The 461,373-nt window shown below is 71.8% G+C and carries 399 protein-coding genes, 2 tRNA genes and 3 pseudogenes (1 of these 404 only partly in view); 251 read left to right on the top strand and 153 right to left on the bottom strand.

What is annotated here, in order from left to right:
- The 5 genes from O7631_RS29625 to O7631_RS29605 form a co-directional block, all read right to left on the bottom strand.
- Positions 1-1,164, bottom strand: partial view of a bifunctional diguanylate cyclase/phosphodiesterase gene (locus O7631_RS29625; protein WP_278148057.1) — the 5' portion only. It extends 495 nt beyond the left edge of the window; the window shows 1,164 of its 1,659 coding nt (coding positions 1-1,164); it begins with the start codon at positions 1,162-1,164; its stop codon lies off the left edge, out of view.
- Positions 1,165-1,243: 79 nt separating this feature from the next.
- On the bottom strand, positions 1,244-2,053 hold the full coding sequence (locus tag O7631_RS29620; protein WP_145779675.1) for an SAM-dependent methyltransferase: 810 nt from the start codon (positions 2,051-2,053) through the stop codon (positions 1,244-1,246).
- Between the two features lie 189 nt (positions 2,054-2,242).
- Entirely contained in the window at positions 2,243-2,911 is a 669-nt protein-coding gene (locus O7631_RS29615; protein ID WP_007072219.1) for a response regulator transcription factor, read from the bottom strand.
- 7 nt (positions 2,912-2,918) lie between these two features.
- On the bottom strand, positions 2,919-4,610 hold the full coding sequence (locus O7631_RS29610) for a GAF domain-containing sensor histidine kinase (RefSeq protein WP_278147276.1): 1,692 nt from the start codon (positions 4,608-4,610) through the stop codon (positions 2,919-2,921).
- A gap of 14 nt (positions 4,611-4,624) precedes the next feature.
- Positions 4,625-6,439, bottom strand: a complete 1,815-nt coding sequence (locus O7631_RS29605) for a long-chain fatty acid--CoA ligase (protein ID WP_278147274.1) — start codon at positions 6,437-6,439, stop codon at positions 4,625-4,627.
- Positions 6,440-6,611: 172 nt separating this feature from the next.
- Here O7631_RS29605 and O7631_RS29600 point away from each other — a divergent pair, with 172 nt between their 5' ends.
- The 6 genes from O7631_RS29600 (at position 6,612) to O7631_RS29575 (ending at position 11,916) form a co-directional block, all read left to right on the top strand.
- Positions 6,612-7,067: an SRPBCC family protein gene (locus tag O7631_RS29600; RefSeq protein WP_088988357.1), complete on the top strand. Its 456-nt coding sequence runs from the start codon at positions 6,612-6,614 to the stop codon at positions 7,065-7,067.
- A 31-nt stretch (positions 7,068-7,098) separates the two neighbouring features.
- The gene (locus tag O7631_RS29595; RefSeq protein WP_278147273.1) at positions 7,099-7,803 is read left to right on the top strand and encodes a hypothetical protein; all 705 of its coding nucleotides are present in this window, start codon (positions 7,099-7,101) and stop codon (positions 7,801-7,803) included.
- A gap of 74 nt (positions 7,804-7,877) precedes the next feature.
- Positions 7,878-8,825, top strand: a complete 948-nt coding sequence (locus O7631_RS29590; protein WP_278147272.1) for an ROK family glucokinase — start codon at positions 7,878-7,880, stop codon at positions 8,823-8,825.
- Positions 8,826-8,836: 11 nt separating this feature from the next.
- Complete coding sequence (locus O7631_RS29585; RefSeq protein ID WP_278147271.1) at positions 8,837-9,529, top strand: endonuclease/exonuclease/phosphatase family protein; 693 nt, start codon at positions 8,837-8,839, stop codon at positions 9,527-9,529.
- Between the two features lie 115 nt (positions 9,530-9,644).
- Positions 9,645-11,051 (top strand): NAD(P)-binding domain-containing protein, encoded by a 1,407-nt coding sequence (locus tag O7631_RS29580; RefSeq protein WP_278147270.1) that lies wholly within the window; start codon positions 9,645-9,647, stop codon positions 11,049-11,051.
- 70 nt (positions 11,052-11,121) lie between these two features.
- Entirely contained in the window at positions 11,122-11,916 is a 795-nt protein-coding gene (locus tag O7631_RS29575; RefSeq protein ID WP_278148056.1) for an alpha/beta fold hydrolase, read from the top strand.
- Between the two features lie 9 nt (positions 11,917-11,925).
- Here the strand turns inward: O7631_RS29575 and O7631_RS29570 are convergent, their stop codons facing one another.
- Both O7631_RS29570 and O7631_RS29565 read right to left on the bottom strand, forming a co-directional pair.
- Positions 11,926-13,419 carry a trehalose-6-phosphate synthase gene (locus tag O7631_RS29570; protein ID WP_278147269.1) on the bottom strand — a complete coding sequence of 498 codons (1,494 nt, stop codon included), beginning with the start codon at positions 13,417-13,419 and terminating at the stop codon, positions 11,926-11,928.
- A gap of 158 nt (positions 13,420-13,577) precedes the next feature.
- Positions 13,578-14,423 (bottom strand): DUF308 domain-containing protein, encoded by an 846-nt coding sequence (locus tag O7631_RS29565; protein WP_278147268.1) that lies wholly within the window; start codon positions 14,421-14,423, stop codon positions 13,578-13,580.
- 277 nt (positions 14,424-14,700) lie between these two features.
- On the opposite strand from O7631_RS29565, the gene O7631_RS29560 reads away from it, so the two are divergent.
- The 3 genes from O7631_RS29560 to O7631_RS29550 all read left to right on the top strand — a co-directional run bounded on the left by O7631_RS29560 (position 14,701) and on the right by O7631_RS29550 (position 16,511).
- On the top strand, positions 14,701-15,009 hold the full coding sequence (locus O7631_RS29560; RefSeq protein WP_278147267.1) for a hypothetical protein: 309 nt from the start codon (positions 14,701-14,703) through the stop codon (positions 15,007-15,009).
- A 24-nt stretch (positions 15,010-15,033) separates the two neighbouring features.
- Positions 15,034-15,492: a hypothetical protein gene (locus O7631_RS29555; protein ID WP_278147265.1), complete on the top strand. Its 459-nt coding sequence runs from the start codon at positions 15,034-15,036 to the stop codon at positions 15,490-15,492.
- A gap of 338 nt (positions 15,493-15,830) precedes the next feature.
- The gene (locus O7631_RS29550; protein WP_278147264.1) at positions 15,831-16,511 is read left to right on the top strand and encodes a lysophospholipid acyltransferase family protein; all 681 of its coding nucleotides are present in this window, start codon (positions 15,831-15,833) and stop codon (positions 16,509-16,511) included.
- Positions 16,512-16,543: 32 nt separating this feature from the next.
- Here the strand turns inward: O7631_RS29550 and O7631_RS29545 are convergent, their stop codons facing one another.
- Complete coding sequence (locus O7631_RS29545) at positions 16,544-20,056, bottom strand: adenylate/guanylate cyclase domain-containing protein (RefSeq protein ID WP_278148055.1); 3,513 nt, start codon at positions 20,054-20,056, stop codon at positions 16,544-16,546.
- Positions 20,057-20,233: 177 nt separating this feature from the next.
- Here O7631_RS29545 and O7631_RS29540 point away from each other — a divergent pair, with 177 nt between their 5' ends.
- Positions 20,234-20,431, top strand: a complete 198-nt coding sequence (locus O7631_RS29540) for a hypothetical protein (RefSeq protein ID WP_278147263.1) — start codon at positions 20,234-20,236, stop codon at positions 20,429-20,431.
- 74 nt (positions 20,432-20,505) lie between these two features.
- Here O7631_RS29540 and O7631_RS29535 read toward each other — a convergent pair whose 3' ends face one another.
- Positions 20,506-21,198 (bottom strand): Crp/Fnr family transcriptional regulator, encoded by a 693-nt coding sequence (locus O7631_RS29535; protein WP_007463121.1) that lies wholly within the window; start codon positions 21,196-21,198, stop codon positions 20,506-20,508.
- A 219-nt stretch (positions 21,199-21,417) separates the two neighbouring features.
- Here O7631_RS29535 and O7631_RS29530 point away from each other — a divergent pair, with 219 nt between their 5' ends.
- The 5 genes from O7631_RS29530 (at position 21,418) to O7631_RS29510 (ending at position 25,099) form a co-directional block, all read left to right on the top strand.
- Positions 21,418-21,915 (top strand): polyadenylate-specific 3'-exoribonuclease AS, encoded by a 498-nt coding sequence (locus O7631_RS29530; RefSeq protein ID WP_278148054.1) that lies wholly within the window; start codon positions 21,418-21,420, stop codon positions 21,913-21,915.
- A 78-nt stretch (positions 21,916-21,993) separates the two neighbouring features.
- Positions 21,994-22,497, top strand: coding sequence for a pyridoxamine 5'-phosphate oxidase family protein (locus O7631_RS29525; protein ID WP_088988368.1), 504 nt, complete (start codon positions 21,994-21,996; stop codon positions 22,495-22,497).
- A gap of 159 nt (positions 22,498-22,656) precedes the next feature.
- Positions 22,657-23,685, top strand: a complete 1,029-nt coding sequence (locus tag O7631_RS29520; protein WP_203151341.1) for a 6-phosphofructokinase — start codon at positions 22,657-22,659, stop codon at positions 23,683-23,685.
- Between the two features lie 71 nt (positions 23,686-23,756).
- The gene (proC, locus tag O7631_RS29515; protein WP_278147262.1) at positions 23,757-24,575 is read left to right on the top strand and encodes a pyrroline-5-carboxylate reductase; all 819 of its coding nucleotides are present in this window, start codon (positions 23,757-23,759) and stop codon (positions 24,573-24,575) included.
- 173 nt (positions 24,576-24,748) lie between these two features.
- Entirely contained in the window at positions 24,749-25,099 is a 351-nt protein-coding gene (locus O7631_RS29510; RefSeq protein WP_278147261.1) for a DUF2203 domain-containing protein, read from the top strand.
- A 290-nt stretch (positions 25,100-25,389) separates the two neighbouring features.
- Here O7631_RS29510 and O7631_RS29505 read toward each other — a convergent pair whose 3' ends face one another.
- Both O7631_RS29505 and O7631_RS29500 read right to left on the bottom strand, forming a co-directional pair.
- Positions 25,390-26,067, bottom strand: a complete 678-nt coding sequence (locus O7631_RS29505; protein WP_278147260.1) for a class F sortase — start codon at positions 26,065-26,067, stop codon at positions 25,390-25,392.
- Positions 26,064-26,930: a DUF4397 domain-containing protein gene (locus O7631_RS29500; RefSeq protein ID WP_278147259.1), complete on the bottom strand. Its 867-nt coding sequence runs from the start codon at positions 26,928-26,930 to the stop codon at positions 26,064-26,066. Before O7631_RS29500 ends, O7631_RS29505 begins: the two co-directional genes overlap by 4 nt.
- Before the next feature lie 249 nt (positions 26,931-27,179).
- Between O7631_RS29500 and O7631_RS29495 the strand changes: the two genes are divergently transcribed.
- Entirely contained in the window at positions 27,180-28,781 is a 1,602-nt protein-coding gene (locus O7631_RS29495) for a glycosyltransferase 87 family protein (RefSeq protein WP_278147258.1), read from the top strand.
- Positions 28,782-28,808: 27 nt separating this feature from the next.
- On the opposite strand, the gene O7631_RS29490 is transcribed toward O7631_RS29495, so the two are convergent.
- Both O7631_RS29490 and O7631_RS29485 read right to left on the bottom strand, forming a co-directional pair.
- Entirely contained in the window at positions 28,809-29,483 is a 675-nt protein-coding gene (locus O7631_RS29490; RefSeq protein WP_278147257.1) for an NADPH-dependent F420 reductase, read from the bottom strand.
- A 292-nt stretch (positions 29,484-29,775) separates the two neighbouring features.
- Positions 29,776-30,264, bottom strand: coding sequence for a glutathione peroxidase (locus O7631_RS29485; RefSeq protein WP_278147256.1), 489 nt, complete (start codon positions 30,262-30,264; stop codon positions 29,776-29,778).
- A gap of 154 nt (positions 30,265-30,418) precedes the next feature.
- Between O7631_RS29485 and O7631_RS29480 the strand changes: the two genes are divergently transcribed.
- The 4 genes from O7631_RS29480 (at position 30,419) to O7631_RS29465 (ending at position 35,584) form a co-directional block, all read left to right on the top strand.
- Complete coding sequence (locus O7631_RS29480) at positions 30,419-32,044, top strand: glycosyl hydrolase family 18 protein (protein WP_278147255.1); 1,626 nt, start codon at positions 30,419-30,421, stop codon at positions 32,042-32,044.
- A 181-nt stretch (positions 32,045-32,225) separates the two neighbouring features.
- Positions 32,226-32,738 (top strand): hypothetical protein, encoded by a 513-nt coding sequence (locus O7631_RS29475; RefSeq protein WP_278147254.1) that lies wholly within the window; start codon positions 32,226-32,228, stop codon positions 32,736-32,738.
- Positions 32,739-32,825: 87 nt separating this feature from the next.
- The gene (locus tag O7631_RS29470; protein WP_088988377.1) at positions 32,826-34,232 is read left to right on the top strand and encodes a 3-deoxy-7-phosphoheptulonate synthase class II; all 1,407 of its coding nucleotides are present in this window, start codon (positions 32,826-32,828) and stop codon (positions 34,230-34,232) included.
- A 317-nt stretch (positions 34,233-34,549) separates the two neighbouring features.
- A complete protein-coding gene (locus O7631_RS29465) occupies positions 34,550-35,584 on the top strand; it encodes a GntG family PLP-dependent aldolase (RefSeq protein WP_278147253.1) in 1,035 nt (344 codons plus the stop codon).
- Between the two features lie 89 nt (positions 35,585-35,673).
- Here the strand turns inward: O7631_RS29465 and O7631_RS29460 are convergent, their stop codons facing one another.
- Together O7631_RS29460 and pknB are read right to left on the bottom strand one after the other, a co-directional pair.
- Positions 35,674-36,540: a deoxyribonuclease IV gene (locus O7631_RS29460; RefSeq protein ID WP_278147252.1), complete on the bottom strand. Its 867-nt coding sequence runs from the start codon at positions 36,538-36,540 to the stop codon at positions 35,674-35,676.
- On the bottom strand, positions 36,540-38,525 hold the full coding sequence (gene pknB / locus O7631_RS29455; protein WP_278147251.1) for a Stk1 family PASTA domain-containing Ser/Thr kinase: 1,986 nt from the start codon (positions 38,523-38,525) through the stop codon (positions 36,540-36,542). The genes O7631_RS29460 and pknB overlap by 1 nt, the downstream gene beginning before the upstream one ends.
- 215 nt (positions 38,526-38,740) lie before the next feature.
- Here pknB and O7631_RS29450 point away from each other — a divergent pair, with 215 nt between their 5' ends.
- Complete coding sequence (locus tag O7631_RS29450; RefSeq protein WP_088991507.1) at positions 38,741-39,103, top strand: Rv2175c family DNA-binding protein; 363 nt, start codon at positions 38,741-38,743, stop codon at positions 39,101-39,103.
- Positions 39,104-39,208: 105 nt separating this feature from the next.
- Here O7631_RS29450 and O7631_RS29445 read toward each other — a convergent pair whose 3' ends face one another.
- Complete coding sequence (locus O7631_RS29445) at positions 39,209-40,291, bottom strand: polyprenyl synthetase family protein (RefSeq protein WP_278147250.1); 1,083 nt, start codon at positions 40,289-40,291, stop codon at positions 39,209-39,211.
- A 9-nt stretch (positions 40,292-40,300) separates the two neighbouring features.
- Positions 40,301-40,711 carry a helix-turn-helix transcriptional regulator gene (locus O7631_RS29440; protein WP_278147249.1) on the bottom strand — a complete coding sequence of 137 codons (411 nt, stop codon included), beginning with the start codon at positions 40,709-40,711 and terminating at the stop codon, positions 40,301-40,303.
- 251 nt (positions 40,712-40,962) lie between these two features.
- On the opposite strand from O7631_RS29440, the gene metF reads away from it, so the two are divergent.
- Together metF and O7631_RS29430 are read left to right on the top strand one after the other, a co-directional pair.
- Positions 40,963-41,880 carry a methylenetetrahydrofolate reductase [NAD(P)H] gene (gene metF, locus O7631_RS29435; protein ID WP_278147248.1) on the top strand — a complete coding sequence of 306 codons (918 nt, stop codon included), beginning with the start codon at positions 40,963-40,965 and terminating at the stop codon, positions 41,878-41,880.
- Positions 41,881-41,901: 21 nt separating this feature from the next.
- On the top strand, positions 41,902-42,615 hold the full coding sequence (locus O7631_RS29430; RefSeq protein WP_269683817.1) for a CDP-alcohol phosphatidyltransferase family protein: 714 nt from the start codon (positions 41,902-41,904) through the stop codon (positions 42,613-42,615).
- A gap of 35 nt (positions 42,616-42,650) precedes the next feature.
- Here O7631_RS29430 and crtI read toward each other — a convergent pair whose 3' ends face one another.
- From crtI to O7631_RS29405, 5 genes are read right to left on the bottom strand one after another with little or no spacing between them, the layout of a single operon-like run.
- Positions 42,651-44,138, bottom strand: a complete 1,488-nt coding sequence (gene crtI / locus O7631_RS29425; protein WP_278147247.1) for a phytoene desaturase family protein — start codon at positions 44,136-44,138, stop codon at positions 42,651-42,653.
- An 11-nt stretch (positions 44,139-44,149) separates the two neighbouring features.
- Positions 44,150-45,277: a glycosyltransferase gene (locus O7631_RS29420; RefSeq protein WP_278147246.1), complete on the bottom strand. Its 1,128-nt coding sequence runs from the start codon at positions 45,275-45,277 to the stop codon at positions 44,150-44,152.
- Positions 45,274-46,131, bottom strand: a complete 858-nt coding sequence (locus O7631_RS29415) for a carotenoid biosynthesis protein (protein WP_278147245.1) — start codon at positions 46,129-46,131, stop codon at positions 45,274-45,276. The genes O7631_RS29420 and O7631_RS29415 overlap by 4 nt, the downstream gene beginning before the upstream one ends.
- Complete coding sequence (locus O7631_RS29410; protein WP_278147244.1) at positions 46,128-46,679, bottom strand: GNAT family N-acetyltransferase; 552 nt, start codon at positions 46,677-46,679, stop codon at positions 46,128-46,130. Before O7631_RS29410 ends, O7631_RS29415 begins: the two co-directional genes overlap by 4 nt.
- The gene (locus O7631_RS29405; protein WP_278147243.1) at positions 46,676-47,413 is read right to left on the bottom strand and encodes a monooxygenase; all 738 of its coding nucleotides are present in this window, start codon (positions 47,411-47,413) and stop codon (positions 46,676-46,678) included. The genes O7631_RS29410 and O7631_RS29405 overlap by 4 nt, the downstream gene beginning before the upstream one ends.
- A gap of 518 nt (positions 47,414-47,931) precedes the next feature.
- Here O7631_RS29405 and O7631_RS29400 point away from each other — a divergent pair.
- From O7631_RS29400 to O7631_RS29360, 9 genes are all read left to right on the top strand, one after another.
- Positions 47,932-48,381, top strand: a complete 450-nt coding sequence (locus O7631_RS29400) for an SAV_6107 family HEPN domain-containing protein (RefSeq protein ID WP_269683058.1) — start codon at positions 47,932-47,934, stop codon at positions 48,379-48,381.
- A gap of 102 nt (positions 48,382-48,483) precedes the next feature.
- Positions 48,484-49,209, top strand: coding sequence for a hypothetical protein (locus O7631_RS29395; protein ID WP_269683059.1), 726 nt, complete (start codon positions 48,484-48,486; stop codon positions 49,207-49,209).
- Entirely contained in the window at positions 49,206-50,855 is a 1,650-nt protein-coding gene (locus O7631_RS29390; RefSeq protein ID WP_278147242.1) for a DNA polymerase Y family protein, read from the top strand. Before O7631_RS29395 ends, O7631_RS29390 begins: the two co-directional genes overlap by 4 nt.
- 132 nt (positions 50,856-50,987) lie before the next feature.
- Positions 50,988-54,356: an error-prone DNA polymerase gene (locus tag O7631_RS29385; RefSeq protein WP_278147241.1), complete on the top strand. Its 3,369-nt coding sequence runs from the start codon at positions 50,988-50,990 to the stop codon at positions 54,354-54,356.
- Between the two features lie 88 nt (positions 54,357-54,444).
- Positions 54,445-54,627, top strand: coding sequence for a hypothetical protein (locus tag O7631_RS29380; RefSeq protein WP_145779714.1), 183 nt, complete (start codon positions 54,445-54,447; stop codon positions 54,625-54,627).
- 65 nt (positions 54,628-54,692) lie between these two features.
- Positions 54,693-55,469, top strand: coding sequence for a methyltransferase domain-containing protein (locus tag O7631_RS29375; RefSeq protein WP_278147240.1), 777 nt, complete (start codon positions 54,693-54,695; stop codon positions 55,467-55,469).
- Positions 55,466-56,632 carry a nucleotide pyrophosphatase/phosphodiesterase family protein gene (locus O7631_RS29370; protein ID WP_278147239.1) on the top strand — a complete coding sequence of 389 codons (1,167 nt, stop codon included), beginning with the start codon at positions 55,466-55,468 and terminating at the stop codon, positions 56,630-56,632. Before O7631_RS29375 ends, O7631_RS29370 begins: the two co-directional genes overlap by 4 nt.
- 62 nt (positions 56,633-56,694) lie before the next feature.
- Positions 56,695-57,954 (top strand): DNA polymerase IV, encoded by a 1,260-nt coding sequence (locus O7631_RS29365; RefSeq protein WP_278147238.1) that lies wholly within the window; start codon positions 56,695-56,697, stop codon positions 57,952-57,954.
- Positions 57,955-58,071: 117 nt separating this feature from the next.
- Positions 58,072-58,470, top strand: coding sequence for a DUF3040 domain-containing protein (locus O7631_RS29360; protein WP_030334542.1), 399 nt, complete (start codon positions 58,072-58,074; stop codon positions 58,468-58,470).
- A 280-nt stretch (positions 58,471-58,750) separates the two neighbouring features.
- Here O7631_RS29360 and O7631_RS29355 read toward each other — a convergent pair whose 3' ends face one another.
- The 3 genes from O7631_RS29355 to O7631_RS29345 are packed head-to-tail and all read right to left on the bottom strand — an operon-like array spanning position 58,751 to position 63,588.
- The gene (locus tag O7631_RS29355; protein WP_278147237.1) at positions 58,751-61,219 is read right to left on the bottom strand and encodes a DUF3488 and transglutaminase-like domain-containing protein; all 2,469 of its coding nucleotides are present in this window, start codon (positions 61,217-61,219) and stop codon (positions 58,751-58,753) included.
- Positions 61,220-61,235: 16 nt separating this feature from the next.
- Positions 61,236-62,534, bottom strand: coding sequence for a DUF58 domain-containing protein (locus tag O7631_RS29350; RefSeq protein WP_269683066.1), 1,299 nt, complete (start codon positions 62,532-62,534; stop codon positions 61,236-61,238).
- A 1-nt stretch (position 62,535) separates the two neighbouring features.
- Positions 62,536-63,588 carry a MoxR family ATPase gene (locus O7631_RS29345; RefSeq protein WP_053658073.1) on the bottom strand — a complete coding sequence of 351 codons (1,053 nt, stop codon included), beginning with the start codon at positions 63,586-63,588 and terminating at the stop codon, positions 62,536-62,538.
- Between the two features lie 403 nt (positions 63,589-63,991).
- Here O7631_RS29345 and leuS point away from each other — a divergent pair, with 403 nt between their 5' ends.
- Complete coding sequence (leuS, locus tag O7631_RS29340; RefSeq protein WP_278147235.1) at positions 63,992-66,832, top strand: leucine--tRNA ligase; 2,841 nt, start codon at positions 63,992-63,994, stop codon at positions 66,830-66,832.
- 183 nt (positions 66,833-67,015) lie between these two features.
- Here leuS and O7631_RS29335 read toward each other — a convergent pair whose 3' ends face one another.
- Genes O7631_RS29335 through O7631_RS29325 form a run of 3 tightly spaced genes read right to left on the bottom strand, consistent with a single transcriptional unit; the run spans position 67,016 to position 69,652 of the window.
- Positions 67,016-67,699, bottom strand: coding sequence for a VTT domain-containing protein (locus O7631_RS29335; RefSeq protein WP_145779721.1), 684 nt, complete (start codon positions 67,697-67,699; stop codon positions 67,016-67,018).
- Positions 67,696-68,415, bottom strand: coding sequence for a glutamine amidotransferase (locus O7631_RS29330; protein WP_278147233.1), 720 nt, complete (start codon positions 68,413-68,415; stop codon positions 67,696-67,698). Before O7631_RS29330 ends, O7631_RS29335 begins: the two co-directional genes overlap by 4 nt.
- Positions 68,405-69,652, bottom strand: a complete 1,248-nt coding sequence (locus O7631_RS29325; RefSeq protein WP_269683818.1) for a MurT ligase domain-containing protein — start codon at positions 69,650-69,652, stop codon at positions 68,405-68,407. The genes O7631_RS29330 and O7631_RS29325 overlap by 11 nt, the downstream gene beginning before the upstream one ends.
- Before the next feature lie 355 nt (positions 69,653-70,007).
- On the opposite strand from O7631_RS29325, the gene mraZ reads away from it, so the two are divergent.
- The 25 genes and pseudogenes from mraZ to O7631_RS33295 all read left to right on the top strand — a co-directional run bounded on the left by mraZ (position 70,008) and on the right by O7631_RS33295 (position 97,205).
- On the top strand, positions 70,008-70,439 hold the full coding sequence (mraZ, locus tag O7631_RS29320; RefSeq protein WP_030488958.1) for a division/cell wall cluster transcriptional repressor MraZ: 432 nt from the start codon (positions 70,008-70,010) through the stop codon (positions 70,437-70,439).
- A gap of 204 nt (positions 70,440-70,643) precedes the next feature.
- Positions 70,644-71,753: pseudogene (rsmH, locus tag O7631_RS29315) on the top strand (16S rRNA (cytosine(1402)-N(4))-methyltransferase RsmH).
- Positions 71,743-72,348 carry a hypothetical protein gene (locus O7631_RS29310; RefSeq protein WP_278147232.1) on the top strand — a complete coding sequence of 202 codons (606 nt, stop codon included), beginning with the start codon at positions 71,743-71,745 and terminating at the stop codon, positions 72,346-72,348. The pseudogene rsmH and the gene O7631_RS29310 overlap by 11 nt, the downstream one beginning before the upstream one ends.
- A 3-nt stretch (positions 72,349-72,351) precedes the next feature.
- Positions 72,352-74,559 (top strand): penicillin-binding transpeptidase domain-containing protein, encoded by a 2,208-nt coding sequence (locus O7631_RS29305; RefSeq protein ID WP_278147231.1) that lies wholly within the window; start codon positions 72,352-72,354, stop codon positions 74,557-74,559.
- A 52-nt stretch (positions 74,560-74,611) separates the two neighbouring features.
- Positions 74,612-76,174, top strand: coding sequence for a UDP-N-acetylmuramoyl-L-alanyl-D-glutamate--2,6-diaminopimelate ligase (locus O7631_RS29300; protein WP_278147230.1), 1,563 nt, complete (start codon positions 74,612-74,614; stop codon positions 76,172-76,174).
- Positions 76,171-77,568 (top strand): UDP-N-acetylmuramoyl-tripeptide--D-alanyl-D-alanine ligase, encoded by a 1,398-nt coding sequence (murF, locus tag O7631_RS29295; RefSeq protein ID WP_278147228.1) that lies wholly within the window; start codon positions 76,171-76,173, stop codon positions 77,566-77,568. Before O7631_RS29300 ends, murF begins: the two co-directional genes overlap by 4 nt.
- Complete coding sequence (mraY, locus tag O7631_RS29290) at positions 77,565-78,689, top strand: phospho-N-acetylmuramoyl-pentapeptide-transferase (RefSeq protein ID WP_278147227.1); 1,125 nt, start codon at positions 77,565-77,567, stop codon at positions 78,687-78,689. Before murF ends, mraY begins: the two co-directional genes overlap by 4 nt.
- Before the next feature lie 441 nt (positions 78,690-79,130).
- The gene (locus O7631_RS29285; protein WP_278147226.1) at positions 79,131-80,621 is read left to right on the top strand and encodes a putative peptidoglycan glycosyltransferase FtsW; all 1,491 of its coding nucleotides are present in this window, start codon (positions 79,131-79,133) and stop codon (positions 80,619-80,621) included.
- Positions 80,621-81,727 carry an undecaprenyldiphospho-muramoylpentapeptide beta-N-acetylglucosaminyltransferase gene (gene murG, locus O7631_RS29280; RefSeq protein ID WP_269683075.1) on the top strand — a complete coding sequence of 369 codons (1,107 nt, stop codon included), beginning with the start codon at positions 80,621-80,623 and terminating at the stop codon, positions 81,725-81,727. Before O7631_RS29285 ends, murG begins: the two co-directional genes overlap by 1 nt.
- Positions 81,724-83,289, top strand: a complete 1,566-nt coding sequence (gene murC / locus O7631_RS29275; RefSeq protein WP_278147225.1) for a UDP-N-acetylmuramate--L-alanine ligase — start codon at positions 81,724-81,726, stop codon at positions 83,287-83,289. The genes murG and murC overlap by 4 nt, the downstream gene beginning before the upstream one ends.
- Positions 83,286-84,104 carry an FtsQ-type POTRA domain-containing protein gene (locus O7631_RS29270; protein ID WP_278147224.1) on the top strand — a complete coding sequence of 273 codons (819 nt, stop codon included), beginning with the start codon at positions 83,286-83,288 and terminating at the stop codon, positions 84,102-84,104. Before murC ends, O7631_RS29270 begins: the two co-directional genes overlap by 4 nt.
- A gap of 246 nt (positions 84,105-84,350) precedes the next feature.
- Entirely contained in the window at positions 84,351-85,466 is a 1,116-nt protein-coding gene (gene ftsZ / locus O7631_RS29265; RefSeq protein WP_088988414.1) for a cell division protein FtsZ, read from the top strand.
- A gap of 9 nt (positions 85,467-85,475) precedes the next feature.
- Positions 85,476-86,219, top strand: coding sequence for a YggS family pyridoxal phosphate-dependent enzyme (locus tag O7631_RS29260; RefSeq protein ID WP_278147223.1), 744 nt, complete (start codon positions 85,476-85,478; stop codon positions 86,217-86,219).
- Positions 86,220-86,409: 190 nt separating this feature from the next.
- A complete protein-coding gene (gene sepF / locus O7631_RS29255; protein ID WP_278147222.1) occupies positions 86,410-87,102 on the top strand; it encodes a cell division protein SepF in 693 nt (230 codons plus the stop codon).
- Between the two features lie 30 nt (positions 87,103-87,132).
- The gene (locus O7631_RS29250) at positions 87,133-87,438 is read left to right on the top strand and encodes a YggT family protein (protein WP_030334503.1); all 306 of its coding nucleotides are present in this window, start codon (positions 87,133-87,135) and stop codon (positions 87,436-87,438) included.
- Between the two features lie 44 nt (positions 87,439-87,482).
- Positions 87,483-88,289, top strand: coding sequence for a DivIVA domain-containing protein (locus O7631_RS29245; RefSeq protein ID WP_088988417.1), 807 nt, complete (start codon positions 87,483-87,485; stop codon positions 88,287-88,289).
- Positions 88,290-88,369: 80 nt separating this feature from the next.
- A complete protein-coding gene (locus O7631_RS29240) occupies positions 88,370-89,122 on the top strand; it encodes a hypothetical protein (RefSeq protein ID WP_278147220.1) in 753 nt (250 codons plus the stop codon).
- Between the two features lie 10 nt (positions 89,123-89,132).
- The gene (locus O7631_RS29235) at positions 89,133-89,438 is read left to right on the top strand and encodes a DUF167 domain-containing protein (RefSeq protein WP_278147219.1); all 306 of its coding nucleotides are present in this window, start codon (positions 89,133-89,135) and stop codon (positions 89,436-89,438) included.
- 45 nt (positions 89,439-89,483) lie between these two features.
- Positions 89,484-90,983 (top strand): potassium/proton antiporter, encoded by a 1,500-nt coding sequence (locus O7631_RS29230; RefSeq protein WP_278147218.1) that lies wholly within the window; start codon positions 89,484-89,486, stop codon positions 90,981-90,983.
- 227 nt (positions 90,984-91,210) lie between these two features.
- On the top strand, positions 91,211-91,630 hold the full coding sequence (locus tag O7631_RS29225) for a TraR/DksA C4-type zinc finger protein (protein ID WP_124770807.1): 420 nt from the start codon (positions 91,211-91,213) through the stop codon (positions 91,628-91,630).
- Positions 91,631-91,694: 64 nt separating this feature from the next.
- The gene (lspA, locus tag O7631_RS29220; protein WP_269683083.1) at positions 91,695-92,312 is read left to right on the top strand and encodes a signal peptidase II; all 618 of its coding nucleotides are present in this window, start codon (positions 91,695-91,697) and stop codon (positions 92,310-92,312) included.
- Positions 92,309-93,253 (top strand): RluA family pseudouridine synthase, encoded by a 945-nt coding sequence (locus tag O7631_RS29215; protein ID WP_269683084.1) that lies wholly within the window; start codon positions 92,309-92,311, stop codon positions 93,251-93,253. Before lspA ends, O7631_RS29215 begins: the two co-directional genes overlap by 4 nt.
- A 42-nt stretch (positions 93,254-93,295) precedes the next feature.
- Positions 93,296-94,324 (top strand): hypothetical protein, encoded by a 1,029-nt coding sequence (locus O7631_RS29210; protein ID WP_278147215.1) that lies wholly within the window; start codon positions 93,296-93,298, stop codon positions 94,322-94,324.
- Positions 94,325-94,398: 74 nt separating this feature from the next.
- On the top strand, positions 94,399-96,156 hold the full coding sequence (locus O7631_RS29205) for an ATPase (protein WP_278147214.1): 1,758 nt from the start codon (positions 94,399-94,401) through the stop codon (positions 96,154-96,156).
- 56 nt (positions 96,157-96,212) lie between these two features.
- Positions 96,213-97,205 (top strand): DUF2567 domain-containing protein, encoded by a 993-nt coding sequence (locus O7631_RS33295; protein WP_347403527.1) that lies wholly within the window; start codon positions 96,213-96,215, stop codon positions 97,203-97,205.
- Here O7631_RS33295 and O7631_RS29195 read toward each other — a convergent pair.
- The gene (locus O7631_RS29195; protein WP_278147213.1) at positions 97,120-97,824 is read right to left on the bottom strand and encodes an LON peptidase substrate-binding domain-containing protein; all 705 of its coding nucleotides are present in this window, start codon (positions 97,822-97,824) and stop codon (positions 97,120-97,122) included. The genes O7631_RS33295 and O7631_RS29195 overlap by 86 nt on opposite strands.
- Before the next feature lie 106 nt (positions 97,825-97,930).
- On the opposite strand from O7631_RS29195, the gene hisD reads away from it, so the two are divergent.
- The 12 genes from hisD to hisF all read left to right on the top strand — a co-directional run bounded on the left by hisD (position 97,931) and on the right by hisF (position 106,079).
- The gene (gene hisD, locus O7631_RS29190; protein ID WP_278147211.1) at positions 97,931-99,253 is read left to right on the top strand and encodes a histidinol dehydrogenase; all 1,323 of its coding nucleotides are present in this window, start codon (positions 97,931-97,933) and stop codon (positions 99,251-99,253) included.
- Positions 99,250-100,323, top strand: a complete 1,074-nt coding sequence (locus O7631_RS29185) for a histidinol-phosphate transaminase (RefSeq protein ID WP_278147210.1) — start codon at positions 99,250-99,252, stop codon at positions 100,321-100,323. Before hisD ends, O7631_RS29185 begins: the two co-directional genes overlap by 4 nt.
- Positions 100,320-100,931 (top strand): imidazoleglycerol-phosphate dehydratase HisB, encoded by a 612-nt coding sequence (gene hisB / locus O7631_RS29180; protein ID WP_278147209.1) that lies wholly within the window; start codon positions 100,320-100,322, stop codon positions 100,929-100,931. Before O7631_RS29185 ends, hisB begins: the two co-directional genes overlap by 4 nt.
- Positions 100,931-101,104, top strand: coding sequence for a hypothetical protein (locus tag O7631_RS29175; RefSeq protein WP_167524791.1), 174 nt, complete (start codon positions 100,931-100,933; stop codon positions 101,102-101,104). Before hisB ends, O7631_RS29175 begins: the two co-directional genes overlap by 1 nt.
- Positions 101,101-101,733 (top strand): imidazole glycerol phosphate synthase subunit HisH, encoded by a 633-nt coding sequence (gene hisH, locus O7631_RS29170; protein WP_145779745.1) that lies wholly within the window; start codon positions 101,101-101,103, stop codon positions 101,731-101,733. Before O7631_RS29175 ends, hisH begins: the two co-directional genes overlap by 4 nt.
- Positions 101,734-101,769: 36 nt before the next feature.
- On the top strand, positions 101,770-102,093 hold the full coding sequence (locus tag O7631_RS29165) for a hypothetical protein (RefSeq protein ID WP_278147207.1): 324 nt from the start codon (positions 101,770-101,772) through the stop codon (positions 102,091-102,093).
- Positions 102,094-102,107: 14 nt separating this feature from the next.
- Positions 102,108-102,833, top strand: a complete 726-nt coding sequence (gene priA, locus O7631_RS29160) for a bifunctional 1-(5-phosphoribosyl)-5-((5-phosphoribosylamino)methylideneamino)imidazole-4-carboxamide isomerase/phosphoribosylanthranilate isomerase PriA (RefSeq protein WP_145779747.1) — start codon at positions 102,108-102,110, stop codon at positions 102,831-102,833.
- The gene (locus tag O7631_RS29155) at positions 102,830-103,219 is read left to right on the top strand and encodes a RidA family protein (protein WP_145779748.1); all 390 of its coding nucleotides are present in this window, start codon (positions 102,830-102,832) and stop codon (positions 103,217-103,219) included. The genes priA and O7631_RS29155 overlap by 4 nt, the downstream gene beginning before the upstream one ends.
- 87 nt (positions 103,220-103,306) lie before the next feature.
- Positions 103,307-103,753 (top strand): MarR family transcriptional regulator, encoded by a 447-nt coding sequence (locus tag O7631_RS29150; protein WP_278147206.1) that lies wholly within the window; start codon positions 103,307-103,309, stop codon positions 103,751-103,753.
- Between the two features lie 5 nt (positions 103,754-103,758).
- Entirely contained in the window at positions 103,759-104,190 is a 432-nt protein-coding gene (locus O7631_RS29145; RefSeq protein ID WP_145779750.1) for an organic hydroperoxide resistance protein, read from the top strand.
- Positions 104,191-104,239: 49 nt separating this feature from the next.
- Positions 104,240-105,238, top strand: a complete 999-nt coding sequence (locus tag O7631_RS29140; protein WP_278147205.1) for an NADP-dependent oxidoreductase — start codon at positions 104,240-104,242, stop codon at positions 105,236-105,238.
- Positions 105,239-105,311: 73 nt separating this feature from the next.
- A complete protein-coding gene (hisF, locus tag O7631_RS29135; RefSeq protein WP_278147204.1) occupies positions 105,312-106,079 on the top strand; it encodes an imidazole glycerol phosphate synthase subunit HisF in 768 nt (255 codons plus the stop codon).
- 4 nt (positions 106,080-106,083) lie between these two features.
- Here hisF and O7631_RS29130 read toward each other — a convergent pair whose 3' ends face one another.
- Positions 106,084-106,545 carry a hypothetical protein gene (locus tag O7631_RS29130; protein ID WP_145779753.1) on the bottom strand — a complete coding sequence of 154 codons (462 nt, stop codon included), beginning with the start codon at positions 106,543-106,545 and terminating at the stop codon, positions 106,084-106,086.
- Between the two features lie 101 nt (positions 106,546-106,646).
- Positions 106,647-107,348, bottom strand: coding sequence for a hypothetical protein (locus O7631_RS29125; protein WP_278147203.1), 702 nt, complete (start codon positions 107,346-107,348; stop codon positions 106,647-106,649).
- Positions 107,349-107,407: 59 nt separating this feature from the next.
- Between O7631_RS29125 and O7631_RS29120 the strand changes: the two genes are divergently transcribed.
- Entirely contained in the window at positions 107,408-108,865 is a 1,458-nt protein-coding gene (locus tag O7631_RS29120) for a PLP-dependent aminotransferase family protein (protein WP_278147202.1), read from the top strand.
- Between the two features lie 91 nt (positions 108,866-108,956).
- On the opposite strand, the gene O7631_RS29115 is transcribed toward O7631_RS29120, so the two are convergent.
- The 3 genes from O7631_RS29115 to O7631_RS29105 form a co-directional block, all read right to left on the bottom strand.
- Positions 108,957-110,783 carry a long-chain fatty acid--CoA ligase gene (locus tag O7631_RS29115; protein ID WP_278147201.1) on the bottom strand — a complete coding sequence of 609 codons (1,827 nt, stop codon included), beginning with the start codon at positions 110,781-110,783 and terminating at the stop codon, positions 108,957-108,959.
- Between the two features lie 138 nt (positions 110,784-110,921).
- Positions 110,922-111,797: a terpene synthase gene (locus O7631_RS29110; RefSeq protein ID WP_278147200.1), complete on the bottom strand. Its 876-nt coding sequence runs from the start codon at positions 111,795-111,797 to the stop codon at positions 110,922-110,924.
- Positions 111,798-111,996: 199 nt separating this feature from the next.
- Entirely contained in the window at positions 111,997-112,626 is a 630-nt protein-coding gene (locus O7631_RS29105; protein WP_278147199.1) for a TIGR03085 family metal-binding protein, read from the bottom strand.
- Positions 112,627-112,799: 173 nt separating this feature from the next.
- Between O7631_RS29105 and O7631_RS29100 the strand changes: the two genes are divergently transcribed.
- From O7631_RS29100 to O7631_RS29090, 3 genes are all read left to right on the top strand, one after another.
- On the top strand, positions 112,800-114,683 hold the full coding sequence (locus O7631_RS29100) for an ABC transporter ATP-binding protein (protein WP_278147197.1): 1,884 nt from the start codon (positions 112,800-112,802) through the stop codon (positions 114,681-114,683).
- A 114-nt stretch (positions 114,684-114,797) separates the two neighbouring features.
- Positions 114,798-116,579, top strand: coding sequence for an ABC transporter ATP-binding protein (locus tag O7631_RS29095; protein ID WP_278147196.1), 1,782 nt, complete (start codon positions 114,798-114,800; stop codon positions 116,577-116,579).
- Positions 116,580-116,666: 87 nt separating this feature from the next.
- Entirely contained in the window at positions 116,667-117,416 is a 750-nt protein-coding gene (locus O7631_RS29090; protein ID WP_278147195.1) for a DUF2470 domain-containing protein, read from the top strand.
- Positions 117,417-117,600: 184 nt separating this feature from the next.
- On the opposite strand, the gene O7631_RS29085 is transcribed toward O7631_RS29090, so the two are convergent.
- The 3 genes from O7631_RS29085 to O7631_RS29075 all read right to left on the bottom strand — a co-directional run bounded on the left by O7631_RS29085 (position 117,601) and on the right by O7631_RS29075 (position 119,767).
- Entirely contained in the window at positions 117,601-118,197 is a 597-nt protein-coding gene (locus O7631_RS29085) for a TetR family transcriptional regulator (RefSeq protein ID WP_278147194.1), read from the bottom strand.
- Between the two features lie 62 nt (positions 118,198-118,259).
- A complete protein-coding gene (locus O7631_RS29080) occupies positions 118,260-119,015 on the bottom strand; it encodes an ABC transporter permease (protein WP_088988451.1) in 756 nt (251 codons plus the stop codon).
- Positions 119,012-119,767: an ABC transporter ATP-binding protein gene (locus O7631_RS29075; RefSeq protein ID WP_278147193.1), complete on the bottom strand. Its 756-nt coding sequence runs from the start codon at positions 119,765-119,767 to the stop codon at positions 119,012-119,014. The genes O7631_RS29080 and O7631_RS29075 overlap by 4 nt, the downstream gene beginning before the upstream one ends.
- 186 nt (positions 119,768-119,953) lie before the next feature.
- On the opposite strand from O7631_RS29075, the pseudogene O7631_RS33290 reads away from it, so the two are divergent.
- From O7631_RS33290 to O7631_RS29060, 4 genes and pseudogenes are all read left to right on the top strand, one after another.
- A pseudogene (locus O7631_RS33290) lies at positions 119,954-120,640 on the top strand (phosphoribosyl-AMP cyclohydrolase); the annotation flags it as partial.
- Positions 120,641-120,820: 180 nt separating this feature from the next.
- Complete coding sequence (gene hisI, locus O7631_RS33285; RefSeq protein ID WP_332367503.1) at positions 120,821-121,252, top strand: phosphoribosyl-AMP cyclohydrolase; 432 nt, start codon at positions 120,821-120,823, stop codon at positions 121,250-121,252.
- On the top strand, positions 121,249-122,802 hold the full coding sequence (locus O7631_RS29065; protein ID WP_278147191.1) for an anthranilate synthase component I: 1,554 nt from the start codon (positions 121,249-121,251) through the stop codon (positions 122,800-122,802). The genes hisI and O7631_RS29065 overlap by 4 nt, the downstream gene beginning before the upstream one ends.
- A gap of 55 nt (positions 122,803-122,857) precedes the next feature.
- Positions 122,858-123,448: a Trp biosynthesis-associated membrane protein gene (locus tag O7631_RS29060; RefSeq protein WP_278147190.1), complete on the top strand. Its 591-nt coding sequence runs from the start codon at positions 122,858-122,860 to the stop codon at positions 123,446-123,448.
- 19 nt (positions 123,449-123,467) lie between these two features.
- Here O7631_RS29060 and O7631_RS29055 read toward each other — a convergent pair whose 3' ends face one another.
- Positions 123,468-123,737 carry a hypothetical protein gene (locus tag O7631_RS29055; RefSeq protein WP_269683111.1) on the bottom strand — a complete coding sequence of 90 codons (270 nt, stop codon included), beginning with the start codon at positions 123,735-123,737 and terminating at the stop codon, positions 123,468-123,470.
- Positions 123,738-124,222: 485 nt separating this feature from the next.
- On the opposite strand from O7631_RS29055, the gene trpC reads away from it, so the two are divergent.
- Genes trpC through trpA form a run of 3 tightly spaced genes read left to right on the top strand, consistent with a single transcriptional unit; the run spans position 124,223 to position 127,108 of the window.
- Positions 124,223-125,026: an indole-3-glycerol phosphate synthase TrpC gene (trpC, locus tag O7631_RS29050; RefSeq protein WP_172862221.1), complete on the top strand. Its 804-nt coding sequence runs from the start codon at positions 124,223-124,225 to the stop codon at positions 125,024-125,026.
- A 38-nt stretch (positions 125,027-125,064) separates the two neighbouring features.
- The gene (trpB, locus tag O7631_RS29045) at positions 125,065-126,303 is read left to right on the top strand and encodes a tryptophan synthase subunit beta (protein WP_278147189.1); all 1,239 of its coding nucleotides are present in this window, start codon (positions 125,065-125,067) and stop codon (positions 126,301-126,303) included.
- A gap of 1 nt (position 126,304) precedes the next feature.
- Positions 126,305-127,108, top strand: coding sequence for a tryptophan synthase subunit alpha (gene trpA / locus O7631_RS29040; protein ID WP_278147188.1), 804 nt, complete (start codon positions 126,305-126,307; stop codon positions 127,106-127,108).
- A gap of 171 nt (positions 127,109-127,279) precedes the next feature.
- Here the strand turns inward: trpA and O7631_RS29035 are convergent, their stop codons facing one another.
- Positions 127,280-127,900 (bottom strand): NUDIX hydrolase, encoded by a 621-nt coding sequence (locus O7631_RS29035; RefSeq protein ID WP_278147187.1) that lies wholly within the window; start codon positions 127,898-127,900, stop codon positions 127,280-127,282.
- Between the two features lie 102 nt (positions 127,901-128,002).
- On the opposite strand from O7631_RS29035, the gene lgt reads away from it, so the two are divergent.
- Together lgt and O7631_RS29025 are read left to right on the top strand one after the other, a co-directional pair.
- Positions 128,003-129,229, top strand: a complete 1,227-nt coding sequence (gene lgt, locus O7631_RS29030) for a prolipoprotein diacylglyceryl transferase (RefSeq protein WP_278147186.1) — start codon at positions 128,003-128,005, stop codon at positions 129,227-129,229.
- A gap of 15 nt (positions 129,230-129,244) precedes the next feature.
- The gene (locus O7631_RS29025; protein ID WP_269683116.1) at positions 129,245-130,432 is read left to right on the top strand and encodes an FAD-dependent monooxygenase; all 1,188 of its coding nucleotides are present in this window, start codon (positions 129,245-129,247) and stop codon (positions 130,430-130,432) included.
- A gap of 231 nt (positions 130,433-130,663) precedes the next feature.
- On the opposite strand, the gene O7631_RS29020 is transcribed toward O7631_RS29025, so the two are convergent.
- Positions 130,664-131,509: a GNAT family N-acetyltransferase gene (locus tag O7631_RS29020; protein ID WP_278147185.1), complete on the bottom strand. Its 846-nt coding sequence runs from the start codon at positions 131,507-131,509 to the stop codon at positions 130,664-130,666.
- A 165-nt stretch (positions 131,510-131,674) separates the two neighbouring features.
- Here O7631_RS29020 and gltB point away from each other — a divergent pair, with 165 nt between their 5' ends.
- The 4 genes from gltB (at position 131,675) to O7631_RS29000 (ending at position 140,036) form a co-directional block, all read left to right on the top strand.
- Positions 131,675-136,351 carry a glutamate synthase large subunit gene (gltB, locus tag O7631_RS29015; RefSeq protein WP_278148053.1) on the top strand — a complete coding sequence of 1,559 codons (4,677 nt, stop codon included), beginning with the start codon at positions 131,675-131,677 and terminating at the stop codon, positions 136,349-136,351.
- Entirely contained in the window at positions 136,344-137,879 is a 1,536-nt protein-coding gene (locus O7631_RS29010) for a glutamate synthase subunit beta (protein ID WP_278147184.1), read from the top strand. The genes gltB and O7631_RS29010 overlap by 8 nt, the downstream gene beginning before the upstream one ends.
- 174 nt (positions 137,880-138,053) lie before the next feature.
- Entirely contained in the window at positions 138,054-139,451 is a 1,398-nt protein-coding gene (locus O7631_RS29005; protein ID WP_278147183.1) for an MFS transporter, read from the top strand.
- 69 nt (positions 139,452-139,520) lie between these two features.
- Entirely contained in the window at positions 139,521-140,036 is a 516-nt protein-coding gene (locus O7631_RS29000) for a hypothetical protein (RefSeq protein ID WP_145779776.1), read from the top strand.
- A gap of 248 nt (positions 140,037-140,284) precedes the next feature.
- On the opposite strand, the gene O7631_RS28995 is transcribed toward O7631_RS29000, so the two are convergent.
- Positions 140,285-141,817 (bottom strand): M1 family metallopeptidase, encoded by a 1,533-nt coding sequence (locus O7631_RS28995; RefSeq protein WP_278147182.1) that lies wholly within the window; start codon positions 141,815-141,817, stop codon positions 140,285-140,287.
- 143 nt (positions 141,818-141,960) lie between these two features.
- Between O7631_RS28995 and O7631_RS28990 the strand changes: the two genes are divergently transcribed.
- The 4 genes from O7631_RS28990 to O7631_RS28975 all read left to right on the top strand — a co-directional run bounded on the left by O7631_RS28990 (position 141,961) and on the right by O7631_RS28975 (position 149,868).
- Positions 141,961-144,657 carry a hypothetical protein gene (locus tag O7631_RS28990; RefSeq protein WP_278147180.1) on the top strand — a complete coding sequence of 899 codons (2,697 nt, stop codon included), beginning with the start codon at positions 141,961-141,963 and terminating at the stop codon, positions 144,655-144,657.
- Positions 144,658-144,755: 98 nt separating this feature from the next.
- Positions 144,756-147,287 (top strand): FtsK/SpoIIIE domain-containing protein, encoded by a 2,532-nt coding sequence (locus O7631_RS28985; protein ID WP_278147179.1) that lies wholly within the window; start codon positions 144,756-144,758, stop codon positions 147,285-147,287.
- Positions 147,284-148,174, top strand: coding sequence for a hypothetical protein (locus tag O7631_RS28980; protein WP_278147177.1), 891 nt, complete (start codon positions 147,284-147,286; stop codon positions 148,172-148,174). The genes O7631_RS28985 and O7631_RS28980 overlap by 4 nt, the downstream gene beginning before the upstream one ends.
- Positions 148,175-148,332: 158 nt before the next feature.
- Complete coding sequence (locus O7631_RS28975) at positions 148,333-149,868, top strand: hypothetical protein (RefSeq protein WP_278147176.1); 1,536 nt, start codon at positions 148,333-148,335, stop codon at positions 149,866-149,868.
- Here O7631_RS28975 and O7631_RS28970 read toward each other — a convergent pair.
- From O7631_RS28970 to O7631_RS28950, 5 genes are all read right to left on the bottom strand, one after another.
- Complete coding sequence (locus O7631_RS28970; RefSeq protein WP_278148052.1) at positions 149,858-152,395, bottom strand: NACHT domain-containing protein; 2,538 nt, start codon at positions 152,393-152,395, stop codon at positions 149,858-149,860. The genes O7631_RS28975 and O7631_RS28970 overlap by 11 nt on opposite strands.
- Positions 152,396-152,506: 111 nt before the next feature.
- Positions 152,507-153,052, bottom strand: coding sequence for a hypothetical protein (locus tag O7631_RS28965; RefSeq protein ID WP_278147175.1), 546 nt, complete (start codon positions 153,050-153,052; stop codon positions 152,507-152,509).
- Between the two features lie 27 nt (positions 153,053-153,079).
- On the bottom strand, positions 153,080-153,607 hold the full coding sequence (locus tag O7631_RS28960) for a hypothetical protein (protein ID WP_278147174.1): 528 nt from the start codon (positions 153,605-153,607) through the stop codon (positions 153,080-153,082).
- Positions 153,601-154,281 (bottom strand): hypothetical protein, encoded by a 681-nt coding sequence (locus tag O7631_RS28955; protein WP_278147173.1) that lies wholly within the window; start codon positions 154,279-154,281, stop codon positions 153,601-153,603. Before O7631_RS28955 ends, O7631_RS28960 begins: the two co-directional genes overlap by 7 nt.
- Complete coding sequence (locus O7631_RS28950; protein WP_278147172.1) at positions 154,278-154,499, bottom strand: hypothetical protein; 222 nt, start codon at positions 154,497-154,499, stop codon at positions 154,278-154,280. The genes O7631_RS28955 and O7631_RS28950 overlap by 4 nt, the downstream gene beginning before the upstream one ends.
- A gap of 261 nt (positions 154,500-154,760) precedes the next feature.
- Here O7631_RS28950 and O7631_RS28945 point away from each other — a divergent pair, with 261 nt between their 5' ends.
- From O7631_RS28945 to O7631_RS28905, 9 genes are all read left to right on the top strand, one after another.
- On the top strand, positions 154,761-155,006 hold the full coding sequence (locus O7631_RS28945) for a winged helix-turn-helix domain-containing protein (RefSeq protein WP_088949319.1): 246 nt from the start codon (positions 154,761-154,763) through the stop codon (positions 155,004-155,006).
- A gap of 170 nt (positions 155,007-155,176) precedes the next feature.
- Positions 155,177-155,515 (top strand): DUF6244 family protein, encoded by a 339-nt coding sequence (locus O7631_RS28940; RefSeq protein WP_278147171.1) that lies wholly within the window; start codon positions 155,177-155,179, stop codon positions 155,513-155,515.
- Positions 155,516-155,860: 345 nt separating this feature from the next.
- Entirely contained in the window at positions 155,861-156,307 is a 447-nt protein-coding gene (locus tag O7631_RS28935; protein WP_278147170.1) for a hypothetical protein, read from the top strand.
- Positions 156,307-156,786, top strand: coding sequence for a hypothetical protein (locus tag O7631_RS28930; protein WP_278147169.1), 480 nt, complete (start codon positions 156,307-156,309; stop codon positions 156,784-156,786). Before O7631_RS28935 ends, O7631_RS28930 begins: the two co-directional genes overlap by 1 nt.
- 109 nt (positions 156,787-156,895) lie before the next feature.
- Positions 156,896-160,387, top strand: a complete 3,492-nt coding sequence (locus O7631_RS28925; RefSeq protein ID WP_278147168.1) for a DEAD/DEAH box helicase family protein — start codon at positions 156,896-156,898, stop codon at positions 160,385-160,387.
- Positions 160,384-161,181 carry a restriction endonuclease subunit S gene (locus O7631_RS28920; protein WP_278147167.1) on the top strand — a complete coding sequence of 266 codons (798 nt, stop codon included), beginning with the start codon at positions 160,384-160,386 and terminating at the stop codon, positions 161,179-161,181. The genes O7631_RS28925 and O7631_RS28920 overlap by 4 nt, the downstream gene beginning before the upstream one ends.
- Positions 161,178-162,677 (top strand): class I SAM-dependent DNA methyltransferase, encoded by a 1,500-nt coding sequence (locus O7631_RS28915; protein ID WP_278147166.1) that lies wholly within the window; start codon positions 161,178-161,180, stop codon positions 162,675-162,677. Before O7631_RS28920 ends, O7631_RS28915 begins: the two co-directional genes overlap by 4 nt.
- Before the next feature lie 73 nt (positions 162,678-162,750).
- Positions 162,751-163,062, top strand: a complete 312-nt coding sequence (locus O7631_RS28910; protein ID WP_278147165.1) for a hypothetical protein — start codon at positions 162,751-162,753, stop codon at positions 163,060-163,062.
- Positions 163,059-163,463, top strand: a complete 405-nt coding sequence (locus O7631_RS28905; RefSeq protein ID WP_278147164.1) for a hypothetical protein — start codon at positions 163,059-163,061, stop codon at positions 163,461-163,463. Before O7631_RS28910 ends, O7631_RS28905 begins: the two co-directional genes overlap by 4 nt.
- Positions 163,464-163,478: 15 nt before the next feature.
- On the opposite strand, the gene O7631_RS28900 is transcribed toward O7631_RS28905, so the two are convergent.
- The 4 genes from O7631_RS28900 to O7631_RS28885 form a co-directional block, all read right to left on the bottom strand.
- A complete protein-coding gene (locus O7631_RS28900) occupies positions 163,479-163,883 on the bottom strand; it encodes a hypothetical protein (RefSeq protein WP_278147163.1) in 405 nt (134 codons plus the stop codon).
- A gap of 68 nt (positions 163,884-163,951) precedes the next feature.
- Positions 163,952-164,419, bottom strand: a complete 468-nt coding sequence (locus O7631_RS28895; protein ID WP_278147162.1) for a nitroreductase family deazaflavin-dependent oxidoreductase — start codon at positions 164,417-164,419, stop codon at positions 163,952-163,954.
- A 35-nt stretch (positions 164,420-164,454) separates the two neighbouring features.
- The gene (locus O7631_RS28890) at positions 164,455-165,432 is read right to left on the bottom strand and encodes an SEC-C domain-containing protein (RefSeq protein ID WP_278147161.1); all 978 of its coding nucleotides are present in this window, start codon (positions 165,430-165,432) and stop codon (positions 164,455-164,457) included.
- Between the two features lie 104 nt (positions 165,433-165,536).
- The gene (locus tag O7631_RS28885) at positions 165,537-165,827 is read right to left on the bottom strand and encodes an antibiotic biosynthesis monooxygenase (RefSeq protein WP_278147160.1); all 291 of its coding nucleotides are present in this window, start codon (positions 165,825-165,827) and stop codon (positions 165,537-165,539) included.
- 59 nt (positions 165,828-165,886) lie between these two features.
- Between O7631_RS28885 and O7631_RS28880 the strand changes: the two genes are divergently transcribed.
- On the top strand, positions 165,887-166,519 hold the full coding sequence (locus O7631_RS28880) for a TetR/AcrR family transcriptional regulator (protein WP_278147159.1): 633 nt from the start codon (positions 165,887-165,889) through the stop codon (positions 166,517-166,519).
- Between the two features lie 82 nt (positions 166,520-166,601).
- Here O7631_RS28880 and O7631_RS28875 read toward each other — a convergent pair whose 3' ends face one another.
- The gene (locus tag O7631_RS28875) at positions 166,602-168,068 is read right to left on the bottom strand and encodes an MFS transporter (RefSeq protein WP_278147158.1); all 1,467 of its coding nucleotides are present in this window, start codon (positions 168,066-168,068) and stop codon (positions 166,602-166,604) included.
- Between the two features lie 220 nt (positions 168,069-168,288).
- Between O7631_RS28875 and O7631_RS28870 the strand changes: the two genes are divergently transcribed.
- Positions 168,289-168,870 carry a TetR/AcrR family transcriptional regulator gene (locus tag O7631_RS28870; RefSeq protein ID WP_278147157.1) on the top strand — a complete coding sequence of 194 codons (582 nt, stop codon included), beginning with the start codon at positions 168,289-168,291 and terminating at the stop codon, positions 168,868-168,870.
- Between the two features lie 41 nt (positions 168,871-168,911).
- Here the strand turns inward: O7631_RS28870 and O7631_RS28865 are convergent, their stop codons facing one another.
- Positions 168,912-170,270, bottom strand: coding sequence for a pentapeptide repeat-containing protein (locus tag O7631_RS28865; RefSeq protein WP_278147156.1), 1,359 nt, complete (start codon positions 170,268-170,270; stop codon positions 168,912-168,914).
- A gap of 231 nt (positions 170,271-170,501) precedes the next feature.
- Between O7631_RS28865 and O7631_RS28860 the strand changes: the two genes are divergently transcribed.
- The 3 genes from O7631_RS28860 (at position 170,502) to O7631_RS28850 (ending at position 174,074) form a co-directional block, all read left to right on the top strand.
- Positions 170,502-171,290: an alpha/beta fold hydrolase gene (locus tag O7631_RS28860; RefSeq protein WP_278147155.1), complete on the top strand. Its 789-nt coding sequence runs from the start codon at positions 170,502-170,504 to the stop codon at positions 171,288-171,290.
- 171 nt (positions 171,291-171,461) lie between these two features.
- On the top strand, positions 171,462-173,666 hold the full coding sequence (locus O7631_RS28855; protein ID WP_278147154.1) for a M48 family metalloprotease: 2,205 nt from the start codon (positions 171,462-171,464) through the stop codon (positions 173,664-173,666).
- A 15-nt stretch (positions 173,667-173,681) separates the two neighbouring features.
- Positions 173,682-174,074: a hypothetical protein gene (locus O7631_RS28850; protein WP_278147153.1), complete on the top strand. Its 393-nt coding sequence runs from the start codon at positions 173,682-173,684 to the stop codon at positions 174,072-174,074.
- A gap of 23 nt (positions 174,075-174,097) precedes the next feature.
- Here O7631_RS28850 and O7631_RS28845 read toward each other — a convergent pair whose 3' ends face one another.
- Positions 174,098-174,970: an aldo/keto reductase gene (locus tag O7631_RS28845; RefSeq protein WP_278147152.1), complete on the bottom strand. Its 873-nt coding sequence runs from the start codon at positions 174,968-174,970 to the stop codon at positions 174,098-174,100.
- A gap of 171 nt (positions 174,971-175,141) precedes the next feature.
- On the opposite strand from O7631_RS28845, the gene O7631_RS28840 reads away from it, so the two are divergent.
- The 4 genes from O7631_RS28840 (at position 175,142) to O7631_RS28825 (ending at position 179,551) form a co-directional block, all read left to right on the top strand.
- The gene (locus O7631_RS28840; RefSeq protein WP_088988492.1) at positions 175,142-175,507 is read left to right on the top strand and encodes a YciI family protein; all 366 of its coding nucleotides are present in this window, start codon (positions 175,142-175,144) and stop codon (positions 175,505-175,507) included.
- Between the two features lie 132 nt (positions 175,508-175,639).
- Entirely contained in the window at positions 175,640-177,016 is a 1,377-nt protein-coding gene (locus O7631_RS28835; protein ID WP_278147150.1) for an FAD-binding oxidoreductase, read from the top strand.
- 205 nt (positions 177,017-177,221) lie between these two features.
- Positions 177,222-178,670: a pyruvate kinase gene (gene pyk, locus O7631_RS28830; RefSeq protein ID WP_278147149.1), complete on the top strand. Its 1,449-nt coding sequence runs from the start codon at positions 177,222-177,224 to the stop codon at positions 178,668-178,670.
- A complete protein-coding gene (locus O7631_RS28825) occupies positions 178,667-179,551 on the top strand; it encodes an acyl-CoA thioesterase II (protein WP_278147148.1) in 885 nt (294 codons plus the stop codon). The genes pyk and O7631_RS28825 overlap by 4 nt, the downstream gene beginning before the upstream one ends.
- A gap of 45 nt (positions 179,552-179,596) precedes the next feature.
- Here the strand turns inward: O7631_RS28825 and O7631_RS28820 are convergent, their stop codons facing one another.
- Positions 179,597-180,265: a YceI family protein gene (locus tag O7631_RS28820; RefSeq protein ID WP_278147147.1), complete on the bottom strand. Its 669-nt coding sequence runs from the start codon at positions 180,263-180,265 to the stop codon at positions 179,597-179,599.
- A gap of 256 nt (positions 180,266-180,521) precedes the next feature.
- Between O7631_RS28820 and O7631_RS28815 the strand changes: the two genes are divergently transcribed.
- Positions 180,522-180,986: an Rrf2 family transcriptional regulator gene (locus O7631_RS28815; RefSeq protein ID WP_088988497.1), complete on the top strand. Its 465-nt coding sequence runs from the start codon at positions 180,522-180,524 to the stop codon at positions 180,984-180,986.
- A 489-nt stretch (positions 180,987-181,475) separates the two neighbouring features.
- Positions 181,476-182,462 (top strand): sulfite exporter TauE/SafE family protein, encoded by a 987-nt coding sequence (locus O7631_RS28810; protein WP_278147146.1) that lies wholly within the window; start codon positions 181,476-181,478, stop codon positions 182,460-182,462.
- 427 nt (positions 182,463-182,889) lie between these two features.
- Here the strand turns inward: O7631_RS28810 and O7631_RS28805 are convergent, their stop codons facing one another.
- Positions 182,890-184,329, bottom strand: a complete 1,440-nt coding sequence (locus O7631_RS28805) for a pyridoxal-dependent decarboxylase (RefSeq protein ID WP_278147145.1) — start codon at positions 184,327-184,329, stop codon at positions 182,890-182,892.
- Between the two features lie 242 nt (positions 184,330-184,571).
- On the opposite strand from O7631_RS28805, the gene O7631_RS28800 reads away from it, so the two are divergent.
- Complete coding sequence (locus O7631_RS28800) at positions 184,572-186,821, top strand: cellulose binding domain-containing protein (protein ID WP_278147144.1); 2,250 nt, start codon at positions 184,572-184,574, stop codon at positions 186,819-186,821.
- 200 nt (positions 186,822-187,021) lie between these two features.
- On the opposite strand, the gene O7631_RS28795 is transcribed toward O7631_RS28800, so the two are convergent.
- Positions 187,022-188,065, bottom strand: a complete 1,044-nt coding sequence (locus tag O7631_RS28795) for an LLM class flavin-dependent oxidoreductase (RefSeq protein WP_278147143.1) — start codon at positions 188,063-188,065, stop codon at positions 187,022-187,024.
- Positions 188,066-188,076: 11 nt separating this feature from the next.
- Complete coding sequence (locus O7631_RS28790; protein WP_088988500.1) at positions 188,077-188,556, bottom strand: Lrp/AsnC family transcriptional regulator; 480 nt, start codon at positions 188,554-188,556, stop codon at positions 188,077-188,079.
- A gap of 83 nt (positions 188,557-188,639) precedes the next feature.
- Here O7631_RS28790 and O7631_RS28785 point away from each other — a divergent pair, with 83 nt between their 5' ends.
- Positions 188,640-189,818 carry a PLP-dependent aspartate aminotransferase family protein gene (locus O7631_RS28785; RefSeq protein WP_278147142.1) on the top strand — a complete coding sequence of 393 codons (1,179 nt, stop codon included), beginning with the start codon at positions 188,640-188,642 and terminating at the stop codon, positions 189,816-189,818.
- On the opposite strand, the gene O7631_RS28780 is transcribed toward O7631_RS28785, so the two are convergent.
- The 3 genes from O7631_RS28780 to O7631_RS28770 form a co-directional block, all read right to left on the bottom strand.
- Positions 189,819-190,469: an epimerase gene (locus O7631_RS28780; RefSeq protein WP_278147141.1), complete on the bottom strand. Its 651-nt coding sequence runs from the start codon at positions 190,467-190,469 to the stop codon at positions 189,819-189,821.
- 83 nt (positions 190,470-190,552) lie between these two features.
- The gene (locus O7631_RS28775) at positions 190,553-191,320 is read right to left on the bottom strand and encodes a transcriptional regulator (RefSeq protein ID WP_278147140.1); all 768 of its coding nucleotides are present in this window, start codon (positions 191,318-191,320) and stop codon (positions 190,553-190,555) included.
- Between the two features lie 18 nt (positions 191,321-191,338).
- Positions 191,339-191,413 (bottom strand) — tRNA-Leu (locus O7631_RS28770).
- Between the two features lie 97 nt (positions 191,414-191,510).
- On the opposite strand from O7631_RS28770, the gene O7631_RS28765 reads away from it, so the two are divergent.
- The 8 genes from O7631_RS28765 (at position 191,511) to polA (ending at position 201,591) form a co-directional block, all read left to right on the top strand.
- A complete protein-coding gene (locus O7631_RS28765) occupies positions 191,511-192,134 on the top strand; it encodes a response regulator (protein ID WP_088991522.1) in 624 nt (207 codons plus the stop codon).
- A 60-nt stretch (positions 192,135-192,194) separates the two neighbouring features.
- The gene (locus O7631_RS28760; protein WP_278147139.1) at positions 192,195-193,382 is read left to right on the top strand and encodes a hypothetical protein; all 1,188 of its coding nucleotides are present in this window, start codon (positions 192,195-192,197) and stop codon (positions 193,380-193,382) included.
- Between the two features lie 365 nt (positions 193,383-193,747).
- The gene (locus O7631_RS28755) at positions 193,748-194,899 is read left to right on the top strand and encodes a branched-chain amino acid ABC transporter substrate-binding protein (protein WP_278147138.1); all 1,152 of its coding nucleotides are present in this window, start codon (positions 193,748-193,750) and stop codon (positions 194,897-194,899) included.
- Between the two features lie 67 nt (positions 194,900-194,966).
- Positions 194,967-195,950, top strand: coding sequence for a branched-chain amino acid ABC transporter permease (locus O7631_RS28750; RefSeq protein WP_269683164.1), 984 nt, complete (start codon positions 194,967-194,969; stop codon positions 195,948-195,950).
- Positions 195,947-197,125, top strand: coding sequence for a branched-chain amino acid ABC transporter permease (locus O7631_RS28745; RefSeq protein WP_269683165.1), 1,179 nt, complete (start codon positions 195,947-195,949; stop codon positions 197,123-197,125). The genes O7631_RS28750 and O7631_RS28745 overlap by 4 nt, the downstream gene beginning before the upstream one ends.
- The gene (locus tag O7631_RS28740) at positions 197,118-198,059 is read left to right on the top strand and encodes an ABC transporter ATP-binding protein (RefSeq protein WP_278147137.1); all 942 of its coding nucleotides are present in this window, start codon (positions 197,118-197,120) and stop codon (positions 198,057-198,059) included. The genes O7631_RS28745 and O7631_RS28740 overlap by 8 nt, the downstream gene beginning before the upstream one ends.
- Positions 198,046-198,759, top strand: a complete 714-nt coding sequence (locus O7631_RS28735) for an ABC transporter ATP-binding protein (protein ID WP_269683167.1) — start codon at positions 198,046-198,048, stop codon at positions 198,757-198,759. Before O7631_RS28740 ends, O7631_RS28735 begins: the two co-directional genes overlap by 14 nt.
- A 132-nt stretch (positions 198,760-198,891) precedes the next feature.
- Complete coding sequence (gene polA, locus O7631_RS28730) at positions 198,892-201,591, top strand: DNA polymerase I (RefSeq protein WP_278147136.1); 2,700 nt, start codon at positions 198,892-198,894, stop codon at positions 201,589-201,591.
- Between the two features lie 314 nt (positions 201,592-201,905).
- On the opposite strand, the gene O7631_RS28725 is transcribed toward polA, so the two are convergent.
- The 4 genes from O7631_RS28725 to O7631_RS28710 are packed head-to-tail and all read right to left on the bottom strand — an operon-like array spanning position 201,906 to position 203,963.
- Complete coding sequence (locus tag O7631_RS28725) at positions 201,906-202,256, bottom strand: DUF3140 domain-containing protein (RefSeq protein WP_332367480.1); 351 nt, start codon at positions 202,254-202,256, stop codon at positions 201,906-201,908.
- Positions 202,243-202,461 (bottom strand): DUF2945 domain-containing protein, encoded by a 219-nt coding sequence (locus O7631_RS28720; RefSeq protein WP_145779816.1) that lies wholly within the window; start codon positions 202,459-202,461, stop codon positions 202,243-202,245. The genes O7631_RS28725 and O7631_RS28720 overlap by 14 nt, the downstream gene beginning before the upstream one ends.
- A gap of 35 nt (positions 202,462-202,496) precedes the next feature.
- Positions 202,497-203,099: a Uma2 family endonuclease gene (locus O7631_RS28715; RefSeq protein ID WP_278147135.1), complete on the bottom strand. Its 603-nt coding sequence runs from the start codon at positions 203,097-203,099 to the stop codon at positions 202,497-202,499.
- Between the two features lie 57 nt (positions 203,100-203,156).
- Positions 203,157-203,963 (bottom strand): class I SAM-dependent methyltransferase, encoded by an 807-nt coding sequence (locus tag O7631_RS28710; RefSeq protein WP_278147134.1) that lies wholly within the window; start codon positions 203,961-203,963, stop codon positions 203,157-203,159.
- Between the two features lie 332 nt (positions 203,964-204,295).
- On the opposite strand from O7631_RS28710, the gene rpsA reads away from it, so the two are divergent.
- Both rpsA and coaE read left to right on the top strand, forming a co-directional pair.
- Positions 204,296-205,915 carry a 30S ribosomal protein S1 gene (rpsA, locus tag O7631_RS28705; protein WP_278147133.1) on the top strand — a complete coding sequence of 540 codons (1,620 nt, stop codon included), beginning with the start codon at positions 204,296-204,298 and terminating at the stop codon, positions 205,913-205,915.
- 128 nt (positions 205,916-206,043) lie between these two features.
- A complete protein-coding gene (gene coaE / locus O7631_RS28700) occupies positions 206,044-207,225 on the top strand; it encodes a dephospho-CoA kinase (protein ID WP_278147132.1) in 1,182 nt (393 codons plus the stop codon).
- A gap of 10 nt (positions 207,226-207,235) precedes the next feature.
- Here the strand turns inward: coaE and O7631_RS28695 are convergent, their stop codons facing one another.
- Positions 207,236-208,960: a hypothetical protein gene (locus O7631_RS28695; protein WP_278147131.1), complete on the bottom strand. Its 1,725-nt coding sequence runs from the start codon at positions 208,958-208,960 to the stop codon at positions 207,236-207,238.
- 206 nt (positions 208,961-209,166) lie between these two features.
- Between O7631_RS28695 and uvrB the strand changes: the two genes are divergently transcribed.
- From uvrB to O7631_RS28675, 4 genes are all read left to right on the top strand, one after another.
- On the top strand, positions 209,167-211,275 hold the full coding sequence (gene uvrB, locus O7631_RS28690; RefSeq protein WP_269683173.1) for an excinuclease ABC subunit UvrB: 2,109 nt from the start codon (positions 209,167-209,169) through the stop codon (positions 211,273-211,275).
- Positions 211,276-211,392: 117 nt separating this feature from the next.
- Positions 211,393-212,310, top strand: a complete 918-nt coding sequence (locus O7631_RS28685; RefSeq protein ID WP_278147130.1) for a helix-turn-helix transcriptional regulator — start codon at positions 211,393-211,395, stop codon at positions 212,308-212,310.
- Positions 212,311-212,402: 92 nt separating this feature from the next.
- A complete protein-coding gene (locus O7631_RS28680; protein WP_278147129.1) occupies positions 212,403-212,771 on the top strand; it encodes a VOC family protein in 369 nt (122 codons plus the stop codon).
- 550 nt (positions 212,772-213,321) lie between these two features.
- Positions 213,322-214,179 (top strand): helix-turn-helix transcriptional regulator, encoded by an 858-nt coding sequence (locus tag O7631_RS28675; RefSeq protein WP_332367481.1) that lies wholly within the window; start codon positions 213,322-213,324, stop codon positions 214,177-214,179.
- Between the two features lie 125 nt (positions 214,180-214,304).
- On the opposite strand, the gene O7631_RS28670 is transcribed toward O7631_RS28675, so the two are convergent.
- Positions 214,305-214,598 carry an antibiotic biosynthesis monooxygenase family protein gene (locus O7631_RS28670; protein WP_269683177.1) on the bottom strand — a complete coding sequence of 98 codons (294 nt, stop codon included), beginning with the start codon at positions 214,596-214,598 and terminating at the stop codon, positions 214,305-214,307.
- Between the two features lie 82 nt (positions 214,599-214,680).
- Here O7631_RS28670 and pnuC point away from each other — a divergent pair, with 82 nt between their 5' ends.
- The 3 genes from pnuC to O7631_RS28655 all read left to right on the top strand — a co-directional run bounded on the left by pnuC (position 214,681) and on the right by O7631_RS28655 (position 217,798).
- Entirely contained in the window at positions 214,681-215,337 is a 657-nt protein-coding gene (gene pnuC, locus O7631_RS28665) for a nicotinamide riboside transporter PnuC (protein WP_278147128.1), read from the top strand.
- Positions 215,338-215,413: 76 nt separating this feature from the next.
- Entirely contained in the window at positions 215,414-216,496 is a 1,083-nt protein-coding gene (locus O7631_RS28660) for an AAA family ATPase (protein ID WP_278147127.1), read from the top strand.
- A gap of 303 nt (positions 216,497-216,799) precedes the next feature.
- The gene (locus tag O7631_RS28655; protein ID WP_278147126.1) at positions 216,800-217,798 is read left to right on the top strand and encodes a TerC family protein; all 999 of its coding nucleotides are present in this window, start codon (positions 216,800-216,802) and stop codon (positions 217,796-217,798) included.
- A 76-nt stretch (positions 217,799-217,874) separates the two neighbouring features.
- On the opposite strand, the gene O7631_RS28650 is transcribed toward O7631_RS28655, so the two are convergent.
- Together O7631_RS28650 and O7631_RS28645 are read right to left on the bottom strand one after the other, a co-directional pair.
- Complete coding sequence (locus tag O7631_RS28650; RefSeq protein WP_278147125.1) at positions 217,875-218,798, bottom strand: NlpC/P60 family protein; 924 nt, start codon at positions 218,796-218,798, stop codon at positions 217,875-217,877.
- 60 nt (positions 218,799-218,858) lie between these two features.
- Positions 218,859-219,956, bottom strand: a complete 1,098-nt coding sequence (locus tag O7631_RS28645) for a dipeptide epimerase (protein WP_278147124.1) — start codon at positions 219,954-219,956, stop codon at positions 218,859-218,861.
- A 44-nt stretch (positions 219,957-220,000) separates the two neighbouring features.
- On the opposite strand from O7631_RS28645, the gene O7631_RS28640 reads away from it, so the two are divergent.
- Positions 220,001-220,798, top strand: a complete 798-nt coding sequence (locus O7631_RS28640) for a tyrosine-protein phosphatase (protein WP_278147123.1) — start codon at positions 220,001-220,003, stop codon at positions 220,796-220,798.
- Between the two features lie 10 nt (positions 220,799-220,808).
- Here the strand turns inward: O7631_RS28640 and O7631_RS28635 are convergent, their stop codons facing one another.
- Complete coding sequence (locus O7631_RS28635) at positions 220,809-221,651, bottom strand: serine hydrolase (protein WP_278147122.1); 843 nt, start codon at positions 221,649-221,651, stop codon at positions 220,809-220,811.
- A gap of 110 nt (positions 221,652-221,761) precedes the next feature.
- Positions 221,762-223,630: a translational GTPase TypA gene (typA, locus tag O7631_RS28630; protein WP_278147121.1), complete on the bottom strand. Its 1,869-nt coding sequence runs from the start codon at positions 223,628-223,630 to the stop codon at positions 221,762-221,764.
- Between the two features lie 133 nt (positions 223,631-223,763).
- Between typA and O7631_RS28625 the strand changes: the two genes are divergently transcribed.
- Positions 223,764-225,170 carry a DedA family protein gene (locus O7631_RS28625; protein ID WP_278147120.1) on the top strand — a complete coding sequence of 469 codons (1,407 nt, stop codon included), beginning with the start codon at positions 223,764-223,766 and terminating at the stop codon, positions 225,168-225,170.
- Between the two features lie 33 nt (positions 225,171-225,203).
- A complete protein-coding gene (locus O7631_RS28620; protein ID WP_278147119.1) occupies positions 225,204-226,085 on the top strand; it encodes a lytic transglycosylase domain-containing protein in 882 nt (293 codons plus the stop codon).
- Between the two features lie 51 nt (positions 226,086-226,136).
- On the opposite strand, the gene O7631_RS28615 is transcribed toward O7631_RS28620, so the two are convergent.
- The gene (locus O7631_RS28615; protein ID WP_278147118.1) at positions 226,137-228,263 is read right to left on the bottom strand and encodes an efflux RND transporter permease subunit; all 2,127 of its coding nucleotides are present in this window, start codon (positions 228,261-228,263) and stop codon (positions 226,137-226,139) included.
- Between the two features lie 126 nt (positions 228,264-228,389).
- On the opposite strand from O7631_RS28615, the gene O7631_RS28610 reads away from it, so the two are divergent.
- The 5 genes from O7631_RS28610 to O7631_RS28590 all read left to right on the top strand — a co-directional run bounded on the left by O7631_RS28610 (position 228,390) and on the right by O7631_RS28590 (position 233,571).
- Positions 228,390-228,905 (top strand): MarR family transcriptional regulator, encoded by a 516-nt coding sequence (locus O7631_RS28610; RefSeq protein WP_278148051.1) that lies wholly within the window; start codon positions 228,390-228,392, stop codon positions 228,903-228,905.
- A 3-nt stretch (positions 228,906-228,908) separates the two neighbouring features.
- Complete coding sequence (locus O7631_RS28605) at positions 228,909-230,579, top strand: CocE/NonD family hydrolase (protein ID WP_278147117.1); 1,671 nt, start codon at positions 228,909-228,911, stop codon at positions 230,577-230,579.
- A gap of 159 nt (positions 230,580-230,738) precedes the next feature.
- Positions 230,739-231,611, top strand: coding sequence for a hypothetical protein (locus O7631_RS28600; RefSeq protein ID WP_278147116.1), 873 nt, complete (start codon positions 230,739-230,741; stop codon positions 231,609-231,611).
- A 107-nt stretch (positions 231,612-231,718) separates the two neighbouring features.
- A complete protein-coding gene (locus O7631_RS28595) occupies positions 231,719-232,294 on the top strand; it encodes a metalloregulator ArsR/SmtB family transcription factor (RefSeq protein ID WP_278147115.1) in 576 nt (191 codons plus the stop codon).
- Positions 232,291-233,571 (top strand): MFS transporter, encoded by a 1,281-nt coding sequence (locus O7631_RS28590; protein ID WP_278147114.1) that lies wholly within the window; start codon positions 232,291-232,293, stop codon positions 233,569-233,571. The genes O7631_RS28595 and O7631_RS28590 overlap by 4 nt, the downstream gene beginning before the upstream one ends.
- Positions 233,572-233,619: 48 nt before the next feature.
- Here O7631_RS28590 and O7631_RS28585 read toward each other — a convergent pair whose 3' ends face one another.
- A complete protein-coding gene (locus O7631_RS28585; RefSeq protein ID WP_007072071.1) occupies positions 233,620-233,823 on the bottom strand; it encodes a cold-shock protein in 204 nt (67 codons plus the stop codon).
- A gap of 171 nt (positions 233,824-233,994) precedes the next feature.
- On the opposite strand from O7631_RS28585, the gene O7631_RS28580 reads away from it, so the two are divergent.
- Complete coding sequence (locus O7631_RS28580) at positions 233,995-234,690, top strand: 50S ribosomal protein L11 methyltransferase (RefSeq protein WP_278148050.1); 696 nt, start codon at positions 233,995-233,997, stop codon at positions 234,688-234,690.
- A gap of 102 nt (positions 234,691-234,792) precedes the next feature.
- Complete coding sequence (locus O7631_RS28575) at positions 234,793-235,401, top strand: VTT domain-containing protein (protein WP_278147113.1); 609 nt, start codon at positions 234,793-234,795, stop codon at positions 235,399-235,401.
- Positions 235,402-235,585: 184 nt separating this feature from the next.
- Here O7631_RS28575 and O7631_RS28570 read toward each other — a convergent pair whose 3' ends face one another.
- On the bottom strand, positions 235,586-236,239 hold the full coding sequence (locus tag O7631_RS28570; RefSeq protein ID WP_278147112.1) for an MBL fold metallo-hydrolase: 654 nt from the start codon (positions 236,237-236,239) through the stop codon (positions 235,586-235,588).
- A 7-nt stretch (positions 236,240-236,246) separates the two neighbouring features.
- A complete protein-coding gene (locus O7631_RS28565; protein WP_278147111.1) occupies positions 236,247-236,963 on the bottom strand; it encodes a maleylpyruvate isomerase family mycothiol-dependent enzyme in 717 nt (238 codons plus the stop codon).
- 178 nt (positions 236,964-237,141) lie between these two features.
- Between O7631_RS28565 and rsgA the strand changes: the two genes are divergently transcribed.
- The 5 genes from rsgA to O7631_RS28540 all read left to right on the top strand — a co-directional run bounded on the left by rsgA (position 237,142) and on the right by O7631_RS28540 (position 246,792).
- Positions 237,142-238,230 carry a ribosome small subunit-dependent GTPase A gene (gene rsgA, locus O7631_RS28560; RefSeq protein WP_278147110.1) on the top strand — a complete coding sequence of 363 codons (1,089 nt, stop codon included), beginning with the start codon at positions 237,142-237,144 and terminating at the stop codon, positions 238,228-238,230.
- Between the two features lie 783 nt (positions 238,231-239,013).
- Positions 239,014-241,959, top strand: a complete 2,946-nt coding sequence (uvrA, locus tag O7631_RS28555; RefSeq protein WP_278147108.1) for an excinuclease ABC subunit UvrA — start codon at positions 239,014-239,016, stop codon at positions 241,957-241,959.
- A gap of 195 nt (positions 241,960-242,154) precedes the next feature.
- Entirely contained in the window at positions 242,155-242,637 is a 483-nt protein-coding gene (locus tag O7631_RS28550) for a Rieske (2Fe-2S) protein (RefSeq protein WP_278147107.1), read from the top strand.
- Between the two features lie 133 nt (positions 242,638-242,770).
- Positions 242,771-244,759, top strand: a complete 1,989-nt coding sequence (gene uvrC / locus O7631_RS28545; protein WP_278147106.1) for an excinuclease ABC subunit UvrC — start codon at positions 242,771-242,773, stop codon at positions 244,757-244,759.
- A 1,379-nt stretch (positions 244,760-246,138) separates the two neighbouring features.
- Entirely contained in the window at positions 246,139-246,792 is a 654-nt protein-coding gene (locus O7631_RS28540) for a C39 family peptidase (RefSeq protein WP_278147105.1), read from the top strand.
- Positions 246,793-246,857: 65 nt separating this feature from the next.
- Here O7631_RS28540 and recQ read toward each other — a convergent pair whose 3' ends face one another.
- Complete coding sequence (gene recQ / locus O7631_RS28535) at positions 246,858-248,699, bottom strand: DNA helicase RecQ (protein ID WP_278147103.1); 1,842 nt, start codon at positions 248,697-248,699, stop codon at positions 246,858-246,860.
- A gap of 278 nt (positions 248,700-248,977) precedes the next feature.
- Here recQ and rapZ point away from each other — a divergent pair, with 278 nt between their 5' ends.
- The 8 genes from rapZ (at position 248,978) to O7631_RS28495 (ending at position 256,107) form a co-directional block, all read left to right on the top strand.
- Positions 248,978-249,880 (top strand): RNase adapter RapZ, encoded by a 903-nt coding sequence (gene rapZ, locus O7631_RS28530; RefSeq protein ID WP_278148049.1) that lies wholly within the window; start codon positions 248,978-248,980, stop codon positions 249,878-249,880.
- On the top strand, positions 249,877-250,977 hold the full coding sequence (locus tag O7631_RS28525) for a 2-phospho-L-lactate transferase CofD family protein (protein WP_278147102.1): 1,101 nt from the start codon (positions 249,877-249,879) through the stop codon (positions 250,975-250,977). Before rapZ ends, O7631_RS28525 begins: the two co-directional genes overlap by 4 nt.
- Before the next feature lie 54 nt (positions 250,978-251,031).
- Positions 251,032-252,012 (top strand): DNA-binding protein WhiA, encoded by a 981-nt coding sequence (gene whiA, locus O7631_RS28520; RefSeq protein WP_030337350.1) that lies wholly within the window; start codon positions 251,032-251,034, stop codon positions 252,010-252,012.
- A 263-nt stretch (positions 252,013-252,275) separates the two neighbouring features.
- Entirely contained in the window at positions 252,276-253,280 is a 1,005-nt protein-coding gene (gene gap / locus O7631_RS28515) for a type I glyceraldehyde-3-phosphate dehydrogenase (RefSeq protein ID WP_278147101.1), read from the top strand.
- The gene (locus tag O7631_RS28510) at positions 253,277-254,476 is read left to right on the top strand and encodes a phosphoglycerate kinase (RefSeq protein WP_278147100.1); all 1,200 of its coding nucleotides are present in this window, start codon (positions 253,277-253,279) and stop codon (positions 254,474-254,476) included. The genes gap and O7631_RS28510 overlap by 4 nt, the downstream gene beginning before the upstream one ends.
- Positions 254,477-254,478: 2 nt before the next feature.
- A complete protein-coding gene (tpiA, locus tag O7631_RS28505) occupies positions 254,479-255,270 on the top strand; it encodes a triose-phosphate isomerase (protein ID WP_278147099.1) in 792 nt (263 codons plus the stop codon).
- Between the two features lie 96 nt (positions 255,271-255,366).
- On the top strand, positions 255,367-255,627 hold the full coding sequence (gene secG, locus O7631_RS28500; RefSeq protein WP_030337344.1) for a preprotein translocase subunit SecG: 261 nt from the start codon (positions 255,367-255,369) through the stop codon (positions 255,625-255,627).
- 138 nt (positions 255,628-255,765) lie between these two features.
- Entirely contained in the window at positions 255,766-256,107 is a 342-nt protein-coding gene (locus tag O7631_RS28495) for an RNA polymerase-binding protein RbpA (RefSeq protein ID WP_269683205.1), read from the top strand.
- A 31-nt stretch (positions 256,108-256,138) separates the two neighbouring features.
- On the opposite strand, the gene pgl is transcribed toward O7631_RS28495, so the two are convergent.
- The 6 genes from pgl to tkt all read right to left on the bottom strand — a co-directional run bounded on the left by pgl (position 256,139) and on the right by tkt (position 264,700).
- The gene (gene pgl, locus O7631_RS28490; RefSeq protein WP_145779855.1) at positions 256,139-256,909 is read right to left on the bottom strand and encodes a 6-phosphogluconolactonase; all 771 of its coding nucleotides are present in this window, start codon (positions 256,907-256,909) and stop codon (positions 256,139-256,141) included.
- Positions 256,910-257,038: 129 nt separating this feature from the next.
- Positions 257,039-258,055: a glucose-6-phosphate dehydrogenase assembly protein OpcA gene (locus O7631_RS28485; protein ID WP_278147098.1), complete on the bottom strand. Its 1,017-nt coding sequence runs from the start codon at positions 258,053-258,055 to the stop codon at positions 257,039-257,041.
- On the bottom strand, positions 258,052-259,566 hold the full coding sequence (gene zwf, locus O7631_RS28480; RefSeq protein ID WP_278147097.1) for a glucose-6-phosphate dehydrogenase: 1,515 nt from the start codon (positions 259,564-259,566) through the stop codon (positions 258,052-258,054). The genes O7631_RS28485 and zwf overlap by 4 nt, the downstream gene beginning before the upstream one ends.
- 99 nt (positions 259,567-259,665) lie before the next feature.
- Entirely contained in the window at positions 259,666-261,315 is a 1,650-nt protein-coding gene (locus tag O7631_RS28475; protein ID WP_278147096.1) for a glucose-6-phosphate isomerase, read from the bottom strand.
- Between the two features lie 55 nt (positions 261,316-261,370).
- On the bottom strand, positions 261,371-262,546 hold the full coding sequence (tal, locus tag O7631_RS28470) for a transaldolase (protein WP_278147095.1): 1,176 nt from the start codon (positions 262,544-262,546) through the stop codon (positions 261,371-261,373).
- A gap of 15 nt (positions 262,547-262,561) precedes the next feature.
- Positions 262,562-264,700, bottom strand: a complete 2,139-nt coding sequence (gene tkt / locus O7631_RS28465; RefSeq protein ID WP_278147094.1) for a transketolase — start codon at positions 264,698-264,700, stop codon at positions 262,562-262,564.
- Positions 264,701-264,966: 266 nt separating this feature from the next.
- Here tkt and O7631_RS28460 point away from each other — a divergent pair, with 266 nt between their 5' ends.
- The 3 genes from O7631_RS28460 (at position 264,967) to O7631_RS28450 (ending at position 267,593) form a co-directional block, all read left to right on the top strand.
- Entirely contained in the window at positions 264,967-265,920 is a 954-nt protein-coding gene (locus O7631_RS28460) for a heme o synthase (protein WP_278147093.1), read from the top strand.
- 402 nt (positions 265,921-266,322) lie between these two features.
- Complete coding sequence (locus tag O7631_RS28455) at positions 266,323-266,658, top strand: hypothetical protein (protein WP_088988554.1); 336 nt, start codon at positions 266,323-266,325, stop codon at positions 266,656-266,658.
- Between the two features lie 14 nt (positions 266,659-266,672).
- Positions 266,673-267,593 carry a hypothetical protein gene (locus tag O7631_RS28450; RefSeq protein WP_278147092.1) on the top strand — a complete coding sequence of 307 codons (921 nt, stop codon included), beginning with the start codon at positions 266,673-266,675 and terminating at the stop codon, positions 267,591-267,593.
- Positions 267,594-268,140: 547 nt separating this feature from the next.
- Here O7631_RS28450 and O7631_RS28445 read toward each other — a convergent pair.
- Positions 268,141-269,106, bottom strand: coding sequence for a COX15/CtaA family protein (locus O7631_RS28445; protein ID WP_278147091.1), 966 nt, complete (start codon positions 269,104-269,106; stop codon positions 268,141-268,143).
- A 176-nt stretch (positions 269,107-269,282) separates the two neighbouring features.
- Between O7631_RS28445 and O7631_RS28440 the strand changes: the two genes are divergently transcribed.
- The 13 genes from O7631_RS28440 (at position 269,283) to O7631_RS28380 (ending at position 279,492) form a co-directional block, all read left to right on the top strand.
- On the top strand, positions 269,283-269,993 hold the full coding sequence (locus tag O7631_RS28440; RefSeq protein WP_278148048.1) for a transcriptional regulator: 711 nt from the start codon (positions 269,283-269,285) through the stop codon (positions 269,991-269,993).
- Complete coding sequence (gene sufB, locus O7631_RS28435; protein ID WP_278147090.1) at positions 269,990-271,420, top strand: Fe-S cluster assembly protein SufB; 1,431 nt, start codon at positions 269,990-269,992, stop codon at positions 271,418-271,420. Before O7631_RS28440 ends, sufB begins: the two co-directional genes overlap by 4 nt.
- 97 nt (positions 271,421-271,517) lie before the next feature.
- Positions 271,518-272,663, top strand: coding sequence for a Fe-S cluster assembly protein SufD (sufD, locus tag O7631_RS28430; RefSeq protein ID WP_278147089.1), 1,146 nt, complete (start codon positions 271,518-271,520; stop codon positions 272,661-272,663).
- Entirely contained in the window at positions 272,663-272,989 is a 327-nt protein-coding gene (locus tag O7631_RS28425; RefSeq protein WP_088988559.1) for a non-heme iron oxygenase ferredoxin subunit, read from the top strand. The genes sufD and O7631_RS28425 overlap by 1 nt, the downstream gene beginning before the upstream one ends.
- Positions 272,989-273,762: a Fe-S cluster assembly ATPase SufC gene (gene sufC / locus O7631_RS28420; protein WP_278147088.1), complete on the top strand. Its 774-nt coding sequence runs from the start codon at positions 272,989-272,991 to the stop codon at positions 273,760-273,762. The genes O7631_RS28425 and sufC overlap by 1 nt, the downstream gene beginning before the upstream one ends.
- Positions 273,763-273,782: 20 nt before the next feature.
- Entirely contained in the window at positions 273,783-275,087 is a 1,305-nt protein-coding gene (locus tag O7631_RS28415; protein ID WP_278147087.1) for a cysteine desulfurase, read from the top strand.
- Positions 275,087-275,560: a Fe-S cluster assembly sulfur transfer protein SufU gene (gene sufU / locus O7631_RS28410; RefSeq protein WP_269683217.1), complete on the top strand. Its 474-nt coding sequence runs from the start codon at positions 275,087-275,089 to the stop codon at positions 275,558-275,560. The genes O7631_RS28415 and sufU overlap by 1 nt, the downstream gene beginning before the upstream one ends.
- Before the next feature lie 219 nt (positions 275,561-275,779).
- Positions 275,780-276,241, top strand: coding sequence for a metal-sulfur cluster assembly factor (locus tag O7631_RS28405; RefSeq protein WP_278147086.1), 462 nt, complete (start codon positions 275,780-275,782; stop codon positions 276,239-276,241).
- 201 nt (positions 276,242-276,442) lie between these two features.
- The gene (locus O7631_RS28400; protein WP_278147085.1) at positions 276,443-277,051 is read left to right on the top strand and encodes a TIGR03086 family metal-binding protein; all 609 of its coding nucleotides are present in this window, start codon (positions 276,443-276,445) and stop codon (positions 277,049-277,051) included.
- A 358-nt stretch (positions 277,052-277,409) separates the two neighbouring features.
- Entirely contained in the window at positions 277,410-278,042 is a 633-nt protein-coding gene (locus tag O7631_RS28395; RefSeq protein ID WP_278147084.1) for a LysE family transporter, read from the top strand.
- Positions 278,043-278,079: 37 nt separating this feature from the next.
- The gene (locus O7631_RS28390) at positions 278,080-278,733 is read left to right on the top strand and encodes an acVLRF1 family peptidyl-tRNA hydrolase (protein WP_278147083.1); all 654 of its coding nucleotides are present in this window, start codon (positions 278,080-278,082) and stop codon (positions 278,731-278,733) included.
- A gap of 72 nt (positions 278,734-278,805) precedes the next feature.
- On the top strand, positions 278,806-279,105 hold the full coding sequence (locus O7631_RS28385; RefSeq protein ID WP_278147082.1) for a muconolactone Delta-isomerase family protein: 300 nt from the start codon (positions 278,806-278,808) through the stop codon (positions 279,103-279,105).
- A gap of 27 nt (positions 279,106-279,132) precedes the next feature.
- Positions 279,133-279,492, top strand: coding sequence for an SgcJ/EcaC family oxidoreductase (locus O7631_RS28380; RefSeq protein WP_278147081.1), 360 nt, complete (start codon positions 279,133-279,135; stop codon positions 279,490-279,492).
- 52 nt (positions 279,493-279,544) lie between these two features.
- Here the strand turns inward: O7631_RS28380 and O7631_RS28375 are convergent, their stop codons facing one another.
- Complete coding sequence (locus tag O7631_RS28375) at positions 279,545-280,468, bottom strand: neutral zinc metallopeptidase (RefSeq protein ID WP_278147080.1); 924 nt, start codon at positions 280,466-280,468, stop codon at positions 279,545-279,547.
- A 265-nt stretch (positions 280,469-280,733) separates the two neighbouring features.
- On the opposite strand from O7631_RS28375, the gene O7631_RS28370 reads away from it, so the two are divergent.
- Entirely contained in the window at positions 280,734-282,338 is a 1,605-nt protein-coding gene (locus O7631_RS28370) for an ABC-F family ATP-binding cassette domain-containing protein (RefSeq protein ID WP_278147078.1), read from the top strand.
- A 19-nt stretch (positions 282,339-282,357) separates the two neighbouring features.
- Here O7631_RS28370 and O7631_RS28365 read toward each other — a convergent pair whose 3' ends face one another.
- Positions 282,358-282,957: a cadmium resistance transporter gene (locus O7631_RS28365; RefSeq protein WP_278147077.1), complete on the bottom strand. Its 600-nt coding sequence runs from the start codon at positions 282,955-282,957 to the stop codon at positions 282,358-282,360.
- A 215-nt stretch (positions 282,958-283,172) separates the two neighbouring features.
- On the opposite strand from O7631_RS28365, the gene O7631_RS28360 reads away from it, so the two are divergent.
- From O7631_RS28360 to O7631_RS28345, 4 genes are all read left to right on the top strand, one after another.
- On the top strand, positions 283,173-283,400 hold the full coding sequence (locus O7631_RS28360; RefSeq protein WP_007462679.1) for a helix-turn-helix domain-containing protein: 228 nt from the start codon (positions 283,173-283,175) through the stop codon (positions 283,398-283,400).
- A gap of 46 nt (positions 283,401-283,446) precedes the next feature.
- The gene (locus tag O7631_RS28355) at positions 283,447-284,214 is read left to right on the top strand and encodes an enoyl-CoA hydratase/isomerase family protein (protein ID WP_278147076.1); all 768 of its coding nucleotides are present in this window, start codon (positions 283,447-283,449) and stop codon (positions 284,212-284,214) included.
- A 114-nt stretch (positions 284,215-284,328) separates the two neighbouring features.
- Positions 284,329-286,305 carry an ABC transporter ATP-binding protein gene (locus O7631_RS28350; RefSeq protein WP_278148047.1) on the top strand — a complete coding sequence of 659 codons (1,977 nt, stop codon included), beginning with the start codon at positions 284,329-284,331 and terminating at the stop codon, positions 286,303-286,305.
- Between the two features lie 122 nt (positions 286,306-286,427).
- Complete coding sequence (locus O7631_RS28345) at positions 286,428-288,971, top strand: DUF6493 family protein (protein WP_278147075.1); 2,544 nt, start codon at positions 286,428-286,430, stop codon at positions 288,969-288,971.
- A gap of 14 nt (positions 288,972-288,985) precedes the next feature.
- Here O7631_RS28345 and mug read toward each other — a convergent pair whose 3' ends face one another.
- The 6 genes from mug to O7631_RS28315 all read right to left on the bottom strand — a co-directional run bounded on the left by mug (position 288,986) and on the right by O7631_RS28315 (position 293,345).
- Entirely contained in the window at positions 288,986-289,594 is a 609-nt protein-coding gene (gene mug / locus O7631_RS28340) for a G/U mismatch-specific DNA glycosylase (protein WP_278147074.1), read from the bottom strand.
- A 68-nt stretch (positions 289,595-289,662) separates the two neighbouring features.
- Positions 289,663-290,424, bottom strand: a complete 762-nt coding sequence (locus O7631_RS28335; RefSeq protein WP_278147073.1) for an SDR family oxidoreductase — start codon at positions 290,422-290,424, stop codon at positions 289,663-289,665.
- Positions 290,425-290,476: 52 nt separating this feature from the next.
- Positions 290,477-290,956 (bottom strand): hypothetical protein, encoded by a 480-nt coding sequence (locus O7631_RS28330; protein WP_278147072.1) that lies wholly within the window; start codon positions 290,954-290,956, stop codon positions 290,477-290,479.
- Positions 290,953-291,771, bottom strand: coding sequence for a DUF692 domain-containing protein (locus tag O7631_RS28325; RefSeq protein ID WP_278147071.1), 819 nt, complete (start codon positions 291,769-291,771; stop codon positions 290,953-290,955). The genes O7631_RS28330 and O7631_RS28325 overlap by 4 nt, the downstream gene beginning before the upstream one ends.
- Positions 291,768-292,691 carry a TIGR04222 domain-containing membrane protein gene (locus tag O7631_RS28320; RefSeq protein ID WP_278147070.1) on the bottom strand — a complete coding sequence of 308 codons (924 nt, stop codon included), beginning with the start codon at positions 292,689-292,691 and terminating at the stop codon, positions 291,768-291,770. The genes O7631_RS28325 and O7631_RS28320 overlap by 4 nt, the downstream gene beginning before the upstream one ends.
- Positions 292,692-292,772: 81 nt before the next feature.
- Positions 292,773-293,345, bottom strand: a complete 573-nt coding sequence (locus O7631_RS28315; protein ID WP_030337284.1) for a TetR/AcrR family transcriptional regulator — start codon at positions 293,343-293,345, stop codon at positions 292,773-292,775.
- Positions 293,346-293,422: 77 nt separating this feature from the next.
- Here O7631_RS28315 and O7631_RS28310 point away from each other — a divergent pair, with 77 nt between their 5' ends.
- The 3 genes from O7631_RS28310 to O7631_RS28300 all read left to right on the top strand — a co-directional run bounded on the left by O7631_RS28310 (position 293,423) and on the right by O7631_RS28300 (position 296,139).
- A complete protein-coding gene (locus tag O7631_RS28310; RefSeq protein ID WP_278147069.1) occupies positions 293,423-294,283 on the top strand; it encodes a carbon-nitrogen hydrolase family protein in 861 nt (286 codons plus the stop codon).
- 65 nt (positions 294,284-294,348) lie between these two features.
- On the top strand, positions 294,349-294,993 hold the full coding sequence (locus O7631_RS28305; RefSeq protein ID WP_145779886.1) for an HAD family hydrolase: 645 nt from the start codon (positions 294,349-294,351) through the stop codon (positions 294,991-294,993).
- Positions 294,994-295,206: 213 nt separating this feature from the next.
- Positions 295,207-296,139, top strand: a complete 933-nt coding sequence (locus O7631_RS28300) for an RIO1 family regulatory kinase/ATPase (protein WP_278147068.1) — start codon at positions 295,207-295,209, stop codon at positions 296,137-296,139.
- A 43-nt stretch (positions 296,140-296,182) separates the two neighbouring features.
- On the opposite strand, the gene O7631_RS28295 is transcribed toward O7631_RS28300, so the two are convergent.
- Complete coding sequence (locus O7631_RS28295; protein ID WP_088988578.1) at positions 296,183-296,431, bottom strand: DUF2630 family protein; 249 nt, start codon at positions 296,429-296,431, stop codon at positions 296,183-296,185.
- 559 nt (positions 296,432-296,990) lie between these two features.
- Between O7631_RS28295 and O7631_RS28290 the strand changes: the two genes are divergently transcribed.
- The 6 genes from O7631_RS28290 (at position 296,991) to O7631_RS28265 (ending at position 302,754) form a co-directional block, all read left to right on the top strand.
- Entirely contained in the window at positions 296,991-299,573 is a 2,583-nt protein-coding gene (locus O7631_RS28290) for a nitrate- and nitrite sensing domain-containing protein (protein ID WP_278147067.1), read from the top strand.
- Positions 299,574-299,665: 92 nt separating this feature from the next.
- Positions 299,666-300,088 carry a roadblock/LC7 domain-containing protein gene (locus O7631_RS28285; protein ID WP_269683237.1) on the top strand — a complete coding sequence of 141 codons (423 nt, stop codon included), beginning with the start codon at positions 299,666-299,668 and terminating at the stop codon, positions 300,086-300,088.
- Between the two features lie 5 nt (positions 300,089-300,093).
- The gene (locus O7631_RS28280; RefSeq protein ID WP_145779890.1) at positions 300,094-300,480 is read left to right on the top strand and encodes a DUF742 domain-containing protein; all 387 of its coding nucleotides are present in this window, start codon (positions 300,094-300,096) and stop codon (positions 300,478-300,480) included.
- Positions 300,461-301,072, top strand: coding sequence for an ATP/GTP-binding protein (locus O7631_RS28275; protein ID WP_278147066.1), 612 nt, complete (start codon positions 300,461-300,463; stop codon positions 301,070-301,072). The genes O7631_RS28280 and O7631_RS28275 overlap by 20 nt, the downstream gene beginning before the upstream one ends.
- An 86-nt stretch (positions 301,073-301,158) precedes the next feature.
- Positions 301,159-301,494: a YciI family protein gene (locus O7631_RS28270; protein ID WP_278147065.1), complete on the top strand. Its 336-nt coding sequence runs from the start codon at positions 301,159-301,161 to the stop codon at positions 301,492-301,494.
- A gap of 3 nt (positions 301,495-301,497) precedes the next feature.
- Positions 301,498-302,754, top strand: a complete 1,257-nt coding sequence (locus O7631_RS28265) for a sigma-70 family RNA polymerase sigma factor (RefSeq protein WP_278147064.1) — start codon at positions 301,498-301,500, stop codon at positions 302,752-302,754.
- A gap of 166 nt (positions 302,755-302,920) precedes the next feature.
- Here O7631_RS28265 and O7631_RS28260 read toward each other — a convergent pair whose 3' ends face one another.
- Together O7631_RS28260 and O7631_RS28255 are read right to left on the bottom strand one after the other, a co-directional pair.
- Entirely contained in the window at positions 302,921-303,109 is a 189-nt protein-coding gene (locus O7631_RS28260) for a DUF397 domain-containing protein (protein ID WP_278147063.1), read from the bottom strand.
- Positions 303,100-303,867 (bottom strand): DUF5753 domain-containing protein, encoded by a 768-nt coding sequence (locus tag O7631_RS28255; protein ID WP_278147062.1) that lies wholly within the window; start codon positions 303,865-303,867, stop codon positions 303,100-303,102. Before O7631_RS28255 ends, O7631_RS28260 begins: the two co-directional genes overlap by 10 nt.
- 362 nt (positions 303,868-304,229) lie before the next feature.
- Between O7631_RS28255 and O7631_RS28250 the strand changes: the two genes are divergently transcribed.
- Together O7631_RS28250 and O7631_RS28245 are read left to right on the top strand one after the other, a co-directional pair.
- Positions 304,230-304,424 (top strand): hypothetical protein, encoded by a 195-nt coding sequence (locus O7631_RS28250; RefSeq protein WP_278147061.1) that lies wholly within the window; start codon positions 304,230-304,232, stop codon positions 304,422-304,424.
- Between the two features lie 59 nt (positions 304,425-304,483).
- Positions 304,484-304,705: a hypothetical protein gene (locus tag O7631_RS28245; protein ID WP_278147060.1), complete on the top strand. Its 222-nt coding sequence runs from the start codon at positions 304,484-304,486 to the stop codon at positions 304,703-304,705.
- Between the two features lie 76 nt (positions 304,706-304,781).
- Here the strand turns inward: O7631_RS28245 and O7631_RS28240 are convergent, their stop codons facing one another.
- Positions 304,782-307,634 carry an aconitate hydratase gene (locus tag O7631_RS28240; RefSeq protein ID WP_278147059.1) on the bottom strand — a complete coding sequence of 951 codons (2,853 nt, stop codon included), beginning with the start codon at positions 307,632-307,634 and terminating at the stop codon, positions 304,782-304,784.
- A 275-nt stretch (positions 307,635-307,909) separates the two neighbouring features.
- Here O7631_RS28240 and O7631_RS28235 point away from each other — a divergent pair, with 275 nt between their 5' ends.
- Positions 307,910-308,611 (top strand): DedA family protein, encoded by a 702-nt coding sequence (locus O7631_RS28235; protein ID WP_278147058.1) that lies wholly within the window; start codon positions 307,910-307,912, stop codon positions 308,609-308,611.
- A 71-nt stretch (positions 308,612-308,682) separates the two neighbouring features.
- Here the strand turns inward: O7631_RS28235 and O7631_RS28230 are convergent, their stop codons facing one another.
- Entirely contained in the window at positions 308,683-309,336 is a 654-nt protein-coding gene (locus O7631_RS28230; RefSeq protein WP_278147057.1) for a C39 family peptidase, read from the bottom strand.
- Between the two features lie 830 nt (positions 309,337-310,166).
- On the opposite strand from O7631_RS28230, the gene O7631_RS28225 reads away from it, so the two are divergent.
- Complete coding sequence (locus O7631_RS28225; protein ID WP_278147056.1) at positions 310,167-311,291, top strand: IS30 family transposase; 1,125 nt, start codon at positions 310,167-310,169, stop codon at positions 311,289-311,291.
- 382 nt (positions 311,292-311,673) lie between these two features.
- Here the strand turns inward: O7631_RS28225 and O7631_RS28220 are convergent, their stop codons facing one another.
- The gene (locus O7631_RS28220; protein WP_278148104.1) at positions 311,674-311,862 is read right to left on the bottom strand and encodes a hypothetical protein; all 189 of its coding nucleotides are present in this window, start codon (positions 311,860-311,862) and stop codon (positions 311,674-311,676) included.
- A 19-nt stretch (positions 311,863-311,881) separates the two neighbouring features.
- Between O7631_RS28220 and O7631_RS28215 the strand changes: the two genes are divergently transcribed.
- The 5 genes from O7631_RS28215 to pulA all read left to right on the top strand — a co-directional run bounded on the left by O7631_RS28215 (position 311,882) and on the right by pulA (position 320,347).
- On the top strand, positions 311,882-312,730 hold the full coding sequence (locus O7631_RS28215) for a hypothetical protein (protein WP_278147055.1): 849 nt from the start codon (positions 311,882-311,884) through the stop codon (positions 312,728-312,730).
- 37 nt (positions 312,731-312,767) lie between these two features.
- Complete coding sequence (locus O7631_RS28210) at positions 312,768-313,157, top strand: hypothetical protein (protein ID WP_269683249.1); 390 nt, start codon at positions 312,768-312,770, stop codon at positions 313,155-313,157.
- 135 nt (positions 313,158-313,292) lie between these two features.
- Positions 313,293-313,973, top strand: coding sequence for a hypothetical protein (locus O7631_RS28205; RefSeq protein WP_278147054.1), 681 nt, complete (start codon positions 313,293-313,295; stop codon positions 313,971-313,973).
- Positions 313,974-314,053: 80 nt separating this feature from the next.
- Complete coding sequence (locus O7631_RS28200) at positions 314,054-314,746, top strand: cellulose binding domain-containing protein (RefSeq protein ID WP_278147053.1); 693 nt, start codon at positions 314,054-314,056, stop codon at positions 314,744-314,746.
- A gap of 111 nt (positions 314,747-314,857) precedes the next feature.
- On the top strand, positions 314,858-320,347 hold the full coding sequence (gene pulA, locus O7631_RS28195; protein ID WP_278147052.1) for a pullulanase-type alpha-1,6-glucosidase: 5,490 nt from the start codon (positions 314,858-314,860) through the stop codon (positions 320,345-320,347).
- A gap of 68 nt (positions 320,348-320,415) precedes the next feature.
- Here pulA and O7631_RS28190 read toward each other — a convergent pair whose 3' ends face one another.
- The 3 genes from O7631_RS28190 to O7631_RS28180 all read right to left on the bottom strand — a co-directional run bounded on the left by O7631_RS28190 (position 320,416) and on the right by O7631_RS28180 (position 326,222).
- Positions 320,416-322,062, bottom strand: a complete 1,647-nt coding sequence (locus tag O7631_RS28190) for a hypothetical protein (protein ID WP_278147051.1) — start codon at positions 322,060-322,062, stop codon at positions 320,416-320,418.
- Positions 322,063-322,357: 295 nt separating this feature from the next.
- Complete coding sequence (locus O7631_RS28185) at positions 322,358-324,307, bottom strand: hypothetical protein (protein WP_278147049.1); 1,950 nt, start codon at positions 324,305-324,307, stop codon at positions 322,358-322,360.
- A gap of 433 nt (positions 324,308-324,740) precedes the next feature.
- A complete protein-coding gene (locus O7631_RS28180; protein WP_278147048.1) occupies positions 324,741-326,222 on the bottom strand; it encodes an aminopeptidase P family protein in 1,482 nt (493 codons plus the stop codon).
- Positions 326,223-326,354: 132 nt separating this feature from the next.
- Between O7631_RS28180 and asnB the strand changes: the two genes are divergently transcribed.
- Positions 326,355-328,316 carry an asparagine synthase (glutamine-hydrolyzing) gene (gene asnB / locus O7631_RS28175; protein WP_145779905.1) on the top strand — a complete coding sequence of 654 codons (1,962 nt, stop codon included), beginning with the start codon at positions 326,355-326,357 and terminating at the stop codon, positions 328,314-328,316.
- Between the two features lie 92 nt (positions 328,317-328,408).
- Here the strand turns inward: asnB and O7631_RS28170 are convergent, their stop codons facing one another.
- Positions 328,409-329,500 carry a lytic polysaccharide monooxygenase gene (locus O7631_RS28170; RefSeq protein WP_278147047.1) on the bottom strand — a complete coding sequence of 364 codons (1,092 nt, stop codon included), beginning with the start codon at positions 329,498-329,500 and terminating at the stop codon, positions 328,409-328,411.
- A 351-nt stretch (positions 329,501-329,851) separates the two neighbouring features.
- On the opposite strand from O7631_RS28170, the gene O7631_RS28165 reads away from it, so the two are divergent.
- Positions 329,852-331,003, top strand: coding sequence for an XdhC family protein (locus tag O7631_RS28165; RefSeq protein WP_278147046.1), 1,152 nt, complete (start codon positions 329,852-329,854; stop codon positions 331,001-331,003).
- A gap of 113 nt (positions 331,004-331,116) precedes the next feature.
- Complete coding sequence (locus O7631_RS28160) at positions 331,117-332,052, top strand: carbohydrate kinase (RefSeq protein WP_278147045.1); 936 nt, start codon at positions 331,117-331,119, stop codon at positions 332,050-332,052.
- On the opposite strand, the gene O7631_RS28155 is transcribed toward O7631_RS28160, so the two are convergent.
- A complete protein-coding gene (locus O7631_RS28155; protein ID WP_278147044.1) occupies positions 332,049-332,879 on the bottom strand; it encodes an MBL fold metallo-hydrolase in 831 nt (276 codons plus the stop codon). The two genes, O7631_RS28160 and O7631_RS28155, sit on opposite strands and share 4 nt — an antisense overlap.
- The gene (locus O7631_RS28150; RefSeq protein ID WP_278147043.1) at positions 332,876-333,280 is read right to left on the bottom strand and encodes a hotdog domain-containing protein; all 405 of its coding nucleotides are present in this window, start codon (positions 333,278-333,280) and stop codon (positions 332,876-332,878) included. Before O7631_RS28150 ends, O7631_RS28155 begins: the two co-directional genes overlap by 4 nt.
- 138 nt (positions 333,281-333,418) lie before the next feature.
- Between O7631_RS28150 and O7631_RS28145 the strand changes: the two genes are divergently transcribed.
- Entirely contained in the window at positions 333,419-334,498 is a 1,080-nt protein-coding gene (locus O7631_RS28145) for a phosphatase PAP2 family protein (protein ID WP_278147042.1), read from the top strand.
- 121 nt (positions 334,499-334,619) lie between these two features.
- On the opposite strand, the gene O7631_RS28140 is transcribed toward O7631_RS28145, so the two are convergent.
- The 3 genes from O7631_RS28140 to O7631_RS28130 form a co-directional block, all read right to left on the bottom strand.
- Positions 334,620-336,002: a PH domain-containing protein gene (locus tag O7631_RS28140; protein ID WP_278148046.1), complete on the bottom strand. Its 1,383-nt coding sequence runs from the start codon at positions 336,000-336,002 to the stop codon at positions 334,620-334,622.
- 160 nt (positions 336,003-336,162) lie between these two features.
- Positions 336,163-336,699 (bottom strand): PH domain-containing protein, encoded by a 537-nt coding sequence (locus tag O7631_RS28135; RefSeq protein ID WP_269683830.1) that lies wholly within the window; start codon positions 336,697-336,699, stop codon positions 336,163-336,165.
- A gap of 227 nt (positions 336,700-336,926) precedes the next feature.
- A complete protein-coding gene (locus O7631_RS28130) occupies positions 336,927-337,154 on the bottom strand; it encodes a hypothetical protein (protein WP_278147041.1) in 228 nt (75 codons plus the stop codon).
- A 240-nt stretch (positions 337,155-337,394) separates the two neighbouring features.
- Here O7631_RS28130 and O7631_RS28125 point away from each other — a divergent pair, with 240 nt between their 5' ends.
- From O7631_RS28125 to O7631_RS28115, 3 genes are read left to right on the top strand one after another with little or no spacing between them, the layout of a single operon-like run.
- Positions 337,395-338,501 (top strand): MoxR family ATPase, encoded by a 1,107-nt coding sequence (locus tag O7631_RS28125; protein WP_269683262.1) that lies wholly within the window; start codon positions 337,395-337,397, stop codon positions 338,499-338,501.
- On the top strand, positions 338,480-339,481 hold the full coding sequence (locus O7631_RS28120) for a DUF58 domain-containing protein (protein ID WP_278148045.1): 1,002 nt from the start codon (positions 338,480-338,482) through the stop codon (positions 339,479-339,481). Before O7631_RS28125 ends, O7631_RS28120 begins: the two co-directional genes overlap by 22 nt.
- Positions 339,478-340,428 (top strand): VWA domain-containing protein, encoded by a 951-nt coding sequence (locus tag O7631_RS28115; protein WP_269683263.1) that lies wholly within the window; start codon positions 339,478-339,480, stop codon positions 340,426-340,428. Before O7631_RS28120 ends, O7631_RS28115 begins: the two co-directional genes overlap by 4 nt.
- Before the next feature lie 100 nt (positions 340,429-340,528).
- Here O7631_RS28115 and O7631_RS28110 read toward each other — a convergent pair whose 3' ends face one another.
- The 5 genes from O7631_RS28110 to O7631_RS28090 all read right to left on the bottom strand — a co-directional run bounded on the left by O7631_RS28110 (position 340,529) and on the right by O7631_RS28090 (position 344,998).
- Positions 340,529-340,684: a hypothetical protein gene (locus tag O7631_RS28110; protein WP_167524799.1), complete on the bottom strand. Its 156-nt coding sequence runs from the start codon at positions 340,682-340,684 to the stop codon at positions 340,529-340,531.
- Positions 340,685-340,806: 122 nt separating this feature from the next.
- Positions 340,807-342,039 carry an acyltransferase gene (locus tag O7631_RS28105; RefSeq protein WP_278147040.1) on the bottom strand — a complete coding sequence of 411 codons (1,233 nt, stop codon included), beginning with the start codon at positions 342,037-342,039 and terminating at the stop codon, positions 340,807-340,809.
- Positions 342,036-343,010, bottom strand: a complete 975-nt coding sequence (locus O7631_RS28100) for an alpha/beta hydrolase (protein ID WP_278147039.1) — start codon at positions 343,008-343,010, stop codon at positions 342,036-342,038. Before O7631_RS28100 ends, O7631_RS28105 begins: the two co-directional genes overlap by 4 nt.
- 99 nt (positions 343,011-343,109) lie before the next feature.
- The gene (locus O7631_RS28095) at positions 343,110-343,772 is read right to left on the bottom strand and encodes a response regulator transcription factor (RefSeq protein WP_145779918.1); all 663 of its coding nucleotides are present in this window, start codon (positions 343,770-343,772) and stop codon (positions 343,110-343,112) included.
- Positions 343,769-344,998, bottom strand: a complete 1,230-nt coding sequence (locus O7631_RS28090) for a histidine kinase (protein WP_278147038.1) — start codon at positions 344,996-344,998, stop codon at positions 343,769-343,771. Before O7631_RS28090 ends, O7631_RS28095 begins: the two co-directional genes overlap by 4 nt.
- A gap of 154 nt (positions 344,999-345,152) precedes the next feature.
- On the opposite strand from O7631_RS28090, the gene fabG reads away from it, so the two are divergent.
- The 4 genes from fabG (at position 345,153) to O7631_RS28070 (ending at position 348,578) form a co-directional block, all read left to right on the top strand.
- Complete coding sequence (fabG, locus tag O7631_RS28085) at positions 345,153-345,857, top strand: 3-oxoacyl-ACP reductase FabG (protein WP_145779920.1); 705 nt, start codon at positions 345,153-345,155, stop codon at positions 345,855-345,857.
- Between the two features lie 29 nt (positions 345,858-345,886).
- On the top strand, positions 345,887-346,654 hold the full coding sequence (gene fabI, locus O7631_RS28080; protein WP_088988618.1) for an enoyl-ACP reductase FabI: 768 nt from the start codon (positions 345,887-345,889) through the stop codon (positions 346,652-346,654).
- A gap of 99 nt (positions 346,655-346,753) precedes the next feature.
- Positions 346,754-347,806: a ferrochelatase gene (locus tag O7631_RS28075; RefSeq protein WP_278147037.1), complete on the top strand. Its 1,053-nt coding sequence runs from the start codon at positions 346,754-346,756 to the stop codon at positions 347,804-347,806.
- Entirely contained in the window at positions 347,799-348,578 is a 780-nt protein-coding gene (locus tag O7631_RS28070) for an HAD-IIA family hydrolase (RefSeq protein ID WP_088988620.1), read from the top strand. The genes O7631_RS28075 and O7631_RS28070 overlap by 8 nt, the downstream gene beginning before the upstream one ends.
- Positions 348,579-348,632: 54 nt before the next feature.
- On the opposite strand, the gene O7631_RS28065 is transcribed toward O7631_RS28070, so the two are convergent.
- The gene (locus tag O7631_RS28065; protein ID WP_088991540.1) at positions 348,633-349,427 is read right to left on the bottom strand and encodes a hypothetical protein; all 795 of its coding nucleotides are present in this window, start codon (positions 349,425-349,427) and stop codon (positions 348,633-348,635) included.
- A 306-nt stretch (positions 349,428-349,733) separates the two neighbouring features.
- On the opposite strand from O7631_RS28065, the gene O7631_RS28060 reads away from it, so the two are divergent.
- Entirely contained in the window at positions 349,734-350,546 is an 813-nt protein-coding gene (locus O7631_RS28060; protein WP_269683269.1) for a DUF3097 domain-containing protein, read from the top strand.
- 286 nt (positions 350,547-350,832) lie between these two features.
- On the opposite strand, the gene O7631_RS28055 is transcribed toward O7631_RS28060, so the two are convergent.
- A complete protein-coding gene (locus O7631_RS28055; RefSeq protein WP_278147036.1) occupies positions 350,833-352,146 on the bottom strand; it encodes a serine hydrolase domain-containing protein in 1,314 nt (437 codons plus the stop codon).
- Between the two features lie 113 nt (positions 352,147-352,259).
- Here O7631_RS28055 and O7631_RS28050 point away from each other — a divergent pair, with 113 nt between their 5' ends.
- The 4 genes from O7631_RS28050 to O7631_RS28035 all read left to right on the top strand — a co-directional run bounded on the left by O7631_RS28050 (position 352,260) and on the right by O7631_RS28035 (position 357,186).
- Positions 352,260-352,733 (top strand): NfeD family protein, encoded by a 474-nt coding sequence (locus O7631_RS28050; RefSeq protein ID WP_278147035.1) that lies wholly within the window; start codon positions 352,260-352,262, stop codon positions 352,731-352,733.
- A gap of 5 nt (positions 352,734-352,738) precedes the next feature.
- Positions 352,739-353,845: an SPFH domain-containing protein gene (locus O7631_RS28045; protein WP_278147034.1), complete on the top strand. Its 1,107-nt coding sequence runs from the start codon at positions 352,739-352,741 to the stop codon at positions 353,843-353,845.
- Between the two features lie 153 nt (positions 353,846-353,998).
- The gene (locus tag O7631_RS28040; protein ID WP_278147033.1) at positions 353,999-354,766 is read left to right on the top strand and encodes a hypothetical protein; all 768 of its coding nucleotides are present in this window, start codon (positions 353,999-354,001) and stop codon (positions 354,764-354,766) included.
- 230 nt (positions 354,767-354,996) lie between these two features.
- Positions 354,997-357,186, top strand: coding sequence for a transglycosylase domain-containing protein (locus tag O7631_RS28035; protein ID WP_278147032.1), 2,190 nt, complete (start codon positions 354,997-354,999; stop codon positions 357,184-357,186).
- Between the two features lie 133 nt (positions 357,187-357,319).
- On the opposite strand, the gene O7631_RS28030 is transcribed toward O7631_RS28035, so the two are convergent.
- Positions 357,320-359,170, bottom strand: a complete 1,851-nt coding sequence (locus O7631_RS28030; RefSeq protein ID WP_278147031.1) for a thiamine pyrophosphate-requiring protein — start codon at positions 359,168-359,170, stop codon at positions 357,320-357,322.
- Between the two features lie 119 nt (positions 359,171-359,289).
- Between O7631_RS28030 and O7631_RS28025 the strand changes: the two genes are divergently transcribed.
- From O7631_RS28025 to O7631_RS28015, 3 genes are all read left to right on the top strand, one after another.
- A complete protein-coding gene (locus O7631_RS28025) occupies positions 359,290-360,111 on the top strand; it encodes an RNA methyltransferase (protein ID WP_278147030.1) in 822 nt (273 codons plus the stop codon).
- A 46-nt stretch (positions 360,112-360,157) separates the two neighbouring features.
- Positions 360,158-361,609, top strand: coding sequence for an argininosuccinate synthase (gene argG / locus O7631_RS28020; RefSeq protein WP_278147029.1), 1,452 nt, complete (start codon positions 360,158-360,160; stop codon positions 361,607-361,609).
- A gap of 98 nt (positions 361,610-361,707) precedes the next feature.
- Positions 361,708-363,432 carry a PucR family transcriptional regulator gene (locus O7631_RS28015; protein ID WP_278147028.1) on the top strand — a complete coding sequence of 575 codons (1,725 nt, stop codon included), beginning with the start codon at positions 361,708-361,710 and terminating at the stop codon, positions 363,430-363,432.
- 101 nt (positions 363,433-363,533) lie between these two features.
- Here the strand turns inward: O7631_RS28015 and O7631_RS28010 are convergent, their stop codons facing one another.
- Positions 363,534-364,877, bottom strand: a complete 1,344-nt coding sequence (locus O7631_RS28010) for a hypothetical protein (protein ID WP_278147027.1) — start codon at positions 364,875-364,877, stop codon at positions 363,534-363,536.
- A gap of 82 nt (positions 364,878-364,959) precedes the next feature.
- On the opposite strand from O7631_RS28010, the gene murD reads away from it, so the two are divergent.
- Positions 364,960-366,306, top strand: coding sequence for a UDP-N-acetylmuramoyl-L-alanine--D-glutamate ligase (gene murD, locus O7631_RS28005; RefSeq protein WP_278147026.1), 1,347 nt, complete (start codon positions 364,960-364,962; stop codon positions 366,304-366,306).
- Positions 366,307-366,341: 35 nt separating this feature from the next.
- On the opposite strand, the gene O7631_RS28000 is transcribed toward murD, so the two are convergent.
- Positions 366,342-367,301: a hypothetical protein gene (locus tag O7631_RS28000; RefSeq protein WP_278147025.1), complete on the bottom strand. Its 960-nt coding sequence runs from the start codon at positions 367,299-367,301 to the stop codon at positions 366,342-366,344.
- Positions 367,302-367,383: 82 nt separating this feature from the next.
- On the opposite strand from O7631_RS28000, the gene O7631_RS27995 reads away from it, so the two are divergent.
- The 5 genes from O7631_RS27995 (at position 367,384) to O7631_RS27975 (ending at position 372,746) form a co-directional block, all read left to right on the top strand.
- Entirely contained in the window at positions 367,384-368,253 is an 870-nt protein-coding gene (locus O7631_RS27995; protein ID WP_278147024.1) for a hypothetical protein, read from the top strand.
- A 31-nt stretch (positions 368,254-368,284) separates the two neighbouring features.
- Positions 368,285-369,082 carry a hypothetical protein gene (locus O7631_RS27990; RefSeq protein WP_278147023.1) on the top strand — a complete coding sequence of 266 codons (798 nt, stop codon included), beginning with the start codon at positions 368,285-368,287 and terminating at the stop codon, positions 369,080-369,082.
- A gap of 369 nt (positions 369,083-369,451) precedes the next feature.
- Positions 369,452-370,867: an N-acetylglucosamine/diacetylchitobiose ABC transporter substrate-binding protein gene (gene ngcE / locus O7631_RS27985; RefSeq protein WP_278147022.1), complete on the top strand. Its 1,416-nt coding sequence runs from the start codon at positions 369,452-369,454 to the stop codon at positions 370,865-370,867.
- Positions 370,868-370,935: 68 nt separating this feature from the next.
- Entirely contained in the window at positions 370,936-371,844 is a 909-nt protein-coding gene (locus O7631_RS27980; RefSeq protein ID WP_269683283.1) for a sugar ABC transporter permease, read from the top strand.
- Positions 371,845-371,927: 83 nt separating this feature from the next.
- A complete protein-coding gene (locus O7631_RS27975) occupies positions 371,928-372,746 on the top strand; it encodes a carbohydrate ABC transporter permease (protein WP_278148044.1) in 819 nt (272 codons plus the stop codon).
- A 151-nt stretch (positions 372,747-372,897) separates the two neighbouring features.
- Here the strand turns inward: O7631_RS27975 and O7631_RS27970 are convergent, their stop codons facing one another.
- The gene (locus O7631_RS27970) at positions 372,898-373,884 is read right to left on the bottom strand and encodes a BadF/BadG/BcrA/BcrD ATPase family protein (protein WP_278147021.1); all 987 of its coding nucleotides are present in this window, start codon (positions 373,882-373,884) and stop codon (positions 372,898-372,900) included.
- 206 nt (positions 373,885-374,090) lie between these two features.
- On the opposite strand from O7631_RS27970, the gene O7631_RS27965 reads away from it, so the two are divergent.
- From O7631_RS27965 to O7631_RS27945, 5 genes are read left to right on the top strand one after another with little or no spacing between them, the layout of a single operon-like run.
- Positions 374,091-375,044 (top strand): MurR/RpiR family transcriptional regulator, encoded by a 954-nt coding sequence (locus tag O7631_RS27965; RefSeq protein ID WP_269683286.1) that lies wholly within the window; start codon positions 374,091-374,093, stop codon positions 375,042-375,044.
- Entirely contained in the window at positions 375,041-375,790 is a 750-nt protein-coding gene (locus O7631_RS27960; RefSeq protein WP_091403970.1) for an SIS domain-containing protein, read from the top strand. The genes O7631_RS27965 and O7631_RS27960 overlap by 4 nt, the downstream gene beginning before the upstream one ends.
- 25 nt (positions 375,791-375,815) lie before the next feature.
- Complete coding sequence (gene ngcE, locus O7631_RS27955) at positions 375,816-377,228, top strand: N-acetylglucosamine/diacetylchitobiose ABC transporter substrate-binding protein (RefSeq protein WP_269683287.1); 1,413 nt, start codon at positions 375,816-375,818, stop codon at positions 377,226-377,228.
- Between the two features lie 32 nt (positions 377,229-377,260).
- The gene (locus tag O7631_RS27950) at positions 377,261-378,202 is read left to right on the top strand and encodes a sugar ABC transporter permease (protein ID WP_278147020.1); all 942 of its coding nucleotides are present in this window, start codon (positions 377,261-377,263) and stop codon (positions 378,200-378,202) included.
- A 12-nt stretch (positions 378,203-378,214) separates the two neighbouring features.
- Entirely contained in the window at positions 378,215-379,171 is a 957-nt protein-coding gene (locus O7631_RS27945) for a carbohydrate ABC transporter permease (protein ID WP_347403526.1), read from the top strand.
- A gap of 46 nt (positions 379,172-379,217) precedes the next feature.
- Here the strand turns inward: O7631_RS27945 and O7631_RS27940 are convergent, their stop codons facing one another.
- Positions 379,218-380,969 (bottom strand): ABC transporter ATP-binding protein, encoded by a 1,752-nt coding sequence (locus O7631_RS27940; protein WP_278147019.1) that lies wholly within the window; start codon positions 380,967-380,969, stop codon positions 379,218-379,220.
- On the bottom strand, positions 380,966-382,702 hold the full coding sequence (locus tag O7631_RS27935; protein WP_278148043.1) for an ABC transporter ATP-binding protein: 1,737 nt from the start codon (positions 382,700-382,702) through the stop codon (positions 380,966-380,968). The genes O7631_RS27940 and O7631_RS27935 overlap by 4 nt, the downstream gene beginning before the upstream one ends.
- Before the next feature lie 120 nt (positions 382,703-382,822).
- On the opposite strand from O7631_RS27935, the gene O7631_RS27930 reads away from it, so the two are divergent.
- From O7631_RS27930 to O7631_RS27920, 3 genes are all read left to right on the top strand, one after another.
- Entirely contained in the window at positions 382,823-384,532 is a 1,710-nt protein-coding gene (locus O7631_RS27930) for a bifunctional 3'-5' exonuclease/DNA polymerase (RefSeq protein ID WP_278148042.1), read from the top strand.
- Positions 384,533-384,864: 332 nt separating this feature from the next.
- Positions 384,865-385,458: an NTP transferase domain-containing protein gene (locus O7631_RS27925; RefSeq protein WP_278147018.1), complete on the top strand. Its 594-nt coding sequence runs from the start codon at positions 384,865-384,867 to the stop codon at positions 385,456-385,458.
- A gap of 108 nt (positions 385,459-385,566) precedes the next feature.
- Complete coding sequence (locus O7631_RS27920) at positions 385,567-386,046, top strand: hypothetical protein (protein WP_278147017.1); 480 nt, start codon at positions 385,567-385,569, stop codon at positions 386,044-386,046.
- A 94-nt stretch (positions 386,047-386,140) separates the two neighbouring features.
- On the opposite strand, the gene O7631_RS27915 is transcribed toward O7631_RS27920, so the two are convergent.
- The 12 genes from O7631_RS27915 to O7631_RS27860 form a co-directional block, all read right to left on the bottom strand.
- Complete coding sequence (locus tag O7631_RS27915) at positions 386,141-387,544, bottom strand: GH1 family beta-glucosidase (RefSeq protein WP_278147016.1); 1,404 nt, start codon at positions 387,542-387,544, stop codon at positions 386,141-386,143.
- On the bottom strand, positions 387,541-389,772 hold the full coding sequence (yicI, locus tag O7631_RS27910; protein ID WP_278147015.1) for an alpha-xylosidase: 2,232 nt from the start codon (positions 389,770-389,772) through the stop codon (positions 387,541-387,543). Before yicI ends, O7631_RS27915 begins: the two co-directional genes overlap by 4 nt.
- The gene (locus O7631_RS27905; protein ID WP_278147014.1) at positions 389,769-390,656 is read right to left on the bottom strand and encodes a carbohydrate ABC transporter permease; all 888 of its coding nucleotides are present in this window, start codon (positions 390,654-390,656) and stop codon (positions 389,769-389,771) included. Before O7631_RS27905 ends, yicI begins: the two co-directional genes overlap by 4 nt.
- Before the next feature lies 1 nt (position 390,657).
- Positions 390,658-391,629 carry a sugar ABC transporter permease gene (locus O7631_RS27900; RefSeq protein WP_278147013.1) on the bottom strand — a complete coding sequence of 324 codons (972 nt, stop codon included), beginning with the start codon at positions 391,627-391,629 and terminating at the stop codon, positions 390,658-390,660.
- Between the two features lie 67 nt (positions 391,630-391,696).
- On the bottom strand, positions 391,697-393,001 hold the full coding sequence (locus tag O7631_RS27895) for an extracellular solute-binding protein (RefSeq protein ID WP_278147012.1): 1,305 nt from the start codon (positions 392,999-393,001) through the stop codon (positions 391,697-391,699).
- Between the two features lie 76 nt (positions 393,002-393,077).
- Complete coding sequence (locus O7631_RS27890) at positions 393,078-394,109, bottom strand: LacI family DNA-binding transcriptional regulator (protein ID WP_278148041.1); 1,032 nt, start codon at positions 394,107-394,109, stop codon at positions 393,078-393,080.
- 265 nt (positions 394,110-394,374) lie between these two features.
- The gene (locus O7631_RS27885) at positions 394,375-395,283 is read right to left on the bottom strand and encodes an amidohydrolase family protein (protein ID WP_278147011.1); all 909 of its coding nucleotides are present in this window, start codon (positions 395,281-395,283) and stop codon (positions 394,375-394,377) included.
- On the bottom strand, positions 395,280-396,089 hold the full coding sequence (locus tag O7631_RS27880) for a metal-dependent hydrolase (RefSeq protein ID WP_278147010.1): 810 nt from the start codon (positions 396,087-396,089) through the stop codon (positions 395,280-395,282). The genes O7631_RS27885 and O7631_RS27880 overlap by 4 nt, the downstream gene beginning before the upstream one ends.
- A 103-nt stretch (positions 396,090-396,192) precedes the next feature.
- A complete protein-coding gene (locus O7631_RS27875) occupies positions 396,193-397,827 on the bottom strand; it encodes a serine/threonine-protein kinase (protein ID WP_278147009.1) in 1,635 nt (544 codons plus the stop codon).
- A gap of 119 nt (positions 397,828-397,946) precedes the next feature.
- A complete protein-coding gene (locus O7631_RS27870; RefSeq protein WP_278147008.1) occupies positions 397,947-399,677 on the bottom strand; it encodes a serine/threonine-protein kinase in 1,731 nt (576 codons plus the stop codon).
- Positions 399,678-399,760: 83 nt separating this feature from the next.
- On the bottom strand, positions 399,761-401,095 hold the full coding sequence (locus tag O7631_RS27865) for a glycosyltransferase family 4 protein (RefSeq protein WP_278147007.1): 1,335 nt from the start codon (positions 401,093-401,095) through the stop codon (positions 399,761-399,763).
- A 137-nt stretch (positions 401,096-401,232) separates the two neighbouring features.
- Positions 401,233-403,176, bottom strand: a complete 1,944-nt coding sequence (locus O7631_RS27860) for an amylo-alpha-1,6-glucosidase (RefSeq protein WP_278147006.1) — start codon at positions 403,174-403,176, stop codon at positions 401,233-401,235.
- Between the two features lie 42 nt (positions 403,177-403,218).
- Between O7631_RS27860 and O7631_RS27855 the strand changes: the two genes are divergently transcribed.
- Positions 403,219-405,924, top strand: a complete 2,706-nt coding sequence (locus tag O7631_RS27855) for a glucosidase (protein ID WP_278147005.1) — start codon at positions 403,219-403,221, stop codon at positions 405,922-405,924.
- A gap of 381 nt (positions 405,925-406,305) precedes the next feature.
- On the opposite strand, the gene O7631_RS27850 is transcribed toward O7631_RS27855, so the two are convergent.
- Positions 406,306-407,358, bottom strand: coding sequence for an NAD-dependent epimerase/dehydratase family protein (locus O7631_RS27850; protein ID WP_278147004.1), 1,053 nt, complete (start codon positions 407,356-407,358; stop codon positions 406,306-406,308).
- Between the two features lie 18 nt (positions 407,359-407,376).
- The gene (locus O7631_RS27845) at positions 407,377-407,838 is read right to left on the bottom strand and encodes a MerR family transcriptional regulator (RefSeq protein ID WP_278147003.1); all 462 of its coding nucleotides are present in this window, start codon (positions 407,836-407,838) and stop codon (positions 407,377-407,379) included.
- A gap of 228 nt (positions 407,839-408,066) precedes the next feature.
- Between O7631_RS27845 and O7631_RS27840 the strand changes: the two genes are divergently transcribed.
- Positions 408,067-408,534: a hypothetical protein gene (locus tag O7631_RS27840; RefSeq protein ID WP_278147002.1), complete on the top strand. Its 468-nt coding sequence runs from the start codon at positions 408,067-408,069 to the stop codon at positions 408,532-408,534.
- A 20-nt stretch (positions 408,535-408,554) separates the two neighbouring features.
- Here O7631_RS27840 and O7631_RS27835 read toward each other — a convergent pair whose 3' ends face one another.
- Together O7631_RS27835 and O7631_RS27830 are read right to left on the bottom strand one after the other, a co-directional pair.
- On the bottom strand, positions 408,555-408,857 hold the full coding sequence (locus O7631_RS27835) for a hypothetical protein (protein WP_278147001.1): 303 nt from the start codon (positions 408,855-408,857) through the stop codon (positions 408,555-408,557).
- 20 nt (positions 408,858-408,877) lie between these two features.
- Complete coding sequence (locus O7631_RS27830; RefSeq protein ID WP_278147000.1) at positions 408,878-409,261, bottom strand: DoxX family protein; 384 nt, start codon at positions 409,259-409,261, stop codon at positions 408,878-408,880.
- Between the two features lie 196 nt (positions 409,262-409,457).
- Between O7631_RS27830 and O7631_RS27825 the strand changes: the two genes are divergently transcribed.
- Complete coding sequence (locus O7631_RS27825; RefSeq protein WP_278146999.1) at positions 409,458-410,351, top strand: RNA polymerase sigma-70 factor; 894 nt, start codon at positions 409,458-409,460, stop codon at positions 410,349-410,351.
- A 10-nt stretch (positions 410,352-410,361) separates the two neighbouring features.
- Here the strand turns inward: O7631_RS27825 and O7631_RS27820 are convergent, their stop codons facing one another.
- Positions 410,362-411,546, bottom strand: coding sequence for a low temperature requirement protein A (locus tag O7631_RS27820; protein WP_278146998.1), 1,185 nt, complete (start codon positions 411,544-411,546; stop codon positions 410,362-410,364).
- A gap of 196 nt (positions 411,547-411,742) precedes the next feature.
- On the opposite strand from O7631_RS27820, the gene O7631_RS27815 reads away from it, so the two are divergent.
- The 3 genes from O7631_RS27815 (at position 411,743) to O7631_RS27805 (ending at position 414,301) form a co-directional block, all read left to right on the top strand.
- Complete coding sequence (locus O7631_RS27815; RefSeq protein ID WP_278146997.1) at positions 411,743-412,366, top strand: TetR/AcrR family transcriptional regulator; 624 nt, start codon at positions 411,743-411,745, stop codon at positions 412,364-412,366.
- Between the two features lie 38 nt (positions 412,367-412,404).
- Positions 412,405-413,118, top strand: a complete 714-nt coding sequence (locus O7631_RS27810; protein ID WP_278146996.1) for an HAD family hydrolase — start codon at positions 412,405-412,407, stop codon at positions 413,116-413,118.
- Positions 413,119-413,509: 391 nt separating this feature from the next.
- Complete coding sequence (locus O7631_RS27805; RefSeq protein ID WP_278146995.1) at positions 413,510-414,301, top strand: L,D-transpeptidase family protein; 792 nt, start codon at positions 413,510-413,512, stop codon at positions 414,299-414,301.
- Positions 414,302-414,313: 12 nt separating this feature from the next.
- On the opposite strand, the gene O7631_RS27800 is transcribed toward O7631_RS27805, so the two are convergent.
- The 5 genes from O7631_RS27800 to O7631_RS27780 form a co-directional block, all read right to left on the bottom strand.
- A complete protein-coding gene (locus O7631_RS27800; RefSeq protein WP_269683309.1) occupies positions 414,314-414,589 on the bottom strand; it encodes a hypothetical protein in 276 nt (91 codons plus the stop codon).
- A 47-nt stretch (positions 414,590-414,636) separates the two neighbouring features.
- Positions 414,637-415,068 carry a hypothetical protein gene (locus O7631_RS27795; protein ID WP_278146994.1) on the bottom strand — a complete coding sequence of 144 codons (432 nt, stop codon included), beginning with the start codon at positions 415,066-415,068 and terminating at the stop codon, positions 414,637-414,639.
- Positions 415,069-415,252: 184 nt separating this feature from the next.
- Positions 415,253-415,954: a VOC family protein gene (locus O7631_RS27790; protein ID WP_278146993.1), complete on the bottom strand. Its 702-nt coding sequence runs from the start codon at positions 415,952-415,954 to the stop codon at positions 415,253-415,255.
- A gap of 196 nt (positions 415,955-416,150) precedes the next feature.
- Positions 416,151-416,333 carry a DUF397 domain-containing protein gene (locus O7631_RS27785; RefSeq protein WP_278148040.1) on the bottom strand — a complete coding sequence of 61 codons (183 nt, stop codon included), beginning with the start codon at positions 416,331-416,333 and terminating at the stop codon, positions 416,151-416,153.
- Positions 416,327-416,737 carry a Scr1 family TA system antitoxin-like transcriptional regulator gene (locus O7631_RS27780; protein WP_278146992.1) on the bottom strand — a complete coding sequence of 137 codons (411 nt, stop codon included), beginning with the start codon at positions 416,735-416,737 and terminating at the stop codon, positions 416,327-416,329. Before O7631_RS27780 ends, O7631_RS27785 begins: the two co-directional genes overlap by 7 nt.
- Positions 416,738-417,316: 579 nt before the next feature.
- On the opposite strand from O7631_RS27780, the gene O7631_RS27775 reads away from it, so the two are divergent.
- The 5 genes from O7631_RS27775 to malQ all read left to right on the top strand — a co-directional run bounded on the left by O7631_RS27775 (position 417,317) and on the right by malQ (position 423,716).
- The gene (locus O7631_RS27775; protein WP_278146991.1) at positions 417,317-418,606 is read left to right on the top strand and encodes an ABC transporter substrate-binding protein; all 1,290 of its coding nucleotides are present in this window, start codon (positions 417,317-417,319) and stop codon (positions 418,604-418,606) included.
- Positions 418,603-419,586: a sugar ABC transporter permease gene (locus O7631_RS27770; protein ID WP_278146990.1), complete on the top strand. Its 984-nt coding sequence runs from the start codon at positions 418,603-418,605 to the stop codon at positions 419,584-419,586. The genes O7631_RS27775 and O7631_RS27770 overlap by 4 nt, the downstream gene beginning before the upstream one ends.
- Position 419,587: 1 nt before the next feature.
- On the top strand, positions 419,588-420,424 hold the full coding sequence (locus O7631_RS27765) for a carbohydrate ABC transporter permease (protein WP_088988673.1): 837 nt from the start codon (positions 419,588-419,590) through the stop codon (positions 420,422-420,424).
- A gap of 10 nt (positions 420,425-420,434) precedes the next feature.
- The gene (gene ugpC, locus O7631_RS27760; protein WP_278146989.1) at positions 420,435-421,643 is read left to right on the top strand and encodes a sn-glycerol-3-phosphate ABC transporter ATP-binding protein UgpC; all 1,209 of its coding nucleotides are present in this window, start codon (positions 420,435-420,437) and stop codon (positions 421,641-421,643) included.
- A gap of 114 nt (positions 421,644-421,757) precedes the next feature.
- Positions 421,758-423,716 carry a 4-alpha-glucanotransferase gene (malQ, locus tag O7631_RS27755; RefSeq protein WP_278146988.1) on the top strand — a complete coding sequence of 653 codons (1,959 nt, stop codon included), beginning with the start codon at positions 421,758-421,760 and terminating at the stop codon, positions 423,714-423,716.
- A 7-nt stretch (positions 423,717-423,723) separates the two neighbouring features.
- Here malQ and O7631_RS27750 read toward each other — a convergent pair whose 3' ends face one another.
- Complete coding sequence (locus O7631_RS27750) at positions 423,724-424,833, bottom strand: winged helix DNA-binding domain-containing protein (protein WP_278146987.1); 1,110 nt, start codon at positions 424,831-424,833, stop codon at positions 423,724-423,726.
- A 169-nt stretch (positions 424,834-425,002) separates the two neighbouring features.
- Between O7631_RS27750 and O7631_RS27745 the strand changes: the two genes are divergently transcribed.
- The 5 genes from O7631_RS27745 to wrbA all read left to right on the top strand — a co-directional run bounded on the left by O7631_RS27745 (position 425,003) and on the right by wrbA (position 428,272).
- Entirely contained in the window at positions 425,003-425,395 is a 393-nt protein-coding gene (locus tag O7631_RS27745; RefSeq protein ID WP_278146986.1) for a hypothetical protein, read from the top strand.
- Between the two features lie 179 nt (positions 425,396-425,574).
- On the top strand, positions 425,575-426,165 hold the full coding sequence (locus O7631_RS27740; protein WP_278146985.1) for a TetR/AcrR family transcriptional regulator: 591 nt from the start codon (positions 425,575-425,577) through the stop codon (positions 426,163-426,165).
- Positions 426,166-426,198: 33 nt separating this feature from the next.
- A complete protein-coding gene (locus O7631_RS27735; protein WP_278146984.1) occupies positions 426,199-426,960 on the top strand; it encodes a HipA family kinase in 762 nt (253 codons plus the stop codon).
- On the top strand, positions 426,957-427,325 hold the full coding sequence (locus O7631_RS27730) for a DUF3037 domain-containing protein (RefSeq protein WP_278146983.1): 369 nt from the start codon (positions 426,957-426,959) through the stop codon (positions 427,323-427,325). Before O7631_RS27735 ends, O7631_RS27730 begins: the two co-directional genes overlap by 4 nt.
- Positions 427,326-427,654: 329 nt before the next feature.
- Positions 427,655-428,272 (top strand): NAD(P)H:quinone oxidoreductase, encoded by a 618-nt coding sequence (gene wrbA, locus O7631_RS27725; protein WP_088988681.1) that lies wholly within the window; start codon positions 427,655-427,657, stop codon positions 428,270-428,272.
- Positions 428,273-428,357: 85 nt separating this feature from the next.
- On the opposite strand, the gene O7631_RS27720 is transcribed toward wrbA, so the two are convergent.
- Positions 428,358-430,280, bottom strand: coding sequence for an anthranilate synthase family protein (locus tag O7631_RS27720; protein WP_278146982.1), 1,923 nt, complete (start codon positions 430,278-430,280; stop codon positions 428,358-428,360).
- A gap of 206 nt (positions 430,281-430,486) precedes the next feature.
- Here O7631_RS27720 and O7631_RS27715 point away from each other — a divergent pair, with 206 nt between their 5' ends.
- The 3 genes from O7631_RS27715 to O7631_RS27705 all read left to right on the top strand — a co-directional run bounded on the left by O7631_RS27715 (position 430,487) and on the right by O7631_RS27705 (position 434,949).
- A complete protein-coding gene (locus O7631_RS27715; protein ID WP_278146981.1) occupies positions 430,487-431,899 on the top strand; it encodes an FGGY family carbohydrate kinase in 1,413 nt (470 codons plus the stop codon).
- A gap of 99 nt (positions 431,900-431,998) precedes the next feature.
- Positions 431,999-434,530, top strand: coding sequence for a nitrate- and nitrite sensing domain-containing protein (locus O7631_RS27710; protein WP_278146980.1), 2,532 nt, complete (start codon positions 431,999-432,001; stop codon positions 434,528-434,530).
- Positions 434,531-434,535: 5 nt separating this feature from the next.
- Entirely contained in the window at positions 434,536-434,949 is a 414-nt protein-coding gene (locus O7631_RS27705; protein ID WP_196925059.1) for a roadblock/LC7 domain-containing protein, read from the top strand.
- Positions 434,950-435,033: 84 nt separating this feature from the next.
- On the opposite strand, the gene O7631_RS27700 is transcribed toward O7631_RS27705, so the two are convergent.
- A complete protein-coding gene (locus tag O7631_RS27700) occupies positions 435,034-436,377 on the bottom strand; it encodes a GH1 family beta-glucosidase (protein WP_278146979.1) in 1,344 nt (447 codons plus the stop codon).
- 831 nt (positions 436,378-437,208) lie between these two features.
- On the opposite strand from O7631_RS27700, the gene O7631_RS27695 reads away from it, so the two are divergent.
- A complete protein-coding gene (locus O7631_RS27695) occupies positions 437,209-440,115 on the top strand; it encodes a glycoside hydrolase family 48 protein (protein WP_278146978.1) in 2,907 nt (968 codons plus the stop codon).
- 323 nt (positions 440,116-440,438) lie between these two features.
- On the opposite strand, the gene O7631_RS27690 is transcribed toward O7631_RS27695, so the two are convergent.
- Positions 440,439-441,071 (bottom strand): DUF3159 domain-containing protein, encoded by a 633-nt coding sequence (locus O7631_RS27690; RefSeq protein ID WP_278148039.1) that lies wholly within the window; start codon positions 441,069-441,071, stop codon positions 440,439-440,441.
- Between the two features lie 206 nt (positions 441,072-441,277).
- Between O7631_RS27690 and O7631_RS27685 the strand changes: the two genes are divergently transcribed.
- Both O7631_RS27685 and O7631_RS27680 read left to right on the top strand, forming a co-directional pair.
- Positions 441,278-442,165, top strand: coding sequence for a phosphatase PAP2 family protein (locus tag O7631_RS27685; RefSeq protein WP_278148038.1), 888 nt, complete (start codon positions 441,278-441,280; stop codon positions 442,163-442,165).
- Between the two features lie 7 nt (positions 442,166-442,172).
- Entirely contained in the window at positions 442,173-442,841 is a 669-nt protein-coding gene (locus O7631_RS27680) for a maleylpyruvate isomerase N-terminal domain-containing protein (RefSeq protein ID WP_278146977.1), read from the top strand.
- Positions 442,842-442,916: 75 nt separating this feature from the next.
- Here O7631_RS27680 and O7631_RS27675 read toward each other — a convergent pair whose 3' ends face one another.
- Both O7631_RS27675 and O7631_RS27670 read right to left on the bottom strand, forming a co-directional pair.
- Complete coding sequence (locus O7631_RS27675) at positions 442,917-443,780, bottom strand: DUF1028 domain-containing protein (protein ID WP_278146976.1); 864 nt, start codon at positions 443,778-443,780, stop codon at positions 442,917-442,919.
- A 52-nt stretch (positions 443,781-443,832) separates the two neighbouring features.
- The gene (locus tag O7631_RS27670; RefSeq protein ID WP_278146975.1) at positions 443,833-445,053 is read right to left on the bottom strand and encodes a low temperature requirement protein A; all 1,221 of its coding nucleotides are present in this window, start codon (positions 445,051-445,053) and stop codon (positions 443,833-443,835) included.
- A gap of 155 nt (positions 445,054-445,208) precedes the next feature.
- On the opposite strand from O7631_RS27670, the gene O7631_RS27665 reads away from it, so the two are divergent.
- From O7631_RS27665 to O7631_RS27655, 3 genes are all read left to right on the top strand, one after another.
- Positions 445,209-446,192 carry an LLM class F420-dependent oxidoreductase gene (locus O7631_RS27665; RefSeq protein WP_278148037.1) on the top strand — a complete coding sequence of 328 codons (984 nt, stop codon included), beginning with the start codon at positions 445,209-445,211 and terminating at the stop codon, positions 446,190-446,192.
- Positions 446,189-446,980 carry an SDR family oxidoreductase gene (locus O7631_RS27660; RefSeq protein WP_278146974.1) on the top strand — a complete coding sequence of 264 codons (792 nt, stop codon included), beginning with the start codon at positions 446,189-446,191 and terminating at the stop codon, positions 446,978-446,980. Before O7631_RS27665 ends, O7631_RS27660 begins: the two co-directional genes overlap by 4 nt.
- A 281-nt stretch (positions 446,981-447,261) precedes the next feature.
- A complete protein-coding gene (locus tag O7631_RS27655) occupies positions 447,262-448,308 on the top strand; it encodes a hypothetical protein (RefSeq protein WP_278146973.1) in 1,047 nt (348 codons plus the stop codon).
- 82 nt (positions 448,309-448,390) lie between these two features.
- Here O7631_RS27655 and O7631_RS27650 read toward each other — a convergent pair whose 3' ends face one another.
- The 5 genes and pseudogenes from O7631_RS27650 to O7631_RS27630 form a co-directional block, all read right to left on the bottom strand.
- The gene (locus O7631_RS27650; protein ID WP_347403525.1) at positions 448,391-450,763 is read right to left on the bottom strand and encodes a transglutaminaseTgpA domain-containing protein; all 2,373 of its coding nucleotides are present in this window, start codon (positions 450,761-450,763) and stop codon (positions 448,391-448,393) included.
- Entirely contained in the window at positions 450,757-451,917 is a 1,161-nt protein-coding gene (locus O7631_RS27645) for a DUF58 domain-containing protein (protein ID WP_278146972.1), read from the bottom strand. Before O7631_RS27645 ends, O7631_RS27650 begins: the two co-directional genes overlap by 7 nt.
- Before the next feature lie 14 nt (positions 451,918-451,931).
- A complete protein-coding gene (locus tag O7631_RS27640; protein WP_088988698.1) occupies positions 451,932-452,927 on the bottom strand; it encodes a MoxR family ATPase in 996 nt (331 codons plus the stop codon).
- A 27-nt stretch (positions 452,928-452,954) separates the two neighbouring features.
- Positions 452,955-455,579, bottom strand: a complete 2,625-nt coding sequence (locus tag O7631_RS27635; protein WP_278146971.1) for a fibronectin type III domain-containing protein — start codon at positions 455,577-455,579, stop codon at positions 452,955-452,957.
- Positions 455,580-455,774: 195 nt separating this feature from the next.
- Positions 455,775-456,251: pseudogene (locus O7631_RS27630) on the bottom strand (fibronectin type III domain-containing protein); the annotation flags it as partial.
- Between the two features lie 2,370 nt (positions 456,252-458,621).
- On the opposite strand from O7631_RS27630, the gene O7631_RS27625 reads away from it, so the two are divergent.
- Positions 458,622-458,705: transfer RNA gene (locus O7631_RS27625), tRNA-Leu, on the top strand.
- On the opposite strand, the gene O7631_RS27620 is transcribed toward O7631_RS27625, so the two are convergent.
- A complete protein-coding gene (locus tag O7631_RS27620; RefSeq protein ID WP_278146970.1) occupies positions 458,687-460,369 on the bottom strand; it encodes a recombinase family protein in 1,683 nt (560 codons plus the stop codon). The two genes, O7631_RS27625 and O7631_RS27620, sit on opposite strands and share 19 nt — an antisense overlap.
- Entirely contained in the window at positions 460,366-460,632 is a 267-nt protein-coding gene (locus O7631_RS27615) for a hypothetical protein (RefSeq protein WP_278146969.1), read from the bottom strand. The genes O7631_RS27620 and O7631_RS27615 overlap by 4 nt, the downstream gene beginning before the upstream one ends.
- Positions 460,633-461,373 lie beyond the last annotated feature (741 nt).

Here is a 461,373-nt window from a genome sequence, read left to right as displayed (position 1 = left end):
GAACGGTGCCGCCGCGCCACCGGCGGACCAGGCCTCCGCCTCGCGGCACGCCTCGGCCAGCACCCACCCGCCGAGCTGCACGATCAGGCCGGTCTCCTCGGCCAACCCGATGAAGCTGTCCGGTCGCAGCACCCCGAGCTCCGGGTGACGCCAGCGGACCAGCGCCTCGACGCCGACCAGGCTGCCGTCGCGCAGTGAGGTCAGTGGCTGGTAGTCGAGGTAGAACTCGCCCCGTTCCAGGGCCGCCGGGATGGCGGCGGACAGCGCGTAGCGGGCCAGTTCACGTTGGTTGCGCTCGGCGTCGTAGAGCGCCCAGCGGGCCCCGCCGGCGGCCTTCGCCCAGTGCAGCGTGCTGTCGGCGGCCCGCATCAGGTCACTGGGATTGGCCCCGGCGACCTGTCGCTCGACGATGCCGATGCTCGCCGAGATCTGCAGCTCGTGCCCGTCCACCAGGGCCGGTGTGGCGACCGCGGCCAGCGCGGTCTCGGCCACCGCCACCATGGCGTCGGTGCCGCCGGTGTGTTCCACCAGGATGACGAACTCGTCCCCGCCGAGCCGGGCCACCAGGTGCTCACCCATGGCCTTGGACAGCCGTTCGGCCACCGTGACCAGTAGTTGGTCGCCGACCTGGTGCCCCAGGGAGTCGTTCACGACCTTGAAGCGGTCCAGGTCCAGGAAGCACACCCCGACGCGCTGCGCTCCTCGGCCCGGCTCGTTCAGCGCGGCGGCGAGCCGTTCGGTGAACAGCGTCCGGTTGGGCAGGGCGGTGAGCGGGTCGTGGGTGGCCTGGTGACGGAACCGGGCCTCGCTGGCCCGCAGTGCCCGTTCGGCCTGCGTACGGGCCCTCATCGCGGCCCGGCGGATCGACTCCTGCTCGTCGAGCGTCCGGTCGCGCAGCGCGCGGGCGTAGCCGGTCGCCACGGCCGCGAGCAGCCGGGCCATCCGGTCCTCGACGTCCTCGGCGACCAGACCCAGGTCGCGCACGAGGCGGAGTTGGATGACCTCGACGGTACGGCCGAGCCCTTCCGCGGAAGCGATGTGCGCGGCGACCAGTTCGGCGCCGACCCGGTGCCCGGCACGCAGGTCGAACGGTTCGGTCAGCAACGCGCCGGCCAGTTGCCCGGTGAGCCGGTCCAGGAGGGCTTCCAGTTGAGCCTGGGTCATCGGCAGGTAGCTGGTCCCGGAGACCGCCTTCGCCCAGGCGCGGGCGAACGTGCCCGGGTGGGAGGTCACCCCGGGCGGCTCAGCCACCGAGCCGCCCGACACCGCCCATGAAGACCGCCCGCTCGGCGTCCTCCGCGCTCTCCGGAGTGTCCGGTCGCCACTCGGGCACCCAGACCACGCCGGGATCGAGCAGCTCGAACCCGTCGAAGAGCGCGGTCAGCTCGGCGCGGCTGCGCACCCACAGCGGGTTGTCGGTGCGCCGGTAGACCCGCTCCGCCTCGGCGCGCTCGTCCTCGCTGCGCCCGTCGTCGCTGGCCTGCGACAGCACGAGGTGGCTGCCGGGGGCCAGCGCGTCGCGCAGCGTCCCCAGCAGCTCCGCGGGTCGGTCGTCGTCGGAGACGAAGTGCAGGACGGCCACCACCATCACGGCGACCGGCTGGCTCAGGTCGAGGAGCTTGCGGACGTCCGGGTGGGCCAGGATCGCCTCGGGGCGTCGCAGGTCCTCCTGCACCACCACCGCCCGTTCGTTGCCGGCGAGGATCTCGCGGCTGTGCGCCACCGCCACCGGGTCGACGTCGACGTAGACCACCCGCGACTGCGGGTCGAGCCGCTGGGCGATCTCGTGGACGTTGCCGACGGTCGGGATGCCCGACCCGATGTCCAGGAACTGCCGGATCCCGGCCTCGGCGAGGTGGTGCACGGCCCGGCGCAGGAACGCCCGGTTGGCCTGCGCCATCAGCGGCGCCTCGGGCACCGCCGCGACCATCGCCTGCGCCGCGGCCCGGTCGGCGGCGAAGTTGTGCGAACCACCGAGGTAGTAGTCGTACATCCGCGCGACGCTCGGGCGCTCGATGTCGATGGTGTCGGGTGCCCAGTCCGGCCGCTGCATGCGTCAACCCCTCGAGTCCGCGACGCGGGCGTCGTCACCCGCGCGGGTATTGTGCACCCGCCACGCACGCCAGACCATAGCGCGCCGGGGGTTGCCCGCCGACGTCGGTCGATGCGCGACGGCCCGCGCCGGGGGTGAAGCCGGCGCGGACCATCGGCCGCGACGTCCCGCTCGACGAGCGGGAACAGGTCAGAACTTGGGCGCGTCCGGTGCCTCGAGCAGGCCGAGTCGGAGCGCTGTCATCAGGGCCTGCGCCCGGTTGGCCGCACCGAGCTTCTCGTAGAGCTTCGAGATGTGCGTCTTGGCCGTGGACTCGCTGACGAACAGCTGCTTGGCGATCCCCGCCACGCTCATGCCGTCGGCGAGCAGCCGCAGCACCTGCCCCTCCCGGGGCGACAACTGCGGGCCGGACGGGGCGAGCCGACGCTTCATCGCCTCGGCCAGGTCGGCGGCGGTGAACGCGCTGGGGGACGAGGCGGCGTGCCGCGCGGCGGCCACCACCTCGTCGGCCGGGGCGGTCTTCGGGACGAAGGCGCTCGCGCCGGCCTCCAGTGCGCCGAAGAGCTGGTCGTCGCCGGCGTACATGGTCAGCACCACGATGCCCATCGACGCGCTGGACTTGCGCAGCGCGCGGGTGGCCTCCAGGCCGCTGCCGTCGGGCAGCCGCAGATCCATGATCACCACGTCCGGCTGCAGGGCGCCGGCCTGGCGTACACCCTCCGCCGCCGTGGCCGCCTCACCGACGACCTCGAACTGGCGGTCGCGCTCGAAGGCGTGCCGCAGGCCCTTGCGAATCAGGTCATGATCGTCGACAAGGAGGACCTTGGTGCGGGTGGCCGGTGTCGGACTTGTGGTCATCCTCGGGTTACTCCCCTTCTGGTGCTGCGCTGTCGCGCACGTTGTCGCGCCGGGACGAGGAACCGAGAACCACCGCCACGGTCGTGCCGCTGGGTTGCCGCGGCCTGATCTCCAACCGGCCCCGGATACGTTCCGCCCTCTCGGCCATGATCGCAAGACCGTACCGCCCGTCGGGGCGCTGGTCAGCCATCCCCTGACCGTCATCCGACACTTCTATTTGCGCGTACGGGGGGTCGACCTCACACGTGACCCACAAATTCGAGGCGCCGGCGTGCTTGCGGGCGTTGGTCACCGCCTCCTGCGCGATGCGCAGCAACTCGGCCTCGGTGGCCGCCGGCAGCCGGGCGGTGGACTCGTCCAGCGAGAGGTGCACCCGCAGCCCGCCGGACGCGCCCACGGTGCGGGCGTACTCGGCGATCGCCGCGGCCAGCCCGCCCTGCCGGTCCACCTCGCTGCGCAGCTCGAAGAGGCTCAGCCGCAGTTCCTGGATCACCCGGGTCACCTCGGCGCGCAGCGTACGCAGGGCCTCGGCGGTCTCGTCCGCGTCGTCGAAGACGGTGGCCATGGCGTTGTCGATGCCGTAGCCGACCATCACCAACTCCTGCGCCACCCCGTCGTGGATCTCCCGGGCGAGCCGCTGCCGCTCCTCGTTGGTGGCCAGCGAACGGACCTCGTCGAACAGCAGTGCCGCCTCCAGCCGCAGCGCGGCCGGGCGGGTCAGCGCCGTCACCCGGGACACCACCGGCGGCGGGTACGCCTGCGCCACGTCCGCCTCCAGCACCACCAGCCCCACGGTGCGTACACCGGCGACCAGCGGGACGATCAGCGCGGACACGTCGCCGCCACGGTGCGAGCGGGACTGTGAGCGTGCGGCCGTCGTGGCCTGCTGGCTGGCCCAGGCGTCGGCGATGGCCGAATCCGCGTCCAGCGTCGTCTCCCAGTCGACCCGGTCGACGCCGGCCTGGGCGAGCACCACGAGCCGGCCGCCGCCGCTGGCCGACAGCACCGCGCCCCGGTCGGCCCGGGCCACGGTGCGCAACTCCTCCAGCAGATGCTCGGAGATGCCGCCCGGGTCGAGGGTGGCCCCGGGGAGCTGCCGGGCCACCGTCCGCAGTTGGGTCAGCAGGCGGGTGGCCTCGGCGTACGGCTGGGGTTTGCCCTCGCCGCGTACGGCCATCACCCGGTGCAGGGTGCCGGCGGCGTAGAGCCCGAGGGCCGCCAGGATCAGCCACTGCGCGCAGACCGCGAGGTAGCCCGGCTGGCCGAGCTGGATCCCGCCGCCGACGGTGGTCAGGGCGCCGCTGACCAGCAGGGTGGCGGCGGTGACCGCGAGCAGGGCGCTGCCCTCACGAAAGCGGCGGCGCAGCGCGGTGACGGTCACCGGGACGGCCAGGTAGGGGAGTATCGCCGAGGCGCCGAGCCCGTCGACGGTGCCGCCGATCGACGCGACCGCCGCCACGTGGCTCGCGGCCAGGCCCAGCACCACGACCTCCGCCACCCTGCTCAGCGGCGCGATCAGCCGGTGCTGGGGAGCCAGCAGGGACGGCAGACCGGCCACCGCCAGCAACGCGATCCACCACAGCTGGGTGACGTCACGGGTGGCGAACAGGGTCAGGACGGCGATCAACGCCAGCATCACCAGGCGGGCGGCCGCGGCGAGGGGATGCGGGTGCGGTGCGGTGGCTGTGGATGCGGGCACGTGACGGATGGTAGTCAGCCTCGGTAGATATCGGCGATCTCCGCCGCGTACGTCTTGTGGACAACCTGGCGCTTGACCTTGAGCGACGGGGTCAACTCGCCGGTCGCCTCGGTGAAGTCGCGGGGCAGGACCCGGAACACCTTGATCGCCTCGGCCTTGGAGACGGCCTGGTTGGCGGTGTCGATCGCGGTCTGGATCTCCTGTCGAAGGCCCTCGTGCTCGCGCAGTTGCTCGACCGAGGTGTCGGCGGGCATGCCGGCGTTCTCCAACCAGGTCGGCAGCGCCTCCTCGTCCACCGTCACGAGGGCCGCGATGAACGGCTTGGCGTCGCCGACCACGACACACTGGCTGATCAACGGGTGCGCCCGGACCAGGTCCTCCAGCACCGCCGGGGCGACGTTCTTGCCGCCGGCGGTGACGATCAGCTCCTTCTTGCGGCCGGTGATGCTCAGATAGCCGTCCGCGTCGAGGTTGCCCAGGTCGCCGGTGCGGAACCAGCCGTCGGAGCTGATCGTCTCGGCGGTCGCCGCCTCGTTGCGCCAGTAGCCCTGGAAGACCAACTCGCCGGAGATCAGGATCTCGCCGTCGTCCTCGATGCGGACGGTCACGCCGGGCAGCGGGCGACCGACAGTGCCGATCCGGGTGCCGCTGGGCAGGTTCGCCGCGGCGGCGGGCGAGGTCTCGGTGAGGCCGTAGCCCTCCAGGACCGTCACGCCGATGCCGCGGAAGAAGTGCCCGAGTCGGGCGCCGAGCGGCGCGCCGCCGGAGATCGCGTCCCGGCACCGCCCGCCGAGCGCGGCGCGCAGCTTCCGGTAGACCAGCCGGTCGAAGACCGCGTGCTGGGCGCGCAGCGCCAGGCCGGGTCCGCCCCGGGTTTCCAGAGCCTCGCTGTACGCGATGGCGACCTGCTCCGCGCGGGCGAAGATGCCGCCCTTGCCGTCCGCCTCGGCCTTCTGCTTGGCGGCGTTGTAGACCTTCTCGAACACCCGGGGTACGGAGAGCACGAAGGTCGGCCGGAACGCCTGCAACTCGGCGACCAGGTTCTTGGTGTCGGCGCAGTGCGCCATGGTGGCCCGCGCCTGCACGACGCCGATCTGGATCAGGCGGGCGAAGGCGTGCGCCAGGGGGAGGAACAGCAGGGTGGTCGCGCCGGCGTTGAACAGGTTCGGCAGCACCGGCACCGCGTTGGCGATGTCGGCGTACATGTTGCGGTGGGTGAGCACGCAGCCCTTGGGTCGGCCGGTGGTGCCGCTGGTGTAGATGATCGTGGCGAGGTCGTCGGCGCGGACGGCCTTGCGTCGCTGTTCGACAGCGGCCGGCTCGACCTGCGCGCCGGTCGTGACCAGCTCGTCGACCGCGCCGCTGTCGATCTGCCAGACGTTGTTCAGCTCGGGCAGCCGGTGCCGGACACCGTCGACCAGGTTGGCGTGCGCCTCGGTCTCGACCACCACGCCGACCGCGTTGGAGTCCTCGAGGATCCACGCGGCCTGCTCGGCGCTGGACGTCTCGTAGATCGGCACGGTGACCGCGCCGACGGCCCAGATGGCGTAGTCCAGCAGCGTCCACTCGTAGCGGGTGCGGCTCATCAGACCGACCCGGACGCCCGGCTCGACGCCGGCGGCGATCAGGCCCCGGGCGACGGCGGCCACCTCGTCGCGGAACTGGAGGCAGGTCACGTCGGTCCAGCTGGTGACGGTGCCGTCGGCGCCCGGGACGGGTCGGGCGAACTGGACGGCATCGGGCGCGACCTCGGCGTTGTCCCAGACCGGATCGGTGAGGTTGGCCGCGTCGCCAACGGTGACGATCGGCGGGACGGAGAACTCGCGCACCTGCACTCCTTCGTGCTCGCACTGGCCGGGCCGGCCGCCACGGTGGGCGTCGGTTGTGTCGAAACCTACCCGGTGAGCTAGGGCACCCTGCCAACGCCCGCCGTTGTACGCTGCCCGTCGTCGCCGGGGGCGGCGCGGCGTGCTGGCGCCACGCGCCGGGTAGCCTCCCCCCATGGCGGACTCCTCCACCCAGTCGATCATCATCGGCGCCGCACCGGAACGGGTGACGGCGGTCATCTGCGACTTTGCGCGCTACCCCGAGTGGACCGACGCGGTGCGCCGCGCCGAGGTCGTCGAGGAGTACGAGGACGGCTACGCCAGCCAGGTGCGCTTCACGATCGACGCCGGGGTGATGGCCGACGAATACGTGCTCGCCTACGAGTACGCCGAGGACCTGTCGCGGATCGAGTGGCACCTGGTCGCCCCCTCGAAGATGCAGAAGAGCCAGCGCGGTTCGTACGACCTGGTGGGTAACCCGGACGGCAGCACCACGGTGACCTACACCCTGGAGGTCGACCTGTCGGTGGGGATGCTCGGGATGTTTCGGCGCAAAGCCGAGAAGATGATCATGGACACCGCGTTGAAGCAGCTCAAGCGCCGGGTAGAAGCAACCGGTGCGGCGCAGTGACGTGTCCGGTGGCACGGTAGAGGAGCCGAGGGTGGGCGGAACGGATCCGGGTTCGGCCCGGGAAGAGGCGGAGCGGCTGGTCGCCACGGTGCTAGCGGGGGCGCGACTGGCCTCCGCAGGCTCGCCGGGCGGCGCGTTCGGCTCGCTGGGCGGAGTGCTGGCCGGTGTCCTCGGTCACAGTGGCGGCGCCGACGGGCGTCCCGGCGCCGGTAGTGCTTTCGCCACCGGATCGCCTGAATGCTGTGTCTGCCCGGTCTGTCGGGGCATCGCCGCGTTGCGTGACCCGAGTCCGGAATTCGCCGAGCGTCTCGCGACCGGCGCCGGTGACCTCGCGGCGGGCATCGCCAGCCTGCTCCGCGCGTTCTCCCCGGCGGAGTCGCCCACGACGAGCCCCAGCGGGCCGCCCACCGGAACGCCTGACCGGACGTCGCCGGAACCGGGCGTGAGCACCGACGACATGCTGCCGGAACCGGCCGTCCCGACGTCGTCCACCGCGGCGGCCGACGATCACGTGTGGCGCGATGCCACCCGCACCGGGCATGATTCTCAGCCGGCGCCGGAACGGGATGTCTGGTCGGTCGCCACCCGGACGGCGGATCCACTCGCCCCGGCCGCCGCACCACCCGTCGACGACGCCGGGTCGGCGACCGTGCCGGCACCGACCACCCGTCCCGTGGTGCCCGCCTCGCGGGCGCCCGACCACTCCGACGCGGAAGCATCGGGCGACGGCGCCTGAGCGCGGGACATCCCGACCCGGACCGGCACATCGCCGGCGCGCGGGCCGGACAGCAGCAGAGGGGGGCGGCAGCGGTGACGCTGACCATCGGAGTCGACGTCGGTGGCACGAAGGTGGCCGGCGGTGTCGTGGACGAGACCGGCACGGTCCTCGTGCAGACCCGACGGGACACTCCCGCCGACGACGTCGGCAAGACCCGCGACGTCATCATCGAGCTGGTCGGCGAGCTGGCCGCCGGTCGGACGATCGAGGCCGTCGGCATCGGCGCGGCCGGCTGGATCGACGCCAGTCGGTCGACGGTCCTCTTCGCCCCCAACCTGGCCTGGCGTGACGAACCGCTGCGCGAGTACGTCGGCAAGGCCATCGGGCTTCCGGTGATCGTGGAGAACGACGGGAACGTGGCCGCCTGGGCCGAGTTCCGGTACGGCGCGGCCCGCGCCGCCGACGACTCCATGATCATGTTCACCATCGGCACCGGCGTGGGCGGCGGCGTCGTCCTCGGCGGCGAGCTGATGCGCGGCGCGCACGGCATCGCCGCCGAACTGGGCCACATGCTGGCCGTGCCGGACGGACACCAGTGCGGCTGCGGCCGGCTGGGCTGCATCGAGCAGTACGCCAGCGGCAGCGCCCTCGTCCGCTTCGCCCGAGCCGGCGCCCGGCAGGAACCCAACCGGGCCACCGCGCTGCTGGAACTGGCCGGCGGTGAGGCCGAGGCGATCACCGGTCCGATGGTGACCGCCGCCGCGCAGGACGGAGACCCGATCTCCGCCGAGGCGTTCGCGCAGATCGGCCGGTGGCTGGGCACCAGCCTCGCCGACATGGCACAGATCCTCGACCCGCAGACCCTGGTGGTCGGCGGCGGTGTGATCGACGCCGGTGACCTGCTGCTCGGCCCGACGCGCCGCTCGTACGTCGACGCGCTCGCCCAGCGTGGTCGCCTGCCGGTGGCCGAGGTGCTCCCGGCGGAGCTGGGCAACAGCGCGGGCGTGATCGGCGCCGCCGACCTGGCCCGCCGGATCTGAGGCGGTCCACCATGGGTGTGCCACTGCGCGTGGTGTCGTACAACATCCACAGCCAGCGCGACGACACCGCAGCGCTGGCGGCGGTGGTCCGGTCGGCGAAGCCGGACGTGGTGATCGTGCAGGAGGGGCCACGCCGGTTCCGGTGGCGGCAGAAGTCCGCCACGTTGGCCGAGTCGTTCGGCCTGGTGGTGGCCGCCGGCGGCCTGCCGGCGCTGGGCAACCTGCTGTTGACCAGCCTGCGGGTCCAGGTGCGGGACACCCGGTGCCAGCGCTTCCCGCTGACCCCCGGCCGGCACCTGCGCGGCGTCGCGTACGCCGACTGCCAGGTGGCCGGCGCCCGGTTCACTGTCGCCGGCTCGCACCTGTCCACCGACCCGGCCGAGCGGCCGGCGCAGGCCGCCGAGTTCAAGCGGGGTCTCGACGCGGCGACCAGCCCGGTGCTGGCCGGCGCGGACCTCAACGAGGGACCGGACGGGCCGGCCTGGGCGACCGTGTCACAGGGGTTGACCGACGCCGCGGTGGCGGCCGACCGGGCGGACCGGCTCACCTACTCCTGCCACGAGCCGCGCCGACGCATCGACGCGCTCTTCGTCGACCCGCGGATCACCGTCGTCGACTACGACGTGGTGGACACTCCGCAGACCCGGCGCGCCTCCGACCACTTCCCGGTCCTGGTCGACCTGCTGCTGCCCGGCGACGACTGACAGTGGCGTCGGCTCGCCCGGCGATGTCCACACGGTAGGACTGGACATCCGGCGTCGTTGTGGAGAGGATTTCGCGGCGACCGGCACGCCTGCCGTACCAAAAGGAGATGTTTCGGTGTCCACCTCCACCGACCACGGCCGGCCCGATCCGGAGGCGACCCCGTCCGCGCTGAACAGCGACGGTCGCCCGGTCTCCGACCGGGGCGACACGGTCTGCGTCATCGGGGCCGGGGCCAGCGGCCTGACGGCCATCAAGAACCTGCGCGAGCACGGGTTCGGCGTCGACTGTTACGAGCGGGAGACCGGCGTCGGCGGCGCCTGGAACTGGCGGCACGACCGCAGCCCGGTGTACGCCAGCACCCACCTGATCTCGTCGAAGCCGTTCACCCAGTTCCCCGACTTCCCGATGCCGGACTCCTGGCCCGACTACCCGCACCACAGTCAGCTGCTGTCCTACTTCGAGCGGTACGCCGACCACTTCGACCTGCGCTCGCACATCTGGTTCGGCACCGAGGTCGTCCGGGTCGAGCCCGCCCCGGGGGAGCGGTGGGACGTGACCACCCGCTCCACCGGCGGGTACGGCCCGGAACGCACCTCCCGGTACGCCGCCGTGGTGATCGCCAACGGGCACAACTGGTCGCCGAAGCTGCCCCGCTACGAAGGGCTGGAAGAGTTCCGCGGCGAGATCATGCACGCCTCGTCCTACAAGGACCCCGCGCAGTTGCGCGGCAAGCGGGTGCTGGTGGTCGGCGCCGGCAACACCGGTTGCGACATCGCCGTCGAGGCCGCCCAGCAGGCGTCACGGTGCTGGCACTCCACCCGACGCGGCTACTGGTACGCGCCGAAGTACGTGCTGGGCCGCCCCGCCGACCAGGTGAACGACAGCCTGCTGGCGCTGCGTGTGCCGCTGCGGGTCCGGCAGTGGCTCTACCACTGGACGCTGCGGCTGACCGTCGGCGACCTCACCCGCTTCGGCCTGCCCAAGCCCGACCACCGGGTGTACGAGACGCACCCCATCGCCAACAGCCAGCTCGTCTACTACGTGGGCCACGGCGGGATCGGCCCGGTGCCGGACATCGCCCGGTTCCACCCGTACGCCGTGGAGTTGGCCGACGGCCGTGAGATCGACCCCGAGGTGGTGGTCTTCGCCACCGGTTACCTGCCGCGCTTCGAGTTCCTCGACGCGTCGGTGTTCGGCGACAGCGCGGGTGCGGGGCGGCCCACCCTGTGGCTCAACGCCTTCACCCCGGGGCACCCGACGCTCGCGGTCGCCGGCCTGGTGCAGCCGGACTCCGGGCTGTTCACCCTGTCGCACTGGCAGACGGTGCTGTTCGCCCGCCTGCTCCAGGCCCGACGGGACCGACCGGAGCGGGCGGCGGCGTTCGCCCAGCGGGTGCGGGAGCGGGCCGGGGAGCGCTACTCCGGGCAGGTCAAGGAGAGCAGCCGGCACTGGTTCGAGGTCGGTCACGCCGACTACCTGCGCGCCGTCCAGCGCGCCCTGCACGACCTGGAGGGCAAGTGAGCGCGAGGAGTGAGCTTGCGAGCCCCGCAGTCGCGAACGGAAGGCAGGAACAGTGACCGAGCTGCGGATCATGCGGGGCCGGGAGTGGTCACGTCCGGTCCGGCCGGTGCGCCGGGAGGTGCTCAGCGCCCTACCCGAGCACGAGGAGGGGCGTCCGCCGCTGCTCTTCGTGCCCGGTTTCGGGCACGGCGCGTGGGCGTTCGCCGACCACTGGCTGGGTCACGCGGCGTCGCGGGGCTTCCCGGCGTACGCGGTGAGCCTGCGGGGGCACGGGGCCAGCGAGCCGGCGCCGGAGGCGACGCTGCGGGCGTACACCCATGACGTGGTCCAGGTGGCCGCGAGCCTGCCACGCCAGACGGTGCTGGTGGGGCACGGCGCCGGGGCGCTGGTGGTGGCGCACGCGTTGGCCCGCTACCCGGCGCGGGGCGCGGTGTTGGTGGCGCCCGTCTTCGGCGGTTGGGGAGTGCTGGGTGCGGCGCTTCGTCGTAACCCGGCGGGCACGGTGCCGGCGGTGTTCGGCGGGCCGTTGCGGCTCAACCGGGGGCAGTTGTTCAGCCGCGAGCTGCCGGACGAGGAGGCCCGACGGCACGTCGGACGGCTCGGTCGGGCCAGCCGTCGGGCGCAGTGGGCGCTGTTGGGGCAGCCGGAGCCCGAGCCGGCCGTGGGTACGCCGCCGGTGCTGGTGTTGGGCAGCCCGGACGACCGGGTGGTGCCGGCGTCGACGTTGACGCGGGTGGCCCGCCAGTACGGTTCGGCCCCGCTGCTCTTCCCCGGCATGGGCCACGATCTGATGCTGGACGCGCGGTGGGCGGAACCGATCGACGCGATCCTGGACTGGTTGGAGAAGGAGCCGGCGGCGCACTGAGGCCGGCGGTCAACCGCTGGCCTGCTGGGCGGCCGGACTGCCGGCGGGGCTGGCGGGTCGGGGCACCCGTGCGTCCTCGGGGCCGCCGTCGGTGCTGGACAGGCGGCTGACCAGGGTGCCGCCCTCGTCCAGGGCACGCAGGTAGGAGCGGGCCCAGGCCCGGATGTCGTGTTGCTGCAGGTGGGCGCGCATGGCCCGCATCCGCTGGGTGACGTCGTCCGGGCTGGCCCGTAGCGCCGCGCGGAGCCCCTGCTTGAGCCCCTCCAGGTCGTGCGGGTTGACCAGGTACGCCTGGGACAGCTCGGCGGCGGTGCCGGCGAACTCGCTGAGCAGCAGCGCGCCGTCGTCGTCCACCCGGGCGGCCACGTACTCCTTGGCGACCAGGTTCATCCCGTCCCGCAGCGGGGTCACCGCCATCACGTCGGCGACCCGGTAGAGGGCGGCCAGCTCGGCTCGGTCGAAGGGCTGGGTGAGGTAGTGGATCGCCGGTTCGCCGACCCGACCGAACTCGCCGTTGATCCGGCCCACCTCGCGCTCGATGCGCTCCCGCAGGATCTGGTACTGGCCGACGCGTTCCCGGCTCGGCATGGCGACCTGCACCAGCACGGTGTCGCGGACCTTGACGTCGCCGGTGGCGAGCAGCTCGCTGTACGCCTTGAGGCGCTGCTCGATGCCCTTGGTGTAGTCCATCCGGTCGACGCTGAGGATGACCTGCCGTGGGTCGCCGAGGTCCTGCCGGAGCCGGTGGGCGCGGGCGGCCACGTCCGGTCGGGCGGCGAGCGCGCCCATCTCGGCGGTGTCGATGGAGACCGGGAACGCTCCGATGCGGACGACCCGGTCGTCGATGCCGATGCGCCGGTCGGTCGCCGGCAGCTCCAGCACCTTGGTCACCAGTTGGGCGAAGTTGTGTGCCGCCTGGGCCCGTTGGAAACCGACCAGGTCGGCGCCGAGCATGCCGCGCAGCAGCTCGGCCCGACGGGGCAGCTGCATGAACAGCTCCGGCGGCGGGAACGGCACGTGCAGGAAGAACCCGATGCGCAGGTCGGGGCGGAGCGCGCGCAGCAGGCCGGGGACCAATTGCAGGTGGTAGTCCTGCACCCAGACCACCGCGCCCGGCTCGGCCACCTGGGCGGTCGCCTCCGCGAACCGCTGGTTGACCCGCTGGTACGCCTCCCACCACCGCCGGTGGTGCTGCGGCTGCTCCACGGCGTCGTGGTAGAGCGGCCAGAGGGTGGCGTTGGCGAACCCCTCGTAGTGGTCGCGAAAATCTTCCTCGCTGAGCGCGACGGTGTGCATCCGGACGCCGTCCACGTCCGGCAGGGTGGGGGCGGGCCCGGTGCCGCCGGCCCAGCCGACCCAGGTCGCCGGCGTGTGTCGCAGGAGCGGGTGTAGCGCGCTGACCAGCCCACCCGGGCTGCGCCGCCACTCGCAGGCCCCGTCCGGGGCCTGACTGTCGTCGATGGGAAGGCGGTTGGCCACCAGCACGAGGGAACTCTGTCGCATCTCGGGCATTCCGATCAGCAGAGGACTGACCGCCACGAGCAAGGGAAAACCGGTCAGTCAGCGGGGGAAGTGACGTACAGCGGTATTCCTACTGACAGTAAGTTACACCACTGTTACGGCATCGGCGGGACGGTGCCGTCCCGGAATGCGGGCCCCGATCAGACGACAGCGCCGTTGTCCGGGTCGTCCTCGTCCTCGTCACCGGGGCGCAACCGCCAGATCAGCGTGACGAAACCGGCCAGGATGCCGGTGAACCCGAACAGGGTGACCGCCGACCTGTCCACCGGGAGCAACCACGGGAAGAGGAAGAGCACGAACCCGATGACCACGCCGAGCACGCCGACCACCGCGTACTTGCTGACCCGCGGCAACGGTGGCGGTGGTGGCGGGTGGTAACCCTCGTCGTCGTCCTCGTCGTCGGGCAGGTCGGCGCCGAAGGTGTCCAGCCCGTCCAGCAGTGACGGCTCGTCCGGCCGGGCGCCACGGCCGACCGAGATCCCCGAGATGTCGGTCGCGGACGGCAGTCGGCGGACATCGGTGGCGGTCGGACCAGGCTCGTCGGCCCCGGAGCGGGCCAGCGGACCGGCCGTCGGCTCGTCCCGTTCCTCGACGTTCTCCGAAGCCGGCCACGGGTGGTCGCCGGTCGACGAGGTGGTGTGGAAGCCGGCGACGATCCGCGCCCACTCGGCGTCGATGTCCGGTTCGTCCCGGGCGGGCGGCTGCTCCGGAGCGCTCTCGTCGGAGAGTTGGGTCAGGTAGTCCCGTGCGGTGGTCAGATGCGAACGGTCGACGTAGAGCCGGTCGACCGGCCGGGCCGGAACCGTGGTGGTGCGGGTGACCGGGTTGAGGTCGGCGGAGGGCTGCAGGTAGGCGGCGATCCCGCCGGCGGCCAGCACGTCGAGCAGGTGCTCACCGACGCGCGGATCGACGTCGCCGACGACGGCGTACTCGTTCGCGTCGAGCCCGTTGTCCCGCCGTCCCCGGCGGGCCCCACCCGCTGACACCCGGACATCCCCCTTAACGCGCCTTCCGGCGCGGCCATCCCTGCCCCTCGACGCCCGACGGCACGCCGTGCTCTGAATCGTGACACGTCAGGGCATGGTTCCGGGAGTGCGTTGTGTCGCGTCTTCCAAAGTCACGGCTGCCGTCGCAGGTCGCGGCGGGCGTCGTTTGTCCGTTCTTGCGCAACGAGTGCTATCTCGATGAGGCTGGAAGCCGGAGCGGCCGACGCGCGGGCGGAGCCCAGCCGGGCTGCCTGCGAGTGTGAACGGAGGGGCGCGTGTGACTGCTGACGAGCACGAGGAACTCGACCTCCCAGCGCGGTTCCAGAGTTTCGCCGATCGTCACCATCTCGAATACCGGCAGACCCCACCGGGAGTCGCGCTCTACCTGGGGCTCGGCTCGGTCTTCCTCGGGTTCCTGCTCAGCGTGGGCCCCGTGCAGCCCGGTGACCGCACCCTCGGCCAGGTGATGCTGGGCGGTGGCGCGGTGCTCCTCGTCGCCTCGTGGGTGCTGCACCGGCGGATGCGACGGCGGGAGGAGGAGCTGTACCGCGAGTACCTACAGTGGAAGGAGCGGCGGGGTGAGTAGCGTGCCGCGCATCGAGAGGTCGAGATGGATCTGGCGCTGGGTATCACCCGCTGGATGGCCGGTCCCGTCGCGAAGTTCGTCGATGCCGACGGCGAGACGGCCGCAGAGCGCCGCGCCGAGGTGATCGAGTACGCGGGCCTGCCGGGAGATGATCTGGACGACCTCGGCCTGCGGCACATCACCCGTGGCGTGGCGTGGTTCATCCTGTTCGGCGTGACCTTCGCCGTCGGTACGCTGATCCTGGTCCCGGTGTCCGTGTTCGCCGGCGAGCCATCGAAGGATCTGGTCTTCGGCATCGCCGACTGGGTGGTCTTCTTCCCGTTCTTCGTGGCGGGTGTCCACCTGGTCAAGGTGGTGGTGATCTGGTATTTGCCGGAGCGTCGATGGAATCCGCAGAGCCGGCGGTGGCGGGCGGCGATGGTGGCCCAGCCGCCGGAATACCTGCTGGCCGTCCTGGCGACCGCCGCCAACGCGGTGCGGTGATGAACTCGGGCGACTCGGGGCGAAGGCTGTCGGTGTTGGGGCTCATGCTCCTCTTCACCGTGGTCCTGTTGCCCGACGTCGTGAGCGAGGGAGGCTGGCGTGCCTGGGTCGCGGTGCCCGCCAGCGTCGGACTTCTCGTTGTCTTCCTGCGTGAACTCGCTGCGGTGATTCAACGCCGACGGCACTCTGCGAGACCGAAGCGGCCGGACGCCTGACGGCGGACCGTCAGCCCGCAGCTTCGTCCGTTGTGGTGGGAGCGCTCGCTTCGTAGGCTCGTCGGCGACGGTGGCGTCCCCGGATCTGACGCTGTCGCGGGCACACCACGGGAAAGGACGCTGGTGCTCTACTGGCTGTTGAAGTACGTGCTCCTCGGTCCGCTGCTCAAGCTGATCTTCCGCCCACAGGTGGAGGGGCTGCACCACGTGCCGGCGACCGGCCCGGTGATCCTGGCGAGCAACCACCTCTCCTTCTTCGACTCGATCTTCATTCCGTTGATCGTCTCGCGGAGGGTCACCTTCGTGGCCAAGGCGGAGTACTTCACCGGCAAGGGGATCAAGGGCCGGTTGATGAAGATGTTCTTCGTCGGCACCGGCACGATCCCCGTGGACCGCTCCGGCGGTCAGGCCGCCCGCGCCGCCCTGGACACCCAGTTACGGGTGCTGCGCGCTCAGGGAGTGGCCGGCATCTACCCGGAGGGCACCCGCTCCCCGGACGGGCGGCTCTACCGGGGCAAGACCGGGGTGGCCCGGCTGGCCCTGGAGAGCGGCGCGGTGGTGGTGCCGGTGGCGATGCTCAACGCCGACGAACTCCAACCGCCCGGCCGGCTCCTCCCGCGGGTCGGCCAGGTGCGGGTCCGCTTCGGCGCGCCCCTGGACTTCTCCCGCTACGCCGGCCTGGCCGGCGACCGGTTCGTCGAGCGCGCGGTCACCGACGAGGTCATGTACGAGTTGATGGAGCTCTCCGGCCGCGAGTACGTCGACATCTACGCGCAGAAACTCAAGACGCCGGTCCCGGCTTGAGGCGGCTCAGCCGTTGAGCCGCGTCAGACGGCTCAACACGCGACCGCCGGACCGGTCGGGGTGATCGGGCGACCGGCCAGCGCGAGCAGGCCGGGGGCGTCGTTGCGCAACGCGAAGACGCGTACCTCGGCAAGGGTCTCCCGTGCGCCCGCCGGATCGCCGGCCCGGGTCAGCTCCGCCGCCGCGAACGCCAACCCCAGCACCCGGTCGCTCACGTCCGGAATCCGCCCGTAGGTCTCGGCGGCGGCCAGGTGCAGCTCGGCGGAGCGTCGATGGTCGCCGTCCGCCGCCGCCAGGGCCGCCGTCACGGTCCGCAACGCCGCCTCCGACCAGGGCGTGCGATGCCCGACCCGCCCGAGCATCGTGCGGACCCGCACCGCCGCTTCCCGACCGCTCAGAGCTGCGGCGTACGCGGCGGCGGCGATCCACTCCCCGCTGGCCAGCGCCGGCACCGCCGACCAGCACCGGTCCAGCTCCTCGATCAGCTCCGCCGCCTCGGCCTCGCGCCCCTGCAACGCCCGGCACAACGCGGCCATGCTCAGCATCGTCCAGTGCAGCCGGTGGAACCCGCTGCGCCGCGCGGTGTCCAGCGCGTCGGCCAGGTCGTCCGGATCGTCGTCGTCGCGCAACACCAGCAGACAGCAGCGCAACCCGCGCACCTGCATGTCCCAACTGCCGGTGGGCGTGTCCACGAACGCCTCCGCGGCCGTGAGCAGCCGACCGAAGTCACCGTCGAACCAGGCACGCATCGCCTCGGCCGAATAGCTGGTGGTCAGGGTCTGACCGCTGGCGGTGCGCGCCGGCGCGGCCGAGAGCAGGGCGTTGGACCGCAGCCAGTCGCCCTCCTCGCGGATCGCGTACGCGAGGTTCTGGGTGGCCCGGGGCAACGCCAGCAGTTGACCGGCCCGGGCGAACTCCACGATCGCGTGCAACTCGTCCAGGCCCACCCGGTCCCCGGACTGGTAACGGGCCGTGGCCGCGGTGATCCGCGCGTTGGTACGGGTCTCGGTCAGGCCCAACCGCTCGGCGATCTCCGCCGCCGTGTCCGCCGCCGCCACGGCCGGGTCCCGCTCGTAGTTGAGCATGTGCAACCGGCCCATCTCCGCGTACGCGTCCGCCTTCTGCGGACTGTCCGGCAACGGCTCGAACAGGTGCACCGCGCGGTCCAGGCAGGCCAACGCGTCACCACGGTCGGCGCGTAGCCAGGCGGCCTGGCCGAGCAGCGTCCACGCCCGGGCGGCGCAGGCGTCGTCGCCGTGCGACAGCAACCGGTCGGCGAGCGTGTGCACCTGCTCCGGCCCACCCCCGGACAGGAACGCGTTGCCGTCCCGGTAGAACGAGATCTCGGTGCTCAACAACTCCAACTGGAGCCGACCCACCGGGTCGTCGTCGTCGGCCAGGCCGAGAGCCCGGCCCGCGTGGCTGGCCGCCGCGTCCAACCCGTGCAGCGCGTACGCCCGGCGGGCCGCCCGGTGCAGCGCCTGCCGCGCCGGCCCGGCGTAGCGCCGCACCTCCATGCCCAGCGAACGGGCGATCTCGTGGGCCGCCCAGCGGTGGTGGGCGAGCACCTCGGCCAGGTCGGTGTCGCGGGAGTGCGACAGCGCGTCCAGCCAGTCGGCGGCCCGCTCGTGCCGGGCCACCCGTTCGGTACGCGGCAACCGCTGGTAGCAGACGTCGCGGACCAGCACGTGACGGAACCGGAACTCCGCCTGCCCGGCCATCGTCGACGCCGACTGCTCGTGCACGAAGTCGCGCTGCTCCAGTCGGCGTAGCGAGCGCTCGACCGACTCGACCGGCTGACCGAGCGCGGCGGCGACCGCACCGGGCCAGAACTGCACCCCGACCACCGACGCGGCCAGCAGCACCGCCCGGTCCTTGGCGTCCAGCAGGTCCACCCGGTTGGCGATCACCGCGTGCACGCTCTCCGGCATGGTCAGCTCAAGGTGCTTGTCCAGCGACCACCCCCGCCCGGACTGCCGCAGCGCCCCCTGCTCGATCAACATCCGGACGTACTCGTGCGCGTAGAGCGGGTTGCCGCCGGCCACCTCGATCAGCGGGCTCAGCATGTCGGCGGAGAACGCGGCCTGGCCGAACAGGTGCGCGTACAGGGCCGCGATGCCGGTGTCGCGCAGGGGCGGCAGGGTGATGGTGACCGAGCCGGTGATCGTTCCGGCCCAGCTCGGGTCCCGGTCGACCAGCTCCGGACGCGCGGTGCAGAGCAGCAGCAGCGGCACGTCGCGGGCCGCCGCCCCGAGCAGCTCCACGAAGCGCAGCATCGCGTCGTCGGCCCAGTGCAGGTCCTCGAAGACCAGCACCGTGGGTCGTCGGGTGGCCAGCGCCAGCAGGAAGCGACGCCATGCCGACTCCGCCTCCTCGGCCGGCAGCGGCGTGCCGGGCAGCCCGACCAGCGGGCGCAACGCGTCCACCACCCGGTCTCGTTCGCCCGGGCCGATCAGCTCGCCCACGGCGGCGGCCAGCCGCTGCGCGGCGCTGCCCGCCGGGTCGGTGTCGAGGATGCCCGCCTCGGACTTGACGATGTCGGCGAGCGCCGCGAAGGTGACGTTCTCGCCGAACGGCGGGCAGCGGCCGGTCCGCCAGGTCAGCGGCTCGTCGACCAGCCGGCCGGTGTGCCGGTACAGCTCCCGCAGCAGCCGGCTCTTGCCGATGCCGGCCCGGCCGAAGATCGTCACCACCTGCGGTCGCCGGTCGCGCAGCGACCTGTGCAACGCGTTGACGAGCATTCCCAGCTCGTGTTCGCGGTCGACCAACGGTGTGGTGTCCGGCTCCCGGTCGGTGGGCTGGCGACGCAGGGGGGAGAGCGCCAACCACACCTCGGTCGGCGACGACCTGCCGCGCAGGGTGACCGGGGGCTGTTCCTCGTAGCGGATCGCGTCCTTGGTGAGCGCGTGGGTGGTGCCACAGACCAGCACGCCGCCGGGTGGCGCGACGGACTGCATCCGGGAGGCGGTGTTCACCACGTCGCCGGCGACGATCGCCTGCCCACCGTCGCGGGCGGCGGCGACGTCCACCAGCGCCTCGCCGGTGGCTACCCCGACCCGGAACCGCAACTCGGTGCTGCCGGTCGGCGCGAACCGGGTGAGCACCCGTTGCAGTTCGAGACCTGCCCGCACGCAGCGCAACGCGTCGGTCTCGGTGGCGATCGGGGCACCGAAGAGCGCCATCACCGCGTCCCCGATGTACTTCTCGACCACCCCGCCGTACTGACCGACGACCCGGCGGGCGGCGGAGAAGAAGCCGGTCTGCATGCCCCGGACCTGCTCGGGGTCGGCACGCTCGACGTACGGTGTGAAGTCGATCAGGTCCACGAAGAGCACGCTCACCCGGCGGCGGTCCTCCTGCGGATGGACCGGGGCCGGTCGTTCCGCGCCGGGTCGCGGCGACCCGCACGACGTGCAGAACGTGACGTCCGAGGCGAGTGGACGCAGGCAGTGTGGGCACACAGCCCCCAGCTCGGCGCCGCAGCCACCGCAGAAACGGTCTCCGTCGGCGGCCGTGCGTCCACAGCGTCCACACTGCGCGGCGATGACACCTCCCCCAGAGGCGGACAGGTCGACGCCGGAGGCGTCCCCTGCCGGGAATTATCGCTCTCGTCCGCCGCTGTCAGGTACCGGCCTGTTGGCTTGTGGACAGTCCACCAAGGGACCAGAGCGACTAGATTCAGGCGGCCAGATATCGAGCAGCGACCAGAGGGGGACAGGTCAATGGTGTACGTCAAGCTGGAGAGCGACTGGACCGACGGCAACGGGGTCAGCCACTCCGCAGGCGACTCGGTGGACGTCGACGCGGCCACGCTCGCCACGCTCCAGGCCGAGGGCATCGTCATCGAGCAGTCGCACGGCCCGGGCGGCGACGGCAAGGGCCCGGACAAGTGGGCCGGGCCGGGCAGCTCCGGGGTGTGACCCCACGCCGGTGACGGATACGAACGGCCGGGTCGCCCACGGGCGGCCCGGCCGTTTCGCGTGTGTCAGTGGTGTCAGCGGTCGTTCATGCCGGCGCGACGACGCAGCGCGGCCACGTCGGTCACCACGATCCGACGCCCCTCGGTACGCAGCCAGCCGCGGCTGGCGAACGAACCGATCGCCTGGTTGACGCTCTGCCGGGAACCACCGGCCATCTCCGCCAACTGACTCTGGTTGAGCTCGATCGTGATCATCGGTGCCTGGCTCTCGCCGGCCAACCGGACCAGCGTCTTGGCCACCCGACCGGGTAGGTCGAGGAAGACGTGGTCGGCGTTCTGCTCGGTGAGCCGGCGGATCAGGCCACCCAACGAGCGCATCACCGCGTCCAGGATGCGAGGGTTGGAGTGCACCAGCTCCATGAACGCGCCCCTGGACAGGGCGAGCGCCGCGCAGTCCTCGATGGCCTCGGCCGACGCGGACCGGGTCGACGCGTCGAGCAGGGAGACCTCACCGAGCACGTCGGGTGGTCGGATCACCGACAACACGGCCCGTTCGCCGGTCGGTGCGGTGCGGAAGACCGCCACCGCGCCGCGGCGCAGCACGATCAGTGACTCGCCCGGGTCGTTCTCCACGAAGAGCAACTGGCCCTTGCGGTAGGTGCGCGGAACGGCGGCGGCGATGACACGCTGGCGTACCTCAGGCTCCAACCCGGCGAACATCTCGACACCCGTGAGCGCGTCACCCGGCTCCGGCAGGCGCATCTCCACGGCCCAACCCCTCCCCGGTCATGGACCACAAACTCGCTCACCGGGTGAACCTGATGGCCCTGACAAGGTGAACTGACACCGATTCGGCGTCCGGTAGCGGTACACATCAGATCATGACGGTCCGGTCGCTTGCTGTACACCCCTCGAAGCACTTCCGTGACCGTCGCGAGCTGGACCCCGCCGGGTACGGCCGCGCGGCGGTGGGCGAAGATGCCCGGAATGGTCTACCGCTACTTCTACGACTGCGAGTTCATCGAGGACGGCACCAGCGTCGACCTCGTCTCGATCGGTGTCGTCGACGAGTACGGCCGCGAGTTCTATGCGGTCTCCACCGAGTTCGACGACTCCCGCGCCGTGCCCTGGGTCCGACGCAACGTGCTGGACAAGCTGCCCTCCCCGGCGGACCGGGCCTGGCGGTCGCGTGAGCGCATCCGCGACGACCTGTACGACTTCCTGGTCGAGCCGATCCGGGACCGGCCGGGGGAGCAGTTGGAGCTGTGGGCCTGGTACGCCGCGTACGACCACGTGGTGCTCGCCCAGCTCTGGGGTGCGATGCCGGCGCTGCCCCGGGAGATCCCCCGCTACACCAAGGAGCTGCGGCAACTCTGGGACGACAGGGGTCGGCCGACCCTGCCGGACGCGGACGCGGCCCGGCACGACGCCCTGGTCGACGCCCGGCACAACCTGGCCCGCTGGCGGGCGATGACGACCCGCTGAAAGCCGGTCGCACCTCCGTAGGTTTGACCGGTTCTGTCCCGGGCATCGGTTCGGCGAACCGAAGCGGAGGAGAGTGCCATGAGCAACGAGCCGACCAGCGCCGCAGAGTCCCGCGTCCGGATCACCGAGCTGGCTCGGGCAGCCCGGATCTGCATGCTCACCACGATCGCGCTGGACGGTCGGCAGGTGAGCCGGCCGATGGGGCTCCAGGAGGTCGAGTTCGACGGCGACCTCTGGTTCTTCGCCTACGCCGACTCGGCCAAGGTCCGCCAACTCCGGGTGAACCCGGAGGTCAACGTCGCCTTCTCCGACCAGAAGCACCACGCCTGGGTGTCGATCTCGGGGACCGCCACCGAGGGGTTCGACCGGGCTCGGGCCGAGCGGCTGTGGAGCCCGCTGCTCAAGGCCTGGTTCCCCGACGGGCTGGACACCCCCGGTCTCACGCTGATCAAGGTGCACGCCACCTCGGCCGAGTACTGGGACTCGCCGGGCAGCACTGTGGTCAACCTCCTCGGCTACGCGAAGGCAGCGGTGACCGGCCGGCCACCGAAGGCCGGCGAGAACCACGAGGTGACCTTCTGAGCCGGGTCGCCACCGGGGCGCGCTGTCGCCTTACCTGCGGGCCGACTACAGTTCGCAGTGACGGCCCGCCCCGGGCCGGCAACGGCGCCGATGGTCTGACCTGACACATACCCTGGGGCATATCGGGCTTTACCTGATGCTCCAGGAGGATGACGGATCATGCGTATCGGCGTGCTCACCGGCGGCGGCGACTGCCCAGGTCTCAATGCGGTCATCCGGGCGGTGGTCCGTAAGGGTGTCGCCACCTACGGTCACGAGTTCGTGGGCTTCCGGGACGGCTGGAAGGGCCCGCTGGAGGGTCTGTCCCGTCCGTTGGGCATCGCCGACGTGCGCGGCATCCTGCCCCGCGGCGGCACCATCCTCGGCTCGTCCCGCACCAACCCGTTCAAGATCGAGAACGGCGTCGAGCGGATCAAGGACAACCTCGCCGAGCAGGGCGTGGACGCCCTCATCGCGATCGGCGGCGAGGACACCCTCGGCGTGGCCACCAAGCTCTACGAGCTGGGCGTGCAGGTTGTCGGCGTCCCGAAGACGATCGACAACGACCTCGGCGCCACCGACTACACCTTCGGCTTCGACACCGCTGTCAACATCGCGATGGAGGCCATCGACCGCCTGCACACCACTGCGGAGAGCCACCACCGCACCCTGGTCGTCGAGGTCATGGGCCGGCACGCCGGCTGGATCGCCCTGCACGCCGGCCTGGCCGGCGGCGCCAACGTGATCCTGCTGCCCGAGCGCCAGTTCGACGTCGACCAGGTGGCCGGCTACGTCGAGAAGCGCTTCCAGCACCAGTACGCCCCGATCGTGGTCGTCGCCGAGGGCGCTCAGCCGCTGGACGGTCAGATGGTCCTCGCCAACCAGGAGCTGGACTCGTTCGGTCACGTCCGCCTCGGCGGCATCGGCCAGTGGCTCGCCGAGCAGCTGGAGGCCAAGACCGGCAAGGAGGCCCGCACCGTGGTGCTCGGCCACATCCAGCGCGGTGGCACCCCGACCGCCTTCGACCGGGTGCTCGCCACCCGCCTCGGCCTGCAGGCCATCGACGCGGTCAACGACGGCGACTGGGGCAAGATGGTCGCGATGCAGAGCACCGACATCGTCCGGGTGCCCCTCGCCGAGGCCACCCGCGAGCTGAAGACCGTGCCGCTGGAGCGGTACGCCGAGGCCGAGGTGTTCTTCGGCAGCTGATCGACAGTCGGCGGCGCGGCGGGCCTGCGGGTCCGCCGCGCCGCGACCCGAGGCGAGGGGGTACGACCGAGATGTCAGCCGGGGTGCACACGGTCGCGGTGATCGGCGCGGGCAAGATCGGTGAGCTGATGCTCTCCGGGCTGCTGCGCTCGGGATGGCCCGTGGACAAGCTGCTGGCAACCGCCCGCCGGCCGGCCCGCGCCGAGGAGTTGACCGCCCGCTACGGCGTCCGGGTGGTCGACAACCTGACGGCGGTGGACGAGGCGGCGGTGCTCGCGATCTCGGTGAAGCCGCAGGACGCCGCCGCGCTGCTCGACGAGATCGGCCCCAAGGTGCCGGCCGACAAGCTCGTCATCTCGCTCTGCGCCGGCCTTCCCACCAGCTTCTTCAGCCGACGGCTGCCCGACGGCACCCCGGTGGTCCGGGTGATGACCAACACCCCGGCGCTTGTCGACGAGGCGATGACCGCGATCTCGGCGGGCGCGCACGCCACCGGCGCCCACCTGGCGTTGGCCGAGGAGATGTTCAAGCCGCTCGGTCAGACGATCCGGGTGCCCGAGTCGCAGCAGGACGCGGTCACCGCGCTCTCCGGCTCCGGCCCGGCCTACTTCTACCTGCTGGTCGAGGCCATGATCGACGCGGGGATCCTGCTCGGGTTGCCCCGGCAGGTGGCGCACGAGCTGATCGTGCAGACCGCGATCGGTTCCGCGGTGATGCTGCGCGACTCCAGCGAGCACCCGGTGAAGCTCCGCGAGGCGGTCACCTCACCGGCGGGCACCACGATCTCCGCGATCCGCGAGTTGGAGAAGCACGGGGTCCGCGCCGCGCTGCTCGCCGCGCTCGAAGCCGCCCGCGACCGGGCCCGCGAACTGGCAGCGCAGGCCGACTGAGCGTTCTTCGCTGGCGGCGGGCCGATCTGGTGTTCCCGGCGCGGCCCTCGGCCTGGGCGTAGTCGTCGATGCGGTCGACGCGGTGCGGGCGAATGAGCTCTTCGGGCTCGCTGTGGCGCGCCGGCTGGCGTTCTGGGCTCGTGGCGGGGCCGGGCGTGCCGCATACTGGCGCGGTGTTCACACTTGCCCAGGCCCGGCACCTGGTGGCCACGCTGCAACCGCGCGTCGACGAGTTGATCCGGGTTCGGGCCGACCTGGCCGAGCTGCGTGTCGACCTCGCCGACCACGGTGTCAGCGCCCTCGGCGGGCTCGCCGAGGTGAAGGGTCTGGAGGCCCGGCTGCACGCCGTCGTCGACGAGCTGCACCAGCACGACATCCAGGTCAAGGGCATCGCCCCGGTGCTGCTCGACTTCCCCGGCGAGCGGGAAGGCCGCGCGGTGCTCTGGTGCTGGCTGGAGGGCGATTCCGACGTGCGCTGGTACCACCGAGCCGAGTGCGGCTTCGCCGGCCGCCGTCCACTCTGACGCACTCCCGGACGACCCTGCCCTGCCCCGCCCCGCGCTGCCGCCGCGTCCCGCCTGCCCAGCCGCCGCGCCTTGATCCACTCGGGTTCGCCGAAAACGCGGTGTCCGAGCGCGGGGATACCCCCAGATCGGCGAACCCGAGTGGACCAAGCCCGGTGCGGCTCGGCCGTCGCCGGCCCCGACGCGGATGAGACCCGTGCGGGTCGGACCGTCGCCGACTCTGATGCGGGATCAAGCCCGGTGCGGCTCGGACCGCCGCCGACTCTGACGCGCATGAGGCCCGGTGCGGCTCAGCCCGCCGCCGGCTGCGGCGGGACCGGGTCGGAGGCCTCGGCCACCGCGAACACCACGACGTTGTCCAGGTAGTGCCCACTCCGCCGGTCGAACGCACCCCCGCAGGTGACCAGGCGCAGCTCCGCGTTGGGCGTCGGGCCGTACACCACGGCGGTCGGGAACTGATCCTTGCGGGTCCGCAGCGAGCCGGTCACGCGGAACACCATCCGCTGCCCGCCGCGCCACACCTCGACCGGGTCGCCGGGCCGCAGCTCGCCGAGTCGGGCGAAGACCGCCGGGCCGCGTCGCGAGTCCAGGTGGCCGGCGAGCACGGCCGGGCCGGTGTCGCCGGGTGCCGGACCGCCGCCATACCAGCCGGCGATGTCGAAGTCGGCGGGCGGGATCAGCGCCCCGGCCTGGTCCAAGCCCAGCACCGTGAGCGTGGAGTCGACGCCGATGCGCGGTACGCGTACCCGAGTGGGTGGTCCCTGCGGGGTCGGCGCGGCGGCCGTCGACGGGCAGTCGTCGGTGCAGCCGGGGTGCCAGCTCGCGACCGGCGGCGGCGGATCGCTGCCGGCCAGCCCGACCCCGGTGCCGGCGGCCAGGAAGACCGCCGCGCCGGCCGCGACCAGCGCGGCAAGCGGCACCCGGCGGTCGCGGTGCCGCCGGATCGACGGGCCCGGCCCGGCGCTCACCAGGTGGTGCGCCGCCGCCGCCAGAGCAGCAACGCCACCGCCCCGGCCGCCGCGGCCAGAGCGCCGGCCACCACTGGGTACGCGTCGAGCCCGGTCCGGGCGGTGCCGCCGGCGCCGGTGTCCACCCCACCGGCGGGGACGACGGTGCCGCCCTCGGCGTCGCGGCGCAGCTCGGCGGTGAGCCCACCCTGCTTCGCGTCGAGCACCAGCAGTGAGTAGACGGCGCCGCCGGTGAGGCGCACCTCGGCGTCGGTGCTCGGGCCGCCGGCGCCGGTCAGCTTCAGCCGCCACCTGCCCGGCTCGACCTGCTGGTAGTCGGTCGTCGTCGCGAACTGCACGCCGTCGGCGATCAACGGGCCGTCGGCGGCGGCCACGTCGAGCATCGGGGTACGCACGGACGCCTGCACGACCCGCACCTTGGCGCGGCCGTCGGTGGGGGCGCTGAGGTCGTCGTTGAGCACCCGCAGGCCGAGGTCGGCGTGCCGCCCGACACCGGCCACCGTGAAGGCGTCGCCGCTGGTCACCGCGACCTCGGTGGTGAGCACCGGGGGGTCGCTGGCGGGGGCGCCGGCCTCGCGCATCGCCACCGCGTACCGCCCGGGGGCCAGCTCGAGATAGTCGGACACCACGCCGTAGCCGACCCCGGGGAAGACCCTCGGTTTCGCGGCGCCGGGTGCGGCCAGGTAGACGTCGACGGCCGGGGTGTCGGGGGAGAGGTGGGCGAGCCGGACGTATCCGACGGTGTCCGCGCCCTTGGCGGCACCGGCCGGAACCGGGGTGCCGGCGGCAGCGAGGGCGGTGCCGAGTAGGAGCGCGCCGGTTCCGGCCAGCAGCCGGCGGGGCACGGTGCGGAGCGTGTGCATGTCGCCTCCGGAAGCACTTTCGGTGAGCGGGCCACAACCCAGAGAACAGGGTCCCGTTTACGGGACTGAGGCGCAAGTTGCCACGTCGATGTTTTTGCCCCTGGTCCGCGTCCCCTTCGTACAGTCCGCGCAAGTTCGGCGAAGTTGCTGCCTCATTCCGTGCCGAAGCAGCAATTTCCCCGAACTTGCGCGGATCTTGGCCCTACGGCGGGGCCGACGGGTACGGCCGCGCTCGATTATCCTCGGTCGATGCGGGATCGCCGGGTGGCGCTGGTGTGGGCGGCCTTCGTCGTCGTCGCGCTGGTGTCCTGTGTGCTCGTCCTGAACCGTGCGGACCGGCTCTCCGACCTGCACATCTACTACGGCGCGTTGTCCGATCTGCGCGCTGGTCGGCCGCTGTACGAATACGAGGCGGCCAATGGTGGGCCGTTCACCTATCCGCCGTTCGCCGCGCTCGTGCTCGGTCCGATCACCGTCGTGAGTGAGGGCGTACTCCAGGGGATCTGGCTCGTGGCGACGTGCGCGGCGGTGGTGGCCGTCGCCGGGGCGGTCGGTGTCGCGCTGACCACCCGGCAGTCCCGGCGACCGCTCGTCGTGGCGGTGGCGGCCACGGTGCTGATGCTCTCCGCGCCGGTGCAGAGCAATCTGCGCTTCGGGCAGGTCAGCGTCTTCATCGTGTTGATGGCCCTGCTCGACGGGATGGGTCTGGTCCCGGCCCGGCTGCGCGGGATGCTGGTCGGGGTCGCCTCGGCGATCAAGCTGACCCCGTTGCTGTTCGTGGTCTACTTCCTCGCCACGGGCCGCTACCGCGACGCGGGCCGCGCGGTGGCGACGTTCCTGGCGTGCGCACTGGTCGCCGGGGTCGTGCTGCCCGCCGAGAGCTGGACGTACTGGACCGAGGCCGTCCGGCAGACCTCACGGATCGGCAACCTGGCGTCGCTGGGCAACCAGTCCGTGCACGGCATGCTGCTGCGCGTTGGCGTGGACGAGGCGACGTTGCCGGTGCTCTGGGCCGGCCTGGTGGCACTCGTCTGCGTGGTGGCGCTGCTGCGGGCGCGACAGTTGACGCGACAGGGCCGCCCCGGGCACGCGGCGGTGCTCGTCGGCTGCGCCACCGTCGCCGCGTCCCCGGTGTCCTGGACCCACCACCAGGTGTGGCCGGTGCTCGCGGCGATGCTGCTGATCGGCGCGTCCGGCGTCACCCAGCGGGCGGCCGGGGGAGCGCTGCTCGCCGCCATGGTCGTCTCGCTGGGTGCGGTTCTCGGCCCGGTGTCGACGCGGCCGGGGGTGCAGTTCCTCTTCGAGAACGCCCGCGCGATCGGTGTGGGCCTGCTGTGCCTGGTCGGCTTCGGTGGCGTCGCGGTGGCCGCTACCCGGGCGCACCGGCGACCGGCGGGCGCGCGGGGCTGGTTGCGGGTGGGCGTGACGGCGAGTGTGGCGGTCGCGTTCTTCGCCGTGCAGCCGTTGCCCGCCGGCGCGGACCCGACCTTCAAGGCGTACGCCCTCGACGACGTGGTCAACCCGCGATACTTCTTCGTCTGCCGTGGCCCGCTGGAATGCGCCGCCTACGGCACCGACGCGCCGGTCACCTTCGGCACCCGGGCCGAGAAGACCAAGGTGCGGGTCAACGGCGTGGTCTCCCCACAGGTGACCCGGCTGGAGTATTTCTCCGCCCCGGGCGGGCCGCCCCGGGCCATTCCGCTGCTCGACGCGTACCCGGGGAGCCGGACGTTCTCGTTCCGATCGGCGAGCATGGCGCAGGGACGGCTCGTGGCGTACGCCTCGGACGGTCGACCGATCGCGAGCTACGACGAGGAACTGGCCGCCGCCCTCCGGGCGACCACCCGCTAGCGATCGTCCGGAGGGCGGCGGTGGTGCTCAGCGGGTCGCGGCGGCCAGCGCGGCGCGCAGCGTGTCGGCGTCGCCCGGGGCCGGGTGCTGCCAGTCGGTCGGCGAGGCGGAGTAGAGCGTGCCGTACGCCGGGGTGTCGGGCTGGTAGCGCCATCCCTCGGCGAGGGGGCCCGCGTCGACGGCGTCGTAGCCGATCCGGTCGAGGAAGGCCGTCACCTCGGCCTTGGCGGCCTCGTCGTCACCGGCGATGGCGAGGGCGCTGCGGTCCGCGGCCCCCGACGGCCGGGCCAGTGCGGCCAGCCCTCTGAAGTTGATGTTGTTGAAGACCTTGACCACCCGCGACTCCGGCAGGTGCCGCTGGAGCAACTCGCTGCTGGTGACGTCGCCGCTATCCAGCTCCGGGAAGTTCCCGTCGCGCTGCGGGTAGTAGTTGTTGGTGTCGATGACGACCTTGCCGGCCAGCGGCTCCACGGGGACCGCGCGGTACGCCTTCAGTGGCACGCTGACCACCACCAGGTCACCCACCCGCGCCGCGTCCTCTGCGGTGCCGGCGCTGGCGTGCTCGCCGAGGCTGTCGACCAGGTCGGTGAGGGTCTCCGGACCCCGAGAGTTGCTCAGCACCACGTCGTAGCCGGCGTCGACGGCCAGCCGCGCCACGGTGCCGCCGATGTTGCCGCTGCCGATCAGTCCCACAGTTGTCATGCTCGTTCCCAACTCCGCCCAGCCGTGACGCATTCCCCACCGGCGCGGTGGGTTATTCCGAGCTGCCCGGCTGCGCCAGACCGACACGCCAGCGCCACTCCGCCGGTCGGGGTCGGCGCTGCGCCGGTTGTCTCGCCAGTCGGCGCTGCTCTGCCCGCTGTCGAGCCCGTCCTGCCCAACGTACTGCTCACGCCGGTCACCGACGGTGGCTCCGACGTGTTGATCAAGAGGTTTGCGTCAGAAGGGGGCCCTGGATTGACGCGAACCTCTTGATCAACCCACCTCGGGGTGGTCAGGCGGGGAGGGTCTTCTCGATGGCGATGCGGAGTTCTTCGGCTGCGGGCTCGACCGACGGGGCGAACCGGGCGGCCACCGTCCCGTCCGGTGCGACCAGGAACTTCTCGAAGTTCCACCGGACGTCCCCGGTGTGCCCGTCGGCGTCCGATGTGTCCACGAGGGCGGCGTAGAGGGGGTGCCGGTTGGGGCCGTTGACGTCGACCTTCTCGGTCAGCGGGAAGGTGACCCCGTAGTTGACCTGGCAGAAGTCGCTGATCTCGGCGGAGCTGCCCGGCTCCTGCCCGGCGAACTGGTTGCACGGGACGCCGAGCACCACCAGGCCGCGGTCGGCGTAGGTCTCCGCGAGTTTCTGCAGGCCGGCGTACTGCGGGGTGAGGCCGCAGCGGGAGGCCACATTCACGACCAGCATCGCCTTGCCGCGGTGGCGGGCCAGGTCGGCGGGGCCGCCGGTGAGGGCATCGATCGGGGTGTCGAAGACGGTCATGAGGGGAGGCTACGCGCCGATGCCCCACGGGTCGGGCGGGCGCTCCATTCACCAGAAGAAATCGAAACATGGACATCTTGACGAATAGATGACGGTGTGAGTACCGTCTCACCATCTCTTTTGGAAAGTTTCCTAACAGTTCGGGAGACGCCGCATGAAAAGATCGCTCCGCCGGGCCCTCTGGGCCGGTGCCGTGGTCGCCGTGACCGTCGCAGCGGTGCCGGTGACCACCGCGTTCGGCGCCGGCACGGTCACCACCACCTTCACCAAGGCGCAGGACTGGGGGACCGGTCACGAGACGAGGGTGACCGTCACCAACGGATCGAGTGCCGCCATCAGCACCTGGCGCATCGAGTTCGACCTACCGTCGGGCACCACCATCAGCAGCGCGTGGGACGCCGACGTCACCAGCAGCGGCAACCACTACGTCGCGGTCAAGAAGAGCTGGGCCGGCGGCATCGCCCCGGGCGCCTCGTTCAGCTGGGGCTACAACGGCACCGGCGCCTACAAGGCGCCGCTGAACTGCACCATCAACGGTGCCGCGTGCGGCGGCGGATCGACCCCGCCGACCACGACCCCGCCGACCACCACCCCACCGACCACGACCCCGCCCACCACCACCCCGCCGACCACGACGCCGCCCACCACCCCGCCACCGAACACCGGCGGCAAGAAGGTCGTCGGCTACTTCGCCGAGTGGGGCGTCTACGGGCGCAACTACCACGTCAAGAACATCCAGACCAGCGGCTCGGCGGCAAAGCTGACCCACATCCTGTACGCCTTCGGCAACACCACCGGCGGTCGCTGCTCCATCGGTGACAGCTACGCCGACTACGAGAAGGCGTACACGGCGGCGGACAGCGTGGACGGCGTCGCCGACACCTGGGACCAGCCGCTGCGCGGCAGCTTCAACCAGCTGCGCAAGCTCAAGCGGCTCAACCCGCACCTCAAGGTGATCTGGTCGTTCGGCGGTTGGACCTGGTCCGGCGGCTTCACCCAGGCTGCGCAGAACCCGGCCGCCTTCGCCGAGAGCTGCTACAACCTGGTCGAGGACCCGCGCTGGGCCGACGTCTTCGACGGCATCGACGTCGACTGGGAGTACCCCAACGCCTGCGGTCTGACCTGTGACAGCAGCGGCCCGAACGCGTTCAAGAACGTGATCAGCGCCCTGCGGTCGAAGTTCGGGTCCAGCGCCCTGGTCACCGCCGCCATCACCGCGGACGGCAGCAACGGCGGCAAGATCGACGCCACCGACTACGCCGGCGCGATCGGCAACCTCAACTGGCTGATGCCGATGACCTACGACTACTTCGGGGCCTTCGCCGCGCAGGGTCCGACGGCGCCGCACTCGCCGCTGACGTCGTACACCGGCATCCCGCAGCAGGGCTTCAACTCCGACGCCGCGATCCAGAAGCTCAAGAGCAAGGGCATCCCGGCCAACAAACTGCTGCTCGGCATCGGCTTCTACGGCCGCGGCTGGACCGGCGTCACCCAGGCCGCGCCGGGCGGCAGCGCCACCGGCGCGGCACCGGGCACCTACGAGGCGGGCATCGAGGACTACAAGGTCCTCAAGAACACCTGCCCGGTCACCGGCACGATCGCCGGCACCGCGTACGCCAAGTGCGGCAGCAACTGGTGGAGCTACGACACCCCGTCGACCATCAACGGCAAGATGACGTACGCGAACAACCAGGGCCTCGGTGGCGCGTTCTTCTGGGAGCTCTCCGGTGACACCACCAATGGCGAGCTCATCGGCGCCATCAAGGGCGGCCTCGGCTGAGCCGAGGGCCGACGCACCACCCACACGGCGGGGAGGGGCCCGCACCGTCCCTCCCCGCCCGTGACCTGACGGCCCGGTCGACGCCCAGCGTCGGCCGGGCCGCCGTCGTTGGGCCGACCCGGCTCGATGTGGCAGACTCCCGGCTCGGCAGGTCTCGATGGCACCGTCGACGGAGGTGGTCATGCGCTCGACCCACCGCAGGCTGGCGGCGACCGCCGCCGGGCTGGTGCTGGTGCCCGTCGTCCTGGGCGGCTGCGGCATCGGCGGTGACGCCGAGGAGGAGCCCGCCGCCAAGCCGGCGCGAGCCCCGGCCGAGGAGGCCGCCGCCCGCTCCCGCGAGCGCGTCCAGGCGTACCTCGACGCGATGACCGCGAAGGACGTCGCCGCCGGCCGGAGCCAGCTCTGCGCCCTCCTGCACGACGGCTTCGACCTGGGCGCCACCGGCCCCAACGGTGACTTCGCCGACCACTTCCAGGTGCCCGAGGCGGCCATCACCGACATCCGGTCCGGTCCGTTCGGGCAGGAGGTCAGCGTGTCGGTCTCGGTCACCTCCGGTAAGCGCACCGTCGCCCGGCCGCTGGTGTTCACCGTCACCCGGGACGGTGGCGACTGGTGCATCGCCGGGGAGGCGCCGGGGAAGACGTCGGTCGCCAGCCCGACGCCGGGCGGTGCCGTCCTCACGCCCCCGTCCTGACCAGCGCCCGGCGGATTGATCTCCCACCTGCCGGAACCGTCCCCCTCGCCGCCCGGTCACCCCGACCGTCGCCGTACGCTTTCTGTCATGCGCCATGAGTGGCACCAGCTGAGCCATCCCGGGGTGGGCAGCCCCGGTCTGCAGACCAGCCGACCGACAGTCGACTCCGCCGAGGACGCCGCGCTCGGCCTGGACCGATGGCGGGAACTGCCCCGCGAGCAGGTCCCGCCGTGGTCCGACCCGGCCGCCGTCGCCGAGGTCTGCAAGGTCCTCGACACGGTGCCGTCGGTCGTCGCGCCCTACGAGGTGGACCAGCTCCGGCAGAAGCTCGCCCTGGTCTGCGAGGGCAAGGCGTTCCTGCTGCAGGGCGGTGACTGCGCCGAGACGTTCGCCGACAACACCGAGAGCCACCTGCTGGCGAACGCGCGCACCCTGCTCCAGATGGCGATCGTGCTCACCTACGGCGCGTCCCTGCCGGTGGTCAAGGTCGCCCGGGTCGCCGGGCAGTACACCAAACCCCGCTCGCTGCCCACCGACGCGCGCGGCCTGCCCGCGTACCGGGGCGACATGATCAACTCGCTGGAGGCCGATCCGGCCGCCCGGGTCGCCGACCCGCAGCGCATGATCCGGGCGTACGCCAACTCGGCGGCGGCGATGAACATGCTCCGGGCGTACCTCGCCGGTGGCCTCGCCGACCTGCACGCGGTGCACGACTGGAACAAGGGCTTCGTGAAGAACTCCCCGGCGGGGGAGCGCTACGAGGCGATCGCCCGGGAGATCGACCGGGCGCTGGCGTTCATCCGGGCCTGCGGCATGACCGACGACGAGGCGCTGCGGACGGTCACGCTGTACTGCTCCCACGAGGCCCTCGCCCTGGAGTACGACCGGGCGCTCACCCGGGTCTCCGACCGTCGGGCGTACGGGCTCTCCGGGCACTTCCTGTGGATCGGCGAGCGCACCCGGCAGATCAGCGGCGCGCACATCGACTTCATCTCCCGGATCGCCAACCCGATCGGTGTGAAGCTCGGCCCGAGCACGTCCCCGGACGAGGCGATCGAGCTGTGCGAGAAGCTCAACCCGGACAACATCCCCGGCCGGCTCACCCTGATCAGCCGGATGGGCAACCACCGGGTGCGCGACGCCCTGCCGCCGATCGTCGCCAAGGTCACCGCCGCCGGCGCCAAGGTCGTCTGGCAGTGCGACCCGATGCACGGCAACACGCACGAGTCGTCCAACGGTTACAAGACCCGGCACTTCGACCGCATCGTCGACGAGGTGCTCGGCTACTTCGAGGTCCACCGGGGGCTGGACACCCACCCGGGTGGCCTGCACGTCGAGTTGACCGGCGAGGACGTCACCGAGTGTCTCGGCGGCGCCCAGGGCATCGAGGACCTCGACCTGCCCGACCGCTACGAGACCGCCTGCGACCCGCGTCTGAACACCCAGCAGTCGTTGGAGTTGGCCTTCCTGGTGGCGGAGATGCTCCGCGGCTGACGCGAGGAGTGAGCTTGCGAGCCCCGCAGTCGGCGGCCGAAAGAATGACAGCGGCTGACGCGAGGAGTGAGCTTGCGAGCCCCGCAGTCGGCGGCCGAAAGAATGACAGCGGCTGACGCGAGGAGTGAGCTTGCGAGCCCCGCAGTCGGCGGCCGAAAGAATGACAGCGGCTGACGCGAGGAGTGAGCTTGCGAGCCCCGCAGTCGGCGGCCGAAAGAATGACAGCGGCTGAGGGTGCGGACCCTCCGTCGGCAGCCGAGAAGAATTGACCGTGGCCAGGTGTGCGAGACCCGCAACCGGCGGTCGAAAGGATGACAGTGGCAGACCAGTTCGTGGACCTGCGGTCCGACACGGTGACCCGGCCGACCGCCGGGATGCGGGAGGCGATGGCCGCCGCCGAGGTCGGTGACGACGTCTACGGCGAGGATCCGACGGTCAACGCCCTCGAAGCCGAGGTCGCCGCCCTGTTCGGGCACGAGGCGGCGCTGTTCGCCCCGAGCGGGTCGATGGCCAATCAGATCGCCCTGCAACTGCTGGTGTCGCCGGGCGACGAGCTGCTCTGCGACGCGGACGCGCACGTGGTGACGTACGAGATCGGGGCTGCCGCCGCGTACGGCGGGATCTCCTCGCGGACCTGGCCCACCGTCGGCGCGGACATCGACTCGGAGACGGTGGCCGGGATGATCCGGCCGGACGGTTTCTTCGCTGTCCCGACCCGCGCGATCGCCGTCGAGCAGACCCACAACCGGGGCGGCGGCGGGGTCATTCCGCTGAGCACCCTGCGGGATCTGCGTGTGGTCGCCGACGACGCGGGTGTGGCGCTGCACTGCGACGGTGCCCGGATCTGGCACGCGCACGTCGCTGACGGTGTGCCCCTGATCGAGTACGGCCGGCTCTTCGACACGCTGTCGGTGTGTTTGTCCAAGGGGCTCGGCGCGCCGGTCGGCTCGCTGGTGGTCGGCAACGCCGACAAGATCGAACGAGCCCGACTGATCCGTAAGCGGATGGGCGGCGGTATGCGTCAGGCCGGCGTCCTCGCCGCGGCCGGCCGGTACGCGCTCGCGCACCACGTCGACCGACTGGCCGACGACCACGCCAAGGCGTCCCGGCTCGCCGAGGCGGTCGCGCCGTTCGGCGTTCTGGCTACGACGGTTCGTACCAACCTGGTCGCGCTGGACCTGACCAAGCACGCCCTGGACGCGCGTGCCCTGGCGGCCGTCGCGCGGGCCGAGGGTGTACTCATCTCGGTGCTCGGCCCCCGTACCGCCCGCCTGGTGACCCACCTGGGCGTCAGCGACGCGGACATCGACCGCGCGGTCGAAGCCCTGCCCCGCATCCTGACGGCGTCCTGACCCCACGTCCTGTTGTTGATCAAGGGGTTTGCGTCAGATTCCGGCGTCCGGATGACGCAAACCTCTTGATCAACAAGGGTCGGCGGGGTTCAAGCGTGCAGGCGGGTGAGCGTTTGGATGTCGGCGGCGTGGCCGACCTCCTTCTCGCTCGGGGTCTCCACGACCAGGGGTACGCCGGCGGTGGCGGGATGCGCCATCAGCTCGGCGAAGGCCGGCTCGCCGATGGTGCCCTTGCCGATGTTCTCGTGCCGGTCCCGCGTGGAGCCGCACAGGTCCTTCGAGTCGTTGGCGTGGACCAGCCGTAGCCGGTCCGCGCCGACGGTGGCCACCAGCGTGTCCAGGGTCGCCGTCATGCCACCCTCGACCGCCAGGTCGTGCCCGGCGGCCCAGGCGTGGCAGGTGTCGAAGCAGACCCCGAGCATCGGGTGCCGGTCCACCGCGTCCAGGTACGGACCGAGCTGCTCCACCCGCGAGGCGAGCGACCGGCCCCCGCCCGCGCTCGGCTCGACCAGCAGCATCGGCCCACCGGCGGCCGCGGCCCAGTCGAGCAGCGGCAGCAGCTCCTCGCGGACCTGCCGCATCGCCGCCTCGGCGTGCCCCTCGTCCACCGAACTGCCGGCGTGGAACACCACCGCCTGAGCACCGATCGCCACGCCGCGACGCAGCGCGTGCGCCAGCGTCTGCGCCGACTTCTCGACAGTGACCGGAGTGGGCGAGCCGAGGTTGACCAGCAGCGAGGCGTGGATGAACGCCGGGATGCCCCGCTCGGCGCAGCCGTCGCGGAACAGGGCGTCCTGCACGGGGTCACCGGCGGGCAGCGCCCAGCCCCGCGAGTTGGAGACGTAGACCTGCACCACCCGCGCGCCGGTCGCGTCGACGTACGGCAGGGCGGCCTTGGCCAGCCCACCGGAGGTCGGAGTGTGCGCGCCCACCGGCCGCGAGGTTGCCGCCGACATCAGAAGCACGTGAGGGTGACCGGGGTGCCCGGCGGCACCTGCGAGTTCTCGCCCGGCGCCTGGATCCGGACCGTGGCGTTCGGGTTGATCAAGGCCGTGACCGGGAAGCCCTGCGCCTCCAGCGCCTGCTTGGCCTGCTGGCACGGCAGGTCGATCACCCGGGGCACGACGATCGCCGGCGGGCCCTTGCTGACGTCCAGCTTGACCTCAGTGCCCTTCTCCACGCCGGCGCCGTCGGCCGGGCTCTGGCCGAGGATCTCGTCCTTGGGCTTGTCGGACTCCTTGTAGGTCTCGACCAGGGTCAGGTTGAGCTGGGCCAGGGTGGTGCGGGCTTCGGTCAGGCTCTTGCCGACCAGGTTCGGCACCGACACCGGCGCCCGGCCGCGGCTCAGGATGAGGGTGATCTTCGCGCCGGGTTTGACCTCGGTGCCCACCTTGGGGGAGGTGTCCAGCACGACGCCGGCCGGCAGTGTGTCGTCGTAGCGGGCGGCGCCCTTGGCCACCACCAGCTTCACGTTGACCAGGTCCGCCTCGGCGAGGTCGAACTCCTTGCCGATCACGTCCGGCACGGGGAAGCGCTCCGGGCCCAGGGACAGGGTCAGCGTGATCGTGCCGCCCTTGACGATCTTGGAGGTCGAGCCCGGGGTCTGCTCCAGCACGCTGTCCTTCGGTGCCTTCTCGTCGAAGCGAGGCTCGCCGTACTCCAGGACGAGGCCGGCCCGGTCGGCCTGCGCCTGCGCCTCGACGTTGCTCAAACTCACCAGCTGCGGGGCGGTCGTGTAACGGCCGACACCGAACCACCAGCCCCCGACCGCGGCCACCAGACCCAGCGTCACCACCACCGCCGCGACGGCCAACCGGCCCCGCGGACTCGCCATCAGCGTGCTGCGCAGCGCGGCGAGCCGGGACCCCAGGCCCTCCGCGGGCTCCGGAGCGGCCCGACGTCGGCCCCCGCCCTGGCTGCCGCCCTCCGGCAGCCGCGCCCAGGTCGGGCGGTCGGGCGGCCGGACCGTCGCGACCACCATGGTCGGCTGCGACAGTGGCGCATCGCCGCTCACCGGCCGGAGCACCGCGGTGTGGGTGTTGCCGTCACCCAGGCGCTCCCGGGCCGCCTGCACCTCGGTCAGCAGTGCGCCGGCGTCGGCGGGCCGGGCAGCGGGGTCACGCCGGGTGGCGCGCTGCACCAGGCCGTCGAGGACCGGCGGCAGGCCGGGCACCAGCGTCGAGGGCGCCGGTACGTCCCGGTCGACGTGCTGCCAGGCGACGTCGACCGGGCGGTCCCCGTCGTACGGCACGCGGCCGGTGAGCATCTCGAACAGCACGATGCCCGCCGAGTAGACGTCAGTACGGGGATCGGCGCGGCCCTCGGTGACCAGTTCCGGGGCGACGTACGCCACGGTCGCCATCAGCTGGGTCCCCTGCTCGTCGTCGGCGCTCGCCTCGACCGCCCGGGCCAGACCGAAGTCGGCCACCTTGACGACGCTGTCGACCAGGTTGGCGACGCCGCCGGTGGGTGCCTCGGCGACCAGCACGTTCTCCGGCTTGACGTCGCGGTGCACCAGACCCGACCGGTGCGCGGCGGCGATCGCGGCGAGCATCTGCTCGGCGATGGCCAGCGCCTCGTCCGGGTTGAGCCGGCGGCGCTCGGCCAGCACGTCCCGCAGCGTGCGGCCACGGACGTACTCCATCACCAGGTACGGCAGGCCGGCGTGGGTGCCCTGGTCGTAGACGGCCACCACGTTCGGGTGGGTCAGCCGGGCGATGGTCTTCGCCTCGTCGGTGAACCGCGCCACGAAGTTGGCGATCCGGGCCCGGGCCTCGGGCGCCTGGGTCGGGTGAATGATCTTCACGGCGACGGTGCGCTCTAGGCGCTCGTCGGTGGCGGTGTACACGGTCGCCATGCCACCACGGGCCACGCGACCGCGAATGCGGTAGCGCCCGTCGATCAGCGAGCCCAGCAACGTGTCGGCGACCTGAGTGTCCATCGGCAGGGAGTCTATGTGTCCAGGGGGTGAAGGTTGAACAGGATGCTACAGCCGATCGCCGAACTGGTCCGTCCTACCGCGCTCGCCGCCACTCGTCCGCTGGTCAGCGGTAGGCACGAGCCAGGGCGTCGATCGGTTGTCCGGGGTGCCGGTGGCTCGTCGTGGTGACGGCGTGGCAGGGTGGTCGGGTGACCGAACCCGTACCCGACCAGGCCGTGCCCGGCCCGGAGCTCGCCGGCCCCACCGACCCGGCCGGCTGGCTGACCCTGCCCGACGTCGCCGAGCGTCTCGACGTGTCGATCAGCAAGGTGCACCAGATGATCCGCGACCGGGAGTTGCTGGCGGTCCGCCGCGACGGCGTCCGCCGCATCCCGGCGGACCTGGTTGCCAACCAGACGGTGCTCAAGCACCTGCCCGGTGTGCTCAACCTGCTCTCCGACAACGGCTACGACGACGAGGCCGCCCTGCGCTGGCTCTACGAGCAGGACGACACCCTCCCCGGGAACACCCCGGCTGCCGCCCTGTCCGGTGACCAGGCCCGCGAAGTGAAACGCAGAGCCCAAGCCGAAGGCTTCTAACCGGCCCGCACCCCTCTCGGTCGATCATGAAGTTGGCGGCGCGGCACGCCGAGGCGGAGACCGCTAACTTCATGATCGACGAAGAAGAGAAGGTGAGGGGTGGGGTCAGTCGGCTCGGCGGGTTGCGGCTATGGCCAGGTCCACCAGGGCCTGACGGGCCTCGGTGTCGAGGTCGACGGCGGCCAGGGCGGCGAGGGCGCTGTCGGTGAGCGTGACGATCCGCTGCTCGGTACGGGCGAGCGCCCCGCTCGCGGTGATCAGCTCGCGCAGCCGGGCCACCCCCTCCTCGTCCAGCTCCGGGTCGCCGAGCCGGCCGAGCAGCAGCTCGCGGCCCGCGTCGTCGGTGGTCTCCACGGCAGCCGCCACCAGGTAGGTGCGCTTGCCCTCCCGCAGGTCGTCACCGGCCGGCTTGCCGGTCAGCGCCGGGTCACCGAAGACCCCCAGCACGTCGTCGCGGAGCTGGAACGCCTCACCCAGCGGCAGCCCGTACGCCGAGTAGGCCGTCCGCACGTCGGCCGTCGCGTCGGCCAGCGCGGCGCCGAGCAGCAGTGGACGCTCGACGGTGTACTTCGCCGACTTGTACCGGGCGACCTTGCTGGCCCGTTCCACCGACGTGTCCCCGGTGGCCTGGGTCAGCACGTCGAGGTACTGACCGACGGTGACCTCGGTGCGCATCTCGTCGAAGACCGGCCGGGCCCGGGCCAGCACCCACGGGTCCAGCCCCGCGGAGTGCAGCAGCTCGTCGGACCAGACCAGGCAGAGGTCACCCAGCAGCAGAGCCGCGGCGTCGCCGAAGCTGTCCGGGTCACCACCCCAGCCGGCCTGCCGGTGCCGGGCGGCGAACCGCCGGTGCACGGCGGGCTCACCACGTCGGGTGTCGGAGCGGTCCATCAGGTCGTCGTGCATCAGGGCACTGGCCTGGACGAACTCCAGCGCGGCCAGGGCGCCGAGCACCGGCTCGCCGTCGGCCCCGCCGGCGCCCCGGAACCCCCAGTACGCGAACGCTGGACGTAGTCGCTTGCCACCCCCGAGCACGAAGGCCTCGATCGCCTCGGCCACCGGGACCAGCGCGTCGTCCACGGCCGCGAGCCGGGCTCGTTGACCGGCCAGGAACTCGGTGAGGGCCTTGTCCACCCGCTGCCGCAGGTCGGCGCGGTCGACGGGAGACACGGGAGCAGCGTGGGTCACGCCCCGACGCTAGTCGGTCCCCGTGGCTCGCGCTCCACCGCCACGCGTAGTCCCGGCGGCGCGACCGGGACCGGTGCGCCCTGCCGGTGGCGTGCCGGCCCGAGCGGCGCGGCCCGGTCCGGTGGCTCGGGTGGGTCGGGTCGGGGCGGCCCGGCGAGTGGCCCGACGGGTGGTTGCCGCGGCCTCGGCCAGCGCCACCAGCGGCATGTCCAGGACGACGGCGAGCCAGCCGAGCCAGAACCCGCCGGGCACCCGGCGCTGGCGTTCCCAGCGGGACACCTCATGCCGACTCAACGTCGGCACCCCGGCGGCGGCGCACAACTCGGCGGCGGTGCGCTGCTGGCTCCAGCCCCGGGCCCGCCGGCAGCGGGCCAACAACGGCCCGAGCTGCGCGGGGCGCGGCGGTGCGGGTGGGGTCACAGGTCCTCCTGGCGGGCGTCGGCGCGGTGGCGACCCACCCGCCCGGCCTGCCGGCCGGGACGGACGTCACCGCTTGAGTTGCGGACCCCCGCACGGGCATCGGGACCGCCCCCACCGCCCCTCCCATGCCACCCATTCCTACCCCGGGGGTACGACGCCCTCGCCCCCACCGGCCGGGGCGCGCGGGGCGACGCCGGTCATCGGGTGGGAAGCGCCTGGGTCACGGTCGCCTCGCCCGCTAGAGTCGGGTCGTGGCGCTCGGTCTTCCCTCGGTACTCCCCAATCCGCAGCCGGCGATCGGGGAGCTGATCCGTGAGCGTCAGCCGACCTTCTCGTTCGAGTTCTTCCCGCCCAAGACCGACGCCGGGGAGCGGCTGCTCTGGCAGGCCATCCGCGAGCTGGAGTCGCTGCGTCCGTCGTTCGTGTCGATCACGTACGGCGCGGGCGGGTCGACGCGGGACACCACTGTGGCGGTGACCGAACGGATCGCCACCGACACCACCCTGCTGCCGATGGCCCACCTGACCGCTGTCGACCACTCCGTCGCCGAGCTGCGGCACGTGATCGGCCGGCTCGCCGGGGTGGGGGTGCGCAACGTGCTGGCCGTGCGCGGCGACCCGCCGGGCAACCCGGGCGGCGAGTGGATCCGCCACCCCGAGGGGGTGGACTACGCCGAGGACCTGGTCCGCCTGGTGCGCGATTCCGGCGACTTCAGCGTCGGTGTGGCGGCCTTCCCGTACAAGCATCCCCGTTCGCCCGACGTGGCCAGCGACACCGCGCAGTTCGTCCGTAAGTGCCGGGCCGGTGCGACGTTCGCGATCACGCAGATGTTCTTCGACGCCGACGACTACCTGCGACTGCGTGACCGGGTGGCAGCGGCCGGTTGCGACACCCCGATCCTGGCCGGGGTGATGCCGGTGACCCAGATCGGCACCATCGAGCGGTCCGTGCAGCTGTCCGGCGCGCCCTTTCCGTCGGCGCTGGCGGCCCGCTTCGAGCGCGTCGCCGACGACCCGGAGGCCGTCCGCCGGCTCGGCATCGAGCAGGCCAGCGAGATGTGCCGCAGGCTGCTGGACGAGGGTGTGCCGGGGATCCACTTCATCACCCTCAACCGGTCCACGGCCACCCGTGAGGTCTGGCAGAACCTGAAGGCCGGCGCGCGGGTGTGAATGCCGGTCCTGCGACACCTGATGCCCGGCACGACGGTTGATCCCCAGGTGGGCACACAGCTGAACTGGGATCAGTACGCCACGGCCTGGGCGCGGTTGCACGGCGGCTTCGACCCTCGGGTCGCGGCGCCGGTGGTGCGCGCCTGGCTGCGATTCGCGTACCACGTGGGGTATGTGCTGGGCCGACTGCGGGTCAGCCCCACCGCGGTCACAGTGGCCGGGGTGCTGCTCTGCTTCTGCGTACCGTTGCTGGTGACCCGGCCGGGCAACGGCCTCTTCCTCGGCGCGTTGTTCGTGCTGCTCGCCGCCGTGGCGGACAGCGTGGACGGCGCGGTGGCGGTCGCCACCAGCCGCACCACCCGGCTCGGCTACGTCTACGACTCGGTCGCCGACCGGCTCGGTGAGGTGGCGTGGTTGCTGGCGTTCTGGCTGGTCGGCGCGCCCGGCGGGCTGGTCGTCGCGGGCGGCGCGCTGTCCTGGCTGCACGAGTACGTCCGGGCCCGGGCGGTCGCCGCCGGCATGCGTGACATCGGCGCGGTGACGGTGGGCGAGCGCCCCACCCGGGTGTCGGTGGCGCTGGCCGGGCTGCTCGTCGCCGGGTTGGCCGGGCTGATCGAGCCGGACCTGGCCGCCGGCACCATCACCATGGCGACGGCGGTGTGGGTGCTGTTGGCCGGCTTCGGTCTGGGGCAGCTGCTCTCCACCATCCGCCGCGCCCTGCTCGACGCCGGCTGAGCAGCCGCGCCCTGCTCGACGCCGGCTGAGCGGCCCTACCAGGCGGGGCCGATCTCGTCGGCGACGATCTGCGCGGACAGGGTCACCATCGGCAGGCCGCCGCCCGGGTGGGTGGAGCCGCCCACCAGCCACAACCCGTTCGCCGGGCCCCGGTTGGCGGGGCGGAGCAACCCACCGGCGGTGCCGTAGATCGAGCCACCCGGCGCGCCGGTCGCCGCGTCCAGGTCGGCCGGGGTGCGGACCTCCCGGAACAGCACCCGGTCGCGCACGTCCACGCCGCGCCGCGCCAGCACCTCCAGGACCCGATCGGCGTACGCGTCGGCCAGCCCCGGCCGTCGCCAGTCGACAGCGCCGGTGGCGGTGCCCTGCCGTGGGGCGTTGACCAGCACGAACCACGCCTCATGCCCGGCCGGGCGGACCATCGGGTCGTCGGCCACTGTGACGAACACCGTCGGGTCGGCTGCCGGCCGTGCCCGTACGCCGCGCCCGGGATCACCGAAGACCGCGTCGAACTCCGCGTCGTAGTCACCCGGGAAGAAGACATTGTGGTGGGCCAGCCCGGTGCTGCCGGAGACGCCGAGCAGCAGCACGAAACCGGCGAGGCTGCGGTCGGTCAGCCCGGCCAGCCGACGCGGGTGCGGCAGCAGGTCACGGTAGACGGTGAGGGCGTCCACGTTGGCCACCACCACGTCGGCGGGGACCGGCGCGCCGACACCGGCGAGGCGTACCCCGTGCACCCGGCCGCCGGTGGCGTCGATCCGGGTGACGGTGGCGTCGGTCTGCACGACCACGCCCAGGTCCAGACAGCGGGTGAGCAACGCGTCGGCGAGAGTGCCCAACCCGCCGCGCAAATACCAGCCACCGAAGGCCAGCTCGGCGTACGGGACCGCGACCAGCGCCGCCGGCGCCCGGCGGGGGTCGGCCCCGGTGTAGGTGGCGTACCGGTCCAGCAGCATCCGCAGCCGGGGGTCTGACAGGTGTCGGCGGCCCAGGCCGCGCAGGGTGCGGCCCGGTGCGATGGCGGCCAGGTCACCGACCCGCCAGGCCAGCGACGCGAGGTCGCGTGGGGAGTCGACGGTACGGCGCAGGATGTCCCGCGAGGAGGCGTTCCACACCCGCGCGGCCCGGCGCCACAGCCGCTGCCAGTCGGCCGCCGCCCGGTCGCCGAAGGCGGCGCCGATCCTCGTGGCAAACTCCACCGGGTCGGCGCACGAGTCCAGGGGTGGGCCGCCGTCGCCGAAGACGTGCCGGACGATCGGGTCCAGCGGGACCAGGTCCAGGTACTCGTCGAGCTTCGCCCCGGTCGCCTCGAACAGGTCGTGGAACACCTCGGGCAGGGTGAGCAGGCTCGGCCCGGTGTCGAAGTGGAACGACCCGACCGGGGTGTCGCGCGCGTACCGGCCGAGCTTGCCGCCGACCGTGTCGGCCCGTTCGAAGACGGTCACCTGGTGCCCGGTGGCGGCCAGCCGGGCGGCGGTGGCGAGGCCACCCACCCCGGCGCCGACGACCACGATCCGCGCCATGCCGTGCCCTCCTAGCTGACCGGGCGACCCCGCCAGGTCAGGCGGCGTCGCTTTCGCAGATGGTACGACCGCAGGGTCAGCCAACCGAGGACCACGACCGACACGGGGTGTGCGAGCGCGTCGGGCCACCACCGCCCTCCGGTCGCGCGGGCGGTGAGCACCCGCCCCACCACCCCGAGCAGGTAGCCGGCCAGGCCCGCGGCGGCCACCCCCGGCGCGCCGGCCGCCAACCCCACGAGCGCGACCAGCGGCGGTGCGGTGTACAGCAGCAGCAGCGCCGCCACCACGGCCGCCGCCGCGCCCGGGTGCCCGAACGACGCCCAGAGCGACTTCGAGTACCCGTCGCGCAACTGCGGCCAGTCGTCGTACATCCGGCAGGTGGCCAGCCGGGACCCGTCGGCCAGGGCGATCCGCCCACCGGCCCGCTTGACCGCCCGAGCCAGCTCGACGTCCTCCAGGATCTTGTCGGCGACCGCGGCGTGCCCGCCGGCGGCGGTGTAGCCGGCCCGGTCCAGCACCAGGAACTGGCCGCCCGCAGCGGCCAGCGACGGCCGCGACGAGCGCTCCATCGCCCGCAGCGGCAGGAAGGTCAGCCAGAGCCACTGCAGCAGCGGCTGCACCAGCCGGTCGGCCGCCGTCGCCACCACGATCCGGGGGTACGGCGACAGCAGCGTCGCGCGGGCGGCGCGCAGCTCGGTGACGGCCGCGGCCACGGCGTGCGGGGCGAGCACCACGTCGGCGTCGACGAAGACCAGCGCGGTGACGTCGGGGTCGGCCCGGGTGGCCAACTGCCAGCAGGCGTGCGGCTTGCCCAGCCAGCCCGGCGGCGGCGAGACCCCGGTGAGCAGCGTGACCCGGGGGTCGTCGCCGGCCACCGCGCGGACCACGTCGGCGGTGCCGTCGGTGGACCCGTCGTCGAGGACCACGACGCGCAACCCGGGCACGCCGCGTTGGGCGAGCAGGGCACGCAGGCAGGGGGTGACCCGGGCGGCTTCGTCGCGCAGCGGCAGCAGCACGGCGACCGGCTCGTCGACCTCGTCGGGCCGGTCGGTGGGCCGGCGCAGCCAGCGGGCGGCGTTGAGCCAGGTGTGCCCGGTCAACGCGGCGACGGCGACGAGCAGGGCGAGCAGGACGGTCATCGGGTCGCGTCGACGCCGGGCCGGTGCGGCTCGTGGTCCTGCTGGCGGGTCTCCCGAGCCCGGCGGTCGCGCAGCACCGTCACCGCCAGCGGTATCGCGGTCACCGACATGCCGACGGCGCCCCAGAGCGCCGAGGCGGGCAGGTCGAGGAAGACGGCGTGGGCCAGGATGCTGGAGAAGTACGTCCACAGGTAGAGCGCGGTCATCGGGTGGTCCCGCCGGTCGGTGCGTTCGGCGGCGGCCCCGGCCAGCGGGCGGAGCGCGCTCATCATCAGCACCGCGAAGAGCAGCCAGCCCAGGTAGTTGCTGACCGGGATGCCGGGCAGGCCGGGCAACGCCGGGGTGGCGTCGCGCCACACCCAGTAGCCCTCGGCCACCATCTGCGGATCGAGGAAGAGGTCCCAGGCGGCCAGGCCGACGGTGGCCAGCGCGATCCTCCCCGCCCATCGACCGACAGTCGACCCGCTGTCGGTGCTGGTCGTCGACCCGCCGCTGGTGAGCCGGACCGCGGCCAGCCAGGCCGGCCAGGCCATCCAGGTCCAGGCCAACGGAATGATCAGCGGCACCCCGGCCAGTTTGGGGCCCAACTCGCCGGAGTAGTCGTAGCTGCCGAACGGCACACCGGTGGCCACCCCGATCGCCTCGATCGCGAACCCGCCGCCGGTGGCCACCGCGACCAGCGCCGCCGCGACCCGCGGGCCCCGGCTGAGCAGCGCGTGACCGACCGAGAGCAGCCAACCGAGCACGACGGTGGCCACGGTCAGCCCGGCCCGGGTGTCGCCGGTGGTGAGCGGGTAGCAGATCTGGGCGAGCACCAGGACGGCGAGCAGCGTCCAGGAGATCCGCCGGGTCATGACGCCGGTGACTCGAGCGGCAGATCCCGACCGAGTACGCCGAACGGCCGCTCGTCGCCGGGAAAGTGGAAGTTGCGCAGCACGTCGACGAAACCGAAGCGTCGGTACAGCCGCCAGGCCCGTGAGGTCTGCTCGTCGGCCTCCGGGGTGGACAGCAGCGTGGTGTCACCCTCGGCCATGCCGAGCAGCGCGCGCAGCTGCCCGGTGCCCAGACCGTGCCCCTGCGCCGGCGGCCGGACGTGCAGCTCGACCACCTCGAAGCAGTGGGTGAGCCAGCGTTGACGGGTCGGTGCGTCCAGCGCCCGGTGCACCTGGTCGTGCCACCACTGGCCGGAGGCGCCCAGGTAGCCGTAGCCGAAGCCGGCGAGGTGACCCTCGCTGGTCAGGCTGGCGACCGCCCGGAAACCCGGCCGGCGGACGTGGGTGGCGATGTAGCCGCGCCGGGCCTCCAGCAGGTCGGTGCGGTATCCCATCGCCTCGCCGTAGACGGCCACCACGTCGTCCAGCCGCCGGACGAGATCGTCCGGCGTCCAGCGCACCAACCTCATGCCCGTCCACCCTTCACCGTTGCCGGGCCGCCGTCGGCGACCCATCCGAGCACCGACCGGTCGCCGACCACGTCGAGCACCTCGAACCGGGCGAACAGTTCCTCGGCGTACCAACCCTCGGTGGGGGTTCGCATGATCGCCGCCCGGTGCTCCGGGTGACGGTACGCGAACGCCACCAGGTCCGTCGGGTCGCGCCACACGCTCACAGTGCCCTGCCAACCCAGCGGCGCCTCCCCGACCCCGAACCGGGCCAGCAGCCCGGGCGCGTCGCGCAGGGCGGCGGCCACCGGGGGGATCGCCCGCCAGAAGGTGGCCGCCCGGCGGGCCCGCAACCGAGCCCGGGTCAGCGCCAGCACCGGGCCGGTGATCCGGCCACCCGGCGGGTCGCCGAACGGCCGCTGACCGGACCACTCACCCCGGCTGGTCAGCGGGCGCAGGTCGACCCGGGCGGAGGCACTGGCGATGCGGGCCCAGGCGCGCCCGACCGTCGAGCCGTCGAAGTCGGCCGCGGCGGCGGGGGAGTCCCAGACGGTCAGCGCCGCCCACCGGGTCAGGTCGGCGTCGCCCGGCCCGAACCCGGTGCCGGTCCCGGTGCCCAGCAGCTTGCCGAAACGGGCGCCCGGGAGGGCACGCAGCCGGCGGGGGTCGACCGCCATCCGGGTCAGCGCCCGGGGCAGCGCGCCGCGGGAGGTCCGCCACACGTGCAACGTGACCAGCTCCGGTGCGGTGCTCACGCCACCTCGGCGGGGCTGCCGGCGGTGGGCGTGTCCTGCGCCGCTCGTACGTTCGGGTGTGGCTGCATGTCGCCATTCTTCCCGGTTCGGCCGGTGTCGGCTCACCCTGGTTCGCTCGGCTGGCACACCCGGCGCGTCACACGTTGCATTTTCGTCGGAGGGGAGGTGTACTGTCAGCAGCAGTTAGAACGAGTGTTCGATTGCCTCGAACGTTCGTTCCAACCGGCCGGAGCGCGGTGTTTCGCGGCGCCAGCCCCGGCGGTGCGGCTCCGCGGGCCGCACCTGGGTCTCCAGGCAGTCGCGAGCCTGGTCCCGACAGGCAGGATCGTCGCCCGCCGCCCACGACCCCCGGGCGGCGGGCGACGAACCCGCCGGTACGCCGGCCGGGTGTGGTGTGGGGAAGCATCCACACCCGGCCGGCCACACCCGGTGCGTCTTCCTCCGCACCACCCGACCTCGGCGTCTCGCCGGCGGCACCAGCGCCGGGGGTGACGCCCCGGCCATGTGGAGGAGACACCATGCCGTCCAACCCGGCTCAGGCACCGACGGTGCCGGCGCACGTGCTGCCGCACCGCACCCCCGCCCAGCTCCTCACGTTGGCCCGGCGTGGGCTGGTCGAGGCCGGCCAGACCCGACCCGACGGTCTGCGCTACGCGGCCGCCCATTTGGCGGCGCTGCGTGCGGCGGCCGCCCTGCTCGCCGCCCGTGCCCGGCCCGCGCCGAGTCGACGCAACCGGATCACCAGCGTCTGGGTCCTTCTCTGCGCCGTCGCCCCGGAGCTCGACGAGTGGTCCCGGTTCTTCGCCGCCGGCGCCAGCAAGCGCGCCGCCGCCGAGGCTGGCATCCCCCGGGTGGTCAGCGCCCGGGAGGCAGACGATCTGCTCCGCGCCGCCGAACAGTTCGTCACGGTGGTGGAGACCGCGCTCGGCGTGGCCCACCAGCCGGCCCTGGACGGCCTCGCCGCCTGATCCCGCCGTGCCACCGACCGCCCAGCGGGGGGAGCCGGGCGGCCGGTGGCACGGCGTGCCGATCCTGATCTGATCCACAGCAACGACGGGGGAGTTGGTCCAATGGCGGGCCGCACGGTGGTCGGTTCCGCCGCACTGGCCGATCTGGTGCGTCCGGCGAGCGCACCTGACCAGGTCGGCGGCCACCGGGTATTGCCGGTGGTGCCCGAGCTGACCGGTCTGCTGCCCAACCGGGGCCTGCGCCGGGGCAGCACCATCGCGGTCGCCGCCGGCCAGCCCCAGCGCAGCGGTGGCACCTCGCTGATGCTGGCGCTTCTCGCCGAGGCGTCCCGGTCCGGCTCGTGGTGCGCGGTGGTCGGTGTGCCGACGTTCGGTGCGGGTGCGGCCGCCGAGCTGGGCATCGCCCTGGACCGGCTGGCCCTGGTGCCGAACCCCGGCCCCGAATGGGCCACCGTGGTCGCCGCGCTGATCGACGGGGTGGACGTCGTGGTCACCGCCGTGCCGGCCACCGTCTCCGCCTCGGTCGCCACCCGGTTGGCCGCTCGGGCGCGGCAGCGCGGCAGCGTGCTCGTCCCGTACGGCCGGTGGGACGGCGCGGACGTGACGTTGCAGGTGGTCCGTGGTGTGTGGGAAGGGCTCGGGGCCGGTCGGGGGCGGCTGCGCCGCCGGGAGGTCACCGTCTCGGCGCGCGGGCGCGGGGCAGCCGCGCGACCGAAGGAGATCAAGGTTTGGCTACCGGGTGACGGGCTGACCCGGGTCATCCCCCGTCCGAAGCCGTCGGCCGTGGCCCGTCCGACCGCGTCGCTCGCCCTGGTCGGTCGGGAGTGACCGGCTCGCCGGCACGGACCCTGCTGCTGTGGTGCCCGGACTGGCCGGTGCTCGCCGCCGAGATCGTCGACGGGGTGCCGGCGACCGGCCCGGTCGCCGTGCTGCACGCCAACCGGGTGGTCGCCTGCTCCGAGCGGGCCCGCGCCGAGGGGGTGCGTCGAGGCCTGCGCAAACGGGAGGCGCAGGGTCGTTGCCCCCAGCTCACCGTCGTGGACTACGACCCGGGGCGGGACACCCGGGCGTTCGAGCCGGTGGTCGCCGCGGTGGAGGAGTTGGTCGCCGGCGTCGAGGTGGTCCGTCCGGGGGCCTGCGCGGTGGCTGCCCGGGGGCCGAGCCGTTACCTCGGTGGCGAGGAGGCGGCCGCCGAGCGGATCATCGAGCACGTCGCCCAGTCGTGCCTGGTGGAGAGCCAGGTCGGCATCGCCGACGGGGTGTTCGCGGCCGGGTTGGCCGCTCGCGCCGGCCGGGTGGTCGCACCGGGTGGCACACCGGAGTTCCTGGCCGGGTTGCCGGTCGATGCGCTCGGCCGCTCGGCGCTGGCCGACCTGCTGCGTCGGCTCGGTGTGCGTACCCTCGGTGACTTCGCCGCGCTGCCGGCCGGTGACGTGCTGGCCCGGTTCGGGTTCGACGGCGCGTTGGCCCATCGGTTGGCCGCCGGGCGGGACCACCGCCCACTCGCGGTCCGGCAGCCGCCGGCCGACCTGACGGTGACCGCTGAGCACGACGAGCCGATCGACCGGGTCGACGTGGCGGCGTTCGTGGCCCGAGCGCTGGCCGAGCAGTTGCATGAGCGGCTGGCCGGGCACGGGCTGGCCTGCACCCGGCTCGGCATCGAGGCGGTCACCGAGCACGGGCAGGAGTTGCACCGGGTGTGGCGGCACGACGGCCTGCTCACCGCCGCGGCCATCGCCGACCGGGTGCGCTGGCAGCTCGACGGTTGGCTCTCCGGCAGCAGTGGTCGCAGCGGCGCCCGGCCGGCCCGACCGACGGCCGGCATCATCCGGCTGCGACTGATCCCGGACGGGGTGATCGCCCAGGCCGGCCTGCAGGCCGGCCTGTGGGGGGAGACCGGCGAGGAGCGGGAACGAGCGCACCGGGCGTTGAGCCGTGTGCAGGGCATCCTCGGCCCGGAGGCGGTGGTCACCGCGGTGCTCGGCGGTGGTCGCTCCCCGGCCGACCAGGTGCGACTGGTGCCGTGGGGCGACGAACGCCTCCCCGCCCGTCCCGGCCCCGCACCGCTGCCCGGCGAGCCGATCACCAGCGGCGCCGACCGGGCCGCCAGCTCCGGTCGGCCCGCAGACCGCGGTGGCGGCGCAGTTCCGCCGTGGCCGGGCCGGCTGCCGGCGCCCGCGCCTGCGGTGGTGCTGCCCAGCCCGCTCGCGGCGACGGTGCACGACGCCGCCGGTGAGCCGGTGGTGATCAGCGCGCGGTTGGCGGTGAGCGCTCCACCCGCCCGGTTGGTGGTTGGCACCGGCCAGCCCACGGAGATCGTGGGCTGGGCCGGCCCGTGGCCGGTGGACGAGCGCTGGTGGGCACCGGCCGAGGCCCGCCGTCGGGCCCGGTTCCAGGTCAGCCTGGCCGGCGGTGCCGCCCTGCTGCTGGCCGTCGAGGCCGGGCAGTGGCTGGTGGAGGCGATCTATGACTGAGCCGGTGCTCCTCAGATCGGAGACGGATGTCCCGACGAGCGATATGACTGTCAGGCATATTTATGACTCTCAGGTATATCGCTCGTCGGCGGGTCCGGCCGTCGGGGTCCGGCCACCCGTCGGGGCGGCCCGATGAGCTTCCACAACCCGAAGATGCCCTGGTCGGAGCTGGAACGGGTGCTCTCCGGCCGGGCCGACGACAAGCGGGGGAGCCGGGGCGAGCGGCACCTGCACGTGGTGGACCCGCTCGCAGTGGACGCCGACGGCGGCGATTCCCCGGCCTGGAGCCGCCGCCGCGAGCAGTACCAGCCGCCGGAGCTGACCCGCCCCGACGGCGTGGTGCCCTACGCGGAGCTGCACGCGCACACCAACTTCAGCTTCCTCGACGGTGCCAGTCACCCCGAGGAGCTGGCCGAGGAGGCGGCCCGACTGGGGCTCACCGCGCTCGCCGTCACCGACCACGACGGTTTCTACGGCGTGGTCCGCTTCGCCGAGGCGGCCCGCACGCTGGGCCTGCGGACCGTCTTCGGCGCGGAGCTGTCCCTCGGGCTTCCCGGTCCGCAGAACGGCGAGCCCGACCCGCACGGCTCGCACCTGCTGGTGCTCGCGCACGGCCACGAGGGGTACGCCCGACTGGCCGCCACCATCGCCCGCGCCCAGTTGCGCGGCGGGGAGAAGGGCCGTCCGGTCTACGGGGACTTGGAGGAGGTCGCCGCCGAGCTGAAAGACCACGTGCTGGTGTTGACCGGCTGCCGCAAGGGGCACGTGCCGGGTGCGCTGCTCACCGAGGGGGTGGACGCGGCGGCCCGTGAACTGGACCGGCTGACCGCGCTCTTCGGCGCGGAGACGGTGGCGGTGGAGCTGACCGACCACGGCCACCCGGTCGACGCCGACCGCAACGACGCGCTCGCCGACCTGGCCGCCGCGGCCGGGCTGCCGACGGTGGCCAGCAACAACGTGCACTACGCCAGCCCCGGCCGGCGGCGGTTGGCCACCACCGTCGCCGCCGTCCGGGCCCGGCGCAGCCTGGACGAGATCGACGGCTGGCTGCCTGCGGCGGCCACCGCCCACCTACGCAGCGGCGCGGAGATGGCGGCCCGCTTCGCCGCGTACCCGGGTGCTGTGGCGCGAGCCGCCGAGTTCGGCGCCGAGTTGGCCTTCGACCTGCAACTGGTCGCGCCGCAGCTGCCGGCGTACCCGGTGCCGCCCGGGCACACGGAGATGAGCTGGCTGCGGAAGCTGACCGCCGACGGGGCACGCGAGCGTTACGGCCCTCCGCAGGCGCACCCGACGGCGTACGCGCAACTCGACCACGAACTGAACATGATCGAGGAGCTGGGTTTCCCGGGCTACTTCCTGGTGGTCTACGACATCGTCACGTTCTGCCGCGAGCAGGACATCTACTGCCAGGGTCGGGGATCGGCGGCCAACTCGGCGGTCTGCTACGCGCTGCGGATCACCAATGTGGACGCGGTCCGGCACCGGCTGCTCTTCGAGCGGTTCCTCGCTCCGGAACGGGACGGCCCACCCGACATCGACGTGGACATCGAGTCCGACCGTCGGGAGGAGGTGATCCAGCACGTCTACACCCGTTACGGCCGGGAGCACGCCGCCCAGGTCGCCAACGTCATCTCCTACCGCCCCCGGTCGGCGGTGCGGGACGTGGCCAAGGCGTTCGGCTACTCGCCGGGGCAGCAGGACGCCTGGAGCAAGCAGATCGACAGGTGGGGTTCGGTCGCCACCGTCGACGTCGAGAACATCCCCGAGCAGGTGGTGGAGTACGCCAACGAGTTGCAGACGTTCCCCCGGCACCTGGGCATCCACTCGGGCGGCATGGTGATCTGCGACCGTCCGGTGATCGAGGTCTGCCCGGTGGAGTGGGGGCGGATGCCCGGGCGCAGCGTGCTCCAGTGGGACAAGGACGACTGCGCGGCGGTCGGGCTGGTCAAGTTCGACCTGCTCGGCCTGGGCATGCTCTCCGCGCTGCACTACGGCTACGACATGATCGGGTCTCGGCTCGACCTCGGTGACATGACGCTGGACGACCCGGAGGTCTACGACATGCTCTGCCGGGCCGACTCGGTCGGGGTGTTCCAGGTGGAGAGCCGTGCCCAGATGGCCACCCTGCCCCGGCTCAAGCCCCGCGAGTTCTACGACCTGGTGGTGGAGGTGGCACTGATCCGGCCGGGTCCCATCCAGGGCGGTTCGGTGCACCCGTTCATCCGGCGCAAGAACGGCCAGGAGGCGGTGACCTTCGCGCATCCGCTGATGCGTAACGCGCTGGAGAAGACCCTGGGTGTGCCGCTGTTCCAGGAGCAGTTGATGCAGCTCGCCATCGACCTGGCCGGCTTCGACGCGGCCGAGGCCGACCAGTTGCGCCGGGCGATGGGCGCCAAACGGTCGGTCGAGCGGATGAGCCGGATCGCCGACCGGCTCTACGCCGGGATGGCCGAGCGGGGCATCACCGGTGAGTTGGCCGATGACGTCTACCGCAAGCTCACCGCGTTCGCCAGCTACGGCTTCCCGGAGAGCCACGCGATGAGTTTCGCCTACCTGGTCTACGCCAGCTCCTGGCTCAAGCGTTACCACCCGGCGGCGTTCCTGGCGGCGCTGCTCAACGCCCAGCCGATGGGGTTCTACTCCCCGCAGACCCTGGCCGACGACGCCCGCCGGCACGGTGTGGAGGTCCGTCGTCCGGACATCAACGCCAGCGCGGCGTCGGCGGTGCTGGAGTCCACCCCGGACACCCGGTGGGGCAGCGGGCCGGGGGAGCCGCCGCACGCCTGGGGGCTGGGCGGCCCCGCCGTCCGGCTCGGGCTGTCCAGCGTACGGACCCTCGGCGCCGACGTTGCCGAACGGATCGAGGCCGAACGGGACGCCGGTGGGCCGTACCGGGACATGCCCGATCTGGCCCGGCGGGTCGGTCTCACCGCCGCGCAGTTGGAGGCCCTGGCCACCGCGGACGCCTTCGCCTGTTTCGGGTTGACCCGGCGGGAGGCGTTGTGGGCCGCCGGGGCGGCGGCGCAGGACCGGCCGGGCCGGTTGCCCGGCACGGTGACCGGCGCGGCGGCGCCCACGCTGCCCGGGATGGAGGCGGTGGACCGGCTGGTCGCCGACGTGTGGGCCACCGGGTTGTCGCCGGAGAGCCACCCGGCCCGGTTCATCCGGGGTCAGCTCGACGTGCTCGGCGCGGTGCCGATCGCCCGACTCGGTCGGGTGGAGCCGGGTCAGCGGATCCGGGTCGGTGGCATCGTCACCCACCGGCAACGCCCTGCCACAGCGGGTGGCGTCACCTTCCTCAACCTGGAGGACGAGACGGGGATGCTCAACGTCACCTGTTCGCCGGGGCTGTGGCAGCGCTACCGGCGGGTGGCCCGGACCAGCGCCGCGCTGGTGGTCAGGGGGCAGCTGCAGCGGCACGAAGGGGTGACCAACCTGGTGGCCGACCGGTTGGACGCCATCGAGCCACCGGTCAGTCCCGCATCCCGTGACTTCCGCTGATCGAGTGATCCACATTACGGTTTCCGGCGGCGGTGGGCGGGAGACTCGTCCCCGAGCGGGCAGAGTGGCCCGTGATCCGTGAGGGGGAATGACAGTGATGGGGAACCACGCGTACACCGGTGGAATCGCGAACGCCCGGCGGACCCGGCTGGGTGCGACCTGGGTGCCGTCGCACCTCGCCGACCCTCGCGAGTACGAGGTGACCAACGGGCCGGTGGCCAACGAGCGCCGGTCCCGGGCGGAGGACGAGGTCGAGGGCACCGAGTCCTGACCGACCCGGCACTGCGGACCGAGCGGGCGGGTGGCGGGTGCGCCCGCCACACGCCCGCACCGGGAATGGACCGGGTGACTAGGCTCGACCGGGTGGAGCAGACCCGAGGCCGGTTCGCCGGGCCGCCGCTGACCCCCCGTACCGCCGTGATCTGGTCGGTGCTCCGCGCCGAACTGGACCGGCGCGGCGACGCCGAGCTCACCGTGCTGGACGTGGGCGGCGGCACCGGCGGTTTCGCCGTACCTCTGGCCCGCGCCGGGCACCGGGTCACAGTGGTCGACGCCAGCCCCGACGCGCTCGCCGCGCTCACCCGCCGGGCCGCCGAGGCCGGTGTGGCCGACCGGATCGCCGCCGTGCAGGGCGACGGCGACGCCCTCGCCGGGCTGGTCGAGCCGGCCGGCGTGGACCTGGTGCTCTGCCACGCCGTGCTCGAGGTGGTCGACGACCCCGCGCCGGTGGTGGCGGCGCTGGCCACCGCGCTGCGTCCCGGCGGCGCGGCCAGTGTGCTGGTGGCCGGCCGGGCCGCCGCCGTGCTGGGCCGGGCGATGAACGGTCACCTCGACGTCGCGGCCGCGCTGGCCACCGACCCGGCCGGTGCGGCCGGGCCGAGGGACACCCTGCGACGACGCTACGACGCCACCGGCGCCGCCGCGCTGCTCGGCGCCGCCGGGCTCGTGGTCGAGGAGATCCACGGGGTACGCGTGCTGGCCGACCTGCTGCCGGCCGCCGTCGCCGACGGGCAGCCCGCCGCCCTCGTCGAGTTGGAACGCGCGTTGGCCGCCCAGCCGCCGTACCGGGACCTGGCCGCCCAACTGCACCTGTTCGCCCGCCGGCCGGCATGAGCGAGTCGCCCGGCGTGGCGCCGCTGACGGTCCTCGGCCCGGACCACGGCGGCGGCCGTCTCGCCGACGTGCTGCCCAGCGCGCTCGCCGTGCTGGGCGTCCCCGGCTCGGCCGACCCGCTCGGGCTCGTCCCCGCCCTGGCGGGGGTACGCCGGGTCGCCGTCCTGCTGGTCGACGGGCTCGGGTGGTACCAGCTGCCGACCGCCGCGCCGTACGCGCCGACCCTCGCCGGCCTGGCCGCGACGGTGGCCCGGCCGCTCATCGCCGGCTTCCCGTCCACCACCCCGACGAGTCTGGTGTCGCTGGGCACCGGCGTCGCGCCCGGCGCGCACGGGGTGCTCGGCTTCACCGTGCGGGTGCCCGGCACCGACCGGGTGCTCACCCACACCGACTGGGCCGCCGACCCGTCGCCGTTGACCTGGCAACCGGTCACCACCCAGTTGGAGCGTGCCCGCGCCGCCGGTGTGGCGGTGACTGTGGTGAGTCGGCCGGAGTTCGGCGGCAGCGGTCTGACGGTGGCCGCCAACCGGGGAGGCGACTTCCGGGGCGCCGCCGGCGGGGAGGCGGTGGCCGCCGCCATGCTGGCCGCGCTGGCCGGCGGCGGCGGGCCGACGCTGGTCTCCGGCTACCACGCCGACCTGGACCGGTACGGGCACGTCTACGGCGTCGACTCGGAGCCCTGGCGGGTCGCCGCCACCGAGGTGGACACCCTGCTCGCCCGGCTGGTCGACGGGCTGCCGTCGGACGCGGCACTGCTGGTGACCGCCGACCACGGCCAGCTCGACGTACCCGCCGAACACCGCTTCGACCTGGACACCGACCCCCGGCTGCGCGCCGGGTTGCGGCTGGTGGCCGGTGAGGCCCGGGTCCGCTACCTGCACGCCGAGCCGGGCGCGGTCGACGACGTGGTGGCCGCCTGGTCGGAGGTGCTGGGTGACGCGGCCCGGGTCCGTACCCGCGACGAGGCGGTGGCCACCGGCTGGTTCGGTCCGGTGCCCGAGGAACACCTGGGCCGGATCGGCGACGTGGTGGTGACCTGCAACGACACGTACGCGGTCATGGCCAGCCGCACCGAGCGGCCGATGGCGTCGAAGCTGGTCGCGTACCACGGGTCGGACACCGCCGTGGAGCTGACCGTGCCGCTGCTGGTCGTCCGCGGCTGACCGGGGTGAGGTCCGGCCCACTGGTGGCTGGTGGTGTCGTACCCCCGGGTTAACCTGCCAGGATGGGCCGCAGCCAGTCGTTGCCCCGGGGCGACGATCCGCGCTTCGGGCCGGACGCCGACGACTCCGGCAGCCCGATCCTGCACGTCGACATGGACGCGTTCTTCGCCGCCGTCGAGGTGCGCCGTCGACCCGAGCTGCGCGGCCGGCCGGTGGTCGTCGGCGGCGTCGGGCCCCGAGGGGTGGTCAGCTCGGCCAGTTACGAGGCCCGCCGCTACGGGGTGCGCAGCGCGATGCCGACCAGCCAGGCCCGGGCCCGGTGCCCGCACGCGGTCTACCTGCCACCGGACTTCGCCGCCTACAGCGCCGCCTCCCGGGCGGTCATGCAGATCTTCCGGGACGTCACCCCGCTGGTCGAGCCGCTCTCCCTCGACGAGGCGTTCCTCGACGTCACCGGTGCCCGCCGGCTCTTCGGCTCCCCGGCCACCATCGCCCGGCTGATCCGCCGCCGGGTCGCCGACGAGCAGGCTCTGACCTGCTCGGTCGGGGTGGCGCCGACCAAGTTCGTGGCCAAACTGGGCTCCACCCGCGCCAAACCGGACGGCCTGCTGGTCGTGCCGCCGGGGCAGGTGCTCGACTTCCTGCACCCGCTGCCGGTGGACGCGCTGTGGGGGGTGGGGGAGCGCGCCGCCGAGGCGCTGCGCCGGCTCGGCCTGTCCACCGTCGGCGACCTCGCCGAGGCGCCGGTGGGCATGCTGCGCCGGGCGGTCGGTGCGACCTCGGCGGCGCACCTGCACGAGCTGGCCTGGGGACGTGACCCACGCGGGGTCAGCCCGGAGCACGTCGAGAAGTCGATCGGCGCTGAGGTGACCTTCGACGTCGACGTGGCCGACCCGTTGGAGATCCGCCGAGCGCTGCTCGCGCTGAGCGCGAAGGTCGGCGTCCGGTTACGCGGTTCCGGGCAGGTCGGGCGCACCGTGGCGCTGAAGGTCCGGCTGGCGGACTTCCGCACCGTCAGCCGCTCCCGCACCCTCGACGTGCCCACCGACACCGCCCGGGAGATGTTCGACACGGTCTGGGCGCTCTACACCGCATTGGACCCGGGCGAGCGGATCCGGCTCGTCGGCGTCCGGGTCGAAGGGCTCGCCTCGGCGCAGGGCGCACCCCGGCAGCTCACTCTCGGCGCACCCGAGCGTGGCTGGCGCGAGGCGGAGGCTGCCGCGGACGCCGCCGCTGCCCGTTTCGGGCGGTCCGTCATAGGTCCGGCCAGTCTGATGGGCGACGCTGATGCCCGTCGAAAGGAAAATCCACCCCACCCATAGGTCGTCCCGCTTTCCGACGCGCGACCCCCCTCGTAGACTTGCGGGTAAGCAGCCGGATGGCTGCCACGGTCTGTCGGCCCGAGTGGGCCCGACTCAACGTGACCGGGGAGGAGTGCCGTGCCGCTCTCGGAGCACGAGCAGCGGCTGTTCGAGCAGATCGAGCGGTCGCTTGCCGAGGACCCCAAATTCGCCTCGGCCGTGCGCGCCAGCGATCCGCGCTTCCACGCGCGGCGTCGCCTGCTCGTCGCCGCCGGCGTCATCATCGCTGGCTTGGCGCTACTGGTCTATGGCGCGGTGATCAAGACTCCACCGCTGGCGGTGGCAGGCTTCGTCGTCATGCTGGCGTCGGCCGCGTTCGCGGTGCAGTCGCACCGGCGGGCGCAGTCACCGGACCTGCACGTGGTGGGCGGCACGACGAGTCGTCGTCGCCCCCGCGGTGGCCGATCCGGTCGCCGGTCGTCGATCCTGGACCGCATGGAGGACAGGTGGCGGCAGCGCCCGGAGGGACACCGGTGAGTCGACCCCGCCGCTGAGGCGGGTCGTACGCCGCGACGAGCAGGTCGCCGGGCATCGTCCCCGGCGACCCTTGTCGTGTCCGTGCGCGCCCGCGCCGCTCTCGCCGCGCCGGCGTGATGATCGACTCCACATCGGCGAGGTGGGGGCATCCTGCTGGCCACGCACCCCCATATCGCCGGCCTGGAGTCGACCAAGGGTCAGGGGTGCGACGGGCAGGCGGATTCAGGGTGGGGGGGGCGACAGCGGTCTGCCGCCGCCCCCGAACCTGGACGGACGTTCGTCAGCGGGCCGCCCGGTCGGCCAGCAGCCGCCGGGGGTTCCAGCGCAACAGTTGGTACCGGGCTCGCCCGGTCAGCGCCACCATCCGGCTGGAGGAGTCCGCGAAGCCGGTCCTCCACCGCAGCAGCACCGACGGTGGTAGCACCGCGGCGAGGAGACGGGTCCGTCGGTCCGCCCGCGCGGCGAGCGCCCCACGGACCGTGCGGAGAGCCGGCGACAACCGCTCACCGGTCAGCGGATCCCGCGCGTAGCGGGCCCGCTCCTCCGCCCGGCCGAGCAACTGTGCCGACTCCACCGCTGCGGCGTCGTCGAGCGTGTCCCGAACGAGCCGATCCGCAGTCGCCCTGGGCGTTTCCGTGAGGTCCACCGGAACCCGGAAGTCCACCAGAGTGTCGAGCAACTCCGCCCAGGCGGCGTGTGCGTCGGCGCGGGCACGGTCGGCGTCCACGGTGACCACCACCGCACGGGCACCAGGCTCGGTGCCGTCGTCGACAACGGTGGCGGCCGGCGAGGCGCTCGCACTCCCGCCCCGTCGGCGCCGCAGCGCGAGCCGGCGCAGAGCAGGCACCGCGAGGAGAGCCAGCAGGGCCAACAGCCCCGCCGCCCACCACGGCCAGACCGGCGGCTGATCCTCGGGGGTCGTGCCGCCGGCGGAGAACCCCTCGTCGATCTCCCGGTCGGCGTTGTCCGGGCCGGCCGGCCCAGCCGACGCCTCGGGACCGGCCGGGGTGTCCGTGACACCGGTGCCCGGCGTCGTCGGCTCCGGCGCGTCAGTGTCCGGTGCCCAGGCGGATCGGGTGGAGCCGGGCACCCCGTACGCCGGGGTGGCGTCGAAGGGCACCCAACCGACACCGTCGAAGAAGACCTCGGTCCACGCGTGCAGGTTGAGGTTGGTCAGGGTGATCGTGTCACCGTCGCGGTTACTGCCGTTGGTGAACCCGAACGCCACCCGCGCCGGGATGCCGGCAGCCCGGACCAGCCAGGCCATCGACGCCGCGTACTGCTGGCAGTAGCCGACCTTGTTGGTCAGGAAGTTGACGATGTCCTGCCCGCTGCTGCCGCTCTCGGTGCTGAGCCGGTACTTGAAACCGTTGTCCGCCGAGAAGTGCGAGTAGATGGCCAGCACCCGGTCGTAGTCGGTGCGCTTGCCCTGGATCAGCCCCGCGACCAGCTCATCCACCTCGGGCACCCGGTCGGGGGTGGCGGTCATCTGCCGACGTACCGGGTGCTCCGCCGGAAGCGTCGGCGCGGCCCGCAGCACCGCCGGAGTGTACGTCGAGCGGACGTAGTCGAAGGAGTACTTGCGGCCCCGGGAGTTCTCCCGGTTGGAGAAGACGATCTGCTGGTTGGGGTCGTACAGCCAGTTGCCGCTGAGGTCCTCGGTGCGCACCGGCTCGGCGTACACCGGCATCAGCGCCATGCTCAGGCTCTTGGTGACCTCGACCGTCGCCCGGTAGGTGGTGCGCTGCACGCCTCGGGCGGCCCGGTCGGCCGGGTCCGGCAGGTCCCGGTTGGCCGGCCGGCCGCTCGGGCTGCGCGCCAGGAAACCAGCCGGACGCAGTTCGTCGGCGACCGCGTAGCGCAGGTAGAACGGGTTGGCCTCGTTGGTGGTGACCTTGACCATGTCGAACACCTGGGACTGGTTGAGCTGGCCGGCGAGCGACGCGAACAGGTCGATCCGACCCGACGTGCCGCCCGAACCGTTCCCGGTCCCGGTGCCGTTCCCCGACCCCCGGCTGATGCTGTCGAGCATCCCACCGGTCATACCCGGCACCGCCAGGGGCAGGACCACCGCCACGGCCACCCCGATCACCGCGAGCCGGCGGCCGGCGGACGCCAGCGGCGAGGCCTCCCACACGTCGACGTCGCGGCCGTCACCGGTGAACCGCCGCCCGAAGCGGCGGACGCGGTCGACGTTGTCGGTGACCAGCAGCCAGAGGTAACCGGCGGCACCCACCACGAACGGCACCGCGGGGACGCTGTCCACGTAGACGGCGACCGGCACCGAGTAGATGGCGAGCATCGGCAGCCCGGCCAGCGCGGGCCGGCGCAGCCCGACGGCCAGGACGTCGACGAGCACTGCCACCCCGGCGACGCCGAGCACGGTGATGAACAGCAACGGGTCGGTGTCGGGAACCTCGACGCCGTACGAGCGCATGTCCTCGGCGGACCCGGCGACCAGCTCGCTGAAGTGCGCGAACGTGCCCGGCGTGGGCAGGAAGGCGAGCAGCTCCGAGCCGCTGGGGAACAGCCAGGTCAGGGCGAGGGTCAGGCCGGCGAGCATGCCCAGCACCTGACCCCACAGCGGTGCTCGGGCGAGCCTGGTCAACGCGGCCACCCCGGCCACCACCGCGACCGCGATGATGGACTCGATCAGCCACGTCCAACTCTCGAAGATGGCGGACAGCGGCGCGGCCGCCAACACTGTCGCCGCGGCCGCCACCACGCCGATGTTGCGACTGGCGTTCATGAGGGGAACCTTCCGTTCATCGCACGCCGCCGGCCACCGTCTCGGCCAGTGCGGCGCGCAGGGCGAAGCCCTGGGAACCCCGACCGGCCTGCGGCCACAACGCGGGCAGTCGGCTGCCGTGGTCGACCCCGACCACCCGCCAGCCGCTGCGCACCATGGCGAGGACAGCGGTGCCGTGCGCGTGCTCCGCCTCGGCCCGGGCCTTCTCCGGCAGGTTGAGCCAGGTCGAGCTGTTCAGTAGGAACCCGACACAGGTGGCGCCGTTGCCGCGCAGCCCGGCGAGCAGCTCGGCCTCGGCCACGCTCACCGTGCCGAACAGACCGATGATCAGACCGCCGTCGGAGCGTTGGCGGACCCGTTGCACGAGGTCGGTCACCTCGGCGCGTTGATCCAGCCGGACCTCCGCGAGGTGGTCGAGCAGCGTCCCGTCACCGCCGGCCTCCGAGGCGTCCACGTCCGCACCGGAGCCGGTGACCAGGCGCAACTTGTAACCGGCCTGGCGCAGGTGGACGGCGATGCTCGCGGCGGCGGAGACGGACCACTCGAAGCTGGCCGTCGGCCCCTCGCCGCGGTGGCCGTAGGCGCGGGTGTCCAGGACGACGGTGGCCCGACTCTCCCAGGGCTGCTCCTCGCGGCGCACCATCAGCTCGCCGGTGCGGGCGGTGGACTTCCAGTGCACCCGCCGCAGGTCGTCGCCGCGCCGGTACTCCCGGGTCGCCGCGTCGTCCTCGCCGTGCACCGCCACCGACCGGGCCCGGCTGTCGCCGCTGCCCGCGTACTCCCCGGGGAGCCGGACCGACGGCAGTGGGGTGACCTGCGGGATGACCGTCAGGTGGTCGGTGCTGGGGAAGGACCTGGTGAGCTCGCACAGGCCGAACGGGTCGGTCATCCGGACCACCAGCGGGCCCACGTCGTAACGACCCCGCACGTCGGCCCGCACCGTGTACGCCACGGAGGTGGCCTGGTGCGCGCCGAGCCGCTCCAACACCACCCGGGGCCGGCTGCCCAGCGCGTAGGGCAGCCGGTCCTCCAGGAGGAGGGTGCCGGTCGGCAGCCGGGAGAGGTTCTGCAGGCGCAGCACCACCCGGGAGTTGGCGCCGACCGGAACCCGGTGCGGGTCCAGTGAACGGTTGCAGGCCAGCTTGTAGCGGCTGCGCCCGACGTAGGCCGCGGCCAGCAACGGCAGGATGCCCAACAGCACCGCCACCCGCAGCAGGTCCTTCTCGCCCAGGATGCCGGCCGAGATCGCCGCCGCGAGCGCAGCCGCGAGGAAGGAGCGCCCGCGGGTGGTCAGCCCGCGCAGCCCGGCACGCACGTCACGGCCTCCGCGGCTCGTAGGGCGCGCGACCGTTGCCGGTGGCGGGCCGGGTGTCGTACGGGTTGCGCTGCCGGTCGTGCGGCAGGGGAAGGCGGTGCACCAGCTCGGAGACGATCGCGTCGGTGGTGCGTCGGGCGAGCTGCGCGTCGGCCGTCGGGATGATCCGGTGCGCGAGCACCGGCACCGCCAGGGCCTGCAGGTCGTCGGGGAGGACGTAGTCGCGACCCTCCAGGGCGGCGACCGCCCGGGCGGTGCGCAGCAGTTGCAGGGTCGCCCGGGGGGAGGCGCCGAGCCGCAGGTCGGGAGCCTCGCGGGTGGCGGTGACCAGGTCGATCGCGTACTGCTTGACGGCGTCCGCGACGTGCACCTGGCGGACGGTGGAGATGAGCTGGCGGACGATGTTCGCGTCCGACACCGGGCGCAGCTCGTGCAGCGGGTCGGTGGCGCCGTGCCCGTCGAGCATCGCCAGCTCGGCGCTGACGTCCGGGTAGCCCATCGCGATCCGGGCGGTGAAACGGTCGCGCTGCGCCTCGGGGAGCGGGTACGTCCCCTCCATCTCGATCGGGTTCTGGGTGGCGATGACCATGAACGGCGTCTGCAGCTGGTAGGTCACGCCGTCGACGGTGACCTGCCGTTCCTCCATGCACTCCAGCAACGCCGACTGGGTCTTCGGCGAGGCCCGGTTGATCTCGTCACCGACGACCAGGTTGGCGAACACGGCACCGGGGCGGAACTCGAAGTCGTGCGTCTCCTGGTTGTAGACGCTGACGCCGGTGACGTCGCTGGGCAGCAGGTCGGGAGTGAACTGGATCCGCCGTACGGTGCAGTCGATGGACCGCGCCAAGGCCTTGGCCAGCTTGGTCTTGCCGACACCCGGGACGTCTTCGATAAGGAGGTGACCCTCGGCGAGCAGGACGGCCAGGGCGAGCCGCACGGTGGCGGTCTTACCCTCGATGACCTGCTCGATGTTGGCCACGATGGCCTCGCTGGCGGCGCGGAACTCGTCGTGCGGCAGTAGGCCGCCCACCTCGTCCCAGGTCTGTTGTGTCACGGGCCTCCTCCTCGTCGCCGTCACGGCAGCTCTGACTAGAGCACCTGGACCCGCCGTTGGGTTCGCGACGTCGAGCCTCGTTTGCCGCAGGAATCTCACTGGTCTCTCAGGCTAACCATGTTTGTCGTTATCGCCGACCCCCGCAGGTAGTCCGTCGGTTACGCACCGAATATCCGCCATCCCGGGGGACGGGGCTCGGCCCGCCCGGGGGCCGGCACGCCGAACCGTGGGCGAGGTACACTGCGGGACATGGCCGGAGTCTTCCTGCTTCTTACCGGGCCGTGCTGATGCGCTGAACGCAGCGACAGCACGGCGGCCCCTCCTGCGCGAGGGGCTTTTTTGTGCCCGCCGCCGGCCCGGCCCGGTGGCGCCGAGACGAAGCGAAGCGAAGCGAGGAGAGACGATGAGTGAGGCAGCCGCACCGGCGGGCGACATTCCCCCGTTCCGGTACACCGCGGCCCTGGCCGACGAGATCGAGATCCGTTGGCAGGACACCTGGGCGCGCGAAGGCACCTTCCACGCACCGAACCCGACCGGCCCGCTGGCCGACCCGACCCACCCCCGCGCCGGCGCGGAGAAGCTGTACGTGCTGGACATGTTCCCGTACCCGTCCGGCGCCGGCCTGCACGTCGGTCACCCGCTGGGTTACATCGGCACCGACTGCTACGCCCGCTACCAGCGGATGGCCGGCCGCAACGTGCTGCACGCGATGGGCTTCGACGCGTTCGGCCTGCCCGCCGAGCAGTACGCGGTGCAGACCGGTACCCACCCCAGGACCACCACGGTGGCGAACATCGAGCGGTACAAGGCGCAGCTGCGTCGACTGGGCCTGGCGCACGACGAGCGCCGTTCGGTGGCGACCATCGACACCGACTTCTACCGCTGGACCCAGTGGATCTTCCTGCAGATCTTCAACTCCTGGTACGACAGCGACGCCGGCCGGGCCCGCCCGATCGCCGAGCTGATCGCCGAGTTCGAGGGCGGCAACCGGCCCACCCCGGACGGCCGGGCCTGGGCCGAGCTGAGCGTCGCCGAGCGCCGCCAGGTCGTCGACGACCACCGCCTGGCGTACGTGTCGCACGCCCCGGTGAACTGGTGCCCGGGGCTGGGCACCGTGCTGGCCAACGAGGAGGTCACCGCCGACGGCCGGTCCGAGCGGGGCAACTTCCCGGTCTTCAAGCGCAACCTGAAGCAGTGGATGATGCGCATCACCGCGTACGGTGACCGGCTGCTGGACGACCTGGACAGCCTGGACTGGCCCGAGCCGATCAAGCTGATGCAGCGCAACTGGATCGGCCGCTCCCAGGGCGCGCACATCGACTTCCCGACCGCCGCCGCGCCCGTCCGGGTGTTCACCACCCGCCCGGACACCATCTTCGGGGCCACCTACGTGGTGCTGGCACCCGAGCACGAGCTGGTCGACGTGCTGGCGCCGGCCGCCTGGCCGGACGGCACGCGCGACGCCTGGACCGGCGGGCACACCAGCCCTCGGACGGCAATCGAGGCGTACCGCAAGGCGGCGGCGGCCAAGACCGACGTCGAGCGGCAGTCCGACACCAAGGAGAAGACCGGCGTCTTCATCGGCGCGTACGCCACCAACCCGGTCACCGGTGGGCAGATCCCGATCTTCGTGGCCGACTACGTGCTGGCCGGCTACGGCACCGGCGCGATCATGGCGGTGCCGGCCCAGGACGAGCGGGACTTCGCGTTCGCCGAGGTCTTCGAGCTGCCCATCGTGCGTACCGTGCAGCCGGCGGAGGGCTTCGACCGCAAGGCGTACACCGGTGACGGTCCGGCGATCAACAGCGCCGCGCCCGAGCGCGGCCTGGACCTGAACGGGCTGGGAATCGCCGACGCCAAGGCGGCGGTCATCGCCTGGCTGGAGGCGAACGGGCACGGCACCGGCGCTGTCACCTACCGGCTGCGCGACTGGCTGTTCTCCCGGCAGCGTTACTGGGGCGAGCCGTTCCCCATCGTCTACGACGAGACCGGCGCGGCCATCGCCCTGCCCGAGGAGATGCTGCCGGTCGAGCTGCCGGAGGTGGACGACTTCTCGCCGAGGACGTTCGCCGCCGACGACGCGGACAGCAACCCGGAGACCCCGCTGTCGCGGCGGCGGGACTGGGTCGAGGTCGAGCTGGACCTGGGTGACGGGCCGAAGCGCTACACCCGCGAGACCAACGTGATGCCGCAGTGGGCCGGCTCCTGCTGGTACGAGATGCGCTACCTGGACCCGACCAACAGCGACCGGTTCGTCGACGCCGAGAACGAGCGCTACTGGATGGGTCCGCGCGCCGACGGCGACTGCGGCGGCACCGACCTGTACGTCGGTGGCGCCGAGCACGCCGTGCTGCACCTGCTGTACGCGCGTTTCTGGCACAAGGTGCTGTTCGACCTGGGCCACGTGTCGTCGTTCGAGCCGTTCCGCAAGCTGTTCAACCAGGGCATGATCCAGGCGTACGCGTACACCGACTCGCGCGGCAGCTACGTGCAGGCGGAGGACGTGGTCGAGCGCGACGGCGCGTACTACCTGGAAGACCTGGTGGTCAACCGCGAGTACGGCAAGATGGGCAAGTCACTGAAGAACGTGGTGACCCCCGACGACATGTGCGCCGCGTACGGCGCGGACACCTTCCGGGTGTACGAGATGTCGATGGGCCCGCTGGAGGTGTCCCGCCCCTGGGAGACCCGGGCGGTGGTCGGGTCGTACCGGTTCCTGCAGCGGGTGTGGCGGGTTGTCGTCGACGAGCAGACCGGCGCGCTGCGGATCACCGAGGACCCAGCCGACGAGGCGACCCGTCGACTGCTGCACAAGGTGATCGACGGCGTCCGTGGCGACATGGACGGCATCCGGTTCAACACCGCGATCGCCAAGCTGATCCAGCTGACCAACGGGCTGACCGGTCTGTCGGCCACGCCCCGCGAGGTGGCCGAGCCGCTGGTGCTGATGGTGGCGCCGTTCGCCCCGCACATGGCCGAGGAGCTGTGGCGCAAGCTGGGTCACGACACCTCGCTGACGTACGCGGACTTCCCGACCGCCGACCCGGCGCTGCTGGTGGCCGACACGGTGACCTATCCGGTGCAGGTCAACGGCAAGGTCCGTGGCCGCATCGAGGTCGCCGCCGACGCCTCCGAGGAGACCGTCCGGGCGGCTGCCCTGGACGCGGTGGCCGCGACGCTGGCCGGCAAGGAGCCCCGCAAGGTCATCGTCGTCCAGGGCCGAATGGTCTCCGTCGTCGCCTGAGCCCCTCCGCCAGCGCGACGTCTGCGGAGCCGGTGGCGGTTCTGAGCCTGATGCCGCAGTGGAATCTAGATTCCACTGCGGCATCACGCTCTCCGGGGCGTCCGCCTCGGGGCGGGGCGGGTCAGGCGGCCAGTCCCGCCGGTCAGTGGTTCCTCGACGGGGTCGTCGGGCGAGTCGGCATGGTCAGACCGGCATCCGCCGGCGGCGGCGTTCGGCGCGCCACCACTGGTGGACGAGCACCACGCTGGCGATCAGGCCGAGGCTGGCCGGGGCTGCGGCGTACCAGTTGATCTCGCCGGGGGAGCTGACCGCGGCGCCGATCGCCGCGTAGCCGAACGCGGTCGGCGCGGACGCGATGACGCTGCCCGCCAGGAACGGCAGCACGCGGGCGCCGGTCGTGCCGTACCCGTAGCTGACCAGACCGAAGCCGGCGATCGGCAGCAGGCGGACGGTGACGACACCGAACACGCTCTGCCGGGCGAACCAGCCGTCGAGGCGGGCCAGGCGACCACGGACCCGTTCGGCTACGAACTCCCGGCCGAGCAGCCGGCCGACGGTGAACCCGATCGCCGCGGCCACCAGGGCGGCGCCCAGGGCGTACGCGGCGCCTTCCAGCGGGCCGAAGATCGCCCCCGCGGCGAGCGTGATGAAGGTCCGGGGGACCAGCGCGACCAGCAGCAGCGCGCCGCCGAGGATCGCGGCGACCGGGGCGAGGTCGCCTAGCTTGTCGGCCAGCAGCGGAAGGTGCTCCGGATCCGGCCGGGGCACCAGGAGCAGCAGGAGCCCGCAGCCGCCGATCAGGAGCACGAGCAGGGCGAACCGGACGGCCGACGGCTGCCGAAGCAGCCGTCGGACGGCGCGGATCATGCCCGGGCGGCGGCCACTGCGGAGCGGCGCTCGTTGCGGAGCCGGTCCGACCAGGTGTCGTCGAGCGGCGGGAGCTGGTGCGCCCCGGTGGCCCACCGCAGCAGCAGGTCGGCGAGGGCCGGGTTGCGGGCGAGCGCGGGGCCGTGCGAGTAGGTGCCCAGCAGCTTGCCGCGCCACGCGCCCTCGGTGGTGCCGTCGTTGCCGATCCCGGCGGTGATCCGGGCCAGCGGGGAGACCTCGGGGCCGAGGCGGGTGCGGCCGCCGTGGTTCTCGAAACCGGTCAGCGGGGGCAGGCCCAGTCGAGGGTCGATCTCACCGGCCAGCTCACCGACGGCCCGGCTCTCGCCCCGGTCGGACTGCAGGTCGAGCAGCTCCAGCCCACGGCACTGCACGCCCTTGGCGAAGAAGGAGGTGCCGAGCAGTTGGTAGCCGGCGCAGACGCCGAACACGACCGAGCCCTGGGCGACCGCCCGGTGCAGACCGCCGTCGGCGATCAGCCTCTGCGCGCCCAACGCCTGCGGGCCGTCCTCGCCGCCCCCGACGAGGTAGATGTCGGCGGTCGAGGGCAGTTTCTGGTCGGAGCGCACCTCCACCACCTCGACCGGCATCCCCCGTTGGCGGGCCCGGCGGGCGAGGATCAGGGCATTGCCCCGGTCGCCGTAGGTGGACAGCAGGTCGGGATAGATCCAGACGATGCGCAGGCTCTCAGATGACACGGTCCAACTCCGCTCGGATGTCCTGGAACGCGGTGTAGTTCGCGATGACCTCCAGCCGCCCGGGCGGGACCGACCGGATGGCGTCCTCGAACGTGCGGACGTGCTGGAAGGGCACGTCGTTGACGTCCAATCGAACCGCCAGGTCGTATGCCCGGTCACCGGTGATCAACACCTGCCGGCCGCGCAGCGGGGCGAAGTCGACGTCGAAGAGCCAGGACGTGTCGAGGCCGTCGGGGTCGCGCGCGTTGATGGAGAGCAGGGTCGGCGCGTTGTCGGCCATGTCGAACGCCTCCAGCCAGCTGGCCGGATTCTTGGCCAGCAGCAGCCGGACGTTGCGCCCGTCCTTGTCGACCTGCGCGTAACGACCGGCGACCGAGGTGACGATGCCGAGGCGGGACACCGCGTCGACCGGACGGACACCGAACTCGGCGGCCACGGCCAGCGCGGTCGCCGCGTTGCCGACGTTGACCTTCCCGGGCAGTTGCAGGGAGACCTTGTGCCAGGCACCGGTGGGGTCGAGGACCCCCTCGTCCTCGACGACCCACTGCGGTTCCGGCCGGCGCAGCGGACAGCCGGTGCACCACCACTGGTCGCCGGAGCGCGCGATGGTGGAGCCGCACTCCGGGCAGACCCAGGAGTCGTCGTGCCAGCGCTGACCGGCGCTGAACCAGGTCACGTGCGGCGGGTTGATGCCGCGGGCGGGGTCGCCCGGCGGCGTTGCCGCCCAGACCACCATCGGGTCGTCGGCGTTGGCCACCACCCGGACGTCGGTGTGCCGGACCAGGGCGGCGCGCCAGAGCTGCGCCATCATGGCGACCTCCTTGGCGCGGTCCAGCTGGTCGCGGGAGAGGTTGAGCAGCGCGACCACGTGCGGCTCGGTCGCCTCCAGCACCTGGGCGAGGTAGTGCTCGTCGACCTCCAGCACCGCGTACGGGGTGCTGCCGGCCTTGGCCAGCGCCGAGGTGTGCCCGGTGGGCATGTTGGCGCCGAACGAGTTGGTGGCGACCCGGCCGAGCACGCCGACCGCGGCGGATGTCAGCCGGGTGGTGGTGGTCTTGCCGTTGGTGCCGGAGACGAGCGCGATCGCACGTCCGGCCGACAGGTGGGCCAGCAGGTCCGGGTCGATCTTCAGGCCGATCCAGCCACCGATCACCGAACCGTCGCCACGGCCGGCCGCCCTGGAGAGCGCCGCGGCGGTCCGTGACACGGAGCTGGCCACCTTGGCCCGTAGGGGCATTTTCGCGTCCGTCACGCGAGCGAGGTTACCGGACCGCCCGCCCCGCCAGATCGCCGCCGACGGTGAACCGTTCGGCCGTGGCGGCTGTGCGGGCGGCCGGTCGGGACTCCGCCGGACGGAGTCGATCTATGTCGGAAAGCGGACCACGCCGGAGGGGCGCGACGGCCCTCCACTCCGCTCCACCCCCTGTGACGTGCGGTTTTGCCGCCGGATCGGGCGCGCCACGCGGGCGAATCTGGTTGCGGGTGGAGGGAAGTGGAGTAGAGTGGGGACCAATGGTGAGGCCGGGAGGGCTCACCGGCCCGGGGGGTCAGCGGCGCCGCGAACGCCGCTCAGGGGCAAGGGGGGTAGGGCCGTGTTTCTCGGCACCCACACTCCGCGCCTTGACGAAAAGGGCCGGCTGATCCTTCCGGCCAAGTTCCGAGATGAGCTGGCGGGGGGTGTTGTGGTCACCAAAGGGCAGGAGCGCTGCCTCTACGTCTTCCCCACCCCTGAGTTCCAGCGGATCGCGGAGCAGTTGCGCGCGCAGCCGATGACACACAAGGCGGCCCGGGCCTACAGCCGGGTCTTCTTCGCCAGCGCGCACGACGAGGTTCCGGACAAGCAGGGTCGGGTGACCATCCCCGCTCACCTCCGGGCGTACGCCGCTCTGGACCGCGAGTTGGTGGTGATCGGCGCGAGCACGCGGGTGGAGATCTGGGACAAGGTCGCCTGGGAGACCTACCTCGCCGAGAGCGAAGACGACTTCGCCGACATCGAGGAGGGGGTGCTGCCCGGCGGTCTGTAGGGCGGAACGGCGCCCGACGTACTGCGAGATCTCCAGCCGCTTTCGAGTTCCTGGCATCCCTTCCCCGGTGCCAGGCGCACGATCCAGTCATCGGCGCGAGTCCGGTGTCAGGCGGGAGCGGATGGGGATCTGGCGGTACGACGGCAGCGCCGTCCGACGACAGGCGCACGAGAAGAACGGACGTTTCAACCAGTGGGGGTCAACATGGGGGAGTTGCGCGGCACGCACGTGCCGGTGCTGCTCGAGCGGTGTCTCGAGCTGCTGGCCCCCGCGCTGGGTCGAGGCGGCCGGACGGTCCACGTCGACGCGACGCTCGGCCTGGCCGGGCATGCGGAGGCGGTGCTGGAGGCACACCCGGAGACGGTCCTGATCGGGCTCGACCGGGACACCGAGGCGCTCGCCCACGCACGGGTCCGACTGGCTCGGTTCGCCGATCGGGTGCATCTGGAGCACGCCGTCTACGACGAGTTGCCGGATGTACTGGACCGGCTGGGCTATCCGGGCATCGACGGGATCCTGTTCGATCTGGGTGTCTCGTCGTTGCAGTTGGACGCGCCCGACCGCGGGTTCGCGTACGCCCAGGACGCGCCACTGGACATGCGGATGGACCAGACCCGGGGGGTGACCGCCGAGGAGGTGGTCAACACCTACGCGCATCCGGACCTGGCTCGGGTGCTGCGGGTCTACGGCGAGGAGAAGTTCGCCGGCCGGATCGCCTCGGCGATCCTGCGGGAGCGGGAGCGCGGCCGGATCACCTCCTCCGCGCGGTTGGCGGAGCTGGTGCGGGAGTCGATTCCGGCACCAGCCCGACGAACGGGCGGACACCCGGCAAAGAGAACGTTTCAGGCTTTACGGATCGAGGTAAACAGAGAACTGGCAGCGCTGGAGACAGCGTTGCCATCCGCGCTCGACGCACTGACCGTGGGCGGTCGCATGGTGGTCCTGTCCTACCACTCGCTGGAGGACCGGCTCACCAAGGCGGCGCTCGCGGACCGGGTCCGCAGTAAGGGCCCGGTCGACCTCCCGGTCGAGCTTCCCGGGTCGGGTCCGACGTTCCGGCTGCTCAGCCGGGGCGCCGAACTTCCCGGGGAGGCGGAGGTCGCCGCGAACCCGCGGGCCGCGTCAGTGCGGCTGCGGGCAGCGGAACGACTCGACCCGAACGCGACTGAGCAGGGGCGGACCGACCGCGAACGGTCTCGCCGACGGGTGAAGGGAATGCACCAACCGGGCACGGGGTCCGGCTGATCCGTGGGGGGTCAGCGGCACCGGGACGGCAGAGGGACGGACGTTGAGGGGGAGGGACATGAGCATTGACAAGCGCGACCGCCGGGGCGTCACCGGCGGCGAGCAGCGCGCACCGCGGTCGGGGGGCCGGACCGCGGCGGAGCGGGCTCCGCGCCTCGGAAACGGTACGCCACGCATCGATCGAGTGAACCGGCAGGGGGAGACTCGCGCCCGGGGGGCGCGCGAGTTTCCCACCCAGGGCACCGCTGCGCTGCGGCCGGTCGAGAAGGCCGGTGCCGCCACCAGCGCGCGGCCGCCCCGGCTGCGGGTGGCACCACCACCGCCGGTGTCGGTGCCGCGTGCGCCGTTCGCGGCGCTGATCGTGGTGCTGGTGGTCGGTGGGGTGCTGGGCATCCTGGCGGTCAACACCAAGATCAATGAAAACGCGTTCCGGTTGGAGCGGTTGCAGCAGCAGCAGGCTCGACTGGACCTGGAGAAGCAGCAACTGGACAAGCAGATCGCCGAAGCCGAGGCACCGGGCAACCTGACCGCCGAGGCACGGCGGCTGGGCCTGGTCGACGCCGGCGAGCCGGGCTACATCCGGCTCCCCGACGGCAAGACGCTGGAGGTGCCGCAGCCGGCGACCGGCCAGCCGTCGGTGACCAGCCAGGGTGCGGGAGGCTGACCAGTGCCGCCGAGATCGGACGAGCCGCGCCGGGACCCGAAGGGGGCCCGGCGCGGTTCTTCGCGTGACGCCAGCCCCGCCGACGACGAGTCGCGCGGCAGCGAGCCCGGCATCGGGGGCATCTCGGGTGCTCGCGCGTACACCCCGAGGGGTCGGACGGTCCGCGACGAGCGCGGCACGCCGGCCCGCGGCGGCGGCGCCGAACAGCGTCGTACGCCGCGCAGCACCCGCTCCGGCGACCCGTTCCGGCCAGCCCTGCAGGTGCTCGACGGAGGCCGGGCCGCCGCCCGTTCCGGCCGGCGCGACGCCCCGGCCGCCGGTCGCGGCGGCGTCGTGCGGACCGTCTCCCCGCGTGTCCCCCGTGCGCCGGGCGTCGACGAACCCGCGCCGCGCCGCCGCACCACCCCGCGTGCGCCGCGCCGCGCCGACCGGCCGGTGGCTCGTCGCCCCTCCCGCAAGCCGCCGCGCCCCCCGAAGCTGGCCGACTCCCGGCTACGGCTGCGGCTGGGCACCGCGCTCGCCCTGACGTTGTTCGCCGGCATCGGAATCCGGCTGGTGTTCCTCCAGGCGGTCGACGCACCGGCGTACGCCGGCGGCGGCGTCGTCGACCGCCTCCACACTGTCGAGCTGCCCGCCCCGCGGGGCGCGATCTACGACAGCACCGGCGCGCCGCTGGCCCGCAGCGTCGAGGCGCGGTACGTGTACGCCGACCCGACCGAGGTGAAGGATCCGGCGGACACCGCGAGGGCGCTCTCCCCGCTGCTCGGCATCCCCGCGTCGAAGCTCGTCGACCTCATGAAGCCCCGGAAGCTGGAGAGCGGCAAGACGTCCACGTTCGCATACCTGGCGCGAGGCGTGGAGATCGCGACCGCCAAGCGGGTGCAGGCGCTGGAGCTACCCGGCATCGGAGTGCACCGTGACGAACGTCGCGACGTGCCCGGTGGCGACCTGGCGGCCAACCTGATCGGCTTCACCAGCCAGGACATGGCCGGGCTGGAAGGGCTGGAGGCCCGCTACGAGGACGTGCTCGCCGGCCAGGACGGCAAGCGGGTGTACGAGGCCGGCCTGGGTGACCTGGCCGCGCCGATCCCGGGCGGCTACAGCCGGACCACGGTCGCCAAGCCCGGCAGCTCGCTGGCCCTCACCATCGACCGTGACCTTCAATTCCGCACCCAGCAGATCCTCAGCGCGGGAATGGCCAAGGCGCGGGGCGGCACCGGCGCGGCCGTGATCATCGAGATCCCCTCGGGTGCGGTGCTGGCCCAGGCCAGCAATCCCACCTACAGCGCGGCGAAGCCGTTCCCGAGCGACCCGGTCGCCCGGGAGGACGCGGCGACCAGCTTCGTCGTCGACCCCGGGTCGATCCACAAGGCGATCACCTTCGGCGCTGCGTTGCAGGAGGGCGTCATCACCCCGGACACCGCGCTGCCCATCGCCAACAGCATCAAGAAGGGCGACACCTGGTTCTCCGACACCCATCCGGCCAACGGCAAGCGGATGAGCGTACCGGGGATGCTCGCCTACTCGTCGAACGTCGGCACGATCACCATCGCCGACAAGCTCGGCCGGGACCGGTTGATCGACTACCAGAAGCGGTTCGGGCTGGGTAAGCCCACCGGTGAGGGGATGCCGGGGGAGGCCAGCGGGCGGCTGCTACCGGCCGACGAGTGGAGCGATTCGTCGGAAGGGTCGGTGCCGATCGGCCACAGCGTCGACGCCACCCCGTTGCAGATGGCCGCCGCGTACGCCGCCATCGCGAACAACGGCACGTACGTGCAGCCGCACCTGGTCAAGGAGGTGATCGGCCCCGACGGCAAGCGCACCCCCGCGCCGGCGCCGGTGACCCGGTCGGTGCTCAGCCCGCAGAACGCGGCGGCGCTGCGCACCATGCTGGAGGCCGTCACCACTGTCGACCGGGCCACCGGCCTGACCGCCGCCGTCCCCGGTTACCGCGTCGCGGGCAAGACCGGCACCGGGTGGCGACTGGTGGACGGCAAGAAGCAGCCCGGCGAGGTGTCCTCGTTCATCGGGATGGCCCCCGCCGAGAACCCCCGGTACGTGATCGCGGTCTTCGCGTACGACCCCGGTGGTGGGGGCGCGGCGATCGCGGGGCCGGCGTTCCGCGACATGATGCAGTTCACTCTGCGTCACTACCGGGTTCCACCCTCCGCCGGCGGTTCCGCGCCCAAGTTCACCGTCTATCCGCGCTGAGCAGCGACGGCGGGACATCATCGGTGAGTGCCGACGAACCACCGGGGCGGCTGTGCGGCCGGAACCGGACGACGGGGTAGGGTCTGACGCCGTGCCCGGCAATCCACGTCCACGTACCGTGACCGGAGTCCGGCTCGGTGATCTTGCCGTCCGACTCGCCGTCGACCTTCCGGCGGACGCCGCCACGGTGCTCGTCACCGGGGCCACCCACGCCAGCGGCGAGGTCCGCCCCGGCGACCTGTACGCGGCGCTGCCCGGTGCCCGTCGGCACGGCGCGGAGTTCGTCACCGCCGCCGCCGAGGCGGGTGCCGTGGCCCTGCTGACCGACCCGACGGGTGCGGAGATGGCCGCCGGGAGCGGTCTGCCGGTCCTGGTGGTGCCCGACCCGCGCGCCGTGCTCGGCGAGCTGTCCTCGGCCGTGTACGGCGACCCGACCGCCGACCTCACCGTCATCGGGATCACCGGCACCGCCGGGAAGACCTCCACCGCGTACCTGGTCGAGTCGGGGCTGCGCGCCGCCGGCCATACCACCGGTCTGATCGGCACCGTGGAGACCCGGCTCGGTGACCTGGTGATCGACAGCGTGCGCACCACCCCGGAGGCGACCGACCTGCACGCCATGCTGGCCACCGCCCGCGAACGGGGAGTGACCGCCGTGGTCATGGAGGTCTCCAGCCATGCGCTGGCCATGGGCCGGGTGGGCGGTGTCCGGTTCGCCGTCGGCGGATACACCAACTTCGGCTCCGACCACCTGGACTTCCACGCCGACAGTGACGACTACTTCGCGGCGAAGGCCCAGCTCTTCGACGGCCGCTGCGCGGTCGAGGTGCTCAACCTCGACGACCCGGCCCTCAAGCCGCTGTACAAGCCCGCCACTGTCACCTACTCGGCAGCCGGCGACCAGGGTGCGACCTGGTGGGCCGATGACGTGAGCGGCGAGGGGTACGCCCAGCGGTTCACCGCGCACGGCCCGGACGGCGTGGTGCTGTCCGCCGGTGTGGCGTTGCCCGGGCGACACAACGTGGCCAACGCGCTGCTGGCCATCGCCGCGCTGGTCGGCGCCGGGGTGGACCCGCAGACCGCGGCGGCCGGCGTGGCCGCCTGCGGTGGGGTGCCGGGCCGACTGGAGCTGGTGGACGTCGCCGCCCCGGTGCGCGGGGTGGTCGACTACGCGCACAAGTCAGACGCGATCGTGGCCGCGCTGGCCGCGTTGCGTGAGCTGAGTGCCGGTCGGCTGATCTGTGTGATCGGCGCCGGCGGGGATCGGGACCGGGGCAAGCGGCCGGTGATGGGCGCCGCCGCGGCGGAGGGAGCCGACGTGGTGCTGGTGACCGACGACAACCCGCGTACCGAGGATCCGGCGGAGATCCGCGCCGAGGTGCTCGCGGGGGCGTACCGGGCCGCCACCGCCGCCCGGATCGTGGAGGTGGCGGGCCGCCGCGCCGCGATCGACGAGGCGGTACGACTGGCCGAGCCGGGTGACGTCGTCGCGCTGCTCGGCAAGGGGCACGAGCGGGGCCAGGAGGTGGCGGGCGAGGTGCTCCCGTTCGACGACAGCGTCGAGTTGGCCGCCGCGCTGCGGGCCCGCTTCGGGGACCTGGCGGGTCAGCGATGATCGCGCTGAGCCTGGCCGAGGTGGCCGCCGCCGTCGACGGGCGGCTCGTCGCCGCCGACCCGGCCGCCACCGTCACCGGCAGCGTCGAGTTCGACTCGCGCAAGGTCGGCCCGGGGTCGCTCTTCGTGGCCTTCCCCGGGGAGAAGGTCGACGGACACGACTACGCGGCGACGGCCGTCGAGGCCGGCGCGGTGGCGGTGCTGGGCAGCCGGGAGGTGCCCGGGGTGCCCATGGTGATCGTCGACGACGCGCTGACCGCGATGGGTCGGTTGGCCCGCGCCGCGGTGGACCGGCTCCCCGACCTGACCGTGATCGGTGTTACCGGCTCGTCCGGCAAGACCACCACGAAGGATCTGATCGGCCAGCTCACCGCCCGGCTCGGGGCCACCGTCGCACCGCCCGGCTCGTTCAACAACGAGCTGGGGCACCCGCACACCGCGCTGCGGGCCGGCCCGGACACCCGCTACCTGGTGATGGAGAAGGGTGCCCGCGGGATCGGGCACGTGCGGTACCTGTGCGAGCTGGTGCCGCCCCGGATCTCCGTGGTGCTCAACGTCGGCACGTCGCACATCGGCGAGTTCGGCTCGCAGGACAACATCGCCCTGGCCAAGGGCGAGCTGGTCGAGGCCCTGCCGGCGGACGGGCTGGCCGTCCTGAACGCCGACGACCCCCGGGTGTCCGCGATGGCGAGCCGCACCCGGGCCCGGGTGGTCCGCTACGGCGAGGCGCCGGACGCCGACGTACGCGCCGAGGACGTGACGCTGGACGAGCGGGGGCACCCGTCGTACACCCTGGTCACCCCGGAGGGGCGCGCGCCGGTGCGGCTCGGGTTGACCGGCCACCACCAGGTGGGTAACACGCTCGCCGCGGCGGCGGTGGCCCGGGAGCTGGGCATGCCGCTCGCCGAGCTGGCCACGGCCCTCGGTGAGCTGGGGCTGGTCTCGACCCGGCGGATGGACGTGTTCGACCGCCCCGACGGGGTGACCGTCATCGACGACTCGTACAACGCCAATCCGGCCTCGATGGCGGTGGCGGTGCGGGCGCTGGCCAGCATCGGCCAGGGGCGGCGTACCGTCGCGGTGCTCGGTTACATGGCCGAGCTGGGCCCGTTCGAGTCCGACGGCCACGCCCAGGTCGGCCAACTGGTGGCCGAGTTGGGTGTCGACCGGCTGCTCGTGGTGGGTGAGCCGGCCGCGCCGATCCACGAGGGCGCGACAGCGGTACGGAACTGGGGAGGAGAGTCGGTGCTGCTCACCGATCAGGCAGCGGCCGTCGAGGTGCTGCGGAGTGAACTACGACCGGGCGATGTCGTCCTGGTCAAGGGTTCCCGGTACCGGACGTGGGAGGTGGCCGACGCCCTGCGCGCCGACGCCGGTCAGGGTGGCGCCGAATGAGGGCGGTCATCGTCGCCATCGGGGTGGCCTTCCTCGTGTCGCTGTTCTGCACCCCGATCGCGATCAAGGTGTTCACCCGGCTCAAGGCCGGTCAGCCGATCCGCAGCGACGGGCCGGCCATGCACCAGGGCAAGAAGGGCACGCCCACCATGGGTGGCGTGGTCTTCATCCTGGCCACGGTGATCGCGTACGTGGCCGGGCACCTGGCCCTGACCACCCTGCCGGACCAGCAGATCGCGCAGGTGGAGCCGACCATCACGGCGCTGGTGCTGCTGGGGCTGATGGTCTTCTCCGGCGCGGTGGGCTTCCTCGACGACTTCCTCAAGGTCCGCAAGCGCAACAGCGCCGGCCTGAACAAGCGCGGCAAACTGCTCGGGCAGATCCTGGTTGGCGCGGTCTTCGGCGTGATCGCGCTGTGGTTCCCGAGCACGATGACCGACGGTTCGGGCCTGGCGACCAACACCGAGACGGTGGGCAGCACCACGCTGAGCTTCATCCGGGACATCGACTTCCTGGAGGTCAGCAAGGTCGGCGCGGTGATCATCTTCATCTTCGTGGTGATGGCCGCGACGAACGGCGTGAACCTCACCGACGGTCTCGACGGTCTGGCCACCGGCGCCTCGGTGATGGTGCTCGCCGCGTACGCGCTGATCGCGTTCTGGCAGTACCGGCACTGGTGCGCCGACCCGAACTACACCCAGCCGTACTGCTACGAGGTTCGCGACCCGTTGGAGATCGCGTTGATTGCCGGGGCGGCGGCCGGGGCCTGTGTGGGCTTCCTGTGGTGGAACACGTCCCCGGCGCGGATCTTCATGGGTGACACCGGGGCGTTGGGGCTGGGCGGTCTGATCGCCGGCATGGCGATGTCGACCCGCACCATCCTGCTGCTGCCGATCATCGGTGGGCTCTTCGTCATCATCACGATGTCCGTGGTGATCCAGATCATCTCCTTCAAGACCACCGGTAAACGGGTGTTCCGGATGTCTCCCCTGCAGCACCACTTCGAGTTGGCCGGCTGGAGCGAGGTCAACATCGTGGTGCGCTTCTGGATCATCGCCGGGATCGGCGTGGCCATCGCCCTGGGCCTGTTCTACAGCGAGTTCCTCGCCAACATGACCTGACCCGCACCGCGACCTCCCGTCGGGCCCTCCGACGCCAGCGCAGCCCCGGACGCCTCGGCGGCCGGGGCTGCGCCCTGCCCAAGATCCGCGCAACATCGGCGACGTTGCTGTCTCGGCGTGCTCTGAGGCAGCAATTTCCCCGATGTTGCGCGGATCTTCGCGGTCCGACACGCCGGGGGTCTCGTTGTGGGCTCGCCGGGCGTGGCTAGCGGTGATGATGTCGGGGTGGGGGAGGAACCAGGCACCAACGACAGGGACGACAGGACGGCCGTCCGGCCGCGGCGGTCAGCGGGCCCGGCGGGCACCGTTCCGTCACGCCGCACTGACGACCGCCGTAGCTCGGAACCGGGCGCGCCGTCGCGAGGGCTGCGGCCCGGCGCGTCGGCGGGCGGTAGGGAGTCCGGTTCACCGCCGCGTGAGCCGAGGCCCGGCGCGGCAACCATGGGTCCGGAGTCCGGCGCAGCGGGCCGCGAGCCGGACCCGGCGGCGTCGCTGCGCGGGCTGGACGGAGCCGCCGGGCTCGCCGCCCTGCGCGGGCTGCTGGACCGGCCGCTGGCCTCCTACTACCTGCTGCTGTCCTGCGCCGGCCTGCTGCTGCTGATCGGGCTGACCATGGTCTTCTCGGCGACCAGCGTGAAGGACTACGCCGAGGACGGCAACGCCTCGGCGTCGGTGACCAAGCAGGCCATCTTCGCGGTGATCGGCATCGGCGCGTTCTGGGTCTGCCAGCGCCTGCCGGCCAGCACCTACCGCTCGCTGGGCCGGCCGCTGCTGTTCGCCTCGATCGCCCTCCTGGTGGTGCTCAACCTGCTGGTCGCGATCGCCCGCCTGACCAAGCAGGAGTCGGCCAGCTTCGGGCCGATCGAGGCGCAGCTGAACTGGCTGTTCGTCGGCGGCATCCAGCTACAGCCCTCCGAGTTGGCCAAGTTCGCGATGGTGCTCTGGGGTGCCCACCTGGTCGCCCGCAAGGGCGCCGCGTTGGGTTGGTGGCGCGAGCTGGCCACCCCGCTCTTCCCGGTGGTCGGCCTGCTCTTCGTCCTGGTCGGTTACAACGACACCGGCACGATGCTCTGCCTGCTGGCCCTGGTCGTGGGCCTGCTCTGGGCCGCCGGGGTGCGCATGCGGGTCTTCGGCGCACTGGCGGCGGCCGGCCTGATCGGGATCGGCCTGTTGGTCGCGGTGGCCTCGCTGGGCGCCGGCTCCGGGGAGCGCGGCGCTGACAACTACCGCCTCGCCCGGCTGGCCATGTTCTTCAACCCACCGGACCCGGAGACCTGCAAGCTCAACGACTGCCTCCAGTTCTACCAGGGCCGGCTGGCCATCGAGCACGGTGGCTGGTTCGGTGTCGGGCTGGGCAAGGGCAGCCTCAAGTGGGACTGGCTGCCCGAGGCCCACAACGACTTCATCTTCGCGATCATCGCCGAGGAGCTGGGCGTGATCGGGTGTGTCGTGGTCCTCAGCCTCTTCGCCGTCCTCGCGTACACCGGTTTCCGGATCGCCCGTCGGGTCGACGACCCGTTCCGCCGGCTCGCCGCCACCGCCGTGACGACCTGGCTGGTCAGCCAGGCCGTGATCAACATCGGTGGGGTGGTCGGGCTGCTGCCGATCACCGGCCTGCCGCTGCCGTTCATCTCCGACGGCGGAAGTGCCCTGGTGGTGACGTTGGCGGGCATCGGCATGCTGGCGTCCTTCGCCCGCGCCGAACCCGATGCGGCCAGAGCACTGCATGCCCGTCCGCCGGCCCGGTGGGTCCGACTACTCTGGGCCCCGTTGCCGCCGCTTCCCGGCCGGCGTCGCCGGCCGGCGACGCCACCGGCGGCCCGAGGGCCCGTGCCCCGGTCGCGGGAGCGGCGACAGGACGACCAGGCCGCGCCGCGCGGTGTCCGGCAGGGCCGGAGCCGTCAGGGTACGGCGAGCGAGAGGAGACGCTGATGGGTCCGCTGCGTTCGGTGGTGCTCGCGGGAGGTGGCACCGGGGGACACGTCTACCCGCTGCTCGCCTTCGCCGACTGCCTGCGCCGACACGACCCGGGCGTCCGGATCACCTGCCTCGGCACACCACGCGGCATGGAGAACGACCTGATCCCGCCGCAGGGCTACGACCTGCGGCAGATCCCGGCGTACCAACTACCCCGGTCGGTCAACATGAACCTGGTCCGTACCCCGGGCCGGATGTGGACCGCCGCGCGCGCGGCGGGCAAGGTGATCGACGAGGTGAAGGCCGACGTGGTCGTCGGCTTCGGCGGGTACGTCTCGGTGCCGGCCTACCTGGCCGCGTGGCGTCGCGAGATGCCCATGGTGATCCACGAGGTGAACGTGCCGCCGGGCGTCGCCAACCGGCTCGGCATGAAGTTCACCAAGAACGTCGCTGTCGGTTTCCCGCACCAGCCCAGTCAGGCCGAGTCCCTGCGCGACGCCACCATCGTGGGGGTGCCGCTGCGTCGCAGCATCGCCGCACTGGACCGGTACGCGCTGCGCAACGCCGCCCGCGCCCACTTCGGGCTCCGCCCGGACCTGCCCGTGCTCTTCGTCTCCGGCGGCTCGTCGGGTGCCCGTTCGATCAACCTGGCGGTGTCCGGCGCGGCCAAGGAGTTGGCCCGCAACGGCGTGCAGGTGCTGCACGTGATGGGCGCCCGCAACGAGCCGGTGCCGATCCCCACGGACCTGCCGGTGCCGTACGTGACGCTGCCGTACCTGTCCGAGATGGAGCTGGGCTACGCCGCCGCCGACCTGATGCTGGCCCGGGGCGGCGCGATGACCGTCGCCGAGGTCTCCGCGATCGGGCAGCCGACGATCTACGTGCCGTACCCGCACAGCAACCAGGAGCAGCGGCGCAACGCCCTGCCCGTGGTGGAGGCCGGCGGCGGGCTGCTGGTCGACGACGCGGAACTCACCCCGGACTGGCTGGAGCGCACCGTCATCCCGCTCATCCGCGATCCGCAGCGGCTGCACACGATGGGCGCCGCCGCGGCGAGGTACGGGCGGCGTGACGGCGACGAGGCGCTTCGCTCCTTCGTCCTCCAGGCGGTGGCCCGATGACCGCGCAGTTCACCCCGGCCGGCACGCTCACCGCCGAGGACCTGGGCGCCGTCCACCTGATCGGTGTTGGTGGGGTGGGCATGCTCGGCGTGGCCCGGCTGCTGCTCACCCGGGGTATCCGGGTCTCCGGTAGCGATCTGCGGGAGTGGCCCTCGCTGGCGGGGCTGCGGGCGCTCGGCGGCACCATCTACCTCAGCCACGAGGCGACCAACCTCGACGGGGTCGACACCGTCGTCTACTCCTCGGCCATCCCGCAGGACCACCTGGAGTTGGTCGAGGCGCGTCGGCGGGGCCTGCGGGTCCTGCACCGCTCCGAGGCCCTCGCCGCGGCCATGACGGGCCGCCGGGCGATCGCGGTGGCCGGCACGCACGGCAAGACCACCACCACGTCGATGGTGACCATGGTGTTGCAGCAGGCCGGGGTGGACCCGTCCTTCGTGATCGGCGGCGAGATCTCCGAGGTCGGCTCGGGTGCCCACCACGGCACCGGCGAGCACTTCGTGGTCGAGGCGGACGAGAGCGACCGCTCGTTCCTCATCTACCGCCCGTACGTCTCGATCATCACGAACGTCGAGGCGGACCACCTCAACACCTACGGCGACTACGCGACGCTGGAGGCGGCGTTCGTGGAGTTCGCCCGCCTCACCGACCCGGACGGGTTCATCATCACCTGCGCCGACGACGCGGGCGGTCGACGGCTGGCCGAGAGCCTGCGCGCCGAGGGGCGGCGGGTGTTCACCTACGGTGAGGCGGCCGACGCCGACCTGCGGCTGACCGAGATCTCCTCCTCGGCGCGCGGGGTGCGCTACCTGGCCGCCATCGACGGGCGGTCGCTGGGCGAGTTCCGGCTGCCGGTGCCGGGGCGGCACATGGGGCTGAACAGCGCTTCCGCCGTGCTGGCCACGTACCTGCTGGAGTTGCCGTTGGAGGCGGCGGAGGCCGCGCTGGCGGTCTTCCCCGGCGTGCGGCGGCGCTTCGAGCGCAAGGGTGTCGCGGACGGCGTGCTGGTCTACGACGAGTACGCCTACCACCCGACGTCGATGACGCTGGCGTTGCAGACGCTGCGCGAGGTGGCCGGGGACGGGCGGCTGATCGTCGTCTTCCAGCCGTACCGGCTGTACCGCACCCGCGACAACCAGGCGGAGATCGCGGAGGCGCTGGCCATCGCCGACGAGGTGGTGCTGCTGGAGGTGTTCGGGCCGGGCGAGCTGCGCCAGCCCGGTGAGGGTTCGGCGGCGCTGATCGCGGCGGTGGATCTGCCCGCCGACCGGAAGGTCTTCGTCGACTCGTGGGAGGCGGCGCCGGTCGAGGTGGCCCGTCGGGCCCGCCCGGGGGACGTGGTGGTGACCATGGGCGCCCCGCCGATCTCGCTGATGGGTGACGAGTTGCTGGCCGCGCTGGGGGAGCGGGGGGCCGCCGCCGCGCCGACCGCGACCGTCGACCCGGTGGCCACCGCCGGGGTGCTCGGCGATCCGGTGCCGGGCGGGGCGACGGCTGGCGGCGACGGGGCGGCCCTCGGTGGCACCGCCGCACCCGGCGGCACGGCGTCCACGGCCGGATGAGCCCCGGCCCGGCCCGAGGGCGGACCAGCGCCGGCGACGGCGGCGCTCCGCGTCGTGGTCCGGCGCGGCGTTGGCAGCTGGTTCGGGCCGGGCGGGACGCGGTTCCGCCCTCGACCCGCCGGTTCATGGCCCGGGCCCGGCAGCGTCGGATGCGCGCCGCTCTGCCCTGGGCGGTGGCCGCCGGGGTGCTCGCGTTGGCCGGGCTGGTCGCGTGGGTGGTGCTCGGCACCGGGCTGTTCGGTGTGCGGGAGGTACGGGTAAAGGGCGCCGACCTGGTGACCCCGGTCCAGGTGCGCGACGCTGTCGCGGTGCCGGACGGTGTGCCGCTGGCCCGGGTGGACCTGGCCGTCGTCGCCCGTCGGGTCGGCGCGTTGCCCCCGGTGCAACGGGCCACCGTTTCCCGGGACTGGCCCGGCACGCTCGTGGTGCGGGTGACCGAGCGGACTCCGGTGGCGGCGGTGCCGCAGGGGGAGAGGTTCACCCTGATCGACAGCAGCGGGGTGGCGTTCCGGACGGTGGACCAACGACCCGCCGAGTTGCCCCAGGTGACGGTGGGCCGGCCGGCCGCCGACGACCCGGGGACCCGCGCCGGGCTGGAGGTGCTCGTCGCGTTGACGCCTCAGCTCCGCGCCGAGGTGGTGGACGTGAACGTGGAGGGGTTGGCCCGGATCACCCTGCGGCTCAAGGGGAACCGGACGGTGGTCTGGGGCGACGCGACGAGGGGTACGGACAAGGCCCGGGTGGCCACCGCGCTGCTCGACGAGGACACCGATCGGATCGACGTGAGCGCGCCGGACGTGGTGACCTTCCGATGAGCTGGGAGGCGTGTGACGTCGTGACCCGTTGCGCTCCGGCCGGCGACACGCCGCGCGGGTCCTTGGCTCATGGCGTGGTGGCGCTTACGTTGCCCCGAAGAGGTTCAGTGGTTGACATAACTGTAAGCCTCTAGTAGAGGGTTAGGGTTCACCCCTGACCCTCGCTGGTGACAGCTGTCGTCGGCCGCTGGTCTGGCCACGCCGTACCCGGTCGGCCGAAGCCAATCTCGAAGGAAAGGACCGGAGATGACACCTCCGCACAACTACCTGGCGGTCATCAAGGTCGTCGGCATCGGGGGCGGCGGAGTCAACGCCGTCAACCGGATGATCGAGGTTGGGCTCAAGGGCGTCGAGTTCATCGCGATCAACACCGATGCGCAGGCGCTGCTGATGAGTGACGCCGACGTGAAGCTCGACGTTGGCCGGGAGCTGACCCGCGGCCTGGGGGCCGGGGCCAACCCGGACGTCGGCAAGAACGCCGCCGAGGACCACCGCGACGAGATCGAGGAGGTGCTCAAGGGCGCCGACATGGTCTTCGTGACCTGCGGCGAGGGCGGCGGCACCGGCACCGGCGGCGCGCCCGTCGTGGCGAACATCGCCCGTAAGCTCGGCGCGCTGACCATCGGTGTGGTGACCCGTCCGTTCTCCTTCGAGGGCAAGCGGCGCCAGGTGCAGGCCGAGTCGGGGATAGACGAACTCCGCAACCAGTGCGACACGCTGATCGTGATTCCGAACGACCGGCTGTTGGCCCTGGGCGACCGCAACATCAGCATGATGGACGCGTTCCGCACCGCCGACCAGGTGCTGCTCTCCGGTGTGCAGGGCATCACCGACCTGATCACCACCCCGGGTCTGATCAACCTGGACTTCGCCGACGTCAAGAGCGTGATGAGCGGTGCCGGCAGCGCGTTGATGGGCATCGGCAGCGCCCGCGGGGAGAACCGCGCGGTCGAGGCGGCCGAGGCGGCCATCTCCAGCCCGCTGCTGGAGCAGAGCATGGACGGCGCGCGTGGCGTGCTGCTCTCCATCGCCGGTGGTTCCGACCTCGGCCTGTTCGAGATCAACGACGCTGCCCAGCTGGTCACCGACGCGGCCCACCCGGACGCCAACATCATCTTCGGTGCGGTCATCGACGACGCGCTCGGTGACGAGGTGCGGGTGACCGTCATCGCGGCGGGCTTCGACGGTGGCACGCCCGCGTACAAGGCGGCCGAGCCGACCCGGAAGACCAACACCAACCAACCGGCGCCGCAGAGCACCCCGGTGCCCGCGCCGGCGACCAACCCGGCTCCGGCCCAGTCGCCGCGTCGGGTGCTCTTCGACGACGTGGACGTTCCCGACTTCCTCAAGAACGGGTCCTGAGCACCGCCGATGACCGACAGCTCAGCCACGGCGCGGCCGGAACGGCACGCCGAGATCGCGGCCGGCCTGGCTCAGGTGCGGTCCCGGATCGCCGACGCCTGCGCGCAGGCCGGCCGGGACCACGCCGACGTCACGATGATCGCGGTGACGAAGACCTACCCGGCCAGCGACGTGGTGGCGCTGGCCGGGCTCGGGGTGACCGACATGGGGGAGAACCGCGACCAGGAGGCGGCCGGAAAGGCCGCCGAGGTGGCGGCGGCCGGGGTGCGACCGCGGTGGCACTTCATCGGCCAGTTGCAGCGCAACAAGGCCCGCTCGGTGGTCCGGTACGCCGATGTGGTGCAGTCCGTCGACAGTGTCCGGCTGGCCCGGGCGTTGGCCACCGCGTCCGCCGACCGGGAGCGGCCGCTCGACGTGCTGGTCCAGGTGAGCATCGACGGCGACGCGGCCCGGGGTGGGGCGTTGCCCGGGTCGGCCGATCCGGGTGCCGGGCTGGAACCGGTGGCCGAGGCGGTGGCCGACGCGCCCGGGCTGCGTCTCGTCGGCCTCATGGCGGTCGCTCCGCTGGGTTGGGAACCGGAGCGGGCCTTCGCCCGTCTCGCCGAGGTCGCCGACGTGTTTCGGGGGGTCCATCCGGGAGCGACAGCGCTGTCCGCGGGGATGAGCGGAGATTTCGAGATCGCGATCCGATATGGCGCGACACATGTCCGCGTCGGTAGCGCGTTGCTCGGAATGCGTTCCACGCTGCGGTAGCCTGACCGCGAGACATGCAAATTACATCAGTGTTGTTTCAGGGATGGCGTCTCCTGGTCGGGGGTCGTGGCGCGCGACGCGAATCGCGCGCCGGGGGATTGCCGTTTCGGTCCGATGGGCATGGTTGTCCACTCGCGACGGGCGACATGGCACGGGGGCGCGTGCCGCACGGCGGACGGAAGGGCGCGGGATGGGTGCACTGCGCAAGGCGGGGGTCTGGCTCGGTCTGGTCGAGGAAGACGACGAGCGGGCCTACGACGACGGTGGCTACGACAAGGGTGGCTACCGCGAGTCGCGTTACCGGCAGAGCCGGTACGCCGAGGAGTTCGCCGACGAGGACGAGGACGACACCGAGGAGCCGCCGGCTCCCCGGCCGCGGGTCAGTGAGCGTGGGCGGCTCTCCGAGCGCGCGAGCGGGCGGTTGGGCGAGTCCGACCGTAGTGACGGTGAGCGTCCGGAGCGGATCGAGCGGTCCAGCGTCCGGTCGATCACGCGGTCGTCAGCTGGTGAGACCTCCGGCGCGTTGACCTACCACACCCGTGACAACCTGGCCCTCGCGCCGCAGGTCACGGCACGTGAGCGGGCGTTGCCCGAGGAGGAGCAGCGCTACCAGATCACCACGCTGCATCCGACCACCTACCGGGAGGCGCGCACGATCGGTGAGCACTTCCGCGACGGCGTTCCGGTGATCATCAATCTCACCGAGATGGATGAGGCCGATGCCCGCCGTCTGGTGGACTTCGCCGCCGGTCTGGCGTTCGGTCTGCGCGGTACGATCGAGCGCGTGACCAATCGGGTGTTCCTGCTCTCACCGGCCAATGTCCAGGTCACCGCTGAGGACAAGGCCAAGATCGCTGAGGGCGGTTTTTTCAGCCTGAGTTGACCCCGCCCGACCCGAGGGACGTCGCTGACCGTGTTGTCGATCTTACTGCAAGTGCTGTACCTGATCCTTTATGTCTTCCTGCTCCTTCTCCTGTCCCGGTTCGTGTTGAGCGCCGTCCTGCAGTACGGCCGGCGCTGGCAACCGGGGCGCGGCGCATCGGCAGGATTGGAATCCGTGTGGAGCGTCACTGATCCCCCTCTCAACGCGTTGAGGCGTGTGATCCCTCCGCTGCGAATTGGTACCGTGAGCATCGACCTGGCCTCCCTTGTGCTCCTGGTTATCCTGTTCGTGCTGATGGAGTTCGTGTTAGGGCCGTCGATCAGGGCATCTGCCTGATGACCGACGCGCTTTCGCGGCCGCAACTGACCCGAGGAGTTTCGATGCCGCTGACCCCGGCCGACGTCCACAACGTCGCCTTCAAAAAGCCGCCGATCGGCAAGCGGGGGTATGACGAGGAAGAGGTCGACGCCTTCCTCGATGAGGTCGAGCGCGAGCTCGCCCGTCTCATCGAGGAGAACAACGAGCTGCGCGCCCAGGTGGAGCGCGGCGGCCGTGGCGGCGCCCCCGCAGGCCCCGGCGGCGACGCCCGACTGGCGGCGGAGCTCAACGACGTCAAGGCCCAGCTGGACCGGGTGCAGCGCGACAAGTCGGCGGCCGAGCAGGCCGCCCGCGCGATGCAGGCCGAGCTGGAGCAGGTCCGCACGACCGGCGGCCCCGCGGGCGTCACCGGTGACGGCGAGCAGCAGGCCCTGCGCGTGCTGATGATGGCCCAGCGCACCGCCGACGACCACGTGTCCGACGCTCGCCGCGAGGCCGACAGCCTGCTGTCCGAGGCTCGCAGCAAGGCCGAGGAGGTGACCCGGGAGGCGCGCGCGAAGGCTGACGCCCTCGAGCGGGACGCCCGCCAGCGGCACCAGGAGGCCATGGGCGGCCTGGACGCCAAGCGCACGGCCCTGCAGAAGCACATCGAGGAGCTCAAGCAGTTCGAGCGTGAGTACCGCACCCGGCTCAAGGCGTACCTGGAGAGCCAGCTGCGGGACCTCGACGGTCGCGGCCAGGGCCTCGAAGCCGAGATGACCCGCTCCGAGGCAGGCCGGGTCGCCGGCGGCAACGGGCTGGCCGCTGCGGGCCTCGCCGGTTCGTACGGCGGCGGCGGGCGCTCCGGCGCCCTCGAAGCCGGACGCTGAGCACCGGCCGGCGATCGCTCTCCGACAATGGTGACGGTCGCCGGCCCCGTCTGGGCGGTACGACGCGGCGGGGGTGAGCCGTGATAGTCGCAAGTCTCCTGCTCATCCTCGTCGCGGTGGTCCTCCTGGTGCTCGGCCTGGCCGGTGGATCCAGCTTCCTGTTGATCATTTCCATCGCGGCCAGTCTGCTGGCCGCCGTGGCGTTGGTGGTGGGCGCCCGCCAGGCAGCCGCCAACCGCGCGACGGCGGATCCCGGTCGGACCAGCCGGCGACAGCCCGACGTTCCCCGCATGGCCGGCCAGGCCACGGGTTCCGCGTACGGGCCGCAGCCGGCCGAGCCGGAGATACCGGTCCAGCACGTGCCCACGACGGTTGGCACCGGCGGCACCGGGTGGCGGCAACCACCCGAGCCGCCGGTCGACCGTGAGCCGCCGTTCGACTCCGCGGCGGAGCCGCCGTTCGACTCCGGCGCCGACGAGGTGCCGCCCTTCGACGACGGGGCACCGTTCGTGACTCCGGCCGACGGCGAGTCCGCTCCCGTCCGGCCCGTCAGCCCCGCCTCGTCGTCTGCGGCGTCGACCGACGACGCCTACCGCGCCGACGAGCCGGCCGAGCAGCCGGTCACCCCCGCCGAGGCGGCCCGGGTGGCGCGACTCCCCGACGCTGTCCAGGTGGTCGACGGTCACCCCCGCTACCACCTCGCCAGTTGCCCGTACCTCGCTGGCCGGGTGCCGGAGGAGCTGCCGGTCGCCGAGGCCGTCGAGCTCGGGTTCACTCCCTGCGCGCGGTGCGCGCCGGCCACCGCCCTGCTCGCCGACGTCCGGCCGATCTGAAGCGGCGCCGGTGCCCGCACAGGAGACGCTCACCGTGGCGGTACGGGTGAAGCCCGGAGCCTCCCGGGACCGGGTGGGCGGGCGTTTCGACGGTCCACACGGGCCTGCCCTGGTGATCGCGGTGCACGACCCCGCCGTCGACGGGCGGGCGACCGAGGCGGCCCGGCGGGCGTTGGCGGCCGCCCTGGGCATCCGGCCGGCGGCGGTGTCCCTGCGCGTCGGCGCGGCGAGTCGGGACAAGCTGTTCCTCGTCGACCGGCCCGCGCCGGAGCTGTCCGCGCTGCTGCGCCGACTGCGCGACGGATCTGCCGAGTGAGGAACGCCCGGGCCGGGCAGCCGTGACGCCCGGGTTGGTCCGACAGTGACGCCCGGGTTGGACATCGGGCTGCTGCTCGGTGCGGCCGTGCTGCTGGTCGCCGTGGGCGCGGTGCGACTCTCCACCCGGCTCGGTGTGCCCAGCCTCCTCGTCTACCTGGCGCTGGGTGTGGCGATCGGCGAGGGCGGGCTGGGCATCCGCTTCGACGACGTCGAGCTGACCCGGACCCTCGGCTTCTGCGCGCTGATCGTGATCATCGCGGAGGGCGGCCTCACCGCCCGGTGGAGCACGCTACGACCGGTGCTCGGGCTGGCCTCCGCACTCTCCACGGTCGGCGTCGTCGTGAGCATCGTGGTGGTCGGTGTCGCCGTACACCTTCTGTTGGGGTTGGACTGGCGGTTGGCGCTGCTCTACGGGGCGGTGCTGTCGTCCACCGACGCGGCGGCCGTCTTCGCCACCCTGCGCCGGCTGCGGTTGCCGCCCCGGCTGGTGGCCACCCTGGAGGCCGAGTCGGGCATGAACGACGCCCCGGTGGTGCTGCTGGTGGTGCTGCTGTCCCACGAGGGTTGGGCGCATCCGTGGTGGTACGAGGTCGGGCTGGTCTGCTACGAGCTGGGTGTGGGCGCGGCGGTGGGCGTGGGTGCGGGTGTCGCCGGCGCCTGGGCGCTGCGCCGGGCGGCGCTGCCGTCGGCCGGTCTCTACCCGATCGCCGCGGTGGGCATCACCGTGTTGGCGTACGCCGCCGGGGCGGTGCTGCACGCCTCGGGGTTCCTCGCCGTCTACGTGGCCGGGGTGCTGCTGGGCAACGCCCGGTTGTCGCATCGGCAGGCGATCCTGGGTTTCGCGGACGGGCTTGCGTGGCTCGCCCAGATCGGGCTGTTCGTGTTGCTCGGGTTGCTGGCCGCGCCAGGCCGGCTGGCTTCGGCGGTGCTACCCGCGGTGGTCGCGGGACTGGCCCTGGTGCTGCTGGCCCGGCCGTTGTCGGTGGCCGTGTCGGCGTTGCCGTTCCGGGTCGGCCTCCGCGAACAGGCGTTCCTGTCCTGGGCGGGGCTGCGCGGGGCGGTGCCGATCGTGTTGGCGACCATTCCGCTCTCCGAGCGGGTGCCCGGTGCGGAGCGTCTCTTCGACGTGGTCTTCGTGCTGGTAGTGATCTTCACTCTGGTGCAGGCCGGGGCGCTGGGGCCGTTCGCCCGTTGGTTGCGGGTGACCGCGCCGAGCGAGGCCGCCGAGATCCATGTGGAGACCGCCCCGCTGGAGCGGATGCGCGCAGATCTGCTCCAGGTGGAGGTGCCGCCGGGCTCGCGGCTGGCCGGCGTGCACGTCGACGAGCTGCGGCTTCCGCTGGGTGCCTCGGTGACGCTGGTGCTGCGCGACGGGGTGGGATTCGTGCCCGCGCCGGACACCCGGCTGAAGACCGGCGACAGCCTGTTGATCGTGGCGACCGCCGGAGTGCGGGACGCCGCCGAGCGGAGGTTGCGGGCAGTCAGCCGACGGGGTCGGCTGGCTCGGTGGTTTGGCGAACACGGGGATGAAGTGCCTGGTTGATCTGCTAGCGTTCCCTTTGCCCCAGTTAGGCAGGGCTAGGGGCTGTTGAGCGGTGCGACGGTGCGGCACGTTGTCGGACGCCTGTACGTTCCGTATTCTTGCCAACCTCCGGAGTGCGCGGCCATCGTCGCCGTGCGCCCCTTTTCGTCCATTAGGGGACGCCTTGGTCGGCGCCCCCTGACCAGGATGCCGCGAACCACGCGGCTCCCCGGCCGAGGGAGCGACCCATGGCTAAGCCAGCCGACACCAGGACCGCCGGGCGCAAGCCGGTGGCCAAGGCCACCCGGAGCACGGCGGAGACCGAGAAGATCCGGGCGGCGTTGGCGGCGCGGCGGGACGAGCTTCGTGCCGAGTACGATCAGACGCTGAGCGAGATCACCGAGCTGCAGCGCGATCGGCTGACCGACTCGGCCGGGGACGACCAGGCCGACACGGGCACCAAGACGCTCGAGCGGGAGCAGGAGATCTCTCTCGCCAACAGCATTCTGGAACGGATCACGCAGGTGGAGCGCGCGTTGGAGCGCCTCGACGAGGGTGGTTACGGCTGGTGCGAGCGGTGCGGCAACCCGATCCCGGTCGAGCGCCTCGCCGCATTCCCGTCGGCCACCCAGTGTGTGACGTGCAAGCAGCTGGAGGAACGGCGCTGAGGTCCGTTCCCCGGCGGCGATGAGACGGTGAGCGATCACCGCCGAGACTGTCGATGGGGAGCGCATGACCGCAGCACCGTCCGCCGAACCCGGCCGCACCGATCCGGGCGGCGGCACACGCCGACCCCGGGCCGTTGCGATCCTCGCCGGCGTCGCCCTGGTGGCCCTGCTGGCCGATCTGGTCACCAAGCACCTCGCGCTGGCCGCGTTGACCGACCGGGAGCCGGTCCGTCTGCTCGGCGGGTTCGTCTACCTGAGCCTGACCCGCAACAGCGGTGCCGCCTGGAGCATCGGCGCGGACCACACCTGGGTCTTCCCGCTGATCACCATCGGTGTGGTCGGTTGGATCGTCTGGATGGCACTGCGACTGCGCTCACTGCCCTGGGCGATCTCCCTCGGCCTGGTGTTGGGCGGCGCGCTGGGCAACCTCGTCGACCGGATCTTCCGGGCGCCATCCCCCTTCCACGGGCACGTGGTCGACATGATCAGCCTCTTCGACCCGTACGGCCAGGTCTGGCCGGTGTTCAACCTGGCGGACAGCTCGCTGGTCTGCGGCGTGCTGCTGGCCGTGCTGTTGGAGCTGACCGGCCGCCAGCGTGACGGCCGCCGCGCCGGCCGCGACGGCAACCCGACCGAGACGGACGCCCCCCAGGGCGCCGCCGAGCAGCAGGAGCGGGCATGACCTCCGCATTCGCCGCTGGCGGCGACCACCGTTCCCTGCCCGTGCCGGACGGCCTCGACGGCATGCGACTGGACCAGGCCGTGTCCCGCCTGTTCGGGCTCTCCCGCACCGCCGCCGCGGCCCTGGTGGACGCCGGGGACGCGCTCGTCGACGGCAGCGCCCGGCCGAACTCGCACAAGGTCAAGGCCGGCTCCTGGCTGGACGTCACGCTGCCCGCGCCGGTCGCGCCACCGACCGTGGTGCCCCAGGCGGTGCCCGGCCTGCGGGTGGTCTACGCCGACGACGACATCGTGGTGGTCGACAAGCCGGTGGGAGTGGCGGCCCACCCCAGCCCCGGATGGACGGGCCCGACCGTGATCGGCGGCCTCGCCGCGATCGGGCACCGCATCTCCACGAGTGGTGCCGCCGAGCGTCAGGGCGTGGTGCACCGGCTCGACGTGGGGACCACCGGGATCATGGCGGTCGCAAAGAGCGAACAGGCGTACACGGCGTTGAAGCGGGCCTTCAAGTACCGCGAGGTGGACAAGGGTTACCACGCCGTGGTGCAGGGCCACCTGGACCCGCTGCGCGGGACCGTGGACGCGCCGATCGACAGGCATCCGACCCACGACTACCGCTGGGCGGTGGTGTCCGGCGGCAAGCCGAGCATCACCCACTACGACACCCTCGAGGCGTTCCCGGCGGCGAGCCTGGTCGACGTCCGGCTGGAGACCGGTCGGACCCACCAGATCCGGGTGCACTTCTCCACCCTGCGGCACCCCTGCGTGGGTGATCTCACCTATGGTGCCGACCCCACCCTCTCGGCCCGTCTCGGCCTGGCCCGACAGTGGTTGCACGCCCGCGAACTGAGCTTTTTGCACCCCCGAACGGGGGACGAGGTCCGGTTCGTCAGCGACTACCCTGACGACCTGGAACGTGCGCTCCAGATCCTGCGTGACTGAGCGGCGACCGCCCGACACCGATCCGACGAGGGGATCCCGCCCGTGCGCGCCGGCAACCTGCTGCGGCAGCTGGACCAACGGCTGCTGCCGCCGCTGAGCCGGGCCGTGGCCCGGCTGGGCGACCGGTCGGCGCGGTCCGGGGTGCTCACCTGGGCCGCCGTGCTCTCCGCGGCGGCGGTCCTGGGCACCGCGGTCTGGGCTGCCGACGATGCGCCGGTGGGCGACCGGACGGTGGGTGAGGTGACCCGGGTCGGCGTCACCGACGGTGATTCCGTCCCCGGTTACCTGCGGTCCGCCGCCGCCGACCTGGCCGCGCTCCCCGCGTCCGCCTCGTCCTCGGGGAGTGGCACGTACGCGCTGGTCACGCTCACCGAGTACCTGCCGCCGCAGCGTCTGGCGGCGGTGCTCGGCGACGTCGGGGTCTCGACCGTCTTCGGGCGGGTGCCGCTGCCCGGACGGCAGACCGAGATCGTCCGCATCCCCGCGCTACGGGTGCCGGAGGACGTGGTCGCCGGGATGGACGAGGTGGCGGCCCGCAAGGACGCCGAGGCCGCCGACTACCAGGCCCGGGCCGCGGCTGTCGACGGTGACGGCGCGGACGAGCGGGAGCTGCGGGAACGCTACGTCAGCGGGGCCGAGGTGGCGACCGCCGAGGCGGCGGCGTACCGGACCGGCTGCGCATGCGTCTACGCCGCTGTGGTGCGGGCGGCCCCTCAGGTGTTGCGCGGTGTGGCGGCCCGCCCGGACGTCCGGGCCGTCGACCCGGCCCCCGAGGTGTACCGGCTGGACCGCACCGTCTTCACGCCACCACTGCCCGAGCAGCGCGACGTGGTGCGCCCGCCGGCCGACACCGGGCCGAGTCCGGCGTCGACCCCGGACGGTTCCGTGGAGTCCACCCCACCCGCGCCCGCGCCGCTGGCGTCGGTGGGCGAATCGTCGGAACCCGCACCGGTCGTCACGATTCCGTCACCCGGGCCGTCGTCCGCCGCGTCGACCGAGCCGCCCCCGCCGAGCGTCGCCACCTCCCCGGACAGCACCGGTGCCGACTCCCCGTCACCCGCGTCGTCGTGATCTGCGTCGGCTGGTGTGCGCTCTGAGGTGTGGTCCGAATAGGGTTTGGTTCGTAGCCTGTCAGACGGAGATCGATGGCGCTGGGAGGGCGGGCCGTGGAGGGCAGTGAGACCGGCTGGGGCCGGCCGGCCGAACCAGCGCCGCGGTGGCGTGCGTTGTTGGACCGTGCCCGGCTGGGCGGTCGCGGCGCGGAGCAGACCGAGCCGGACCGGCGTGCCGACGACGCGCCACCTGACCCGCTGCCCCGGCGCGCGGCCCCCAACGGCTACGCGGGGCGGGCACCCGCCATCGGGCATCCAGCAGATCTGTCGTACGGCGCGGAGCCCGACTACCGGGCCGAGGCGACCTACCGCGTCGACCCCGCCTACCGGGCCGAGCCGGACTACCGCGCCGAGCCGGCGTACCGGTCGGACCCCGCGTACCGGTCGGAGCCGGACTACCGGTCGGACCCGGCGTACCGGGCCGAGCCGGGTTACCGGGCCGAGCCGGGTTACCGGCCGGAGCCCGACTATCGGGCCGAGCCGGCGTACCGGGCGGAGCCGACCTATCGCCCGGAGCCGGGCTTCCAGGCCGAGCAGGGCTTTGGGGCCGAGCCGGGTTACCGGGGTGAGCCGTACCGGGGGGAACCCGACTATCGGGCCGAGTCGGCGTACCGCGCCGAGTCGGGCTACCGGGCGGATCCGGGCCGTCGGGTCGAGCCGGCGTACCGGACCGAACCCGAGCCGCCGCCGGCTGTCCCCGACCCGGGTCCGTCGCGGTACGCGTTGCTGGACAACGGTTACCGGCCGGGCGACCAGCCGGTGGAGTCGCGGTACGCCCTGCTGGAGACCGGCTACCAGCCGGAGACCGGGTATCCGGTCGCCGTGCCGCAGCCCCCGCCGGTCGCAGCGCCACCGGCCGCGCCGATCGCACCACCGCCCATCGCACCGCCGGTCGCGCCCCCGCCGGTCGCGCAACCGGTCGGCTCGGCGGTCGTCGAGCGTTCCTACCCGGCCCGGATCGAGTGGCGCTCGCAGGGTGTCGACGAGCAGGAACGGGCCAACGGGGTGCTGCGGCGGGATCTGGGCACGCCCCGGGTGTTCGCCTTCGCCAACCCCAAGGGCGGGGTGCACAAGACCACCGCCACCGTGCTCGCCGCCGCCACCGTCGGCAGCGTGCGCGGGCAGGGCGTGCTGGCCTGGGACGACAACGAGCTGCGCGGCACCCTCGGTCTGCGCGCCGGCAGTGCCCGGCACGCCCGGACGATCCGGCACCTGGTCACCGACCTGGCCCAGATCGAGATCCTCGAAGGCGAGACCCTGCTGGGTCGGCTCGACGACTACCTGCGGCACGCCTCCGACGGTTCGTACGACGTGCTGGCCGGCGAGGAGAGCCCCCGCTTCGCCCAGCGACTGGACCAGTTCACCGTCCGGCGGGTGCTGGAGCTGCTGCGCCGCACCCACGACGTGGTCTGCGTCGACACCGGCAACAACGTGGAGAGCCCCAACTGGCGCACCGTGATGCAGGCCGCCGACCAGCTGGTGGTGACCACCGTGCCGCGGGAGGACGCGGCGTTCAGCGCGGACTGGATGCTCGACCTGCTGCACGAGGAGGGCATGGGCGAGCTGGCGGACAACGCCGTCACCCTCATCTCCTGCCCGACCCCGGGTCGCTCGCCGTTGCAGGACGACCTGGAACGGCACTTCGCGACCCGTACCCGTGGAGTGGCAGTGGTGCCCTACGACCCGGCGCTGGAGACCGGGGCGTCGATCGAGTACCACCAGCTCCAGCCGGAGACCCGGCAGGCGTGGTTGCGGGCGGCGGCGATGATGGTGGAGCCGTTCGCCCGGTGAGCTGGTCTGCCGCCACCGGAGCCCCGCCGCTCGACCGGGCCTGAGAGGATCATCGGGTGAGCCCGGACTACCCCGACCCCGCGCGGCCCGTCAACGAGCCCGACCGACCCGCGCCACCCCGCACGCCCGGCGCGACCTCGCCGGACGCCGAGCGGTCGACCGGGCCGCAGCTCGACGCTGAGCGGTCGCCCGGCGCGACCTCGCCGGACGCTGAGCGGTCGACCGGGCCGCAGCCGGAGGCCGGGTCGCAGCCGGAGGCCGGGTCGCAGCCGGAGGCCGGGTCGCAGCCCGGGGACCTGCCGCCGCCGAGGGCCGTGCCACCCCCGGAGGCCCAGCTGGCGACACCGCAGCACGGGTACGGTCCTGCCTCGGCGGCCTACGGGAGCCTGTTGGAGCTGACCTTCGACGAGCCGCGTCGTCCGCTGCGTACCGTGGCGACGGTGCTGGCCAGCGTGCTCGCCGTGGCCGTCCTGGGTGTGCCGTTGGGGCTGCTCTGGGCGGGGCTCGCGCCGGACACTCCGGTGCTCAAGACCGCCGAGGGGGCGATCTACGCCGACCCGCAACCGGAACAGCCGATCGCCGCCGACGGGTGGTTCAGTCTGCTCGGGCTGGCCTTCGGGTTGCTGGTGGCGCTCGCCCTGTGGTTCGCGCTGCGACGTCGGCGCGGCCCGGTCGGGCTGCTCGCCGCGGTGCTCGGCGCGTTGGCCGCCGCGCCGGTGGCCTGGCAGGTGGGACGGCGGATCGGCCTGGCCACCTTCGACCGGCTGCTGGACACCGCCCCGGCCGGGCAGGCCTTCACCAAACCCGCCGACCTGCGGGCCGGCGGGGTCGACTGGCTGCTCGGTGTCCTGCCCGTGCCGCACGGCAACCTGCTGTTGCCGGCGTTCGGCGCCGCGATCACGTACACGCTGCTGGCGGGCTGGTCGCGGTGGCCGGGCCTGCGGCCGGAGCCCGAGCCGGGGCTCAGTTGGGTGTCGGCGGGGACGCCAGTTCCGCCAACGGCACCGGAACCGCCCGCACCTGACGCAGCAGAGCCGCCTCGCGGTTGAGCAGCCGCAGCTCGGCGCGGAGCCGCGCGGCGGTGTCGTCGATGGCCAGCAGCCGCTGCCGGTCGTCGACGGTGAGCGCCGCGGTCGCCGCCACCAGATGGGACAACACGGTCGGATCCTCCGGCAGTTGCTCGGAGATCTCCTCCGGGTCGGGGCGGATCAGCCCCAGGTACTGCCGGAACACCGCGATCACCCGGGCGGCCAACAGGTCGGCGACCTCGTCGGGCCCGGAGGGATCGGGGAGCCACTCGACGTCCGCGGTCAGGTAGGGAGCGGCGGTCTCGTCGACCTCGGCGATCCGGAACCGGCGGCGGCCGACCGTGACGATGTCGAAACCACCGTCGGCCAGTTCGGTCACCTGCCGCAGCTCGGCGGTGCAGCCGACCTCGTGCAGGGTGACCTCGCCGACACCCGCCGTCGCCCGGGAGCCGGGACCGGCGGGCGCGACCTCCCAGCCCGCCTGGATGGCCACCACACCGAACTCGCGGGGAGCGCCCTCGGGCAGGTCGACGAGGTGTCGGACCAGCGCCCGGTAGCGCTCCTCGAAGATGTGCAGCGGCAGCACCAACCCGGGAAAGAGCACCGTTGCGAGCGGAAACACCGGCAGCCGTGCGGTCACATGGTCGAGCCTAACCAATCTCGCCCCGGTGGGCGTGGCCCGGCTCACCGTCCCGGCGTACGGGCGGCTGGGGTGCACCGTGGGCGGGCCGCCTAGACTCGCAAGGGTGCTGAACCGGATCGACCTGCGCAACGGTCTCGGAGACCCGCGCCGCCTGCTGCCCCGTGCCCAACTCGACGTGTCGGTCGCCGTCGAGCGGATCCGACCGCTGGTGGAGGCGGTCCGCGAGCATGGTTACCCGGCGATCCGGGAGGCCAGCGAGCGGTTCGACGGCATCTCCCCGGAGGTGCTGCGGGTGCCGGTCGAGGCGATCACCGAGGCCGAGGGGGTGCTCGACCCGAGCGTGCGCGCCGCCCTGCTGGAATCGATCAGCCGGGCCCGTCGGGTGCACGCCGACCAGCGGCGCACCGATCACACCACGCAGGTTGTGCACGGCGGCACTGTCACCGAGCGGTGGCTACCGGTCGACCGGGTCGGCCTCTACGTGCCCGGCGGCCTGGCGATGTACCCGTCGACGGTCGTGATGAACGTGGTGCCCGCGCAGGCGGCCGGGGTGCGGTCGCTGGTGGTGGTCAGCCCGCCGCAGAAGGACAACGGTGGTTTGCCCGACCCCCGGGTGCTCGCCGCGTGCGCGCTGCTCGGTGTCGACGAGGTGTACGCCGTCGGCGGGGCCCAGGCGGTGGCGATGCTGGCGTACGGCGCTGCTGTCGACCCGTTGGGTGAGCTGCGGTGCGACCCGGTCGACCTGATCACCGGCCCGGGCAACATCTGGGTGACCGCCGCCAAGCGGCTGCTGCGGGGCGTGGTCGGCATCGACGCCGAGGCCGGGCCGACCGAGATCGCCATCCTGGCCGACGACACCGCCGACCCGGCGCACGTGGCCGCCGACCTGATCAGTCAGGCCGAGCACGACCCGCTGGCCGCGAGCGTGCTGGTCACCCCGTCGCTGGCGCTTGTCGAGTCGGTCGAGCGGGAGTTGGCCCGGCAGGTGTCGGCGACCAAGCACGTCGAGCGGGTGACCACGGCGCTGACCGGCGAGCAGAGCGGCGTGGTGCTGGTCGACGATCTGGAGGCGGGGCTGCGGGTGGTCGACGCGTACGCGGCCGAGCACCTGGAGATCCAGACGGCCGACGCGCGGGAGTGGGCGCTTCGGGTGCGCAACGCCGGGGCGATCTTCGTGGGCGCCTGGTCGCCGGTGTCGCTCGGCGACTACTGCGCCGGGTCCAACCACGTGTTGCCGACCGGTGGTTGCGCCCGGCACTCCTCCGGGCTGTCGGTGCAGTCGTTCCTGCGCGGCGTCCACCTGATCGAGTACACCGAGGCGGCGCTGCGTGACGTGGCCCCGCACGTGGTCACCCTGGCGAACGTCGAGGACCTGCCGGCACACGGCCAGGCGGTGCAGGCGCGCTTCCCGGGAGCGTCGACGTGACGAGTCTTGATGACCTGCCGATCCGGGACGACCTGCGGGGGCTGTCGCCGTACGGGGCGCCGCAGCTGGACGTGCCGGTGCGGCTCAACACCAACGAAAACTCCTACCCGGTGCCGGAGCCGGTGGTCGAGGCGATCGGCAAGGCGCTCGCGGCCGAGCTGCGCGAGTTGAACCGCTACCCGGACCGGGACGCGGTGGCGCTCCGCGCCGACCTGGCCGAATATCTCGGGCACGGGCTCACCGTCGAGCAGGTGTGGGCGGCGAACGGCTCCAACGAGATCCAGCAGCAGCTGCTCCAGGCGTTCGGTGGGCCGGGGCGCACCGCCCTCGGCTTCGTTCCGGCGTACTCGATGCATCCGTTGCTGGCCCTCGGCACCGGCACCCGGTGGGTGCCCGCCGAGCGTGGCGTCGACTTCGGGTTGACCGTCGCGGAGGCGGTCGCCCAGGTCCGCGAGCACCAACCGGACGTGGTCTTCCTCTGCTCACCGAACAACCCCACCGGCACGGCACTGGACCCGGCCGTGATCGCCGCGGTGCTCGACGCCGCGCCGGGCATGGTGGTCGTCGACGAGGCGTACGCCGAGTTCGCCCGGCCCGGGACGGTCAGCGCCCTCGCGGTGCTGCCCGGCCACCCGCGGCTGGTGGTCAGCCGCACGATGAGCAAGGCGTTCGGTTTCGCCGGTGGGCGGCTGGGTTACCTGGCCGCCGATCCGGCGGTGGTGCAGGCGGTGCAGCTCGTCCGGCTGCCATACCATCTCTCCACGCTCACCCAGGCCGCCGCACGTGCGGCGGTGACCCACCGCGACGCCCTCCTCGGTACGGTGAGCGCGATCATGGAGCAGCGGGACCGGATCGTGGCGACGCTGCGGGGGCGCGGGTTGCGGGTCGCCGACAGCGACGCCAACTTCGTGCTCTTCCAGGTGGGCGGCGACCAGACCGTCGTCTGGAAGGCCCTGCTGGCCCAGGGAGTGCTGGTCCGGGACGTCGGTCTGCCCGGCTGGCTGCGGGTGACCGCAGGCACCGCCGCCGAGACCGATGCCTTCCTCACCGCAATGGAGACTGTGACATGAGTCGGACCGCCCGCGTGGAGCGGATCACCAAGGAGACCAAGGTCCTCGTCGAGATCGACCTCGACGGCACCGGAGCCGCCGAGATCAGCACCGGCGTGGGCTTCTACGACCACATGCTGCACCAGATCGCCCGGCACGGCGGCTTCGACCTGACCGTACGGACGGTGGGTGACCTGGAGATCGACGCGCACCACACCATCGAGGACACCGCGCTCGCCCTGGGCGCCGCGTTCGACGAGGCCCTGGGCGACAAGGCGGGCATCCGACGGTACGGTTCGGCGACCGTGCCGATGGACGAGGTGCTGGTCCGGGCGGCTGTGGACCTGTCCGGTCGGCCGTACGTGGTGCACGACGAGCCGGTGCTGGCCCCGTACATCGGGCCGGTCTACGCGACGAGCATGACCCGGCACATCTGGGAGTCCTTCGGGCAGGCGGCCCGGGTCACGCTGCACGTCGACGTGCTGCGGGCGGCCCGGCCGGGCGGCCACCCGGACGCCCACCACGTGGTGGAGGCGCAGTTCAAGGCGGTCTCCCGTGCGTTGCGCGAGGCGACCTCGATCGACCCCCGCGCGGCCGGTGCGATCCCCAGCACGAAGGGTGCGCTCTGATGGGTGCCGCGTTGCCGACGTTGTTGCTGATCCTGGCCGGGGTGTTGGTGGGTGGCGCCTGGTCGCTGTACCGCCAGGGCGCGTCGAAGGGCGTGGTGGGCATCACCGCGCTGCTCGCGGTGCTCGCCACTGTCGGTGGGGTGCTGTGGCTGTTGCCGGGGCAGGACGCATGAGCGCCGTGGTGGTGCTCGACTACGGCTCGGGCAACCTGCGCTCGGCGGAGCGGGCACTGGCTGCCGCCGGCGCGGACGTGCGGGTGACCGACGACCTGTCCGCCGCGGCCGCCGCCGATGGTCTGGTGGTGCCGGGGGTGGGCGCGTACGCGGCGTGCATGGCCGGGATCGAGGCGTTGGGCGCCGGCCCGGTCATCGCCGAGCGGGTGGCGGCCGGTCGGCCGGTGCTGGGGATCTGCGTGGGCATGCAGGTGCTCTTCGAGTACGGCGAGGAGCACGGTGTGGTGACCAAGGGGCTGGGGCTGCTGCCCGGTGGCGTGACCCGGTTGGCCGCCACGCGGTTGCCGCACATGGGCTGGAACACGGTGCGGGCGCCCGGGGAGTCGGTGCTCTTCGCCGGGTTGTCGGAGCAGAGCCGGTTCTACTTCGTCCACTCGTACGCCGTGGGTGACGCGGCGGCGCTGGCTGCCGCCGGTGCCACCGTGACCACCGCCCACCACGACGTCGACTTCGTCGCCGCGGTGGAGCGGGGTCCGCTGTCGGCGGCCCAGTTCCACCCGGAGAAGTCCGCCGACACCGGTGCCGCGCTGCTGCGCAACTGGCTCGCCACGCTGCCCAGCGGTGGTTGAGCGTCGTCGCCCGGTGCCCGGCGCGGGGGCGTCGCGGTGAGCCGGGAACGGGCCCGTCGGCGGGCCGAGCGGGAGGCGGAACAGGCCCGGGAGCGGGCTGTCCGGCAGCGGCAGGTCGCTCGCCGGCAGCGTCGTCGCGCGGTGGTCCGCCGGTTGACGCCGCAGCTGCGGCGGGGCCGTTCGGGCCGGCTGGCCCGGCACAGCCGTGGTGAGCGGGCCGCGATCGTGCTGCTCACCGGCGCGGCGCTGATTCTGATCTGGACGTTCGTCGACAATGTGGCGTTGCGTATCGCGCTGATCGTGCTGTTGCTGCTCGTACTGCCGGCGATCGTGGTGATCGCCCTGGACCGTCGTACCTGATCGAGGAGAAGACGTTGAGCCTGACCCTGTTACCCGCCGTGGATGTCGCCGACGGCCGGGCCGTCCGGCTCGTGCAGGGCGCCCTCGGAAGCGAGAGCGTCTACGGCGACCCGTTGGACGCGGCGCTGGCCTGGCAGCAGGACGGCGCGGAGTGGATCCACCTGGTCGACCTGGACGCGGCGTTCGGGCGGGGCACCAACGCGCACCTGCTCGCCGAGGTGGTGCGCCAGTTGGACGTGAAGGTGGAGCTGTCGGGCGGCATCCGCGACGACGAGTCGCTGCGTGCGGCGTTGGGCACCGGTGCGGCCCGGGTGAACATCGGCACCGCGGCTCTCGAGGACCCGGTCTGGTGCGATCGGGTGGTGGGGGAGTACGGCGACCGGGTGGCCATCGGGTTGGACGTGCGGGGCCAGACCCTGTCCGCGCGTGGGTGGACCCGGGACGGCGGTGACCTGTACGAGGTGCTGGAGCGGCTGGACAAGGCGGGCGCGAGCCGGTACGTCGTCACCGACATCACCAAGGACGGCACGATGCGCGGGCCGAACCTGGACCTGCTGCGCGAGGTGTGTGCTCGTACCGACCGCCCGGTGATCGCCTCCGGGGGTGTGTCCACGCTGGACGACCTGCGGGCGTTGGCGACCCTGGAGCCGGTCGGGGTGGAGGGCGTCATCGCCGGTAAGGCGCTCTACGCGGGTGCCTTCACGGTGGCCGAGGCGCTGCGGACGCTGGCCGAGGCGTGACTGTCACCCGGCTGGGGTCGGGTGGGCCGTGGGAGCAGAGTTACGGCTACTCCCGCGTGGTCCGGGCCGGTGACCGGGCCTGGACGGCCGGCTGCACGGCGACGGTGGACGGTCAGGTGGTGCACGTCGGTGACGCCGCCGCGCAGACCGCCCAGGCGCTGCGGATCGGGTTGGACGCGCTGGCCGAGGTGGGTGCGGAGCCGGGTGACGTGGTCCGGACCAGGCTGTACGTGACCGACCGGCTGCACGCCGACGAGGTGGGCCGGGCGCACAACGCGGTCTTCGGAGCGGTCCGGCCGGCGGCCACCCTGGTGGTGGTGGCCGGTTTGTTGGACCCGGAGCACCTGGTCGAGGTGGAGTTGGAGGCGTACCTCGGCGATCGCTGAGGTGCGCCCGGCCGAGTCGGCCGCGAGCCGAGTCGGCCGCCAGGCAATTAAGTTGTGCACAACTTAATTGTGGACTACGGTTCAACGGTGACCGATGACCTGGTGCTGCGCCGGCAGGTGTGCTTCGCGCTCTACACCGCGTCGCGCGCGCTGACCGACGTCTACCGGCCGATCCTCGACGAGTTCGGGCTGACCTACCCGCAGTACCTGGTGCTGCTGGTGCTCTGGGAGCGTCCCGACGACGCCCGCACGGTGTCCGAGCTGGGCACCGAGCTGCGACTGGACTCCGGCACCCTCTCTCCGCTGCTCAAGCGGCTGGAGGGGGCGGGGCTGGTGGCCCGACGACGGTCGGCCAGCGACGAGCGGCGGGTCGAGGTGGGCCTCACCGAGCAGGGCCGCGCCCTGCGCCAACAGGTCGACCACGTCCCGATGTGCATCGCCCAGGCCACCGGGCTGGGCATCACCGAGCTGGTCGCGCTGCGCGACACCCTCAACCAGGTCACCGACACCATCCACCGACAGAAGGAGCAGTGACCCTCATGCAGGTTCTCTACACCGCGTCAGCGACCGCCAGCGGCGACGGGCGGGACGGCCACGTCGAGACCTCCGACGGCACCCTCGCGCTCGACCTGGCCGTGCCGAAGGAGATGGGTGGCGCCGGCGGCGCGGCCAACCCCGAGCAGCTCTTCGCCGCCGGCTACGCGGCCTGCTTCCACGGCGCGCTGCGGGTCGTGGCCCGTCGGGCCAAGGCCGACGTGACCGGCTCCGTGGTCGCCGCCGAGGTGGGCATCGGCCCGAACGGCAGCGGCAGCTTCGGGCTCACCGTGCAGCTCGTCGTCGACCTGCCCGCCGTGCCCCGCGAGGCCGCCGAGCAGCTGGTCGAGCAGGCCCACCAGGTCTGCCCCTACTCGAACGCCACCCGCGGCAACATCGACGTCACGCTGACCGTCCGCGAGACCCTGGCCGCCTGACCACCGGCTCCTCAGGCACCTCACCGCGGACGAGAGGACGACCACCCCCGTGACCAGCAACCGTGAGATCCACCTGGCCAGCCGCCCCGTGGGCTGGCCCACCGACGACAATTTCCGACTCGTCGAGACCGAGGTCCCGACGCCGGGCCCGGGCCAGATCGTGGTCCGCAACCAGTACATGTCCGTCGACCCGTACATGCGGGGACGGATGAACGACGTCAAGTCGTACGTCGCGCCGTTCGCACTCGACGCGCCGCTCGACGGCGCCGCTATCGGCGAGGTGGTGGCCAGCGAGGCGGCGGACATCGCCGTCGGGGCCACCGTCCTGCACGGGCTGGGCTGGCGCGAGTACGCAGTGCTCGACGCCACCGCCGCCCGGCCGGTCGACCCGAACGTCGCCCCGGTCAGCGCGTACCTGAGCGTGCTGGGCATGACCGGGCTGACCGCGTACGCCGGGCTGCTGGAGGTGGCCGCGATGAAGCCCGGCGAGACGGTGTTCGTCTCCGCCGCGGCCGGCGCGGTCGGCAGCCTGGTCGGCCAGATCGCCAAGCTCAAGGGTGCCGGTCGGGTCGTCGGCAGCGCCGGGTCGCCGGCCAAGGTCGAGCGGCTGCGGGCGCTGGGCTTCGACGCGGCCTTCGACTACCACGACGGGCCGATCCGTGACTCGCTGCGGGCGGCCGCCCCGGACGGTGTCGACGTCTACTTCGACAACGTCGGCGGTGACCACCTGGAAGCGGCGATCTCGGTCATGAACCTGCACGGCCGAGCGGCCATCTGCGGCATGATCGCGCAGTACAACGCCACCGAACCGCCGGCCGCCCCGCGCAACCTGGCGCTGGTCATCGGCAAGCGGCTCACCCTGCGTGGCTTCCTGGTCAACGACCACAACGACGTGCGTTCGGCGTTCGTCAGTGACGTCGCCGGCTGGCTGCGCGAGGGCACCCTGTCCTACGACGAGACGATCGTGGACGGCATCGAGAACGCCCCGTCGGCGTTCCTCGGCGTCCTGCGCGGCGACAACCTGGGCAAGATGCTCGTCCGCGTGTGACGCGCACCTCTCCCACGGCGGTCGACCCGATGGGGTCGACCGCCGTGCCGCGCGCGGAGGATAGGCTCGCGGCATGACCGTGGCGGTACGGGTGATCCCCTGTCTGGACGTGGACGCCGGACGGGTGGTCAAGGGCGTCAACTTCCTCGACCTACGCGACGCCGGTGACCCCGTGGAGTTGGCCGCCGCGTACGACCGGGCCGGCGCGGACGAGCTGACCTTCCTCGATGTCACCGCGTCGTCGAACGACCGGGGCACCATGCTCGACGTGGTGCGCCGCACCGCCGAGTCGGTGTTCATCCCGCTGACCGTCGGCGGTGGGGTGCGGCAGGTTGCCGACGTGGACACGCTGCTGCGCGCCGGTGCGGACAAGGTGGGCGTGAACACCGCCGCGATCGCCCGTCCGGAGCTGATCGCCGAGATCGCCGACCGGTTCGGCCGGCAGGTGCTCGTGCTCTCCCTCGACGTACGACGGGCCCCGAACGGCGTGACCCCCAGCGGCTTCGAGGTCACCACTCACGGCGGCCGACGTGGCACCGGGATGGACGCCGTACGGTGGGCGGCCCGGAGCGCCGAGTTGGGCGCGGGGGAGATCCTGCTCAACTCGATGGACGCCGACGGCACCAAGGCCGGCTTCGACCTGGAGTTGATCGCCGCGGTGCGCGCGGTGGTGGACGTGCCGGTGGTCGCCAGTGGCGGTGCCGGCGAGGTGGCCCACTTTCCGCCCGCGATCGGCGCCGGGGCGGACGCGGTGCTCGCCGCCAGTGTCTTCCACTTCGGCGAACTGACGGTGGCCGAGGTCAAGGACGCGCTGCGCGACAGCGGGCACCCGGTGCGCTGACCCGTCAGTGCCCGCCGGAGTGGCCCTCCGGGGACCGGCGGGGCGTCGGGATGGAGCGGACCGCGTACTCCTGGACGGCCGCCGCGTGGTCGGCCTCGTCCAGGTTCCATTCGGCGCTGCCGGGAGCATGCCGGCGGGTCAGCACGCCCTGCACCGTGTCCACCATGGTCGCCACACCCGCCCGTGGGCGGGTACGCCAGAGCTGCTCACCCTCGGCGGTGATCCGGAACCAACCGTCGGCGACGCTGACCAGCCCAGCCCCGACCAGCCGCTGGACCGCGGCCTCCACCTCGTGACGCTGTGGGATCGCGTGGTTGAGGTGGTCGGCGGTGGACAGCACGTCGGTCAGACGGACACCTTCCGGCCGCCGACTTGTCGCCGACCGACGGTGCCGGCCGGCGCCGCTCGCGATGACCAACGAAACGAAGATCCAGGCGTCCGTCCAGCGCCAACCGTTCTCCCCCATGAAGAGATGATGACGGCGCGCGTCCCGGAAGGGAACACCCACCCTCCATCCAGCACTGTGGAGCACCACGGCGTACCGGTTCGCGGACGGTCGGTGAGGGCTCAGCCGGTGGGGGCGGCCGGTGCGGCACTACCGGCCGTGGGCGTGGCGTCGTCGGCCGCGGCCTCGTCGACTGCGGTGTCGTCGGCTGCGGCGGCTTCGGGTACGGCGAACAGCGGGATGAAGAGCTGGGCCAACGGACCGATGGCCAGCGCGTACGCGACGGTGCCCAGGCCGACGGTGCCGCCGAGCAACCAGCCCAGCGCCAGCACGGTGACCTCGATGGCCGTTCGCACCAGCCGGATCGACCAGCCGGGCCGGCGGGCCACGAAGCCGGTCATCAGCCCGTCGCGTGGGCCCGGGCCCAACCGGGCGCCGAGGTACATGCCGGTGGCGGCCCCGTTCGCGACGATACCGGTGACCAGCAGCGCGATCTGGACACTGAGCGGGCCACCGGAGGGCAGCACCGCCAGAGTGGCATCCACGACCAGGCCGATCACCACGACGTTGCTGACCGTGCCGAGGCCTGGGCGCTGTCGCAGCGGGATCCAGAGCAGCAGCACCAGCGCGCCGACGCCGATGGTGACGGTGCCGAACGAGAGCCCCGTCAACTCGGAGAGGCCCTGGTGGAAGACGTCCCACGGGTCGAGGCCCAGGTCGGAGCGGACCATCAGGGCCATGCTGACGCCATAGAGGCCGAGCCCGAGGTAGAGCTGGACCAGCCGCCGAACCGGCCGGTGCCGCAGATTGCCAAGCAATGCCATGCATGCCACCCTAGGTGCCAATAATCGTCGCGGAAGAAGCCAATATCGGGAGAGTGGCCATGACGGGTCAGGTGCGCGGGGTCCAATTGGCTCGTCTGCTCGGGCAATGGCATGCCCTCCCGGGTCGCCGACGCAGCCCCGACTACGCGGCCCTGGCCGGCGCGGTGCGCGGTCTGCTCGCCGACGGCCGCCTGCCGCTGGGCGTCCGCCTACCCGCCGAGCGGGAGTTGGCCGAGGCGCTGCGGATCAGCCGGACCACCGTCACCGCCGCGTACCGGCACCTGCGCGAGACCGGGCACCTGGCCAGCCGTCGGGGCGCGGGCAGCTGGACGATGCTGCCCGGCAACCACCGTGTCGCCAGCACCGGCCTGTGGACCCCGTTGGACGACCGGGACATGATCGACCTCGGCGCCGCCGCACCGGCCGCCCCACCGCAACTGCTGGACGCGGCCCGCGCCGCCGCCGAGGACCTGCCCCGCTACCTGGGCGGAGCCGGATACCACCCGACCGGCATCATCGAGCTACGCGAGGCGGTGGCCGCCGGGTACACCGCCCGTGGGCTGCCCACGTCGGCCGACCAGATCATGGTCACCAGCGGCACCCAGCACGCCCTGGACCTGGTGCTGCGGCTCGCCCTGGCCCCGGGCGGCAGTGTGCTGGTCGAGTCCCCGACCTATCCCAACGCGCTCGCCGCGCTGGCCGGGCGACGGGCCAGGATCACCACCCACGGCTTGGCCGCCGACGCCGACGGCTGGGATTCCGACCTGCTGCTGGGCAGCCTCCGGCAGACCCGGCCCAAGCTGGCCTACCTGATTCCGGAGTTCCAGAACCCGACCGGGCACCTGATGCCCGCCGCCCTGCGGGAGCGGGTGGTGGCCGCCGCCCACGCGGTCGGCACCGACCTGGTCGTCGACGAGTCCTTCGTGGACCTGCCACTGGACGGCACCGAGCTGCCACCCCCGGTCGCCGTCTACGACCGGCACAGTCGCGTGATCAGCATCGGCGGGATGAGCAAGCCCTACTGGGGTGGTCTGCGGATCGGCTGGGTCCGCGCCGCCGCGCCGCAGGTGCAGCGGCTGGCCGCCGTCCGGGTCGGGGTGGACATGGCCAGCCCGGTGCTGGACCAACTGGTGGCGGTGCACCTGCTCGCCCACGCCGACGCGATCGTCACCGACCGCCGCGTCACGTTGGCCGCCCAACGCGACGCGCTGCTCGACGCGTTGGCACAGCGGTTGCCGGACTGGCGGGTCACCGTGCCCCGAGGTGGCGTGACGCTCTGGGCCGAGTTGGACGGGCCGGTCTCCAGCGCGCTGGCCCGGGCCGCCGAGGAGGTCGGCGTACGACTGGCCCCCGGCCCCCGGTTCGGCCTGGACGGCACCCTGGAGCGGTTCCTGCGGCTGCCGTTCACCCTGCCCGCCGCGGACCTGGTGGAGGCGGTGGGGCGGATCGCCGCGGTCCGTTACGACCTGGACCGGGCCGGCCGTCAACGGTGGCGGGAGCCGGCCGTCATCGCCTGAGCCGTGCCGGCGAAGGCCGACCCTCCGGCAGAACAGCGACGAAAAGCCGATGGCCCGGCACCCGGGCGGGCGCGGGGCCATCGGCGACTCGTCAGAGCTCGGCGAGGGTGCCGGCGTACATCTCCTCGATCTGTGCCGCGAAGTTGCTCTCCACACCACGTCGCTTGATCTTCAACGACGGGGTGATCTCGCCGTCCTCGATCGTCAGGTCGCGCGGCAGGATGGCCACCTTCTTGATGGTCTCCCAGCGGTTGAGCTTCGCGTTGAGCTGGGCGACGTACTCCTCGACCATCGTCCTTGCCTCCGGCGAGGCGACGATCTCGGCGTAGCTGCGGCCCTCCAGCGGGCCACCGGCCGCCCAACCCTGGATCGCGTCCGGGTCCAGCGTGACCAGCATCGTGCAGAAGTTGCGGGCCTGACCGACGACGACCGCCTGCGAGGTGTACGGGCAGATGGCCTTGAACATCCCCTCGATGTGCGACGGCGCGATGTACTTGCCGCCCGAGGTCTTGACCAGGTCCTTCTTGCGGTCGGTGATCCGCAGGTAGCCCTGCTCGTCGAGGCTGCCGATGTCGCCGGTGCGGAAGAAGCCGTCCTCGGTGAACGCGGCGGCGGTCTCCTCCGGCAGGTTGTGGTAGCCGCGCATCACCGGCCGACCACGCACCAGGATCTCCCCGTCGCTGTCGATCCGGCACTCCAGGTCACCCATCGCCTGGCCCACGGTGCCGATCCGCAGCCCCGACGGCGGGTTGACGAAGTTGCCGGCGCTGGTCTCGGTCAGGCCGTAGCCCTCGGAGATCGGCAGGTTCGCCGCGGCGAAGAAGGTGGCGATCTCCGGGCTGAGTGGCGCGGCGCCGGACACCAGCACCCGCATCCGGCCGCCCAGTCGGGCCTGGAGCTTGCTGAACACCAGCTTCTCGGCCAGCCCGTAACGCAGCTTGAGCCCGCCCGGCACCGGCTTGCCGGCCTGTTCCAGGGCCACCTTCTCCTTGCCGACCTGGACGCCCCAGGCGAAGATCTTCGCCTTCGCGCCGCCCGCGCCCTGGGCGGTGGTCACCGCCCGGTTGTAGACCTTCTCGAACACCCGGGGCGCACCGCACATCAGCGTCGGGCGGATCACCGACAGCAGGTCGACCAGCTTCTCCACCCGACCGTCGACGTAGGTGGGCAGGCCGACGTGGATGGCGCCGCAGAGCAGCGTCTTGCCGAACGAGTGGGCCAGCGGCAGCCACAGGTACTGCAGGTCGTCGTCGCGCAGCAGCCCGACCTCGGCCTGCGCCACGGCCTCCCAGCACCAGCCGCCGTGCAGCAGCTCGACGCCCTTGGGTCGGCCGGTCGTCCCGGAGGTGTAGATCAGGGTGGCCAGGTGCTCCGGGCCGATGCCGGCCACGAGCATGTCGATCAGATCCGGCTCGGCGGCGAGCGCGCGCGTGCCCCGCTCCTCCAGCTCGGCGAGGGTCAACTGCGGAATCGCGGCGGTCGGGTCGACGGTGCCGTCGAGGAGCACCACGTGGGTCAGCGCGGGCAGGGTGGCGCCGGCGATCTTCGCCGCCTGGGTCGGGTTTTCCGCGAAGAGCACCTTCGACCCGGAGTCCGCGATGATGTACGTCGCGTCGGCCGGCTCGGTGGTCGGGTAGACGGTCGTGGTCGCGCCGCCGGCACACATGATGCCGAGGTCGGCGATCACCCAGTCCAGCCGGGTGTTGGCGAGGATCGCGACCGGGTCCTCCTGGCCGACGCCCAGGCCGTGCAGGCCGGCGGCGACCGCCTTGGCGCGCTGGCCGACCTGCTCCCAGGTCAGCCAGGCAGGCCCCGCGTCGTCGGGGGTCGGGGACGCAAACGCGTTCCGGTCGGGGGTGGCCGCCACGCGCTTGAGGAACATGTCCGGGATGGAGCGGTACGGTACATCGAGAGCCATCGCTGTAGCCGCCTTCGGGGGTGGTGGCGTGACGGGCGTCACGTCATAATGGTTACCGAAGAGTATTGCCTGCCACCGTGCATCGGCTAGCCCTGGTGATCGTCTAGCCGTCCCAACCCGCCGACCGGTACGGCGGAATCAGGCGTATCGGTCAGCCACGACTGACCAGTCGTAGGTGGCCCGGACCCAGTTCCGGCGGGCGGCCAGCGCGAGGTGCACCTCGTCGTTCCCGCTGGACAGCAGCGCCTCCTCGGCGTCCAGGTACTCCGCCAGGCCCTGGTTGAACCGGTTCGCCGCGGCACGCAGCGCGGCCGGCTCGTCCGCGTCGCTGTCCTGGGCGATCACCGTCACCAGGTTGTGCGCGTCCGGGTCGGCCCGGCTCTCCTTGCCGTAGGAGAAGAGGTCGTTGCACCAGCAGACCAGGTCCACGGCCAGCAGATCCAGGGCGAGCAGCCCCGGGTTGGCGCGTTGGGCCGACCCCGGGGGGCGCGCCGAGGCCAGGTCGGTCAGCGTGAGGCAGGGATGTACGCCGCCGATGTGCCGGCGCAGTTGGACGTACTCCGCCACGTCGGGCACGCGCCGGCGCTCCCGGTTGGTCGCCTCCCAGAGCAACGCCAGCAGGTACTCCCGCATCTGGCTGACGAACCGCAGCAGCAGAGCCGCGTGGTCGTGCAGTCGGATCCGGCGGCACAGGTCGTGCAGCGCGTCACCGAGCGGCCCGACGGCGGGCGGTAGGACGTCCGGGTCGCCGTACCGGTCCAGCACGTCGAGCAGGGTGCTGATCGCCGGACCCAGCCGGACCGGGTCGGCGCCGAGGCCGTCCTCGTCGCACGCGTCGTCCATCACGAAGAGCCAACTGATCAGGTCGGTGAGCAGTCGTAGCCCGTCGATCGAACCGTCCGGGCAGGCGCGCCCGGACAGGCCGGCGGCGTCGGCTCGTTGCAGTCGGTGCACACGTTGGCTGGAATCGACCAGCCCGAACGTGCGCGCCCACTCCACGCTCTCGCTCGCCACCTGCTCCGTGGCGCCGTGGCGCCCCGTGGGAAACGGGGGCTCCCGCAGCGCCGAAATCGCGAAACTCCGCACAGTGCGCCCCCACTTCGTGCCGCCCGGCGCGGAGCGGCGCGGTGAAGCGTACGGGAGGAGGTATCTGCATGTTTCGCTGGGTGTGGGGAAGTCCACACCTTTTTCGTGTGCGTTTGTGCGCAGACGGTTACATGCCCAGGCTGGCGGTGCGAAGCCGTCGCGCGGCCTCCGTGGGACCATCCAGTTGGACCCGGGCCACCCGCTGGCGACCGGAGAGGAACAGCACGAGCTCCGCCGGAGGCCCGACCACCCGCAGCGGCTCGCCCCCTCGGCCGACGGACAGCTCACCGTGCCCGGGCGCCTGCACGTAGAGGTCCGCCGGGAAGCGGCGCAGGGCCAACCGCGCCATCGGGGCGGCCCGCTTCCAGAGCGCGCCCTGCAGACCGGCGGGCAGGTCACGCGGCTGCCATCCGGAGCCGGCCCGGCGGACGTCCTCGTGATGGATGAAGAACTCCATCAGGTTGGCCAGCTCGTCGGTCAGTGGATTGCTGATCGGGCTCCACAGCGGCGGACGACGTACCTGCGCCACCAGGTCGGGATAGGGCCGCGCGGCGAGGTGCCGGCGGACCCGCTCGGCGTAGCCGCGCAGCGGCGGCAGCACGAGCCCTCCGGCCGCGTCCGGACGACGCTCCCGGAGCACCAGGTGGGCGGCGAGGTCACGGGTCGCCCAGCCCTCGTTGATCGTCGGGGCGTCCGGCCCGAGGGCCAGGAGGAGATCGGCCAGCGCCTCGCGCTCGGCTTGGGCGTACCGCGGCATGGCCCGATCGTAGGCCCGCCGGCCCGCCGGCGCGCGACGGCGGCGGGCGGGGACGAAGCCCGCCGCCGCCGTCGTTCGCTACGTGATGGTCGACATATCCGGTCGGGGTCGGCGGTGCTGGCCCGGACCGGTAAGGATGAGGGAGATAATTGACGCTTACGGCGGGGGAGAGCGTGGCGAGCAGGACAAGTCGGGACGTGCTCAGTCGAGGGCTGGGCGTCCTGCGGCAGGCCATTCGCGAGCAGCCACGGATCTTCACCGTGGCGGTCGTCGGCAGCGTGCTCTTCGGCGGGATGATCATCATCAGCGCGCGGGTGGTCGGGACGGTCATCGGCGAGGTGGCGCTCCCGGCCATCGAACGCGGTGAGGTCGGCGTGGGCACGCTCGCGCTGGCCGCGACGGCGTTGTTCGGGATCAGCGTGCTGCGGGTGGCCGGCATCGTCGGTCGCCGGCTCGGGGCCGGCTACATGCAGTACCGCCTCCAGGCCTCCTACCGACGTCGGGTCACCCGCCGGTACCTGGAGCTGCCGCTGTCCTGGCACCACCGCAACTCCACCGGCACACTGCTGTCCAACGCCAACTCGGACGTGGAGGCGGCGTGGTACCCGATCGCGCCGCTGCCCTTCGCCGTCGGCACGCTCGTCATGCTGGTCGGCGCGATCGTGTCGCTCTTCGCCACCGACTGGGCGCTCGCACTGGTCGGCCTCGCGGTCTTTCCCGCGCTGTTCGCCCTCAACGTCGTCTACTCCCGCCGGATGGCGCCCCGGCAGGCTCGGGCCCAACGGCTGCGCGCCGAGGTCAGCGGCATCGCCCACGAGAGCTTCGACGGCGCCCTGGTGGTCAAGACGATGGGCCGCGAGGCGCAGGAGACCGCCCGGTTCGCCGGCCGCGCCGGCGAACTGCGCGACTCGTTGATCGCCGTCGGTCGGCTGCGCGGCATCTTCGACCCGCTGTTGGAGACCCTGCCCAGCCTCGGCACCCTCGCCGTGCTGGTGGTCGGGGCGTTCCGGCTGCGCCAGGGCGCGGTCAGCGTGACCGAGCTGGTCAGCGTGGCCTTCCTCTTCACCGTGCTGGCCTTCCCGGTGCGGGCCATCGGTTGGGTCCTGGCCGAGCTGCCGCGCAGCGTCGCCGGCTGGGACCGGGTCCGCCGGGTGCTCGACGCCACCGGCGAGATGCCGTACGGGCAGCGCGTGCTCGACCCGGCCGGCTCCGGCCCGGCCACCCTCACCTTCAGCGACGTGCACTTCTCCTACCCGCCGGCGGAGGCACACCAGCCCGGCGCGCAGGTCCTCGGCGAGGTCGGCTTCACCGTGCCGGCCGGTCGGACGGTGGCTCTGGTCGGGCCGACCGGCGCCGGCAAGTCCACCATCGCCTCGCTGGCCGTGCGCCTCGTCGACCCGGACACCGGCGTCGTCACCCTGGACGGGGTGGACGTGCGCGAGCTGACCGCCGCGTCGCTGGCCGGCACAGTGGCACTGGTCGCCCAGGTGCCGTTCGTCTTCGACGACACGGTGCGCGCCAACATCGCGCTGGACCGGCCCGGCATCGACGACGAGGCCGTCTGGGCGGCCCTGCGGCTCGCCGAGGCGGACGGCTTCGTCGCGGCGCTGCCCGACGGCCTGGACACCATGGTCGGCGAGCGGGGCACCTCGCTCTCCGGCGGGCAGCGGCAGCGTCTCACCCTGGCCCGCGCTCTGGCCGGTCGCCCGCGCCTGCTGGTGCTCGACGACGCGACGAGCGCGGTGGACCCGCGGGTGGAGGCGGCCATCCTGGCCGGGCTGCGGTCCTCGACGGCCGAGCCGGGTGTGCCGGTAGCGTCGATCCTGGTGGTGGCGTACCGACGGGCCACCATCGCGCTCGCCGACGAGGTCATCTACGTGGAGCAGGGGCGGGTGGTTGCCCGGGGCACGCACAACGAGTTGCTGGCCACCGTGCCCGGCTACGTCGACCTGGTGACGGCGTACGAGCAGGCCGAGGTCGAACGCGCACAGGAGAGTCCGTACGGCGACGATGTCGCGCCGCTGCCCTCGGGCCTGGAAATCGAGGTGGACCGGTGAGCGCGAGGAGTGCAGCGAAGCGGAGCCCCGCAGTCGCGAACGAAAGGCCGGTTCGGTGAGCGCGAGGAGTGCAGCGAAGCGGAGCCCCGCAGTCGCGAACGAAAGGCCGGTTCGGTGACGACTTCTACGGAGGCGGGCGGCACGCGGGAGGAGACGACCTGGCAGACCCTGCGTCGAGGTCTGGCGCTGTCGCCGGAGCTGCGGACCGGTCTGGCCGGCACGTTGGCCCTCGCGTTGGTCTACATGGTCGGTCGGGTGGCCGTGCCGGTCGCCGTCCAGCAGGGCATCGACCGCGGCATCGTCGGCGGTCTGAATCTGGGCGTGCTCTGGTCGGTCGTGGGGATCACCGCGGCGATCCTGGCGATCACGACGGTCTGCGGTTACCTGATGATGCGCCGGTTGTTCACGGTGAGCGAGACGGCGTTGGCGAACGTACGGACGCGAGCGTTCCGGCACGTGCACGACCTGTCGATGTTGCACCAGCAGTCGGAACGGCGCGGGTCGTTGGTGTCGCGGGTGACCAGTGACGTCGACCAGATCACCCAGTTCCTCCAGTGGGGTGGTGTGATCCTGCTGGTCAACCTTGGTCAGCTGGTGGTCACGACCGCCGTGATGCTGGCGTACTCCTGGCAGTTGACTCTTGTGGTGTTGGCCGCGTTCCTGCCGGCGGTGTTCGTGATCCGGCAGTTGCAGCGCCGGCTCGCGACGGCGTACGCGACGGTGCGGCAGCGCACCGGCACGTTGCTCGGTGCGATCGGCGAGAGCGTGGTGGGTGCGCCGGTGATCCGGGCGTACGGCATAGCGGGGCGCACCGAGCGGCGGTTGGACGAGGCGATCGACGGGCAGCGGGTGGCGCAGCAGCGGGCGATCCGGATCAGCATCGTGGGCAGTTCGGTGGGTGAGCTGGCGGCGGGGCTGGCGTTGGCCGGTGTGGTGGTGCTCGGCGTGGCGCTGGGGGTGGGCGGCACGTTGTCGATCGGTCAGTTGACGGCGTTCCTGTTCCTGGTGACGCTCTTCATCCAGCCGGTGCAGATCGCCACCGAGGTTCTCAACGAGGCGCAGAACGCGATTGCGGGCTGGCGTCGGGTGCTGGACGTGTTGGATGTCGCCCCGGATGTGGCGGACCCGGGGGAGCAGGGGCGGGAGTTGCCGGGTGGGCCGTTGGACATCCGTTTCGCGGGTGTGCGGTTCGCCTATCCGGGTGGTCCGCCGGTGCTGCACGACATCGATCTGGAGATCCCGGCCAAGAGTCGGGTGGCGGTGGTCGGCGAGACGGGCAGCGGCAAGACCACGTTCGCGAAGTTGTTGACCCGGCTGATGGACCCGTCGGCCGGGGCGGTGCTGTTGTCCGGTGTGCCGCTGGCGGAGGTGCGGTTCGACTCGCTGCGGTCCCGGGTGGTGATGGTGCCGCAGGACGGGTTCCTGTTCGACGCGACGGTGGGGGACAACGTCCGGTTCGCCCGGCCGGAGCTGACCGACGAGCAGTTGGGTGTCGCCTTCACGGAGCTGGGCCTGTCGGACTGGTTGGAGGGTCTGCCGGCGGGCCTGGACACGCCGGTCGGTGAGCGGGGTGAGGCGCTCAGCGTCGGGGAGCGGCAGTTGGTCGCGTTGGCCCGCGCGTACGTGGCCGATCCGGACCTGTTGGTGCTGGACGAGGCGACCAGCGCTGTGGATCCGGCGACCGAGGTGCGGTTGCAGCGCACCCTCGACGCGGTCACCCGGGGGCGGACCACTCTCGCCATCGCTCACCGGCTCTCCACCGCGCAGGCGGCCGACGAGGTGATCGTGGTGGATCGGGGTCGGGTGGTGCAGCGGGGTCCGCACGACGAGCTGGTGCGTGATGCCGACTCGGTCTACGGCCTGCTCTACGCCTCCTGGCTGGAGCAGACCCGGTGACGTGGTGTTCCGGTGTGGTGGACGCCGGAGGTCAGGTGCTCTAAGCTCCGGCTTAGGTAAGCCTAACCTTCGAAGGAGGTCGCGCCCATGCGGCCCAACCCCGCCGAGATCGTCCGTACCCTCGTCGCCGGCCGCCTGCCCGGTCTCGTCCACCTGGCCCACCGGCCCGGCCCGCACCACGCCCGGCATGTGACGGACCCGGACGGACGGGTGCTGCTGCTGGTGCCGGTGGCCAGTCACCTGGCCGCCTCCCTGCAACCGGGCGCCGGGGGCGACGACGTGGCGGTGGTCCTCGACGTGCTCGACCTGCCGCCGGCCGCCGGCGCACCCGGTCTGGGTCGGGCGTGGGTGTCCGGTTGGGCGGCCGAGCTGCACGGCGACGAGGCCCGCCACGCGGCTGTCGACTTCGCGGCGGTGGAGCCGACCGGTGACCTCCTCGACCTGGGCACCCGCTTCCGGCTGTTCCGCTTCGAGGTGGTCGAGGTCCGCTGGGAGCGGGCCGGCGTCGTGCGCCGGGTCGACCCGGTGGAGTACGCCGAGGCGGAGCCGGACCCGGTGCACCCGGTCGAGGCACGGCTGCTGGCCGACCTCGCCGCGGACGACAGCGCGCGGGTCACCGAGTACCTGCGTCGACAGCTCGGGTTGACCGAGCAGGCCCCGGACGGGGCGCCCCGGGTGGTGCGCATCGACCGCTACGGGCTGGTGGTCGCCCTCGGCCGGCCGGGGGCCCGGCGTCGGGTCCGGTTGGCCTTCCCGGGCCCGGTGGCCGATCCGGCCGACCTGCCGAGGCTGCTGCCGCCGTTGCGGCTCCCGGCCGGTGCCCGCCCGCCGCGCTGACCGGGCTGTCGTACCCGCCTGCCGCGCTGACCCGGGCGCGTCGGCGCGCGTTCGGCCTTGATCCACTCGGGTTCGCCGATGTGGGGGTGTCCCTGGCACTCGGATACCGCGAGTTCGCCGAACCGGAGTGGATCACGGTGGCGGGGACGTCGCAGGCCAGGAGGGTCGGGAAAGTGCTCGGCTCTCAGGCCGGCAGCGGCCCGGTGAGGTAGCGCTGGATCGTCGGGCCGACCGCCGCGACCAGGGTCTCCGGGGCCGCCGACGCGACCGGCTCCAGGCGCACCACGTACCGCATCATCGCCAGGCCGATCATCTGGGTGGCCACCAGCGAACCGCGCAGCGGCAGTTGGGCCGGGTCGACGTCGAGATGTTCGAGCACCCGGCGCAGGATCTGGGTGGTGACGAACTCGCGCAGCAGCCGGGCGGTCCACTCGTTGCTCACCGCGGAACGCAGCAGCGCCTGTGCGGCGGTGCCGGCGGGCGAGTCCCAGACGCCGAGGAAGGTGCGCACCAGGCGCTCACCGGCGCCGTCGGGGTCACCGGCGAGCACCGTCGGCACCACTTGGGCGGGGTCGACCGGGATGTTCATCGCGGTGAGGAAGAGCTGGTCCTTGCTGCCGAAGTAGTGGTGCACCAGGGCGGGGTCGACACCTGCCGTGCCGGCGATGGCGCGGATGGACGCGGAGTCGAAGCCACGCTCCGCGAACGTCGTGCGCGCGGCGTCGAGGATCGCCTCCCGGGTGTCCGGGTTGCCGGGTCGCCGGCCAGTTCGCCGCGTCATCGCCGCCCTTCGTTCGTCCACGTGGGCAGCCGTGGGCCGGTCGACCCACGGCTGCCGCAGCCTCAGCCGCTGCGTCGGCGCAGGGTGGCCGCCGCGAGCACCAGCGCCAGCACCACCGCCCCGAGCACCACCGCCACGTCCCGCCACATCCGGCCGGTCGGCTCGGCGTGGGCGCCGACCTCCTGCAATGCCTCGATGGCGTACGACAGGGGGAAGGCGTCACTGAGCGCCTGGAGCCAGCCGGCCATCTGGTCGCGGGCCACGAACAGCCCGCAGAGCAGCAGTTGGGGGATCACCACGACTGGCAGGAACTGTACTGCCTGGAACTCGGTGCGCGCGAAGGCGCTGCACAGCAGGCCGAGCGCGACGCCGAGCACGGCGTCGACGACCGCGATCCCGATCACCAGCCCCATGCTGCCGGCGGTCTCCAGACCGAAGATCCAGTACGCCACACCGGCGGCGACGACGGCCTGTACGGCGGCGGCCAGCCCGAACGCGATGCCGTACCCGAAGAGCAGGTCGAGCTTGCCCAGCGGTGTGGTGAGCAGCCGCTCCAACGTGCCGGAGGTCCGTTCCCGGAGCATGGCGATGCTGGTCACCAGGAACATGATCACGAAGGGGAAGATGCCCAACATCACCAGCGCGATCCGGTCGAACGTCGTCGGTTGGCCGGGCGGGGTCGGCTGGTCGGCGTACATGAAGTAGACCAGGGTGAGCAGGGCCGCCGGCACCACGACGAGCAGTGCGATGGTGCGCCGGTCGTGCCGGAGCTGGCGCAGGATGCGACCGGTGGTGGCCGCCAGGATCCGCGGGGTCACGACCGCTCCCGTCCGTTCGTCGCGTCCATGGTGGCCGGACCCGCCTCGCCGGCCCGGATCAGGCGCAGGAACGCCTCGTCGAGGTCGTCCACGCCGGCGGTGGCGCGGACGGCGGCCGGGCTGTCGTCGGCGATCAGCCGCCCCTGGCGGATCAGCAGAAGCCGGTCGCAGCGGGCCGCCTCGTCCATGACGTGGCTCGACACCAACAGGGTGGTGCCGGCGGCGGCCATCGCGTGGAAACGGGCCCACAGATCGGCGCGCAGCACCGGGTCCTGACCGACTGTCGGCTCGTCGAGGATGACCAACTCCGGTTCTCCGACCAGCGCGCAGGCCAGGGAGGCGCGGCTGCGTTGACCACCGGAGAGGGTGGCGACCAGCTGACCGGCCGCCGAGGCGAGCCCGACATCGCTGATCGCCTGGTCGGCCTCGGCCCGACCCCGGCCGTACAGGGCCGCGAAGTAACGGGCGTTCTCCCGCACGGTCAGGTCGGCGTAGACGCTCGGTGCCTGGGTCAGGTAGCCGACCCGGTGTCGCAGCGTCGGGGCGCCCGCCGGTCGTCCGAGGACGGTGATCGTCCCGCCGCTGACCAGCTGCACCCCGACCACCGCGCGCATGAACGTGGTCTTTCCGCTGCCGCTGGGGCCGAGCAGACCCGTGACGGCGCCGCGCGGGACGCGGCAGCTGATGCCGTCCAGCACACGCCGCCCGCCCCGGTCGACGACCAGGTCCCGGACGGCTATCGCGTCGTCCATCCCGCACCTCCAAGGAAACTCATCAACTGTTGAACTCAACGCTAGATGAATTACCGATCCCGACGCAACGCGTCCGCGCCGCCCCGTCGTCGCACGAAGCATGAGAACGGGCAGTAGGCTCCGGACCGGACACTGAGTCCGCCAACGGGCATTGCGCGCTGATCGGGCGTACGGCACGATGGCGCGGTGGGTCACCCTCCGTTACCGGACAGCGGTTTTCTTGAGGACTGGGCCGCGCGGTTGCGGCAGGCCGCCGAGCGGCCGGTCGTGGGCATCCTGCTGCGCGGCAGTCACGCCCGCCGCGCCGCCACCGCACACAGCGACGTCGACCTCGACGTGCTGGTCGGCGGCGCCCCGTACGCCGCCCGGCAGGCGTACCTGGCCGAAACCGCAGGTCGGGTCACCCACGTCTCGGTGGCCGCCCGGGACGTCCGCTCCTGGGTGCACCGACTCGGGGAACCGGCCGACTGGGCGTTCGGGCTGCCGGTCACCACACCGGCGAGACTGCTCTGGGCCGACCCGCACTGGCGGCCCCGGATCGATCTGCCGGTGCTCTGCCAGCCCGCCGAGCCACCCCGACTCGAGGAACTGATCGCCACGCTGGGTAAGGCCGCCGCCGCGCGGGCCGTCAACGACCGCCTCGGCGTCCGGCTCGCCGTCGCCGACCTGGCCCGCCTCTGCCCGTCGGTGCTGCGCCCGGCCAACCCCTCGGTGCGGGTCCACTCCCGCCGGGCGGCCTTCGCTGCGGCCCTGGAACTGCCGGTGGCCCCACCCGGATACCGTGCCGACATGCTGCTCTGCCTTGGACTGCGTCCGGGCGCCACCAGCGCACTGTGGGCCGCCGCCGTACGGCTGGTCGCCGGCACGCTGCCGTTGATCCGGCCGTACGCCGAGGAGATCGCCGACACCGCCGGCGCGGACCTGGCGGCCGCCCTGGTCGACGGCCGGCTGGACCGCTACGTCGCCCAGCTGGCCCGACCCGTCGGGCCCCCGCCGCCGCCTGGGCGGGAGCGGTCGTCGGTACCCGCGCCGCGTGCGGGACAATTGGTCACTGTGCCCGTACCTGACGCGCCGACGACCGGCGTCCCCAGCGATCCCAGCGGCCCGGTGACGTCCGAGCCCGCTCGCCCGTCCCGGCTCGACCCGGCCATCGCGGCCCGGCTGCGCCGCAGCGCCGACGGTCTGGTCGCCGCCGTGGTCCGTGCGCACGACTCCGGCGAGGTGCTGATGGTCGCCTGGATGGACGACGAGGCGTTGCACCGCACCCTCACCACCGGTCGCGCGACCTACTGGTCGCGCAGCCGCCGCGAGTACTGGGTCAAGGGGGCCACCTCCGGGCACCACCAGTACGTCCGCTCGGTCGCCCTGGACTGCGACGGGGACGCGCTGCTGGTGAGCGTTGACCAGGTCGGCGCCGCCTGCCACACCGGGCACCGGACCTGCTTCTTCACCGAGCTGCCCGTAACCACCCAGGCCCAGCCGTGACCGACGGCACGGTCACCCCGGACCTGGCCACCTTCACCGAGTTGGCGGCCCGCTGGCGGGTCGTGCCGGTCACCCGGCGGTTGCTGGCCGACGCGGAGACCCCGGTGGGCGTCTACCGGAAGCTGGCCGGGGGACCGGGCACGTTCCTGTTGGAGTCCGCCGAGCAGGGCGTCGGGTCGGCCGGCATGGCCTGGTCGCGCTATTCCTTCATCGGCGTACGCAGCAGCGCGACCCTCGTCGAGCGGGACGGCGTGGCGACCTGGCTCGGCCAGCCGCCGGCGGGGCTGCCCACCGAGGGTGACCCGGTGCGGGTGCTGCGGGAGACCGTTGCGGCGCTGGCCGGCCCGGTCGGGGATCCCTCCGCCGGGCTGCCGCCGCTGACCGGGGGCATGGTCGGCTACCTGGGCTACGACCTGATCCGCCGTTTCGAGCGGTTGCCCGAGCTGACCGACAACGACCTGGGTGTGCCGGAGCTGGGCATGATGCTCGCCACCGACCTGGTGGTGCTCGACCACTACGACGGTTCGGCGATCCTGGTCGCCAACGCGGTGCTGCCACCGTCGGACGCCCCGGACCGCGCCCCGCAGGTCACCGCCGCGTACCACCACGCGGTGGGCCGACTGGACGCGATGACCACCGCGCTGTCCCGGCCCATCCCGCCGATGATCTCCACGGTCGAGCGTCCTGCGGTCGGGGAGGTGCTCTGCCGTACGCCCGCCGACGGGTACCCGAAGGCGGTGGAGTCGGCCAAGGAGGCGATCCGGGCCGGTGAGTGCTTCCAGATCGTGCTCTCCCAGCGGTTCGAGCGGCCGATCCACGCCGACCCGTTGGACGTGTACCGGGTGCTGCGCACCAGCAACCCGAGCCCGTACATGTACCTGCTGCGCTTCGACGGGTTCGACATCGTCGGCTCGTCACCGGAGGCGCACCTGAAGGTCACCGCCGCCGAGGACGGGCGACGGAGGGCGCTGCTGCACCCGATCGCCGGCACCCGACCGCGTGGCGGGACCCCCGCCGCCGACGCCGCGCTCGCCGCCGAACTGCTCGCCGACCCGAAGGAACGGGCCGAGCACGTGATGCTCGTCGACCTGGGTCGCAACGACCTGGGCCGGGTCTGTCAGCCGGGCACCGTGGAGGTGCCCGAGTTCGCCACCATCGAGCGGTACAGCCACGTCATGCACATCGTCTCCACTGTCACCGGCACGCTGCGTGACGATCAGACGGCCTTCAACGCGCTCGCCGCGACCTTCCCGGCGGGCACCCTCTCCGGCGCACCGAAGGTGCGGGCCATGGAGATCATCGAGGAGCTGGAGCCGGTCCGTCGTGGTCTCTACGGGGGCACTGTCGGCTACTTCGGCTTCGGCGGTGACCTGGACATGGCGATCGCCATCCGGACCGCGCTCATCCGCGACGGCCGCGCCTACGTGCAGGCCGGTGCGGGGGTGGTCGCCGACTCGGACCCGGCCGCCGAGGACCAGGAGACGCGGAACAAGGCCGCCGCGGTGCTGGCGGCGATCGCGGCCGCCGAAACACTGAGGCCGGCTCGGTGAGCGCGAGGAGTGCAGCGGAGCGGAGCCCCGCAGTCGCGAACGAAAGGCCAGTTCAGTGAGCGTCAGCCAGCGGTCCGCGGTGGGGCGGCGCGAGTTGACGTACGCCGTCCTGCTCTGTCTGGCCGGCGCGGGTCTGGCGCTGTGGGCTGCGACGCGGAGCTGGTCGGTCGAGGTGACGGTGCGCCCGGCGCCGCTGCCGCCGGTGCGGGACACCCGCAGCGGCGCGGGCCTGCTGCCGTGGCTGCCGGCGCTGGCCGTGGTGGCGTTGGCGGGTGGTGGTGCGGTGCTGGCCACCCGGGGCCGGGTGCGGCGGGCGCTCGGCGGGCTGCTCGGCGTGCTGGGTCTGGCGGTGGCGGCCGGTGGCGGCTACGGGCTGGTCGCCGACGTGGGTGGCTCGGTGAGCCGGCAGTGGCCGGCGCTGTGCCTGCTCGGCGGGTTGTCGGCTGCCGCTGGTGGCTGGTGGACGGCGGTGCGGGGCGGCGGTTGGCCGGCGATGGGCGCTCGGTACGAACGGCCGGCGCGCTCCGGCCCGGAGACCGCGTCGGCGCCGGCCGGCCCGGAGGGTTCGTCGACGCCGCTGGCCGGGCGGCGGACGACGGAGGCGTGGGACGCTCTGGACCGGGGTGAGGACCCGACCGCCGACTGAGGCCGCGACGGGCGGGGTGTCAGCCGACCGGCTGACGCTCGCGCTGTGCGCGGCGGCTGGCGGCGCGGGCGGCGGTCAGCTCGGCCACCAGGCGGTTCAGCTCGGCGCGTTGGTCGGCGCGAGCCCGGTCGGCGCAGACGGCCTCCCAGGCGTTGCCGCGTGCGGTCCGCATCCGTCCTTCGCCGACCACTGCGCGCTCGACGGTGTGCACCACGCCGACGGCGAGCGACGCCACTGTCCGTGAGATGGTGGTCAACCCGCTGGTCGGCTGCGGCTCGGACATGCTCATGGTCACCTCGCACGAGGAGTTGCGACGGTCGGGCAGGCGCGCCATTGAGTCTGCCCGAGGACGATGCTCGTCGGCCGAGGTTTCGCCGCTGTGACCGCCCGGTCAACTGTCGCGCCCGGGCCGTGACCAGGGCCGTCCGTCCGACCTTGAGCTTGCTCACAACATCGACCGACGTTGTTGCCGTCGCGCGCCGGCCGGCGACTGGTGGCATGATCGATGGATCGGCCCGGTCCGACCGTGGCCGTCGGGCCTCGCACCGTGTGACGGCGGTCGATACCGGAGGTGGCGCTGCGTGACACACCGTTCACGGCAAGTCGGCCATTATGCCGCAGCCCTTTTCGTGAGCAGCGCCATACCCCCGGCATTCGGCGTCGGTCGGCTGCCCCTAGCATCGGCCCATGACGCCCGGAGAGGGGAGTCCGTTGGTGACTGCTGAGCATGCGCACGCGGAGGGGGACGACGCCGGTCAGGCAGCGTCCGTAAGCGTGCTCGACGAGATTCTGGCCGGCGTACGTGAGGACGTCGCCCGACGCCAGGAGCAGGTTCCGCTGGAGCGGATCCGTGAACTGGCGGCGGCAGCGCCGCCGCCGCTGGACGCGTACGCGGCACTGCGCAAGCCTGGCGTGGCCGTGATCGCCGAGGTGAAGCGTTCGTCGCCGTCCAAGGGTCGGCTGGCCGAGATCGCCGATCCGGCCGATCTCGCCGTCGACTACGCGGCCGGTGGCGCTCGGGCGATCAGTGTGCTGACCGAGGGGCGCTGGTTCGGCGGTTCGCTGGACGACCTGGCGGCCGTCCGCGCCGCCGTGACCGTACCGGTGCTGCGTAAGGACTTCGTGGTCTCCAGCTACCAGGTGCACGAGGCGCGTGCGCACGGCGCGGACCTGGTCCTGCTGATCGTCGCCGCGCTCGAGCAGAACGTGCTGATGGGCCTGCTGGAGCGGATCGAGTCGCTGGGCATGACAGCTCTCGTCGAGGTGCACGACGAGGAAGAGGCCGACCGGGCTCTGGAGGCCGGCGCGCAGGTGATCGGGGTCAACGCCCGTGACCTGCGTACCCTTGAGGTCGACCGGTCGGTGTTCGAGCGGATCGCGCCCGGCCTGCCCAGCAGCGTCGTCAAGATCGCGGAGTCCGGTGTTCGCGGCCCGCACGACCTGATCCGGTACGCGTCCGCGGGCGCCGACGCGGTGCTCGTCGGCGAGGGTCTGGTTACCCAGAAGAGCCCCCGCGAGGCGGTCGCCGAGTTGGTCAACGCGGGCAACCACCCCGCGACGCCCCGGCCGGTGCGCTGACCCCGCACCGACGTGACGCCCCACCGAGAGGATTTCCGATGAGCGCCGACGCGCTGGCCCCGGTGGCCGGCCCGCAGCCCGACTCCGCCGGCCACTTCGGCCGCTTCGGCGGTCGGTTCGTTCCCGAGGCCCTGGTGGCCGCGTTGGACGAGCTCGACGGGGCCTGGCGCGCCGCGATGGCGGACGAGTCCTTCCGGGCGGAGTTCGGGGCACTGCTGCGCGACTACGCCGGCACCCCGTCGCTGCTCTACGAGGCCCGGCGTTTCTCCGCGAAGGTCGGGGCGCGGGTGCTGCTCAAGCGCGAGGACCTCAACCACACCGGCGCGCACAAGGTGCGCAACGTGCTCGGCCAGGCCCTGCTGACCAAGCGGATGGGCAAGACCCGGGTGATCGCGGAGACCGGCGCCGGCCAGCACGGTGTGGCCACCGCGACCGCCGCCGCCCTGTTCGACCTGGAGTGCGTGGTCTACATGGGCCAGGTCGACACCGAGCGGCAGGCGCTGAACGTGGCCCGGATGCGCATGCTCGGCGCCACCGTCGTGCCGGTGACCAACGGCTCGCGCACGCTCAAGGACGCGATGAACGAGGCGATGCGGGACTGGGTGGCCAACGTCGACGAGACGCACTACCTGATCGGCACCGCCGCCGGCCCGCACCCGTTCCCGGCGATGGTCCGCGACTTCGTGCGGGGCATCGGTGACGAGGCCCGCCAGCAGTGCCTCGACCTCACCGGCGCGCTGCCGGACGCGGTGACCGCCTGTGTCGGTGGTGGGTCCAACGCGTTGGGCATCTTCCACGCCTTCGTCGGCGACGACGACGTGCGGCTGTACGGCTTCGAGGCCGGCGGCGACGGGGTGGCCACCGGCCGGCACGCGGCGAGCATCACCGGCGGTTCGGCCGGTGTGCTGCACGGCACCCGGACGTACGTGCTGCAGGACGCCGACGGGCAGACCCTGGAGTCGCATTCGATCTCCGCCGGTCTGGACTACCCGGGCGTCGGGCCCGAGCACGCCTGGCTGCACGACACCGGCCGGGCGAACTACCTGCCGGTCACCGACGACGAGGCGATGGCAGCGTTCGAGCTGCTCTGCCGCACCGAGGGGATCATCCCGGCGATCGAGAGCGCGCACGCGCTCGCGGGCACCGTCGCGTTGGCCCCGAAGCTCGCCGCCGAGCTGGGCCGGGAGCCCACCATCGTGGTGAACCTCTCCGGCCGGGGCGACAAGGACGTGCACACCGCCGGGGACTACTTCGGCATCCTCGACAAGGAGCGCTGAGGTGAGTCGCATCGGAGTGGCCTTCGACAAGGCCCGGGCCGACGGGCGGGCACTGCTGGTCGGCTGCATGCCGGCCGGTTTCCCGAGCGTCGAGGGCAGCATCGCCGCGATGATCGCCATGGTCGAGGCCGGGGTCGACGTCATCGAGGTGGAGATTCCCTACTCCGACCCGGTGATGGACGGGCCGGTGATCCAGAAGGCCAGCGACATCGCCCTGGCCGGTGGCGTCCGCACCGCCGACACGATGCGCATCATCGAGGCGGTGGCGGCCACCGGCGCGCCGGTGGTCACCATGACCTACTGGAACCCGGTCGAGCGGTACGGCGTGGACGTGTTCGCCCGTGACCTCGCCTCCGCCGGGGGCACCGGTCTGATCACCCCTGACCTGATCCCCGACGAGGCCGACGAGTGGCTCGCGGCCTCGGACGCACACGGGCTGGACCGCACGTTCCTGGTCTCGCCGTCGTCCACCGACGCTCGACTGGCGATGACGGTGGAGCACTGCCGTGGCTTCGTCTACGCGACCGCCGTCATGGGTGTGACGGGAGCCCGGGCGAGCACCTCGGACGCTGCTCCGACGCTGGTCTCCCGGGTCCGGGCGGTCACCGACCTGCCGGTCGGCGTCGGTCTGGGCGTGGGCACCGGCGCGCAGGCCGGCACGGTCGCCGGGTACGCCGACGGGGTCATCGTCGGCAGCGCCCTGGTCCGGTGCGTACTCGACGCGCCCACCGAGGCCGACGGGCTGGCCGCGCTGCGTACCCTCAGCGCCGAACTCGCCGAGGGCGTCCGCACCCCCACCCGCTGAGCGGTCCGCCGGTCTTCGTGCGCTCGGACCTGCACACTCGCGCCGGGACGCCTTCCGCCGCGCCGCGCACCTGGGCCATGTGTGTCTGTCGAGCGGTATACCTGTGAGTCATAGTTATGACTCACAGGTATACCGCTCAATGGCAGACGCCCGGCCGGGTGCGGCCGGTGATCACGCGAGCGGACCCCGGGATCGTCGGGTGCGGGGAAGGGGATCGTCCGCAGCTTCGCCGCGTTGCTCCGGCGGCTGTCCCGTCCCTGACCGTCCGCCCTGGTCGGCTGCCGGTTGACCCCGGTGCCCGGGGAGAGTCGCCGAGGGCGGCGGGGCATCCACGGTGTCGGGCACGCAGGCGACATCGTGGAGTACGCCGGAGCGGCCCGCACGGGCGTCGGTGACGGCGGCCCGGGTGAGTGGCGTGACGGCCTCGGGGAGCGCGTCGGGATAGTGCCAGGACAGCCGGCAGCCCGGCGGTGGATCGGCGGCCGGCCGGACCCCCGCGGCGCGGGCCCGGAACACGTGCACGAGGACGTCGGGCAGCGGCCCGACGCGGCCGGCCGTAGCCTCCCCCGGCGGGCCGGTCAGGTGGTAGACGCCGATCAGGTCGACCAGGTCGATGTTCCAGCCGGTCTCCGCCCTGATGTCCCGCAGGGCTGCCCGCACCGGACTCTCCGCCGGCCGTAGGCGCCCGCCGGGAAGCGCGTAGCGGCGCTCGCCCCGACCCTGTCGACAGAGCAGCACCCGGCCGGTGTCGTCGGTGACGACCGCGGCGACCGCCCAGGTGAGCGCGCTCATGGACAAAGAGCGTACGGGGGTGCAAACCAGAAGTCACCGAGTTGCCGGCTCCGGCGGCCCGGGGTGCCGCTGCGGGGGTGTGCAGCGGTAGCGTGTGCATCCGTGACCCTCGCCTCGCTGTCCCCCCAGGCGGCCCTGCCCAGCCCCAGCACCGCGGTCTGGCAGCTCGGGCCGGTGCCGATCCGGGCCTACGCGCTCTGCATCATCGCCGGCATCGTGCTGGCCTGTTGGGTGACGGAGCGCCGGCTGCGGCAGCGCGGCGTCGCGCCGGGCGCGGTGCTCGACATCGCCGTCTGGGCGGTGCCCGCGGGCATCATCGGTGCCCGGATCTACCACGTGATCACCTCGCCGGAGAAATACTTCGGCGCCGGTGGCGACCCGATGAAGGCGTTCGCCATCTGGGAGGGCGGTCTCGGCATCTGGGGCGCTGTCGCCGGTGGCGCGGTCGGGGCGTGGATCGCGGCCCGACAGCTCGGCATCCCGTTCGGAGTGGTGGCCGACGCGCTGGCGCCCGGGCTGCCGCTGGCCCAGGCGGTCGGCCGGCTCGGCAACTGGTTCAACAACGAGCTGTTCGGCGCCCGCACCACACTGCCGTGGGGCCTGGAGATCCACCGGATGGACCCGGACAATCCGGGGCACGCCCTGCGCGACGACGCCGGGCAGCCCATCCTCGAACCGGGCCTCTACCAGCCGACCTTCCTCTACGAGCTGCTGTGGAACCTCGGCGTCGTCGCCCTGGTCCTCCTCCTCGACCGCCGGCTCAAGCTGGGTCGGGGCCGGGCCTTCGCGCTCTACGTGATGGGCTACACCGCCGGCCGGTTCTGGATCGAGCTCATGCGCACCGACGAGGCCAACCAGATCCTCGGCGTCCGGCTCAACGTCTGGACCGCCGCCCTGGTCTTCCTCGGCGGGTTGATCTACTTCGTGCGCGTACGCGGCCCGCAGGAGTTCCTGATCCCGCTCGGCGCGACGACGTCGCCGACCCCGCCGCCCGCGTCCGACCTGTCCCAGGTGGACCTGTCGGAGCGGGAGACCCCGACGCGGACGGCCGCGCCGGAGGGCTACCGGGTGGTCAGCGAGGAGCAGTACGCCGCCTGGCAGGAAACCGGCGTCGTGCCGCCGGAGCCCGCTGGCGACGAGGCCGCCGGACCCGGCACCGACGAGCCCGGCGCTGACGAGCCCCGCACCGGCGACACGGTCGTGGGCGGCACGTCGCCCGACGACGACCTGGCGGACGATCCGTCGGCCGACCGGGCTGACGTCGCAGGCGCCCGGCCCGCCGACCGGGCTGACGCCGCGGGTGCGCGGCCCGCCGACCGGGACAGCTGAGCGGGGGAGACACCGATGCGAAGCGCGGTGGTGGTCGGCGCCGGGGTCGGTGGCCTCGCGGTGGCCGGCGCGCTGGCCCGCTCCGGCTGGATGGTCACCCTCATGGAGCGTGCCGAACGGGTCCGCCCGGAGCCGACCGCAGTGGTGCTGTGGCCCAACGGTGTCCGCGCGCTGCAAGCCCTCGGCCTCGGCGCGGGCCTGGCTGCCATCGCCACCCCGCTGCCCGACGGTGGGGTCCGCCGCCCGGACGGGCACTGGCTCGTGCAGCCCCGGCCCATCCCCGCCGACCGGATGCCGGTGGTGGTGCACCGGGAAGATCTGCACGACGCGTTGATCGCCGGCCTCGGCGAGCGGGTCGACCTGCGGACCGGCGTGACAGTGCGCCACGTCCGGGTCGAGCCGGGTGAGCGACCAGCGGTCAGCGACGGGCGACAGACCATCGAGGTCGACCTGGTGGTTGCCGCCGACGGCACGGACAGCGGCATCCGCCGTCAACTCGCCCCCGAATCCCGGGTGGTCAGCTCCGGCTGTGCCGCCTGGCGCGCTGTCATCCCCTGGTACAAGGCGCCTCGACTACCCGACGACCAACCGCTGGTCGGTGAGATCCTCGGCGCGGGCTACCGTTTCGTGGCCGCGTCGTTGGGTGAGCGCGGTTCGTCGGGCGGTTCCACCCGGGGCGGCATCTACTGGGTGGCCACCGCCGCCGGCGCACCACGCCCCGAACCGCCGGAGACCCAGCTCGCCCTGCTCCGTCGCTGGTACGCGGGCTGGCCCGACCCGATCGGCGCGCTGCTCGACGCCACGGACCCGGCCGACCTGGTCCAGCAGGAGGTCCGCGAGCTGCGGCCGCTGCCCCGGGCGTACGGCTTTCCGGCCGGTCCGGGCGGGGTGGTGCTGCTCGGTGACGCGGCGCACGCCATGCCGCCGCACCTCGGGCAGGGCGCCTGCCTCGCGTTCGAGGACGCCGCCACGCTCGCCACCCTGCTCCGTGAGGCTCGGCTGCCCGACGCCGTTCAGGCGTACGACCGGGTGCGGCGCCCGCGCGCCGCGACGGTGGTCCGGCAGACGCGGCGGATGTCGGCGGTGCTCCAGGCCCGTGGTCGGTTGGCGCTGCGCGCCCGCGATGCCGCGCTCGGCACGATCAACTCCCGACTGCTCTCCAGCGCCGCGGCCACCGCCGCCCAGTGGCGCCCTCCCACCTGACCCACCCACCCCACCCGCCACCCGCCACCCGCGTCTCACCGCCCGCCTTCCGCGCTTCGCCACCCGCCTCCCACGTCGATCATGGACTTGTGGTGGTGGTCGAAGCGTGACAAACCCGTCCTAACTCGACGCCACGACTCCATGATCGACGCGCGAGGGGGGCGGGGGACCGGCGCGCGAGGGGGCGGGGGGTCGACGCGCGAGAAGGGCGGGGACGGGCGCGGGGGTGGGCTAGGGGATCAGGGGTGCTGGTTCGGCGATGCAGGCGGTGCCGATGCGGCGGAAGCCGACCCGCAGGTAGACCCGGGCGATCTCCTCGCTGCCGGCCGAGAGGAAGACCAGGTCGGTGCCGGCCGAGAGTAGTTCCCGGGCGAGGGTGGCGGTCAGCGCGGCACCCAGTCCGCGTCGGCGGGCGGCCGGCAGGGTGGCCACCCCGGCGATCTCCGCGACGTCGTCGACGCGCATGGCCATGCCGCTGGCCAGGGCACCCTCGGTCGGGGTGCCCGCCAGAGCGGAGATCCGGCGGCCGTCGGCGATCCGGGCGCGCTCCTCGTCGAGCGCGGCGAGTTCGAGTTCGGTGACCGCGGCGTCCCGCTCGGCCGGGCCCGCCTCTCCGGTCGCGGTGCCGGCGGCGGCGAACGACACGGCTGCCACCGCGCGCCGTGCCGCGACGTCGGCGGCGAAGTCGGGGGAGTCGGCGGCCAGCACCCGTACCGCCACGTCGGACAGCGTCGCCGGGTCGGGCAGGGCGGTCGGGTCGAGCACCATCAGCGGTGCCTCCAGCACGTGCAGCCCTGCCGAGCGGGCGACCGCCAGCAGGTCGGGGGTCGTCTCGTGCACCCACTCGAAGGCTTCCGGCAGGCCCAGCTTCCGTTGCCGTTCGCGAACCGAGGCCACGTCGGCCAGCGACGGCGGTTCGCCGGCGTCGATCCGGGGACGGGCGTAGAACGGCCATCCGTTGCCCTCGCGGACGAACAACACCAGCCCGCCATGTTCCTCCGCACCGGCGACGTCGCGGGGCACCGCGTCGTAGAAACGTTCCAACCGGTCGAAGACGTGCTTGTTGAGCGGATCCACCGCGCGAGACTACACGTCCCAGCCAGTGGACGGTGTGATCAATCTCAGGTGGCCGTGCGAGCGTCGCCCTAACGTAGACTCAATAGACCCACGGGCCGACGTCGTCCCCACCATGATCCAACCTGAGTGACGACAGGAGGCCCGGTGGCTCAGCCGTACGCGGATATGACACAGCCGTACCCGCACAGCCCGCAGGCGTCCCCGATGCCCGACCCCCACCCCACGGCCCAGGGTCTCTACGACCCCGCGCAGGAGCACGACGCCTGCGGTGTGGCGTTCGTGGCGGACCTGCACGGCCGGCGTTCGCACGCGGTCGTCGCCAACGGGCTCGGTGCCCTGTGTCGACTGGACCATCGCGGCGCCCGAGGCGCGGAGCAGAACACCGGCGACGGCGCGGGCATCATGATCCAGGTCCCCGACGCGTTCCTACGCGCGGTGGCCGACATCGCGCTTCCCCCGGCCGGTGAGTACGCGACGGGGCTGGTCTTCCTCCCCGACGACGACGCCGCCGAGGCGCGTGCCCGGCGGGTGGTCGAGAAGTACGCGCTGGTCGAGGGCGCCGACCTGCTCGGCTGGCGGGACGTGTCGATCGACAGCAGTGACCTTGGCGAGACGGCCCTGGCGGCGATGCCCCGGGTCCGGCAGCTCTTCCTGGCCGCGCGTCGGCTCACCGACGCGCCCGAGGGGCCGGCCGGTTCGCCGCTGCACGGCATCGAACTGGACCGGGTGGCATTCAGCCTGCGTAAGCAGGCCGAACGGGAGACCGCCGAGCGGGGCGTGCCGGCGTACTTCCCGTCGTTGTCCAGCCGCACCATGGTCTACAAGGGAATGCTCACCCCCGACCAGTTGCCGGCGTTCTACCCGGATCTGCGTGACGAGCGGATCGACAGCGCGATCGCGTTGGTGCACTCCCGCTTCTCCACCAACACGTTCCCGTCCTGGCCGCTGGCGCACCCGTACCGCTTCATCGCCCACAACGGCGAGATCAACACGATCCGGGGCAACCGCAACTGGATGCAGGCCCGGGAGGCGCTGCTGCGCTCGCCGAACCTGCCCGGCAACATCCGGAGGGTCTTCCCGGTCTGCACCCCGGCAGCGTCCGACTCGGCGAACTTCGACGAGGTCCTGGAGCTGCTGCACCTGGCGGGGCGGAGCCTGCCGCACGCGGTGCTCATGATGATCCCCGAGGCGTGGGAGAACGACCCCGGCATGGAGCCGGCGAAGCGCGCCTTCTACCGCTTCCACGCCAGCCTCATGGAGCCGTGGGACGGTCCCGCGTCGGTGGCCTTCACCGACGGTGACATCGTCGGCGCGGTGCTGGACCGCAACGGGCTGCGCCCGGGGCGCTGGTGGCAGACGGACGACGGCCTCGTCGTGCTCGGTTCCGAGGCGGGCGTGCTCGACCTCGACCCGGCCCACGTGGTCGCCAAGGGCCGACTCCAGCCGGGCAAGATGTTCCTGGTCGACACCGTCGCCGGTCGGATCGTGCACGACGAGGAGATCAAGTCCGAGTTGGCCGCCGCCCAGCCGTACGCCGAGTGGCTGCACGCCGGGCTGATCGAGCTGGGTGACCTGCCGGCCCGCGAGCACACCGTCTACACCCACGACTCGGTACGCCGCCGGCAGCAGACCTTCGGCTACACGCAGGAGGAGCTGAAGATCCTGCTCGGGCCGATGGCCCGCACCGGCGCCGAGCCACTCGGTTCGATGGGTACGGACACTCCGATCGCGCCGCTGTCCACCCGGCCGAGGCTGCTCTACGACTACTTCCACCAACTCTTCGCCCAGGTCACCAACCCGCCGCTGGACGCCATCCGGGAAGAGCTGGTGACCAGCCTGGCGTCGACGATCGGGCCGGAGGGCAACCTGCTCGACCCGGGCGCGGCGAGTTGCCGGCAGATCGTGCTGCCACACCCGATCCTCGACAACGACGAGCTGGCGAAGATCCTCTCCATCGACGAGGACGGCGACCTGCCCGGCTTCAAGGCGGTCCGGGTGTCCGGGCTGTACCGCGTCCGGGAGGGCGCCGCCGGGATCAAGGCGCGGCTGACCGAGATCTGCCGGCACGTCTCCGAGGCGATCGAGGACGGCGTACGGATCCTGGTGCTCTCCGACCGGGACTCCAACGCCGACCTGGCGCCCATCCCGTCGCTGCTGCTCACCGCCGCCGTGCACCAGCACCTGGTACGCGAGCAGACGCGTACCCAGGCGGCGTTGATCGTGGAGTCCGGCGACTGTCGGGAGGTGCACCACGCGGCCGTCCTGATCGGTTACGGGGCTGCGGCGGTCAACCCGTACCTGGCGTTCGAGTCGGTGGAGGATCTGATCTCCACCGGCGCGCTGTCCGGCGTCGAGCCCGCCGCCGCTGTGCGCAACTACGCCAAGGCGCTCGGCAAGGGCGTCCTGAAGATCATGTCGAAGATGGGCATCTCGACGGTCTCCTCGTACTGCGGGGCGCAGGTCTTCGAGGCGGTCGGTCTCGACAGCCGGCTCGTGGAGCGGTATTTCCGGGGCACCCCCAGCCGGATCGGCGGGGTGGGCCTCGCCGGCGTGCACGCCGAGGTGGCCGCCCGGCACGCGCTGGCCTGGCCGTCGGCGGGCACCGCCGCCTCCGACCGGCTCGAGGTCGGTGGCGAGTACCAGTGGCGTCGCGAGGGTGAACTGCACCTGTTCAACCCTGAGACGGTCTTCCTGTTGCAGCACGCCACCCGGAGTCGGCAGTACGACGTCTTCCGGGAGTACACCGCGAAGGTCGACGCGCTCGCCGCGCAGGCCGGCTCGCTGCGCGGGCTGTTCACATTGCGCGCCGGGGTGCGTCCGGCGGTGCCGATCGAGGAGGTCGAGCCGGCCTCCGAGATCGTCAAGCGGTTCGCCACCGGCGCCATGTCGTACGGCTCGATCTCCGCCGAGGCGCACGAGACACTCGCCATCGCGATGAACCGTCTCGGCGGCAAGTCCAACACCGGTGAGGGCGGCGAGGACGTCGAGCGCCTGCACGACCCGGTCCGCCGCTCGGCGGTCAAGCAGATCGCCAGCGGTCGCTTCGGCGTGACCAGCGAATACCTGGTCAACGCGGACGACCTCCAGATCAAGATGGCCCAGGGCGCGAAGCCGGGCGAGGGCGGTCAGCTGCCCGGCAACAAGGTCTGGCCGTGGATCGCCCGTACCCGCCACGCCACTCCCGGCGTGGGTCTGATCTCCCCGCCGCCGCACCACGACATCTACTCCATCGAGGACCTGGCCCAGCTCGTCCACGACCTGAAGTGCGTCAACCCGGCGGCCCGGGTGCACGTCAAGCTGGTCAGCGAGGTCGGCGTCGGCACCGTCGCCGCCGGGGTGGCGAAGCTCAAGGCGGACGTCATCCTGATCTCCGGCCACGACGGCGGCACTGGCGCGTCCCCGATGAACTCGCTCAAGCACGCCGGTACGCCGTGGGAGCTGGGGCTGGCCGAGGCACAGCAGACGCTGTTGCTCAACAAGCTGCGCGACCGGGTCACCGTTCAGGTCGACGGCCAGCTCAAGACGGGCCGGGACGTGCTGGTCGCGGCGCTGCTCGGCGCGGAGGAGTTCGGCTTCGCGACCGCGCCGCTGATCGTCGCCGGCTGCGTGATGATGCGGGTCTGCCACCTGGACACCTGCCCGGTCGGCATCGCCACCCAGAATCCGGTCCTGCGCGAGCGGTTCACCGGCACCCCGGAGTTCGTGGAGAACTTCTTCCTCTTCCTCGCCGAGGAGGTCCGGGGCTACCTGGCGGAGCTGGGTCTGCGGTCGATCGAGGAGGCGATCGGGCAGACCGAGCTGCTCGACGTGGCCCCGGCCCTGACGCACTGGAAGGCGCACGGGTTGGACCTGGCACCCGTCCTGCACCTGCCGGAGCTGCCCGAAGGTGCGGCCCGGCGCGGGGTGCGCGCCCAGGACCACGGCCTGGAGCAGGCCCTGGACAACGAGCTGATCGCGCTGGCCCGTCCGGCGCTGTCCGAGGGGGCCCCGGTGCGCGTCGAGGTGGCGGTGCGCAACGAGCACCGCAGCGTCGGCGCGATGCTCGGCGGGGAGGTCACCCGTCGCTTCGGCGGCGCCGGCCTCCCGGACGACACAATCGAGTTCGTACTCAACGGCACGGCCGGGCAGTCGTTCGGCGCGTTCCTGCCCCGCGGGGTGACCCTGCGGCTGCACGGAGACGCCAACGACTACGTGGGCAAGGGTCTCTCCGGTGGGCGGGTCGTCGTCCGTCCGGACGCCGCCGCGCCCTTCCTCGACCCCGACGCCGCGCCGGGGCAGCGGGCCGAGGACCAGATCATCGCCGGCAACACTATCCTGTACGGCGCCACGGCGGGCGAGGTCTTCCTGCGGGGCCGGGTGGGGGAGCGGTTCGCGGTGCGCAACTCCGGCGCGGTCGCCGTGGTCGAGGGTGTCGGCGACCACGGGTGCGAGTACATGACCGGTGGCACTGTGGTGGTGCTCGGCGCGACCGGCCGTAACTTCGCGGCCGGCATGTCCGGCGGCACGGCGTACGTGCACCACCTGGACCGTGCGCGGGTCAACACCGAACTGGTGGACCTGACGCCGCTGGGTGAGCAGGAGCAGGCGCTGTTGCACGACCTGATCCAGCGGCACGTGGCCGAGACCGGGTCGGCGGTCGCCGAGGAGCTGCTCAAGCGCTGGCCGGAGGCGGTGGCCGAGTTCACCGCCGTGGTACCCCGCGACTACCGCCGGGTGCTGGAGATCATGCGGGCCGCCGAAGCCGCCGGCCGCGACGTCGACGACGCGGTCATGGGCGCGCTTAGCGCGCCGGCCGCGCCGCCCGCCCCGCGGGTGGCGGCCCAGGAGGTGGCACGTGCCTGACCCGAACGGTTTCCTGCGCTACGACCGGCGACTGCCGGCCCGCCGTCCGGTGTCGGTGCGGATCAGCGACTGGCGTGAGGTCTACCCGCCGGCCGGCGAGGAGCTGGTCCGCGAGCAGGCCACCCGATGCATGGACTGCGGCATCCCGTTCTGCCACGACGGCTGCCCGCTGGGCAACCGCATCCCGGACTGGAACGACCTGGTGCGTACCGGCAACTGGGACGCGGCGGTGGAGTCCCTGCACGCCACCAACAACTTCCCGGAGTTCACCGGTCGGCTCTGCCCGGCGCCCTGCGAGGCGGCCTGCGTGCTCGGCATCTCCGGCGGTCAGCCGGTGACCATCAAGCAGGTCGAGGTGGAGATCGCCGACGCCGCCGCCGCGCGTGGGTTCACCCCCCGCCCGGTTCCGGCGCCGTCCGGCCGGTCGGTCGCCGTCGTCGGCTCCGGGCCCGCCGGTCTCGCCGCCGCCCAGCAGTTGGCCCGCGCCGGTCACGCGGTGACGGTGTACGAGCGGGACGATGCGATCGGTGGTCTGCTCCGGTACGGCATCCCCGACTTCAAGTTGGAGAAGCGGCACATCGACGCCCGGTTGGCCCAGCTCGCCGCCGAGGGGGTGCGTTTCCGCACCGGCGTGAACGTCGGCGTGGACGTCACCGCCGAGCAGTTGCGCGCCGAGCACGACGCGGTGCTGTTGGCCTGCGGCGCGTTGCAGGGCCGGGACACCCCGGAAACCCCGGGGCGGGCGCTTCGGGGCGTACACCAGGCGATGGCGCACCTGGTCGCGGCGAATCGCGCGGTCGCCACCGCGGCCACCGACCAGGCCGGCGTGGTGAGCACCGGGGAGCGCCGGCTGGCGACGGCGGTGCTGCCGGACGGCACTCCGATCGACGCGGCCGGCAAGCACGTGGTGATCATCGGAGGTGGGGACACCGCCGCCGACTGCCTCGGCGTCGCCCACCGCCAGGGCGCTGCTGGGGTGCACCAGCTCGACCTGTACCCGCAGCCGCCGCAGGAGCGCGACGAGACGCGGGACCCGTGGCCGACCTGGCCGTGGATCCTGCGCAGCTACCCGGCGCACGAGGAGGGCGGCGAGCGGGTCTTCGCCGCCGCGGTGCAGGAGTTCGTGGACGACGGCACCGGCCAGGTGCGGGCGGTACGGATCGCCGAGGTGACCGTCGAGAAGCGCGACGGCCGCCGCATCGTCACCGTGGTGCCAGGTTCCGAGCGGGAGCTTCCGGCGGATCTGGTGCTGCTGGCGATCGGTTTCGAGGGCACCGAGCAGCAGCCGCTGCTGGCGCAGTTCGGGGTGACCCGCAACCCGCGGGGTGCTGTCGACGCCCGCGACGACTGGCAGACCGACGCCGACGGGGTGTTCGTCGCGGGTGACATGCACCGGGGCGCTTCGCTGATCGTCTGGGCCATCGCCGAGGGTCGTGCGGCGGCTGCCGCCATCCACGCCTACCTCGGCGGTGTCGGTGCGTTGCCGGCCCCGGTCGGCCCGGCCGCGCAGGCTCTCGCCGCTCGCTGACAGGTTGGTTGTCCGGTCGGTGTGGCACGCTGCTGCCGCGCCGGCCGGACATTCCCGCTGGTGAAGCCGCTCACAAATGTGGGCAAACAGGTTTAAGGTGGCAAGACTTGTCGGCTGCCGAACCGCGCCGCGATCGGCCTGAATGATCATGCCGCCGATCGCTGGAGGTTCGTCGTGGCCACGGGTGCCACCTTCGCCGCGCTGCGCCATCGCAACTACCGCATCTGGGCGCTCGCCGGGTTCGTCTCCGTCATCGGCACCTGGATGCAGGTCCTCGGGGTCAACTGGTACGTCCTGAAGGAGACCGGTTCGGCGACGTCCATGGGGTTCGCCGTGCTGCTCCAGGCGGCACCAACACTACTGCTCAGCGTTTGGGGCGGTGTGCTGGCCGACCGCCTGCCGGCCCGCCCGCTGCTGATCACCGCCCAGGCGGCCCACGCGACGCTCGCCGCCGGGCTGGGCGCGGCCGCCCTGACCGGTTTCGGCGGCCTGCCGCTGATCTTCGCGATCTCCCTGGCCACCGGTGCCGTCTCGGCCGTCGAGGGGCCGGTGATGGGGCGTTGGGCCTCCACCCTCGTCGACCGGGAGACCCTCGGCAACGCCCTGGCGCTCGGGTCGCTCTCCAATTCCGCCGGCCGCATCCTCGGCATGAGCCTCGGCGCCGTCGTCGTGGCCGCCGTCGGCCCCGCCCTGTTGTTCGGCATCAACGCGGCGAGCTTCGCCGCCGTGGTGGTGGCGCTGTTCGCCGTACGCCCGGGGGCCGTGGCCGGCGTGGCGGGGACCGCCGCCGGCGCGACCCGCAGCGGGGTGCGGGCCGGGTTCGCCTACCTGCGCGGGCAACCGGTGCTGCTCCTCGCGCTCGCCCTGTCGTTCGTGCTCGGCAGCCTGGGCCGCAACTACCAGGTGACGATGGCGGCGATGAGCGACGGCCCGCTGAACGCCGGCGCCTCCGGCTACGGCGTCCTGTCGACGGTGTTCGCGATCGGAACGGTGGTCGGCGCCCTCGTCGCGGCCCGTCGCCGTTCCCTGGGTTACCGGACGCTCGTCGTCGCCGGCCTGCTCGCCAGCGGGTTGCAGATCGTCGCCGGCCTCGCCCCGGGGACCGTGAGCTTCGCGGCGGTGATCCTGCCGATCGCCGCCGCGGCGGTGGTCATCGACACCACAGTCGGTACCCGCGCCCAACTCGACACCGATGCCGCGATGCGGGGTCGGGTGCTCGCCGCCCTGGCGGTCACCGGCTCGGTCTCCGCCGCGGTCGGTGCCCCGCTGCTCGGCTGGCTCGCCGAGTACGCCGGGCCGCGCCAGACGCTCGTCCTGGCCGGGACCGCCGCGACGATCGCCACTGTCGCGGCGGCGGTCGCCCTGGACCGCCAGCACGCCCGCGCGGCGACCCTCGCGCTGGTCACGCCCCGGCCGCGCCATCCGGTACGACGGGTGGCGTTCCGGGCCGCCCGCATCGTCCGTCCCGCCGGGGCGGTGTGTGTGATCGCGCCCGCCGGACCCGGTGGAGTCCGCCTGGGCGCGGTCCGGCTGCCGGAGCTGGTCACCGCCGGGTCGGTGGCGCGCCGCTGAGACAGCGGTCACCCCCGGTGGCGCGTGCACGGGACAGGACGGCGCGAAGATCATCGTTACGCTCCGATCATGGACATCGAGGAGCGGCTACGACGGACCCGTCGGTGGTTGTGGATCGTGCTGATCGGGCTCTTCCTGAGCGGTGCCACCGCCTTTCCGCTGGAGATCGAGGTGCGCTGGTTGCTGCGAGCGCTGGACCCGCTCTCCGACCAACTGCCCGCCCTGGTCGCCTGGATCGAGAGGGTGCACACCGGGCTCGTGACGGCCGGCGACGACTACCCGTTCCTGCTGTACGGCACCGACTGGCTGGCCTTCGCTCACCTGGTGCTGGCGGTGGCCTTCTGGGGACCACTGCGTGACCCGGTGCGCAACGTCTGGGTGGTGCAGGTCGGCATGATCGCCTGCGCGGGGATCGTCCCACTGGCGTTGATCTGCGGGCCGATCCGGGACATCCCCTGGTTCTGGACGCTCGTCGACCTGTCCTTCGCGGTCGGGGCGTTCCCACCCCTCTGGTTCGCCTACCGGCACATCCGCGCGGTCGAGGCGAGCACGGCTACGGCGACGGGTGTGCCAGCGACGGCGTGATCAGGTCTCGCCAGGTCCTCGGCTGGGTGGATGACGACCTCGGCGGTCCCTGTAGAGCTGCCCCAGATGTGGGCCGCCGTCATCGCCCCATATCCGGGGCAGGTCTACAGGCACGCACCGAAGTGGTCGGTTGTCGGTCCGGGTCGCGGGACGACAGGCCGGGTCGGTGGCGCCGGAGAGACGCGGTGCTACCGACCCGGAAGGGCCCGCCGCAGGGGCGACGGGCCCTTCCGGTCCACACCGGATCCTCAGTGCGCCATCAGGTCGTGGGCCTCGCGGATCTTGGCCCAGGACTTCGGCTCGGCCGGCGGCGCGGCCTTACGGGCGGCGCTGGCCACGTCGGGGCGACCGGCGGTGAAGAGCCAGGTGGTGAACAGGTCGTCCAGGTCCAGACCGGAGATGCGCTCGGCCAGCGCCTGGAACTGGGCGATGGTGCCGTTGCCGTACCGGTGCTCGGTGGCCCAGGCCGGCAGGATCTCGAAGAACGCGTCGTCGCCGACGGCCAGCCGGAGCTGGTGCAACGTCATCGCGCCCCGGTCGTAGACGGCGTTGTCGAAGATCCGGCCGGCACCCGGGTCACCGGGCAGCACCTGCCAGAACTCGTCGTCGGCCGGGTAGCTGGCGTAGACGAAGTCGAACACCTCCTGCGCGGTGCCCTCACCCTGCTCCTCCGACCACAGCCACTCGGCGTACGAGGCGAAACCCTCGTTGAGCCAGATGTGTCGCCACTCGGCCACCGAGACGGAGTCACCGAACCACTGGTGGGCGTTCTCGTGCACCACCACGTACGTGTTGGCGCCGCGCCGCCAGAAGCCCGGCCCGTACACCGGTCGGGTCTGCGTCTCCAGGGCGAAGCCGATGCCGTCGATTGGGCCGGCCACACCACCCTGCGCCTCGAAGGGGTACGGCCCGAAGATCCCGCCGCACCAGTCGACGATCTCGCCGGTCCGCTCGATGCTGGCCCGCGCGGCCGGCCCGAGGGCACCCAGCGAGGTGCTGTACGCGTTGACCACCGGCTGACCGCTCGGGGTGGTGTCGGTGACGATGTCGTACTGGCCGATGGCCATGAAGGCCAGGTAGGTGGCCGTGGGGGAGGTGGTCCGCCAGATCCAGCGGGTGCGGTTGCCGGCCTCGGCCGCCGGTGGCCTCGGCTGCACACCGTTGCTGATCACCTCGACGCCGGTGGGCACCGACACCGAGATGTCGAACGTGGCCTTGTCCAGGGGGTGGTCGTTGCTGGGGAACCACCACCACGCCGACTCGGGCTCGTTGACGGCGAGCGCGCCGTCGTCGGTCCGCGTCCAGCCGGTGTAGCCGCCGACCAGGGTCTCCGACGGGATGCCGGAGTAGCGCACCACGATGGTGAGCTGCTGCCCCCGGGTCACCGTGCGGGCCGGGGTGACCACCACCTCGTGGACGCCGGCGGTGCTGGTGGTCGCCGCCCAGCCGTTGACCCGGACCGACTCGACGTCGAGCAGGAAGTCCACATTGAACGTCGAGAGGTCCTCAGTGGCGGTGGCGAGGATGGTGGTGGTGCCGGTGAGCAGGTCGGTGGCCGGGTCGTAGCGCAGCCGGACGTCGTAGTGCTCGACGTCGTAGCCGCCGTTGCCGTAGTCGGGGAAGTAGGCGTCGCCCAGGCCGGACGCGCCGGGTTGCGGCGCGGCGGTGATGATCGGCCGGCCCCAGCCCGCCGGGGCCGCCTGGCCGGGGGTGCCGGCGAGCAGGGTGCCGGCGGTGGTGAGGGTCAGGGCGGCGGTGGCCGCCGTGAGTGCTCGTCGCACGAGGTGGACTCCCTCCATCGGGTGTTCGCCAGGCCAACCTAATCGACAACTGTGAACGTCGCCGCCCGCGACACCGCCGATCGCCGTCGATCTCTGGTGTGTCTTGCTTCGCAAGGTCACACTGTGTGGATCGGAGGTGACGCGTGCGGGGGTCCGAGGTGCCCAAGCGGGAGTTGATCGGCCAGCGGCAGGCCGCGGGCAATCGGGACCGGCTGCCGGTCGGCGGGCTGGAGCTCTTCGCGCTGCTCGCCCGGCTGCTGCGGCGACCCCGCCGTGGTGACCGGCGGCTGCCGCTGCTCTGGCTGGTCCGCTCGGACACGTCGGACCTGATGACGCCGCTGCGCCGGTTCCTCGGTCAGGGTCCCCGGCGACGGGTGCCGCACGCGGTGCTGGACGCCGACGTGCCGCCGGGTGCCGGGGACGTGTCGGCGCTGCTGCGTGAGCTGCACCGGCAGCTGTCCCTGGAGGCGTTCGGTGCCGCCCGGCTGCGCTTTCGGCACTACCCGCTCGCCGACTGGCTGATGCACCAGAGCCTCAGCTTCAGCGTCGACACCGACGACAGCCGCGCGGCCCTGGTCCGCCGGTTGCGCGACCGCCGGGGCACACGCGCTCCCGAGGCGCCGCCCAGCGGCGGTGACGCGGTCAGCCTCGTCTCGCAGGTGCTGCTCTGGCTGGTCCGCCGCGCTGTGCCGGGGGTGGTATTCCGGGCCGCCGTCTCCGGCCGGGTGCCGGTGCTCGGGCGGCACTACAACTGGTTCATGCGCCAGCAGTACCTCGCGCCCCGGCAGTCGGTCACGTTCCTCGGCTTCGCCGAGCGCCTCACCGCCGGGTGGCGCGACGGCGAGCAACCCGACCAGGTCAACAAGCTGCTGCTGCACGCGTTCCTGGAGGACCTGCGGCAGGCGTACCGGCGTCGGCCGTGGCGCCCGTCGGACTGGCGGCGCACCGCGTACCCGGTGCTGCTGATCGACCACGTCGCGCCCGGCAACGTCGGCGGTGAACTGGTCCGTCTGGTCGGCGACGTCCGCACCGAGACGGGCCGGAACGACCCGCTGCTGATCGTCGTGTCCGGCGGGCAACCGCCACCGGAACTGCCCGAGCCGCACCCTTTGACCGAGGCCGACGAGGCGTACGACGAGTGGGCCGAGGCGCTGCCGGAGATGCGGCGACTGCGCCGCCCGGCCGCCTGGCTGGTGACGTTGCGCCCCGACGACACCGACACCGGGCCGCCGTCGCGGGGTGGCGTCCGCCCGTTCTCGGCGCCCGACCCGCCCTGGTGGTCGAGGCGTTTCCTGCCGGCGGCGCTCTGCCTGGTGCTGGTCGCGGCGCTGGGCGTCTGGGTGGGCAGCCGGTGGGGGCCAGGTTGCCACCCGTCGGTGACCGGCGGCCGGGTGTCGGTCGAGTTGGTCGCCCCCGGCGAGTGTGTCGGCTACAGCGACAGCGCCGCGCAGGTGTTCAACAACGACCCCGGCCAGGACGGGCTGCGGACCATCCAGCGGCGCATCTTCGCGCAGAACCGCACCGCCGAGGAGGTCTGGGAGCGCAGTGACCGGCGCCGGCCCTTCCTGACCCTGGTCTACCTGGGCACCCTGACCGGCAACCTGACCCGCGAGGACGAGGAGTCCTACGTCTCCGAGCGCGAGGAACTCGAAGGCATGGCCACCGCCCAGTACGCGTTGCTGAAGGAGTCGGCCGGCGCGGGCGGCGCCGCGCTGCTGCGGATCGTGGTGGCCAACGGTGGCCGACAGATGATCTACGCCGACCGGGCCGTGTCGATGCTCGCCGAGCTGGCCGCGGACGACCCCACAGTGGTCGGGGTGGTCGGCCTGGTGGAGAGCCGGACGAGCACCGCCCGCGCGTTGCGCGAGTTGAACCGGGTCGGGCTGCCGGTGCTGGCGCCCACGCTCTCCGCCGATCGGATGGACGCGAACTCCCGCCTCTACCTGCAGATCTCCGCGCCCAACGCCGACCAGGTGGAGATGGTCGACGCGTACGCCCAACAGGTGCTGAAGGTCAACGAGGCGCATGTCTACTACACGACGCTGGAGGGCAGCACGCTCACCGAGGACCTGTACGTGGGCACGCTCGTCGACGGGCTCCGGCAGCGGTTCGGCGCCCGGATCACCCGCCTGGAGGAGTGGAGTACCAGCCAGCGGCTCACCGGCGAGTGCGGCTACCCCGGCCTGCTCTTCTACGCGGGCCGGTGGTCGGAGTTCCACGGTTTCCTGCGGGCGTTGCGCGAGTGCGGCGGCAACCCGCCCCGGCACCTCGTCGCCGACGACTCGGTCAACCGCTACCTGGCCAATCCCGGGCTGCGCGCCGCAGCCCCCGGCAACCTGCCCGTCACGTACGTCTCCAAGGCGGCCCTGGCCACCTGCGCCGCGTTGCGGGCCGCCCAGGACCGACGGGACGACGCGAGGGCCAGCTTCCTGGCCTGGATCCAGGCCGACGACCTGCTCGACCCGCCACGCTGCCGACCGGGCTCCGAGCACCAGGTCGGCGAGCGAGTCAGCCTCGCCTACGACGCGGCGATGATGATGATCCGAGCGGTGGAGAGCCTCGCCGCCCGGCTGCACCACGCCGACCCGCGCCAACGGTGGGAGCCGAGGGCCGTCAACCCGGTCGCCGTGCACACCGAGGTGCTCCGGCAGAACGCCGGTCAGGGCTACCCGGGGGTGGCCGGGCTGATCCGGTTCACCCCCGACTCGGGGGAGCCGGTCGACAAACGGCTGGCCCTGCTGCGGGTGGAGCAGGTGCCCGACGTGGCCAGGGCGCCGGTGGAGGTGTTCCGCTGCGGGCTTGCCGACACCGCCGACCCGGTGCCGTGCGGGCCCACCTGACAGACCCGGCGTGACACGTCCTGGCAGGACTGTCCGGGTGCCACCGGCGTCCGTTAGGGTTCCTGGGACCAGGCAGCCGTCGGCGTTGGGGGCAGAGGGTGGGCAGGCTCGCGTCGGCGTACGGGCAGGCGGTCAACTCCCACCGGGCGGCCCGTGCGCACCTGGACAACGCCCGCAACGCGCTCGGCACGGCACCGGCCGCCGTCGGCTCGACCGGCGTCGACGACCTGGTGACCCGTCTCGCCCGTCTCGGCGGCACCCTCGCCACTCCCGCTCCGGGCGTCACGCCGCTGACCGACGAGCCGGCCGCGGTGCGGATCGGCGCGGCGTCCACCCCGGACGGTGACTTCCCGGTGCTGGTCCCACTCGGCGGCGGTCACCACCTGGCCGTCGACACCGACGCCCGGTCCCCGCTGGTCGCCGGGTTGCTGCGGGCGTTGGTGCTGCGACTGGTCGCCACCGCACCACCCGGTCAGGTCCGGGTCGCCGGCATCGACACGGCCGCGCTGGGCGCCACCTTCGGCCCGTTGCGTCCCCTGCTCGACGCCGGGGTACTCGACCCGCCGGCCACCAGTGAGGCGGAGGTGACAGCGCTGCTCGACGCCGCCGAGCAGCACGCCCGGGCCGCGCAGCACGGTCAGTCCACCGCCCGGCACCTCCTGGTGGTGGTCGCCACCGCCGCGCCGCCGCCGCGCGAGCTGGCCCGGCTTGCAGCGCTCACCCACGCCGGCCCGGCCGCCGCCGTCTGCGTCCTGCTCACCGGCCACCCGTCCCGGCTGCCCGGCGAGACCGCACCGCCGCTGGGCGGCACCACGGCGGTCCGGCTCGACCAGGGGTACGCACACGTCGGCGACCCACCCGGTGTCCCGTTCAGCGCCGACGGCAGTGGGCTCGCCGCACCCGTGGTGCTCGACGGTGACCCGCCGCCCGCCTCGGTACGCGCGCTCGCCGAGCACCTCGGCGCCGCCACCCGATGCGCCGACGCGTTGCCGTTCACCGACCTGCTGCCCGAGCGGCGGTGGGCCGAGTCCGCCGGCAACGGTCTGCGCACGGTGATCGGTCGGGCCGGCACCGCCCCGCTGACGCTCGCCTTCGACGACGCCACCCCGCACTGGCTGGTCGGTGGGCGCACCGGCGCGGGCAAGACCGTCTTCCTCCTCGACGTCCTCTACGGGCTGGCCGCCCGCTACTCGCCGGCCGAGTTGCAGCTCTACCTGCTCGACTTCAAGGAGGGCGTGAGCTTCACCGAGTTCGTGCCCACCGGCCGGGACCCGTCCTGGCTGCCGCACGCCCGAGCCGTCGGCATCGAATCCGACCGCGAGTACGGCCTCGCCGTCCTGCGCGAGCTGCGCCGCGAGGCGCAACGCCGGGCCGGTGCACTCAAGCGGCACGGTGTCACCAAGCTCGCCGACCTGCCCCCTGACAATCCGCTGCCCCGCATCGTGGCGGTCGTCGACGAGTTCCACGTGCTGTTGGCCGGCAACGACGCGCTGGCCCGCGAATCCGTGGACCTGCTGGAGGAGTTGGCCCGCAAGGGCCGCTCGTACGGCATCCACCTGGTGCTGGCCAGCCAGAGCATGACCGGCATCGAGGCCCTCTACGGCCGGGCCGAGGCGATCTTCGGGCAGTTCGCGTTGCGGGTGGCGTTGCCCGGCGGCGGTGGGGTGCTCGACCAGCTCAACGACGCCGCCGCGGCCCTGCCGATCGGCTCCGCGGTCGTCAACACCGCCGCCGGGGCGGTCGGCGCCGACACCGTGCTGCGGTTTCCCGACGCGCACGCCGCCGCAGCGGACCTCGCCGCGTTGCGCCACGAGCTGTGGCAGGCCCGCCCGCCGGGTTCGCGGGCACCGGCGGTCTTCAAGGGGTACGAGGCCGCGCGGGTCGAGAACGACCCGACCTTCGCCGGGCTGCGTCCCGGTGGCCGGCGTCCGATGGCCCTGGTCGGTCGTACCGTCGACGTGCACGGCACCACAGCCCTGTTCCTGATGGACGCAACCCCTGGTCGACACCTCGCCGTGGTGGGCACCGCGCCGACCGGCGCGGACGTGCTGCGCGCGGCGACGGTGAGCCTGGCCCGCCAGCACGCTCCCGGTGACGCCACGTTCCAGGTTGCCTCCCTGGTCACCGCGGCCGACCCGGTCGCCGACGACACCGAGGCGGTCCTGCGGGCGGCCGGTCACCAGGTGTCGCGTCTCGACGCGGCCGGGCTGCGCGACCGGATCGCCGCGTTGGCCGCCGAGCCCGACGGTCGCGAGTACCTGGTGGTGTTCGGCATGGACGCCGCCGCGCCGGTCCTCGGGGCCACCGACCCGGGCACGTTCCGCTCCGGCCTGGACGACCTGCGCGCACTCCTGCGTCAGGGCCCCGGACAGGGGGTGCACCTGCTCGGTTGGTGGCGCGGGCTGCGTCGCCTCGCCGACGACCTCGGCGGCACCCAGAACCGCGACGACATCGCCTGCCTGGTCGCCCTCAACGTGCCCGGCGCCGAGTTGGCGCTGCACCTCGGGACGCACGACTTGGCCTACACGCCCCGCGCCGACCGGGCGCTGCTGATCGACCGGCACGACCAGCGCACCCGGCTGATCGTCCCGTTCGCCGGCGACGGGCACGAACCGGACGGGGAGCGGTGACAGTGTCCTTCGAGGAGTACGCGGCACTGGCCCGACAGCTCTCCGAGCAGCGCCGCGCCGGCGAACAGCACGCCGCCACCGAGGCCGCACGCCGTCGTGACCTGCACGCCGCCGTCGATTACCTCCAGCAGCGGCTGACCGCCCAGGGCCACCGCCTCGACCAGCTCGGCCGCGCCATCGGCATCGACCAACCGCCACCCGGCCCACCGTCGGGTGCCGGGTCGGCCCCTTCCGCACCCCACCCACCGTCGGGTGCCGGGTCGGCCCCTTCCGCACCCGGCCCCAGCGCCGGGTCGGCCCCGTCCACCCCACCCGGAACCGGGGACGGGCGAGACGCCGGCGCAGCCGGCGCGCCGGGGCGGCCGGGGGTCGGGGCGTACCCCGAGCTGCCGGCGGGGGAGGCGCGGCTGGCGTTGCCGACGGCGGTGAGCCCGGCGGGCGCCGGGGTGCCGGCGCAGCGCGCGGCAGCGGTCGACCCGACCGTCGAGTTGGAGCTGGCCCGACGGATGGCCGACGAGGCCGACCGGCACGGGCAGCAGGCCGAGGTGCTGGCCCAGCGGCCGGCGCTCCTGCCGACGTGGTCGCCGTTGGCGCGGGCGGTCGCCGTCTACGCCGGATGCGGCGCTGCCGCCGGGGTGCTGGTGTTGGCCCTGGTGCTCGCCTCCGGGGTCGGTCTGGTCGACGGGTTCACGCTCGGCGCGTGGATCTGCGCGGGGTTGCCGGCGGTGGCGTTCTTCGGTGGGTACCTGGTGCTGGGCCGGTGGGGGAGACCCGCGATGGTCGCCGGGACCCCGCCGCGATATCTGCCGCTGGGATTCCTGATTTGTTTTCTGCTGGTGCCAGCGGCCTACTGCGCCTACCTGCTGCTGGTTCGCGGACTGCGCTGATCCTCGCAATTTCCGTCATGTGCGCCGGGCTGATTCCGAGGGCGCTCACCGTGGCGAACGCGTGAATCATTCACGTGTGACTTCGGGTCAGTCGAGGGTTGTGGCTGTGGTTATAGTCGATGTCCAGACACGCAGTTCGCGCCCGATGAGGAGGTCCGGTGATTCGTTGGGCCGGAACGAATGTTCTACGGTTCGTGCTCGCCGGGGTGATTGCCCTCGCGTTGGTCGCGCTCGTCGTGGTGTTCGTCATCAAGCAGCGCGAATCCGATCCACCGCCAGCCGGTAGGCCGACCGCGACCGCGAATGCCTGCCCGGGGATATTGACTGCGGAAACGGACGAGTGTCTTGGTCTGATAACCGACAGTGCCACGCTGGATCCCGCAATAAGGCCGGTCGCCGACAAAATTATGGCCGTTAACCGAGAGGTCGAGAAGAGCTCTTCGCGCTACGTCCGGATCGCTTTGTTGGTGCCGCTGAGCGTGGCCCGCCCACCGGCCGCCTCGGCGATGTCCCTCGACCAGATCAGGTTCAGTCTGCAGGGCGCGTACACGGCCCTGCAGAGAGTCAACAGCTCGTCCGCCTTCGGCGACAAGAACGCGCCTGCCGTGCAGGTGCTACTGGTCAACCAGGGCAGCCGGCAGCCGTTCCACGTCGAGCTCGTGGACCAGATCGCGGCCCTGCGCACTGCCGAGAACCCGCTGGTCGCGGTCGTCGGTCTCGGCTCCAGCTTCCCGGGCAGTAAGGACGTGGCGGCGAAGCTGTCGGCGCGAGACGTCGGCATCCCGATGGTCGGGGCGGTCACCTCGGCGACGGACTTCAACGCGGTCTCGTACCCGACGTTCCACAGCGTGTCGCCGAGCAACATGGACTACGCGTTGGCGTTGAAGGATCTCCTCGACAAGCAGCGCGACGCGCTGCCCCTGCGCAGCGGCATGATCGTCGCCGACCAGAACGACGACCCCTACCCGCGGACGTTGACGGCGGCGTTCACCGAGGTGCTGAAGGATCACATCAAGACCGGATCGCCTCCCTTCAACGGTGGGACGGTCGATAGCCCCGCCACCCCGAACGTCTTCACTCCGGTGGTGTTGAACCTGTGCAACGCGGTCGTAGATCCACGCCTGAAGACAGACACGGTGTTCTTCGCCGGCCGCGTCGCCGACTTCCCGAGCTTCGCCGAGGCGCTGAAGGTGCGCAGCTGTCGTGAACATCCACTGACCATCATGGTCGGTGCCACCGGTTTCCAGCTCACGTCTCAGCAGGTTGGTCTGCTGGACGAGGCCAACGTGTCGGTCATCTGGGCCTCCTCGGCGGACGCGCCGGCCTGGGTCGCCAACCGACCCGGCACCCCGGACGGCTTCGCGGACTTCCTCAAGGCGCACCGCGACGCGGGTTTCCGCGACGACTCCCTCAACGACGGGTACTCGATGATGCACCACGACGCCGTTGCGAGCGCCGTCCGGGCGATCCGGGTGGCCGCCCTGGGCAACAGTGTCCCGGGCGTCGCCGACGTGCAGACCCAGTTCGGCAACCTCGCGCTGGCCCATAAGGTCAACGGCGCGTCCGGCACCCTGTCGTTCGGCCTGCGGGCGAACGGCGACGGACGGGCCACCGGCAAGGTCGTGGCGTACCGGCAACTCGGCCGGACCGGCCCCCGACTGCCCGCCGACGTCGCGCCGTACCTCACCCGGTGACGCCGCCAGCGGGCCGACCGTCGCCCGCGTCGGGCACCAGCCAGTGTCGGCTGCGCGGGTCCTCGTAGGCGTCGACCCACTCGTTGGGCCGCCACAGCCGTACCCTGCGCATCCCGACCCGCGGCTGGAACCCGAGCATGGTCAGCGCCAACCCCAGCTCCGCCGCCGCCAGCACGACCATCGCGGTGCCGACGGCCGGGCTCAGCACCCCGGGTTCTCGGGCCAGGTCCCACCCGACCGCGACGAGCGCCGCGACCGAGAGCACCGCCAGCATCGCACCCGTCACCCGTTCGGCCCGGTGCCGGTCGACCCGTTGCGCCTGGAACGCCGGGACGACGGCCGACGCGGACTGGTGGCGCCAGTCCGCTTCGAGCCTCGCCCAACGGGCCGGGTCGGTGGCCCTGGCCGCGAGGAAGCGGTTGATGTCCGGCGCGGTCAGCCCGATCTCCTGAGCCCAGCACAGCAGCGTCACCAGGTTCGACTGTCGGTCCAGCCCGCGCCGGAACGGGTACACCTGCTGCCGCAGGAGCGCGGTGGCGAACCCCGGGTGCGCCGCCGGTTGGCGCTGCAACGCCGCGAAACACGCCGGGTCGGTGGCGAGCCGGAGCAGTCGGTCGACCAGCGCCACGAGCGACTGGTCGTCGGCGGCGGCACCCTCGGCGGTGCGTAGACACCGCCACAACGGTTCGACGAACCGCGGATCGTCGGGTACGACGGCGACCAGCCGCACGACCATGGAACGGCTGACCGAGCTCTCGCCCAGCCGTTCCACGAGCATCGTCACCACGTCGAGCAGCGTCTCGTGGGTGCCCCCGAGCGCGTCCGCCGCGTCCGCCCCACCCGCGACCTTCGTCAGCCAGGTGAACGCCTGTTCGCGGGCGGCGTCGCGGATCGCCGCACGTGGGGACGCCGTGGCGCTCAGGACCGCCGCCAGGGCGGGGAGCATCACCGCCGCCGCCGGGTCACGCAGTGGTTCGGCCATCCGATCGAGTACGGCGAACCCGACCGGGTTGAGGCAGTCAGCCCCGGCCAGGCAGGCGCAGGCGAGCACCGGGTCGATCTCGGCCAGTTCCCCGATGAAGTCGGTGACGACCGACTGGTCCGCGACGGCCGTGTAGAAGAGCACCACCCGACGCCACTCGCGTTCCATCACCCGCTCACGCAGCAGTCGCAGGCCGTCGTCACCCTGACGGAGCAGTTCGGAGGCGACCAGGTGCTCCTGCAACGAGCGGTGCACGAACTCGTACTGCCCGTCGGCGACCCGGCTGAGCAGCCCGGACCGGTTGATGATCTCGTCGACGAACTCGCCGGCCCGGCCGTCGAGGGTCTGCCGGAGCCGTTCGCCGGTCGCCGACACGAAGTCGACCAGCGCCAGCCGGCTGAACGGCCCGAACCCCTGTGCGCCGAGCGCCGCCCGCAGCGCGAACTCCCGCAGAACTCGCAGCTTGTCCGCCTGGTCGAACTCGTTCACACCGGTGGTGACGGCGTCGGCCCGGAAACTGTGCCGGCCGAGCATCTCGTCGATCATCTCGTCGTACAGCCGGGCGGTGGAGTGCGCGATGGCGGGGAACTTCCGGCCCGCGTACAGGCCCACCGACATCGAGAGGACCAGCGGGTTGCGGTGCAGGCCCAACGTGCCCGAGGAGCGGAGCTGCTGCATGAATCGCTGTGGCCCGTCGACCTCCGGGAACCGGTCCGGGAAGGCCCGCAGGTAGGCGAGTATCTCGGTGTCCCGCAGCGGCGCCAGCGCGTAGCTGCGGTGCGCTCCGAACCGCTCCGCCTGCCAGTCCTCGGCGATCCGCAGAAACGTGAGCCGCCGACAGGTGATGACGATCCGGGCGTTGGCGGTCGGCAGCTCCGGTGCGTGGTCGCTGAGGAACCGATACACCTCGTCCCGCACCGCCGCGTACGCCGTCGGCGTCACCTCGTCCAGCCCGTCGAGCAACACGACGCAACGCCGCTGCTGCAACACCTGGGCGAGGAACTGGTCGGCCTCCTCCCTGGTCAGCGCGAGCCCTTTCTGTGACCGCAGCATGGCGAGGATGTAGTCGGTGAGCGCCCCGGGTTGCACGACGCCACGCAGCAGCCGCACCGGCACCAGGAACGGCACCTCCCGGTCCCGACCCGTCCCACCACGACCGTCGACACCGCCCAGCGCCGCGATCCCGAACGCCTTGAGCGTCGTCGTCTTGCCGGACCCGGCGTCACCGAGGAGCACGACGTGCCCGCCCCGGTCGGCGATCCGCTCGGCGGCGTCGGCGGCGCGGTCCGGCTGCCCGTCCTCGGTGACGAACAACGGCACCAGGGTCCGTTCGAGCCGCAGCGTCTCCGGTGCCGCCAGGTACGGGTTGTACACCCGGTACTCCTCCACGAACCACCGGCGGTACCGCTCCTCCGGAGCACCACGTCGGAGCTGGCTCATCCGTCGAAGCAGCCACCCCGACACCGCCACCGCGGTCACCCCGGCGCCGATGAGCCCATTCACCGAGTCGGTCCAGTCGAGCGCGTTTTTCAGCCACTCCAGCATGTCCACGTACCAATGGTCCTTCATGCTTGTCACGAAGGGTGATGGCGTGGTCACGACTCGCCGGGACCTGTGCCCCCTGGGGATGCCTCGACTGCGGCGATGTCGTGTCGACTACTCCGGCTGCTCGCTGCGGTAGCTGAGGCGGCCGGTGTCGCCGAACTCCTGCTCGGTGGTGGACAGGCCGAAGACGCGGCAGGCGCAGCCCTCGCCGGGTTGCTTCGCTGACGCCTCGGCGTAATACCAGACCTGGCCCACCTGGGCAGTGAACGTGCGAGTGGTACGCGGCGGCATCTCGATCGCCCGGTGTGGCTGGCACTTGGAGTCGAAGAGCCAGAGCACGTACGGCTCACTGAACGTCGAAACAGTGCCCCGTACCCGGTCTCCCCACCGGTCCGCAGGGATGTCCCGCAGGAACAGCGCGGATGCCTGCTGGCCCTTGAGCTGCACGACGCAGTCCCGGCTGACCTGGCCCTGCGGTGACGCCGGGTCGGATGCCGCTGCGGGCGTGGGCCTGTCGCGCGAGCCCCAACCGTCTCCGGTCACCTGTGGAATCGCGAGCAGGAGGGCCAGCAGCAGCGCGAGACCACCACCCAACCCGACGGCGAGAGCCATCCGGCGTCGGCCGGGCGGTCTGCTGTGCGTACCCGCAGATGTCACGTCGCTGCCCCCATCCCGCGCCGGCCTTCAGCCGGTGCCGAGCTGCGATTTTAGGACGCTTCCCGCCCCGGCGATGCCCCGTGAATCCCGTCCCGGATCCGCCGTACTCCCGGTCTTCTGCCGTTCAGCGTCCTGCGTCGGTGCGTCGACGGCCTGCGCGGCGGCGGCGAGGATCTCGTCGCGTTCGCTGTCGGTGAGGCCTTCGTCCTCAAGGAGTCCGAGCAGCAGCACCGTCCGGGCAACGACCGCCGCCGCGCTGTCGGGCACCGGTTGGCGCTCGCCGAGTGCCGCCCAGACCAGCGCCTCGGCCAGCACCGGATCGACGTCGCACCCGCCGGCGTCGTAGCGTTCCCGCGCGGACGCCACGAACCGGATCACCGGCGCCCGATCCTGCCCCGCGACGAACCGCCGCCGTACCGCCACCAGTAGCGCACCGGCGAGCAGATCGCCGTACCGCCGCCAGTCCCGCTCGGTGAACCGGCGTAACCGCCGTTCGTGGCCCCGCAGCCGCCCGGTCAGCAGGCCTTGTAGCGCCGCGTGCGATTCAGTCACCATCGTCGCCCCCTGATCATCATGCGTGCCCTCCGACGTCGATGTCTCCTGGCCACCAGGGCACTCGCCGCGTGGCAGCCGCAGGCGATCTGCTCGGCGCGGACCCTGTCGCTGTCGGGGCTGTCGCCGCCGGCGTCGCCGGCTCGGTTGGCGTCGTTCCCGGCATTGCTGTCGTATCCTGCGTCGTCGGCACCACCGCCGCGGCTCCCGGATTCTGGCGATGCCGCCAGCACACCGATCAGCGCCGTCACCGACTGGTCGATCCGGCGGCCGCCGACCGCGAGCCGGGTACCGGCCAGGTCCAACCGGGTGATGGCTGCCGCGAACTGCCGGGCCGCGACCGCGTCCGCCACGATTCGGGTACGCCGAAGCTGGTCATCGGCCGCACCCAACCGCCAACGGACACGGGCGGCCAACGCGACGGCCCGATCCGCTTCGACGCGTGCAGAACGCAGGCCGGTGAGCAGGTCCCCGACCGAGCTTCCCGGCGGTCGCGTGCTCGCGGCCAGGCCGGTGTAGACGAGACTCAACGCTCGCCAGCACTCCGTGGCGGCGTCCTGCCAGGGCAACCGTCGGCTGAGCGACCCCGCCCGGTGCAGGTGCGCGGCGGCCCGGTCGGCGGCGGAGATCGTGGCCAACCAGGCGTCACGCAGGTCGTCCACGGTGTCGGTGCTCATTCGCCCGCCTCGGCGCTGGACTTCACCAGGAGGGCGAAACGCACATCCGTGCAGGGGTAGTCGACTCCGCACTCGCAGAGCCAGCGACGCACCACGCGCGGTGGATGAGCGAACAGGACATCGTCGGCGTCATCGACGTCCTGCGCGGAGACGAGGCGAGGCCGTCGTTCGGGTGCGGCTGCTGGTTCGGTGGGGGATTCGTCGGGTCGATCGGGCATCGGAGGCTCCCGTCGGGTCGTACTCCTTGCTGTTCATGGCGTTGTTAAGTGCAGCTGGCAGGCGTGGGGTGGCGTGCGGGCACACCCCGGCACGCCCGGCCGGAAGGGGGGACCGACCGACCGGACGCTCTCCGCGCGGTGGGAACGACCAGCTCCGGTTTGCAGACCTGGGAGCCAGTCAGAGGCAAGCGTATATAACAGGTCATGTAAGCACAAGCACTGTCCGCACATTGCTTGCTATACAAAGTTGCTCGTGATCGAATGGCGGGGCAGACCTGGGAGACACCAATGCCCGCCAAAGCGAAGTGGGCGCTGATCGCCGACGGCATCCGCGCTCAGATCAAGTCCGGCGAACTCGCGCCGGGCGACAAGCTGCCCTCGACCTCTGAGCTGTGCCGTCAGCACGACGTATCGGCCATCGTCGTTCGCCAGGCCATCAACGCGCTGAAGATCGAAGGCTTGGTGGAGGGTGTCGGCGGGGTCGGAGTGTTCGTCGCCGAGCGCTGACCGCAGAGCGAGCCCGAAACCGGGGCGTCCACTCCAGATCTTGGACAGTTTCCGTTCACGCGTAACGGAAACTGTCCAAGATCTACTCGTTGCCGCACCCAATCGACGTTCCGTCCGCCACTTCGGTCAACGAGGTGACGATGGGGCGAGCGAGCGGTCGCGCTCTGTGCGTGGATCTCGTACGCTCCCAGGTGGTCTCCGCCGGTGCGGTGGTGGAGGCGATGGTCGACCACGGGGAGGTGCGTGTGAGCGCAGCACAGATCATCGCGAGGTTGGCGGCGGCGTCGCAGAAGCTGGACGAGGCGAAGGCCAAGACCGCAGCGGCAGCACAGGACGCAGCCGAGGCGCGGGCACTGGTCGCCGGTGCCCTGGAAGGTGTGGCTGCGGGTCCCCTGGTCGGCATGATCGACTCGTACCGCCAGGCGCTGGCGCAGGCGTCCCAGGGTGGCGACCCGGCCAAGCAGCACGTCCAGGAGACGATCGCCAAGGTCCGAGCGCTGGGAAACTGACACCGGGTGGTGGCAGCGCAACCCACCAACCACCCGCGGCCGCGAGCATCACTCTGCGCCCTCCAGTGCCGGGCCAGGCATCGGCCACTACGCCCACCGGTAGTGGCCTGTCTTCTGCGTTCCGGGAGAAGAGCGCTGCGGAGGCACCGGCTCCAAGGCGTCGAGAGCGGGTAAGTCCGGAGGCCGTCGCTCTTGGCGGTTCCTTTGCTTCGACGGCCTGGGCTACGTTCGTCGAGTTTTTGCCCCTCGTGCCTAAGGCCGTTGGCGGCGTTGTTATAGCAGGAGTGGCCACGACGGGGGCCTACAAGGCATGGCGGGCGAGGCATCGACAACAGGAGAGTCGCGATGAAGATCGATGACGGCACCGAGCAGCGCGTCCGCGACACCCTCCACTGGGTGGTGAGGAGGGATTTGGGCAAGTTTGATGCAGCGCTGAGGTCATTCCCCGACCAGGCGGCGCAGGAGGCGGCTCTCACGCTGCTGGTCGCAGTCTCAGGTTTCGTTCTCATCGACCTTCACGGTGCTAAACCCACTCCTCAGCAGGTCGATGTACTGGCCGAGGAGATCGGACGGATGGAGGGGTGGGCATCGATCACCGCAGGTGAGGCAGCGCTCTTCATGAACGCCGTGGTTGAAGGCAGCCCACTGACCAGGCGACTGACTCCGGAGAATGTTGTGGTCTTGGCGTTCGTCGTTGCGGGCAGCCTTTTGTCGGCACGACCAATGCCTCAGGGGGAGTGGTGGTTCAACTATCTGGACAAGGTGGAGGCGGCGATCGAGGCGGCCGGGTGATGGGCGCGCCTGAATCGTTTGCCCGGGACGGTGGCGACCTGGACGGCTTCCACATCGGCCACCTGCCGCCGGGCGTCGGTGACCTGGTTTCGGACTTCGCCTCCGAATGGGAGGACGTCAGCTTCGCCACTCGTGTCTGGGAGCGCCAGGTCGAGGACGGCCACCGAGTCGACCTGCGGGTGCACGTGCTCCGGGGCGAACGGCTGGGTACGCTCGCCGAGTTACACGCCTTCCTGGCCGAGTACCACGAGCGCGATCCTGCTGACGGCGCGTTCACCGAGTTTCAGCACGGCGAGGATCCCGGCCTCATCGGCGCCGCCGAAGCGTTCTGGCTGGCCGCGCCAGGGGTGGCAGTCGACGTGCTATTCGATGCAGAGCGGTTGAATGTGGACGCTCTGCGGCCGACTGCGCTGGGAATTACCGCAGCCGCGGCAGGTTCCGCCAGCCCGTCGGACTCGACGGATCCACTCGTCCAGTAAGTCGTGCGAGCGGCTGTCGGAAAGCTGTCACCACGTGTGGCGGGGCGGTGCACGGCGGTCATTGTCCCTATCCTGACGTGTTCACCGCAGGCTAGCGACGTGGAGTGTCGTGGATCCTCGACAGGTACGACGTCTGGCAGAGCAGTCCGCCAACTTCGGGTTCCTCAAGGAGCACCCGCTGCTGGTCTGGTACGGCGCGGGCGCAGAGCTGCTCGTCTATGTCGACGCGCAGGCCGCGATGTTCAAGATCCGTGCCTTCGGCGACGAGTTGGCCAAGGATCTCGTCCGCCGCACCGGCGCGAGGCCGCAGAAGAACGACTTCTACCACCGCGTTCAGGTCCTTTACAGCGATGGCACGCTGGTGGCCGAGACGTACCACGCGTTCGACCGGCTTCGGGACCAAGGCAACAAGGCCGTGCACGATCACCTGGGTGAGGTCCGCGCCGCGCTGGACATGCTGCGGACCTGCTTCGAGCTGGGGGTTTGGTTCCACCGGGCGTTGACCGGTGACCGGACTCCGCTGGGTTTCGTGCCGCCCTCCCCGCCGCCTCAGCAGGTGTCGCAAAGCATCGCCGACGGGCTCCAAGCCGAGATTCAGCGTTACAAGGACGAGCTGGCGCAGACCAAGCTCCTGCTTGAGGGCAAGGCGTCGCTGGCGCAGGCCCAGGCGGATGCGACGGTCGCCGCGGACCGCGCCGTTCGCGATGCCGACGCTCGCCGCGATCAGGCTGCTGCGTTGGTAGCCAGTCTCACGTCGGCAGCCGAGGCAGAGCAGGCGGCGCTGGACAGCAAGGCGACTGCCAAGGTCTCGGCGGCTCGGCGCGAGGAGTTCATTGCCCGGGCCCGTCGTGCCTCCCACGAACCGCTCAACGAGATCCAGACCCGAGTCGAGATCGACAAGCAGTTGGGCGCGGCCGGCTGGGTCGTCCAGGACGAAAGCCAGATCAACCTGTACGCGGGCACGGGTGTTGCCGTTCGTGAGGTGACTTTGGCGACCGGTCGAGCCGACTACCTGCTGTACGTCAACCAGCGGCTAGTCGGCGTGATCGAAGCCAAGCGGGAGGGGACCGCGCCGCGCGGTGTCGAGGCGCAACTCGACCGTTACCTCCACGGGCTCACGGCGGGCCAGAAGCTCGCCGCGTGGCGTCGAGACGACCCGCTGCCCTTCGGCTACGTCGCTACCGGCAGCGAGACCGCGTTCGTCAACCGACTCGACCCCTTTCCGCGTACCCGTGAGGTCTTTGCCTTCCATCGACCTGAGACGTTCGCTCGGTGGATGCGGGAGGCCGACGACGACCCGGCGGTGCCGACGCTGCGGGCGCGGCTGCGGCGGATGCCGACGCTGGACCGGCTCGGCCTGCGCTCTGCCCAGGTCGACGCCATCGAGGGTCTGGAGCGGTCCCTCGCCGAGGACCAGCCGCGTTCGCTGATCCAGATGGCCACGGGCGCCGGCAAGACCTTCACCGCGGTCACCAGCAGCCATCGATTGCTGAAGCACGCCCGAGCCACACGGATCCTGTTCCTGGTCGACCGCAACAACCTCGGAAAACAGACCCTGCGGGAGTACGCGGGCTACCAGACCCCGGACGACGGGCGGAAGTTCACCGACCTGCACAACGTCGACCGGCTCTCCGGCGCCCGGATGCTCGACTCGTCGGCGGTGGTGATCTCGACCATCCAGCGGCTCTACGGCGCGCTGCGTGGCGACGACTTGCCGGACCCGGACCTCGACGACCGGGCGTACGACGACTACGAGTTGGACGAGCCGGCCGAGGTCGCCTACAACCCGCTGCTTCCGCCGGAGACGTTCGACCTGATCGTGGTCGACGAGTGCCACCGCTCTATCTACGGCAAGTGGCGGGGCGTCATCGAGTACTTCGACGCGTTCGTGGTCGGGCTGACCGCCACACCGGTCAAGCAGACGCTGGGCTTCTTTCAGCAGAACCTGGTGTCGGAGTACACCTACGAGCAGGCGGTCGCCGACGGGGTAAACGTCAGCTTCGACGTGTACCGGATCAAGACGGAGATCACCGAGAAGGGCGCCGACATCGAGGCCGGGACCGTCGTGCCGCTGCGCGACCGTCGCACCCGGGCGGAGCGTTACCAGGAGTTGGAAGAGGACTTCAGGTACGGCGGCAGCCAGGTCGGCCGTTCAGTGATCTCGAAGGGACAGCTCAAGCTGGTGCTGGAGACGTTCCGAGATCGCCTGTTCACGGAGATCTTCCCAGGTCGGTTAACGGTGCCGAAGACCTTGATCTTCGCGCGGGACGACAACCACGCCGAGGAGATCGTGCAGATGGTGCGGGTCGTCTTTGGGCGGGGCAATGACTTCGCCGCGAAGATCACGTACGCGTCCCGCAAGAGTGGCGACAACCCGGACACCCTCATCCAGGCGTTCCGCAACAGCCCGGAGCTGCGTATCGCGGTGACGGTCGACATGATCGCCACTGGCACCGACGTCCGGCCATTGGAGTGTGTCTTCTTCCTCCGCCCGGTGCGCAGCGCCACCTACTTCGAGCAGATGAAGGGTCGTGGCGCTCGCACGATTGACGCCGCCGAGTTCCAGGCCGTCACGCCCGACGCCGAGGTCAAGGACCGGTTCGTCATCGTCGATGCGGTGGGCGTCACCGAAGCCGACCTGGACGAGGCGGTGCCCCTGCAACGGCACACCGAACGGCAGATCTCGCTGCGCGACCTGCTGAGAAAGGCCGGCACGCTGACCGCCGACGCGGATGAGGTGGCCACGCTCGCCGCCCGACTCGCCCGGCTGGACCAGCAGTTGACTGACGACGAGCGTGCGGAACTGGCCGACCTCGCCGACCAGCCGCTGACCGGCGTCGTTCGCGGTCTGGTCGACGCGGTCGCGCCCGAGCAACTGAACCCGGCCAAGGAATCAGGGCCAGACGCCGTACGTGACCTGCTGGCCGGCGCGCTGCGCCCGCTCGCAGCGAACCCGCCGTTGCGTGAACGGATCCTGGAGATCCGCCGGGCGCATGACATCACCATCGACGAGGTGAATGCCGACAAACTGATCTCGGCAGCCGGGGTGCCGCCCGAGGAACGCGCCCAGGTCACAGTGAAGAGCTGGCACGACTACCTTGAGGAACACCGCGACGAGATCACCGCGTTGCAGGTCTTCTTCGAGGGTCGAGGTCGGGTGGGCTACGACCAGCTCAACGAACTCGCCAAGCGGATTGCCCGACCGCCGCAGGCGTGGACGCCGGAGTCCCTGTGGAAGTCGTACGTGCTGCTCGGCCGCACCGCAGCAGCACCCGGCAGCAGGGGAGTGACCGATCTTGTCAGCCTCATCCGGTATGAGTTGGGGTTGGATCAGGAGCTGCGCCCGTACCGCAGTCTCGTCGAGGAGCGCTTTCGTGGGTGGCTGCTCCGGCAGGAACAGGCGGGCGCTACGTTCACTGCCGATCAGGCGTGGTGGCTGGAGAGGATCAGGGACGTGATAGCGGTCAGCGTGGAGATCACCCCGGACGACCTGGAAGGCGCGCCGTTCAGTGAGCGGGGCGGGATCGACGGGTTCGCGGGCGCGTTCGGGAAGCGCGCCGAGCCGCTGCTGAACGAGCTGAACCAGGAGCTGTCCGCGTGACCGATCTGCCATCCGGATGGATCTGGGTAGACCTCGCCGACGTTGCGGAAGTGCAGGGCGGGATACAAAAGCAGGCCAAGCGGCGGCCGGTGCTGAACAAGTATCCGTTTTTGCGGGTGGCTAATGTGCATCGAGGGAGGCTGGACCTTGCCGATGTGCACGAGGTGGAGTTGTTCGATGGCGAGCTGGAGCGCTTTGAGTTGCGGCGGGGGGATCTTCTGGTCGTCGAGGGAAACGGTAGCCCAGACCAGATCGGCCGTGCCGCGACCTGGGACGGCAGTATTAATAGCTGCGTGCACCAGAACCACTTGATCCGTCTCCGTCCAAGCGGCGCGCTATTGCACGAGTTTCTTGAGCTGGTCTGGAACTCGCCTCTGGTGGCACGTCACCTTCGTGAGGTCGCAGGCTCCACAAGTGGCCTCTATACGCTAAGCACCGGGAAGCTGAAGTCGGTACGACTCCCACTGCCGCCGCTCGCGGAACAAGGTCGGATCGTGACCCAGGTTAAAGAACAGCTCAACAACGTCGACCGGTTGCTGGCTGAGATAGATCGAGCGCGACAGAAGTCCTTGGCCCTCCGAGTTTCGTTACTGTCGGAAGCATTCGCGGGACGCCTCGTAGAGCAGAATCCAAGCGATGAGCCGGGGCGGGAATTGTTGGCACGCATTCAAGCTGAACGGGCGGCCGTGTTCCCTGAAAAGGCTGGAGGTTCTCGGCGGGCTAAGCGTAAGGCGCCGAGTCCATCGGTTGGTCACAATGGTGACGATTTCAAGCAGGAGGCACTGCCGCTGTGAGCACTGTGGATTCGCGCCGGTTGGTGCAGAAGCTGTGGAACTACTGCGACGTGCTGCGTGACGACGGCGTCTCGACCATCGACTACGTCGAGCAGTTGACGTTTTTGCTGTTCCTCAAAATGGCGCACGAGCGGGCTAATCGAGAGATTCGACCCGAGCAGATTGTGCCCGATGAGCTGAGCTGGCAGACGCTGCTCGACTCCGAGGGCGATGCCCTGGAGGTGCAGTACCGGCAGATCCTCACCGGACTGGCCCGTGAGGGCGGCACGCTCGGCACGATCTTCCGGAAGGCGCAGAACAAGATCCAGGACCCGGCGAAGCTCAAGCGGCTGATCGTCGACCTAATCGACAAAGAGGAATGGTCGGGCACCGGCGTCGACGTCAAGGGTGACGCCTACGAGGAGTTGCTGGCCAAGGGTGCCGAGGACGCCAAGTCGGGCGCGGGCCAGTACTTCACCCCTCGTGCGCTGACCGCGACCATGGTCGACTGCATGCAGCCCACGCCCGACGACACCATCACCGACCCGGCCTGTGGCACGGGTGGCTTCCTGCTCGCCGCGTTCGACCACATCCAGCGGCACCACGGCAGTGACCTGACCCCGGACCAGCGGCGGCGGCTCGCCCACGGCGCGATCAGCGGCACCGAACTCGTCGACGGCACCGCTCGACTCGCTGCGATGAACATGCTGCTGCACGGCATCGGCACCCCCAGCGGCGAATCTCTGATCACGATCGGGGATGCGCTCGGCAAGGAGCCGGACCGCCGCTACAGCCTGGTCCTCGCGAACCCGCCGTTCGGCCGCAGCTCCTCGATTCGAATGATCGGCGAGGACGGTCGCTCCACTCGCGAAGAGCGGGAGATCGAGCGGAACGACTTCTGGGCCACCACCGCCAACAAGCAGCTCAACTTCGTCCAGCACATTGCCTCGTTGTTGGAGATCGGCGGTCGCGCTGCGGTTGTGCTGCCGGACAACGTGCTCTTCGAGGGCGGTGCCGGGGAGACGATCCGCCGCCGGCTGCTCAAGCAGTACGACCTGCACACCATGCTGCGCCTGCCCACCGGCATCTTCTACGCCGGCGGGGTGAAGGCCAATGTGCTCTTCTTCGAGCGCAAGCGCGCCCGTGAAGAGCCGTGGACCCAAAAACTCTGGGTGTACGACTTCCGCACCAACCAGCACTTCACGCTGAAGCAGAATCCGCTGCGTCGCGAGCACCTCCAGGATTTTGTCGACTGCTACCTGCCGGGCAAGGACCGGGCCGAGCGGGTCGAGACCGAGCGGTTCAAGCCGTACTCATACGAGGAGCTGATCGCCCGCGACAAGGTGAACCTCGACATCACCTGGCTCAAGGACGCTTCCCTGGAAGACGCCGACGCCCTACTGCCGCCGGAGGTAATCGCACAGGAGATCGTCGAGGATCTGGAGGCGGCGCTACGCGAATTCGCCGCGATCGCAGACGCACTGTCCTCGCGTGCTCCCCAGACCAAGGACACCTGAGCGGGCGGCGTCAGAATGCGGTGACCCTGCGTGTCGCTGACGATCGGCGGTGCGATTCGATAGGCTTCCTGGTATGACCGGATCGGTGAGCAAGAAGTCGTTCTCGCTTCCGCAGGACGTGGCGGAGCGCTTGGAGCGTGAGCCCAACGCCAGCGCGTACGTGGTCGACACGATCCGGGCACGGATGCGTGCGGAGGATCTCGACGCCGAGTTGGCCCGCCGAGGGATGACCGTGACGGCGGAGGGGCAGGCCCGTGCCAGGGCCCAACGCGCCCAGGTCGAGCAGGAATGGTCCCCTGGTCGCCGCGCCGCGCTGCGGGACCGTTCCCGCCGTGCGGCAACGGAGATGCTCGACGGCTCCGGCAGCCAGGCGCCGGCGGCATGACGGGCCCGGACGGGCCGGCGGTCCGGCTGATACTGGACCGATCCGCGCTGCTCGCCTACGTGGCTGGGTCGATGGATGTCGCTGAGCCCATCCACGAGGTCGCCCAGGATGGGGTCCGGTTCGGTGTGCCGGCGGTGGTCGCCGCCGAGGTGCTAGCGGTCGTGGACGACCCCGGTGATCGAGCGGTGCTGCACCGACTGCTTGAACGTCCTGCCTGCGCGGTGTTGCCGACCTGGGGCGAGGACTGGCAGGAGTTGGCGTACTGGAGGGTTGTCACCGGTCGAGTTGACCTGGCCGCCGCCGTGATGGCTGTCCTGGAGCACGACGCCTCCGTGCTGACCAGCGAAGGTAAGGCGTACGGCGACGGCGGCGACCTTCCGGTCATCCGCTTTTCTGGCTAGAGCCCTCGACGGAGGTCAGCGGGTGATGCGGACGGTCCCCTCGAAGCGTGGGTAGTCACAGCCGTCCTGGCAGAGCTCGAAGCCCCCGCTGGCCAGCGCGATTCCCTTGTGGAAGACGAGTCCGCCGTTCTCGGCGTAGACCCGTCCGGTCACGGCTTGGGGCTCGCCGGTGCAGTTGAGGGGTGACCAGCCGCTGCCGTATGCGACCCGGTCGCCGGAGCGCTGCCGGAGGATCAGCTCGGCGCCCCCGGACGCGCCGGCGGGGCAGGTCACGGTGATGGTGAGGTCGACGGCGATGCCTCGGGCGACCAGGGTCGCCGACGTGACCTCGACGTCACTCGCCGCGCTGGCCGCCGTCGGGTTCAGCAGCGCGACCACAGACAGACCGAGCAGTGCGATGGTGGTGGTGATGCGGCGCACGACGGACCTCCTTGTCGGAGCGGGTGCTTACCTTCGGTCACCATAACCCTGTCCGGCACTCGCCGGAATCAATCGATCGCGGAGAGTTTCGCGGAGGTGCGTTCGACGATGACCAGGGGAATCTCCCGCTCGGTGCCCTTCTGGTAGCGCGCGTAGGTCGGGAAGACCTTCGTCATCACCGGCCACAGCCGGACGCGCTCCTCGGCGGTCGCTGTCCGGGCCCGGCCGACGAACCGCTCCGCGTCGACCTGGATCTCCACGGTCGGGTCGGCGCTCAGGTTCAGGTACCAGGCGGGGTGCTTGTCGGCGCCTCCGTTGGACGCCACCAGCAGGTGGTTGTCGCCGTCGCGTCCGTACATCAGGGCGGTGCGGCGCAGTTTGCCGCTGCGGCGTCCGCGGGTGGTGAGCAGCAGCGAGGGTACGCCGTGGAAGGTGCCGCCGTCCGCGCCGTCGGTCTGGACGTAGCGCCGGATGTGGCTGGCGACCCAGCCGACCGGGCTGTCCTCGACTGTCTCGTGCTGATCCTGATCGGTCACGGCGTTGCCTCCTCGTGAATAGCGACGGGATGCCGTCAGCCGCGCGAGCGGGGCAGGCAGCACTTCTTGTACTTGGCACCCGACCCGCACCAGCAGAGGTCGTTGCGGCCGGGTGGCCAGGCGGTCACGCCGGCTTCGTCGAGGCTGTCGGCGTACTCGTCGAGGGTTTCCTCGTCAATGGCGTCGACACCGGCGAAGGCCGCCAGACCCGCGACCGTGCCGGCGACCACGCCCAGGTCGCCGCCGCCCATCCCGGAGGCCTCGACGAAGGCGCGTTCGAGGTTGGCGCGGTGTTCGTCCCAGGTGGGCGGGTAGGTCTCGGCGAGCGCCGGCCACCGCACCAGCAGCGCGTCGAACTCGGCCTTCGGCCAGAAGAGCAGCGTCGCCGGGCCGTCGTCCAGGGCGTCGAGCGCGTGGTCGCTCGCGGCGCGCAACCGGTCGGCGAGGTTGTCGTACTCGTCGTGCGGCAGGCCCAGTTCCTCGCGCACGTTGTGCCGTCGCTGGGTCAGGCCGAAGATCATGGCTGCGGCCTCGTCCTGGGCGTCCTCGGACTCGTGCTGCTGGGTGCGGGTGCGTTCCAGGATCGCGTCGAGTGCCGCGGTCAGCCACTCCAGCGCCGTCTCGGTGCGGTCGGATTCGACCAACTCGTCGATCACGTAGGTGGCGTGAGGGCTCGTCTCCAGCAGCGGACGGAGCGCGGTCAGCTCGGCCATGCCCTCATCGGCGCGGCCGAGGCGCAGCAGCAGGCCGCCGCGGACCGCTCGGGCGTACGCGTCCTCGTCGGGCTGTTCGGCGATGGCGCGGGTGGCCAGGGTGAGCGCGTCGGCGCGGTCGCCGGACTGCTCGAGGATGTCCGCGGCGACCAGCAGGGCGTACCCGGTGTCGGCCGGGTCCGCGACCCGGCCCTCGTCGACGGCGCCCACCAGCTCGGCGACGAGCGCGGCCGGGTCGGGGCTCTTGATGCCCAGGCTGCCGATCTCGTCGATGCGGTCGGCGGTCAACAGTTCGGGCATGGACACATCCTGACGACGGCTGACGGGCGCGGACGGCCAGCGTAACTCCGAGACTGCCGCACCCGGCGCCGGCCGGCCCGACCGGCGCCGGTCGCGTCGGCAGATCAGCGTTCGTCGACGAGCTGGACCTCCTCGGCGGTGGGGTCGATGGCCAGGGCGAACGCCGCTGTGCCGGCGGCGCTGCCCGGTGTCACCTTCCGCGCCGCCGCGAGTTGCTCGGCCGACTCCCACCGCCACACGCCCACCCACTGCCGCTCGTCGACGCGGCCGAGTCGGGCCTCGATCGGGCCGCCGACGGCCGCCCGGGTGGCCGTCACGAGGTCGGCGTGGCGGGTGGGCACCTGCTCGGCGTGGGCGGGGTCGGCGCTGAACCGTGTGATCACGAGCAGAGACATTGCTGTAGTTCCTCTCTAGAGTTGACTTCTAGTGACTTGTTCTAGAGATAATCTCCCGCATGAGCGATGTCAAGGGCTCCGGACTCCGCAGCCAGAAGGCGCGACAAACCCGGCAGAAGATCCTGGCGGCTGCGCGGGAGCTGTTCGTCGAGCGCGGCTACGGCGCGACGAACCTTCAGGACGTGGCGGCGGCAGCCCAGGTGGCGGTGCAGACGATCTACTTCACCTTCGGCAACAAGCGCACGCTGCTCAAGGAGCTGGTCGACGTCACGGTGGCCGGAGACGACGAGCCGGTGGCCACCATGGACCGCGAGTGGTTCCGTGCCGCCATGGCTGCCGGGACCGCCCAGGAGCAGTTGCGGGCGCACGTGGACGGCAGCGCAGTGGTGCTGGACCGGGTCGCGCCGATCATCCGGATGCTCGACGCCGCCGTCGCCACGGACGCCGAGGTCGCCGCGATCTGGCCGCGGGGAGTCGACCCCCGGTACGTGGTGCACGAAGCCGCGGCGACGTCGCTGATGAGCAAGCCGGGCGCGCGTACCGATGTGTCCGTCGCGCAGGCGGCCGACGTGCTCTACGCGCTGCTCGGCCCGGAGCTCTATCTGATCCTGGTGCGGGAGCGGGGTTGGTCGCCGCAGCGCTGGGCGGAGTGGAGCTTCGCCACACTGAGCGCGCAGCTCTGCGTCACCTGACGGCAGAACCCGGAGCCCGGGAGACCCGGGGCCCGGAGCCCGGGACGGCTGACCGTCCCGGGCCACGAATGGCCGACGAACCTCAGCGGGTCGCGGGCATGGTGGCGAACTCGCCGGCTAGCTCCGACTCGATGATCGTCGTGGTGGACGGCCCGCGACCGGCCGACGAACGCCGGGCGGACGGGACGGCCAGGGCCGCGAGGGTGGCCGTGACGGCGATCGCGGTGAGGAGGAGAAACCCCATCGTGAAGTCGGTCTCCCGGGGCAGGCCGCTGGCCTGCGGGTGGGCCGTGATCACGCCGCTGACGACGGCCGCGCCGATCGCGCCGCCGATGGTGCGGATGTTGGCGTTCATGCCGGTGGCCACGCCGGTCTGGCTGGCGGGCACGCTGGCGACGATCAGGTTGGCCATCGACGCGAAGGCCAGGCCGATGCCGAGACCGGCCAGGCCACCGGCGACGGCGACCTCCCAGCGGGTGTCGTGGGCGGTGGCCAGCATCGCGGACGCGGCCACGTTGAACGCGGCGCCGGACGCGAGCTGCGCCTTGGCGCTGAAGACGGCCTGGAGGCGGCCGGCGACGATGCCGGCGACGAACATCGCGACGAGCATCGGCAGCATGAGCAGACCGGCCTGGCTGATGCTGGCGCCGAAGCCGTAGCCGGCGCTGGTCGGGGTCTGCACGAACTGCGGGAGGAACGCGTACACGGAGAACATCGACGCGCCGTAGAGCAGGGCGACGAGGTTGGTGGTCCACACGCCGGGCAGGCGCATCATCCGCATGTCGATCAGCGGGTTGGCCGAGCGCACCTCGGCGACCAGCCAGCCGGCCAGCAGCACCACGGCGAGCGCGAGCAGGCCGAGAACCCGGGTGGAGGTCCAGCCCCAGGCCGCGCCCTGGCTGATCGGCAGCAGCAGCGCGACCAGCCAGCCGGAGAGCAGCACCGTGGCGCGCCAGTCGATGCGTCCGGGGGTGCGGACCGGCGACTCGGGGATGAACAGGTGCGCGGCGACGGCGGTCAGGCCCACCACGACCATCGGGATCCAGAACAGCCACCGGTAGTCCAGCGCGGTGACGATCGGGCCGGCCAGCACGATGCCCAGGCCACCGCCCGCCGCGACGATCGCCGAGATGGCGCCGACGGCCGAGGAGACCCGCGCGGCGGGGAACTCGTCCCGGATGATGCCGAACGAGAGTGGGAAGACGGCGCCGCCGATGCCCTGTACGACGCGGGCGACGATGAGGACGCCGATGTTCGGGGCGATGGCGGCCACCAGGCAGCCGAGGGCGAGCGCGGCGAGCGATGCGACGAGCATCCGCTCCTTGCCGACCATGTCGCCGACCCGCCCGAGGATCGGCGTGAAGATCGACGCCGAGAGCAGGTACGCGGTGAGCACCCAGGTCACGGTGTTCTGGGAGGTGTGCAGGTCCTGCTGGATGGTCGGCAGCACCGGGGTGATCAGCGACTGGAGCATCGCGAAGAACCCGGCGCCGGCCGCGAGCACGGTGAAGGTGAGCCGACGCGAGCTGCGTCGGGAGGTCACTGCCACGAGAGAAGACTCCTGATAACGGTACGGAGGGAGGTGTGTCACCCGTCGTCTCTGGCGGGCGGGCTTGTCGGGTCCGGGCGATCGGGGTGGCCAGGCGACGGTCGTGCGGATCCCGAGGTAAGCTAACCGGAGGCAGGCCTCCGGCAATTCCGGAGGGGTGCCTCCACTAAGCTAGCGGAGGGATGCCTCCGGATGCAACCAGGTTGAGGTGACGCACGTCATGAGCAGCGCGGGGCAGGCGCCCGAGGTCTTCGCCCAGCGGCCCAAGCGGGCCGATGCACGGCGCAACTACGACTCCCTGGTCGCCGCTGCCCGCGAGGCGTTCGCCGAGAACGGCGCCGCCGCCTCGTTGGAGGACGTGGCCCGGCGGGCCGGGGTGGGCATCGGCACGCTCTACCGCAACTTCCCGAGCCGGCGGCACCTCTTCGAGGCCGTCTACGTCGAGGAGGTGCGGGCGCTGAGCCGCTCCGCCGAGGATCTGGCCGAACTGCCCCCGTGGGACGCCCTCGTCGCCTGGCTGCACCGCTTCGTCGCGTACGTCGCCACGAAGCGCGCGCTCGCCGAGCAGTTGCTGCACGACTCGGAGATCTTCGGGACCTGCCGGACGGAGATCTACGCCGCCGGTGAGCCGCTGATGCGGCGGGCCCAGGCCGCCGGCGTGGTCCGGGACGACATCGGCTTCGACGACGTGGTGCGGCTGATCAGCGGCCTCACCATGGCCCAGTTCCCGTCACCCGAGCAGCGCGACCGGGTGCTCGGCGTGGCCCTGGACGGGCTGCGCCCGCCGGCCGCGTCGAGCTGAGTATCGGCCGACCCCGTTGCGCCGACCGCGCCACCGCCCGGTCAGCTGTCGACCAGCAGGAGCCACTCGTCGTCGAGGCGTTCCGTCACCGTGCCCGGCGGCCAGCGGTGACCGGCGTCGACCATCGCCCGTGCCTGCTCGACCTGCGGTGGTCGGCTGAACTGCGTGTCGCGGAAGCTGGCCATGCTGTGGAACCGGGCCCGGCCGAAGTTGGCGGCGTCGGTGAAGCGGGCCCTGTCGAACAGCGCCTCCCCGCCGAACACCGTCCAGCGGAACAGCGCCATGTTGGTGAAGCGGGCGGAGTAGAAGGTGGCCGATCGGGCGAACTCGGTGTGCTCCATCGACAGGGCACCCTCGAAGACGGCGTCCCGGAACGAGACGGCGTCCTCGAAGCGGGTCGCGTCGAAGCTGGTCGGCTGACCGAAGGTCGTCCCACGAAACGAGACCTGGCCGGCGAAGCCCGCTCGCCGACACGACAGGCCGTCGGAGAACACGGCTCCGTCGAAGCCGGCCAGGCCCCCGACGCGCATGTCGTCCAGGATGACCTCGCCGTTGGTCGCGAGACCGTCGAAGAGCACGTCACCGAAGGTCGCCGCCCCGAGCAGGAGACGCCCCCGCGCCGTCGCGCCCGCGAAGGTCGTCGCGCCGGTGAACACCGCACCGGTGAAGTTAGCGTCGACGAGCGTGCAGCCGGCGGCGTCGAAGTCGACCAACCGGGCGCCGACCAGGTTCAGCGTGACCTCCGGCCAGTGGGCCGCGTCGTCCGCGCGCAGGTGCCGGGTGAGCACACGCTGCGCGGTGCGCCGGACCTCCGTCTCGCGCGGCTCGTCGTCGGGCGCGGGCATTCGCAGGTACGCGCAGAGCACCGCCGCGATCGTCGTCCGCTGCCCCGGATTGTCCTGACCGAGGCGCTCCAGCGCGTGCAGGCCACCGAGGCGTACCGCCGCGCTGTCGTTGCCGAGCAGCTCGACCGCCCGGGTGTAGAGCTCGGTCAGCCGCCGCTCCGCCGCGTCGTGCTCGGCGGCCGAGGACTGCCGGTCCTGGTGGCGTTGCGCGGCCTCGGCCACCGACTCGGCGTGCGCCTGGACCCGGTCCCGGTGTGCCTGGTCCCGGGCGGCTACGCTCTCCTGGTGTCGCTGGGCGCGCTCGGTGATCCACTGACGACGGGCGGCCAGCAGCAGGGCGAGTCCTCCACCGGTGCCGGCGACCACTGTCAGGCCGGTGCGGATCGCGTCGATGCGCAGCGTGGCACGGGTGTCCGGCTGGCTGGCCCGGTCCGCCTCGGTGAGCAGCAGATCCAGCACCAGCCAACCCAGGGCGGCGGCGATCAGCAGGCCGACCAGGACCAGCCACCAGGGCATCACCCGTAGCTGGCGCTCGGGGGGTTCGTCCGTGGCCACGGCCACAGCATGCCATCCGCCGCCCCGATGCAGGGCTGCGGACCGGCACGGCCGTCCGATGTGGAAGGCCGGCGAATTGCCGGTTTGCACCCTCGGTGGGACAACGGGTTACCGGCGCGTAACAAGTCATTGACGTTGCCGAATTGTTGCGGGCATGATCGTCGCACGGTCGACCGGACACCCCCACCCACCTGCCCGGTTCGCCGGGTGCCTCCCCCCGGAGGTGCAGCCATGCTGCTCCGAAAGACCGTCCTCGTCGTGTCCGTCGCCGTCGCCGCCCTGATCGCCTCCGCCGGCACAGCGACCGCCGCCCCCGCCCCCGCTACCGCCCCCGCTGCTGCCGCCGCCCCGACCGCCGCCGCGGCCAACCCCGTGATCGTGGTCGGCGGGCTCAGCGGCGTCGCCGTCGCGTACGAGCCGATCGCCGCCCGGCTGCGCGCCGACGGCTACCGCGCCTTCATCTACCAACTGCCCGGGCTGGGCCTCGGCGACATCCCCACCTCCGCCCGCGCGTTCGCCACCTACGTCGACCAGGTACGCGCCAGCACCGGCGCGTCGACGGTGGACGTCGTCGCGCACTCCGAAGGCGGCCTGGTCAGCCGCTACTACCTCAAGCGGCTCGGCGGCACGGCCACCGTCGGTCGCTACGTCAGCCTGGGCACTCCGCAGTACGGCACCTACGTCGCCAACATCGTGGCGTTCCTGGGTCTCGGCAGTTGCGCCGGCATCGTGGCCTGTCAACAGATGACCATCGGCTCGGCTTTCCTCGCCGACCTCAACGCCGGGGACGACACACCGGGGGCGGTGCGCTACACCACCATCCGCACCCTCCAGGACGAGCTGGTCCGGCCCACCGGCAACGCGGTGGTCAACGACGGCGCGACGAACGTGCTGATCCAGTCGTACTGCCCGCTGCGGGTGGTGGGCCACCTCGGTCTGGTGCTCGACGGCACGGCGTACACCATCGTGCGGGGCGCCCTGGTCGACGGCCCGGTGCGACCCAACTGCCTCGCGCTCTGACCCGGGCCGTGGGGGTGGTCCCGACGGACCACCCCCACTGTCGTGAGCCGACGACTGTCGGTTGCCCGACGTTCCCGGGAAAGGGTGTGGCAGACATCGGATGTGCTCGATAACCTGCTGCGGCTGTCCATTGACGACAGAGGACGTGGCCTTCCCGAAGGAGCAGCGCGCATGACCGAGCCGCACGCCGTGCCGCCGGAGAGCACCCCGCCGGCAGTGCCACAGCTCGACGTCCGGGCGGCCGAGCCGCCGGCCGCCGACCCGCAGTCGACCGGCACCGGGTTCGCCGACCGTCCTCCGGGTTACCCCAGCGCGCTGGTCTGGCTGCGCGCCGGGATCCTGCGGGACTGGCGCGGTGTGCTGGGCGCGTTCGTCGCCACCTGGTTCTACCTGCCGGTGGCGCTGCTCCTGGCCTTCTGGGGCGGCCTCAGCTTCGGCATCGTCGGCCTCTTCGCCGGTGGCCTCGGCGCTGACGACCAGGTGCCGCAGGTGCTCCGCGACGCGCCGCTGATCGGCTCCCTGCTGGAGTCGTTCCTGAGCCGCTCCGGCGGGGTGCTCGGCGGCGTCGCCGGCTTCGCCGTCGGTTTCCTGGCCGGTTTCCTCAGCGTGCTGGTGCTGCCCTGGCTGGGCGCCGACGAGGGGCCGTTCGCCGTGGTCACCGGCCTGGTCGGCACCGTCGTCGCGGCGGCGCTGATCGGGGTCCTCTACACGCTCTACCGGGTGCTGCTGGAACCGCGACTGCTGGTCGTCTCCGGTGCCCGCCAGCCCAGCCGCCGCGAGGCCGCGCGGCTGCGACCCGTGCTGGACGACTGCGCGCGACGACTCGGCCTGCCCAGCGTGCCGCGGCTGCTCATGGAGGACGACCCCGTCCTGAGCAACGCCCGCACGTACGCCCGGCACGTCGTGGTCACCACCGCGGTGCTGACCGAGGCGGACGACGAGATCGCCGCGCTGTTCAGCCACGAGCTGGTGCACTGGCGTACCGGAGACGAGATCACCAGCGCCTTCGTCCGTGGTGTCGGCCTGCCGCTCACCCTCGCGCACGCCCTGCCGGCCTGGCTGATGCGGACGTTCCCGCACCCGGGCACCAACTTCGTGGTCTTCCTGTTCTTCTGGCCGGTGCTGCTCACCATGCGGTACGTGGTGCTGCCGCTGCACGCCCGCGACGTCCGGGCGGCGGAGTACCGGGCCGACCTCGGCGCCGTACTCACCGGGCAGGTCGAGGCGATGCGGCGCATCCTGGAACGGCGGCTGTCCTTCGAGACCGGCCGCAGCGGCTGGGACGAGGCGGTCTGCGCCACCCACCCGCCGCACGAACTCCGCCTCGACGCGCTGGAACGAGCGACGGTGACCGCTGCGCCCACCGGCGTGGCCGAGCCGGTCACCGTCGAGCGACTGTTCAACCAGTCCGGTCCGGTCGGCACCCGCCGCACCTGGGCGCTGGTCGGTGTCCTCGCCCTGGTCGCCTGCCTCGGAGCCGGTGCGCTCAGCGTGGTGCAGTGGGCGTTCTTCCGGCCCCAGGCGGCGGTCGAGGGCTTCTTCGCCGCGCTCGCCGACCGGGACAGCGAGGCCGCGCTCGGCCACCTGTCCGACCAGGGCGCCGGCACCGACACCACGCTGCTCGACCGGCTGCTGCGCGGCGAGGGCTACCAGCCACCGACCGACGTCGAGGTCAGCTCGCTGGAACGCGACGGCGACACGGCGACCGCCACCGTGGCGTACCGGCTGGCCGACGCGCGGCAGACCGCCACCCTCACGCTGGAGCGTGACAAGGAGTCCACCGCCGGGTTGTTCCACGGTTGGCGGTTGACCGGTGGGCCGATCGCGCTCAACTCCTCGATCGCCGATCCCGGGGTGCGGCTCAACGGGGTAGAGCTGCCGGTCGCCACCGAAGGGCCGCCGCTGGTGCTGCTGCCCGGCGTCTACACCGCCACCGGCCCGGCCAACGCGCTCAGCGAGACGCCGAACACGACAGTGGTGGCCGACCCCGGGCAGAGCGCCGCCACCCTGCAACTGACCCCGGTGCTCAAACCGGCGGCGGCCGAGGCCGTCGACGCCCAGGTCCGCGCCTGGCTGGACGAGTGCGCCAAGCAGACGGTCACCGCGCCACAGGGCTGCCCGTTCCGCTACTACGGCGGGTCCGCGCAGAAGGTCACCTGGAAGATCCTGGAGTACCCGAAGCTCGCCCTGGAGCTGACCGGCCCGGCCGCCGCCCAGGTGACCACCCCGCCCGAAACCAGGGGCCGGGTGCAGGTCAGCGGCACCAACACGTACTTCGGTGGCACCTCACCGTTCACCGACGAGGACGCGTTGACAGTCACCGGTGTCGCCACCGCCGACGGCGACAACGTCGCCTTCCGCCCTTCCGTCAACTGACCGGAGAGAGAGCCCGTGCCCGACAGCACCACCGCCGCCCGGCTGCCCGTACGGCTGACCATCAACCCCCGCCAACGCCAGCAGCCGTCGGTCGACCTGCTGACCTGGATCCACCGCCGGCCGGAGTACCGGCCGGTGGTCCGCCAGGCCGGCGGCGGCGGAGGCCGGCCCGGCTTCAGCGATGCGGTGATCATCGCGGTGCTGGCCCAGGGCCTGCTGCCAGGGCTGTTCAACCTGCTGCAGTCCTGGGTCGACCAGCAGCGCACCGAGGCCAGCATCCGGATCCAGGCCGGGGACACGGAGGTGGAACTCCAGGTGAGCGGACGAACCGACTCCGCGCGCCTGCTGGCCCAGGCCACCGAGGCCCTACGGGCCGCCCGCGAGCCCGGGTCGGACGCCGCCGACTGAGACGACGGCGTCCGACCGGCAGGTCAGCTGGCCTTGGCGAGCGCCTCGAACTCGTCGTCGGTGAGCCGCACGTCGGCCGCGCCCACGTTCTCCTCCAGGTGCGCCACCGAGGACGTACCGGGGATGGGCAGCATCACCGGCGACCGGCGCAGCAGCCAGGCCAGCGCGAGCTGCGCGGGCGACGCGCCGTGCGCCGTGGAGATCGCGTCCAGCGGGCCGCCCGGTCGGGCCAGCTCACCGGTGGCGATCGGGAACCACGGAATGAACGCGAGGTCGTTGCGCTCGCAGTACTCCAGCACGTCCTCGGCGCTGCGGTTGGCGAGGTTGTACAGGTTCTGCACGGACACGATGTCGGTGATCGCGCGGGACTCCTCGATCTGCGCGACGCTCACCTCGGACAACCCGATGTGCTGGATCTTGCCTTCCTGCCGCAGCAGCGCCAGCTCACCGAGCTGGTCGGCGAGCGGCACCTTCGGGTCGATCCGGTGCAGCTGGTAGAGCGGGATGCTGTCCAGGCCGAGGTGCCGCAGGCTCAGCTCACACTGCTGACGCAGGTACTCCGGGCGGCCGACCACCCGCCAGTCGCCCGGCCCGGACCGGGTGAACCCACCCTTCGTCGCGATGACCAGGTCGTCGGCGTACGGGTGCAGGGCCTCACGGATCAGCAGCTCCGAGACGAACGGCCCGTACGAGTCGGCGGTGTCGATGAACGTGACGCCCAGCTCGACAGCGCGACGCAGCACCCGGACCGCCTCGGCCGGGTCCTTCGGATCTCCCCAGACACCGGGGCCGGTGATCTGCATCGCCCCGTAGCCGAGCCGGTTGACGGTGACGTCGCCACCGATGCGGTACGTGCCGGACGCCTTCGCGGGCTGCTCACTGATGTTTGTCGCCATGACTAGATCATCCCCCGGAAATGGACTGTGACACCGCCGGTCCGCCGACTGTGCGACCGGACACGTCACCTGTCCCACCGGTGGTTACCCGGAAGCGACAGGTACGAGCCTGGCGCACGTGCGACGCTGGCCGGAGCCGGTGCGAACCGGTGCCACGGCGGAGGGAGCACCATGGCGGGAGTGCCGCAGGTCAACTTCGCGCTCGACACGTACGAGTGCATCGTGCTCTATCCCGGGGCGGCCGGGCGGGTCCTGCCCGCCGAGACCGTGCAACGGTTGCAGGCCGAGCACGCCGAGCACATGCAGGCGTTGCAGCGACGCGGCATCATCCTGGTCTCCGGCTCGATCGACGGGACGACCAGCAACCCCGAGCCCCCGATCGGTTTCGGGCTCGCCCGCACCGGCAGTGTCGAGGACGTCCGCAGCGTGGTGGAGGCCAACCCGGCGGTGCAGGCCGGCCTGTACCGGGTGGACGTGCTGACCTTCCTCTGCCCGGCCGGTTCCCTGGAGTTTCCGCTGGTCAAGGCCGGGAGCTGACTGGTCGGTCAATCGGCGGCTGTCGTGATGGTGACGGCGCTCGGCGGCCCTCCGGTGCTACGGTCGCCCCCAGCGAGGGCCGCCGCCGGGGCGCACCCGGAGCCATCGATCGGCCCCGGTCGAGGAGTTGCCATGACCTCCGCCGCCACCGGTGATGTCGCGACGGCCGCCGCCCGACTGCGTGCCCTGCTGGGCGACCGGCTGCACGAGCCGGGCGACCCCGCGTACGCCACCACCACCCGGCTCTGGAACGGCGCGGTCCAACGCTCGCCCGCCCTGGTCGCGCAGTGCCTGGACGCCGGCGAGGTGGCCGACGCGGTCCGTATCGCCGCCCGATGCCATCTGCCCCTGTCGGTCCGCTCCGGCGGGCACGACTGGGCCGGTCGGGCGCTGCGCGACGGCGGGCTGGTGCTCGACCTGACCGGCTTGCGTACCGTCCGGGTCGACCCGGCCACGGCCACGGTGACCGTCGGCGGCGGCACCACGGCCGCCGAGTTGCTCGCCGCCGCCCGCCCGTACGACCTGGTGGTACCCACCGGCGTCGTCGGCGCCGTGGGCATGGCCGGGCTGTCCCTCGCCGGTGGGTACGGCCCGCTGTGCGGCCGGTTCGGTCTGGCAGTGGACAACCTGCTCGGCGCGGAGGTGGTCCTCGCCGACGGCCGGCGGGTCACCGCCGACCCCCGGCACGACGCCGAGCTGTACTGGGCGCTGCGCGGCGGCGGAGGAAACCTCGGCATCGTGACCGAGCTGCGCTTCCGGGCGCACCGGCTGCCCGGGGTGCTGGCCGGTATGATCATGTTCCCGTTGGCCGAGGCGCCGGACGTGCTGCGCGGCTACGGCGCCCTGGTCGCCGAGGCCCCGGACGAGCTGACCGTGATGACCGGTTTCCTGCCCGGCCCGGCCGGTGAACCGGTGATCTTCGTCTGCCCCTTCTACAGCGGCCCGGACCTGGACGCCGGGCTGCCGTGGATGGACCGACTGCGCGCCCTGGGCACCCCGCTGGTCGACCAGATCGCCTCGATGCCGTACGCGGACGCGTTGCGGATGTTCGACGGTGGATTCGTCGACGGCAACCGCTACCTGCTGCGTACCCGCTGGCTTCCCGCGCTCACCGACGGAGCCGCCGACGTCATCATCGACGCCGCCCGGCAGGTCAGCTCACCGTTCGCCGCGCTGGCCTTACACCACTTCCACGGTGCCGCCACCCGGGTCCGGCTCGCCGACACGGCGTTCGGGCTGCGCACCGACCACCTGCTGGCCGAGATCATCGCTGTCTGGGCGCCCGGCGAGCGGGCCGAACCGCACCGGGAGTGGGCCGAACGCACCTCGACGCATTTCGCCCCGCACTCCCTGCCCGGTGGCTACCCCAACCTGCTCGCCCCGGAGGAGACCGACCGGGTGCGGCTCGCGTACGGCGCGAACTGGCCCCGGCTGCGCCGGGCCAAGCACCGCTACGACCCGCGTGAGCTGCTCACCGCGGTGCCCACCCTGCCGCCGTCGGCGCACTGATGGCAGGCCGCCGCCGGGAGCACCCCGACAGCGCACGTCACCGGAGGCGTACGATTCCCGGCGCGCGGTCGCTGTTGCCCGTCGCCACAACGTTCCCGGTGTGGTTCCGCCCGCCGGCCCGACGCGCGCCGCGCGTCGTTGGACACATGTTCCCCTGCCTGCAATGGGTCGGTCCCGAGTCCGACCTGAAGGAGAGACTAGCCTGATGGGCGTGACACGCCGCGCGAAGATCGTCTGCACTCTTGGTCCCGCCACCTCGTCCCCGGAGCGCATCCGCGGTCTCGTCGAGGCCGGCATGAACGTGGCGAGGCTCAACTTCAGCCACGGCAGCCACGCCGACCACGAGGCGGTCTATCGACTGGTCCGGGAGGCGTCCGAGGCGGCAGGTAAGCCGGTGGCCGTCCTCGCCGACCTCCAGGGCCCCAAGATCCGGCTCGGCAAGTTCGCCGACGGCCCGCACGAGTGGCGCACCGGCGACTCGGTCGTGATCACCGGCGACGACATCCTCGGCACCAAGGAGCGGGTCTCCTGCACCTACACCAAGCTGCCGCACGAGGTGAAGCCCGGCGACCGGCTGCTGATCGACGACGGTCGGGTCGCCGTCGAGGTCAGCGACGTCACCGGCAACGACATCCGCTGCCTCGTCACCGAGGGCGGCCCGGTCTCCAACAACAAGGGCGTCTCGCTGCCCAACGTGGCGGTCAGCGTCCCCGCCATGTCGGACAAGGACGCCGAGGACCTGCGTTTCTCCCTCGGGCTCGGCGTCGACCTGGTCGCGCTCTCGTTCGTCCGCTCCGCGGAGGACATCAAGCTCGTGCACGGGATCATGGCCGAGGAGGGCGTGTTCCGCCCGGTGCTGGCCAAGGTCGAGAAGCCGGAGGCGGTGGAGCACCTCGAAGCCATCGTGCTGGCCTTCGACGGCGTCATGGTCGCCCGCGGTGACCTCGGTGTCGAGATGCCACTGGACCAGGTCCCCCTGGTGCAGAAGCGCGCCGTGCAGCTGTGCCGGGAAAACGCCAAGCCGGTCATCGTGGCCACCCAGATGCTCGACTCCATGATCGAAAACTCCCGCCCCACCCGCGCGGAGGCCTCCGACGTCGCCAACGCCGTGCTCGACGGCGCGGACGCGGTGATGCTCTCCGGCGAGACCAGCGTCGGCAAGTACCCGGTGCTGACCGTCAGCACCATGGCCAAGATCGTGACGACCACCGAGTCCGGCTCGATCGGCGTTCCCCGCCTGCAGCACGACCCGCGTACCCACGGTGGCGCGCTCACCGTCGCCGCCTCGTCGATCGCCCGGGCCATCAACGCCAAGGCGCTCGTCGCCTTCTCGCAGACCGGCGACACCGTCCGACGGCTGTCCCGCCTGCACTGCGACCTGCCGCTGCTGGCCTTCACGCCGGTCCCCGAGGTGCGCGACCAGCTCGCCCTCACCTGGGGCGTGGAGACCTTCCTGATGCCGTTCGTGCAGCACACCGACGACATGTTCCGTCAGGTCGACCAGGCGCTGCTGGGCCTCAACCGGGCCAACCCCGGTGACTACGTGGTGATCGTGGCAGGCAGCCCGCCCGGCACCCCCGGCTCGACCAACACGCTGCGCGTACACCAGCTCGGTTCGCTGGTCGACGCGGCGTCCGCGCGGGCCCTGCAGTGAGCGACGGTCGGGTCGCGGTCGGCCAGGCCGCCGTAGACCAGCTCCTGGAAGTGCTGGACCTCGACCCGACCGGCGAGATGACCTTCCGGGGGATGAGCCCCCCGGTCGGTCCACAACGGGTGTACGGCGGCCAGGTTGCCGGTCAGGCCCTGGTCGCCGCCGGCCGCACCGTCGACCCGGAGCGGTTCGTGCACTCCCTGCACGGCTACTTCGTCCGCCCCGGCGACCCGGCCGAACCCATCGAGTACCAGGTGGAGAACATCCGCGACGGACGGTCGTTCTCGGTACGCCGCTCGGTCGCCCTCCAACACGGCAAGACGATCTTCTTCATGTCGGCGTCCTTCCAGCGGGCCGAGGAAGGTCTGGATCACCAGGTCACCGCCCCGCTGGACGTACCCATGCCGCAGGACGTGCCGACGATGTCGGACCGGCTCGCCCGCTACCCGGAGCGGCTCGGCATCTGGGGTCAGATCCCGCGGCCGATCGACGTGCGCTACGTGGGGGAGCCCGGCTGGGTGCGCCCCGGCGACCGGCCCGCCGACCCGCACCAACGGGTCTGGATGCGCATCGACGGCAAACTGCCCGACGATCCGCTGCTGCACGCCTGCGCGCTCACCTACGCCTCGGACCTCACCCTGCTCGACTCGGTGCTCTCCGCGCACGGCGAGGTGTGGGGGCCCGGCGGGTTGGTCGGCGCGAGCCTGGACCACGCCCTGTGGTTCCACCGGCCGTTCCGTGCCGACGAGTGGTTCCTCTACGACTGCCTGAGCCCGTCGGCGTCCGGGGCCCGCGGGCTGGCCACCGGCCGGATGTTCACGACCGACGGCCAGCAGATCGCCAGCGCCGTCCAGGAGGGTCTGCTCCGCCGCGTCGGCGCCTGACGCTGTCGATCATCCCCGCCAGGCCGCTGGCGGGGATGACGAGGGTCAGCCCTGGTAGATCGCCTCGCCGGCGATCTCGATCTGCACCGTCTTACCGACCAGCACCCCGCCGCTCTCCAGGACGACGTTCCAGAGCAGGCCGTAGTCCTCGCGGTTGATCTCGGCCGTCGCGCTGAACCCGAAAATGTTCTGCCCGTACGGATCCTGACGTGCGCCGCCGAAATTCACCTCCAGGTCGACAGCCCGAGTGATGCCCTTCACCGTCAACTCGCCGGTAAGGACGAATCGTCCGGGCGCGCCCTCGGACTGCGGCGGAACAATGTGACTCCGGCCTCGTCCGCCCAGCCGATGGTTGCGCAGACGGGCCCACTGGAATATGGGATTGTCGTTGCCCTGCCATTTGATGCCGGTGCTTCGATATTCGAGGGTCGGATAGCGCTCCACGTCCAGGAAGTCGGCGCTCTTGAGATGGGTGTCCCGGTCGACGCTCCCGGTGGTGATGCTGGCCGTCATGATGGTCGCCGTCACCGAGGAGAGCAGCGGGTCCTCCGCCACGAAGACCTGCGCGGTGGCCTCGGCGAACTCACCGCGTACCGGGCTCACCATCATGTGCCGGGACAGGAAACCGATCCGCTTGTGCGCCTGATCGAGAAGATAGGTGCCGGCCACCGGGATGGTCATGCCATCCCAGGTACGTGTCGCGGTATCGGTCATCGTGGTGCCTTCCCCCCGAGGGTGCCCGGGCGTTTATCAATATGTGCACGGCGGTCGGGTAAACAGCCGGACAGTCGTACTCCCGCCCAGCATAGGGACGCTCCGGAACGGCTTTTCGGCAGCCACCTTGTCGTGGATCATGACGCACTTCACTCGTCCTCGCGCGGAGCGCGAATTCGCGGATTTCCGTCGATGCGTGCCCGATCGGCCGAGGGTCGCCCGCCCGCCCGGACGACCAACGGCTAACCTTGCCGGCATGCGCCTCTCCGCCCGGGTCGACTACGCCCTCCGCGCGGCCGCCGAGCTCGCCGCGACGGCCAGTGGTCCGGGACGCGGCCGGCCGGTCACGGCCGACCAGATCGCCCGAGCCCAGGAGATCCCGCCGAAGTTCCTGGAGAGCATCCTGCTCCAGCTGCGCCGTGGCGGCATCGTGCACGCCCAGCGGGGCCCGGAAGGCGGCTACTGGCTGGCCCGCCCCGCCGAGGAGATCTCCCTCGCCGAGGTCATCCGCGTGATCGACGGGCCCCTCGCGCACGTACGCGGGCAGCGCCCCGAACAACTCGGCTACCACGGCCCGGCCCGAGCGCTGCAGGAAGTCTGGATCGCGTTGCGAGCGAGCGAGCGCGAAATCCTCGAACTGGTCAGCGTTGCCGACGTCGCAGCGGGCACCCTGCCCGCGCGGGTCACCGAGCTGGTCGCCGACCCGCGCGCCTGGACCTGAGCGCTCGCCAGCTCACCTGCCGCGTCCACCGGCGGTGCGTCACGTCTGCTCCTGCGCCAGCTCACCCGCCGCGTCCACTGGCCGCACGTCACGTCTGCTTCTGCGCCAGCTCACCTGCCGTGTCCACCGGCGGCACGTCACGTCTGCTTCTGCGCCAGCTCACCTGCCACCCCGCGAGCCCGCCCGTCTACTTCTGCGCGGTCTCGCCGGTCGAGGCGTGTTTCGGCGCGCAGGGCGGTGTCTGCACCCGCGAGATCTTGGACAGTTTCCGTTCGCGCTGAACGGAAACTGTCCAAGATCTCGTCGTGCTGGCACATCCGGCGGCCCGAGGCAGCGGAAACGCCGTGCCTGCGGCGCGTCGCGCGCTTGGCCCGAGGAGGCGCGCCACGCGGTGGCGTCCCATCCACCGATCGGGGGCTTGACCCTGACTGCCCCGTGCCGCATTGTCGACCAAGTCGATAGGAGATACCGAAAAGTCAGGGGGCGCTCGTGCGCAAGCTGCTGGTCCTCGCTCTGGTCGGGCTCGTCGCGCAGTTGATCGATGGTTCGCTCGGCATGGCGTACGGGTTGACCTCGTCCACACTGCTGCTGGTCGCCGGAGTCGCCCCGGCCGCCGCCTCGGCGTCGGTGCACCTGGCCGAGATCGGCACCACGCTCGCGGCAGGGGTCGCGCACTGGCGGTTCGGCAACGTCGACTGGCGCGTGGTGACCCGCATCGCCCTGCCCGGGGCGATCGGTGCCTTCGCTGGCGCCACAGTGCTCAGCTCGATCTCCACCGAGGCCGCCGCGCCCTGGATGGCCGGCATCCTCTTCACACTCGGTGCGTACCTGCTGATCCGCTTCGCCCGCCCGTTGCGCACCGGTCGGGTCGGCGGGCGGCTGCGCGGTCGCTTCCTCGGCCCGCTGGGCCTGGTCGCGGGCTTCGTCGACGCGACCGGCGGCGGCGGGTGGGGCCCGGTGGCCACGCCGGCGTTGCTGGTCTCCGGCCGGATGGAACCCCGCAAGGTGATCGGGTCGGTGGACACCGCCGAGTTCGTCGTGGCCGGCGCGGCCAGCGTCGGCTTCCTGATCGGGCTGGGCACCGAAGGCTTCCTGCTCCCCACCGTCGCCGCGCTGCTGGTCGGTGGGCTCATCGCCGCCCCGCTGGCCGCCTGGCTGGTGCGGATCGTGCCCGCCCAACTGCTCGGCGCGGCGGTCGGCGGTGTGATCGTGCTGACCAACGCCCGCACCCTGATCCGCTCCGCCGAACTGGACGGCCCGGTCCGCCCCACCCTGTACGCCCTCCTGGCCGTCGGCTGGCTTGCCGCCCTGGTGCTGGCCGTGCGAGCCCTACGTCGCACCCGGCGGGCGCGCGCCGAGGCCGCCCAGGCCGCAGACTCTTCCGCCGCGCCCGCTCCGGCCCCCCTCGTCGGCGCCGCCGCCGCCGTCGCGGTCCCGGCCGAACTGACCCCGACCGGTACGCCCAACCCGCGCTGAACCCGCCCCGACAGCCTGTTCGCCGGCCAGCCCGACGGCCGTCCGCGTGCCCCGCGCTGCGCCCCGCGCTGCGCCCCGCGCCCCGCGTATCGCAAGATCGCGCAACATCCAGGAGGTAGTGGCATCCCGTCGCTTCGTGGCCACTACCTCCTGGATCGAGCGTGACCTTGGGCCCGTGCGGGCGTTGTGTCCCGGTCCCGGTCCCGGTCGGCGGGGGTGTTCCTCTCCAGGATCCGCGCAACATCGGGGATGTTGGTGTCTACCGCGTGTCTGAGGCAGCAACATCCCCGATGTTGTGAGGATCTTGGACGCGGGGCGCGGGGCGCGGGGCGCGGGGCGCGGGGCGCGGGGCGCGGGGCGCGGGGCGCGGGGCGCGGGGCGCGGGGCGCGGGGCGCGGGGCGCGAGGCGCGAGGCGCGAGGCGCTGGTCAGGGGGTGAGGAGGTCCTTGGCCGTGGTGGCGAGCAGGGTCCAGGCGTCGTCGATGTGCGTTTCGGTGGTCTGCGGGGAGCCGATGGCCATCCGCAGCGTGTAGCGGCCGGCGACCCGGGTGTGCGTCAGGTGTACGCGTCCGGTGGCGTTCACCGAGGCCAGCAGTGCGGCGTTGACGTCGTCGTCGGCGCGCAGCCGGAAGCAGACCAGCGCGAACGGGTGTGCCGCCGCCAGCTCGAACCGGTCGTCGGCGCGCACCTGGTCGGCGAACCGTTCGGCGAGCCGCACGCCGGAGCGGATGTGTGCCCGCAACCCTTCGGCGCCGTACCAGCGCAGGACGAACCACAGTTTCAGGGCCCGGAAGCGTCGACCCAGTGGCACCTGCCAGTCGCGGTAGTCGATCACCGCTCCGGAGTCGGAGGCCGCGTTGCGCAGGAACTCCGGCAGCACTGTCAGGGCTTCGATCAGCTCGGCGCGGTCGGCCACCCAGAACGCGTCGCAGTCGAAGCCGGTGAGCAGCCACTTGTGCGGGTCGAAGCAGTACGAATCGGCGTACTCCAGGCCGGCGTGTGACCACCGTAGTTCGGGGCAGACAGCGGCGGCGCCCGCGTACGCGGCGTCGACGTGCAGCCAGATCCCGTACTCCGCGCAGATGGCCCCGATCTCCGGTACCGGGTCGACGGCGGTGGTGGAGGTGGTGCCGATGGTGGCCACTACGATGGCCGGTACGTCCCCGGCGGCCAGGTCGGCTTCGATGGCGGCGCGGAGCGCGGCGGGCAGCATCGCCTGGGTGTCCGGGTCCACGTCGATGGCGCGGATTCCGTCGCTGCCCAGCCCGGCGATCCGGGCGGCCTTCTCGATGGAGGAGTGCCCGTGGGTGGAGGTGTAGGCGCGGTAGCGCCGGTCGATGCCGGTGTCGCGCCAGCGGCCTCCGCTGGCCCGGTGCAGTGCGGCGAGGGTGGCCACCAGGGTCGCGGAGGAGGCGGAGTCCTGGATGACGCCGCCGCCGGTGCCGGTGGAGCGGAACTGCTGAGGCAGGTCCAGTAGGTGCGCCAGCCAGTCCATCAGCACCGTCTCCAACTCGGTGCTGGCGGGGCTGGTGGCCCAGAGCATGCCCTGCACGCCGAGCCCGGAGCTGACCAGGTCGCCGAGCACGCTGGGGCCGGAGGTGTTGGCCGGGAAGTAGCCGAAGAAGCTGGGGTGCTGCCAGTGGGTCAGCCCCGGTACGACGATCGCGTCCAGGTCGGCGAGGACCGCCTCGACCGGTTCGCCGCCGGTGGTGGGTGGCGTGGTGGGGAGGGCGGCGGCGACGGTGCCGGGCGGGTCGGACGGGGTGACCGGCAGCTGCCCGACTGTCGCCCAGTAGTCGGCGATCCAGTCGACGACGGCGTGGCCGGCGCGGCGGAATTCCTCGGGGTCCATGTGCGGGGCGGTCACCTCAACGAGTTGATCAGGCATCGATCGCCGGCGCAAGACCCGGCACGGGGACGACGGGCATCGATATTGCGGAGCGGAAAGCGCTTGCCCTACGATGCGGCTTGAGCCGGATCCGTGAGTTCAGGGCGTTCACCCCCGATCAGATCGCCGTCCGCCGCCGCCGCGGCCGGGCCGATCCACTGTGCTTCCCGGGCAGGTCCAGTGGGCCACAGCGGTCATCACCGGATTCCCGGAGGCACTCCATGCACCAGTCCAGACATCGGCTGATCCTGCTCGCCGGCACCACGGTCGCCGCCGTCGTGGCCGGCACCCTCGCCACGGTCACCGCCTCGGCCGCCGCCGTGGGCTGCCGCGTCGACTACCAGATCACGAACCAGTGGCAGGGCGGCTTCGGTGCCAACGTCGCCGTCACCAACCTCGGCGACCCGGTGAACGGGTGGGCCCTCACCTGGTCGTACGCCGCGGGACAACAGGTCACCCAGGCGTGGAACGCGGTCGTGACCCAGTCCGGTGCCCAGGTCACCGCCCGCAACGTCGACCACAACGCGAACCTGGCCACAAACGGCTCCGCCTCGTTCGGGTTCAACGGTTCGTGGACCGGCAGCAACCCGGTGCCGAGCAGCTTCACGCTCAACGGCACCGTCTGCACCGGCGCCCCGCCCACCGGCGAGCCCACCACACCGCCTCCGACCACACCGCCGCCGACCACACCGCCGCCCACCACGCCGCCGCCCACGAGCGGGGGGCTGCAGATGGAGAACCTGGACCGGGGGCTGATCAGTGTCCGCTCCGGCAGCGGCAACCTGGTCTCCTGGCGGTTGCTCGGCACGGAGACCTCCGCTGTGTCGTTCAACCTTTACCGGGGCTCCACCAGGGTCAACTCCAGCCCGATCACCGGTGCCACCAACTACCTCGACAGCGGAGCGGCGGCCGGCTCGGCGTACACCGTGCGGGCCGTTGTCGGCGGCGTCGAGCAGGCGGCGTCGGCGCCGGCGTTGCAGTTCGGCGCGGGTTACCTGGACGTGCCGTTGCAGGTCCCGGCCGGCGGAAGCACGCCCAGCGGCGAGGGTTACACCTACAGCGCCAACGACGCCTCGGTCGGTGACCTCAACGGTGACGGCACCTACGAGGTCGTGCTGAAGTGGGATCCGTCGAACGCCAAGGACAACTCCCAGTCCGGCTACACCGGCAACGTCTACGTCGACGCGTACACCCTCACCGGCACCCGGCTGTGGCGCATCGACCTGGGCCGCAACATCCGGGCCGGAGCCCACTACACCCAGTTCCAGGTGTACGACTACGACGGTGACGGCCGCGCGGAGGTGGCAATGAAGACCGCCGACGGCACCCGTTCCGGCACCGGTCAGCTCATTGGGTCCTCGTCGGCGGACTACCGCAACTCCAGCGGTTACGTGCTCAGCGGCCCGGAGTACCTGACCATGTTCAACGGCCAGACCGGCGCGATCGCATCCACCGTCACCTACGACCCGCCGCGTGGCACGGTGTCGTCCTGGGGTGACTCGTACGGCAACCGGGTGGACCGGTTCCTCGCCGGCACCGCGTACCTGGACGGGCAGCGCCCCTCGCTGATCATGGCTCGGGGTTACTACACCCGCGCGGTGATCGCGGCCTGGGACTTCCGCAACGGCACGCTGACCAAGCGGTGGACGTTCGACTCGAACTCCTCCGGTAACGGCGCCGCCGCCGGACAGGGCAACCACCAGCTCTCCGTGGCCGACGTCGACGGTGACGGCCGTCAGGAGATCGTGTACGGCGCGGCGACGGTCGACGACAACGGTCGGCTGCTGCACTCCACCGGCAACGGGCACGGCGACGCCCTGCACGTCGGGGACCTCGACCCGAGCCGCTCCGGCCTGGAGGTGTTCAAGGTCGACGAGGACGGCAGCAAGCCCAGCTCCTACTTCGCCGACGCCCGTACCGGTCAGGTGCTCTGGTCCACGCCGGCCTCGGGGGACAACGGCCGGGGTGTCTCGGCGGACATCTGGGCGGGCAGCCCCGGCGCGGAGTCGTGGTCGTCGGCGGTCTCCGGGCTGGCCAACACCAGGGGGCAGAACATCGGGCGTAAGCCGTCGTCGGCGAACTTCCTCGCCTGGTGGGACGGCGACCCGGTGCGGGAACTGCTCGACGGCACGAAGATCGACAAGTACGGCACCGGCGGCGAGACCCGGCTGCTCGACGGCAGCGGGGTGGCCTCCAACAACGGCACCAAGGCCACGCCGGCGCTCTCCGGCGACATCCTCGGTGACTGGCGTGAGGAGGTGATCTGGCGGACCACCGACAGTCGGGCGCTGCGCATCTACAGCACACCCACCCCGACCAGCGTCCGGCTCTACACCCTGATGCACGACCCGCAGTATCGGGTGGCGATCGCCTGGCAGAACACGGCATACAACCAACCGCCGCACCCGGGGTTCTTCATCGGCAACGGGATGGGCAGCACCCCACCCACCCCGAACATCCACCTACGCTGATCTGACCCCTGGTGGTCCCGGACGGGGTCGCCTAGGGTGGCAGGCACCGGGCCGCAGCCGCGGAATCCGCTCAGCTCCGGCCCGGTGCGCCACACCGCGGCACTCTCGACCCGTCCCGACCGAGGGTGCCGTACCACCACCGGAACCAACATTAGGCACCGTCCGGGTCGGCGGGGTGACGCTGACGTGAAGATCGTGTTTCACGCCGTCCGGTGCAGACCGCCCGCCACCTGCTCGGCGATCAACTCGTACGACCGCACCCGGTCGGCGACGTCGTACACCAGCGTGGTCAGCATCAGCTCGTCCGCGCCGGTGCGCTCCACCAGCTCGGTCAGCTGCCGGCTGACCGTCTCCGGCGAGCCCATCGCCTGACCGTCACGGCGTTGCAGCACGAACTCCCTCTCGAACTCGGAGTACGGGTACGCCGCCGCCTCGTCGGGCGTCGACAGCGGCTCGGGCTTCCCGGAGCGCAGCTTCAGGAACGACAACGCGCTCGGCCCGGCCAGCCACTCGGCCCGCTCGTCGGTCTCCGCGCACACCGCGTTGACCGCCACCATCGCGTACGGCTTGTCCAACCACTGCGACGGCCGGAAGTGCTGCCGGTACAGGGCCAGCGCCGGCAGGGTGTTCCCCGAGCTGAAGTGGTGCGCGAACGAGAACGGCAGACCGAGCAGACCGGCGAGTTGGGCGCTGAACCCGCTGGAGCCCAGCAGCCACACGGCCGGTTGGGCGCCCTGGCCCGGCATGGCCATGATCTGCCCCGGCTTCTCGCCGCTGAAGTAGTTCATCAGGTCCGCCAGCTCGCCGGGGAAGTGCTCCGCGGACAGGCCCTCCATGGTGCGCCGCAACGCCAGCGCCGTCACCTGGTCGGTGCCCGGCGCCCGGCCGATCCCCAGGTCGATTCGACCCGGGTGCAGCGCTTCGAGGGTGCCGAACTGCTCGGCCACCACCAGCGGCGCGTGGTTGGGCAGCATCACACCGCCCGAACCGAGGCGGATCGTCGAGGTGTTCGCGGCCAGGTGAGCCAGCAGCACCGCCGGAGCCGAGCTGGCGATCGCCGGCATGTTGTGGTGCTCGGCCACCCAGAACCGGCGGTAGCCCAGCTCCTCGGTGCGGCGCGCCAGCTCGGTGGTGGCCTCCAGGGCCGCGCCGACAGTGGTGCCCTTGGCGACCGGGGCAAGATCAAGAACAGACAACGGTACGGTGATCACACGGTGTGCCAACTCCCCGGCCTGCCCGTTCATTCCGACGACGCTCAACCCACCCCGCGCGCCTGCTCGAAGATCAGGCTGGTCTGGGTGTGCTGCACCACCGGGTCGACCGCCAGATGGTCCAGCACGAAGTCCCGCAACGCGTCGCCGGACGCCGCCCGCACGTGCAGCACGTAGTCGTCCGCGCCGGCCACGTGGAACACCGACACCACCCCCGGCAGTCGCACCGACCGGGCCCGGAACGCGTCCACCGCCGCCCGCTCGTGCGCGGTCAGCCGCACCGACACCAACGCCTGCAACGGCAGACCGAGCGCGGCCGGATCCACCTCGGCGTGGAAACCACGGATCGCGCCCCGCTCGCGCAGCGCCCGGGTGCGGGTCAGGCACGTCGACGGCGCGACCCCCACCCGCTCGGCGAGGGCGTTGTTCGGCAGGCGACCATCCGCGGCCAACTCGGTGAGGATCGCGCGGTCCACCTCGTCCAGGGCCGGATACGGCCGCACATCGTTCGGCTCAGGAGGCATTGCACCATCCTCGCCCGAATCCATCAGCGAAACCAAGCCACTTGACAGAATGATCTGCCGAACCATTGCCTGTTCATCGGTAGATGTTCGACGCTACCGGCATGACGACGGTGGACACCCGGGCCGTACACGCCGGCCGCGACGACCTGCGCGCCCTCGGTGTGCACGTACCGCCCATCGACCTCTCCACCACCAACCCGCTGCCCTCGGTCGACGACGGCGGCGCCGCCTACGAGCAGCTCGCCACCGGCGGCACCCTCCCCGCCGACGGCAGCGCCGTCTACCAGCGGCTCTGGAACCCCACCGTCGCCCGCTTCGAAACCGCCCTCGCCGAACTGGAGGGCACCGCACAGGCCGTCGCCTTCGCCAGCGGCATGGCCGCCCTCACCGCCACTCTGCTCGCCGCCGCCCGCGACGACCGCCGGCACGTCGTCGCCGTCCGCCCCCTCTACGGCGGAACCGACCACGTCCTCGCCACCGGCCTGCTCGGCACCACCGTCACCTGGGCGCGCCCCGACGAGGTCGCCGCCGCCATCCGACCCGACACCGCGCTGGTCATCGTCGAGACGCCCGCCAACCCCACAGTCGACCTGGTCGACATCACCGCCCTCGCCGCCGCGGCCGGCGACATCCCGCTGCTGGTCGACAACACCGTCGCCACCCCCGTGCTGCAACAGCCGGCCCGGCACGGTGCCACCCTCGTCCTGCACAGCGCCACCAAGAGCATCGGCGGGCACGGCGACGTGCTCGCCGGCGTCGTCGCCCGCGACGCCGACTGGGCCGCGCGCCTCCGGCAGGTCCGCGCGGTCACCGGCGCGATCCTGCACCCGCTCGGCGGCTACCTGCTGCACCGCGGGCTGCAAACCCTGCCGCTGCGGGTCCGCGCCCAACAGGCCACCGCCGAGAAACTCGCCGGCTGGCTCGCCGACCACCCCGCCGTACACCGGGTGCACCACCCCTCGGTGGACGACCCGGCGGCGCTGGTCGGCCGCCAGATGGCCGGACCCGGCAGCCTGCTCGCCTTCGAGGTACGCGGCGGCGCACCCGCCGCGGCGACCGTCGCCGGCGCCTGCCACCTCATCACCCACGCGGTGTCGCTCGGCGGCGTCGACACCCTCATCCAGCACCCGGCGTCGCTCACCCACCGGCCCGTCGAGGGCGACGCGAAACCCGACGGCGGCCTGCTGCGCCTCTCGGTCGGCCTCGAAGACCCCGAGGACCTGCGCGCCGACCTCGCCCAGGCCCTCGACACGATCGCCTGATCAGCGCAGCTCGCGGTTGCCCAACACGCGCGTCGGCGACCCCTCCCGAGCCACCCGCAGCATCGCCCGACCGATCCCGTCCGTCGTGGTGACGTGATTCGGAAACAACCGCCGCAACACCGGGAACAGCGGACGCGTCACCGCGTACCCGATCCGGTACGCCCTGGTCCGCGACTGCGCCCCGTAGGTCGGCTGGATGAAACCCGGACGCGCCGCGTAGCCGTTGGGCAGCAGCTCCATGATCGCGTTCTCGGTGCGGCCCTTGACCCGCGCCCACATGACCCGACCCCGACCCGACGAATCCGTGCCGACACCCGAGACGTAAATGAACGTGACCTGCGGACTCACCTCGGCCAGCAACCGCGCCGCCGCCAGCGGGTAGTCGTAACTCACCCTCGTGTACGCGGCCTCGTCCAGACCCAGCGAGGACACACCCAGGCAGTAGAAACACGCATCCACGCCGGTCAGATCCGCGCGCACCGACGCCAACTCGCCCACGTCCGCGACCGTCAGCTCCCGCAGCTTCGGATCCCGCTGACCGGTCGGCCTGCGGCCGACGGTGAGCACCTCCCGCACGTCCTCGGCGAGCAACGCCTCCCGCAACACGCCCTGGCCGACCATGCCGGTCGCACCGAAGATCGCCACCCGCATCAGCACCCACCCCTGTCGTCACCCGCGTTTCGCCGTGATCGTCAGCCAGGCTCCCACGGTCGGCGTGATCCGCGCGGTACCGGTCAGGACTTCGGGCCGACGTGCCCGTCCAGTGCGGCGACCGCGTCGCGTCGCGCCACCGACAGCGAGTTGCGCCGGTTCATCCGCCAGGCGATGCCGAGCAGGTCAAGGCCCCACTGGCAGAGCCCCATGATGTCGGCCGACTCGTTGACGAACATGTAACGCGGGTAGATGTAGTGCCGACCTCGCGTCGTGACCCGGTTGGTCGTCCGGCAGCCGTCGGAGTGGAAGAGCCCGCGCAGGAAGTCGCCGGGATGATCTTCGAGAATCGGCCGTTGCCAGTCGGTCAGGACGATCGGTCGCTCGTGTTTCTTGCCGGGACCGTGCTGTGGCAGCAGGCACGGCCAGTGGCTGCCGTAACTCTGCACGCCGACGCAACCCTGCTTCTGGACCCGCTGCACCTTCGACGCCAGAACGGCGCGCATGGCCACGTCGCATGCCTCGATCAGCCCTGGCCAGGTGTTAGAGCAGTAGATGCGTAAGACCGGTACCCGGGCCGTCGTGACCAGATGGCCATCGCCGAGGTACAGACCGAGCAGATAGGCGTAGGCACGAGGGTCTGTCGGACTCTCGACACCCTCACGGCAGCGGAAGCACCTGAGCTGCGTGCCCTGGAACTTCGCCTCTGGTCGGTCATTGCACCAGTGCCAGACCGTCCGGTAGGGCAGGCCGGTAGCACGAGCGGTGTCGGCAACCGTGCTGCCAGCAAGGAACAGTTGCCGCGCACGCGCGCGGATCTCGGGTGGATGCACGAGTTCATGCTCGAACATCCGTACGACATTATTTTGTGCCCTCGGTGGGATTCGAACCCACACTGTATGGAGTTTGAGACCATTGCCTGCTGCCAGTTGGGCTACGAGGGCGCTTCCCTGATTCAGCACTGACAGGATACCCACTACGCTGAGGGCGGTGACACCCGGCTGGGCGGGTGCCGCGTTCGAACTGGTGGGGGTAGGGCTGGTGGCTGAGATGCCGACGGATGCCGAGCGCAGGCGCGTACTGATCGCCGAGGACGAGGCGCTGATCCGGCTGGACCTCGCCGAGATGCTTGTCGAAGAGGGTTACGAGGTGGTGGGGGAGGCCGGCGACGGTGAGACAGCCGTCCGCCTCGCCGAGGAGCTGAAGCCCGACCTGGTCATCCTCGACATCAAGATGCCGATCATGGATGGGCTGGCCGCCGCCGAGCGCATCGCCGGCGCCCGGATCGCCCCGGTGATCATCCTGACCGCGTTCAGCCAGCGTGACCTGGTGGAGCGGGCGCGGGCGGCCGGCGCGATGGCGTACCTCGTCAAGCCCTTCCAGAAGAGCGACCTGGTCCCGGCGGTGGAGATCGCGCTGTCGCGTTACTCGGAGGTCGCGGCCCTGGAGGCGGAGGTCGCGAGCCTGACCGACCGCCTGGAGATCCGCAAGGCGGTGGAGCGGGCCAAGGGCGCGCTGATGACCACCTACGGGATGACCGAGCCGCAGGCGTTCAAGTGGATCCAGCGCACGGCGATGGACCACCGGATGACCATGAAGGAGGTCGCCGAGCGGATCCTCGCGGAGACCGCCGGCGGCGAGGTCTCGCAGCAGCCGACCGTCTGAGCGCCTGACCGTGGCCCGCGCGGGTCCCTCCGCGTGACCTCCGGTGGTTAGCATCGACCCGTGTCCGTCCGACGGGTGTTCGCGGTGTTCGGCCTCTTCGCGCTGGCGCTCGCCGGTTGCGACGGGCCGGCCGCGCCGAGCGGCGGCGAGCCGACAACGGCCGCCGCGCCGGCGTCGCGGCCGGGTTGGCAGCCGCTGACGCTGCCGGCGCCGCCGGGTGGTGCGGGGCGTCCGTTGGTACGTGACGCGGCGTCGTGCGCGGGCCGGTGGTTCGTGGTCGGTGGCGTCGTCGACGCCGAGGGCGGCACCCGTCCGGCGGCCTGGACCAGTGTGGACGGTACGACCTGGACGGTGCTGCCGGTGCGTCCGGAGTCCTTCTACGGTCGGCAGAACGTGTTCCTGTCGGTGGCCTGCCGGGACGGGAAAGCGGCCCTGATCGGTGCGAAGGTGGGTGGCGCGCACGGTTATCCGCGGGTGAGCACGTGGCGGCAGGTGGCCGACGGCGCGCTGGTCGAGGTGCAGGCGTCGTTCGAGACGTACGGCGGGCCGACGGCGGTGAACGTGTCCCGCCTGACGGCCGGCGCCCTAGGTTGGTTGATCGTCGGCAACCGTTCGGCGGGGGCGGCTTCCTGGGTGGGGTCGCCGGACGCGGCGGAGTTCGCGCTGGTCGAGGGCGCTCCGGAGCTGGCCAGTGACGCGGTGGGGGTGACCTGGGCGTTCGACTCGGTCGCGACGTCGTCGGGGTGGTTGGCGGTGGGTGGTCTCCTGCCGGCCGGTCGGATCGACCGGGACCCGGCGGTCTGGTCGTCGCCGGATGGGCGGTCGTGGCGGCGCACGGTGCTGCCGGGCGGGTCGGAGTACGAGGAGTTGCAGCGGGTGGTGCTGGTCGGCGGAGTGCCGGTGGCGGTCGGGCTGCGTGGGTCGACGTTCGGCGCGTGGCGGCAGGAGGCCGCGGGCTGGGTGGCGGCCGGGGCGTTCGGGCGGCGGGCCGGTGCCGGGGTGCCGGCGGTGACGTCGTTGGTGTCGTCGGGGGATGGGCTGTTCGCCGCGGTGGTCGACGGTGCGCGGCATTCGGTGTGGGTGTCGGCGGATCGTGGCGGGTCGTGGCGGGAGGCCGCGATGCCGCTCGACGTGCCGGCGGGTGTCGACCGGGACGTGACGCTGATGGCGGTGGGTGACCGGTGGTGGCTGGCCGCGGACGACGGCACCCGAGCCGGGTTGTGGTGGGCGGCCGGCCCGGGGGTCTGATAGCCGACTGTGTTGTGGTGCGCCGGCCCGGGTGCGCCCTGTGGAGCTGTTTTCGCAGTTCAGCGACGCTTTTTTCGGGTCGGAGCGGCTCGTTTGAGCGTGGGTGGGATTCGGACCGCGCGCGGGCTTAAGGAGTGTCTGGCCGATTCACCTGTGACGGACATCGACGAGATTGCCCACGTCTTCGTAACGGTTTCGCAGACCCCGCGTTCAGGCCTTCCGAGACGGTATGCGGTGTCGGTACGCTCCGCCATCACGAGCCGTAACGCAGGGGGAGTCCCTGCGGGGTGGGTGGAATTGCGGTCTGCTGCTGTCGCCGTCGCTTCGGGTCAGCCGGGTCCGCATCTGGAGGAGGTCAGGAAGCCGTGAGGCGAAGCTATGTACGGGCGCTGGGCACCGTTGCGCTCGCCGCGACCCTGGTGGTCGCGGCTGGTTGCCAGGATTCCGGTGGCGGCGAAGGTGGGACCGCGTCCGGTGACTGTGGTGGCAAGATCGCGATCTTCGGCGCGTTCACTGGTGACAACGCGGGTCTGGTGATCCCGTCGCTGAACGGCGCGAAGCTCGCCGTGGAGCAGTTCAACACCGCGAACCCGAACTGCAAGGTCACCATGCAGGAGTTCGACACCCAGGGTGACCCCGCGGTGGCGACCCCGTTCGCGAACCAGATCGCGGGCGACAACTCGTTCCTCGGTGTCATCGGTGGTCACTTCTCCGGTGAGTCGGACGCGACGATGCCGATCTACCAGGCTGCCGGCCTGGCGATGGTCAGCCCCTCGGCGACCCGGACGGACCTGACCCAGAAGGGCAACACGTCCTTCTACCGTGTGGTCGGCAACGACGGCACGCAGGCCGGTGCGGTGGCGAGCTACCTGAAGACCCAGAACGCGCAGAAGGTCTTCATGGTCGACGACGCCAGCGCCTACGGCGCCGGCATCACCGACGAGCTGGGCAAGCAGCTCGGCCCGCTGGTCGTGAACAAGGACAAGATCCAGGAGCGGCAGACGCAGTTCGACGCCACCGTCTCCAAGATCAAGGCCTCGCAGGCGGACTTCGTCTTCTACGGTGGTTACACCCGTGAGGCCGCTCCGCTGGTGAAGCAGATGCGTGCCGCCGGTGTCCAGGCCAAGTTCGTCGGCCCGGACGGTCTGTACGACACCGCGTTCCCGAAGGGTGCCTCCGGTGGCGCCGAGGGCGCGATCATCACCTGCCCGTGCCTCCCGGCCGACAAGGCCGGCGGCACCTTCTCCGCCGACTACCAGAAGAAGTTCGGCATCCCGCCGGGCTCCTACGGCGCTGAGGGCTTCGACGGCGCGACGATCTACCTGGACGCCTTCAAGGCTGGCAAGAAGACCCGAGCGGACATCCTGGCGTTCGTGAAGTCGTACGACAAGCAGGGTGTGTCGAAGTACATCAAGTTCGACGCCAAGGGCGACGTTGACCCGACGAAGGTCGTCATCTGGGCCTACCAGATCAAGGGCGAGGCCATCGAGGCGCTGCAGGAGCTCAAGCTCAGCTGACGCCCCACGCAATGGAGTGCGGCCGGGGTGACTCACCCCGGCCGCACTCGATTCAAGGAGACCCCCGGTGCATTTCGATGAACTGATCGGCCATCTCGGCCAGCACACGGTCGATGGCCTGTCCAAGGGCGCCATCTATGCCCTGATCGCCCTTGGCTACACCCTCGTCTACGGCGTCCTTCGCCTGATCAACTTCGCGCACTCCGAGGTGTTCATGGTCGGTACCTTCGCGGTGCTGATCCTCTGGAACCAGCTCGGGGTCGAAAATAACCCGCCTGTCGGACAGGCGATCCTGTTCCTGGTGCTCGGTCTGGTCGTCGCTGCGGCAGCCTCGGGCGGTACGGCTCTCGCGCTCGAGCGGGTCGCCTACCGGCCGCTGCGGCGCAAGAACGCGCCGCCGCTGATCTTCCTGATCACCGCTATCGGTCTGTCCCTGGTCTTCGTCGAGCTCTTCGGGCAGGTGCTGCCGAAGCTGCTCGGTGGCGCGTTGCCGGATGTGTTCGGTCGGCCCCGGCAGATCGTCGGTATGCCGACGATCATCCAGCAGGAGACCCTGTTCACCATCGGCAACACGGCGATCACGAACATCCAGCTGATCGTCTTCGTCGCGGCCGTGGCGATGATGGCGCTCCTGGACTGGTTCATCAACCGCACCCGGTACGGCCGGGGCGTGCGGGCGGTGGCCCAGAACCCGGAGACCGCCGCGCTGATGGGCGTCAACCAGGAGCGCGTGATCATGCTGATCTTCGTGCTCGGTGGCATCATGGCCGGGGCCGCCGCGCTGTTGTGGAGCATGCGGTTCGGCTTCACCCAGAACAGCATCGGCTTCGTGCTCGGTCTGAAGGCGTTCACGGCCGCGGTGCTCGGTGGCATCGGCAACCTGCGTGGCGCGCTGCTGGGTGGCCTCTTCCTCGGCATCGTCGAGGTCTACGGCGCGACGCTCTTCGCGTCCAACTGGGAGGACGTCATCGCCTTCGTGGTGCTGATCGTGGTGCTGATGTTCCGGCCCACCGGCCTGTTGGGTGAGTCGCTCGGGAGGGCCCGCGCATGATCGACAAGATTCGCACCGCAGACCGTCGCCGGGTCGGTTTCCTGACCTCCGTCAGCGAGCGCTGGCAGGCGCTGCCGAAGTGGCAGAAGGCCATCGGCGTGCTCGCTCTGCTCGTCTTCGTCTACTCCCTGCCGTACCTGGGCAAGCTGCCCGGGGGTCTCATGATCCCCGGTCTGAACGACCTGCGTACCGACTCGATCGAGGGCGGCAACAACTGGGCGGGCGTGCTCTTCGTCTGCGCCATCTACGTCCTGGTCGCGATCGGTCTGAACGTGGTGGTCGGCCTCGCCGGCCTGCTCGACCTCGGCTACATCGGGTTCTTCGCCATCGGCGCGTACAGCGTGGCGCTGTTCGGTTCGGTGAACTCGCCGGTGGTCAAGTGGATCCAGCAGGAGTTCGACCTGCCGCCGACGTGGGCGGTGACCTGGGGTATCTGTCTGCTGATCGCGATCGTGCTGACGATGATCTCCGGTGTGCTGCTGGGCTGGCCGACGCTGCGGCTGCGCGGTGACTACCTCGCCATCGTGACGCTCGGCTTCGGTGAGATCATCCGGATCGTGGCCCGCAACGCCACCGGGGTCACCAACGGTCCTGTCGGCATCTCGGCCATTCCCGGCCCGGAGGGTGCGCCCTCGGCGGACAACAAGGTCTTCGGTCTGATCGACGCGAAGCCCTGGTACTGGTTGGCGATCACCTTCGTACTGCTGATGGTGATCGTGGTCCGCCGGTTGGAGCACAGCCGGGTGGGTCGTGCGTGGCTCGCCGTCCGCGAGGACGAGGACGCGGCCGCGGTGATGGGCGTGTACCCGTTCAAGTTCAAGCTGTGGGCGTTCGCCATGGGCGCGGCGCTCGGTGGCCTGGCGGGCTTCCTCTTCGGCAGCCGTAACGCGTTCATCGACCCGACCCAGTTCAACGCGAACCTCTCGATCCTCTTCGTCGCGATGGTCGTGGTCGGCGGCTCCGGCAACATGCTCGGTGTCTCGCTCGGCGCGGTGCTGCTGGCGTACCTGCCGGAACGGTTCCGCGACTTCGCCGACTACCGGTGGCTGGTCTTCGGTCTGGCCATGGTGCTGGTGATGATCCTGCGTCCGCAGGGCCTGATCCCGAGCCGGCGGCGAGCCCGCGAGTTGAAGGACCGCGCGGCGGAGGCAGAGGAGGCGCCCGCTCATGTCTGACCAGACCACCAGCACGTCCGCGCCGAAGATCCCGGCGCAGCCCGGACCTCGGTCGGTGCTGCTCGAAGTCAACGACGTCACGCTCCGCTTCGGTGGCGTGGTCGCCCTCGACAAGATCAATTTCCAGATCTACGAGGGCGAGATCCTCGGCCTCATCGGGCCGAACGGCGCTGGCAAGACCACCAGCTTCAACGTGATGACCGGGGTGTACAAGCCGACCTCCGGGGCTGTCCTGTTCCGTGGCCAGAAGGTGACCGGCCGTAAGCCGCACCAGATCAGCCAGTTGGGCATCTCCCGGACGTTCCAGAACATCCGTCTCTTCCCGGAGATGACGGCGCTGGAGAACGTCATGGTCGGCACGGACTCCCGGCACAAGACGAGCGTGCCCGGTGCGATCTTCCGGGTGCCCCGGAAGAAGCCGAAGCCGCACGAGTTGCCGCAGGTGACCGCCGAGGCGGGCATCCAGCGGACGTGGCAGGAGATTCGCCGGACGTTCGCCAAGACGTTCGGGTTGTCCCGGCACATCTTGGAGGAGCGGGCGGCCGAGGCCAAGGCGTTGGAGTTGCTGCGTTTCGTCGGCATCGCCGACCGGGCCAACGACGAGGCGCGCAACCTGCCGTACGGCTACCAGCGCCGGTTGGAGATCGCCCGCGCGCTGGCGACCGAGCCGAAGCTGATCTGCCTGGACGAGCCGGCCGCCGGCTTCAACCCGGCGGAGAAGGAGGAACTCCTCACCCTGATTCGCAAGATCCGGGACATGGGCCTGACCGTGTTGCTCATCGAGCACGACATGCGGCTGGTCATGGGTGTCACCGATCGGATCGTGGTGCTGGAGTTCGGCCGCAAGATCGCCGAGGGTGCGCCCGCGGAGGTCAGCCGCGATCCGAAGGTGATCGCTGCGTACCTGGGGGAGTCCGCCGATGACGCTGCTTGAGTTGGAGAACGTCGCCGTCGCCTACGGTCGGATCGAGGCGCTGCACGGCATCAGCCTCACCGTCAACGAGGGTGAGGTGGTGGCCCTGATCGGCGCGAACGGCGCCGGCAAGACCACCACGATGCGGGCCATCTCGGGGACCCGGTCGCTGTCCGAGGGGAAGATCACCTTCAACGGTGAGGACATCAGCAAGCTCCGGGCCGACCTGCGGGTGGTCCGGGGGCTGTGTCAGTCGCCGGAGGGGCGGCAGATCTTCCCGGGTATGACGGTGATGGAGAACCTGGACATGGGGGCGTACACCCGGCGGGACTCCGCCGGCATCGCCGCCGACCTGGACCGGGTGCTGGGCCTCTTCCCGCGGTTGGCCGAGCGGCGCAAGCAGGCCGGTGGCACGCTCTCCGGCGGCGAGCAGCAGATGCTCGCGGTCGGCCGGGCGCTGATGAGCCGTCCGAAGCTGCTGTTGCTCGACGAGCCGTCGATGGGTCTGGCCCCACTGGTCATCCGGCAGATCTTCGACATCATCACGGAGATCAACCAGCAGGGCACCACCATCCTGCTGGTGGAGCAGAACGCCCAGCAGGCGCTGTCGCGGGCCCACCGCGGCTACGTGCTGGAGACCGGTCGGATCGTGAAGGAGGGGTCCGGTCAGGACCTGCTGCACGATCCGTCGGTCAAGGAGGCGTACCTCGGCGTGGCCTGAGCCATCCGAGCGACGGCCGGTCACCCCTCGTGGGGTGGCCGGCCGTCGGCGTTCGGGCCGGCTGTGGTTTCGGTGTCGCGTCACCGGTGCCGCCGGCCAGGGATGTCGGTGCGACGGACTAGAGTCGCTGCCGTGACAGCTACGACGCCGCGCCTGCTCCTCGTCGACGGACATTCCATGGCATACCGGGCCTTCTTCGCCCTGCCTGTGGAAAACTTCTCCACCACGACGGGTCAGCCGACCAACGCGGTGTACGGGTTCACGTCGATGCTGATCAACGTGCTGCGCGACGAGCAGCCCACCCACATCGTGGTGGCCTTCGACGTCTCCCGCCGTTCCTTCCGCACCGAGCAGTACGCGGAGTACAAGGCCGGCCGCAGCGAGACCCCGAACGACTTCAAGGGTCAGGTCAGCCTGGTCAAGGAGGTCCTGGCCGCGCTCCAGATCCCGGTGGTGGAGAAGGAGGGCTTCGAGGCCGACGACGTCATCGCCACGCTCGCCTGCCAGGCCCGCGACCAGGGCATGTCGGTGCTGATCAGCAGCGGTGACCGGGACGCGTTCCAGCTGGTCGACGACCAGATCACCGTCCTCTACCCGCGCAAGGGCGTCTCCGACCTGGCCCGGATGGATCCGGCGGCGATCGAGGCGAAGTACGGCGTAGGCCCGCAGCAGTACCGGGACCTCGCCGCGCTCGTCGGCGAGACCAGTGACAACCTGCCGGGCATCCCCGGCGTCGGCCCGAAGACCGCAGCCAAGTGGATCACCACGTACGGCGGGGTGGAGGGCGTGATCGCCCGCGCCGACGAGATCAAGGGCAAGGCCGGCGACAGTCTGCGGGAGCGCCTCGCCGACGTGATCCGCAACTACGAGATCAACCGGCTCGTCTCCGACCTGGAGCTGCCGCTGCGCCCGGAGGACACCCGCTGGACCGGGTGGGACCGGGAGGCCGTGCACCAGGTCTTCGACACCCTCGAGTTCCGCATCCTGCGCGACCGCCTCTACCAATACCTGGAGGCGGTGGAGCCGGAGGCCGAGTCCGGGTTCGACCTGGCCGGCGAGGTGCTCACCGAGGTCGGGGCGCTGGCCGGCTGGCTGAGCACGCACGCGCCGACCGGCACGCCGGTCGGGCTGGCGGTCAAGCTCGACACCGGCGTCAACCGCCGGCACACCGCCTCCATCACAGGTTTGGCGCTGGCCACCGCCGGCGGCGCGGCGGCGTGGGTCGACCCGGCGCAACTCGACCCGACCGACGAGGGCGCCCTCGCCGGCTGGCTGGCCGACGCGCAGCGGCCCAAGGTGCTGCACGACAGCAAGCCGGCCGTGCTGGCCTGCGCCGCGCACGGCTGGCAGCTCGCCGGCATCGTCCGCGACACCCAGATCGCCGCGTACCTGGCCCGCCCCGACCAGCGCTCCTACGACCTCACCGACCTGGCGCTGCGCTACCTGCACCGGGAGTTGCGGGTCGACGTCCCGGAGTCGGGCCAGCTCACCCTCGACGGGCTGGGCGACGAGGGCGTCGCCGAGCAGAACCTGATGCTGCAGGCCCGGGCCACCCTCGACCTGGCCGACGCGATCGACGCCGAGCTGTCCCGCGACGGCGAGCAGTCCGCCCGGCTGATGGCCGGGGTGGAGTTGCCGTTGATGCGGGTGCTGGCCGGCATGGAGAGCACCGGCATCGCCGCCGACACCCACTACCTGTCCGAGTTGGAGGCGCACTTCGCCGCCGAGGTGAAGGCCGCCGCGCAGGGCGCGTACGAGGCGGTGGGTCGGGAGTTCAACCTCGGCTCACCCAAGCAGTTGCAGGAGATCCTCTTCACCGAGCTGGGCCTGCCGAAGACCAAGAAGATCAAGACGGGTTACACCACCGACGCCGACGCCCTGCAGTGGCTCTACGCCCAGCAGCCGCACCCGGTGCTGGCGCACCTGCTGCGCCACCGCGACGTGGCCAAGCTCAAGTCGACAGTCGACGGTCTGCTGAAGTCGGTCTCCGACGACGGCCGGATCCACACCACCTTCAACCAGACGGTGGCGGCCACCGGTCGGCTCTCCTCCACCGAACCCAACCTGCAGAACATCCCGATCCGCACCGAGGAGGGCCGGCGCATCCGCCGCGCCTTCGTGGTGGGGGAGGGCTACGAGTGCCTGCTCACCGCCGACTACAGCCAGATCGAGATGCGCATCATGGCGCACCTGTCGTCGGACGACGCGCTCATCGAGGCCTTCAACTCCGGCGCCGACTTCCACGCCGCCACCGCCTCGTCGGTCTTCGGGGTGCCGCTCGACGAGGTCACCCCCGACCAGCGGCGCAAGATCAAGGCCATGAACTACGGCCTGGCGTACGGGCTCAGCGCGTTCGGCCTGTCCCAACAGCTCAGCATCAGCACCGAAGAGGCGCGCGGGTTGATGGAGAACTACTTCGCCGGCTTCGGTGGGGTGCGCGACTACCTCCAGCAGGTCGTCGCCCGAGCACGCCAGGACGGCTACACCTCGACCATCCTGGGTCGCCGCCGCTACCTACCCGACCTCGTCAGCGACAACCGGCAGCGCCGCGACATCGCCGAGCGGATGGCGCTCAACGCCCCCATCCAGGGTTCCGCTGCCGACATCATCAAGGTCGCGATGCTGCACGTCGACACCGCGCTCGGCGACGCCGGGCTGCGCTCGCGGATGCTGCTGCAGGTCCACGACGAGCTGGTCTTCGAGGTCGCCCCCGGTGAGCGGGAGGCACTGGAGGCACTGGTCCGCCACGAGATGGGCGGGGCGTACCCGCTGTCGGTGCCCCTGGAGGTGTCGGTGGGCGAAGGCCGGGACTGGAACAGCGCCGATCACTGATTGTGGTAATACTCGGGTCGGTTCCGTGCGTGATTGCGGTGGGGGTTCCGGGGCAGCCCGACCCGCTCCGGGCGGTCAGGCTTGATCCCTGCGCGGGTCGGGCTGCCCCGGAACCCCTGACCTGGTCATCCTGGTCGCGGCCGTAGGCGTCGTGGGCGGCGGTCAGATCGTCCGGACCGCCCCGGGTGCCCGCCATAGGCCTCATGATCCGCGCAACTTCGGGGAAAGTGCTGGGTCGTGGCGTTCTGAGGCAGCACCTTCACCGAAGTTGCGGAGATCTTGCGGCCGGAGCCCGTGCGGGCGGGCCGGATCGTTCACTTCATCGGGTCGTGGCCCCAGTTCATGAGGGACCAGCGCCACTTGGTGTCGCGGACGTTGCCGGAGGGGCGCTGCGCCATGTGCCGGCGTACGTAGCCGACCACCTTGCGCATGTGCTTGTAGTCGCCCTCGGACAGATCGCCGCGCTTACGACGCAACAAGTTGATGATCTTCCGGCCCGACTCGTGCCCGACGGACTCGCCGCCTCCGGAACGACCGCCCTTGTGCCAGCCGACCTGCTTCGACTCGTCGGTCTCCAGCCAGGACGACAACTCACCGGGCTTCATGTTCACCGCCTCGGTGAACTCCCGGTAGGTGTCCCGGCCCTGGTCGTCAGCCCTGCTCATGGCGCAGCGCCTCGGGGCGGTGGGCCACGTCGCGGCCCGTTCCGTCACTGCGGACCCGGTACTGCGGATCATCGGGCGCCGCGTTCACGGCCCGCCCCCGGATCCGGGTCCGTTCGGTGATGGTCTCCTGCACCACGCCGTACGCGCGGCTGCCGTGGGCCGACCAGGAGACATGGTCGCCCTTGTGGAATCTCTGTTCGGCCATGCCCTCGGCTACCCGACGCCCGGAGGGCGAAACGGCTACGGCGTGATCTCGGCGATCGGCAGCTTGATGTCGAACGGCTCGGTCAGCTCGATCACGTCGGCGCCGTCGGCGACCAGCTCGTACTGCCGCTCACCGCCCGGGCCCACGCGGTCGCCGATCCGGTACGCGTAGACGTGCAGCGGGTCCTGCTCGATCCGCCAGTAGAACGGGATGCCGGCGGCGGCGTACTCCCCGGGCTTCGCGAACCGGTCGATCCGTCGCGTGCCGGGCGAGACGATCTCCACAGCGAGCACGACGTCCGCCGGCCGCAGCATGGAGTGAACGGATGCCACGTTGGCGCGGTGCAGCAGCACATCCGGCTGTCGACTGGTGTTGTGGCCGAGTTTGACTCCGACGGCCTGTGCGGCACGAAGGTGCAGTGGCGCGTGATTACGCAGCCAGAGCCAGAGCGTGCTGGCGATGTTCTGATGGCCCAGGGTGGGGGAGGGTGTCACCTGGACAACTCCGTCGACGAGTTCGACGCGGGGGGCGTCGTCCGGCAGGGCGAGCAGGTCCTCCAGCGTGTAGTCGGCACGCTGCTGCCGCATCGGATCCGGACACCAGGGGCCAGGTGATGTCGGGATGGGCTCGGCGCTCATGGGGCTGAGCCTACCGGCGATCGATGGCCCGCAGGTCGGACCACAGGTGCGACGCGCTCAGTCGGCGGCCTTCTCGGTGACGAAGATGGCCGTACCGGGAAAGAGGCGCCCGCGCAGCGGACTCCACTGCCCCCAGATGCCCTCGTGTCCCTCCGGCCACTCCGGCTCCACCAGGTCCACCAGTCGGAAGCCGGCCCCGACCAACTCCCGGACCCGGTCGCCGAGCGTGCGGTGCTGTTCGACGTAGGTGGCCACGCCGGATTCGTCCTGCTCCACGTAGGGGGAACGGTCGAAGTACGAGTGCACGGCCGTCAGCCCGCCCTCACCGGGGTCGTCGAGGAAGATCCAGCGCATCGGGTGGGTCACCGAGAACACCCACCGTCCGCCGGGGCGCAGCACCCGGTGCACCTCGGCGTGCAGGGCCGCCGAGTCGTCCACGAACGGGATCGCGCCGAACGCGGTGCAGGCGAGGTCGAACGACCGGTCGGCGAACGGCAGAGCGAGGGCGTCGGCCTGCACCAGCGGTACGCGTACCCCGGTGTCGTCGGCGGCCTTGGCGGCGTGCCGCAACATGCCGGCGGACAGGTCGAAGGCGACCGGTCGGGCACCCTGGGTGGCGAGCCAGCGGGCGGCGGCCGCCGCGCCGCAGCCGACCTCCAGCACGCGCCGCCCGGACACCTCGCCGAGCAGGTGGGCGTCGGCCTCGCGGAGTCCTTCCGGACACCAGACGAAGTCCACGTCGCCGAGGAACGCGCCGTGCTCGGCCTGGTAGTCGTCGGCGTCGGTGTCCCACCAGCCGCGGTTCGCCCGTCGGATCTCGGCGTCAGCCACCCGGCGCCGGGTGACCCGGTTGTCGTCATCCACGGCGCTCACGCTAGGCCCTACCCGTCGCGTGGGGTGCGGCGGCGCGGCCATGATTCGTCGAACGGCTCCTCGGTCGACGGGTCCGAGCCGCCGGGTGGCGGGAGTGTCGACGGCCGCTCGCGGCCCGTCCCGCGAGGGTCGGTTGTGGCTGCTGTGACGCACGAGACAGGAGGGGTCGTTTCCGGGCGATTGTTCGCCTTTCGCAGGTCACCGCACGTAGAGAAGCCGGGAGGGCTTGCACGCTGTGGTAATGCGCACGGTAGGCTAGACGATGCGCTCGCGGATCGCGTTGCCTCGGCAGGGAGCAGGTGCGCGGTCGACGGAGCCACATCATGATCTCACTAGCGATCGTTCGGTGTGCCCGGCGACGGATCCGCTGGCGCGAACAGGTCACCGCGACACCAGCCTGCTGTGACAACCCACCGACCGGAGCAACCGCCCACATGACGAGCAGCATCGAGGCCCCCTCGAGCGCCACCCGGGTCACCCACGACGATCTCGGTTCCGAGGAGGCTTTCCTCGCCGCGATCGACGAGACCATCAAGTACTTCAACGACGGCGACATTGTCGAAGGCACCGTCGTCAAGGTCGATCGGGACGAGGTCCTGCTCGACATCGGCTACAAGACCGAGGGCGTCATCCCCTCTCGGGAGTTGTCGATCAAGCACGACGTGGACCCCGCCGAGGTTGTGACGGTTGGTGACCACATCGAGGCCCTGGTCCTCCAGAAGGAGGACAAGGAGGGTCGTCTGATCCTCTCCAAGAAGCGGGCGCAGTACGAGCGGGCCTGGGGCACGATCGAGAAGATCAAGGACGAGGACGGCGTCGTCCGCGGTTCGGTCATCGAGGTGGTCAAGGGCGGCCTCATCCTCGACATCGGGCTGCGCGGCTTCCTGCCCGCGTCGCTGGTCGAGATGCGTCGTGTGCGTGACCTGCAGCCGTACGTCGGGCGGGAGCTCGAAGCCAAGATCATCGAGCTGGACAAGAACCGCAACAACGTGGTCCTGTCCCGCCGGGCCTGGCTCGAGCAGACGCAGTCCGAGGTGCGCACCGAGTTCCTCAACAAGCTGCAGAAGGGCCAGGTCCGCAAGGGCGTCGTGTCCTCGATCGTCAACTTCGGCGCGTTCGTGGACCTCGGCGGCGTCGACGGTCTGGTGCACGTCTCCGAGCTGTCCTGGAAGCACATCGACCACCCGTCCGAGGTCGTCGAGGTGGGCCAGGAGGTCGAGGTCGAGGTCCTGGACGTCGACCTGGACCGCGAGCGGGTCTCGCTGTCGCTGAAGGCGACCCAGGAGGACCCGTGGCGGCAGTTCGCCCGCACCCACGCGATCCAGCAGATCGTGCCGGGTAAGGTCACCAAGCTGGTTCCATTCGGTGCGTTCGTCCGCGTCGACGACGGCATCGAGGGCCTGGTCCACATCTCCGAGCTGGCCGAGCGCCACGTGGAGATCCCGGAGCAGGTCGTCCAGGTCGGCTCCGAGGTCATGGTCAAGGTCATCGACATCGACCTGGAGCGTCGCCGGATCTCCCTGTCGCTCAAGCAGGCCAACGAGGGCTTCGTCGAGGGCGAGGAGCACTTCGACCCGACCCTCTACGGCATGGCCGCGACGTACGACACCGAGGGCAACTACATCTACCCGGAGGGCTTCGACCCGGAGACGGGCGAGTGGCTCGAGGGGTACGACAAGCAGCGCGAGACCTGGGAGAACCAGTACGCCGAGGCTCGTCAGCGCTGGGAGGCCCACACCAAGCAGGTGCAGACCTCTCGGGCCGCCGACGCCGAGGCCGCTGCCAACCCGGCCCCGGCCGTCCCGGCCGCTGCCGGTGGCAGCGGTGGCACCACCTCCTCGTCCAGCCCGGCCCCGAGCCGGCAGGCCGAGGAGCCGGCCGGCACGCTGGCCACCGACGAGGCGCTCGCCGCACTGCGGGAGAAGCTCGCCGGCGGTAAGTGACCCGCTGAACGACGACAGGCCCCGTCCCCGCGATCTTCGGATCGCCGGGGGCGGGGCCTTCGCCGTGAGGGCGTGCCAGCCGGTGGGCGGGTTTGGTGGTGGGCTCGGGCATCCGGTTGACTGGTCGGGTGCTGAGAGTGGGGTTGACCGGCGGGATCGGGTCGGGAAAGAGCGCGGTGGCGGCGCGGCTGGCCGAGCGGGGCGCGGTGCTCATCGACGCCGACAAGGTGGCCCGGGAGGTCGTTGCACCAGGTACGGACGGACTGGCCGAGATCGTCGCCGCCTTCTCCGACAGGGTGCTGGACGCCGACGGCGCGTTGGACCGCGCCGCGCTGGGCGCGTTGGTGTTCGCCGACCAGGCGGCGCGCCGTCGACTGGAGTCGATCACGCACCCTCGGGTTCGGGCCCGTACCGCTGAGCTGACCGCCGCCGCGGCGCCCGACGCGATCGTCGTCAACGACGTACCGCTGCTGGTCGAGGTGGGGCTCGCGCCCACGTACCACCTGGTGGTCGTGGTGCAGACGGCCGTGCCGACCCGACTGGAACGGCTGGCGCGTGACCGGGGGATGAGCCGCGCGGAGGCCGAGCGGCGGATGGCCGCCCAGGCCGACGACGCCCGCCGGCGGGCCGCGGCGGACGTGGTGATGACCAACGACGGCAGCCTGGCGGACCTGCACGACGCCGTCGACGCGCTCTGGGTGCGGCGGTTGTTGCCCTACGAGGACAATCTGCGCGAGCGGCGCGTGGTCCCGCCGGGTCGGATCGACCGGGCCGGCGCCGACGCGACGTGGCCGGAGCAGTACGCGCGGCTGGCCGCCCGGATCCGACACGCGCTCGGCTCGGACGCCCTGCGGATCGACCACATCGGTTCGACGGCGGTGCCCGGCCTTGCCGCCCAGGACGTCATCGACGTGCAGGTGGCCGTGTCCAGCCTCGCCGACGCCGATGGTGCGCTGGCCGACCGACTGGCGAGCGCCGGGTTCCCCCGGGTGCCGGGGCAGTGGTGGGACGACCCGCGTCCGGCTGGCAGCGCTCGGTGGCAGAAGCGGTTGCACGGCAGCGCGGACCCGGCCCGCCCGGTTCGCCTGCACGTGCGGGTGGCCGACTCGCCGGGCTGGCGGTACGCCTTGATGATGCGCGACCACCTGCGTGCCGACCCGGATCAGCGGTCCGCGTACCTGCTGCTCAAGCGGGACCTCGCCGACGCGGCACCGGAGGTCGGCGAATCGGGCACGGCCAGTGATCCGTGGTTCGACGAGGAGTACCTGCGGGCTGAGCAGTGGGCCGAGCAGACCGGCTGGCGGCCCTGAGCGACACCGGTCAGCGGGCGGCGTGGGGTCGGGGGGTGGCGGCTGGCCGGGGGATCGGGGCGAGCCGGGGCACCACTGTGGGACGGAGATCCAGTTGGGCCCACGCGTCGGCGTCGGTGTGCAGCTCCAGCCGGCGTAGCGACCCGTCGCGGTCGATCCAGTAGCGCAGCCGCGCGCCGGCCGAGTCGACCTCGACGACGTCCACGGTCTGTCCGCCGGCGACGTCCTCGCGTACCCGGACGGCCGTACCGCGTGGCGCGACCGACCCGGCGGCCACCGCCGCGTCCACCAGCACGCTGACAGCCTCGCGGCCGGCTCGGGAGAGGCGCCACGGCCCGGCCGGGGGTGGAAGCGGCGGCCGTTCGGGCTGTTCCGCGGTGCCGCCACCGGCGGCGCCTGCGGGCAGCTCCGCCCGGGCCAGACCGGTGGTGTCGCGCCGCAGCAGGGTCCGACGGTCCGGCACGCCCAGGTCGGCAACCGCGAGGTACGCGGTACGCGTGGTCCAGCTCAACCAGCCGGCGGCCCGCAGATTCGTGTCCGTGCCGACCGGTGCGGTCAGTGTCAGCGTGGCACCGCTCTTCGTCCGCAACCGGGCCGGTAGCTGCTCCAGTCGACGCCGCTCGGCGTCGGTCAGCGCGCGGGGCAGGCCGGGCCGGCCACCCAGGGCGTCCACCGGGTGCAGCGTCGGTCGGTCCGTCCGGTTGAGGACCACAGTCACCGGGCCGACGCCGGGCAGCTGGGTCACCAGTTTGTGCAGGCGGGCGTCCTGGTCGAGCCAGTACCGGGTCTGGCCGTCCGGGTCGGCGCTCGCCGGACCGGCGGTGCTGCCGGTTGCCGAACGAGACGCTGGCGTCACGGGCAACGGAGCCTGGAGGACGTCCACCGGCCCGGCGGCTACGGTGTCCCGGGCGATCCAGCGAGCGCCACCGTCAGGCGCCGCCCTCGTCGCGTCCGGGCGGTCGGCGGCGAGACCGAGGAGCAGGTCGAGCACCGGTGCCAGGTTCGTCCCAGGGGCGAGGCGGTGCAACCGCCAACGGTCCGCGGGAGGCACCAGCGGTGGTGCGGCGGGAGTGGGTACGGCCGCGGGGTCGGGTCGGATCACCAGGACCGCGCCGACCTTCTGCGTCAACCCTCGTTCGGCGCCCGCGCCCGGCCCGCCCACGTCGAGGTAGAGCAGGGACCGCGACCAGTCCACCCAACCCACCAGTTCGATCCGGGCGGCGTCGACGCCGGCGGTGACCCGGACCCCGGCGCGCAGGTCCCGCAGGTTGGTGACCCGCACGGCGGCCAGCCGCTCACCCTCGGCGAGGGTCAGCGGTCGGGACGGCTCGGGTGGGTCGGGCGCCCAACTCAACAGCCCGAGCACCAACGCCGCCGCGGACGTCACAGCGGTCAGCGCGAGCAACAGCAGCACGGTACGTCGACGGCGGCTGGCCGGGGTCCGGCCGTCCGCCGGGTCGGCGGCAGGTGGGGAGGTCAGGTCGGCGCGGGTGGTCGCACCCGAGTCCCCGGTGTCGCCGTGGCGGGAGGTGGTGGCTCGACGCGCGCCCCCGGTGTCGGTGCCGCCTCCGGTGGAAGCCCGCCGTCTGGCGTCGGCGCTGCGGCCGGTGGTGTCGGGAGCCGGGGTCGGAGAGGTGTCCACGGAGATGAAACGGGCGGGGAGGCACCGGGGTGACGAGCAGGGGCGCTCGCGGCGGCCGGTCTGCGCCGTGAGCGCGACCACACCGGTGCGCACGCCGGACGAGCCGGGTGCTGCGACCGCAGTGCCGGGGGCGGCCGGCCGTGATGACGGCCTGGCCACCGGCCCGGTCGGCCGCCGCGAGCGGCCTACACGAGAAGGGTAGTCCCGGTGACATGGGCCACACAATGGGAATATTGAAGCCGATCACGTACCTGGCGTGACGGCCGTTCCTGTCGGACCTCCGGCGTACCGTTGACGGCATGGCGCTCGACATTCCCCGGCTGGACAGCCGCTTCCAGGTCGTCAGTGAGTTTCAGCCGGCCGGCGACCAACCGGCCGCCATCGACGAGCTTGCGCGTCGGGTCCGGCGCGGCGATCGCAACACCGTGCTGCTCGGCGCGACCGGCACCGGCAAGAGCGCCACCACGGCGTGGCTGGTCGAGCGCCTCCAGCGCCCGACCCTGGTGCTCGCCCCCAACAAGACGCTCGCCGCGCAGCTGGCCAAGGAGTTCAGCGAGCTGCTGCCGCACAACGCTGTCGAATACTTCGTCTCGTACTACGACTACTACCAGCCCGAGGCGTACATCCCGCAGACCGACACCTACATCGAGAAGGACTCCTCGATCAACGAGGAGGTCGAGCGGCTGCGGCACTCGGCCACGATGTCGCTGCTCACCCGCCGCGACGTGATCGTGGTGGCGACCGTCTCGGCGATCTACGGCCTGGGCACCCCGGAGGAATACCTCGACCGGGCGGTGAAGGTGCAGGTCGGCCAGGAGCTCGACCGTGACCAGTTGCTGCGTCGGCTGGTCGACATCCAGTACACCCGCAACGACATGGCGTTCCAGCGGGGCACCTTCCGGGTCCGCGGCGACACGCTGGAGATCATCCCGGCGTACGAGGAGTTGGCCGTCCGCGTCGAGCTGTTCGGTGACGAGGTGGAGAAGCTCTACTACCTCAACCCGTTGACCGGTGACGTGGTCCGCGAGGTCGACCAGCTGGTCATCTTCCCGGCAACCCACTACGCGGCCGGTCCGGAGCGGATGGAGCGGGCGATCCGCGACATCGAGGTCGAGCTGGCCGAGCGCCTCGCCGAGTTGGAGCGGCAGGGCAAACTGCTGGAGGCGCAGCGGTTGCGGATGCGCACCACCTACGACATCGAGATGATGCGGCAGGTGGGCTTCTGCTCCGGCATCGAGAACTACTCGATGCACATGGACGGTCGGCTGCCCGGCAGCCCGCCGCACTGCCTGCTCGACTACTTCCCCGACGACTTCCTCACCGTGGTCGACGAGTCGCACGTGACCATCCCGCAGATCGGCGGCATGTACGAGGGCGACGCGTCCCGCAAGCGGATGCTCATCGACCACGGCTTCCGGCTGCCCAGCGCGGCCGACAACCGGCCGTTGCGCTTCGATGAGTTCCTGGAGCGGGTTGGTCAGATGGTCTTCCTCTCCGCGACTCCCGGCACCTGGGAGATGGAGCAGGCCCAGGGCGAGTTCGTCGAGCAGGTCATCCGGCCCACCGGCCTGGTCGACCCGCAGGTCGTGATCAAGCCGACCAAGGGCCAGATCGACGACCTGATGCACGAGATCAAACTGCGGACCGACCGCGACGAGCGGGTGCTGGTCACCACGTTGACCAAGAAGATGGCCGAGGACCTGTCCGACTACCTCCTGGAGAACGGCATTCGGGTGCGTTACCTGCACTCGGAGGTCGACACGCTGCGCCGGGTGGAGCTGCTGCGCGAGCTGCGCAAGGGCGACTACGACGTGCTGGTGGGCATCAACCTGCTCCGTGAAGGCCTGGATCTGCCCGAGGTGTCGCTGGTGGCGATCCTCGACGCCGACAAGGAGGGCTTCCTGCGCAGCGGCCGTTCGCTGATCCAGACCATCGGCCGGGCCGCTCGTAACGTCTCCGGTCAGGTGCACATGTACGCCGACAAGATCACCCCGTCGATGGCGGCGGCTATCGACGAGACCGACCGGCGTCGTGCCAAGCAGATCGCGCACAACGAGGCGCACGGCATCAGCCCGGAGCCGCTGCGTAAGAAGATCCACGACATCCTGGACGACATCTACCGTGAGGCGGAGGACACCGAGAACTCCCGGGTCGGGGGCGCGGTGCGTCAACTCTCCCGGGGCAAGGCGCCGGTCAAGGAGACCCGCAGTCGCAGCCGGTCCGCCGCCACGACCACCTCGCGGGAGGGGATGGCCCGCGCCGACCTCGCCCAGCTGATCCAGGAGCTCAACGACCAGATGCTGGCCGCAGCCCGCGAGCTGCAGTTCGAGCTGGCGGCTCGGATCCGCGACGAGGTCTCCGACCTGAAGAAGGAGCTCCGCGGCATGGACGCCGCCGGCGTGAAGTGACGGACGGCCGTTCGGCCACCGCCGACGCCCCGCTCGGGCGCTGGCGGCCCGAGCGCCCGGCGGCTGGTCGGGCGACTCGTCCGGGCGAGGGCGGTCCCACGCGAAGGGTGGGCGGGGTTGACGGAGACGGCACCTACCGACGAGATGGTCGTCGGACTGCCCGACGTGCGTCTGCGTCCGTTCGTGGACCGGTACGTCGGCTACCGGGAGCGGGCGGACCTTCCCCTGGTGCGCCGGGAGTCGGCGGGCGTCTTCGTGGTGCTGATTCTGGGTTGGGGCGCTCCGTTGGACGTGACCGACCCGCGCAGCGCGGAGCGCGGCGTCACCCAGGTCGACTCGTTCGTGGCCGGCACGTTCGACGGCTGGTGCACGACCCGCACGCTGGGTGTGGGGGAGGGCGTCGAGCTGCTGCTCGCCCCGCTGACCGCTCGCCGGCTCCTCGGTCTGCCGTTGGGCGAGTTGACCAATCGGGCGGTCGGCGTCGGGCAGCTTCCCGACCGTTGGCTGGTGCGACTGCGTGACCGGCTCGCCGCGACGCCCGGCTGGCCGGAGCGCTTCGTCCTGCTCGACAGGGTGCTCGGTGCCCGGCTGGCGGCGTCCCCGCCGGTGGACGCCCGCCTCGATTGGGCATGGCGGTGGCTCGTCGCCGGTGGCGGGCGGGGCAGCGTCGGTGCGCTGGCCGACGAGGTGGGTTGGAGCCGACGGCATCTCGCGTCCCGTTTTCGGCAGGACGTGGGACTGCCGCCGAAGACCGTCGCCCGGTTGCTGCGGTTCCAACAGGCGTGTACGGCGCTGAGCGACGTCGGCCTGGCCATCGGGCCCAGTGCCATGGTCGGGCCGGACAGCGGACCACCGGCCGATGGTGGGCACCGCGGGCCTGCTGCGGCCGAGCCCGGCGCGGGGAGACCGGTCGACTGGGCTGCGGTGGCGGCTCGCTGCGGCTACTACGATCAGTCGCACCTGATCCGGGACTTCCGCGAGTTCGCCGGGGCCACCCCGACCGCACTGCTCGCCTCCCGGTCGGCGATCGCCTGACACCTCGGCCAGCTGAGGCACCTCGGCGGTTCGACCTGCCGAGGTCACGTTCGTCCAATCCGAACCCGGATCGTCGGCCGCAGAATCAGCTCATGCGAACCGTCTATCCAATCCTTCGTTACCCCGATCCCCGTGCCGCGATCGACTGGCTCTGCTCAGCCTTCGGCTTCCAGGCGCACGCCGTACACGAGACGCCGGACGGCTCGATCGCGCACGCCGAGCTCGTCCTCGACACCGGCATGATCATGTTGGGAGGTCGGGCCGACGCCCCACCTCGGCCGGCTGCCGACGACTGGTCGGTCTACGTGGCGGTGCCGGACGTCGATGCTCACTGCGCCCAGGCTCGCGCGGCAGGCGCCGAGATCATCCGCGAGCCGTTCGACACCGACTACGGCTCACGCGACTACGCCGCCCGCGACCTGGCCGGCACCGTCTGGTCTTTCGGCACCTACCGCCCCTGAGCCCGTTGCGGCACGCCGCCGACTCCACCCGGCGACACCTGTCCGAACCCGCCGGCGGGCTGTTCCGAACGTGCCGTCACCGCACACGCGACGGTCCGAAGCCGGGTCGGCGGGAGCCGGACGAATGTCGGTGGTCGGGTCCTATGGAGCTGAATCGTTTGTGGCATCACGATCGTTTTGTGGCAGCACGGCCACGCCACCGACGTAGATCTTGGACAGTTTCCGTCTTCGCGGAACGGAAACTGTCCAAGATCTGGGGTGGACAAGGGCGGACCAGGGCGGCGCGCGTCGGTGACATCATTCGGCGATCCCGGTGGCCGTTCCTCGACCGGGCACCGCAGCCCGCTGAGTCGTCTGCGACACCGGCGCGCGGGGCGCGGGGCGCGGGGCGCGGGGCACGGGGCGCGGGGCGCGGGGCGCAAGGTGGTGATAACAGGACATTTTGGCGGTCGGAATTGGCGATGCGACCTAACGCCCTGATTGCGGTGTGCGAGCAAGCTATTGCACTGGGTGATCGTCCTGCGTACTCTCCCTCGGTGGGGAGGCCGGGATGCCGCTACCAACAAGTCCTGTCATTCGACGTGCACGTCTGGGCGCAGAGTTGCGCCAGCTACGCCGGCGCGAGGCGCTGACCCTGGAGCAGGTCTGCGACCGGCTGGGCTGGGCCTCGACGTCGAAGTTGTCCCGCATCGAGCTGGGTCAGAGCCGTCCTGACCTCGCCGATGTGCTCGATCTGCTGGACATCTACAAGGTGCCCTCACCCGCCCGCGAAGCGCTGATCGTGATCGCCCGGGACGCGGCGACCAGCCGCGGCTGGTGGAAGACGCTGGGCGAGATGAGCGAACGGCAACGCACCTACGCCGAGTTGGAGGCGGGCGCGGCGGACATCGTCGAGTACCAGCCGTCGGTCGTGCCGGGGCTGCTCCAGACGCCCGCGTACGCCCGGGTGCTGGTCACGGCCGGCGCGCGCCTGACGCCCGAGGTGGACGTGGAGGCCGAGGTCCGTGCCCGTGCGCTGCGGCAGGAGGTGCTGCGGCGGGCCTACCCGCCGCGCTACACAGCGGTGCTCGCCGAGGCGGTCTGCGACCCGGGCGACCTGCCGGAGGCGGTCTGGCGTGAACAGTTGCGGCACCTGGTGGCCGTGACCGGGCTGTCACACGTCACGGTGCGGCTGCTGCCACGCGGGGTGGCCGGCGAAGGGCTGCACCCACTCACGCCGTACTCCTGCTATGCCTTTCCGGACCCGGCCGACCCACGGACGGTGATGCTCGAGGCGTTGACCACCGACGTGCGGTTGGCCACCGTGCTCGACGTCGACCGTTACCAGCGGATGACCGAGGCGCTGCTGGGGGCGGCGTTGTCACCCGAGGAGACCATCACCGCGCTGGCCCGCCGCGTCGGCGAGTAGGAGTCGTCGCGCCGCGCGGCCACCGGGCCCGGCGCCCCCGAGCCCGTCGGGACCGGCGGCCGGCGCGTGCGCGGGCACGATAACCGCGGGGTACGACAGCGACAGCGGGTGTACGACAGTGGCGCTCAGGCCGGTACGTCGAGGAAGTGCTCGACAACGGGCGGCCCGGCGAAGTGCGGTCCGATCAACGCACGCCACCGCTCGAAGCGTTCGGTGGCCCGGAAGTTGTCCTCGTGGGCTTCGACCGAGTCCCATTCGACGAGCAGGACGAAGCGGGTGGGGGACTCGATGCCCCGCGTCATCCGCACCGATCGGCAGCCGGTCGCCCCGGCGAGCACCGGGTGACCCTCGGCGTACGCGGCGGCGAACGCGTCCTCGTGTCCGGGTAGTACGTCGATCAGCGCGACTTCGAGCACCATGTCCGAAAGCCTCCCACGACGGGCGGGGCCGATGGTGTCCCGGGGTCTGTTCCAGCCTGGAGGGTGCCCCTAGGGTGGCAACGTGATCATCGATTGGCTCACCGGCACCGCGTTTCAGGTGGCTGGCACGGGCACCACCTGGGCGGAGCTGTTGGGGTTCGCCACGGGTGTGCTCAACGTGTGGTTGGTGGCCCGGCAGAAGATCGCCAACTGGCCGATCGGCATCGCCAACGTGCTGCTGCTCATGCTGCTGTTCTGGACCGCCGGCCTGTACGCCGACGCCGGGCTCCAGGTCGTGTACGTCGCGCTCGGCTGCTACGGCTGGTGGCACTGGTTGTTCGGTGGCGAGCGGCGGAGCCGGCTCACGGTGAGCCGTACCGGGCGACGGGAGTGGTTGGCGCTGGCCGTGGTCGGAGTGCTGCTCACCGCCGGCCTGTGGATCCTGCTGGACCGGGCCACCGACTCCACGGTGCCGCTGCCGGACGCGTTGACCACGGCGCTGTCGCTGCTGGCGACGTACGGGCAGACCCGCAAGCGGGTGGAGAGTTGGTGGCTGTGGATCGCGGCCGATCTGGTCTACATCCCGTTGTACGCGTACAAGGGACTGCACCTGACCGCCGTCCTCTACCTGGTCTTCCTCGCCCTGTGCGTGCTCGGGTTGCGGGCCTGGCGGGCGGATCTGCGCCGGGTCGACCCGGCGACCCCGGTGCCGCCCGGCCCGGCGCCGGTCGCCGCATGAGCGAGCGCAGCGAGCGAATCAGCAGGCTCGGTGCGAGGGTGCCTCATGGCGGCACGCAGCGCAGCGGAGTGACGGCATGAGCGAGCGCAGCGCAGCGGAATTCGGGCACGGGATGGTGGTGGGCAAGTTCTACCCGCCGCACGCCGGGCACCACGCGCTGATCGAGGCGGCGGCCGCCCGCTGCGCGGAGGTCACCGTCGTGGTGGCGCCCTCGCGTCGGGAGTCGATTCCACTCACCCTGCGGCTGGACTGGTTGCGGGAGGTGCACGCGGACCGGCCGTGGGTCCGCTTCGTCGGCCGGTACGACGACCATCCCGTCGACTACGACGACCCGGCGGTCTGGGACGCGCACTGTGCGGTGTTCCGCGCGGCGGTCGGCTCGCGGCGGGTGGACGCGGTGTTCTCCTCCGAGGCGTACGGCGTCGAGTTGGCTCGGCGCTTCGACGCCGTACCCGTGTCGGTGGATCCGGATCGGCGGACCGTGCCGGTGTCCGGCACTGCCGTCCGTGCGGACCCGGCGGCGCACTGGCGGTGGTTGAGCCCGCCGGTGCGCGCCTGGTTCGTCCGGCGGGTGGTGGTGGTCGGCGCCGAGTCGACGGGCACCACCACGATGGCCGAGGCGCTCGCGGCGCACTACGGCACGCCCTGGGTGCCGGAGTACGGCCGGGAGTTGACCGCCCGCAAGCTGGCCGGCCTGCGGGAGCGTGTCCCGCAGGCGAGCGTCTTCGACGTCACCTGGGACCGTGACGACTTCCGCACAGTGGTCCGCGAGCAGCAGGCCGCCGAGGACGCGGCGGCGCGGACGAGTGGGCCGCTGCTGATCTGCGACACCGACGCGCGGGCCACTGCGGTGTGGGAGGAGCGTTACCTGGGCAGCGCGTCGCCGCAGGTCCGGGCTGCGGCCCGTCGACCGGCGCTGTATCTGCTCACGGATCATCGAGGGGTGCCCTTCACCGACGACGGGCTCCGCGACGGCGAGCATCTGCGGGCCTGGATGACCGAGCGGTTCCGTACCGAGCTGGCCGGGTGCGGAGTGCCGGTGGTGGAGCTGTCCGGGACGCATGCCGAGCGGCTGGCGCGGGCGGTGCGGGCCTGCGACGACCTGCTCGCCGCCGGATGGTCGCTCGCCGACCCGATAGCCGAACCCCACAGGGCCTAGCCTCCTAGGACACCCAAGGGGTGTGAGGCGTGTGCGGCACCACCGACCGCCCGGGGTGTGATCACGGGCGGTGGTGGGCAACAATGGTCACCGAGGAGGGGAGTATTCCCCCGCAACGGAGTCGTCAGCACGGTCGATCGTCGGAACCACGGCGTCCCGACCCGGCTCCGTCGGTCGCCTCCCGGTAACGGGTGGCGGCGGAAGAGACCTCCGACAGTCACCAGAGTGAGCGACAGCGGCACACCGGCCCCTCGGGGGGCGTACGGTGTGCCCGACGCCGCGTGTCTGCCGGAGGATTGAACGTTGGACGTGTCCGGATTGGTGTGGGCGGGGACGCTTGTCGCACTGACTGCGGTCCTGCTCGTCGACCTGTTGATCATTGGTCGGCGCCCGCACGAGCCGAGTGTGCGGGAGTCGAGCCTCTGGGTCGCCTTCTACGTCGGTCTCGCCCTGCTCTTCGGCGCCGGTGTCTGGTTGACCTCCGGGGCCAGTTCGGCCGGGCAGTTCTACACAGGTTGGCTCACCGAGTACAGCCTCTCGGTGGACAACCTCTTCGTTTTCGTGATCATCATGGCGCGCTTCGGGGTGCCCCGGCAGTACCAGCAGAAGGTGCTGCTCGTCGGCATCGTGCTGGCGCTGGTGATGCGCGGTGGGTTCATCGCCGCCGGTGCCGCGTTGATCACGCAGTTCTCCTGGGTCTTCTACATCTTCGGCGCGTTCCTGATCTACACCGCGGTGAACCTGGCCCGGCAGGGTGAGCCGGACGAGGACGAGTTCTCCGAGAACGTGCTGATCCGGTGGAGCCGCAAGGCGCTGCCGATCTCGAAGGACTACGACGGCGCGAAGCTCACGACCCAGGTGGCCGGCAAGCGGTTGTTCACCCCGATGCTGATCGTGATGATCGCGATCGGCACCACCGACCTGATCTTCGCCCTGGATTCGATCCCGGCGATCTTCGGCATCACTCAGGAGCCGTACCTGGTCTTCACCGCGAACGTCTTCGCGTTGATGGGCCTCCGGCAGCTCTACTTCCTGCTCGGCGGCCTGCTCGACCGGTTGATCTACCTGAGCTACGGCCTGGCCGTGGTGCTCGGCTTCATCGGCGTCAAGCTGGTGCTGGAGGCGTTGGCCGACAACAACCTGCCGTTCATCAACGGTGGCGAGCACGTCGGGTGGGCTCCGCACATCCCGATCTGGCTGTCGTTGCTGGTCATCATCGGCACCCTGGGCATCGCCACCGCTGCCAGCCTGATCAAGTCCTCCCGGGACCGACGTCGCGAGTTGGTCGACGCTCGCCGCTGATCCGTCGCGCGCCGACGTGGTCGGGGCGACAGCCGGAGCGTGGTAGCCGGCCGGGTGCGGGAACGCGCCCGGCCGGTCAGACCCGGTGCGCGCCCACCAGGGTGGCCGTCCGGTCGGCCGGCAACGGTTCCTCGATGACCCGCCGGCGGCGGTAGCAGGCGTGCAGCATCCGCCGCTCGTCGCCGTCACCGGGCGGGGCGGTGACGATGCCGATGTGGTGGATCTTGCGGCCGGGTCGCGCGAAGAAGTAGAGGTCGCCGGGGCGTTCGGCGCCCAACGTCAATGGGGTGGTGGCGGCGGCCTGGTCGTCGGCGTCGCGGGGTAGCAGCACCCCGAGCCGCCGCCAGGCCAGGTGCACCAGGCCGGAGCAGTCGATGCCGTGCGCCGAGAGGCCACCCCAGATGTAGATCACGTCGAGCAGTCGCTGCGCCACCGCCAGCGCCTGCTGGGCGCTCGGCGCGGCGGCGGGGGTCGCGGCGAGGTGGTCGTCGGGCAGCCAGAGCGGCGTGGCCTGGCCGGGGACGTGTACCGGCCGCCAGTCGTCGCGCGCGGGGCCGGCGGGGATGAGGCGGGTGCCGACGACGACGCCGGGCACCACCACCGGACCACCCGGCGCGGCGTGCAGCCCGGTGACGGTGGTGTCCACCACCAGTGGTGGTTCGGTGCCGGTGGCGGTCGGGTCGGCGGCTGTCAGTTGCTCGGCGGGAAGCCATCCCGGGTAGCCGCGCGGATCGAGCTTGGCGGCGGGCTGCTCGACGGCGACGACCCGGGCCCAGCCGTCCGGTCGGAGTTCGCTGACGAGGACCCGCTCGCCGAGCAGGAGTTGGCTCAGCACGCAGTCGCCGACCTGCTGGTCGGTGTTCATCCCGGAGACCCAGGCCAGGATGTCGGCGCGGGCGGTCAGTGCCGGGCCGTCGACGGGGCGGACCGCCTCCGGAGAGGTCCACAGCGTTGCCACCGCGACCCGGACGACGGCCTCACGGCCCGGTTGCAGCTCCACGTCAACCCCCAGATCGTGTCGGCTGTCCAGGGGAAACCCTATGAAAGAAACCAACGATCATCAACCGCGCGCCTGCACCTTTGCTTCAGTAAGACCGGAGATGCCCAGGCCAGGGGCATTCGGCAACACCACTGTCGCCCCGTCGTAACGGATGCCTCCCTGCACCGGAGACCACGCCAGCCACCAGGCGGCGTCCAGGTCCGCGACCGCCGTGGTGCCGTACGCGGCGACCAGGCTCGCCGCCGCCCCGATGCCGACCTGACTCTCCATCATCGAGCCGACCACAGTGCCGAGCCCGTGGGCGGTGGCCAGGTCGAGGAGGGTACGCGCCGGGTGCAGCCCGCCACACTTGGCCAACTTGATGTTGACCAGGTCGGCGGCCCGACGGCGGATCACCTCCACCAGGTCACGAGCCCCGAAGACCGCCTCGTCGGCCAGGATCGGCACGGACACCCGGTCGCTGACCCAGGCCAGCCCGTCCAGGTCCCAGCGGGCCACCGGCTGCTCGACCAGTTCCACGTCGAGCCCGGAGTCCTCGATGCCCCGGATCACCCGGACCGCCTCCCGGGGCGTCCACCCCTGGTTGGCGTCCAGCCGGATCCGGACCCCCGGCCCGACGGCCGCGCGGACGGCACGCACCCGGTCCAGGTCGCCGCTCGCGTCGGTGCCGACCTTCAGCTTGAGCACGCCGAAGCCGTCGGCCTGCCGCTGCCGTGCCGCCGCCGCCAGGTCCACCGCGTCGCCCGCCGCCAGCGTCACGTCCGTCGGCACCCGCAGCGTGGTGCCGCCGAGCAACCGCACCAGGGGTACGCCCAGCCGCCGGGCGGCGAGGTCGTGCAGCGCCACGTCCACCGCCGCCTTCGCCGCCTCGTTGCCGGCCACGGCGCGCTGCACGTCGACGCAGCGCGTCACCAGGTCGTCCGGATCACGCCCGATCAACTGTGGGCCGAGCAGCTCACGGACGCAGGCCCCCGCGCCCGCCACCGACGAGCCGGTGACCTGCCACACCTGGGGCGCCTCACCGAAGCCGGACCGGCCGTCGGAGTCGACCAGTTCGACGACCAGGGTCTCCACTGTGGTGGTGCGACGCAGCGCGGTGACAAACGGGGTGTGTAAGGGGGCGGAAACCCGGTGGGTGCGTACCTCCGAGATCGTCATGTCGGGCACCCTATACGCAGGCGCACGGCGGGAGGGGAGACCGGATGACCGGGCAGGGCTGGGAGTTGGTGGGCGCACCGAACGCGCGTGAGCTGGGCGGGCTGGTCGGCGCGGACGGGCGGCGGGTCCGGGTGGGGCAGCTGATCCGTACTCCCGCGTTGGGTCGGCTGACCGACGAGGACCTGCCGGTGCTGGCGAAGCTGGGGCCGGCGTGCGTGGTCGACCTCCGGGACGACTCGGAGATCGCCGTCGCCCCGGCCGACCGGCTCACCGGTGAGCCGCGGGTGGTGTGCCTGCCGGTGCACGACCCGGAACACCCGGTCTTCACGTACGTCTCGGCGGTGCTGCTCGGCCACGACCTGGACGCGTACGCGGAGCTGGCCCGGCAGGGGACGGCGGGGGCGATGGCGGCGATCTACCGGTGGTTCGTCACCGGGGAGTCGGCCCGGTTCGGCTTCGCCGAGGCGGTGCGGCTGGCCGGCCGGCCGGAGAACCTGCCGTTGGTCTACCACTGCTCCGCCGGCAAGGACCGTACCGGCTGGCTCACCGTCATCCTGTTGACGGCGCTCGGGGTGGACGAGGCGGCGATCCGCGCCGACTACCTGCGCAACAACGAGATGACCGACAGCCTGCGCGCGGTGATCGTCGAGGCGATGCGACGGCGGCAGCCCGACCTGGACGTCGACGCGGTGCTTCCGGTGCTGGAGGTCCGCGCCGAGTACCTCGACGCCGGATACGACGAGGTACGCCGGGTGCACGGCTCGTTCGACGCGTACCTGCGCGACGGATTGGGGTTGACCGACGGCGACATCGGGGCGCTGCGGGCGCACCTGCTGGAGTAGACGACCCGGGTCAGAGGTCGTGGCGGGCGGCCCAGACCCGCGCGGAGACGTCCGCGATCAGCAGGCAGGCGTCGTCGGCGACCCCGTCGTCCGGGTCGGTGGTAGTGCAGACGGCGATCAGGTACGCAGGGGCGTCGTCGGGCAGGACCACGCCGGCGCCGTGCCGGACTCCGCGTACCCACCCGTTCTTGTGCGCGATGCGGGTGCCCTCGGGCAGACCGGCGGCCAGGTCCTCGCGGTGCTCCTGGGCGAACAGGACGTCCAGCATGGCGGTGCACGCGGCGGGCGAGGCGATCGGGCCGGGAGCGCTGGCGCCGGAGGCGAGCGCGCCGAGCAGGGCGGCCAGGTCGGCGGCGGTGACCGTGTTGGTGATGCCGGCCTCGCGGGCCGCGAAGTCCTCGATGCCCCGGCCGGTGACGCTGTTGCGGGCGCCTGCCGACGCCCAGACCTCGGCCACCGCCGGCAGCCCGACGTGACCGATGACCACGTTGGTGGCCAGGTTGCTGGACCGCACGATCATCCGGTCGGCCAACCAGCGCAGCGTGGCCGTGTCGCCCAGCCGGTCCCAGACCGCGTCGTCGTTGTCGTAGGGCTGCGCGCAGGAGAACCGGGGCGCGCCGGGGCGGGCGGAGTCGAACTCGTTGACCACCGGGACCGGGGCGTCCAGGTCCAGTTCGCCGGCCTCGGCGGCGCGGTGCAGCGCGGCGAGCACCGCCACCTTCATGGTGCTGGCGGCGTAGTGGGCGGCGTCCGGGTGGCGGGTCCAGGTCGGCGGCGCGTCGAGTCGGCCCACGTACGCCGAGACGGTGCCGGGCACCCGGTCCAGGTGGGCGTCGAGATCATCCCAGGTCATGCCGGTGACCGTAGCGGATCAAGGGCGGGCGGGCCCGCGTACCCGGTGGGGAGACGGACGGGCGCGCCGGCCGCAAGCGGCCGACGCGCCCGGAGCCGGGTGCTGGTGGGTCAGTTGGCGTGCTTGCGGCGGGCGGCGGCGCGGCCCCGCTGCTGCTGGTCGAGCACCACCTTGCGGATGCGCACCGCGGTCGGGGTGACCTCGACGCACTCGTCCTCGCGGCAGAACTCCAGCGCCTGCTCCAACGAGAGCTTGCGCGGCGGGATCAGCTTCTCCGTCTCGTCGGAGGTCGACGCCCGCATGTTGGTGAGCTTCTTCTCCTTGGTGATGTTGACGTCCATGTCGTCGGAGCGGGAGTTCTCCCCGACGATCATGCCCTCGTACACCTCGGTGGTCGGCTCGACGAAGAGCTGACCACGCTCCTGGAGGTTGATCATCGCGAAGGCGGTGACCGCGCCCGCCCGGTCGGCGACCAGCGAACCGTTGTTGCGGGTACGCAGCTCACCGAACCACGGCTCGTACGACTCGAAGACGTGGTGCAGGATGCCGGTGCCCCGGGTGTCGGTGAGGAACTCGGTGCGGAAGCCGATCAGGCCGCGCGCCGGGACCAGCCACTCCATCCGGATCCAGCCGGTGCCGTGGTTGACCAGCTGCTCCATCCGGCCCTTGCGGGTGGCGAGGAGCTGGGTGATCGCGCCCAGGTACTCCTCCGGGGCGTCGATGGTGAGGCGCTCGACCGGCTCGCAGGTCTTGCCGTCGATCTCCTTGGTGACGACCTGCGGCTTGCCGACGGTCAGCTCGTAGCTCTCCCGGCGCATCTGCTCGACCAGGATGGCCAGGGCCAGCTCGCCACGACCCTGCACCTCCCAGGCGTCCGGCCGCTCGGTGGGCAGCACCCGCAGCGACACATTGCCGATGAGCTCCTTGTCGAGGCGGTCCTTGACCATCCGGGCGGTGACCTTGGAGCCCTTGACCCGACCGACCAGCGGCGAGGTGTTGGTGCCGATGGTCATCGAGATGGCCGGCTCGTCGACGGTGATCAGCGGCAGCGGCTCCGGGTTCTCCGGGTCCGCGAGGGTCTCACCGATCATGATGTCCGAGATGCCGGCGACCGCGATGATGTCACCCGGACCGGCGGTCTCGGCCGGCTTACGCTCCAGGCCCTCGGTCATCAGCATCTCGGAGATGCGGACCCGCTGGGTGCTGCCGTCGGTGCGGCACCAGGCCACCGTCTGGCCCTTGCTGATGGTGCCCTGGCGGACGCGGCACAGCGCCAGCCGGCCGAGGAACGGCGAGGCGTCCAGGTTGGTGACGTGGGCCTGCAGCGGGGCGCCGTCCTCGTACGCGGGGGCCGGGATGGTGTCCAGCAGGGTGCGGAACAGCGGCTCCAGGGAGGTGCTGTCGTCGGGCACCGAGCCGTCGGCGGGCTGGGTCAGCGAGGCGATGCCGTCGCGGGCGCAGGCGTAGACGATCGGGAAGTCGATCTGCTCCTCGTCGGCGTCCAGGTCGAGGAAGAGCTCGTAGGTGTCGTCCACGACCTCCTTGATCCGGGCGTCCGGCCGGTCCACCTTGTTGATCACCAGGATGATCGGCATCCGGGCCCGCAGGGCCTTGCGGAGCACGAAGCGGGTCTGCGGCAGCGGGCCCTCGCTCGCGTCGACGAGCAGCACGACGCCGTCGACCATGGTGAGGCCGCGCTCCACCTCGCCACCGAAGTCGGCGTGACCGGGGGTGTCGATGATGTTGATGGTGACCGGGTCGGAGCCGTCCGCCGGCAGGTAACGCACGCCGGTGTTCTTGGCCAGGATCGTGATGCCCTTTTCCCGCTCCAGGTCACCCGAGTCCATGACCCGCTCGGTGTTCTCACCCCGGGCGCCGTACGCACCGGCCTGCCGCAACATGGCGTCGACCAGGGTGGTCTTGCCGTGGTCGACGTGAGCGATGATGGCGACGTTGCGGAGGTCGGTGCGAAGCTGCATACCCTCTATCCTTCCGCCTGCGCTCGCGCAGGCCGCGTCGGGGTCACCCCCAGGTGCCCCTGATCTATGGTGAAACTGCTGTGCCGGTGGTTCTCCCGGCTGGCATGCTGGCTCCCGTGTCCCGGGGGCCTGAGTGCACGACCTGCTGACCTGGGTGCAGAGTCTGCCCACCCTGTGGATCTACCTGGTCGCCGCGCTGATCGTGGCGGGCGAGACCGCGGTGATCTTCGGCCTGCTCGTGCCGGGTGAGGCTACCCTGCTGCTCGTCGGCTTCCTCACCTACAACGGTACCTTGCGGCTCGGGCCGGCGTTGCTCGCGATGATCGTCGCGGCGGTCGCCGGGGACGGGCTGGCCTTCCGCGCCGGACGTCGGTACGGCCCCCGGCTGCGCGCCGGTCTGGGTCACCGGGTCGGGCCCGAGCGGTGGGGCCGGGCCGACGCCATGCTCGCCCGGCTGGGCGGGCGGGGAGTGTTCGCGGCCCGTTGGGTGGCCTTCGCCCGCACGCTGGTGCCCCGGCTGGCCGGTGCGGCCGGCATGCCGTACCGCCGGTTCGTGCTGTGGAACCTGGCCGGCGTGGTGACCTGGGTGGGCGGCTCGGTCCTGCTCGGTCACCTCGCCGGTGAGTCGTACGACACTGTCTCCCGGCTGCTCGGTCGGGCCACCGGCGCGGCTCTGCTGCTGCTGGCGGGCCTGTTGGCCGTGGTCCTCGCCGGCCGGTGGCTGGGTCGTAACCCCGACCCGGCTCGCGCGTTGCTGTCCCGGGCCGGCGCGTTGCCCCCGGTGCGCTGGCTCACGGCGCGCTACGGGGTGCTGTTCTTCCTGGTGGCCATGCGGGTCGGGCCGGCGTGGACGTTGCTGCTCAACCTGGCCGCCGGGCTCCTGCTGCTCTTCGCCGCCGGGCTCGCCATCGCCGGCCTGCTCGCCGTGGCGGTGCGCAACAGCGGCCTGGCCGCCCTGGACGGCGCCATCGCGGGCTGGTTCGCCGCCCGGCGTACCCCTGATGCCGCCGACGTCACGACGGTCCTGGTGTCGGTGGTACGGGGGTCGGTGTTGATCCTGTTGGTGGCCCTGGTGGCGGCGGTGCTGGCGTGGCGCAGCCGGCCCTGGCGCACCGACCTGCTCAGCGTGGTCGGCACGGCGGGCGCGTTCGTGCCCCTGGTGGTGCTGGCCGTGGTGGCCGAACTGACCGGGCCGCACGGCGGCGGTGGGTCGGCCCCGCTGCCGACCCAGAACGCCGTGGTGGCGGCGAGCTTTTGCACCCTGGCCTGGCTGGTGTCGCGCGGTGCCCGCTGGCCGGTGGCCGTGGCGGCCTGGACGACCGCCGCGGCGGGGGTGCTCGGGGTCGGTGGCGCGCGGCTCTACCTGGGTCTGGACACGGCGAGCGGAACCGCGGCGGCGGTGCTGCTCGGTGTGCTCTGGACGGTGGTGTTCATGGTGGCGTGGGCCACCCGGGACCGGGCGGTGCGGGAGTTGGAGCAACCGGTGGACCAGGTCCGACCGTCGTCCGAGGGGCATCGGAGCCCGGTCGAACCTTGCTAGGGTGCGACGACTGTCACACGGGGAGGCATCGGAATGATTCGACGGACCGGTCGGCTGGGCGCCGCGGCGCTCGCCGGGTTCCTGCTGGCGAGCGCGCTGGTCGGCTGCGCCGCCAAGGGGGAGACGCCGCAGGACCTGGCCGCGCCGGTGGCGGTCACCGACGCGCCGACCGACACCCCCTCCGACGAGGTCACCGAGGAGCCGAGCCCGTCGCCGAGCGCGGTGGAGTCGATGGGCGCCGCGCCGAGTCGCAGCGCGACCCCGACGCCGACGAAGAAGCCGACCAAGAAGCCGACCCGCGCCGCGACGAAGCCCCTGGCGGTCGCGAAGCCGCCCACCGAGACGCAGGTCCCGCCGGCCCCGCCGAAGCCGGCCCCGAGTTCCTGCAAGCCGAGCTACAAGGGCACCCAGGCGACCCGGGCAGAGGTGAAGGCGGCGCTGACCGACGCTGCCGGCCGCACCTACTGGCCGTCCTCCGCGCCGGACATCAAGATCCCGCTCAACCTGCTCAAGGCCACCGCCTGGCAGGAGAGCGGCTGGCAGTCCAACATCTACGCCTGTGACGGTGGCGTCGGGCTGATGCAGGTGATGCCCGGCACCGCGACCTGGATGAACCAGCGGTTCGAGCAGAGCTACGAGATCGACTCCTACCGGGACAACGCCTACCTGGGCGCCACCTACCTGGCCTGGGCGACGAAGTACATCGGCGACATGTACTTCGAGTCCGATTTCCGACTCGACCCGGCCCTGTGCACCAGCGAGTTGAATTCCTGCCTGCTCAACGCGGTGATCGCCGCGTACAACTTCGGGCACGGCGCGGTGGCGCAGGAGGGCAAGCCGCTGGCCATCCCCAACCCGTCGTACGTGCGCAACGTGCGCGCGCTGATGTCCGAGTGCGTCTGCCTGGACTACTGACCCCGGCGAGGGCCGTGACGGTGTCGCCACGGCCCTCGCCGCGCCGGTCGGTCAGTCGCGGGCGGCGACCGGCTCCGGCGACGCCGGGACGTCCTCGGAAGACTCGCGGGTGATCCGGCCGGGCCACCAGAAGCGCTCACCGAGCAGGAACGCCAGCGCCGGCACCACGACCGTGCGGACCAGCAGGGTGTCCAGCAGGACGCCGATGCAGACGATGATGCCGATCTGGGTCAGTGTGATCAGCGGCAGCACTCCGAGGACGGCGAACACCGCGGCGAGCAGCACCCCGGCGCTGGTGATCACTCCGCCGGTGACCCGTAGGGCGGAGAGCATGCCCTCCCGGGTGCCCAGGCTGCGGGCGTCCTCCCGGGCCCGGGTGACCAGGAAGATGTTGTAGTCCACGCCGAGCGCCACCAGGAACACGAAGGCGAGCAGCAGGACGCCGCTGTCGAGCGCCGGGAAGTCCAGCACGTGGTCGAAGAGCAGCCACGCCGCCCCGAGGCTGGCGAAGAACGACGCGATCACGGTGAGCACCAGCAGCACCGGAGCGAGGAGCCCGCGCAGCAGGAGCACGAGCACCGCGCCGACCAGCAGCAGGATGATCGGCAGGATCAGCCTCAGGTCACGGTCGTTGGCCTCGTCGGAGTCGTACGTGGCGGCCACGGAACCGCCGACGATGGCCCCGGACGGCGCGTCCGCGCCGGCGGCGGCCGGGGGAGCGGAGTCGGGTACGGCGGCGACCGCCGTACGCAACGCCTCGATCGCGCGGTCCGAGGCGGCGGTGCCGGGTTCGGCTTCCAGGACCACGTCGACCTGGGCCACGGCCTCACCGGCGTCGCCGGGGCGTGCCGAGGCGACGCCGGGTACGGCGGTGGCGGTGTCGGTGACCGCCCGCACGGCCGTGGGCGTGGTGATCACGGCCACCGGTTGGGTGCTGCCGGCGGGGAACGAGCGGGCCAGCGTCTGCGCACCGGTCACCGCCTCGGGCTCGGCCCGGAACTGCTCGGTCTCGGACAGGCCGGTGCGGATCCCGAGCCCACCCAGGGCCAGGCCACCGAGCAGCACTGTGGCCAGCACCGCGACCACCACCGGGCGGCGTTCCACGGCGGCGCCGAGCCGGCCCCAGAGCCGCCCCTCCCGGGCCGGACCCCCGACGCGGGGCACGAACGGCCAGAACAGACCCCTGCCGAACAGCACCAGGACGGCGGGGAGCACGAAGAGGGCCGAGAGCATGGCGAAGACCACGCCGGTCGCACAGGCCACCGCGAGTGCGCGGTTGGTCTCCTGCTCGCTGAGCAGCAGGGTGAGGACGCCGAGCACCACGGTGCCGCCGCTGGCCAGGATGGGCTCGGCGGTGCGGCGCAGCGCGGAGCGCATCGCCGCGAAGCGGTCCTCCGTGCGCCGCAGCTCCTCCCGGTAGCGGGCGATGAGCAGCAGGGCGTAGTCGGTGGCGGCGCCGAACACCAGAACGCTGGCGATGCCGGTGACCTGGCCCTGCTGGAGGTTGATGCCGACAGCCGGGACGATGGTGTCCACCGCGCGCAGGGTGAGCTGCTCGGTCGCGGCGACCACGACCAGTGGCACGATCCACAGGAACGGGCTGCGGTAGGTGATCAGCAGCAGCACCGCCACGACGGCGGCGGTCACCGCGAGCAGGGTGATGTCGGCGCCGTCGAACACCGAGGAGAGGTCGGCTGTGAAGGCGGGGGCGCCGGTCACGGCAGCGGTCAGTCCGTCGGGCAGGTCCGCCAGGGCGGTACGCAGGTCGGTCACCGTAGCGGTGACGGCCTCCTGCCCGCCGGCGGTGTCGACCGGCACGGCGACCAGGGCGACGGTGCCGTCCGGGGAGACCTGGGCGGGGCTGACCTGTCCGCCCGCCGCGAAGCGGCGAAGGTCACCGGCGCGGGCGTCGACGCCGGCCCGGTCGGCCTCGCTCAATGCGGCGCCGTCGTCGCGGCTCACCACCACGATCGCCGGCTGAACGTCGTTGGAGGGCAGTTGGTCCTGGAGGCGCTGCACCTGGGTCGACTGCCACTCCGCCGAGAGGCCGGTGGCCGAGACCGGTGCCGGATTGTCCGGCTGAGGCGTCCCGAAGACGACCGCGGCGACGACGATCGCCGCGGCCACGGTGAGCCACGCGGCCAACCGGCCGCGGGCGACTCTGGTGAACACAGACATCAGGGTGACCTCTCGGTCCTTTGGGAGTCGAGTATCTTGATAGCCGAGATTATCGACGGCTGTTCTATGCTGCAACCCGGAGAGACCGACGACGGGGGAAAGCGGCGCGAGGTGGCGACTCACGGCATGTACCGGCGGCGCGACACGCGCCGCGAGCAGCTGGTCGCGGAGATCACCAACAACCTCCGGCGGTACGCGGCCGACGCCCAGCAGGTCGGCCACGCCTTCGCCAACCTGCACGGGCTCAACCCGACCGACCTGCAGGCGCTGATCGCCGTGATGGACGCCGAACTGCTCGGTGATCCGATCACCCCCGGTCGCCTCGGTGAGCGGCTCAACCTCTCCTCCGGCTCCGTCACCGCCCTGATCGACCGGCTCGAGCGGGCCGGTCACATCCGCCGGGACCGGGACACCGTCGACCGGCGCAAGGTGCTGCTGCACTACGCCGACCAGGGCGCCGCCCTCGCCATGGAGTTCTTCCAGCCGCTCGGCGCGCGTACCGACACGGTGATGGAGCGCTTCGGCGACGACGAGCTGGAGATCGTGCACCGGTTCATGGCCGAGATGGGCGAGTCGTTGCGGGACCACCGGGACGCCGTACGCGCCGCCCGCCCCGAGCCGCCCCGCCGCCCGACGGGCTGACCGGTGCCGGACCGGCTCCTCGCCCGCCTCGCCGCCGCCGCGCTGCGGCTACCACCCACCCGACCCGGTCCGGTGCGGGTTACCCGCGACATCGCGATTCGGGCCCGTGACGGTGTGGTGCTGCGCACCGACCACTACGCCCCGGCGACCCGGGACGCGCCCACAGTGCTGATCCGCACCCCGTACGGGCGGGGTGGACCGCTGCGGCTGCTCGGACGGCTGCTCGCCGCCCGGGGCCGGCACGCGGTCATCCAGGCCTGCCGCGGCACCGACGGCTCCGGCGGCACGTTCGCCCCGCTCGTGCACGAGCGTGACGACGGAGTGGACACCCTGGACTGGCTGCGCCGCCAACCCTGGTGGGCCGGCCGACTCGGCATGTTCGGGGTCAGCTACCAGGGCTTCGCGCAGTGGGCGCTCGCCGCCGACGCCGACGAGGACCTGCGCGCGATGGTCGCGGTGGTGACCGCGTCGGCCACCCGGGACTCGACGTACGCGGGGGAGTCCTTCGCCCTGGACACCGTGCTGACCTGGGCGGAGTTGCTGCACGCGCAGACCGTGCCCCGGCTGGCCCGGCAGTGGGAGCTCAAACGTGGGCAACCACGGCTCGCCGCCGCGCTGCGACACCTGCCGCTGGCCGACGCCGACCAGGTGGCCACCGGTGCGACCATCCCCTTCTTCCAGGAGTGGCTGCGCCACCACGATCCGGACGCCGTCTACTGGCGGACCCGGGTCTTCGCCGACCGGGTGGCCCGGGTGCGGGCACCGGTGGCCATGGTCACCGGCTGGCACGACATCTTCCTGCCCGCCCAGCTCGACGACTACGCCACGCTGCGCACCACCGGAGCGCGGCCGCGCCTGGTGATCGGCCCGTGGACGCACGGCAGCCCCGGCCTGTTCGTGGCCTCCCTGCGCGAGGGACTGGCCTGGCTCGACGAGCACCTCACGGCCGCGCCCCGATCGCCCGTCCCACCCCGGCCGCCCGTGCGCATCCGCGTCAGCGGTGCCGGCGGCGGCTGGCGCGACCTGCCGGACTGGCCACCTCCGGCCGTCGAGACCGCCTGGCACCTGCATCCGGGTGGTGAGCTGGCGGTGCGCCCGCCGGTCGCGTCGACGCCGGACGGGTTCCGGTACGACCCTGCCGACCCGACCCCGTCGGTGGGTGGCCCGCTGCTCGTCGCCCAGCGGGCCGGCCCGGTGGACAACCGGCCCGTCGAGGCCCGCCCCGACGTGCTGACCTACACCAGCGCCCCGCTGAACGCACCGGTCGAGGTGATCGGCCCGGTACGCGCCGAGATCCACGTGCGCGCCGAACTGCCGCACCTGGACGTCTTCGTTCGACTGTGCGACGTGGACCGCCGAGGTCGCTCGTGGAACGTGTGCGACGGCCTGGTGCGGGTCACACCCGAGCGCCCTGCGGCCGATCCCGACGGTGTGCTGCGGGTGTCGGTGTCGCTCTGGCCGACCGCGTACCGGTTCGCCGCCGGACACCGACTGCGGGTGCAGGTCTCCGGTGGTGCCCACCCGCGCTGGGCGCGTAACCCCGGCACCGGTGAACCCCTCGGTACGGCGGTGACGCTGCGTGCTGGCTGGCGGCAGGTCCTGCATGACCCAGAGCACCCCTCGGCGCTGCTGTTGCCGATCGTCCACTCTGCCCCGGCGCAACCTCCAATCTGAACAGAGCCCGTCTGAGCTGGGCATTCACGGCGAATGCGGGCTATGGTGGAGTCAACGCCCGGCGCCGTGCACCAGCAGACCGGGCTCGTCCGAAGCCCAGCACCGCGTACGCGGTGTGACGTTGTGCCCGGTCCTCGCTCCCATTGAGAGGGGGACCCCATGACCCGGGCCCCGGCAAATCTGTTGGCCGTTCGAAGTCTGCTCCTCACCCACCTCGACAACGCCCCCGGCCCGGACGACCTGGATCCGGCGGAGGTCGGCATCGTCGGCGACTCGGCCCACCGGGGCGGCTACCACTGCGGCTCGGACCGGGTCGTTGCCAACGACTACTCGGTGGTCGAGTCGCCCCGGGACCGGGCTGGTCTGACCCTCGACGCGGCGGCGCTGGACGTCGGCCAGTTCGACGTCCGCTCCGGTGGCCGTACCAACACTCTGCGCAGCTTCTCGGTCTGGTGCGTGGCGCAGTGCGCCGCGAACGCGGCCGACACCCGGGACATCCGCGAGATCATCTACAGCCCGGACGGCTCCACTGTGAAGCGGTGGGACCGTCTCGGCAAGCGCACCAGCGGCGACAGCTCGCACCGCTGGCACACGCACTTCAGTTTCTTTCGTGACGCGATCAAGGCGGGTCGCGACCAGCGGCCATTGTTCCGCCGCTACCTCAGCTCCATCGGACTCCTGGAGGACGACATGACCCCCGAAGAACACAACTGGCTCGCGACCGTCCACAAGAACCTCACCGTGCTCGACGGCCGCAACCCGGTCGGGCAGATCTACACCCGGATGGCGATGGGTGAGGACGTCACCACGCCGAACTACACCCCGGCGCACCCGACGCTGAAGTCGCTCGCCGCGCAGGTGAGTGCCCTGCAGACCGCGCTGACCGCGCTGTCCAACCGGGACTTCACCGACGAGCCGGCGATCGTCCAGGGCGTGCTGGCCTCGCTGACGCCGGAGAAGATCGCCGCGGCCATCCCACCCACGATGGCCAAGCAGGTCGCCGACGAACTGGCCCGCCGGCTCGTCGCCTGAGCGGAGGGGCGGCCCGTAGCCGCCGGGTCGCCCCTCTCCGCACTTCCGCAACGATTATTGAGCAATACGTATTGCGCAACACTTCTTGTGGATGTCATGGTGGGGGTATGGAGAGCCCCGACGTACGCCAGATCACCGACTCACGGGCGCTGGCCGCCATGGCCCACCCGCTCCGCCGCCGCCTGATGGACGTGCTCAAGGTGCACGGCCCCTCGACCGTCGGCCTGCTCGCCGAGCGCACCGACCAGGCGCCGGCAAACGTCAGCCACCACCTCAAGGTCCTTGCCGCGGCGGACCTGGTCACCGAGGCCCCCGAGCTGGCCCGGGACCGGCGGGAGCGGTGGTGGCGGCTGGTCAGCAGGGGCCTGCGCTGGTCCAACGCGGACTTCGACGCCGACCCGGCAGCCCGGGTGGTCGCCGACGCGGCCACCTCGCTCAACCTCGACCGGCACGTCGCCCTGGCCCGGGCCTGGCACGCCACCGACGAGGCCAGCCAGGCAACCTGGAAAGACGCGCCGTTCTCCACCGACCGCTGGCTGCACCTCACGCCGGGCGAACTGGCCGAGCTGAGTCACGAGCTGAACGAGGTCCTCACGCGCTGGGCCGACCGGGACCTGCCCGACGACGACGCCGAACGCCGACCGGTCTTCCTGTTCATCCACGGCGTACCGGCGCGACCGTGACCACCGCCACCCGCGGCCAGCAGTTCGACGTCCAGCCGACCGGCGGGTTGCTGCGGCACCGCGACTTCCGCCTGCTCTGGGCCGGTCAGACGGTCAGCAGCGTCGGCAGCAACGTCACCACCGTCGCGCTGCCCCTGGTAGCGGTCGCCGTCCTCGACGCCAGCACCTTCCAGGTCGCGGTGCTCACCGCTGCGGCCTGGCTGCCCTGGCTGTTGATCGGCCTGCCGGCCGGAGCGTGGGTGGACCGGCTGCCCCGCCGATCGGTGATGGTGGTGTGCGACCTGTTCTGCGCGTCGGCCTTCCTCAGTGTGCCGCTCGCCGCCGTGCTGGGCTGGCTCACCGTCGCCCACCTGCTGGTGGTCGCCCTCAGCGCCGGCGCCGCGCGGGTCTTCTTCGAGACCGCGGACCAGGTCTACCTGCCGGTGCTGCTGCGGCCCGAGCAACTAGCCGAGGGCAACGCGAAACTCCAGGCGACGCAGACCGCGAGTCACGTCGTCGGGCCCGGCCTCGCCGGCCTGATCGCCCAGCTCACCGGTGCCGTCGCCGCCCTGCTGCTGGACGCGCTCACGTTCCTCGCCTCGGCGGCGCTACTGCTGCGGATCCGCACCCGTGAACCACGCGTACGTCGACCGGACCGATCCCGGTCACTGCGTCAGGACATCGTCGAAGGGCTGCGCTTCGTCGTCCGGGACCCGTACCTGCGGGTGCTGACGGCCTTCGGCGCGGCCAGCAACTTCGGGCTGAGCGGCTACCAGGCCGTCCTGGTGGTCTTCCTGGTGCGCGAGCTGCGTCTCGAACCCGGCCTGGTCGGCGCGCTGGTCGGGGTGATGAGCGCCGGGGGGATCGTCGGGGCGCTGGTGGCCACCACTGTCGGTCGGCGCTGGGGCACCGCCCGGGCCCTGCTGATCGGTGGGGTGCTCGCCGGCCCGCCGGCCCTGCTCATCCCCCTGGCCGCGCCGGGCGTCGGGTTGACCTGGCCAGCGCTCGGTGGCGTGCTGGTCGGCCTCGGCGTGGCCGTCGGCAACGTGGTCAAGGGCGCCTTCCGGCAGACCTACACGCCGCACCACATGCTGGGCCGGGTGACGGTGAGCATGCAGCTGCTCAACTACGGCACGATCCCGGTGGCGGCCGTGCTGGCCGGTGTGATCGGCGCGCGCTACGGCGTCGGCACAGCAGTGTTCGTGATGGCCGCCTGGCAGGCGTTCACCCCGTTGATCCTGTTGATCGGGCCAATCCGGAGGCGGCGGGACCTGCCCGCCGCCCCGGTGGCGTCTTGAGTGCGCTGCGACGGCGGCCGGAACCCGGCCGCCGTCACCGGCACGGAGCTACATCGGGCGGACGTTGTCCGCCTGCGGACCCTTCTGCCCCTGGGTCACCTCGAACTCGACCTTCTGGCCCTCGTTGAGCTCCCGGTAGCCGCTCGTCGCGATGGCGGAGTAGTGGACGAACACGTCCGGCCCTCCACCGTCCTGCTCGATGAAGCCGAAGCCCTTTTCCGAGTTGAACCACTTAACCGTGCCGGTTGCCATGCATCTCTCCCTGTTCAAAGCGGCTGACCCTCGGCCTCTGGCCGATGATCGCCCGTACCTGTTCGACAGTAACGGGCAAAACCCCAATCTGCTGGCCGAAGTGCCGTAGGTCTTCGAGTGAACTCTGCGCGCCGGCACGTGAAAGCCGCCCCGACCTCGCCCCACTGGGGCATGCTTGCGCCGATGACGGGTGCCGCAGCAGACGCGCTGACCGAGCTGGAGCGCGAAATCGACGCTCCCGGCGCCGGCCTGGACCGGCTCCGGCTGGTCCCCACCCCGTTCGTCCCCGAGGTGCGGCTGCACCTGGCCGAAGACGCGATCGTCTGGTGGGCCCGGATGGAAGCCAGCGCCGGCCACGCCCTGCCGGCGCCGTACTGGGCGTCCGCCTGGGCCGGAGGCCAGGCACTGGCCCGCCACCTCCTGGACCACCCGGAGCTGGCCGCCGGTCGCCGGGTGCTCGACCTCGCCGCCGGGTCGGGACTGGTCGCCATCGCGGCCGCACTGGCCGGAGCCAGGCGGGTGATCGCCAACGACATCGACCCGTACGCCGTCGCCGCCGTCACCATCAACGCGCGAGCCAACCAGGTCGCCGTCGACGCGGTCGGGGACGACCTGCTCGACAGCTTCGACGCGGAAGCCGACCTGGTCCTCGCCGGGGACGTCTTCTACGACCGTGCGATGGCCGACCGGATGCTGCCGTTCCTGGAACGGATCGCCGCCGCGGGCGCCGACGTGCTCGTCGGTGACCCCGGCCGGGAGCACCTGCCGGTCGACCGGCTGACGGTGCTCGCCGACTATCCGGTGCCCACCACCGAACCGTCGGTCGACTCGCCACTACGCCGAGTGCAGGTGCTGCGACCCGTCTGAGCGCCCGCGGCGCCTCAGGGGCGACCCCGAGACGGAAGCCAGGGGTGGCTGGGGGCAACAACCGGATGTCCGAAGTGGTGCGGCGGTCATAGCGTACGAGGCATGACGCAATGGCTTGCCCAGATCGGAGAACTGCCTGTTCTGCTGCTGATGGGTGCGCTCGGGCTCGTCATGCTCTTCGATGCCGTACCCCTGCTGGGTGTTCTGGTCCCCGGCGACGTGGCGATCCTCGCCGCCGTTGGGGTGGGCCGCCCGGCCACCGGCCTGGCCACCTTCGCCGCCGTTCTGGTCGGCTGCCTGGCCGGTTGGTCGCTGAGTTTCCTGATCGGCCGCCGCTACGCCGAGCAGCTACGACACAGCCGGATCGGTGGCTGGATCGGCGAGGCACGCTGGGCCGCCGCGGAGGGAATCCTGCGTCGTGGTGGCGGCCGGATGATGGTCGTCGCGCCGTTCCTGCCCGTGTTCAACGCCCTGCTTCCGCTGGCCGCCGGTGGGCTGCGGATGTCGTACCGCAGGTTCCTCGGTTGCGCCACGCTCGGCGCGGCCGCCTGGGCCGGCCTCTACCTCGCGCTGGGCACCGCGGCGCGGTCCATCGCCGGGCTGCTGCCCGGTGAGCCCAGCCCGCTCGTGATCACGATGGGGGTCGGGGTGGTGTTGGCTTCCGTCGTGTTGCTGGGGGCGCGGCGGCGGCTGTTTGCTGTTGGTGGTTAGTGGTTGCGGTGGTGGGGCGGGGCCCGCCGTGCCCGGCTCCGGGCGGTCAGGCTTGATCCCTGCGCCGGGCACGGCGGGCCCCCGCCCCCGTTGTGGTTGACCTACGTCTTCTGGTGCCGCGGCCGTCGGTGGGGTTTTGATCTTGGTGGTTACCGGTCGACGTTGGGTTCTTCTTGTTTGGGGTTTACCAGCCTCTTGCTTTCCACTGGGGGAGGGCGGGGCGCTCGGCGCCCAGGGTGCTGTCCTTGCCGTGGCCCGGATAGAACCAGGTGTCGTCCGGCAACTGGTCGAACAGCTTGTGCTCGACGTCGTCGATCAGCGCGGCGAAGCGCTCCGGGTCCTTGTCGGTGTTACCAACGCCACCCGGGAAGAGACTGTCACCGGTGAAGAGGTGCGGGGTGCCGGCGGGGTCGCGGTAGAGCAGCGCGATCGAGCCCGGAGTGTGCCCCTTGATGTGAATGACCTCCAGCGCGCAGTCGCCCACCGACACGGTGTCGCCCTCGGACAGACGCTCCGCCTCGATCGGCAGGCCGGAAGCGTCGTCGGCGTGCACCAGTGCCCGGGCGCCGGTCTTGGCGACCACCTCCTCCAGCGCCACCCAGTGATCCATGTGCTGGTGGGTCGTCACCACCGCGGTGAGCCCGCCGTCACCGACCAGCTCCAGCAGTCGGGGCGCCTCGTTGGCGGCGTCGATCAGCACCTGCTCCCCGGTGCTCGTGCACCGCAGCAGGTAGGCGTTGTTGTCCATCGGACCCACCGACAGCTTGCTGATGGTGAGCCCGTCCAGCTCGCGTACCGCCGGCGGTCCGCCGTGGGTGACGTCTCCGCTGTAAGTCATGACGTTTTCAGATCCATTCCGGTGGAGTAGGCAGGGGACCGTCAGGGGTGACGGAGAGCGGGGCGCCGTCGGCGCGGCCGATCAGCCAGGCGGCGAGGTCGGGCGCGGGACCGGCGACGATCGGGGCGCCGTCCCGGTCACCGATGACCACCTCGTGCGCGCTGCCGTCGAGGCGCAGCACCACCGACGGCGGTGTCGGCCCCATGGCGTGGTGGCTGGCCGCCTCACGCAGCAGCCGGTGGGTGAACGTCTCCGACCAGTCCGCGGCCCGGTAGTCGGCGGCCAGGTCGAGATGGTGCACCTCGATCTCGCGGAGACGGCCCCAGACGAGCAGCGCGGCCGGCCAGGGGCCCCTGCGCGCCTGCACCGTCGCCGCCCACGCCTCGGCCGGCATCGCCGCGACCGCCTCGGCGAACAGGTCCGCGGTGCGCCGCAGGTCGTCCAGGTGCTCGGCGGGCGGGCGGCCCGAACCGGTCTCGATGTCCGTCGCGCGGACCTCCAGTGAGGCGTACATCGGCAGGTCCCGCCCGGTGCGGGCCGCGGTGAGAAGGTTCACGAAGCCGTCCGCGTTGCGGGCCAGGTGCGCCAGCACGTGGCCGCGCGACCAACCCGGCAGCAGCGACGCCGCGGCCAGGTCCGCGGCGTCCAAAGAAGCGGCGGTACGCAGAAGCCGGCTGGTGGCCGCGTCCACCTCGCCCATCAGCAACAGCGGATCCGTGGTCACCCGTCGACCCTAGCGGTCCGCCGTCACGGCGTCGCCGGGGAAATCGCTTTCGGCGCGTCGGCCCGGGACCTACCGTCAGCGGCAGACGCGGCACCGGGACATCGGACGGAGGTGGTGATCATGCCGGACGTGGCACGCGTGTTCCGCCATCACCTGCTTCGACACCGATGAGGATGCCATGACCATCGATCTGACCGCGCTCGGCTGGGACGCCGAGCGAGCGGCGTACGCCGAGCGAGCCGCCTACGCCGAGCGACGCCCTGAGCACCGCCCGGGTCGGGTGGCCCGGGTGGACCGGGGGGTCTGCACCGTACTCACCGCGGCCGGCCCGGTCCGGGCCAGCCTGGGCGGGGCGGTGCTGGCCGCCGCCGCCCGGGATCCGTCCGCGCTGCCCTGCGCCGGAGACTGGGTTCTGCTCACCAACTGGCCGGACCGTCGCATCACCGTCGAGGGTGTGCTGCCGCGCCGGGGCGCGCTGGTCCGGCGTACCGCCGGCAAGGACGCCAGCGGGCAGGTACTGGCCGCCAACCTCGACGCCGCTGCCGTGGTGGAGCCGGTGCACCCCGAGCCCGACGTGGGCCGAATCGAACGGCTGCTGTCCCTGGCCCACGAGTCCGGTGCGCGGCCGCTGGTCGTGTTGACCAAGGCCGACCTCGCGGCCGACCCGGCCGCGCTGGCCCGCCAACTCGCCGCTGTCGCGCCCGGCGTGCCGGTGCTGCCGGTCAGCGCCGAGCGCGGCGTCGGGCTGGACCCGCTGCGCGCCGAGGTAACCCCGGGCCGCACGCTCGGCCTGCTCGGGCCCTCCGGCGCGGGCAAGTCGAGCCTGGTCAACGCGCTTGCGGGCGCCGTGACGATGCCGACGCAGGCGATCCGCCGGGTCGACGGCAAGGGGCGGCACACCACCACCTGGCGGGCCCTCGTACCGATCCCCGGCGGGGGTGCGGTGATCGACACGCCCGGTGTCCGGGCGGTCGGCCTGCTCGACGGCGTGGCCGGGCTCGACCGGGCGTTCGCCGACATCGCCGGGCTGGCCGAGGGCTGCCGGTACGCCGACTGCGGGCACGACGGGGAGCCCGCCTGCGCGGTCCGGGAGGCGCTGCACGCCGGCGAACTCTCCACCCGGCGGTGGGAGAGCTGGCGGCGGCTGCAGGGGGAGGTGGCCCACGAGAGCCGACGGCGGGAGGCGCGGGTGGCGGCGGAGCGGCGCGGCGGCTGGCGGTCGGCCCGACGCCGTGCGGCCCGCCCGCCGACGCCCGGCGGCTACTGACCGGCCTCCCCGGCGTCGGGGCCCTCTGCTGGCGTCGGGGCCCTCTGCTGGGGTCGAGGGCTTCTGCTGGGGTCGAGGGCTTCTGCTGGCGTCGAGGGCTTCTGCTGGCGTCGGTGGCGTCTGGTGCCGTCGGTGGCGTCTGGTGCCGTCGGGGCCAACGGCTGGGAGCCGGTTCGCCGGTCGCGCCGAGCCTTGCGCTCCGCGTGGCCGGCGGGCTGTCGCCGTGCCAGCTAGAACGACCCCCGATTGCACCACCTGGGTGACCCCGACCGCCGCTCGAACCTCGCTTGACGGGGCGATCCTCCCCGGTCGGCGAGGTGCACTCGCCTTGATCCACTCGGGTTCGCCGATATCGCGGTATCCAAGTGCCGGCGATACGCCGACTTCGGCGAAGCGGAGTGGATCAACCCGCAAGCGCGGCGGGGTGCGGTCCACATGCTCGGCGGGGGTGCAGGTCCACACGCTCGGCGGGTGCGGTCCACGCGCTCGGCGACGGACGTGGGCTGTCGCTCGCCTCGGGCCCTGCTCCCGCGCGGCGCACCCGGGGGTGTCGTGCCCGGTGCCCGGTGCCCGGTGCCCGGTGCCCGGTGGCCCGGGCGCGGCCGACGTGCCTCGGAGCGTTGCGGCCGACCGGGCTGAACTGGGGGAATGCGCTGGCGAGGGAAAGTGTCGTACCTCGGGGCTAGAGTTGCCGAGGCGTGTTTTCCGCGCCCGTACGACCGCTCAAATCACCCAGAGCGGGACACATTCTTCGCTTCGTCTTCTCCCGGGAGTACACGCACTGTGGCCGACCGACTGATCATCCGTGGCGCGCGCGAGCACAATCTGCGTGACGTCAGTCTCGACCTGCCCCGGGACGCACTCATCGTGTTCACCGGGCTGTCCGGGTCGGGCAAGTCGAGCCTGGCCTTCGACACGATCTTCGCCGAGGGCCAGCGCCGGTACGTCGAGTCGCTCTCGTCGTACGCCCGGCAGTTCCTCGGCCAGATGGACAAGCCGGACGTCGATTTCATCGAGGGCCTGAGTCCCGCCGTCTCCATCGACCAGAAGTCCACCTCGCGCAACCCGCGTTCGACAGTCGGCACGATCACCGAGGTCTACGACTACCTGCGTCTGCTCTTCGCCCGCATCGGCGAGCCGCACTGCCCGGTCTGTGGCGAGCGGATCTCCCGGCAGAGCCCTCAGCAGATCGTCGACCGGGTCCTCGCGATGGCCGAGGGCACCAAGTTCATGGTGCTCGCGCCGGTCATCCGCGGCCGCAAGGGTGAGTACGTCGACCTCTTCGCCGAGTTGCAGGCCAAGGGTTACGCCCGGGCCCGGGTCGACGGCGTGGTGCACCCGCTGACCGAGCCGCCGAAGCTCAAGAAGCAGGAGAAGCACACCATCGAGGTGGTGATCGACCGGCTCACCGTCAAGCCCAGCGCCAAGCAGCGGCTGACCGACTCGGTCGAGGCCGCCCTGGGTCTCTCCAGCGGCCTGGTGCTGCTCGACTTCGTCGACCTCCCGGAGGACGACCCGGACCGGGAGCGCCGCTACTCCGAGCACCTGGCCTGCCCCAACGACCACCCGCTCGCCATCGAGGATCTCGAACCCCGGGTCTTCTCCTTCAACGCGCCGTACGGGGCCTGCCCGGAGTGCACGGGTCTGGGCACCAAGAAGGAGGTCGACCCGGAGCTGCTGATCCCCGATCCGGAGCGCAGCCTCCGCGAGGGTGCCATCCAGCCCTGGTCCACCGGGCACAACCTGGAATACTTCCTGCGCCTGTTGGAGGCGCTCGGCGAGGCCCAGCACTTCGACATCGACACCCCGTGGCGGGCGTTGCCGGCACGGGCGCAGAAGACGATCCTGCACGGGTCCGACGACCAGGTGCACGTGCGCTACCGCAACAAGTACGGCCGCGAGCGCTCCTACTACACCGGCTTCGAGGGCGTGGTGCAGTGGATCGAGCGCCGGCACTCCGACACCGAATCCGAGTGGTCCCGCGACAAGTACGAGGGCTACATGCGCGACGTGCCGTGCGCGGCGTGCGGGGGCGCCCGGCTCAAGCCCGAGGTGCTCGCGGTCACCCTCGCGGGCAAGAGCATCGCCGAGGTCTGCAACCTCTCCGTGGGGGAGTGCGCCGACCTGCTCGCCGGCATCGAGCTGAGCGACCGGCAGAAGCTGATCGCGGAGCGGGTCCTGAAGGAGATCAACGCCCGGCTGCGGTTCCTGCTCGACGTCGGTCTGGACTACCTCTCCCTGGACCGGCCGGCCGGCACCCTGTCCGGCGGCGAGGCGCAGCGCATCCGACTCGCCACCCAGATCGGCTCCGGCCTGGTGGGCGTGCTCTACGTGCTGGACGAGCCGTCGATCGGGCTGCACCAGCGTGACAACCACCGGCTGATCGAGACCCTGCTCCGGTTGCGCGGGCTGGGCAACACGCTGATCGTGGTCGAGCACGACGAGGACACCATCCGCGTCGCCGACTGGATCGTCGACATCGGGCCCGGCGCGGGTGAGCACGGCGGCAAGATCGTGCACAGCGGCTCGGTGCCCGCGCTGCTGAAGAACAAGGAGTCGATCACCGGGGCGTACCTGTCCGGAAAGCGGTCGATCCCGACACCGTCGACCCGTCGCCCGCAGGACCCGGCACGGGAGCTGGTGGTGCACGGCGCGCGGGAGCACAACCTGCGCAACCTGACCGTCGGGTTCCCGCTGGGGCAGCTGATCGCGGTCACCGGGGTCAGCGGCTCGGGCAAGTCGACGCTGGTCAACGACATCTTGTACGCGGTGCTCGCCAACCAGATCAACGGTGCCCGGCTGGTGCCCGGCCGGCACACCCGGGTCTCCGGCCTGGAGCACGTCGACAAGGTCGTCGGCGTGGACCAGTCGCCCATCGGCCGTACGCCGCGCTCCAACCCGGCCACCTACACCGGGGTCTGGGACCACGTCCGCAAGCTCTTCGCCGAGACCACCGAGGCGAAGGTCCGCGGGTACGGCCCGGGGCGGTTCTCGTTCAACGTCAAGGGCGGGCGCTGCGAGGCGTGCTCCGGCGACGGCACGATCAAGATCGAGATGAACTTCCTACCCGACGTGTACGTCCCCTGCGAGGTCTGCAAGGGCGCCCGGTACAACAGGGAAACCCTCGAGGTGCACTACAAGGGCAAGACCGTCTCGGACGTGCTGGAGATGCCGATCGAGGAGGCCGCCGAGTTCTTCTCCGCCATCCCGGCCATCCACCGGCACCTCAAGACCCTTGTCGACGTCGGTCTCGGCTACGTACGCCTCGGTCAGCCCGCGCCCACCCTCTCCGGAGGTGAGGCGCAGCGGGTCAAGCTCGCGTCCGAGCTGCAGAAGCGCTCCACCGGCCGGACGGTCTACGTGCTCGACGAGCCGACCACCGGTCTGCACTTCGAAGACATCCGCAAGTTGCTGATGGTGCTGGAAGGTCTGGTCGACAAGGGCAACACCGTGATCACCATCGAGCACAACCTAGACGTGATCAAGTCGGCCGACTGGCTGATCGACATGGGTCCGGAGGGTGGCCACCGGGGCGGCACCGTGCTCGCCACCGGCACGCCCGAGGAGGTCGCCGAGGTCGCCGAGAGCCACACCGGTGAGTTCCTGCGCCAGGTGCTCAAGCTCGACGGGAAGGCCAAGGGCGCAGCCGCCGCCACCAACCGTGCCGCCAAAGCCAACGGCGCGACCAAGGCGCGGGCCAGCCGAAAGGTGCCGGCCGGCGCGCGCTGACCTGTCGGTGCGTGGTCGTTGGGCGGGTCGGGTCGGTTCCACGCGTGTGCGCACGGCACGGGTGGGGCTGGTCCGGCCCGCCCGTCCTATTTCCCGGGTCGCTTAGATGCCGGGATGAACCATCCGGCACAGTTGCCCGTGTGGAGAAGTGTGGCCGGCTTCTGACCGGCGCAGCGGGCTAGAGAGAGGCGAGGCATGAGTGACGATCAGGCGCTGACCGGTCCGGGTACGCAGACACGCCGTACCCTGCTCACCGGCGTCGGGGCGGTCGGCGCGGCCGTCGTCCTGGCTGCCTGCGGCAGCGACGACGGCAGCGGCAGCGACGCCCCCACCAGCGGAGGCCCGGCCGTCCCCAGCACCGGTGACGCCGGCGGCGGCGACCGGCAGAACGCCCAGTCGCTGGCCACCACCGCCGACATCCCGGTCGGTGGCGGCAAGATCCTTGCCGCCGAGGGCGTGGTCATCACCCAGCCCACCGCCGGCCAGTTCAAGGGCTTCAGCCCGATCTGTACGCACCAGAACTGCCCGGTGTCGAACATCGACGGTGGCACGATCAACTGCACCTGCCACGGCAGCAAGTTCTCGATCGAGGACGGCTCGGTGAAGGCCGGCCCGGCCACCAAGCCGCTGCCGCCCAAGGACATCAAGGTCACCGGGGACCAGATCTCCCTGGCCTGACCCGCGCGATGTGATCGACTCGCGTTGCGGGAGGTCGGGGTGTTTGTGACGCGGCGACACCCCGACCTCCCGGAAACCGAGTCGATCTAGAGCTTGCGCCGGGCTGTCGGTGCCGCGGACTAGGCTTGCTGACGTGGCTGACCCCTCGACCTACCGCCCCGCACCCGGCACCATCCCGGAGCTCCCGGGGGTCTACCGCTTCCGCGACGGCACCGGCCGGGTGATCTACGTCGGCAAGGCGAGGAACCTGCGCAGCCGGCTCAACTCCTACTTCGGCGACGTGTGGAACCTGCACGAGCGCACGCGCCAGATGGTCACCACCGCCGAGTCGGTGGACTGGATCACCGTCGCCACCGAGGTCGAGGCGCTCCAGCAGGAGTTCACCTGGATCAAGCAGTACGACCCCCGGTTCAACGTCCGTTACCGCGACGACAAGTCGTACCCCTACCTGGCCGTCACCCTCAACGAGGAATACCCGCGGCTACAGGTGATGCGTGGCGCCAAGCGCAAGGGGGTGCGCTACTTCGGTCCGTACTCGCACGCCTGGGCCATCCGGGAGACCCTCGACCTGCTGCTGCGGGTGTTCCCCGCCCGCACGTGCTCCGCGGGTGTCTTCAAGCGGGCCGGCCAGGTCGGTCGCCCCTGCCTGCTCGGCTACATCGGCAAGTGCTCGGCGCCGTGCGTCGGCACCGTCTCCGCCGACGAACACCGCGCCATCGTCGACGGGTTCTGCGACTTCATGGCCGGGCGCACCGACACCATGGTCCGCAAGATCGAACGCGAGATGACCGAGGCGAGCGAGCAGCTCGAGTTCGAACGGGCCGCCCGTCTACGCGACGACGTCGCCGCGCTGCGCCGCGCCATGGAGAAGCAGACAGTGGTGCTGGGCGACGGCACCGACGCCGACGTGGTCGCGTTCGCCGACGACCCCCTCGAAGCGGCCGTGCAGGTCTTCCACGTCCGCGACGGCCGGGTCCGCGGCCAGCGCGGCTGGGTGGTGGAGAAGACCGAGGACCTCACCACCGGCGACCTGGTGCACCACTTCTGCACCCAGGTGTACGGCGGCGAGCACGGCGAAGCCGACGTGCCCCGGGAGCTGCTGGTGCCCGAGTTGCCCGCCGACGCCGACGCGCTGGCGGAATGGCTCTCCAACCACCGGGGCAGCCGGGTGTCGCTGCGGGTGCCGCAGCGCGGTGACAAGCGCGCGCTGATGGAGACCGTCGAGCGCAACGCCAAGGACGCGCTGGCCCGGCACAAACTGAAGCGCTCCGGTGACCTCACCACCCGGGGCAAGGCGCTGGACGAGATCAGCGAGGCGTTGGGCATGCGCACCTCACCGCTGCGCATCGAGTGCTTCGACATTTCCCAGATCCAGGGCACCGACGTGGTGGCCAGCATGGTGGTCTTCGAGGACGGGCTGCCCCGCAAGAGCGAATACCGGCGGTTCATCGTCCGTGGCGCCACCGACGACCTCTCCGCGATGTCCGAGGTGCTGCGCCGCCGCTTCGCCCGCTACCTGGACGCGCGGGCCGAGACGGGTGAGGTGGGCGTCGAGTCCGCCGACGACCCGAGCACTCCGGAGGACGCTGTCGAGCCGCAGGTCGGTGTCCTGATCGACCCGACCACCGGCCGCCCGCGAAAGTTCGCGTACCCCCCGCAGTTGGTGGTCGTCGACGGCGGCGCCCCGCAGGTCGCGGCCGCCGCGCAGGCCCTCGCCGACCTGGGCATCGACGACGTGGCGCTGTGCGGGCTCGCCAAGCGGCTGGAGGAGGTCTGGCTGCCCGACGACGAGTTCCCGGTCATCCTGCCGCGCACGTCGGAAGGTCTCTACCTGCTGCAACGCGTCCGCGACGAGGCCCACCGGTTCGCCATCACCTTCCACCGGCAACGTCGATCGAAGCGGATGACCGAGTCGGCGCTCGACCACGTGCCCGGCCTCGGCGAGGTACGACGCAAGGCGCTGCTGCGGCACTTCGGCTCACTCAAGCGGCTCTCCGCCGCGACGGTCGAGGAGATCATCGAAGTGCCCGGCGTGGGTCGGCGTACCGCCGAGGCGATCCTCGCCGCCCTCGACAACGACACGAAAGCCGACGAGGCCGTGGAGTCGACCCCGACGACCTGACACCGCCCCTCGGCTGGTCACGATCCGGGCAACACCGCGCGGGTCGCGGTGGTCAGTTCGCTTGTTGGACGGTCGTGCTCGTGGTTTTAGTGGCCTCGTTCCCGGCCTGAAGTCCGTCTTTCCTGGTTGAGCGCCAGCCAGCCAGCCCTGTCGGCCATGCCGGGCCGTCCTGTGGGGCTGGTCCGGGCAAACCGGCCGGGGCGGCACGGGGCAGCTGTCTGGGACTGAACGGGACAGGGCAGCGGGCAGGCAGGCTAGCCGGCTCGCTGATTGGGTGGACGGAGCGGGCCGGGATGGGCGGCCGGGTGGGATTGACGGTTCCGGCGGTCGGTCGGGGGTGGCCTCGGGTTAGGCATGGACGTTCGATCTCAGCGGTGCCAATCGCGGCAAACCGCACATATGACGCAGGGTTCGCACCCTTCCCGGTACACCCTGGGGCGTATGGACCGCACTCTGCGGCCCGTGCGGGTTGATCCACTCCGTTTCGCCGACGTCGGGGTGTCCCCGGCCTGCGGATACCGCGATATCGGCGACCCCGGGTGGATCAAGGCAATGCCGTGACACACGCCCTGGGACGCCCTGGGGCGTGTGGACCGTACCCGGCCGCCCGTGCGGGTTGATCCACTCCGTTTCGCCGACGTCGGGGTGTCCCCGGCCTGCGGATACCGCGATATCGGCGACCCCGGGTGGATCAAGGCAATGCCGTGACACACGCCCTGGGACGCCCTGGGGCGTGTGGACCGTGCCCGGCCGCGCGTACGGGTTGATCCACTCCGTTTCGCCGACGTCGGGGTGTCCCCGGCGCTCTGATACCGCGATATCGGCGCACCCGTGTGGATCGAGGCGGTGCGGGTCGGTGGCTGGGGCTTGTCGGCGGGGCGGGTGCGTGGCGGCGCGGTTGCTGGCCGGGACGGGTGGGCCCGGAGGCAAACTTTGCGTCGTGTGTGGGGTTTGTCCAGGTGGTGGGGGTCACCCGCGTGGTGGAATCGGGGGCCGGGCGGGGTCGTTATACCTGGCACGCCACCGCGACTGTCGGTCGTCGGTGCGGGGCAGCCGCCGGGAACACCGGCCAGGCCACCTGGGTTACACCCCCGGACCGGAAGCCGGAAGGCCGGCGGAATGATCCGCCGACCCAGCCGGTTACACCCCCGGAACACCTCCCGGACGGGAAGCCCGGCGCAATGCATCCGCCGCCCCGGCCGGTTACATCCCCGAACAACTCGGGCTGGGAGTTCGGCGGAATGATCTGCCGCCCCACCTGGTTACACCATCTCCCGATGCCGGCCCTACAGGGTCGCCGGGCAGTGAACTTTCCCCGCACGGCCGTCCCCCCGTGAGTCGTGCGGTTCTCCCCCGATGAAGCAGAGGAGCACGCCATCATGCGTACCGATCTGATTCGTAAGACCGCCCTGACCGCCGCTGGTCTCGCGTTCACCGGCGGCGCCATCGCCGGCCCGGTGACCGCGGCTTATGCGATGTCCGACGCCAAGCCCACCACCCAGACGCAGGACCGTAAGAGCGGTGAGCGTCAGCTGGGCGTGCGCTACGAAGCCCAGCCGAACTTCTACTACTGCGGCCCCGCCGCCGCCCGCAACGCCCTGTCCGTACAGGGCAAGGACATCAGCGTCGACGCCATGGCCAAGGAGATGGGCACCACCGAGGCCGGCACCAACTCCATCAACGACATCACCCCCGTGCTGAACAAGGAGACCGGCAAGAACAACGCCTACCACTCCGTCGAGATCAGCACCCCCAAGGCCGACGACAAGCAGACCGACCAGCTGCGCGCCGACATCGTCAAGACTGTCGACGACGGCCGGGCCGTAGTCGCCAACATCGCCGGCACCACCACCGACACCGACGGTGGCATCCACTCCTTCGAGGGTGGGCACTACATCAGCGTCGTCGGCTACCGCGACAACGGCACCACCGTCACCATCGCCGACTCCGCCGACCCGAACACCGCCTCCTACGAGGTCACCGTCGAGCACCTCGCCGACTGGATCGCCACCCGCGGCTACGCCACCAGCTAAACCACCACAGCACACCAACACCGAAGGGCCGGACCCCACCACGGGGCCCGGCCCTTCGCCATGTCTCAGTCGCTGGCCAGCACGGCCAGGATCTGCTCGCCGTACTTGGCGAGCTTGTTCTCGCCGACCCCGCTGACGCGGGACAGTTCGGCAAGCGTGCTCGGTGCGTCGTTGGCGATCTGGCGGAGGGTGGCGTCGTGGAAGATCACGTACGCCGGAACGCCCTGCTCCTTGGCGGTGGTCGCCCGCCAGCCGCGCAGGCGCTCGAAGACCGGCGCGGCGGCTGGAGTCAGCTCGGCGACGATGGTGGCCGAGCCGCGCGGCTTCGACGATCGGCTCGACGTCGGCCTCTCCGGCTCGCGGCGCATCGTGACGGTACGGCGGCGGCCGAGCACGTCGGCGCTGGCGTCGGTCAGGGCAAGCGTGCCGTAGTCGCCCTCCACGGCGAGCAGCCCTTCGGCGAGCAGTTGCCGGACCACACCCCGCCACTCGGCCTCGCTCAGCTCGGAGCCGATGCCGAAGACGGTCAGCGAGTCGTGTCCGTACTGGCTGATCTTGTCATTGTGTTTGCCGAGCAGGATGTCGATGCAGTGCCCGGCGCCGAAGCGTTGGTTGCGTTCCCGGTCGAGGCGGAAGACCGTGGATAGCAGCTTCTGGGCGGCGACGGTGCCGTCCCAGGACTCCGGCGGGTTGAGGCAGGTGTCGCAGTTGCCGCAGGCGGGCGTGGACGTCTCGCCGAAGTATTCGAGCAGTTGGACCCGCCGGCAGCGCACCGTCTCGCAGAGGGCGAGCATCGCGTCCAGGTGGGCGGCGAGGTTGCGGCGGTGGGCGAGGTCGCCGTCGGACGTCTCGATCATCTTGCGTTGCTGGACCACGTCCTGCAGCCCGTACGCGAGCCACGCGGTGGATGGAAGGCCGTCCCGTCCGGCGCGGCCGGTCTCCTGGTAGTAGCCCTCGACCGACTTGGGCAGGTCCAGGTGGGCGACGAAGCGTACGTCCGGCTTGTCGATGCCCATGCCGAAGGCGATCGTGGCGACCATCACCAGGCCGTCCTCACGGAGGAAGCGTTGCTGGTTGGCGGCGCGCGTGGTGGCGTCCAGGCCCGCGTGGTACGGCAGTGCGGCGATCCCGTTGGCGACCAGGAACTCCGCCGTCTTGTCGACGGAGGCACGGGACAGGCAGTAGACGATGCCGGCGTCGCCCGGGTGCTCGTCGCGCAGCAGTGCCAGCAGTTGCTTGCGTGGCTCCCGCTTGGGCACGATCCGGTACTGGATGTTGGGCCGGTCGAAGCTGGCCACGAAGTGGCGGGCGTCGTCGAGCTTGAGCCGGCTGGCGATCTCGGTGCGGGTGGCGCTGGTCGCGGTGGCGGTCAGCGCGATCCGTGGCACCTGCGGCCAGCGTTCGTGCAGCATCGACAGTGCCAGGTAGTCGGGGCGGAAGTCGTGCCCCCACTGGGAGACGCAGTGCGCCTCGTCGATCGCGAACAGGGAGATGCGTCCCCGGTCCAGCAGGGCGAGCGTGGAGCGGACGCCGAGCGCCTCCGGGGCGAGGTAGAGCAGGTCCAACTCGCCGGCGACGAAGGCGGCCTCGACCCGGCGTCGGGCGTCCAGGCTCTGGGTCGAGTTGAGGAACCCGGCGCGGACGCCGACGGCGGTGAGCGCGTCGACCTGGTCCTGCATGAGGGCGATCAGCGGCGACACGACGACCGCGACACCCTCGCGGACCAGGGCTGGGATCTGGTAGCACAGGGACTTGCCGCCACCGGTGGGCATCAACACCAGCGCGTCGCCGCCGTCGACCACGTGGTCGATCACGTCCTGCTGGAAGCCGCGGAAGGCGTCGTAGCCGAACACCCGGCGCAGCACCGGCAACGCGCCCTCGGTCCGCAGGTCGGTGGGGGAGGCCATCCGGGGAGTCTACGAGCCCACCCCGACAGCGCCCGCCCGGCGCACCCGGGCGGTGGCTGGCATCCGCCGGGCTGTCCGGCCTGGCCTGCGAAGATCGCGAAGAGCGCGCTCGTGGTCACCGAACGTCATCAAGGGTGCGGAGTGGCGGACCGTGGCAGGTGCGCGGACTCGACCCCGTAGCGGGATAGAGTCGCTGATTGACCAATCGCGGCCAAGGACGGCCGCGGCGCCACGGCTTGGGGGTACGGGTGAGCGAGGGGCGCACAGTCGGTGACCGGATCGACGACCCGGATGCGGTCGACGGGCAGTCGACGGCGGAGTCGGAGACCACACTCGTGGTGGTCACCGGGCTCTCCGGCGGCGGTCGCAGCACGGTCGCCAGGGCCTTGGAGAACGTCGGCTACTACGTGGTCGACAACCTGCCACAGGCGCTGATGTTGGACATGGCCGAGCTGGCGTTCAAGGCGGGCGGCGCGGCTCGGCGTACCGCCATGGTGCTGGACGTGCGGTCGCGGGCCTTCTCCACGGACCTGGCCGGGGCGATCCGGGAGCTCAAGGAGCGCGGTTTCTCGCCCCGGGTCGTCTTCGTCGACGCCGACGACGAGGTGTTGATCCGGCGGTTCGAGAGCGTTCGCCGGTCGCACCCGTTGCAGGGGGACGGGCGGCTCGCCGACGGCATCGCCGTGGAGCGCGGCCTGCTGGAGGAGGCACGCGACCAGGCCGACGTGATCATCGACACCAGCCACCTGAACGTCAACCAGCTCCGCCGGCGCATCGAGGAGTTGTTCGGCGGCGAGGACGCGCGCCGGCTGCGGGTCACGGTGCTCTCCTTCGGCTTCAAGTACGGCCTGCCGCCGGACGCGGACTTCGTGCTGGACGCCCGGTTCCTGCCCAACCCGTACTGGGTGCCGGAGCTGCGCGAGCACACCGGGCGGGAGGAGGCGGTCAGCGCGTACGTGCTGGGCCAGGAGGGCGCGGACGCCTTCGTCGCCTCGTACGCCGATCTGGTCAACGCCACCACGACCGGCTTCGAGCGGGAGGGCAAGCGGTACCTCACGGTCGCCGTGGGCTGTACCGGTGGCAAGCACCGGAGCGTGGCCATCGCCGAGGAGTTGGCCAGCCGACTGCGTCACTCGGGGTTGGCGGCCAACGCCCAGCACCGCGACCTGGGGCGGGAATGACGTCCCGGCGGGTGGTGGCGTTCGGCGGCGGGCACGGGCTGTCCGCCTCGTTGCGCGCGCTGCGTCACTGCGCCCCCGAGCTCGACCTCGACATCACCGCGGTGGTCACCGTCGGGGACGACGGCGGCTCCAGCGGTCGGCTGCGTGCCGAGCGGGGCGGTCTGCCCCCGGGTGATCTGCGCCAGGCGCTGGTGGCGCTGGCCGGGGACCACCCGGCGACCCGGCGCAGCGCCGGACTGTTCCAGCACCGCTTCGCCGCCGTGCCGACCGGCGTACCCCAGCTCGGCGAAGCCGACCCGGACCCGGCGGCGACGGACGGCCGCGACCCCGGTCGGGGGGCCGACGGCCGCGACCCCGGCGCGGCGGCGACCGGCGCGCACGGTCACGAGCCGCAGACGGCCCGCGTCGACGGGTTGGCCGGGCACGCGGTGGGCAACCTCGTGCTCTGCGGTCTCATGGAACTGCTCGGCGATCCGGTGGCCGCGCTGGACCATGCCGGCGCGATGCTCGGCGCGGTCGGCCGGGTGCTGCCGATGTCCCGGCAGCCGGTCGGCATCGAGGCGCAGGTACGCGGCATCGACCCGGCCGCCCCGGACGAGGTGCGCACCGTGCGCGGCCAACACCAGGTGGCGGTCACCACCGGACGGGTCGAGTCGCTGCGCCTCACGCCCGCCGCGCCACCCGCCTGCGCCGAGGTGATCGAGGCGATCATGGCGGCGGACTGGTTGATCTTCGGACCGGGCAGTTGGTACACCAGCGTGCTCCCGCACCTGCTGGTGCCGCAGGTGGCCGACGCGATCGTGTCGACAGCGGCCCGGCGGTTGGTCACGTTGAACCTCGCCGCGGAGAAGGAGACCCTCGGGCTCTCCGTCGCCGACCACCTCGCGGCTCTGCACTGGTACCTGCCCGAACTCAAGGTGGATCTCGTGCTCGCCGACGCCAAGGCGGTGGGTGACCCCGAACCGGTCGAACGTGCGGCAGAATCGCTGGGTGCCCGCCTGGTCCTCGCCCCCGTCGCCGTCACCGGTGGCACTCCCCGCCATGATCCGGCTGCCCTGGGCGCCGCACTGGTGCCTGTCCTGGGTGCCGATCGTTAGACACGTACGTAATCTCCGGCGACACGCCGGAACCGGTCCGTGAGGGGACGCACAATGGCGATGACGGCCGCGGTCAAGGACGAGCTGAGTCGGGTCGACGTGCCCAAGCCCTGCTGCCGGCGGGCGGAGATGGCCGCACTGCTGCGCTTCGCCGGCGGGCTGCACATCGTCTCCGGCCGTGTGGTGGTGGAGGCGGAACTGGACACCGGGGCGGTGGCCCGGCGGCTGCGCCGGGAGATCGCCGAGGTCTACGGCTATCCCAGCGAGATCCACGTGTTGGCCTCCGGCGGCCTGCGCAAGGGCAGCCACTTCATCGTGCGCGTGGTCAAGGACGGCGAGGCCCTCGCCCGGCAGACCGGCCTGCTCGACGTGCGGGGTCGCCCGGTACGCGGCCTGCCCCCGCACGTGGTGGCGGCGAACGTCTGCTGCGCCGTCTCCGCCTGGCGGGGCGCGTTCATGGCCCACGGGTCGCTCACCGAGCCCGGCCGCTCCAGCGCGCTGGAGATCACCTGCCCGGGGCCGGAGTCGGCGCTGGCGCTGGTCGGCGCGGCCCGCCGCATCGGCATCACCGCGAAGAACCGTGAGGTACGCGGGGTGGACCGGGTGGTCGTCAAGGACGGCGACGCGATCGCCGCGCTGCTCACCCGCATCGGCGCGCACTCCAGCGTGCTGGCCTGGGAGGAGCGCCGGGTACGCCGCGAGGTGCGCGCCACCGCCAACCGGCTGGCCAACTTCGACGACGCCAACCTGCGCCGGTCGGCGCGCGCGGCGGTCGCCGCCGCCGCCCGGGTCACCCGTGCCCTGGAGATCCTCGCCGACGAGGCGCCCAACCACCTGACCGACGCCGGGCGGCTACGCCTGGAGCACCGGCAGGCGTCGCTGGAGGAGTTGGGCGCGCTGGCCGACCCGCCGCTGACCAAGGACGCCATCGCCGGGCGGATCCGCCGACTCCTGGCGCTGGCCGACAAGCGGGCCCGGGACCTCGGCATCCCGGATACCGAAGCGGCAGTCACGCCCGACATGCTCGTGGTCTGATAGGACGGTAAGGCCGCACGGTGCGTCCGGGGCACGACCCGGCGCAGCGTGGTCTCGCACGCTCGGATAAGGTCGCTGCGTACGGCAAGGGGGCCGACACAGGCACTCCTCGTCGTGCACACCGCCTCGGGCGGTCAAGGTCCTCAGACCGCGGCGGGGTGGCCGAGACGAACCGTCAACGGCCGGCTCCAACGGTCGGCGCACACCACTCCGCCGGCCCGTTGTCTGAGGCCGGCAGACCAGAACGCGAGGAGATGGGACCTGTGACCATCCGGGTTGGCATCAACGGCTTCGGCCGAATCGGCCGTAACTTCTTCCGGGCAGTGCTGGCGTCCGACGCCGACATCGAGGTCGTGGCGGTGAACGACCTGACCGACAACGGCACGCTTGCCCACCTGCTCAAGTACGACAGCATCCTGGGCCGCCTGCCCTTCGAGGTCAAGGCCACCGCCGACGAGATCACCGTCGGTGGCAAGACCATCAAGGCGTACGCCGAGAAGGACCCGTCGAAGCTGCCGTGGGGCGAGGTGGGCGCCGACGTCGTCATCGAGTCGACCGGCTTCTTCACCGACGCCACCAAGGCCAAGGCGCACGTCGACGGCGGGGCCAAGAAGGTCATCATCTCCGCCCCGGCGAAGAACGAGGACGTCACCGTCGTCATGGGTGTCAACCACGACACCTACGACCCGGCGAAGCACACCATCATCTCGAACGCTTCGTGCACCACCAACTGCCTCGCCCCGATGGCGAAGGTCCTGCACGACACGTTCGGCATCCAGCACGGTCTGATGACGACGATCCACGCGTACACCCAGGACCAGAACCTGCAGGACGCGCCGCACTCGGACCTGCGTCGCGCCCGGGCCGCCGCCCTGAACATCGTTCCGACCTCCACCGGTGCCGCCAAGGCGATCGGCCTGGTCCTGCCGGACCTCAAGGGCAAGCTCGACGGGTACGCCCTGCGGGTGCCGATCCCGACCGGCTCGGTCACCGACCTCACCGTCAACGTGGGTCGCGAGACCACCGTGGACGAGGTCAACGCCGCGCTGAAGGCCGCCGCGGACGGCCCGCTCAAGGGCATCCTGGTCTACAACGAGGACCCGATCGTCTCCACCGACATCGTGACCGACCCGGCGTCGTGCATCTTCGACGCGCCGCTGACCAAGGTCGTCGGCAACCAGGTCAAGGTCGTCGGCTGGTACGACAACGAGTGGGGCTACTCCAACCGCCTCGTCGACCTCGTCAAGCTGGTCGGTAGCTCGCTGTGAGCATCCGGACCCTCGACGACCTGCTCGCCGAGGGGTTGTCAGGTCGGCGCGTGCTCGTGCGCGCCGACCTGAACGTCCCGCTCGACAAGCAGACCGGTGACATCACCGACGACGGGCGGATCCGCGCGGTGCTGCCGACCCTCGGCGCGCTGGTCGAGGCCGGCGCGAAGGTGGTCGTCTGCTCGCACCTGGGCCGCCCGAAGGGCGCGCCGGACCCGCAGTTCAGCCTGAGCCCGGTCGCCGGGCGGCTCGGTGAGCTGCTCGGCGCTCCGGTGCACTTCGCCACCGACACCGTCGGTGAGTCGGCCCGTTCCACAGTCGCGGACCTGGCCGACGGCCAGGTCGCCCTGCTGGAGAACCTGCGCTTCAACGCGGGCGAGACCAGCAAGGACGAGGCCGAGCGGGGCGCGTTCGCCGACCAGCTCGCCGCGTTCGGCGACGCGTACGTGGACGACGCGTTCGGCGCGGTGCACCGCAAGCACGCCAGTGTCTTCGACGTGCCGGCCCGGTTGCCGCACGTCGCGGGTCGACTGGTGCTGCGTGAGGTCGAGGTGCTCTCCAAGCTCACCGGTGCGCCCGAGCGGCCGTACGTGGTGGTGCTCGGTGGGTCGAAGGTGTCCGACAAGCTCGCCGTGATCGAGGCGCTGCTGCCCACCGTCGATCGGCTGCTCATCGGCGGCGGGATGTGCTTCACGTTCCTCAAGGCCCAGGGCCTGGAGGTGGGCACGTCGCTGCTGGAGAAGGACATGGTCGACACCTGCCGCAACCTGCTGGAGCGGGCCGACGGCAAGATCCTGCTCCCGGTTGACGTGGTGGTCGCGGACGCGTTCGCCCCGGACGCCGCGCACGACACGGTCCGCGTGGACGGCATTCCGAGTCACCGGCTCGGTCTGGACGTCGGCCCGGAGACGGTGGCCGGCTTCAGCGCCGCCCTGTCCCAGGCGAAGACGATCTTCTGGAACGGCCCGATGGGCGTGTTCGAGATGCCGGCGTTCGCGGCGGGCACCCGAGGGATCGCCGAGGCGATCACCAAGGCCGACGCGTTCAGCGTCGTCGGCGGCGGTGACTCGGCGGCGGCGGTCCGTGCCCTGGGGCTGGACGAGTCGTCCTTCGGGCACATCTCCACGGGTGGCGGCGCCTCCCTGGAATACCTCGAGGGCAAGACCCTCCCCGGCATCGCGGCCCTGGAGAACTGAACATGGCGAGCACCACCCGTCGGCCGCTGATGGCCGGCAACTGGAAGATGAACCTCAACCACCTCGAGGCCAACCTGCTGGTGCAGAAGCTGGCGGCGAGCCTCACCGAGAAGCAGCTCACCGAGGTCGAGACGGTAGTGCTGCCGCCCTTCACCGACCTGCGTACCGTGCAGACCGCGGTGGACGGCGACAAGCTGCTGATCGGCTACGGCGGGCAGGATCTCTCCCCGCACGCGTCCGGCGCGTACACCGGGGACATCTCCGGCCCGATGCTGGCCAAGCTCGGCTGCACGTACGTGGTGGTCGGGCACTCCGAGCGGCGGGCCTACCACCACGAGGACGACACCGTCGTCAACGCCAAGGTGAAGGCGGCGCTGACGCACGGCCTGACCCCGATCCTGTGCGTGGGGGAGGGGCTGGACGTCCGCGAGCAGGGCACCCACGTGGCGCACTGCGCCGACCAGCTCGACGGGGGCCTCGCCGGCCTCACGCCCGAGCAGGTGCGGCAGGTCGTGATCGCGTACGAGCCGGTCTGGGCGATCGGCACGGGCAAGACCGCGACCCCGGAGGACGCCCAGGAGGTGTGCGGGGCGGTCCGGCAGCGACTGGCGGAGCGCTTCGACCAGGAGACCGCTGACCAGGTCAGGGTCCTCTACGGCGGCTCGGTCAAGGCGTCCAACGTCGCCTCGATCATGGCCCAGCCGGACGTGGACGGGGGCCTGGTCGGGGGCGCCAGCCTGGACGCGGAGGAGTTCGCGCAAATCTGCCGCTTCCCGGAGCACCTCGCCCGCTGATCGCTCGGTATCCTGGACACCGCCCGTCCGCCGGTCGGTGCCGCCGTGCCCGATCAGACCGGGCGAGGATCGCTACGAGAGGAACTGACCCCAGCCATGCCGATCTGGTTCGCATACACGTTGATCGTGTTGCTGGTCATCACGAGCATTCTGCTCACCCTGCTGATCCTGCTGCACCGCGGCAAGGGCGGCGGTCTGTCGAGCATGTTCGGCGGTGGCGTCAGCTCCAGCCTCGCCGGCTCGTCGGTGGCGGAGAAGAACCTCGACCGTTACACCGTTCTGGTGAGCGTCGTCTGGTTCGCCGCCATCGTCGGTCTCGGGCTCTGGCTCCGCCTGCAAATGAACAGCGGCGCCTGAGCGAGCGCTTCAAGTCGTACAATCTGCGCGCGGTCCGTCACTCGACGGGCCGCGCGCAGGCTTTTCTCCGCTGCACCGCGTCGCCCGCCGCCCCCCTCGACGACGGCGGGTCCCCTCCGACGACAGGAGCGAGCAGCCGTGCCGAGTGGCAACGTCATCCGTGGCGCCCGCGTCGGGTCCGCACCCATGCGCCCCGACGAGCGACACCAACCCGCCCCCCGACAGGACGTCACCTACTGGTGCCGCAACGACCACCAGACCGACATCCGGATCGCCGCGGAGGCCGAACCGCCCGCGGTGTGGGACTGCCCCCGTTGTGGCCTACCCGCCGGGCAGGACGCGCAGAACCCGCCAGGCCGGGTCCGCGCCGAACCGTACAAGAGCCACCTGGCGTACGTGAAGGAGCGGCGCACCGCCGAGGAGGGCGAGGCGCTGCTGGCCGAGGCGCTCGCCGCGCTCCGCCGCCGACGCGGCGAGTGACGGCTGCGCCGCCGAGGGGGGCGCTGGGCGCCTAACGGAGGCTGCGGAAGCGGGCGGGTACGTCGGCTGCGGCGGCCCGGTCCAGCAGCCACCGGGTACGGCTCACGCCGTGCACCCCGGCAGCCGGCAACTGCACCGGCCCGGCGCCCGCCAACGCCATGCCCACCGCACGGGCCTTGTCGGCGCCGCCGGCCACCAGCCAGACCTCGTCCGCGGTGTTGATCGTCGGCAGGGTGAGCGTGGTCCGCACCGACGGCGGCTTGGGGCTGCCCCGCACCGCGCTGCACGGCCGGGTGTCGTAGTGCACCGGGTGCTCGGGGAAGACGGAGGCGACGTGTCCGTCCTCGCCGACACCCAGCATCAGCACGTCGAAGTGCGGCAGCGTGGCGTGGCCGGGCCGGGCGGCGCGCGCAAGCTCCTCGGCGTACTCCGCTGCCGCCGCCTCGGGGTCGTTGCCGGCCGGGCCGTCGGACGCCGGCATCGGGTGCACCCGGGCCGGGTCGAGCGGCACCACGTCCAGCAGGGCGGCCCGGGCCTGGGTCTCGTTGCGGTCCGGGTCGCCGGCGGGCAGGAACCGCTCGTCGCCCCACCACACGTCGACCCGGGACCAGTCCACCGCGTCGCGGGCCGGCAGCGTCGCCACCGCCCGGTAGACGGCCGCGGCGATCCGACCGCCGGTGAGCACCACCGACGCCTCGCCCCGGTCGGCCTGGGCGTCGAGCAACTTCACCAGCAACCGGGCGGCCACGGCCTGCGCCAGCAGATCGGCGTCGGCGTGGACGGCGACACTCGCCTCACTCATGGGATGCGCCTTCGTTTCCCGACCGCCGAGCGGCCGTAATCGCGTCGTGCCGGACGGATGCGCCCGGAGGTTTCGGGGCAGGACCCGGTCGTGACCCGGCCCTGCCCCGACGTCGTGCCGGTTGGTGGATCAGCCCTCGCCGCTGGTGCCGGAGTGCGCGGTCACGCCGGCCTCGGCGCGTCGTGCGGTAGCCGGATCCTTCCAGACGTGCACCCGCTGCGCGGGACGCTGCTCCAACCCCCGCAGCCCCACGGTCGCACCCAACGCCTCCGCGTACACCTGGTCGGCGTCCAGGCGGCGCAGCTCCTCGGCCAACTCGTCGCCGAGCGGGCGGCGGACCAGCGGCAGAGCCCTGTCGTCCTGGCCCGTCCGCCGGAACACGGCCATGCTGTCCTCGCGGGTCAGCGTGAGCTGGTCACCGTTGGCGCAGCTCAGCTGCACCTCACGCATCCGGGGGAACTCGTTGGTGTCCACCCGGCGCGGGGTGATGCCCAGCCGGCTGGACAGCCAACCGACCATCAGCGCGGCCGTCGGGTCGGTGGCCGGTGCGACGACCGTCGCCTCGGTGATCTGCTCGCTGGTCGTGTCGAACGCCCCGGCGACGAGCGTCCGCCACGGGGTGATCCGCGTCCACGCCAGGTCGGTGTCGCCCGGCGCGTAGTCCCGGGCCCGCTGCCGCAGGGCCTCCACCGGGTCGGCGGCCTGCGCCGAGTCGGTGATCCTCCGGTCGGCGACCACCCCGAGGAAGTCGGTGGCGATCTCCGCCGGCGGCTCCCCGTGCCACCAGGTGACCACCGGCACGTCGGGGACGAGCAGAGGCATCACGACCGACTCGGCGTGCAGGGCCAGCCGACCGTACATCCGGGTGACCACCGCCTCGCACGGGCCGAGTCGTCCACCGACGACGATCTCCGCGTCGAGCCGGTTGCGGTCCCGCTCGATGTCGGAGCGGACCACGACCACCAGCCGGCACGGGTGGGCGGCGGCGGCGATCGTCGCGGCGGCCTCCGCCTCCCGGACCCGCTTCTCGTCCACCACCACGATGAGGGTGAGCGCCATGCCGCTGGCCACCCCGCCGGCGCTGCGCCGCTCGGCGGCCAACGCCTTGACCACGTCGTTGCCCGTGGTGTCCCACAGCCCGATCATGCTCGTCTCCAAGCGCGACCCTCACGGGCCAGCATCTCGTCGGAGGCCCGTGGCCCCCACTCGCCGGCCCGGTACGGCTCCGGCGTGGTGCCCTCCCAGGCGTGCTCCAACGGGTCGATCACCTGCCAGCTCTGCTCGACCTCGGCGGCGTCCGGGAACAGGGTGCGGTCGCCGATCAGCACGTCCAGGACGAGACGTTCGTACGCCTCGGGGCTGGACTCGGTGAACGCCTCGCCGTACTGGAAGTCCATCGCGATGTCGCGGACCTCCATTGTCGTGCCCGGCACCTTCGAGCCGAACTTGAGCACCACGCCCTCGTCCGGCTGTACCCGGATGACCAGTTGGTTGTTGCCCAGCGACTCCATGTCGGCGTCGTTGAACGGCAGGTGCGGCGCCTTCTTGAACATGATGGCGACCTCGGTGACCCGCCGGGGCAGCCGCTTGCCGGCCCGGATGTAGAACGGCACCTCGGCCCAGCGGCGGTTCTGGATGCCCAGCCGCACCGCCACGTACGTCTCCGTGGTGGAGTCGGCGGGGACGTCCTGCTCCTCCCGGTAGCCGACGGCGCGTTCGCCGCCCACCCAGCCGGGCAGGTACTGACCGCGGACGGTGTCCCGGGAGACATCCTTGGGCAGGGTGATCGCCTTGAGCACCTTCAGCTTCTCGGTCCGGATCTCGTCGGCGTCGAAGCTGGTCGGCTCCTCCATCGCCACCAGGGCGAGCAGTTGGAGCAGGTGGTTCTGGAGCACGTCGCGGGCGGTGCCGACGGTGTCGTAGAAGCCGGCGCGGGTGCCGATGCCGACGTCCTCCGCCATGGTGATCTGCACCGAGTCGACGTACTTGGAGTTCCACAGCGGCTCGAACAGGTTGTTGGCGAACCGCAGGGCGAGGATGTTCTGGACCGTCTCCTTGCCCAGGTAGTGGTCGATCCGGAAGACGTCCTGACTGGTGAACACGTCGTCGACGAGGTCGTTGAGGGCCTTCGCCGACGGCAGGTCGTTGCCGAACGGCTTCTCCACCACGACCCGACGCCAACCACCGGACTTCTTGTTGTCGGCCATGCCGGTGCGGGCCAACTGCTTGAGCACGACGGGGAACGCGGCCGGCGGGATGGAGAAGTAGAACGCCGCGTTGCCGGTGATGCCGTGGGTCTGCCGCAGGTCGTCCAGCGTCGAGGCCAGCGTGTCGAAGGCCGCGTCGTCGTCGAACGAGCCGCCAACGAACTTGATGTTGCCGGCCAGGCGTGCCCACACCTCGTCCCGCCACGGGGTACGCGCGTGCTTGCGAGCCGCCTCACACGCGAGGGTCTCGAAGTCGCCGTCCCCCCAGTCACGGCGGGCGAAGCCGAGCACCACGAAACCGGGTGGCAGCAGCCCCCGGTTGGCCAGGTCGTAGACCGCGGGGAGCAGCTTCTTACGGGCCAGGTCGCCGGTCACCCCGAAGATCACCAGAGCGCAGGGCTCCGGGATCCGGGGCAACCGGCGGTCCTGCGGGTCGCGTAGCGGGTTCACCGAGCCATCGTCGGTTCGCGACTGCGGGGCTCGCAAACCCGGCTCACTCCTCGCGCTCACGGCGCCCCCTCGCTTCCGCTTCAGTCACGTCGTCCATCGTCACGCCCGCAGCTGACCGGCCGCGTCGAGCAGTTGGGCGACACCGGCAGCACGGTCGGTCAGGTGCAACCGCAGCACCGGCCGCTCCCGACCGGCGAGGGCCTGCCGGTCACCGGCGGCCTGCGCCGCCTGCAACTCACCGAAGGTGTACGGCTTGCCCGGCACCTCCAGGTCCTCGGCGACCGCGCCGGTCACCTGGAGGTAGCTGCCCACCTGCGGACCACCCTTGTGGTACTGGCCGGTCGAGTGCAGGAACCGCGGACCCCAACCGAAGGTGACCGGGCGCCCGCCCGCCTGGGCGAGCAGCGAACGCAGCCGGGCCGCGTCGGCGTCGGCGAACCGGTCGAGGTACGCCATCACCGCGAGGTAACCGTCGTCGCCCAGCCCGTCGAGCAGCCAGCGCAGCACGCCGGCCAGGTCCCCGGGAGCGCCCTGCGGGGCGTACACCTCGATCGCGCCCTCGGTGAACGACGGCGTCTCCGCCGGCAGCCCCGAGGCCAGGATCTTGTTGGTGTTCTCCTTGGACTCGGTGACGTTCGGCTGGTTGAACGGGTCGATGCCGAGCACCACACCGGCCACCGCTGTCGCGTACTCCCAGGCCAGGAACTGCGCGCCCAGCGGGCCGTTGACGGCCACGTCCGGGTTGGCGCCGCCGCCCGGCACGTCACCGGGGGCCAGCGCGCCGCCGTAGCTGACGGTCAGCACGTCCGATCCGGTGGCGCCGGGGCTCTGCGGGGACTCCACGACCACCGGGAGGATGCCCACCCCGGCCTTGCCGGTCGACTCGGCGATCAACTGCTCGGCCCAGTCGCCGAGCCCGTCGATGCCGGTGCCGTCGGAGATCAGCGCGACCTTGTCCCGGGCCAGCGTCGCCGCCGCGCCCAGAGCGGCGCCCAGCGCGAGCGCCGGGTTGTTCTGGTCCGCGCCGAGTGACGTGGCCAGCGCGTCGGCCTGGTCGAGCAGCTCCGCGACCTCGACCCCGGCCAGCGCCGAGGGCACCAGACCGAACGCGGTGAGCGCCGAGTACCGGCCCCCGACGTTCGGGTCCGCGAGCACCGTGAAGGCGCCCATCTCGTTGGCGGTGGCCTCCAACGGCGAACCCGGGTCGGTGACGATGACGAAGTGCCGGCCGGCCTCCGCCTCGGTCATCCCGGCGTCCAGGAACGCCTGCCAGTAGGCGCGTCGGTGGCTGTCGGTCTCCACCGTCGACCCGGACTTGCTCGCCACCACCACGACGGTGCGTTCCAGCCGGTCGCCGAGCGCCGCCCGGACCTGGCCCGGGTCGGTGGTGTCCAGCACGGTCAGCGGCCTACCCAGCGTCTGGGTGATCACCTCGGGCGCCAGCGACGAGCCGCCCATGCCCGCGAGCACTACGTGATCAAGGTCGGCCAGCTCGGCCTTCAGCTCGGCCAACTGCGCCAACAGCTCCCGGCTGCGCCGGTGGGTGTCCACCCAGCCCAGCCGGATCTTCGCCTCGGCCTCGGCGTCCGGACCCCACAGGCTGGCGTCCTTGCCGGCCAGCTTGCCCGGGACGCCGGCCTTCACCAGCGCGTCCCGGGTCGAGGCGGGCGCGGCCTTGTCGACCGCGTCCGCGCCGTACACGGCGAGCCCGGCTGCTGCCTCCACCGGCCCACTCAACAGGTCGCTCATGCCGTCACTCCGCTTCGCTGCGTGCCGCCATGAGGCACCTTCGCGCTGCGCTCGCTCATGCGCCACCGGCCTTGTCGGCGGCCTTCGCGTTGTCCTTGGCGGCCTTGTTCGGGGAGCCGGTGCCCTGCGCGGCGGCCTTCAACGACTTGGTCACCCCGTCGAGCAGTTCCTGCCAGCTGACCTCGAACTTCTCCACGCCCTCGCGCTCCAGCGTGGCGATCACGTCGGCCATGTCCACCCCGACCGACTCCAGGTCCGCGAAGACCTTCCGGGCCGCGTCGTAGGACCCGGTGACGGTGTCGCCGCGGGTCTCGCCGTGATCGGCGTACGCGTGGATGACCGACTCCGGCATGGTGTTGACAGTGCCGGGGGCGATCAGCTCCTCGACGTAGATCACGTCGCGGTAGTCCGGGTTCTTCGTCGAGGTGGACGCCCACAGCGGCCGCTGCGGGTGCGCGCCGGCGGCGGCGAGCGCCTTCCAGCGGTCGGAGGAGAACACCTCGGTGTAGCGCTCGTACGCCAGCTGGGCGTTCGCGACCGCGGCCTTGCCCTTCAGGGCCTTGGCCTGGTCGGACCCGACCTTCTCCAATCGCTTGTCGACCTCGGAGTCGACGCGGGAGACGAAGAACGACGCGACCGAGCCGATCTTCGACAGGTCGTGGCCGTTGGCCTTGGCCTGCTCCAGGCCGGCGAGGAACGCCTCCATGACCGCCGAGTAGCGGTCCAGACCGAAGATCAGCGTCACGTTGACGCTGATGCCCTCGGCCAGGGTGTCGGTGATCGCCGACAGGCCCTCCTCGGTGGCCGGGATCTTGATGTAGAGGTTGGGCCGGTCGACCAGCCACCACAGCGCCTTGGCCTCGGCGACCGTCTTGTCCGCGTCGTGGGCGCTGCGCGGGTCCACCTCGATCGAGACCCGACCGTCGACACCGTCGCTGCCGTCGTACGACGGGCGCATCACGTCGCAGGCCCAGCGCACGTCGTACGTGGTGAGCATGCGCACTGCCTCTTCCACGTCCACGCCACGGGTGGCGAGGTCGCGCAGCTGCCAGTTGTACTCGTCGGCGTCGCTGAGCGCCTTCGCGAAGATCGTCGGGTTGGTGGTGACGCCGGCCACGTGCTTCTCGCGGCGGAGCTGGTCCAGCCCGCCGGAGGTCAGTCGTACCCGGGAAAGGTCGTCGAGCCAGACCGCCACGCCCGCGGCGGTCAGCTCATTCAGCTTGTCGGTCATGCCGTCCACGCTCCCTCAGTTGCCGGTCGTGAAACCGGTGATGTCGCCCACCCGGGCCAGCGAGGCGTGCGCCGCCGCCACGATCCGGTCGGGGGTGAACCCGAACTGCTCGAAGAGCACGGTGTGCGGGGCGCTCGCGCCGTAGTGCTCCAGGCTGACGCTCTCGCCGAGGTCACCGACGATGCCGCGCCAGGACATCGCGATGCCCGCCTCCACGCTCACCCGTGCCTTTACCCCGCGAGGGAGCACCGACTCCCGGTACGCCTCATCCTGCTCGTAGAACCACTCCTGGCAGGGCATGGAGACGACCCGGGTCGGCGTGCCGTCGGCCTCCAGCCGTTCCCGGGCGGTCAGGCAGAGCTGCACCTCGGAGCCGGTGCCGACGATGATCACCTGCGGCTTGCCGTTGGAGGCCTCGGCCAGCACGTAGCCGCCCTTCGCCACACCCTCCACGGCACCGAGGACCTCGCGGTCCAGGGTCGGCAGCGGCTGACGGCTCAACGCCAGCGCGGTGGGCCGGTCGGTGTGCTCCAGCGCCTGCCGCCAGGCCCAGGCCGTCTCGTTGGCGTCCGCCGGGCGGACCACGTCCAGGCCCGGGATGGCGCGCAGCGCGGTCAGGTGCTCCACCGGCTGGTGGGTCGGGCCGTCCTCGCCGAGGCCGATCGAGTCGTGCGTCCACACGTAGGTCACCGGCAGCTTCATCAGCGCGGCCAGCCGCACCGACGGACGCATGTAGTCGCTGAACACCAGGAACGTGCCGCCGTAAGGGCGGGTGCCGCCGTGCAGGGCGATGCCGTTGAGGATCGCGCCCATGGCGTGCTCACGGATGCCGAAGTGCAGCGTGCGGCCGTACTCGTGGCCGGGGAAGTCCTTGGTGGCGTGGGCGGCCGGGATGAACGACGGCTCACCCTTCATGGTGGTGTTGTTGCTCTCGGCCAGGTCGGCCGAGCCGCCCCACAGCTCCGGGAGCACCGGCGCGAGCGCCTCCAGGACCTTGCCGGAGGCGGCCCGGGTGGCGACGCCCTTGGCGTCCGCCGGGAAGACCGGCAGCGCGTCGGTCCAGCCGTCGGGGAGTACGCGACCCGCCAGCCGCTCGTAGAGCGCGGTGCGCTCCGGGTTGGCCTTCTTCCAGCCGTCGAACGCGGTGGTCCACTCCTGCTGCGCGTCGGAGCCGCGACCCATCACCGAGCGGGCGTGGGCGAGCACGTCCTCGTCGACCTGGAAGGTCTGCTCCGGGTCGAAGTCGAGGATCCGCTTGGTGGCCTTCACCTCGTCGGCGCCGAGCGCCGAACCGTGGATCTTGCCGGTGTTCTGCTTGTTGGGCGCGGGGAAGCCGATGATGGTGCGCAGCGCGATGAAGGAGGGGCGCCCGGTCTCCGCCTTGGCGGCCACCAACGCCGCGTACAGCGCCTCGGCGTCCTCGTGGTAGTCGCCCTGGTCGGCGTCGCCGCTGCGCCAGTCGACGGTCTGCACGTGCCAGCCGTACGCCTCGTAACGGGCGGCCACGTCCTCGCTCTTGGCGATGCGGGTGTCGTCCTCGATGGAGATCTCGTTGTCGTCGTAGATCACCGTGAGGTTGCCCAGCTGCTGGTGCCCGGCGAGGGCGCTGGCCTCGTGGCTGATGCCCTCCTCGATGTCACCGTCGGACACGATGCACCAGATGTCGTGGTCGAAGACCGACGCGCCCGGCTCGGCCTCGGGGTCGAACAGGCCGCGCTCGCGGCGGGCCGCCATGGCCATGCCGACCGCGTTGCCCAGGCCCTGCCCGAGCGGGCCGGTGGTGGTCTCCACGCCCGGCGTGTGCCCGTGCTCCGGGTGACCCGGCGTCTGCGAGCCCCACTGCCGCAGCGACTTCAGGTCGTCGAGGCTCAGCGGGTAACCGGACAGGAACAGCTGGATGTAAAGCGTCAGGCTGGAGTGCCCGGCGGAGAGGACGAACCGGTCCCGGCCGGGCCAGTTCGGGTCGGCCGGGTTGTGCCGCATGACGCGGTTGAAGAGGAGGTACGCCGCGGGCGCGAGGCTCATCGCGGTGCCCGGGTGGCCGTTGCCGGATTTCTCTACGGCGTCCATGGCCAGTACGCGGACGGTGTCTACGGCCCGGCGATCGAGGTCGGACCAGTTCAGTGCGGAGTGCTCGGGTCGTTTGGCAGCCACGATGGTTGTGCTCCTCGGCAGATGGGCGGAACCCTCACCGATGACCTTATCGAGCGTGCCTAAACCAGCGCCCGGGGATCTCATCATGGTGTGCGTTACGTGACGATCCGACTGCGCGATCCCACCCGGTGGTGTGACGGCCCGCACCGTTGTCGGGTCGGCCGGGCAGCCAAAACGACGACGCGTAGTGTGTGGGTCGGTGTGCGGACCCGAGCGGGCCCGACATTTCCGAATCTCCCCGTGCCGATGCCGGAAGGTGGCAATCCGTGAGCATGATCACCGAGCGCCCCGCGAGCAACCCGGCCGGGCAGCACCCGGCGCGGGCGGCCGAGGGCACGGTGGCCCGGCGGGACGTGCGCGGGGTGCTGTCGGCGTACGTGGCGCTGACCAAGCCGCGGATCGTCGAGTTGCTGTTGGTCACCACCATCCCGGCGATGATGCTCGCCGAGGGCGGTCTCCCGTCGCTGTGGCTGATGGCCGTCGTGCTGATCGGCGGCTCGCTCGCCGCCGGCGCGGCCAGCGTGCTCAACTGCTACATCGACCGGGACATCGACCAGTTGATGCGGCGCACCAAGCGTCGGCCGCTTCCGGCGCACACGGTGTCGCCGCGTAGCGCGCTGATCTTCGGTCTGGTGCTGGCGGCGGTGTCGGTCGCCCTGATGGCGGCGTTCACCAACCTGCTGGCCGCCGGGTTGACCCTCGCGGCGATCGTCTACTACGACGTCGTCTACACCCTGTGGCTCAAGCGGTCCACCCCGACGAACACCTTCTGGGGTGGCGCGTGCGGGGCCGCCCCGGTCCTGATCGGGTGGGCGGCCGTGACCGGCTCGCTGGCACCTGCCGCCTGGGGGCTCTTCGCGGTGGTCTTCTTCTGGCAGATGCCGCACTTCTACCCCCTCGCCATGAAGTACAAGGACGACTACGCCCGAGCCGGTATCCCGATGCTGCCGGTGGTGGCCTCGATCCGGCGGGTGAACGCCGAGATCCTGATCTTCGCGTGGCTGACCGTGCTCACGTCCCTGGCTGTCTGGCCGCTGGGGCTCAGCGCGATCTACGGGGTGCCGACCCTGGTGGTGGGTGCCATCTTCGTCATCGAGGCGCACAAGCTGTGCCGGCGCGCGACGCGTGGCGAGGCGGTCAAGCCGATGCGGCTGTTCCACTGGTCCACGACGTACCTGACGATCGTGTTCGTGGCCGTCGCGCTCGACGCGCTGATCTGACCGTTCGCTGGTTCCGGCCCGCCTGCCGGTGTGTTTGCGGGCGGGCCCGCGGCTCTGATCTGATGCGATCGTCGTGTGCTTTGATCTGACCCGATCACCGCGTGGCTCTGATCGCCCCGATCGCACCTGGCTGATCGGATCGACGCCGGTGATCACCTGATTAATCATGGCCGTAGATGAGTTGTCCGGCTTTAACGTCACATCAGAGTAACTTTCAGCATGAGTCCGATGGGCTCAACCTGCGGTGGTTGGATGCTCAAATGTCGACGCTGTTTGGGCGCAAAAGTCGGTATATAACCGGACAGTAAGTCTGTGGTGAGCCTTAAACCTGTAGGTAATTGGCATCACAAAAGGTTCATGGTTCTCGCACGGAAGGGTGCGAGTCTGCTTAGGCTTCGCGTCATGGCAGATGGTTCCGATACGACGCTGACGGCCGAGCAGACCGCCGGCGAGCAGACGCCCCAGGGCCTGGTTGCAGGGCTCAAGGCGTTCGCCGCTGGACACGGCGGCGCCAAGGCGGTCATCGAGTACGTCGGCAAGCGTGGCGCGCGGATCGTCCTGGTCGGTGCCGACGGTGAGTGGGGCGACCAGTTCGCCGACGACACCGTCACCGCCCGGGAGGCGTGCGCCAAGGCGGGAGTCGCCGTCGAGAACGCCTGGGAGCGTGAACTGATGGACCAGATGCGTCCGAGCAACGACCTCTGGCGGTCGATGGCCCGGCGCACGATGGCCCGCTGAAATAGACACCTGAATTGACCATCCATCACCAGTCGACCCGGGGGGAACCCCGGGTCGCTCTCGTCACCTGTGCCGATCTGGCCGACCTCGACCCGGACGACCGGCTGGTCGTCGCCCCGCTCACCGCCCGCGGCGTCACCGTCGAGACCCCGGTGTGGGACGACCCCGACGTCGACTGGTCCTCCTACGACCTGGTCGTACTCCGCTCACCATGGGACTACGCGTTGCGCCGCGACGAGTTCGTCGCCTGGGCGGCCACGGTCCCACTGCTGGTCAACCCGGCCGAGGTGGTGCGCTGGAACACCGACAAGCGCTACCTCGCCGAGCTGAGCGCCGCCGGAGTGCCGACCGTGCCGACGTCCTGGGTCGAGCCGGGGGAGAGCTGGCAGCCGCCCGCCGACGCCGGCGAGTACGTGCTCAAGCCCTCGGTCAGCGCCGGCAGCCAGGACACCGGCCGGTACGACCTGGCCGACCCGGAGCACCGGGACCTCGCCGCCGCGCACGTCCGCCGGCTCTCCGACGCCGGCCGGGTGACCATGGTCCAGCCGTACCTGCGCGCCGTCGACACCGAGGGCGAGACAGCGCTGCTCTTCCTGGCCGGCCCGGACGGGCTGGCGTTCAGCCACGCGATCCGCAAGGGCCCCATGCTGACCGGCCCGGACCTCGGCCCCGACGGGCTCTACAAGGCCGAGGAGATCACCTCCCGTACCGCCCGACCCGACCAACTCGCGGTGGCCGAGAAGACCCTCGCCGCGGTCCCCGGCGGCACCCGGCAGCTCCTCTACGCCCGGGTCGACCTCATCCCCGGCCCGGACGGCGAGCCGGTCCTGGTCGAGTTGGAGCTGACCGAGCCGTCGCTCTTCATCGGGTACGCCGACGGCGCCCCCGAACGGCTCGCCGACGCGATCACCACCCACCTGGCCCGCCATAGCTGACCCAACCTTTGCCGCGCTGTCGCTCGGGCGTTGCCGCTGCCCGGTGCCCGCACGGCCAAGAGCCGCGTCGGTGTCGCAAGATCCGCACAACTTCGCTGAGGTTGCGGCCTCAGGGCCCGGCGAGCCAGCACTTTCCCCGTTGTTGCGCGGATCTTGGGCAGGGTGATCGGGTGCTGAGCGCGGTGACGAGGGAATCGGACCAAGATCGTGCTCGATCATTGATGTAGGGGGTCGGCGCGTCGCCGAGGCCACTACATCCCTGATCGAGCGTGACCTTGACGGCTGCCGGCGTTCGGGATCCGCTTCCGGTCGGCCGGTGGCGGTGTTGGTCGTCAAGATCCGCGCAAGAACGGGGATGTTGCTGCTTCCCGCGTGCCTGAGACAGCAACATCCCCGAAGTTGCTGCTTCCCGCGGGCTGGAGGCAGCACCATCCCCGATGTTGTGAGGATCTTGGGCGCGGGGCGCGGGGCGCGGGGCGCGGGGCGCGGGGCGCGGGGCGCGGGGCGCGGGGCGCGGGGCGCGGGGCGCGGGGCGCGCTGGGCGTTGTCAGGCGGTGACGGGGATCGGGGTGGCGGCGTCGGCCGGGGTGGCCTGGGGTGCCGCGGTGACCGGCCGACGTTCCCGGGTGGACCACTGCACGGACAGGGTCGCCAGCAGCACCAGGCAGGAGCCGAGCATGTGCGCCCCGACCAGGAGGGCCGGCACGTGGGTGAAGTACTGCACGAAGCCGATCACTCCCTGACTCAACTCCACGGCGAGCAGGACGATCGCGGCGCGGGTGGCGCGCTGCGCGCCGACGGCGCGGAACGCGAAGATCAACGCCACAGAGAGGCCGATCAGCAGGAAGACGGCGTCCGCGTGCACCTGCGAGATCGACTCCGGGTCGAGCCCGTTGCGGGCTGCGCCGTGGTCGCCGGCGTGCGGGCCGCTGCCGGTGACCCAGGTGCCGATGACCAGTACCGCGACGCTGACGCCGGTGGTGACCCGGGCCAGCGTGCGCAGCGGCGTGGGCACGGTGGGCACGGTCGGGCCGTCGGGGTCGCCGATGCGCCGCCAGAGGGCGTACGCGGCGGCGATCACCGCCATCGAGGCCAGGAAGTGCAGCCCGACCACCCACGGGTTGAGGTTGGTGAGCACGGTGATACCCCCGATCACCGCCTGGGCGGGGATGCCCAGGAAGACCGCGACGGCCAGCGGGAGGAGCCCGCGTCGGCGGGGTCGGTACGCCAGCACGGCGAGCAGGGTGGCCAGCGCGATGAGGCCCACCGCGAAGGTCAGCATCCGGTTACCGAACTCGATCACCCCGTACACGCCCATCTCGGGTGTGGTGACGTAGGAGTCGTCGGTGCAGCGGGGCCAGGTGGGGCACCCGAGGCCCGAGGCGGTCAACCGGACGGCCCCGCCGGTGACGACGATCCCCACGTTCGCGATGATCGAGGTGAGCGCGAGGCGGCGCAGCAGGGTGCCGGAGACCGGACGGGCGATTCGGTTCACGGCGCAAATCCTACGCACCGTAGTGATCGAGGTTCGTCCGACTCCGGCGACGCGGTGGTTCGGATCACCGGGACCCGGGTTTGCGACAGTCCGGGCAATTACGTAACGTTGGCGTTGTGAAAAACGCGGCGGCGCTCTCCGGGCAGCAGCCGACGGCCGGTCCGGCTGTCGGTGCGCCCACGTCCGCGCCCGTCGTGAGCCCGTCAGTGGCCACGGCCGCCGAGATCTCCACCCGGGACCGGGTCACCCAGTTGCTGCTGGAGCGGGGTGCCACCACCGCCGCGCAGCTGGGCGTGGCCCTCGGGCTCAGCCCGGCGGCGATCCGCCGACACCTGGACGCGATGCTCGCCGACGGTGACGTGTACGCCCGCGAGCAGACCGTTCAGGGCAGCCGTGGCCGGGGACGTCCGGCCAAGGTTTTCAGGCTGACCGAGGCCGGGCGGGTCCGCTGTGGCACACACCACTACGACAACATGGCCACCGCCGCGTTGCGCTGGATCGCCCGCAGCGGCGGTTCGGACGCGGTGGAGGCGTTCGCCGCCGAGCAGGTTTCCGCTCTTGAGTCCCGCTGCCGAGCGGCCATGGAGGACGCCGGCGACGATCCCCTCGCGCGTGCCGAGGCACTCGCCGCGGCGCTCACCGCCGAGGGTTACGCTGCCAACGCGACCACGATCGCCTCGGGCGGTCAGCTCTGCCAGCATCACTGCCCGGTGGCGCACGTGGCCGCCGAGTTTCCCCAGCTGTGCGAGGCCGAGACCGCGGTGATCTCCCGTCTGGTCGGCACCCACGTGCAGCGCCTGGCCACCATCGCGCACGGCGACGGAGTGTGCACCACGCACATTCCGACCCAGCCGGGCCGTGTTCAATCCGGTAATCCCGTCACCACTGTGAGGACAGATAAATGACCGAGCAGATCGTCCAGCCCCTGACCCAGGAAGAGCAGCTCGCCGCCCTGGGCCGGTACGAGTACGGCTGGTCCGACCCGGACGCCGCCGGGGCAGCTGCCCAGCGCGGCATCAACGAGGCGGTGGTGCGGGACATCTCGGCCAAGAAGAACGAGCCGGAGTGGATGCTCGACCTGCGCCTGAAGGGCCTGCGGCTGTTCGGCCGCAAGCCGATGCCGGCCTGGGGCGCGGACCTCACCGGGATCGACTTCGACAACATCAAGTACTTCGTGCGGTCCACCGAGAAGCAGGCCACCAGCTGGGAGGACCTGCCGGAGGACATCAAGAACACCTACGACCGGCTGGGCATCCCGGAGGCGGAGAAGCAGCGGCTGGTCGCCGGTGTGGCGGCGCAGTACGAGTCCGAGGTCGTCTACCACAAGATCCGTGAGGACCTTGAGGAGCAGGGCGTCGTCTTCCTGGACACCGACACCGCCCTCAAGGAGCACGAGGACATCTTCAAGGAGTACTTCGGCACGGTGATCCCGGTCGGCGACAACAAGTTCGCCGCGCTGAACACCTCGGTGTGGTCCGGTGGCTCGTTCATCTACGTGCCGAAGGGCGTGCACGTGGAGATCCCGCTGCAGGCCTACTTCCGGATCAACACCGAGAACATGGGCCAGTTCGAGCGGACGCTGATCATCGTCGACGAGGGCGCGTACGTGCACTACGTCGAGGGCTGCACCGCGCCGCTCTACTCCTCCGACTCGCTGCACAGCGCGGTCGTGGAGATCATCGTCAAGAAGAACGCGCGCTGCCGGTACACGACCATCCAGAACTGGTCGAACAACGTCTACAACCTGGTCACCAAGCGTGCCGTCTGCCACGAGGGCGCGACCATGGAGTGGGTCGACGGCAACATCGGCTCCAAGGTGACGATGAAGTACCCGGCGGTCTACATGACCGGCGAGCACGCCAAGGGTGAGGTGCTCTCGGTGGCGATGGCCGGCGAGGGCCAGCACCAGGACGCCGGCGCCAAGATGGTGCACGCGGCGCCCCACACGAGCAGCACCATCGTGTCGAAGTCGATCGCCCGTGGCGGCGGCCGCACCTCGTACCGCGGGCTGGTCCAGGTGTTGGAGGGTTCGCACCACAGCCGGAGCACTGTCAAGTGCGACGCCCTGCTGGTCGACACGATCTCGCGCTCGGACACCTACCCGTACGTCGACATCCGCGAGGACGACGTGGCGATGGGGCACGAGGCGACCGTCTCCAAGATCAGCGACGACCAGCTCTTCTACCTGATGAGCCGGGGCCTGAGCGAGGACGAGGCGATGGCCATGATCGTCCGCGGCTTCATCGAGCCGATCGCCAAGGAGCTCCCGATGGAGTACGCGCTGGAGCTCAACCGTCTGATCGAGCTTCAGATGGAGGGCGCGGTCGGCTGACGCCGCCTCCGCCCGGCCAAGGCCGGACCCGGACCCGGTACGCCGGGTCCGGTCCAGCCCGCTTCGACCCTCCGATTCATGACAGACCAAGGAAGAGATGACTACCCAGGCTTCCGCGCCGCCGCCCAGCACCAAGTCGCAGGCGCTGCGCTCGTACGACGTCGCCGACTTCCCGGCCCTCACCGGCCTGGAGGAGGACTGGCGTTTCACCCCGCTCAAGCGTCTCCGTGGTCTGACGGGCGACGTGCCGGCCGCGGCCGGCACGGTCCGGCACGAGTACGGCGACCTGCCCGAGGGCGTGGCCATCACCCGGGTCGGCCGTGACGACGAGCGGGTCGGGAGCGTGCTGACCCCGGTGGACCGGGTCAGCGCGCTGGCCTACGGCGCCGCTACCGACACCCTGCTCGTGCGGGTGGACCCCGACGCGGTGCTCGGCGAGCCGGTGCGCCTGCGGGTGGTCGGTACGGGCGCCGAGCAGCCGGCGTTCGGGCACACCTTCGTCGAGGTGGGTCGCTTCGCCGAGTCGACGCTGGTGGTGGAGCACGTCGGGTCGGCCACCCTGGCCGACAACGTCGAGGTGCTGGTTGCCGACGGCGCGAAGCTGACCCTGGTCACGATCGCCGACTGGGCCGACGACGCGGTCCAGGCCCAGCACCTGAAGGTCAAGCTGGGTCGGGACGCCAAGGTCGTCCACATCCAGGTTTCCCTCGGTGGTGACCTGGTCCGGCAGTTCACCAGCGTGGAATACACGGGTCGGGGTGGCGAGGCCGAGCTGTACGGCGTCTACTTCGCCGACTCCGGCCAGCACCTGGAGCACCGGCAGTTGGTCGACCACAACGTTCCGGACTGCCGCAGCTACGTCGGCTACCGGGGCGCCCTGCAGGGCGTGGACGCGCACACCGTCTGGGTGGGCGACGTGCTGATCCAGGCTGAGGCGACCGGCACCGACACGTACGAGATCAACCGGAATCTGCTGCTGACCGACGGCGCGCGGGCGGACTCCGTACCCAATCTCGAGATCGAGACCGGCGAGATCGCCGGCGCCGGCCACGCCAGCGCGACCGGCCGCTTCGACGACGAGCAGTTGTTCTACCTGATGGCCCGGGGGATCCCGGAGGGTGAGGCCCGTCGTCTGGTGGTCCGCGGCTTCTTCGCGGAGCTGATCAACAAGATCCCGGTGGAGTCGCTGCGCGAGCGTCTCGGTGACGCGATCGAGGCCCGGCTGACCAAGGCCGGCGCCTGATGATCCGGATCTGCTCCACCGAGGACGTGCCGAAGGGCACCGCGATCAGCGCGGACGTCGACGGCACTCCGATCGCCCTGGTGCACGGCGAGGACGGCACCTTCTACGCGGCGTACGACGAGTGCTCGCACGCCGCGGTCGCCCTCTCCGAGGGAGAGGTCGACGGTTGCACGCTGGAGTGCTGGCTGCACGGCTCGCGCTTCGACCTGCGCACCGGCGAGCCGAGCGGGCTGCCCGCCACCGAACCCGTCCCCGTCTATCCCGTCGAAGTCCGCGACGGCGACATCTACCTCAGCCTGACGCCGAGTAATGGAGTGACCCGATAATGAGCACCCTGGAGATCCGCGACCTGAAGGTGTCGGTCAAGCTGCCCGAGGGTGAGCTCAAGCCGATCCTGGCCGGCGTCGATTTGACCGTCCGCTCCGGTGAGACCCACGCGATCATGGGGCCGAACGGCTCCGGCAAGTCCACCCTGGCGTACTCGATCGCCGGTCACCCCAAGTACGAGATCACCGGCGGCACGGTGACCCTCGACGGCGAGGACGTTCTCGCGATGACCGTCGACGAGCGTGCCCGCGCCGGCCTCTTCCTGGCCATGCAGTACCCGGTCGAGGTGCCCGGCGTCTCGGTGGCGAACTTCCTGCGCACCGCGAAGACCGCCATCGACGGCGAGGCTCCCAAGCTGCGCACCTGGGGCGGCGAGCTGCGCGGCGCGATGGAGCGCCTGCAGATGGACCCGGCGTTCGCCCAGCGCAACGTCAACGAGGGCTTCTCCGGTGGTGAGAAGAAGCGGCACGAGATCGTCCAGCTGGAGCTGCTCAAGCCGAAGATCGCCGTCCTCGACGAGACCGACTCGGGCCTCGACGTGGACGCGCTGCGCGTGGTCAGCGAGGGCGTCAACCGGGTCCGTGACACCGGCGACACCGGCGTGCTGCTGATCACCCACTACACGCGGATCCTGCGCTACATCAAGCCGGACTTCGTGCACGTCTTCGTGGCCGGCCGGATCGTCGAGCAGGGCGGCCCCGAGCTGGCCGACAAGCTCGAGGCCGAGGGCTACGAGCGGTACGCCGCCGGGGCCGGCACGGCCAAGGCCTGAGCGGGAGAGGCGCTGCCGAGATGACCAGCATCGCGATCCCCGAGGGGATGCCGCAGTACGACGACGTGCCGCGTTTCGACGTGGCCCGGGTGCGCGCCGACTTCCCGATCCTCGATCGGGAGATCAACGGGCACCCGCTGGTCTACCTCGACAGCGCCAACACCTCCCACAAACCGCGCCAGGTGCTCGACGTGCTCGACGAGCACTACGCGCGGCACAACGCCAACGTCTCGCGCTCGGTGCACACCCTGGGCACCGAGGCCACCGAGGCGTACGAGGGGGCGCGGGCGAAGGTCGCCGCGCTCATCAACGCGCCGAGCGTCGACGAGGTGGTGTTCACCAAGAACTCCACCGAGGCGATCAACATCGTGGCGTACGCCTTCTCCAACGCCTCGCTGCGTCCCGACGGTGACCCCCGGTTCCGGCTCGGTCCCGGCGACGAGGTGGTGATCTCCGAGATGGAGCACCACTCGAACATCGTCCCGTGGCAGCTGCTCTGCGAGCGGACGGGCGCGACCCTGCGCTGGTTCCCGGTCACCGACCAGGGCCGGCTCGACGAGTCGGGCCTGGAGGACCTGGTCACCGAACGGACGAAGATCGTCTCGCTGGTGCACACCTCCAACATCCTCGGCACCGTCAACGCGACCGCCCGGATCACCGCCCGGGTCCGCGAGGTGGGCGCGCTGCTGCTGCTGGACTGCTCGCAGTCGGTGCCGCACCTGCCCATCGACGTGGTCGACCTGGACGCCGACTACATCGTGTTCACCGGTCACAAGATGTGCGGGCCGACCGGCATCGGCGTGCTCTGGGGCCGGGGCGAGCTGTTGGCGGCCATGCCGCCGGTGATGGGTGGCGGCTCGATGATCGAGACGGTCACCATGGGTGGCTCGACGTTCGCCGCGCCGCCGGCCCGGTTCGAGGCGGGCACCCCGCCGATCGCCGAGGCGGTCGCGCTGGGCGCGGCGGTGGACTACCTGACCAGCGTGGGGATGCGCGCCATCCAGTGGCACGAGAAGGAGCTGACGGCGTACGCGCTGGACGCCCTCGCCTCGGTGCCGGACCTGCGGATCTTCGGCCCGACCGTGCCGGTGGGTCGGGGCGGCACCATCTCGTTCGCGCTCGGCGACGTGCACCCGCACGACGTGGGTCAGGTGCTCGACTCGCTCGGCGTGCAGGTGCGGGTTGGTCACCACTGTGCCAAGCCGGTGTGCAGCCGGTTCGGGGTCCCGGCCATGACCCGGGCCTCGTTCTACCTCTACACCACCACGGAGGAGATCGACGCTCTGGTGGCCGGTCTGGAGCAGGTGAAGAAGGTGTTCGACTGATGCAGCTCGACCAGCTCTACCAGGAGATCATCCTGGATCACTACAAGCGCCCGCACGGGCGTGGACTGCGCGACGCCGAGGACTCGGGCGACCGGGTCGCGGAGGCGCACCACGTCAACCCCACCTGCGGTGACGAGGTCACCGTCCGGGTGGCCACCGACGGCACGGTCCTGCACGACGTCTCGTACGACGGGATGGGCTGCTCGATCAGCCAGGCCTCGGCGAGCGTGCTGCACGAGTTGCTGCGCGGTCGGGGCACCGGGGAAGCATTCGAGGTGCACGAGGCGTTCGTGGAGTTGATGTCCGGACGTGGCCAGGTCACGCCGGACGAGGACGTGCTCGGTGACGGCGTGGCCTTCGCGGGTGTGGCCCGCTATCCCGCCCGGGTCAAGTGCGCGCTGTTGCCGTGGATGGCGTTCAAGGACGCCGCGGCACGTGCCGGCGTGGGCGTCAACCCGGAGGTGACGGCATGAGCGAGCGTCAGCGAGTGAATCGGTGGTGCAGCGCGGTGGTGCCTCATGGCGTCGCGGAGCGCAGCGGAGCGATGGCATGAGCGAGCGTCAGCGAGTGAATCGGTGGTGCAGCGCGGCCTCATGGCGTCGCGGAGCGCAGCGTAGTGACGGCATGAGCGGGAACAATTGGTGCAGCGCAGTGCTGCCCGGTGGCGGCACGGAGCGAAGCGGAGTGATGGCATGAGCAGCGAGAACACGGCAACCGCAGCGACGCCGGAGGCCGGTGACGCCACCGCGACGCCGCAGACCGACGCCGTGGCGACCAACGACGCCGCGACGGAGCCCGGCGACGCCGGCACCCCGGCGGGCGGCGTCAGCAAGGCCATGATCGCCGACATCGAGGAGGCGATGAAGGACGTCGTCGACCCGGAGTTGGGCATCAACGTGGTCGACCTGGGTCTGGTGTACGGCGTGCACGTCGACGACGAGAACGTCGCCACCCTGGACATGACGCTCACCTCGGCGGCCTGCCCGTTGACCGACGTGATCGAGGACCAGGCTCGGCAGGCGCTGACCACCGGTCCCGGGGGCGGGCTGGTCAACGACATCCGGATCAACTGGGTGTGGCTGCCGCCGTGGGGCCCGGACAAGATCACTGATGAGGGTCGGGACCAGCTCCGTTCCCTCGGCTTCAACGTCTGACCCGACTCCGTTCGACCATCTTCGAGCGCGGTACCCCGTCCGGGGTGCCGCGCTCGATGCTTTCTCAGTCTCTCGGCTCCGACGGTGGAACGGATCGTTCCGGTCTGATAGGCTGATCTCAGCAAACGGAGCGGAACATTCCGCTCCGCAGACGGGTGGGGACACCGCTCGTCTGACGGGATCGGCGGAGGGGTCAGGACGATGAGCGAGATGGCAGCGGCGCAGTGGCGGATCGTGCTCGACGAGGCGCACACGGCGCTCCGGACGGCCGTCGAGGGCGTTCCGGCCGACGCCTGGGACCGGCCCACCCCGTGCGAGCGGTGGACGGTCACCCAGGTGCTCCAGCACGCGACAGGTGACCAGCTCGCCTTCGCGTCGGCGATCGTCGGTGGGCCCGGGCCGACGGAGGACCCGTTCGCGCCCTCCGGCCGGATCGAGGGCGACAAGCTGGTCGACCTGCACGCCGCCCTCGACGCATCCGCCCGCGCCTGGGCGGGTGTCGCCGACGACAACCCGCAGGTGCCCACGCCGCTGCCCCAGGGCAAGCTCCCGGCCCACGTCGGCGCCGTCGCGTGCGCCCTCGACGCGGCAGTGCACGCGTGGGACATCGCGGCGGCCACCGGCCAGCCGTCCCCGCTCGGCGACGACCTGGCCCGCCCCCTGCTGGTGGTCGCTCGGCAGATCGTCGAGCCGCTCCGGAACTACGGCGCGTACGCCCCGGCGCTCACCACCGGCCCGGAAGCCGACGAGGTCAGCGCCCTCCTCGCCTACCTCGGCCGCGACCCCCAGTGGTCCGCCGAAAAGGGCTGACAGAGCCGCGCCCCGCCCAGCGCCGAGTCCTCGTCGCCGAGATCCACGCAACATCGGGGATGTTGGTGTCTCCCGCGCGTCGGAGGCAGCAACATCCCCGATGTTGTGACGATCTTGGGCGCGGCCGGCGGCGGCGCGGGGCGCGAGGCGCGGGGCGAGCGCGGGGCGAGCGCGGGGCGCGGGGGCGCGGGGCGGGGAAAAGCGGTGGCGGGGAAAAGCGGTGGCGGGGGCGGGGCTTCGGCGCGCAGGATGCGCGTGTGATTGAGGCGTACCCGATGCAGGTCCCTGTCCGTGCGGCGACTGCCGTGCGTCGACAGCGGCCGGTCCGGCGGCGAGCCTCGACGCACCACCGACGGCCGTGACCGGGGCGTTCCTCGCCGGTCTGGTGGCCGGCTACGGCGTCGCCATCCCGGTCGGCGCGATCGCGATCCTCATCCTGGGGCTCAGCGCCCGTACCTCGTTCCGGGTCGGTGCCGCGGCGGCGCTCGCGGTGGCGACGGCCGACGGTCTCTACGCGGCGGTCGCCGCTCTCGGTGGCGCCGGGCTGGCCGGGCTCGTCGCGCCGGTGGCCGGGCCGCTTCGGGTGGTAGCGGCCGTCGTCCTGCTGGGCCTGGCCGCGCACGGCCTAGGGCGGACCTGGTCCGCGCACCGGTCACGGCGGACGCCGACGGCACCCGTCGGCGGAGGGCTGAGCACTCCAGGGCGGGCCTACGCGGCGTTGCTCGGGCTGACCCTGCTCAATCCGGCGACGGTGCTGTACTTCACCGCGCTGGTGCTCGGTCGTCGGGACACCGCCAGCGCGGGAGCGGGCGCGGCGGTGCTCTTCGTGGCGGGCGTGTTCCTCGCGTCGGCGAGTTGGCAGTTGCTCATCGCCGGTGGCGGCACCGTGGTCGGTCGGGCGTTGAGCAGTCCCCGCGGCCGGCTGGTCACCGGCCTGGTCTCCAGCGCGCTGATCGCCGCGCTGGCGGTGGTCGCGCTGCTGCCGGGCTGAGCGGCCCGCCCACCCGGCCGTGCCGTACGGTCGGGCGATGACCAGTCGACCCGCAGCCGGAGGTGGTCGCTGGGTGGAGGTCGACCCGGCCCGCGTCGGCCGCTGGGTCGAGGGCTTCGCCGACCGGCACGGCCCGCACACCACAACGGTGCGGGAGTACGGGCTGCTGCTCACCGCCGACGACGGGGCGACCGCCGAGCTGTACGCCCCACCCGGTGCGCCGGCCGGCGACGACGTCGCCGGGTTCGTGGCCGCCGCTGTCGCGTCCCGCCGGATCGGCCTGCTGCTGGCCCGCAAGGGCGCGGTGGCTGTCGGCGTGGCCGATGGCGTCGACCTGGTGGTCTCCAAGGTGGACAGTCGCTACGTGCAGGGGCGCACCGCCGCAGGGGGATGGTCACAGCAGCGGTTCGCCCGGCGGCGCGACAACCAGGCGAAGGCCGCCATGGGTGACGCCGCCGACCTGGCCGTACGGCTGCTGTTGCCGGAGGTGGCGAGGCTGACCGCGGTGGTCTGCGGCGGGGACCGGCGGGCGGTGGACACGGTGCTGGCCGACCGGCGGTTGGCCCCGCTCGTGCCGCTGCGCGCGGAGCGGCTGCTCGACGTGCCGGAGCCACGGCACGCGGTGCTCGTCGCGGCGGTGACCGCGGCGCGGGCGGTGCACATCCGGCTGCGTGACCCGGAACCCGGCTGAGGTCGGGAGACGACCGCCACGCGAAACGGGGTTCCCGGCCTGTCGCCGCGCCGCCGGACGGAGGATGGGCACGTGGAGTTTCTGGTGGACATGGTGACGACGGTGCCGGAGGGCACGTCGGAGGACGGGGTCGCCGCGATGCGTACGCGGGAGGCGGCGCGTTCGGCCGAACTGACGGCGCAGGGCAGCCTCCTGCGGCTGTGGCGACCGCCGCTGGCGCCGGGGGAGTGGCGTACCTGGGGGCTGTTCCAGGCCGACGACGCCGAGGCCCTGGAGGCGGTACTCGCGTCGATGCCGTTGCGGGCGTGGCGGCGGGAGAGCGTCACGCCGTTGACACCGCACCCGAACGACCCGGGCCAGCCGGCCCGATGACCCGCGCCGCCTAGCAGGGAGGTCACCATGTCCGACGAGCAGATCCTGCGTACCGTCCTCGACCGGTGGGCGTCGGCGGTCGACGCCCACGAGCCGGAGCGCGTCGCGTCGTCCTTCACCGAGGACGCGATCTTCCAGGGGCTGCGTCCGTACACCGTCGGCCGGGCCGGGGTCGCCGCGTACTACGCCTCCCAGCCGCTCGGCCTGACCGCCGTGTACGACGTCCGGGAGGTCCGCCGGTTCGCCGACGACCTGCTCCTCGGTTACCTGGATGTGCGCTTCGGTTTCACCGACCGTCCTGCCCTGAGCGTGCACCTCGGCGTGGTCGTGCGGCGGGTCGACGACGACTGGCTGATCGCGCATTACCAGGTCTCGAAGCTCGACTAGCCCCGCCAGCGCGATCGGCGCCGACGGGGCGGGTCGGGTGGGGCGGGGGACGTCAGAGCTGGTCGGTGCCGAAGGTGTCGCAGACCTTCGGGTCGCCCCTGTCGTACCCCTGGGTGAACCAGCGCTTGCGCTGCTCGGACGTGCCGTGGGTGAACTGGTCCGGGTTGACCCGGCCGCCGGAGCGTTCCTGGATGCTGTCGTCGCCGATCGCCTCGGCGGCTTGGACGGCCTCGCTGATGTCGGTCTGGGTGATGGATGTGAACAGCGGCTCCTGGCCGGTCTTGTCCTTGCTCTCGGTGGCGTGCTTGGCCCAGGCGCCGGCGTAGCAGTCGGCCTGCAACTCCAGTCGCACGGAGGCGGACTCGGGGCCGCTCTGGTCGCCCTGGCCGGCCTTCGCGTTGGTGCCGAGCAGGTTCTGGACGTGGTGGCCGTACTCGTGGGCCAGCACGTAGGGCTGGGCGAACTCGCCCTTGGCCCCGAAGCGGGAGGCCAGCTCGTCGTAGAAGCTCAGGTCGATGTAGACCTTCCGGTCGGCCGGGCAGTAGAACGGGCCGACGCCCGAGTCGGCCTGCCCGCAGCCGGTGTTCACGGCGGCCTGGAAGAAGTTGGTGGTGGTGGCCTCGTAGTCGCCCTTGCCCAGTTCCGGGTACGCCGTCTTCCAGTACGCCTGGATGCTGTTGACGTAGAGCAGGTTGCGGCAGCGTGCGTCGTCGAGACGGTCGGGGTTGGCGGTGGAGCACACCTGGTCCAGGTCGCCGCCCCCGGCCTGGCCGCCGTCGTCGCCGTTGGTCATGGCGTTGAGACCGAAGCCGCCGCCGAGCAGGGCGATGAGCACGGCCACCACGATGCCGATGATGCCGCCCCGGCCACCGCCGCCGGGGATGGGGATGCCGATGCCGCCGCCTGACCCGCCGCTGCCTCGGCCCAGGTCGTTGGCCTGGGAGGTGTCGAGCTCGGCCCGCTCGTTGAGTTCCATGGTGACCCCGATCGCCGTATGCCGGTGAGAGTGTCTTGTGTGTGTCGTTTCGTCCATCAAGTGCCGGACGGGGTCCGGACAGGCGTTCCGGTACCCGATGATCTTGATCGGTAATCCGAGCGGGTCGTTCGTGAGCGCCCGGTACACTTGTCGGGTGCTGCGCTGCGAAGGCTGAACCGCCCCGCGCCGTCGGGCCTCTTGAGCCCGCCGGCCGTTTCGCGTGCCCCGAGTCAGCCTTCCAGACCCCGAGAGCGAGCCCGACACCATGATCACTGCCACCGGCCTGGAACTGCGTGCCGGTTCCCGCATCCTGCTGTCCGACACCACGCTGCGGGTGCAGCCCGGTGACCGGATCGGCCTGGTCGGTCGCAACGGCGCCGGCAAGACCACCACCTTGAAGGTGCTCGCGGGCGAGGGACAGCCGTACGCCGGTCAGATCGACCAGCGCAGCGCCATCGGTTACCTGCCCCAGGATCCTCGCACCGGCGACCTCGAGGTGACCGGCCGCGACCGGGTGCTGTCGGCGCGCGGCCTGGACGTCCTGATGGCGCAGATGAAGGAGATCGAGGCCCAGCTCGCCGAGGACGCCAACGACAAGCTGGTCCGGCGCTACGGCGCGTTGGAGGACCAGTTCGCCGCCCTGGGCGGGTACGCCGCCGAGGCCGAGGCCGCCCGGATCTGCGCCAATCTCGGTCTACCGGACCGGGCGCTCGCGCAGACCATCGGCACCCTCTCCGGTGGTCAGCGGCGCCGCATCGAGCTGGCCCGGATCCTGTTCCGGGACGCCGGTGAGAACGGCGGCGGCATCCTGCTGCTCGACGAGCCGACCAACCACCTCGACGCCGACTCGATCACCTGGCTGCGCGGCTTTCTCGCCAACCACAAGGGCGGCCTGATCGTGATCTCCCACGACGGCGCCCTGCTGGAGTCGGTGGTCAACAAGGTTTGGTTCCTCGACGCCACCCGCTCGGTCGTCGATGTCTACAACCTGGGTTGGAAGGCGTACCTGGAGGCACGGGAGACCGACGAGCGGCGTCGCCGCCGGGAGCGGGCCAATGCCGAGAAGAAGGCCGGCGCGTTGATGGCGCAGGCCGACAAGATGCGGGCCAAGGCGACGAAGACCGTCGCCGCGCAGAACATGGCCCGCCGCGCCGAGAAGCTGATCTCCGGCCTGGAGGAGGTGCGGGTCGCCGACCGGGTGGCCAAGGTGCGTTTCCCCAGCCCCGCGCCGTGCGGCAAGACCCCGCTCACCGCGAGCGGCCTGTCCAAGTCGTACGGCTCGTTGGAGATCTTCACCGACGTCAACGTCGCCGTCGACCGGGGCTCCCGGGTCGCCATCCTGGGGCTCAACGGTGCCGGCAAGACGACGCTGCTGCGGATGCTCGGCGGGCTGCTCAGTCCGGACACCGGCGAGGTGCACGCGGGTCACGGGCTGCGGCTGGGCTACTACGCCCAGGAGCACGAGACGCTGGACGTGGAGCGGACGGTGCTGGAGAACATGCGCGCCGCCGCCGTCGAACAGTCCGACACCGACCTGCGCAAGATCCTCGGTGCGTTCCTCTTCTCCGGTGACGACGTGAACAAGCCGGCCGGGGTGCTGTCCGGTGGCGAGAAGACCCGGCTGGCGCTGTCCACCCTGGTCTGTTCCGGCGCCAACGTGCTGCTCCTCGACGAGCCGACGAACAACCTCGACCCGGTCAGCCGGGAGCAGGTGCTCGACGCGATCGCCAACTACCCGGGCGCGATCGTCCTGGTCACCCACGACCCGGGCGCTGTGCTCGCGCTCAAGCCGGACCGGGCGATCCTGTTGCCCGACGGCGACGAGGACGCCTGGAGCGACGACCTGCTCGAACTGGTCGAGCTGGCCTGATCAAGCTCTTGGCCGGCCCTCAGCCGAGCAGGTCGACCAGTCGGCCGAGAACGCCGGAGCTGACCAGGATCACCACGCCGATGCCGACGAAGATCGTCGGCACCAGCCAGTGGCCGGCGCGTTCGACCAACCGGACCACCCTGGGGTGGCCGCCCAGCCAGGCGCCGACGGCGCACCACACCGCGATGAGCACCACGAAGACCAGGAGGAACACCGCGCTGTCGGCCACGCCGAGGGCCCGGAAGACGGGTACGTAGACGGCCACGTTGTCAGCGCCGTTCGCGATCGTCACCCCGGCCACACCGAGCGTTCCAGTGACGACGGTGGGGGTGTCGTCCTCGTCGGAGTGCCGTAGCGCGCGGACGCCCAGCACGATCGGCAGGAGGCCGAGAAGCCCTGTCCACGGGTCCGGCACCACGAGCAACCCGGCCGCCACCACCGCGCTCGCCAGCGCGAGCGCGCCGATTCCGATGTATTGGCCGGCGACAATCTGCAACGGGCGGGGTCGGCCGGTGGTGCGGGCCGCGACGAAGAACAGCGTCAGGATGACGATGTCGTCGATGTCGGTAGCGGCGAACACCACAGCCGCTCCGGCCGCCGTGCTGAACAGGTCGATCACGACGGCAGGTTACGGCTCGTCGGCGACAGCCGTCGCCTTCGGGGGGTACGCCCGGAGGCCGGACGGGGCCGATTGCCAGGATCACTCTATCGGGAAGCTGACATTGCATAGCGTGTCGGTTGGCGAAGAGTTGATATCTGGCGCATGATCGTTCGAGGCGGTCTAATAGGTGGGACCGTATCCGAACCGCACAGTCTGGGACGTGAGGACACAGCATGGCAGCCACTGGCACAGCCACCAGCACTGAGAAGGGTCGCCGGATCGTCGGAGCCGAGCGTCAGACGCTCGCCAAGGACCTGGTAAAGCGGTACACCTCGGGGGAAAGTATCCGCGCGTTGGCGGCCTCGACCGGCCGTTCCTACGGGTTCATCCACCGAGTGCTCACCGAGTCCGGGGTGCAGCTGCGTCAGCGCGGTGGTGCCCGACGCCGCAAGAAGGCGTGACCCGCCCCTCAGCGTCGTCCACCAGCGCCGCGCCCCGGGTTGCCCGGTGACCGCCGAGGCGACCGGGGTTCGGCTGACCTGCGACGGGCCGGTTGCCACGGTGACGTTGTGCCGGCCCGACGTGCTCAATGCCCAGACGCCTGCCATGTGGCGGGCGATGAGCGACTTCTCCCGCGACCTGCCCGGCGACGTGCGGGTGGTGGTGGTCCGGGGCGAGGGGCGTGCGTTCTCCGCCGGCCTCGACCTCGCGGTGGCCGGTGCTTCCGGCCCGGGCTCGTTCGCCGAGCTGGCCACGCTGCCCGAGCAGGAGTGTGCCGAGCGCATCGCGGAGTTCCAGGCCGGCTTCACCTGGCTGCACCGTCCGGACGTCATCTCGGTGGCGGCCGTGCAGGGCCACGCGATCGGTGCGGGTTTCCAACTCGCGCTCGCCTGTGACCTGCGTGTTCTCGCCGCCGACGCGAAACTGTCGATGGCCGAGGTGACCCTTGGCCTGGTGCCCGACCTGGCCGGCACGAAGCGCCTCGTCGAGCTGGTCGGCTACGCCCGGGCGCTGGAGATCTGCGCGACCGGCCGCCGGTTGGACGCCGCCGAGGCGGACCGGATCGGGCTGGCCACCCTCGTCGTGCCGCCGGCCGAGGTGGACGAGGCGGTCCGGGACCTGACCGCTGGTCTGCTCGCCGGGGCCCGGGACGCGGTGGTGGAGATCAAGGCGTTGCTCGCCGGCGCGGCTGGGCGGTCGCACGCCGAGCAGCAGCGCGCCGAGCGGGAGGCACAGACCCGTCGGCTGCGCGACCTGGCGGGCCGCGGAGAATAGGTAAGGACCGCACGGGAAGATCCGGGTTACGACCGAGGTTGTCACAGTCGTCGGGAGAATTGACCTGACGACGCGGTCTGCCCGACAACCCGGAGGTGAGCGATGTCCAACCCGATGTCCGGAGGCGGCATGGCCGGGTGGAGCATGCTCCGGTCGATGCGCAACCGGGACGAGGTCGCCACCCACCGGCTCAAGCGCGGCGTGGCCCGCCGCATCGTCGCCTTCGCCCGGCCCTACCGGCGCGACATCGTCGTCTTCCTGGCCACCGTGGTGCTGGCCGCCATCATCGGTGTGGCCACTCCGGTGCTCGCCGGTGACGTGATCAACGCGATCAACCGGGGCGGCACCGAGGCCGGCCGACTCGTGGTGCGGCTGGCCCTGTTCATCGCCGCCCTGGCGGTCGCCGACGCGCTGCTCTCCCTCGCCCAACGGTGGTATTCCGCCCGGATCGGCGAGGGCATCATCTTCAACCTGCGCACCCGGGTCTACGACCACGTGCAGCGGATGCCGTTGCAGTTCTTCACCCGTACCCAGACCGGCGCCCTGGTCAGCAGGCTCAACAACGACGTGCTCGGCGCCCAGCGGGCGTTCACCTCCACCCTGTCCGGCGTGGTCAGCAACGTCATCCAGCTGGTGCTCACCGCAGCGGTGATGTTCACCCTCTCCTGGCAGATCACCGCGCTCTCGCTGGTGCTGCTGCCGATCTTCATCATCCCGGCCCGTCGGGTGGGTCGGCGGCTGGCCGACATCACCCGGGAGGCGTACAACCTCGACGCCAAGATGAACGCGACGATGACCGAGCGGTTCGGGGTGGCCGGCGCGCTGCTGGTCAAGCTCTTCGGTCAGCCCGAGATCGAGGCACGACGGTTCGCCGGCCGGGCCGAACGGGTCCGTGACATCGGCATCCAGTCCGCCATGTACTCCCGCACGTTCTTCGTGGCGATGCTGCTGGTGGCCTCGCTGGCGCAGGCCCTCACCTACGGCCTGGGCGGGTGGCTGGCGGTGACCGGCGGCGTCAGCGCGGGCACCGTCGTGACGCTCGCGCTGCTGCTCACCCGCCTGTACGGCCCGCTCACCGCGCTCTCCAACGTCCGGGTGGACGTGATGAGCGCCCTGGTCTCGTTCGACCGGGTCTTCGAGGTGCTCGACCTCGCGCCGGGCATCGTGGAGAAGCCCGACGCGGTGCCGGTGCCCCGGGGGGCCGGCCGGGTCGACTTCCGCGACGTGCGATTCCGCTACCCGAGCGCCGCCGAGGTCTCCCTCGCCTCGCTGGAGGAGGTCGCCACGCTCGACCGCACCGTCAACGAACCGGTGCTCAAGGGCGTCTCGTTCAGCGTGGAGCCGGGGCAGATGGTCGCGCTGGTCGGCCCCTCCGGCGCCGGCAAGTCGACGCTCTCGATGCTCATCTCCCGCATCTACGACGTCAGCGACGGCCAGGTGCTGGTCGGCGGGGTGGACGTACGCGACGCCACGCTGGCGTCCCTGCGCGACGAGATCGGTGTGGTCACCCAGGATTCGCACCTGTTCCACGAGACGATCGCCGAGAACCTGCGCTACGCCAAGCCGGACGCCACCGACGACGAGATCTGGGCCGCGCTGGCCGGCGCCCAGGTGGCCGACCTGGTCCGGTCACTGCCCGATGGTCTGGACACCACCGTTGGAGAACGCGGCTACCGCTTCTCCGGCGGCGAGAAGCAGCGCATCGCGATCGCCCGGCTGCTGCTCAAGGCACCGTCGATCGTGATCCTCGACGAGGCGACCGCCCACCTGGATTCGGAGAGCGAGGCGGCGGTGCAACGGGCGTTGGCGGTGGCGCTGACCGGGCGTACCGCCCTGGTGATCGCGCACCGGCTCTCCACAGTGCGCGACGCCGACCAGATCCTGGTCCTCGACGGCGGGCGGATCGTCGAGCGGGGCCGGCACGACGAGCTGGTGGCCGTCGGCGGGCTCTACGCCGAGCTGTACCGGACCCAGTTCGCTGTCGCCGACTCGCCCACCCCGTTCGTCGACGCCACCGGCCCCGAGCCGGTGGTCATGCCGCTGGGCACCTACCGCGCCGACGAGGTCCTGCCGCCCGCCGCCGCGAACTGAGCCCCGGGCGCGGTCCCGGGTCGGCCGTTCGCTGTCGCATTCGTGTCGGTCGGTTGCTCTACGGTGTGCGCCGTGCAGACGTACCGGAACTTGCTCGTGTCCGCCGTCATGGGGGTGGGGCGGTGACCCACTTCCTCAGGTGCCTGAGCCTCGGCGACGTGTCCGCCGTCGGCGCGCTGCTGGGCACGCTGGACGAGCCGGCCCGGCGGACGCTCGGCGCCGAGCTGACGGCCCATGTGCGCAGCCGGCGGGATACCTGGTGGGTGGACAAGGAGGCGACCACCCTGGCGGTCGCCGCGGTGGGCACGTTGAGCACCGCCACCAAGGTCGCCGCCCTGCTCGGCCGGCGCTCGGTCGAGCTGGGTAACGCCGACCCGCGGCCGGTGATCGCGGCGGCCCGCCTGCGGGGTGTGCCCTGGTTGGCCGAGGTGGCCTACCGGCTGGCCAAGCGGTTGCCCCGCAGCCGCTCGTGGGACGGTTGGCACTTCATCGCCGGCCTGCTGCTGGCGGAGAAGGCAGCGCCCCCCACGACTGACGCGTTCGTCGCCGGTTGGGCGCAGTCGCTGTGGGCGGCGCGATTCGAGAGCCGGCCACAGACACTTGTCGAGCGGCTCCGCGCCGACCCCTACCTCGACGCACTGCTGCCCCGGCTGTTCGAGGTGGACGGGATCGGCACCGACCTGACCTTCAACGGCGCCGGGCAGGGAGTGCCCCCGGCGTTGGTGGCGCTCGCGGCCGAGGGGCGACTCGACCGGTCCACGCTGCTCGACGGGGCCCTCGGCCGCCTGTTGCGCGGCGATCGGCCGACCTCGCTGCGTCCGTTCCTCACCCTGCACGACCTGCTGGCTCCCACGCCGGCCGAGGTGACGGCGCGAGCGAGCACGTACCTGCGGCTGCTGGCCGACGCGCCGGGGCCGGTCGCCGGCCTGGCGCAGCGGGCGCTGCGTGACGCGGGCGGCGACCTGGACCTCGAGTCGGTGCTGGACACCGCGCGGGTCGTGCTGGGTCGACCGGAGAAGGCGCTGGTGCGGGCCCAGCTGTCCTGGTTGGACCGACTGGCCCGGCAGAACCCCGACCGGGCGGCCGACATCGCCGAGGCCCTGGTGTCGGGTGCCGCCCAACCCTCCGCTGCTCTGCGCGACCGCGCGCTGGCCCTGGCGCGGCGACACGGCCACCGGCCGGTCGCCACCGTCACGGTGGCGGTGGCCGGCGACGAACTGCCGCCGCCGGTGTCGCCCGCGCTCGTGCCGCCGCCGATCACCGACGTGGACGAGCTGGTGGAGGAGATCACCGGGCTGCTCGGTCGACAGTGGCCCGCGCTGACGCTGGAGCGGGTCCTCGACGGGCTGGTCCGACTGGCCACCCGCGAGCGGGACGGGCTGGCAAGTGCCCTACCGCCGGTGCTGCGGCGCGCGGAGATCCGCGCGCACAACGGCAGCTGGGCGACGTTCAACCTGAGAGCCCAGTTCAACGGTGTGCTGCTGGCCATCGCCGCACCGACGGAGGCTCACCATCGGCGCGACCAGTGGGCCCGCATCCTCCGGCAATCGGTGACCTGGAGGGACCGGCTCTTCCGACGCCGTTCGGCGGTCGCTCCGTCCCAGCGGCCTCCGCTCACGCAGCTCTACTGCGCCCGGCTCGCCGAAATCGGGCAGCGTCTGGACGGCACGAACGACCCCGGGCTGCTGGCCGCTCCGACGTCCACCACCGGGGCCATCGACCCGGTGGCGCTCTACGAACGGTTGGACGCGCTCGGCGACCGGCCGGTCTGGCGGTGGGACCTCACCCAGGCCCTGCTGCGGCTGCCCGTCGGCGTGGACGACGCCCTGGCCACCCGCGCCGCGGCGCTCGGCACACCAGCCGGAGACGAACTGGCCGGCTGGCTCCGCGGGGCAGCCCTGGCGGCGCCCGTGCAGGAGGTGGTCACGGTCGGTCGGCGCGAGCGCCGCCACGGGTTCGACTACGGCTACGACCACCTGCCCGCGCGGCGTACCCTCGTCGCGACCGGTCCGCCGGAGGGCGTGGCGGACCCGATCGGCCTGCTCACCGTGCCGGTCCGCCCGATCGGGCAGGGGCCCGCCGACTGGAGCGACCTGTGGCCGGCGTTGCTGCCGGGGCATCGGGGTCTGGTCGCCGCTCGCCTCCTGCCCGGTCTCGCCAGCGCCGCGCAGGAGGACGCCGAAGGGCTCGGCGCGGTCCTGCCGCAACTCGCCGAGTGCACAGGCGTCGGCGGCCCGGCCGTCGACCTGGCACTGGCGTACGGGCTGTGCGCCCGACACGAGGCGGACCGGGTCGCCGCCCTCGACGCTCTCCTGATGCTGGCCTCGGCCGGTGAGCTGGACGCCCCGGGCGTCGGAGGTCAGCTGGGCACGTTGGCGGCGGACAACCAGGTGACGCTGACGCGGGCGGTGACACCCCTGCGGGACGCGGTCGCGGCCGGTGCTCGGCTGAGTGTGTGGCGGCTCCTCGCCGCTGCGTTGCCGCCGGTGCTGGCCGCGTCGACCGCACCCCGTGGCACGCCCGACCTGCTCGCCCTGGCCGCCGAGACGGCCGGCGCCACCGGCGTCCGCATCGAGGTGGCGGGGCTGGCGGACGTGGCCGCGCGCGCCGGCACGAGCCGGTTGGTGAAGGAGGCCCGTCGGCTGCACACCGCGTCGACCACCTGACCGGCCGGGGCTCGTCAGGTCGTCGGGGGCGTGCGGCGGTCCGGCAGGCCCGTCGCCATCCGCAACTCGGCGAACGCCAAACCCAGCGTGACCGCTGTGAAGTGCGCGTTCAGGCCGCTCGGGTTCGGCAACACCCAGAGCCGGGCGTCGGCCAGCGTCTCCGCCTGCGGCCCGAAGGTGGCCTTCGGCCGTTGAAAACCGATCCGGTACGCGGTCACCCCCACCACCGCCACCCAGCGCGGCCGGTGGCGGGCCACCTTGTCGGTCAGGATCGCCGCGCCGTCGAGCAGCTCCTCGGTGCTCAACTCGTCGGCGCGGGCGCTGGCCCGGGCGGCCATGTTGGTGATGCCGAGCCCGAGGGCGGGCAGCTCGTCCTGTTCGCTCGGATGCAGCAGTCGGGGGGTGAGCCCGCCGGTGTGCAGCGCCGGCCAGAACCGGTTTCCGGGTCGGGCGAAGTGCCAACCGGTGGCGGCCGACCAGAGGCCGGGGTTGATGCCGACGAAGAGCACCTCCAGGCCCGGCGCGAGGACGTCGGGGATGGTCCGGTCCGCGGCGGCGGCCAGCTCCGCCCGGGTGGGGCGTGGGTGCCGCACGGCCGACGGGAGGCCCGCGCCGGTCGTCACCGCGCCGTCACCGCCGACCGACCGGTCCGGGTCGCGTGGTGTACCGGCCCGCGCGCGCCGGCCAGGCGTCACAGCCCGCGCAGCGCGCCGCCGTCGACCGGCACGGTGATTCCGGTGAGGTAGCTCGCGGCGGGGGAGAGCACGAACGCGGCCACGCGACCGAACTCGGCCGGGTCACCGAGGCGGCGCAGCGGGATGCTGGCCTCGGCTTCGGCGCGGGCGCGCTCCGGGTCGCCGGTGGCGGCGAACAGCTCCCGGTTGCGGTCGGTCAGGATCCGGCCGGGCAGCAGCCCGACCACGCGAACTCCGCGCGGACCGTAGTCGTCGGCGATGTCCTTGGCCGCACCGACCAGGCCGGGCCGCAGACCGTTGGAGATGCCGAGGCCGGGCACCGGGCCACGGGCCGAGGTGGAGAGCACCAACCCGATGGCGCCGCCCTCGGGCAGCGCGGCGGCGACCGTGCGGACCGCGCGGATGGTGCCCAGGAAGACCGTCTCGAAGGAGAGCCGCCACTGCTCGTCGGTGATCGCCGCGGCGTTGCCCGCCGGCGGGCCGCCGACCGAGATCAACGCGCCGTCGAGCCGACCGAAGTGCTCCCGGGCCGCCGCGACGAGCTGTTCCGGGGTTTCCGGGTCGGTCAGGTCGGCGGTCAACCCCACGGCATGCTCCGGGCCGCCGAGCTGCTGCGCGGCGGCGGCCACGGCGTCCGGGTCACGAGCCGAGAGGACCACCCGTGCCCCGTCGGCGACCAGGCATTGCGCGGTCGCGAAGCCCAGGCCGCGGGATGCGCCGGTGAGGACGTACACGTGGTCGGTCAGCCCTAGATCCATAAGCCCGATCCTGCCGCATCCGCCACGTCGTCGCCACCAACGGTGGCCGTCCTCATGGGCGCGGGGCGGGGCGCAGCAGGCGTACCCGACCGGCGATCTGCACCGCCACGGCCCCGCCGGCGCGGCCCACCGCCGGCACCCGGCGCGGACGTGGCGTCCGCCGTCCGTCGTAGCGCAGGCGTGCCTCCCGCAGGGCCAACTCCTCGGCGGCCGGCGGGGGGAGCGCGTGCTGGTCACGCAGTGCGCGGGCCAGGTCCCAACCGTCGCGCAGGGACCCGGCGGTGGGCCGCCGGGCGGCCCAGTCGGCGAAGGTCGTCGACCATCCGACGCCGAGGCCGGCGGCGAGGAGCGGCCAGTGCCGGGCCACGTCGCCGGCCCGCTTGCGCAGCAGCGCGGCCCGGGTGGCGGCCAGCGGGCCCGGGGCGAAGCCCGCCGGCGGCGGACCTCCGGCGACCAGCGCCGCGACCAACTCGGCCTGCCGCTCGGCCAGCCCTGCCCGGGGTGTGCGCCTCCCGTCGCCCGCGTCGGTCATGTCACGGCCGGGAAGCCGGCGGTGGCGGCCAGGGCGTCCAGTTCGGCGCGGAGGACGGCGGCCGGCGGATAGTGGCCGTCCCGTTCCAGCAGTAGCGCCGGTGGTCGTTGCCGGGCGCAGAGCGCGCCCACCAGCTCCAGCACCGCCGGCGGCACCGGGTCGGTGTGGGTGTCGTGGTAGAAGCCGCCGTGCTCCGCGCCGCCGGCCACGTGGGCGTACGCGACCCGTTCCAGCGGCAGTCGGTCCAGCAACGCGAGCGGATCGGTGCCCCGGTTGCGGGCGTTGGCGTGCACGTTGGCGACGTCCAGCAGCAACAGCGCGCCGGTCCGGTCGAGGATCTCGGTCAGGAAGTCCGCCTCGTCCAACTCGTCGTCGGGCCAGTCGACGAGCGCGGCGATCGGTTCCAGCGCGAGCGGCACCGGCAGTTCGGCCTGGGCCCGCGCCACGTTGGCGCAGACCGCGTCGACCGCCTCCCGGCTGCGGGGCAGCGGCAGCAGGTGCCCGGCCTCCAGGCCCCCGGCCCGGACGAACGCGATGTGCTCGCTGACCAGCGGGGCGTCGACGCGGTCCGCCACCGCGGCCAGGTGCGCGACCCGGGTCGGGTCGACCGGTTCGGCGCCGCCGAGGGAGAGCCGCACCCCATGGGGTACGACAGTCACCGCGCGCTCCCGCAGCTGTGCCAGGCCCGGCGGAAGCGACCCGGACGCGGGCACCGCCTCGGCCACGACCTCGACGAACCGCAGACCGGGCAGCTCGGCCACGAAACCGGCGATCTCCGGACGCCAACCGATGCCGACGCCGGACGGGCCGGTCATCCGCCGCACCCCCCGCCGCCGCATCCGCCGCCTCCACCGCAGGAGCTGCCGCCGTCCGAGCCGGAGCTGTCGCCGCCGCCCGACGACCCGTCGCCGCCACCGCTCCAGCCACTGCCGGAGGCGGCCTGACGCTGGATCTCGGCCTGCTCGGCGAAACCCGGGTCGAGTGCCCAGAGCGAGGCGGTGCCGTACAGGGCGACGCCCATCGCCGCGCCGGCCGCTCCGTAGGTCGCGTAGGCCGGCGCCGAGGCCGGGGCGAGGTGGGTGTGCTCGCGGCGCATGCCGCGCAGCGCGGACCGGCCGGCCCGGGTGAGCACTGGCGCCCGGCGCAGCACCAGCGTGACGATCAGGAGGACCACCAGGGTCAGCAGCAGGTAACCGACCGGGCGGCCGCCGAACAGGCCGGAGACCAACCGGAGCACACCGAGGCCCAGCAGGCCGATCAGGAGCGTGGTCCAGAAGCGGGCACGGGCGCGCTGCGCGTCGTCGGTCAGCAGGCCGCGTTGCTCCAGGCCGTTGCGGATCTGGTGCAGCGCGACGCGTACGCGCTCGTCGCCCGGCAGGTCCCCGACGCGGGCGTGCTGGTGCGCGGCCCAGTGGATGGCCTGGTCCAGTGGGGTGAGCCCGGTCGGTGCGGCACCGACGGTGGTCAGTCGGCGGTCCGGACGTACGCCGATCGCTCCGCTGGCGCGCAGGCCGCCGAGCGCGGCGTGGACGGCGAGTCGGGGTCCACCGTTGAGGTACGCGACCTGCTGCGGCCCGAGTGGGTCGGCGGTCATGGCGGGGGTCGAACCGGCCGCCAGACGAATCCGGTGGTACACCGCGACGAGCACCACCACGGCGGTCGCCACCAGGTAGTACCGGAGGAAGGTCGGGCCGGAGATGCCCCAGGTGTCACCGGACGCGGCGTGCACGATCATCGTCTGCTCCTGTCACCGGAGGGATCCGCGGCCCCATTGTGGAGCAGCCCCGCCACGGCCGACAGACCGCTGTCCGCGCGCTCAGTGGCGGCGGACCGCCTCCTCGACGAGGTCGAGCACCGGGCCCAGGTCGCCGGCCGGTCGCCCCATGGCCAGGTGCAGCACCAGGCCGTCGTAGGCCAGCTCCAGGAACTGGGCCAGCACGTCGATCGGGACGTCCTCGCGCAGCACACCGGCGTCGCGCTGGCGGGCGAGCCGGTCGCGGGTCGCCTCCGCGATCGCGGCGGACCGCTCCGCCCAGCGCTTGGCGAACGCCGGGTCGGTGCGCAGGCGGCGGGAGACCTCCAGTTGGCTGCCCAGCCAACCGGTGGTGTCCGGGGAGACGGCGCGGGCGAGCAGGTCACGCATCACCTGCACCAGACCGTTGCGGGCGACTGTCTCGACCATGGCCGCGGCGTCGTCCTCGGCGACGGCCAGGAAGAGCGAGTCCTTGTCCCGGAAGTGGTGGAAGATGGCGCCACGGGACAGGCCGGTGGCCTCCTCGAGGCGGCGGACGGTCGCCCCCTCGTAGCCGAGCCGGGCGAAACACGCCCGGGCCGCGGCGAGGATCTCCTGCCGGCGCGCATCGAGCTGGTCCTGACTTACTCTGGGCACGCGTCGATCGTTGCAGGTCACCCCGGGTCACGCAAACCGTACGTACGGCTTGGGAGCGTGCCAACTACCATCGCCCGGTGACCTCGCCGCTGACCGTCCCCGCCGCTCCGCTGACCGTGGCCACCATCCAGGCCACACCCGTGCCGGGAGATGTCGCCGGTAACGCGCTCCTCGCCGCCGACCTCGTCCGCCAGGCCGGTCAGCGGGGAGCCCGGGTGGCGGTACTGCCGGAGCTGTTCCTCTGCGCGTACCACCCGCCGACCCTGGCCGCCGACCCGGCGGGCACGGACGTCGTGGCCGATCCGGCCGGAGTGGTAACGGATCCCCGGCTCGACCCGCTGCGCTCCGCGGCGCGCGAGGCCGGCGTCACCGTCGTGGTCGGCGCCGCCGTCCGGCACCCGGACGGTAGGCGGACCATCGCCGCGCTCGTTGTCGACCGGGCCGGCGAGGTCCGGGTCGGGTACGACAAGCAGCAGCTGTGGGGTGACGAACGCGAGCTGTTCAGCGCCGGTGGTCGGGGTGCCACACTGCTCGTCGACGGCTGGCGGCTCGGGCTCGGCATCTGTTACGACGGTTGTTTCCCCGAGCACGGGCGGGCCGCCGCCCTCGACGGCGCACACGGTTACCTGTGCCCCAGCGGATACCTGGCCGGCTCCGAGCACCGCCGGGACCTGTACTACGCCGCGCGTGCCCTGGACAACACGATGTTCGTGGTCTTCGCCAACGCGGTCGGCGGCGACGACCCGTGGCGTTTCAACGGCGGCGCCGCGATCTACGAACCCGAGGGTCGGGTGCTGGCGCGGGGTGCCGACGAGGGCGCCGCGGTGCTCGTGGCGACGCTGGATCCCGCCATGCTCGCGGCCACCCGTACGGCCCATTCGATGCTCGCCGATCGACTGCCGGACCAGGGCGGCGCCCGGGTGTCGATGTCCGGCTGAGCACGTCGTGAGGTCGATACCCGCCGGCTCTGTTGGCGGACACGTCGGTCCCGTAGGGTGCCCGAGTGCCACTGCTCCTGCTGGACCTGGACAACACCCTGCTGGATCGGGCCGGGCCGTTCCGCCGCTGGGGTGAGCGCTTCCTGGACGGCATCGGCGCGCCCCACACGGACATCGACTGGCTGGTCTCGATCGACGCCGACGGTCTGACCGACCGCTGGGATCTCGCCGACGCCATCCGGGACCGCTACGAGCTGCGCATCCCCTCGATCGACCTGGTGGAGGAGCTGCACGACGGGGTGGTGGCGCAGACCCGCCTCGACCCGCTGACCGCCTGCGCGCTGCGGATCGCCGACGACGCCGGTTGGGTGCCGGTGGTGGTCTGCAACGGCACGGTACGCGTCGAGGACGCCAAGATCCGTCAGACCGGCCTGGACCGGTACGTCGCGGACTGGGTGATCTCCGAGGAGGCCGGGGTCAGCAAACCCAATCCGAGGATCTTCGCGCTGGCCGCCCAACGGGTCCGGATGCCGCTGCGCGGCGCCTGGGTGGTCGGCGACAGCCCGGAGGCGGACATCGGCGGCGCCGCTGCCGTCGGGCTGCCCAGTGTCTGGCTGCACCGGGGGCGCACCTGGTCGGACGTGCGGTTCGCGCCGAGCCACACCGTGGACGGGCTGATCGCCGCGGTCGCCACCGTACTCGCCCGCTGAGGGCAGTCCTTCCCGCCGCGCGCGGTCGCGACGCACCGGCGTGCGGTCGGCGGTAATTCGGTTGACCGGGTGTCGCGTCGACGGCGAGCATGCTCCCACGCATCGTGCGTCCCCGGGCGTGGGCCCGGTCGAGGAGAGGAGGTCGGTCATGGCCGTCTTCGCAGGTCGCTTCCAGCCGCCTACCTCAGCCTCGACCAAGGGAACCTCACCACAGTGCGCGATCACGACCTTCCGGCGCTGGAGCGCCGGAGCCGCGGCAAGAGCCGCTTCGACGACGACGAACCACAGTTCCTGAAGCGCGGGCGGCCCACCGAGCCGCCCGCGGACCCGGACAGCGAACCCGACCCCGACACCGGCGACAGCTGGTCGTCCTGGGACGACGCCGTGCACGGGCCAGAGCCACACCCGGCATGGCTGGTCACCGAGTTGGCCGCCCGGGACACCGAGCTGGGTGTGCTGAAGACCGGCAAGGAAGCGGACGTCCACCTGGTCCGCCGGGCAGTACCCGACACCGACCGGTCCTGTCTGCTGGCGGTCAAACGCTACCGCGAGCCCGAGCACCGGTTGTTCCACCGCGACGCCGGCTACCTGGAGGGGCGCCGCGTACGCCGCTCCCGGGAGAACAGGGCGATGGCCGGCCGCACGGCGTTCGGTCGGCAGCTGATCGCCGGGCAGTGGGCGGCGGCGGAATTCGCCGCCCTGGCCCGGCTCTGGGAGATCGGTGCCGGGCACGACCGGATCGCCGTGCCGTACCCGGTGCAGCTACGGGGCACCGAACTGATGCTGGAGTTCGTCGGCGACGCCGAGTCGGGGCAGGCCGCTCCCCGGCTGGCCCAGCTGCGACCCGGTCCGGCCGAGCTGCGCGACCTGTGGGCACAACTCGTGGAGGCGCTGCGGGTGCTGGCCCGGGCGGGCTACGCGCACGGCGACCTGTCGCCGTACAACCTGCTCGTGCACCAGGGGCGGCTGGTCGTGATCGACCTGCCGCAGGTGGTCGACGTGGTGGCCAACCCGCAGGGTCCGGAGTTCCTGGCGCGCGACGTGCGGGTGGTCGGCACCTGGTTCGCGGCTCGGGGCCTGCCTGCCGAGCAGACCGATCCCCAGACGTTGGCCGGTGAGTTGCTCCGCGAGGCGGGGCTGCGCTGATCGGGGCGGGTCGGGCGGTCGGACCGCCCGACCCGCCCTGCCGTCACTGGAGGTAGCGCTCCACCTCAGGCTTGGGGCGTTCGCCCTGTGCGTCCGGGTCGCCGTGGGTGTCCCGGGCGGCCCGGCGGCGGCGCAGCAGGTCCCAGCACTGGTCGAGGGACTCCTCCAGGGCGCGCAGTCGCTCGCTGGCCTCGCCCGCGGTGCCCGACTCGTGGGCCTGGGCCTCGGCACGCAGCTTGTGTTCCTCGTCTACCAGCTCGGAGATCCGGTTCAGGATGGTCTTGTCGTCCATGCTCCTGAGCCTGGCACAGCGGCACCGGAAACGCCTGGATTCGTACGCCTGTCGCGCTCCGGTCGCCGGCTGGACCACACCGACGGCGACGTGTCGACGCGCTGGTCTCACGGTCGGTTCGGATTGTGTCACGCCCTGCTCATCGTGGGGTGAGAATGACTGAGCGAGCGTTCCGAAGCCTCATGATCCACAAGCGGCCACTCTCCGCCGCAGGTCACCGGGTTCGTCCGTGACTCCGGGGCACGCTGGTCGGGCTGGCGGACGCGTCGTCCGGGCGGATCGTCCGACTCAACCTCGGCACCCGGCCGTGTCTCGGCACCGAGTCCGCGTACATTGACCCTCCACTGTGGCATGACAAAGATCTATGATCGGGCGGTGATGAGGTGAGCGGCGGTGGCGGCCGGGCAGGCGTCGGCTGCGGCGCGGCTGGGTGGATCCGCCCATAGTTCGGATAGCCGTTGGTCTGCACTGCTTGAGGGAAATTCCGGACACTGCTAGCGTGCGCCGGGCCGGGGGCTGGGCTCGTTCAGCCATTCAAAACGGTTGAGGGACGGGTGGGATGGCTTCCCGCAGTGCAAGTTTGCGCACCAAGATTGTGGCCCTGCTGGTCTCGCTCGCGGCGCTCTGGGCGTTCGCGGCCTGGGTGACCCTGCGCGACGGTTTCAACGTGCTCGGTGTCCAGAGGCTCGACGCGCAGGTCGTGCAACCCAGTGAGTCACTGCTCACCGAACTCCAACAGGAACGTCGGATGTCGGTGGCCTACCTGGGCCGCCGCGACCCGGGCCTGGCACAGCAGTTGCAGGCGCAGCACGAGCGCAGTGCGCGGGAGGCCGCCACCTTCGCCGAGTCGGCCCGCAGCTGGCGGGCCCGGTTGGCGTCGAGCGACGAACTGACCGGGCGGATCGACGAGATGGTCGCCCGACTGGACGGGCTCGCCGAGATGCGTGAGGCCGTCGTCTCCGGCTCGGTCGACCGGGCCGGCGCGGCCGCGGCGTACACCGGCGTCCTCGACTCGCTGTTCCGGGTGTACGCGGTCCTGGGTCAACTCGACGACGAGCAGATCGCCCAGGACACCGTCAACCTCACGCGGCTCGTTCGGGTGCGGGAGCTGCTGTCGCAGGAGGACGCCCTCTTCGCCGGGATGGCCGCCGCCGGTCGGGTCACCGCCGCGGAGTACACCCAGTTCGCCCACCTGGTCGGCGCGCAACGGTTCCTGGCGACCGAGGCGTTGGCCGAGCTGCCGAACGCCGACCGGGAACGCTACGTCCATATGACCGAGGGGCAGGCCTTCAGCCGCCTCCGCGCCCTCGAAGACCGGATGGTCACCGCCGGTCGCCCCAACGCGTCGCCGCCGGTCGAGGCCGACGACTGGCAGGCCGCGATCGAACCCGCCCTCAAGGAGCAGGAAGCCGTCGTCCTGGCCGGCGGTGACGCTCTGGTGCAGCGCGCCACCCCGGTGGCGGTCTGGGTGATCATCCGGCTGGTGCTCGCCGCCGGTCTCGGTCTCCTCGCCGTCATCGCCTCCGTCGTCGTCTCGATCACCACTGCTCGCGCCCTGCTGCGCCAGTTGGGCCGACTGCGGGAGGCCGCGTGGCAGCTCGCCGACGAGCGGCTGCCCCGCGTGGTGGATCGACTCGGCCGCGGTGAGGAGGTCGACGTGGCCACCGAGGCGCCGCCGCTGGAATTCGGCACCGACGAGATCGGCCAGGTCGGTAAGGCGTTCAACGCCGTCCAGGAAACCGCACTGCGGACCGCCGTCGAGCAGGCCGACCTGCGTCGCAACGTCCGCGAGGTCTTCCTCAGCCTGGCCCGCCGCACCCAGGCGCTCGTCCACCGCCAGCTCACCCTGCTGGACGCGATGGAGCGCCGTGAACACGACGCGGAGGAGCTGGAGGACCTGTTCCGGGTCGACCACCTGGCCACCCGGATGCGGCGCAACGCGGAAAACCTGATCGTCCTCTCCGGATCCACCCCCGGTCGGGCCTGGCGGCGTAACGTCCCGATGGTCGACGTGGTGCGCGGCGCCGTGGCCGAGGTGGAGGACTACACCCGCGTCAACGTGCTGCCGCTCGGTGAGGTCTCCCTCGCCGGCCGCGCCGTCGGCGACGTGATCCACCTGCTCGCCGAGCTGATCGAGAACGGCCTGTCCTTCTCCCCGCCGCACACCACGGTCGAGGTACGCGGGCAGTCGGTGGCCAACGGGTTCGCCATCGAGATCGAGGACCGGGGCCTCGGCATGAGCGACGAGGACCTGGCCGCGGCGAACCACCGGATCGTCGACCAGTCAGAGCTGAACCTCGCGAACGCCTCCCGCCTCGGCCTCTATGTGGTGAGCCGGCTGACCGAGCGGCACGGCGTGCGGGTGCGGTTGAAGGAATCGGCGTACGGCGGAACCACGGCGGTCGTCCTGATCCCGGTCGACCTGGTCACCGAGGACGGCCCCGGCCCGGAGGACTCCGGCGCGATGCGGACCGGCGCGGCCAACCCGACGCCGTCGGTGGGTTCCGGCGACACCGGTCGTTCGACCACCCTCGCACCTGTCGCGCCGGTTGCGACGACGACCACCGCTTCGGACGTACCGGAAACGGTTGTCCCGGCAGTGACCACGTCGGACGGTGCCGACCCGGCGACGGCGACCGACGAGGCCGAGACCGGCCTGCCCACCCGGCAGCGGACGACCCCCGCCACCGGTACGCCCGAACTGCCCACCCGGGCCCGGCGTGGCCCGACCCTGCCGGCGCTGGAGGCCCCCACGGTGCCCACCGGCCTGCCCGCTGTCGACCGCACCCGAGGGGCGGAGCGCGTGGAAGCACCCGTCACGGCCGACGACGGCCGCCCGGCCGCCACCGGCGGCACCGCCCCGACGCCCGACCAGGCCGAGGCGGCGCGAACCGACTCCGGTCTCCCGGTTCGGGTTCGACAGGCGAACATCGTTCCCGAGCTACGGGACGACCCTGCGGAGTCGGACAGTGACGACGAGGATGTGGTGCGTCCGCCGGAGCAGGTACGCCGGATGATGAGCTCCTACCAGACCGGCACCCGCCGCGGCCGCACCGACGCGGCGCGGCTGCTCGGTGGCGCGTCCGGCGCCCCGCCGGCGGCGACGCCCGATCCGAGCGACGACGACCCCCAAGCCCCCTGACCGGGCATCGACGTGCGGAGATACCCCGCACGGCGTGACGGTCAGCCCTAGATGAACACGGCGCAACAGCCGGGCGAGAAGAGGACGACGAAGTGGCGCAGAAGACGGCTTCGAGTGCCGACCTGACGTGGTTGCTGGACGATCTGGTGAGCCGGGTGAAGCAGGCCGAACATGCGGTCGCGCTCTCCAGCGACGGGCTGTTGATGGCCTCCTCGCAAGGAATGAGCCGGGACGACGGCGAGCACCTGGCGGCGATGGCGGCCGGCATCCAGAGCCTGGCCCGAGGAGCGGGGAAGCGCTTCGGCGGCGGGCAGGTGCAGCAGACCATCATCGAGATGCAGTCGTCGTTCCTGTTCGTCACGGCCGCCGGGCGCAACGCCTGCCTGGCGGTTCTGGCCACTGAGGACGCCGACGTGGGCCTGATCGCCTACGAGATGGCGATGCTGGTCACCCGCGTCGGCAAGTACGTCGCGTCTCCTTCCCGCGCAACTGAGCAGTCGGTCGACGAGAGGTAGCGGCGATGACGGTGCAGGGGGAGTCCGCAGACCATCAATGGGTGGATGACCACGCGGGTCCGGTCGTCCGCCCGTACGCGGTGACGCGCGGGCGAGCCCGCCCGGTCACCGGCACCTTCGACCTGATCTCCCTGGTCACCGCGACCCAAGCCGAGGTCACGCCGGAGATCGGTCTCGGTCCGGAGCACGTGGCGATCGTCGGACTGTGCCAGCGCATTCAGTCCGTCGCCGAGATCGCCGCACATCTCGACCTGCCGGTGGGCACCATCCGGGTGCTCCTCGGTGACCTGGCGGCCCGCAGCCTGGTGCGGGTCCGCGAGCCGCAGACCACGGCCGGTCTTCCCGACAACAGCATCTTCGAGGCGGTAATCAATGGACTACGGGCACTCTGACCGGCCGGCGGGAGCGACGACACTGCCCACCGCGATCAAGATCCTGGTCGCCGGAGGTTTCGGCGTGGGCAAGACGACGATGGTCGGTGCGGTCAGCGAGACCCGGCCCCTGCGCACCGAGGAGGTGCTGACCGAGTCCGGTGTCGGCATCGACGACCTCTCCGGGGTGGAGGGCAAGTCCACGACCACGGTGGCCATGGACTTCGGCCGGATCACCATCAGCGACGACCTGGTGCTGTACCTGTTCGGCACGCCCGGTCAGGACCGTTTCTGGTTCGTCTGGGACGAGCTGGCGTTGGGCGCGATCGGTGCCGTGGTGTTGGCCGACACCCGCAGGCTCGCCGACTGCTTCCCGTCGATCGACTACTTCGAGGGCCGGGGCACGCCGTTCGTGGTGGCGGTGAACTGCTTCGCCGACGCCCGGCAGTACCGGCTCGACGAGGTGCAGGCCGCGCTGAACCTGGACCCGGGAGTGCCGGTGCTGCTCTGCGACGCCCGGCAGCGCGAGTCCAGCAAGGAGGTGCTCGTCACGCTGATGGAGCACGCCATGAAGACCCGCGAGGCCCGTCGCCGCGCCGCCAGCGGAGACTGACGGGAGTTTTTTCGGGGGAGGGTGTCCGGAACGCCGTCGGCCGATCGTCATGCTGGCGACACCCCGAGAGACCAGGGAGCGACCAGATGAAGTACATGATGTTCGTGTGCAGCGACAGCGAGCCGGACACCGACCCCACCGAACTACCCGACATCCACAAGTGGGTGGCGGAGAACGACTCTCGTGGCCGCCGCCTGACCGGCGACGTGCTGGCGCCGACCAGCGCGGCCACCACCGTTCGCGTGCGCGGCGGTGAGCTGCTCGTCTCCGAGGGACCGTTCGCGGAGACCGCCGAGGTGATCGTGGGCTTCGACCTGATCGAGTGCGCCGACCTGGACGAGGCGATCGAGGTGGCCCGCACCCACCCGATGGCCCGTGAGGGGCGACTGGAACTGCGTCCGTTCGCGGACCTGCCCGACTGACCGGTGCCCACGTCGCAGCGCCGGCCGAAGCGCCCGGGCGCACCGGCCGGCGCTGCGGCGGATGCCGTGGCGGCGGCCGGCGTCGAGGCGTACCCCCGGATCGTCGCGACCCTGATCAGGGTGACCGGGGACTGGGCGTTGGCCGAGGACTGCGCCCAGGAGGCCCTGACCGTCGCGCTGGAGCGTTGGCCCGCCGACGGTGTGCCGGCCAACCCGGGCGGCTGGCTCATGACGGTGGCCCGTAACCGGGCGCTCGACGTGCTGCGTCGGGCCACAGTGGAGCGGCGCAAGCTGCACGACCTGGCGTTGCTCACGCCGTCCGACGCGCAGCCCGAGCCCGAGGTGGGGGAGGACGTGGTGGACGACCGACTACGGCTCATCTTCACCTGCTGCCATCCGGCGCTCGCGATGGAGGCCCGGGTGGCGCTGACGCTGCGCACCGTCTGCGGCGTGCCCACCGCTGACATCGCCCGACTCCTGCTGGTCACCGAGTCGACGATGACCCGACGGCTGACCCGGGCCCGGACCCGCATCGCGCAGGCCGGCATCCCGTACCGGGTGCCGGCCGGGCCGGCGTTGACCGAGCGGGTGCCCGGCGTCCTCGCCGTGCTGTACCTGCTGTTCACCAGGGGGTACGTCGCCGACGGAGAGCCGGCCTTCGCCGACGAGGCGGTGCGGCTGGCCCGGCTCCTCGACCGGCTGATGCCGGAGCAGTCCGAGGTGGCCGCGCTGCTGGCGCTGGTCCTGTTCCAGCACTCCCGCCGGGACGCCCGCCGCGACGCCGCCGGCAACCTGCTCACCCTGGAGCGCCAGGACCGCTCGCTGTGGGACCACACCGCCGTCGCCGAGGGCCTGGAAGCCCTCCATCGGGTACGCCACGACGGGCCGTACGCGTGGCAGGCCCGAATCGCCGCCTGCCACGCCACCTCGGCCTCCGCCGACGGCACCGACTGGCCGACGATCGCGCGGGCCTACGACGCGCTGGCCGACATCCGGCCCTCCCCGGTGATCGCGCTCAACCGCGCTGTCGCGCACGGGTACGCGTTCGGGCCGGCCGTCGGGTTGGTGCTGCTCGACGCGGCACGTGCCGGGGGAGGGCTGGACGGCTACCCGCTGGCCGTGGCGGTGGAGGCCGACCTGGTGGCCCGACAGGGAGACCGACGTCGGGCCGCCGGACTGTTCCGGGAGGCGGCGGCGGCGATGGGCTCAGCCGCCGAGCGCCGCGCGCTGCTGGACCGGGCCGACGAACTCGCACCCTAGAACGGCTCTGTGCGTCTGGTGGTTCGACCATGCCGAAGACGCCGGTCGGGGCATCGGGGAGGGCTGACGGAGTGAATCTTGGACACTTTCCGTCTTCGGCTAACGGAAACTGTCCAAGATCTCGAAGGTGGCGCGGCCTGGGCCGCGCCGGGAACCTCGCAGAGACTCAGCCGCGCTTGGCCGACGCCAGGAATCGGGCCCAGGCCGCCGGGTCGAAGGCGAGCGCCGGGCCGGCTGGGTCCTTGGAGTCGCGTACGCCGATGACGCCCGGGAGGTTGTCGGCCACCTCGACGCAGTTTCCGCCGTTGTTGCCACTCTTGGTGCTCTTGCGCCACCGAGCGCCGGTCAGGTCCATGAGGCTGCCGCTTCCCTGATGAGATTGAGGGACTGCGCCCGCGACAGGGCTCCGTCGCGAATGCGTTCCCACCGCCGGTCGAGCGTAGCAACGTCGGCAACCTTGTCGATGAGCTGCGCCTGCGCCTGGCTGTCGACGTGCGCTACCCGCGCGCCGTCCGGCATCTCGGCCACTGTGAACGGGCCGCCGAGGCCCGGATACATGCCGACGTCGGCGGGCACGACGAAGACCGACACGTTCGGCAGCGCGGCCTGCTCGGCCAGCCGCTCGCACTGCTCCCGCATCATGGCCCGGTCGCCGTCGAGGGTGCGCCGGAGAATCGTCTCGTCGAGGACCGCGACGAGCAGCGGCGGGCGTTCCCGGCGCAGGATGGCCTGCCGGCTCAGTCGCGCCTCGGCGAGGTCGTCGGCCTCGGCCGGTGTCAGTGCCTCGCCGACCAGCGTCGCCAGCGCGTACGCCTTGGTCTGAAATAGACCAGGTATCCACGTCAGCTCGAACCACCGTAGCGACAGCGCCTCGCGCTCGATCTCGGCCCAGGGGCGGAACCAGGCGGGTGTCCGACGCTTCAACGCGTCGGGCCACAGCTCGTCGACGTTCCGACCGAGCACCTCGGCAACCCGCGCGCGATGACGCGTCTGCGGGATTCGTCCCGTGCTCGCCCACTTGGCCGCCGTCTTCGGATCGACGCCGATCTGAGCAGCGAGACTGTCGGCTGTGTGGCCCCTCTCGACCATCGCCGCCTGCACGGCTCGATTCATCCCCGGACCCCTCAGAACGTTCCAGACGTTGGAGGGTAATAGTCATACGCGGTGTGATCACTTGGCAACCCTCGGCAGGGTGCTGTGTAGACAGCATCGAGAGGGAGCACAGGATGCCCGACGACAAGCCCTGCCACCGCCCCCATCGGCCAGGCACCCGACCGGCCCAGTCGGCCTCGCCCCGTGCGATCAGCGCCGGACCGACCGGGCCACGGCACCCTCCGTACCGTGGCCCGGGTCGCGCGGCGAACGTCGTACCCGAATCACGCTGGCGGTTTCGGTGCGGCCCGCCGGTCGCGCACACCGCCGACGGCCCACTCTGGACGTGCGACGCCTGCGGTCAGGACTGGCCCTGCCCGGCATTGCGAGCGACCCCGACGGACGCTGCCCGCCGCGCGACCCTGATCCCCGAGTTCTCCCGGATCACCCGCCGGGCGATCCGCGACCTGCGCGGCCAGCCGGGTGGCCCCGATCCGGTCGCCATCGTCCGCCGTTTCCTCTGGTTCCTGCCGCTGACCGACGAGGAGGCCCGCGCCGTCGCGCTGCGGCTGCGCTGAGTGTCCAACCCTGTCGCGCATTCTGTTGGACGCGAGCCGGGGACCGATACGGTGGCCGCATGACATTGCCGTTCGAGCTTGCTCTGCGCGGTTACGACATGCGTCAGGTCGAGAGTCTCTTTGCCGAGGTCGATGGGGCTCTGGCTACCGACACCCCCGTGTCACGGGCTGCCGCGCGAGACGCGCTACGGGCGGCCAGCCTGCGACGGCGGTTTCGTGGCTACGACATCCGGGCCGTGGATGCGGCGATAGACCAACGGCTGGCGGCTCTCGCGCACTGACCACAGGCGTTCTCGGCTCGTACGGCGAAGGCCGCCCCCGCCGAAGCGGGAGCGGCCCTCGACCAGCCCTACGCGATCAGTTGGCGATCATGCGGCGCAGCACGAACTGCAGGATGCCGCCGTGCCGGTAGTAGTCCGCCTCACCGGGAGTGTCGATCCGCACCACGGCGTCGAACTCCACGCCGGTGTCGGTGCTGACCTGCACGGTGCGCGGGGTCTCGCCGTCGTTGAGGGCGGTCACCCCGGTGATGGTGAACGTCTCGGTGCCGGTGAGCCCGAGCGACTCGGCGGTGACGTCCACCGGGAACTGCAGCGGCAGCACGCCCATGCCGATCAGGTTGGAGCGGTGGATCCGCTCGTACGACTCGGCGATGACCGCGCGGACGCCCAGCAGCATCGTGCCCTTGGCCGCCCAGTCCCGCGACGAACCCGAGCCGTACTCCTTGCCGGCCAGGATGACCAGCGGGACGCCGGCCTCCTGGTAGGCCATCGAGGCGTCGTAGATCGAGGTCTGCTCGCCGGTGAGGTGGTTGACGGTGAAGCCGCCCTCCACCCCGGGCACCAGCTGGTTGCGCAGCCGGATGTTGGCGAAGGTGCCCCGGATCATCACCTCGTGGTTGCCCCGGCGGGAGCCGTACGAGTTGAACTCGTGGCGGGGCACACCGTGCTCGGCGAGGTACGTGCCGGCCGGGGAGTCGACCTTGATCGCGCCGGCCGGCGAGATGTGGTCGGTGGTCACCGAGTCACCCAGCTTGGCCAGCACCCGAGCTGGACCGATGTCGGAGATAGGCGCCGGCAGGCGCCGCATGCCCTCGAAGTACGGGGGCTTCCGCACGTAGGTGGAGTCGTTCTCCCAGGCGAAGGTGTCGCCGGTCGGGGTCGGCAGCGACTGCCAGCGCTCGTCGCCCGCGAAGACGTCGGCGTACGCGGCGCTGAACCCGGTCGCGCCGATCGCCTGGGCGATGACGTCCTGGATCTCGGCGCTGTTCGGCCAGATCTCCCGCAGGTAGACCGGGTTGCCCTCGGTGTCCTCACCGATCGGCTCGTTGGCCAGGTCGATGTCCATCGTGCCGGCCAGGGCGTAGGCGACCACCAGAGGCGGGGACGCCAGGTAGTTCATCTTGACGTCCGGGTTGATCCGGCCCTCGAAGTTGCGGTTGCCGGAGAGCACCGAGACGACCGACAGGTCGTGCTCGTTGACCGCGGCGGACACCTCCTCGGGCAGCGGGCCCGAGTTGCCGATGCAGGTGGTGCAGCCGTAGCCGACCAGGTTGAAGCCGAGCTTGTCCAGGTACGGTGTGAGGCCGGCCCGCTCGTAGTAGTCCATGACGACCTTCGAGCCCGGGGCCAGGGTGGTCTTCACCCACGGCTTGCGGGTCAGGCCCTTGTCGACGGCGTTGCGGGCCAGCAGGGCGGCACCGATCATCACCTGCGGGTTGGACGTGTTGGTGCAGGAGGTGATCGCGGCGATCACCACGGCGCCGTGGTCCAGCTCGTACTCGACACCGTCGGTGCCGGTGACCCGGATCGGGTTGGTGGCCCGCCCGCCCGCTCCGGCGGCGGCCGTCTCCAGGTCGCGCGGCTCGTCGGCCGGGTCGCTGAACTCGTTGGCCGGCGGGTCGCTGGCCGGGAAGGACTCGGCGCTGGCCTCGTCGGCCGGGCCGTTCGCGCCGCGCGGCAGCTCCTCACGGGCCACGCTCGGCTTGAGGTCACGCTCACCGGTGGAGTCGTCGGCGACGTAGTCGGTCAACGCGGAGCGGAACAGCGTCTTCGCGCTGCCCAGCGGCACCCGGTCCTGCGGGCGCTTCGGGCCGGCGAGCGACGGCTCGATGGTGCCGAGGTCCAGCTCCAGGCGCTCCGAGTACTCCGGCTCGGCCTCCGGGTCGTGCCAGAGGCCCTGCTCCTTGGCGTACGCCTCGACGAGCGCGACCTGCGCGGCGTCGCGGCCGGTCAGCTCCAGGTAGCGGACCGTCTCCGCGTCGATCGGGAAGATCGCCACGGTGGAGCCGTACTCGGGGGACATGTTGCCGATGGTGGCCCGGTTGGCCAGCGGCACGGCGCTCACGCCGGGACCGTAGAACTCGACGAACTTGCCGACCACACCGTGCTTGCGCAGCATCTCGGTGATGGTCAGCACCAGGTCGGTGGCGGTGGTGCCGGCCGGCATCTCGCCGGAAAGCTTGAAGCCCACCACGCGGGGGATCAGCATGCTGACCGGCTGGCCGAGCATCGCGGCCTCGGCCTCGATGCCGCCGACGCCCCAGCCCAGCACGCCCAGGCCGTTGACCATGGTGGTGTGCGAGTCGGTGCCGACGACGGTGTCCGGGTACGCCTGCCCGTTGCGTTCCATGATCGTGCGGGCCAGGTACTCGATGTTGACCTGGTGCACGATGCCGGTGCCCGGCGGGACGACCTTGAACTCGTTGAACGCGGTCTGGCCCCAGCGCAGGAACTGGTAGCGCTCCTTGTTGCGCTCGTACTCCAGCTCGACGTTGCGGGCGAACGCGTCCTCGCGGCCGAACAGGTCGGCAATCACCGAGTGGTCGATGACCAGCTCGGCGGGGGCGAGGGGGTTGACCTTGGTGGCGTCGCCGCCCAGGTCGCGGACGGCCTCGCGCATGGTGGCCAGGTCGACCACGCAGGGCACGCCGGTGAAGTCCTGCATGAGCACCCGCGCCGGGGTGAACTGGATCTCCACACTCGGGGCGGCGGTGGGGTCCCACCCGCCGAGCTGACGGATGTGGTCGGCGGTGATGTTCGCGCCGTCCTCGGTCCGCAGCAGGTTCTCCAGCAGGATCTTCAGGCTGTACGGCAGCCGAGCGTGGCCGTCCACCTTGTCGATCTTGAAAATCTCGTAGCTCGCGTCTCCGACGCGTAGCTGGGTCTTCGCACCGAAGGTGTCGAGGCTCGCCACGTCGTACTCCTTCACACCAGCGACCGTGAGTAGTCCTGAGCAGTCTGTCGCACCGGTCGGGGTGCCGCCGAGGTTAGGTGACACTTACCGCCGATTCCGCGCTCAACAAAACCGTACGTCCGTCTTGCTAGTTGTGCAACCCGGCTGCTCGACCACGACACCACCATCACCCCTAGCCTCCTAGGACGGGTACGGGGTGTGCGTCGGCCCTCGACGCCCCTGCCGCGATGGCACCGGCCGGACGAGTCACCCCGGGTAGGGTTCGAGGCCGGCCGGAGAAGGGGTCAACCGTGTTCGATGTCCAGCACTGGCTCGTGGCGTTGCCGCCGATCGCGGTCTACCTGCTGGTCGGCGGGGTGATCGGCGTGGAGAGCATGGGCGTCCCACTGCCCGGCGAGATCGTCCTGGTCAGCTCCGCACTGCTCGCCGCCACCGGAGTGGTGGAACCTGAGTGGGTGGCCACCGCCGCCGCCACCGGCGCGATCGTCGGCGATTCCATCGGGTACGCGGTCGGCCGGCGCGGCGGTCGTCCGCTGCTCACCCGGCTGGGCAGACGGTTCCCCAAGCACCTGGGCCCGGCGCAGCTCGCCCGTGCGGAGCAGAGCTTCGCGCGGCACGGCGTCTGGGCCGTGTTCTTCGGCAGGTTCGTGGCACTCCTGCGGATCCTGGCCGGGCCGCTCGCCGGAGCGCTGCACGTGCCGTACCGACGGTTCCTGGTGGCGAACGCGGCCGGCGGACTGGTCTGGGCGTTCGGCACCACGTACCTGTTGTTCACCGTGGGTCGGGCGGCCGAGCACTGGCTCAAGGACATTTCCTGGGCCGGGTTGGCCCTCGCGGTCCTGGCCGGCCTCGCCAGCACCTGGTGGCTACGCCGACGAGCCCACCGTGTCACGTCGGCCGACGACGGCTCTGGTCTGGCGGCGACCACGGCGGTTCAGCCGGCCGCTACGGCCCCCGACGACGGTCCGGTCCGGGCGGGCAACGAGCACTGATCTCTGGACATGGTGAAGGGCCGGGCCCCGTGGTGGGGTCCGGCCCTTCGGTGTTGGTGTGCTGTGGTGGTTTAGCTGGTGGCGTAGCCGCGGGTGGCGATCCAGTCGGCGAGGTGCTCGACGGTGATCTGGTAGGAGGCCTGGTTGGGGTCGGCGGAGTCGGCGATGGTGACGGTGGTGCCGTTGTCGCGGTAGCCGACGACGCTGATGTAGTGCCCACCCTCGAAGGAGTGGATACCACCGTTGGTGTCGGTGGTGGTGCCGGCGATGTTGGCGACCACGGCCCGGCCGTCGTCGACAGTCTTGACGATGTCGGCGCGCAGCGTGTCGGTCTGCTTGTCGTCGGCCTTGGGGGTGCTGATCTCGACGGAGTGGTAGGCGTCGTTCTTGCCGGTCTCCTTGTTCAGCACGGGGGTGATGTCGTTGATGGAGTTGGTGCCGGCCTCGGTGGTGCCCATCTCCTTGGCCATGGCGTCGACGCTGATGTCCTTGCCCTGTACGGACAGGGCGTTGCGGGCGGCGGCGGGGCCGCAGTAGTAGAAGTTCGGCTGGGCTTCGTAGCGCACGCCCAGCTGACGCTCACCGCTCTTACGGTCCTGCGTGTGGGTGGTGGGCTTGGCGTCGGACATCGCATAAGCCGCGGTCACCGGGCCGGCGATGGCGCCGCCGGTGAACGCGAGACCAGCGGCGGTCAGGGCGGTCTTACGAATCAGATCGGTACGCATGATGGCGTGCTCCTCTGCTTCATTCGGGGGAGAACCGCACGACACGGGGGACGGCCGTGCGGGGAAAGCTCACGTGCCCGGCGACCCTGTAGGGCCGGCATCGGAAGATGGTCTAACCAGGTGGGGCGGCAGATCATTCCGCCGAACTCCCAGCCCGAGTTGTTCGGGGATGTAACCGGCCGGGGCGGCGGATGCATTGCGCCGGGCTTCCTCGTCCGGGAGGTGTTCCGGGGGTGTAACCGGCTGGGTCGGCGGATGCATTCCGCCGGGCTTCCGGCTTCCGGTCCGGGGGTGTAACCCAGGTGGCCTGGCCGGTGTTCCCGGCGGCTGCCCCGCACCGACGACCGACAGTCGCGGTGGCGTGCCAGGTATAACGACCCCGCCCGGCCCTCGATTCCACCACCCGGGTGACCCCCACCACCTGGACAAACCCCACACACCACCCGAACGTCGCCCCCGACCCCACCCACCCCGGCCAGCAACCGCACCGCCACGCACCCGCCCCGCCACGCCACGCACCGCCCCGCACCGCCCCGCCACGCCACGCACCGCCCCGCCGACATGTCCCAGCCACCGACCCGCACCGCCTCGATCCACTCCGGGTCGCCGATATCGCGGTATCCGGGTGCCGGGGATACCCCGACATCGGCGAAACGGAGTGGATCAACCCGTACGCGCGGCAGGGTGCGTTTCGCGCGCCTCAGGGCGTCCCAGGGCGTGTGTCTTGGCACCGCCTTGATCCACCCGGGTTCGGCGATATCGCGGTATCCGCGGGCCTTGGGCTCAAGTGGTTGTTGCAACGGGGTGGATTCTCGTCAGGATGAGGGGTCATGCCGGGGCAGAGGTTGTCGTGCGCGGAGCGGGCGCAGATTGAGGTGTTGTTCGGTCAGGGACTGAACTGTCCGCAGATCGCGGTGGTGATTGGGCGGGATCGTTCGACGGTGTGGCGGGAGTTGTCGCGTAATCACTGTGGCACTGGGGGTCGGGTGCCGTCGGGGCGGCGGCATCCGCATGGTGCGGCTCCGGGGTATGTGGCGGGGGTGGGTTACCCGAAGGGGTGGGGTGGGGTGTATCGGTGGAAGTACTGTCACCGCAACGCTCAGACCAAGGCCGACGGGCGGGCGCGGCGTCCTCGTGAGGGGAAGTTGCGTCCGAGGTGGGGGCGGGCGTGGCCGTCGTTGTGGCAGACGGTCAAGGATCGCCTGAGCCAGCGGCACTCGCCGCAGCAGATCGCCCGGTCGTTGCGGCGGGAGTTTCCTGACAGGCCGGAGATGTGGGTGTCACACGAGACGATCTACCAGGCGATCTACTTTCAGGCTCGGGGTGGGATGCGCCAAGAACTCGCCCGGCAGGTCGCGTTGCGCTCGGGGCGTTCTGGTCGCCGGCCGCAGTCGCGTCAGGCCAGCGCGGCCCGAGGCCGGCCGTGGGTGCGGGACTTCCACATCTCGACTCGCCCGGCGGAGGTCGCCGACCGGGCCGTGCCGGGGCACTGGGAAGGCGACCTGGTCATCGGCGCCCGAGGCTCCAGCGCGATCATCACCCTGGTCGAACGGGCCACCCGATACGTAATGCTCGGCGCTCTGCCCGAATCGCGGGTCAGTGAACAGGTCATCGACACCCTCACCGCCCTGATGCGCCGCCTACCCGCCGAGCTACGCAAAACCCTGACCTGGGACCAGGGCATCGAAATGATCTACCACCCCATCTTCACCCTGGCCACCGACTGCAAGGTCTACTTCTGCGACCCCCACAGCCCATGGCAACGCGGCAGCAACGAGAACACCAACGGTCTCCTGCGCCAGTACTTCCCCCGCTCCAGCACCGACTTCCGCACCTGGACCCAAGACGACCTCGACGCCGTCGCCCGCGAACTCAACGGACGACCACGCCAAACCCTCGACTGGCAGAATCCCGCCGAGGTACTCCACCAACACCTGGTTGCAACCGCCACCTGAAACCGCCGGCCGGGGACACCCCGACTTCGGCGAAACGGAGTGGATCAACCCACACGCGCACCAGGATGCGGGTCGCGCGCCCCAGGGCGTTCCCGGGCGCGTGTCACGGCACCGCCTTGATCCACACGGGGTCGCCGATATCGCGGTATCCGGGTGCCGGGGATACCCCGATATCGGCGAAACGGAGTGGATCAACCCGCACGGGCGGCAGGGTGTGGTTCGTACGCTTCAGGAGCGTCACGGGGCATGCACGAAGCGTGCGCCATGTGCGCGGTTTTTGGGTTCCGATGGGATCGACGGCCCATGCCTCGACCCGACGCTGTTCGAGCACGATCGGGGGAAGACCGAGGCACTGTCCACCCAGGAGCGTCGTCTCGGGTGGTCAGGCGGGGTCGGCGGGCTTCGCGGTGTCGCTGGCCTGGGCGTGCCGTTCCAGCAGTCGCTGCCGGATCTCCTCCGGGGTGTACGCGCGTCGGCGTCGTTCGGCCCGTGCGATGACCACGCCGGAGGCTGCGACGCCGGCGAGGCCGGCCAACCCGAGAACCTTCCACCACCGCATTCGTTGCGCCATCGGCCTAGGCTAGACCCTCATGAGCATCAGCCTGGATGAGGCCGTCGAGTTGACCCGCACCGGCGACGTGTGGGTGTTCCGGGGTCGCAGCGTGCCGGACCGGGCGATCCAGTTCACGACCAACAGCCCGGTCAACCACGTTGGCATGGCGGTGGTGCTGGACGACATGCCGCCGTTGATGTGGCATGCGGAGCTGGGCAGGTCGTTGCCGGATCTGTGGTCGGGTACGCACCAGCGTGGCGTCCAGTTGCACGACCTGCGGGACGCGGTCTGCGTCTGGGCCAACAGGTACGGGCAGCGGGCCTGGCTGCGGCAGCTCGATCCGCCGGCCGACGGGGAGATGGAGCGGGCGGTGCTGCGGACGATCGCCCGGTTGGACGGCACCCCGTTCCCGTCTACCGCTCAATTGGCGTGGCGGTGGGTGCGTGGTCGGGTGCCGGCGCTGCCGCGCCCCGGCCGGCTGTCCGCCCTGGCGCGCCCGATCAGGCTGCCCGCGCTGCCGCGCCCCGGCTGGCCGGCGTTGGCGCCGCGGCCGATCCCCACCACCTCCGCCGACGCGAACGGCTCCGCGGGCGCCAGCAGGCCGGCTAGCTCCGCCGGCCCGGCAAGCCAGGCCAGCCCGGCCGGATCGGCGAGCGCCGCCAGCCATGCCAGCCCGGCCGCATCGGCTGGGGAGCGGGACCGGGCGTTGGAGACCGCGTACTGCGCCGAGGTGGTCGCGGTGACCTACGAGGCGATGGGTTTGCTGCCGGCGGGTCGGCGTCCCAACTGGTACGACCCGGGGCGGTTCTGGAGTGGGGACGACCTGGGTCTGGCCGCCGGTGCCCGGCTGGGTTCGGAGATCGAGGTGCGGGTGCCGCCTCGTTGAGGTTTGACCTGGGTGGTGACCGGCAATTGCTGTGGCCGTGAACGCCTCCACGGATCTCGACACGCTGGCCGACTTCTTCGACCGGTACGGCGTGGCGTTGACGTCCGGTGACCTGCCGGCCATCGCGGGCTGCTACGCCCTCCCGGGTCTGGTGGTGGCCGACACCTACAGTTTCTCGTTCACGTCACCGGCGGCGGTGGCGTTGTCCTTCGTCGGTGCCGCACCGGACTACCAGGACCGGGAGCTGATCGCGGCGCACGCCCGGATCGAGGATGTGCAGCCGGTGTCCGCGCTGTTGACGATGGTCGCGGTGGAGTGGGAGTTCCTGGACAGTCAGGGGCAGGCGGTGCCGGGGGAGCGGTACCGCTACCTGCTGCGGATCTCGGACGAGGGGCCGGTCATCTGCACCGTCGTCCGGACGGGCTGATCGAGCGGGACCGTCCGCCAGGTCGGGCCGTTTTCCGAATCGCGTCGGCTGGTCGGTCCGATCCGTACCCGCCCGATGTTCGGGCGGGGTGGTGCTGGCTACGCTGTCGCGTCGGTAGGGACGAGGGGAGACCTGATGGCGGTGCGGCCGGATGGTGCGGCAGGGTCGCGGGCGGCTCGGATGTTGGCGTCGGTGCCGTGGATCGTGGTGCTGCTCGGTGTGTGTGCGCTGGTGGTGCTGCTGGTGGTCGCGTTGCTGTCGTTCCGGACCAGGGAGCGGGAGTCCGTACCGCAGGGTGCTCCTCCGGTTTTCGTGCCGACCGTGCCGGCGGCCGAGTCGGCGACGGGTGGGCCGACTCCGGCCGGTGTGGAGCGACGCTCGGTGTCGCCTCGGCCGTCGCGTAGCAGCCGGACGCCGTCGCCACGGGCCACCGTGACCAGCTCTCCGACGCCGGGGCGGACGGCCGCTCCGTTGGTGTCGGCGCCGTCGGGCGGTGCCACGGTCACCGCCCGCTACCAGGTCGGCTCGAACGGCTGGGACGGGGATCCTGCGGTGTTGTCGATCGCGAACGAGACGAGCCGGTCGGTGGACTGGTCGGTGGAGTTGACGTTCGACGACGATCTCTGGGCGTTGCGCCTCAGCGACGACTCGGGGATCTCGTTGCGGGGACGCGGGAACGGCGAGTTCGTGTTGCGGGGGACCCGTTCGCTGGAGCCGGGTGCTTCACGGACGGTGCGTTTGCGGGTGGGCTGGGGTGAGTCCGCGCAACGGCCGCAGCGGTGCACCATCAACGGGGTCGACTGTCGGCTCGGTTGAGTGGACATTGAGCGGTGCCGGCGCTTTCCGGTCCGGCCGCTGATCGCTACGCTGCCCGGACGGTCCGCTGAGGGAGGTTCATGTCCGGCATGCGTCGCGCCCCGCGACTGACGCCCGGTCCGGCCGCGATCGTGTCGTCGCCGTGGGTCGTGGTGGGCGCTGGTGTGGTCGTGATGGTGGTCCTGCTCGTCATGACCCTGGGTGCGTACCGGGGGCGTAGCCCGGCGCCGGACGGGGCGTCGGCGCCGCCGGCGTTGCCGTTGCCGTCGGAGGTGACGCCGGGTCGACCGACGCCGGTGGCGTCGCCGGTCCCGGTCATGCCGGGGTTGTCCGGGCGTGCGAGCGGGTTGCCGCCGAGCGCCGTGACCGGTTCGCCGTCACCGTCGGTCGCCCCGCCGGTCAGTCCGCCCGGTCGGCCGGTGGTGACGCAGTCACCGACTCGTGCTCCGCAGGGGCCGCCGACGTTCAGCGGGCGCTACCGGGTGGTGCAGAGCTTCGACGGGGGCTTCATCGGCGAGGTGGCGATGGTCAACGTGTCCGCGCGAAGCCGTGGGTGGACGGTGCGGTTGGAGTTCTCCGGTGGGCGGTTCGTGACCGCCTGGGTCGAGGGTGTGCCACAGGGGACGATCCGGCAGTTCGACGGCGGTTTCACGTACGTCAGTGGGGTGGACGTGCGTCCCGGCGGGTCGGTGTCGTTGCGGTTCCACATGGAGCGGACGTCCAGCACACCGCGGTTGTGCACTGTCGACGGGGTGCGCTGCGGCGGCTTCTGAGTCGCCCCTTCCGCAAGGTTGCTGCTCTGTTGCGACCATGTTTGCAAGTCATTGCAGAATCTTTCGGTAAGGGTTAGCGTGCGGCCATTCCGCGACCAGAGGAAGGCGTCGATGAAACCCTCGCCGTTACCGCGCACCACCCTGGCCCTCGTCTCCCTGCTCACAGTGACGCTCGTCGGTACCTCGGTCGCCGTGCCGGCGGCCGCCGCAGCAGCCCCTCGCCCGTCCGGCGCTACCGTCGTCACCGCCGGCGGCGCCGCCCAGTGGAGCAACGAACCGACCGCCGAGGCGCTGTCGAAGGCCGGCGGCAACTCCGCGCGGGCCGAGCAGTTCTACTTCGTCCTGCCGGACCGGTTCGCCAACGGTGACCCCCGCAACGACACTGGTGGCCTCGCCGGTGACCGGCTGCGGACCGGGCTCGACCCGACCGACAAGGGCTTCTACCACGGCGGTGACCTCAAGGGCGTCATCGACAAGTTGGACTACATCCAGGGGATGGGCACCACCGCCATCTGGCTCGCCCCGATCTTCAAGAACCGGCCGGTGCAGGAGTCCGACAACGACATTTCCGCCGGTTACCACGGTTACTGGATCACCGACTTCACCGAGGTGGACCCCCACTTCGGCACGATGGCGGAGATGAAGCGGCTGGTGAAGCTCGCCCACCAGCGCGGCATCAAGGTCTACCTCGACGTGATCGTCAATCACACCGCCGACGTCATCAAGTACGCCGAGGGCTCCTACGGGTACGTGGACAAGGCGGCCTCGCCGTACACCGACGCGCAGGGGCGGGCGTTCGAGGACCGCAACTACGCCGACGGCAGCCGGGCGTTCCCGCCGGTCGACAAGGAGTCGTTCCCGTACACGCCGAAGTTCGACGAGCCGAAGGACGCCACCGTCAAGGTCCCGGCCTGGCTGAACGACGTCACCATGTACCACAACCGGGGTGACTCCACCTTCGCGGGCGAGAACAGCGAGTACGGCGACTTCTTCGGTCTCGACGACCTGTGGACCGAGCGGCCCGAGGTGGTCCAGGGGATGACGAAGGCGTACGGGGACTGGATCGGCGCCACCGGCGTCGACGGGTTCCGGCTGGACACCGTGAAGCACGTCAACATGGACTTCTGGCCGCAGTTCAGCCAGGGCATCGAACGGGCCGCCGAGAAGGCCGGCAAGAAGGACTTCTTCATGTTCGGTGAGGTGTACAGCGCCGACCCGGAGATCAGTTCCAGCTACGTCCGGCAGGGTGGCCTACCGGCGACTCTCGACTTCGCGTTCCAGGAGGCCGCGCGCGGGTACACCGCCGGTGCGGGATCGGCGAAGGCGCTCGCCGACGTGTACGCCCGCGACGACCTCTATGCCGCCCGGAACACCGACGCGGGCCGGCTGACCACGTTCCTCGGCAACCACGACATGGGCCGGATCGGGTCGTTCGTCGCCGGTGGTGGCACCGACCCGGCCAGTCACCTGCGCCGTGACCAGCTCGCGCACCAGTTGATGTTCCTGACGCGCGGCCAGCCGGTGATCTACTCCGGTGACGAGCAGGGCTTCACCGGTCCCGGCGGAGACAAGGATGCCCGGCAGGACATGTTCGCCTCGAAGGTGCCCGACTATCTCGACGACGACCTGCTCGGCACCGACCGCACCCACGCCAGCGACCAGTTCGACACCGGCCACCCGCTGTACCGGACCATCGCCGAGCTGGGTCGGCTACGCCAGGCGCACCCCGGGCTGCGCGACGGTGTGCAGGTCACCCGGTACGCCGCCGACGGTCCGGGTGTCTTCGCCGCCTCCCGGGTCGCCCCTGCGGACCGGATCGAGTACGTGGTGGCGGTGAACAACGCCGACACCGCGCAGACTGTCACGGTGGACACCTGGTCGGCCGGCGCCACCTTCACCGGCATCTACGGCGGCAGCCAGACCGCCAGCGCGGGTGCCGACGGCAGGCTGAGCCTGACCGTGCCGCCGCTGTCGGCGGTGGTGCACCGGGCCGGCACCCCCGTCGCGCGTCCCGCGGCCGCGCCGCGCATCACCCTCACCATGCCGGACGCTCCGGTCGCCACCCGGGCCGCCGTCACCGCCCAGGTGACCGGTGACCCCCTCTCGACCGTCACCGTCGCCGCCCGGGTCGCGGGCGGCCGGTGGACGTTGCTGGGCAGCGCCGACCGCGCGCCGTACACGGTGCAGCACGACCTGACCGGCCTGGCCGGTGGCACCCGGGTCGAGTACAAGGCGGTGGTCCGCGACGGCCGGGGTCGCACCGCGACCGCCCGGTCCGCCGCCACCGTGGGCACGCCGCCGCAGGGCGGGTCCCGGGAGTGGGCGGTGGTGCACTACCAGCGCCCCGCCGGTGGGTACGACGACTGGGGGTTGTACGCCTGGGGTGACATCGACCCGGCGTACGTCACGGAGTGGCCCAAGGGGCAGCCGTTCGCCGGAGAGGACTCCTACGGCCGGTTCGCCTGGGTGAAGCTCAAGCCGGGCGCGAAGTCCGTCGGGTTCGTGGTGGTCGACAAGGACGGCGACAAGGACGTCGCCCAGGACCGCACCATCGACGTCACCGCCACCGGGGAGGTGTGGCTCAAGCAGGGCGACCCGGTGGTCTACCCCACTCGGCAGGCGGCCACCGGTGAACCGGACCCGCCGGTCGAGGCGGACACCGCGCTGATCCACTACCGGAGGGCCGACGGCGACTACGACGGCTGGGGTCTGCACGTGTGGGACGGCGCGGCCGACCCGACCGAGTGGTCCGCGCCGCTGAAGCCCACAAGGACCGACGCGTTCGGGGCGGTGTTCCGGGTGCCTCTGGCGGCCGGCGCGACCGGGCTGAACTACATCATCCACCGGGGCGACACCAAGGACCTGCCCGACGACCAGCGGCTCGACTTCGGCAGCGTCGGCCGGGAGGTGTGGCTGCTCGCCGCCACACCTGGCCGGTTGCTGCCGTCGACGGCGACCACCGCCGGCGGGGACACCGACATCACCAAGCAGAAGGCGCACTGGATCGACAGGTCCACAGTGGTGTGGCAGACCCCGCCGACCGACGGCAGGACGTACGCGCTGGTCGTCGCCCCGGAGGGCGGCGTCGGTGTGGCCGACGGGGAGCTGACCGGGGCGTACACCAGCCTGCCGTTGCGGGCGCAGCGCAACGGGCTCACCGAGGCCCAGCGCACGGCGTTTCCGCACCTGTGGTCGTACCGCAGCTTCACGCTGGACCGGCGCGACCTGGCCAAGGTCCCGGCGGCGCTGCGGGGGCAGGTGCTGGTGACCGAGCGCGACGCGTCGGGCGCCCTGCTCGCGGCGACCGGTGTGCAGCTCCCCGGCGTGCTCGACGACGTGTACTCCCGTGCCACCGACGCCACCCTCGGGCCGACCTTCGCCGGACGGACGCCGAGCCTCGCGGTGTGGGCGCCGACCGCGCGGACGGTGACGGTGCAGTTGTTCGACTCGCCCACCGCCACGCCGAAGTCCGTGCCGATGCGCCGCGACGACCGCACCGGCGTCTGGTCGGTGCGCGGCGACCGCAGCTGGACCGGGAAGTACTACCGGTACCAGGTGCGGGCGTGGCAGCCGGCGGCGCAGAAGATGGTCACCGCGTCGGTGACCGACCCGTACTCGGTGGCCCTGGCCGCGGACTCCACGCACAGCCTGCTGGTCGACCTGACCGACCCGGCGCTGGCCCCGGCGGGCTGGCGGACGCTGCGCAAACCCTCGCCGGTGCCGCCGGCGAAGGCGCAGGTCTCCGAACTGTCGGTGCGCGACTTCTCCATCGCCGACGAGACCGTGCCGGCCGAGCGGCGGGGGACGTTCCTCGCCTTCACCGACCCGAAAACCGCCGGGATGACGCACCTGAAGGCGCTCGGCGACGCCGGCGTCACCCACCTGCACCTGCTGCCGGCGTTCGACTTCGCGACGATCCCCGAGAAGCGGGCCGACCAGCGTCAGCCGAACTGCGACCTGGCGGCGCTCCCGCCGGACTCCGCCGAACAGCAGAAGTGCGTGGCGGCGGTCGCGGAGACCGACGGCTACAACTGGGGGTACGACCCGCTGCACTACACGGTGCCCGAGGGCGGCTACGCCGTCGACCCGGCCGGCGCGGCGCGGACCACCGAGTTCCGGCGGATGGTCGCCGGGGTCAACGACGCCGGTCTGCGGGTGGTCATGGACGTGGTCTACAACCACACGGCGGCGGCCGGCACCGACGCGAAGTCGGTGCTCGACCAGATCGTGCCCGGCTACTACCACCGGCTGTTGGACGACGGTACGGTGGCCAACTCCACCTGCTGCGCCAACACCGCCCCTGAGCACGCCATGATGGGCAAACTCGTCGTCGACTCGCTCGTCACCTGGGCCAAGCAGTACAAGGTGGACGGTTTCCGCTTCGACCTGATGGGTCACCACCCGAAGGCGAACATCCTGGCCGTACGCCGGGCCCTGGACCGGCTGACCGTCGCCCGCGACGGTGTCGACGGCAGGTCGATCCTGCTGTACGGGGAGGGCTGGAACTTCGGCGAGGTCGCGGGCGACGCCCGTTTCGTCCAGGCCACCCAGGCCAACATGGCCGGCACCGGCGTCGGCACCTTCAACGACCGGCTCCGCGACGCGGTGCGCGGCGGCGGACCGTTCGACAGCAACCCCCGCGCGCAGGGCTTCGCGTCCGGGCTCTACACCGACCCCAACGGCGACGAGGTCAACGGGTCACCGGCCGAGCAGAAGGCGGATCTGCTGCGCGCCCACGACCTGATCAAGGTGGGGCTGACCGGCAACCTGCGCGACTACCGCTTCACCGACACCGCCGGACGTCAGGTCACCGGGGCGCAGGTGGACTACAACGGCTCCCCGGCCGGCTACACCGCCGCGCCGGGGGAGGCCGTCACCTACGTCGACGCGCACGACAACGAGATCCTGTACGACGCCCTGGCGTACAAACTGCCGCAGGCCACCTCGGCGACCGACCGGTCCCGGATGCAGGTGCTGGCACTCGGCACCGTGGTGCTGGGCCAGGGCACCGGGTTCGTCACCGCCGGCACCGAACGGCTGCGGTCGAAGTCGCTGGACCGCAACTCGTACAACTCCGGTGACTGGTTCAACCAGATCCGGTGGGGCTGCGAACGGGGCAACGGGTTCGGCGCCGGCCTGCCGCCCGCGCCCGACAACGAGGACAAGTGGCCGTACGCGAAGCCGTTGCTCGCGGACCCGGCGCTGGTGCCCGACTGCGCGGCGATCAACACCACCGACGCCCGGTACGCCGAGCTGCTGCGCATCCGGGCGTCGTCGCCGGTGTTCGGGCTGGCCACCGCCGAGCAGGTGCAGCGGCGGGTGGCGTTCCCGCTGTCCGGGGCGCAGGAGACGCCGGGAGTGCTGACGATGACGCTGGACGCCCGCGGGCTGGGTGGGCAGTGGACGTCGGTGACCGTCGTCTTCAACGCCACCCCGAAGACGACCACGCAGACGGTGACCGGTCTGCGTGGGGCGGACGTGGCGTTGCACCCGGTGCTGGTCGACTCGGCCGACCCGGTGCTGCGTACCGCCTCGTTCGACCGGGCCGCCGGGACGTTCACCGTGCCGGCGCGCAGCGTGGCGGTCTTCGTCCAGAGGTGACGCGAACCGGCCCCCTTCCGCTGCTGCGGAAGGGGGCCGGTCTGTGTGCTGTTGTCACCCGAGGGTGATCAGGCGAAGCAGTTCTCGATGGTTCCGCCCGGGATGGCCAGGCAGTTCGTCGGGCGGTTCGCGGTGATCGCGGACTTGTCGTCCACGCTCACCTCCCCGAAAAAGCTGAACACACCGCCCGGAGCGAAGGTGGAGAAGTTGTGGGCGACCTTCGTCTTCGACAGGTTGACCTCGCCGAAGATGTTGAAGATGCCGCCGCCGACCCCGATCGGGCCGATGGCCCGGTTGCCGACGACCTCGCTGTCCCGCAGCGTGGTGACGCTGAAGGCGTTGAAGAGCCCGCCGCCGAAGAAGCCGGCGGTGTTGTCCTTGATGCTGCTCTTCTCGAACGTGGCCACGCTGTCGAAGGCGATGGCCACACCGCCACCGACACCGGCGGTGCTGTTCTTCTCCACGGTGACGTGGTGCAGGTTCAGCTGGCTGTCCGCAGCGGCGATACCACCACCGGCGAGGACCGCGGTGTTCGAGGCGAACTTGGTCTCGTACGCCGTGGTGTTGCCCTCGATGTCGAGGTAGCCACCGCCGAAGCCCAGCGTCTCGTTGTCGGTGATCTCGGCCTTCTTGAGCTCGACGGTTCCGCCGTCGACGTCGTCGGTGAAGATCTCCGCGGCGCCGTTGGAGATACCGCCACCACCGATGATGGCCGTGTTGTCGGTGATCTTCGACTCCTCGACCTTGAGCAGGCCGGCGTTGAAGACACCACCGCCGAAGAAGAAGGCGGTGTTACGGGTCACGGTGCTGTGCCAGATCTTCGTGGTGCCGAAGTTGGCCACACCACCACCGTTGCCGCCCGACTGGTTCAGGACGACCTCGGACTCCAGGATCTCGGCGGTGCCACCCGGCTGGACCAGGATGCCGGCACCGTCAGTCGCCTCCGGCTGCTCGACGAGCGGCGTGACGACGCCACCCTTGGCAGCCGGCGCGGCCTTGGCCGTGACCTTCGGCGCGGCCTTGAGGCCGGCCTTCGGGTTGGCCTGCCGGGCGGTGAGCGCTTCGTTCAGCGGCGTGCCCGCCTTCACCTGGGCTGCGATCGCCTCGGAATCCGAGTACGACGCCCAGACCTCGGCCGGCTGAACACTGTTGAACAGCTCGAGGGTCTGGCCGCCCTTGATGGTCAGGCCCTTGATGGTGAGGTGCCCACCACTGCCGACGTTGAGGATCCGGAAGTAGTCCGCCGTGGCGTCCCGGGCGATCGTGGTGTGCTCGCCCTTGAGCGTGATCCGCTCGGTGATCACCGGCAGGCCGTTGCCCTGGTAGTCGTTGCGGGTCAGGTTGTAGGTGCAGCCCTTGGCCAGTTCCAGCACACCGCCGTGCTTGCTGTTGGCGAAAATGATCGCCTGGATCAGCTTGTCGGTGTCGCAGGGCACCTCCTTCCCGCGCTCGTGGTCCTTGTCCCGGTCCTTGTCCTTGTCGCGGTCCTTGTTCTTGTCCCAGTCGCGCGACTCGTCACCCCGCTGGTCACCGTCCTTGCTGACCTGCGCGGTGTTCCAGTTCAGGCCGACCGCTCCGGCGCTGCCCGCGACGCCCACCGCCGCGAGACTGATCACGCCCGTCAAACCGGCCACGCCACTGGCGAGCCAGAGCTTGCGGCGGCGCTTGGCCGTCGCCCGCCCGGAGGCTTCGTTGTTCGTTAGGTAGTTGGACATCGGAGCTCTCTGCCCTCTCCTCGTACCAGACAGGGTCGCCGCCGTCAGACGGGCGTCCCCTGCTACAAATCGGTTGTAGCTCCCAAAACCACCGTATGAGAAGGATCCTCGCCTCGCGGGCTTATCCGAGAGAACCCCACATTAGGTTCATGTCCGGCCCGGACCGGCCGGGAGACCCCGGTTGGGGACGCGCCCCCCGGGGGGTCACTGAGCTGCCCAAATGGGTACGCCCCTCCGTGCCGAAGACCGGCTCGGAGGGGCGCGCCCTCTATGTGGATCAGCCATCCGTCCCGGGTCAGAAGCAGCCGGGCACGTTCAGGCAGTTGGTGGGGCGGTTGGCGGACACCGCGGACTCGTCGTCCAGCCGGACGAAGCTGCCGAGGCCGTTGGAGATCCCGCCGGGCGGAAGGGTGGCGAAGTTGTGCGTCACCTTCGTCCGACGGAGCGTGATCTCCCCGCCATCCGTGTTGTAGATACCGCCGCCGCTGGCCAGCGGGCCGATGGCCCGGTTGCCGGTCACGTCGCTGTCGCGCAGCGTCGTGACGCTGTCCTCGTTGTAGAGGCCGGCGCCGAAGAACCCTGCGGTGTTGTCCTTGATGGCGGTGTCCTCGATCGTCGCGACACTGTCGAAGGCAACCGCCACACCGCCACCCACGCCGGCGGTGCTGTTCTTGACCACCGTCGCGTGCTTGAGCGTGAGCTGGCTGTCGGCCACCGCGACGCCGCCACCGGCCAGCACCGCCGTGTTGTCACTGACCTTCGTCTCGTGCAGGGTCGTCGTGCCCTCGACATCCAGGACGCCGCCGCCGAAGCCGAGCGTCTCGTTGTCGGTGACCTCGCTCTTGTAGACCCAGACCGAGCCGCCGTCGACATCGTCGGTGAAGATCCGGGCAGCGCCGTTGGAGATGCCACCGCCGCCGACGATGCCGGTGTTGTCCTTCACCTTCGACTCGTCCACCTGGAGCACGCCGGCGTTGAAGATGCCACCGCCGAAGAAGAACGCGGTGTTGTGGGCCACCGTCGTCTTGCTGAGCCTGGTGCTGCCGAAGTTGGCCAGCCCGCCGCCGTTGCCACCGGACTGGTTGTAGAGCAACTCGCTGTCCAGGATCTCCGCGCGACCACCGGGCTGCACCAGCACCCCGGCGCCGTCGGTGAACCCGGGCTCCTCGACCAACGGCGTCACCGCCGGTGCGGCTACCGGAGCTGCCGTGGTCGCCGCTGCGGTCCTGGCGGCTGCCGCCTCGGCCTTGGTCGCCGGTGCCGGCTTGGCCGCCTTGGTCGCTGCCTTGGCTGCCGTTGCCGCCTTGGTTGCTGCCGCTGGCGTCGCTTGCGGCTTGACCGGTTTGGCTGCCGCCTTGGTCTCTGCCGCCGGCTTGGCTGCTGGGGCCGCCTTGGCTGCTGCTGCCGGCTTGGCCGCCGGGGCTGCCTTGGCTGCTGCTGCCGGCTTGGCCGCCGCGGCTGCCGCTGGCTTGGCTGCCGGCTTGGCCGCCGCGGCTGCTGCCGGCTTGGCTGCCGGCTTGGCCGCCGCGGCTGCCGCTGGCTTGGCTGCCCCGCCGGCGGCCGCCGACGACCGGATCAGGGCGGAGTACGGCGCCCAGACCGTCGTCGGGTCGGCGGTGACCACGGCCTGGAGGGTCTGCCCACCCCTGATGCTCAATCCCTTGAGGGTGAGGTGACCGCCAGCGCCGACATTGAGAATGCGGAAGTAGTCGGCGGTGGCCTCACGCCCGATGGTGGTGTGCTCGCCCTTGAGAGTGATGGGCTGGGTGATCACCGGCAGGCCATTGCCGTCCTGGTTGCGGGTCAGGGTGTAGGTGCAACCCTTCGCCAACTCCAGCACGCCGCCGTCGTCGTTGTTCGCGAATGTGATGGCCTGGATCAACTTGTCGCTGTCGCACGGCACCTGCCTGGTGCGGTCCTTCTCGTCGCGCTTGTCGTTCCCGCCGGACCGGTCGTCGAAGCCGCTCCAGTCGTCGCCGCTCCACTCGTCGTCCCGACCGGCGCTCTTCGAGCTGCCCTCGTCCGCGCCTCCGGCGTCACTGACGTTCTGCCGGTTGGTCGACGGCTGAGCGTCCGAGACCTGGTCGGATTTGGGCTTGTCGTCGCGGGCGGCCACGCCGCCGAGGGCCGCCAGACCGACCACACCGGTCAGCCCGGCTACGCCCGCGACCCACAGCGCCCGCCTTCGTCGTGTCGGCGGAGCTGTCGAGGCCCCGCCGTCGGTACTCGTTACGTCGTTGGACATCAGAGCCTTCCGCCCTTTCCTGCTACCAGACGGGGTCGCACCGCCTGGGGCGCCACGACCAGCTACAAATGGGTTGTAGCCTCTGATCCCCACCGTATGAGAACCATCTTCGCGATGCGGACGTATCCGAGATAACCCCGCATTCGGCTCAGGTCGGTTGACGTCGGGCAACCGGTTCGGGGTGGTGGAAAGGGGGCGTGAGCAGCGCAAACGCCGACGGAAAGCGCAGCCTGACCCACGGGCTGCGGCGTGATCCACTCCATATCGCCGATATCGCGCTGTCCCCGCAGCCGGATACCGCCACTTCGGCGATATGGAGTGGATCACGCGCCGGGCCTGGCACGGCGATGACGGCGGGGTGCGGCGGGGCTGGAGACGGGTCGGGCCGCGACGGTCAGTCGTCGCGGCCCGGGGTGAGGTGCTGGTGGCGCGGTCAGCCGGGCAGGCGGGGGCCGGCCTCGCGCTGCTCGGCCAGCCAGGTCTCCACCTCGTCGGAGGTGCGCGGCAACCCGGCCGACAGGTTCGTCGCACCGGTCGCGGTGACCAGCACGTCGTCCTCGATCCGGATGCCGACGCCGCGCAGCTCGGCGGGGACCAGCTCGTCCTCGGGCTGGAAGTACAACCCGGGCTCGACGGTGAGCACATAGCCCTCGCCCAGAGCGCCGTCGCGGTACGTCTCCTTGCGGGCGTTCGAGCAGTCGTGCACGTCGATGCCGAGCATGTGACCGAAGCCGTGCAGCGTCCACCGCCGGTAGACCGTCGACTTCTCGTCCATCGCCTCGTCGACGCTCACCGGCAGCAGGCCCAGGTCGGACAGGCCTTCGGCGAGGACCCGCATGCAGGTCAGGTGGACGTCCTTGAACTTCACACCGGGGCGGATGGCCTCGATGCCGGCCTGCTGCGAGGCGTACACGATGTCGTAGACCTGGCGTTGCAGGGCGGTGAACCGACCGTTCACCGGGAGCACCCGGGTGACGTCGGCGGTGTAGAGGTTGCGGCCCTCGACGCCCATGTCCATCAGCAGCAGGTCACCCGGTCGGGTGGCGCCGTGGTTGTGCACCCAGTGCAGGATCGTGGCGTGTTCGCCGGCGCCGACGATCGAGCTGTACCCGACGTCGTTGCCGTCGTGACGGGCCCGCAGCGCGAAGACACCTTCCAGGAGCCGCTCGGAGACGGCGCGGTCCGCCGGGAGGATCCGGGCCACGTCCTCGAAGCCGCGGACGGTGGCGTCGATCGCGTCCTGGAGCTGGCCGATCTCCCACTCGTCCTTGACCAGCTTCATCTCCGAGATGGCGATCGCCAGCTCCCGGTCGCGGGCGGGCTGCCCGTCGGCGCGGACGCCGTCGTAGGGGCGCACGGCCGCGTCCACCTGGGCGTCGAAACCGCGCAGCACCCGGGTACGCCCCGGTGCCAGGTCGGCGAGCGTCGCCTCCAGGCCGGTCAGGTCGGCGGTGGGCAGGCCCAGCTCGGTCGACTTCTCGGTGAGCGTGTGCCGCCGGCCCACCCACAGCTCGCCGTTGCGGCTGCGGAAGAACTCGTCGGTCTCCCGGGAGGACCGGGGCCGCATGTACAGCATCGCGTCGTGCCCTGAGCCGTTCGGGCGCAGCACGAGCACGCTGTCCGCGTCGTGGTCGCCCGTCAGGTAGGCGAAGTCGCTGCCGGGCCGGAACGGGTAGTCGGTGTCGTTGGCCCGGACCTTCTCGGTGCCGGTGGGGATCACCAGCGTCTCGCCGGGGAAGGCAGCCGAGAGGGCCGCCCGCCGCTTGGCGTAGTTGGGGGTCTCCGGGCGGGGCGTCACGGGGAGCGCGGTGTCGCGCCAGCCCTGCCGCATGAAGGACAGGAAGGCCTCCGGGAAGTCCGGATCGTGCGATTCCGTACCGTCCGTCGGCGTACCGTCGGTGCGTCCCTCGGTCATTGCGCCGCTCCCTCCGCTTCGTTGCTGGTCCCGACGGTACCGCGCGTCCGGTTCGCGGTGACGCCCGCCGGGAGTCGGGTGGATCGACGGACGGCTGCAAGGGCCGACAGCGCGCGTGGAAAGATGGCCACCATGTGCGGACTTCTGGCCTTCTTCAGCGCGAACGGCAACGCCGCGGCGCATCGCGACCACATCGCCGGAGCGTTGGAATGCCTGCACCACCGCGGCCCCGACGAGACCGGGGTCGAGGTGGTCGGCGACGCTTCCGGCCGGTACGCGGACGGCGTGTTCGCCCACAAGCGGCTGGCCATCATCGACGTCGCGTCGAGCCACGAGCCGCTGCCCTACGCGAACGGTCGTTACCTGCTCACCTTCAACGGTGAGATCTACAACTACATCGAGTTGCGCGAGGAGTTGATCAGGAACTTCGGCGCGCAGTTCGCCACCGCCGGCGACGGTGAGGTGATCGTGGCGGGCTACCACTTCTGGGGCGAGCAGGTGCTCACCCGGCTGCGGGGCATGTTCGCCTTCGTCATCTGGGACCGGCAGGAGCGGCGCGCCTTCGGTGCCCGCGACTACTTCGGCATCAAGCCGATGCACTACCTGGAGACCGCCGACGGTCTCTACCTGGCGTCGGAGAAGAAGGCGTTGCTGCCGTTCGCGCACAGCAACTACCAGGGCGACGCCGGTGTCGACACGGCAAACCTGAGCCACTACCTGACCCTGCAGTACGTCCCCGAGCCGGGCACGCTGCACAAGGGCATCAGCCGGATCGGGTCGGGGGAGTACCTGAACTGGACCCCGGGCGGGCGGATCGACGTACGCCGGTGGTACCGGCCGGTGTTCCGGCCCGCGCCGGTCGACGACGAGCAGAAGCTGTACCACGAGATCCGGGAGACGCTGCGGGAGAGCGTGCGCATGCACATGCGCTCCGACGTGCCGGTCGGCTCGTTCCTGTCCAGCGGCATCGACTCCACGGCGGTGGTCGCGCTGGCCCGCGAGTTCAACCCGAACATCCTCACCTTCACCGTCGGCTACGACGTGCCGGGCTACTCGGAGATCGACGTCGCCCAGGAGTCGGCGCGGCACCTGGACGTCACCACGATCCCCACCAAGATCGGTCCGCAGGACATGATCGACGCGCTGCCGAAGATCGTCTGGCACCTGGACGACCCGGTGGCCGACCCCGCGCTGGTGCCGCTGTACTTCGTGGCGAAGAAGGCCGCCGAGCACGTCACTGTGGTGCTGTCCGGCGAGGGTGCGGACGAGTTCTTCGGCGGCTACACGATCTACCGGGAGCCGCTGTCGTTGGGCACCGTCAACGGTCTGCCCGGTGGGGTGCAGAAGGGCCTGCGCGCGGTCTCCAAGGCGATCCCGCAGGGGGTCAAGGGCAAGAGCTTCCTGGAGCGCGGCACGACTCCGATCGAGGAGCGCTACTACGGCAACGCGCGGATGTTCACCGAGGAGGAGAAGCAGCACCTGATGCGGCGCTACGACCCCTCGGTGCGCTACACGGACGTCACCGCCCCGATCTACGCCGAGTGCACCGAGCTGGACGACGTCACCAAGATGCAGTACGTCGACCTCTACACCTGGCTGCGCGGCGACATCCTGGTCAAGGCGGACCGGATCTCGATGTCGCACTCGCTGGAGGTGCGGGTGCCGTTCCTCGACCGTGAGGTGTTCGACGTCGCGGCGAAGATCCCGGTGGACCTGAAGCTGCCGCCGCGGTCCGACGCCACCAAGTACGCGATGCGTCAGGCGTTGCAGGGTGTCGTGCCGCCGGCCATCGTCAACCGCAAGAAGCTGGGCTTCCCGACCCCCACCCGGGTCTGGCTGCGCGGCGAGATGTACGAGTGGGCCCGGCACGTGCTGAGCACCTCGGGTGCGGGTGACCTGCTCGACCTGTCGTACGCGCTGCGGCTGCTCGACGAGCACAAGCGGGAGGAGGCCGACCACTCCCGCAAGGTGTGGACGGTGTTGATCTTCTGCATCTGGCACGCGATCTTCGTGTCGAAGACGCTCGACCCGGGCATCCAGCGCAACCAGTCGGCCCTGCTGACGAAGCCGGTCGTGGGTTCCATGGTCCGCTGACCCACGTTCCACCCCGTCGATCAAGAGGTTTGCGTCACCGGAATGGCTCCGGATGACGCAAACCTCTTGATCAACTATTTACGGCAAAGGGCTCAGCGGGCGGCGCAGGTCACCGCGGGGACGCCGTTGGTTCCTGTGGAGCTGCCCAGGAAGCCGAACGTCGCGGTCCCCGACGGTGCGACAGTGCCGTTGTAGTTGACGTTCGTCGCTGTCACCGACGATCCGGACGACGTCTGGGTGGCACCCCAGATCTGGCTGATCGACTGCCCGTTGGGCCAGGTCCAGCTGGCGGTCCAGCCGGACAACGCCGAACTGCTGTTGTTCGTGATCGTGACCTCGCCCTGGAAGCCACCCTGCCAGGAACTGGTCACCTTGTAGCTGGCCGTGCAGGCGCCACCGGCCGGCGGCGGGGTGGTCGTCGGCGGCGGGTCGGTCGGCCCGGGCGTCGGCGTGGTCGGGGTCGGCGACGTCGTGCCGCCCCGGATGCCGGTCACCTGTCCGTTGCCACCGTCGAAGACCACGTCGGAGCAGCCGAAGAAGTTCTCCTGCGAGTCCGACCGCACCCAGCGCGAGTAGATGATGTGCTGGCCGCTCTTGCCCGACGGCAGGTTGCCACTGAAGTAGTAGTGACCGTCGTTGGTGCCGACGGCGCCGCGCTGCGGCGGGTTGGTCACCGTCAGGAACGGCTGCTCCTCCAGGTCACTCCAGGCCAGCGCCCGGGTCGGGCTCCAGCTGTTCTTGGTGATGTAGAAGTAGAACGTGCCCGGGTGGTGTGCCCAGTTGCTGTACTTGAAGTCCAGCCGCGCGCCGGCGGTCAGGTGGGTCAGCGGCCAGTCGGTACGCGGCAGGTCGTACCCGCGGAAGCCGGTGGCACCACCACTGCACAGCTGGCCGTCCGGGATGAAGCCGGTGGTCCGGCCCCCGGCGTCGGAGCGGAGCACGCTGAACCAGTTGTAGAGCGAGTTCGCGCCACTCGTCGCGACGGCGGCGGAGCACGCGGGGTTGGTCGGCCGGATCTCACCGGTCTGGCTGAGGCCGTCCTGCCAGCACAGGTAGGTGCGGCTGCCGGGCGTCATCGCCGCACCGTGCGCCTCGGCGGGCTGCGGATTGGACGCCAGGGCGACGCCGCCCAGTGCGAGTGTCACGGACGCGATGAGCAACGCGGCCGTACGGGAACGGTTCACAGGTTCTCCTGACTCGCGAGGCGCGCCGCCCGCGCCGCCCCGCTGACATCGGGTGGGATGTGGCATGGTCGCCCGCCTCGGTGAGCGGTGCGACGATCACGGCGACGTGCCCGGCGGAGAATCAGCCGGTGGACACGCGCCATCGTCGGTCCAGCCCTGGACCGGTGCCCTCGCGTCGAACGAACCCGGCAACCGGCGGCACGGCAGCCCTCGCACCGCCCGGTACGCGTCATCCCACCATGCCGCGCGGCTCCAACGCAATAGCCGATCCTCGATGCGTCAATTGCCCCGTCGGCCGCCGGTGAACGCCCTATCCTGCCTAGAGCGAGGCAAAGTGAGAGGTGGCGGGCGGTGCCGGACGTGTTCGACGAGGCACACCGCCGTTGCCGCGCTGGCGAGCCGGTCGCCCTCGCCACCGTCGTGGCCACCTGGCGCTCCGCGCCGCAGCCGCCCGGCGCGACCATGCTCGTCGCTGCCGACGGCACTGTCACCGGCAGTGTCTCCGGCGGCTGCGTCGAGGCGGACCTCTACGAACGGGCCCGCCGCGTGCTGGACACCGGCACACCCGAGCTGACCAGGTACGGAATCAGCGACGACGACGCGTACGCCGTGGGCCTGACCTGTGGCGGTGTCCTCGACGTGTTCGTGGAGCGCGTCGACGCCGACGCCCTGGCCGGGCTGGACGCGATCGCCGCCGCCCGCCGAGACGGCCGACCGGCGGCGGTGGTCACCTGCGTGGCGGCGGACGCCGGTGACCCGCCGGGAGCGGTGCCGGCCGACCCGGCCGGGCGGCTGGGTCGCCGGCTCGTGCTGACCGGCCGGCAGCCGACCGGCTCCCTCGGCGACGACCGACTCGACGCCGCCGCCAGCGCCGACGCCCTCGGGCTGCTCGCCGCCGGACACAGTGGAATGCTCCGGTACGGGTACCACGGGCAGCGCCGCGGCAGCGGCGTCAGCCTCTTCGTGACGGCGTACGCCACACCGCCCCGGATGATCGTCTTCGGGGCCATCGACTTCGCCGCCGCCGTGGCCCGGATCGGCGCGTTCCTCGGCTACCGGGTCACCGTCTGCGACGCCCGGCCGGTCTTCACCACCGCGCGACGTTTCCCCGAGGCGGACGAGGTGGTGGTGCAGTGGCCGCACCGCTACCTGCGGACGGAGGTGGACGCCGGTCGGGTCGACGAGCGGACGGTGGTGTGCGTCCTCACCCACGACCCGAGGTTCGACGTGCCGTTGCTGGAGGTGGCGCTGCGCCACCCGCTGGCGTACGTCGGCGCGATGGGCTCGCGACGCACCCACGACGAACGGCTCAAGCTGCTGCGCGAGGCGGGGGTCAGCGCGGCGCAACTGGCCCGGCTCGCCTCCCCGATCGGGCTGGACCTCGGTGGGCGTACCCCTGAGGAGACCGCGGTGAGTGTGGCCGCGCAGATCGTCGCGGCCCGCTGGGGCGGCACCGGCCGCCCCCTCACCGCGCTCGACGGGCCGATCCACCAGCCGGGGTAGCGGTTACGGCGGCTTCGGTGCTCGCCGGACGGCCGGCTGTGCCAGCCTGGTGCCACGGCGATCGGTTCGGCGTACGCGGGTCGGTGGCGGGTGGCGAGGACGAGAGGACCGGCATGGGATACGCGGTGGTGCTCGGCGAGGCGCTGGTCGACCTGCTCGACGCTGAGCGCGACGGTGAGCGGGTCTACCGGCAGGCGATCGGCGGTGGGCCGCTCAACGTGGCCGTCGGTGTGGCGCGCCTCGGCGGCGCGGCGCAGTTCGTCGGATCGCTCGGCGACGATGTGCTGGGTGGTCGGATCCGCGCCTTCCTGAGCGCTGTCGACGTCGGGGTGGCCGGTGCGGTCACGGTGCCGGCGCCGACCACGCTCGCGGTGGTCACGTACGCCGGACCGGAACCGGACTTCCGTTTCTACGGCGAGCCGGCCTCCTACGGGCTGCTCGGCCCCGACGACCTGGATCTCGCGCTCATGGAGGGCGCGGACGTGCTCTACTGCGGCTCGATCGTGCTCCTGCAACCTGGTGGGCTCGCCGCCGCCCGACGCGCCTGGTCGCTCGCCACCGGTCTGCGGGTCTTCGACCCGAACGTGCGTCCTCGGTTGTTGGACGGGCCGACCGCGCTGGAAGGGCTGCGCGAGGTGGTGGCCGAGTTCGCCGCCGGCGCGCACCTGGTCAAGCTGAGCGCCGCCGACGCCAGACTGCTCTACCCGGGTGAACCGGTCGAGGGGGTCGCGGCGTACCTGCGCGAGCTTGGTGCCTCCACGGTGGTGGTGACGCTCGGCGCCGCCGGTGCGGTGCTGGCCGCCGCCGACGCCGACCCGGTCCGGGTGCCGGCCCCGAAGGTCGACGCGATCGACGCCACCGGCGCCGGTGACTCGGTGATGGCCGCGCTGATCGCCGACCTGCTCGTCGGCGGGGAGCCGGTCACCCCGGACGGGTGGGTCGAGCGGGTCGGGTTCGCGCTGCGGGTCGCCGGCCTGGTCTGTGAGTCACCGGGTGGCGCCACCGCCATGCCCACGCGCGCCGACGTGGAGCGCCGCTTCCCGGCCTAGCCCTCGCCGTCGAGTTCCAGGTAGCCGCGCCGGGCAGCGATCAGGGCGGCGCGCGCACCGAAGGGCGCCTCGGCGGCCACCCGCTCCGGCGGCGCGCTGCCGGTGTGCGCGGCCCGGATCAGCCAGGCCAACCTGGCCAGCTCGGCGTGCTGGGCGCGGACGAAGTCGACGTCCACCGGGTCGCCGTGACCCGGCACCACCACCGTGCGCGCGGTGGTCAGCCGCAACAGGTCCGCGACCGCGTCCGGCCACCGCAGGGGGTACGAGTCCTCGAAGGCGGGCGGGCCGCTCTGCTCCACGAGGTCACCGGCCACCAGCACGTCGGCGTCCGGCACGTGCACCACCAGGTCGGCCTCGGTGTGCCCCCGGCCCGGGTGCCGCAGCAGCACCCGCCGGCCGCCCAGGTCGAGCGTCGTCTCGGTCTGCACGGCGTGCGTCGGGGCGAGCAGCGCGGTGTCGGCCAGCTCGGCGGCGAGCGTCGGGTGCTCCGTCCGCACCTCCTCGTACGCCTCCCGGCGCAGCCGCTCCGGCTCGTCGCGCAGGGCCGCGACGGCCAGCTCGTGCGCGTACACCGGGCGGGGTGGCTCGCCGGCCAGGACGGCGTTGCCGAAGCAGTGGTCGTAGTGGTGGTGGGTGTTGACGAGCGTCAACGGCCGGTCGGTGACCGCCCGGACGGCGGCGGCCAGGTCGGTGGCCTGCGCGGCCGACGAGAGAGTGTCCACCAGCAGGGCCTCGTCGTCGCCCACGACCAGTGTGACGTTGACCCGCAGCATCGGCTCGCGTCTCACGTGCACCCGGTCGGCGACCTCGACGAAACCGGAGGTCACGACACCCGCCCGGCGCGTTCGACGAAACGGTGCCGATCCACCATGATCCGGTCGACCCGGCCCCGGGCCACCGTCTGGTCCCCGTCGCTGACCGTGACCTCGAACGACAGCCGGCGACCGTCGACCGTCGCCAGCAGGGCCTGCGCCCGGACCGTCCGGCCGACCGCTGTCGGTGCCAGGTGCTCCAACTCGACCCGGGTGCCCACCGTCGTCGACCCGGGCGGCATCCCAGTCGCCGTCGCCGCGACGGTCGCCGCCTCGGCGAGCGCGAGGACCCGGGGAGTACCCAGCACCGGTACGTCCCCCGAACCCACCGCCTGGGCGGTGTCCGCGTCGGTGACTGTCAACTCGACCTGGGCGGTCAGACCCGGCGCGAAGGCCGGCTCGGGCTGCTCCTGCATGGTCGTCAGCCTAGGTGCTCACCGAGCCCGTCGAGCACGCGCCCGGTGATCCCGACACCCACCGTCTCCCACCTGTGCGCGGCCCCGCCGGGTGGTCCCCGTCGGTCGATGCCGTACCCGTCGTTAACCTTGACGGCGATGGCCGTCGTGACTGACCCCCAGCCCCCCGCCCGGACCGACCCGCCCGCGTCCCCGGACGGCGGTCGTCGGCGCGTCATCGCGATGACCGTCTGGGCGGTCGCCTTCGTCGCCGCGTGGCTGGCCATCGGGCTGCCCACCGACCCGGCGTACGCCTTCGTGTGGATCTGGCTGGCGACCATCGCCTGGAACAGTGAGCGGCCCTGGCGCAGTCATTTGCGCTTCGCCCGGGACTGGGTGCCGGTGGTGCTGCTGTTCGTCGTCTACAACCTCTCGCGGGGGTTCGCCGACAACGGGGCCACCCCGCACGCGATGGAGTTGATCGTCGCCGACCGGTTCATGTTCGGCTGGGCCACCGGCGGGGAGGTGCCGACCGTCTGGTTGCAGCAGCACCTCTACCACCCGCAGGTGCACTGGTGGGACGTCGCGGCGAGCTGGGTGTACTTCTCCCACTTCGTGGTGGCGCTCGCCGCCGCCGCCGTGCTCTGGCTGCGTGACCGGCACCGCTGGGCCGCCTACATGCGGCGCTGGGGCTTCCTCTGCGCCGCCGGCCTGGTCACCTACTTCCTCTACCCGGCCGCGCCGCCCTGGTGGGCCGCGCAGAACGGGCTGCTCACCGAGGTCGCCCGGATCTCCACCCGAGGCTGGAAGGCGTTCGGCATGCACGGTGCCGGCAACGTCCTCAACGCCGGTCAGATCGCCTCCAACCCGGTCGCCGCGATGCCCTCCCTGCACACCGCGTGGGCGCTGTTCGTGGTGCTGTTCTTCCTCGCCGGCACCCGCCGCCGCTGGTGGCCGCTGCTGCTCGCGTACCCGCTGGCGATGACCTTCACCCTGGTCTACTCGGGTGAGCACTACGTGATCGACGTGCTGGTCGGCTGGGCGTACGTGGGGTTGACCTTCCTGGTGGTCGGCCTGGCCGAGCGCGGCTGGGCCGCCTGGCGCACCCGCCACCCGAAGGCCGGAACGCCACCGCCCCCCGAGCGGACGGCCGACCCCGAGCCACCACCCAACGAACCCCCGTCCCCCCGCACACCAACCACCCCCAACAAAGACCCCCAGGTCCCCGCCGACCACTAACCCCCACCGCCCGCCCACCCCGGTGCGCCACCCGTGTTGATCAAGACGTTTGCGTCACCGCGCCCCCGATTCCTGACGCAAACCTCTTGATCAACGCGGGAGCGGGCGGGAGCGGGGCGGGTTAGGGGCGGTGGCGGGCTTGGTGGGCTCGCTGGGTCAGGTCGGCGGCCAGGTCCCGGGCTTCGGCAAGGTCGCGGTCCTGGGCGGTGGCACCGGAACCGCCCGCCGTGTCCGCGTGCACGGAAGCCAGCCCGAAGAGGCGCTGGATCGGCCCCTGCACCACCCGCACGCTCTGAATACGGGCGTACGGCACGATCACCAACTGGCGGGTGAGCCGCCCGGAGCGGGTGGCGAACACCTCCTCGAACAGCCCCGCACCGAGGGCGCGACGGCCCACCGGGTGCAGCCACCGGGTCCGGGCCGGCGGAGGGCTCAGCGTCAGGGCGTCGAGGCGTACCCCCGGAAGCACCTCCGCGACGATCATCGTCGCGGTCGGCAGGTCACCGACCGGCAGCAGCCGGTCGGGGCGGTTACGGTCGTCGGCCTCCGCGACGGAGAACCCGGCCACCTCCAGCCGCAGCCGCAGCCAACCGTTGACCCGCCACAGCAGCGGCCACGTGGCCCGCACGGTCTGCACCCGGGCCAGCGGTACGGTCTGCGAGCGGGTCTCCAACAGGCCGTTGTGCACCCGCAACGTGCCGCCGTCGCGGGCCAGCCGGAAGTTCCAGTCGTCGAGCACCCGCCGCACCGGTTGCAGCAGCACACCGGCCATCGCGGTCAGCGTGCTCGCCACCGCGACGAACGACCACGACCCCGCGGTGAGGAACTGGATCACGACGAACGCCACACCGAACGGGAGCAGGAACGCCTGCGGCGTGAGCAGTTGACTGATCAGCAGGCTCTGGTTGCGTACCGCGTGCAGTGGCCGGCCCGGCGTGGCGACCGTCGGCGCCGGCGCTCCCGGTACCACCGCGGACGTCGCCTGCTCCTGCTCCTGCTCCGGTGCCGGTGCCTGCGCCACCCGCCCGGCCAGCGCCAGCAGCCGGTCGCGCAGCCGGGCCGCGTCGGCCACCCCGAGGTACGCCAGGGGCGCCTCCGTCTTGCCGCCACCGACCACCTCCAGCCGCAGTTCGGCCAGGCCGGTGAGCTGGGCGAGCAGTGGCCGGACCACCTCGACGGCCTGCAGACGCTCCAACGGGATGGCCCGGGTGCGACGCCAGAGCAGCCCCTCGTACACCCGGAGTTCGCGGCCCACCACGTGGTAGCCGGTGTTGTACCAGCTCACCACCGACAACACTGTCGCGCCGAGCGCCAGCACCGCCACCATGGCGGCGAACCAGCCGAAGCCCACCCGGGACAGCGTCGACCACGACAACCCGGCGATCACCACGACCAGCGACTTGGCGCCGTGCAGGACCGGACTGAGCGGATGCAGCCGCTGCCGGGGCTCGCCGTCGCCACCGCCCGCCGGCGCCGGCCACGGGGCCGACGCGTCCGGTGGCATCGGCTCGTGCGGCGACGGGCTGCTAGGTGGCACGGTGCTCGGCTCGGCGGGCCCGTCGCTCATCGGCCCGGCCCTCGCAAGCCCGGCTCACTCCTCGCGCTCACAGGTTGACCGTTCGTTCGCGACTGCGGGGCTCGCAAGCCCGGCTCACTCCTCGCGCTCACAGGCCCTCCGCCCGGTCTTCGCCGAGCGCGGTGAGCCGGTCGCGTAGCCGGGACGCCTCCGCCGGCCGCAGCCCGGGCACCCGGGCGTCGCTCGCCGCCGCAGCCGTGTGCAACTGCACGGTGGCCAGGTCGAAGGCGCGCTCCAACGGCCCGGCGCTGACGTCGACGAACTGCATTCGCGAATACGGAACGATGGAGAGCCGCCGAACCAGGAGCCCGTGGCGGACGAGCAGGTCGTTCTCCCGCTCGGCGTACCCCCAGGCGCGCACCGCGCGGACGATCGCGATGGCTCGCCACCCGCCCAGCAGCGCGACGACGGCGACGGCGAGCCCGAACAACCAGTGGCCGCTGAGGGCCCAGCCCACCGCCGTCCCGGCCAGCCCGATGGCGACCACGACCGCCAGCCGGATCAGCTCCACCCAGATCAGGTCGGTGGAGATCGGCTGCCAGTTGACGGTGCTCGGCCAGGGATCCAGCGGCCCACGCCCCGACGACGGCAGAGGGCCGGCCGGCAGGAGGCCGGGTGGGGGCAGGTCGGAGGCGCGCTGGTCGGCGTCGGGCGCCGGGCGGTGACCAGGCGGCGGCAGCGCGCCGGGCGGCAGCGGTGCGGGCGACGAGGCGTCGGGCGCGACGGGCTCCGGGCCGAGCGTGCCAGGTGCCGGGAACGCACCGGGCGGTGGTTCGACACCGGGTGGTGCGGAGGCCGTGGTGGGCGGCCAGGACGGGGAGGTGGGGCCGGGGGAAGCCGGTGGGTCGCCGCTCACGTGTCGAGCGTAGGCGATCCGGGCACCGGAGTGACGGCACGCAGGAAGCCCCGAGCGTCCAGGAAGTCACCGAGGCTGCCCCGGTGCTCCGCGCAGGCCAGCCAGGTCTTGCGCCGGTCGGCGTCGTGCAGTCGGGGATTGTTCCACTTCAGGGCCCAGACCGCGGCGGCCCGGCAGCCCCGTGCCGAGCAGACCAGGGCCTCGTCGGCGGGGGAGATGCTCATCCCGGCCAGTCTAGGGCGGCGGGACGGGAAGTTTGAGCGCCGGGCGACCACGGGGGGAGCCGCCCGGCGACGGGATGAATCGTACACGCGGCGGGCCGATCCGTGCACACCCGCGTTGCGCGGTTCGGCCACGGGGACGGCGCGGCGAAAATCGGCTTCTCCCCACCTCGACACTCAGCAAGGCATGCGAGTCTTGATACCGCACCAGCCGCGACGACCGAATGATGCTGTGGAGGACCGGTGGCCCAGCCGACCATGCCCGACGCCCCGACGCCGAACGGGGCGGCACCACAGACGCCCGCGCCGGTGACCACACCCGCGCAGGACGCCACCCTGCTGGAGAAAGCGCTGTTCGAGATCAAACGCGTGATCGTCGGGCAGGACCGGATGGTCGAGCGGATGTTCGTCGCGCTGCTCGCCCGTGGTCACTGCCTGCTCGAAGGGGTGCCCGGGGTCGCCAAGACCCTGGCCGTGGAGACCCTCGCCAAGGTCGTCGGCGGGTCTTTCGCCCGGGTGCAGTTCACTCCGGACCTGGTGCCGGCCGACATCATGGGCACCCGCATCTACCGTCAGTCGAGCGAGAAGTTCGACGTCGAGCTGGGGCCGGTCTTCGTCAACTTCCTGCTCGCCGACGAGATCAACCGGGCCCCGGCGAAGGTGCAGTCCGCGCTGCTGGAGGTGATGAGCGAGCGGCAGGTGTCCATCGGTGGGGAGAGCCACCGGGTGCCCGACCCGTTCCTGGTCATGGCCACCCAGAACCCGATCGAGCAGGAGGGCGTCTACCCGCTGCCGGAGGCGCAGCGCGACCGGTTCCTCATGAAGATCGTGGTGGGTTACCCGACCGACGCGGAGGAACGGGAGATCGTCTACCGGATGGGCGTGGCCCCGCCGGAGCCGACAGCGGTGTTCGACACCCCGGACCTGATCGCCCTGCAACGCAAGGCCGACCAGGTCTTCGTGCACAACGCCCTGGTCGACTACGCGGTGCGGTTGGTGTTGGCCACCCGAGCCCCGGCCGAACACGGCATGCCCGACGTCGCGCAACTGATCCAGTACGGTGCCAGCCCGCGCGCCTCCCTGGGCCTGGTCCGGGCCACCCGCGCGTTGGCGCTGCTGCGAGGGCGCGACTACGCGTTGCCGCAGGACGTGCAGGACATCGCGCCGGACATCCTGCGGCACCGGTTGGTGCTCAGCTACGACGCGCTCGCCGACGACGTGCCCGCCGACCACATCGTGCACCGGGTCATGTCGACGATCCCCCTGCCGGCTGTCGCACCCCGGCAGCAGGCCACCCCGTCGTCGAGCGTGCCCCCGCCGGGCGCTGGCTGGCCCGGGCAGCGCCCGTGACCTCACCCACCCCTCGTCCCGCCCCCCTCGCCGACCGGAGTGAGGCCGTGCTGTCCCGGCTTCAACTGCTGGTCACCCGCAAGCTCGACGGTCTGCTCCAGGGCGACTACGCCGGTCTGCTCCCCGGGCCGGGCAGTGAGGCGGGGGAGTCCCGGGAATACCGCCCCGGCGACGACGTGCGCCGGATGGACTGGCCGGTCACCGCCCGGACCACCACTGCGCACGTGCGGCGCACGGTGGCCGACCGGGAGTTGGAGACCTGGCTGGCGCTGGACCTCTCCGCCAGCCTGGACTTCGGCACCGGGCAGTGGCTCAAACGCGAGGTGGTGGTCGCCGCGGCGGCTGCCATCACCCACCTGACCGTACGCGGGGGCAACCGGATCGGCGCCGTGATCGGCACCGGTGGCGGCGCTCCCGTGCCGGCCCGACGCTGGCGGAGCGCACCGCCGCCGGCGGGGCCCGGAGTGCTCACCCGTCTGCCGGCCCGCTCGGGTCGCAAGGAGGCGCAGGGTCTGCTGCGTACCGTCGCCGGCACCACTATCCAACCCGGCCGTGGTGACCTGGGTGCCCTGATCGAGATGCTCAACCGCCCGCCTCGACGCCGAGGGGTGGTAGTGGTGGTTTCGGACTTCCTGGCGCCGCCCGAGCAGTGGGCCCGGCCGTTGCGCAAACTGCGGGTGCGCCACGACGTGCTGGCGATCGAGGTGGTCGACCCGCGCGAGCTGGAGCTGCCCGACGTGGGCGTGCTGCCGGTGGTCGACCCGGAGAGCGGCGAGCTGCACGAGGTGCAGACCGCCGACCCTCGGCTGCGGCAGCGCTACGCCGACGCCGCCGCCGCCCAACGCGCCACGATCGCCGCCGCCCTGCGCGGCGCCGGCGCGGCCCACCTGCGCCTGCGTACCGACCGAGACTGGCTGCTGGACATGGTGCGATTCGTGGCCGCGCAGCGGCACGCCCGCACCAGGGGGACGACACGATGATCCGTTTCATGCAACCGTGGTGGCTGCTGGCCGTGCTGCCGGTGCTCGCACTCGCCGCGTTCTACATCTGGCGGCAGCTGCACCGCCGGGCGTACGCGATGCGGTTCACCAACGTGGACCTGCTGCGGACGGTGGCGCCGAAGGGGCTGGGTTGGCGTCGGCACGTCCCGGCGACCGCGTTCCTGCTCTGCCTGCTGGTGCTGGCCACCGCGTTGGCCCGGCCGGCGGTGGACACCAAGGAGCCGCTGGAGCGGGCCACCGTGATGCTCGCAATCGACGTGTCGTTGTCGATGCAGGCCGACGACGTGGCGCCGAACCGGTTGGAGGCGGCCCAGGAGGCGGCCAAGCAGTTCGTCGGTGAGCTGCCGGAGAGTTACAACCTGGGGCTGGTGTCGTTCGCCAAGGCGGCCAACGTGCTGGTGCCGCCGGGCAAGGACCGGGACGCGGTGACCAGTGCCATCGACGGGCTGGTGCTGGCCGAGGCGACAGCGACCGGCGAGGCGGTGTTCACCTGCCTGGAGGCGATCCGGTCGGTGCCGGCCGACGGCGCGGCGGGCATCCCGCCGGCCCGGATCGTGCTGCTCTCCGACGGTTTCCGCACCTCCGGGCGGGCGGTGGAGGAGGCGGCGGCGGCCGCGCAGGCGGCCAACGTCCCGGTCTCCACCATCGCGTTCGGCACCGACACCGGTCAGGTCGACATCGGCGGGCAGTTGCAGCGGGTCCCGGTGGACCGGTTGGCGCTCGCCGACCTCGCCGAGACCACCGAGGGCTACTTCTACGAGGCGGCGTCGGTGAGTGAGCTGAAGCAGGTCTACCAGGACATGGGCAGCTCGATCGGGTTCCGCACGGAGCCGCGCGAGGTGACCCAGTGGTACGCGGGGATCGCGCTGCTGCTGGCGCTCTGCGCCGGTGCGCTCAGCCTGCTCTGGTCGTCCCGGATGCTCTGAGCGGCGGGCAGCGGTGGGCCGGCGGCGGGGATCGGTGGGCCGGCGGCGGGCAGCGCCGCCGGCCGCCCGCAGCGGACGACCGGAACGAGTGCCCAGCCGGTCAGTGACCGCCGCCGGCCAGGACGAAGACGACGGCCACCCAGACGGCGGCGAGGGTGAAGCCCAGCGGGGCGACGTAGCGGCTCATGGACGGCTCCGGGTGGCGGCTGGACGGTCCGCGATGCGGGGGCGGACCGCAGGGGGTGGGGACGCGCACACGAAGTCGTGACCGGGCGGCTCCCGCCGACCGCCCGGAGTCGGGCGGCGCGGCACACACCTCGGCCTGGGCCGAGGTGGTCGGGAGCGAAGCGGGGTCAGCTCACCAGACTGAGTCGTGGCTCAGCGGGACTGACCATCGGCCCGGCCACGACTGGGAGGATCGCTATCTCGCACAGCGATCACCTCCTGCAAGTCGGGCGGGCCGGAACGTCGATGATCGTACACCGGCGACGCCGTCGGAGCGTACTCGGCCGACCGGCCGGCAACCCCTCCACCGCCCGGCCGTCGCGGTGCCCGTGGTCGTCCCGTCCGCACGACGGTGACCAGCACCGCGGCCAGCAGCGGAAGCCAGCCGAAACGAGCCAGCACCCAGCCCGTGCTGTCCGGCGCGGTGTGCAGCCCCGGCAGGGTCAGCCCGCCGCGCGCGGTGAGCGCGGTCACCGTCACCAGGACCGGCTGATGCCACAGGTAGATCCGGACCGCGTGCCGGTTCACCTCGGACACCGCTCGGCCCGGCAGTGGCCGGGTCAGCAGCCGCTCCAGCGTCGGCCGAGCCAGCAGACCCAACCCCACCTGGGTGACCGCCAGCGCCACCGCCAGCAGCGACGGCGGGTTCAGGTTGGACACCCCGGCCCCGGGCACCCCCACCGCGCTCACCGGATAACCCAGCCCCAGCAACGCCCCGAGCGCGGCGGCCCCGCCCGCCGCCAGCGCGCCCGCCACCCACCGGCCGCCCAACCGCCCGTCGGCGTGCGCCACCCCCAGCAGGTACGGCACCGACCAGGCCGCCAGCACGGTGACCGGTGGCAGGTCGGTGCCGGCCGGTAGCAGACGCACGGCCAGGTCGACCGCCGCGACCACCGCCACCGCCGGTGCGACGATCCGTGCCGCCCCCCAGCGCCGTACGGCGGTGCGCAGTGGGCTGGTCACCGCCACCAGGAACACCAGTGGCACCAGGAACCACAGTGGACTGACAGCGAGCCGGAGCGCGACGGAGAGCGTGTCGTCCGAGGTCCCGGCGACGGTGGCGGCGAGCAGCACCGCCGCGCCCACCCCGAGCAACGCCACCGTCGGCAGCAGCAGCCGGCGCAGCCGACGGGCCAGCCAACCGCCCGCCCGTCCCCGATGGCGCGCCAACGACCGGGTCGACCCGAAACCGGCGGTGAAGAAGAACAGCCCGAGCGTCTGCAACACCCAGGTCAGCGGCGACAGACCGGGCAGGGCGGTCAGTGGGCTGGCCTGGTGCAGCCCACCGTCACCGGTCAGCACCAGTCCGGTCACCAGCCAGTGCCCCAGCACCACCCCGCCGATCGCGTACGCCCGCAACGCGTCGACGGCACGGTCCCGGCTCACCGTGCGTCCCCGCTCAGGCCGGCGACGGTGCCGAGCGGCATCGCGTCGGAGCCGCTGAGCACCCCCGCGTCGGAGCCGCCCAGCACCCCCGCGTCGGAGCCGCCGAGCACCACCGTCGCCGCCGCGACCAGCGTGGCGCTGCCGGGCGCGAGGTAACCGTCGTGCCCGGCCACCCCGCCCACCGGGAGAGGGCGCGCGCCGAACGCCTCGTCGCCCGGACGGCGGCCGAAACCCAGGCCGAGCAGTCGTACCGACGGCACCCGGCGGATCCAGTCGCTCGGCGCCTCCGCCGCCCAGAAGCGCCGCCGGCCGGGCAGATCGTCCGCGCGCTGCACTCCGGCGCCGACACCGCCGAGAGTGACCACATCGGTGACCTGGGCGGGGGCGTCGACCGCCGCCAGCGACACCACCAGCGCCCCGTAGCTGTGCCCGACCAGCGTGATCGTCGCCACCGGACGTCGAGCGGCCAGTTCCCGCAGCAGCACGACCAAACCGGCCGCGCCGCGCCGGGCGCTGCCGCCACCGGCGGCGGTCAGCACCCCGTCCGGCGGGTCGTAACCCAGCCAGGCCAGCACCGCCACCCGCGCCGCCGGCTCAGTCGCCCGCAGCTCCCGGTAGAGCTGCCCGGCCTGCACCGCCGGCGCGCGGCGAGCCACCCCGCCCAACCCCCTGTCGAAGTCGGCCAGTGTGCTCCCCACCCCCGGCACCAGCACCGCGATCCGGTCCGCGTCGGCCAGGTCACCGAACACCTCGACCGCGCGCCCGTCGCCCCGCGGGTCGAACGTCAGGAACCGGCGTCCGTCGGCAGCCCACTGCGCGTACGGGGGGCCGGCCGCGCGCATCGCCGCCGCAGTGACGGGGTACGCCTCGACGAACCCCGCCGCCACGACCGGCTCGGGTCGGGTCGGCAGCACCAGATTCACGCCGAGCAGCGCGGCCACCGCCACCCGACCGGCACCTCGTCGTCGCATCACGTTCTCCCTCCGGAATGTCGTCCGGAGGGAGAGTGCGCGGTCGGCCGGCGCTCGGTCGTCATCCTGGGGAGCCGTCTGCGGACTGGCTCCACGGGGCTACTCCCCGGCGGCCACCAGACCCGTCTCGTACGCCAGCACCACCGCCTGGACGCGGTCGCGCAGCCCCAGCTTCGCCAGGATCCGCCCGACGTGTGTCTTCACCGTCTGCTCGGCCACCACCAGGTCGGCGGCGATCTCCGTGTTGTTGCGACCCCGGGCGATCAACCGCAGCACCTCGGTCTCGCGCGGAGTGAGCCCGGCCAGGTCGGTGGGGCGCGGACGGCGGCGCTCCGGCCGGGCCGCGAACTCGGCGATCAACCGGCGGGTGACCGCTGGGGCGAGCAGCGCGTCCCCGGCCGCCACCACCCGCACCGCCTGCACCAGATCGGCCGCCGGAGCGTCCTTGAGCAGGAAGCCGCTGGCCCCGGCGCGCAGCGCCTCGTACACGTAGTCGTCCAGGTCGAAGGTGGTGAGGATGAGCACCCGGGGTCGCTGCGCCGAGCGGTCACCGAGCAGCTTGCGGGTGGCGGCCAACCCGTCCATGACCGGCATCCGCACGTCCATCAGCACCACGTCCGGGTCGAGGTGGCGGGCGGCGGTGACGGCCTGCGCGCCGTCGGCGGCGTCCCCCACCACCAGCAGGTCCGGTTGGGCGGCGAGCAGCGCACCGAAGCCCTGTCGGACCATCGCCTGGTCGTCGGCGATCAACACCCGGATCATCGGTCCCCGTCCTCAGCGTCGTACGGCAACTCGGCCGCCACCGCGTAACCCCCGTCGGGCAGCGGCCCGGCGGTGAACGTACCGCCCAGTGAGGTGGCCCGCTCCCGCATACCGGTGAGGCCGTGCCCGGGGTCGCCCTCGGCGGTCGGTCGGGCGTCGGCCGGGGAGTTCTCGACGCGTACCTCCAGAGCAGACCGGCCCACGCGGACCGTGACCCGCACCGCGGCGCCGGCCGCGTGCCGGGCCGCGTTGGCCAGGCCTTCCTGCACGATGCGGTACGCGGCCAGCCCGACCGGCGCGGGCACCCGCCCCTCGTCCGCCGGCCCGGCGTCCAGGGTGACCGGCAGCCCGGCCCGGCGTGCCGCGTCGACCATCGCGCCCAGGTCGGTCAGGTCCGGCTGCGGCGCGGTCTCCGGCCCGGTCGTCTCGCTGCGCAGCACCCCCAACAGTCGCCGCATGTCGGTCAGCGCGTCGCGGGCCGAGGCGGCGATGGCGACGAACTCCGCTGCCGTCGGGGCGGGCACGTCGCTCAGCCGGTACGGGGCCGTCTCCGCCTGCACCGCGATCAGCGACATGTGGTGGGCCACCACGTCGTGCAACTCCCGGGCGATGCGGGTGCGTTCCTCCAGCACCGCGCGGCGTTCCTGCTCGCGTTCGTTGCGCTCGGTCTGCGCGGCCAGCTCCCGCCGGGACAGTCGGTTGCGTCGGATCAGGTCGCCGACGATCGCCAACGCGCCGAGCAGCAGTAGGACCGGGACCCGGTTGTCCGGGTGCACCATGGTGAGCACCGGGACCGTGCTGATCAGCACCACCCAGGCCAGCACCGGACGGTCGACCCGCGCGACGACCACCGCCAGCACCGCGATCGACCCCAGCGCCAGTGGCGGTGTCCACGGCCAGGACTGGTCGTCGGGTGCGTTGAACGTGCAGATCAGCAGGGCCAGCACCATCAGCCGCCAGGCCAGCAGCGGACGCCGGGGCAGCGCCAGCAGCGGTGCCACGGTCATCGCCGCGAACAACACCGCGATCGGCGTCGGCAGGCCCCACTCGGTCTCCACGGTCAGCGTGATCAGGAAGAGGCCGAGCGCGGCGAGCAGGCCGACCGGGGCGGCGTACGGGGCCAGCGTGGGCCAGCGGGCCACCAGCGGCCGACCGGGCGGGGCGTCCCGGCCCCACAGGGTCTGCCCGAGGCCCCCGAGGGCCAGGGTGATCGGTCGCCAGTTCACCACCCGGAGGCTACGGGCCGACCCCGTCACGAGGCGTGCCACCAGGGGTTGATCCCGGTGTCGTACCCCGGTGTGACACGGCTCCCGTTAGCGCTTACCTGCGGGTAACGCCTAGGCTCGCCTCCGACTGAGATCAGCTGAGCAAGGGGGAACAGTGGCCCGTACCGTGCTGGTGACCGGGGGCAACCGGGGGATCGGCCTCGCCATCGCGCAGGCCTTCGCCAAGCAGGGCGACCGGGTGGCGGTCACCCACCGCAGCGGCGACGCGCCCGAGGGGCTGTTCGGCGTACGCGCCGACGTCACCGACGCCGCCTCCATCGACGCCGCGTTCGACGCCGTCGAGGCCGAGCTGGGCCCGGTCGAGGTACTGGTCGCCAACGCCGGCATGACCGCCGACACGCTGCTGCTGCGGATGACCGAGGAGCAGTTCACCGGTGTGGTCGACACCAACCTCACCGGCGCGTTCCGGGTCGCCAAGCGCGCCTCCGGCAAGATGCTCCGCGCCAAGTGGGGCCGTATGATCTTCATCTCGTCGGTGGTCGGTCTCGCCGGCGGCGCCGGGCAGGTCAACTACGCCGCCAGCAAGGCCGGTCTGGTCGGCGTGGCCCGCTCGATCACCCGGGAACTGGGCAGCCGCAACATCACCGCGAACGTGGTGGCGCCCGGCTTCATCGACACCGACATGACCTCCGGCCTGTCCGAGGACCGCAAGGCGGAGATCCGCAAGTCGATCCCGGCCGGCCGGATGGCCAGCCCGGACGAGGTCGCCGGGGTGGTCACCTGGCTGGCGTCCGACAGCGCCGGGTACGTCTCCGGCGCCGTGATCCCGGTCGACGGCGGCCTCGGCATGGGCCACTGACCCCCATCTACGTACGGAGGAACCCCCGGATGTCCGGACTGCTCGCCGGTAAGCGGCTGCTCGTCACCGGTGTCATCACCGACGCCTCGATCGCCTTCTCGGTGGCGAAGCTCGCCCAGGAGAACGGTGCGCAGGTCGTGCTCACCGGCTTCGGTCGGCTCTCCCTGGTCGAGCGGATCGCCAAGCGGCTCCCCGAGCCGGCCCCGGTGATCGAGGTCGACGTGACCAACACCGAGCACCTGGCCAGCCTCGCCGACCGGGTACGCGAGCACGTCGACGGCCTCGACGGCGTCGTCCACTCGATCGGTTTCGCCCCGCAGAGCTGCCTCGGCGGCGGCTTCCTCGACGCGCCGTGGGAGGACGTGGCCACCGCCCTGCACGTCTCCACCTTCTCGTACAAGTCCCTCGCGATGGCGGCGCTGCCGCTGATGTCGCCCGGCGGCGCGGTGGTCGGCCTGACCTTCGACGCGACGAAGGCGTGGCCGGTCTACGACTGGATGGGCGTCGCCAAGGCCGGCCTGGAGTCCGCGTCCCGGTACCTGGCGCTGCACCTGGGCAAGCAGGGCATCCGCAGCAACCTGGTCGCCGCCGGGCCGCTGCGCACCATCGCCGCGAAGTCGATCCCCGGCTTCGACCAGTTCGAGGACGCCTGGACCGAACGGGCCCCGCTGGGCTGGAGCCTCACCGACCAGGAGCCCGCCGCGAAGGCCTGCCTGGCGCTGCTGTCCGACTGGTTCCCGGCGACCACCGGCGAGATCGTGCACGTCGACGGCGGCTACCACGCCATCGGCGCCTGACGTTTCCCACGGCGCTCCCTGGCCACCGTCCGCGTGACCCACGCGTCCGGACCAGGGGGCGTCGCCGGGACGTCCAGGCCGAGGGGCGAGAATGACAGCATGTCGTACGACGCGGTGGTGCTGGTGTCCTTCGGTGGCCCGGAGCGGCCCGAGGACGTGATGCCGTTCCTGCAGAACGTGACCCGCGGCCGAGGTGTGCCGCCCGAGCGGTTGGCCGAGGTCGCCGAGCACTACCAGCACTTCGGTGGGGTGTCCCCGATCAACCAGCAGTGCCGGGACCTGCTGGCCGCCATCCGCGCCGACTTCGCCGCGCACGGCGTCGACCTGCCGATCTACTGGGGCAACCGCAACTGGGACCCGATGCTCGCCGACACCGTCACCCAGATGCGCGACGACGGCGTCACCCGGGCGCTGGCTTTCGTCACCAGCGCGTACGGCGGCTACTCGTCCTGCCGGCAGTACCAGGAGGACATCGCCGCCGCCCGCGCCGCCGTCGGCCCCGACGCCCCGGTGATCGAGAAGCTGCGTCAGTTCTGGGACCACCCCGGTTTCGTCGAGCCGCACGTCGACGCGGTCCGGGCGGCTCTGGACCAACTTGACCCGGCGAAGCGGAACACCACCCGGCTGGTCTTCACCGCCCACTCCATCCCCACCTCGATGGCCGCCAACGCCGGCCCGCACGGCGGCCGGTACGAGGCGCAGCTCCGCGAGACCGCCCGGCTCGTGGCCGAGGCCGCGGCACCGGACCTGGAGTACGACCTCGTCTGGCAGAGCCGCTCCGGCCCACCGCAGGTGCCGTGGCTGGAACCGGACGTCAACGACCACCTCGCCACCCTCGCCCAGGGCGGCACCACCGGCGTGGTGGTCAGCCCGATCGGGTTCGTCTCCGACCACCTCGAGGTCGTGTGGGACCTGGACACCGAGGCACTGGAGACGGCCAAGCAGCTCGGCCTGGACTTCGTCCGGGCAGCCACCCCCGGCGTCGATCCGCGCTTCGTGACCATGGTGCGGGAGCTGGTCACCGAGCGGACCGACCCGGACGGCGCGCAGCTGCGCCGCCGCCTCGGCGACCTGCCGATGTGGGACACCTGCCCGACCGTCTGCTGTGTGCCGACCCGTCGCCCGACGCCTGCTGGGGGAACCGATGCATGACCGTAAGCCCGTGCAGAGTTGGCTGACCGACATGGACGGCGTGCTGGTGCACGAGGGCCAACCGGTGCCCGGCGCGCCGGAGTTCATCAACCGGATGCGCGCCTCCGGCAAACCGTTCCTGGTGCTGACCAACAACTCCATCTACACCCCGCGCGACCTGACGGCCCGGCTCAGCCGGATGGGGCTGGACGTGCCGGAGGAGTCGATCTGGTCGTCCGCCCTGGCCACCGGCCAGTTCCTCGCCGACCAGCGGCCGGGCGGCACCGCGTACGTCATCGGTGAGGCCGGACTGACCACGGCCCTGCACGCGGTCGGTTACGTGCTCACCGACTTCGCCCCGGACTACGTGGTGCTCGGCGAGACCCGTACCTACAGCTTCGAGGCGATCACCAAGGCGGTCCGCCTGATCAACGACGGCGCCCGGTTCATCTGCACCAACCCCGACGTGACCGGCCCGTCCGTGGAGGGCGCTCTGCCGGCCGCCGGCTCGGTCGCCGCCATGATCTCCAAGGCCACCGGGGTGGAGCCGTACTTCGTCGGCAAGCCCAACCCGATGATGATGCGCTCGGCCCTCAACACGATCAACGCGCACTCGGAGAGCACCGCGATGATCGGTGACCGGATGGACACCGACATACTGTGCGGTCTGGAGGCCGGGCTGGAGACGATCCTGGTGCTGACCGGGATCAGCAGCCGTACCGAGGCGGAGCGCTACCCGTACCGGCCGTCCCGGATCGTCAACTCCGTCGCGGACCTGCTTGACGAGATCTGACCGGCTGGCCGCGTTCCGCACCGGCCGCGGCACCACCGTGGCGCGGGTGACCGGTCAGGGGCGGAGTGGGGCGTTGCAGGCTGCCACCAGCGCCTGCCGGCAGGCCGCGGTGAGCGGACGCAACGCGGCGTCGCGCTGCTGGGCCTCGTAGTTGTTGATCGCGCCCCCGGGGGCGGCGTGCCCGGCCAGCGCGAGCACCCGGTCGAGCACCGCAGCCCGGGCGAAGAGCCGACGGGCCCGCGGGTCGAAGCCCGGCGGCAGGTCGGTGGCACCGTCGGGGCGGCGCAGCGCGGCCAGCGCGCCGGCCAGCTCGGGCCGCCACTGGGCCACGTCGAGGCGGGTCAACGCGGCGGTCGTCTCGGCGAGCGCGGCGGCCAGCTCGGCCTCCGCCTCGGCGGCACCGGGCAACGAGAGTGACGCGGCGGGGGCGTTGGCGGGCAGCGGGTACACCCGCCACAGCACGGTCTCGAAGCAATCCCCCGAACCGGAGGTGTGCGAGCGGACCTCCGGGATCAACCCGAGCCCGCCGGCCACCACCGCCTCGCCCGCGACCAGCGCCGCACCGGCGAAGTCACCGGGCCCGGGCAAGCCCCGAGGGTCGCCGGGCGCGGGCAGCACCAGGCGGATCTCGTCCGGGGAGAGCTTGGCCAGGGTGGGCAGCGCGGCGCCCAGCGGGACGTCGGTCCAGGTGCCGGGGGCGTCCGCGACGAGGTGCTCCTCGTCGCCGGCGATGGCGTCGGCGACTTCGTCGTACGGCACCAACCCGGCGCGCCACGCGCGCACCCAGGCAACGAACCGGCTCGACCGGCGCGGCGCGAGTGTGGCCGCGCCCGTTGCGGGGGTGGACATGCCGAAAGGGTACGTGGTCACCACCGGCCGTGTCTCGACTGCCGCTCCGGCCGCCCGCCCTGCCCCGAACTGCTCCCTTCACCCCATTCCCTGCCCCGCGACAAACCCCGCCCGCCCCGTCGTCCGCCCCCCGTTTGCGTCGATCATGGAGTCGTGGTGGGCGATACTCGGCTCTTGCGGGGGTTTGTGGAGCACCACAACTCCATGATCGACGAGGTTGGGGCTGCGCCGGGCCGGGTGTGGTGGGGAGCCTGGGGGCGGTGTGTCGGGAGGTGGCGTGGAAGCCGGGGAGTTAGCGTGATCGACATGGCGGGGCGATACGGCGAAGACGTGTTGGCGGGGGACTGGCGGCGGCGGAAGGTCACCCCCGAGGTGGACGCCGAACCGGACCTCGTGGTCGAAGACGCCGACTCGGGGTTCTGCGGCGCGGTGGTCGGCTTCGAAGCCGGCGCGGTCGTGTTGGAGGACCGGCACGGCAAACGACGCAACTTTCCGTTGCTACCCGCGGCGTTCCTGCTCGACGGTCGCCCGGTCACCCTGCGCCGGCCGACCCGCGCGCCGGTGCCGGCGGCCCGTCGACGCACGGCGTCCGGCTCGGTGGCGGTGGACAACGTCCGGGCGCAGGTCGCCAAGGCCAGCCGGATCTGGGTGGAGGGCATCCACGACGCCGCGCTGGTCGAACGCATCTGGGGCGACGACCTGCGCATCGAGGGCGTCGTCGTGGAGCCGTTGGACGGCATCGACGACCTCGACGCCGACGTACGCGACTTCGGCCCCGCCCCCACCCGACGACTCGGCGTCCTCGTCGACCACCTGGTGCCGGGCAGCAAGGAGAGCCGCATCGTGGCCCGGGTGACCTCGCCGTACGTGCTGGTGACCGGCCATCCCTACGTGGACGTCTGGCAGGCGGTCAAGCCGACGGCGCTGGGCATCGCGGCATGGCCGGTGGTGCCGCCGGGGCGACCGTGGAAGGAAGGGGTCTGCGCGGCCCTCGGGGTGGCCGAGCCGGCCGACATGTGGCGGCACATCCTGTCCCGGGTGAACAGCTTTGCCGACGTGGAAACCCCACTGATCAACGCCATGGAACGCCTCATCGATTTCGTCACCGAACCAGCCTGACCCCCGGCCCCGCCCGCCCCGCCCGTCCCCCCGGACCCGCCCGCCCCGCCGCGCGCCCCGCCCGTCCCGCCCGTCCCCAAGATCCGCGCAGTTTCCCTGATGTTGCTGTCTCATCGCGTTCGGAGGCAGCAACATCCTGATGTTGTGCGGATCTTGCGGGCGGGGCGGGCGCGGGCGGGCGGGCGGGGCGGGGCGCAGGGCGGGCGTGGGCGCAGGGGCGGGCCCGACGCGGGTCGGGATCGCAGGCGGCGCGGGCGCGGCAAGGCGCGGGCTGCGGGGCGTGTTCTCAGGGCTCCTGGTCGGGGGTGCGGGTGTAGACGAAGGTGGCGATGTCCAGCGCGACCGCCCGGCCCTGCTCGTCGCGGTGCACGGTGAGGATCTCGCCGTCCTGTCCACCGGCTCGTCCACGCCAGCGGTCGGGGCCCTCGGCGACGAAGTGGAGGTTCGGTGCGCCGACCGGGCCGGCGCGCAGGTCGCCGTCGGCGTCCGCGTACACCTCGATGGTGGTGCCCATCCACCACCAGCGGCCGGTCAGCTCGGCGAGTTCGGCGGGCGGCGGGGTGGTGGCCGGCAGCCAGGGGGCGACCGGCGCGGGTTCGGTGTCCAACACCATCGTGAGCAGCCGCCGTCCGAGCGCGCCGAGGTGCACGTTGCGCAGGGTGTACGCGTTGACCAGGCCGACCACGGCGGTACGGCTGGGCCGGTGCACGGCCAGCGAGGCGCCGTAACCCGGCATCGATCCGCCGTGTCCGACGTACACTCGGTTGCCCTCCCGGAACAGCTCCAGGCCGAGGCCGTGCCCGTGGGTCCAGGCCTCGTGGTCGCTGATGACGACGGGGGAGCACATCTCGGTCAGTGTGTCGGCTGCCAGCACCGACGGGTCGGGGTCGGCCAGGAACGCGGCCCACCGGCCCAGGTCCTCGATCGTGGACCAGAGCTGCCCGGCGGGGGCCATCGCGCGGGTGTCGGTGCGCGGCTCCTCGCGCAGGGTGTCGTGCCAGGGGTGTACGACGTAGCCGCGGGCGTACGGCTCGGTCGCGTCGTACGTGGTGCGACCCATGCCCAGCGGAGTGAGGATGCGCTGGCCGAGCAGGTCGACCCACTGTGTTCCGGTGAGCGCTTCGAGCACTCCGCCGAGCAGTCCGTACGCCAGGTTGGAGTAGTGGTACGTGGCGTGCGGGGGGTAAGCGATCTTGTCGGCGGTGACTCCGGCGAGCAGGGTGGGCAGGTCGACGCCCTCGGTCCGCTCCCACCAGTCGCCGTCGGGTTCGCGTTGCAGACCGCTGGCGTGTCCGAGGAGTTGGCGCACGGTGAGCGTGCCGAGGCCGGTGCCCGGTAGGTGCTTCTCCAGCGGGTCGTCGACGGTGAGCCGACCGGCGTCGCGCAGCTGCATGATCAGGGTCGCGGTCATGGTCTTGCTGATCGAACCGAGCCGGTACTGCAGGTCGACGTCTGGGCGGGGGTGCTCGCCTGCGGTGGCCACGTGCGTCAGGGTGCCGTCGCGGACGACGCCCATCACCAGCGACGGGGCGTGCCCGTCGCGCTGTGCCTGGGCGACCTGGTCGTCGATCTGTCGGGCGGTCTCGGGCAGCAGGGGCAACGGGGTCTCCTCGGGTCGGGTCGGGCGCCCGGATCACGGTCAGAGAGGGCTTCGCCGAGCCTACTGATCTTCGCGGGGAGGCCGCGCGTGCATTTGCGTGTCACGATCGTGGGGTGGACGCGGTGGTGTGGATCGTATTGGGTGTGTTGCTGGCGGTCGCCGAGATCTTCACGACGACGCTGTTTCTGATCATGTTCGGGGTCGGTGCGTTCGCCGCCGCCGGGGCTGCCGCTCTGGGCGCGCCGGTGGCGGTACAGGCGCTGGTCTTCGCCGTGGTGTCGGCGTTGAGCCTGGTGGTGGCCCGGCCGGTCATCCGGCGGCACCAACGTCCCGCGCTGGACAGCGGTGAGCAGCCGTTCGGCGTGGAGGCGATCGAGGGCTCCACGGCGCTGGTGCTGGAACGGGTGGACGCCGAGCACGGTCTCGTCAAGATCGACGGCGAGCTGTGGACCGCCCGGTCGTATGACACGACGCAGGTTCACGATCCCGGTCAACGGGTTCGGGTGATAAAGGTCCGGGGCGCGACCGCCCTGGTGTGGCAGGACGATGTTTCTTCCCCCGGCGAGCTGCCGGAAGCGAGAGGGTGAACGGGATGACAGTCATTGGGGTGCTGATCATCGCGGTGGCGTTGATCGCCGTGATAACGCTGGCGAAGGCGGTGCGGATCGTGCCGCAGCAGCGCCAGGACGTGGTGGAACGGCTCGGTAAGTACAAGCGCACCCTCAGCCCCGGTCTCAACCTGCTGGTGCCGTTCATCGACGCGGTTCGTACCAAGGTCGACATGCGGGAGCAGGTGGTGAGCTTCCCGCCGCAGCCGGTGATCACCTCGGACAACCTGGTGGTCTCGATCGACACGGTCCTCTACTTCAAGGTGGTCGACTCGGTTCGCGCGACCTACGAGATCTCCAGCTTCCTGCAGGCCATCGAGCAGCTCACCGTCACGACGCTGCGTAACGTGATCGGTTCGCTGGACCTGGAGCGGGCGCTGACCAGCCGCGACGAGATCAACCGGCACCTGTCCGGTGTGCTGGACGAGACCACCGGCCGCTGGGGCATCAAGGTGACCCGCGTGGAGATCAAGGCGATCGAGCCGCCGGCCAGCATCCGCGACTCGATGGAGAAGCAGATGCGCGCCGAGCGGGACCGCCGCGCGGCGATCCTGACCGCCGAGGGGCACAAGCAGTCGCAGATCCTCACCGCCGAGGGCGAGAAGCAGTCGGCGGTGCTGCGGGCCGACGGTGACCGGCAGGCCCGCATCCTGCAGGCCGAGGGTCAGGCGAAGGCGATCCGCACGGTCTTCGACGCGATCCACCAGGCGAACCCGAGCCAGAAGGTGCTCGCCTACCAGTACCTGCAGGCCCTCCCGCAGATCGCCCAGGGCAGCGCCAACAAGGTCTGGATCGTCCCGGCCGAGCTGACCAAGGCCCTGGAGGGGATGGGCGGTGCCCTCGGTGGGTTGAGCCAGATGGTGGGGGACCTGCCGGCTCCGGAGGCCGCGGACCACGCGAGCCAGGTGGAGCGCGAGGCCGCGGAGGCCGCGGAGGCCGCCGCCGCGGCGGCCCAGCAGATCCATGACGAGGTACGCGTTGCCGAGGCGCAGGCCACCGGCGGTAACAAGCCGCAAGGGCTGCCGGCACCGGAGCCGGTGTCTCCGCTGAGTCTGGTCGAGGATCCGGCCGACGAGCGCGAGCGCGGCTGATCCCGGTACACAGGCCGGCAATCCGGCGTTAATACGAGAAATGCTCATGGGGCGCTCCGACGCCTGCCACGATCGGTCCTAGGACGGGTGGTGACCAGGCAATCGGGGCGCCCCGGCGCGTCTCGCACCGCTCGTGGACGAGCGAGGTGACGCATGAAGGATCCGGCGAAGCGGATGTGGTCCTCGGCCCCGGTGCGCGGCGCGCACGACCCGGTCGGCCCGCTGGGGTCCCGCCGCACCGGTGGCGGTTTCGGCGTACTGCCCTTCGTCGGCGAGCCGACCCCGGGCGCTCCGGCCACGAACGCCAGTTGGGCCTGGTCGGTGCGGAAGTTCGCGCGGGCCGCCGTGTGGCTGCTGCCCGCGTACGCCATCCTCTACGGCGCGGTGGCGATGGCCAGCGACGGCGGGGTGGGCAACGACCCCTATCCGGCCGACGGCCGGGCGGTGTATCTGATCGGCTGGGTGGCCGCGGTGTGGCTCGGCCTGCTCGCGCTGCTGGCCCTCGCCGGGCTGCTCGCCGCGACCCGCAGCCGCCGGGTGGCCGCCGCCGGGCTGCTGGTCAGCATCGCCGGCACGGTGCTGATGCTGCCCTTCGCCGGGCTCGCCGAGCAGACGCCGGTCTTCGGCACCACCGCACGGTCGCTGGTCCTGCTCGGGGCGACCTTCTACAGCGTGGGCTGGTTCCTCACCGGGTGGGCGGTGGCGCGCTCGGGCACGTTCAGCCTCGGCGACGGCGTCATGTTGATCATCGCTGCGCCGCTTCTCGGCCTCGGCGGCGCCCTGATCGGTTCGCTCCAGACGTTCGGCGCGATCTTCGTGCTGATCGCCGGCATCGGCATCGGCTACCGGTCCGGCCGCCTGATGCCCCGCGAAACCGCCCAGGACGCCGCCGCCGCCAGCCTGAGCACCCCAGCCCCCTGACCCGCCCGCCCCGCCCGCCGCCCGCCCTGGTGATCAAGAGGTTTGCGTCAAGAATCGCCCCGCATCTGACGCAAACCTCTTGATCACCGGCGCAGCGGGTGGGGGTGGGGGTAGGGCGCACAGGGGGAGGGGTTGAGGGCTGAGGGTTGGCTGGTGGGAGCCCGTGAAGTTGCTGACAATCCTGCTGCAGGGCTGGCCGGTTGGCGGTTTTTGTGGCAATCCTGGGGAGCATGGCCGCCTCCCGCTCGCCGCTGTCGCGGCTGTTCACCGTGCTGCTCGCCGGCGTGCTGGCCGGGCTCGTCCTGGCAGTCGCCGCGCTGCCGGGCAACCTGCTGCTCGGGCTCAGCGCCCGTGCCGCCCTCGGTTCGTACGCCGCGTTGCCGGCCTCGCTGAAGACCCCGGCCACCCCGCAGCGCTCGTACCTCTACGCCAACGACGGCAAGACGCTGATCACGACGTTCTACGACGTGAACCGTACCGACGTCCCGTTGGCGGACATCGCCCCGGTGATGCGGCAGGCGATCGTAGCGGCCGAGGACCGGCGCTTCTACGACCACGGCGGCGCTGACCTGCGCGGCCTCGCCCGGGCGCTGGTGGCCAACGTCAAGGGCGGCGGCACCGAGCAGGGTGGCTCGACGCTGACCATGCAGTACGTCCGCAACGTGCTCAAGACCGACCCCACCCGCACCGCCGAGGAGCGCGCCGCCGCCACCGACCCCACCGTCGGCCGCAAGATCCAGGAGATCAAGTACGCGAGCGCGCTGGACAAGAACCTCGGCAAGGACGAGATCCTCGACCGGTACCTGAACATCGCCTACTTCGGCTCCGGCGCGTACGGGATCGCGGCGGCCAGCCAGCGGTACTTCGGCAAACCGCCGGCACAGCTGACCCTCGCCGAGTCGGCCCTGCTCGCCGGCCTGGTGCAGTCCCCGGACGCGTACAGCCCGATCGACGGCGACAAGAACGAGGCGCTGACCCGCCGGTCGTACGTGCTGGACTCGATGGTCGCCACCAACGCGATCACCGCGGCCCAGGCCGCCCAGGCCAAGGCGGAGCCGTTGACCCTGCACCCGACCGCCCAGCCCAACGGCTGCACCGCCGTCTCCCACGGCCACGACGACTGGGGATTCTTCTGCGACTACCTGCGTCAGTGGTGGCGGAGCCAGCCGGCGTTCGGTGCCACCGTCGCGGAGCGCGAGCAGGCCCTGCGCTCGGGCGGCTACACGGTGATCACCACGCTGGACCCGAAGATCCAGGCCACCGCGCAGCAGCAGGCCACCAAGGTGTACGGGTACGACAACAAGCGCGCCCTGCCGATCGCGGCGGTCCAGCCGGGCACCGGGCAGGTGCTGGCGATGGCCGTCAACCGGCACTACAGCCTGGCCGACAACCCGGCCGGGCAGGCGAACCACCCGAACACCGTCAACCCGTTGATCTCCGGCGGGGCCAGCGTCGACGGGTACCAGGCGGGTTCGACGTTCAAGATGTTCACCATGCTCGCCGCGTTGGAGTCGGGCCGTACCCTCTCCACCGGCTTCGACGCGCCGGCCAAGCTGCCCACCCGGTACGCCGCCGAAGGCCCGGGCAGTTGCGACGGGCGCTGGTGCCCGGCGAACGCCAACCCGGACTGGATGGACGGGTACCGGATGATGTGGGACGGCTTCGGCCGCTCGGTGAACACCTACTTCGTCTGGCTGGCCGAGCAGGTCGGCCAGGACAAGGTGGTCGAGATGGCGCAGCGGCTCGGCATCACGTTCCGCGCCGACTCGGACGCGGCCTTCGCCAAGAACAACGCCGCGAACTGGGGTTCGTTCACCCTCGGCGTGGCCGCCACCACCCCGCTGGACCTGGCCAACGCGTACGCCACGGTGGCCGCCGAGGGCACCTACTGCACGCCGGTGCCGGTGGTCTCGGTCACCGACGCGAACGGTGCGAAGGTGCCGGTGGGTCAGCCGTCCTGCAAGCGGGTCCTCGACCCCGACGTCGCCCGTGCCGCGACCGACGCCGCTCGCTGCCCGGTGGGTCAGCAGTCCGCGTTCGGGCAGTGCAACGGTGGCACCGCGACCGGTGTGAACGGCATCCTCGACGGCCGGCCGGTGGCGGGGAAGACGGGCAGCTCGGAGCAGAACTCCACCGAGACGTTCGTCGGTTTCACCCCGCAGGTCGCGGTGGCCGGCATCGCCGCCAACCCGGACGACCCGGCCGACTCGGTGGGTTCCGCGGTGCAGACCAAGGTGATCGACGCGGTCGCCCGGGTCATCGCCACCGCCGTCAAGGGCCAGCCGGAGAAGGCGTTCGCGGCGCCCAGCAAGGAGTTGGCCGGCAACCCCCGTCGTCCGGTCGAGCGCCCGGCGGTCCCGCAGACCCCGAACGAGGATCGCCTGTCGCCACTGGAGCGCTGGCTAAACCGCCGAGGCTAACCCCGCCCGCCCCGCCCCGCCGCCCCGCCCCGTCGATCATGGACTTGTGGTGCCCGTTGTACGGGTTTTCGCGGCCTTCATCCACCACCACAACTCCATGATCGACCGGGTGAGGGTGAGGGTGAGGGTGGGGTTAGCGGTCGCGGCGGCGGCGGGGGCGGTAGCTGGCCAGGGTGGCCGGTAGGCCGCGGCGGACGATCCCGGCCCAGTCGGTGTCGCCCCGCAGCACCGCCGCCGCGGTCTTGCGGGCCTGCTCGGCGGTGAAGTGCGGCGGGAGCATCAACTCGGCCGGGTCGACCAGGGCGTTGATGACCACCGGCCGGTCGGCGGACAGGGCACGGTCCCACACGTCGGGCACCTGCTCGGGCGAGTCGACCAGCTCACCGCGCAGCCCGAGCACCTCCGCCCACTGGTGGTAGGCGATGTCCGGCAGCTGCTGGCTGTCCGGGAACATCGGCGTCCCCTCGGTGGAGCGCTGCTCCCAGCTGACGAACGCCAGGTCCCGGTTGTTGAGCACCAGCACCACGAACCGCGGGTCGGCCCAGCTACGCCAGTACTTCGCCACGGTGATCAGCTCGTTGACCCCGTTCATCTGCATGGCGCCGTCGCCGATCAGCGCGACCAACGGCCGGTCCGGGTGGGCGAACTTGGCGCTCAGCGCGTACGGCATGGCGCCGCCCATGGACAGCAGTGTGCCGGACAGGCTGGCCAGCATCCCGGGGCGGACCTGGATGTGCCGGGCGTACCAGGCGGTGGTGGTGCCGCAGTCGACGGCGAGCAGCACGTCGTCGGGCAGCCGTTCGTTGAGGGTGTGGAAGAGCAACTGCGGGTTGACCGGGTCGGCGGCCTGCTCGGCCAGGTCGCGTTGCACCCGACGCCAGGCCGAGGTCGCCTCGGCGATCTCGGCCCGCCAGGCGGTCGGCGCGGGGCCGGGGCCCAGCTCGTCCAGCAGCGCCCGCAGCGTGGGGCGGGCGTCGCCGGTCAGGTTCACCTCGGTCGGGTACCGCAGCCCGAGTTGGGTGCCGTCCAGGTCGATCTGGACCGCACGGGCCTGTCCGGGTGGTGGGTAGAACTCCGAGTACGGCATGTTGCTGCCCACGATCAGCAGCCGGTCGCACCCGGTCATGAGCTGCCAGCTCGGTCGGGTGCCGAGCAGCCCGATCGCGCCGGTCACCCACGGCTCGCGGTGGTCGACGGCGGTGAAGCCGAGCAGGGCGGTGGCCACGCCGGCACCGAGTCGGTCGGCGATCTCGCGGACCTCGTCACGCGCGCCGAGCGCGCCCTGCCCGACCAGCATCGCCACCCGCTGCCCGCCGCGCAGCACCTCGGCGGCCCGGCGTACGTCCGCCTCCGGCGGCACTGTCGGCGTGCTGCTCGGCGCGTTGCTGGTCTGGTAGTAGCCGTGCGCGTGCGGCGGGTCCACGACCGCCGGCTCGTCCTGGATGTCGAGGGGGAGGATCAGGGCGGTGACGGTACTTCGGGCCAGGGCCGTGCGGCACGCGCGGTCGACCAGGTGCCGGACCTGCGCGGGGTGGTCGAGTTGGGCCAGGAAGGCTGCTGCCACGTCCTTGTAGAGGGCGAGCAGGTCGACCTCCTGGTAGTAGCCGCCACCCTCGGCGGTGGTAGCGGTGTGCCCGACCAGGGCGACCACGGGCTGGTGGTCGAGCTTCGCGTCGTACAGGCCGTTGAGCAGGTGGATGGCACCGGGTCCGCTGGTGACCAGGGCGCAGCCCAGCGGCCCGCCGCCGTACTTGACGTGCGCGGACGCGGCGAAACCGGCGGTCTCCTCGTGGCGTACCTGGATGAACTGGGCGCGTCCGTCGGTGCGTTGCAGGGCGGAGGTCATGCCGTTGATGCCGTCGCCGGGGTAGCCGAAGTAGCGGTGCACGCCCCAGCTGAACAGTCGCGACACGATGTGGTCGGCGACGGTCGGATGCCGGGGCAGAGCGCCCGCTTGGTGCGGTGCGGTGTGGTCCGTGCTCACCTGGCTGGTCCTTCCCGTCGGATCCCTGCTGGGCCCGGTCATTCCCCTTCTTCTTCGGACAAAACACCCCACCCGGCGGGCGTCGGAGTGGGAGGCTCGCCGTCCGGCAGAATCGTCGGGTGCCCGTCCACCAGATCACCGACCCTGACGACGACCGGATCGCCGACTACCGAGCGCTCACCGACGTCGAGCTGCGTACCCGCTGGGAACCGCCGCACGGACTGTTCATCGCCGAGGGGGAGCTGGTGCTGCGCCGGGCGTTGCGGGCGGGCTACCCGGCCCGGTCGTACCTCGTCGACGCCAAGCGGATCGACCAGCTCGCCGACCTGGACACCGGCGACGCGCCGGTGTACGCCGCCACGCCCGACGTCTTGCAGCAGGCCACCGGTTTCCACGTACACCGTGGGGTGCTGGCGTCGTTCCACCGCCGGTCGCTGCCGACGGCGGCCGAGGTACTCGCCGCCGCGCGCCGGATCGTGATCCTGGAGGACGTCAACAACCACACCAACCTCGGGGCGATCTTCCGGGGTGCCGCAGCGCTCGGCGTCGACGCGGTGCTGCTGTCGCCGACCTGCGCCGACCCGCTGTACCGGCGCAGTGTGCGGGTCAGCATGGGGGAGGTGTTCGCGGTGCCGTACGCCAAGCTCGATCGTTGGCCGGCGGGCCTGGAACAGGTGCGCGAGGCCGGCTTCACGGTGCTCGCCATGACGCCCGCGCCGGACGCCGTACCCATGCAGCGGTTGACCCCGGCGCAGCGCGAGCGGGCGGCGTTGCTGCTCGGTGCGGAGGGCCCCGGCCTGACCGCGGCGGCTCAGGCGGCCAGCGACGTGCGGGTGGTCCTCCCGATGCGACGTGGGGTCGACTCGTTGAACGTGGCCGCCGCGGCGGCGGTGGCGTTCTGGGAGTTGGGCCGCGACGACGCGCCGAGCGACAGCGAGTAACCGCTTCGACTTGCATGGCCATACGTTCTATTGCATAATTTTCCCCGTGTCCAAGGTTCTCACCTCCCTGCCCACCGGCGAACGTGTCGGCATCGCCTTCTCCGGCGGCCTCGACACCTCTGTAGCTGTCGCGTGGATGCGCGACAAGGGCGCGATTCCCTGCGCCTACACCGCCGACATCGGCCAGTACGACGAGCCCGACATCGCCTCGGTGCCCGGTCGCGCGCTCAGCTACGGCGCCGAGTTGGGCCGCCTGGTCGACTGCCGCGCCGCCCTGGTCGAGGAGGGCCTCGCGGCGCTGACCTGCGGCGCGTTCCACATCCGTTCCGGCGGGCGGGCGTACTTCAACACGACCCCGCTGGGCCGCGCCGTCACCGGGACGCTGCTGGTGCGGGCGATGATCTCCGACGACGTCCAGATCTGGGGCGACGGCTCGACGTTCAAGGGCAACGACATCGAGCGGTTCTACCGGTACGGCCTGCTGGCCAACCCGATGCTGCGGATCTACAAGCCGTGGCTGGACACCGCCTTCGTCAGCGAGCTGGGTGGGCGTAAGGAGATGTCGGAGTGGCTGCAGGAACGCGGCCTGCCCTACCGGGACAGCACTGAGAAGGCCTACTCCACCGACGCCAACATCTGGGGCGCCACGCACGAGGCGAAGACCCTGGAGCACCTCGACACCGGCATCGAGACGGTCAATCCGATCATGGGAGTCCGCTTCTGGGACCCGTCGGTGGAGATCCCGACCGAGGACGTCACCGTCGGCTTCGACCAGGGCCGACCGGTGACGATCAACGGCAAGGAGTTCGGCAGCGCCGTCGACCTGGTGCTGGAGGCCAACGCCATCGGCGGCCGGCACGGCCTGGGCATGTCCGACCAGATCGAGAACCGGATCATCGAGGCCAAGAGCCGGGGCATCTACGAGGCGCCCGGCATGGCGCTGCTGCACTACGCGTACGAGCGGCTGGTCAACGCCATCCACAACGAGGACACCCTGGCCAACTACCACAACGAGGGTCGCCGTCTCGGCCGGCTCATGTACGAGGGTCGCTGGCTGGACCCGCAGGCGCTGATGCTGCGCGAGTCGCTGCAGCGCTGGGTCGGCACCGCCGTCACCGGCGAGGTGACGATGCGACTGCGCCGGGGTGAGGACTACTCGATCCTCGACACCACCGGTCCCGCGTTCAGCTACCACCCCGACAAGCTGTCCATGGAGCGCACCGAGGACTCGGCGTTCGGCCCGTCGGACCGAATCGGCCAGCTCACCATGCGCAACCTGGACATCGCCGACTCGCGGGCGAAGCTGGAGCAGTACGCCTCCCTGGGCATGGTCGGCGGCGCGGCCCCGCAGCGGGTCATCGGCGCGGCGCAGGCGGCCTCGACCGGGCTGATCGGCGCGATGCCCGAGGGCGGCGCGGAGGCCATCGCCTCCCGGGGTGTCGCCTCCGCCGAGGACGAGGCGCTCGACCGGGCCGCCATGGAGTTCGGCGTCGACTGAGCCCGTCCTGCCACGTCGCCAGGCCGAGGCGGGCCCATGCCGCCGCCCCGGCTCGCGTCGCCGGCCGCTGTTCGGGATCTGGCATCACGGACGGTAACGTGGCGGCCGTGTTCCCTACCGTCCGTGAGGTCCTCGCCCTGGACCCCGTACGCCACGGGGCGCCGCGCGTCGTTGCCGGAGACGCGGGGCTGGACCGGCCGGTCCGATGGATACACATCGCCGAGGTGCCGGACATCGCCACCCTGTTGGGCGGCGGCGAGCTGGTGCTCACCACCGGCATCGGCCTTCCCGGCGACGACGCGGGCCTGCGCGCGTTCATCGGTGACCTCGCCGACGTCGGCGTCTCCGGACTCGTCGTCGAGCTGGGCCGCCGCTACCTGACCGGGGTGCCCCGGGTGATGGTCGCCGCCGCCGAGCGGCGTGGACTTCCCCTGGTGGAGTTGCGTCGGGCCACCCCGTTCGTGCGGATCACCGAGGCGGTGCACGCGCTGATCGTCGACGCGCAGCTCACCGAGCTGCGCGCCACCGAGGAGATCCACCAGCGCTTCAACGACCTGTCCGTCGAGGGCGCCGACACCGCCGAGGTCATCCGGCAGGCCGCCGAACTGTCCGGATGCCCGGTGGTCCTGGAGAACCTCTCCCGGCAGGTGCTCGGGTACGACCCGGCGGGCGAGAGCGCCGAACTGCTGCTCGACGGCTGGGAGCAACACTCCCGGCGGATCCCCCTGACCGGGCGTACCGCGTACGACCCGGACAGTGGCTGGCTGGTCACGGCCGTCGGCGCGCGAGGTCAGGACTGGGGGCGGCTGCTGCTGCGCTGGCCGGCCAGCGGCGACGTTCCCAGCGCCCAGTCCGGCGAGCCGACCGCCGGGCCGCCCACCCGGCTCACGATCCTCCTCGAACGGGCCGCGTCCACGCTCGCGTTGGGTCGACTGATCCGCCGTGACGCCGAAGGGCTGGAGCGGCAGATCCACCGCACCCTGCTCACCGCGCTGCTCGACCACTCCCGGCCGGTGGACGAGGTCGCGCTGCGGGCCAAGGCGCTCGGTGTGGTGCTCGACCGTCGGCACCTGGTTGGCGTGATGGTCCGACACCGGGCCGAGGACCTGGTCGGGGAGAACGGCCCGGAGGCGGGTCAGGCCCGGCTGCGGGACCTCTCCGAGGCGGTCGGTCAGGCGCTGCGGGAGGTGAAGCTGACCGCGCTGACCAGCGCTGTCGACGACAACTCGGTGGGCGTGCTGCTGGCCCTGACCGACCCGGCCGCCGAGGACCGCGCGCTGTCCGCGTTCGCCACCGCACTCCGTCGGGTACGCCTCGACTCCGGAGCGACCCGGGTGGCATCCGGTGCTGACCCGGCCCGGGGTGTCGGGGCGGGTGCGGTGATCGTGGCCGCCGGTTCCGGGGTGGGGAGCCTGCGGGAGGCCCGACGCTCCCTGGTCGAGGCACGGCAGATCGCCGAGGCCGCCCGCCGGGATCGGCGGGACCTGCCGGTCTTCCGTCTTCCGCACGTCGGGCTGGCCGGGCTGCTGCACCTGCTGCGCGACGAGCCCCGCCTGCAGACCTTCGTGGAACGTGAACTCGGCGCACTGTTGGAGTACGACGCCCGGCACCCCCGGGAGCAGTTGCTCGACACCCTGCGCGCGTACCTCGAACAGGGTCGCAACAAGACCGCGGGCGCCGCCGCCGCCCACCTGTCCCGGCCCGCGTTCTACGAACGCCTGGCCCGCATCGCCCGCATCCTCGACGTCGACCTGGATTCGGTGGAGGCCAGCCTCTCCCTACACGTGGCCCTACTGGCCCTGGAAGCAGTCCGAACCCCCTAACCCCACCCACCCACCTCCACCTTGTTGATCAAGAGGTTTGCGTCAGAAATCGCGCTGCCGGTGACGCAAAGCTCTTGATCAACAGGAGCGGGGTGAGGGGGTTAGAGGTTTAGGGTTTTTGCGTAGGTTGGGGGGATGTGGTTGGGGCCGCCGGGGGTGAAGACGTCCGTCTTCGCGACCGCGGACCAGGCTGTTGCGGGGACGGCCTCGACCAGGGCTCTGACCACCGGGGCGTCGCGCCACTGGTCCTGCTCGGCGAGCAGACCGAGGGCCACCACCGACTCCTCGACCTCGCCCACGCACTCGAACGGCTTGTGCCCGTCCACGCCCAGCAGCTCCCGGTAGCCGGGGATCTGCTCCGGGTCGGCGAGCAGGTCACCGCCGAAGATGTGCGTGACCCGCTCCCGCGACATGAACGGCGCCATGGCCAGGAAGACGAATCGGCACTTCGGGCAGTCGCGGCACCAGCGCTCGCTCGCGTCGTGCAGCTTGAACGCGGCGTTGCAACTGGTCACCACGTCGTCGTACCGGGTGATCTCGGCGAACAGCCGGGCGATGTGCAGCTCCGACAGTGACCGCAGCAGCGAGAAGTACGGGTCGGTCAGGCCGGCGTGCTCGGCCAGCGCCGACCGCAGCAGCCCTTCCGCCTCGACACCCTTGGACCACTGGTGGTTGATCTCGTGGCCGTCCCAGACCAGGTTCGGGTCGGACGCCGAACGCTCGTTGGACATCACCACCGGGCCGAGCCCGTGCAGCACGGCGGTGGCCACCGCGATCAGCGAGTTGATCGCCGTGACCGGGATGTGCCCGTTCAGGGCACCGGCCTTGTTCAGGTCGAACAACACCGGGTCGATCCGCCGCCGGGCAGCGAGAGGGGTCAGCCCGGACGCCTCGTTGACCGCCACGATCACGTGGTTCGGGTTGACCGAGAACGGCACCGGGTCCAGTTCGGCGCGACGCAGCGCCTCCAGGCTGACGATCGAGTCCTTGCCACCGCCGACCGCGGAGAGGGGGCGACGGTCGGAGTCGTCGTACACCCGGGGCGGCTCCGGCGAGCCTGCCGGCACCTCGGGGCGCAGCTGGAGCACGTGCGGCAGTTGGTTGCGGTACGCGTACTCGGCGAGGCCCTTGGTGTAGACGGCCGTGACGTAGTCGACGACGGCCGCGCCCAGCGGCGCCGGCAGCACCAGCCGGGGCGGCGCGGCGGCCTTGTAGTAGCTGACGCCGGCGACGAGGTGCAGCACCTCGAGCACCCGGTTGAGGGTCGCCACGGTCTCGTCCGAGGGTGGCTCCGCCGGCAGCGGAAGGGTGATCGCCTCGGTGAACCGCTGCTCACCGGCTGGACCGGTCAGGGCGTAGTCGAACAACACCTCGCCGGTGGCGAAGTCGATCGAGTAGGACGGGAAGGTGAAGGCGTCCATCCGCCGGAGCTGCTCGTTAGGCACACGCCATACTAGGCCCTGGTTCGTCCGGCCGTGTCCGGACCGGGCCTGCCCCGCCGCCACCGTGACCCCCGAGGAGAGCCCAGTGCGCCTGTCTGACCTGCGCGGACGTACCGTCGCCGTCTGGGGCACCGGTCGGGAAGGTCGGGCCGCTGTGACCGCGATCGCCGCTCACGGCCCGGCCGACCTGGTCGCCGTCGACGACAGCGCGAACTTCCTGTCGCTGCCCTGGGAAGGCCCGTTGGCCGAGGCCGCCCCGCTGGTGACCGGCGAGGCGGGCTTCGAACGGTTGGCCTCCGCGGACGTGGTGGTCCGCTCCCCGGGCGTGCCGCAGACCCACCCGTGGCTCGTCGAACTGCGTCGACGCGGGGTCATGGTGACCCAGGGCACCGCGCTGTGGATGGCCGACCACGCCGCCCGCACCGTCGGGGTCACCGGCAGCAAGGGCAAGAGCACCACCTCCAGCCTGATCAGTCACCTGCTCACCGCGATGGGCCGGCCGAACGTCTTCGGCGGCAACATCGGGGTGCCGACCCTGGACCTGCCCGAGGCGGAGCTGTACGTGCTGGAGCTGTCCAGCTATCAGTGCAGCGATCTCGCCGACTCGCCACGGGTGGCGGTGGTCACCGCGCTGTTCCCCGAACACCTCGACGCGCACGGTGGGGAGCGGGAGTACTACCGGGACAAGCTCAACCTGCTCGCCCACGACCCGCAGACGATCGTCGTCAACGGTGGCGACCCGAGGCTCGCCGCCGAGTTGGGGGAGTTGCCGGCGGTCCGGGCCGGTCGCCCCGACAGCACCCACGTCGCCGCCGGCGCCGACGGCACACAGTGGTTCCACCTCGGTGACCAGCCACTCTTCCCGCGTGCCGTGCTCCCGCTGGTCGGCCGGCACAACGAGGGCAACCTGTGCGTCGCGCTCGCCGTCCTCGACGCGCTCGGCGTCGACGTGGTGGCCGGCAAGGACCACCTCGCCATCGCGGTCGCCGAGTTCCAGGGGTTGGCCCACCGGCTCACCGAGATCACCGACCCGTCCGGGTTGACCTTCGTCGACGACACCCTCGCCACCAGCCCGTACGCGGCGATGCACGCGATCGACGCGTACGACGGGCGGCCGTTGACGGTGATCGTCGGAGGCAACGACCGAGGGCTGGACTACACGCCGTTGGCCGAGCACCTGGCCGAGCGGGAGCTGACCGTGATCGGTATTCCGGACAGCGGCGTACGCATCGTCGAGGCGCTCGCCAACCTGCCGAAGGTACGGACCGAGGTGGTCGACGACCTGGTGGACGCGGTACGGCTGTCCCGGGAGGTGACCCCGGTCGGCGGGGTGGTGCTGCTGTCGCCGGCCGCGCCCAGCTACGGCCGGTTCCGCAACTTCGAGCACCGCTCCGAGGTCTTCGCCCAGGCGGTGGCCGACACGGCCGGCTGAGCCCAGGCCGTCGTCGATACGGCCGGCTGACGACCTCAGCCGGATGGGAGCGCGGCGTGCAGGGCGCGCATCGAGCGGATCGCCGAGCGGATCTCCTGAAGGTAGCGGCCCGGGGTGAGCGTCTGCTCGGGTAGGACCGCCAGGTCGGCCACCGCCGGGTCCACCCCGACCGTGTCGATGTCGCAGCCGTAGGGCACGGCCAGGGTGCGCAGCGCGTCGCAGTGCTGGAACGGTACGTAGATCGGCGCGGTGACCGTCAGCACCTCGTCGCCCGGGGCGAGTCGGACGTGCCCGGCCCAGAAGCGTTGCGTGTCGGCGGTGTGGGCCCGTCGACGGTCCGGTTCGCTGGACGGCGCGGCCAGCACCCGTACCGGTGGGAGGCCCGCCGGTCGGTAGGTCCGCGACGACCACGAGTGGTGCGGGTGGCCGGCGTCGACGCCGGCCTGCTCGGCCGGGGCGGCCACCTCGAACACCCGCCGGACGGCGGTGTCCAGCACGTCCACCTCGGTGGCGTCGGCGGGCAGGCCCGCGTCGGCCAGGGTTCGGCGTTCCCAGTCCGACAGCGGCCGGAAGCTGCCCAACACGGCGATCTCACCGGTCACCGTGAGGCCGGCGCGGAGCAGGTGCGCGGCGTACCCGACGCGGCGGACACAGGCGTGCGCCAGGCCGCCGAGCACCACCAGGTGGGCGTACGCCGGGCGGGCCGGCACCGCCGGGTGGATCAGCCCGAGCGCGGCGGCCGTGTCGAGGACCAGGGCAGTGGTGGCGGGATCGAGGTCGGGCTCGCGAGCGTCGGGCCGCTCCCGACCGGCCCGGAAATCCCAGTGGCGGGCGGAGAAGTCGTCCAGGAACCGCAGCACCTCGGCCAGGTCGCCGGCGGGCCAGCCGCCGCCGAAGTGGCGGACCAGGCCGCGCAGCGCAGTGGAGCAGACCCAGGCCCGGACGTCCTGCGTGATCCGCTCGGCGACCGTCGGAGTTGTGTCCGCTCTGTGCACCTGCCGGATGCTACCGGTGTGCCGCCACGGGCTGTTGTAGCTGGTGTTTACGCTGGCGGCAGCGGCTGATTGGGGGATTTCGATGACCCGTGACGCGGCCCGTCTGCGGGCACGTGGCAGCACCTCTGCCGGCGGCTTCCTCCGCCTGGTGGCGCACACCGACCCGGTGGCCCTGGTCGGCATCACGCTGTCGATCACCCTCAGCATCGCGCTCGACCTCAGCAACGCTGCCTCCGGCGTGGAGTCGCTGCTGGCCGGCCTGATGGGCATCACCATGCCGCTGTTGGTGGATTCGCTGGCCCGCGCGGAGCGCCGGTTCCACCTTCGTACCCTGCTGGAGGGTCCGCCCTGGCTCGCGCAGACGACGACGGAGCTGGCCGGGGCCATCCGGGACGCGACCGAGCAGCACGCGGGCACCCGGGTCGCGGTGGAGGCGCAGCGGCGGTACGAGCAGTTCCGGTTGGAGGCCGAGCAACTCGCGTACGGTCGGATCGTCCGGCGGGGCGACGAGGACGAGGACCTGGCCGGCGCGACCCGCACGTGCCTGCACCGGCTGGACGGCCTGACCAACGTGATGCCCCGGGTCAGCGGGGAGCTGAGCTGGTGGCGCAGTGAGATCGGCCGGCGCTACTGGGAGGCCAACGTGGAGGCCCTGCAACGGGGCGTCCAGGTCACCCGGGTCTTCGTCTACGCCAACCTGACCGAGGAGTTGTCCGCCCTGGTCGAGAAGCAGCGCGCGGCCGGAGCGCGGGTGGGCCTCCTGCCCCTCGGTGTGGTCAGTCCTCACCTGCACGTCAACCTGACGCTGTGGGACCTGTCGAGTTGTTGGGAGGCCCGCATGACCGCCCACGGTGAGATCGGCGAGAACCAGTTCTCCGTCAACCGGACCGACGTCGCCCGGCTCACCCGTGTGTTCGACCTCTGCGCGAGCGCCGCGACCTTCCAGGACTGACGGCTCCCCGCGGGGCGGAGGCGGGTACGCCATGACGTGGACTGGGGTCCTGCTGCTGACGGCAGTGGTCTGGGCGGTCAGCCTGATCCGTTCGGTCCGGCTCCGGGCGCTGGTCTACAGCCTGCCGCTGCCGATGACTCTCGCCCTGGTCAGCAGCGGCCACCGGGTGGAGGGCGCGCAGGTGGTGGGTGTGGTCGGGCTCAACCTCTTCTTCGTCACCGTGGCGTTCAGCCATCAGCGGCTGCGGTGGCCGATCCTGCTCGCCGACGGCGCGGGGATCGCTGTCTACGTGGCGCTCAGCGCTGGCCTGCTGGCCGTCGGCATGCCGTTCGGGGCGGCGCTCGCCGGCACGCTCGTGCTGTGGCTGGCGGCGATGCTGCTGCTGCGCCGACGTGCCCCCGCGCGACCCGCCCTCGCGGACGCGCGGCCCTCCGGCGATGCCCGACGGGATGGGCTGCCGGCGCTGCTGAAGCTGATGGTGATCTTCGTCGGGGCGGTTCTCACCACGCTTCTCGGTGCCGTGCTGCGCGGCATGGTGGTGACCTTTCCGTACTCGGGGGTGCTGGTCGCTGTCGAGGCGCGTCGTCAGTTGGTCGAGTTCAGCCGGCACTTCGCCCGCAACAGCCTCGCGCTCGTCGGTTTCCTCACCGCGTACCACTACCTTCAGGACGTCTCCCCGACCGTGGCGCTGGGCGCCGCTTGGGGGGCCTTCGCGGTGGTCGCCGCCGCGCTGCACCTGCCGCTGCGCCCCCGCCGGGCCGATCGGGCCCGCACGGCGAGCGGCACGCCCGAACCACCCCGGGTGGGGACGCCGACCGACGGGTCGTGACCAGCCCAGGCGCGCCGGCTGGTTCGGGCCGTCGGCGCTGAGTCGGGGTCGACGGGTACGCGATCCACCGCGAACGGTCGCAGTGGTGTCCGATAAAGACCACGGTCTTGATGGCCGTGTGGAGCCCGTCGATGCGCTGCTCCCGGCCGGCCGGGGTGCGGCCGGTCGGCTGGCGCGAGGGGGTGCGTTGGCACCCCGTTGGCCGCTGGTGGCGATAACGGTTCGGCCGTCAGGACTTGAAGTCCGGGCCCGGCTGTCGTAGAAATTCTTCAGCAACAGAGCATGAACTGAAGAGAATCAACGCGCCTCGCGCGGCGGTCGCCTCCCCCTGACACCGGCGGCCCGCCCGACCCGACCCGAGGAGACCCCATGAACAGGCGTGACATCCTGCGGCGTACCGCTGCCGCCGGCGTGCTGGCCACCCCCGCCGCCGGTCTGCTGGCCGGCTGCGCCACCAGCGGCGGCGGTGACAAGAGCGACGCCACCACCTACCAGGGCACCAAGAGCGCCGAGAACCCGCTCGGCGTGAAGGAGGACGCCCCACTCGAGGTGGTGATCTTCGGCGGCGGGTTCGGCGAGGAGTACGCCAAGGCCCACGAGGCCATGTACACCGAGAAGTACCCGAAGGCCAAGGTCAGGCACTCCGCCACCCAGGAGATCAGCAAGACCCTCCAGCCCCGCTTCGTCGACGGCACCCCTCCGGACGTGGTCAACAACTCCGGAGCAGGTCAGATCGACTTCAACGGGCTGGTCAGCCAGAACGCCGTCGCCGACCTCGGTGAGCTGCTCGACGCGCCGAGCCTCGACGTCCCCGGCAAGACGGTCCGGGACACCCTGCTGCCCGGCGCTGTCGAGGTCGGCTCGTACGACGGCACGTTCCTGGTCCTCAACTACACGTACACCGCCTACGGCATCTGGTACTCCGACAAGCTGTTCACCGACCGTTCCTGGGAGTACGCGAAGACCTGGGACCAGCACATCGCCCTCTGCAAGCAGATCAAGGCCGCCGGCATCGCCCCGTGGACGTACGCCGGTCTGCACCCGCGCTACATGAGCTGGCCGGTGATCGCCACCGCGATCAAGCTCGGCGGCCCGTCGGTCGCGACCGCCATCGACAACCTGGAACCGAACGCCTGGAAGTCCGAGTCGATGCGGACCGCCGCCGACGCCTGGCACCAGATCGTCAAGGACAGGTACATCCTGGACGGCTCGTCCGGTTTGGATCACAAGCAGTCACAGACCGCCTGGTGCCAGGGCAAGGCAGCGTTCATCTCCTGCGGCTCCTGGTTGGAGAGCGAGCAGAAGGACGTCACCCCGGCCGGGTTCAACATGACCATCGCGCCGACGCCGAGCCTGGGCAGTGGCGACAAGCTGCCGTTCGAGGCGATCCGGGGCACCGCGGGCGAACCGTTCATGGTGCCCGCCAAGGCCCGCAACCGCGCCGGTGGCCTGGAGTACTTCCGGACCATGCTGTCCAAGAAGGGCGCCCAGGACTTCACGAAGAAGGTCGCCAGCCTCACCGTGGTCGCCGGCGCCACCGAGGGCGTCGACCTGCCGTACGGGCTGAACAGCGTGGTCAAGGCCCTCGACGCGTCCGGTGCCAACGGTTTCAACTGGGTCTACAACAACTACTACCGCAAGTTGGAGCGCAACCTCGTCGACGCCGCGTGCGGCGAGTTCTTCAGCGGCCGGACGAGCCCCGCGGAATTCCTCGACCAGTGCCAGAAGGGTGCCGACTCGATCGCCCAGGACAGCTCGATCAAGAAGTACAAGCGAGCGGTCTGACGGCCCGACCGGCCGGTGGGGGAGCTGTCGCCCCCACCGGCCGCACCCCAACGGAAGAGGTCCTCCTCGTGAGACATGGCAAGTGGCCGCTGATCGTCGTGTTCCTGGTGCCACCGGTGCTGCTGTACGTGTTCTTCGTCGTCTCGCCGTACCTGCAGGCGTTCCAGATCTCCACCACCGACTGGCTCGGCTACTCCGCCGAGGCCAACCCGGTGGGCCTGGCGAACTTCAGAACGCTGTGGCACGACGGCTACGTGTGGAACGCGCTGAAGAACAACGCGATCCTGCTGGGCCTGGTGCCGGTGCTGACCATCCTGCTCGGGCTCTTCTTCGCCAGCATGCTCGCCCTCGGTGGGCGCAAGGGCCGTGCCGGCGTGACCGGGGTACGCGGCGGAGCGCTCTACCGCACCGTGTACTTCTTCCCGCAGGTGCTCTCCGTGGTGATCATCGCGCTGCTGTGGAAGGAGGTGTACCACCCCAACCAGGGGCTGCTCACCGGAGTAATGCACGCGGTGGGGCTACCCGCGCCGACCTGGCTCGGCGACCCCGCGACCGCGTTCTGGTGCGTACTGGCGGTGATGGTCTGGAGCAACGTCGGCTTCTACGTGGTGCTGTTCGGGGCCGCGATGTCGGCCGTGCCGAAGGAGATCTACGAGGCGGTCCTGCTCGACGGAGCGTCCCGGTTCACCACGCTGCGCCGCGTCACGCTGCCGCTGCTCTGGGACACCATCCAGGTCGCCTGGGTCTACCTGGCCATCTTCGCCCTGGACGGGTTCATCCTCGTGCAATTGATGACCAACGGAGGCCCGAACTTCTCGACCGACGTGATCGGCGTACGGATGTACGACACCGCCTTCGGCAGCGAGACCAAGTTCGGCTACGCCTCGGCGATCGGCGTGGTGATGTTCTTCCTGACCCTCACCGTGGCGGTGCTGTCGCTGCGGGTCGGCCGGCGCGATCGGATCGAGTACTCGTGACCACTCTTGATCAGCCCACCAAGCCCAGCCCCACGCCCACGCCGACCGCCGGTCGGGACCGTCCGGTGCGCCGGGAACTCGGCATCGGGAACACCCTCTCGCACGGGTTCCTGCTGCTCTGGGGCCTGCTCACCGTACTGCCGCTGCTGTGGATGTTCGTCAGCTCGTTCAAGACGAACGGTGAGATCCTGGCCGACCCCTGGGGGCTCCCCGGGACTCTGCACCTGGACAACTGGGCGCGGGCCTGGACGGGCGCGCACATCGGCCGGTACTTCCTCAACAGCCTGGTGGTGGTCACCGGCTCGGTGACCCTGACCATGCTGATGGGCGCGACCGCCGCGTACGTTTTCGCCCGCTACGAGTTCCGCGGCCGCCAGGTCGTCTACTACCTGTTCGTCGGCGGCCTGATGTTCCCGGTGTTCCTCGCCCTGGTGCCGCTCTTCTTCGTGGTCCGCAACGCCGGCCTCTTCGGCACCTGGAAAGGGCTCATCCTGGTGTACGCGGCGTACTCGCTGCCGTTCACGGTGTTCTTCCTGACCGCGTTCTTCCGGACCCTGCCGACCGCCGTGGCCGAGGCCGCCATGGTCGACGGCTGCGGGCACTTCCGGCTCTTCTTCCGGGTGATGTTGCCGATGGCGCGTCCGGGATTGATCAGCGTCGCGATCTTCAACTTCCTCAGTCACTGGAACCAGTTCCTGCTGCCGCAGGTGCTGATGCAGGGCGACGACTCCAAGTGGATGCTGGCCCAGGGGCTCTTCGCGCTGTCGGTGAGCCAGGGCTACGCGGGCGACTACGCCCGGCTCTTCGCCGGGCTGAGCATCGCGGTGCTGCCGGTGCTGGCGGTCTACGTGGCGTTTCAGCGTCAGGTGCAGGCGGGCCTCACCGCAGGGCAGCTCAAGTAGGGCCTGCCCCGCGCCCCCGCCCCGCCCCGCGCCCCCGCTCCGCCCCCATGATCCGCGCAACTTCGGTGAAACTGCTGCCTCACGGCTCGCCGAGGCAGCAGTTTCACCGATAGTGCGCGGATCTTGGCCGTCTGGCGGCGGCTCGGATGTCTCAGGTTGTCGGGAAGAGGCGGGCGTGCAGGGCGGCCGGTTCGCTGACCTCGTGCAGGTCACGGGCGGCGAGCCAGGCAGCGGCGAGGGCCCCGTCACCGGCGGTGCGTAGGCGGGCGTCCGGCCACAATCGAGCGATCTCCGCCCGGACGGCGGTGGCCAGCGGAGTGTCGCCGGTGAGCAGCCCGCCACCGAGGACGACCGGTGTCCTCGCCTCGGCCGGGCGGATCCGGCTCACGCTCTCGGCCAGGTGCGCCGCCGCCTCGGCGATCAGCGCGGTGGCGACCGGTTCGCCCTCGGCGGCGGCGGTGCTGACCAGTGGGGCCAGGCGGGCCAGCTCGACCGGTGGTCGGCGGGTCACGGCCTGGATCGTGGCGTCGACGGTGTCCCGTGGGCGGGCGGCGATCTCGGTGCTGCCCATCAGTTCGGCGAGTACCGCTGTGGTCAGCGGGCCGAGGGTGTGGCCGGAGTCCAGGTCGGCGAGCAGTCGGCGTACCGCTTCGCGACCGAGCCAGAAGCCGGAGCCCGCGTCGCCGAGGAGCCAGCCGTGCCCGTCGGCGACCCGGTCGAGGCGCAGGTCGTGGACCTGCGCGGTGATCGCCCCGGTGCCGGCGATGAGCACCGTGCCGTCCGGTTCGGCGGTGCCGGAGGCGTAGGCGACGAGGGCGTCGCCGTGCACGGCGTACGGGCAGCGCAGGCCGGCGTCGTGCCAGGCCTGGTCGAAGGCGGCGCGCCCGGCGGGATCGGCGAGTAGTCGGGCCGCGCCGGCCAGGCCGATGGTGCCGGCGACCACCCGGGCCGGGTCGAGGTCGGCGAGGGCCGCGCGGAGTGCGGTCAGCAGCTCGACGGCGGCGCGTTGTGCGCCGTGACTGGTCGGGTTGCCGCCGCCGGCGCGGCCGGTGCCGACGCGTCGTCCGGTGAGGGTCAGGGCGGTCGCCCGGGTGGACGTACCGCCGATGTCGAGGCCGACCACGACGGTGTCGGACATCGGCACGGGTCTCCTTGGATTGGACGACGTTCGGGACTGTTCATGCTGGTCGGCCCGGCCGCGCGGGGCAAGATCCGGCGGGCGCGGAGGCTTGTGCGCCAGGTAACAGTTTGAAAACTTCGCCCACAGTCTTGACACAGAGGGGCCTTCAGTAAGAACTTTTACCACTAACAGTTAACAGTCTTTTCGGAAAGGTGAGGCGACCCATGGTTGATCACGAGGTGGACACCGCCGCGGGGACCGCGGTGGTCGACGCTGACGTGGTCGACCGCAGGAGCTCCGCCTCTGACGGGGTGCTGGCCCGCGTCCGCAACGGACTCGGCGAGCTGACCGGCGCGCTCCGCCGGGTCGCCGAGCACGTGCTGAGCGACCCGGAGGCCGCCGCCCGATCCACCATCGTGGAGCTTGCCGAGCGAAGCGGCACCTCACCGGCGACCATCACCCGGTTCTGCCGGGCGATGGGCTTCGAGGGGTACGCCGACCTGCGGCTGGGCATCGCCTCCGAGACCGGTCGGGCCCGCTCGGCCGGCTGGACCATCGACATCGGACGGGAGATCCAGCCGAGCGACCCGCTCGGACGGGTGCTCGACCAGATCATGGCCGCCGACACCCGGGCCATGCACGACACCGCCACCCTGCTCGACCTCGCCGAGGTGGAGCGGGCCGCGGTGGCCATCGCGGGCGCCAGTCGGGTGAACATCTTCGGCGCCAGCGGCAGCGCGCTGGTCGGCGAGGAGATGCAGTTCAGCCTGCACCGCATCGGCGTGGCCGCGTGGGCGTGGAACGACGTGCACGAGGGCCTGGCCAGCGCCGCGTTGTTGCGTGCCGGGGACGTGGCGCTCGGCATCTCGCACACCGGGCAGACCCGGGAGACGATCGAGATGCTCGCCGAGGCGGGCAGCCGGGGGGCCACCACGCTCGCGCTCACCGGCTTCCCCCGCTCACCGTTGGCCGAGCTGGCCGACATCGTGCTGCTCACCGCCAGCCAGGCGACGACCTTCCGACCGGACGCACTCTCCGCCCGGCACCCGCAGCTCGTCGTGCTCGACCTGCTCTACATCGCCGTCGCCCAACGGACGCACGACCGCGCGCACGCGGCCTTCCGGCGTACCGCGCAGGCCGTCGACGGGCACAAGGCAGCGAAGGGAAGCGTCTCATGATCAGCGCCCAGGGGTACGCGGACGCCGTCCGCCCGGTGCTCGACCGGCTGCTCGACTCGGAGGCCGACGGGATCACCCGGGCCGCCGACCTGATCGCCGACAGCCTGCGCGACGGTGGCGTGCTCCAGGCGTTCGGAGCCGGTCACTCCGAGGCGTTCGCCGCCGAGTTGGTGGCGCGGGCCGGCGGTCTGGTCCCCACCAACCGGCTGTCGGTACGGGACCTGGTGATGCACGGTGACGCCCCGCGTGACGTGCTCGCCGATCCCAAGCTGGAACGCGACCCCTCCATCGCCCACCAGATCTACGCGCTCGCGGCGCCCCAGCCGCGGGACGTGTTCGTGGTGGCATCCCAATCCGGCATCAACGGCTCGGTGGTCGAGCTGGCGGCGCTGGTCACCGAGCGCGGTCACCCGTTGATCGCGGTCACCTCGGTCGAGCACACCGCACGGGTCGCCCCACGGCACCCGTCCGGGCATCGGCTCGCCGACCTCGCCGACGTCGTGCTGGACAACGGCGCGCCGTACGGCGATGCACTGCTGCCGCTCGAGGGCGGCGGCGCGGTCTGTGCGGTCTCCTCGGTCACCACGGCGCTGCTGGCGCAGCTGTTGACCGCTGAGGTCGTACGACGGTTCCACCAGGCCGGGGAGGTACCCCCTATCTACCTCTCCGCCAACGTCCCCGGCGGGGACGAGCACAACCTCGCCCTCGAGTCGCGGTACGCCGGGCGTCTCCGGCGAACCGCCTGACCCGACACCACAAGGAGAGTCAAAGATGTCGGATTCCCCCGAGAACATCGGTGACCTGAGCCGTCGGACCCTGTTGCAGCGCGCCGCGGCGGCCGGTCTGCTCGCCGTTCCGGCGGCGGGCATGTTGAGTGCCTGCGCCGGCAGCGAGCCGTCCAAGTCCGAGGACAGCGGTGCCGCGAAGAGCAAGGACAACCCGTTCGGCGTCAAGGACGGCAGCGCCGTCAAGGTGGTCGTCTTCAACGGCGGTCTGGGTGACCAGTGGGCCAAGGAGGACAAGGTCCTCTTCAACGCCAAGCACCCGAACATCACCGTCAACATGAGCTCCACCCAGAAGATCAAGACCGAAGAACAGCCGAAGATGGCGACCCAGCCGAGCGACCTGGTGATGAACTCGGGCGCGGACATCATGGATCGCAGCACGCTGATCAACGAGGGTGCGATCGAGCCGCTCGACGACCTGCTCACCGCCCCCGCGTGGGACAGCGAGGGCACGGTTGCCGACTCGCTGCTGCCGGGCACGGTCACCGACGGCACCCAGAACGGCAAGTTCTACGTCGTGAACGTGGCCTACACGGTCTGGGGCAACTGGTACAACGCGGCCCTGTTCAAGCGTGAGGGCTGGCAGGCGCCGACCACCTGGGACGACTTCTTCGCACTCGCGCCGAAGATCAAGGCCAAGGGCATGGCGCCGTACGTGCACGACGCCGCGCACGGCTACTACCCGCGCTGGGCGCTCTTCGCCAGCATCTGGAAGGCCGTCGGCAAGCAGCCGATCATCGACATCGACAACCTGAAGGACAACGCCTGGAAGGCCGACGGCATCGTCGCGGCGCTGGAGCCGTGGGAGAAGCTCGTCAAGGACAAGCTGCTGCTGCCGGGCAAGCTCGACCACACCCAGTCGCAGCAGGCCTGGCTCGACGGCAAGGCCGCCTTCATCCAGGTCGGCACCTGGCTGAAGAACGAGATGGCCGCGACCATCCCGCCGGGCTTCGAGATGACCCTGTCGGACTACTGGACCAAGCCGGGCGACAAGGCACCCAAGGACGTCTACGCCTCTTCCGGCGAGGGCTTCGTGGTGCCGAGCAAGGCGCCGAACAAGGCGGCCGCGAAGGAGTTCCTGCGGGCCATCCTCTCCAAGGCCGGCTCGGCGAAGTTCGCGGAGCTGACCAAGTCGCTCGCCTCGACCAAGGGCTCCGGCGACAACGTCCAGGACACCGCGCTGGCTTCCGCCAACACGCTCATGAAGAGCGGCAGCACGGACCTGATCTCGGTCAAGTTCCCGGACTTCTACGCCGACCTGGACAAGGAGAGCCAGAACCTGTCCGAGGAGCTGATGGCGGGGCGCCTCACCGCGCAGCAGTTTGTCGACAAGATGCAGGCGGCCGCGGACAAGGTCGCCAAGGACTCCTCCGTCAAGAAGCAGACCCGTACCGCCTGACAGGCCCTGATCAGCTAGAGAAGTGAGTGACCATGCGGCACGGTGTTGCGCGTTTCGTCACGGGTTTCCTGGCCTTGCCGCTTGCGCTGTACCTCTTCTACGTGGTGTGGCCCTTCGTGCAGGCGGCGGGATACTCGTTGACCGACTGGGGTGGCTACTCGGACACCCAGAACTTCGTCGGTCTGGACAACTACGTCCGGCTGTTGTCGGATGAGTTGATCAGGAAGGCCTTCTGGCACAACGTCTTCTTCCTGATCACCGTGCCGCTGTTCACCATCGCGCTGGCCCTGTTCCTCGCGTTCCTGCTCAATGTGGGCGGACGCGAGGACAGGGCCGGCATCCGGGGGGTGTTCGGCTCCGGGATCTACAAAATCATCTTCTTCTTCCCGCAGGTGCTGTCGCTGGTGGTCATCGCCGTCATGTGGCAGCAGATCTACCGCAGCGACGGTCAGGGCCTGATCAACGGTCTGCTGATCAAGATCGGTCTGGTGGACGCGGACAACCCGATCGCCTTCACCGCCGACCCGGAGCCCTTCCTCGGCGTGCCCGCGGTGCTCTGGTGGCTGCTGCTGATCGCGGTCTGGAGCGGCGCCGGCTTCTACATGGTGCTCTTCTCGGCGGCGATGCAGTCCATCCCGAAGGACATCTACGAGGCGGCCCTCCTGGACGGGGCCAGCCGGTTCCACACCTTCTTCAAGATCACGTTGCCCCTGTTGCGTGACACCGTCTCGGTCGCCTGGGTCTACCTGGGCTTCATCGCGCTGGACATGTACGCCCTGGTGTTCGTCATGACGCCCAGCCAGGGTGGCCCGAACCACGCCAGCGAGATCTTCGCGTCGGTGCTCAACTTCACCGCGTTCCAGAAGGGCCAGTTCGGTTACGCCTGCGCGATGGGTGTCGCCCTGGCGATCTTCACGATCCTGCTCGCCGCGGTGCAGCTCAGGATCACCCGTCGCGACCGTATCGAGTACTGAGGAGGCTGGACGATGAGCACGGCGACTCACGATGGTCTGACCCGGCCCGACCAGAACCCGAACACCGCACCCGAGGGTGGAAAGGGCGGCAAGTCCGCCTCGGACGGGCTCGGCGGCAAGTTCTTCAACGGCTTCTCCCACATCTTCCTGCTGGTCTGGGCCGTGATGGTGATCTACCCGCTGCTGTGGGTGGTGATGTCGGCGCTGAAGACCGACTCGGAGGTCATCCGCCAGCCCCTGTCCCTGATTCCCGCCAAGCTCAACTGGGACAACTTCAGCCGGGCCTGGGGCGCAGGGCACCTCGGGTCCTTCTTCCTCAACACCGTGCTGGTGCTGGCCGGCAGCGTCACCCTGACCATGCTGCTGGGCTCGATGGCTGCGTACGCGTTGGCCCGTTACGAGTTCCGGGGCAACCGGCTGATCTACTACGTGTTCCTCTCCGGCCTGACCCTGCCGATCTACCTGGCCGCGGTGCCGCTGTTCAAGGGCGTCTACAACACCAGCGTCCACCTTCCGCTGCTGGGCCCGAACAAGCACCTCATGCTGATCCTCGTGTACGTGGCCTGGTCGCTGTCGTTCACCGTCTTCTTCATGCACTCGTTCTTCCGGACGCTGCCCAACACCATCGCCGAGGCGGCCATGGTCGACGGCGCGTCGCACAGCCGGCTCTTCTTCAGCGTCATGCTGCCGATGTCCAAGCCCGGTCTGATCAGCATCGGCATCTTCAACGTGCTGGGTCAGTGGAACCAGTGGTACCTGCCGACCCTGCTCATGCAGTCGGTCGCCGGGGAGCCGAAGAACCAGGTGATCGCCCAGGGCCTGATCGAACTCTCGGTCAACCAGGGCTACAAGTCCGACTGGTCCGGTCTGTTCGCCGGGGTCACCATGGCGATGCTCCCGGTACTCATCGTCTACATCATCTTCCAGCGGCAGGTGCAGTCCGGCCTCACCGCGGGGGTCGGCAAGTAACCACCCGGACGAGAAGGGGCCCCTCGCCTGCCGAGGGGCTTCTTCGTCATCTCCGGTGCTCGTCGGCCGGTGTGTGCCAGGAGCGCCACAGGTCGGCGTACGCCCCGCCGGCCGCGACCAGGTCGTCGTGGCTGCCGATCTCGGTGATCCGGCCGCCCGCCAGCACGGCCACCCGGTCGGCGTCGTGTGCGGTGTTGAGCCGATGCGCAATCGCGATGACGGTGCGCCCGACCAGCACGGCGGCCAGAGCCCGCTCGGTGCGACGGGCCGTGGTGGGATCGAGCGCGGCGGTCGCCTCGTCGAGGATCAGCGTGTGCGGGTCGGCGAGCACCAGCCGAGCCAGCGCGAGCTGCTGGGCCTCCGCCGCGCCGAGCTGGCGGCCACCGTCGCCGAGCGTGGCGTCCAGGCCCTCCGGCAACCCCGCGAACCAGTCGGCGCCCACGGTGTCGAGCGCGGCCCGCATCTGCTCGTCGGAGGCGTCCGGCGCGGCGAACGACAGATTGTCCCGTACCGAGCCGATGAAGACGTGGTGCTCCTGGGTGACCAGGGCGATCCGACGGCGACGCTCGGCCGGGTCGAGGTCGGTGACCGGGCAGCCACCGATGCTGACCACACCCTGTCGGGGCGCGTCGATCCCGGCCAGCAGCCGGGCCAGGGTGGACTTGCCGGCGCCCGACGGGCCCACGACGGCCAGCCGCTCGCCGGGCTGCACCTCCAGGTCGATGCCGTGCAGCACGTCCGCCCCGCCGGAGTAGGAGAACCGCGCACCGCGGACGACGAGCCGCTCACCCCGCGACGTGGCCGTCCGGCCCGGCGGCTCCGCCGGGACCAGGCCGACGCCGAGCACCCGGGCGTACGACGCGAAGCCCCGCTGCGCCTGCTCCGTCCACTGCAACAGCCGGTCCAACGGGTCGATCGCCTGTTGCAGGTAGAGCGCGGCGGCGACCACCGCGCCGAGCGACACCATGCCCCGGGAGAGCAGATAACCGCCGACGAGCAGCACCAGCGCGATCGGCAGCGGGTAGCTGGCCTCCACGACCGAGAAGAACACCGTACGCAGCGCGAGGGTGGCCCGCCGGGCCCGCCACACGCGGGTGATCCGGTCGGTGCCGTGCCGGACCCGGTCGTCGGTCAGCCGCAGCGCCTCCACCGTGCGCGCGCCCTCGGCGGTCGTGGTGAGCGTCTCGGTCAACTCGGCTGCCGCCGCGCCCTCGGTGAGGTACGCGGAGCTGGCCCGCCGCAGGTACCAGCGGGTCACCGCCACGATCGACGGGAGCCCGGCCAACGCCGCGAGCCCCAGCAGCGGATGCAGCAGGAAGACCGCACCGAACAGCAACGTCAACTGCACCGAGGCGATGACGATGGTGGGCACCACGTTCCGGACTGTGGTCCCGACCGTCGCCACGTCGACCGAGCTGCGGGTGGCCAGGTCACCGGAACCGGCGCGCTCGACGACCGAGACCGGCAGCCCGAGAGTCCGGGAGACGAACTCCTCGCGCAGCTCCGCGACCGCTCGTTCGCCGAAGCGGTGACCGGCGTACTGCGCGTACCGGGAAAGCAGCGCGCTGACCACGACGCAGCCGGCGATGGCCAGCGCCAGCCGGTCCACAGTGGCCACGCCCGCGCCGGCGGTGACCCGGTCGACGATGGTGCCCAGCAGCCACGGTGGGGCGAGCCCGGCGACCGCGGCGGCGCCGTGCAGCGCCAGCACGACCCCTACCGCGCGCCGGTGCCGGCTGATCATGTCGCGCAACGCCCGGCGTACGGTGACCCGGTCGGCCACCGGCAGCCGGCTCATTGGTACGCCTCCTCGGTGTCGGCGGGCTCGGGGTCGGGATCGTCGCTGCCCCGGGCCACCAGATGCCGGTAGTCGGCGTCGGAGTCGAGCAGGTCGGCGTGGCTGCCGGTGGCGGTGATCCGGCCGCCGCTCAGGTGCGCGACCAGGTCGGCCCGGCCGAGCAGCAGCGGTGACGTGGCGATGAGCACCGTCGTGCGCCCGGCCCGCGCGACCCGCAACCGTTCGGCGATCCGCGCCTCGGTGTGCGCGTCCACCGCCGACGTCGGGTCGACGAGGATCAGCACCTCCGGTTCGGCGAGGACGGCGCGCGCGAGGCGGACCCGTTGGCGTTGACCGCCGGAGAGGGTCCGGGCCCGGGAGTCGATCGGGGTGTCCAGCCCGGCCGGCAGGGCATCGACCACGTCCTCGGCCGAGGCCGTCCGCACTGCCGCGTCGACCCGGTCGTCGCCGTCGGCCGCCCCGGCGCGCAGGATGTCGCGCAGTGTCCCGGCGAAGAGGTACGAATCGTGGTCGGCGACCAGGATCCGGGAGCGGACCTCGTCCAGGGCGACACCGGCCAGCGGCACACCACCCCAGGTGGTGTCGCTGACCACGTACCGGCCGAGCCGGTCGGCCAGTGCCACGGCCGCCGCCGGGTCGTCGGCGGCCACCCCGGTCAGCCGGCCGGCGCGGACGGTCAGCCCGGTCACCGGGTCGTACAGGTCGGCGGGGCCGTCCGGCGCCGCCAGGGCTTCTGGCTGGCGTGCCCCGGGCACCGGGCCCGACCACCGGCGACCCGGGCCGCCGACGTCGTCCGCGGTCACGGTGAGCAGGCCGATGATCCGTCGGGCGGCGACGCGCCCCCGGATCAGCTGGTGACTGCCCTCCAGCAGGAACCAGACCGGCACGATCAGGGTCGCCACGTAGCCGTAGACGGCGACCAGCTCCCCGATCGTGACGTCACCCGTCACCGCCATCCGCGCCGTCAGCCACACCACCGCCGCCAGGAAGAGCCCGGGGATGGCGACCGTCGCCGCGTCGATCCAGCTGATGACGGCCCCCACCCGGTAGCCCTCGGCGCGCAGCTCCTGGGATCGGGCCGCGTACCGGCTGGCGAACAGGCCCCGACCGCCCACCCCGGCGAGCACCCGCAGCCCGGCCACGATGTCACCGGACCGGGCGGTGAGCGCGCCCTGCTGCCGGCGGTAGATCGACTCGGCCCGTTCGAGGCGGCGCAGCAGCGGCCCGACGACCAGCCCGACCGCCGGCACCCCCACCAGCACGCACAACGCGAGCATCGGGGAGATCGACCAGAGCACCACGGCGATGACCCCGTACGCGACGACCGCGCCGACGCCCGGCCCGGTCAGCGTCAGCACCTGCGCCGTCCAGTCGATGTCGGAGCCGCCGATGGTGGACACCTCACCGGAGGCGACCCGACGGGGCAGCACCGAGCCGATCCGGGACAGGTGACGCAGCAGGACCTCGGCGGAACGGGCCTTGGCGTCCTCCCGGATGAAGGTCATCGTGCGGTGCCGCATGATGCCCAGGAATGACAGAGCCACCCCCGCGACGACGATGGCCGCGACCCAGAAAGCCAGCGCCCGGGTGTCGCGGGCGCGGAGACCGTCGTCGACGGCGCGGGCGATCAGGTAGGGCCGGGCCGACAGCCCGATCATCCAGGCCGTGCCGAGCAGGCTGCCGCGCAGCACCCGCCAGGGTTGGCGGCGGGTGAGCCACCACAGGTACCGCATCGGACCGCGGGTGTCCGGAGTGCCTGGATCGGGATGCGGGATCTGCGGAGGCACCACGTCACGCTACCGACAGGGCCCGACACGCTACTGACCCGAAACGGGTGAGGTGCGCCTCGGTTCCTGTCGGAGGGGAGAGGCAGAATCGCGTTCGTGCTGGTAGCGGTGGTGGCTGATGAGCGGGGCGGGGGAGTGCTGTGCCCGCTCGACCCCGCCGGTCGCCCGGCCGGCCCGACCGAGGCCGTCACCGACCTGACTGCCGCCGTCGCCGCCCGCGAGGCCGCCGAGCACCCGCGCTGGGTCTGGTCCGGCTCCGCGTCGGTCTACCCGGCGCTGCTGCGCGCCGGCGTCCGAGTCGACAGGTGTCACGACGTGGAGCTGACCGAGGCGTTGCTGCTGGGGCACGCGGGCCGCTGGGGTGAGCCCCGCTCGCTGGCCGCCGCCTGGGCCCGGCTGACCGGTGCCGTGGTGCCGCCCGACCCGCCGCCGCGCACCGCCGCGCCACCCGGGCACGGCCAGGGCGCGCTCTTCGACACGATGCCCGGCCCGCCGGGCCCGGGCATCGAGGCACTGATCCAGGTGTACGCCGACCAGCTCGCCCGAATCGCCACCACCGAGCATCCCGGTCGGTTCCGGCTGCTGGTGGCCGCCGAGTCCGCCGGCGCGTTGATCGCGGTGGAGATGGGGGTCGCCGGGCTGCCCTGGCGGGCCGACGTGCACGACGAGATCCTGCACGAGCTGCTGGGTGAGCCGTCTCCGGTGGGTGGCCCGCCACGTCGTCTCGCCGAGTTGGCCGCCCGGATCGCCGACGCGCTCGGCGTACGCCATCTGCACGCCGACTCCCCGGCGGAGCTGCTGAAGGCGTTCGCCCGGGCCGGGGTGGAGCTGCCCAACACCCGGGCGTGGGTGTTGCGCGGCGTCGATCATCCGGCGGTGCCGTTGGTGCTGGAATACAAGGAGCTCTACCGGATCTGGACGGCGCACGGCTGGGCCTGGCGTGAGCAGTGGGTGCAGGGCGGCCGGTTCCAACCGGAGTACGTGCCGGGTGGCGTCGTCTCCGGCCGGTGGGCCACCCGGGGTGGTGGCGCGTTGCAGATCCCGAAGGTGATCCGACGGGCGGTGGTGGCCGATCCGGGCTGGCGGCTGGTGGTCGCCGACGCCGGCCAGTTGGAGCCTCGGGTGCTCGCCGCGGTGTCCGGCGACTCTCGGTTGGCAACGGCGGGTGCTGCCGGCGACCTCTACGCCGCGTTGGCCCGCGACTCGTTCGGCGGTGACCGGGCCAAGGCCAAGGTGGCTCTGCTCGGCGCGATGTACGGGCAGACCGGGGGTGCCGCGGTGCCCGCCCTGGCGGTGCTGAAGCGCAGTTACCCGACCGCGTTCGGCTACGTCGAGGCGGCGGCCCGTACCGGTGAGACGGGTGGGCTGGTGCGGTCGTGGTTGGGGCGGACGTGCCCGCCCGGCTCGGCCGGGTTCGGCGATCTCGACGACGCGGGATCCGATCCGGAAGGGGCGGCCGATCCACAGAGTCCGCGGGCTCGTGCGGCACGGTCCCGGGGTCGTTTCACCCGCAACTTCGTCATCCAGGCCACCGCCGCCGAGTGGGCCTCCACGTTGCTGGCCACGTTGCGGACGGAGTTGACCGGCACCGAAGCCGAGCTGGTCTTCTTCCAGCACGACGAGGTGATGGTGCACGCTCCCGCCGCGCAGGCGGCGGCGGTCGCCGAGGCCGTCACGCGGTCCGGCGAGCGGGCCTCCGCGCTGCTCTTCGGTGCCACGCCGGTGCGGTTTCCGCTGGATCTGTCGGTTGTCGACTGCTACGCCGACGCCACCTGACTCCCAGGCGGTGCGCGCGTGCCTGCGTCCCCGGGCGGTGCGCGCGTGCCTGCGCCCTCGGGCGGTGCGCGTGCCTGCGTCCCCGCGGTGATCAACTCCAGGTCGGCGATGTGGGGGCATCCCGTCGCCCGGAAACCGCCGCCTCGCCGATGTGGAGTCGATCAAACCGGCCGCCCACCGCGCAGGTGCGGCGATGCGTAACGGTTGTGCTATTTCTCCTTTTCGCCCCGCCACCCTCGACTGGCCGTCCTCGTTGCAGTGTCCGTAGGAAGGGGCGGATCGGTCACGGTCGTCCCGTGCCAGAGGGGGCGCAGCTGAACGGGATCGCAGGAATGATCATCGCAGCGGGTGGGGGACGACGGATCGGTGGTCCCGAGGCACTGCTGTGCCAGGGGGACAAGCCCCTGGTCAATCAGATGATCGACACGATGACCGAGGCGGGCTGCGAGCACATCGTGGTCGTCCTGGGCGCCGCCGCCGAGCAGGTCCGGGAAACCGCCGACCTGGGCAGGGCCACTGTTGTGATCAACAAGGCGTGGGGCACCGGAGTCGGCTCGTCCATCCGGGCCGGCCTGGCCGCGATGGACGACGAGGGGATCGAGGCGGTGGTCGTGGTCCCGGTCGACATGCCGGGTCTGACCGCCGCGGCGGTCAGCCGGGTGGCCGCGCTGCCGTACCCGGACGTGCTGGTCTGCGCCACCTACGACGGGTTGCGCGGCTACCCGATGCTCTTCGGTCGCCGGCACTGGCCCGGCATCGCCACGCTGGCCAGCGCCGACGTCGGCGCGCGGCCCTACCTGCTGGCGCACAAGGACCAGATCGTCGACATCGCCTGCGACTCGGTGGCCGACGGCAGCCGGGTCGACACGCCGGAGTTGATGGAGCTGTACGGGCTCACCGTTCCGCCGCAGCGCGTCGGCGTCTGAGGGGATCGGACAGGGCGAGGCGGGGACGGGGCCACCCAGGGGTGTGACCTCACGTAGCCTCCGACCGTGGACAGCCGCGCCGCTGTCGGGATCGGGAGGGCGGACCCCATGGTTGTTGGTATCACTCGCCACCTGGCGGGCATGGCGGCCGCCTGGCTGACCTTCGTCGCCCAGTCGGTAGCGGTCTACTTCGGTCTGCTGCTGTTCGCGGTCGTCACCGGGTCCGGTCTGGGCGGTCCGCTGGCCGGGCCGGTGCTCGCGCTGGCAGCCGCGGTCGCCGGCGTGGCCTTGCTTCCCCTGCTCTTCCTGCCGGCCGTGGCAATCGGGCAGGCAGTCGGCCGGTCGCGGGGGACCGGCCGGGTGGTGGCGCTGTCCACGATCGCCGCTGTCGTGCTGGCCATCGGGTACGCAGTGGTCGGCGCCGTCCTCTCGGAGGTGTCCGCCCGTTACGTGCCGGTGGTGGCGGTCGTCGCCGCGCTCCTCGTCGTCGCCCCGGTCGTCATGTACGCGCTCAGCGCGGAAGGGGTCGGCTGGATGGCCCGGCGTCGGCGCGGCCCCGCGGTCGGGCTGGCGGCAGAGCCGGGCTGACCGTCGTCCGGTTTCGCCCCGCGGCCGATGTGTCCTGCGTCGGGCAGGGCCGGAGTTGCTCGCCCGCCGGGCAGACGAGCAACTCCGTTGACTGTCAGGCGTCCGGCAGTTGCCCGGTCGCGGCGAGGCGCTGATACCAGTGGGCGCTGTCCTTCCACGTGCGTACCTGGGTGTCGTAGTCGACCCGGATGATGCCGAAACGGCGGTCGTAGCCGTAGCCCCACTCGAAGTTGTCCAGCAGCGACCAGACGAAGTAGCCACGGACGTCCGCGCCCTGCGCCCGGGCGTCGCCCACCGCACCGATGTGCCGGCGCAGGTAGTCGATCCGCCGGTCGTCGTGGATGCGGCCGTCGGCCGACACCTCGTCGTCGAACGCCGCGCCGTTCTCGGTGATCATCATCGGCTGGTTCGGGTATTCGCGCCGCAGGCGCAGCAGCAGTTCGGTCAGCGCCGGCGGGTCGATGTTCCACCCCATCGCCGTGTACGGGCCGGGCTGCGGCAGGAAGTCCACGTCGTCCGCGGCGACCCACGGCGTCGAGGTCGACGCCCCGTGCCCATCGGCGTCGGAGCGGGCCGACACCCCGTCCCACGCCCGCACGAGGGTGCTGGAGTAGTAGTTGACCCCGAGCACGTCCAGCGGCACCGCGATCTGCTTCTCGTCACCGTCTTGGACGAACGACCAGTCGGTCACGGCCGCGGTGTCGGCCAGCAGGTCGGCCGGGTACGCCCCGTCGAGCATCGGGCCGAGGAACGCCCGGTTGGCCAACGCGTCGATCCGTCGTACCGCGTTCTGATCCGCTTCCGACTCGGACGCACCCCGGATGACGTGCAGGTTCAGCGTCACCGACAGCTCGGCGGCCGGGGCCAGCTCCCGGACCACCCGCCCGGCCAGCCCGTGCGCGAGGTTCAGGTGGTGCACCGCGGCCAGTGCCGCTGCCGGCTCGGTCCGGCCGGGCGCGTGCACGCCGGAGGCGTAGCCCAGGTACGCCGAGCACCACGGCTCGTTCAGCGTCGTCCAGGTGTGCACCCGGTCGCCCAGCGCGCCGACGATCCCCGCGGCGTACTCCTGGAAGCGCAGCGCGGTCTCCCGCACCGCCCAGCCGCCGGCGTCCTCCAGCTCCTGTGGCAGGTCCCAGTGGTACATCGTCGCCACCGGGCGGACGCCCCGCTCCAACAGCCCGTCGACCAGCCGCGAGTAGAAGTCGATGCCGGCTTGGTTGAACGCGCCCGAGCCGCCGGGCTGCACCCGTGGCCACGCGATGGAGAACCGGTACGCGTCGAGCCCGAGGTCGGCGATGTGCCCGAGGTCGTCGGCCCACCGGTGGTAGTGGTCGGCGGCCACGTCGCCGGTGTCGCCGTTCAGCGTCCGACCCGGTGTGTGGCTGTAGGTGTCCCAGATCGACGGCCCGCGCCCGTCCTCGTTGGCCGCGCCCTCGATCTGGTACGCCGCCGTCGCCGATCCCCAGACGAAGCTCTCCGGGAAGTGGTGTTGCGTCATCGTTCAGTCCCCTGGATCTCGCAGATGTAGCCCGTCGAGGTACCGACGACCAGTGCGGCACTGGCCGTCCCGTCCTCGTAGCGCACGTCGAACTCGGCGCCCGGCCCGTGCCCGGGTGACGGTACCCGTACCCGGGTCCGTTGCCCCTCGGCCGGTGCGTACAGCCGTAGCCGCACATCGTCCGCCCACTCGTAGTCCGGGCGGTCGTCGCGTGCGCCGAACGGGATGACCGCGCCGGGCCGGGCCAGCACGGGGAGGCTGTCGAACGCGTGCTTCTCGGTGACCCACGCCGGGCCGGTGACCTGCGCCCCGCTGACCAGGTGCGTCCAGGTGCCGGATGGCACGTAGTAGGTGACGTGGCCGTCGGCGCTGAGCACCGGGGCGACCAGCACGTCGGGGCCGAGCATGTACTGCCGGTCCAGGTACGCGGTGGCCGGGTCGTCCGGGAACTCCACGACCATCGGTCGCATCATCGGCGTACCGTCGCGGTGCGCCTCCTCGGCGGCGGCCGCCAGGTACGGCATCAGGCGGAGCTTGAGCTGGGTGAAGTGCCGCAGCACGTCGACGGCCTCGTCGTCGAACGCCCACGGCACCCGGTACGAGCCGGAGCCGTGCAGCCGGGAGTGCGAGGAGAGCAACCCGAAGGCGACCCACCGCTTGAACACCACCGGGTCGGGGGTGCCCTCGAAGCCGCCGATGTCGTGGCTCCAGTAACCGAAGCCGGACGACGCCAGCGACAGCCCACCGCGCAGCGACTCGGCCATCGCGGCGAACGTCGCCTCGCAGTCACCGCCCCAGTGCACCGGGAACTGCTGCCCACCGGTCGTGGCCGAGCGGGCGAACAGCACCGCCTCGCCCTTGCCGCGCTCCGCCTCCAGCAGTTCGAAGACCGCCTTGTTGTAGAGGTAGGAGTAGTAGTTGTGCATCCGCTGCGGGTCCGAACCGTCGTGCCACACCACCTCGGTGGGGATGCGCTCGCCGAAGTCGGTCTTGAAGCAGTCCACGCCCATGTCGAGCAGCACCTTGAGCTTGCCGGTGAACCAGCGGACCGCGTCCGGGTTGGTGAAGTCGACGAGCGCCATGCCGGCCTGCCACTTGTCCCACTGCCAGACCGACCCGTCGGGTCTGCGCACCAGGTAGCCGGCCTGCCGGCCCTCCTCGAAGAGGTACGAGCGCTGCGCGATGTACGGGTTGATCCACACGCACACCTTCAGGTCGCGTTCGCGCAGCCGGCGCAGCATCCCTTCCGGGTCGGGGAAGGTCGCCGGGTCCCAGACGAAGTCGACCCAGTGGAACTGGCGCATCCAGAAGCAGTCGAAGTGGAACACCGACAGTGGCAGCCCGCGTTCGGCCATGCCGTCGACGAACTCGGTCACCGTCTTCTCGTCGTACGAGGTGGTGAAGGAGGTGGACAGCCACAACCCGTACGACCAGGCGGGGATGCGGGCCGGGCGGCCGGTGAGCGCCGTGTAGCGGCGCAGCACGTCCTTCGGGGTGGGCCCGTCGATCATGTAGTAGGTGAGCGACTGCCCCTCGACGCTGAACTGGGTCTGGGTGACGATCTCGGAGCCGACTTCGAACGACACGTGCTCCGGATGGTCCACGAAGACCCCGTAGCCGGCGCTGCTGAGGTAGAACGGCACGTTCTTGTACGCCTGCTCGCTGGCGGTGCCGCCGTCGGCGTTCCAGATGTCGACGGTCTGCCCGTTCTTCACGAACGGACCGAAGCGCTCGCCCAACCCGTACACCGTCTCGCCGACACCGAGCGCGAGCCGCTCGTGGACGTGCTGCCGGCCCTCGGCGTCGGTGACGAGGCCGATGCTGCGCTCGGTGGAGGCGGTGAGCAGCCGGTCGCCGTGCCGGAAGTCGACGCGCCACCCGTCGACGAGCGCGACGCGCGCGGTCAGCTCACCGGTGGTCAGCGTCGCGCTGAGACCGCTGACGTCGACGGCGACGGGATGTGTGTCGTCGGTGGTCAGCCCGAAGCGCGGCTCCCGGGGCAGCCCGCCGGTGTGGTGGGCGATGGTCACCCCGATGACGCCGGGGGCGGGGGAGAAGAACCGGGCGGTGACCAGGGGGCGGTTGAGGGTGTCGCCGCGTCCGGTGATCCGGCCGGTCGGCGCGAAGACGGTGAACCCGCGCTGGTCCGGCTCGACCGACTCCACGGTGCCGGGGCGCAGGACACTGACACCGGGGCGCAGTTGCCAGTACCCGTCGGTGAACTTCACTTCTCGGCTCCTGCCGTGATGCCGCGCGCCAGGGTGCGCTGGAAGATGAGGAAGAAGAGGATGGCCGGCACCAGGCTGATCAGCGAGCCGGCGTTGGTGGTCGGAGCGTCCATCAGCCGGTCGCCCTGTAGCGACGCGAGCGCGACCGGGATGGTCTGCGTCTGGTTGTCGATGAGCATGACCAGCGGGATGAGGAACTCGTTCCAGGTCCAGATGAAGAAGAAGATGAGCAGCACCGCGAGGGTGGGCCGCAGGTTGGGGAAGACCACCCGCCACAGCACCGTCCACTTGCTGGCGCCGTCCAGCGCGGCGGCTTCCAGCAGCGAGCGCGGGAACGTGCCCAGCACCGAGGCGAGCAGGTAGGTGCCGAACGCGCTCTGGATCACGGTGAAGATGATGATCACCGCGAGTCGGGTGTTGTAGAGCCCGACCTCCTTGGCCACGTAGTAGAGCGGGTAGATCAGCGCCTCCTGCGGCAGCATGTTGGCCAGCAGGAAGAGACCGACGATCCAGAGCCGGCCACGGACCCGGCCGATGCCCAGGGCGTACGCGTTGAGCAGCGACACGGCCACGCCGAGCACCGCCACGGAGCCGGCGATGAGTGCCGAGTTCCAGAGCTTGAGTGGGAAGTCGACAGCGGTCCAGTACGTCCGCAGGCCCTTGGTGTAGAACTCCGTCGGCCAGCTCAGCGGCCCGCCCGACGAGTAGTCACCGGGCGACTTGAACGCGTTGAGCAGCATGAACGCGAACGGCACCAGCATGACCAGCGCGCCGATCGTGACCACCGCGAGCACCACCCAGCGGCTCGCGCCGCGGTGGTGCCGGTCGCGGACGGGTCGGGCGTGCTCCGCCCGCGCGGGGATCGGTGTGAGCGTGACGGCCATGTCAGAACCCCCGGTCCCGGCGCTCGCTGCGAGCCTGCATCCAGATGAACACCACGGCCACCACGACGATGATCAGTGTCAGCACGGTGGAGATCGCCGAGCCGTAGCCGACCTGGAGTTTCTTGAAGAACGTGTAGTACGCGAAGTAGGACGGAACGTTCGTGGCGTTCTCCGGGCCGCCCCGGGTCAGGGCGAAGATCGGCCCGAACACCTTCAGCGCGGCGATGGTGCAGGTCAGCGCCACCACGAAGGTTTCCGGCCGGATCTGCGGGAGGGTGATCGCCCGGAACCGGTGGAGCCAGTTCGCGCCGTCGACCTCGGCCGCCTCGTACAACTCGGGGTCGACCCGTTGCAGCGCCGCCATGAAGACGACCACCGGGTAGCCGATCTGCACCCAGATCATCACCGCCATCACGGCCGGGAGGGCCGTGTCGGGGTCACCCAGCCAGTCGTGGCGTAACGCGCCGAGGCCCACCACGTCGAGCAGACTGTTGAACGCGCCGTCGGGGCGGAGGATCCAACCCCAGACGATGCCGGCCACCACGACGGGCAGCACCTGCGGCAGGTAGAACGCGGCCCGCAGCGCGGCGGCGGTGCGGGGCTTGAACCGGCGGCCGATGACGTCGAAGAGCACAGCTGCCAGCAGCAGCCCCAGCGCTGTGGGGACGACCACCATCGCGACGATCATCGCGACGGTGTTGCGGAACGACGCCCAGAAGACGTCGTCCTGGAGCAGTTGCCGGTAGTTGTCCAGGCCGACCCATCGGGGGTCGCCGACGCCGGACCACTTGGTCAACGACAGGTAGACAGTGCCGACCAGTGGTGCGCCGATGACCAGGACGAAGAGCGTCGCCCCGGGGAGCAGGTAGAGCCAGTACGCCGCATTGCGTCCGCGTCGTTGTCGGCGGCTGGGCGCGGGCGGGGTGGGCGTCGCGGCCGGTGGTGTGGCGGCGACGGTCTCGGAGACTGCCATGGAAGATCCTTCCCGGCGGGGCGGGCGGGCGCGTCGGTGGTGCCGATCGCGCCCGCCGCTCGCCGTGTCACTTGCCGGTGATCTCCTTGACGCCATCGGCGTACGGCTTGGCGATCGTGTCGAGAACCTGGTCGGGCGACTTGGAGCCGTTGATCAGGCCCTGGAAGCCGGAGACCAGCACGTCGTAGTAGCCGGGGACCGGCCAGTCCGGGTAGAAGGCGAGCCCGTCGGACTTGCTGACCGTGTTGAAGTCCTCGATCAGCTTGCGGTCCTTGGGGTCGGTGATCTTCGAGGCGTCGGCGGCGACCGGCACACCACCGTTGTTGCCGATCAGGTCCTGGATCTCCGGACGCATGGTGATGTCGATGAAGTCGTACGCCAGGCTCTTGGCCTTGCTGTTCTCCGGGACGACCCAGAGATTGCCGGAGGAGCCGGCGTTCAGGGTGTTGCCGGGGAAGAGGAACGTGTCCCAGTTGGCCTTCATCTCGGTCTTGAAGCGGCCGTACCACCAGCTGCCCGAGACGATCATCGGAACCTTGCCGGCGATGAAGGCGGTGCCCATGTCCTCGGCCTTGAGGCTGGCCGAGTCCTTGGCGACGTAGCCCTTCTTCACCCACTCGGCGAAGGTCTCCGCGCCGTACTTGAGCGGGTCGGCCTTGAAGTCGACAGGGTTCTTGTAGAGCTGGTAGTTGTCCACGAACTGCCGGTCGCCCTTGGCGAGGGCGAGCTGGTAGAAGAGCTGCCCGGCCGGGTATTCCGCGCCGGCCATGCCCAGCGGGGTGATGCCCTTGCCGACGAACGTGTCCATCGCGGCGGTCATCTCGGCCATGCTGGTCGGCACCGTGATGCCGTTGGCCTGGAACAGGTCCTTGTTGTAGTAGACGGTGACGTACTCGCCGTAGTTCGGCACACCGAACCACTTGCCCGACCCCATCACGCCCTTGTCGCTGTAGCGGGCGGTGGTCTGGAGGCTGGGGCTGAGCTTGCCGGCCCAGCCGCGCTTGTCGGCCTCGGCGCTCAGGTCCGTGAGCAGCCCCTGCGAGGAGAGCAGACCGGCCGTCGCGTTGCCCTTGTTGTACTCCATGATGTCCGGGCCCTCGGACGAGTTGATGATCATGCCCGCGTTCTGCTGGATCTGCTCGAACGCCTTGCGCTCGAAGCGCACCTCGACGCCCTCATGCTCGGACTTGAAGATCTCGATCGCCCGGTCCCAGCCGACCCCCATCGCGCTGTTCTCGCTCTCGTAGTGCCAGAGCTTGAGGACCTTGGCGTCGCTGTCGTCCGCGTTGTCACCACCACCGCACGCGGCCACGGTGGTCGTCGCGGTCGCCGCCAGGGCGAGCGCGGCGACGAGCCGGTGGAATCGCTGCATTAGCATCCTCCTCGTTGAGTATCTAGCCGGTACTTCACGAGGCCCGTCGTCGCGTTGCAGCGCGGCGGCGGGCCGTTTACTGATCAGCCCCCGCGGGTCGGCGGCTTCGGGGTGGGGCGGTCGACCCCCGGACCTCCAACGCGCACGGCAGCAGTTGCTGGTGGCGCTCGACGGCAGGGCCGTCCAGGTGGCGTACCAGCGCCTCGATCGCGATCCGACCGAGCGCCGACCCCGGTGACGTCATCGCGGTCAGCGCCGGGGTGGCCAGTTCGGCGACCTGCGGCGAGGTGACCATCGAGACGACCGAGACGTCGCCCGGCACCGACAGGCCACGGCCGGTCAGCTCACCGAGGATGCCGAAGATCGCGGTCTCGTTCATGGCCAGCACGGCGGTCAGGTCCGGTGCTTGCGCGAACGCGGCCGCCAGCGCGGCCCGCCCGCCCGCCGCGCTGTCCTCGGCCGCGATCATCACCGGGTCGAGGCCGTGCCCGGTCATCGCCGCGACAAAGGCGTCCCGGGTACGCAACGCGGGCCCGTAACCACTGGCCAGCGTGGCAGCCGAGTGGTTGACGTAGACGATCCGCCGGTGCCCCAGGCCGACCAGGTGTGCGACCGCCTCCCGCACGGTCTGGTCGAAGTCGATGTCGACGTAGGAGAGGGTGCTGGTGTCGGCGGTGCGGCCGATCAACACCAGCGGCACACCGCTCTCCTGAAGCACCGTGACCCGCTCGTCGGCCAGCTGGACCTCCATCAGCACGACACCGTCGAGCATCCGCTGACTGGCCAGCCGGCGCAGGTCGTCGAGATCGCCGCCGCCGACCGGGGAGAGCACCAGGTGGTAGCCGGCCGAGCTGGCCGCCGCGGCGGCACCGGTGACGAAAGCGGTCTCGGTGGCGCCGAGCCCGCGCTCGTCCATCGGCATCAGCAGACCGAGGATGCGGCTGCGTCGGCTGGCCAGGCCGCGGGCCATCGCGTTGGGCTGGTAGTCGAGCTGGGCCATCGCGGCGAGCACCTTGTTGCGGGTGGCCTGCGAGATCGGCCGGGTGCCGGTGAGCACGTACGAGACGGTGCTGACCGAGACCTGCGCGAGGCGGGCGACGTCGTGCATGGTGGCCACCCGAGCACCTCCTCCGGCCAGGCGTGGGATCGCTCCCGCAACGGTGTCGAAGCGTTTCGACTAAGCGGTTCGACAGGACGCTAGGCCACCCGTTACGAAGACGTCAATAGTCGATGTCGAAAAGATTGCGGCCCGCCAAGGGGCGGTGCCGCGGGGCAGCAACATCGGGGACGTTGCTGCCTGCTGCCGGCCGGAGGCAGCAACATCGGGGCAGTTGCGCGGATCTTCCTCACCGGGGCCCATCGTGGGGCGCGGGTCAGGACAGGTCGAACAGGGTGGCGGCGTTGCCCCAGCAGACCGCGCGCAGCCAGTCGTCGCCCAGGTCCAGTCGCGCCAGGCCGGTCAGTTGGTCCGCGTACGGGTAGGGGATGTTGGGGAAGTCGCTGCCCAGCAGCACCTTGCCGGCCAGCCCCAACTCGCGCAACCGGGGCCGTTCGTCGGCGGGGAAGGGAACGAGCTGCTCAAAGAACGGGGTGAGGGCCATCGTGGTGTCCAACCGAACCCGCTCGTACGTCTCGGCGAGGTCCAGGAAGGCCCGGTAGTCCGGGGCACCGAGGTGTGCGACCACCGCGTTCAGCCGGGGGTGGCGGGCGAGCAGCGCGGCGAACGGGTCCGGGCCGGTGTGCGCGGTCCCCACCGGGGCGTGGCCGGCGTGCACCACCACCGGCACGCCCGCGTCCGACAGCGTCCCCCACACCTGGTCCAGGGCGGGGTCGGTGGGCGAGAAGTTGCCGACCTGCAGGTGCACCTTGAACAGTCGGGCGCCGTCGTTCAGTGCCGCCTCCACGTACGCGGGGGCGTCCGGCTCGGGGAAGAAGGTGGCCGAGGGGAGGCAGCCCGGGGTCGTCCGGGCGAAGTCCAACGTCCACCGGTTCAGGTCGGCGGCCATGGCCGGCCGGTGCGCGTACGCCAACGCGCTGAAGGCCCGGACCCCGAGGCGGTGCAGGTGCGCGACCCGATCGGCGTCGCTCCACCGGTAGCGGATCGGCCACTCGGTGCCGACCAGCGGTCCGGCGGCGTCGAAGTACTCCCAGATGCGGCGCAGCAGGCGGGGCGGCAGGAAGTGCACGTGCACGTCGGCGAGACCGGGCAGGCCGAGCGCGCGCCAGAACTCCGGCACTCGCGCGTCCTCGGCCGGTGGCAGATCCGCTGCCGGGTCGGTCATATCTCGATGTCGAACCGGCTCAGCACCGACGGCGCGACCAGGCCGACGGTCGCGAGCGCCGAGATGACGGTCAGTGCGATGCGCATCCCGACGACCTCGGCCTTGCTGCCGACCCGCAGGGCGATCTTGTTCGGCAGGCCGATCATCGTCCACATGCGCCGTTTGATCGGGATCGGCCAGAGGATCGGCACCCCGGCCCGGGTGATCATGTCGCCGAGGATGTGCACGAAGCAGCCGACCCCCAGCGCCGTACCGATCAGCGGATAGCCCCGACCACCGGGGAGGTTGGCGAAGGTGAACCAGGCCGCCCCGGCGGAGGCGAGGGTGATGATGACCCAGCCGGCGCGTTCCGCCCACTCGTCGAACAGCCCGCGCAGCGCGAGGCCGAACATGAAGAACAGGATGGTGATGACGGCCCACTTGCCGTACGCGGCGCAGAGCGCTGTGGTGCCCCAGCCGACCAGCACGGTGAACGGCAGCGTGTGGGTCAGGGTGCGGTGCCCGTTGTTGCGGCGGGGGTCCTTGCTGAGCTTCGTGGCGTAGTAGACCCCGAGTGAGATCTTCTCCATCACCTCGGCGGCGAAGAGCGAGAAGACCCCGAAGGTGCGGGCGACGGTGGCCCCACCCTGGTTCTTGGTCACCTTGCCCGACATGTCGAGGTCCGGAAAGAGAGCGCCACCGGCGCACACAGCGGTGCCCACCGCCAGCGCGAGCGGCGACTGGTGGTAGTCGGCGAACTGCTGCAACGCCCAGGACCCGGCCAACCACACCGCCGCGCCGGACAGCGCGTGCTGCGGACCCATCATCTCGGCTCACCCTCCCCAGGGATCTTGAGCGCCCAAAACTACGCCACTGTAGTCAGCGTGGGCGTCGCAGGGGCATCACCCGGAAGGTCCACATCGGACGCTGTCAGAGGGCGGGGGTGAAGCTCTGCCGGATCATCGGCAAGTATGCCGCGTTGACCTGCCAGTCGAACTCTTTTGTCAACCACGAGACGGTGTAGGAACGTTCGGCCGAGGTGTTGGCCAGCAATCGGAAGCTGTGCACCTGCTCGCCGGCGGCGTTCTCCCAACCGCATTCCCACACGGCGCCGCCCTCGAAGATGTCCATCGCGGAGATGTCCACCTTGCGGTAGGCGGGCAGCAGCCCGTCGCCGGTGGTGAGCCGCGTTTCCTCGGTTTGCCAGTACGCCACCGGGTCGGCCCGCGCCGGCCCCGACTCGACACTGAGCACCTTAGCCCCGCCCGGTTCCCGGAAGCAGGTCACCGACCCCTCGGTCCAGCGCGCCCAGCCGATCGGTGCGGCGATCCGGAAGCCGGTCGGATCGTCGTGCCAGGTCCAGCCTTCGCGCAGCCGGTACCGGGCCTCGGCGGGCGCGACCGACGCCACCGGAGTCGAGGCGGGCGGTGGCGGCGGTGGTGTGGAGCAGGCGAAGGCGGCCGGTCGGGGGGTCGACACGCCTCCGCCGGAGCCGGACGGTGGCGTCTGTGCGTCGTGGCGGTTGACCAGGGCAACCGCGACGCCTCCGGCGACGAGCAGCGCCGTGGCGGCACCCCCCAGGGCGAGCAGCCGCCGGCGCGACCGGCGGAGACGACTCGTCGGCGGGGTCGCCGACGGCGTCGGAGGGTCGGGGTAGCCGACCCCGTCCGTTGGGGCGGCAGCGCGGCCACGACCCGCGCTGCGTACCGCCGCCACCGCCGAGGACCGGGGCGGGCCCGTTGGCTCGTCGTTCTGCGCCGCCGCGTGGTGCAGCAGGGATTCCGCCTCCGCCGCGGTCAACCGCCGCCACGGGTCGCGCTGAAGGAGGCCGACAAGGACGGGACCCAGCGCCCCGGCCCGCCGCATCGGGTCCGGTGGCTCGGTGGCCAACGCGCTGAGCGTCGCCATCGCGCTCGACCGGGCGTACGGCGACTGACCCTCGACCGTCGCATAGAGCGTCGCGCCCAGCGACCACAGGTCGGTGCGCTGATCCGACACCCCTTCGCGGGCCCGCTCGGGGGCGACGAACTGCGGTGAGCCGAGCACCGTGCCCGGCCCGGTCATCGCCCCCTCGCCGCCGTCGAAGGTGGCCAGCCCGAAGTCGGTGAGCACCACCCGACCGTCGTCGGCCACCAGCACGTTGTGCGGTTTCACGTCGCGGTGCAGCACCCCGGCTGCGTGGGCGGCCCGCAGCGCGGCGAGCACCGCCAGCCCGATCCGGGCGGTGCGCTGCGGGCTCAACGGCCCCTCGGCGCTGATGATCTGCTGCACCGACCGGGACGGCACGTACTCCATCACGATCCAGGGGCTCTCCCGGTCGTGCACGACGTCGTAGATGCGGACCACGTTGGGGTGGTTGAGCCGAGCCGCGGTACGGGCCTCCCGCAGGGTCCGCAGCCGTAACTCCTCGCGTTCGGATTCGGCCAGCCAGGACGGTGGCACGATCTCCTTCACCGCCACGTCGCGGTGCAGCATCTCGTCGCGCGCAAGCCACACCCGGCCCATTCCGCCGGTGCCGACCAGGTCGAGCAGCCGGTACCGACCCGCGATCAGCAACTGCTGCACGGTCGCTCCCCCTCGGTCACCCCGAGTTACACGATAGCCACCGTGGCGGCATTTCTCATCCGCTGAGCGGCCTCGATCCACGCCGGACGGTGGTCCGGATCATGACCATACGGTGCAGGTCAGGGGGGTGGTCGGAAACTATTTCGGACGCGTTCCCAGTCGGGCGCACCCCCGGCCCAGTCCTCGTCGTCGGTGATCCAGCCGAGCGTCCAGCGGCCAGCCCCGATCACCTGTTGCCGAGCGTGCAGCCACCGGCTGCCGAAGGGGGCCTTCCAGCGGCACTCCCACTCCGCGCCATCGTCGGTCGCGGCGAGCCGGATCTCGTCGTACTGCGGAAGCGCCCCGGCTGCGCTGGCCGCGTCGCGGGTCGCGCGCAGCCGGGCCAACGGGTCGGCGCTGTCGCCCCCGTCGACGCTGAAGGCCCGGCCGGTCGTCGGGTCCTGGAAGCAGGTCACCCCACCGTCGCGGGATTGGTACCAGGTCGCCGGCACGGAGACCCGGAAGCCGCTGCTGTCGGCGTGCCAGACCCAGCCGGGCGGAGGCCGGAACCGTTCGCCCGAGGCCGGCGTGCCGGCCCGTACCGGCGTACCGACGATATGCGGGCGGACACACGCGAACGGCGGCGGAGGGACGTCCCGGCCACCGGGCGGCGGGCCGGGCCGGTCGGGGCCCGGGCCGGGCCCGGGGCGGCCCGGCCCGCCACCGTCGAACGGACCGTTCTGCGGCTGCTGGGAGGACGGGCCCCCGGTGTCGGCGGGCTCGTCGTCGGTGAGGGTCAGCGTGGCGCCGACGCCGGCCGCGGCGGCCACCAGCAGCGCTACGGCGACCAACGCCAGCCGACGGGGGGTACGCCCCCCACCCGCCCGCTCCGAGGTCGGCGCGGCGGTGGTCGGGTCGCTCGGGCGGCGACCCGGGTCGGGCAGCGGCACTGTCGGGTCCTGCTCATCGCCACCCTGGACGACGGCGGGCACCCCCACCAGGCCCGGTGTGGACGCCGGCCGGTCCGGCACCGGCGGTCGGTCGGACACCGGCGGCGGTTCGGGGCGGCCGGTCGCCGCGGCGGTGAGCAGCCGGCGGGCCGCGTCGTGGTCGAGGCGGTCGCGCGGGTCGCGGCGCAGCAACCCGTCGAGCACCGGCGCGAGCTGCCCGGCGTGCGGGGCCGGGTCCGGAGGCCCGGCGGCCAGCGCGCTCAGCGTGGCCATCGCGGTGCTGCGGGCGTACGGGGAGCGACCCTCCACCGCGGCGTGCAGGGTCGCCCCGAGTGACCACAGGTCGGCGGCGACCGTGGACACCCCCTCGGCGGCTCGCTCGGGGGCGACGTACTGCGGGGACCCGAAGACCATGCCGGGGCGGGTCAGCACGCCGTCACCGCCGTCGAAGGTGGCCAACCCGAAGTCGGTGAGCATCACCCGCCCGTCGTGTGCCACGAGCACGTTCTGCGGTTTGATGTCGCGGTGCAGCACCCCTGCGGTGTGCGCGGCGTGCAGCGCGTCGAGCACCGCCAGGCCGATCCGGGCTGCCCGGGCCGGCTCCAACGGCCCCTCGGCGTCGAGCACGTCCTGCAAGGTGCGCGACGGGACGTACTCCATCACGATCCACGGGCTGCCCTCGACCGGGACGACGTCGTAGAGCCGGACCACGGCGGGATGGTTGAGCCGGGCGGCGGCGCGTGCCTCCCGCAGGGTGCGCGAGCGCAGCTCGTCCCGTTCGTGGTCGGCCAGCCAACTCGGGGGGACGATCTCCTTGACCGCGACCTCTCGGTGCAGCATCTCGTCGTGGGCGCGCCACACCCGACCCATGCCCCCGCGGCCGACCAGGTCGAGCAGCCGGTACCGACCAGCGATCAGCACCTGCGCACGCTCCTCCTCAGCCGCTGTCCGGGCTACACCCTAACCAGCGGATCGGAAGCTACCTATAGCTCGTCGGACGTATCTCAGCACGCGGCGGGGTCGAGGCGGGCGAGCAGATTGCCCTCCGGAATGGCGATCCGGGAGCTCCCGCCCGCCAGTCGGGCGGCGGCCCGGCGGGCCTGTAGGGGGCCGTGTTCGCGTCGGGCGGCGGTGTAACTCGCGGCGGTACGGGCAGCGATGCTGGCCCAGCCGTACCGCTGGCCGACCATGGTGCGGGCCCGGCGCGCCACCCGCCGGGCGAAGACCTCGTCACCGAGCAGTTGACCGACCGCTCCGGCGAGCGCGTCCGGGTCGCTGTGCGGGAACGTCACACCGGTGACGCCGGGCTCGACGATCTCGGCGAGCCCGCCGGTGCGGGCCACCGCGAGCGGTGCGCCGGCGGCCGCCGCCTCCAGCGCCACCATGCCGAACGGCTCGTAGAGGCTGGGTACCACCGTCGCATCGGTGGCCCCGAGCATCGCCGGCAGCTGGGTGGAGTCGAGGAAACCGGTGAACCGCACCGTCGAGCTGAGCGCCATTCGTCGGGCCTCGGCCTCCAACTCGGCGCGGTACGGGCCGTCCCCGGCGATCACCACGCGCAGCCCCGGGTGCTCCTTACGAAGTCGGGGCACCGCGTGCATCAGGTGCTGGACGCCCTTCTCGTAGACCAGTCGCCCGGCGTACCCGACCAGAGGGCCGTCGCCGGCGAACCGCGCGCGGGCCGACGCGACCGCCCGTGGTCGCGCCCGCCAGGCCCGGTCGTCCACCCCGTTGGGCACCACGTCGACCTGCGTCGCCGGCACGTCGAACAGCGTGGTGACCTGCTCGCGCATGTATCCCGAGCAGGCGATCACCCGGATGGAGGCGCCGCTGAGCCAGTGCTCGACGCCGTGGATCGTGCGGTTCATCTCCTCCGGCAGCCAGCCCTGGTGCCGGCCCGCCTCGGTGGCGTGCATGGTGGTGACCAGGGGCAGGTCCAGGTGCTCGGCCAGGGTGACGGCGGTGTGGGCGACGAGCCAGTCGTGGGCGTGGATGACGTCGTAGGTGCCGGCCTCGGTGGCGCGCAGCGCGGCACGGGTGAGGGTGTGGTTGAACGCCATGGTCCAGGCCAGCAGGCTGCTGGTGGCGAGGGGGAAGGTGACCGGGTCCTCGGGGGCGCGCAGGATGCGCACGCCGTCGGCGTACTCCTCCAGGGGTGCGCCCTCGGAGTGGCGGGTGACGACGGTGACCTCGTGGCCGGCGGCGGCGAGGGCGACGGAGAGGGCGTGCACGTGGCGGCCGAGGCCGCCGACGAGCACCGGCGGGTACTCCCAGGAGAGCATCAGCACCCGCAGTTGCCGGGCGGGGTGGATGTCGATCACGTGGGCGTCGGGTGACATGCGGCCCCCTTTGAGTTGTCCCCGGGCGCGCGCCGACCGACACCGGAGCCGGTGTCGCCGTCGCGTCTGGATCGGGGCCAATCCTGCCGGGATCGAGATAACCAGCGGAGACACTGCCGTTGCGGTCGTGTAAAGCGCTACTGGCTCTTTCGGCGCACCCGCAGCAGCTCGGCCACCGACCACGCCTGGAAGGGGCAGCCGGTCGCGGCGTGCGGCGCGAGGCCGTCGGCCGTCTCGCTCACCGAGCCTAGCCCATATTCGGTCAGATGCGCCTCGATACCGACGAACACGTCATCGACCGACATCTTGCCCTTGCGGCACGCGTCCACGTACGGCCCGAGCAGCCACGGCCAGACCGTGCCCTGGTGGTAGCCGCCGTCGCGCTCGGCGGGACCACCCCGGTGCCGGCCCACGAACTCCGCCGCGTCGGGGGCGAGACTGCGCGGCCCGAGCGGCGTGAGCAGCCCATCGCCGATACGCCGCAACGTGGTCTCGTCCGGGTCCATCGGCGCGTACGGCAGCGACCAGGCCAGCAGTTGGTTGGGGCGCAGCGCGTCGTCGTCGTGCAGGGCGGCCCCGCCCAGCGGGTACGCGGGCGCGGGCGCGTCCAGCACGTCGTGCAGCCAGCCGGTCGGCGCGGGGTAGCGCTCCCGGAACGAGGCGGTGGCTTGCCCGTGCCGTCGCCACAGCTCGTCCGCGTTTCGCCCCGCCAGCTCGGTCAGCTCCGCTAGCCCGGCCAGGCCGTTGATCCACAACGCGTTGACCTCCACCGGCTTGCCGGTACGCGGGGTGACCGGCACCCCGTACACCCGGGCGTCCATCCAGGTCAGCGCGGTGCCGGGGGCACCCTGGCTGAGCAGCCCGTCGGCCGGGTCGACGGCGATCCCGTACCGGGTGCCGGCCACGTGGGCGTCGACGACCTGACCCAACGCGGGCAGCAGCTCGTCACCCAGGTCGGTGTCACCCGTGACGGTGACGTGCCGACTCACCGCGTGCAGGAACCACAGCGTGCCATCGACGGTGTTGTACTCCACCCGACCGGTGTCGGCCGTGTTGGCGAGCATCCCCTCGGACAGCGTCGCCGCGTACGCCCGCAGCAGCTCCCGACCCTCGTCGGCGCGACCCGTGCAGAGGAACAACCCCTCGTAGGAGATCATCGTGTCCCGCGACCAGGCGCCGAACCACGGATAGCCGGCCACCACGTCGACGGCCCGCCCGCCGGGGCGCACCACGAACGCGTCAGCGGCCAGCGTGAGCGTCGCCTCGACCGGGTCGGCCGGCTTCGCCGCCGCCACCACCTGCCGGTTGCGCCGTCGGGCCGTCTCCACGATCTCGGTGGCCGGCGGCGGCTCCTCGTCGAGTCGACCGGCCCACGCCCGCACCGACACCGTGTCGCCGGGGCGTTCCAGTTCGCCGACGAACCGCCCCGCGTACCACAGGTCCTCGTCCGGGTTCAGGCCCCGATTGGCCTCCTCACGGTGGTGTACGCCCAGCCACCACTGCCCCTCGGGCAACCAGCCCGGCCCGGACAGCCGGTACGCGCCTTCCACCACCGCGCCGTCGGCCACCGCCTCGACCTGCGGAACCGGGCCGTCGGCCCGCCGTTCGCCGTGCGCGTCGCGCCAGGTGCAGGCGGCCGACAGCTCCAGCCGGACGGGCCCGCCGGCGACCAGCCGGTGCACCACCGACACGCAGGAGCGGCCGGGCAGCATGGCCACCTCCCGCTCGATCACCACCGCGCCGATCCGCCACCGCCACCGGGGCAGGCCGTCGACCAGGTCGAAGCGCTCCAGCAACTCGAAGCCACGCGGGTCCACGTCGCCGGAGGACCACTCGTGCGCGCCGAGCCGCACCCGCGCGCCGGACGGCAGCGTGACCGCCGGGTCGAGGCTGACCAGTCCCACCTGGCGGGACGCCGGCGTTTCGCCGGGAACGACCAGCAAGCCGTGGTACCGGCGCGTCCGGAGCCCGCCGACAGTGCCCATCGCGTACCCGCCGAGGCCGTCCGGGACCAGCCACTCCCGGCTCGCGGCGCTGGTCAGATCGCCGCAGACCTGGGGGCCGAAACGCATGTCGATCAACTTTCCTCCACCTGCGGCGAGGTGTAACACGCCACGACGAGAATGGCCGCTGTGGTCAAGCACCCCGGCGACGTCAAAGATGTGCACGTGATCACTGACGGATCGTCCTCCGACGCCTCGCCACCCGACGCTGAGCGGCTCCGGCTCGCCCAGGCCGACTCGGGGGAGCAGGACTGGCGTGCATGGGGTCCCTATCTGTCCGAACGGGCGTGGGGGACGGTACGGGAGGACTACAGCGAGCACGGTACGGCCTGGGACTACTTCCCGCATGACCACGCGCGGTCCAGAGCCTACCGGTGGAATGAAGACGGAATGGCCGGCGTCTGCGACGACCGGCAGACCTTCGCCTTCGCCCTCGCGCTCTGGAACGGCAAGGACCCGATCCTCAAGGAGCGGATGTTCGGCCTCGGCGGCGACAGCGGCAACCACGGCGAGGACGCCAAGGAGTACTGGTGGTATCTCGACAGCACCCCGACGCACTCCTGGATGCGTTGGCGCTACCACTACCCCCAGGCCGCCTTCCCGTACGACGAACTCGTCGCGGTGAACGCGGTGCGCGGCCGCGACGACACCGAGTACGAGCTGGTGGACACGGGGATCTTCGACGAGGACCGGTACTGGGCGGTGACCGTCGACTACGCCAAGGCGTCCCCGACCGACCTCTGCATGGTGGTGACCGTCGCCAACCGGGGCGACGAGGCGGCGACCCTGCACGTGCTGCCCACCCTGTGGTTCCGTAACACCTGGGCGTGGGGCCTGCCCGGCGGCGACCGGATTCCCCGGATCACCGGTCAGGGCACCCGGCTCGTCGGCGAACACCGGGTGTTCGGCCAACTGCTGCTCGAAGGCGACGGGGGCCCGGTGCCGCTGCTCTGCGACAACGACACCAACGCCGAACGTCTCTGGGGCCTGCCCGGCCGCTCGAAATATCCCAAAGACGGCATCAACGACCACGTCGTCAACGGCGCGGCCACTGTCAACCCCGACCGGGAGGGCACCAAGGGCGCGCTGCACTACGTGCTCGACGTGCCCGCCGGCGGGCAGCGTCAGATCCGGCTGCGGCTGACCCGCACCGCGTCACCCCCGGCCGCCGCGCCGCCGCCCCCGGCCGACCTCAGCGCCGGCTTCGAGGCAGTGGTGTGGGCGCGGCGGGCCGAGGCGAACAGGTACTTCGCCGGGGTGATCCCGCCGACCGCCAGCCCCGACGAGGCGCTGGTGGCACGGCAGGCCATCGCCGGGCTGATGTGGGGCAAGCAGTTCTACCACTTCGACGTCAAACGCTGGCTCGAAGGAGACCCCGGCTCCACCCCGCCGGCCGGCCGCCGGCACGGGCGCAACAGCGCCTGGTGGCACATGACCAGCTTCGACGTCATCTCCATGCCCGACCCCTGGGAATACCCGTGGTACGCGGCCTGGGACCTGGCCTTCCACTGCGTGAGCATCGCCCGGGTCGACCCCGGCTTCGCCAAGGACCAACTGCTGCTCCTGTTGCGCGAGTGGTACCTGCACCCCAACGGGCAGATCCCGGCGTACGAGTGGGCGTTCGGTGACGTGAACCCGCCGGTGCACGCGTGGGCGGCGCTGAAGGTGTTCGAGATCGACGGCGGGCGGGACTACGAGTTCCTGGCCCGGGTGATGCACAAGCTGCTGCTCAACTTCACCTGGTGGGTCAACCGCAAGGACACCGGCGGCAACAACGTCTTCGAGGGCGGCTTCCTCGGGCTGGACAACGTCGGGCCGTTCGATCGTTCGGCGGCGCTGCCGGTGGCCGGTGTGCTGGAGCAGTCCGACGGCACCGGCTGGATGGGCATGTACGCGCTCAACCTGCTCGACATGGCCATCGTGCTCGCCGAACACGACCGGACCTGGGTGGACACCGCCACCAAGTTCTTCGAACACTTCGCGTACATCGCCGCCGCCGCGTACGAGCAGGGGCTGTGGGACGACGAGGACGCGTTCTTCTACGACGTGCTGCGCCTCGCCGACGGTACGAAGGTGCCGCTCAAGGTCCGCTCGGTCGTCGGGCTGCTGCCGCTGGCCGCCACCACCCGGCTCACCGCGCGGACCCTGCACCACCTGCCCGAGCTGGGCGCGCGGTTGCGCTGGTTCCTGACCAACCGCCCGGAGTACGCCCAGGTGATCGGCACCCGCCGGCTGGGTCCGGACGGCCGACAGCAACGGCTGCTGTCCATGGTCGGCCCGGAGCAGGTGGTCCGGCTCCTCGCCCGGATGCTCGACCCCGACGAGTTCCTCTCCGACTTCGGCCTGCGGACGCTCTCCCGCGCGCACCTGGACAAACCGTTCTCGGTCACCCTCGGCGGGCAGGAGTTCTCCGTCGGCTACGAGCCGGCCGAGTCGACGAGCGGCCTGTTCGGCGGCAACTCGAACTGGCGCGGTCCGATCTGGATGCCGACGAACTTCCTGCTGATCAGCGCGCTCCGCGACTACGCGGCGTTCTTCGGCGACGACCTCCAGGTGGAGTACCCGACCCGCTCCGGCGTGAAGCGCACTCTGGACGAGATCGCCGACGACCTCTCCGCCCGGCTGATCTCGCTGTTCACCCAGGACGACTGGGGTCGCCGGCCGATCTACGGCGCCGCGCAGATGTTCCAGACCCACCCGGACTGGCGCGACCTGGTCGCCTTCCCCGAGTACTTCCACGGCGACAACGGGGCCGGCCTGGGCGCCTGGCACCAGACCGGCTGGACGGCCCTGGTGGCCGACCTGATCCTCACGTTGCGCCGCTGACGTCCCCCGAAACCCGCGCCCCGCCCGGGCCCGGCCCGGGCGGGCCCCGCCCGTGCGGGCCTCGCCCCGTGGGCCTCGCCCCGCTCAAGATCCGCGCAACATCGGTGATGTTGCTGCCTCCGGCGTCCTTGAGACAGCAACATCACCGAAAGTGTGCGGATCTTGCGGGCGTGGAGCGGCATGATGGCGCTCGATCCTTGTTGTAGTGGTGTCGACCGAAGCAGGAGGCCACTACATGCTGGATCGAGCACGATCATGCCGGGGCGCGGGGCGCGGGGCGCGGGGCGCGGGGCGCGGGGCGCGGGGCGCGGGACGCGGGACGCGGGACGCGGGGCGTGGGGGCGCGTGCGGGTGCGCGGTGCGTTCTGCGCGCGGAGTGGGTCAGGGGGTGACCAGACCCAGCTTGATGAGGCTGTCGGCCGTTTCGGTGATGGTGGTCTGCACCGGGCGGGGGCGCCAGCCGAGCACCGTACGGGCCTTGTCGTTGCTGATCACCGGGACCTGGCCCCGAAGAGCGGCGGCCTCGTGCAGGGCCGGTTCGGTCGCGGCAGCCCGTAGGACCTCCTCGTCGGTGAGCTCCCGCGCGGGCACCCGGTCGGCCAGGTTCGGCAGGTGCCGCGCCAGCATCTGTGCCATGTCGAGGAAGCTGATCGACGGACCGCCGACGCCGATGAACCGCTCGCCGGCAGCGTCCGGGTGCAGCATCGCGCGCAGGTGCAGGTCGACCACGTCCCGGACGTCGACGACACCGAAGTACATCCGGGGTACGACCGGCATCGCTCCGGTGAGGAACGCCTGCACCAGGCCGGTCGACGCGGAGACCCGTGGCCCCAGCAGCGGCCCGAAGATGCCGGTCGGGTTGACGACGCTCAGCTCGACCCCGCCGTTCTCCCGGACGTAGTCCCAGGCTGCGCGCTCGGCGAGCGTCTTCGACCGGTGGTACGCCGGGATGTCGTCGTCCACGTTGGTCCAGTCCGCCTCGCTGTATCGACCGTCGGGCTTCACCGTGTAACCCACCGCCGCGTACGACGAGGTCAGCACAACCCGTCGTACCCCGGTCTTCCGTGCGGCGCGCAGGACGCGCAGCGCTCCGTCGCGGGCGGGCCGGATCACCTCGTCGTCGTCCTCTGGCGGGGTGAATGGAAACGGCGACGCGTGGTGCAGCACGTACCGGGCCCCGTCGGTGGCCTCGGCCCAGCCCTCGTTGGAGGACAGGGCCGCGGTCCAGAACTCGACCCGGCCGTCCGGGTTCGCGCCGGCCTGCCGAACCCGGTCGAGCACTTCGTCGCGCTGGCCCGCCTCGCGGACACTGACCCGCACCCGGTAGCCCTCGTCGAGCAGTCGGGCGACGGAGTACCCGCCGACGTGGCCGGTGGCACCGGTCACCAACACCAGGGCGTCGTCGGTGGCGCGAAGCTGAATGTCGTTCAACATTGTTTGTCCCATCGTTGCTCAGAAACGTCGCAGAACATGCTCGACCTGCTCGATCGCGCGCTCCTCGGCATCCGCGTCGCCCCGGTACCGCGCGTCCCACATGTCCGCCTTGCCGCGCATGTAGGCCTGGCGTACCCGTAGGCGTTCGATTTCCCCGGACAGCCGGTCCGCGTGCCGGGCGAAGAGGTCACGCTGTTCGGCAGCCGCAGCACGGTCGCCCTCGTCGAGCAGCGTCAGGTAGCGGCGCATCTCCGCGACGCTCATCCCGGACGACCGAAGGCAGGCAAGGGCGTCGACGCGTTCGGCGAGCGCGGCGTGGTAGCGGCGGTGACCGCTGCTGTCGTCGCGCGGGACCGGGCCGAGCAGGCCGATCTTCTCGTAGTAGCGCAGCGTCGGCTCACTGAAGCCCGACCGTTGGGCCATCTCCTGGATGGTCAGGGGCGGTTCTGTCCGCTCCCGATCCGCCTTCGTCGCTGCCATGACTGAAGCGTCCCCAACTTCAAGCGCTTCAAGTCAAACGATGTGATCGGAGCGACACCGAGCAAGATCCGCGCAACTTCCCTGATGGTGCTGCATCACGGCGGCCGCAGGCAGCACCGTCAGCGAAATTGTGCGGATCTTGCGGGGCGGGTCGGTGGTACGGCGGGGTACGGCTGGGCGCTGGGCTCGACGTGCCGTTGGGTGGCTCATTCATTAACGTGAGTGCGCATGGGGGAGTCGGTGCAGCCGGTGGGCGAGACGGTCGTTCTCGGGCAGTCGCGGGTGTGGCCCGCCGTCGCGATACCGGGCGTGCTCCTGGCCGCGATGATCGTGGTCGGGGTGCTCTTCGATGTGCTCAACTGGACGGCGCTGCTGTTCGGTGCCGCGTCGGTCGCCATCGCGTTCACCCGCTGGCAGAACGCGGTGCTCGCGGACGACGTCGGGCTGCTGATCCGCGATCGTCAGGGCCTCCGCCGCTCGTACGCCTGGACGGAGATCGAGCGGATGGGCTGGCTGGACGCGGGGATGTGGGGCAGCACCCTGGAGGTGTATCCCCGAGGCGGCCCGTACGACGTGCCGGGGCCCAACGCGTCGACGAGGGTGGGCCGCATCTGGCGACCCCGGCGGCGGCACCTCGCCGACCCGATGCCCGCGCTGCTCAAGACCCACGGCATCAAGGCGCTGTCGGACAGCTGAACCCGAGCCGCCGAGGCGCGTTAGCCGTCTGCCTCGACCTGCCTGGCCTTCCACCGGTGACGGCGGACCGCCGCGACGGCGACGGCCAGGGCGAGGAGCAGTGCGACGACACCTTTCCAGGCCCGCTCGCCCCACGGTCGATCGTCGCCGAACGCGGCCTCGCCGGCCATCATCAGCCACAGTCCCACCCATGCCCACTGCCAGCCGCGCGGCCGGGAGAACCGTGCGGGCGGGTCGGAGAACACGCCGATCAGCACAACGGCGGCGCCGGCGACCATGAGTAGCGGCGCACCGACACGCAAGGCGATCTCCCATGGGGACATCGACAGATCATGGCATCCGGTCAGCCGCCGAAGGGCTCGGGTCCGAGCCGACCCCAGGCGACGAAGGCGGCCACCGCGAGGTAGAGCAGGTTCAGCACGATGAACTTCGCCTCGTCGTGGCGCAGGTGGGTGATCACGGCGCCGACCATCAGCAGGACCCAGCAGATCGCGGTGATCGGGACCAGCACCGGTGCGATGTCGAGCACGGCGGGCAGGATCAGGCCGACCGCAGCCAGGATTTCGAGGATCCCGAGGGTCTTGACGAAGCCCACGCTGGCTTCGGCGGTCCACCCGCCGCCGTTGGCAGCGGCCAGCTTCTCCTTGGGTACGAACGTCTTGGTGACGCCGCCGAGCAGGGCGACTGCGGCCAACAGTCCGGCCGCGATCCACAGTGCCAGGTTCATGAGGTTCCTTCCGTCTCGGTTCGACCACGGGACACCGCCGACCTGCTCGCTGTGACAGGGGTGCCGGGGTGACACCGCCCACGCCTGCCCGGTGTCACAGTCGGCACGGCACCGGTGTCTCGTGGGCGATGCCATCGGGATCGACGAGACTGGAGCCAGATGTGGTGGGCACATTCCGGACCTGGGGAGCGAGGCCATGACCGAGGACGGCCGGGCGGGCCCCGCCGTCGACGCGTTCATCGCCCACCGGAACCTGCTCTTCACCGTGGCCTACGAGATGCTCGGCTCTGCTGCCGACGCTGAGGACGTACTCCAGGAGACCTGGCTGCGGTGGGCGGACGCGGATCTGTCGGCGGTGCGGGACCAGCGCGCGTACCTGGTCCGGATCACCACCCGGCAGTCGTTGAACCGGCTGCGGACGGTCGGGCGGCGCAGGGAGTCTTACGTCGGCTCCTGGTTGCCGGAGCCGTTGCTGACCGCGCCCGACGTCGCCGACGACGTCGAACTCGCCGAGAGCGTCTCGATGGCGATGCTGCTGGTGCTGGAGACGCTCGCGCCGACCGAGCGGGCGGTGTTCGTCCTGCGCGAGGTCTTCGACCTGGGCTACGACGAGATCGCCGACGCCGTCGACAAGAGTGCGGCCGCCGTCCGCCAGATCGCCCACCGGGCGCGGGCGCACGTCGCCGCGCGTCGGCCTCGCGGGACGGTCTCCCCGGCCGAGACCCGGCGCGCGCTCGACGCGTTCCGGCGGGCCGTGGAGACCGGCGACGTGCAGGCCCTGCTCGACGTTCTCGCACCGGACGCCGTGTTCCTGGGCGACGGCGGCGGGATCAAACAGGCGGTGCTGCGGCCGGTCGTCGGGGCCGACAAGGTGGCCCGACTGCTGGCCAGCACGGAGGCCAGGGCCGCCGCCATGTCGTTGCGGCCAGCCCAGGTCAATGGCTACCCGGCGCTGGTGCTCCGGTTCGACGGCGAGATCGACACGGTGGTCGCGCTGCGCATCGACGACGGCCTCGTCAGCGCGCTCTACGCCGTGCGTAACCCGGAGAAGTTGTCGCACATGCGGCGGGAGACGACCCTGCGTCGTTGAGGACCGTCGTCTAGTACGGCGGCGTCGGTGTCTCCCGTGGGTGTCGGCGGGAACGTCGTGCGTCCGCGCCCGCGACGCCGAGCAGCACCACGGCGGCGGCCGCCCCGGCGGTGAGCGGTTCGAGGTGCACGGCTACCGGCACCAGCAGGCCGAGGGCGAGGAGGCCGGCCAGCCGGGAGCGGGAGACCCGGGCGAACACCTGGTGTTCGAGGGCCGTTCGTCCGGCGAGGAAGAGCGCCGGACCGCCGAGGATGGCGATGAGCCAGACCGCCGGGAGGTGCCCGAGGGGTTCGGTGATGAACAGTTCGAAGCCGACGCCGGTGAGGACGATTCCCGCGATCATGGTCAGGTGGGCGAACGCCATGTCGGTGGCGAGTCGATCGGCGTGACGGGAGCGGGCGACGGCGGCGTCCAGCACCTTTCCCGCGACGTGGAAGTAGATCCGCCAGAGCAGGACGGTGCTCGCCAGTGCGAGAACGAAGCCGGCGGCCTGGTCGACGTGGAATCCGCTGCTGCTGAACGCCACCCCGATGACGAAGATCGCCTCACCGATCGCGATGAGGAGGAACTGTTGGTACCGCTCGGACAGGTGCTCGGCGGCGATCATCCGGCCGCCGATCCGTTGCCTGCCGATCCGGGGAGTCGGCCAGCCGAGGGCCAGCCCGCCGTAGTCGATCAGCAGGGCGATCGACCAGAGTGATCCTCGGATCGTGCCGTCGTCGGCCAGGCCGCCGACGACCCAGAGCGGTGCGCTCAGACCGAACCAGATGATGACGCGGAGGGTCTGCCGTGGATCGGGCTGGCCGTGTGCGGCGAGGTGGAAGTAGACCACGCGCCCGATCTGGAGACACACGTAGGTGATGGCGAAGAGCGGTGCCTGCGCGCCGAAGCCGTCGGGCACCGCGACGGCCATCGTCATGGCGCCGAGCATCGTGATGACGATGACGGTCTGGACCACCGGTGCCTCCGGGTCCAGCCAGCTGGTCGACCAGACGGTCAACGACCAGACGGCCCAGAGCGCCAGGAACAGCAGAAGCGCCTGACCGAGACCCGCGAGAACGCCACGCTGGCCGTCGGTGAAGTCGTCGATCACGCGTGCGGAGATGCGGGTGAGGGCGAAGACGAAGACCAGGTCGAGGAAGAGCTCCAGGAATGTCGCCCGCTGGAGAGTGGCTTCGCCGCGAACCAGTGGCATTCGCCGGTTCCCGTTCATCGACCTGCCACGGCTCGGTGCCGCCGAACGAGCACGTGCCCTCCCGTCGCGGTGATCTCCTTGCCTAACGAGCCAGGGGGCGACTGTGGCACGTGGGGGGAGGTGGCGCGCCCACCGCAACAGTCACCAATCTGTCACCACGCGGCTACCGGAGGGGTGCGGGCTTACGCTCGTGGGCGTGCCCGGACCTGCCGAGAAGGCCACCGAACAGGACCGGCGTGACCTTCTCGTCACGGTCGCGCGTGAGTTGGCTGAGGCGGAGGGTTGGGCGGGAGTCAGCACCCGCCGGCTCGCCGAACGGGCCGAGATCGACATCGGTGACGTCTACCGACACTTCGCCGACCTGGAGGCGTTGCTCGCCGCCGTCGCCGTGTGCGCGTTCGCCGACCTGGCCGCCGATCTGGCGGAGGCACACGCCGAAGCCGTGGACAGCCCCGACGGCGCGTGGCCGGCGGTCGCGACCGCGTACCTCGACTTCGCGTACACGAATCCGGAGGTCTACGACGCGATGCTCGCGCTGACCCCCGACCTGGCGCTCGGCGCGGATGGTGTGCCGGCCGCGCCACGGGCGGTCTTCGCCGAGCTGCGGGCGGCCCTGACACCCCTGGCCGAGGGAAGGGACCCGGACACCTTCGCCGAGGTGGGATGGAGCCTGTTGCACGGGGTGGTGATGCTGACCCGCGGCGGGCGACTCCGACCCGACGGGCAGGAGGAACGGGAGTCGTTGATCGCACAACGTCTGTTGCGGTGGCCCAGCCCGTCGAGCAGGAACTCGGTGGGCGTGACGGGCGACATGCCCTAAAGTTCCGGACCGCATCAGCGTGATCGCGAGGGGGCGGCATGACAGCGGACGGCGTGGTGGCGCGGCGGCAGGCGAAGGTGTTGATTTTCGATGCGGACGACACCCTGTGGGAGAACAACGTCGTCTTCGAGCGGGTGATCGACGACTTCCTGTCCTGGCTGGACCACCCCACACTGGACCGGGTCGCGCTGCGCGCCGTCCTCGACGACATCGAGCGGGCCAACGCGGTGGCGCACGGGTACGGCAGCAAGGTCTTCCTGCGCAGTCTGGGGGAGTGTCTGGAGCGGCTGCGCGCACGCCCGGCCACCGAGGCTGAGCGCCTGGAGATCGACCGGTTGGCCGTGGCGCTCGTGGAACACCGGGTCGAGCTGATGCCCGGGGTGGCCGAGGCGCTCGACGACCTGGCGAGCCGGCACGAGCTGCTGTTGCTGACCAAGGGCGACCGGGAGGAACAGCAACGCAAGCTGGACGCCTGCGGCGTGCTGCACCACTTCGGGGCCGCGCACATCGTGCGGGAGAAGAACGCCGAGACGTACCGGTGGCTGGTCCGGGAGCACGGCTTCGACCCGTCCACCGCGTGGATGATCGGCAACTCCCCGAAGTCCGACATCCTGCCGGCGCGGGCGGCCGGGCTGAACGCGGTGTTCATCCCGAACGAGAACACCTGGGTGCTGGAGGACGACGAGCTGGACCCGACCGACGACGGCGTCCTGCGGCTGGCCGCGTTCCGGGACCTGCTCCGCCACTTCTGACCACCGCAGACCCGGAACCACGACAGCGCTGGCGACATTCATCTCGTTACGTCGAGATGCCGTTTTTTCAGCGTGACGTCAGACCGCCGCCGGAGGTCGGTCGTGGCTTGTCCGGCCCGCCGTGACCCGCCTAACCTGTGCCGGCGCTGCCGGCCCCACCGGGGATGCCGGCACGCCGGCCTTCGGTTGGTGGGCACCGTGGAGCTGAGTGCAGAGCGGCGGCTCGCCCCGTGCACGCGTGGGCGACGGGGTGCCGGAGCTGTCCGCTCACCCATCGGACGGCCGGGGGTCAGGGCCGGGTAGTTGCGGACCCGGTCCTGACCCGACCACGCACACACCACCTCCGGCGCGTGGGGCAGACAAGAGCCGGGCGGACGGTCAGGATGGCGGAATGAAGCGCAGATCTCTCCTGTTGGGCGCCGCGGCGGGCCTCGCCGTGCCGGCCGTGCTCACCCCGACCGCGCCGGCGCTCGGCGCGACCAGGCCGCCGGCCCCGACGTGGGGGGCCACCGTGCCGGCTCCGCGCCGCGCCCGCTCGACGGTGCCACGCCGCAACCTGGCCGCCCGTCTGACCACCCTGCCCACGCAGACCAGGCAGGTGATCGTGGTGGGCGCGACCAGTTACACCACGACGTACGCCAGCCTCGAGGCGTACGTCAAGGTCCGGGGTCGCTGGCAGCCCGCCTCGTCGGCGTTGCCCGCGCGGCTCGGCTCGAAGGGGTTCAGCGACAACCACGTGGAGGGGGTGCCGACCACTCCCACCGGGGTCTACTCGATCGGCCCGACCATGTACGGCATCGCCGCCAACCCCGGTGTGCGCTATCCGTACCACCGGCTGGTCAGCGGTGACTGGTGGAACGAGAACCCGTCGTCGGCGCGCTACAACACCTTCCAGCACAGCTCGACGAACCCGGGCGGGGCCAGCGAGGCGCTGTGGCAGGAGACCCCCGCGTACACGCACTTCGCGGTGATCACCTACAACATGCCGCCGAACGTGGCGACGCCGGTGCCGAACGCGGGCAGCGGCATTTTCCTGCACCAGTTCAGCACCAGCGGCGGCAACGCCACCGCCGGCTGCGTCTCGCTGGCCCGCGACCACCTGGTCGACGTGCTCACCTGGCTCGACCCGGCGCTCTCGCCCCGGATCGTGCTCAGCCCCTACGCCCAGCTCGGCCGCTATTGAGGCCGGCGGGGCTCAGCTTGCCTCGCGCCGGACGATGGCGACCGCCACGCGACAGAACTCGTCCATGTCCGGGTTGAAGCCGGCGGCGATGTCGGGATGCAACCCGGAGCGGGTCTCCTCCAACAGGCGTTGGCAGACCTGCTCGACCGGCTCGCCGGCGTAGTCGGCGCGGACCCGGTCGGTGGCGGCCTGAAGCGCCGAGGTCAGCTGCTCCTCCAGCGGGCCGCGCAGCTTCTGCTGCACGGGGTCGAGCCCGCGGGGGTCGAGCGTGACATGTGGCTCCGACATCGGTGCTCCCTTCGTCGGCGTCCGCGGTACCCCACCGCGGACGTCGGTCAAACCCCGTTCGGTGCGGCGGCGACCCGCACCTGGTATGAGAAGTCCTCCGCCGGCTCCTCGTGGTACGACAGGCGGCGGATCTGCCGGTCGTCCTCGTAGAGGGCGACGTCCACCAGGACGCCGAGGTGGCTGAGGCCGATGGACGACACCCGCTTCTTGTCCTGCAAGACCGCGCAGACGCCGCCGAGCAGGGTGCTGGCGTCGGCCGTACGGTGCCCGGGCGGGCATCGCAGGACCAGGTCGACCTCGACCGGCCCGGGCAACGGCGTCCAACCGGTGCGCTGGGCCGCGGTGAGAGCGGCCTGGAGCAGGGTGCGGACCCTCGTCGCCTGACGATGCCCGGCGGCGAAGATGGACAACGCTTCGGTCTTGACCGGTGGCAGGCCGCTCACCTCGAATGTCAGGGCGAGAGCGCGGGTGTCCTGCACGACGGCACCTCCTCGTTGGGACGATCCTGCCGAACCGGGGGAGCGGCGGTGCGACGTTCCCGCGATTACCAACCGATCGGGCAGGTTGGGGTCGGCCGAGGCGTGTCGACGACGGCGGCGAACGCGCTGGCTGCGGCGCTAGGAAAACGCTAGTCGACGCCGCCCGCGCTGGGTAGTCGGTCGTTCACCCGGTTGGCCGCGGTGCGAATGCGCAGAACTCGTTGCCCTCCGGGTCGGCCAGCACCCACCAGCGGCTGCGCTCGGTCGGCTCGGCCAGCACCGTCGCACCGGCGTCGACCAGCGCGTCGGGTTGCGGGTTCACCAGCTCGACGTCCCAGTGCATGCGGTTCTTGACCGTCTTGGGCTCGGTGACCCCGTCGAACACCCAGCTCTCCCAGGGAAGACCGGCGGCACCGAGCACCGACGCTTCGGTCGGTCCGTACTCGACGGTGCCGCCGAGCACGCCGGCCCACCAGGTCGCCTGTGCGGTCGGGTCGATCGTGTCCACCACCAGGTGGACCGGGCCGGGCCGGGTGCCCTCGCCCGCGGGGAGCGCGCAGAACTCGTTGCCCTCCGGGTCGGCCAACACCCACCGGTCGGCGCCGGCGCCCGGTTCGCTGACCAGTCGGGCACCGTCCGCGAGCAGCGGCGCCGGGTCCGCGTCGGCCAACCGCAGATCCAGGTGTACGCGGGTCCGGCCGACCCTCGGCTCGGGCACCCGGTTCACCCAGATCGACTCGGCGTCCGAGCGGGCCGAGCGGGGGTCCACCCGGGTGTCGCCGTCACCGGCGTCGGCCACGTCGGCGTCGAGCATGCGGGCCCAGAAGCCGCCCAGGGCGAGCGGGTCGGCGGCGTCCAGGCAGAGGTCCTTGAAGCGCGCGATCATGCTGTCAGCATGCCTGGTCCAGGCGCACCGTGGGGCGAGCGACGCGTCGCGGAGTCGGTGCCGCCCGCCGCCTCGCCGACGCCCGCCCCCGCGCCCGCCCCGCCCCGGTCGATCATGGAGTTTTGGTGGGTGACAAACTCCCCGCACAACCCCAAACCAGGCACCACAACTCCATGATCGACCGGGTCGGGCTGGGTCAGTGCTTTTTGGCGTACGCGATGAACGCCTTCCAGGCTGTTGGGTCGACGTGCAGCGTGCCGCCGTCGCGGTCCTTGGTGTCGCGCACCAGCACCACGGTCGGCAGGTTGTCGGCGACCTCGACGCAGGACCCGCCGTTGCCGCCGGACCGGGTCGACTTGCGCCACTGCGGGTTCAGAATGTCCATGACTTCGCCACTTCCCTGATCAGCTCGATGCTCTGCCGACGGAGCACCGCCTCGTCCAGGACGGCGATGAGCTGTGGCGGGCGCGGGCGGTGCAGGATCGCCTGCCGCTCCAACCTTGACGCGACGATCCGGTCGACGTCCTCGGCGTCGAACCGCCCACCCGCCAGCGTGGCGCGGGCGTACCGCTCGGTCTGCAACAGGCCCGGCACGTACGACAGCTCGAACCAGCGCAGCGTGGTCGCCTCCCGCTCGAACTCGATCCACTCGCGGAGCCAGGCCGGTTCGGCGTCCAGCCGGCCCAACCGGTCCAGCAACCGTTGGAAACGGTCGCCGGTCTCGTGGTGGATGTCGACCGCCCGCATGTACTCCTTCGTGGGAGGCCGTCCGCCGGTCTCCACCGAGCGAGGCGACGACCCAGCTCACCCAACTCCACCCCGACCACCCGCCGGCCCGGATGACCGAGCGCTTCCCCTCCTGGGCCAGGGCCCGCACCTGACCCCGGCTCGACCGTCAAGCATGTCCGGCTTCGTGGCGTCTGCGTCGGGCTGGCGCAAGCGGAGTCGCCCCTCGCGAAGCGAGCACTCTGCCGACCAGTCGCCCCCGGGATGGAAGTTGGCCCCATAGATCTTGGACAGTTTCCGTTCCGCCTGAACGGAAACTGTCCAAGATCGCCAGCTGCGGCGGATCACGCGGCGGGGTCAGGTCGCGAGACATCTGGTCCTGCCGTAACCGGAGATCAACTCGCCGCGACACGTCCGCGATCGACAGCCGCTCGGCGGCAGCCCCTCCACACGCCCCAACCAGGTGCGTCGTACATCGGCCTGCAGTCAGGTTTCGTGGCTTCGCGAGCGGGGCAGTGTAGCCGCACGGAGCATCTGAGCCGTCGTGTTTCCGCAGTTCACGGGCTTGGGATGACTCGCCGTGCGCCGGGGCACGGATGGCCCCTCCCCGGTTTCGCCGAAGAGAGGGGGAGGGCGATGACGGACCCCGACACGGCTCGACACCGACGCCGGCCGATTGTGCGACTCGGGGCGGCGGCTGCCACGCTGGCGCTCGTCGCACCGCTGGCCGCGTGCGGCAGCGACGACGGTGGTGGCGGCACACCGACCATCAACCTGTACTACCCGCCCGAGCAGAACCTGCAGAAGGTCGTCGACGACTGCAACGCGCAGGCCCAGGGGCGGTACGAGATCGCCTACCGGGTGCTGCCCCGGCAGGCCGACGACCAGCGGGTGCAGATGGTGCGCCGGCTCGCCGCCGAGGACACCGGCATGGACGTGCTCGGCCTGGACGTGACCTGGACCCAGGAGTTCGCCAGCGCCAAGTGGATCCGGGAGTGGACCGGCCAGGACAAGGCCGAGGCCGAGCAGGGCACCCTCGCCGGGCCGCTGGAGACCGCCCGCTACGAGGACAAGCTGTACGCGGCCCCGAAGAACACGAACGTCCAGCTGCTCTGGTACCGCAAGGACCTGGTGCCGCAGCCGCCGACCACCTGGGATCAGATGATCAGCGCGGCCCAGCAGCTCAAGGAGCAGGGCAAGCCGTACCAGGTGCTCACCATGGGTGCCCAGTACGAGGGCCTGGTCGTCCTCTACAACACCCTGGCCGAGAGCGCCGGCGGGAAGATCCTCACCGACGACGGCTCGAAGGCGGCGATGGACGAGGGCGCGGTGCGGGCGTTGGACCAGCTCAAGCGCTTCGCCACGTCGGGCGTGACCTCGCCGTCGTTCAGCAACGCCACCGAGGACCCGGTCCGGCTGGAGTTCCAGTCCGGCGCCGGCGCGTTCCAGGTGAACTGGCCGTTCGTCTACCCGGCGCTCCAGGAGGCGGACCCGGAGCTGGCCAAGCAGGTCGGCTGGGCGCGGATCCCGGGCGTCGACGAGGGCACCCCCAGCAAGGTCACCATCGGTGGCGTCAACCTGGCGGTCAGCTCCTACTCCCGGCACCCGGAGCTGTCCTTCGAGGCGGCCCGGTGCATCCGCAGCGCCGAACACCAGAAGTTCTCCGCCATCAACGACGGCGTGCCGCCGACCATCGAGGCCGTCTACGACGACCCGGAGATGACCGAGGCGTACCCGATGAAGGACACCATCCTGGAGGAGCTGAAGGACCCGGCGACGCGTCCCCTCACCCCCGCCTACCAGAGCATCTCCACAGTGATGTCGGCGATCCTGTCGCCGCCGTCGGGGATCCGCCCGCAGCAGACCGCCGACGAGCTGCGCAAGGCCATCGCCGACGCCCTCGAGTCGAAGGGGGTGCTTCCGTGAGCATCAACGCCACGTCGACCGGCGCCGATGTCGCCGCCGAGGCGAGCGACCGGTCCGGCACCGTCCCGAAGCAACGCGGCAGCGGTCGCAAGGCCCCGCTGAGCGCGAACAAGAAGGCCGAACGACGGCTCGGCTGGCTGCTCTGCGCGCCCGCCGCGCTGGTCATGGTCCTGGTGACCGCGTACCCGATCCTCTACTCGGTCTGGCTGTCGTTGCAGCGCTTCGACCTGCGCTTCCCCGACCAGCGGGAGTTCATCGGGTTGGAGAACTACGTCACGGTGCTGACCAACGAGTTCTGGTGGACCGCGTTCGGGGTGACGACCCTGATCACGGTGGTCACCGTGGCCGTCGAACTGGTGCTCGGCATGGGCCTGGCGATCATCATGCACCGCACCCTGGTCGGGCGCGGCCTGGTCCGGACATCCGCGCTCATCCCGTACGGGATCGTCACAGTGGTCGCCGCGTTCTCCTGGCGGTACGCCTGGACGCCCGGCACCGGTTACCTCGCCGACCTGTTCAGCGACGGCGCCCCGCTGACCGAGCGGGCCAGCTCGCTGGCGATCATCATGCTCGCCGAGATCTGGAAGACCACGCCGTTCATGGCGCTGCTGCTGATGGCCGGGCTGGCGTTGGTGCCGGAGGACCTGCTCAAGGCCGCCTCCACCGACGGTGCGACAGCCTGGCAGAAGTTCACGAAGGTGATGCTGCCGGTGATGAAGCCGGCGATCCTGGTCGCCCTGCTGTTCCGCACCCTGGACGCGTTCCGGGTCTTCGACAACATCTACGTGCTCACCGCCGGAGGCAACGAGACGTCGTCGGTGTCGATGCTCGCCTACAACAACCTGCTGCGGGGCCTCAACCTCGGCATCGGCTCGACGATGTCGGTCCTGATCTTCATCACCGTGGCGATCATCGCGTTCGTCTTCGTGAAGCTGTTCGGCACCGCTGCCCCCGGCAGCGACGACGGGGAGAGGCGCTGACATGTCTGTGGAAACCACTGGCAGGGCGAAGCTGCGCTGGGGTCTGCTCGACGTCCTCGTGGTCGTCTTCGCGCTCGTCCCGGTGCTGTGGATCGCGTCGCTGTCGTTCAAGACGCCGGCCACCCTCACCGACGGGAACTTCATCCCGCGGGAGTGGACACTCGACAACTACCGGACGATCTTCGACACCGACCAGTTCGTCCGGGCCCTCGTCAACTCCATCGGCATCGCCCTGATCGCCACGCTGATCGCTGTGGTGCTCGGTGCGATGGCCGCGTACGCGATCAGTCGGCTGGACTTCCCCGGCAAGAAACTGCTGGTCGGCATCTCCCTGCTGATCGCGATGTTCCCGCAGGTGTCACTGGTGTCGCCGTTGTTCGAGATCGAGCGACAGCTGGGGATCTTCGACACCTGGCCCGGGCTGATCCTGCCGTACATCACCTTCGCGCTGCCGCTGGCGATCTACACCCTGTCGGCGTTCTTCAAGCAGATCCCGTGGGACCTGGAGAAGGCAGCGAAGATGGACGGCGCCACCCAGGGGCAGGCTTTCCGGCGGGTGATCGCGCCACTGGCCGCGCCCGGCCTGTTCACCACGGCGATCCTGGTCTTCATCTTCTGCTGGAACGACTTCCTGTTCGCCATCTCGCTGACCTCCACCGAGCGGTCCCGCACGGTGCCGGCAGCGTTGTCGTTCTTCACCGGCGCGTCGCAGTTCGAGGATCCCACCGGGGCGATCTGCGCCGCCGCCGTGGTGATCACCGTGCCGATCATCCTGTTCGTCCTCTTCTTCCAGCGTCGCATCGTGTCCGGTCTGACCTCCGGCGCGGTCAAGGGATAGGTGGGTAGTCATGGCTGACATCGTGCTGGACAAGGTGAGCAAGAGCTTCCCGGACGGGACCGTCGCCGTGCAGGACGTCGACCTGGAGATCGCCGACGGTGAGTTCGTGATCCTGGTCGGCCCCTCGGGCTGCGGAAAGTCCACTACCCTCAACATGATCGCCGGGTTGGAGGACATCAGCTCCGGCGAGCTGCGCATCGGCGGGCAGCGGGTCAACGACAAGGCTCCCCGGGACCGGGACATCGCCATGGTGTTCCAGTCATACGCGTTGTATCCGAACATGACGGTGCGGGAGAACATGGCGTTCCCGCTGCGGCTGGCGAAGCTGGACAAGGAGACCATCAACTCCAAGGTCGACGAGGCGGCCAAGGTGCTGGAGTTGACAGCGCTGCTGGACCGCAAGCCGGCCAATCTGTCCGGTGGCCAGCGTCAGCGGGTCGCGATGGGTCGGGCGATCGTCCGTCAGCCGAAGGCGTTCCTGATGGACGAGCCGCTGTCCAACCTCGACGCCAAGCTGCGGGTGCAGATGCGCACTGTGGTGTCCCGGTTGCAGAAGCAGCTCGGCACCACCACCGTCTACGTCACCCACGACCAGACCGAGGCGATGACCCTCGGGGACCGCGTGGTGATCATGCGGGGTGGTGCGGTGCAGCAGGTCGGGCCGCCACAGGAGCTGTACGACCACCCCCGCAACCTCTTCGTCGCCGGCTTCATCGGCTCCCCGTCGATGAACTTCCTGCACGCCGCCGTGCAGGACGGCAGCCTGCACACCGCCCTGGGGGACGTGCCGCTCGGCGACCGGGTCCGCCGGGAGTTGGAGGCCGCCGACGCGCCCCGCGAGCTGATCCTCGGCATCCGCCCCGAGCACTTCGAGGACGCCGAACTGGTCGACGACGACACCCGCCGCCGGGGCATGGAGTTCGAGGCGCCCGTCGACATCGTCGAGTCGATGGGCTCGGACAAGTACGTCTACTTCACCGTCGAGGGGGAGAAGGCCAGCGCCGCCGAGTTGGAGGAACTGGCCGCCGACGCCGGTGCCGCCGACTTCGCCGGTGCCGGTGGCAACCTGGTCACCCGGCTGTCCGCGGAGTCCGCCGTCGCCGAGGGGCAGTCGCGGCGGGTCTGGTTCAACCTGGAGAAGATTCACCTGTTCGACCCGTCCACCGGGCGGAACCTGACCCTGCACGAGGGCCGGGCTGCGGGGGCGCTCGGCGACTGACGGCGTCCAGACCGACGGGCCGGCGGGTTCACCCGCCGGCCCTCGCCGTGTCCTGCGCCGCGGGCCCGCTCGTGGCAAGGTGGTCGGAGGTCGCGTCGTGAGGCGGGGGACGGGATGAACCGACGACTGGCCGCGCTGGCGAACGCGCACGGCGTGTCCACCTGGTATGAGGACTGGCGGCACCGCCGCGTCGATGTCGCACCGGAGACCGTGGTGGGTGTGCTCGGCCTGCTCGGCGTGGACGCCACCAGCCCGGCGGCCATCGCGGACGCGCTCGCCGCGGCCCGCGCGGTCGACCGCGACGCGCTGCCACCGACGGTGGTGCTCACCCACGGCACGGCCCGGGCGCTGCCCGGCGCCGGGGTCGTGACCCTTGAGGACGGCGGTCGACGCGCTGTCGACGGCGAGCTGCCGGCGGACCTGCCCCTGGGCTGGCACCGGTTGGCCTGCGCCGACCGGGAGGCGACGCTCGTGGTGGTGCCGCGCCGACTGCCGGTGCCTCCGCGCACCTGGGGCTGGATGCTCCAGCTCTACGCGCTCACCTCCGAGCGCTCCTGGGGCATGGGTGACCTCGGTGACCTCGCCGACGTCACCAGCTGGGCCGGTGAGACCGGTGCGGGGCTGGTGCTGCTCAACCCGCTGCACGCCGTCGGGCCGGCGCACCCGGTCGCCGCCTCGCCCTACTCGCCGGCCAGTCGACGCTTCGTCAACCCGCTCTACCTGCGGGTCAGTGACACCGCCGCGTACCGGGCGGCCGACCCGGCGACCCGTGCGGTGGTGGACGCCCTGCGCCCCGACCGTGGCGAGCTGATCGACTACGACCAGGTGTGGGACGCCAAGCGACACGCGCTGGAGCTGCTGCACCCGTACGCCCAGCCGGTCGACCTCGGCGCGGACCCGGCGCTGGCCAGTTACGCCACCTGGTGCGCGCTCGCCGAGCGGCACGGCAACGACTGGCGTGCCTGGCCGGAGGCTCTGCACCACCCGGATTCCCCGGCGGTCGCCGAGCAGCGTCGGCAGCTCGCCGACCGGGTCGACGTCCACGCCTGGTTGCAGCAGCTGTGCGACGAGCAGCTCGACGCCGTCACCGTGGCCGCCCGGGCGGCCGGGATGCCGGTCGGCGTGGTGCACGACCTGGCCGTCGGCATCGACCCCGGCGGTGCCGACGGTTGGCAGCTCGCCGACGTGCTGGCCCAGGGTGTGCGGGTCGGCGCGCCACCGGACGACTTCAACCAGCTCGGCCAGGACTGGGGCCTGGCCGCCTGGCGGCCGGACCGGCTCGCCGCCACCGGGTACGCCGCCTATCGGGACATGCTGCGCCGCACCCTGCGGCATGCGGGTGGCCTGCGGGTCGACCACGTCGCCGGTCTGTGGCGGCTGTGGTGGGTGCCGCCGGGCGCCGGGGCGGCGGAGGGCACCTACGTGCGCTACGACGCCGACGCGATGCTCGGCATCCTGGCGCTGGAGGCGCACCGGGCCGGAGCGGTGGTGGTCGGTGAGGACCTCGGCACCGTCCAACCGGCGGTGACCCGAGGGCTGCGCGGGCGCAACATGCTCGGATCGACGGTGCTGTGGTTCGCGCGCGACGACGACGGCGCGTTCGTCCCGCCGGCCCGCTGGCCGCGCAACGCGCTGGCCACGATCTCGACGCACGACCTGCCCACCGCGCCGGGCTTCCTGACCGGCGAGCATGTGCGGGTGCGCGACGAGTTGAAGCTGCTCGGCACCGACGTGGCGGTCGAGCAGGCCCGGGCCGCCACGGACCGCGAGCGGCTGGTGGACATGCTGCGCGCGGAAGGTCTGCTGCCCGATCCGGCGGAGACCTCCGACGAGGAGGTGGTGGTGGCGATGCACGCGGCGCTCGCGGCCAGCCCCACCCGGTTGCTCGGCGTCTCCCTCTACGACGTGCTGGGCGAGGTGCGCCAGCCCAACATGCCGGGCACCGTGGACGAGTACCCGAACTGGCGGCTGCCGCTGCCGGCGACCGTCGCGGAGATCCGCACGGACCCCCGGGTGGCCCGGATCGTCGAGCTGCTCAGCACCGCCCGTCCGCGACGGGCCGACCGGGATTGACGTCGGGTCACGCCGGCCAGTCGATGCGGGGAGGCAGCCCGAGGAAGTCCGCGTACCGCCCCAACGCCTCCTCCACCCGGCCCCGCGCGGGGGCGTCGAGTGTCGTGAGCGGTTGGATGGTCACGGTGACCGCGGTGCGGCCGATCTTGCGCTTCCACACACCGACGACCCGACCCGCACGGACCACAGTGGCCTGGAAGATGCCGTTGTTCCCGGGCACGACGGCCTGCTGGTGGGCACTGTCGAGCATCAGCCGGCGATCCCGGTAGCCGAGCAGGTACTCGTCGAAGCCGGGCAGCACCAGCACGTCGTCCAGCGGCACGCGCGGCTGGTCGGCCAGTGCCGCGTCTACGGACATCGGCTCGCCGTCGACCCGTACGGTGGTCAGCGCGCTCTCGGCGGCGGCCAGGCCGCGCCGCGCGTCGGTCAACGTGAGGCCGCTCCAGCCGGCGAACTCGCGGGCCGTGACCGGCCCGTGGCCACGGACGTAGCGGTGGGCGAGCACTGCCAGGGCCTCGTCGCGTTCCAGCCGGCGTGACTCGGGCGCCCACTCGTCGAGCAGGGCGAAGGTCTGTTCGGTGCCGACGTTCGGGGCCACGCAGGTCACCCCGCGCACGCTCGCGGACCACAGCAGGTGGTAGCCGCGTTGCCCGTCGGTGCCGATGCCGGCCTCGCGCAGGGTGGCGAGGCACTGGGCGCGGGTGAGTCGGCCGCCGCCGGCCAGCGCCGCGCCGAGCACGTCCATCGCGCGGCCCTCGTCGGCCTCGGTGAGACCGAGCTGCGCGCGCCGGGTCGCCGAGCCGGAGAGCGAGCGTACGCCGGTCAGCTCCAGCATCCAGCGGGCGTCGGCGGGCGGAACGAGGTGCACGGTGCCCCGCATCGGCCAGGTGCGCAGTGCCTCGCGGCGCTCCAGTGCCGCCTGCACGTCGGCGACCGTCTGCGCGGGCAGCCGGGCGCCCAGCGACCACAGGCCGCTCGCCAGGTCCTGTGCCTGCATGGCGCCGAACCACTGCACCACGTCGGCGACGGTGCCGGGTCGGGTGCTCGGGTGCGGGCGCAGCAGCAGGCTCGTCATCCGCAAGGCGAGCGCTTCGGATGCCGTGAGTTCTCCGCTCATCGAACTCCTCTCCCGGGCCGTCGCGCCAGGGTAGGACAACCGTCCGACAGCGGTGCCCCGGTCGCGGCCCTCCGTCAGCAGCACGCCCTGGTCAGGTGGCATAACGGCCGAACCGGTGGGAAGGCGGTCACCCGACAGTGCGCGCGCCGCGCGTACGGAGGGGAGCCTCATGACTGCCGCAAGCGAGCCGGCCCGGGGCGCCGGCGTAACGGCCGGATCCCGGAGCCATCGGGGGGACGCCCACGCGAAGACGAGCGCCGCGGCGACCTTCGCCCTGGTGTTCGGGGTGGCCGGTCTGTTCAGCGTGTTGACGGCGATCCTCGCCTGGCTGGGGCTGGTGCTCGGCATCATCGGGATCATCCTCGGCATCGTCGGCCTGAAGATGGCACGCCGACCCGGGGTCACCGGTCGTGGCGTGTCGATCGGAGGCCTGGTGCTCAGCATCCTGGCCGTGCTGATCGGGCTGGGTCTGGCCGCGGGGATCACCACGTTCGTCAACAACGAGAACGCGGTGGACCGCCTGCAGACCCAGGTCGACAATCTGCGCGACAAGCTCGACTGACATCGACCCGGCGGGGTGGGGGCCAGGGCGTGCCGCTGGCCCCCACACCGGTGCTGCGTGGACCTGGCCGGTCCGATCGCGTCGGCACCCGAGGCCGGCGCCCCCTGCGTCCGCTACAGTCGAATCGGATCACTGTTCCACTAACATCTGTTCCGATCGTCTGGGTGGAAGGAGCGCCGGTGTCGGCGACGAGTCAGTCCCCGGAGGTGCCGGCCCGTGGCAAACGGGCCGACGCGCTGCGCAACCAGCAGACGCTCCTCACCGCCGCCGCAGCGGTGTTCGTCACCTCCGGCGTCGACGCGCCGATCCGGGAGATCGCGGCCCGGGCCGGGGTCGGCATCGGGACGATCTACCGGCACTTCCCGACCCGGGCCGACCTCGTCGTCGCCGTCTACCGCCACCAGGTCGAGGCCTGCGCCGAGGCCGGCCCGACCCTGCTGGCGACCGCCGCCTCACCCCTGGCCGCACTCCGCCAGTGGGTCGACCTCTTCACCGACTTCCTGGTGACGAAGCACGGGCTGGCCAACGCGCTGCAATCGGACACCGGCGGCTTCGACGCGCTGCACACCTACTTCGTCGACCGGCTCGTGCCGGTCTGCGCGCAACTGCTCGACGCCGCTGCCGACGCCGGCGAGATCATCCCCGGCACGGGCCCCTACGAGCTGATGCGCGGCATCGGCAACCTCTGCATCGGCCGGAACAACGACCCGGCGTACGACCCCCGCCGGCTCGTCGACCTGCTCCTGCGCGGACTCCAGCAACCACGGTGAGCCGACAACGACGTTCACAGTAAGGTTGATCACGTGCTCCGCCAGGTCACCGCGATCCGCTACGTCACCCCGCTCCGCGAGGGCGGCTCGCTGCCGGGCGTCGTGGAGGCCGACGACCTCGGCACGTACGTGGCGAAGTTCCGGGGCGCCGGGCAGGGGCCCAAGGCGCTCGTCGCCGAGGTGATCTGCGGTGAGCTGGCCCGCCGTCTGGAACTGCGCGTGCCGCCGCTGGTGGTGCTCGACATCGACCCGGTGATCGGGCGGGCCGAACCCGACCAGGAGGTGCAGGAACTGCTGCGCAACAGCGGCGGCGCGAACCTGGGGATGGACTTCCTGCCCGGGGCGTTGGGCTTCGACCCGATGGCGCACCCCGTCGACCCGGAGCTGGCGTCGCGGGTGCTCTGGTTCGACGCGTACGTGGAGAACGTCGACCGGAGCTGGCGCAACCCCAACCTGCTGGTGTGGCATCGGGAGCTGTGGCTCATCGACCACGGTGCCTCCCTCTACTTCCACCACAACTGGCCGCGCGCCGAGGCCGCCGTGCACCGTGCCTACCGCGGCGCCGAGGACCACGTGCTCGCCCCGTACGCCGACGGGCTCGCCGAGGCCGACGCCGACCTGGCCCCACGGGTCACCCCGGACCTGCTCACCGAGGTGCTGGCCCTGGTGCCCGACGAGTGGCTGACAGCTGCCGACTTCGAGACGGCCGACGAGGCGCGGGCCGCCTACCGCAACCACCTGTCCGCCCGGGTCGCCAGCACCGCCGACTGGCTGCCGCAGGGAGGCCCGGCATGAGACAACCCTTCGAGTACGCGCTGATCCGGCTGGTGCCCCGCATCGAGCGCGGCGAGCAGATCAACGTCGGGGTGCTGCTCTACTGCCAGCAGCGCGACTTCCTGGGGGCGCGTACGCACCTGGACGCCGACCGGGTGCGCGCACTGGCCCCCGATGTCGACCTGCCCGCGGTGGCCGCCGCGCTCGGCTCCTGGGACCGGACCTGCTCCGGTGACGGGCCGGCGACCCGAATGCGGCTCGGCGAGCGGTTCCACTGGCTGGTGGCGCCGCGCAGCACGATGATCCAGGCGGGGCCGGTGCACACCGGGCTCACCGCCGACCCGGCGGCCGAGCTGGAGCGGCTGCTGGCGACTCTGGTCCACTGACTGCCGGTCGCGGCACCGAGCACATCTGACCGCCGGTCGCGGCACCGAGCACATTCGACGACCCCTGATCGCGCTACGCCAGCGCCGTTGGTGGCGGAGCGCGATCCCCCGTTCAGGTGCTCGGTGCGGGGCGGCGGCTCGTTGCCGCCGGCACCGGTGACATCAGGATCGCTGCCCGGGTGGGGCGCAGGGCCGTAACCATCCGGAAGTTGCGGAAAACTTGAGCCCGGCGGATCGATCGGTGAGAACCCTCGCGCGCTGCCGTTAGAGGGCGCGTCGATCGGGTAGTCGCGGGAGCTGAAACCGCGACGAGTTAGGGGAAACATCTGATGGCTGCCCAGACCAAGGTAGCGGTGATCTACTACAGCGCGACCGGCATCACGTACCAGATGGCGCAGGCAGTGTGCGAGGCCGCCGGAGACGCCGGCGCGGACGTGCGGCTGCGTAAGGTGCGCGAGTTGGCGCCGGACGAGGCGATCCGCTCCAACTCCGGCTGGCAGGCGCACCACCTGGAGACCCAGGACGTGCCCGAGGCGATGATCGACGACCTGGCCTGGGCCGACGTGGTGATCCTCGGCGCGCCGACCCGGTACGGCATGATCGCCGCCCAGCTGAAGCAGTTCATCGACACCACCGGCCCGCTCTGGGCCCAGGGCGCGCTGGCCAACAAGGTCTACTCCGCCTTCACCTCGACGGCGACCTCGCACGGCGGGCAGGAGACCACGTTGACCTCGCTGTTCAACGTCTTCTACCACTGGGGCGGTGTCGTGGTGACCCCCGGCTACACCGACAGCAGCCAGTTCATCGCCGGCAACCCCTACGGCCCTTCGCACACGAGCAACAACGGCGAGATCGCCCCGGACGCCGTGGCGCTGGGTGCCTGCGCGCTCACCGCCCGGCGGGCGGTGCAGCTCGGGGCCGCGTTGAAGGCGGGCCTGGGCAGCTGACGCCGGGAGCGACCGGTGGCGCGGGCGGGGGCTCTCGGCCCGTCCGCGCCACCGGTCGATCCAGCCCTACCCCGAGGCGCAACGACTATGCGCGTCCGCCGGTCGCGGACAGCTCGTCCGGGCGCGGCGCCGGCAGCAGGTCACTCAACAGCTCCGTCAGCACAGCGAGCCCGTCCGGGCTGAGCACCGACTCGGGGTGGAACTGCACCCCGGCGAAGCCGTGCCCCCGCAGGGCGTGCACGGCGCCGTCACCCGGGTCCCGGGCCAGCTCCACCGGCCCGTACGCGGTGTCCAGCCGGTCGGTCTCCGCACGTGCGGTGAACGTCGAGTAGAACCCGACCCGCCGGGTCCCGCCGAACAGCGGCACCTCCCGCTGCAACCCCTGGTACGGCGCGTCCCTGCGGTGCAGCGGCAGCCCCAACAACCCGGACAGCACCTGGTGCCCGAGGCAGACCGCGAGGGTGGGACGACCGCTCGCCAGCAACCCGCTCAGAAGTTCGCGTACCGCCATCATCTTCGGCTCGTCCTGGCTGCCCGGGTCACCCGGCCCGGGGCCGGCCACCACCAGGTCGTACCCGTCGACGGAGCCGCTGGCGTGCCATGGGCGCGTGGTCACCTCCAGACCCAACGCCCCGAGTTGGTGGGCCAGCATCCCGGTGAAGGTGTCCTCGGCGTCCACGATCAACGCTCGACGACCCACCAGCCCGGGAAGCTTGGGCGCGTCCGGTGACCGCTGGTCCAGCCAGAACCGTGCCAGCGGCGCGTTGCGCCTGGCCAGCGCGTCGCGTACCTCCGGGTCGTCGGCCAGTCGCGCGACCGGCTCGCGCCCGCGGTCGGGCGCCGCCGGGCCGAGGCCGAGGGCGGCCAGCACACCGGCGGCCTTGGCGTGCGTCTCGGCCACCTCACCGGCCGCCGTCGAATGCCGCACCAGCGTGGCGCCCACCGGCACCCGCAGCCGACCGGCGGGGGAGATCTCGGCGGTACGGATCAGGATCGGGGCGTCGAGGGTCTGCCGGCCGGCCTCGTCGTGGCCGACCAGGGCCAGCACGCCCGAGTAGTAGCCCCGCCCCCGGCGTTCGTGCCGGGCGATCACCCGGCAGGCGTTCTCCATCGGGCTGCCCGTGACGGTCGGCGCGAACATCGTCTCGCGCAGCACCTCCCGCACGTCCCGGGTGCTCTGCCCGGCGAGCAGGTACTCGGTGTGCGCCAGGTGCGACATCTCCTTCAGGTACGGGCCGATCACCTGGCCGCCGTGTTCGGCGACGGTGGCCATCATCTTCAGCTCCTCGTCGAGGACCATGTACAGCTCCTCGACCTCCTTCGGGTCGGCGAGGAACCGCAGCAGCGCCTCCCGGTCCGGGGTGTCGCCGGCCCGCCGGAAGGTGCCGCTGATCGGGTTCATCATCACCAGCCCGTCGTCGACACTGACGTGCCGCTCCGGGCTCGCGCCGACCAGTGTACGGGCGCCGGTGTGCACCACGAACGTCCAGTACGCGCCTCGTTCGGCGACCAGCAGCCGGCGCAGCGCGGCCAGCGCCGCCACCAGCGGTGGACCCTGCACGGTGGCGTGCATGGTGCGGTGGATGACGAAGTTCGCGCCCTCGCCCCGGCCGATCTCGTCGGCGAGCACCCGGTGCACGGTCCGCGAGTAGTCCTCGTCGGTGATGTCGAACGCGGCGTCGGCGGTGCGGACCCGCTCGTCGGGCAGCACGGCCAGGGCGTCGGCCAGGGCGATCCGTCCGTGGTCGCGGATCCGGAGGCACTCCAGCGGGGCACCGTCGTCGACGCAGGCGAAGCCGCGCTCGGAGATCTGCCGGTACGGCACCAGGGCCAGCGTCTGCGGTCCCGACGTGCCGGGCGTCAGCGGGATGTCCGCGAGCCGTTCGACAGTGTCGACAGTGCCGGTGAACAGCTCCAGCTCGTCCGCGCCCTCACGGCGCAGCAGGGCGAAGGGGCCGGGGTCGACACCGCTGACGATGGCGGTGAGCAGGTCGGTCAGGTGGGTCATCGGGAGTCTCCGTCGGGCTCGGCGCCGCCGTTGTGGCGGTCATCCGGCCGGGAGATCCGGCAGCCGCCTGGAGGGCGGCCGCGTGGATGAAGCTACGCGCGGGAGGTGGCCGCCGGGTCGGCGGGCCACCAACTAGTCAGATGCGCGAGCATGTGATCCACCTTACGCGCCCGTCGCCCGGTTCGCACCGGGTAACTTGACCGGCGATGAACATTCTCGCGCTCGATCTGGGCACCTCCTCGGTCCGAGGCCTGGTGCTGGACGGGGACACCCGACCGCTGCCCGGCGCCCTGGCCCGGCGCAAGGTGGAACTCGCCATCGGCGACGACGGGACCGGCACGCTCTCCGCTCCCGACTATCTCGCCTCGTTGGTCGAGTGTCTGGACGAGTTGGCCGAGGCGGGCCACCTGCACGACGTGGACCTGGTGGCGGTTTCCGCGCAGTGGCACTCGGTGCTCCCGCTGGGCCGCGACGGCGCGCCGCTAGGCCCGGTGATCACCTGGCTGGACACCCGGCCCGCGCCGACGGGCGGTACGGCGGGCCCGGCCGACCCGGACGGCTTCCACCAGCGCACCGGCTGCTGGTGGCACCGCTCCTACTGGTCGATGCGGCTGCCCTGGCTGCGCGAGCAGTCCGGCACCTCGATCTCCCGGTTCGTCGGTCTGCCCGAGTACCTGCTGGGCGAGCTGCTCGACACGGCGCCCATGTCGGTCTCCCAGGCCTCCGGGACCGGTCTGCTGGACCTGCGCACCCTGCGGTGGGACGAGGAGGCGCTGACGCTGGCCGGGACGCGTCCGGAGGACCTGCCGTCGCTCGGCGCGCTGGACTGGCACGGCCGGCTCCGCGCCGACCTGGCCGGGCGCTGGCCGCAGCTGGCCCAGGCGCGCTGGTCACCACCCGTCGGCGACGGCGGTGCGTCGAACGTCGGGTCGGGCTGCGTCGACCCGAGCCGGGTCGCCGTCACCGTGGGCACCTCCGCGGCCGTACGGCTGATGCAGCGGATCCCGGCCGGTGAGCCGATGCCCCGGCTCCCCGAGCGGCTCTGGCGTTACCGGGTCGACCATGACCACGTGGTGACGGGAGCGGCGTACGCCTGTGGCGGCAACCTGTTCGCCTGGGCGGACCGGGAGCTGCGGTTGCCCCGGGGTGCGGAGCTGGACGCGGCGCTGGCGCTGGTGCCGACCGGCGGTGGCCGACCGGCCGACCCCCGGTTCGGCGGTGACCGGGCACCCGGCCTGGCGCCGGCGGGCACCGGCGAGCTGCGCGGCCTCAGCTTCAGCACCACAGCGGTGGACATCCTGGCCGGGCTGATGCAGGGGCTGTGTGATCTGGTCGCCGACGATCTCGGGGTGCTGGAGTCCACCATCGACAAACCGGTGGGTGTGGTGCTCGGTGGGGGTGCGGTGGCGGCATCGGTGTGGTGGCGGCAGGCTTTCGCCGCCGCGCTCGCACCGCGCCCGGTGTCGCACCAACGCAACCCGGAGATCGGCGCCACCGGGGCCGCGCTGGTGGCGCTCGGCCGGTTCGGTGACGCGATCGACCTCGCCGACATCGGCCGGACGGACGAGCTGGTACTACCGACCACGGCAGGACGTTCCCACCCGCAGTATCCTTCCTGAACCACCGCTCAGCCCAAACCGTTGACAGTCCAACCAAGCCTGGTTGGATGGACTGCGCTCCCCGGACCGCGGCGGACGCGGTAGCACGGAGGAGGCAGGGTGGCGGCAGGTCCCGAGCCGGCGAACGGCGCGGTGTCGAACCATCGCCGGCGCCGCTTCGATGTCCGGGTGGTACCGCATCGGCGACGGTCTCCGTTCCGGCTGCGCGACTGGCGGATGAGCACGAAGCTCGCCACCGTGCTGGTGGTGCCGTCGATGGCGTTCCTGCTGCTCGCCGGTGTGCAGACCAGCGCCCTGGTGGGGCGGACGACAGCGCTCAACGACTTCTCCCGTCAGGTCGGCATCGGCCGACAGATCACCGCGGCGGTGCACCAGCTGCAGCAGGAGCGCGACCGTTCGGCGGGCGAGTTGGGTGAGCTGCGCAGGGGCGGCGACCGGGCGGCCGCGGCGGCGAACCTGAAGCCGTTGCAGACGGCCACCGACCGGGCCATCGTGGACCTGAGCCGGGCGGCCGAGCCGCTGGCCGACGCCGACGCGTCCTGGCGGGTCGCGTTCTCCGAGGCGCTCGAGGCGTACGACCAGGTGATCGACATCCGGCCGGCGATCCCGCCGGCGGTGCTCAGCAACGAGACCATCCTGAGCAACTACCACCGGGCTGTCGGCGCGTTGCTGGACCTGCTCGCCGAGCCGACCCCCGGTCAGGGGCAGTCGGCGTTGAACGACGCGGTGCTGCGCTACGTCCAACTGGCCCGGGTCAAGGAACTCTCCTCCCGGGTGCGGGCCCAGCTCTACGCCGCCGGTCGCGCCGGCACGTACGGCACCGAGGACCGGGTGATCCTCAGCGATCTGCGCGGCCAGCAGCTGACCGCGCTCAGCGCGTTCCGGGTGGCTGCCACGTCCGACCAGATCCGCCGGTACGACGAAACCTCCGTCACCCCGATGTTCCTGGTCGCCACCCAGTTGGAGGAGCGCAGCCTCCCCGGTGGCACCGCGTCGCCGGAGGTGCTGCCCTCGGAGCAGTGGTGGTCGGCCAGCGAGCAGCGTCAGGAGCTGCTGCGCCAGCTCGAGGCGGGTGTGCTGGACGACGCCGTACGACAGGCCGACGACGCCAGCAGCGAGCAGCTACGGGCCACCCTGCTGGTGGTCGGCGGTGTCGTCGCGGTCCTGCTGGTCGCCCTGCTGATCTCCCTGCTCGTCGGCCGGTCGGTCGCCCGCTCGATGCGGTTGCTGCGGAGCCAGGCGCTCCGGATCGCGCAGGTCGAGCTGCCGGACGCCCTGGACCGCCTGAAGACCGTCACCGGTGGTGTGCCGGGCATCGAGGTCGCGCCGGCGGTGGTCCGCTCGCTCGACGAGATCGGTGAGCTGGCGGAGGCGTTCGTAGCGGTGCACCGCAGCGCCGTCACTGTCGCCGTCGAGCAGGCACTCATGCGGCGCAACGTCAACGCCATGTTCGTCAACCTGGCCCGCCGCAGCCAGGTGCTGGTGGAGCGGCAGCTGGAGCTGCTGGACGACCTGGAGCGCGAGGAGAGCGACCCGGACCAGCTGGAGAACCTGTTCAAACTCGACCACCTGGCCGCCCGGATGCGGCGTAACGACGAGAGCCTGCTGGTGCTCGCCGGCACGGATTCGACCCGCCGGTGGAACCGGCCCGTCGGCCTCGGTGCGGTGCTGCTGGCCGCCGCCGCGGAGATCGAGCAGTACCAGCGGGTCCGGATCGACGCGGTGGCCGACGTGTACGTGGTCGGGCACGCCGTCGGCGAGTTGGTGCACATGCTGGCGGAGCTGCTGGAGAACGCCACCGCCTTCTCCCGTCCGGACACGACGGTGGTGGTGACGGCGCGGGTCGACGCCGCGACCGCCCTGGTCGAGATCGCCGACCGTGGCCTGGGGATGAGCCCGACCGCGCTGGCCGAGGCGAACGCGGTGCTGGCCAGCCCTCCGGCCGCGGACGTCGCGACGGTGGAGCGGATGGGCCTCTTCGTGGTCAGTCACCTGGCCGCACGGCTGGGCGTACGGGTCAGGTTGGACGACCACCAGGGCGGTCTGGTCGCCCGGCTCGCGTTGCCCGCGGCGATGCTCGCTCCGGCGGGCGCGGTGCAGGCGGATCTGCCCGCGCCGGCCCGCATGCTGGCGACGGGCGCCGCGCGGGGCGTGGTCCGGCAGCCCGAGGCCCACGCCTCCGGGGTGGGCGTGGCGGCGCGGGACCTGCCGGTCGCCGGTCGGCCACCGGCCGCCGCCGTGCCGCGTCAGGCCCGTCCGGTGCCGGTGCGCGCCGAGGACGTGTTGGCCCCGGCCGGCGGTCGGGACGCCGGCGGGGGCTGGTGGTCGCGGCAGGGCCCCGGCCCGTCCGCGCCGATCGTCCCCGCGTCGGGGATGCCACCGGCAGTGCCGGTCACGGCCGGTACGAACGAGCGGGGGCTGCCGGTGCGGGTGCCGATGGCACAGTTGAGCGCGGTCACCCGCTCGGCCCAACCGACTGCGGCACCGATCCGCACCGACCCGGACCCGGAGGCGGTCGGCGGCATGCTCTCCCGGCTCTACAGCGGAGTGCGGCGCGCCGAGGCCGAGGACACCACCGAGATACCCGTGCCACCGTCCGGGGGGCACGACGAAGGGGGACGACGACAGTGACGACGTTGAGCCAGGAGGCGCGTGACCTGAGCTGGCTGGTGAGCGCGTTCGCGGAGCGGGTGCCGGGTGTGGCGCACGCGGTGGTGGTCTCGTCCGACGGTTTGTTGGTGGCGATCTCCGACCATCTGCCGCGGGACAACGCGGACAAGCTCGCCGCGGTGACCTCCGGGCTGATGAGCATCACCGCGGGCGCGGCCTCGATGTTCGACGGGGATGTCGTCAAGCAGACGGTGGTCGAGATGGGCCGCGGCTACTTCCTGGTGATGCAGATCCGCGACGGTTCGATCCTGGCCACGTTGGCCGCCGGTGACGCGGACATCGGCGTGGTGGGCTACGAGATGGCCCGGTTGGCCAAGCAGGCGGGGGAGATGCTCACCCCGGCGCTGCGGGCGGAGTTGCAGCAGGCGCTGCCGCGCTGAGTGCGGTGGCCGAGGCCCGGACGATCACCGGCTCATCTCGAGAGTCGAGCCGTCCGGGCCCGGTCGTCCGGGTGCCGGCGCGTTTCAGAAGCCGCCGTCGGCGATGACGGAGCGGTACCAGGTGGCGCTGCTCTTGAGCACCCGCCGCTGGGTCGCGTAGTCCACGTAGACCAGGCCCCAGCGTTGGTCGTAGCCCGCGTCCCACTCGAAGTTGTCCAGCAGTGACCAGACGTGGAAGCTCTCCAGCGGCACGCCGTCGGCGATGGCCCGGTGTGCGGCGGCGAGGTGGTCGCGCAGGAAGCTGATCCGACCCGTGTCCTGGACGGTGTCGTCGGCGGCCAGCGTGTCCGGCGTGGGGAGCCCGTTCTCGGTGATGGTGAGCGGGATCGGGCCGTACTCGCGGGTGATCCGGGTCAGGAGGTCGTACAACCCCTCGGGGTAGATCTGCTGCCACGCGGCCTCCGAGGTCGCCCAGCGGTGTTCGGTGCCGCCGTCGGCGGTGACGTAGATCGGCGTGTAGTACTGCACGGCCAGCAGGTCGACGGGCGCGGAGATGATCGCCAGGTCGCCGTCGCGGATGCCCCGGACCATCCGGCTCTGCGGGCCCAGGTCGGCCAGCACGTCCTCCGGGTAGCTGCCCTTGAGCAGGGAGTCGAGGTACAGGCGGTTCTCGTAGCCGTCGTACAGGTGGGCGGCCGCGGCAGCCTGCGGGGAGTCGTCGGCGGGGTAGCAGGGGTGCAGGTTGAACGCGGGACCGATCCGGCTGTCGCTGCCGCTGGCCCGCAGCGCGGCGACGGCGAGCCCGTGCGCGAGCTGGAGGTGGTGGGCGACCAGGTAGGCGGCGTCCGGGTCCTGCCGGCCGGGGGCGTGGTGGCCGGTGAGGTAGCCGTTCTGCACCACGGTCTTGGGCTCGTTGACGGTGAGCCAGACCGGCACCCGGTCACCGAGGGCGTGGAAGACCAGGTCGGCGTAGTCGGCGAAGCGCTGGGAGGTGTCGCGGGACTCCCAGCCGCCGGCGTCCTGGAGGGCCTGGGGGAGGTCCCAGTGGAACAGGGTGGCCATCGGGGTGATGCCGCGGTCGTGCAGGCCGTCGAGCAGGCGGCGGTAGAAGTCGAGGCCACGTTGGTTGGGCGTCCCGGTGCCGTCGGGCTGGATCCGGGGCCAGGAGATGGAGAAGCGGTAGCTGCGCAGCCCGAGGTCGCGCATGAGGTCGAGGTCCTCGGCGTACCGGTGGTAGTGGTCGATGGCCACGTCGCCGGTGTCGCCGTTGCGGGTGCGCCCCGGGACGCGGCTGAAGGTGTCCCAGACCGATTCGCCGCGCCCGTCTTCCTTGGCGGCGCCTTCGATCTGGTACGCCGAGGTGGCCGCGCCCCAGCCGAAGTCGTCCGGGAAGCGCAGCGGGCCGGCGGGCCCATTAGGTATCGACATGGATTCTCCTCATGGATACGGGGCCACCGCCGAAGATTCGGGAGCGCTCCCATGATAGGGCAGACGCGGCCTGCCGGTCATCCGTCCGTCCTGACGGGCGGGGCTGGCGGGGTGGCGGCGGGTATGGCCCCGAGCAGCGAACGAGGCCGTCCGGGCGGCGCACCGCGCCTGTCCCGTCGGCCTCTTTTCCTATCGTGTACGGGGGTTTAGTGTGGGGACGGGGGAGGGCAACCCCCGTCCCCACCGTAACTGCACACACGCAAGCGGAATTTGGGTCCTGCCATGCGTGTCGCGCGGGAGCCGGGCCACGCGAGTGGCTCTGGTTCCACCTCCCTCCATGTGGCGGGACGATGGCTGACGACGGCGTCCGGGCTGGCCCGTCGTCGGCCATCGGTCGGGTTCCCCGGCCCCGCCCGGAGGCGGCACCGGTGATCTTCTTCTTGGAACCTTGTCGATGGAAGCGCTCCCATCGACCGATGTTGCGACTGTAACGCCCGTCACGCCTTTGTGAAAGACCCAAAACAAGATCGAAACAAGGAGCTGTTCCGGCTTGTTGTGGGAGCGCTTCCATGGCACACTGTCGATTCAACGCGGCAGGAGCCACACCGCGTGAGTGCGGGTCCACCGAGGGCAGCCGGCAGCACCACGTCCGGTCACGGTCACCCCATCGCGGCCGGCGGGACCCCCTCCCGTGCGGGCCGCACCGACCCACCCCGGCCGGGCCCGGGGAGCCACCTTCCCGGCGCCTCTCAACACCCGCGGACCACCACCCTCGCGGGCCGGCGCCTCCGCCGGGATCATCCCGGCCTCGCCCGAGGAGACACCGCGCACATGAGACAACTGGCAATACGCCGCCGCGTGGCGATCGCCGCCGCCGCGCTGCTCGCCGTCGGCGGGGTGACAGTGCCCGCCGGTGCCGCACAGGCCGCCCCGGCCTGCGACGTGGTCTACGCGACCAACGACTGGAACACCGGCTTCACCGCCAACGTGACCATCAAGAACCTGGGCGATCCGATCAGCAACTGGACGCTCAAGTGGACCTTCCCGACCAGCGGCCAGCGGGTCACCCAGGGCTGGTCGGCGCGGTACAGCCAGTCCGGCAGTGAGGTCACCGCGACCAACGAGTCGTACAACGGCAACCTCGGCACCGGGGCTTCCACCACCATCGGCTTCAACGGCGCCCACTCGGGGACCAACCCGAAGCCCACGTCGTTCACCCTGAACGGCACCCCCTGCAACGGCACCCCGGCCAACCAGCCGCCGACGGTCTCGCTCGGCCTGCCGACCGGCCCGTTCACCGCGCCGGCCGACGTGCCGCTGACCGCCACCGCCAGCGACCCGGACGGGACGATCAGCAAGGTCGAGTTCTACCGCAACGGCCTGCTGATCAACACGGACACCTCCGCGCCGTACGCCTACACGCAGGAGGACCTGCCGGCCGGCAGCTACACCGTCCAGGCCAAGGCCTACGACAACGCCAACGGCATCGGGGTCGACGAGAAGGCCTTCACCGTCGGCGCCGCCACCGGCCCGACGCTGGTCGCCACCCCGTCCGCGGTGAGCGTCGCCGAGGGTGGCACCGCCACCTTCAACCTGAAGCTCAGCGCCGCGCCGACGGCCAGTGTGCCGGTCACCCTCACCCGCACCGGCGACACCGACATCACGGTCTCGCCGACCACCGCCACGCTGACCTCGAGCAACTGGAACACCGGGGTCACCGTCACGGTCGCCGCGGCGGAGGACGCCGACACCGCCGGTGGCGCCGCCACCATCACCGCCTCCGCCACCGGTCTCGCCTCGCTGGCGGTCACCGCCACCGAGATCGACAACGACACCCCGGGCGGCGACAACACCTACATCGCGAAGTTCCTCGAGCAGTACGGCAAGATCAAGAACTCGGGCTACTTCAGCCCCGAGGGCGTGCCGTACCACTCGGTGGAGACGCTGATCGTCGAGGCGCCCGACCACGGCCACGAGACCACGTCGGAGGCGTTCAGCTTCTGGCTCTGGCTGGAGGCCTACTACGGCAAGGTCACCCAGAACTGGGCACCGTTCAACAACGCCTGGACGGTGATGGAGAAGTACATCATCCCCACGCACGCCGACCAGCCGACTTCGGGCTCGGCGGGCACCCCGCAGTACGCCGCGGAGTACAACCTGCCCAGCCAGTACCCCTCGGCGCTGAACCCGAACGTCTCCGTCGGCCAGGACCCGCTCCGCTCGGAGTTGCAGTCCACCTACGGCACCGGCGACATCTACGGCATGCACTGGCTGATGGACGTCGACAACACCTACGGCTTCGGCCGCTGCGGTGACGGCACCACCAAGCCCGCCTACATCAACACCTTCCAGCGGGGCACCCAGGAGTCGGTGTGGGAGACCGTCCCGCAGCCCTCCTGCGACACCTTCAAGCACGGCGGTCAGTACGGCTACCTCGACCTGTTCGTCAAGGACACCGGCGCCCCCGCCAAGCAGTGGAAGTACACCAACGCCCCGGACGCCGACGCCCGCGCCGTGCAGGCCGCGTACTGGGCGCTGACCTGGGCCAAGGCGCAGAACAAGCAGGCCGACGTCGCGGCGACCATCACCAAGGCCGCCAAGATGGGCGACTACCTGCGGTACGCGATGTTCGACAAGTACTTCAAGAAGATCGGCAACTGCGTCGGGGCGAGCACCTGCCCCGCCGGCAGCGGCCGGGACTCGGCGCACTACCTGCTGTCCTGGTACTACGCCTGGGGTGGCGCGTACGACACCAGCCAGAACTGGTCCTGGCGGATCGGCTCCAGCCACAGCCACTTCGGTTACCAGAACCCGTTCGCGGCCTGGGCGCTGACCAACACCCCGGAGCTGGCACCGAAGTCGTCGACCGCCGCCAGCGACTGGACCAAGAGCTTCGAGCGGCAGCTGGAGTTCTACACCTGGTTGCAGTCCGCCGAGGGTGGCATCGCCGGCGGTGCCACCAACAGCTGGGACGGCAGCTACGCCCAGCCGCCGGCCGGCACCAGCACCTTCTACGGCATGTTCTACGACGTCGACCCGGTCTACAACGACCCGCCGTCGAACCAGTGGTTCGGCATGCAGGCCTGGTCGATGCAGCGCATCGCCGAGCTGTACCTGCAGACCGGCAACGCGAAGGCCAAGGCGCTGCTGGACAAGTGGGTGCCGTGGGCGATCGCCAACACCACCCTCGGCACCAACTGGTCGATCCCGTCGGACATGGCGTGGACCGGTCAGCCGACCACCTGGAACCCGTCCAACCCGCAGCCCAACACGGGCCTGCACGTCGAGGTGATCACCAAGGGTCAGGACGTCGGTGTCACCGCCGCCTACGCCCGGATCCTGATCGCGTACGCGGCCAAGTCGGGCAACGTGGCGGCGAAGGACACGGCCAAGGGGCTGCTCGACGCGCTGTCGGCCGCCAGCGACGCCAAGGGTGTCTCCACCACCGAGAAGCGTGGCGACTACCGGCGCTTCGACGACGTCTACAACGCGTCCACCGGGCAGGGCCTCTACGTCCCGCCGGGGTGGACCGGGAAGATGCCGAACGGTGACGCCATCGCCGCCGGCAAGAGCTTCCTCGACATCCGGTCCTTCTACAAGAACGACCCGGACTGGCCCAAGGTGCAGGCCTACCTGGACGGTGGTCCGGAGCCCGAGTTCAACTACCACCGGTTCTGGGCACAGGCTGACGTCGCCATGGCGTACGCCGACTACGGCAGCCTGTTCCCGAACGGCTGAGCGACCCGGGGTGGGCGGCGTGGACCGCCCACCCCGGGATTCGGTCGGGGTCCGGGGAACGACGGACCCCGGCCGGGGGACGGCCTGACACCCACGGTCAGGCCGGGGTGGGCCGGCCATCTGGCCGACGCAGCGGATCGGCTGGCCCACCCCACCGCCCGGACTGGAGCCCTCTGCGAAAAAGCCCAGAAATTCGGGCCCTCACGGGATCACACCGAGGTCCACGACGGAGTAACGTACGTCACCGGAGAGGCCGCTCCCCCCGTGGCGGCCTCTCCACTTTCTTTCCCGCCGTCCGTTCGTCTCCGTGAACCCTGCTCGGGTCAGCGAGGCGGCCCGACCGGGTCCGACGCGACCGGATGACGCAGACCCGGGTGCCCGGTCGGCAGCGAGCGTCGTAGCACCACCCAACTCAGCGCCAGCGCCGCCGCGACCAGCGGCCAGGTCAACGCCACCCGGGCCACCACCAGCGCGAGCACCTGTCCACCCAGGTAGAGCGGCACGAACACGGCCACCCGCAGCAGGTAGGTCGCCGTCCACACCCAACTGGCCCGGCCGTACCCCCGCAGCAACGCCGGGTCCCGTCGCCACCGGGCGCGCTGGCCGAGCACCGCGCCGACCAGCACGCCGAGCAGCGGCCAGCGCACGACGATGCTGACCGCCCACGCCAGAGCGCTCGCGGCGTTGGACAGCACCTGGATCAGAAAGAAGTTCTCGGCCCGGCCCGTGCGCACCGCGATCAACGCCGCGACGCAGACCGCCAGCAGCCCGATGAGCACCGACCGCGGCCGGTCACCCCGACGCAGCCGTACGCCGGCCACCACCGCGCCCACGGCCAGCGCCGCGCCGACACCACCCCAGAGCGACTCGCCGCCCAGCAACCAGCCCGCGGCGAACGCCACCGGCGGCAGGGTGGCGTCGACGGCCCCGCGTCGGCCGCCCAGCAGATCCGTCAGCGACTCCGCCCGCGCCGGCCCGGCCGGGTCGGTGTCGGCCCCGGCCGGCCCCGCACCGGCGCTTCTGCGCTGCTCCGGATCGGGCTCGGCCCGGCCGCCGTCGCGTTCCGGTGTTCCGCCCACCACCGCCTCCTCGTCTCCGGCACAACCTAACCGTCGACGCGCGGCGGGCCACCGATCGGCTGGCCGACGCCGGCCGCTACGGTGTGCGGATGCGCGCGACGGCACGGGGTTGGACCGCGGTCTGGTTGGTCGTACTGGCCCTTGTCCAGGCGGCCGCCTTCCTCGCCGTCTGGCGGGTGGCCGTGCACACCGAGGTCGGTCAGTGGGTGGACACCGTCGCGCTGACCGGCAACCGGATCGGCCAGGACACCATCGACGGGCCTGTCGACCGGATCCTCAACGCGATGTCGGTGGTCTCCCTGCTGGCCGCCACCGCGATGATCGGCTTCATCGCGTTGATCCGGGGCCGGATCGCCCTGGCCGTCACCGCGACCCTGCTGATCGCCGGGGCCAACGTCTCGACGCAGCTGCTGAAGTACGGGCTGAACCGCCCCGACTTCGGCCTCGACCCGGAGCGTGCCGGGGTGGGCAACAGCCTGCCCAGTGGCCACACCACAGTGGCCGCGTCGGTGGCGGTCGCGCTGATGCTCGTCCTGCCCCGCAAGGTGCGCGCTGCCGGCGCCTTCATCGGTGCCGGCTACGCCGCCGCCGCCGGGGTCGCCACCCTCTCCGCCGGCTGGCACCGGCCCAGCGACGCGGTCGCCGCGTACCTGGTGGTGGGTGTGTGGGCGGCGTTGGCCGGGCTGCTCCTGCTGATCACCCAACGCGAGCAGGCCGAGGTCGCCCCCGGTGACGCGCACCGGATCGCCGCGCTGGTGCTCGCGGTGGGCGGTGTGCTCGCCCTGGTCGCCTGTGGGCTGGCCCTGGCCTGGCTGATCGAGCTGCGCGGCACCGGACCGCAGGAGTTGAGCCGCCGGCCGCTGTTCATCGGGTACGCCGGCAGCGCCGCCGGGATCGCCGGCACGATGGCGGTCGTGATGGCGCTGGTGCTCACCGTCGTGCACCGGCTCGTGCCCCGCGTCAAGGGCTGAGCCGGGCGTGGATCCCGTCCGCGCGGCGTTCTCCGCCGAGTGCGCACGGCTCACCGAGGTCCTCACCGGCCTGGTCGACGCCGACCTTGACCGACCCACCGACTGCCCGCCGTGGACCGTCCGGGAGTTGATCGCGCACGTACACACCGGCGTCGGCCGGCTGACCGACATGCTCGCCGCGCCGGCCCCGCCCCGCGCCGAGGTGGACGCCGCCGGTTACTTCGGCCGGGAGAAGTTCACCGAACAGGTGGACGCCGACCGGATCGCCGGCGGGCGGCGCGACGCGCTCCAGGTGGACGGGGCGACGCTGGCAACCGCGATGGACCGAGCGTGGCGGACCACCGACGCGGCGGTGGCAGCGGCCCCGCCCGACCGGGTGGTGCGAACCCGACACGGCGACGCGATGCTCCTGGGCGAGTTCCTGCGGACCCGGGTCGTCGAGGTGGGCGTACACGGTCTGGACCTGGCTGCCGCGCTGGACCGGCCGCCGTGGCTCACCGCCGGCGCGGCCGAGGTGATCGCCGAGCTGCTCACCGGTGGGCACCCGGTGCCGGCCGCTCTGGGCTGGGACCGGATGACGGTGATCCGCAAGACCACCGGCCGGGCGGCCCTGACCGCCCCGGAACGGGCCGCGATCGACGCGGCGGGCTTCCGCTGGCTCGCCTTCGGCCGCTGAGCGGCCGTCTGCTCCGGCTGCGTGGCCGCCGGTCTCGGATCCCGTCGGCGCTGGTCGCGGCTCGCCCCGAACGGGTCAGCTCGCCGACCGGGGCGCGGGAACGTGCGGGGCGACGCCGCGCAGGTGCGTCAACACGACCGGATCGATGCGGCCCGGCACCAACCGCTCCTCCAGGTTTTCCAGCCCCGCCCAGGAGGTCAACGCCGCCTCGGGCCCGTCGTCGGCCACCGGATGGCCCAGCGCCCTGAGCAACGCCGCCACCTCCTCGGCGACCGCACCGGTCAGGTCGAGCAGGGTGGCCGGATCCGGCCGACCGAACAGCATGGTGTGCACGGCGAGCAGCCGGCTCAGCTCGGCGATCGGCGCCGGGTGATCGTCCACGCGAAGGTCGACCAGCACGTCGCTGGTGCCGCCGTACCCGCCGCCACGCTCGACCACCAGCAACCCGGCGCTCTGCCGACCCCGCCGGTCACCGCCGGCCTCGTCGCCGGCCCGCAGCGCGGCCACCAGACGCTCGGCGAACGGCAACGCCGCCCCCGCCAGCCACGCCTCGCCGAGGGCGTCGACGACCTCCGGGCCGGTGAGCACGTTGCCCTGGGCGGCCCAACCGTCGCCCGTCCGTCCACCGGCCCACGGAAGGCAGGACGGGCCGGTCCAGCTGGCACCCGGACCGCTGGCCCCCACGACGCCGACCTGGCGGTGCTCCCGCTCGGGGTCGGCGGCGACCAGCCCGGCCACGACATCGGCTGCCGCCACGCCGGTGCGCAACAGGGCGAGGCCCTGCGGGCGGTAGGCGAGGTTGGCGTGCGCCTGGGTGGCCAGCGCGCCCACCTCGGCGGCGGCGGCCGGCACCACCGCCCCGGCGGCGAGGAACTTGCTGGCGACGGCCACGCCGTGCAGACGGCCGTCGGCGGAGCGGGCGACGAGCGAGAAGGTCACCGGCCGAGGTTAGCCGGTCGCGCCGGCGGGCCACCGCTCGTACGTCGTCGTGTCAGAACGGCGGCGAGGCCGGCTCCGGTGGCGCCCCGTGGGCCCGGCGGGCGTCGGCGACCACGACCGCGGCCAGCACCACCGCCCCGAGTGCTGTCGCGAGCACACCCGGCAGGAACAGCAACGGCACCGCCGACGCCGCCAACACCAGCAGGGCGATCCAGCGCGACGGTGAGACGCGTGAGAACACCTCGTACTCGAGGCGGGAACGACCGGCCAGGAACAGCGCCGGACCGCCGAGCACCAGGGCCAACCACGGCGCCGGGATCCGTTCCAACGGATGCTCGATGATCAGCTCGTAGCCGATCGCGGTGGCGGCGAGCCCGACCACCATCACCAGGTGGGTGTCGGCCGCGGATCGACCGATGGTCGCGGGGTGCCGGGCCTTCGTCACCGCCTCGCCCAGGATCCGCCCGGCCCGCTGGACGTAGATCCGCCACAGCATGATCGACGTGGCCAGCGCGAGCGCGAACGCCCAGGCATGCCCGGTCTCGTAGGGTCCCCTGCTGTACGAGAACCCGGCCACCAGGATCGTCTCACCCAGGGCGACGAGGAAGAACTGCTGGTACCGCTCGGCCAGGTGGTCACCGGCGATCTCCCACTTGGAGATCGTCGAGCGGCCCAGCCCCGGCACCGGCCAGCCACAGCGGGCGGCCAGGTACTCGAATGCGAGCGCCGTCGACCAGAACACCACCTGCGCGTTGGTGCTCAGCATCGCGCCACTGATCCAGAGCACCCCGCTCAGCGCGAAGATCACCGCCATGCGCACCTTCAACCGGCGGTACGGGTGCGGACCCAGCGCGACCGACAGGATCACCGGTCGGGTCACCTGCGCGACCACGTACGCCACCGCGAACATCAGGGCGGTGTCGCTGAACGCCCGGGGGATCGCCACCCCCATCACCATGCTGCACACCAACGCGGTGATCACCACGGTCTGCAGCGGCACCTTGTGCGGGTCGTACCGGCTGGTCGTCCACGCGGTGCCCTGCCAGACCGCCCAGAGCGCGAGCAGCAACAGCAGGGTCTTGCCGCTGCCGGTGATAATGCCCCAACCGTCCTCCGGACCGGGTTCCTGGGTCAGGTCCTCGAACGCGCGGGCCGAGATGCGGGTGAGCGCGAAGACGTACACCAGGTCGAAGAAGAGTTCGAGGAAGGTGGCCCGGCCTGGAGCGGCCGCCGCAGGGACCGGCTCCAGGCGTCCCGCTGCCCTGGAACCCATGGTCAGCGGCCTGCGCCGTCGGTACGGTCCACCTGGCAGTCGTAGCACCCCCCGATGGCACGCACCGCTGGAAACCGGCGATTCTGCCCAGTACGGGGATCTTGCTCGCGTGCCCCGTCAACGGGCACGATCGATCGGTGACGAATCGATGGGGCATGACGGTGCCGCTGGGCGGCATCCCGCTGGCCGACCACGAGGCGGTCTACGCGACGCTCGACCGGGCCGGGTTCACCGACGTCTGGTCGTCCGAGGTCGCCGGGACCGACGCGTTCACCCCGCTGGCGTTGGCCGCCGCCTGGCAACCCCGGCTACGGCTCGGCACCGCGATCACGCCGGTCTTCACCCGTGGCCCCGGGCTGCTGGCGATGAGCGCGGCGGCGCTGGCCGAGGCCGCGCCGGGCCGGTTCGCGCTCGGCATCGGGGCGTCCTCGCCCGTGCTGGTCCGGGACTGGAACGCCGTCCGGTTCGACGAGCCGTTCCGGCGGACCCGTGACGTCCTGCGTTTCCTGCGCGCCGCGCTGCGGGGCGAGACCGTCGACGAGGTGTACGACACCTTCACCGTGCGACGGTTCACGCTGGAACGACCACCGGCGGTGCCGCCACCGATCCTGCTCGCCGCACTGCGCCCCGGAATGCTCCGACTCGCCGGCGCGGAGGCCGACGGGGTCATCCTCAACTGGCTCAGCGCCGACGACGTGCCGCGTGCCCTCGCCGAGCTGGGCGAGCGACGCCCCGGCTTCGAGGTCGCCGCCCGGATCTTCGTGTGCCCCACCGAGGACGCCGCCTACGCCCGGACCCTGGGCCGTCGCCTCATCACCAGCTACCTGACCGTGCCCGCGTACGCCGAGTTCCACCGCTGGCTCGGCCGGGACGAGACGCTCGCGCCGATGTGGGAGGCCTGGGCCGCCGGTGACCGGCGCGGCGCCAGCGCGGCGGTGCCGGACGACGTGGTCGACGCCCTGGTGCTGCACGGCTCACCCGAGCGGTGCCGCGCCCAGGTGCGCCGCTACGCCGACGCCGGCGTGGACGTGCCGGTCTTCGCGCTGCTGCCCACCCCCGAGGTGACCGCCGGTGGCGCGACCGCGCTGACCACCCTCATCGCCCAGTTGGGTGCCGACCCGGTAGGAGCCGCCGCGTGAACCTCACCGACCGGATCGTGGTGGTCACCGGCGGCGCCGGCGGCATCGGAGCCGCGCTGTCGCGCCGCTTCGCCGCCGAAGGGGCCGCAGCCGTGGTGGTCGCCGACCTCGACGCCGAGGCGGCCCACGCGGTGGCCGAGGGCATCGGCCCGGTCGCACACGCCACCGCCCTCGACGTCACCGACGAGGACCAGGTCCGGGAGCTGGTCGCCGACACCGAGACACGGTACGGCCGGATCGACCTGTTCTGCGCCAACGCGGGTGTGACCACCGGTGGGGGAGTGGAGGTCGACGACGCCGGCTGGGACCGGGCCTGGCGGGTCAACGTGCTCGCCCACGTCTACTCGGCCCGTGCGGTGCTGCCCGGGATGCTCGCCCGGGGCGGCGGGCACCTGCTGCACACCTGCTCGGCGGCGGGTGTGCTGACGGCGGTGGGAGACGCCGCGTACACCGCGACGAAGCACGCCTCGGTGGGCTTCGCGGAGTGGCTGGCCATCACCTACCGGGACCGGGGCATCCGGGTCAGCGCGCTCTGCCCGCAGGGCGTGGACACCCCGATGCTCGCCGACGGCATCGCCGAGGGTCACCTCGGCGCCCGCGTGATCACCGCGTCGGGTGCGGTGCTCACGCCGGACCAGGTCGCCGACGCGGCCGTCGCCGGGTTGGCCGAGGAACGTTTCCTGATCCTGCCGCACCCGGAGGTCGCCGACTACGCCCGCCGCCGCGCCGAGGACCCGGACGGCTGGCAGGCCGGCATGCGCAAACTCATCCGTCGCCTGACCGCCTGACTGGACCAGAGCCGGTCGCGACGGACCGCCTTCGGCCTGCGCCCGTTTCAGGGGTGCGTTCGGCTGGCCCACCGAGGCGACTCGTCCAACAGCGGTATACCTCAGAGGCATATTTATGACTCTGAGGTATACCGCTCACTGCCGCATCCGCCCCGACGGAGCTAACCGACGGTAACGCCCGCGCACTCATGACCCGGGTGCGGCGGCCATCCCCCGTTGGCGGGAGCGCATTCCCCGCAGTCGGGGAGGAAGAACACGTCGTCGCTGCTGACCATTAGCCCATGCAGATGGGTGTGTGGTCACCACCGTCCGGTCGAACCAGCCGATCGATCAACCCCGACCCGTCCCGGTCGTGGCTGGTCGGCTGCGCCGTCTTCGTCGTCGGGGAGATCGCCCTGCGGCTGTACTGGATCGCGGGCGGCCGGTGGGCGTACACCGCCTGCGATCGCACCGCCCTGGTCGACCCGGCGGGCGGGTGCGGCGCGGATCGTGTGGACACGCTGCCGTTCTGGGCGGGCTGGGGAGCGGTCGGAGTCGGTGTCGCTCTCGCGATCATCGTCGGGTGTGCGGTCCCATTTCCCGGCCGCACCGTCGCTGCCGCGAGTTGGGCGGCGAGCGCGCTGCTTCTGGTCGTCGCGTTTCCGCTGCACCTGCTCTTCGAGGTTCCGGCGGCGTTGACGGGACGCCCCTCGGACTGGCGTGACCTCGGCGCCCGGCTCGCGCTGGTAGCCGGTGGCGTCCTGTTCGCCGGGCTCGCGCACACTTCCGGTCCCCGACGTGGCCCAGCGCCCGCCGGCTACCAGCCGGTGCCGAGGTGGACGCGCCGCTGGGCGTACGCCGCTGTCGTCCTGCCCGTGATCGGCTGGGCCGTGCCGCACGGGCTCTGGGTGCTCGGCGTTCCGTTCGGCATCTCCGAGCAGAAGCTGGACGAGATCCAGCTGGATCTCTCGACGGAGACCGGCCTCGCGATCACCCTCGTCCCGCCGCTCGCCGGCCTGCTCGTCCTCGGGTTGGTGCGGCGGTGGGGTCAGCAGTTCCCCCGCTGGGTGCCGGGACTGGGCGGTCGACGGGTTCCCCGGCTGCTGGCGGTGATCCCGGCCGGGGTGGTGGCGCTCACGTTGGTCACCTACGGCGTGTTGAGTGTCGCGGTGTTCGTCGGCCAGCTACGCACCGGAGACCTGCCGTGGTCGGAGGTGTGGGAGGGATGGGCGACCAGCGCCACCCTGCTGGTGTTCCTCGGCTGGGGGGTGTCGCTCGGCGTCACGACCGCCGGTTACGCCCTCGCCACCCGCCCCCGCCGACCACTGGCCAGCCACCGACTGGGTTGATCAAAAGGTTTGCGTCACCGGCGGGCGTCCTTCTGACGCAAACCTCTTGATCACCGCGGGGATCAGCGGGCGTGGGCGCGGGTCACTGCGGGGAGCGGGTGGCGCGGGCGCGGCGGAGGGGGGATGGGTGGACGGACCAGAGCAGACGGCGCCACCACGGGCGGGCCGCGCGCAGCGTCGTGACGTAGGCGGTGGCCACCTCGGCCGCCCGGGCCGCCTGGGCCGGGGTCGCGGCGGCGGGGGCGAAGCCCACCTGATTCAGCAGGGCCGCCAGTTCGTCGACGGCCGGTGCGGCGCCGCTCGGACCGCTGCCGGTCTGGGCGCTGCTGGTCGGGCCGCTGCCCGGTGGACCGTCTCCGGTGACGCTGGCTCGGGCGTCGGCGAGGGCCTGGCGGGCGTGCCCGGCTACCTCGGTGGCGGCCAGGTCGTCGCCGACCGGCCGGCCGGCCAGGCGCAGCGCGTCGGTGACCTCCTGCCAGGCCCCGGCGATACGCCGGCCGGGGTCACCCTGGACGAGTCGACTCCGGGTCAACGAGCGGCGCATCGCCAACAGGGTGAGCAGGAGCGCCCCCACCAGCAGCAACAGTCCGCCGCTGCCCCCGGCGACCAGCACCGGCGTGGACAGCCCACCTCGTCCGGGCGGTCCGTCCGGAGCGGCCACCGGCTCCGGCGACGCGGTTGGCTCCACTGTGGGCGCCGGTGCCTCCGACGGCGGCGGATCGTCCGGCGTCGGCCGGAAGTCCTCCTCCACCGGCCTCGGCTCGTTGTCCGGGCGCGGCAGCGGGTCGAACGGCACCCAACCCAACCCGTCGAAGAGAACCTCCGGCCAGGCGTACGCGTCGCCGGCCAGCACCGGCCCCTGCCCGCCGGTCCGGAAGCCCACCACCACCCGGGTCGGTAGCCCGGACAGCCGGCCCAGCACCGCGAACGCCGCCGCGAACTGTTCGGACGTGCCCTCTTGGCCGCCGCCGTTGCGGGGTCCGAAGAGGAAGAACCCCAGATTCGGGTACGCGTGCCCGCTCGGCGCGTCCGCCACCACCCGGTAGTGCTCGGCCAGGAACTGCTCGATCGCCAACGCCCGCGCGAACGGTGCGCCGTTCTCCTCGGCGAGTTGCGCGGCCAACTTCCGCATCGGCTCGGGCACCCCGTCGGCGACCCGCAACACCCGGGCCACCTCGTCACCGGCGGGCACGTTGGCGGTGCCCAACAGGTTCGAGTCCGGGTGCTCCTCGGCGGAGGTCACCTCGTACCGCAGCCCCGGCGACAGCCCTTCGGGCCGGATCAGCGTCCCGCTCGCCGGGTCGTACGCCACCCGCGCGCCGCTGACCTCCCGGGGCGTCGCCACGGCGGGGAGGAGCCGACCGCTCAACTCCGCCACGGTGATCTGCTGGCGGACCGTGCCGACCGTGCTGGCCTCGGGGGGCGTGGCGGCCGGCAGGATCCGGCCCGCGTTGCGGTACGTCGCTCCGACCCGCCAGGTCACCCCGTCGTAGTCGCTGAGCACCGCCAACCGGATCCGTACACCGCCACCGCTGCCCGCCGCCGGCTCGGCTCCCGGCTCGTCGTCGGGTGCGGCGGCGTCGGGCGGAGCACCGTCGCGTTCCGTGCTCACGTCGAGGAGCTTCTGCTCCGGGCGCAGCGCCCAACCGGAGATGCGGATCAACGGGTTCTCGTCCAGCGACTGCACCTGCGGCGGCTCCACGTACCGGCGTGGGTCCACCGGTCGACCGTCGACCTGACCGGCGACGACAGGGCCGAGCAGCGCGACGAGCCCGACCACCAGCGCCACGCCGAGCGTCGCGCTGGCGGCCAGCCGCAGTCGCACCGCCGCGCGTACCCCGGGGGCCAGGTCGGCGGCCGGATCCCCGCCGGCCGATGCCGCGTTGCCGGGTGCGGCCAGGCCGACCGCCCCGACCGCGACGAACGCCACCGTCGGTCCGATCGCCGGCTCCGCGTTCGGGCCGACCGCGTACAGGGCGGCGGCGTAGAGCCCCGCCGCCGGCAGGTAACCCAACAACACCCGGCCGGCGCGCAGCGCCACCTCCGCACCCGCCAGCCCCGCCAACCAGGCGGCGACCACCGGCACCAGCACCGTGTCCGGTGCGGGCTCCACCGGAATCATCGCGGTGAGCAGCCGGGGAATGCCGTTGCGCGCGGCGTCCGCGGTGACCTCCAGCAGGCTGCCGGACAGCTCGGCGTGGTCGGCGGCCAACCGCAGCGACCACAGTGTCCAGCCGGCCATCGCGGCCACCGAGACCGGTGCCACCAGCCAGGACGGCAGCCGACGGGCGGCGACGCTGACCAGCACCGAACCCGCCGCCGCGCCGCCCACCAGCCAGGTCAGCAGGTCACCCGCGTACACCCGGCCCAGCGCCACCCCGGCGAGCACTGTCATCCCGATCAACGCCGCCGGGACGACGGCCGCCCGCAGCACCCGCACGACGTGCGTCACCACCGGCGTACCCCGTCCCACTCGGCGGCGAACTGCGCGCCGTCCGCCGCGTCGACCACGACCAGGCCGGTGGCGCCCGGTGGCGTCGGTTCGGCCGCGCCGAACACACCGACCACCACCGAGGGGTACGCCCCTCGCAGTGCGCCGACGTGCCCCAGCTCGTCCCGGCCATCCGGCCCGGTCAGGAAGATCAAGGTGTCGCCGAGCCGGTCCTGTCGCAGTCGGGTCGTCGCCGCGCGTACCGCGTTGTCGTCGTCGGACAGGTCGGCGGCGGCCAGCCGGTCCAGCGGCCCGAGGGCGGGGCCTGTCTGCGCCTCCTGGTCGGGTTCGGCGGCCACGAACAGCAACACCACCGGCAGGTCCGCGCGGTGCGCGGCGGTCACCACCGACGCCGCCGCCTCGCACGCGGACTCGAACGACTCCGCCACCCCGCCGACGCGCTGCGGGTGCGCGGCGACCCGGTTGTCCAGCAGGACGACCAGGCGGGGGAGGCTGGTGTCCACGTTCTCCCGCACCATCAACTCACCGACCCGGGCGCTGGTCCGCCAGTGCACCCGGCGCAACTCGTCGCCGACCACGTACTCCCGCAGCGAGTCGAAGGTGATCGACCCGTGCGGCACCCCGTCCACCCGGCCGTCGAGGCTGCGCCCCGCACCGGTGGGCACCGCGGTCAGCGGGTGGATCCGGGGGTACACCCAGACCGGCACCACCGCGCCGTACGGGCGGGCCAACGCCACCAGGCCCAGCGGGTCGCGTCGGGTGACCCGCAGCGGCCCGACCGGCACCACCCCCCGCCGGTGGGTCGGCACCTCGTAGCGGACCTCGGTGTCCCGCCCCGGCCGCAGGCGCAGCACCGGAACCGGCACCGTGCGCTCGCCGCACCGGTCCTCCGCCAGCAGGTTCGCCGACCGCAGCCGGCCGGCGTTGCGCACTGTCACCGTCATGCTCGCCGACTCGCCGCGCGCCACCCGGTCCGGGTCGGCGTGCCGGGTCACCGTCAACCGGGGCCGCCAGGCCGCCACCAGCGCCGCGTAGCCCACCGCCGCGCCGGCCGCCGCGCCGAGCAGCGTCAACTCGGGGTACGCGAACCGGAAACCCGCACCCACCAGCACGACGGCGGCGACGAGCAGCCCGATCCCACGGGCGGTGATCCCCATGCCGCTGCTGCCGGTCAGCCCTGCACCGGAGCGGGCTGCCCCGACGGCAGGGGCACCGGCACCGAGGCGATGGCCTGGCGCAGCACCTCCCCGGCGGTCAAGCCGCGTACCTGGGCGTCCGGGGTGAGCAGCAGCCGATGCGCGAACACCGCCTCGGAGAGCGCCTTCAGGTCCTCCGGCATGATCCAACCTCGTCCGTCGATCAGCGCGTACGCGCACGCCGCCCTGGTCAACGCGATCACACCCCGAGGGCTGACCCCGACGCGCACCTGCGGGTGGGTACGGGTCGCGGCGGCCAGCCGGACCGCGTACGCGTACAGCGGCTCGGCGATGTGCACCCGGCGGGCCATCCGGACCATCTCCCCGACGGTGGCGGTGTCGGTGACCGGGGCGAGCGCCTCGGGCGAACGCACCGTCGCACCGCGCAGCACCTCCACCTCGACCGCCTCGTCCGGGTAGCCGACGGACAACTTCACCAGGAACCTGTCCAACTGCGCCTCGGGCAGCCGGTAGGTGCCGTCCATCTCCACCGGGTTCTGCGTCGCCACCACCAGGAACGGCGACGGCACCGGGTGCCGGACCCCGTCGACAGTGACGGTGCGTTCCTCCATGACCTCCAGCAGCGCCGACTGGGTCTTCGGCGACGCCCGGTTGATCTCGTCGGCGATGACGATGTTGGCGAAGACCGGCCCCGGGTGGAACTCGAAGTCCCGGGTCGCCTGGTTGAAGATCGTTACGCCGGACACGTCCGACGGGAGCAGGTCGGGGGTGAACTGGATGCGCCGCCACTCACCCTTCACCGTGGCGGCGATGGCCCGGGCCAGGGTCGTCTTACCGACCCCGGGTACGTCCTCCAGCAGCACGTGACCCTGCGCGAAGAGCGCGGTCAGCGCCAGCCGCACCACCTGCGGCTTGCCGAGCACCACCGCGTTGACGTTCTCGGCCAGCCGGGCTGCCAGGGCCGCGAAGCCCTGCACCTCCGGCTGGGTGAGTGGCTCGTGGGTGTTCACGGTCGGTGGTGCTCCTTGCCTGGTGGTTCAGCAGGTGGGCAGGACGTTGATGTTGTCGCCGCCCTCCAGGTTGAGCCAGGCCCAGGGAATGTAGTTCTTCCCGTTGAACTCGACCTGTACCCACCAGGTGCTGCGCTTCTGGTTGTTGTAGATCCAGGAGTCGACGTCCTCGCCAGACTTCTTGCAGTAGGCCTGAAGTCGCCTGCCGGGCTTCGCCCAGCCGGCCTGCTGGTCGTTGTCCTGCCGGGTGACCTTGAAGATCTCGTTGCCGTTGCGGCCATCTCGGTCCCGGTCGCAATAGGTGCGCTGGTCGCCGTCCGGCCCGTTGTTGCAGGTCGCGATCCCGTACAGCGGCTGCGTCTTCTGCGCCCTCGTCGCCGTGCCCTTACCGGCGGCGTTGGTGGCCGTCACCGTGAACGAGTAGTTGCTGCCCGGCGTCAGGCCCGTCATCGTGATGCTGGAACACGCACCGGCCTTCGCCGGCTCACCCGTCGTGCTCAACGAACAGGTGGCCTGACCACCCCCGGCATCCACTGTGAACGTCACAGTCGCCCCGGTGGCGGTCGCCGACGAACCGGTCACCGTGACCCGGGGCTCGGCGACCGTGCGTGCGGTGGCGGTGGCCTCCGGGCCCGGCCCCGCCTCGTTGACCGCCTTCACCTTCACCGTGACGTTCTGGCCGTTGCCCAGCCCGGTGACAGTCGTGCGGGTGTCGGTCACCTCGCTGGTGCGCCCACCGACGTCCACCAGGTACTTCGTCACCGGCCGCCCGTTCGCCTCGGCCGGCGACCACTGCACCGTCACCGCGCCCGGCTGGTTGGCGACAGTGCCGGCCCGCAGGTCGAGCGGCCGACCCGGCGCCGCGAAGGGCACCACCGTGTTGCTCACCGGTGAGGCCGCCGACCCGGCGCCCTTGCTGTTGACCGCCACCACTGTGAACGCGTACTGGGTGCCGTACTCCAGCTCACCGGCCGGCACCACCAGCTCCGTCTTGGTCGACTCGCCGGCCGGGGCGTTCGTCCCCGCCGAACTGGCCGTCACCGCGTACCTCGCGATGGTGTTGCCCTGCCCGTTCGCGGCCGGCCACTTCACCAGCACCGTGCCGTCGGGGCGTTCCTGCGCGGTGACGCTCGCCGGCGGGTCGGGCACCGCGGCGGTCGGCGTCACCGGGTTGCTGTTGCGCGGCGGACCGTCGCCCTTGGCGTTCACGGCGTGCACCGCGAACCGGTACGTCTCGCCGTTGGTCAGACCCTTGACCTCCACCGCACGCTGGTTCGCGCCCACCTCCACACGCTTGCCGGCACCCTCCACCACGTACTTGATGATCGCGGCGCCGTTGGCGGCCGCCGGTCGCCAGCTCACCCGGGCCTGCGCGTTGCCGGCCGAGGCGGTCACGCTGCGCGGGGCACTCGGCTTCCCCACCCGGGGCTTCTTGGGCGGGGGAGGCGGCGCGGCCACCGGTGGCGGGTCGCCGCCGAGCACGTCGTTGGCGTACTTGTCGACCTCGCGCACCTGGTGCTTGTCGTCCACCACCCGGGCGGTCGCCGCGTCGGGGGAGTTGATGAACAGGTGGTTTTCCCGGACCTCCAGCTCCAGCGGCCCGTTCGCCCGCCCGCCGATGGTCTCGACCAGCTGACCACCACCGTCGAAGGCGTAGATCGTGCCGGTGGACTCGTCGGCGCAGTAGAACCGGTCCGCCCAGGCCACCGCGGCGCTGAGTCGATCCCCCTCGCCCGGCACCGTGAACGCCTTCTCCTCCCCACCGTCACCCACCACCAGCACCCGCCGTTCGGCGGGCACGGTGACCGGAACCCGGGGACCACTGGTGCGCGCGGGCAGCGCGGCCGGGCCGGACAGCGTCAACGGCGTCGGGTGCACCTTGCCCCGCTGCACGCGCACCAGCTTGCCGGCCGTACGGTCGAGCACCGCCACACCGTCGTCCAGGGTGGAGACCACCAGCTCGTGGCTCGCCTCGGCCACGTCGTACGACTCGACGCGCTCCGGCTTGATCCCGCCACCGTCGGGCGCGGCCGAGGCCGGCGCGGACGGTAGCTTGGCGGCGGTGATCGCCGAAACAGTGCCCTCGCTGGGCACCGCGATCCAGAGCCGACCCTCGCCGTCGAAGGTGCCGCCGGCGATGCCCGGGGGATAGCGGACCGGCTCGCCGACCGGGGCCAGCGACCGCGGGTCGAGCTGCCGCACGATGCCCTGCACGGCGTCGACAACGAACGCCGAATCTTCGTGCAGGGCGACACTCACGCCCAGGCCGGGCGTCGTCTTGGTGGTCGCGGTGAGTTGCAGGGTCGCCAGGTCCAGGGAGCTGACCTGCCCCGTCTGAAGGTCGCGCAGGATCAGCAGCCGGTCGGTCTGGGTGACCTGCATCGGGTGACGGTTGGCACCGGGAATCTCGGTGCGGGTGTCCACCCGGGCGGTCACCCCGTTGACCCGGGCCAGCTCGCTGCGCGCCGTGCTCCACAGCCAGGAACTCGCGTCGTAGTTGGCCACCGCGTTGTCGGCCGCGCCCAACCCGAGAACCGTCAACCCCATGGCGGCCAGCAGAGCGGCCACCGTGCCGATGGTCACCAGCCCGCCGCGAAGCCGGGACCGGGAGCGGGGGGCGTCGGTCCGTACGGCGTCGTCGATGCTGGCCACAGCCGGCTGCCTCCCCTGAGTCGTGGCAGGTGGCGCGCCTCGCGGCAACCCCTCCCCTGAGCCGGGTGCCATCATATGGCGCTGCTGGTGGCGGGGGAACCCGCACGGTCACCCCTGTGGATACCGAGCGTGTGCGTTGTGGACGCCCAGGTCAGCCCGGCTCACGTTCCAGGTCGGCCCGGCTCACGCTCCGATTCAGCTCGGCGACGGGCGGCCTGAGGGCTTCCCGCTCGACGGGGCGCTGCGCTCCCGCGCGGTGCAGACCTGGCTGGATGTCGCGAAGCTGTCCGTGGAGTAGACCGCCAACACGGTGAAGCAGTGATCCACTCGGGAGTTCAACCCGTTGACCGTGTAACTGGTCTTGCCCGGGTCCACGGTGGCCATCACCCCGAGGGCCTGCCCGGCCCGCCCGGCCGCGACCATGAACGGCACCGCCCCGCCGGACGGGTCCGTCCAGGTCAGCGTGATCGTGGTCGAGTCGTCCCGTAGCTTCAGGTCCCCCGGCGGAGGCCCGGCCGCCGTCGGCACCCCCGAGGGTGCCACCGCCGTCGGTGCCGTCCCGCTGGGCGGCGGGTCGTCGCGGGTCAGCACCACCGCGCCCAGCCCCGCCACCGCCACCACGGCCACCCCGGCCGCGACCACCGCGCCGATCAGCGTCGCCCGGTTGCGGCCCGCCGAGCGGTCCTCGTCGGCGTACGCCTGGTGGTACTGCTGCCCCGGATACAACGCCTGCCCCGGGTAGTGCTCCTGGGACGGGTAGCCGGCGTGCTCGGTCGGAGTCGGCTGAGGGTGCTGCGGTGCCGGTAGCGGCGCTGGTCCGCTGCCGGCCGGTGACCAGGCCGCCGGGGTCGGCGCGACCGGCGTCGCGGCGGGGCGCGGTGGCGCGGCGGCAGATCCCGGCTGGGCGACGACCGGCCCCTGAGCGGTGACAGGTTGGCTCGGACCGCCATAACCGCTGGGCGGGCCGCTGCTCGGCGCGACGGCCGGGATCACCACCGTCTCGTCGGACGCCGAGACTCGGGCCCGCTGCGTCGGCACCGGTGCGGCCTCGAAGATGTCCAGACCGGACTCGCCGCCCCCATCGGTGGCCTCGGCGTCCGTCGCAGACAGCTCAGCGACGTCGGCGTCGGTATTCGGCAGCGGCGGGCCGCTGCGGCTCCACGGCGGCGCGGTCAACCCCCACGGGGGTACGGAAGGCGCGGCGCTGGAAGGCGCGGGGGCTGGTGTCGCCCTCTGTGGGGGTCCGGAGAGCGGCTGCCGGGGAGCGGGCGGTGCGCTCGTCGGAGGGGCGGAGACGGGAGGCGCGGAGACCGGATAGGTGTGCGCGGGTGGCGCGGACACCGGGTGGGTGTGGCCGGGAGGTGCGGAGACCGGGTGGGTGTGCGCGGGTGGCGCGGACACCGGGTGGGTGTGGCCGGGAGGTGCGGAGACCGGGTGGGTGTGCCCGGGTGGTCCGGAGACGGGATGCGGGTGTGCCGGCGGCGCGGAGATCGGCTGTGAGGGAGGGGGTGGGGCGCTGACTGGTTGGGCCGGTGCTCCGCCAACCGGCCGCGCAGGCCCGGGGTGACTACTGGTTGGCAACGGCCCGCCCGGCGGGGTCGCCCCGACACCGGGTGCGTCTACGGATCCGGTCGGGCTTACCCCCGCCCGCGTTCGGGCGGCTTCCTCGGCGAGCAGGGGCTCGATCTGCCGTACCTGGATCGTGGGATCGTCCCAACGGGGTGCCGGAGCGGCCGCCGGCTGGGCTGCGGGGTCGACGGTCGGAGGGTCGCCAGCCCGCTGACGCGGCGCCACAGGAGGCCCGGTCGGTGGTCGACGTGGTGCCCGCTGCTCGGATGACGGCAACGGCTGGCTCTCGGCTCTGGGCCTGGGCAGCTGACTTTCGGCCGTCGGCCTGGCCGGTCGGCCCTCCGTCGTCCGTCTGGCCGGCTGGCTTCCGGACGTCGGCGCGGGCGGCTGGACCGTGGTGCCCGACCTGGGCTGCTGGCTCTCGGCCGTCGGCCCAGGCTGACTCACCGTCGGAGAAGCTCCGGGGTGCGACTGCGGGGCCATGGAGGGTGCCGGCGGCACGGAGCGCACCGGCGGGGTGGCTGCCGGCTGGACGGGCTGAACCCGAGGTTCCGGCGCCGGGCCCGTGGCGTCGGCCGGTGCGGCGGGTGCGCGTACCCCTGGCGGGGTTGGCCGGGGTGTGGTCGGCGGTTGCGGCGGCGCCCAGGGTGAGGTGGTGGCCGCCGGGCCGCCTTCGGAGGGGCGCATCGCGGCGAGGGTCGCCAGGGACAGCGTCGGCCCCGACAGCGCCGCCCGGGCGCCGGAATCGGGCGGCGCGCTGACCGGCTCCGGACCGGGCGTCGGCGACGGGCTGTGCTGGTCAGTCGGGGTCGACGCGGGTAGGCCGAGGTAGTCGCGGGCGGCGCGTACCACCGGGTGGTGCTCCCCGAGCACCGCGGGCCCGGCGGTGGCCACGCGGGTGTAGTTGCGGCGGGCCTCGTGCCGGTTGCCCAGTTCCTCGGCTACCTCGGCGAGTTCGAAGGCGATCGCGAGCAGGACCGGGTCGGAGTGCTCCCACCGCCGCTCGCCCGCCGCGAACGCCTCCTCCAACACCCGGCGGGAGCCGAGCGGATCATCCGCCTCCCGGTGCAGCCGGGCCAGCAGATGCGCGGTGTGCAGCACCTCGGGGTGATCGTCGGAGTACGGCGGGGGAGGGGACCCGACAGCCTCCGCGAGCAGCTGCCGGGCGGCGCTGAGATCGCCAGCGGAGCGCAGGGCGAGGGCCCGGTGCTGGACGGCTGCGAAGGGGGAGGGATGGGACACGTGGCAATGCTGCCGCCAGAGGGCCGCCGGACGCTACCCGGACACGCTTGGCGGGGGTGTTGATGAGGGCGGGTGAGGCCGCTTGAGCAGTGGCGCGAGCGCCGGGACCGGGACAGCGGAAGGCGATGTGCATGATCCACGAGCGGCGTGTACAGTAACTCCCCGTGCGGCCCGCCGTACCGACATCGGGTGGAAAGATCATCCGGTCGGCGAGGTAGGCTCAACGTGTAGGTCCGGGTGGCGGAATGGCAGACGCGCTAGCTTGAGGTGCTAGTGCCCGTATAGGGCGTGGGGGTTCAAGTCCCCCCTCGGACACGACCCATATGCCCACGGTGCGCGCTGAGATCGGTTTCAGCGTGCACCGTTTGCGCTTCGGGGTGGTATGTCAGCCGCAGGCCGAGCTGGCGGTAGACCTCGGCTTTGTCGGCGGGGTCCGCGTCGCGGAGCACGGTGACGATGTTCCCGAGGGCGTGAACCAGCGCGGTGATCTCTGCCTGGGTCATCCGGCGTGGTGCGGCGGAGGTGCCCGTGTGCAGCTCGGTTTCGGCTCGGGTCCGTTCAGCTTGTGTCTGGGCTATCCAGTTGCTGACGATCGAGGGGTCGGCTCCGGCGTCCAGAGCCGCTCGGTAGCGCTGAAGATTCGTGTCGCAGTCGGTGATGGTCGCGCGGGCGGCGGTGATGGCGGGGGAGGGGTGGTCGCCCAGCTGGGCGTCTGCCATCGCGGTGATCGTGTTCTCGATGTGGTCGGGGTGGAACGCGGTAGCGAGCCAGGTGTCGAGTGGACCGGTGAGGGTCTCCTCGCGGAGGTAGACGTTGCGGGGATGGGAGACGTCGTTGGCGAGGGCGTATTCCTGGGGGAAGCGGCAGCGGTAGTAGGCGGCGCCGTGGTTGTACTGGCCCTGCATCCGCCGGTTGCAGGCGGCGCAGTAGATCAGGCCGCGGAAGACGTACGGGTTGCGGGCGCGGCGTTGCCGTTGCGGGAGGTCCAGACCCAACCGGTGGCGTGCGAGCAGCGTCTGCGCCTGTTCGAAGGTGGCCTCATCGATGATCGGTGGGTGGGTGATCTCTTTGGAGACCACCCACTTGTCCCGCGGGTTCCAGCGCATCACTCCGGTGTGACCGAGCGCGACGTCGTCGACGTCCAGGAGGACCTCGTCAGTGCGCTGTTTGTTCCAGACCTGCCGGCCCGTGTAGCGGGGGTTGGTGAGGATGACGCGGACGGCGCTCTTGGACCAGGCGATGCCGCTGCGGTGGGGGTTACGGGCCCGGTCGTGTGCGGAGGGGCAGGGCACGTGGTTGCTGGTGAGTGATTCAGCGATGGCGTACAGGCCGCTGCCGGTGAGGAATTCGTGGAAGATCTGGCGGACGATCGGGGCGGTCTGCGGGTCGGGGGTGAGGCCGCGTAGGTGTTTGCCGTCGGCTGCCTTCGCAGGGTTGGGGTGGGGGCCGAGATCCTGCAGGGCGTAGCCGTATGGGGGGCGCCCGCCGAGGTAGCGGCCTTCGAGCAGGGTCTGAGCGGCCATCGCGGTACGGACGCGCAGCTTGATGCGGATGCGTTCGCCTTTGCTCATGCCGCCGAAGACGGACATGACCAATTCGTGGGCCTCGTTCTCGGGGTCGATCGGGCCGCCGATCTCCGGTACCCACAGTTGGACGCCGTAGTGAGCGAACAGCGGCACGGTGAGACCGAACTGGTTGCCGTAGAACGCGCGGTGGGGTTCTCCGACGACGACGGCGGAGAATCCGCGTCTGGGGTCGCGGAGCGCGGCGAGAAGGCGGCTGGCGTGCGGGCGGCGCTGCCACGGCAGCGAACGGCTCTGGCCGATGTCGAAGTACTCGGCGGTGATCCGGCCGCCGTGGGGCTGGATGAGGGTTGTCGCCCGACTGAGTTGCCAGCTGCGGGAGGACTCTGGGTCTTGGTTGTCCTCGGTGGACACGCGGCCGTAGAAGGCGAAGGGTTTCGGTTGAGGGGTGGTCATCGGTTCTCCTGGTTCGAGTTGTCGGTGCGGCGGTCGTTCACGTGTCTGAGTAGCTTCAGGAGGGCGGCAGCGGCGCCGGGGTGCAGCTCGGGTGGCTGGCCGGGTACCACCACGCTGGTGACGCCGGGCGGTGCACTGCCGTCGATGGTCCCGACCGTCCATGAACCGTTGTCTTCGCTGGGCTGGTCAAGTCGCTCGTCGGCCGGCGCGGTCGAATCCGGCTCTTTGTGATGTTCAGATTGGCGGTCGGGCGGCAGCGTCATGCGCCTCCGTCCGGCGGTCGCCCCGGCCGGCACACGCGGCGGTGGGCGTGCACCGTTCGCTCCTTGACCTCCGTCGCCTCGCGGTGAGAGGGGGCGGATTGGAGAGCGAAGCGCGCATCGACCGCGTGGTTGGTCGGGACCGTGGCGCTGTAGCTCGAAGCGCTGGTGACTCTTGCCGTGGCAGATGGGTGGGTTGTCATGGGAAATGTCCTTCGGGTTGGTCGGTGCCGGTTGCTCGGGCGGGCATGAAGAAGCGGCCGGTGCCTGACGGCACCGGCCGCTCGTTGAGCAGCGTGGGGCGTTACGTCTCTGCGGTCGTCAGGTTGGTTGGCGGCGGCCGTTCAGGTAGGGGCAAGCGCATGATGGCGCGGCTTGCCGCGTGCCCGGGTGGGCCATCTTGCTGGAAGAGCACTTCCTTCCCGCGGAGTGCTCCGCCGTTCTGCGTGGCAGTCAATGGCTCTCTATGTTGCCTGGCGAGGGTGTATGCGCAGGTCGCAACGGTAAGGAGCTGCTGGACGGGCTGGCCTTGCAAGTGGGGGCAGATTGGGCGCACGTTGGCGAAGAGGTCAACGAGCCCGAAGTGCTCACATGCACGGCGCCGGGCGAAACGCTTTGACCTGCGGTGATGCGGTCGAGCGATGCGGCGTGACCTCCCAGAGAAGACCGAAGTGGTCAGGGTTCGCTGCTCCCCGCCTGGCTGGTGCCGGCCGTCGTCCGAAGGCCTGCCGATGCCAGTCAAGA

The organism is Micromonospora sp. WMMD967 (assembly GCF_029626165.1).
Lineage (GTDB): Bacteria > Actinomycetota > Actinomycetes > Mycobacteriales > Micromonosporaceae > Micromonospora > Micromonospora taraxaci.
Note: the sequence above shows the minus strand (reverse complement) of the source record. Positions and strands in the feature narration are given on the sequence as shown.

Bases quoted from the DNA above. Each gene is read 5' to 3' on its own strand.
- O7631_RS29620 (WP_145779675.1), bottom strand. From the start codon at position 2,053: ATGCAGCGGCCGGACTGGGCACCCGACACCATCGACATCGAGCGCCCG.
- O7631_RS29615 (WP_007072219.1), bottom strand. From the start codon at position 2,911: ATGACCACAAGTCCGACACCGGCCACCCGCACCAAGGTCCTCCTTGTC.
- O7631_RS29600 (WP_088988357.1), top strand. From the start codon at position 6,612: ATGGCGGACTCCTCCACCCAGTCGATCATCATCGGCGCCGCACCGGAA.
- O7631_RS29585 (WP_278147271.1), top strand. From the start codon at position 8,837: ATGGGTGTGCCACTGCGCGTGGTGTCGTACAACATCCACAGCCAGCGC.
- O7631_RS29575 (WP_278148056.1), top strand. From the start codon at position 11,122: ATGCGGGGCCGGGAGTGGTCACGTCCGGTCCGGCCGGTGCGCCGGGAG.
- O7631_RS29570 (WP_278147269.1), bottom strand. From the start codon at position 13,419: ATGCGACAGAGTTCCCTCGTGCTGGTGGCCAACCGCCTTCCCATCGAC.
- O7631_RS29555 (WP_278147265.1), top strand. From the start codon at position 15,034: ATGGATCTGGCGCTGGGTATCACCCGCTGGATGGCCGGTCCCGTCGCG.
- O7631_RS29540 (WP_278147263.1), top strand. From the start codon at position 20,234: ATGGTGTACGTCAAGCTGGAGAGCGACTGGACCGACGGCAACGGGGTC.
- O7631_RS29530 (WP_278148054.1), top strand. From the start codon at position 21,418: ATGGTCTACCGCTACTTCTACGACTGCGAGTTCATCGAGGACGGCACC.
- O7631_RS29525 (WP_088988368.1), top strand. From the start codon at position 21,994: ATGAGCAACGAGCCGACCAGCGCCGCAGAGTCCCGCGTCCGGATCACC.
- O7631_RS29520 (WP_203151341.1), top strand. From the start codon at position 22,657: ATGCGTATCGGCGTGCTCACCGGCGGCGGCGACTGCCCAGGTCTCAAT.
- proC (WP_278147262.1), top strand. From the start codon at position 23,757: ATGTCAGCCGGGGTGCACACGGTCGCGGTGATCGGCGCGGGCAAGATC.
- O7631_RS29500 (WP_278147259.1), bottom strand. From the start codon at position 26,930: ATGCACACGCTCCGCACCGTGCCCCGCCGGCTGCTGGCCGGAACCGGC.
- O7631_RS29495 (WP_278147258.1), top strand. From the start codon at position 27,180: ATGCGGGATCGCCGGGTGGCGCTGGTGTGGGCGGCCTTCGTCGTCGTC.
- O7631_RS29490 (WP_278147257.1), bottom strand. From the start codon at position 29,483: ATGACAACTGTGGGACTGATCGGCAGCGGCAACATCGGCGGCACCGTG.
- O7631_RS29485 (WP_278147256.1), bottom strand. From the start codon at position 30,264: ATGACCGTCTTCGACACCCCGATCGATGCCCTCACCGGCGGCCCCGCC.
- O7631_RS29480 (WP_278147255.1), top strand. From the start codon at position 30,419: ATGAAAAGATCGCTCCGCCGGGCCCTCTGGGCCGGTGCCGTGGTCGCC.
- O7631_RS29475 (WP_278147254.1), top strand. From the start codon at position 32,226: ATGCGCTCGACCCACCGCAGGCTGGCGGCGACCGCCGCCGGGCTGGTG.
- O7631_RS29470 (WP_088988377.1), top strand. From the start codon at position 32,826: ATGCGCCATGAGTGGCACCAGCTGAGCCATCCCGGGGTGGGCAGCCCC.
- O7631_RS29460 (WP_278147252.1), bottom strand. From the start codon at position 36,540: ATGTCGGCGGCAACCTCGCGGCCGGTGGGCGCGCACACTCCGACCTCC.
- pknB (WP_278147251.1), bottom strand. From the start codon at position 38,525: ATGGACACTCAGGTCGCCGACACGTTGCTGGGCTCGCTGATCGACGGG.
- O7631_RS29430 (WP_269683817.1), top strand. From the start codon at position 41,902: ATGCCCGGCACGACGGTTGATCCCCAGGTGGGCACACAGCTGAACTGG.
- crtI (WP_278147247.1), bottom strand. From the start codon at position 44,138: ATGGCGCGGATCGTGGTCGTCGGCGCCGGGGTGGGTGGCCTCGCCACC.
- O7631_RS29420 (WP_278147246.1), bottom strand. From the start codon at position 45,277: ATGACCGTCCTGCTCGCCCTGCTCGTCGCCGTCGCCGCGTTGACCGGG.
- O7631_RS29415 (WP_278147245.1), bottom strand. From the start codon at position 46,131: ATGACCCGGCGGATCTCCTGGACGCTGCTCGCCGTCCTGGTGCTCGCC.
- O7631_RS29410 (WP_278147244.1), bottom strand. From the start codon at position 46,679: ATGAGGTTGGTGCGCTGGACGCCGGACGATCTCGTCCGGCGGCTGGAC.
- O7631_RS29400 (WP_269683058.1), top strand. From the start codon at position 47,932: ATGCCGTCCAACCCGGCTCAGGCACCGACGGTGCCGGCGCACGTGCTG.
- O7631_RS29395 (WP_269683059.1), top strand. From the start codon at position 48,484: ATGGCGGGCCGCACGGTGGTCGGTTCCGCCGCACTGGCCGATCTGGTG.
- O7631_RS29385 (WP_278147241.1), top strand. From the start codon at position 50,988: ATGAGCTTCCACAACCCGAAGATGCCCTGGTCGGAGCTGGAACGGGTG.
- O7631_RS29380 (WP_145779714.1), top strand. From the start codon at position 54,445: ATGACAGTGATGGGGAACCACGCGTACACCGGTGGAATCGCGAACGCC.
- O7631_RS29375 (WP_278147240.1), top strand. From the start codon at position 54,693: ATGGACCGGGTGACTAGGCTCGACCGGGTGGAGCAGACCCGAGGCCGG.
- O7631_RS29370 (WP_278147239.1), top strand. From the start codon at position 55,466: ATGAGCGAGTCGCCCGGCGTGGCGCCGCTGACGGTCCTCGGCCCGGAC.
- O7631_RS29365 (WP_278147238.1), top strand. From the start codon at position 56,695: ATGGGCCGCAGCCAGTCGTTGCCCCGGGGCGACGATCCGCGCTTCGGG.
- O7631_RS29355 (WP_278147237.1), bottom strand. From the start codon at position 61,219: ATGAACGCCAGTCGCAACATCGGCGTGGTGGCGGCCGCGGCGACAGTG.
- leuS (WP_278147235.1), top strand. From the start codon at position 63,992: ATGAGTGAGGCAGCCGCACCGGCGGGCGACATTCCCCCGTTCCGGTAC.
- O7631_RS29335 (WP_145779721.1), bottom strand. From the start codon at position 67,699: ATGATCCGCGCCGTCCGACGGCTGCTTCGGCAGCCGTCGGCCGTCCGG.
- O7631_RS29325 (WP_269683818.1), bottom strand. From the start codon at position 69,652: ATGCCCCTACGGGCCAAGGTGGCCAGCTCCGTGTCACGGACCGCCGCG.
- O7631_RS29310 (WP_278147232.1), top strand. From the start codon at position 71,743: ATGAGCATTGACAAGCGCGACCGCCGGGGCGTCACCGGCGGCGAGCAG.
- murF (WP_278147228.1), top strand. From the start codon at position 76,171: ATGATCGCGCTGAGCCTGGCCGAGGTGGCCGCCGCCGTCGACGGGCGG.
- mraY (WP_278147227.1), top strand. From the start codon at position 77,565: ATGAGGGCGGTCATCGTCGCCATCGGGGTGGCCTTCCTCGTGTCGCTG.
- O7631_RS29285 (WP_278147226.1), top strand. From the start codon at position 79,131: ATGGGTCCGGAGTCCGGCGCAGCGGGCCGCGAGCCGGACCCGGCGGCG.
- murG (WP_269683075.1), top strand. From the start codon at position 80,621: ATGGGTCCGCTGCGTTCGGTGGTGCTCGCGGGAGGTGGCACCGGGGGA.
- murC (WP_278147225.1), top strand. From the start codon at position 81,724: ATGACCGCGCAGTTCACCCCGGCCGGCACGCTCACCGCCGAGGACCTG.
- O7631_RS29270 (WP_278147224.1), top strand. From the start codon at position 83,286: ATGAGCCCCGGCCCGGCCCGAGGGCGGACCAGCGCCGGCGACGGCGGC.
- ftsZ (WP_088988414.1), top strand. From the start codon at position 84,351: ATGACACCTCCGCACAACTACCTGGCGGTCATCAAGGTCGTCGGCATC.
- O7631_RS29260 (WP_278147223.1), top strand. From the start codon at position 85,476: ATGACCGACAGCTCAGCCACGGCGCGGCCGGAACGGCACGCCGAGATC.
- sepF (WP_278147222.1), top strand. From the start codon at position 86,410: ATGGGTGCACTGCGCAAGGCGGGGGTCTGGCTCGGTCTGGTCGAGGAA.
- O7631_RS29245 (WP_088988417.1), top strand. From the start codon at position 87,483: ATGCCGCTGACCCCGGCCGACGTCCACAACGTCGCCTTCAAAAAGCCG.
- O7631_RS29225 (WP_124770807.1), top strand. From the start codon at position 91,211: ATGGCTAAGCCAGCCGACACCAGGACCGCCGGGCGCAAGCCGGTGGCC.
- lspA (WP_269683083.1), top strand. From the start codon at position 91,695: ATGACCGCAGCACCGTCCGCCGAACCCGGCCGCACCGATCCGGGCGGC.
- O7631_RS29215 (WP_269683084.1), top strand. From the start codon at position 92,309: ATGACCTCCGCATTCGCCGCTGGCGGCGACCACCGTTCCCTGCCCGTG.
- O7631_RS29205 (WP_278147214.1), top strand. From the start codon at position 94,399: ATGGCGCTGGGAGGGCGGGCCGTGGAGGGCAGTGAGACCGGCTGGGGC.
- hisB (WP_278147209.1), top strand. From the start codon at position 100,320: ATGAGTCGGACCGCCCGCGTGGAGCGGATCACCAAGGAGACCAAGGTC.
- O7631_RS29175 (WP_167524791.1), top strand. From the start codon at position 100,931: ATGGGTGCCGCGTTGCCGACGTTGTTGCTGATCCTGGCCGGGGTGTTG.
- hisH (WP_145779745.1), top strand. From the start codon at position 101,101: ATGAGCGCCGTGGTGGTGCTCGACTACGGCTCGGGCAACCTGCGCTCG.
- O7631_RS29145 (WP_145779750.1), top strand. From the start codon at position 103,759: ATGCAGGTTCTCTACACCGCGTCAGCGACCGCCAGCGGCGACGGGCGG.
- hisF (WP_278147204.1), top strand. From the start codon at position 105,312: ATGACCGTGGCGGTACGGGTGATCCCCTGTCTGGACGTGGACGCCGGA.
- O7631_RS29130 (WP_145779753.1), bottom strand. From the start codon at position 106,545: ATGGGGGAGAACGGTTGGCGCTGGACGGACGCCTGGATCTTCGTTTCG.
- O7631_RS29125 (WP_278147203.1), bottom strand. From the start codon at position 107,348: ATGGCATTGCTTGGCAATCTGCGGCACCGGCCGGTTCGGCGGCTGGTC.
- O7631_RS29120 (WP_278147202.1), top strand. From the start codon at position 107,408: ATGACGGGTCAGGTGCGCGGGGTCCAATTGGCTCGTCTGCTCGGGCAA.
- O7631_RS29115 (WP_278147201.1), bottom strand. From the start codon at position 110,783: ATGGCTCTCGATGTACCGTACCGCTCCATCCCGGACATGTTCCTCAAG.
- O7631_RS29105 (WP_278147199.1), bottom strand. From the start codon at position 112,626: ATGCCGCGGTACGCCCAAGCCGAGCGCGAGGCGCTGGCCGATCTCCTC.
- O7631_RS29090 (WP_278147195.1), top strand. From the start codon at position 116,667: ATGCGGCCCAACCCCGCCGAGATCGTCCGTACCCTCGTCGCCGGCCGC.
- O7631_RS29085 (WP_278147194.1), bottom strand. From the start codon at position 118,197: ATGACGCGGCGAACTGGCCGGCGACCCGGCAACCCGGACACCCGGGAG.
- O7631_RS29075 (WP_278147193.1), bottom strand. From the start codon at position 119,767: ATGGACGACGCGATAGCCGTCCGGGACCTGGTCGTCGACCGGGGCGGG.
- O7631_RS29055 (WP_269683111.1), bottom strand. From the start codon at position 123,737: ATGAGCATGTCCGAGCCGCAGCCGACCAGCGGGTTGACCACCATCTCA.
- trpB (WP_278147189.1), top strand. From the start codon at position 125,065: ATGAGCGCCGACGCGCTGGCCCCGGTGGCCGGCCCGCAGCCCGACTCC.
- O7631_RS29035 (WP_278147187.1), bottom strand. From the start codon at position 127,900: ATGAGCGCGCTCACCTGGGCGGTCGCCGCGGTCGTCACCGACGACACC.
- O7631_RS29025 (WP_269683116.1), top strand. From the start codon at position 129,245: ATGCGAAGCGCGGTGGTGGTCGGCGCCGGGGTCGGTGGCCTCGCGGTG.
- gltB (WP_278148053.1), top strand. From the start codon at position 131,675: ATGACACAGCCGTACCCGCACAGCCCGCAGGCGTCCCCGATGCCCGAC.
- O7631_RS29000 (WP_145779776.1), top strand. From the start codon at position 139,521: ATGGACATCGAGGAGCGGCTACGACGGACCCGTCGGTGGTTGTGGATC.
- O7631_RS28970 (WP_278148052.1), bottom strand. From the start codon at position 152,395: ATGCTGGAGTGGCTGAAAAACGCGCTCGACTGGACCGACTCGGTGAAT.
- O7631_RS28960 (WP_278147174.1), bottom strand. From the start codon at position 153,607: ATGGTGACTGAATCGCACGCGGCGCTACAAGGCCTGCTGACCGGGCGG.
- O7631_RS28955 (WP_278147173.1), bottom strand. From the start codon at position 154,281: ATGAGCACCGACACCGTGGACGACCTGCGTGACGCCTGGTTGGCCACG.
- O7631_RS28950 (WP_278147172.1), bottom strand. From the start codon at position 154,499: ATGCCCGATCGACCCGACGAATCCCCCACCGAACCAGCAGCCGCACCC.
- O7631_RS28945 (WP_088949319.1), top strand. From the start codon at position 154,761: ATGGCGGGGCAGACCTGGGAGACACCAATGCCCGCCAAAGCGAAGTGG.
- O7631_RS28935 (WP_278147170.1), top strand. From the start codon at position 155,861: ATGAAGATCGATGACGGCACCGAGCAGCGCGTCCGCGACACCCTCCAC.
- O7631_RS28930 (WP_278147169.1), top strand. From the start codon at position 156,307: ATGGGCGCGCCTGAATCGTTTGCCCGGGACGGTGGCGACCTGGACGGC.
- O7631_RS28910 (WP_278147165.1), top strand. From the start codon at position 162,751: ATGACCGGATCGGTGAGCAAGAAGTCGTTCTCGCTTCCGCAGGACGTG.
- O7631_RS28905 (WP_278147164.1), top strand. From the start codon at position 163,059: ATGACGGGCCCGGACGGGCCGGCGGTCCGGCTGATACTGGACCGATCC.
- O7631_RS28890 (WP_278147161.1), bottom strand. From the start codon at position 165,432: ATGCCCGAACTGTTGACCGCCGACCGCATCGACGAGATCGGCAGCCTG.
- O7631_RS28885 (WP_278147160.1), bottom strand. From the start codon at position 165,827: ATGTCTCTGCTCGTGATCACACGGTTCAGCGCCGACCCCGCCCACGCC.
- O7631_RS28880 (WP_278147159.1), top strand. From the start codon at position 165,887: ATGAGCGATGTCAAGGGCTCCGGACTCCGCAGCCAGAAGGCGCGACAA.
- O7631_RS28870 (WP_278147157.1), top strand. From the start codon at position 168,289: ATGAGCAGCGCGGGGCAGGCGCCCGAGGTCTTCGCCCAGCGGCCCAAG.
- O7631_RS28860 (WP_278147155.1), top strand. From the start codon at position 170,502: ATGCTGCTCCGAAAGACCGTCCTCGTCGTGTCCGTCGCCGTCGCCGCC.
- O7631_RS28855 (WP_278147154.1), top strand. From the start codon at position 171,462: ATGACCGAGCCGCACGCCGTGCCGCCGGAGAGCACCCCGCCGGCAGTG.
- O7631_RS28845 (WP_278147152.1), bottom strand. From the start codon at position 174,970: ATGGCGACAAACATCAGTGAGCAGCCCGCGAAGGCGTCCGGCACGTAC.
- O7631_RS28840 (WP_088988492.1), top strand. From the start codon at position 175,142: ATGGCGGGAGTGCCGCAGGTCAACTTCGCGCTCGACACGTACGAGTGC.
- O7631_RS28835 (WP_278147150.1), top strand. From the start codon at position 175,640: ATGACCTCCGCCGCCACCGGTGATGTCGCGACGGCCGCCGCCCGACTG.
- pyk (WP_278147149.1), top strand. From the start codon at position 177,222: ATGGGCGTGACACGCCGCGCGAAGATCGTCTGCACTCTTGGTCCCGCC.
- O7631_RS28820 (WP_278147147.1), bottom strand. From the start codon at position 180,265: ATGACCGATACCGCGACACGTACCTGGGATGGCATGACCATCCCGGTG.
- O7631_RS28815 (WP_088988497.1), top strand. From the start codon at position 180,522: ATGCGCCTCTCCGCCCGGGTCGACTACGCCCTCCGCGCGGCCGCCGAG.
- O7631_RS28800 (WP_278147144.1), top strand. From the start codon at position 184,572: ATGCACCAGTCCAGACATCGGCTGATCCTGCTCGCCGGCACCACGGTC.
- O7631_RS28795 (WP_278147143.1), bottom strand. From the start codon at position 188,065: ATGAACGGGCAGGCCGGGGAGTTGGCACACCGTGTGATCACCGTACCG.
- O7631_RS28790 (WP_088988500.1), bottom strand. From the start codon at position 188,556: ATGCCTCCTGAGCCGAACGATGTGCGGCCGTATCCGGCCCTGGACGAG.
- O7631_RS28785 (WP_278147142.1), top strand. From the start codon at position 188,640: ATGTTCGACGCTACCGGCATGACGACGGTGGACACCCGGGCCGTACAC.
- O7631_RS28780 (WP_278147141.1), bottom strand. From the start codon at position 190,469: ATGCGGGTGGCGATCTTCGGTGCGACCGGCATGGTCGGCCAGGGCGTG.
- O7631_RS28775 (WP_278147140.1), bottom strand. From the start codon at position 191,320: ATGTTCGAGCATGAACTCGTGCATCCACCCGAGATCCGCGCGCGTGCG.
- O7631_RS28745 (WP_269683165.1), top strand. From the start codon at position 195,947: ATGATCGACAAGATTCGCACCGCAGACCGTCGCCGGGTCGGTTTCCTG.
- O7631_RS28740 (WP_278147137.1), top strand. From the start codon at position 197,118: ATGTCTGACCAGACCACCAGCACGTCCGCGCCGAAGATCCCGGCGCAG.
- O7631_RS28735 (WP_269683167.1), top strand. From the start codon at position 198,046: ATGACGCTGCTTGAGTTGGAGAACGTCGCCGTCGCCTACGGTCGGATC.
- O7631_RS28725 (WP_332367480.1), bottom strand. From the start codon at position 202,256: ATGAGCAGGGCTGACGACCAGGGCCGGGACACCTACCGGGAGTTCACC.
- O7631_RS28720 (WP_145779816.1), bottom strand. From the start codon at position 202,461: ATGGCCGAACAGAGATTCCACAAGGGCGACCATGTCTCCTGGTCGGCC.
- O7631_RS28715 (WP_278147135.1), bottom strand. From the start codon at position 203,099: ATGAGCGCCGAGCCCATCCCGACATCACCTGGCCCCTGGTGTCCGGAT.
- rpsA (WP_278147133.1), top strand. From the start codon at position 204,296: ATGATCTCACTAGCGATCGTTCGGTGTGCCCGGCGACGGATCCGCTGG.
- uvrB (WP_269683173.1), top strand. From the start codon at position 209,167: ATGGCGCTCGACATTCCCCGGCTGGACAGCCGCTTCCAGGTCGTCAGT.
- O7631_RS28680 (WP_278147129.1), top strand. From the start codon at position 212,403: ATGCGAACCGTCTATCCAATCCTTCGTTACCCCGATCCCCGTGCCGCG.
- O7631_RS28675 (WP_332367481.1), top strand. From the start codon at position 213,322: ATGCCGCTACCAACAAGTCCTGTCATTCGACGTGCACGTCTGGGCGCA.
- O7631_RS28670 (WP_269683177.1), bottom strand. From the start codon at position 214,598: ATGGTGCTCGAAGTCGCGCTGATCGACGTACTACCCGGACACGAGGAC.
- O7631_RS28660 (WP_278147127.1), top strand. From the start codon at position 215,414: ATGAGCGAGCGCAGCGCAGCGGAATTCGGGCACGGGATGGTGGTGGGC.
- O7631_RS28645 (WP_278147124.1), bottom strand. From the start codon at position 219,956: ATGACGATCTCGGAGGTACGCACCCACCGGGTTTCCGCCCCCTTACAC.
- O7631_RS28640 (WP_278147123.1), top strand. From the start codon at position 220,001: ATGACCGGGCAGGGCTGGGAGTTGGTGGGCGCACCGAACGCGCGTGAG.
- O7631_RS28635 (WP_278147122.1), bottom strand. From the start codon at position 221,651: ATGACCTGGGATGATCTCGACGCCCACCTGGACCGGGTGCCCGGCACC.
- typA (WP_278147121.1), bottom strand. From the start codon at position 223,630: ATGCAGCTTCGCACCGACCTCCGCAACGTCGCCATCATCGCTCACGTC.
- O7631_RS28620 (WP_278147119.1), top strand. From the start codon at position 225,204: ATGATTCGACGGACCGGTCGGCTGGGCGCCGCGGCGCTCGCCGGGTTC.
- O7631_RS28615 (WP_278147118.1), bottom strand. From the start codon at position 228,263: ATGTCTGTGTTCACCAGAGTCGCCCGCGGCCGGTTGGCCGCGTGGCTC.
- O7631_RS28610 (WP_278148051.1), top strand. From the start codon at position 228,390: ATGTACCGGCGGCGCGACACGCGCCGCGAGCAGCTGGTCGCGGAGATC.
- O7631_RS28600 (WP_278147116.1), top strand. From the start codon at position 230,739: ATGACCCGGGCCCCGGCAAATCTGTTGGCCGTTCGAAGTCTGCTCCTC.
- O7631_RS28595 (WP_278147115.1), top strand. From the start codon at position 231,719: ATGGAGAGCCCCGACGTACGCCAGATCACCGACTCACGGGCGCTGGCC.
- O7631_RS28585 (WP_007072071.1), bottom strand. From the start codon at position 233,823: ATGGCAACCGGCACGGTTAAGTGGTTCAACTCGGAAAAGGGCTTCGGC.
- O7631_RS28580 (WP_278148050.1), top strand. From the start codon at position 233,995: ATGCTTGCGCCGATGACGGGTGCCGCAGCAGACGCGCTGACCGAGCTG.
- O7631_RS28575 (WP_278147113.1), top strand. From the start codon at position 234,793: ATGACGCAATGGCTTGCCCAGATCGGAGAACTGCCTGTTCTGCTGCTG.
- O7631_RS28570 (WP_278147112.1), bottom strand. From the start codon at position 236,239: ATGACTTACAGCGGAGACGTCACCCACGGCGGACCGCCGGCGGTACGC.
- rsgA (WP_278147110.1), top strand. From the start codon at position 237,142: ATGACCATCGATCTGACCGCGCTCGGCTGGGACGCCGAGCGAGCGGCG.
- O7631_RS28550 (WP_278147107.1), top strand. From the start codon at position 242,155: ATGAGTGACGATCAGGCGCTGACCGGTCCGGGTACGCAGACACGCCGT.
- O7631_RS28540 (WP_278147105.1), top strand. From the start codon at position 246,139: ATGCGTACCGATCTGATTCGTAAGACCGCCCTGACCGCCGCTGGTCTC.
- recQ (WP_278147103.1), bottom strand. From the start codon at position 248,699: ATGGCCTCCCCCACCGACCTGCGGACCGAGGGCGCGTTGCCGGTGCTG.
- O7631_RS28525 (WP_278147102.1), top strand. From the start codon at position 249,877: ATGACGTCCCGGCGGGTGGTGGCGTTCGGCGGCGGGCACGGGCTGTCC.
- whiA (WP_030337350.1), top strand. From the start codon at position 251,032: ATGGCGATGACGGCCGCGGTCAAGGACGAGCTGAGTCGGGTCGACGTG.
- tpiA (WP_278147099.1), top strand. From the start codon at position 254,479: ATGGCGAGCACCACCCGTCGGCCGCTGATGGCCGGCAACTGGAAGATG.
- secG (WP_030337344.1), top strand. From the start codon at position 255,367: ATGCCGATCTGGTTCGCATACACGTTGATCGTGTTGCTGGTCATCACG.
- pgl (WP_145779855.1), bottom strand. From the start codon at position 256,909: ATGAGTGAGGCGAGTGTCGCCGTCCACGCCGACGCCGATCTGCTGGCG.
- O7631_RS28485 (WP_278147098.1), bottom strand. From the start codon at position 258,055: ATGATCGGGCTGTGGGACACCACGGGCAACGACGTGGTCAAGGCGTTG.
- O7631_RS28475 (WP_278147096.1), bottom strand. From the start codon at position 261,315: ATGAGCGACCTGTTGAGTGGGCCGGTGGAGGCAGCAGCCGGGCTCGCC.
- tal (WP_278147095.1), bottom strand. From the start codon at position 262,546: ATGACCGACAAGCTGAATGAGCTGACCGCCGCGGGCGTGGCGGTCTGG.
- O7631_RS28455 (WP_088988554.1), top strand. From the start codon at position 266,323: ATGGCAGATGGTTCCGATACGACGCTGACGGCCGAGCAGACCGCCGGC.
- sufB (WP_278147090.1), top strand. From the start codon at position 269,990: ATGACCGAGCAGATCGTCCAGCCCCTGACCCAGGAAGAGCAGCTCGCC.
- sufD (WP_278147089.1), top strand. From the start codon at position 271,518: ATGACTACCCAGGCTTCCGCGCCGCCGCCCAGCACCAAGTCGCAGGCG.
- O7631_RS28425 (WP_088988559.1), top strand. From the start codon at position 272,663: ATGATCCGGATCTGCTCCACCGAGGACGTGCCGAAGGGCACCGCGATC.
- sufC (WP_278147088.1), top strand. From the start codon at position 272,989: ATGAGCACCCTGGAGATCCGCGACCTGAAGGTGTCGGTCAAGCTGCCC.
- O7631_RS28415 (WP_278147087.1), top strand. From the start codon at position 273,783: ATGACCAGCATCGCGATCCCCGAGGGGATGCCGCAGTACGACGACGTG.
- sufU (WP_269683217.1), top strand. From the start codon at position 275,087: ATGCAGCTCGACCAGCTCTACCAGGAGATCATCCTGGATCACTACAAG.
- O7631_RS28405 (WP_278147086.1), top strand. From the start codon at position 275,780: ATGAGCAGCGAGAACACGGCAACCGCAGCGACGCCGGAGGCCGGTGAC.
- O7631_RS28400 (WP_278147085.1), top strand. From the start codon at position 276,443: ATGAGCGAGATGGCAGCGGCGCAGTGGCGGATCGTGCTCGACGAGGCG.
- O7631_RS28390 (WP_278147083.1), top strand. From the start codon at position 278,080: ATGACCAGTCGACCCGCAGCCGGAGGTGGTCGCTGGGTGGAGGTCGAC.
- O7631_RS28380 (WP_278147081.1), top strand. From the start codon at position 279,133: ATGTCCGACGAGCAGATCCTGCGTACCGTCCTCGACCGGTGGGCGTCG.
- O7631_RS28375 (WP_278147080.1), bottom strand. From the start codon at position 280,468: ATGGAACTCAACGAGCGGGCCGAGCTCGACACCTCCCAGGCCAACGAC.
- O7631_RS28370 (WP_278147078.1), top strand. From the start codon at position 280,734: ATGATCACTGCCACCGGCCTGGAACTGCGTGCCGGTTCCCGCATCCTG.
- O7631_RS28360 (WP_007462679.1), top strand. From the start codon at position 283,173: ATGGCAGCCACTGGCACAGCCACCAGCACTGAGAAGGGTCGCCGGATC.
- O7631_RS28350 (WP_278148047.1), top strand. From the start codon at position 284,329: ATGTCCGGAGGCGGCATGGCCGGGTGGAGCATGCTCCGGTCGATGCGC.
- O7631_RS28335 (WP_278147073.1), bottom strand. From the start codon at position 290,424: ATGGATCTAGGGCTGACCGACCACGTGTACGTCCTCACCGGCGCATCC.
- O7631_RS28330 (WP_278147072.1), bottom strand. From the start codon at position 290,956: ATGACCGACGCGGGCGACGGGAGGCGCACACCCCGGGCAGGGCTGGCC.
- O7631_RS28325 (WP_278147071.1), bottom strand. From the start codon at position 291,771: ATGACCGGCCCGTCCGGCGTCGGCATCGGTTGGCGTCCGGAGATCGCC.
- O7631_RS28320 (WP_278147070.1), bottom strand. From the start codon at position 292,691: ATGATCGTGCACGCCGCGTCCGGTGACACCTGGGGCATCTCCGGCCCG.
- O7631_RS28295 (WP_088988578.1), bottom strand. From the start codon at position 296,431: ATGGACGACAAGACCATCCTGAACCGGATCTCCGAGCTGGTAGACGAG.
- O7631_RS28290 (WP_278147067.1), top strand. From the start codon at position 296,991: ATGGCTTCCCGCAGTGCAAGTTTGCGCACCAAGATTGTGGCCCTGCTG.
- O7631_RS28280 (WP_145779890.1), top strand. From the start codon at position 300,094: ATGACGGTGCAGGGGGAGTCCGCAGACCATCAATGGGTGGATGACCAC.
- O7631_RS28275 (WP_278147066.1), top strand. From the start codon at position 300,461: ATGGACTACGGGCACTCTGACCGGCCGGCGGGAGCGACGACACTGCCC.
- O7631_RS28270 (WP_278147065.1), top strand. From the start codon at position 301,159: ATGAAGTACATGATGTTCGTGTGCAGCGACAGCGAGCCGGACACCGAC.
- O7631_RS28260 (WP_278147063.1), bottom strand. From the start codon at position 303,109: ATGGACCTGACCGGCGCTCGGTGGCGCAAGAGCACCAAGAGTGGCAAC.
- O7631_RS28255 (WP_278147062.1), bottom strand. From the start codon at position 303,867: ATGAATCGAGCCGTGCAGGCGGCGATGGTCGAGAGGGGCCACACAGCC.
- O7631_RS28245 (WP_278147060.1), top strand. From the start codon at position 304,484: ATGACATTGCCGTTCGAGCTTGCTCTGCGCGGTTACGACATGCGTCAG.
- O7631_RS28230 (WP_278147057.1), bottom strand. From the start codon at position 309,336: ATGCGTACCGATCTGATTCGTAAGACCGCCCTGACCGCCGCTGGTCTC.
- O7631_RS28225 (WP_278147056.1), top strand. From the start codon at position 310,167: ATGCCGGGGCAGAGGTTGTCGTGCGCGGAGCGGGCGCAGATTGAGGTG.
- O7631_RS28220 (WP_278148104.1), bottom strand. From the start codon at position 311,862: ATGGCGCAACGAATGCGGTGGTGGAAGGTTCTCGGGTTGGCCGGCCTC.
- O7631_RS28215 (WP_278147055.1), top strand. From the start codon at position 311,882: ATGAGCATCAGCCTGGATGAGGCCGTCGAGTTGACCCGCACCGGCGAC.
- O7631_RS28205 (WP_278147054.1), top strand. From the start codon at position 313,293: ATGGCGGTGCGGCCGGATGGTGCGGCAGGGTCGCGGGCGGCTCGGATG.
- O7631_RS28200 (WP_278147053.1), top strand. From the start codon at position 314,054: ATGTCCGGCATGCGTCGCGCCCCGCGACTGACGCCCGGTCCGGCCGCG.
- pulA (WP_278147052.1), top strand. From the start codon at position 314,858: ATGAAACCCTCGCCGTTACCGCGCACCACCCTGGCCCTCGTCTCCCTG.
- O7631_RS28190 (WP_278147051.1), bottom strand. From the start codon at position 322,062: ATGTCCAACTACCTAACGAACAACGAAGCCTCCGGGCGGGCGACGGCC.
- O7631_RS28185 (WP_278147049.1), bottom strand. From the start codon at position 324,307: ATGTCCAACGACGTAACGAGTACCGACGGCGGGGCCTCGACAGCTCCG.
- O7631_RS28180 (WP_278147048.1), bottom strand. From the start codon at position 326,222: ATGACCGAGGGACGCACCGACGGTACGCCGACGGACGGTACGGAATCG.
- asnB (WP_145779905.1), top strand. From the start codon at position 326,355: ATGTGCGGACTTCTGGCCTTCTTCAGCGCGAACGGCAACGCCGCGGCG.
- O7631_RS28160 (WP_278147045.1), top strand. From the start codon at position 331,117: ATGGGATACGCGGTGGTGCTCGGCGAGGCGCTGGTCGACCTGCTCGAC.
- O7631_RS28150 (WP_278147043.1), bottom strand. From the start codon at position 333,280: ATGCAGGAGCAGCCCGAGCCGGCCTTCGCGCCGGGTCTGACCGCCCAG.
- O7631_RS28145 (WP_278147042.1), top strand. From the start codon at position 333,419: ATGGCCGTCGTGACTGACCCCCAGCCCCCCGCCCGGACCGACCCGCCC.
- O7631_RS28140 (WP_278148046.1), bottom strand. From the start codon at position 336,002: ATGCCACCGGACGCGTCGGCCCCGTGGCCGGCGCCGGCGGGCGGTGGC.
- O7631_RS28130 (WP_278147041.1), bottom strand. From the start codon at position 337,154: ATGAGCATCTCCCCCGCCGACGAGGCCCTGGTCTGCTCGGCACGGGGC.
- O7631_RS28115 (WP_269683263.1), top strand. From the start codon at position 339,478: ATGATCCGTTTCATGCAACCGTGGTGGCTGCTGGCCGTGCTGCCGGTG.
- O7631_RS28100 (WP_278147039.1), bottom strand. From the start codon at position 343,010: ATGCGACGACGAGGTGCCGGTCGGGTGGCGGTGGCCGCGCTGCTCGGC.
- O7631_RS28095 (WP_145779918.1), bottom strand. From the start codon at position 343,772: ATGATCCGGGTGTTGATCGCCGACGACCAGGCGATGGTCCGACAGGGC.
- fabI (WP_088988618.1), top strand. From the start codon at position 345,887: ATGTCCGGACTGCTCGCCGGTAAGCGGCTGCTCGTCACCGGTGTCATC.
- O7631_RS28075 (WP_278147037.1), top strand. From the start codon at position 346,754: ATGTCGTACGACGCGGTGGTGCTGGTGTCCTTCGGTGGCCCGGAGCGG.
- O7631_RS28070 (WP_088988620.1), top strand. From the start codon at position 347,799: ATGCATGACCGTAAGCCCGTGCAGAGTTGGCTGACCGACATGGACGGC.
- O7631_RS28065 (WP_088991540.1), bottom strand. From the start codon at position 349,427: ATGTCCACCCCCGCAACGGGCGCGGCCACACTCGCGCCGCGCCGGTCG.
- O7631_RS28060 (WP_269683269.1), top strand. From the start codon at position 349,734: ATGGCGGGGCGATACGGCGAAGACGTGTTGGCGGGGGACTGGCGGCGG.
- O7631_RS28045 (WP_278147034.1), top strand. From the start codon at position 352,739: ATGACAGTCATTGGGGTGCTGATCATCGCGGTGGCGTTGATCGCCGTG.
- O7631_RS28040 (WP_278147033.1), top strand. From the start codon at position 353,999: ATGAAGGATCCGGCGAAGCGGATGTGGTCCTCGGCCCCGGTGCGCGGC.
- O7631_RS28035 (WP_278147032.1), top strand. From the start codon at position 354,997: ATGGCCGCCTCCCGCTCGCCGCTGTCGCGGCTGTTCACCGTGCTGCTC.
- O7631_RS27995 (WP_278147024.1), top strand. From the start codon at position 367,384: ATGACCCGTGACGCGGCCCGTCTGCGGGCACGTGGCAGCACCTCTGCC.
- O7631_RS27990 (WP_278147023.1), top strand. From the start codon at position 368,285: ATGACGTGGACTGGGGTCCTGCTGCTGACGGCAGTGGTCTGGGCGGTC.
- ngcE (WP_278147022.1), top strand. From the start codon at position 369,452: ATGAACAGGCGTGACATCCTGCGGCGTACCGCTGCCGCCGGCGTGCTG.
- O7631_RS27970 (WP_278147021.1), bottom strand. From the start codon at position 373,884: ATGTCCGACACCGTCGTGGTCGGCCTCGACATCGGCGGTACGTCCACC.
- O7631_RS27965 (WP_269683286.1), top strand. From the start codon at position 374,091: ATGGTTGATCACGAGGTGGACACCGCCGCGGGGACCGCGGTGGTCGAC.
- O7631_RS27960 (WP_091403970.1), top strand. From the start codon at position 375,041: ATGATCAGCGCCCAGGGGTACGCGGACGCCGTCCGCCCGGTGCTCGAC.
- ngcE (WP_269683287.1), top strand. From the start codon at position 375,816: ATGTCGGATTCCCCCGAGAACATCGGTGACCTGAGCCGTCGGACCCTG.
- O7631_RS27950 (WP_278147020.1), top strand. From the start codon at position 377,261: ATGCGGCACGGTGTTGCGCGTTTCGTCACGGGTTTCCTGGCCTTGCCG.
- O7631_RS27945 (WP_347403526.1), top strand. From the start codon at position 378,215: ATGAGCACGGCGACTCACGATGGTCTGACCCGGCCCGACCAGAACCCG.
- O7631_RS27940 (WP_278147019.1), bottom strand. From the start codon at position 380,969: ATGAGCCGGCTGCCGGTGGCCGACCGGGTCACCGTACGCCGGGCGTTG.
- O7631_RS27935 (WP_278148043.1), bottom strand. From the start codon at position 382,702: ATGCGGTACCTGTGGTGGCTCACCCGCCGCCAACCCTGGCGGGTGCTG.
- O7631_RS27925 (WP_278147018.1), top strand. From the start codon at position 384,865: ATGATCATCGCAGCGGGTGGGGGACGACGGATCGGTGGTCCCGAGGCA.
- O7631_RS27920 (WP_278147017.1), top strand. From the start codon at position 385,567: ATGGTTGTTGGTATCACTCGCCACCTGGCGGGCATGGCGGCCGCCTGG.
- O7631_RS27915 (WP_278147016.1), bottom strand. From the start codon at position 387,544: ATGACGCAACACCACTTCCCGGAGAGCTTCGTCTGGGGATCGGCGACG.
- O7631_RS27905 (WP_278147014.1), bottom strand. From the start codon at position 390,656: ATGGCCGTCACGCTCACACCGATCCCCGCGCGGGCGGAGCACGCCCGA.
- O7631_RS27900 (WP_278147013.1), bottom strand. From the start codon at position 391,629: ATGGCAGTCTCCGAGACCGTCGCCGCCACACCACCGGCCGCGACGCCC.
- O7631_RS27895 (WP_278147012.1), bottom strand. From the start codon at position 393,001: ATGCAGCGATTCCACCGGCTCGTCGCCGCGCTCGCCCTGGCGGCGACC.
- O7631_RS27890 (WP_278148041.1), bottom strand. From the start codon at position 394,109: ATGCACGACGTCGCCCGCCTCGCGCAGGTCTCGGTCAGCACCGTCTCG.
- O7631_RS27885 (WP_278147011.1), bottom strand. From the start codon at position 395,283: ATGACCGACCCGGCAGCGGATCTGCCACCGGCCGAGGACGCGCGAGTG.
- O7631_RS27880 (WP_278147010.1), bottom strand. From the start codon at position 396,089: ATGATGGGTCCGCAGCACGCGCTGTCCGGCGCGGCGGTGTGGTTGGCC.
- O7631_RS27865 (WP_278147007.1), bottom strand. From the start codon at position 401,095: ATGTCACCCGACGCCCACGTGATCGACATCCACCCCGCCCGGCAACTG.
- O7631_RS27855 (WP_278147005.1), top strand. From the start codon at position 403,219: ATGGCCGCTGTGGTCAAGCACCCCGGCGACGTCAAAGATGTGCACGTG.
- O7631_RS27850 (WP_278147004.1), bottom strand. From the start codon at position 407,358: ATGTTGAACGACATTCAGCTTCGCGCCACCGACGACGCCCTGGTGTTG.
- O7631_RS27845 (WP_278147003.1), bottom strand. From the start codon at position 407,838: ATGGCAGCGACGAAGGCGGATCGGGAGCGGACAGAACCGCCCCTGACC.
- O7631_RS27840 (WP_278147002.1), top strand. From the start codon at position 408,067: ATGGGGGAGTCGGTGCAGCCGGTGGGCGAGACGGTCGTTCTCGGGCAG.
- O7631_RS27835 (WP_278147001.1), bottom strand. From the start codon at position 408,857: ATGTCCCCATGGGAGATCGCCTTGCGTGTCGGTGCGCCGCTACTCATG.
- O7631_RS27830 (WP_278147000.1), bottom strand. From the start codon at position 409,261: ATGAACCTGGCACTGTGGATCGCGGCCGGACTGTTGGCCGCAGTCGCC.
- O7631_RS27825 (WP_278146999.1), top strand. From the start codon at position 409,458: ATGACCGAGGACGGCCGGGCGGGCCCCGCCGTCGACGCGTTCATCGCC.
- O7631_RS27820 (WP_278146998.1), bottom strand. From the start codon at position 411,546: ATGCCACTGGTTCGCGGCGAAGCCACTCTCCAGCGGGCGACATTCCTG.
- O7631_RS27810 (WP_278146996.1), top strand. From the start codon at position 412,405: ATGACAGCGGACGGCGTGGTGGCGCGGCGGCAGGCGAAGGTGTTGATT.
- O7631_RS27805 (WP_278146995.1), top strand. From the start codon at position 413,510: ATGAAGCGCAGATCTCTCCTGTTGGGCGCCGCGGCGGGCCTCGCCGTG.
- O7631_RS27800 (WP_269683309.1), bottom strand. From the start codon at position 414,589: ATGTCGGAGCCACATGTCACGCTCGACCCCCGCGGGCTCGACCCCGTG.
- O7631_RS27790 (WP_278146993.1), bottom strand. From the start codon at position 415,954: ATGATCGCGCGCTTCAAGGACCTCTGCCTGGACGCCGCCGACCCGCTC.
- O7631_RS27775 (WP_278146991.1), top strand. From the start codon at position 417,317: ATGACGGACCCCGACACGGCTCGACACCGACGCCGGCCGATTGTGCGA.
- O7631_RS27765 (WP_088988673.1), top strand. From the start codon at position 419,588: ATGTCTGTGGAAACCACTGGCAGGGCGAAGCTGCGCTGGGGTCTGCTC.
- ugpC (WP_278146989.1), top strand. From the start codon at position 420,435: ATGGCTGACATCGTGCTGGACAAGGTGAGCAAGAGCTTCCCGGACGGG.
- malQ (WP_278146988.1), top strand. From the start codon at position 421,758: ATGAACCGACGACTGGCCGCGCTGGCGAACGCGCACGGCGTGTCCACC.
- O7631_RS27750 (WP_278146987.1), bottom strand. From the start codon at position 424,833: ATGAGCGGAGAACTCACGGCATCCGAAGCGCTCGCCTTGCGGATGACG.
- O7631_RS27745 (WP_278146986.1), top strand. From the start codon at position 425,003: ATGACTGCCGCAAGCGAGCCGGCCCGGGGCGCCGGCGTAACGGCCGGA.
- O7631_RS27730 (WP_278146983.1), top strand. From the start codon at position 426,957: ATGAGACAACCCTTCGAGTACGCGCTGATCCGGCTGGTGCCCCGCATC.
- wrbA (WP_088988681.1), top strand. From the start codon at position 427,655: ATGGCTGCCCAGACCAAGGTAGCGGTGATCTACTACAGCGCGACCGGC.
- O7631_RS27720 (WP_278146982.1), bottom strand. From the start codon at position 430,280: ATGACCCACCTGACCGACCTGCTCACCGCCATCGTCAGCGGTGTCGAC.
- O7631_RS27715 (WP_278146981.1), top strand. From the start codon at position 430,487: ATGAACATTCTCGCGCTCGATCTGGGCACCTCCTCGGTCCGAGGCCTG.
- O7631_RS27700 (WP_278146979.1), bottom strand. From the start codon at position 436,377: ATGTCGATACCTAATGGGCCCGCCGGCCCGCTGCGCTTCCCGGACGAC.
- O7631_RS27695 (WP_278146978.1), top strand. From the start codon at position 437,209: ATGAGACAACTGGCAATACGCCGCCGCGTGGCGATCGCCGCCGCCGCG.
- O7631_RS27670 (WP_278146975.1), bottom strand. From the start codon at position 445,053: ATGGGTTCCAGGGCAGCGGGACGCCTGGAGCCGGTCCCTGCGGCGGCC.
- O7631_RS27665 (WP_278148037.1), top strand. From the start codon at position 445,209: ATGACGGTGCCGCTGGGCGGCATCCCGCTGGCCGACCACGAGGCGGTC.
- O7631_RS27655 (WP_278146973.1), top strand. From the start codon at position 447,262: ATGCAGATGGGTGTGTGGTCACCACCGTCCGGTCGAACCAGCCGATCG.
- O7631_RS27645 (WP_278146972.1), bottom strand. From the start codon at position 451,917: ATGGGGATCACCGCCCGTGGGATCGGGCTGCTCGTCGCCGCCGTCGTG.
- O7631_RS27620 (WP_278146970.1), bottom strand. From the start codon at position 460,369: ATGACCACCCCTCAACCGAAACCCTTCGCCTTCTACGGCCGCGTGTCC.
- O7631_RS27615 (WP_278146969.1), bottom strand. From the start codon at position 460,632: ATGACGCTGCCGCCCGACCGCCAATCTGAACATCACAAAGAGCCGGAT.